Genomic DNA, 461,373 nt, shown 5'->3' on the forward strand with positions numbered 1-461,373 from the left:
CTCTCCAATAAAGTTTGTTACTGGTTCAAAGCTGGCAAATCATTTAATGATAGACTCATTAACGCTTTCGCTGTTCAGTTTTCAAAGAGCATTTTGTGTCACTCGCCCGAAGGCGACTTTTCAACTTTATCATATCGCAACTGTTTTTGCAAGAGGTTTTTTTAACCATTTCACTTCGTTCAGCAGCGACAAGATCTAATATAACAAAATCACCACATATAAGTCAAGTGTTTCTTTCACTTTTTTATCGATGTTTTTTAAATGTGTTGATTTTTTCGAGCAGAATTTAAATATAAATGAAATTAATGAAAGAGTCAATAGGAAAAACGAATAGTGATTCTCTTTTTATTTCACACTATAACCGCTAGGCTTTTTAACTGTGTACCCGTGAAGTATCCAACAAATAAACGGCGGTGTTACTATGGATCCAAAACCAACCTATGAAGAATATGAAAACGAGAATTACAGTGAATTATCTACTGTAGAGTCGCAGCGCAATGAAATCCTTCAGGAAGAATTCCCTGAGGGGCCATTTGGAGCTGCCACCAATGAAACTCACCTAGGGAAAGCAACAGGCTGGGAGCCCGGACAACATTCCACCACCACTCGATTCACTTACGAAACACGGCAGATGCATCAAGACCTTCCTAGACAAGACCCCTCCGCGCATCCCATTCATGATGATCCGAACAAAGAAGAATAAAAGAAAAAACCAAGCCCCCACTTCACACAAGCAGGGGGCTTGATCGATCTTATTAAAGAATATATGACTACTCCTCAGCCACTACATGAGTCGTTAAGGTTCCAATCCCTTCAATGGTTACCGAAATTTCGTCACCTGGAACAAGCTCACCTACACCAGACGGAGTCCCGGTTAAAATAACATCGCCAGGACGAAGCGTCATGACCGTAGATACAGCCTCGATCAGCTGCGGAATCGAAAAAATCAATTGGTCAGTGCAAGCATCCTGACGCACTTCCCCGTTTACTCGTGTCACGATACGCAAGTTATGATAATCCAGTTTGGCCGCAATAGCAGGTCCAAGCGGACAAAACGTATCAAAGCCTTTTGCCCGTGTCCATTGCCCATCGGTCATCTGCAGATCACGAGCGGTCACATCAATCGCACAAGTGAATCCCAAAATATAGTCGTCTGCATCCGCAGCCTTGATCTTCTTGGCCTCTTTCTTAATCACCACGGCAAGCTCGCCTTCATAATGAAGGTTCTTCGTCAGCTTTGGATAGACGATGGGCTCGCCAGGTCCAATGACAGTTGTTGACGGCTTCAAAAACATCAACGGTTCTTTTGGCAGGTCAATCCCCATCTCAGCCGCATGGTCCCGGTAATTCAATCCGATGCATACGACCTTGCTGGGATCACTTGGCGCCTTTAACGTAACCTCATCCAAAGGCAGCTCAAGGCCCGTCATGATCGGTTTTGCCGTATGGATTTTGTAAATGTCCCCTTCAATCACGCGTACTTTGTGATCCTCTTCCACCATCCAGCCATGCTTCACCTTACCATTGCGCTCATAACGGATTATCATGATTCCTTCTCCCCCGTGTCGCGATTTTCTCTATACTTGAATTTAGAACAGGTCGGTTGTCGTTTCTTTTGGCTTCGTTGTAATCTCTTCGATTTCAGTTCGCGCTACAGCATCCTCCACTAACGCTTCTACATCCAGCGCTTCCTCAAATTTTGCGGCGAGGCGAGGCTTCGGTCGCGTTACAGGATTTTTCGGTGTAAACACTGTGCAGCAATCTTCATACGGCAAAATAGACAGCTCGTACGTATCGATTTGACGAGAAATGTCCACGATGTCTACCTTGTCCATGGCGACGAGTGGTCGCAGGATCGGAATCGAAATCACCTTGTTGATCGTGTCCATGCTTTCCAAGGTTTGCGACGCGACTTGACCGAGGCTTTCTCCTGTTGCGAGTGCCTTGGCATTGGTGTTTTCCGCTACGCGCTCCGAAATGCGCATCATGAAACGACGCATGATGGTGATCAAATAGTCTTCTGGACATTTTTCTCGAATGGCGGTCTGAATCTCAGTAAACGGTACGACGTGGAGACGGACAGTTCCACCCCATTTGGTCAGCTTATGAGCCAAGTCGCGTACTTTTTGCAAAGCGCGCTCGCTCGTAAATGGATAGCTGTGGAAGTGAATCGCTTCAAGCGTCACACCACGCTTTAGCATCATCCAACCCGCCACAGGACTGTCGATACCACCTGAGAGAAGCAGCAATACTTTTCCGCTGACCCCAACTGGCAAGCCACCTGGTCCCGGGATGGTTTCACAACTAATGTACGTTCCCTCCGTACGAATTTCTACATTAACAACCATATCCGGCTCATGCAAATCTACACTGATAGCTGGAAGTGCGCGCAGGATGTGTGTTGCCACCATGCGGTTCACTTCCATCGATTGAATTGGATAGCGTTTATCTGCGCGACGAGAAACCACGCGGAAGGTACGCGGCTGAGGATCCATTTGACGAACCAACTCCAGCGCTTTTTCCTTGATCGTTTCAATATCAGGATCTACCTGGATCGTCGGACTAAAGGAAGAAATACCAAAAACGCGTTTCAATCGCTCCATAACCGCATAAGCGTCTTCACCGTGCAGCTCCACATACATCCGACCGTAATTGCGTCGAACTTTTACTTTAAAAAACGAGCGCAGTACGTTTTTCACACTTTTTACAAGGGCCTCTTCGAATTGATCGCGGTTTTTCCCTTTTAGCGCCAACTCACCATAACGAATTAAAATAACATCGTAGTTCATATTTATCTCCTTTTAGTTGTCCACACTATTTTCTATGAGCGGGGGCAGGTTGTTGTTTGATATAAGTACGAAGCACATTGACGCATTCCTCTAACGCCTTCACAAACTGCTGAATGTCCTCCGCTGTATTTTCCCGGCCCAGACTGACCCGCAGAGACGACAACGCGCAATCCCGCTCAATCCCAATCGCAGTCAGAACTCTGCTTGGCTCATTGGCTTTGGATGAGCATGCGGACTTGGTGGATATCAGAAAGCCTTTCTCCTCCAAAGCATGCAGCAGGACTTCCGCTTTTACTCCTGGTACTGACAAGTTCATAATATGAGGAGCCGTATTCGCTTCCGGGGTATTCACGATGCAACCTTCAATCTTTGCAATCCCTTCACGAAGCTGTTGATTCAATTTTTGCAGCCTGATCATCTCGACGCTGCCCAGTTCTTCGAGAATCCGGATTGCTTTAGCCATACCAGCGATGGCTGGGAGGTTTTCCGTTCCTGAGCGAACACCGCCTTCTTGACCGCCACCCATCATCAACGGGTGAATAATCAAGCCTTCTCGTTTATACAGAATGCCGACTCCTCTGGGGCCGTAAAACTTGTGAGCAGAGACGCTCAACAGATCAATCCCTGAATCCTTGATGCGCAAAGGAACTTTCCCAATTCCTTGGACAGCATCGACGTGAAACAAGACTTTCGGGAATTGCTTCAGCCATTGTCCGATTTCCAAGATCGGTTGAATGGTTCCCAGCTCGTTGTTCACATGCATGACCGAAACGAGAATCGTATCCGGACGCATTGCTTTCTGAACAGCTTCTACCGATACTCGACCTTCACGATCTACCGGAAGATATGTCACAGCAAACCCTAGGCCTTCCAACTGTTTGCAAACATCGTAAACAGCCGGATGCTCTACCTGCGTCGTAATAATATGTTTCCCTCTGTTTTGATATTGAAAGGCTACACCCTTGATCGCCGTATTATTGCTCTCCGTACCACCTGAAGTAAAAATCACTTCACTTTCTTTACAGCCCAAGTACTGAGCGGCAACCTTTCGCGCCTGCTTCAGTACATTTTCCGCCTCTACTCCTTTTTGATGCAAAGAAGACGGGTTTCCATAGTAGCTTTCCATCGCGCGTCTAACGGTTTCAATCACTTGAGGATGAGGCCGGGTAGTCGCACTGTTGTCCAAGTAAATCACCAGTAAACACCTTCCTAAGGGCAAGATGCCCGAATACTACGCTTCATCATAACATGACTTTTCGTAAAGAACATACAAAGTATTACACTTCTCGACCTTATTTTTCCCCGAGTGTGTTGCTCTCAAAAGGCCAAATCAGACAATCTGAACAACCGTTCACAGACTATTCACGAATAAAGCGCTTACATCCAGATATAGGCTATTTACATTGTTTTGGCCTTTCGTTAGAATAGTCAATAAATTTAGATAAAAAACGACAACAAGGAGAGAACCACCATGACAGCACAAGCTATGCAAGAAGAAATCAAGAAGATGGAAGCCGAATTGAAAAGACTGCAAGCGGAACTGGCGAAGATGAACAAAAATACCCCTCAGTACGACCGCACGGATGTCGCATACCTAAATGAGGTGTACAACGCGTGACGCTCATTCGAATTCGATAGCGTGGTGACGGCATGAAGGATTCGCCGTGACCACGCTATTTTTTGTAAAAAAACCGCTCCTGTCGATTTCGACGGAACGGTTTTGGCTTGCTCCTATTTAAATGGGATCTCCCCTAAATACTCACCAGAAAAAACTTCAGTAGCCGGACCCGTCATATAGACGCGGTTATCCGCTTCCTTCCATTCGATAAAGAGATCGCCTCCTGCCAGGTGGACAGTGACTTTTCTACCTGTCTTTCCACTCAAGTGGGCAGCTACTGCAGCAGCGCAAGCTCCTGTCCCACAGGCAAGTGTTACACCTGATCCCCTCTCCCATACACGGAAAAGAATTTCCTCCTGATTCAATATTTGGATAAATTCGACGTTGGTTCGTTCAGGAAACCATTCGTGATATTCGATCATGGGACCATAGTGACGAACATCTTCTTCCTTCACTTCATCCACGAAAAGGATGGCATGAGGATTGCCCATCGAAACAGCCGTCATCGTAAACGCAGTTCCATCGACTTCAATTACCTCTTCTCGCACTCGCTCTTCAGGAATGCCTGTCATTGGGATCGCTGCTCGCTCAAAGCGAGGCTCGCCCATATCTATCGTTACTTGATCCACCTTACCATCTGATCCTAGCGATACGACAGGAGTGACGGTCCCTCCCAACGTCTCCACGGTAAACGTTGTTTGCTGAGTCAAACCGTGATCGAATACGTATTTGCTGACACAGCGCAAGCCGTTTCCGCAATTTTTTGCTTCGCTGCCATCATTGTTAAAGACCCGCATGCGAAAGTCTGCTCGCTCCGATGGCATAATGAGGATCAGTCCATCGCCCCCAATGCCAAAATTCCGATCGCTCACCCTTCTTGCCAATTCGGGTAAATCTACACTCGATAAGTCTTCCTCAAAACAGTTGACGTAAACGTAATCATTACCCAAGCCATGCAGCTTTGTAAATTTCATCGTCCACTCCTCTTTCTCTTTCGCATGATAGGTCTGTCTCTTTTCTATGCCTATTATCTTATCACAACCTAGAGAATCGCGGTCGCATCAAAAGGTGGTATACTACCACTAGCATCGATGATGGAAAGAGGTGGAACAAGCCGTTGGATTATCATATTTTCCGCTATGCACTCGGAACGCAAAATGAAGCAAAACGTCTCGCTGTACAAAAAGCAACCGGCACGGAACCTTTCTGCTTATCTGTCCCCTCAGGAGTAGCGGCTCAGCCGATGAGTGAAGAAGAAACAATTACAGGAGCGATCAATCGAGCAAAAGCTGCCCGTAGTCAAACCCCAGAAGCAGATATTGGGCTGGGCTTAGAAGGCGGACTTATGTACGATGAGCAGTTTACAAAGCAGTGGTATTTGATTTCCATCTGCGCAGCCTGGAATGGAAGTGAGCTATTTATTGGAAAGGGGCTGGCGTTTCCTATCCCGAATCAAGCCGTCCACCGAATCCAGCAGGAGCAAATTGAGCTTAGTACCATCATAGATGAATGGGGGAAAACCGTCGGCAGTAATCATCGCGGCGGCGCCTATTCCCTGTTAACGGATAATCGCGTACGCCGTTCCGATGTGTTTTGTGACGCCGTTATCGCAGCGATTACACCTTTTGTTTCTTCATTATACAAATAGCAGTACAAAAACCTCTCCGGCTGAATGAACCGGAGAGGTTTTGCGGTTTGATGCTTTTAGCGAGCCGTATAGTACGGGTAGATGACTAATGCGCCTAAAATGGCAATAGCACCTACGATCATCGCCCAGGCTCCCAGTGTCTTCGAGTTGCGTCGATACGCCAGATAGCCTAGCACCATTCCAATTGGAGCCACCAAGTACGGCATGAGAAACAGGGACAGGATCGATAAGCCCAAGCCAGTCATCCCGATACCGCTGGCCCTATTTTCTTGGCTATCCTCTTCTGGTTCGATCTCATTAGCAGCACGACTGGTCGGAATGGGCTCGGCGATTTCCGCCGCAGCCTCGATGTCGTCATCTCTAACTTTGGCAACCGGTGAACGGTCCTCTTTCGTCAGAACAACGCCATCCAAACGCTCCGAAAAGTCGTTTCGCTCCTCATCCAGCTCGCCCGTATAGCGCTCTGTAAAGGAGTGGGGATCATAGTGAATCTTGCGCCTCGACCGCTCTTCGTCTTCGTCAAAGACGGCCTGTGTCCAAGTGTTCACTGCAAACTCCCTGTCGTGCTGATCAACCGTCTCGGAAAAGCCGGTGTCTTCCTTCCGCTTCGCATCATTACGTTCGTGTCGATCCAACATAGCATGCTCAGCCCCTTTTTTGGTAAAGGATTATTTAAGTGAAGGAAGTAGCCTTATTGTCTGCCTACGTTGTACAATTTAAACGGGAGGCGAGAGAATGAAACCAGACAAAATCCTAACCATTGGCATTGATATTGACGGTACAGTCACTTCACCTAGCAGTATTGTTCCGTTGATGAATGAGAGCTTTGGAAGAGATTTACGATATGAAGATTGTGTGGAGTACAATTTAGCCAACGTGTATCAAATCACGGACGCAGAATTCGAAGCGTGGCTGGATCAAAACGGGGAGCGCCTTTATGATGGTGCACCTGTTCACGGAATTGCCGATCAGGTTTTGCGCGATTGGTTTTCCTCCCACAAGCTGGTATATATAAGTGCTCGTGAGGATCGTCACCGCGATGTAACCTTACAATGGTTTGCTCGCTACAATATCCCTCATCATGAGGTGGATTTGATTGGGAGCCACGACAAGCTGTCAGCTGCTCGCAAATGGGGCGTGGACCTTTTTTTGGAGGATCGTCTGGAGAACGCTTTGCAATTGTCAGAAGCACTGCAAATTCCCGTGTTCTTGTTTGACACTCCTTATAATCAAGCTTCCCTTCCTCCACTCGTCCATCGAGTCACTACTTGGGAAGAGGTCGCCCAAAAAGTCAACGAGCTTTTTGCAGTCACGACAAGCGTATAGATCAATAGCAAAAAGACGTATCACCATTGAGGGATACGTCCTTTTTGCGCCGAAGCCAGGTTATTTCTTTTCGGATTTCTTCGGCTTGAACGTCAGACAACAGGTTTCAGACGATGTCTTTGCCTGATCCTGATGCTGCGTGTTTTGACCGTACTCGCCTGCGAATTCTTCTTTCAGGTTTACGGTAGCGTGTGCATCAATTTCTACCATGATCTCTTCGGCGCTGCAAAGATTGCCCTGCGCCCAGTACTCACAGTTTGCTACAGAACATTTTACTGCTGGCATGTGCATTCACCCCCTAGAGGCTAGCCTTCACAACAACTTGGGGGCTTATACTTTGCCATTCGCAATGGAAATCAAAACTCTACACAAGAAAGAAGAGGATGACATGTCGACTCCCCGTATTGTCGTCATCACCGGGGCTTCTGGTGGCCTTGGTCTCGCTTTGACACGACTTCATTTGGAAAAAGGTGATTGTGTCATTGCCACGAGTCGCAAAGCCATCAACGAGAAACTCGTTTCGCTACAAGAGGCTTATCCTAATCATCTCCATCATTACCCGTTAGACGTCAGCAGCAACGAAGATATTCGGCAGTTCGCTGCATGGGTGCACATCCGCTTCGAACGCTGTGATTTTCTTTACAACAATGCCGGGATGGCAGTCTTTGAACCACTTATCGATATGCGCGTAGAGGAGCTGGAAGAAACTTTGCGAACGAATATTTCCGGTGTTCTCTACACGACCCGTGCCTTTTTGCCGATGATGCTTCAACAAAAGCACGGTCATATTATCACGGTTGCCTCACTTGCCGGACAGGTCGCAACAGCCAAAGCTGCGGTATATGCAGCCAGCAAAGCAGCTGTCATCCGCTTTAGCGAAGGATTGCACCATGAACTGCAAGGCACTGGAATTGCTGTGACGTGTGCGATGCCAGGACCGATCGACACACCCTTTTTGGATAAGGCAGACAAAACGGGTAGCTATCGAAGCAAAGTGAGTCGGTATTTATTGACACCGGAACAAACAGCAAAGGCCATTTACCAAGCGGCGGAAGCAAAGCGTCCGGAGGTTGCCATGCCATTTCGTCTGCATGCGCTCTCCCGCATCTACTTTTTATTGCCTCAGTGGCTAAAACACCTCGTCTCACCTCTCCTCAATCGGAAGTGATGAGGAATCCTCCAAGTTTTTCAATGCCCCGAATGCAAGAAGACCACAAATGATGCATACGGCTGCTCCGGCTCCAATGATCCCTTGAACGCCCAAGAAGGGTATGAGGAAGCCAGAGACAGCCGCTCCTGCCGGCATTCCTGTCCCCGTAATCGTACGAACGCTGGTCAATACACGCCCCAAGAGAGCATCGGGCACCTGTTTTTGCAGATAGCTTCTATACATGATGTTATAGGGAGCAAAGCAAAAGCCTGCCACAACCATCGAAGCCATCGCGATCTCCAACCTCGAGAATAAAGCGATTGGCAATGTGGTCAATCCCCACGCCACGATAATCCCTGCGAGCGTCGAACCCAATGGAAGTTTCCACGTAACCGTCGAGAAAAAGAGAGAGCCTAGTAATGCCCCGACTGCCAAAGAAGACCACAACATCCCTAATGCAACAGATCCTCCTGCCAAATCCTGATTCGCATACAGGGGTAGTGCAATTTCAATAGGACCGTACGACATGTTAAACAAAAACGTAAAGAAAACAAGAATAATCAATTGCTTGCGTCCAAATATGTAGCGATACCCTGTCCGCATGTCACTCAAGAGAGAACGGAAGAACACTCCCATTTGGCCTTTTGCAATCGCTGTAGGATTCGCACTTTTCGTAAGCTCTCGCGGTAACCGGGAGAAGCAGAAGGCACATACAAAAAAGCTGGCCGCATCGATCAACAGAACATAAGCCTCACCAATCAACCCAATTAAAACACCCGCGAGTGCCGGTCCAAACATATAAACAATTTGCCATTGCGTTTCCATCACGCCATTCGCTTTGACCAATTGATTTTTGTCCGAGACGATTCTCGGCAACAAAGTCTGTGCCCCGGCTGTGCTCAACGGAGAAAGGATTCCTGCAATCACAATCAGTGCGTATATCACAAATAGCGGAACTTGATCGACCTGCAATAATGCAACCAACGCTATAAAAATGAGGCCTCGCGCCACATTGTCCATCATGATGAGCTTGCGCCGATCAAACCGATCCAGCAAAACCCCGGCCACTAAACCAGCAAAAACAGCAGGGAGCATATACGCAAGAACAACCCCGCCCATCGCAGCAGGTGAGCCTGTTTTATTCATGACAAACCACGTCAAGCCCATCCAGCCAAACTGATCCCCCAGACCAGACAGGAACATCCCCAGCCAATACCAGCGAAATGAACGCTGCCGCCATAATTCCTTCATGCTGCATCTTCCTTTTTCTCTATTTTCCATTCATTGTATAGTTAGATTCATACTTTTTCAACAATTATATTTATTAAACCTAAAAGTTTCATTTTGTATAAAAAAGAACCTCCGCTCCAATTAAGCAGAGGAATCTATCTTTACGTTTACTATCTTTTGCAACTTGCGACGGATCCAAAGCCACAGGAGTCCTGCTGCAACCCCAAAGAACCCAAGCCACACGGAGACAGCGGCACTGCCGACCTGCTCTGCACTGAATCCGAGTATCAAGCAGCTCGCAGAAAAGCTTCCCATAGTCGCCATTTCCCGAATGGAAAAAACGCGAGCCAAATAAGCAGGATCTGACAATCGTTGCAGCTTCGTCACAGACAATATCGAAGAGCTAAACTGAGCCGTTGATGCAAAGAGAATAGCGATTGCCAGCCCAAGTAGTGGCTTCGTATGAAACACGGCGAAAATCGAGCATCCCATCGCTACGAGTGCCCATCCTTGGACACGCCACGTTCCCTTTTCACTCAGGCTGTCAGACAGCTTGTTCACGGCAATCCCAGCGATCACACCTCCAAGGCCCAACGGAATATCCAATAGTCCGAATACATACAAGCCCTCTCCCCGCTCCGTAAGAACATAGTACATAAGCATAATGTAATAGGCTCCACATACACGTTCCGCCATCTGATAGCCGATCACACTGCCAATTTCCCGATGTTTGCCGATATAGCGGAAGCCCTCATTTAGCCTTTCCATAAAAGGTACAGCGGCTTTCGACACAACATTGTTGGCAATATGCGGCAGCGGAAGCAAGATGAACAGCGACAACAAATAACAGGCGGCATCGAGCAAAAAGTTGTAGCGATAGGAGAACAAGTAAACCAGAACTGCTGCCACACCCTGACAGACAATAATGAGAAACGAAGTCGTTCCCTGCAAAAGGGAATTGGCAGCCAGCCTGTCTTTTTCCTCCACCGATTGTACGATCGCGACCTGCATGGCTGGTTGAAAAAAAGCACTGCAAACATTGACCAGAATCAATAACAAAAAAGCCACCCATAAGTAGGTCGCAGATGTGATGAAGAAAAACAAACTGACGAGAATGCCGCGAAGCAAATTGACGACAATCATAACCCGCCGTTTATCCCAATTCTCCACAAGCGTTCCTGCGAAAAAGCTGGCAAATATATAAGGGATCATGCGAAACACAGTACCTGCCGCAAAAGAAAGACCCGATCCACTTAAATCATGTAAAAGTCCAACGACCGCAATAAATGTAAATTCATTTCCGATGATGTGTACAATGTGGGCCGTATACAAACGGCGAAAGACGGGATGTTGTAAGATCGCCACAGGAATGCATCCTCTCACCGTTTTCAATATTGTATCATTTGCCGAAAAATAAGCGCAATTTGATCTTGCGAAGTGGATCGTATTGAAACGATACGTAGTTGTGGAAACTCTGGATCAATTAAAAGCTGTCAGTGATTCCTTGCGTCTTCAAATTATCACGCTGCTGGTCAAGGAGGCATACACAGGCAAGCAGCTCGCGACAATACTCTCCCTTTCTCCCTCTAAAGTCCACTATCACCTGAAGGAATTGGAAAGCCACGGCTTCGTTGAGGTCGTACGCACGGAAGAAAAGAACGGGATCGTGCAAAAGTTTTATCGGGCTGTTGCATACGACTTCAAGGTAAGCGATGCTTTACTGCCCTCCCTACGAGAAGACAGTATCCTGCTGCAGGAAACAATGTTAAACCATCTGCGTTCCAGCATCACTCGGCTTTATAACGCTCCAGACGAATCATTCTTGCTCTTTTCGGATCAGGAGGATCGACCGCCAGCAATTGCAGTTAACTCCGAAGTGAAAGCACCTCGGAAGGAAATATTTGCTTGGATCAAAAAATATCAGTCTTTACTTGATGAGCTAGCCGAAATGGAAGATCGCTACTTAGAGAGGATTGCTGCTGGAGAAGCTGAGGATACGGTTGAAAGCTTTTACATGGTCACAGTCGGGTTCATGACGAATGAACGCTACTACGTCGCAGAAGACGATTCCTTGCCAGATAACTATGAGCTCCAGCAGTCTGAATCCAGGCATTTCACCGGCAAGATTGTGGTGAAGAAAAAGAAGGAGGACAATGGCGATGAGCTCGCTAGCGACTAACAACTCCCTCTGGAAAAATGGATCATTTGTCCGGTTATGGTGCGGAACTTTATTTTCGGCGATGGCTGACGGAGCTTTCTTCATCCTGCTCAACTGGTTTATCGTGAATGCCATCGGCTCAGGAGCAATCCTCGGCACAACTTTGATCTGTATGTCGATCCCCCGTCTCCTCTTTATGCTGGCGGGCGGGGTGGCTGCCGATCGGTTGAATCGAAAATGGATTATGTTTTCCTCCCTTTTGGCTAGAGGGATGATTCTGGCCGGCTTCAGTTTGCTTATGCTTCAAGAAAATGGCGCCTGGTTCCCTGTCAGTCAGTCTGTACGTGATGGCAGCTTTATTCGGAACAGTCGATGCATTTTTTTGGCCAGCACGCAGCTCGATTTTGCCCTCTCTTGTCTCTCGAGAACAACTTGCGCCCGCTAACAGCTTAATGGAACTATGTCACCAGATTAGCTTGGTTGCCGGACCGGTTGTTACTGCCTTATTAATTGGAACAGTGAGTTATCCGATTATGTTTATGATTTTGGCATGCACCTTCATCGTGGGAACACTCTTTGTCCTCTCTCTCCAAACACACTCGTCCACCAAAGAAACGACTTCAGAACCTTCAACAGATTCAAAGGGACACTCCTATTTCAAGGATATCGTGGGAGGAATTCGTTTTACGTATTCAATCCCGATCCTTGCGTTTAATTTAACAACATCACTGTTCACCAACATGATGTTCTCCGGCCCAGTTAATATGATCATTCCCATTCATGTGAATGACCTCGGATGGGACGGGAGTGCTTATAGCTCACTCAGTACCTCTCTTGGAGCGGGCATGATTGTCGGCGGGATTTTGACCGGATTGTTCAAAGGATTCCGTGGAAAATTCCTGTTACTCCCCGTTATCCTTGGAGGAATGGGAGTTGGAATCAGCTCGTATTATTTCATCCAGCAGCTTTCCTTTGGGCTCGTCTCTCATTTTCTCATCGGAATGGCACTCAGTATGACAAATATTCCGTTTATCACCTATATTCAAAGCATCGTTCCTGCCAACATGCTCGGTCGCGTCATGTCATTGCTTTCCTTGATGTCCATCGGCTTTGGGCCAGTCAGCTATGCACTGTGCTCCTTTCTTCTCGCCAAGAACATTGCAACACCGGGGCTTCTATTATTCGTTGGCGGTATTACATTTACAAGTATCAGCCTTTGCCTGTTGTTTTTCCGTTCGTTCCGGCAAATGGAGCAGCATCCGAACTGGAAGCGACCTATGGTAGAGGAGCAGCAGCTTCCTGCCACCCTTTCTTCGTAACGCCTCTACTATAAATAGAAAGAACGCGCACCTCGCAAGCATGAGCTCTTGCAGGTACGCGTTTTGCTATTTAGACGGTTTGTTCTTTTTCGGCAAGGACCTTGATCAGCTGACGAGCCCCGAAGCCCATCCGTGTGACTACTCCTGCCTCGTCGCGGACGAAGTGGATAAACATATCCGTTTCGCCCCGCTTCATGACGAAGCTGTCTTCTCCTACTGAACGAAGTGGAATATTCGTTCCATTACTCTTGGCTACCAGCTCGTTCTCTTCGATTTCTACCGATACAGTAGCCCCTTCGGAAGAGCGATACTCGCCTGTAAATGCGGGGAGTGCTTCTACAGCCAGCTCATAATCCGGATATTGGAAGGGTACTGTATCCGTAGAACGTCCGTGGCTCGCATTCAAAATGCCGTGCATCAAATCCGCCATCGGACCGCCATCTGTGTTCATGAGAATGGCTCCTGTCAGATTACGCTCGGGTAAAACAAAGATTTGTGCCGCAACTCCCTTGATCGCTCCACCATGCTCAATTAGCGTTCCGCCATGACAATTTGCCACAAATAATCCGTAGCCATATGCCTGAAACGGCGATATCGAGCAATGAGGCGCCATCATGGCCTGCACACTCTCCGGTGAGAGCAAGCGATTCTCGCCCACCAATCCACCGGTTCTGAATATTTCGGTATAGCGCAATAGATCGTGAATCGTCGATTTCAGAAATCCAGCGGCGCGCATCGATGGTGAATCCCACCATGAAGGAGAACGGTATACCTCACCGCCATCCTTCGGGCTTTTTCGGGTAAACAAGGTAGCTACCTCTGCCCCCTCTGGCAAATCCTCGACGAGAAAAGCACTGTTCTTCATCCCGGCAGGCACCAAAATATGATCCTGCACAAACTGCTCGTAAGATATCCCGCTCACTCGTTCAATAATCAGTCCGAGCATGGCATAACTGTCGTTGGAGTAGCTAAACTCCGTTCCAGGCGCACCTAGAAACTCATAATCCAGCTTGCCGATATAGGCCATGAATTCTTCTTTTGTATTGATCTCTTCCGCTTTATCGAGATCAATATCAAGACCGGAGCTAGAGGACAGGACATCCCCTCCCTCCACAATACTTCTTTTCATTGCACCCATTAATGTATCCAAAGGAGGAAAACCTGCGGTATGTGTCATCAGATGATGGATCGTGATCTCCCGGGTATAAGCTTCATTAGGCGTGCGGAGCTCAGGGAGATACTTGATGACCGGATCATGAACGGATAGCTTACCTGCGTCCTGAAGCTGCATGATGGCCACACATGTAAAGGACTTGGTCACGGAACCGATGCCAAACACCGTATCAGCGGTTAATGCTTTGGCATCCTCTGTGTTGTCTGCCAAACCGAAGCCATGGAAATACTTCAGCTCTCCTTGCTCTGCCAATCCGACTGCTGTTCCTGTTACTTTTGCCTCTGCAAGCAGCTTTTGCGCGTATTCCTCAAACGACTGTACCCAATCCGCCATGTTCCTTCTCCCCTTTTTATTTAAGCTTTGGTTTAAGGCCGGAAGTTTGCCGTGCGAATCACATAGTTGCCGATCGCCTTTTGGTTCAGGGTATAACCGATGCCTGGGCTATCTGGAACTGCCAATTGACCGGGGGCCATCAGCTCTACACCATTCTCCACGATGTCTTCCTCCCAGTAACGGCTGGAGGCGGCTGTATCACCGGGGATCGTAAAGTTCGGCAAAGCAGTAATCGCAATGTTGTGTGCACGGCCGACACCCGACTCAATCATGCCTCCGCACCAAACCGGAATGTCGTGTGCCTGACATAAGTCGTGAATGCGTTTGGACTCTGTTAGTCCTCCGACCCTCCCCACTTTGATATTAATAATGCCGCAGCTGCCTAACTCTATCGCTTTTCTGGCATCATCTACATTGTGAATACTTTCATCGAGACAGATTGGAGTGGACAGCTCCCTTTGCAGCTTGGCATGATCAATAATGTCGTCATGGGCGAGTGGCTGTTCGATCATCATTAGCCCATATTGATCCAGCTCCTTCATCACATCCAAATGCTCCATTGTGTAAGCGGAGTTCGCATCTGCCATCAACGGGACACCCTCGCCAAAGCGTTCGCGGATTGCTCGAATCACCTCTACGTCAAAGCCAGGCTTGATCTTTACCTTGATCTTCTTGTAGCCCTCACCGAGATGGCGCTCTACTTTTGCCAAAACCTGATCGACAGTCGGTTCGATACCGATACTGATTCCGACGTCGATGACAGATTTCTCACCACCTAATGCTTTGGCGAGAGAGATTCCTTTTTGCTTGCTGTAGAGATCCCAGATCGCTCCTTCTAAAGCAGCCTTCGCCATGTTATTGCGGCGAATCGGGGCAAACAGCCGATCCACATCCTCTGGTGTCTCGATCTCACTTGCGAACAGCTTCGGAATCATAAACCGTTCCATCATGTGCCATACAGTCTCTGTCGTTTCTTCACTATAATAAGGAGCCGACATCGCCACACTTTCCGCGTGCCCTACCTCTCCCTCTCCATACACACTGACCAAAATAAGCTCCTTGATGGTCGTATGTCCAAAACTCGTTTCGAAACGGAAACGAAGTGGCATGTGCAGCTGCTGCAATTCAATTCGTTCGATTTTCAATGTACTTCATCCCTTCTGTTCCATATAAATGACAAGCGACATAATGCTGTGGCGAAGCTTGTGTAGCGGCAGGACGCACCGTGCGGCAAATGTCCGTAGCATACGAGCATCTGGTATGAAACGCACACCCAACTGGAACATTTGCTGGCGAGGGAACATCCCCGGAAAGAACAATGCGCTCCTTCTTCCGAAACGGATTGGCTTTGGGTACCGCTGACATGAGCGCTTCGGTGTACGGATGCAACGGGCGCGTAAACAAATCTTTTTTGCTGGCGATTTCGACGATTCTTCCGAGATACATCACCGCAATTCGGTCGCTGATGTGGCGAACGACACCTAGATCGTGCGAAATAAACAGATAGCTCAAGCCTAGACGTTGCTGCAAATCCTGCAAAAGATTCACGATCTGTGCCTGAATGGAGACGTCTAATGCTGAAACCGGCTCATCTGCTACGATCAAGGAAGGTTCCACCGCTAGTGCACGAGCGATCCCGATCCGCTGCCGCTGCCCTCCGCTAAACTCATGGGGAAAGCGAGTAGCGTATTGAGCATTCAGTCCGACCATCTGAAGCAGTTCTCTTACTTGATCGCGCCTTTCTTTCGCAGACAGCTGCGGGGCTTTGACGCCTAACGCTTCCTCCAAAGCCCCTTGGACGGTCATCCGTGGATTTAACGACGCATACGGGTCCTGAAACACGATTTGCATTCGTTTGCGGAGTGGCCGAAAACGTGCAGCCGACATATTCGAAATGTTTTGTCCCTCAAATTCAATCGTTCCACCTGTCGGCTCAATAAGTCGCATGATGCTGCGACCAGTCGTAGACTTGCCACAACCGCTCTCTCCTACCAGCCCAAGCGTTTCGCCTTTTCGCAACTGGAAAGAAACCCCGTCGACTGCCTTAATCATTTCGTCGCTATTGCGAAACAGTCCTTTGCTAATGGGAAAATACGTCTTTAAATCGTTTACCGATAACAAGATATCGCTCATACCGCCATCTCCTTGTTCTCGTACAGCCAGCATCGAACGGCCTGTGTGCCTGTGCCCGTTGCCGTCAGCGGCGGTTTTTCTTGGTGACATCGCTCCTCGGCCTGCGAGCAGCGGAAGCGAAATGCACACCCTTGTGTCACTTCACCTAATAGTGGGACACTGCCTTCAATCGGATCGAGGCGCAGCTTCTCCTCCTCATCCAGATCGGGGATGCAGCGTAAAAGCCCAATCGTATACGGATGTTTCGGATGCGAAAACAAACTGGCAACGTCAGCTTCCTCGACGATCTCCCCGTAGTACATGACAAGTACACGATCAGCCATTTCAGCCACGACTCCCAAGTCATGCGTAATGAGCAGCAAGGAGGTATGATCGTTCTCCTTCAGATCGTTCATCAGTTCCAAAATTTGCGCTTGAATGGTCACATCCAGTGCGGTCGTCGGCTCGTCCGCGATCAATAAATCCGGGTTGCAAGCCATCGCCATCGCAATCATGACACGCTGCTTCATTCCACCTGATAGCTGATGAGGATATTCCCGCATGATGTCTTCTGCCCTCGGCACACCCACTTTTTTGAGCATCTCAATCGCTTTTGCTTGGCGTTCTTTTTTCGATAAATCGGTATGGAGCTGATACACTTCCTCTAACTGTCGGCCAATCGTGTGAACCGGATTGAGTGACGTCATCGGTTCCTGGAAAATCATCGCGATATCTTTTCCGCGAATGTTGCGAAGTTCACTGCTACTCAATTGGTTCAGTAAGGTGTCACGAAACCGAATGCTTCCCTCCATCTGCGCATTCGCCCGGGACAAGAGTCCCATGATCGCCAAGGACGTCACGCTTTTTCCACAGCCAGACTCGCCTACCAACGCTACCGTCTCGCCTTTCTTCAGTTGAAAAGAAATGCCTTGCAGCGCTGGCAGCTCTCCCTTATCCGTCTTAAACTGCAAGCGTAAATCATTTACTTCCAAGAGTACCTCTTTCATCAGCTCGTGCCCCCTTCATCCATTACCTCGTTTTCGGGTCAAATGCATCCCGTAATCCGTCACCTAACAGATTGAAGCCAAGGACAACCAGCATGATGGCCAATCCAGGAAAAATGGACATCCACCAGGCCTGACTCAAGAATGCCTTGCCGACAAAAACCATGGCTCCCCACTCTGGCATCGGCGGTTGCGCACCCAGTCCGAGAAAGCTCAAGGCCGCCGCCGCCAAAATACTCACACCGAATTGAATCGTGGAAAGCACGATGATCGGGGAGAGAATATTGGGTAAAACATGCTTCAACAAAATCTGCCAGTCTCTGATCCCGAGAGCGCGAACAGCTTCAATGTACTCTTTTTCCCTTATGGATAAGACCGCAGAGCGAACGACCCGCACATAAGACGGAATAACGGCAATGACTACCGCGATCATGGCATTTGTTAAACCTGGACCCAAGACTGCAATGACTGCGATCGCCAGAAGCAGTGCAGGAAGTGACATGAGAATATCCATGCCCTGCATGATAAACAGATCCACGCGCCGATAATAACCAGCGATAATACCGAGCGTTACACCTATCAAGGTAGAAAGCACAACCGTTATCAAGCCCATCAGCAAGGAAATTCGCCCCCCGTGCAACAAACGGGAAAAAATATCTCTGCCAAAATCATCCGTTCCGAGAAGATGAGTCAGACTCGGAGCGCTTAATCGGCTGTTAAAATTCATTTGTTCGACAGGATGAGGGGCAATGACTGGAGCAAGAAGCGATCCCAGTGTAAAGACGATCAGGATGACCACACCCGCCATTGCTGTCTTATTGCGTTTCAGCCGTTTGCCCATCCCTCCCCAATACGACTCCGGACGATTACTGTTCACCATCCATCCGCTCCTTCCTTAGTCGAAATGGATTCGCGGATCAATTCGGCTGTAAATGAGATCCACGATCAAATTGGTTAAGGCAAAAATCAACGCCATGAAAAATACCATGCCCTGTATGGTCGGCATATCCCGTTTACTGATCGCCTCAATCGCCAGGCTGCCGATCCCTTGCAGAGTAAATACGGTTTCCACGACCACAGCTCCAGCCAGAAGCGAACCAAACTGCAAGCCTAACATCGTGATAACAGGAATAATGGCGTTCGGTAAACCGTGGCTCAAAATGACTCGGAAAAGCGCCGCCCCCTTGGCCTCTGCTGTCCGCATGTAATCCTGCTTGATGATCTCCAGCATGCTGGAGCGGGTCATTCGGGCGATCATTCCCGCTTCCGCCATCCCCAAGGTGATCGCTGGCAGCAGCAAGGAGTGAATCCCTTCATAGCCGGAAATCGGAAACAAGGCCAGCTTGTAAGCAAAAATCCAGATGAGAAACAAGGCAATCCAGAAGCCGGGTGCCGAAATACCGAGTAAGGAGGTAAGCACCACAAGCCGATCGATGATGGTGTTTTGCTTGACGGCAGCAATCGTGCCCAACAAGATACCGAATATTGCAGCAATGATTACACTAAGAATGGCAAGCTGCATGGTGATCGGGAAACGGTTCATAATCTGATCCCATACCTTTTCGCCAGTAAATAACGATGTTCCCAAATCGCCAGCGAACAGGTTTCCGACAAATCGCATGTATTGCTGCCACAGTGGTTGATCAAGACCGAGCTTCGCTCTCAATTGACTGATGGCCTCTGGTGTTGCAAACTGTCCGAGTATTTGTGTTGCGGGATCGCCCGGAATGAGGTGTACCATCAAGAAGATCAGGACGGATACGCCAAGCAGTGTACCCACCAGGGAAAGTAATCTTTTTATGACATATCGGCGCATGCCTTCACCTCCGCTGTCTATTTTTCGAGCGTGACATCATGCAAGGTAACGCCTTGCGTGTACGGATTGACCGTAAAGCCTTTGACGCCGCGTGTGGCGATTACCGTCTCGCTTACCCACAAAGGGACCCACGGCAAATCATTTAGCAATATCTCCTGTGCATCTTCGTAAACCTTGAGACGCGCCTGCTCATTCATTTCCAAACGTCCTTTGTTCAGTAAAGCATCCAACTCAGGGCTGTTGTATTGAGTACGACTTGTTGAATTGCTCTTTTCAAAGATGAGGTACAAGATATCAGCATCAAACCAGCCGTAGTACATCAAAGCCATGTCATACGACTTTTTCGAAATGCGATCTTTGATCGTCATCATTTCTTGCACGCTGATTTTCATATCAATACCTGCTTCTTTCAGCTGGCTCTGCAAAATCTGCACCGCACGCTGAAACGCTGGCTCTTGAGAGACAAGCATTTCTACAGACAACGGTTTTCCGTCCTTATCTACGATGCCATCCCCATTACTGTCCGTCCAGCCCGCTTCCGCCAGCAACTGCTTGGCTTTGCCTAAATCTTTCGAATACAACTGCTTCGCCTTGCTTTCAATCGCTTCACTGTAGCCATAAATCGTGGGTGCCAATGGACCATAGACCGGCTTGCCGAAGCCGTTCAACGCTACCTGAACTATTGGATCGCGATCTACGGAGAGGGCTACTGCTTTTCGCAGACGGACATCTGAAAACAACGGGTGCTTATTGTTAAAAGCGATGTATTTGTTTCCAATGTCCATCACTTTCTCAATCTTGACTCCGGGCAGTGTCTCAAGCTCCGCAACCGAGTTCGGCGGCGCATCATACAACACATGGACCGTACCTTTTTTGAATTCCATCAGTCGCGTATCGTCGTCTTTCATAAGCCGGAACATAATGCTGTCCATCTGCAGAGGACCTTTGTTGGCAGCGTACTCCGGTCCCCAGTTATAATCAGGATTTTTCTTGTAGGTGAGTGAGGCACCCCGCTCGCGTTTGTCAAAGATGATCGGCCCCGTTGCAGACGGGTTATCTGAGAAGCCATCCCCTAATTCTTTTGCCTTTTTAGCGTCAAGAGGCGAGACTAATCCACCGACAATGACGTTCACAAAAGGGGCAAACGGTTGGCTAAAATGCACCTTGAGCGTGTGCTCGTCTGTTGCTTCCACCTTTTCAATCGGACCTGTAAGCCCCTTCACAGGCGAAATGGCAAGCAAACGTTCAAAGGAATCTTTTACGGATGCTGCCGTCATTGGATCGCCAGAGTGATAGCGGACATCTTTGCGGAGGGTAAATGTCCAAATCTTGCCGTCCTGGGAGATCTCGTACTTCTCTGCCAAACCCGGATGGAGTTTGCCTGTTGCATCGCGGGTCAACAGAGGCTCGTATATTAAACTGTTTTCCATGCTCAGCCAGCTCGTTTTGTGCATATCAAGCGAGTCTGGGTCCGTCAAGGAAGCGATGACTAATGTGTTACCTTTGGCCGACGTGTCATTTCCCGCTTGATTGCTCGGTTGTGAGGAACAGCCTGCAATCAACGCCGTTGCCACAAATACACGCAAGGCCCCTTGCTTCCACTTGTGAATTTTCATGTCGCATCCCCCTTATCAATTGCCGTTACACTTCGGTCCCTTCCACAAACGGGTATATTTGTCGACTTGTCTCTTCGTATTCTTTCAGTCTTTGTTGTACCTGTTCGCCATCAGCCTGGACCACACCACTGATCAAAATATTCAGCATGGAAAAGATCGCCGTCATTCCTTTTAAGGCAGTAGGAGCAGGTGCGCTGACTTTCAAAATTTGGTCGGCTACCGGCCCAATCGGAGATAGCTCATCGTCTGTAATCCCGATGATTGTGGCGCCTCTCTCTTTGGCTGCTTTTGCAAACAGGATCGTTTCACTCGTATAGCGGGGGAAGGAGAGTGCGATCACGAGCCACTCCTGATTGATCTGGGTCAACAGATAATTGACGTCATCAACTGGCCCATTGTACAGATGCGCGTTTCCTCTGACGACATTCAGTGTAAAGGCGAGCCAATGGGCCGGAGCATAGGAGCTGCGAAACCCTACAACGAGAATGTGTTTGGCTGCCATAATACTTGAAACCGCTTGCAAAAGTTGGTCCTTTTGCAGTTCCCCTAACGTTTGCCGAATATACGCAACATCTTGCTCCATGTTATAAGAAATCAGGTCTTGCTTCCCCTTCATCTCCACAGCCGCTGTTCGAAAACTGTGGATGGCATCAGCTTTTGGGACTTTTTCCAATAAGGAGCTGCGAATCTCATTTTGCAATTCGCTGTACCCGGAGTAGGCGAGAGCGTAGGATAGTCGGATGATCGTCGTTTCGCTTGTGCCGCTCAATGCCCCGACAATCTTGGCTGGTTGCAAGGCAACGGTCTTCGGTTCGGCGAGAATGTATTTGGCTGCGAGTTTTTGTTGATTGGTCAATTCCGGATAATGCTTGCGAATGCGCTCCTGTACGGATTCCATGATCATCTACTTCCTTGTCAATTGATGTCGGTTCCACTCTGTGGCTGGGTCTAACGGATAAATCGGACGAATGGCGCGCTCGTATTTGAAGAAGCGGAAGTTGAGCGTCGTTAATCCCGGCGAATCAACAGTAATGACGCGTGCGCTGATTGGTTCGAATGCTGCCCGGAAATGTGTGCTTGATTTCAAGGCCACGATCTTGTATTTGGTCACGTCAATTCCGTGCAACAGAAAAATTTGCTCATCCAGCACTTGCGATTTCACGGAGCAAACCAGGACGTCAACCCCGTCAATTTGCAAGCGAACGGATTTGCCAAAATTCTCATGACCCCCTTGCCCCATCGGCGTCGTCGCAATGAATTTTCCATCTGTCAAAGCTTTGACATAGGCTGTTACTTCAAGTGGTTCTCCATGCAAGTAGTCTGTCTTTCCACCAAGAGATAGTTGAATGGTACTGCCTACCCCAGCCTGATGGGCAATCTGGACCACTTCGGGATCGTAAATAAAACCAAAGCATGCATTTGTCAGCTTGGCTTCCAGCATCGCCCGCAGCAAATGTGTTCCGTCTCCGGGTGTGCCTCCGCCTGGATTATCTGAGGTCTCATTGATTACGATGGGCATGCCTTCCGTTTCCAGTGCCAACGCAATTCCCTCGGCAGGAGCGGGCATGTTCAGCTCGAATTCATCCCGCTTTTCCCAAATCAGACTGGCGACATCCTCGCTCACTTTTTTGGCGAGCTCCTGATCGTTATTCGTAACGCTCAATACGGAGACGCCCAGCTGAGGAATGTCCGTATACGGAAATCCGTGGAAGAATGCACAGTCGATGACGCCTTCTTCCTTTTCCCACGCCCAGCAGGCTTCGTTTATTTCGCGTGCCGGGGAATGATGAGTAGCTGAAGTTGGAATCAATAGTGGCAGTCGGGTCAAATGCATGGTCGGCTTAATTCCTTCCGTAACCATCTTGTGTGCCAGATCGATCGCTTCGATTCCGCGTTCATAGCAATCCACATGCGGGTAGAGGTGAACACCCAGGAGCGCATCGGCCTCATCCACCATTTTTTGTGTCATGTTTGCATGGAGGTCGAGCGTAACAATTAAGGGAATGTCATAACCGACCAACTGACGCACTGATGCCAGAAGGTCGCCCTCCAGGTCATCCATTCCTTCTACGACCCCCGCTCCGTGCAGTCCCAGACAAATGGCGTCTGCACCTTCCGTCGCGGCAATCGTGTCAAGAAGCTCTTTTTTAATACGGTCATACGCTTCTCGCAAAATCGTCCCCGCTGGATACGTAAAGGTGAAAAAGGTCGGCAGTAGCTCGATGCCCAGCTCTTCGGCGCGATCCACCATCCCTCCCGGAAAGTTGCGAACGCCCCGATTGCGATTCACAATCGTTTCATGATAATCCCACTCGTAGCTTTGAAACATCTCAAGCGTCGTGGGCACATTGGAAAACGTATTCGTTTCATGCGCAATCCCACCAATAATCACCTTCATTCATAAACCCTCCATTCGATTTTGAAGTATGAACTTTAAATTTTGATTTTTTTGAAGTTTCAACCTTTGTGGACATTATAAAGGGAAGAAAATCATTTATTCAATCGCTAAATCATGAACGTTTTATCTATTCTGCTATACTCGTTGATTCATAAATAAAAGCCCTCCCCGTACAGGGAGAGCTTCTCTCGTAGTTCGTGCCATTTATGAGGTTTTCCATTTTGCCAATTCAGATGGGAACTTGTCATTCAGCACTTTGATATATGTACCCTTCATCCCTAACGAACGGGATTCCAGCACACCCGCGCTTGCCAGCTTGCGAAGAGCGTTCACGATGACAGAACGTGTCAGACCTGCTTGATCTGCCAGCTGACTAGCTACTAGCAAACCCTCGCGTGCATCCAATTGCTCCATAATTTTTTCAATCGCGATCTGTTCACTGTAGGACAACGAAGAGAGTGCGATTTTGGCAAATGTTTTGTCGCGCACTTCATTTTCAATCTGTTCTGTGCGCTGACGAACGATTTTCATTCCGATCACAGTCGCACCGATCTCGCCCAAAATCAGATCCTCTGTTTCAAACTGACCGTAAGCCCGCAGCAGGACAAGTGTGCCAAGGCGGCTTCCCCCTGCATTGATGGGAACAATCGTCGTCATCATTTGCGGGAAGAGCGAATTCATCTCTTTTGGAACCAGGCTGTATGGACTGGTAATCGGCTCGTTCGCCAAAGTTTGTGTAACTTCCAGCAGCTTCTGATGCACACCTTCCTGCAGCTGCGTGGATGAACGACCTTCTTCTTGCAGGGAAATCTCCTGATTCATTCCACTTCCCAGGATCGAGCCATCTGCGGTAATGATATAAACATTTGCAGAAATCACTTCAGATAAAAGCCTTGCAAGATCTTGGAAGCCTACTCCGCTGCCACCCATTGTTTTTTGAAGCATCACATTAATTTTTCTCGTTTTTTCTAACAAATTCATAATAATATCCTCCTCTGGATTCTTCATGCTCACAGTATTGTCAGAAAAATCCAGCCCTATACATGCAAATCGAAAAATTAAAAAGAAAGTTGTGTACAGGAATTTAGGTAGAAGCCTCGACACCGATTCATAGATCAGTGACTATCCTATAGGGAATTGACTACAACTTGCGGCTGGGAGGAAAATCGATGAGCTTTTTTAACGGTGGTGGCTTTAATGGGATTGCGCTGGTTCTCGTTTTGTTCGTTCTGTTGTCTATCGTAGGGGTTGGCGATGATTAAGACCACCATAAAGAAAAAAGGCTGACAGAGTAGTCATTTCACTCCGTCAGGCCTTTTTTGTATCATTCTCTAGCGAAGCTGCTGCTTAATGAGCGCTTCAATCGCTTCGGCAATGACATGCGTATGTTTGTTCACGTCTGCATTCGTTAAGCGGAAGCGGATATAGCGTTCATCGAGATTAAATGCTTCTTCAAATGCTCCCATGAAGCCTCGCGCACGTTTATCCAGTTCCAGTAAAACTTCCAATTCGCCATCGCGAAGGTAGAAGACTACTTCGAGCTCCTCCAATTGGCTGCGGTATGGCCCTGTCGGACGGAATTCAAATTCCTGTACAAACGGATGATTGCGACCAAGGTGGCGATTGTATTCGCAGTCTACCTTATACAGCTGGAATCCGATCTGTTGAACAGCATCCAACACTTTGGACATTAACGGATGTGGGCGAACCTCGATGAAATCGGAATCCCCCGGGTCAATCGCATTTTTAATATCGAGACCTGTCCGTAGGTAAACAGGTTGACGCCCCATCGTCAATGGCGTCTCATATGGCAATTGAAAAGCGAATGGCAGAACGGTTTCTTCTTTCGGCTTCAATTGTACCCGCTCAGACAGACGATATTTTACAAGTGTGCATTCTTCCTTCGTCTTGGTGTCGTTGATTTCTCTTTCATAGTGTGTGACGACATACATGTAGATTTCGTCGATTTCCTGGGCCACATCTCCACCCTTGATATGGACCTCACCTCTGACCATATCTCCGGGAATGAGTGAATCCTGCTCAAGACGTGCATCTACTTGCGCAGAGCCAATACCTACACTAGCCAATAATTTTTTGAACATGGACATGTGTTCGCCTCTCCTTTATACCGACCCAGACTTACATGATCTGGCTATCAGATATTCTATATTGAAATATACGGCGGAAGAAATAGAAAGTTTCGTGCAATCTTTTGCCAAACATCATCGGGGATAACGTCCGCTGTCACGAACACATGCAGCGTTCTACTGATCACGACCGTTTTGATTCGTACCTCCACTGTCGTTCGATCAGACAAAATATATTCGCGGCGTCGCAGCATTTCATGCAAGACCTGATGAACCTCCGCAACCTGCTCAACCTTCTTCCCTTTCAACGAAGCGAGATCCTTCTCCACCCGATCGACTACTTGTACCACTATGGTGGCATGAAGCGGCTGCTTTTGATCCGCTGTGAGCACAGTGGCGCGTACGTCTTCGATGACCGTCTCTTGCTTTTTGCGATAGACCCGCTGATTTTGCTTCAGCTCCAGATTTTCCTCGTACAGTTTTTTGTTTTGCAGCTCCAGGCTTTTTTTGATCAGCATCATCTGTTCCATTTCGCGTCCGTATGTAAATAAAATCACGGTTCCGCCCAACATGCACCCCATTAGCAATAGAGCGAGGTAACGTTTCCAAAGAGTCACCTTCATGAGCGCACCTGTACCAGCCAATGCACGCAAATCGTCCCGATATGGGCACCCAAGAATGCGACCACGATCATGACGAGCTGTTTAAAGACAGGCGTCAAATTTCCCATCAATATTTTTTCAATCTGCAAAAACGAATCAAAAGTTCCTCCCAATGCCCCAACCAATCCCCATATTTTGAGCTGGTCAACCAATTGGGCCATGGATAACAGCGGAGGCTTTTCTGTGAGAAATGCGCCCACCCCACCTGAAAGAGCACCGCCAACCACAATGCCATAAGCCACGAAAAACGTCAAAATGACTTGTGCCATGTTGCGCTTCATCCTCTCTTCGAACAAGCAGCGTATGCTTATCCCTACGCTCGCCAGCCCGGTTTTATAACAGGACTCGTCAGCGTTCCAAATAAAAAGCGGCATGCTATATTTGGCAGCATGCCGGATCGATCAGCGTCGATTCCTTCTCCATTTTCTCAGTCTCTTTTCTATGCGCGGCGAGTTCATGATCATGAGATCCGTAAACAAGTTGACCATTTTCGGATTGCGCAGCATCTGGTTAAAAACCTCTGGATTTTGCTTGAACCATTGCTCATTGGCACGAATCCATTTCTTGAAAGCGTCGTTTGATTTGTAATAGTGATTCAATTGCCGAACCGGTCGATATGCACTCATCTTAATCTATCCCTTCGTCAAAAAATATGGCGAGGAGAAAAATGATCACGATGATCCAGATGATCACTTCGAAACCTTCCTCGTTGAAGAAACCAAATCCTCTCACGTCAGATCCCCCCTTCATCCTGCCGTGCTCCTCGCACCATTCCATACCGCCCATGGTACCTTTCCCTATAGGTATATGTGGTTCCACGCCTGTTGGATTGGACGCTTGCCTGCCTTCATATCGTTTTTGTGTGCTGGCCTATATTTTTTGCATAGTGACAATCCTTTTCCACTCATACTAGAGAGGAATGACTCAAAGAGGAGCCAAACATGACAGCCTCTACTGGATCTCTGTTACGCAACAAGCCTTACTTGCTGTTACTGATCGTCATCTTTTTCATGCACATGGCCTCTTATCTGGTCATTCCCGTCTTCCCAGTCTTTTTGCAAAAGGTACGGGTTCTTTCTCTCTCCCAAGTCGGCATCATTTTGGCAGCGGGAAGCATCACATACCAAATCGGAAGCTTGGCAGGCGGCTTGATGTCAGATCGCTGGGGCAAACGCTCCATCCTAGCCTTGGGGGCATTCCTTCAAGGATGTGCCATGGCAGGCTATCACTTCAGCCATTCCTATGGTTTCTTCTTGTTATTCTCCTCTGTCAACGGCTTGGGTCTTGGCCTGCTCGCTCCTACCATTAAAGCCATGATCGCGGATGAAGTGGATGAGAGCCAAAGAACCGCTGCCTTCTCGTGGAGAGGGATACTCGCTCATAGCGGGATCATTGTCGCTGGCTTGGTCATTACGTGGATGACTGCGGGTGGGAAACAGCCGTTTCTCGTAGCTGCCTTTGTATACGGAGCACTTGCTGTTTTTTCTCGCTTCATCCTTCCCGATGATCGCTGTGTGGGAACAGATTGCGAGCAAACACCGATCAAGGAGTATCGTCACATCTTGACCCATCGCAGTTTTCTGTTCTTTTCCGCGATCTCGCTTCTGATCTGGGCGCTTTACGCGCAATTCGCCATGATTCTGCCGTTGCGGGGAGAGCATGTCCTGCATTCCGCTACGATGATTGGCCTCATTTGGACGATCAACTCGCTCAGTGTCGTCGTCTTGCAAGGGTTTATCTCACGCTTTGTTCTACAGCGCATCAATCCGTATTTCTCTGTCACGATGGGAACGATCTTGTTGGGAGCAGGGCTTACGCTCATGGGATGGGCGAACCACTTCCTCACACTGTCCGGTGCTGCGATTCTTTTCATTTTGGGTGAGATGCTGTTTATGCCGATGCTGGACAGTCTTGTCACTCATTTCGCAAAGGAAGACTGGCTGGGGGCGTACTTTGGCTTTTCCAATTTCGTATCTGGTCTTGGGACGGCTCTCGGGACGGGGCTGGGTGGAGCGATGGTTGAAAAACTAGGGGGGGTCGGCAGCAATTATCCGTGGATCGGATATGGAGTGATTACGCTGTTTTTGGCGGCTGTTCTTGGTCTGTTTACCCTATACGCCATTCCTCGCCACAAAAACGCTGCACTTGACTCTCCCTTAAAAAATCGCAGAAAGGAAGGAGCCACATGAACGCAGAGGAACACGCACAGCATCAACCCGAAAAGCAAATAGAAGTGCTCAGGCGCGTGCCGCTCACCTCCCTATTCATCCAACTGGAGGACCATGTATCCTCCCGCATTCGCCAAAAAACAAATTCGCCTTGGCAACCATGGCTCTGAGAAAGGGGTAATTATATGACCAAGCAAAGCAAGGATTCCTCTATACAGCAAAATCGACCAGACGAACGCAATCGCCAGCCCAAAAACGTTCAAAACGATGCGCCGGGCTATGGAGACAAAAAACTGGAGGGGCCAAACCGTCCTTCCACCTAATCCTCAGGCAATCCATAAAAAAAGTCATTTTGCGCCTTCATGCAAGGGCAAAATGACTTTTTTCGTTTCCTTTACGGAATCGGTACGAGCTTGTACGGCAAGGAAAATGCTTCCAATCCGTCCAAAAATGCTTGGCGAGACTTTTCATCAGGCGCAATCAGTTGGAGATAGCGTGTGAAATAAAACACGATGCGATCTTCTTTGCCCTCTTTCAAGCGATAGTGGGACAGCTGTGCGATGTCCGTCAAGTTGTAAAAATATTCATAGCGCTCCTCTGTAAAAGGCGCTTGAAAGGTCCGGCTGACGACTACACCATTGCTCAGATTTTCCCGCATGTTCTCTTTGGTTGCCCCGAGAAAACGAAGCAGCTCCCCGGCACGCTTCGCCCCGACCTTTTCCACCAGTATGCTGTCGTTGTACTCCACTTCCAGATCGGTCAATTTGTTGGAAACGGCTGCAAGCATGGCCATCAACACCTTGCGCACTGCCAGATTCTCCGTAGCAAATTGATTGTCAAACACATTAAATTCAAAGGACGTAGCTTCGCCCTGACGCCGTGTATACAATATGATCGCGTTCAAAAGCACTCCTCCGCTTTCTACTCACTCAACAATATTCTCGAGACCATTTATCTAGGCAAAATGGATTCCCACGTTGCCTTGTCCAGCTTGCGAATGACACTGAACAAGAGACGCTTGGCTGCCTCGTAATCCTCACGATCAATGATCGAAGCATGGCTGTGAATGTAACGGGAAGGAATTCCAATGACGGCAGATGGCACTCCCTTGCCATGGTACTGAACGACACCTGCATCCGTCCCGCCCTTTGCCACATAAATCTGGTATGGAATGTTCTCTTCTTCGCACGTGGAGATGAGAAGCTCACGCAATCCTACCGGCATGACGTACATCGGATCGTAGATGCGCATCAAAAGTCCACCGCCGAGCTTGCCGCCATCGTCTCTTACACCTGGTATGTCTGTGGCTGGACTCGCATCCAAAGCCAAGAACAAATCCGGATCAATGGACGCAGCGGCAGTTTTCGCACCGCGCTGCCCTGACAATTCTTCCTGTACAGTGGCCCCGACATAGACCACATTCGGATGATTGGGTTTTTCGTGCAGCTCTTTTGCGAGCTCCACTGCCAAACTGCAACCATAGCGATTATCCCATGCTTTCGCCATGATGCGGCGCGGATTAGCCATGGCCTGCAGCGGGCAAACCGGTACAATTTGCTGGCCAGCCCGTATTCCTATCTGTTCGGCTTCCTCACGTGAATCCACGCCGATATCAATGTACATGTTACGTACATCCATCGGGCGATTGCGCTGATCTTCGCTCAAGACATGCGGCGGGATCGAGCTGATTACGCCTTCGACTGGTCCATTGTCCGTAATAATTTGTACACGTTGAGCGAGCAGGACCTGCCCCCACCAGCCTCCCAACGTCTGAAATGAAATAAATCCCTTATCAGAAATTCGGGTGACCATGAAGCCGACTTCGTCCATGTGACCCGCTACCATAATTTTCGGACCGTTCTCGTCACCACGCATAACGCCAAAAATACTGCCCAAATTGTCGTACATGAGTTCACTCGTATAGCTGCTTATGTATTCCCGCATAATCTCGCGTACCGGACCTTCGAAGCCAGGCGCTCCTGGTGCCTGCGTCAAACGGTTCCACAGTTCAACTTGAAATTTATTTTCCATCGCCAAAAATCCTCCTCGACCCTAGTTTCATGCCTGTTATCCTTCTCTATTATCCGCGAGGGAGAATTCAGACGCAACTATTCCCAAGCAGGAATGCAAGTTCTTGTCCCGAATGAAGAAAAAACACGAATCGTTTGAGGAGGAAAAAGCAGATGGCAATCACGTTACGAAAGTTGGCCGAATTCAGTGAGATTGAGCAATTAGAAGAAATGGAGGGGAAAATATGGGACCCTTCTAGTGCTATTCCCCACCATATGACACTCACCATGCAAAAGTTTGGCGGTCTGTTTTTAGGGGCATTCGATGACGAGAAAATGATCGGCTTTTTGTACAGCTTCCCGGGCTTCACCAACGGAGAACCCCATCTTTGTTCGCATATGCTCGGCTTTTTGCCAGAGTATCGCAAGCAAGGGTTAGGTGTACAAATGAAATGGCTGCAAAAAGAAGAAGCGGCAGCAGCAGGCTATTCCAAAATTACATGGACGTATGATCCGCTTGAAACTGTAAACGGTGTTCTGAACATCGCCAAGCTTGGCGGAATCGTTCGCACTTACTTGCCAAACTGCTATGGACAGCTCGATGACGACTTCAATCGAGGACTGCCGACAGACCGTTTCCTCGTTGAATGGATGATCGGAAGCGATCGTGTGGAATCGCGTCAGGCAGGGAACACCCCTACTCCCTCTTTTGAACAGGCGCCAGACCTGTTGCATCTAGAAATCAAGGATGATATTCCTCATCCTATCAAAATCGATTTGTCACGCGAAGAACCTGTGGTGCTACTGCCTGTCCCTGCCTTCTTCCAGGATGTTAAACGGGCAGATATGGCCGTCGCTTCCTTGTGGCGAGAGATGACGCGGGAATTGTTCATGGCCTATTTTGCCAAAGGATATGTCGTCACGAATATCCTCCGTGGTCAATCCACCGTTCATTACGTCTTAGAAAAGCAGCCGTTGACTGATATTTTAGGTGCCTCGTCCTCTCTATCCTAGCTGGAATTGCGCGCCGGGTGGGCGGTATGTGGTAAAATGGGTGTTGCCCAACCCTAAACAACAAAGGACGAGAATGAAATGAACCGATCACAATACAATTATGACGTCATCATCATAGGCGGCGGTCCCTCTGGGCTGATGTCCGCTATTGCCGCTTCTGGCCAAGGTGCCAGAGTCTGTCTCGTGGAAAAAGGCTCAAAGCTCGGACGAAAGCTCATCATATCTGGCGGTGGTCGCTGCAATGTAACCAATGCCAAGGAACAAGATGAATTAATCAAACAAATGCCGGGAAATGGCCGCTTCATGTACAGTGCTCTCACCCAATTCGGCAACCGAGAGATTATCCAGTTTTTTGAGGAGATGGGTGTCGCGTTAAAAGAAGAGGATCGGGGCCGCATGTTTCCCGTCACAGATAAAGCGGTGACAGTCGCCCAAGCCTTGATTGATTTGTTGAAGCGCCAAGGTGCTACCATTCATTTAAATGCCGCTGTAAAAGAAGTTATCTATTCGGAAGGCAGAGTCGGTGGTATCATGCTCCAATCCGGTGAGAAAATTACCGCGCCTTGTGTGATTATTGCCGTCGGAGGCTGTTCTGTACCACAGACAGGGTCTACAGGCGATGGCTATGCATGGGCGAAAGCAGCCGGGCATACGATCACAGAGCTGTATCCTACTGAAGTACCGCTTACAGCCAATGACTCTTTTATTCGCGATAAATCGATCCAGGGTCTGTCGCTGCGTGATATTACGATGACGTTGTATGCACCCAATGGGAAAAAGATTAACACCCAGGAAGGCGATATGATCTTCACTCACTTCGGAATATCAGGCCCCGCTTCCCTGCGCATGGGACATTATGTCTCTGTGTCTCAACGAAAATACGGAGCGGTTCCTCTTTCTCTGACGATCGATCTCATGCCTGACAAAACGGCCGAAGAAATCATGTCGGAAAGCTGGCAGCTGATCGAGGAGCAACCAAAAAAGGCAGTAAAAAATGCAATCAAAGGCTTCCTCCCCGAACGGATTATCCCACTGTTGCTTGCGATGGCAGGAATTTCGGATGAAACGACCTACAGCCATATGAAGAAACAAGAGTGGAGCAAGTTCACGAGCTTGATCAAAGCTTTTCCACTCACCATTACGGGGACGCTCTCTCTTGAGGAAGCGTTCATTACAGGTGGCGGTGTGAGTGTAAAAGAGATCGATCCTCGCTCGATGAGATCCAAGCTCATGGATGGGTTGTATTTTGCTGGCGAGGTCATGGACGTCCACGCCCATACCGGTGGCTACAACATCACCATTGCCTTTTCGTCTGGCTATTCTGCGGGTACGCATAGTGCGCAGGAAGCATTCGAATTTTTTTACGAGAATGACGTTTAGATCAAGAGGGATTGGGGAAACTATGAATCAGGTTCTCTTTTCATGAAAAGAGAAATCAGCACATTACTCCCCCCTAGTTGTAATGTGCTGGTTTAACAGACCTTACTCCCTTTATCTTCCTAGATGGGGCATCGCCTGCGTGAGCGATGCTTCTTTTTTTGTCCAACAAAAAGCACCTGCTACAAAAGACGGCAAGTCCATCTTTTCATAGCAGGTGCTTTATTCGTAGTTATTGGTTTATCCGACAAGGCGGAACAAATACGCAAATCCAGCGAACAAAAAGGCTAGGCCCAACAGAAAAAACGTGTTGGCACGCTGCTTGACGCGCCTTTCGTCTCCTTGAAAATAAGCATTCATCCGCGATTGCCAACGTTTTGTCCGCGGCTGTACCATGATGAGAATGCCAACTGCCAGTAAGAAGAGAGGAAAGATCAGCATCGGACTCATCCCTTTTTCTTGCGACGCAGAAGCCAACGGTTGTCCTCTTCGGCTGGTGCGCCTTCGATTACCAGACGGGCCTCCTCCGCAAGCTGATAGGCTTCTGCGAAAGCCAGTTGTCGAAATGATATCTCTGCCTTCGTCAACAACTCATTGACCTGGCGATTTTGTCGGCGATAACGGTTGGTATACTGAATGGCACCCTCTGCCATCTGACAAGTTGTAATAATGCGTTCTGCCATCCGCTCTGTTTCGCCGACCAAATCACTTGCGTCCTGAACCAGCATAGCCACCTCTTCCAGATCATAGCGGTATTGCTCCATGATCGTTTGCACGCGGCCCAACGTTTGCACGACTTCTTCAAACATGTATTTCAATTGATCCGGAATCCCCGGCAAGTAGCTCCGCTTGATGTGCTGACGCACGCGGACTAATGTGTTAGAAATTCGCTCCAGTTCATCCAGCGCATCGTCTTCCGTTTCGATGACCAAATACGTTTGCTCTTCTTCTTCCGGAATCATCTCTTCTTGTTCAGGCTGACTCTTCGGCATGACCAGTTCATACTCTTCTTCTTCTTCGTAAACAGGCTCCTCAGCTTTGACTGTTGGAGCAGACTTTTGTGCTTTTTTATTGAAAAGCTGAGGAATCGCTTGTAACAAAACGGAACGTTCAGCTTCACTCAGCTCTGAGGATTTGCCTCGCACCGTTCGCTCTTCTTCCACTTTCGTCTGCTGGAAAGGAGTCGGCTTTACAGAATCTGCCTCACTGGTAGAATGCTCGATCTCGCTAGCTGGAGTCGGCTCAGGTGTACGAATCTCCGGCTCCACAGCCGCGGATGTCGCCGCTACTTGCTGTAGCGAATTATCCTGTTCCACCTCTCCTGCTTCTGCTCTCTTTTCTTCCTGCACAAATTCTGTCTCATCTTTGCTTTGATTCATTTCTATTTGCGGTTCAGCTTCTGCATATACAGTCGCTGCTGCTTCATCACGAGCAAGAACGCCATCTTCTATCGCTTGATACGTCGCATCAAGGAGGACTTCGAACGCTTTGACATGGGTCAATACCATTTCCAGGCTGCCCTCTTCCAAAGCGCTCTTCGCGGACATGACCAATTGCTTCGCCTGCAAGAGGGCATTGTCCAAGGAATCCTGCTTTAAATCAAAGCCGTCACGAACGGCCTGCTCAATTCCTTCCTCCAGATGCTTGAATTCTTCCGGCATTTCCTTTTTCACGCGTTGCACAAGCTTTGGAATGAGCTCCATCGCTTGTCCTACCTGCTCTAGCACTTGCTGCGCTTTTTGTGTGGTTTCGTAAGCTGCGATGTCGTCCCCTGCCGTCCGCGCAGTTTTCACGAGTTTTCGCATCGTGTCTACTTCATCGAGCGATGCTTTCAATTCATGAAAAGACAATCCGTACTCCAGACGCAAATCGGACAAGCGTCGTTCCATCTGCTCCACTTGCTTTCCGATCTCAGGAACAACAACCTTGTTTTCTTGCTTGGTAACTGCCACTTTGGAGGTGTCTGTTTTTAGCTCATTCAGCTCTTCCTCAATTTTGGAAATAGCCTCTCTCGCCTCATTCAGCATGCCAAGTGCCAACGTAAAACGGAAGCGATCGCAAGCCTCTTCCGCATCGAGGATCATCATTTCCACATCAGGGATGCGAATGCGCAACAGATTTTCTTTTTTGTCAGCCAAGTGGTGGTAACGGACTTCTGTCATGCCGCTGGAACGGCGAAGCGGTTTTTCCACCTCGATGACATTGATCTTCTCAACGAGCTCTTCCTTCCAATCCTCTACATCGTCTACTTGGGCAAAAATAGCCCGGCGTCTAATCATCGCGTAAATCAAGCCGATCGATAGCCCAGCAAATACAGCCCCAACCAGATAAATCCACCATGGAATACCTCCGAGTGCGCTACTGCTTTCGCTCTCTTCCGCTTTACTAGCGTCGGTCGCACCCGGATTTGCTGTTGCTTGCTTGCTTTCGATGCGGCTAAGCTCTTGGTTTACTTCCGCAATTAACGTCTGAATCCCGGTCAAATACTGCTTTTGTGTACGGAATGGTTCATAGAAAGACGCAATCTTGTCATGCAGCAATGCCATCGTGGCACCTTTTGCCTGCAAAGAAGGACCGGCGTAAATCCCCAACTGCTCGGTGTTTATGTCGAGTACGATCATCAAGGCATCGTCGGCCAAATTGTAATTGTCAAACAGCTTTTGTGCGTAGATATCTGGAGATTCAGCTTCTGGTGCCGTGCTTTCCACTACGACGACTTTGTAGCTGCCCGGTATGCCGTTCAATGAATTTGCAAAGGCGGTCCTGTCTTCTTTTTTCAAATAGTTGTCAGCGTCCTGAACAACTTCGTCTTTTTTGTCTGGAAACGGCGTCGCATAAGCCGGATTCGTATATAACAACATGCCTGCCAAACAGAGCATGAATAGTTTTCGTTTCACTTGTCATACATCCCCTTACTAAAATCATTCATTGGGAGAGGCCACGCCTAAGCGGGCAGCAAAGAACCTCGCAGATAACACATAATCGAGGTTTGCAGCCATTGGACGAACTCCTCGGAAGATGGCTCCAGATCATAGACCTGGCGAACCATTTGTGGTTGCAAAAATGGATATATCATCTGGCTCGTCATAGCCAGTACTGTACGATCAATAGAGACGGGCAAAAACTCACCCGAGACGACACCGCCCTCGATCACACGCGAAAGCCCGTGCTTCCATCGACTCATATATAGCGTCATCACTTCACGAGCAAGCATGGATTCTACGCTCAACTCCCGGTGAATCAAACGCGTGATAGGCGCATGCTCACATTGAAATTGCAAATACAGCTGCACAACTTGTTCCAATCGTTGATAGGCAGGGATGTTTTCCTGCTCGTTTCCCAGTTCTTCCAAAAGGCGAAACAACGTCTCAAAGTAAGAAGCAATCAGCGTCTCCAGGACTCCTTGCTTCCCTTCAAAGTGATAGGAAATCAGCGCGGAATTTACTTGAGCAACAGAGGCAATTTGTCTTACGGAGGTTCCTTTGTAGCCATGAACATCAAAAAGCTTCGCTGCTGCGGATAAAATACGCATTTTCGTCTGATCCATCAGGCATCTTTCCCATTGTACAGATTATTCGACGAAAAAAGATAGTCTTGTTGTATGTTCGACAATGTTTTCCAGTATCCTGCTCGTAATGCTGATTCCATCGAAAAAAACCGCTATCGCATAGAATTTCTTCCACATAAGAAGTACGTAAAAAGCATCGAGCGCGTTACCTCATCTTTTCAATTTTCCCTGACAGAAAAAAGACGCTCCTGTCTGTTTTGCAAGAGGAACGTCTCACTTGATTACTCTTACTCCCTATTTGCTTTTTTTCGATGGAGCTGTGATGGGGGCAACTGCTCCATATTGCTGCAAATACGTTTCTACTTGCGTATGCTCTTTTACACGCTGATCGTTCAAATCGTACGAGGATCGAATGGACATCGTCATATTCGTGGGGAGCATCGTTTTTTTATTATAGTGAATCGTGTACTCTGCCTCCACTTCCATCTGGTTCACGAGCTCGTTTACGTCCACCTTCTTCTTGGATTGAATCGTGGGTCCGGAATGTTGTGTAGGCGTCCCTCTCCAATTGCCTTCCGAGAGTGACATCGCTAGCTTTAGCTTCGGTATGTAGGGTTTCTCTCGCCCTGCTATCGATTGGACTTTTGCTCCCGACTTTGTTTGTTCTTGCATTTGGGCAACAAGCCAGCTCTTTAGTTTGGCAGAATCCAATACGACTCCGAGCGCCTCAAAATCGTCTTTTGGATTCTCATCTGGCAGCATCCGGACGTTTTGTTTCATATCGTTGATTTGCTGAAACGAAGCGATGGGGTTCCAGTTGTTCATTTCTTGATGCAGGGCCGGACTATCCCCTGCGACATGCTTCCAGCCTTCGTTTTGTCCATGCTTGGTATACAGCTTGTCCCCTTGGCTGAGCAAGGATAAGTTGTCCACTCTGTTTTCTTCTGGGACAGAGAGCTTCACGTTCATGTAAACAGCCTCTCCATCCTTTCTGCCCGAAAAGTTAACCATGTTCGCATTGGCACTATTTGCCGTCAACAGCTTGGTTTGGCCGTAGAACGCATACGATTTCTGCGCATCGAACTTGTCACGCACCTGCTCAAACATTGTATTCGCATCCTGCTTCACATTCATTTGATTACAGCCACCTACAACAACTGTACATACAAGAGCCATTACGCAAATGGGCCAATACTTCTGCATAGATGCTACCCTCCCTCAGCTACCCTAGGTCAGCCTCATGTGGGGTCCCAGGGTAATAGTCCCTTTTAGCGTTTCCGGGGAGGAATAGGCTTATTCTATTTGCAAGCCTCTCTTGGACGATCAGGTTTTACAGGTGGTAATACAAGACTCGATCCTGCTCTCTCACTTCAATCTGATGGAGAATCATCAACAAATCGATGTGCCCCAATGTCTCGGATAGCGTCAATGGCAATTCTTTTTGGTACAAGCCTGGAAATAAGAGAGCATTCAGTTCAAAAGCTGTCTTTTCTCCATCTGCAAGAAGCCTGCGAAGCGTGTCTGTTCTCTCCCAGTTCTTTTGCAGACGAGCAAGTATGAGCTCTCGATGGTTGTAAACCGGTTCACCGTGTCCACTCAGGACTTGTCTGATCTCCATGTCCGCACACATTTGCAGCGCTGTACGGTATTGGATCAAGGTCAGTGGTCTTGTACTCGTGCGATTCCGGGGTGGTTCAATGAAGGCATTGGATGAAATTCGCTTGATGATATGGTCGCCACCAATCATGACTTGATCCTTTGCCCGATACAACGACAGATGGCTTTGGCTGTGTCCCGGCGTATACAGTACCTGCCAGTCCTCCAAGTACGGTACCTTTTGCTCATGCTTCAGATGGACGTCAATCTGGCTTGGCGCAGAAAACGTCTTCATCAGCTTGTGAAATTTCGAGATAATGACCATCATTTTTTCTGGTACACCACTCTGGATGTACAGCTCTTCGAAAAACTGATCATGAAAAGTCATAAACTGCTCATCCTGCTGTACATAAGGCGTTGCCTGCGGATGGGCAAATGTCTTCGCTCCCGATCGTTCCCGTACTTTTTCTAACTGCCCGCAATGATCCACATGATGATGCGTCAGTATGACTTGATCGATATCTTGCACGCTTACCCCAATCGATTCTAAGCCTTCTGTCAAGGCCGCCCACGCATCGTCGGTCAATGGACCTACATCAACTAAGGTCAAGCGCTCCCCTTTTAGCAAGTAGACGTTTACTGCCCCCACATCAAAAGGCGTAGGTATTTCCAGACAAAAAATATCAGGTGCTACTTGCGTCGCGATCCTTTGCTTGCCATCATTCGTTGTCATTTTTTATCTACCTCTCAAGTTTTTTGCCTTTTTTTCCGAAAAGAGAAAAGAGCCATTGTTTTGGCTCTAGGCGAGAACAACTTGATTTCTACCTGAATTTTTGGCTTCATACAAAGCAATATCTGCTTGATGGAACAGCGCTTCTACACTCAGGTTTACATCCATCTCCCTGCTCCATTTCGCTAGTCCGCACGAGATCGTGACCTGTGGAGACGTTTGCTGCTCGACGCATTCCCGTATGCGCTCTGCCACGGAATGCGCGGTGTTTTTGTCCACACGCGGCAAATAAACAGCGAGTTCCTCTCCGCCCCATCTTGCCGCGATATCACTGTCTCGGATGCTATGTCGAATCAGATTGGAGACCTGAATCAGCACCTCGTCCCCTACCTGATGGCCAAATGTATCATTCACGGTTTTAAAATAATCAATATCGATCAAGATCAACGAGCCATAGTTGTCTTTTTGTAATGATCCTCTTACTCGTTCATTCAAATGTCTTCTCGTGTACAGACCTGTCAAATTATCCGTAATGACCATTCGTTCCATTTCATTATGCAGGACGGCGTTGGTCATTGCCAAGCTCGCATGCTGACCAAATATTTCGAGGAGTTTGTAGTCGTCAAAACTAAAAAAATGATAACGGGAATCTGCGACTAAAAGGACTCCACTAATCTCACCCTCGACAACGAGCGGAACTCCCATGAAGGAACAGCACGAAAAGAGCGAAAAAGGAAGCGGTCCTGCCCCTGGTTGAGCCAGCAACAATGCCTGCTTGCTTTGCAAGATTTGCTGAAATGGCTTTTCTGTAGAATCGATAGCCATGCCATTAAACGCTGGAATGGAGGAAGAGAGCACATCAAAGCAATCCTCTCCCGGCGCTTTTCGCAAGATGGCACAAAACTCCGCATCAAAGGTAGCCCGCATCATCGTCGTAACAAAATCGAGAATTTCCTTTAAATCAAGACTTCTGTTCAGCTGGCGTGCCATCTCATTAATCAAACGCAATTCTCGAATTAAATTACGCGATTGCTGATAGAGCTGTGCGTTTTCAAACGCAGTGCCAGCAGTATCCGCCAAGATCGAAATGTAGTCCTTTTCATGCTGATTCAAGGTGATTCGCTGATCGGACGTCACTTGCAAAACTCCGTAGATTCCTTGCTTGCCCAAGAGTGGCGCTGCGATCACCGTCACCTGTTGCTCCCCTTCTCCCACTTCTTCGGCAATGAGACGTCCTTCCAAATAGGCCTTGGTACTGGTAGACGGCTCTACCTCTTGAAAAGAAAGCTGTTTGACCGGGGTGGTTGCATTGGGTTCAACCGTAAGGAAAAGTTCTGCCGACAAGTACGGATAAAGGCTGGGAATGCTCGTCACGATTTCATGCAAAACATCATTCACATCAATCGATGCCTGAATCTTTGACATCAACTGATACAACAAATCTTTTTTGCTCGCTTCACGGCGCAGGTCGTCCGACATGATCGAACGCCAAAGCGCACAGCTTGCCTTCGCCCCTACCTCCTGCAAAAAAGCAACATCCCGCTCATCGTACACGCAATCTGTCTCTTCGGGTGGCAGATGCAAAAACAGTGCGTAGAGCGGCGTTTGGTTCAAGGAAACAGGAACGACGACAAGCCTGTGGTCATCCAAAATGGATGGCATGATTTGTGTCGTACCGAATCTCGAAACCAGTTGGGCTATATGGGTTTGTCCAACTTCGGCCTCCTGCGTGGTTACACTCTCCTGCGGAATCAACGTGGCATTGTCCGCGAGCTTTACGGCCGAACAATAGCCTTTTTGGATAATGTCACTGATCTGACCCGTCAAGCTTTGCAGCAGCTCTTTGGTCGTATCATGCAGCGTCAAATCCATGACAATCTGGCTCGTGACGTGTTGAATATAAGCATCATATCCCATGCGAATCAAGGGCTCTAGCCCGCGCATGTAGGATGACAAATCGAAATGGATTTGGTCTTCGGGCGCTATCATGCCAATGACAGCACGAACCCTTCCATCTTCTTCACACAAAGGAAAGGCTCCACACACGTTGTTCGTTTCACTTCTCGTTTTGACTACGATCTCTTTGGAAGAAAGTGCCTCTAAAATAAAATCAAAGACTTTGCCAATCGATACATCGTGTTGCAGAGTAAGCCCTTGAGAATTCCGAGATGGACCAACCTGCATTTCCATGAAGTTGATTACGCGGCCCCCGGAATCTGTCAAGAAAAGGATGCCTGGGCGCTTTTCCGGCCAAGATTGTAAGATAAAATGGGCCGTGTAGGAAAAGACCGTCTCTAACTTCCCCAACATTTTACTTGACACGAGAAACTCCCTCTCTCAGCATTTTCTCAAGCTTTCAAATGGTCTGTATCATTAACGGATAGAACTTCCCACCTGCGATCTACATACCGAAATATCGTAATACCGGTATTATCGATACGTGTGATCCCCGTTCCTTGTTCTCCTACCGTCACATAATGCAAGAAGCTATTAATGAGACCGCCATGCGAGACAACGACAATCGCCTCACCTGGATGGCTCCCTGCTATTTCTGTCATGGCAGCTACAGCTCGACGCTGCATGTCTTCGAATGTCTCAATTCCACAGGAGGCTTCATCCTGATTCTCAAATCGCTCACGTATTTCTTCATAGGTAAGCCCCTCCCACTCCCCATAGCAACGCTCCCGCAAAGTAGTCCGCGTAGAAACAGAGGATTGGAAGTTACCAGCAATCTTGGCAGCCGTATCACGCGCACGACTGAGATCACTCGAATAAAAAGCGTGAATCGTCTCGCCTTGGAACCTGTCTGCTACTTGCTCGGCCTGGCGTACCCCGAGCTCGTTCAATGCGATGTCACTGTGGCCTTGTATACGACGAATCTGATTCCACTCCGTCTCTCCATGACGAATGAGATACATGATGGTTTCCAAAACGATTTATCTCCTTACCGGTCTGTATTCTGTGGATAGTATTTCTTATTATATAAGATGCCTGTTCACAATTCTAGATTGATAAAAAAACATTTGGTACAAAATTCCTATATTTCATTCCTTTCTGTAAATACCACACTCTTTTTTTCATGGATTTGAACTGAAACGAACTTTTACTTCCTCTCGTCAGAGGTGATAAGAAGAATATGACATCGTTGGAGGGGTTCCTATGAAACCGTGGATCATTCGGTCTAGCTCATTTGTTCTATCAGCCAGTCTGTTGCTGCCTGTGGCACAAGCGCATGCACAATCACCTCATGTGAGTACCAATAAAATGGCGACTACTATGCCACAATCAGACTCTGTGGCACAAGCCAAAGCAAAGCTGTCCAAGGAAGCAGCCTTGGCACTCGCCACAAAAATAGTGCCTACCGCTGGGATGACGGTGCAGAATGTGTCTTTTCGTTCAGCGGATAGCTGGCGCCCATTTCCAGAATGGTCGTTTAGTTGGGTAAAGAAAGATCCAGAAAACGGAAAAGCCCTTCTATCCTATAGCGTCAGTATTCACGCCAATACAGGCGAGCTGACTTCCTATTCGCGTCATGATCAGGAATCATCCTCGCTTCCCTATGCAAAACGAATTTCCTATACAGAGGCGCAAGAGCAGGCGAAGCGCTTTTTCGAGAAAAACAATGCAGGAAAAGCAGCGGAAACAAGACTGTATACCCGCGATATGCCAGAGCCAAAAACTCCGCTGAACTCGGAAGTCTTCTATAATTTCCGCTTTGTTCGTGACGTGGACGGCATTCTCTTTCCCGACAACGGCGCAGATATCACGGTGGATGCTTCCGGCACAGTGACCAACTATTCTCTGTCGTGGAACGACGTGACTTTCGAGGATACGGATACGAAAATCTCGGAAGAAGAAGCCGAGAAACTATTTAAAGAACAAGCGAATCCAAAACCAGTTTACCTGCTGCCGTGGGATCGGGTGGAGACGCAAAATAACAAGCCATCTCTAGGGTATATGAATCCTTTCACCTTCTACATGGATGCAGAGACTGGCAAAGCATTGACACAATCGTTGACCCCGTATCAACCAACGAAAGATCCTGAGCCTGTAAGCAGCAAAGTCCTACCTGCACGCCGCAGCGGACAACCGCTCTCCCAAGAGGAAGCTGTACAATGGGCATCGAAAGCATTGAATTTGTCCAACTACGAGCTTCGCTCTGCCAATTACAATGAAAGAGACTACCGTGGCAACCGTCCTGTCTGGGATCTCGAATTCGGTGAAAAAGGCAATAGCGAAGACGGATTTGCGTATGTCTCCGTGGATGCTGTAACCGGGGACATCTACCGATTGAACAAGGAATTCCGTAGCCATAAAGAAAAAACAACCGCTGCTAAAAAACCAGACATGGAAAAACTCAAGGCAAAAGCGATGGAAACGATTCGCGATTTGGCGCCAACCATGGCCCACCAGCTTTACTGGACAGAGCGTGTGGAAGAGGAAAACCAACCCGTTGTTGATTCCGAACGGACGCAGATCCGATTTGAGCGTTTTATCAATGGAATTGCTGCAGCTAGCGGCTCTGCCTACTTCACGTTTGACACAGAAACAGGTGATCTGCTGAGTTACAGTGCTGATTTGGGCAGCGAAACATACCCGACACAAGTTCCCAAGCACCTGCCTGCTGCCGAAGCGAGCGAGAAGTGGTGGACCGAGACAAAAGCAGAGGCAGTATACGCCCTCGTCCCTCTTACTCCTGAGGATGCCAAACGCGCAAAAGAGCAGCCTTCCTACACACCGAAGCGAACGGCCAAGATCGTCTATCGCGCGACAATGACGCCGTTTGAGCAGCCGTATTACCTTGACGCTGTAACAGGCGAGTGGAGCTCCACCTCTACTGGCAAAACGATTGCGCTGCATCGTCCGGCTCCTGCCGATTTAAAGGGTCATCCAGCGGAGAAGGAACTCCTGCTGATGTATGAATACGACGCACTAACGCTAGAAAACGGCAATATCCTGCCGCAAAAACCGATTACACGCGGCGAAATGATTGAAATGCTCATGATCAGTCTCAACCAAGGCAGACACTATCCGGAGTACTCTCTGGAACGAAAGGCCACCTATAGCGATGTGGCAAATGGTTCGCGCTTCTTCTCAGCCGTAGAAGGTGCTGTAGATCGAGGACTTCTCGATAAAAATGCTTCCAAGCTGAACCCAAATGAGACGATTACACGTGAAGAGCTGGCTGATATGATTGTTCGTGCACTTGGTTACAAAAAACTGACGGACTTCCCTGGCATGTTCCAGTCCCAGCTCTCAGACATTGCCAATTCGAAGTACCGCGGTTCGATCATCATTGCGACTACACTCGGTATCGTGCCAACCGACAAACAAAAGTTCCAGCCGCAAAGCCTCGTCCCCCGTGCCGATGCAGCCATTACTTTTACCCGCTTCCTCGAAAAACGGGATACTCCAGACGGTCCGGTTACTTTGTTGCGAAAATAAAACCCAAAAAGCGCCATCCATCCCACTTCTTGCGACGGATGGCGCGCTTCTTTTCCCTTGACTTTACTATATCGCGCCTAGTATTATTGAATGTATGTGTACAGGGTAGCATTGATTGTAGGTAAAAACGGAAGGATGTACCCTCTTAGTTCCCTCCCTTTACAGACTGCGGCTGATCATCTGTGAGGAGCACGATGCGGAAACGCTACCGTCCGAAGTTCGTGTAGATAAAGTAGGAACTAACCTGCCGGAAGTAAACACCTGCGAATCCATATTAAAGGAGAATGAAAACATGTCACGTTACACAGGACCTCGTCACAAACTGGCTCGTCGTCTGGGTATCTCCCTCGATGGTACAGGAAAAGACATCAAACGCAACTTCCCTCCAGGTCAACACGGTCACAACAACCGTCGTAAACTGAGCGAGTACGGAATCCAGTTGCAAGAAAAGCAAAAACTGCGCCACATGTTTGGCCTTAACGAAAAACAATTCCGCCGCACTTTCGACAATGCTAGCAAAATGGCTGGCGTAGTGGGCGAAAACTTCATGAAATTGCTGGAATCCCGTCTGGACAACCTGGTATACCGCATGGGCTTTGCTCCAACTCGCCCAGCTGCTCGTCAGTTGGTAAACCATGGTCACTTCCTGGTAAACGGCAAAAAAGTAAACATCCCATCCTACCGCGTACAACCGGGTGATGTAATCTCCATTCGTGAAAAGTCCCGTGGTCTGCAATTGATCAAGGACGCTCTGGAAAGCCGCACTTTCCTGCCGAACTACGTTACATTCAACGATGCTGCTGCTGAAGGTACCTTCACTCGTCTGCCAGACCGTGAAGAAATGCCAGCTGAAATCAACGAAGTTCTGATCGTTGAGTTCTACAGCCGTTAATCGTCTGAGGATAAAAAGAAAAAGAGTAGTGCCGCTTGTCGGCCTACTCTTTTTTTATGTATTCATATTTGCTTTATGCCACGCTTTCGCCCGCTCCTATGTTCATTTGTCTCCTCCTATGAAATCTATTTTCTGATCCCGCTCTGTAAACTTAACCATGTCTTTGAAACGCAATCACTCACATGCCGTTGACAATTTTCAACGGTTTTTGACACATTTTGCTATCTCCTACGCATCTTCTATCCTCTAGGTTCCTCGTATGGTATAATCAGGTGGTATGCTAGGGGGTCGTAGACTATGTCGAATAACCACACATCTTCCTCTGAATCGACGAAAAAAAAGCGACGCAGAAGCCGTGGCAGGACGTTTTGGGTCATTATCCAAATCGTCTTCGTACTAGGGCTAATGGGAGCTGCAGTCGCGGGAGGAATCGTGACAGGTTATGTTGCCGCACTCGTGAAGGACGAGCCTGTGCGCAGCAAGGAGGAACTGGAGAATAAAATCTTCACCAACTATCTGACTGGATTCGCCTACTACAACGACGGCTCTCTGATCGGCCAATTGCGGGCCGAAGAAGGCGATCGACGTTTGGTGAAGAAAGCAGACGTTTCTCCCTATTTGATTAATGCCATCATCGCAACTGAGGACCATAACTACTACCACCACTCCGGAGTTTCGCTTCAATCCACCATGCGCGGAGCGATTCAGGAATTTACCAACCAGCCTGTCGTAACAGGTGGTAGTACGATTACACAGCAGCTTGTAAAAAATACAATCCTTTCTGCTGAAGTTAGTCACACCCGTAAGGCCCGTGAAATCTTTACCGCGATTCGGATCGAGCGCATGTTTTCCAAGGATCAGATACTGGAAGCCTACATGAACGAAATTTACTTCGGAAAAAACGCCAACGGATCAAACGTATACGGCGTTCAGGCTGCCGCGAAAGGGATTTTTGGCAAAGATGTAAAAGAGCTCGGGCTCGCTGAGGGTTCGTATCTTGCGGGCATGATTCAAAACCCAGGCGCCTACTCTCCATTCCGTGCAGAAAGCTATCAGCGCGGGAAGGAACGCCAAAAAATGGTGTTGGATCGCATGCTGGAAAATGGCTACATTACACAAACCCAATATGATGGAGCTCTCGCCAGTGATTTGAAGGCACAGCTGGCAAAGCCGACGCAGCAAGCTTATCGAGAAGTACCTTTCTTGATGATGGAAATTGAAGATCGTGCCGCACGTCAGCTTGTGGACGCAGACCTCTTGGAAAAAGGTCGAGACAAATCAACCATCGGCCGCAACGAATACCGACAGCTGGTTGAAGAGAAACGTCGCGACATCCTGCGAAAAGGGTACAAGATACATACCACAATCGACAAGAGCGTATATGACATCATGCAGGCTGTTGCAGCCGATCCGAAAAACTTCGGTAAGAATCGCACCTATACGATTCGTCGCTCTAACGGCAAAACAGAAAAAATCGAAAATGCTCTGGAAGAAGTCGGCGCAATGCTGATTCACAACAAAACAGGAGCCATCCTCGGCATGATCGGGGGACGTGACTTCAAGGTGGAACAGACAAACCACGCCACTGTACCACGCCAGCCTGGTTCGGCCATGAAGCCACTTGCAGCTTATGCTCCTGCTTTTGAACTGGGATTGCTCCAGCCAGCATCCCCAATCGATGACGCTCCGGTGCTACTCGCTGACGGCCAGAACGGTTCCCATTTACCTAAGAACTGGAACAACAAATGGCAAGGGATGATGAGTGCCCGTGAAGCGCTGCGGATGTCCTGGAACATTCCGGCGATCAAGACGTATTTGAAAGTTGGCATTCCAACGGCTCTCGAATACGTGAAGAAAATGGGAATCACAACATTGGTGGATGCTGACAACTATGCAGCCACTGGCGTAATTGGCGGTCTTACCTACGGAACAACTGTCGAGGAAATTACAAACGCTTATGGGACATTCGCAAATCACGGTTCTTTCGTGGATGCCTATCTGATTGACCGAATTGAAGATAACACTGGAAAAGTCATTTATCGCCATGAAACCAAACCTGTGCAAGTGTACAGCGAGCAAACAGCTTACTTGATCACTGATTTGATGCGTTCCGTTGTCAATAACGGTACAGGTACGCACATCCGCAAATACGTGCCGCGCAAAGTCGATGTGGCAGGTAAAACCGGAACTACGAACAACAGCAACGACCTCTATTTCGTCGGTTACACGCCAGAGCTGTCCATGGGGGTATGGGTTGGCTTTGACGAGCCATATCCAATGCCAGACGCGGACAAATATGTTCCGATGGTCGTATGGGGTAAGGTCATGAAGGATGTCATTGCGAAGCATCCGAACCTTTCACCTCCTGACTCCACCTTTAAAAAGCCGGCAGGAATTGTCAGTGCGACTGTTGACTCGAAATCAGGTCTTTTGCCGAGTGAGCTTTCAAAAGAAGCTGGCCATTTGATCACTGATATATTCAACAGCAAATTCGTTCCGACAAAGGTGGACGATGCCCACCAAAAAGCACGCGTCATTACGTATAATGGCGAACGGTATTTGGCGAAGGAAGGGACACCTGAAGATTTTGTTACCGAAGGCGTCTTCTACCGCTCACCTGACCCGCTTCCAACCAAGGAGCAAATTCAAGCGAAAAACAGTAGGGTCGCCACCCAACCACCGGATTGGGAGCAACGCCTGCCTGACAAGGAAGACCCTCGCACAGAGGCAGGTGGAGCGCCAGCTTCGCCAAGCGGTGTAACAGCTACAGGCTCAGGCAAGCAAATTACGCTTACCTGGCAATCAGCCAAGGAAGCTGACTTGGTCGGTTATCGCATCTACCGCGCTGATGTGCAGAACGGCTTTGTCAAAGTAGCGACTGTGAAAGATCCATCCGAATTGACTTTTGCCGATACGACTGCAACCCATGGCGATTTAGGCTATTATGTCACTTCTGTGGATATCGCTGGCAATGAATCGCAGCCTTCCGCAATCGCTTCTGTCGGTTCTACACAGACATGGCAGTTGCCTGATCCGAACCAAGGTACGGAAACAGGCATCCCGAATCCGACGGACAATAACGGGAATGGTCAAACAGATCCAGATGGAACTGCGACTAACCCAGCAGATGGATCAGGAGGCACGAATACAGACACAGATTCCGCTTCACCACCTGCTGCTCCGAAATCCTTGTCCATCAAGAATACGCCAAACGGTTGGCAGCTACAGTGGAAAGGAAGCAGCTCGTCTGAGCAGATGTACAACGTATATTTTAGCCCAGACTCAGCAAGCGGCTATTTGCTACTCGGTACAGTCTCTAGCACAACCTTTACACACGCAGCAGACGTACCGAATGGCAGCACCTATTACATTACCGCAGTCAACAGTTACGGAGAATCGCCACATTCTAACATCGTAACTGCCAACACCACAGAATAAACTGGAATGACAACTGACAGAGATGGTTAGACGCCATCTCTGTTTTTCTACAAACGTAAGGGGGGGAACTGATGGAGCACGTCAAACGCTATCATTCATTGAGTCTAATGGTGAACAACAGGGAGCTGCTCGTCGAAGGACCGATTACAGGAAGTCATCTGGCCTCATTACGCTTTGATGAGGGGCTGAAAGCTTTTCGTATCCCTGAACAGCAGCATGAAGCTCTCATCGAAATCGCTGATTTGCCTGAAGGGCGCATTATTATTGCTCGCGAAGGCGACCTTGTCCTCGGCTACGTGACCTTTCTGCACCCCGATCCACTGGAGCGATGGTCACAAGCTCAACTGCCCGATTTGCTGGAGCTGGGGGCGATTGAAATCAGTCATAAAGTGAGGGCGGGTGGCGTAGGCAAAAAGCTGCTGGAAGTCGCCTTCTTGGACGACGCCATGGAAGACTACGTCATTATTACTACCGAGTATTACTGGCATTGGGATTTGAAAGGAACAGGACTCGATGTATGGCAATACAGAAAGGTCATGGAAAAGGTCATGGGCAGCGCAGGACTGAGCTGGATGGCGACAGACGATCCGGAAATATGCTCACATCCCGCCAACTGTCTCATGGCAAAAATCGGCAAGCGTGTACCACCAGAAACAGTCGTTGCCTTTGATGCTATGCGGTTTCAAAATCGTTTTCTTTACTAGTTTGGATGCCTTTTGATTCCAGGAGGTCACTCTTATGCGTATTGAAGAGATTATGCGGAAAAAAATTGTCACGATCCAGCCATCCACTACCATCGGAGAAGCGCTTCTTCTCCTCCGCGCAAACAGAATCAGGCATTTGCCTGTCATTGAAAACGACTCACTCGTAGGCATTGTCTCGGACCGTGATCTGCGAGACGCTCTCCCCTCTCGCCTGCTGACGCATGACGATGACGACACCGTCCTGCACAAGCCTGTAGCCAATATCATGAACCAACAAGTCATCACTGCCCACCCTCTGGATTTCATCGAAGACGCAGCCCTCCAACTATACGAGCACAAAATCGGCTCACTACCCATCGTCGAAGGGAATCGGCTCGTAGGATTGATCACAGAATCGGATCTTTTCTCCAGCTTGATCGAACTGTTCGGCGTTAACAAACCTAGCTCCCATATCGAAGTCGAAGTGGATGACCGCGTTGGCATGCTGGCAGAAGTCAGTCAAGTCTTTCGCGATGCACAAGTAAATGTCACGAGCGTCGTGGTCTTTCCTGGGAAACAGCCCGCAAAAAAGAACCTTGTTTTTCGGGTACAGACAATTGATCCTCGTATCGTGACGCAATTGCTCCTTGAAAAAGGCTTTTCCGTAATCGGCCCTAGGGAAGGAGGGATATTCCAGTGAGCCGAAATGCTCGTCTGATCTACTCTCCAGACTACACGCAATATTATTTTCATGATGATCATCCGTTCAACCAGCGTCGTCTGCTCCTCACACACGATCTGATGAGCAGTTACGGAATACTCAAAGACTCAGACATCCTGACTCCCCGACCGGCGACAGATGAAGAACTCGCCCTGGTGCATGACCCACGTTATATCCAATTTGTTCGCGATCAGGGCCATAGTGAACACGAGCTTCCGCAGGCAGCCAGTTATGGCTTGGGAACAGAGGATGTTCCCTGTTTTTCGAACATGCATGAAGCGTCCTCGCTGATCGTTGGAGGTACGTTAAACGCAGTGGACGCGGTTATGAGTGGACAGGCAGAACACGCCTTCAATCCCGCCGGAGGATTGCACCATGCCTTTCGTGGACGCGCCTCTGGATTTTGTATCTACAATGATTGCTCCGTCGCGATCGCTTATTTGCGTAAAAACTGGAATGCGCGCGTGCTGTATATCGACACAGATGCCCATCATGGAGATGGGGTACAGTGGGCTTTTTACGATGACCCTCATGTACTGACTGTATCCATTCACGAAACGGGGAAGTATCTCTTCCCGGGAACAGGCAATTTGTCTGAACGTGGAGATGGAAGCGGTTACGGTTATTCTGTCAACGTTCCGCTCGATGCCTTCACGGAAGACGATTCTTTTCTGGAAGTGTATGAGGAGCTGGTGTCAAAGCTAGCGGCTGGCTTCAAGCCTGATGTCATCCTGACACAAAATGGCTGTGACGCTCATGCGTACGATCCCCTCACCCATTTGTCTTGCTCGATGAAGATTTATCAAGCCATCCCCAGGCTTGCTCACCGCCTCGCTCATGAATATTGCGACGGTCGCTGGATCGCTGTAGGGGGCGGGGGCTACGATATTTGGCGGGTGGTGCCACGGGCGTGGACGCTGGTATGGAGTGAGATGAGCGATCAGCCTCTTGTGGACGGTGATCTTCCCGAAGCCTGGCTCAACCGCTGGCAACCAGAGACGGATTTGCCCTTGCCGCCTCGGCTTTTTGACGAACCATTCCCAATAATCCCACGACGAGCAGAGATCACGGAAAAAAATCGGCTTACGCTAGAACGTGCGATGCTGTACGCACCAATTGGCTCCAAGAAGTAAGAAAGACCATTAGAGAAACAATGAAGGTCCTTCTGGTTTGAGTCAACATAGTGGAGGAGTAGAAAAAGCACAGTTCTCTTCGACTCTGACACACCAGTATGGGTGATTCACTGCCCGTCTCCACTTCAAAAAGAGGACCGTCGAGCCAAAGCCACCCTACGGGCGGAAGTTCCTCAAAGAAGAAGTGTTCGACAACAGTGGTCCTCTTTTTGAAGTTCCGACTGAGTAGGCGCTGTCAAGGTCTGCGAGCCCTGTACTTTTTCTTTTCACCAGCTTTGTTGGTTTATCAGTACCTTCTAAGATCATCCTCGATCATCCTTACCAGCATAAACTGAGGGACGATCTTCACAACATCAAATACGACATCGTGAATGTTTTCTTTCATAATGTCACAACTACTACTTTCCCACCACAGTAGTCAGATGGCAAAATCTTATACTTTCCAATAAAAAAAGCGTGCAGCCCTTGTACCTTTGGGTACTGGTCAGCACGCTTTCACTATTCCAAAACGCTAGTTCACAAGCTCTTCCAGCTCAGAGGGTGCAAAGCCTTTTACCGCTTTATCTCCTACCACTGTTACAGGGACACCCATGAAGCCAAAGCGCTCCACTTCCTCTTGATAAGCACGACTCGTCATGACATCGCGCACTTCAAAGGAAACACCTTTTGCTGTCAGCCAATTCTTAACCATGTCGCAATCCACACAGTTTTTCGTCGAGTAGACGATCACTCCCGCAGCTGTCGATGCTTGAGAAGCTGTCAGCATGTTACGGACAATCGCGTAGGAGCGCTGGGAAGCCAGCTTGGTAAATTCCACGAAGTTTACATGCGCGGAGCCGTCCGCTTTATCCGACATGGAACGTACAACGACAAACGGTACACCATTCATCGCACATACTTGTCCAACAGATGCCCCTTCCATTTCGGTACAGTGTGCTGCAAACTGTTCATACAGCCATTGCACCTTTTCCCGGCTGGCAACGAACTGGTCACCGGACAAGATACGCCCGCTCACTACTTGAACTCCCGCTTCCAGCTCCTTGCCCGCATCGATCGCTTGCTGCATCAGTCCCGCATCCGCTTGCCAAGTCCATTGCTCTGTAAACGGAATCTGTCCTGGTTCAAAGCCAAGCGGTGTCACATCAATGTCATGTTGGATACAATCCGTTGAAACCACAATGTCACCGATATTTAACTCAGGATGAACAGCTCCTGCCACACCTGTGAAAATGACACGCTCCACTTGGAATGAATCGATGAGGATTTGTGTCGTCACGGCAGCATTCACCTTGCCGACACCTGATTTGCACAGCACGACATCCTTGCCTTCCATTTTACCTGTGTAATAGGTAATGCCTGCTTTGGTGGCAGCAGTCGTCTCTTGCATCGCTTCCAAGTAAAGCGCGATTTCTTCATCCATCGCGCCGATAATTCCGTAACGCATTTCCCATCCCCCTCTTGCTGTCAATTGCCTACGTCCCAATTCGCTTAAGCTTGCTTACGGCTTTGTGCTCTCCCGATACTCAATTCGATGCGGCAACAGCACGACATGCTCTTCGACATTCTCGTTATTCATGTACTTGGTCAACAGGCGCATCGCCACCGCACCAATATCATACATTGGCTGTACGACAGAAGTCAGTCGCGGACGTACCATTTCGACCAGACGAATATTATCGTGACCAATGACTTCGATGTCACCTGGCACGTTCAAACCAGAATCTTGAATGGCGTGGATCGCGCCAATAGCCATCTCATCATTTGCTGCGAAAATCGCCGTAGGAGGATTTTTAAGGGCCAGAAAAGCTTTTGTAGTGGACAAGCCAGATTCATAAAAGTAGTTGCCTGTTGCAATCAGCTCTTCATCCAGCTCGATACCTGCATCTTTCAGCGCCTTTTTATAGCCTTCATAGCGCATCAACCCTGCCAATGGATCGTTTGCAGGACCGGCAATCATCGCAATGCGCTTGTGCCCGCGCGCAACCAATGCTTCCGTCGCATCGTATGCGGCTTGGAAGTGGTCAATGCTAACTGACGGCAGTACGTTGTCCGCATCGCGAGTCGCGGCCAGTACAGTCGGTACAGACGTGCTAGTCAATGCCTGCAAATGATCTTCTTTGATTTCTGCGCCCAGGAACAGAAGCCCGTCCACCTGCTTTTCGAGCAAGGTATTAATGAGCTGCAATTCCTTTTCCATCCGTTGGTCAGAGTTACACAGGATGATGTTGTATTTGTACATGGTGGCGATATCTTCAATCCCCCGCGCCAATTCGGAGAAAAACAAACTGGAGATATCCGGGATGATGACACCAACTGTTGTCGTTTTTTTGCTGGCGAGTCCACGAGCAACCGCATTTGGTCGATATCCCAAGCGCTCAATCGCAGCCAATACCTTTTTTCGGGTCAAAGGCTTTACGTTGGGATTCCCGTTGACTACGCGGGAAACTGTCGCCATCGACACCCCCGCTTCTCTTGCTACGTCGTATATAGTAACCGGCATCATGCACCCTCATTTCCCTATTTTTTGGTTTTCATAAGCGTTTTCATAAATATATGCACCTATGATACGACAAGCCGTATGCCGTTGCAATCGTTTTTGACGGCTTTCGCACCCGTTACTTCATGAGTTTGTTCATCGTTTTCAACAGCTCATCAATCACTTCATGGTCACCCTGCTGAATCCGATCCATCACACAGCTTTTCATATGTCCTTCGAGGAGCATTTTCCCAACCGCATTCAGTGCAGATTGCACAGCTGCAATTTGATTGAGAATGTCGTCGCAGTAGACATCCTTCTCTACCATTCCGCGAATTCCGCGAACTTGTCCCTCTACCCGATTGAGACGGGAGATGAGATTAGACTTGATTTTATCCGGCCTTTCGGTGGACCGATCAGTCGAGCAGCATTGATGGTTGTCTTCCATATGGTCTATCCTCCTTCACCAATATCAGCACGTAGTTCTAGCTTACTTGGTCGCCAATGGTTCGTCAAATAAGAAAGGTCCTCCCGCGCGCAGGAAGGACCCTCAAAACGTACCCGAAAGGTATTCTTATGCTCTCGTTGCCACAATCTCGCCTTTGTACAGGCCAGAAGCGAGCAGTTCATCAACGAACTCGTTGAACTGTGGAATGTTCAACTGTTGCTTCGCATCAGACAGTGCCACATCTGGATCTGGGTGAACCTCTACCATGATTCCATCAGAACCGACTGCGAAACCTGCTTTCGCGCAAGGCAAGAGCAGATCACGACGGCCTGTAGAGTGCGTCACGTCTACAAACACTGGCAAGTGCGTCTCTTGCTTGAGGAGTGGTACGGCAGAAATATCGAGCGTATTGCGTGTCGCTTTTTCATACGTGCGGATTCCACGCTCGCACAGCATGACTTGTGTGTTGCCTTCGGACAGGATGTACTCTGCCGCGTAGATGAACTCTTCAATCGTAGCAGAGAGGCCACGCTTCAAGAGGATTGGCTTGTTTACACGACCTGCCGCCTTCAGCAGCTCGAAGTTTTGCATATTGCGTGCTCCGATTTGGATGACATCGATGTATTTCGTCGCCATCTCAAGATCTGCTGGCGTCACGATTTCACTGATCGTCACGAGGTTGAATTCATCCCCGATACGCTTGAGGATTTGCAAGCCCTCTTCACCCAGACCTTGGAAGTCGTATGGCGAAGTACGAGGCTTGTACGCACCGCCGCGCAGTGTACGCAGTCCGCGTTTTGCGTGGTTTTCTGCTACTGCTCTTACTTGCTCGTAGCTTTCCACGGAGCAAGGACCTGCGATGAGAATCGGATTTTTTCCTCCGAACTCTACGCCTTTTACCGTGATAACAGTATCCTCTGCCTTTTTCTTACGGCTAACGAGGAGTACTTTTTTCTTATCGTCGTCTTGCAGATCTAATGAAACTTGGAAAATTTGTTTGAACAAATGACGAATCGCATTGTCATTGAAAGGACCTTTATTGTTTTCAACGAGCAGATTGAGCATTTGGCGCTCGCGCTCTGGGTCAAAACGGTTGCTGCCCTGTTTTTCTTTTTCTTTGCCGAGCTCTTGAACCAAGGTAGCCCGTTTGTTGATCAATTCCAGAATTTGCAGATTGATCTCGTCTATCTGCTTGCGCATCGTTTCGATTTGATCGTGTGCCATCTCTCTCCACTCTCCTCTTTCTTTATAGGGATTTATCGATAAATTAGGGTAATTATAATCGATTCAAACACCCTTGTCAGCAGTTTAGCGCCAAAAAGCGCGAAAGTAAATTTTTTCTGTTTTTTTATCTTTTCCAATTATTCGTCAAACAGAAGAAGATTCCTTGATTCGACAGGATTCTTTCCCTTTCAAATCGAATAGGTTTGGATATATGTTCTAGCAAAAAGTGATTGTTCCTTTCCGATACAGTCCAAAATCACCGATAAGTATTGTAAAGACTTTTTGAACAACCTCTTACAAGGAGTGACCTACTTTTGTCTGACATCACAGCCCCTGAGCTTATTTTTTCATTAGATATTGGAACGCGCAGCGTCGTCGGCCTGATCGTGGAAACGACCGGCGAGAAGTACCGCGTATTGGACTGCGCAATTCGAGAGCACGATGAACGCTCCATGCTCGATGGGCAAATTCACGATATTGTCGCCGTAGCTAAGGTGATTCAGCAAATAAAAGAAGAGCTGGAAGGAAAATATGGCAAACTGCATCAGGTAGCGGTCGCTGCTGCCGGTCGGTCATTGCGCACCCGCCGTGTTCGTGTGGACATGCCGTTAGCCAGACATGCCTTCATCTCGCGTGAAGATGTTGTCGCTTTGGAGTTTTCCGCTGTACAGGAGGCCCAAGCCGCATTAGCCCAAGAGCTAAAGGATCAAGACGTCACCCGCTATTATTGCGTGGGTTACAGCGTTGTCAACTACCATCTGGATGGAGAGCTGATCGGGAGTCTGATTGACCAGCGGGGTGACATAGCAAGCGCAGATGTGATCGCAACCTTCCTTCCACGCGTAGTTGTCGACTCGCTGATCGCGGCTCTGAAACGATGCGATCTGGAAATGCAGGCATTGACGCTCGAGCCTATTGCGGCTATTAATGTCCTGATTCCTGTGACCATGCGCCGACTGAATATCGCATTGGTGGACATCGGGGCAGGTACTTCTGACGTAGCGCTGACTGAAGAAGGGGCGATTACTGCCTACGGCATGGTGCCTGTTGCAGGCGATGAAATCACGGATGCGCTCATGAACGCCTTTCTCATGGATTTTCCGATGGCAGAAGAAGTGAAGCGCCTCTTATCCACCGAGGAGTCCGTCACCTTCACAGACATTCTCGGCATGGAGCATACGATGAGTGCTGCTGAGGTAACAAGTGCGATTGAAGCAGACATCCAGCAACTCGCCGATAAAATTGCCTTCAAAATATTGGAGCTCAATGGAAAAGCTCCGCAAGCGGTCATGCTGATTGGCGGCGGCAGCCTCACGCCTGGGCTTACCGGAAAAGTCGCTCAAGTCTTGAATATTCCTGCCGCCCGTGTTGCCGTTAGAGGCGGTGATGCGATCAAACAGTACGTTGGAGACAATCCTGCGCTCAGCGGACCTGAGTTCGTAACGCCAGTGGGTATTGCTGTTGCTGCACGTCGTCATCCATTGCGGTATGTGACGGTTACGGTCAATGACGCTCCTGTGCGCATTTTCGATTTGCGTAAAATGACATTGGGTGATGCGCTCATTGCGTCCGGATTGGATATCCGTCGTCTGTATGGGCGCCCCGGATTGGCGATGACAGTCACCGTAAATGGACGGATGAAAATGATTCCAGGTGGTCATGGGACGGCTCCGGTGATAGAGCGCAACGGAGAGGGCGTCAGTCTCGACACGCCAATCAATGACGGGGACCAAATCACCGTAGTAGCCGGTACAAATGGCGATGATGCACATGTGTTTGCCAAAGATTTATTCGATGAGCTGGACACGCTTGAGGTGATCTGCAATGACCGTCCCTACTCGCTCGGTCCTGTTGTACATGTTAACGGAGCAGTTGCCACTCTCGATACGTTGATCGCTGATCGTGCCGAGGTGGACATCCGCCTTCCCCGCACTGTCTATGAAGTACTGGAGCTCGCAGAACTGAAAACGTCAGTGGAATCAGGCTTGCGTTTTTCTGTGAATGGGCAAGATTATTCGATTCCGTCCCGTATTGAGGTGATCGAGCTGAATGGAAGACCAGCAGCCTTGACAGATATCGTCCGACAAGGTGATGTCCTCGTATATCGGCAGGATGAAGTGCCCGCCCCTTCCATACAAGAAGTCATCCCCTTGGAAGAATGGGTACAGGAGACAATGACCGTCCACTTCAATGGTGAACGGGTCGTTTTGCCTGTCGCGCAGGTAACAATTACGGTAGACGGAAAAGCAGCAAATGCCTCCGATCCCGTGAGCGAAGGTGCCGACATCACGGTAAAATCCTCACCGGCGTCTACACCTGTGTTTAGCGACGTCTTCCGTTTCGTGGACGTTTCCTTGGAAAAGCCTGATCGTGAGAGTATTTCCGGATTCGTCATGCTCGTCAACGGCGAACAAGCCAACTTCCAGACAGAATTGAAAAGTGGAGACAAGTTGGAGCTATTCTGGGAATAGACTCTCCAGTGCTCTTTTTCTCCATGCAAAAAGCCGGATTCACCTCGCTTATAGGGTGTCCCGGCTTTTTGATTACGCGTTGAGCGCCTGGCCAATCGCGTCCTTTGTAATTTTCCAGTGAGATGTGTGCCATTTTACTTCGCCGTCTTCCAGCAAAAAGATTTGCGGAGATTCGTGCTTGATGGCAAAACGATCCGCTACGGCGTTGGAAACAGGACGATCCTCCCGTACCAGAATGACCGCAGATTCCACTTGATTGTCCTGCAAATACGCCTGAAACTCTTCATAAGCGGACGTACTGATTGGGCAGATTGTGCTATGCTTAAACAAAAGCTTTTTCCCATTTTTCGCTACGAACTCATCCAGTTCTTCTATGGAGTGAAGCTGTTTTTGTGACATGATTCATCTCTCCTTATCTTATGTGCCTATCAGTATACATAAGTCCAAGCAGCAAAGTCTACATTTGCGGTGCAGTGGAGAAATGAAAAAAGAGATACCTATCTTCCAGGCATCTCTTAATCCTTACACCATAATTTTCGTTAGACGTTCGCGTAGCTCCAGCATCCATTTTTCATCGCCAAGGGACTGCGCCAACAAAAACAGATCCAATAGCTCGTTGACTTTTTCACCAAGTAATTCTCTTACGGTCGAATTCACCTTCTCATTAGCAATCAATACCAATAAGTTGGATAACTCTGACATTTCTTCGAATTCGATTGCCTGGCGCTGCGGATGTTGGCCCAGTTCCTCCATGAGTGACTTCAAATCATCCTTAATCACATCTACCACTTGGGAATGGTCACAGTTTTCGTCCACACAGACGTGTACAGGTACATTCATGATTTTCACTCGTTTCCGGTACACGACGTTGCGCAGCTCGATCTCCATTTCGTTCCCGCAGCGGCTGCATCTCTTTGGCAAAATGTTCACCCCTACCTATCTGCTTATGTATGTCTCTCATACTATTCGAGGGTCCTCCTTTCAATCCTGCTAAAGAGCAGGTGGTACTTGGTGGATATAGAGTCAGATATAGACTAGAAAGACTATTTGAGAGGGGACTAAAAGTCCTTTTGGTTTGAGTCAACATGGTGGAGGAGAAGAAAAAGCACAGTTCTCTTCGACTCTGACACGCCTGCATGGGGGATTGACTGTCCGTCTCCATTTCCAAAAGGGGACCGTCGAGCCAAAGCCACCCTACGGGCGGATGTTTCTCAAGGAAGAAGTGTTCGACAAGCGTGGTCCCCTTTTGGAAGTTCCGACTGGGTAGGCGTTGTCAAGGTCTACGAGCCCTGTGCTTTTTCTTCTCACCAGCTTTGTTGGCACATCGGTACCTTACTAAAACTTGAAAGAAAAAGACGATGCCAGCAAGTAGCATCGTCTTTCTTTTTCGATCAAACTTCAATCTCACGCGTAGATAGCGTTTACTTTTTCACAATGCGGACAAACAGCGACTTTCCCTGCTTTTCCTTCTTCATCTTCTACACGGTAGCCAGTAATTTGCTCGGAGAAACAAAAGAGACACTCTGTATTGAAGTCCATGTCGTACTGCGCTTTCCACACAATGGATTTAAAGTCTTCTCCAACATTAATCGTAATTTGGACCAGATCATGCTGTAGGCTTGATAATGATCTTTGCATCACATAAACATCCTTTCATACTTGCAAAGTCTTTTGGTATCCTCTAGCTTTTCCTGCTTTTCAGAATAATAAACATCGAGAACTGCAAGAGTATGAAAAACGAGAGATTATCAAAACAATTTTCTCAAAAATGGGCGGATGCCCGGTTCGGTCCTATGCGATCACCCATATGTTGTAGATGTAAGCACATGAGGCTTAACACACATATGAGGAGGATGTTTATTCGATGAGCGGCATCTTTAATGGAGAATTCGACGGCTTCACTCTGGTTTTGATTCTTTTCATCCTGCTGGTTATTATCGGGTGCAGCTGCGACTAATCTTTCTTCCCCGAAGATATAGCCATATTCAGCAGGTCGTTGCATATACATGAAGTACCGAATCCTTCAAGCGCGTTTCCTCCGTAAGCTACCCTCGTCAGTGGGTAGCTTTTTTCTGTTTGTGTTGTGTACAATGGAAAAGAATGATATGGAAAGCGAGGGATCCCCTTCCTATGAAAGATCCACGAATTGAAAAGCTGGCTGACGTCCTCGTCAACTATTCGGTGACTGTCAAGCCTGGTGAAAACGTTTTAATTTACTCCATTGGCAACGTTACTGATCTGACAAAAGCCGTAATTGCAAAAGTATACGAAGCTGGGGGAAATCCGTTTGTCCAACTGATCGACCAATCCGTTCAGCGCGAACTCTTGATGGGTGCCAACGAAACACAATTGGATATCATGCGTGAAGCAGATGTGGCTTTCATGAAGCAAATGGATTGCTACATTGGCATCCGCGGCGGCGACAACATTAGTGAGCTCTCTGATGTGCCTGGAGACAAAATGCAGCTGCACTCCAAGCTGCTAGCGCGTCCTGTACTGGATATTCGCGTACCGCATACCAAATGGGTCGTGCTTCGCTATCCAAATGCATCTATGGCTCAGTTGGCTAATATGAGCACCGCCGCTTTCGAAGATTTCTATTTCAAAGTGTGCACACTGGATTACGGCAAAATGGATAAAGCCATGGACAGTCTGGTCGAGCTGATGGAGAAAACCGACAAGGTGCGTATCGTAGGGCCAGGCACTGATCTGACCTTCTCCATCAAAGATATTCCGGCAATCAAATGTGCAGGTGAAGCCAACATCCCTGACGGAGAAGTATTCACTGCTCCTGTCCGTGATTCCGTCAACGGCACGATCGCGTACAACACGCCATCTCCTTACCAAGGCTTTACATACGACAATATCAAGCTGACCTTCAAGGATGGCAAAATCGTCGAGGCAACTGCAAACGATACAGAGAAGATCAATGAAATCTTTGATACTGATGAAGGTGCCAGATTCGTTGGGGAATTCGCGATTGGCGTGAATCCATACATCCAAAACCCGATGAAAGACATCCTCTTCGACGAAAAAATCGATGGAAGCTTCCACTTCACACCAGGACAGGCCTACGATGAAGCGTTTAACGGAAACAAATCCTCCATTCACTGGGACTTGGTTATGATTCAACGTCCTGAATGGGGCGGTGGGGAAATTTGGTTTGACGATCGTCTGATCCGCAAAGACGGACGTTTCGTTGTACCAGAGCTCGAATGCCTCAATCCAGAAAACCTTAAATAAATGAAAATAAGCGAAGGGCTCATTGTTCACAAGACATGAGCCCTTCGCTTTATGTGGCTAAACGGAATAAGCTGGTTGTTTCAACAAGGAAGTCATCTTTTGTTCCATAAAGGAAATCGTTGACTCCAGATGATGAATGGTATACTCCCAGCAAAAACGTTGATATTCGTCAAAATTCACTTCCAGCTTTTTATAAGAGGCCTTACTTTGTTGGAGCAATTGACGTTGTGTATCCAAACAGCCCTCTAGCAAATCCTTTTGTTCGTCGATCGTGCGGCTCTTGCCGAAGAAAATCTTAACCAGCATGTCTGAACGCAATACTGGCGGCAAGATAGGCGTCTGGATTTCTTGACGGAAAGATTGTTTTCCGGCTTCTGTAATACGGTACAAAATCTTGTTCGGCTTGCCAGACTGAATGATTTCTTGCTTCGTCACGAAGCCTTCTTCCTCCAGTTTGCGCAATGCTGGATAAATAGCACCAAAGCTAGCGTCATAAAAGAAACCAATACTGTTTGTAAACGCTTGCTTAATATCGTAGCCACTCATTTCCCCATAGCTCAAGAAACCCAGTATGATCGTTTTAACATCCATCTCTTCGCATCCTCCGTTACCGTTCTTTTTCTCTCTCTAGCGGCTAGGACTTAGCCTTTATGTTCAAAATATTCTTTAACTACATGTTATTATAAATGGATTTAAATAATTATACCAATGCTATTTCTTTATTATATCAATCAAAATTAATGATATATCCATACACTCGACTAGAAATTGGGCGTCCCTTCCCTCTCCGCTCCCCATAAGATGATACATACCTATCTGCTGTAGGGGGAGAGATCGGTGAAAAGTAAAAAATGGTCCCAATATACGCGGGTAAAGTACCCTGTGAGCAGCAGCAGTCTGCACCCATTTAATTTCTTCGTTCCCATTGTCGAGCGAGTTCAAGAGGGAGTAGTCTCCATCGTGACCGAGGATGCTCCCCATTCCAAAGACGTGGATTCGTTAATTCGCAGCCTCATTGATCATGAAGATAATTCTCCACCCACGGAACGAAGCTTTGGCTCCGGATTTCTTTTTCATCCGAAAGGGTATATCTTGACGAGCGAGCATGTCATCGGCAAATCCAAAAATATTTTCGTGAAGCTATATAACGGTAGAGTGTTTGAAGCCAAGCGCATTATAGCCGATCGAGTCCGGGATTACGCCGTCATCAAAATTGATGCAGACTGCAAGCTATACCCGCTGCCACTAGGCAACTCCTCTCATACAAAAGTAGGAGAATGGGTCATCAGCGTCGGTTCTCCACCTGTGTTCAAAGAGACAAAAAACGAGCCTGGTTCCGGGCCAAATACAGCGCAAATTGAACGGGACGAGCTATCGCCTTTTTGTATAGCGCCATGTCACCCATCTGGCGAAAAACCTCTCTCCCCGGCTTGGGATTCACTTCGATTAACCACGTACGTCCGTCCACATCCACCCCAATGTCCAATCCGAATTCCATCATGCGACCGAAATAATCCTCGAGCGTGTTTGCTACATCGAGGGCAAGCTGATGACATTCCTGTTTGATCAGCTCCCCCCGCTCCTCTCCAAATCGCTTGAACATAAACCATTCAAAGGGAATCGCTCTGCCTCCCCCGTGCAAATTGGAAGTAGCACTGCCGTTCCCCCCCATACGTACTGCACAGCCTGTCACTACCCATTCTCCACGCTCGTCCTTTTGAATCAATACCCGTACATCGACGACATGCTTGCGTAGCAGTCCTAAGTCCAAACCTTGCTGAACCAGGAAATTGCCATCGCGAATGCGCTGTTCCTCCACCCACGTTTTGACCCATCTTTCCACGCCTTCCACCGTATCAATCCGAGCCACGCGATGGTTATGCTTTTTGTCACGTCCAGAGAGGCTATACTGCTTACCACTGCTCTTCACTCTGAGGATGCTTCTTCCCCCTGTGCCATTGCCTGGCTTGACATAGACGAGCCCATGGCGTGCGAGCATGTTGCGGACCAAGCCTTTTTCGTAAACATGCGTCTCCGGAATCCAACGTTTGACGCGTTCATCGGAAGCGAGCAGATTCGTCACTCTCCATTTCTTACTGAACGGACTGTTTGCAAAGAAAAACAGATCGCTATTTCGCAGTCGGATATACTCCTTTACCCTGCGTCGGTACCGATCAATGACAACTTCTGGCCAAGGGAACGATTTACTCATCCAGCCCCCGTTCGGTTTGGGGATGAAGCCCTTGATCTTTCTTGCGGGAACATTGACATCCTGATGCGAAAACAGGTAGATTTGTGCGCCTAACTTTTGCCCTGTTTGAACCAGCTTTCGCAAATAATCTGGTTCCTCAAAGCGTACACCCTCCCGCCAGGTTAAAATGCCGATTACCCGTTTTGGAAGCATCGCAACACCCTCTTTGCTTCTTTTCTTTCGCGATTAGTGTATGTGTGGACACCTTATAGGGAAACATTTGTCCATGAAAACGGGCTTGGCTTCTCAGCCATTGACAAAGTGTCATTCCAACTTTTCGTTACTTACTTTTTTCAAGCTAATCTGTTAGAATAAAGGGCAACAATAATGCTGCTAGATAGAGGTGACGCCGATATGAGTCAAGATTTTTCTGGCGAACACATGTGTCCAAAATATGAATGTGCAATAAACGTCCTTGGAAAACGCTGGACCGGCCTGATTATTCATGTGTTGCTACGTGGGACTGTACGATTCAAAGATATCCGCGAAATGGTTCCGCATATGAGTGATAAAATGCTCTCTGAAAGGCTGAAGGAGCTGGAGGAGCTAGAGATTTTGGAGCGCAAAGTGTACCCAGAGATCCCGGTTCGCATTGAGTACGAATTGACCGAAAAAGGAAAAGATCTGCGTCCTGTCATTGATTCCATTCACGAATGGGGCCAAAAATGGATGTAGCATAACCCCACTTGTCCAAGACGGATAAGCGGGGTTTTTTATTTGCGGTCAGGCATAAGCTCCTCCCTTTTGCTGTACACTCTAGCAACCCGAGGTGAAGGGAGGACGTGCGATGCGAACGGCCATCTACATTCGAGTCAGTACGGAGGATCAGGCACGCGAAGGGTTTTCGATCCCCGCTCAAAGGGAAAAGCTGCTCTCGTACATTCACTCCCAAGGATGGGAAGTCCATGCAGTCTATGCAGATGAAGGCGCAAGTGCCAAAGATACGAATCGCCCCGCACTCGGTCAGCTCCTGCAGGATATCCGAACGGGTGAAATCGATGTCGTCCTCGTCTATCGACTCGATCGGCTCACTCGCTCTGTTCTTGATTTGTATCAGCTCCTGCAGGAGTTCGATCGATATGCGGTACACTTTAAAAGCTGCACCGAGGTATACGATACGACTACGGCAATCGGGCGACTCTTTATAACCTTAGTGGCTGCCCTCGCACAATGGGAACGGGAAAACTTGGCGGAACGGGTCAAGCTGGGAATGAGCCAGATGGCAAGAGAACGAAAACGACCAGGAGGACCTGCACCGTATGGATACAATCTGGTGCGAGGAACGCTGGTCGTGAATCAAAGGGAAGCAGCTGGCGTACGCAGCATGTTCGAGCGCTATGATCGAGGCGAATCTCCGCGCCAAATCGCTGAATGGGCGAATCAATCCGGATTGCGCGGCAAAAATGGCGCTTCATGGAGTGCAAGTGCCGTGCTTCGCCTGTTGAAAAATCCGGTCTATCACGGTGCGTTGCGTTGGAATTACGCTGACGCCGATCAACAACGCAATGACCCTGAGGAATGGATTATCGAAGAGGCGACTCACCCGGCCATCATCGATCAATCATGCTTCTCGCGGGTCCAGGAGCGGATGAGTGCTCGCGGAACAGGCCATCCCCGCGTTCTCAGCTCCCGCTACCTCTTTTCCGGATTGCTGTACTGCTCGCGTTGCGGCTCCTCGATGCGCGGGAAAACAACCACGATCACCGGAAAAGGAGAAAAACGTTACACGCACCGCTACTACTTGTGTAAAAACAAGCTGGCTGGTACGTGTGATGCTCCTGCCATACGGGAGGATCGCCTGGAAAAAGCCATTGTGCACGAGCTGATGCAGTATTCGCCAGAGTCAATCGCTGCGGTGAAGGAAGTGTATCAGACTGTGTTACAAGCGAATTCCCGCGCTCCCGCGAAAGAAACCGAGCAACAGCTGCAAATTCGAAGGAAGCGCTGGGAACAGGCCTATGAAGAGGGATTCCTTACTCTTTCTGCCTTACGAGAGAAAATCAGTGCGTTGGAACTGGCTGCAAAAGAACGGGAACAGACTTACTCTGCTTTTGCAAAAGGACAACCGCTTGATCTAGATGCGCTTTCCAATTGGCAGCTCATTTGGACACATGCCAATGAAAAAGAACGGCGATTGCTCGTATGCACAGTCATCCAACGTGTTGACGCGGAAGCAACAGACGCTGCCTCTGGTCAGAAAAATCGTAGGGTTTGCCTGCATCTGTTGTCTTTTCACTAAAATTGCCCCTGTTTTTGCCTGTATGGCGACAGGTGGTTCCCCACTGGGTTTGGAAAATTCTGTGACAGCGGGAATCATCAGTGCCAAAAACCGTCGCTTACAGGTTGCGAAGCGTATGTACGAAGAAATTTTTCAGACGGATGCTGCCATTAACCCAGGAAATAGCGGAGGTCCACTCATTAATTTGAATGGGGAAGTCGTTGGTCTCAATGCATTCATCATTCAATCCAGCCAATGCTTGGGCTTCGCCATCGGAATTGATGCCCTCAAAATGCAACTGGAGCAATACGTATTCAAGTGAGAAGCATACGATTCAACAAAAAAACCCCGTCTAGGAGGACGGGGATTGCTTCTCTAATGCAATAAGATATACATTTGGACCTTCTGTGTTGATTTGTTCTTCTGCCTGTTTTAATTGTTGCAGCTGAGCGGCCGTAAGCTGTGCGATAGGCAGTTCACTCAAACGATTCTGTTCCATTGCGTCATTCCTCCGTTGGTGTCAGACTCACGCTCGTAGTCTGCCCGATCTGGAGAGTATGTATTTACGCAGTGAGATCAAAAGCTTTGGCAATCGCAGAACACGAGCGCTTGCAGAAAACGATGGGCAGCTCGCGATCTTTGGCTTGGTTTTTCACAGTTTTGGCCAAGTTGTGATTGACGAAATCAGTCAACACCAAAATCATGTGGATACCAGCTGGAATTTTCACCCCGGTTTGCGAGCTTTTCCGTCCAGTTACGTGGTGAATATCCTTGAAGCCTTGACCTTGCAGAAATTCGATAATATTGCCCAGACGATCTCCGCCAATTACTAAAATGGATGACATAACTTGTTACCTCCTTAAATTTGGGTGAATGTAGGATTTATGTTTTGTTCTCAGAATGCTAATTGATAATGAATATCACTCTTATTGATAAATATTATCATTCCCAATTGGCTTTGACAATACTCTCCATGATAACTTTTTTGTCAAAAAACAAAACTAGAAACGAAGCCGATAGGCAAAGCCACGGCGCTCTAGCGTTCCCGCACTCTTTTCCAAATTACACCGCATCATATTCTTCGTAATCATAGGAAAATGTACATAGGTGTTGCCCGGGTGTTTTTTCCAACGTTATAATGAAAAAATAGATTGTGAATGAGGAGGTGGCGTAGGGTGCAAGAAATTACACAGCTGCACGCCATTTTTGATCGCACCAGAGGTTATATCAACAGCTTCATGGGCGTTATCCAGCCGATTATCGATGCGGCAACGGACGAGCATACTCGTCTTTACTACCATCACATTTTGGAAGAAGAAGAACAGCGCATGGGTCGCTTGCAGGAATTGGTTCCCTACCTGGAGAAGCTGTCCTCAGGAAAAAGCCTGGATCAGCTAAGTGATCGCGACCTCTCGCAAATGCTGTCCGATGTAAATCTGGAACGTTTTGGACTGCACAATTTCCGCGAGCATCTGGAGCTCTCTTTGTATGAATTCAAGGATGACGAAACACGTCAGCTCCTGGATGGCATGCGAGAAAAGACGCATACAGACTATTTGACAGTCAAAGAGATCATGGCGAACATGAGCCAACGATTCTCTGATGCGGCTCATCCTGATCTCACTGATCATGATGAGGGGCACGACATTCACCAGGTCGATCATTTGAAAGCTTCGGCTTCCGCTCCTCACGGTGTTGCTTCCGTGATCAAGCATTCCGCCCCTGCAGTTTCTGGCAAAAAAGGACTGACAGTTGGCAGCTTGAAAGGAATGTAAAGAATCGGAAATCCTGAAATGACATGGAGGTTACACTATGGACAAGCTTCGTAAATACCCAGACTCTCCCTTGACGACTGAAGAATGGAACCAGCTGGACGCAACTGTCGTTGACATGGCTCGCCGCCAGCTTGTAGGCCGTCGTTTTATCGATATTTATGGACCATTGGGTGAAGGCATCCAAACCATTACCAACGATGTATATGAGGAATCCCGTTTTGGCGGTCTCTCCCTGCGTGGAGAATCACTGGAAATGACACAGCCTAGCCGCCGTGTCAGCATGACGATTCCGATCCTGTACAAGGATTTCATGCTGTACTGGCGCGATGTTGCCCAAGCACGCACACTGGGCATGCCTTTGGACATGAGCGCGGCTGCCAACGCAGCTGCTGGTGGTGCACTGATGGAAGATGATCTGATCTTCAACGGTGCTGCGGAATTCGACCTCCCAGGTCTGATGAACGTAAAAGGCCGCCTCACTCATCTGAAGAGCGATTGGATGGAATCTGGCAATGCGTTTGCGGATATCGTGGAAGCACGCAACAAGCTGTTGAAAATGGGCCATAGCGGTCCGTATGCACTGGTTGTTTCTCCTGAGCTCTACTCTCTCTTGCATCGCGTGCACAAAGGCACCAACGTGCTTGAGATCGAGCATGTTCGCAATCTCGTTACAGATGGTGTCTTCCAATCTCCTACCATTAAAGGCCGTTCCGGCGTTTTGGTAGCGACTGGCCGCCACAATCTCGACCTGGCGATTGCAGAAGACTTTGACTCCGCATTCCTCGGAGACGAGCAAATGAACAGTCTGTTCCGTGTGTATGAGTGCGTTGTATTGCGGATCAAGCGTCCAAGCGCAATTTGCACCCTGGAAGAAACAGAAGAATAGGAAGCTCTTTGGCACACCCATTGACGATTCTCGTTGTGGGTGTGTTTTTTCATTCTTGAAATATGCAACAGATCACTTATAATAAGAACGTACGTTCCAAATTTTCAAAACAATCTGACACAAATGTCGTTGGGGGGCTTTTTATGAGATGCGAGGTCAATGGCGTCAATCTTTATTATGAGGAGATTGGAAGCGGCTTTCCTGTCGTGATGATTCACGGTTTTTCACTTGATCACCGCTGCATGACTGGTTGTCTGGAACCAATTTTTAAGAAACGTCCGGGATACCGACGACTTTACATAGACTTGCCGGGAATGGGTCAAACGGAAAACTACGAACATATCCACACTACGGACGATATTCTGGAGGTTGTCCTCGCGTTCATCGATCAGCTCATTCCAGGTGAGCCCTTTTTCATTGCAGGTGAATCATACGGCGGCTATCTTGCGCGGGCGGTTATCGAAAAGCGCCGAGATCAAGTAAGGGCGCCCTTTTCATTTGCCCGAACGTCATTCCTGACAAAGCAAAGCGCACACTGCCAGATAAACCCGTCCTAGTAGAAGAGCCTTCGCTCTGGGAGCAGTTGAGTGAGACAGAACGAGCGGAGTTTGAGTCGATGGCGGTAGTAGCTACCAACTACACGTGGAACCGCTATAAAAAAGAGATTGTCGACGGCTACATGCTGTCAGACCCTTCTTTCCTAAGTAAAATCAGACAGGCGTATAGCGTGTCCTTCCCATTAGATACTGTCCCCTTCCCCCACCCGAGTCTTTTTGTTGTGGGCAAACAAGATCATTCTGTCGGCTATCGCGATATTTGGGATATCCTCGAAGGCTATCCCCGCTCTTCTTTTGCCGCACTCGATTGTGCCGGACACAACTTGCAGATTGAGCAGCCGCTTCTGTTTACAGAGCTTGTGAATGAATGGCTGGATCGGGCACAAAGAGAGTTCTCCCTGTAAACACGCATAAAAAAAGACAACCAGCTCAATGGCAATGGTTGTCTTTTTGCTTCCATTAAACATTTGTCACCAGAGATTCGCTGTAGGCGTGGAATGCTTTGCCCAGTCGTGAAATCGCAAGCTCCGTGTCTTCCCGGTTCAAGAGTGTATAGTTCAAGCGCAGCGTATTGACTTGCGGTTCGGCTGCATAAAACGGCTTCCCTGGCACGAATGCCACGCCTTCCTGTACGGATCGGGCCAGCAGCTTCTCAGCATCGACGTGCTCAGGAAGATTCACCCAGAGGAACATCCCGCCTCTTGGTTTTTCCCACTCTACGCCCTCCCAGTTTTGCGCGACCAAGAGCTCATGCATCCATTCCATGCGCGCCTTGTAGGACTCGCGGATTTTCTCGATGTGGCGCTCCAGATCAAACCGGGATAATAGCTCATACAGGGCGTATTGGTCGATTGTGCTCGACTGCAAATCAACCGCTTGCTTCGCCTTCACCATCATTTGAATTACGCGGGTATCCCCGATGGCCCATCCGGTACGCAAGCCGGGCGCGACAATTTTGGAAAAGGTACTGGTGTATACCACACAGGAATCGGTCGGATGCTCATCCAGTGAGAAAATCGAGCGGTACGGTGCTTCCCCATCGAATTGGATCTCTCCATATGGGTCGTCTTCCAGGATGAGAATGTTTTGCGCCTTACATTGACGAAGCAAACCGAGACGGCGTTCGAGACTCCATACCTTTCCTGTCGGGTTCGCAAAGGTAGGAATGACGTACACCATTTTCGGGCGATACTGGGCTATTTTTTTCGCCAGATCGTCCAGATCCATCCCATCAGCATCACCGTCTACGGGAATTGCTTTGATTCCCCGGAATTGGAACAATTGAACCGCTGCCAAATAGGTAGGGTTTTCGACGAGAACGACATCGCCTTCGTCTAAATATACACGGCACAACAAGTCTACCGCTTGCTGAGAGCCCGTAGTGATGACCATATTATCTACACCGACGTTCATATGCTTTTGCTTCATGCGGGATGCAATCCACTCACGCAGTGGCAAGTATCCATCAGTCAATCCGTATTGAAGAGCTTTTGCTCCTTGTTCGAATGCGCGGTTGAACGCTTCGCGCATCTCTGCGATTGGAAAAGAATCCTCTGCTGGCAGTCCACCTGCGAGCGAGAGCACTTGATTGCCTTGGGTCAGCTTCAAGATTTCCCGGACAGCCGAGGAGGATAGTGCTTCAACAGATTTTGAAAATGAGTACTCCATGTTCCGTTCCCCCTTGATTTTGTTATCCTTGTTTTATCACTGTCAACAGCGTAAGTCCAATCCTTGCTAGCTATGAGTAGATAGGTTTTGACTATGTCGAGCGGTTGTTCAATCGTTAGTCTTGGCACACTGCATGCAAAAAACCCCTCTTCGTATTAAACGAAAAGGGGTCCATATGTATAGGCTATATCATCCTAGGCGATGCGGAACACACGTGGTTTCTCTGTGTGTGGGAGGAAAGAGAGGTCTACATACGTGGACGCTTCTTCCATACCGATATCGTTTGCCAACAGCAATGCCTCTTCTTGGAAGGTCGGCGTACAGCTGCCTTCATTCAGTTCACAGAGACGCTTCAATCGCTTCAGTCTCTCTGCGGATTTTTCCACTCTCATGCATTCGTTCGTCAGCTCACAAACGTTGACGTGACGAGCATCAGCGATCATGCTGATATCATTCACATGGACAATGAGTCTTTTGCCTTCTTCTGTAACAAATCCGATCGAGCAAAAATGCGCACCTGACATTTCCAAACGAGTGAGAACAGCATTGGCGTAAACTTCTCCGGTCCGCAAGCGAATCTGGCCTGCTTCAATGGCTCCGCCGATCTTTCGCTCGTTGGCGATCACCGTATACATATCCGTGTAACCGTTAATCTGATAGCGCATGGTACCCTCCCGCTCTCGCTGAGACTAATTATCATTAACAATGCCATCGTATAATGAAAATCATTATCTGTCAATAATGAGAATGATTTTTATTCTAGAATAAAAAAGCCACACTCCATTTGTATGGTAGTGTGGCCAAATTGCCTCGCCATTATTTTGTTTTCGTAAATAACCCCAACCGCTCAATCCGCTGGACGGCTTCCGCGAGACGCTCTTCATTTGATAACAAAGCCGCTCGCACATAGCCCTCACCTGTCGGGCCAAAGCCATTTCCAGGCGCTACGACGACATGCGCTTTTTCCAAAAGCAGATCAGAAAATTCGACGGACGTGAAGCCACTTGGAACAGGAAGCCAAGCAAAAAACGAGCCTTGAGATGGCGGAGCCTGCCAGCCAATCCGATGCAAATTGGAGTACAAGGCATTGCGGCGGCTTTCGTAGACAGCCACGAGATCGCGAACGCACTGCTGCGAATCCGTCATCGCTTTGGCTGCCGCCATCTGCACCGCGCCGAACAGACTGACGAAGTAATGGTCCTGAATGAGATTGATCAGACGAACCAGCTCGCGATTTCCTACCATCGCACCAACACGCCAGCCTGCCATGTTGTACGTTTTGGACAAGGTATAAAATTCTACACCCACTTCTTTTGCACCCGGAACCTGCATGAAGCTGACCGGCTTTTTCCCGTCATAGCTGATCGCCCCGTAGGCGAAGTCATGGCAGACGACGATTTCATGTTTTCGCGCAAAACGAATGGTTTCCTCATAGAACTCGAGTGGTGCGTTGACTGCTGTCGGATTGTTCGGATAGTTGAGAAACATCAGTTTCGCTCGATCCAGGTCAGCTTGGGAGAGCTGGCTGTAGTCTGGCAAGAAGTCTTTTTCCGCCTTCAACGGCATCATGACCATCCGTCCGTTTACAACAGCAACCCCCGACCAATAATCCGGATAGCCCGGGTCTGGAACCAGCGCAACATCGCCTGCGTTCATGAGTACTTGGCAAATCTCTACCAGTCCGGTTTTGCTGCCGAACAAAATCGCTACTTCTTCCTCCGGATCGAGGTCCACATCAAACTCTTGCTTATACCAATGAGCTACAGCCTGCTTCAGTTCCACGCGTCCCTGAAAAGGCGGATATTTGTGATGGAGTGGCTGTGCCGCTTGCGCCTGTAGTTCTTCAATAATGTGCGGCGGTGTCGGCAAATCGGGATTGCCCTGCCCCAGGTTAATGACGTCATGGCCTTGCGCAATGACCTTGTTTACTTTTGCCACCAGGGTCGCAAAAAACTGGGTAGGGAGTCGATCAATCATGTCGGAGGGTTGAATGCGCATTTCTTTCTTCCATTCCTTTCTTGGGCCCAATACAGTAAAACCCCCTTTTTCCATACAGAAAAAGGGGGAGATCAGCTTGGTCACGTCCTTATCTGTCAGGAAAAAATCCTGCTGGAATTGGCACAGCATCTGTCCATTACATGGAACAGATCCGCTGCCGGGCTTCATAGGGCCAGTCCCTCCACCTCTCTGAATAAGTCAAACACACGGAATATACTGTTTTTTCGTCTATATCATACTACTTGAGCACGTAAACCGTGTCAAGATGCTTGATTCTGTAGGGGTACCTGATGTCGCCTTTTTTGAAAAGAAGTGTGGAAGGCAAAGAATGCCACAGACAACAGACACAAGCCTGCCATCACGAACAATAATCCCTGCGCATGAATCGATTGAAAAATGAATGCGCCAAGCAGTGGTCCGAGCATCCGCCCAGCTGATCCAGTTCCTGCAATCAGCCCTTGAATGAAGCCCTCTCGTCCCTCTGGCGTAAACTGTGCAGCTACTGCCGGCACCGCTGGCCACACGAGCATTTCTCCCAGCGTCATGATGAACATCCCCGCCACAAAGCCTGCATAAACCGTTGATTGAGACAAAATCAACATCGACAAGGCAAAAATATAAGCGCCCAAGAGCATTTGTGCCTTTAGCGTACGGGCAAAGCGTCGAATGACCCACGCAATCAATGGCTGACCAAACAGGATCAAACCGCCGTTCAGCGTCCACAACAAACTGTATTGACGGAGTGAAATGCCCAAAGATTGCATGTAGGTCGACAGTACCGTGGTCCACTGTACATAGACAATCCAGCTAATTAATAGCCCCCCGCATAATAGCAGCAATGCTCCCCATACCACTTTTGACTCTTGCTGTGTTTGTTGTAGCACATCACTAGTTGCTTGCTCAGACATGCTTTGTCCAGTCGTCGAGTTTTGGCGTTGTTGTTCCGCCAATTTTAACTGACGCGGCAAAATGAGCATGAACATGGCAAGGACGATCACTTGTGAGATAGCATTACCGAAAAACGTCCAGGCAAACGAAACACTTGCCAAGAAGCCACCCAACGCAGAACCGGCAGCTACCCCCACATTGAGGGAGACATAAATCAGATTGATTCCTTTGCGTCCTCCGTCCGGCCATAACACTACGGCCAGTGCATTCATCACAGGAGAAAGTGTTCCGTAAAACAGTCCATTCAACAGAAGCAAGACAACATAAATCGTAAAATCTTGCGTAACACCTAAGCCAACCGAAATGAGAATAACGCCGATGGAACCAACAATGATCGTGCGCATTTTGCCCCAGCGGTCAAACATCATCCCGCCGATAATACTCCCGATCAGGAATGCGCCTTGATTTAAAAGCAACAAGAAGCCGGCTACAGTCAGCGGCTTTCCGAGATGGTTGTGAATATAGATCGTGACCAGCGGCCAAATACATGCCATTCCGGTAGAAAAAATGACGGCAGCAATCGCCAATAAACGAATGCTGCTCGGATAGGATTCCCACTTTTGCCTCATGGCTTACTTCTCTCCCCGATGGAAATCGCCGCTTTTTCCGCCTGTTTTGGATTGCAGACTGGTCGGACCGATTATCATTTCTTTATCCATGGCTTTGCACATGTCATACACCGTCAAAGCCGCTACGCTGACAGCGGTCAACGCCTCCATCTCGACGCCTGTTTTCCCTGTCGTCTTCACGGTTCCTGTAATCGCAAGCGTCGTTTCATCTACAAAAGCAAATTGTATGTCGATGCCAGTCAATGGCAGCGGATGACACATCGGGATGATTTCCCACGTCTTTTTGGCAGCCATGACACCTGCTACCTGCGCAACTGCGAGTACATCGCCCTTTTCGATTCGACCTTCGCGGATTCGGGCGAGTGTTTCGGGCTTCATGCTGATTTGGCTCTCGGCTACAGCCACCCGTTTTGTGACATCCTTCTCAGATACGTCTACCATCCGCGCTCGATTTTGCTCATTAAAATGTGTTAATTGATCAGTCATACTAGCATCGTTCCTCCTCTATCTCCTCCTACCTTACTCCCACCACTGGATAAAAGCAATGGGAATGTAGAAGACACTGTTTCGTTATCTTGCTCATCCACTCCTAAAAACGTACGAAGAACAGGTGCTGGAGGTATACTGTGCGTACACAGCTCAAAAGGAGGCGTATGGAAATGGAAACGAATAAGGAGCAGACGGTACGTTGGGCAATGCTGAAGCACGGTGATTGGACTATTTATTTAGCTGCAACGGCTGCTGGACTTTGTTATGTCGGCTCGGCCAACCAGCCTTTTGCTGAATTGGAAGCGTGGGTTGAAAAGCACCGCCCACAAAATGCACTGGTGCAAGACGATCCATGGCTAAAGCCTTTTGCAACAGAACTAATGGAGTATTTGCAAGGAGCACGCGAGCATTTTTCCATGGATTGCGATCTGCAAGGAACACCCTTTCAGCTCGCTGTCTGGGAGGCACTGCGCCAAATCCCATACGGTCAAACGGCATCGTACACCGACATTGCGAACATCATTGAAAAGCCTGCTGCTGTTCGTGCCGTCGGTGCCGCAATTGGTGCCAATCCGCTTCTCATTACAGTCCCCTGCCACCGCGTTGTTGGTAAAAACGGTTCACTGACCGGCTATCGTGGTGGACTGCCCATGAAGACAACTCTGCTTGATCTGGAGAAAAAGACAAATCGGGGTGTGAAACATGGCTAATTCACTGACAGAAAGGATCGCTGCACTTGACTGGCATTCCCTGCAACAGGAGTTGGACGAACAAGGGTATGCAGCTGTTCCTTCCTTAATAAGCTCGGATGCATGCGAAGAATTAATCGCTACGTACGGACAGGATGACCTATTTCGCAATACGATCCAAATGGCGCGGTACCGTTTCGGTGAAGGGGAGTATCGCTATTATCAGGCTCCCCTTCCCTCGCTTTTGCAGGAGCTTCGCGAAAGCTTTTATCCGATGCTTGCGCAAACTGCGAATCGATGGCTGGAAATGCTTGGACGCGAAGCGATTTACCCTGCTACCCTCCCTAAATTTTTGGCGCAATGTCACGATCAGGGCCAGCTGCGCTCTACTCCACTGATTTTGAAATATGAATCAGGCGGCTATAATTGCTTGCATCAAGATATGTACGGCGAGGTGTTCTTCCCGTTTCAAGTTGTTTTTGCCTTGAATCAGAAGGAGAAGGACTACAGGGGCGGAGAATTTCTGCTGATGGAGCAACGGCCGCGCGCGCAGAGCCGGGGACATGTGATAACCTTGGAGCAAGGCGCTGGACTGATTTTCCCTACATCCTATCGTCCTGTACAGGGCACGCGAGGCTATTATAAAAACACGCTGCGCCACGGTGTCAGCACAATTACCTCAGGAAAGCGCTACAGCCTCGGGATTATTTTTCATGATGCAAAGTGAGGAACGCCCAATATGAAACACATCCTTTCCTATAAAATGCCGAAAACCCTCCTTAATAAAGGAAGCGGATTTCTTGCAGATTACACCCATTCGCTCAATCCGTATACAGGCTGTTCTTTCGCCTGCTCTTATTGCTATGTTCGGCAAATGCCTGTCTCTTTGTTTCGAAACGAGCAATGGGGCACGTGGGTTGACATCAAGCAGCAAGCTGCCGATTTATTGCGCAAGGAGTTAATGCGGGCTAAGAAAAAAGGAAAGGTGACCATCTTCATGTCTTCGAGTACAGACCCGTACCAGCCCATCGAACACACGGAAAAGGTAACGAGGTCTTTACTCGAAGTCATGGTAGAGAATCCACCTGATTTTTTGCTGGTACAGACGAGGAGTCCCTTGGTATGGCGGGATGCCGATTTGTTGCTCTTACTCGGCGATCGCGTGCGCGTCAGCATGACCGTCGAGACCGATTTGGAGGAAATTCGCAGGCACTTTAGCCCACACGCTCCCCCCATTCAAGCACGGCTCAAAACACTCCAGCGTTTGGCGGAGGCAGGCATCCCTACACAAGCAACCATTGCCCCTGTTTTGCCTAGCAGTGAGTCATTCCCGGAGATTTTGCGCCCCTTGGTCACACGTGTCTGTGTCGACGATTTTTATATGGGAGATGGCAGCGGCGGTAAACGAACGAAAAGAAACGGCATTCCCGCTCTCTATGAACAGCTTGGACTGGAAAAATGGTATGATCCTTCCGCCTATCGGATCGTCTACGATCGGCTATTACGTGTTTTTCCCCCGGATCAGATCTATTTGAGTCAGGAAGGCTTCGCCCCTTAGAAGCAACCGTTAATGGAAACACCCCATTCATTGGCAACTTTGATCGGTTTATGATATCGTCTAGCCTAGAGAGTAGTATCATCCAGGGAAATGAGGAATTGTCTTGACCATTACGATCTTGTTATTTGCCGGACTCGCCGAACGTGCGAATGCCCGGGAAGTACAGTTGACCCTATCTGAAGGCGCGACCGTTAGCGATCTTCTGCAAGCAGTGGAAAAAGAATATCCTGCGCTCTCTGCGCTTTTGGGCAGTTGCTTTGTCTCTATCAATCATGAATATGCGGCGAAAAATCAGGTCATTTCAGCTGATGACGAGATTGCCCTCTTGCCACCTGTAAGCGGCGGAGAAGAAGATCCGCGCTTCGCCATTACCGAGGAGCCCATTTCTGCGGACAAGCTCGTTCGTCTGGTGAGCAACCCGCATGCAGGCGCGATCCTTACTTTTGTCGGAACTGTTCGCGAATTTACCCATGGTCAGCGCACGGTGTATTTGTCCTATGAAGCATATGCCCCCATGGCTGTTGAAAAAATGAAGCAGGTCGCAGCAGAGATCGAGGAACGCTGGCCGGGAGCTCAAGTCGCGATGCACCATCGTATCGGTAATTTGGCTGTGGAAGAGATTGCGGTTGTTTGTGCCGTGGCAACAGCGCATCGCAATGAATCGTTTGAAGCAGGCCGTTATGCCATCGAGCGACTCAAGCAGATCGTTCCCATTTGGAAAAAAGAAATGTGGGAAGATGGAAGCGAATGGAAGGGACATCAGCAAGGACCGTGGAATCCGCTTGCGATGCCAGAAGGAAAGGTGGAGTAACGCCTTGGATACTCGCTATTCCCGTCAAATATTGTTTCATCCAATCGGGCGCAGTGGACAGGAAAAGCTCGGGCAAAGCCGTGTAGCGATCGTCGGCATGGGAGCCCTCGGAACTGTTCTCTCCAATCATATGGTCCGTGCCGGAGTAGGTTTTGTCCGCATCATTGACCGCGACTTCGTCGAGCCGAGCAACCTGCAGCGTCAAATGCTCTACGACGAATCCGATGCAGCCGAGCATTTGCCAAAAGCAATCGCCGCTCACGCCAAGTTGACAAAGATCAACTCAGCTGTCACCATCGAACCGATTGTCGCAGACCTCACCGCTTACAATGCGGAGGAATTGCTGGCAGATGTCGATCTCGTTCTGGATGCAACGGATAACTTTCAGGTGAGATATCTCGTGAACGATGTTTGCGTTAAGCATAGTATTCCGTGGGTGTACGGTGGCGCTGTGAGTGCGACCGGAACATTTACCGCGATTCGTCCGGGGATCACGCCTTGCTTGCGCTGTCTTTTCCCTGAAGCGCCAAACCCGGGTGAGATGCCTACCTGTGACACGGCTGGCGTCATCGGACCGATCATTCACATCGTCGCTTCCTATCAGGCAACAGAAGCGTTCAAGCTGTTAGTGGGCGCAACGGATGAGCTCAATCCGAATTTGGAGCACTTTGAGATTTGGCATAACCGCCATCAGCAAATCAAAGTGGTCAACGCTCGCCGAGACGACTGTCCGACATGCGGGCAGAAGGAATTTTCGTTTTTGCAGCCGGATACCCAGGATGGACAAGCCGTTTCGCTTTGCGGTCGAGACACCGTACAAATCTCGCCCGCCGCTGCAATCACGCTTGATCTGAACGCATTGGCTGATAGACTCTCTCCTTTGGGACAAATCGAGCAAAACAAGTTTTTGCTGCGTTTCCGTGTCGATACGTACACGCTCGTCATTTTCCCGGATGGTCGCGTCCTCGTGCAAGGCACGGATGACATCAGCCAGGCACGTTCGCTCCATGCCAAGTATATCGGAGCGTAACTAGTTTACCCGCAATGAAAATAAGCTGTCCCAGACCGTCGTACGGACGAAGGGGCAGCTTTTTTATGCCGTTTGAACAAATGTAATCGTAAACGTGGTACCTTTTCCTACTTCACTCTCAACGACGATCGTGGCATGATGCAAATCGATTATTTTTTTCACGATCGCCAGTCCCAGACCACTCCCCGAATTGGCTCGGTTCCGCGATGGATCCGCCTTGAAAAATCTTTCGAAAATGCGTTCCTGATTTTCCTTGGATATCCCGATTCCCGAGTCGGTTATTTTCACGAGCACTTCTCCGTTTACAGCCTCCAGCTTTACACTGATTTTCCCGCCTGCCTCTGTGAATTTTATGCTGTTACCAAGCATGTTGGTCCAGACTTGACTCAGCATATCCTCGTCGGCGACAATTTCGACTTTTTCCAAGTCAATGTCCATTTCAATCTCTTTCGCCATCCATTGCGGCTCGCATGCGAGGATGATTGTGCGTAGTTGCGTGTCCAACCGATAAGGCTTCCGCTCCAAATCATGCTGGATGCCCTCTAGCGCAGTGAGCTTCAGCAGGTTGTCACTGATCTTGGACAGTCGCTTGCTTTCTGACTCGATAATCTCCAAGTAACGAGTACGTTCCTCTAGGCTAAGTCTTTCATTATGCAGGGCGCGAGCAAACCCGCTGATGGACGTCAGAGGCGATTGAATTTCGTGGGAAACATTGGAGATGAACTCTTGCCGCAGCTTCTCCATCTCATTTAATTGCTCCGCCACGTGGTTGATGCCATCTACCAGCTCCCCCCATTCGTGCGCCAGCTTGATATCGAGATTGACCCGAAAATCCCCCATGGCAATCCGTCTGAGCGCATCAATCAATGGTTGAAACCTGCCCCGATGCCTTGGCATGGTGAAGAAAGAAATGATCATCCCTACTCCAATAAACAACATGCAGCTCATAACTGAATGGACCAACGTTTTTACAAGATCATTGGGATGATAGCCCATATAGCCATAAAAAAGAGAGGTAACCCCGTATGCAGCAAGCCCGCACAAGCCAAAAACAGCACATAAGCCCACTACGCCCACGATTTTCAGCAAAACATGTGAACGGTCTGATCTTCTCATTTTCATACGACAATCTCCAAACGATAACCAAGTCCCCGAACCGTCCGGATCAAAAAGCCGTACATCGCTTCCGGAAAACGCTCCCGCAATCGGTTGATATGCACGTCTACTGTGCGCTCATTTCCTTCAAAATCATATCCCCATATTTGTTCGATCAGCTGCTCGCGGGAAATGGTCTGCCCGGGATAGCTGGCCAGTTTGAACAACAGCTCGAACTCCTTTAGTGGGATCGTCCAAGTTTTCGTACCGCTAGCGACTGCAAACGTTTTACGATCAAGCAGCAATCTTCCTGCTTGAACCTGATGAGAAGCGGCAATCCGGTAACGCTTGAGCAGCGCTTTTACCCGGACGACCAGCTCCTGCGGATCAAACGGCTTCACCAAATAATCGTCTGTCCCTAGCTCAAAGCCTTTGATTTTTTGCGATGTCTCTCCCTTGGCCGTCAGCATGAGCAAGGGAAAATCATAATGCTTGCGAAGATGCCGACACAGCTCCCAGCCGTCCATGTTCGGCATCATGATGTCAAGAATCACCAGCTGTGCGGCAACCGTCTCCAGTTTGTCCAGTGCCTCCTGTCCGTCTGCGGCTTCCACTATCGTAAAGCCTTCATTGCGCAAGAAGACGCTGACGAGCTCGCGAATATGCGGATCGTCGTCGACTACCATAATCGTGGTCACGTTCTACACCCTCTCTTTTACGAGCAATTGCTGACTAGCCAGTTCGCGGTACATCTCATGGGTTTGAAAAAGCTCTTCATGTGTACCCATACCTGTGATTTTTCCCTTTTCCAAAAAGATGATTTGATCTGCTTCCACCACGGTCGACAAGCGATGGGCAATCACAAGGGTAGTACGCCCCTTCATTAAATTTTGCAACGCCTTCTGGACAATCATCTCGGAGTTGCTGTCCAAGCTAGAGGTCGCTTCATCCAGCATCAAGATTTGCGGGTCCCGAAGCAATGCACGAGCAATGCCGATTCGTTGGCGCTGTCCGCCCGATAGCTTCATGCCTCGCTCCCCTACTTCTGTCTCATAGCCATTCGGCAATTCCTCAATAAATTGGTCCGCATAGGCCATCTTTGCCGCCTCTTTCAGTTCCTCGTCGCTAATCGTCCGTGAAATCCCGTAGCAAATATTTTCTCGGATGGTTCCGGCGATCAATGGGCTTTCCTGGGACACGTAGCCGATTTGACTTCTCCACGACTTCAAGGAAAAATCCGTGATGGGATCATTGCCCAGCCTGATTTCTCCACGCAGTGGCTGGTAATACCTTTCAACCAGCGAAAACAACGTTGTCTTGCCGCTGCCGCTCGGTCCGACAATCGCATTTACTTTTCCGGCCCCAATCGTAAAGCTGACATCATCGAGTATCGTTTCCCCGTTCTCATACCCAAAGCTCACATGGTTCACATGAATGGGCTGGCCTGCGTTTTCAAGCGTCCGTCCTGTCAAAAGATCTTCTTCTTCGGCGTCCAGCGTCGCAATGATTCTTTCTGTTGCCCCCATGGCTTTTTGCAAGGAGGTGAAAAACTGTGTGAATTGCCCCAGCGGTATGACAATTTGCACTAGATACAAAATAAACGCGACCAGCTCACCAGCTGTCAATGCTCCCGTGGACACCCGCATGCCACCATAGCCGATCACAACCACGAGCAGCACCATCAAGATAAAGGACATTAACGGTCCAATGACGGCTTGGACTCTTCCTTCTTTCAGCCCGAATCGGAACAAATTTCCGATTGCCTTTGTTCCCATCCCCAGTTCGTGTGTTTCGGCATTGGAAGATTTGACAAGCCGCATCTCTTGCAGCACTTGATTCATAATCGTCGTAAAGCTGGCGGTCTCGTCTTGCAGTCCTTTTGAAATTTTGTACATCTGACTGCCAAGCGGTATGAGAATCCCGATGCACAACGGCACAGCAACGAGCATGGTTAACGTCATTTGCCAATCGAGGTATAGCAAAGTCACGACAGAACCAACAATCGTGATCAATCCTGTAAAAAAGCTGGACAGTTGATCACTAATCAAGCTTTTCACAACGCCGGTATCGTTGGTCATTCGACTAATCGTCTCACCTGTCCGGTTGTTATCATAATAAGAGATCGGCAGGACGAGCAGTTTTTTCCAGAGTCTTTCCCGGAGTGAGGCTACCACACTCTCGCCGACATGATTTAATAAGTAGATGGACAGCCCTCCCGCAATCGCTTGTGCGACAAAGGCAACGATCAAGAGAATGATTTGTGGTGTCGTGATCGTAGATAGGGAAAAGCTGTCCACTAAATCCTTCGTAAACAACGGAATCACTAAGCTAACCAGTGTGGTGGCGATGCTCATGAACAACGCGACACCGATTTTGAGCTTGGATGGCTTTGTTTCCATAATTAATCGAAAGAAGGGGCGCCAGTTTCCCCATTTCGCTACGCTATTGGTCTGTTCCATTCGTTTATTTCTCCCCTTTTTCCTCTACTCATTTTCACTTGCAAGAGATACGATACTGCATGAATGTAAACGAAATATAAACGGGATAATAATTGAAGTGCGTGCAATTTTCTTCTTTCTAATAAGAAGACGTTCGTGATCCAATTTTCTTTACCTATGATTTTTGTATATAAATGATGAATTTGGGGTAGAAGCCGGGAAACAAATCGTATATAATAGGTTCGTAATGAAGAAACGAAACAACGTTTCACCAGATGAAACTCCAAGTTATTATAGGGAGGTTGTATACATTGGCTAACAAAGATGCTTACAAAGTAAAGTCTTCCCTGCAAGTAGGCGACAAGTCTTTTGCTTACTATCGCCTGCAAGGGTTGGAAGAACAAGGATTGGGCGATGTTTCCAAACTGCCGTTCTCCATTAAAGTTCTGCTCGAGGCTGCTGTACGTCAGTTCGACGGCCGCGCGATCACCAAAGAACACGTACAACAATTGGCGACCTGGACAAAAGGCCGCGATGAAAACCAAGAAGTACCTCTCATGCCAGCTCGTATCGTTCTGCAAGACTTCACCGGTGTACCGGCTGTAGTTGACTTGGCAGCGATGCGCATCGCGATGAAGCGCGCTGGTGGAGATCCAAAACGAATCAACCCATTGGTTCCAGTTGACCTCGTTATCGACCACTCCGTCATGGTTGACGATTTCGGTAACGCGTCCGCTCTGGACAACAACATGAAATTGGAATTCGAACGCAACCAAGAGCGCTACCGCTTCCTGCGTTGGGCACAAACTGCGTTTGACAACTTCCGTGCGGTTCCTCCAGCTACTGGTATCGTTCACCAAGTAAACTTGGAGTACCTCGCAACTGTAATCGCTACTCGCGAAGTAGATGGCGAATTGGTTGCTTTCCCTGACTCTCTCGTAGGTACTGACTCCCACACCACTATGATTAACGGTCTTGGTGTTCTTGGATGGGGTGTTGGTGGTATCGAGGCAGAAGCAGGAATGCTCGGCCAACCACTGTATTTCGTAACGCCAGAAGTCGTTGGTTTCAAACTGACTGGTACCCTGAGTGCTGGTGCAACTGCAACCGACCTCGCTCTGACTGTTACACAAATGCTGCGTAAAAAAGGCGTTGTAGGTAAATTCGTGGAGTTCTACGGACCAGGCCTGTCCAACATCTCGCTGGCTGACCGCGCTACCGTAGCGAACATGGCACCTGAGTACGGCGCTACAATGGGCTTCTTCCCAGTAGATGCTGAGACACTCAACTACATGCGTCAAACCGGTCGTGAAGAAGACCTCATCTCCTTGGTTGAAACTTACACCAAAGCGCAAGGCCTCTTCCGTACTGACGAAACTGTTGACCCAGTATTCTCCGAAACATTGGAACTGGATCTGTCCACTGTCGTACCTAGCTTGGCTGGTCCAAAACGTCCACAAGACCGCGTAGAGCTGACTGCTATGAAGGAATCCTTCAATACCAGCCTCGTGACGCCGATCGACAAAGGTGGATTTGGCCTCTCCGAAGAGAAAATCGCAGCTAGCGCACCAGTTGCTTATGCTAACGGTGAAACAGCTACGCTGAAAACTGGTTCGGTTGTAATCGCAGCGATCACTTCCTGTACCAATACATCAAATCCTAGCGTAATGCTGGGTGCAGGTATCCTGGCGAAAAAAGCTGTGGAAAAAGGCCTGAAAAAGCCTGCTTTCGTAAAAAGCTCCCTGGCTCCAGGTTCCCGTGTCGTTACACAATACCTGAAAGACGCTGGTCTGATCGACTCCTTGGATGCTATCGGATTCAACGTCGTAGGTTATGGTTGCACCACTTGCATCGGTAACTCCGGTCCATTGCCAGAGGAAACCAGCAAAGCTATCGCTGACGAAGATCTGACAGTTGCAGCGGTACTTTCCGGTAACCGTAACTTCGAAGGCCGTATCCATGCACAGGTAAAAGCGAACTACCTCGCTTCTCCTCCATTGGTTATCGCCTATGCACTCGCAGGTACTGTAAATATCGACCTGACTACAGAGCCAATCGGCACTGGCAAAGACGGTCAACCTGTATTCTTGAAAGACATCTGGCCAACTCCACAAGAGATCGCAGCTGCAATGGACAAAGCAATGAATCCTGCTCTGTTCCGCGCTGAGTACGGCCAAGTGTTCACACAAAACGAAGCTTGGAACAAAATCGACGTTCCAACTGGCGACCTGTACGAGTGGGATGAAAAATCCACGTACATCCAAGAGCCGCCATTCTTCCAAAACCTGGCTGGAGAAATCGCTAAAATCGCAGACATCAAAGCAGCGAACACTATCGCACTCTTCGGTGATTCTGTGACAACTGACCATATCTCCCCAGCAGGCAACATCTCGCCAACTAGCCCAGCAGGTCTCTATCTGCAAGCAAACGGCGTAGAGCGCAAAGACTTCAACTCCTACGGTGCTCGCCGTGGTAGCCACGATGTAATGATGCGCGGTACATTTGCGAACATCCGTATCCGCAACCAAGTGGCTCCTGGCACTGAGGGCGGCGTAACCAAATACTTGCCAACTGACGAAGTAATGTCCATCTACGATGCTTCCATGAAGTATCAAGCAGACGGTACTCCACTCGTTGTACTGGCTGGTAAAGAGTACGGTACTGGTTCTTCCCGTGACTGGGCAGCAAAAGGTACATTCCTCTTGGGCATCAAAGCAGTTATCGCTGAGAGCTTCGAGCGTATCCACCGTGCTAACCTGGTTGGTATGGGCGTTCTGCCTCTGCAATTCGCTGATGGCCAAAGCTGGAAGTCCCTCGGCATCGACGGTACTGAGTCCTTCAGCATTGTAGGCCTCTCCGATGATGTACAACCTGGTCAACGCGTAAAAGTAGAAGCAACGAAGAAAGACGGCAGCACTTTCGCATTCGAAGTAATCGTGCGCCTCGATTCCATGGTAGACGTAGACTACTACCGCAATGGTGGTATCCTGCAAACGGTTCTGCGTCAATTGCTGGATGAAGGCAAACCAGTAAACGCGTAAGCAAACGAATAAAAAATAAGTTCGTATCAGCACCCACCCAACGAAAAGAGCAGACTCCGAGTATTTCGGCAGTCTGCTCTTTTTTGCGTTTCCACCCAGACTTATGGTTGTCGCTTGCAGGCCACCGTGCTGATGACTTGCTTTTTGTTTTTTCTTCCTGATGGGCCACGCTTAAGTAGAAGATTCAGTGAATACGCATGGAAGAGGGAAGTGTTTCCCAGAAAAAGGAGGGATTCGTGATGAAACAGTTATTTCGCGAAACCTGGATCGAGGTTAATCTCGATGCCATCAAGAAAAATATTCGGGCGATACGCCGGCATATTCCTGAACAGACGAAAATCATGGCGGTTGTCAAAGCGAATGCCTATGGCCATGGTTCTGCCGGAGTAGCACGCCATGCCCTCGAGTACGGGGCTACTTCCCTCGCTGTCGCCATCCTGGAAGAAGGCATCGTCTTACGCAAGGCGGGAATTGCAGCACCTATACTCGTGCTTGGATTCACCCCCCTTTCCCGTGTCAAAGAGGCGGTTGCTTGGAATATAGAGCTGTCCGCGTTTCAGACCGATTGGATTAAAAAAGCCGATAAAATGGTCAAATCAACGGCTTTCTCCAATCGTCTGAACATCCATATTAACGTAGACACCGGGATGGGGCGCTTGGGCGTTCGGACAAAATCCGGGTTGCTTTCAGTCGTGAAGGCTTTAACGTCAAGCTCTTCCCTTGCATGGACCGGAATCTTCACTCATTTTTCCACTGCGGATGAACCCGATCAGACATTAACCAAAGCGCAACACGAGTTATTTGTTGATTATCTTCGTTATCTGAAGGAAAAAGGCTTCGAGCTTCCGACCGTACACATGAGCAACACCGCTGCAACCATTGCTTTTCCCGAATACAGCGCCGATATGATCCGCCTCGGAATCGGCATGTATGGGCTGTATCCATCCGCTTATATCCGACAACTCAATCGTGTGAAGCTCGTTCCGGCACTCAGCTTGAAATCGCGCTTCTCCTATGTAAAGACAATGCTGACGCCACCGTTTACCATTAGTTATGGTGCTACATACATAGCAAAGCGCGGAGAGGTCATCGGGACGATTCCAATCGGTTATGCCGACGGTTATTCGCGCGCACTCTCTAACCGGGGATTTGTTCTGTATCGAGGCAGACGTTTGCCGATTGCAGGGCGAGTGACGATGGATCAGATGATGGTCAGCTTGGGAGAAGGCAGTGGAAAGCAAGGCGATGAGGTCGTGATTTACGGCAAGCAAGGGAACCGCGAGATTACTGTCGATGAGATTGCCGAAATGCTCGGGACGATCAACTATGAAGTCGTTGCGACCCTCAGTAATCGCATCCCTCGTTTGTTTTTGGAAAATGGGGTGGTTGTAGAAATCACTCATCTGTTGCCGGAAGGTTAAATGAGGCAGGCTTGGAGAATAATTTTTTTGCGAAAACAAAAAATAGGGAAAACCAAATTCGCAAAAAAGGAATGGAAACATGAAATCGCGATTCACATACGCCATCCTTCTCCTGTTGGCGCTGAGTCTGACTGTGATCAGCTGCAAGCCAGACTCAGCTTCCCAAATCCGTCAGCATAGCCTTAAGGCTCAGCCCTCGGCTGAGAGAAATGAATCGCAAAAGCCTGTCCTGCTCATTCTCATTGATTCGTTAATGGACAAACCCCTGCAAGAAGCGATCCGGCAAGGCCGCGCTCCTGCTTTGGGTTATTTGCTTGCTAACGGGCGCTATTACCCGCATGTTGTGAGCTCATTTCCCACCATGTCGGTAACCATCGACAGCACTCTCCTTACAGGTACGTATGCCAATCAGCATCATGTACCGGGATTATCCTGGTTCAGCAACAAGGAAAAACGGATGATTTATTACGGGTATGGTCCCAAAGAAGGTCTAAAGATCGATCAGCCACAAGTGCTGCTAGATATCCTTCATCAATTGAATCTGGTCCAGCTCAATCCGCATACGAAAACTATTCATGAAGAACTGGCTGAAAAAGGCAAGGATACCGCTTCGATCAATGGTATTATTTGGCGAGGCAAAACAGCGCACACCTTGCAGATCCCCCGTCTCGTTGAATTCAGTACACGTTTGCCGGGCGAGGTGAATGTGAACGGGCCAAAACTGCTGTCGTATGCAGCATTTGCCCAGCTTGATCCGAATCAAAAAAGTGAAAAGCGCATTTGGCGAAAATACGGGATGAATGATGAGTTTTCCGCGCAGGAGATCAATTATCTCATCACCAACAAGAAGCTTCCCCCTCTTACCATCGCGTACTTGCCGGAAAATGACATGGAGGTACACATGAAGGGAGCAGCTTCCATCGAAGGGATTGAAAAAGCAGATAAAGCCCTGCAAACCGTGCTTGATGCTTTTGGTTCATGGGACAAGGCAGTCAAGGAAGCGCGGTGGATCGTCATGGGAGATAGTGCCCAGAGCGCTGTTCTGGATGATCGCCAGGTCGCTACCATTGATTTGCGCGACTTTTTGACCCCTTATCAGATCGCGAAAATCGGTCGACCCCTCACACCCACTGACCAAATTGTGATTTCGACCAACGAACGGATGGCCTATATTTATGCCCTGGACCCGCGTATTCCGTTACCCGATATCGTAAAACGTTTGCAGCGTGAACCGAAGCTGGACATCATTGCACGGAAGGAAGGCAACAAGATTGTCGTAACAGCTGGCACGGTCAACCGACAATTTACTTACCAGCAAAAGGGTCCCTATACCGATCCATACGGTCAATCATGGACCTTCAGTGGTGATCCGCGTCTGCTCGATATTACCATGAAAAAGAATCGGATCACGTATGGGAAATATCCTGACGTTTTGGCGAGGCTCTACGGCGCAATGAATTCGCATGAAGGCAGATATGTGGTCGTTACTGTTCAGCCTGGCCATGAGCTTATAACGGAAAACTCCCCCACCCATATCGGCGGTGCTGCACACGGTTCCTTGCACGAGATGGACTCAATCGTTCCCATGCTAGTAATCGGGACAACGACGCGCCCCCAAGCATTGCGTCTCGTCGATATGAAAGACTGGCTGTTGCGCCTGACAACCGAATGAGTGAATCAGGTTTTATTGAAAAAACGAATACATGTTCTCCTCCATTTTAGGCACCCTACTGATGAGGAGGAATGATACATGGATCAACCGAGCTTTGAACAAATTTACGAAGCGTACAAAAATGCTGGAGAACAACAGGCGATCCAGGAAAATGAAGGGAACAGTCCACTTGCGAATACGGGAAAAGAGCAAATCGTGGCCGTCAGGAAAAACGACGATGGAGACTTGATCGCCTTTAAAACAGACTCCGGTCGTGAACTCGACTATATCACCGCACTCAACGATGCAAAAGCTGGCAAGCTGGCTCATGTAGACGTGTTTCACAAGTATGGGAGAGACATTCTGCGGAGTGAGCCAGACGGGATTAAGGAAAACAATTTGGATAATCTGCCTGACTTTTGATGAAAAAAGGTCGCCCACATGATCCGGGCGACCTTTTTGTATCTACTTGCATTGGCTTTGGGGATGAATCTGGAAAGGAATCGGAGCGTCGAACGTTCTTTGAATACTTGCGCACCTTGGAGACTTGAGTTGTCACAAAAAGATGATTATTTACGACTTAGTAATAGATATAAGAAAGGGTGATGATCATGGATGCATATGATGTTGCAGTAATCGGCGGCGGGTTGTCCGGATTAACCAGTTCCATTTATTTGGCAAGAGCTGGTCTGTCAGTCGTTCTGATTGAAAAATCAAGTCAGTTAGGGGGAAGGGCCGCAACGATCAAAAAGAATGGAGCTTCTCTCAACCTTGGCCTCCATGCACTTTACAAAGGTGGAGCTGCCGAAGAAGTTCTACAGGAGCTGGGAATCACCGTCGAAGGTGCGTACGCGCCTGCAAAAGGCGGCATGGTGTGGAATGGCAAACTTTTCGAACTCCCCGGAAGTCCACTCTCCCTTTTGAAGAGTCCCTTGCTGTCACCTTCGGCTAAATGGGAATTGACTCGATTTGTGAACCGATTGAGGGGAATCGATACAAACGCTTTACCCACCATCAGTTTTCGAGAATGGGTCGAACAGGAAATACGCGATTCTATGATTCGTCAGCTCATTTACGCTGTTTGCAGGACGAATACATTTGTACCTTACCCGGAGCTACTCTTGGCAGCTCCGGGAGTGAGACGATTGCAACTTGTTTTTAAAGGAAACCAAGTATTATATATCGATCATGGTTGGGGGCAATTGGTTGATCATCTGCAGAAAGAAGCAATCCGTACAGGTGTAACGATTTTAAACCGTAAAAGTATATCAGAGATTGCCCATGATCAAGATAAAGTCCGGCAACTCTATTTTGCGGATGGCGAGAAACTGGAAACCTCCTATGTCATCGTCACAGCAGGACCATCCGAAACCTTCAAGATGGTTAAGAATGCGGAGCGTACATCACTGAAAGTGTGGCGGGATCGTACAAAACCAATTTATGCCGCTTGTCTAGATGTCGCATTGCGTAAGCTGCCCATTTCTAATCCCAAACGGTACTTCACTTTCTTTTTGGATCGGCCCATTTTTATTAGTACCCCCTCAGTTATTTCCAATGCAAGTGAGGATGGATCGGTCATCATCCATGCATGCAAAGATATCGGTTTCGGCTCGGACCACTCAAAGAACGAAGAAAGCCAATTGGAGGAGGCATTAGACTTTATACAACCTGGATGGAGAAATGAACAGGTTGCCCGTCAATTTTTGCCGAAAATCAAAGTTGCTCACGACTTTGATTCTATCGATCGGATCGATAAAAGTTATGGCCCCTCCGTTCCAGAAGTGTACGGGTTGTATGTGGCCGGTGATTGGACTGGGCGAGGTGAAGTTTTAGTAGACGCGGTTTTTGCTAGTGCGAAACGAGCTGCACAAGAGGTCATTCGTGAATATAACTCAATGGAAGGGAGGTCAGATTTGCGCAGCTGATCTTGGCTATCTATCCCTATCCTTTCGGCAGCTTCCGGACTTCGCCGTCTAAAATGGTGAAGTCTTTGCCATGTTCAGGTGGACCAGCTTGTCAGGGTTCACCGTCATATAAAATCTTGAGATACGGTTACCTTCGAGCTCTACGGATAGGACATAATGGACGGTTTCACCGATCATAAATACGAAGCCTGGCAATCCATTAACCGTTGCATGGTGATAAACCATGCCTTCTGGAAGCTTGCTGGCCGTCCCAGTAAAGAAAGCAATAACCCGTTCCGTTGTAAGAATCGGGTTAAGCGCTGCTTTCACCTTACCGCCGCCATCCATGATAAGTGCAACGTCCGCCGTTAGCAGTTCCATTACACGACTGATGTCACCGCTTTCGAACGATTGCATGAATTGCCGAACGATCTGATGCGCACGCACTGTTTGTGTTGACGTCGGGGTCTCCTCTTCCGTAGAGCGCGGCATGCCTCGTCTTGCCCGGTGAAAGATTTGTCGGCAGTTGGCTACACTTTTGCCGGTCAAATCGGCAATTTCTTCATAGCTGAAGCCGAACGCCTCTCGCAAAACAAAGATGATGCGTTCGACTTCACTCAACTGTAGCAGCAAGAGCAAATAGGCCGTGCTGATCGTATCTCTCCTTATGCAAATATCCTCGGGGCCACCCCTTCCTTCGACCAACGGATCGGGCAGCCACGGACCGATATAAGTTTCCCGTTGTTTGGTCTGTTTCCGAATTCGGTCTGCGCACAAATTGGAAGCAATGCGACAAAGATACGATTTTGTGTTGGTAACGGATCTCTCGCCGTCTCGTTCCGTCCAAGCCACAAACGTCTCCTGTACAATATCTTCGGCATCCGATACACTGCCGAGTAACCGATAAGCAATCGAAAATAACAACGGTCTATACAATTCATATTGTTCTGCGATATTCATGGTACTCCCCTTGTTTCGGCATTGATCGGTTTAGTAATTCAACAACGGCGCGCTTGGCGCTGGCCGCCGCGGCATCCACAAGCAGTTCGCCATGTCCGGCCCAATCGCCAGCGATATAAAGATTTGGCAACTCGGGGACAGCAGGACCGGGCGCTTCCATGCGTTCAGTGTGAGCATAGTCGTGAACAACCGTTATATGCGGTAAATATTGAGTCGCTTGCAATTCCTTCCTCCATCCTGGCTGCAAAATATCCATTATTCGCTCCAGATCGGCTTTATCCTGCTCAGCGTCAGGCTGCGAAGAACCGTGATATTTCAGGATATGAACCGCAAGCCCACCATTATCGCTAAGTTTCGCCGCTCTCGACTGATTACTAAATAGAAAAGGAGAATCAAGCCCCATGACAAACTGTACTTTTGGATTAGGCAGCCTTCGCATCCCGAGATCAAGACAAGCTGTCGTGACTGGTCGCGCTTGCCGACACCATCTTTCGAGAGCTGTCTTCTCGGAGCCGCTAACGATTTTGTAGCATTCGGTCGGGGGGACGGCCAAAATGACTGCATTTGCATAACGTACCTCACCGTCCGCGAACCGGATTTCGTAGAAGCTTTCTACAGAATCCGGTTGGGCCGACGTTTGCCGAGTGACGCTAACCACAGCTTTCCCCGTCTCGGTCCGTACACCCGCCTTCATCGCTGTTTGGCGCAGCCGCTCTATAATGGAACTCCATCCACCGTTCACATACAATGCTCCGCCATTAAGGACATGATTCACTTGTCGCAGTGCCGGCCCAGCCGATTGAATCTCGGGCCTATGTGCAAAGGTGGCCGTACGGCACAAGGCGTAGATCATGTGTCTGACCTCCGGTTCGCGGATAGAGCGTTCCGCCCACTCCTTCAGCGAGCCTTGTGGGAGGTTTCGTTTGTCCAGCTTTTTTAGGGACATCATCATGCGAGCCAGCTCTACTTTGCCCCTGATCGAAAGCAAACGTGATGTCATAAGCGAAAGGGGAGAGCCGGGCAAGTCATAGAGCTGTTTCTCTCGTAGCATATGACCAGCCATCGCCGGTACGTTGCCATCTGGTGTTGCGCCAAGCTCATTGAGGATACGAAAGCATTCACCATCTCTGTAAATCGCATGCGCGCCCAGACTAAGGAACACTCCATTTTTATGAACCGTCAGGGCCCTGCCGCCAAACATCCTCGCTTTTTCAGCTAGCATCACCCGCTGTCCAGCTTTCACTGAATACGCAGCGGCAACCCAACCGCTCATTCCTCCGCCGATAACGGCAACATCCCACTTTTCCATTTTTAATCCCTCCAATCGATTTACACATAAGTCTTTAGAGGGCTTTTTTTTGTGACACGGTTTAGGAAAAATTCCTGATTGACTTGGACGTCAATCGATCAAGGTGTAGGAGTAGGAACCGCTGGCTCGTTCTCACCGCCCAAACGGCGGCGTGCCGTCTCTCTTTTTCCGACTGCCGGCAGATGCTCACCCGCCTTGGCCAATCCCCAGACAGGCATATTTCCGTAAAGACATTCGTATTTTCCCGCATTGACCAAGTACGTCTCGTGAAAAATCCCAACCGTTCCATCCGTTCCTACTGCTTGGTTGAACTTCCTCCACGCGCTCAGATGATTGTGGCTGTTTCTCGCGTAATTTTCCAGATGCTCATAGGATCGCCAGTACTGGATTTGAGTGATTTCACGCAGATTAAAATGCGAAGTGTGACCCAACAGTCCGAGCTCCGGGTGCTGGTACAATTCTCGCATCATGCCTCCCATAGCGTTAGCTACCGGCATCCACTTGTGAACGGCAAGCATACGGTTGATTCGCATCCCGATGATAAACACGACGAAAGGTCCTTCCATTTGAGCTGTAAAACGCCCCGGAACTACTTTTGCCATCCGACTCCCCTACCTTATCAATGATTTGAGGTGCAATTCGTAACACGCCATATAATCAGACACATGAAACAAATGTGCCGTCAGATAGGCTCCGTAAAACATCGAGAATAACAAAATAACGGCTTCCTCCTCCGACAGGTGAAGGGCAAGCTGACCGTCTTCGGCTGCTTCTTGCACGCACTTTTGGAACAGTTGATGCAGACCAGTAGCTCTAATGGCTTCTCTCTCCTCATGCTCAGGGAAGCGCAAATACAATTCAGCATCAGATAAAAGCGGTACACACGGGTGCATTTTTTGCTCGGCTAAAAAGCTGATAAGGCTGAGCATGATCCCAGGCTGCTTCTCGCTATCGCGCGTAACCTTGGCAAAAATATGCCGAACGGCTTCCCAACCTCTCTTGCCCGTACTCCGCAACTCAACGAAGCACTCTGCTTGCCATATGCTCATGTAATAAATCAAGAGTTCTTCCTTTTGCGGGAAAAATTTAAAGAATGTGACCTTCGACACCTCTGCTCGTTCGCAAATGTCATCCACCAGTACATTGCGGAAGCTCCCATCTCCTATCAACTCCAAGGCAGCGTCCAGTAGGGCGAATTTGGTTTTTGCTTTCTTTTTCTCACGTAACGATAATGCTTCTGCCATCTTGTACTCCTTTTTCCATATTTCTACTTACGTTTATCATAGTATATAAATTAACTTAAGTAAAGTTTTTTATTTGAGTAAAAAAACAGCACATCCTCTTTTGATGAGGTGTGCTGGCGATACGGCAGTAGTGTTGGGAAAGTCCATCATGAATGTTACGAAGAACGATCTCTTACGCCAAACATGCTGCATAGAGCCACGACCAAAAACACGGCGGAACCCAAAAACAAGACAGCCGCGCCTGCAGCGAATCCGTAGGATTCTTCTTTTACCGCCAGATACGTGCCCGCTCCCATCAAGATCGTAGTAAAAAGAAAAAAAAGGAACATACCTGAATTCTCCAAAAAGCCGAGAAGCTTTTTAAACCGTTTTTTCTCATTCGGAACCCACATAAGCAGAAGAACAGAAGTGGAAAAGAGAAACAATACGATGCCCCCGAGAAGCATGCCACCATCCAGACGATACGAAACCGCATCCTGAAGCAGATAAAAACTAGCATAAAGTAGAAGGCCTAGCAGAAATGTTCCGAACAATTTTACAAGAATAAAGATAGACCTGATCATTGAAAGTGTCTCCTCTCCCAAAAGTAGCGCAGAAGCCGATCACTCAGCTCGTAAGTTAGACAATTCCCTCAGTCGCGGTTTTTCTTACCATTTATGATAGTATACTCCTATCTCATATCGTTTACCTACATTGAATTTAATTTCTACATCCTCACCAATGTGAAAATAAGAACAGAACTTTAATCAAATCACGGCAAATACAATGAGTAAGATTGCAGAGCTTGAATGGGGGAGAAGGGAAGCAATCGTATATGATCGGTAAGGTAACGTAAGTTCGATCCTCCACAAACAAAGCCAGTCTGACACTTTATTTTCGTGTCAACTGGCTTCTTGGTTATTTCATCATTTTCCCCATCCGATAGGCTGCTTCCATGATGTAAGGCGCATATTGGCTCATTTTTTCAGGAGTCAGGCGGTTGGAAGGACCCGACGCCGCAATAGACGCTACCAATTGTCCGTTGCGGTTGAATATCGGGACGGCTACAGCTGCTGTCCCCAGCTCCCGCTCCTCCACACTAGTCGCGAAGCCTTGCTTCCTGATTTGATCCAATTGCTCAATAAAAGACTCCTTGTTTACATAGTCAGGCCAATTCGGGTCGCTGATGACTTCCTGCAAAATGAAAGGCTCTGCATATGCAACAAGTACTTTGCTGGATGCCCCCACCGCTAGTGGCATACGCGCTCCGATTGGCGCCACCCTGCGAATCGGCTGCTTGCTCTGGACTGCCTGTACGCGAATCCGCTCGTTTCCATCCCGCACGTACAGACTGATCGTTTCCTCCACCAAATCCCGCAATCGCTCCATCTCCGGAAGCAGCAATGTCGCAGGATCATCGTTTTGCGACAAATTGGCGGATAACTCCCAAACCCGAAACCCAAGTCGATACTTCTCCGTCTGAACATCTCGTATCAGAAACCCTTTGTTCTCCAGCGTTGCCAGCAAACGATGCACGGTACTTTTATGCAAGGAGAGTCGACTCGCTATCTCACTTAGGCCCAGATCCGTTGCGTCCGTAAAACAGAGCAGGATATCCAAAGCCCGATCGACTGCTCGAACGTTTGCTTTTTGTTCTTCTTCCATAAGTGTTTGACACCTGCTTCCTACTTTGTTCCGATCGTTTCGTCTGATGAAACGAATATGCTACTTTTCAGTATACGAAAAAATAAAACATAGTAAAGAGCAAATCCAAACTAACCAAGTATAGCGTGCTCCGGGCAAGCTCTTCGCTGGTCTCGGCCTTACCCCGAACACGTCGTTTTTCTAAGCAGTCTTTGTCTGCTTTTCTGGATCAATACAAAAAGGTGATCGTCAAACCAGCAGCAGGAAGTGGTGGTGCTGGCGTCATGCTCGTCACACGGAAAGCCAAGAGCCGTTACCGCGTCCAGCGCGGACCTTCACATCACACGTTGCGTGGCAAGTTGGAGACGTACAGGTATTTGCGCAGAAAAATAACGACCCCTTACCTGATTCAGCGCGGGATCTCACTGGCACAGGTCAATGGTTCCTTGTTCGATGTAAGAGTGATGGTCCAAAGAAGATCAGGCTCTCCCTGGGTCGTCACCGGAATGCTTGCAAAAGTAGCAGGCAGAGGCTATATCATCACCAATGTCAAAAGAAGCGGATTATTGAAGCCAATCTGCGACCAAACATTACCCTGTTCCTGAAGCTTGCCGACAATTCGATGTACAACAGCATATGTGCCTATCGAAGGCACGTATAACAAAAAGGGGAACCGTTTTGTCGCGGCTCCCCTTTGATCTGATGTGATTGTCCCTTTAAAAATCAAAATTATCCGGGTCCGGCCCAAAACGCTTGTTGTCATTCAAGGCATTGATTTTTTCTACATCCTCAGCACGTAGAGAGAAGTCAAAAACATCTGCGTTCTGGCGAATCCGCTCTGGTGTGATCGACTTTGGAATCGTGACCACTTGGTTTTCCAAATCCCAGCGAAGCACAATTTGTGCAGGAGACTTGCCATATTTTTGTCCCAATTCTACCAAGAGAGGATGATCGAGATTTCCTTGCATCAACGGGCTCCATGCTTCTAGTTGAATGTGGTGCTCTTTGCAATACGCATGCAATTCTTTTTGGGTAAGCAATGGATGATACTCGACTTGGTTGACAACCGGAATGATCTCGCTATGTTGGCGCAAATCCTCGAGGTGGTGGCTATGAAAATTACTGACGCCAATCGCACGCACATATCCATCGCGGTACAGCTTTTCCAAGGCCCTCCATGTATCTACATACTTGCCTTTTACGGGCCAGTGAATCAGATACAAATCGAGCGTATCGATCCCCAATTTTTTCATACTGTCATCAAAAGCCTTCAGCGTTGACTCGTAGCCTTGATCCGCATTCCATACCTTGGTCGTGATGAACAATTGATCGCGATCAATCCCGGCTTGACGTATTCCTTCGCCTACGCCGGCTTCGTTGCCGTAGATAGCTGCCGTATCTATACTGCGATACCCCGCCTCAATCGCGGAACGGACGGCCAACGTTTCGTTTCCGTCTTTTGCCTTCCAGACACCCAGACCCAGCCAGGGCATCTTCACCCCGTTGTTCAAAACGGAATGATCTGTGATATGTGTTGCCATTGGATCTCCTCCCGTCTAACGCTGATATGTACTTACATTAAGAAAGTGTAGCATAAATACAAAATGAAGCAAACCTTCCTACTCTTGCGAATCTTGATACACCACGTCTTCTGTCCCTGCTGCCAGCGGTTTGATCGCCCACCACCTGATCCTTGCCCGATCTGTCTGAACAGCACCCTTCACCTGAACGCCAATCCGAAACGTTCCTTTCTGCGGATAAACGATGACCCCTACGGCAAAATGCGCTGCATCTGTCGCATACTCCGAATCATCAAAAACACTGCTATGCCCGTACATCACTTGCTCATGTTGGGAAAGCAACTCATCGATCACATCTGCATGAAAATCCTCGATTCCTGCACTGACATACACGTTCCCTTTTCCGAGGGAGTGCTTGAGCTCCTCTGAAAAATAACGATTGCCGATCTTGACCCCAAACGGCCAGTTGGACGAGTACGGCTCAATCGGTATTTCTACGACGCCAGTCGCTACTTGTTCATTTGCCTTTCCGGGTCGGGGCAGCCCAAGCTCAAGCTGATAGACAGACGCCAGATTATCGTAGCTCACATCGAACTGCGGCTTATCGCCTGCCGCGATTTCTTTTACACGCGTGGTCACCCGAAAGGAATCCGCATGAGACCCTTGCTCGACCGGTTTTCCCTTCTGCGCACGCCACGCAAGCTTTTGCAAAAGCGCTGGTGTATACACGTACTCCCCAAACGGAACAGGAACAACCTTCTCAATTACATAGGTCGCATTCATTTGCAGCAAGCATACTTTTGCCAAATAAAGAAAAGGCTGTTCGGTTGCCTGTGTCACCTGATCCAGCTTGCGATTGTAGTAATCGGACACGAGCCGCTCTACCAGATCGTCTGGCGTGATTTCGATTTTTCCTACAGAGACGAGATCGGTATGCGCCAAGCGATCGCCGAGTCGAACCTCTGCCTTGCCACCCAGCACTGCCAACTCCACCGTTCCGCGATCCCAGCCAGCCTTGATCGGAATGGAGACGACGTAATCCGTCTCTTTCGCGTCAACAGGCTCTAAGAAGGATACGCTATCGTCGCTGCTTTCCATGACTGTCAGCCCTGGCGCATCCAGCTTGTAGTGGAATTGCACGCGTGAGGTTTGTACCGTCTTCTCAATGTGCAACTGCAAGGAAAATACTTCACCCGGGTTGACGTATCGTGGAGTCGCCTGCCAAATGCGTACCTGTGGATCTGCATATAGCAGCACTCTTTGCTCTACCAATTGCACCCCTTCGATGGAAGCAGGATGTGGTGCCTCCTCTTTGATAAAAAGCCGATATCCTTCTGCCACCCGGTTGTATTCAGCCATTTCCTGCTCGACGGTTTCAGAGACGGAGAAGACCTGTTCTTTGCCTTTTTCATCATAGGCCAAGCAGACGTACACATTTTTCGCGTAATCGTTGTTGCTAAAGCCTTCCATCATGGACAGCTTCAGCTTCACAGGCTCAGGAAGCACGATTTCCCTCCCGAGATAATCAAGAGCGACTCCAGCCTCTACCGAAATCTGCTTTTCGTCCACAGCGATCACCTGCAAACCGCATACCACTCCACCCCCGTGTAGCAACCGATTGGTGAGCCGACGTTTGTCATTGAAATAGCGCTGTTCTGATTCGAAATCTCTGACGGTCAACAGCTTCCCTTTGAAATACACATTCCGTTCATGGGGAAAATAACGCAGATTCTTCATCTTGAACACCTCACTTTGCGTAAAAATCTTGGCTTCTTATTCCAGCTCTGCATCCAGGCCAATCCTCGTGTCATAATCGATTCGTCTGCTGCGGTCCTTCCCACTTAGCACTGTGTTGTATGGCATGGATAAATTTTGATCCAGCGTGAGAAACGACGGCTCTGTTAAATACGAATTAATCCCTACGTAGCTATGGAGGTCGGCGTAGATGCCCGGGCGAAGAACGATGAGCTTCGCCTCTGTAAAAGCAGGCTTTTGATCTTCCAAAATCTTTTGCAGAACCGACTGCTCCCGCTCTGTTTTCGCGCATTCCTGCGAAACGATCAGGCAAAATTGATACGGATGATCCATGTACAAGGAAGAGATCAGCTCGTGCAGCTCAGGGATCGCCTTCATGTCCCTGATTTGAAAATACTCCACGATCATCGGGCGCTCCCCGGTATATAGCTCCACCATCTTTTCCAATCCTGTACGAGTGCCCCGCTCTGCGTATAGCTCCGGCGCACGACGAATCAGCTCTCGGTACTGTGCCTCTGTCCAATGATCTTCCCTGCCCATCCCTAACCAGGAAGCGAGCCAAGGGACGAACTCGCCAGGTGTCGTATCAGGATCGAACAAACGTGAGAGGGTATCAATCTGTTCCTCCAGCTCCAAGTAAAACGTCCCGAAAAGGGAGAGGAAGCGTTCCAAAAAATCAGCACTGACAGGTTCACTTTGATAAGTAGCTGGCAGATACCGCAAAAATGTATCGCGCGGCGAGTAAATCCGCATTTGCCTGAGCAGCGGCGAGTGGCGGTCGGTACCTAGCCATTCGATTTTGAGCCATAAATAACGGCCTTTTGCTGAATGAAACAGCGCATCGGAGGCGTTGATGACTGGCTCCGACCATAGATTGGCCGTCCTTTGCAGCTTGGTTTTCCAGTCCATGTCAGGTGCCAGCAAAAAATCATCCAGATTGCGTACGGCTCCATGAATCACATGCTCTTTTCGATCAGAAGAAAACGTCGAGATGAGTAATTGCGTTTCTTCCGGTATGTCTGCATCCAGCGTGAATTTATGCCAAACCGTTTCAAATTCCGCGCTATCCAATGCACGTGAGAAGTAGATGCCCATCGGTATTCCGGTCTCATCCAGGTTGGACGTCCGCGAGACGAGCCTCAACATGGTCAGAACATTTTTCTGTGCGTCCCAGACATACAGCCGTTGCTGGTGGTCAAAAACGAGCTTGTCTGCTCGTCCGTGGTAGTTGGTCAATGGCGCAAGTGCTTTTCCCGTTGGTTGAAAACGCAAAATGAATCGGGTATGATCATGAGCCGAATCGATGGAACGACTATCCCCCACATAGAGAATAGGACCTGGACCCACTGCAAATCCTGCGGGCTTGGTTCCTGACGGGATCGCCAGGGTGCACACATCGGAGCCTTCCGAAGAGAACCGAAACACTTGATTCGTCTGTGCCAAAAATAGATAGGCAATGCCCGATTCGGCAACGGACAGGCGAAACAACCTTCTTCGTCTGATCTCACGAAGGGTAGCTGTCTCTGTTACTTTCAATTCCGCATGCGCGTATGTAGCCTCTATTTTGCCTGCCCGATTCAGCCGAAGGACGACGACTTGTGTCCCCGCCGCGATTTCCTTTCGTTCGCTGTCTCGTTCTACAACCAAGGGTGTCGTGATATAAAGACGTCCCTCTTCATCCAGTCCTGCATCCAAAGGAAAAAGCCGCTGTCCTTCCCCATCTTCCCAGCTCCAAACGCACTGACCGTTGGCTATGGAATACGCTCCGACTTTTCGCCTCGCTTCGGGGTCGATGATGTACACGTATTCTTCGTCAGCGACGAGAAACGAGTCTTTGGAAAACAATCCGCGTCCAGCGCGAAACACAGTCTCCTTGAAGTTGTTGCTGTCATCGTAATGCGTGATCTGTCCGCTTTCATCCAGCCAAAGCAACGAACCGACGTGTGCAATGGCAAAATCCAAGAGTCGAGAGTGATGTGTCGTCCCAGCTTGATGCACATGATCGATCACATATTCGGGCGATTTATTCAGCGCGATCCCCTCGTTGGAGACGTGAAGGTTATACCAGGCCCCCCGCTGCCAATCGGACGGATTGTTCAGGGAAAAGAAACGATTCATTGTATCCATGCCCACTCCTCCGTTTGTTCCCGTCTATCTTTCTCTATCCAAAACAAGCTCCAGAACATGCTCGCCTGAGTACACCAGCCCATGACGCGGAATCTGAATATCGCCCCCTTCATCCCTGATAATGCCTGTGCCCTCTGCGGAAACCCACAAATCCGTCACGTACAGCACACCCTCGATCTGGTTTAACACCTCGTAGAGATCACTTTTATAAACAGGTCGGCCAAATTCCCATCCTTTTCCTTGGTGAGTCGAAGGATTGTGTACATCCAATGGTTTTAAATATTGCTTCAATGCCTGTAGCGCGATCTGCTTTTTGTCTGCAAACGCAGGCTCCACCACGATTGTCGCAAAAACGGTCACTTTGATATAGACTGGGGCAGCCACATGGACTTCTGTTGTCAGCAGCCTTCGCTGATCCAATTGGTGACGAACGGTCCTTAAGGAACCTTCACTTGGCAGTGGTGTCGGCTGGTCGCTGAACGGGACGATAACGACGGTCATTTGAGCGGCTGCGTTTTGCTCGGTAGCGCCCATTTCCCCTACTTTATACAGGGGGATTGCCTTTGCACGGGCTACTCGCAATCCGGGTGTCGAGAGTGCGATGGCCTCATAATCTTCTGCTGTAACGGCCCGCTGCGGTTTTTTCCATTCCATTCTCATCCTGCGTTTGGCTTGGTCGATCGTTTCGCGCTCGCTTCCCCCGCAGGCTGGACGGGGATTCGTCACCTGCGCGGTGGTTCGCTGCCGGGCGAGTGGGAGGAACCGGGTAATTTGGCCACCCTGTACATTCCCCTTCGCCCCTTGGCCTGTCTGACAAGATATGATCCGAATGCCTGCCATGCCTTCCAGCCTTTCGGGAATGGCTCCGTGCTCATTGTTGCCAAACACAATTTCTGTTCCGTCCGCATCAATCAGCAAAAAATGGCGATCCTGTGGCCCCGATCGGTCAAAATCAGCGACCAGCGACCAGTCTTCCCAGACGGGGAACGGACTGCCCTCGACTTGACGCGCCACCTGAATGACAAACGTTTCTGGCAAGATCGATTGGACGTTCAGCCGAAACACTTGATGTGGCAATCCACTGCTCTCTCCAATGAAGCGCTGCCCCGCAAAATCACTCCGATAGGCGATGACTCGAATATTTTTGCGGCCTTCAGGCATCGCACTTCCAAACCGAATCATCGTTGTGCCCTGTTCGGGGTCGCGTGAAACGCGGAACGAAAATACCCCTGTATCGGCTTGGTCTGGTTCATCTTGATCCCATCCACTTTGCCACTGACGCCCCTTTTTGCATTGAACCTCCACAGTGCCTCCATACGATAGCGAGCTGGAAAGAACAATCGTCTGATCCGCTTGACCGGTCCCGTCATACTCCCATACCTGACTGAAGGTTTCGCGTTGGATGGCGCTAACGGTGTTCAACTCGATTTTTTCCATGCGAGGAGCCAATTCGAATCGACCTGCACGCAATGTCGCACAGAGCCAAAAGCGAGGCCGATCATTGGCGGGGTAAAGCATGAGTGGCTTCATTGCCCCTTCAAGCTCGATCAGGACTCGTCCCGAAAAGGAGAGATTCATCGTTTCATCCGAGACTGGTGGTAACGGACTCCATCCCATTTCTTGCGTCCGTTCGTTCTGTCCATAGTACTCCCACATGAGAGTGGCTGATGGAACGAAAAGAGACGTGGGCGTAAGCGGGACAATCGGGACAGGATAGTCTTCAAACAGACGCAAACCAATGGAAACTGCCTTCCCTACTGGCAGTGGCCGATCAAAGCCGAGGTATATCTTGTTCCCTATCTTTGGTTCTTGGCCAAATGCGTAGTAGGAAACACCGTTATGCGCATTGGATGAACTTACATCCACCGTCCCGCTTTCTGTATGAACCAGAACACGCTCCAGGCTGGCCGGTACCAGAACAAGCGAATGTTCCGTCTCGAAAGGAAGATTCCCCGCGAATAATCTCGTCTTCTCCGGAAGGATCGCTTCTTCTGACACGTCGTAAAACGTTACATCCGTCGCCGCACATGACTGGCTCTTTGGGTGTATACCCATGAGCTGCAAAAATTTACGCTCGTTCTTTTCCGTTATCCGATTGAGGTAGTATTGCTGCATTTCCATCAACCACGCGAACATTTCCAAAAGCGTAATACCCGGATCGTGATGACGGTGATCACCCCATTCTGGCTGCAGCTTGGGGATCGCGTTTTTTGCTTGCTCGACGATCTCTTCAAAGTGGCGATCATCCAGATTCTTGGATGGAAGCATAGCGTACACTTCCTTTTTCAATGTTTGGGTGGGTAGGCAGCGTGGCCTTCGTGAACACGGACGCTGATTCGATGCGCACCCTCTGTGACGATCCCATGTATGATCATTTCGTATTCAGAAGCGAGCAGTTCCTTTCGTTGCCCATTTTCCGTTCGAAATACAGCCAAGGTCAGATGATCCACAAAGCGGACGCCCTTTACGGATTTCAACAAGGCAAACAAGAGCGACGGGTGCACACGTTGTCCGATTTCCCAGCCCCCACCGTGCAGATTTCCCGATATCGGGTCAAGGAATCGCGCGAGCTTGCCGAGTGACTCCAGCTCCACCTCAACGATTTCCTCCAAAGACCCCACTGCCAGCTCTGCTGTCACCGCAATTTCCAAGTAGACAGGCTCCCTCACATGAATCCGCTCGGGGGAGGCTACCGTCGCTGCCGCATGTGTAAGCAAGTAGTTCGTGACAGAACGCTGAAGCTCCAAAAATTGTGTGCCAAAGCTTCCGGCTGCCGGCAATACGATCACAGTGACATGCCCTGCTTCTCTTTGCAGGCGACTGTTCCGATTCGGCAAACACTTCACTCTGGCTATCCCCGGATGCGCTTCACGGACGAGCCATTCGAAGTCTTCAGCCGTCACCGCCCGATAGCGATGCTTGATGGTCTGAGGACCGCGCTGCAAAGCTTCCGTCAGCATTTCCCGATCACTTCCCCCAATCGCAGGCACCGGATTGCGGACAGCTTGGACAAACGGAATCGATTGTTCCAGTTGATTCAGCTGCCCGGCTGGAAGATTTCCTGCTGTTCCCCCACCAACCTTATACGTCACCCTCACGGAACCGAGTCCGGTTTGTGGAAGCTCCCTACCGTGTCGGCCATCGCCAAATATAATTTTTCCAGTAGCGCTCTCCAGGCAGTAATGACGATCATCCGGGCCAGAATCGTGCAGATGCGCTGCTCGCTTCCACAGAACCCAGCATTTTTGCTCGTTTCCTTCAGAATCATAGAGAAGCTCCACCCGATTTTCTGGATGTTCCAGCCAGCTCTTTCGTTCGCTCGGCAAAAAGTAGCCTGTTTCATCTACCCATACCTCTTCCCCCATGACGGGATGTCGGATGAGTCTGTACTCGGCTTGTGGCCCCTCTGCTATCCGCTCCGCCATTTCATTGCGAATTGTCTCCTGTTGAATAGCTCGTATCGTATTCGGATAAAAGCCGCTTAGCACGGGATGTCGTGCATCCGAAGTGCCTCCTCCAAGCCGATTGTCTACACGGACGGCGCGAATCCAGTAACGCTCTCTCTCAAACATTTTGCTTTTTCCCATATCAAAAGGACCAGCGAAACGGACGGTACCACTTTCCGTAAAACCAGAGGTCTGATCAATCGTCTGCAGCTTGGCCCAAGACGTTGTCCCTGTGTCCCCGCGCTTATACTCCCATTGCACAACAGGAGTGGACCCTGAGGATTCTTCCATCGGCAGGAAAGAAAAGTAGAAAGAGAGCGGTCCTTGTAAAGGCGGCTGTTCAAATCCGAAGTAAACGGCGGGATGCATGCATTCGGACGGCAAAAACGGCTGGAAGCTAGCCTGATGATTGCCTGTACGGACAGGTTGCTGCCAATCTAAGTCGTTCTGTGTGAGAATCGCTTCCGGCCCATGGAGGGACTCCCGGTACGAGTAGGTCAGGCGCATGTCTTCCAGCCACGGGGCCATGTATACAGGATTCGGACCATATAAGCCTTCCACCTGAAGAATTCTCACCCGAATCCAATAACCTAGCTGTGATTGCACTGTCGTCGGCTGCAAATCATCTGGACACGTAAAGGCAACCACAATCTCCTCATTCGTATCGGTACCAGCAAACCTCTTTTCACACTCCTCCCCTGACAGGAGCACCATCCATCCACTGCCATTCCAGTATTCCCATACCACCTTGCTGACCGTGACGGGTGTCGTCGCAGGAGGGTCAAAGGAGGACTCCTTCATGATCCATTTCCATTTCGGTTCCGGTTGTGACAGATGCGTAGCGGGATAAGGCACCGTCTTCATCCGAAAACGAAGGGCAACCGTACTTCCAGGCTTCGTCAGCGCCTCCTCACAGGACAAAAAAAACATGCCATACGGTGCGAGCTGCTCGCCAAATGCAAGGCAGCCACTCCCAGAAACCTGCACATCATTGGAGAAAAGCATGTCGGGTGCAAGGCCCTCCGGATTATCTGTCGGCAAATAATCCGTCTTCAACTGGATTTGGGTCAGGGAGGTGCTCCCGCCATTTTTCATCCATTCATGAATCATGCCTGGCTTCACTCTACAACGAAGCCAACGATTTTCGATTCCTTGCACTTCACTAGACTCCCATTTTTTCCGCTGCTTTTTTTCCAAGCGCAGCCGATTTTGATCAGCCTCGACTTTGTCGAACAAAACCCACTCGCCTTCTGACTGATACGTCCACTCGACCAGCTCTGGATTCGCCAGCTTCTCTGTCAGCAAGGATTCCAGGTAGCGTTCCTGATTGGAAATCATCGTGAGCTGGATCGAAGCACTCTCTCCTAAACAAAACAAGTTCTCATGCCCCAAATACCAGCAATGCTCCTGGTGATTAGGCAAAGTCTTGCAGTCCAAAAGAGAGAGCGGCGCATTTGTTCCAAGCCAGTTCGTTACATCTGTTAAAAAGTCTCGACTGCCATTGGTAAACAACAGATCTGTCGGGAGAGAGGGGGTAGCCAGCATAGGCTGGTCTGTTTCGAAAACCACTTCATCGCCAAGGGCAGACTTACCCGAAACTTTTGTGCCCGCCGGAATCCACACGGGCTTTTGCACACCTGTGCTCAATTCAAATGTCAAAAAGGTTTCTGCCGGTCTTGCCTGAGCCATTCCGACACCAAGCATATTGAGAAAAGCGATAAAATTTCGCTCGGGTACTTGATTCAAACGCTCACGATTATTCATCAGCATGTCTGCGAAAAGGAGAAATAAAGCCGTACCCGCATCAGGATCTTCTGGAGTGAATCGCCACTCCGGTGTGTAGAATGGCACCATTTCGCGCATTTTTCGGATGACTGCCTGCATGTCCCGCGGATCCACCAAAGGCGGCTTCACATTACCGACCTCCCTTCCTTTTTTCTTCACGCGACTGTGACTCTTGCGCTACCCATGTGGACCAAGGCGATGGACAGGATACAACAGCTGATAGCCTTTGTTTGTCGCACGTACTGTATAGCTGATCGTAACGTTCACCGTTTCGGAATGAGTTTTGTCTACTTTGGCCTCCACCTGTACATCCCGCACACGGGGCTCCCAGATCATGATCGCTTCTGCGATGTCCGACTGGAGCAAAGCCAGGCTCGTTCCGTCCGTGCCATCAAACATGAACCCTTGCAATCCGCTCCCGAATTTCGGTCGCATCACACGCTCTCCCTTTGCAGTGGATAGAATGATACGAATTGATTCCGCGATGTCATCCTCGTAGTCGGACAAACGAATACGGCCTGTAGCCTGATCCACCTGGATAGGGAACTTCCATCCTTTTTCACCGAATGGCTGCTGCATGGAATCCCCCCATGATTTAATTCAATTTAATCACCGAACCGTTGATGGCAACCATTCCGTCCGATTTGATATTCAGGGACGCTCCTGCTTTAATCGACATGGCTCCCTGCGCCTCCAGATTCAGCTGGGTGGACTTGATTGTCAGCGATGTGTCTGACTGAATAGTCACTTGCCCTTTTGCATTCAACGTGATCGTACTTGAGCCGCTCTTCACCGTAACTTCGCCCGTGCTGCCGCCTTTGATGGCGATTTGGTTGTTTCCGCTGCTCTCCGTAAGCACAATACTCTCATCCTTGTCCGACAGCTCCACCTGTTGTCCTTTTTTCGTGGCAATCGTGATCTTCCCGTCATTCGGATCATCACCAAAAATCACTTCGTGGCCTGCACGGGTCGTGATTTTTCGGATGTTGTTTTTCTCCGCCATTTCCGGGCCTTTGTTTTCCTGATTCCAGAGCATCCCGATCACAAATGGCTCGCGTACATCTCCCCAGTGAAACGCGACCAGCACCTCGTCGCCTACCTCCGGAATAAACAGGCTCCCGCGATCTTTTCCTGCAAAAAGCGTGGCAATTCGCACCCAATCTGTCTCCCGCTCGTTATCAATCAGAGGCAGCTTCAACTTCACACGCGAGAGCTTTTCCGGGTCTTCGTTGTTCGTCACAATGCCGACAATGACACCGTGGATCTTTGCCCGTTCTTCTTCTGTTCGTTCATCCTGGTAGAACCAATGATCAAAGCTCATATCGTATTTCCCTTCACTTGAAACGTCGTGACATAGCCTGATGCCACATCGATGGTGTGTGTGACAGATGTGATGTAATAAGGCTGACTCAGCTTTTTCCCCATGCCCTCTAGCATGATATAGCGGCCAGCACGAATTTCTGGCAGACCGATGGCCTCGCAGTTGCCGTCGAGAAGGTTCATGGCGAGTTGATTCAGGCGTGCCTTGGCAACCGCTTTTATCTCCTCAGGCGAGTCCAGCTTTTTCGTAGACTCGTATTTATCAAAATAATCACCGATTGCTCGCAGCAGGTCAGCGCTTGTCTTCGAATTGGTCCCGAGCTTCCCGATATCCGAGCTCGTTGCTTTCGCTTCCTGGAGCACCGTTGTTTTGTCCTTGTCTACCCATCGCACCGTATAGGAGGAGGCTTGGGAAGCAATGTTGACATCAACGGAAAAGCTGCGCAAGGAAACTCCCCAGATCAAGGTAAGGACCGGTGTCATGTTGCTCAGTGGCTTACGGAAATACAAGTTCTTCCCGACGATAAAAAAATCGTAGTTGCAAATTTTTGCAAGACGATTTAAAAACTGAAAGTCAGTCTCGGAGACCGTCTTTGTAATCGTTTCGATTGTCTGAACCGTATCATCTACTTGCGTTGACAAGCCGTATTTTTGTCCCAGCTCTTTCACGACATCGCTGTATTTCTTTTTATTCCAGGAGGCAGACTTGTTATCAACCATGAGCAAAAACGATTTGTCCATTCCTTTTACCGTAATGGTAGGAGTCTCCTCACATGCAAACGAAACGGCTGTAATATGTCCGTAAAAAAGGCTGGATAGCTCGGTTCCATAGCCCATCTGGATTTCGATTTCGTTGCCAGGAACCAAATAGTCATCTACCCAACGGAATTCCCACGCTGCCGTATCAAAAGCATTGGTTACCGAAAACGAGAACGTATCTGCTTTGCCTTCCAAGCTGGCGTTGATCGTTGCTTTGGTAATGGCGACACCCACCTGGCTGATCAGTTTTTTTCCTCCAACGAGTATTTCCAAGGCTGGGGAATGAAAGTTGTTGTACGTTTGGCGCAGGTCATCGAAGGAATGGCGGTCTGTCGTCAATTTTAATTCGCTCATTCTTTCGTCACCTCACAAGTGGCACACGCAGGGTAGTAGCCGGTTTTAGAAGTCTGGGATTGTCGATCCCATTTGCGTTCGCAATGTTTCGCCATTTCGACGCATCATTGTACGAGCGATACGCCATCAAGTACAGCTGGTCTCCTTGGTTGACCGTTTGTTGTGCGACCTTTTCTCTTGCAGCCCCGATATCGTCCGCGGACTTTTTCACGCTCGTGCCTTTAAACGTGACGCCTAACGTGGCTCGTACCGGTGTCCCTTGATCGAGAAACATCGTAAACCGCTGCGAAACCTTCTCGACAACACCGGTGAATTGAAAGCTGTCCCATACGAATTTGCATAGGGGCGGCGTACTGATTTTCTTTTCTACGGCCATCAGTCCCAGCACCTGATTGGTGAATGCACGCACATCCACTCCAGCTTCGTATGTATCAAAAAACAAGTCGACCGATAATGTCTCGATATCACCGCTTGTGAACATGCCGACTGGTACCGATTGTCCCAATATCTTTTGCCACGAGTAGTTATTGGAAGCATCTACCTTGTATTCCGAAGGGTTAAAGAGAACGGAAATACTCTCCTTAAAGTCACCTTGCCCGTTGCGATCTACTAAAATTTTCGCCTTTTTCTCCTGGCCTATCATTGGCATTTGCCTCTCTTTTCCGAAGAAATAGTTGTCTGTGAATGCGGCGGCTTCTGCTTATAGACCTCGTCGCTGCCGCTCTTGAGTGAGGCGCTTGTCCAGCTCCTTCATCATTTTATCCATCAATCGATCCACCTCTTGTGGGGACAACGAGGTCTGATTGCCAACCCTCTCTTGCACGTGTAGATCGACTTGTCGATGGAGTGGAAGTGTTGTCGTCTGCTGCACTGAGGTTTCTGGAGGCTGAATGCTTTTTCGCAGGTACTCCATGGACGGCGGCGACTGAACGGTAGCAGCAGGACTTGCGTGGCTGTCTTCTGTGCGTAACGCTCGTCGATGAATATGGGTTGCGCTTTCGGACAGGGAATGCGGCTTGGATTCTTCGGACGCTCTTTGGCCTTGTTGCAAAGTTTGCAGGAGTGGCGGCTGCATTGTCGTTGCAATCATTGGCTTTGGAACAAGTGTTAGGGATGTGTTTTTTTCCGCCTGTTCCACTGTTCCCGCCGCCATTGGTGTTGACTTCAGGTTGAATAGACTTGGTCTTTGCAGAGAGGTGAGCCTAGCGTCTCGAGCCTCGACCTCCTGTGTCTTATCACTCATTAGCTGTTTGAACGTCTGCGCCTTCTGATTGACCGTCAGAATCTGCTCGTGATTGCTTTGTTGAAAACGACTGCGGCGACTAAGCTGTCTGGAATTCGAACGATCCAAGATAAAATCAATAGATGTTTCTCTCCAGAATGGAACCGAGCTGATTGAATAGTGGCGAGATAACGGCTCCAAGCTGTTGACTCGACCGTTTCGTGGCAGTCGCTCTATTGCACGTCTGCTTCCACTCTCTTGCATGAAACTGTCGGGCGCCCCCACGCTTTGACCATGGACAAGGCTAGGGAGTGGCCCCCATTCTTTCTGAACAACCATTTGTGTATCGTGACGATTCAGAACAGTCGAGAGTGAGTGATGGTTTTGGACATATGTTTCCGTCCGGAAATCAGTCTGGATAGCCTTTCTGATTTGCTCCATGACTTGAAGATAGGGGCGAGCACGTAGGGCAACGGAGCTTGTCCAAAAACTTGCTGTCTGCTGCAAAAAGCGGGAGTGGCGGCTTTCACGGGATTGACGGCTTTCTCGTAATCGATTGCTATCGCCCATGCGAGACCTTGACGGATCATTCGATTGCTTTTCACTGCGCGGGGGAGCTTTCCCACTTGTGCTTGTTGAGCCTACCTTTGTAAATTCGCTCATCGCTGATAGCTTCGCGCTTTTTTTCAAGAGGATCGTAAGGCCTAGTTCTGCACTCCATCCAACAGCGATCCGTCGTAATGACTTCCTGCCAGAGACGACGTCCTCTCTGATAGAAAACGGCTTCACAGACTTGTTGTACAATCGCTGATGTTCTGTTCCTCCAACTCCAATCCACTCTGTGGCACGACCCAGTAGGTTGACCTTTTCTTGATTCTTGAAGAAAGCCACATCTGCCCGCTTGTTTTTCCTATCCTGAAACGACAGTAGCTGACGTACCGTCTCGTATGATAGCTGATAAACGTGTTTATTTTGCAGAAAATGAATAGTTGACTGAAAAAATGGTTGGGAGATGCCTTCGATATGATTCGTAGCTTCATGATTACTAACGGATCTACTCTCTTTGGTCAGAACATTCAGCAGGTGCATCAACCATCTACTAGGCGTACTTCCCGCACAATACGGAGATTGATTCTCCGACTCATACAGAAGGTTCCTCGGCGAATGAGTGCTAGTAGTAAGGAGCTTCCTTGCTCTGAGCTGTTCTGCCACCATCTGTTGAAGATGCACCCACGCCATCACAGACTTCCCGTTCGTCTCGTGATGGGTAGAACTTACGATACGATTTTGTAGCGTCTGCCAGTGTTGGCGTTTCGTATGGAAGATAGGCGCGAAGCGATTCCATACAAAACGTGCAGTACTAGCTATACCAGCTGGCTCACGCTCGATTTCGTTATGAGTTTCAAGATATTCCTTGATCCACGTCTGGTTCAGCCATCCTCGTTTTTCAAAGAAAACAGGAGCATTGGCGGACTGGAAGCTCTGTATCCAATTAGCAGCGATCGAATTCCTGACAGCTGACTGCGAGAGAAGCAGAACAGTTCTTGAGCTATCTGTGCCACGTGTCATATACAATAGGAACGATAGCCCGTGCATGGGGTGTAAAACGTGTAACGATGAACTCGTCCACCGCTCATGCAGTAGCATGTCACGCTGCTGATAAGAAGCACGGGACAAGGCTGGGATCACGCGCGTTTTGCCCGGATGAGTTTGCTCATGGCTTGATCTCAAGCGAATGGAATGCTCCCTGACAATCTCGTTCAACCTGGCTTCCTGTGATATCAGTTGTTGAAGTAACTCGTATGTCCACTGATTCCTTGTTGCGATGGATTCGAAAGGAAGCAGTTGCAACGGGTGAAATAGAATGCTACTCGGCCGCTCCTGCTCTACCCGAGATGAAAGCACGGTTGCTTGTCGCTCTCGATTTATGACAAGCTGACGCAACCAATGCGACAAGGCACTCGACTGTTCTTCCCGCCCGCTCTCTATCTGCTTCAACCTCTGTCGAGAACCGAGCACCGCTAGCCCACGTTCGCTTTCAGCCTTCGGAAACTGTTGAGCCAAAAGAAACAGCTGTTTAAACCGTTCCCTTACAGCCTGCTGTTTAGTTCGACCAGCATCCGCTCGATGAAGCATGCTAGGCAACAAGGTCGTGAACATCTTCGAAAGCTCATTGCTCTGAAATATCTTTAGTTCCGATGGGCTAGAAAAAACTTCAGACAGCGTTTCAAGCATCCACTCGTTTTTAGCTTGCGGGTGTTGACGGCTTCTCGGGAAAACAATCGGCTGCAGAACACGTAGATGTGGATGCACATTCATCGTCCTTGGCAGCCATGTTGCTCGACTTTTCTGCCAGTACAGACTCAGGTTTTCCCACCAGCGTCCCCAAAGCTCAGTCTGCTGGGAAGCTAAAGACCCACGTGTACTTTCACTATCACGAACGATTTGTCTAGTGATATCTTTGCCGTCAATTCCGGCTTTCTCTGTCCACAACGAACGATCCAAAGATAAGCGTGCAGCCCGTCCTTCGGCTCTTTTTAGCAAAACAGAAAAAGACCACGTCCCAATCCTTGATTCCATCCCTCTACCGATCAACTGCAAAAAATTGCGAATCCCAAACCGTTCGAATCGGCCTGCTTCAGAAGGCGTCGCTCTGACACGTGAAATCGAAATCGCATCTACTCTTGTCGCTGATTCGAGCCGTATCCGCTCAAATGCATTTTGCATACTTCTGCGATCACCAGGATCAACTATTCGCGCCGAGTGTACCAATAATTTCGGCGAACTATAGGAAGTCTCAGGCGTCCAAAATCTTTCACGTACGGTTTCCTTGCTGTCTGAAACCATTGCTTTCAAAAGAGGCGCGGCAAAATCGACCGGGTGTATCTGCTCTATGAACTGTCCAAGCGGCAGCGATTTTCCAAGTGAGCTTGCTCGCTGAACCGAAGACTGAACATAGCTGGACCAGCGATATTTATCTCTCCCATTTGAGACAACCGTGATCCGAGGCGGGTAAACCTTCTCGATTATTTTGGATGACTCCCACTTCCGAAAAAGCTCACGTATCAAAGAAGCTGGTCGTACTTTTCGTCCTGATCCCGATGCTTGCGTCATCACTACGCGCTCTTTTGTCCCTGGTAAGCCAGCCTGTCCGTTCGGCAACATTTCTCGATTCAATCCGAGGTAGGGGTCCACTTGTACTTGCATGCGTACTTGAATGAAGGTCTGATGAAAGTGGTTTTCCTGTCCTCCGATACTCGGCGAAAAATCACGATGGATCAAAGCGAGGTAGCCGGGATCGCGACCTTCCCTGTACCGATACTTCTGCATGATGCTTTGTGCAAAGCCTTGGCTGGCTGCCCTTGGCAGCAGTGATGGACGACGCGAAGGTGGGAGCGCCTTGATCGTTATCATCGTTTCGTTTGCTCCTTGCAGACGGGATAAGGCTTAAAAATACGATTTTAAGCCGTGGTGCACGATTTCCAATGTCTCGACGGCTACTTCTCCATGAGTGGCCCGGAACTCCGGTCCAACCCATTTCACCGGATAAGCCCCTTCAAATGCCCAAGCCCCCACATCATTTCCGTTTGGGTCCATAAGAATGATTGCCCCCTGCTTGCGCTTGCGCTTTTCTGGCGGGCCGAAGTGGAAGTCCTCATACCATCTCCACAGCTCGTTTGATCTCACAAACCCTCGTTTGAAGACGAGATTGGGAAACTTGCTGCGTTTCGGCAGCTTGTGGACGAAATGATTCATGCCGCCCTCTTGGTATTCCTCCAGCTCTGTTTCGACAGCCAGACCGGACACTTCACTAAATCCAGCGACCCAGATGCCGTCCATCTCCAATCCAAACGGAAGAAATTCTACACGAAATCGGAGGTTGGTGTAATACGGATTCTCATTGGCGAACACCAGAATCACCTCCGCTTGAACACATCAAAAACATTTTCGGGTTCGTCATTTTGCTTGCGATTGATGGCGGATATCTCCTCACACCAGCGCCGCCGTTCCTTGTGTTCCATCGACATGATCTCATCGTGAGGCCAGTGAAAATAGTAGGCGATGAAGGCGGCTTCTTCATAGATCTTGTCGACGGGATACCCACTCATACTCCCTCCAGCGCCCCTGAAAAAGCCATGTCTACCTGAAATTCATGCTCGCATTTCGGGCAAGCTGTCTTGAACATCGAGCTGTCCAATTCATTGATTTGTCTGTACAGGTTTTGCAGGTACGCGAGATCCGCTGTAAACAGCCGTTCCACCACTCTTGTGTCAATGCCCCGTACATCTCCCAGCTTGGTAATCACCCTCGTCAGCAAAATAATCGTCAAGTAGCCGGGATTTTGCTGGACACGCGGATCGCGCATCGGCAAAATTTCGTCGGCAGCCGTCGCCAAGCGCATGACGCCCCGCTTGTGAAGGTTCCCTTCTTCATCCACATAGCCGCGCGGGAGCTCAAATTCGTATTCCGTTTTAAATGCCATGGTGTCATCCTCCTCATTACCCTAGGCCAGCAAGAGTGACAACCTTTTCCTTGCCACTCTTAGGCTTCGGGATCTTCTATTATTTCGTGCGTGTCATTCCTTCATGGGCAATTTCCAGCTGCTCAATCGCTACCTCTGAGGACGTACCGTTAAAATCAGGCGCCGTGTATTTGGTCGGCCATGCTTCGATGACCTTCCATGTAGCGACATCATCCCCGGCTTCATTGATGGCAATGATCGTTACCGTTTTGCGTGCGACCTTGCCCTGGATGGTGTCCTGCATCCAGTTGTACAAATCCATCGAATCCGTCACGCCCCATTTCAGCGTGATATTCCCGTACTTCGCCAAGCCCGGGAGCTTGCGCGGTGTAATCACCTCATTGCCTTCGCGATACTCGACTACGTCCACAGACGCATCAAAGCCCGACACCTCACTGAAGCCTGCTTGCTGAATGCCGTCCATCTCTACCCGATACCGAAACTTGCGGTATGGATCCTTGCGATCTGCCATACTGTACCCCTTTCTTCACACCGTTTTTCGCCGTGAATTATTGCTGATCAGATGTTTTTTGCGTAATACGGAAGATGACGAACTCTGCCGGTTTGACAGGAGCTACACCAATCACACAGATCAATCTGCCATTGTCGATGTCATCCTGCGTCATCGTGCTTCTGCCGATCTGGATGTAAAAGGCCTCCTGCGGGCTTGAGCCCATCAACGCGCCATCTCGCCAGACACGCGTCAGGAAAGAATCAATCGTACGTTGGACGCGGGCCCACAGCCTCTCGTCATTTGGCTCAAATACCACCCAGTTTGTCCCGTTTTTGATCGATTGTTCGAGGAAAATGAACAGGCGGCGTACGTTTATGTACTTCCATAGCCCATTGGATGACATCGTCCGCGCACCCCAGACACGAATTCCTTGCCCCGTAAAAGCGCGAATCAGGTTGACTCCCTTCGGATTCAAAATATCCTGTTCGCCCGTATTGTACTGGCAATCCAGTCCTGTGCAGCCGCGCACGACCTCGTTTGCCGGGGCTTTATGGACGCCGCGGGTGTTGTCCGAGCGTGCGTAAATGCCAGCCATGGAGCCTGATGGCGGAATGTAGATGTTGCGCTTGTCCAGCGGATCGAACACTTGCAGCCAAGGATTGTAGATGGCAGCGTATTGCGTATCGAAAATATTGCGATGCGTCAACACATCGCTTACTTTTTTCTTGTCGCGTGGGATATCGAGGATGGCGAAGCGGCTTTTCAGGTTTTCACAATGGGCCACAAGCGAGAGCTGCACATTCGGGTCTGTCACGCCAGGAATAGCCATAATGCTCACTTCGTCATTATCGATGAAGGCTTGGATTCCGGTACGTTTTCCCGGTCCATGGTCCTCCCCCATGTATTCGCCTGCTGACAGATTGGCGACAGAACCGTCGCTGCCCCCTGCCAAAGAGATTTGATACAGACCGAATTCCGTCTTTCCGCCCTCGGATTGGGTTTCTTCCGCCATCCCTGAAATAACGGTAAAAGGCGGGATGACTTCTGGGCTCGCTGGGGCAGCACCCGCTTCGACCTCTACGATATTGCTCTTGGACAACAGCTTGCTGACATGATTGGCAGCAGAGACATTGAGCGAGCATTTGTCGAACTCTTCGGCCTCATCGTTGTAGAAGACTTGCACCGTAAATTCGCACGTCGAGAGAATTTTGACCGGCAGCAGATTGTTATCGATGACGTCTCCTGTAAGCACGGCTGACAGCTCGATCACATTGTCTTGGGATGAAACCACTTCGCTGTACTGCTTGGTATCACCGTCATAGAAAGAAACGACATCACCTGGTTGAAAGCCTACACTGTTTTTCACACGGTACTTGGGAGCCTCGCCTAGCTGCTCATAAATCTGCGTTTTTGCCTTGCTCGACGGAATCAAATTTACGCGGATCTGATTTCCCCATGCCCCCGGGTTTTTTGCCGTAATCCGAAGGACAGCCCCTTCGCTGTTGCCTTCATTGGAAGCCGGCTTCGCATCTGCTGGCGCTACCCGCATCACATAGCAACGGGAGCCTCCATTCAGAAAGAAATGATCCACCGCATAGGCGAGATAGCGGTATTCGCCAAACGCATTTTCAGACAAATAGGAACCGAACAACTTGCGGAAATCATTGACACCTGTAATCAGCTCAGGCAATCCCGCAACGGGTCCTTTTTGGGCCAGCCCGATAAAGCCCGCCGTGCTCGTACTCGCTCCCTCCATGGGAACGGGGCCACTATCAAACTCCTCGACATACACCCCTGGTGATAAGTACTCTGGCATCGTAACCTGATTGGAGAGTTCCGCATGTATCAGCAGCAGAAACCTGCAATCAGTCCCTCCCTCCGAATAATTTCATCACAAGCTTTACCACTTACGAAAAAAGCCGTTTTGATATGTGAGTCTTGCTCTATAATCAGGCAGCAGGATGTCTTGGACCGACGCCAAATAACTGCCGGATCACCCTATTTGGGTCTGTTCATTTGGATGATACCTATGGATTGGGTCGTACCGGCTTGAATGGAAAGCTCGGCAAAACCAGCGGCTTCTTCCCGCCGCACTTCAATTTTCATACGCGCATGAGTTTTTTCCAGAAACAACGGAAGGGCAACTACGAATTCTCCTCTGTCGTCGCTATACGTTTCGAGCAGAGGGAGTAAGGCAGTGCCTCTTGGGTAGGCAAATGAAAGAGGTTCGGTCAAGGGATAAACCCGACCTTTTGGGGGACTTGCAAAACGAATGATCGTCCCTTTGCATGTGGGTGTTTCGAGAAGAAAAGCGTCAGCCAAATCGACTTGACCCTTTTTACTGGCTACGATTAGCTCCGTAGCCTCTTTGTCAGCGTCCTCGGCCAATCTCACTGGGGTATCTCGCTCATACGAGATGACAGCCTGCACAAAGGCACCGCCAGCTGGGGAACCATCCTCCACGCAAGCCCTCCCTCGAACAAGGGATTCTCCTGCCCGGAATGGATAGGCTGGACTCGGATGCAAGTAAATGATTGACTCCGTGGAAGATGTGCTCCCAGTAATCACAGAGAAGGGCACGGAGCGATCCATATACTCCCGGCTGCTTATGGTGAGCGTGTAAATCCCATCAGGCAAGTCAGTAAAGATATACCATCCATCCCCTTTGCATACGGGCACTTGTGGATGATTCGCCAAGCGAACAGACAAGCTCGAGCGAAAAGGGGCTCCTCTTGTATACATGTCCACCAGACGGACGGCATACGAGAAGACGGAACGAATGCGCACTTGGAATTGCTGATCCATTAACCATGACCATCCCCTCGTATGCGAATATCCCGTTCCAGTACGCGCTTCGTTGAACGAACTCGGGTGGAATCGATATGAACCGGCCCTACCGAGTAGCCGATGGATAGCTTGTACGGAACATGTGGAAAGAGTTGGATGAGTTTATCAACAGGAGGCTGCTCCACGACGACACGTAGCTCTGTATCCATGTTGGCAAGGGAGCCTTGGAGCTGATCGCCACGCAAAATGGCGTTGTCGTAGAGAACCTGTATGGCACGCCCGAGGATGCGATGCTCGTCCAGTATGCGGGTATGCTGTTCTGCTGGAGAATGGGCGGTCAATATGTAGGATAGATTGACCGTCATGGGGGGATATCGCAACTGATCAGTACCTTCACTGATCATCATGTGCTGCCTCTCCTGACTTTCCCGGATTTCGTATAAAAACAAGGCTAACGCCAAATCTCCTGGCTGGGCAGGTGAGCTAAGACCAATCAGCTCGGGTTGGCTAATCGGCTCCGGCGTCATTTCTTTTCGCAAAAGAGCGAGCAGCGTCTCTCCTACTTCAGCAATAGCGGTGTACTGGCTGATACCCGTTCACCTCGACATTATTTGACAGAATATCCTTATCATAACATTCAAATTAATGGTTTTACATGAATTTTTATCTAATTTTGTAAAATTGCATATTTTCTTTGATGCGCACTACCTGTTGGCGTACTCCCCCAAATCCTCTTTCAATAGCAGCTTACCCGTCTTTTTTAACTCCTGCTTCGCAGCCGCAATCAAATGACTCATCGAGACGGGCGTGCCTTCCGATGCAGCCAAGAAAGAGGCAGCGAGAACCACATTTTTGATCCCGCCCCCAGCAATGTGCAGCTTGGATGCTAGAAACTCAAAATCGATGTCAGCAGCTCGCGGCGTATCGGCCGGGAACATGCTGCGCCATATTTCTTCGCGATAAAATGGTTCGGGAAAAGGAAACTTCACCACGTAGTTGATTCTGCGCATGAAGGCCTCGTCAAAATTTTGCAGGAGATTTGTCGCCAAAATGGAGACCCCCTCGTACTCCTCCATCTTTTGCAGCAAGTAGGCTGTTTCCACATTCGCGTATTTGTCATGCGAATCTTTGACTTCTGAGCGCTTGCCAAAAAGGGCATCGGCTTCATCAAAGAAGAGGATGGCATTGCCGATTTTCGCCTCTTGGAAAATGTGGTGGAGGTTTTTTTCCGTCTCCCCTATGTACTTGCTGATTACCTGCGACAGATCAATTTTAAAAAGTTCCAGACCCAGTTCATTTGCCACGACTTCCGCCGACATCGTCTTGCCCGTACCCGGAGGACCTGCAAACAGCATGCTAACGCCCTTGCCATAGGAAAGCTTTCGCCCAAAGCCCCACTCTCCCAAAACGACATTTCGATAGGTCACCTGATTGCAGGCGTTCCGCAACAAAGTCAGTTGCTCCTCAGGCAAAATCAGATCGTCCCAATTGTATGTGGGTCTCAAACGTGTGGCGTGCTTTTCTAGCGCATGTCTCATTTGCAGGAAGCAAGCTTCATGGAGGTGCGTTTGCGTAATGATCCTTTCTTTCGTCTGCATCGCCATCTCATTTGCTCTGTGAAGCGCTTGGTAGATTTGCCCGGCATTCAGCTTGAATTTCCCTGCCAAAACACCAACGTCAATATCCTGTGAAAAGCTCATTTCTGCACTGCCCGTCTCCCATAATCGCCTCCTTTCCGTTTCATCTGGACTAGGCACCTCCATTTCCAGCCAAATCCGCTTCCCCAGGGCATTTTCCGGCTTCCATTGACTTTTCGCCACAATGGCAATGGGACCTGAAAAGCTCTCGAGTTCATCCATCACCAGCTGCTTGCGCCCAGCTGTTTGCCCATCTTCTGTCAGAAAAGCCTCGAACTGATGCAAGCACAGCACCCCCCGACGCAGCTGCACCTCCCGCATGACCTGCTGTAATCTGCGCGAAAAAGCTTCCTCCCGGATCAAGCGCTCTGCATCGATGAACAGCACGGGTCGCCTGACTTGATGAAACAGATGCTTGACTCGATGCCTTTTGCCAACGCCAGCCGGACCATGCAAATGCAGAAGAAGCCGCTCTGAATCTGCTCCTGCTGTTTCCCACAATGTTTCGAAGCGCTCCTGCAAATGATTCGCGCTCTCCCCTACCAACGGTTCCAACTCTTGATCTGGCAAGCTCCAAAATTGCCAAGGAGGCAGACTGGCATCCCCTCCATCCTTCGTCGTCAAAAAGTGCAGCATACGTTCATCCAGTTTGAGCGGCCTAGAGAGCCAAGAGCCGCTGCCCCCCATGTCCGCCTCGGTAAAAAGCAGCAGCCGCCCCAGCTTGCTTTTTTGCGTGAACGCAGTCCATGCCTCTATTCTCTCGGTCGCTGTCCGGCAAAATAGCTGCATCGCCAATTCTGGAGTAGGCGACTTGCATGTAATATCATCGAGGAGGTAGCCAAACAGCTTTTCGTACTTTCGATCCAGCTCGACTGCCAGGCAAAGAAATAAACTTCCCAACTCGAATCGGTTAAGCGAAAAAGCGTCTGCCACTGCCAGAATCGGTACGCTACCCGCTTTTTGCATGTGCAGTGCATCAAGTTGTTCCTCGCATGCTGCCACCCGCTCTGAGAAAGCTTCCCATAGCTGTGTTGCCGGCGGGGCTGCATCGAGCAATTGCACGACTTCTTCCTCTGTGACAATCACCCCCCTCATTTGATCAAGCGGATAATCATCCCCCTGCTGCGCTCGCACAGCCAGCAAGCGCAGCAGATGAATATCCAGCCATCGAAGCATTTCTTCGTAATAGTTCCACTGTTTGTGATTCGGTTCGGGACTCGTCATTTCGCTTTTTCACCGCTCCTACGATATTTTCAACTCGCCAGACCAATCTCGTTCGGCCCCTTTTTGGGCGTATTCGTCACATAAGTAGAAATACTGTCGCGCCGCCTGATCCCATCTGTTTTGCTTGATGACGGACAGAAAAGCGGAGCGTGCATCGTGAAACCTCCCATTTTGATACATCGCAATCGCTTGCTCAAACAATTCTTTCGTCTCATCCTTGTGCGCGCGAATCTGGGCAGCGTCCCCCTCGTATACGTCGTACAAATGCATCGGCTGAGCCTCTCCCTCGATATGCACCCAGCCTAAATCACGATATCGGTACGGAGTGCTCCCCCCCATCCCGGCAAATAGCGAATCGGACATCAGGATGCAGGCTCCGAGCGTTTCCGCCATCTTTTCCATTTTCTCGACCACGCGGACGTGATCCGATATGATCGCAGCCTCTAGCCGCGTCGCCTCGCCAATAATCCCGAGCATCAGCGGACCGTGATGCAGAGCCACCCGCAATTCAATCGAATCGTATCCTTTTTCCGCCCGTTGCTCGTTATAATCTGCTAACGTTCGGCGCATTTGTACGGCTGCATCCAACGCATCTTTCGCCTCTTTTGGATAAACAGCAAGCACGCCGGGATCGAGATATTCGATTATCATCCCTTGATTCTCGTTCACAATCGGAGCAAAACGCTTGAGAAACGCATTGATGACGCGGAAGGTCGTCTCTGGACGCAGACGATGAGAGATGGCATGAAACGATTGCAGACTCATGCGCATAACGGCCATTTCCCGCTCAACCTGATCACCAAGCTCCACGTCGAGTATGCTTTCCTTCCCGAGAAAATGGATAAACTGCTGCGGCACAAAGCGATTGTTCGCCTCGCTCATCCTCGTGATATTCGAAATGTACTGACGAATGCGCTTTGCCATTTGGTTGAAGCTTTCTGCCAGCTTTTGAATTTCATCCATGGAGCGAACCCTGGCCACCACGCTGTAGTCGCCTTTTCCCATATCAGAGACATTCGTTTGCAGATTGCGGATGTTTCTGTAGGTCAGCCACGAGAAAAGGAAAAATAGACTCGCACAAATCGACCAGACCAGCGCAGCGCCACGGCCGAGCTCACGGGACATTTCGTTGTGCTGCATGCGGACCCCGTTCATTTCTCGACCCAGCTCCAACACACCCGATAGCTTGCCGGAGGAGCTGTAGATCGGAGCCATCGCGTACATCCAGTAGCCTGTCCGATCCTGGGCTTTACCCGAGACGATCTCCCGCTTCATGACCACACTGCGGAACTCGTCATCTATGGCAACATTCTCAAACACTTCTGCGCTGTCATTGTCATCCATCATGAGAAACAATTCGCCATCTTTGTATTTGTAAATCGTTTTGTACAGCCCCCTGTTCACATGCACATCATCTGGGACCTCCAGTTTTTTCAGGTTGGCCTGTACTGCTTGATAATCCGCATTCATGTAGTCAATGGCCCCGTTGATTCCATCCAGCTTGTCCCCTTCGATCAGAGTAGAAATCACATAGGCTTGGAGACGAAGATCGGTCTGATTTTCCTGCTCCATAAACGCGAAGGTCAGCTTCGTTCCCTCCAGTTGAAGGAATACGGGGACAACAATCAGTGGGGCTATCACAATCGTTTGCTTGATAATCAACGGAATCCGGAAAAGGCGAAACAGCAGATACTGAATGACACAAAAAAGGAGAATTTCCACACCCAATCCTGTCCACCAGCTCCATTCCTTCAAGCGGTCTTTTTCAGATACAGACGGGGAAGTGATCTTGGTTATCACATTTCCTTGTTGATCCAGGAAGGCGAGCTGACTATCCGTGGCCACTACGATCTCATAATTGGGGGTTACAGCAAACGCCGTTAAAGCACTGCTATCGCTCGATTTGATCTGCTCGAATGTTTTGGAAGGCACCATCAAGGCGATTTCATCTGGATGTGCGGGATCGAAGCGTTCCATGACATTTTGATCAGAATTGTAGAAAAGGAGACGACCTGCTGGTCCCACTTTGACATGATTGGGGACGGTATGATTCTTTTCGGACCGTTCGGAGTGAATGTAGAGCGGACCTTTCACTTGAGCTTCCCCGCTTCCTTGGGGAACGTCGACCTGGAAAACCTCTCCTCGCTTGGTAGTGACATAGGTATGCCGCGGGTCTACTCCTGTGATTTCATTGACGTATACTTCATTAGGCAATTGGATTTGATAGAGTTGTGTGGGGGGTGAATCAGAGGGTACAGATTGATAGGCAATCACTTCAGGGTGTTGATACACATAAAAGTAAAGACGATCTTTCGCGACTTGCAGGGAGCGTACCTTGCCAATTCGCTTGTACGGGCTGTTTGCTCCGTATGAATCTTCATACACGACTTGTACGATTTCTCCATCTGGCGACATTCGCACGATTCTCTCGGATACCGTCCGCAAACCAAAGCTATCAAGCTTTGTGATCAGCACGTACGCATAACCTTCTTCGTCGATGGCTACCTCTGTGAAATTTTCCAAGCCTTCTTCTGGATTTTGCTCCAGTACTTGCTGGTACCTTAACGACCGATCGGGGTAAAGGCTCGTCAGCTTTTGGTGTCCATCCGTTATGAGGACGACATCCTTTTGACTGTTGACCGCGATGCTGTCGATCCCTTGAAACGGTACGTCCTGCTTCCCGCTTCTATCCACGTTCCAAGCGAGCAGCAAGCCGATCCCAACAAATACAATCAGCAGTCCGGTCAACCAGGAATACTTCTTGTTATTTCCCATCGTTTGCGGTTCTCCCATCTCTCGAAAACGTATTTTCGAAAATGATACCAAGCAACATTATACTAAAAATTACAAATTCCGCTATACATCTTCTCTATTTGACATTTATACTACTATACAGATTGATTTTCAATATCTTACCAGATGACTTATGTAAAGGAGTTGGCTTCATGGGACAACTCGTCTGCGGAGGAGCCATGGTACAGTGCAGCTTCGGTGCTGCTCCCAGTTCACTCATGGTGCTCCCGGTGAATCGCGTCACAACCAGTATGCCGATCGCAAACATTATGGACAATAAACCGATGGTAAACATCCTTCCATTCGGGATGTGCAATACGATGTCCAACCCTCAGGTCGCAGCAGCCACAGCGGCGAAGCTGGGCGTTTTCACTCCGGTCCCCTGCGTTCCTGTAACCGTCGCCCCTTGGGTTCCCGGCTCTCCTACTGTTCTCGTCGCCAACATGCCTGCCCTCAATCAATCCTCCAAGCTCATGTGCAATTGGGGTGGCGTCATCCAGATCACGAACCCCGGTCAAGCGACGATTCAGGTTCCCTGACAGGTAGGGAGGATATGATATGGACAAACAACTCCAAAAGCTAACGGAACAAACGATTGTCGACCCGCTCACCAATCCGCTCAAAAAATGGGTGCAGGATTGGATAAAAAAAGGAGCCGCCCTCCCCACGCAAGCCCTCGATTGGATCAAGAATGGCATTGCCGGACTATTCACCAAAAAAGAAACTTCACTCAAAGATTACGTGCATATCGGCCGTTTTTACATCGCCAAACGCTTTCTCATTTTGACAGGACTATTCCTCCTTCTCCTGGCCTACTTCCTGTTCATCAATCCTCCCGATGCGCTTAACCGCTTTTTGCAGCGTCCCATCGTCATTCACCTAAAAACTCCCAATCAACAGATTTCTGACACGGGTCTAGCGATCATCTACAACCCGGAAGGCACGATGATCTATTCCGGCCAGCTCGTGGATGGTCTGTATGACGGAAAAGGCGAACTCTATGACGACAATGGGAAGCTTCTATACAGCGGCGAGTTCAAAAGCGGCACTCCACAAGGCTTAGGCAAAGGATACCGGAAAGGCGTTCTCGTCTATCAAGGCGGGTTTGAAAATGGCATTTACGCTGGTCAGGGAACGTTGTACAACGACAACCAGCAAGTCATTTTTCAAGGAGATTTCAAAAACGGGAAGCCGGATGGAGCCGGTCAGGAATGGTACACAAACGGCGCAATCAAATACGAAGGCGCTTTTAAAAACGGCGTGTACAACGGGTCTGGCAGACTTTTTACGAAGGATGGAAAGCTGCTCTACGACGGACTGTTTGACAATGGATTCTACGGCGGCGAAGGTACCGATTACTACGAAAACGGGCTCGTGCAGTATAAAGGGCAATTTGTCGACGGCAGATACAACGGGGCCGGGAGTCTTTTTGATCGGGATGGCAAGATCGTGTATGAAGGTCATTTTCGAAATGGGCACTTCAATGGAGCCGGAACCAAATTCTCCACCAGTGGCAGCATCGTTTATCAAGGTGATTTTTTGCTAGGTGTGTATCACGGGCAGGGCGAACTGAAAGATGCAAGTGGCGTAACGCTGTATAAAGGCGGCTTTGCCGAAGGGCATTATCACGGAACGGGAGAGCTTCGTTCTGCCGAAGACGCTCTGTTGTATCAAGGGCAATTTCGAGCAGGTGCCTACGACGGCATCGGGGTGCTCTACGACAAGGACGGCTTGCCTCTGTATAAAGGGTATTTTCGCGAGGGGCGTATTTATTTGCCAGGATTCATCGGCATCTCCAGGAGCAAGCTGGAGGAAATCATGGGCAAGCCCGACGATGACGCGCCGAGGGAAGCCGAAGATGCTGTTCCTCCTCCTGCCGATCAAAAAGCCCCCGAAGCTCCACCAGCGAAGGATGCCACCTTATCGTCTCAAAAACTTACCTACCGTGACATGAACATGGCTTTTACACTTGAACCAGCACCAGGACACCCTGGCAAGCAAATTGTCACTGCCGTCCACTTATATCACCCACAGGTCATCTCGATCGTCAAAGAAGATCGGAATGAGCTCGACAGCAAAGCAGCCATTTTGCCCAAGACATCTTCCACATACGCTAGTACTGGAGCTATCACGAGCTATTTGGTCGACCCGTATCTGTATCTCTATTTCTATCAAGCACAGCAAAAGGAAGCCGTTCAGTTGGACGTGACAAAAGCAGAGGGGGTGTAAAAATGCGACGCTATGAATCTAGCAAGCCGTCTATGGATGCGACTCATGAAAAAACGCAGGCACCTGTTTCCGGGCCCATGCTTCAACCAAGCAAGGTCCAAAGAAAGGCGAGTCACTCGTCCCGCATCCTTTCTCTGCAAAAGACTCTTGGCAATCAGGCTGTGCAGCGCATGTTATCGAGGACTCCTCTGCAAAAATCGGAGAATCTTTCTTCCGGCAGCGGCCGCTCACTCCCCGATTCCGTCCAAGCAAAAATGGAACAGGCTTTCCATACTGATTTTTCAGATGTACAGATTCATCCAGAATCGTCTGTTGCCTCCCAAATCGGAGCTGTTGCCTTCGCCCAAGGGAATGACATTCACTTCGCCCCGGGGACGTATCAGCCAGAGACGCAAAGTGGGCAACAGCTGCTCGGCCATGAGCTGACACATGTGGTCCAACAAAGACAAGGGCGGGTAAAAGCGAACGTTCCTGATTCCAGCCTGCCCATTAATGACGATCCCGCTCTGGAAGCGGAAGCTGATCGCTATGGGTCACTGGCAGCGGCAGAAACCATGACGGATCGCACGGGTGCGGATGCTACTGGGTCTGTAGCATCCCCGATTATTCAAGGCACTTGGGACGAAGATGTAAAAGATGCACGCAGAATGTGGGACAAACATGTGGAGAAAACAAACAACCTGGATGAAGGAACGGTAAATGGGCTTTTTGAGCAAGTGGACGACATAGAAAACTACTTTGACAAAGTACGTTACGGTATCAGTCTGCACTCCAAAATTTCTGATATTTTCTCGGTTACCGGGGGGAACTATACAGAGCTGGAGGAGGCACAGCGTCTATTCGGAGAAAATATCACACCCTTTTTCGGCAAGGATAAGGACACCGATCCTGACATCGATTACACCTATTTGGAGAAGCAGCAAAGCGACAACGATGAAGAAGTCCGCATGGTGGATGAGAACGAGGATGATTCAACTGCTTTATACGAGGAAAAACGAGTGGCGATGGAGATCAAGACAATCAGCTCTCATGATGATTCCCAATTTGGCTCCCGGATTCATGAAGCGATCGGTCAATTAGACAAGCGGCGAGATATGAATCGATATAAAGAGTATGTCATCGTCATTCAAAAGTATCATCCTGAAAACCCTTGGCCGTACACCGCTGCCGAAAATAGGGCCCGCGCCCCACTGGGTGATCTCAAAGCTAGACTGACCGCTAGATTGAGCAATATGACACATCTGCCAGGTTATGATATCAAGGTCATTTTCCGAGGCATTACAAAAGGAACCCCAACAGGGGGAACCGGAACCGTAGACCCATCCTTCTTAATCCCGGAACATATACGCTATTCGAACATGCCCTCTTATACAGTCGAATGCTATTACTGCGGCAGCTCCAACACTGGGTGGTTGGTAGATGACCCTATCCCTGAATAAACCGAAAACGGCAGGCTCCAAAACGAAATGGGAGAACTGCCGTTTTTCCTATGCTTAGTACAATCGATTTGTATAGCTGTCTTGCAAACCCTCCGCCACTTCTTTTGCCGTCACACCTGGTAACTTCACATGATCTGCCAGCATTTGCGCGACGTTAGGAGTCGTCCCTTCTGCCGGCCACGACTCCGGCTTCCATAATCCAGAACGCATAAATGCCTTTGCACAGTGGACGAAGCACTCCTCGACCTTTACGCCGATCCCAAGCGTAGGCGCCTTCCCGTTAACCGCCATCTTCGCCAGTATTTCTTCATCGCGAATAATGCAAGCCTTGCCGTTCACACGGAACGTCTCTTCCAGCGTAGGAATTAAAAAGATAAGCCCAATATGCGGGTTGACTAAAATGTTCGTGATGGAGTCCATCCGCTTGTTTCCTGGGCGCTCGGGAATCACCAGATGATGATCGTCGACGACATGCACAAAGCCAGGCGCATCACCACGTGGCGAAGCATCGCAATGGCCATCTTTGTCTGCTGTGGCAATGATGAGAAATGGTGATTGGGCAATATACTTGCGGCTATGGTCATCCAACTGAGTGATCGCCTTGTTCTGTACGAGACGACTTGGCTCTCCGACCATTTCGCGCAGTTGCTGCTCTGACGTGACCACATCACGGAATATTCCGAATCCTGACATGACTACCCCCTCTTTCCTCTGCTTGTTCGAACCTGCCACCATCATACCACTTTTCTTGCTTATGGCAGAAGCAGGAAAGCTAGAGGGGTCACAAGCAGCAGGGTTAGAATCGTACGCTCTACCCAAATCACCAGAAGCTTTGGAATGCTAATCGGAATCTCGGTGGACAAAATGCAAGGAATTGTCGCGGAAAAGAACAAAATGGAAGAAACCGAAACAACTGCAATGACAAACTTGGTGACCAGAGGTGCTTTTACCACAAGCAGAGCAGGTAAAAACATCTCGGCAATTTCGATCGCTGATGCTTTTGCAGCCAGCATCGGCTCTGGAATTTGCAAGAGCCATGTAATCGGATAAAACAAGTACCCCAACCAATCAAACAAAGGGGTAAATTCGGCCAATACCAACCCGATCAAGCCGACCGACATGATGGATGGAAGAATACTCATGGTCATGATGAAACCATCCCGCAAATTCTCCCAAATGTTCCGCGTTAGCGGCAGCGCTTTTCCCGCAGCTTCCATAGCCTCTATCCACGCTTGGCGCAACCGTTTTTCCTTAATCACTTTCTCCGGATCGCCGTTGTCCTGGTAATATGCATCACTCATATTGGACAGCGGCCAAATACGCACCGTCACTGCCGTTACGAGAAACGTCACCACGAGCGAGACCCAAAAATAAAGATTCCAGTAATTCATCAAATCCAAAGTTTTCGCAATGACGATCATAAATGTCGCCGATACAGTGGAAAAGCCTGTTGCAATAATGGCTGCTTCTTTAATCGTATATTTGCCTTCTTTGAATACCCGGTTCGTGATCAAAAGACCGATCGAATAGCTCCCCACAAAGGAAGCCACCGCATCTACCGCAGAGCGGCCAGGTGTTCTCCAAATCGGGCGCATGATCGGCTGAACCAGTACCCCGATAAATTCCAAAAGGCCGTAGCCAACAAGCAACGCCAAGAACACGGAGCCGATCGGGACTACCATACCTACGGGAATCACCAGCTTTTCGAAGAGAAATGGCCCCATATTCTTGTCCAGCAGCCATGCAGGACCCGCCTGAAAATAGATCAACAGAGCGATAGGCACACCCAGTACTTTTAGCGCAGAAAAGACGAGGTTTACTTTGCTCTGCTTCCAACTGCCCGTCACAAACGGATAAATGGCTCCAAGCACAATCACAAGCAAAGCATATATCGGTATCGCACTCGGCATGATTTGCCGAACCCATGTCACGATGTGATCGAGCATAATGGAGCTTGTGTTGTTAATGGTAACAGGAATAAAAAAAACGAAAATGCCAATGAGGCTAAAAACAAAAAACTTCCAAGCATGCGTGGTGGATACGGCTTGCTGACCAGGATGAGGTGCAAGATTGCTGTTCGAAATATTGCCCATACATGTCCCCCCATTTCAAAAACAAGCCGGTCTCCCCCACTTCTACCCGTTTTTCTTTTGCTCTCTCTAGTATTACGCCAGTCTTCCCCCAGCAACGACGATTGTTCCGTTTTTGATTACCGTGTTTACGTGGTTACTCCCATAACGATATTGCAAGGTCATGAAATCAGGAACGTCAAAAATCGTGACATCTGCTTTTTTCCCGACCTCAAGGCTGCCGACTTCATACGCGCAGCGGATTGCGTGAGCGGCGTTGATGGTAGCTGCCGTCAGCACCTCGGCTGGCGTCATCCCCATTTTCAGGCAACCCAGATTCATGATGAGTGGGAGCGAAACAGTTGGAGACGAGCCCGGATTGCAATCCGTCGAAATCGCGACAGCCACGCCACGATCAATCATTTTCCTGCCATTGGCTGACTCTGCCATCAGGAAAAACGCCGTACCGGGCAGTAACACAGCGATGACACCCGCTTCTGCCATCTGTTCAATCCCCTTGTCTGAAGCGCGCAGCAAATGATCCGCAGATACCGCGCCAACCGAAGCTGCCAGCTCTGCCCCTTCATACGGTTCGATTTCGTCCGCATGAATCTTCGGCAGCAACCCATGACGGACCCCCGCTTCGAGAATGCGTCGGGACTGCTCCGGAGTGAACACACCTCTTTCACAAAACACATCGTTAAAAACAGCCAGCTTGCGACGAGCAACCTCTGGGATCATTTGCTCAATGACCACGTCTACAAACGCATCCGGATTTTCCTTGTATTCACGCGGCACCGCATGTGCACCCATGAAGGTACTGACGATGTCGATGGGATGTTCCTCGTGCAACTGCTTGGCGACCTCCAGCTGCTTCAGCTCATCTTCCAATGTCAGGCCGTAGCCGCTTTTCGCCTCGACGGTTGTGACCCCATGCAACAGAAACTGGTCAAGACGCTGCTTGCTCTGGGCAAACAGCTCTTCATGGGTAGCTGCGCGCGTCGCCGCGGTAGTCGAGTGAATCCCGCCGCCATTGTTCATAATCTCCATATAGGTCGCACCGTTTAGCCGCATGTTAAACTCGTTTTGCCGACTGCCCGCGTGCACCAGATGTGTATGCGGATCGATCAGCCCTGGTGTAACCAGCTTGCCCGAAGCATCGATGATTTGCGCCTCATGCGTACGGTCTCGATAGTAACGCGTCAGCTCTTCATCTGTTCCTACACGCTGGATGACGCCGTCCTCCAGCCAGATGCTTCCGTCCTCGATGATCGACAATTCATTCATTTGCGCTCCTACAACAGGGGAAGAGGAGCCGCCAGCCAGCGTGGCAAGCTGACTGGCGTGGCGAATCCATACAGGTTTAGTCATGGCTCTTACTCCTTCATCATCGGAATGTGGACGCCTTTTTCCTTGGCTGTTTGAATCGCGAGGTCGTACCCTGCATCGACATGTCGGACGATGCCCATGCCTGGATCAGTCGTGAGGACGCGCTCCAGACGACGTGCTGCTTCAGGTGTTCCGTCAGCCACGATGACCATTCCGGCGTGGAGAGAGTAGCCCATGCCCACGCCGCCTCCGTGATGCACAGATACCCAGCTCGCTCCGCCTACCGCATTGATCATGGCATTGAGAATCGGCCAGTCCGCAACCGCGTCGCTGCCATCCTTCATTGCTTCCGTCTCACGGTTTGGCGAAGCGACAGAACCGGAGTCCAGATGGTCACGCCCAATGACAATGGGGGCCGAAAGCTCTCCGCGGGCCACCATCTCATTGATGATCTGACCAAAACGCGCACGCTCGCCGTAGCCTAACCAGCAAATGCGGGAAGGCAGTCCCTGGAACTGAATGCGCTCCTGCGCCATGCGAATCCAGTTGCACAGATGCGTGTTGTAGGAAAACTCACGAAGAATGACTTCGTCTGTCTTGTAAATATCCTCAGGATCGCCGGACAGTGCTACCCAACGGAACGGCCCCTTGCCCTCGCAAAACTGCGGACGGATGTATGCTGGCACAAAGCCAGGGAAACGGAACGCATCCTCCACACCTTCGTTTTTTGCCACCTGCCTGATGTTATTGCCATAGTCGAAAGTGACTGCTCCTTTTTCCTGCATCGCGAGCATGGCGCGAACGTGTTCAGCGATGCTTGCTTTTGTGCGAGATTCGTACGCTTTCGGATCGCGTGTCCGCAGTTCGGCTGCTTCCTCCAGTGACATGCCGATGGGAATGTAGCCGTTGAGTGGATCATGCGAGGAGGTCTGGTCCGTCAGCACATCCGGGATAAAGTCACGAGCCAGCATGGCATTCAGCACTTCGGGTGCATTGCCCAACAGACCGATGGAAATGCCTTTTTTGTCGCGTTTCGCTTCTTCCGCCAAACGGATCGCTTCGTCCAGACTCTCTGTCATCACATCCAGGTATTTCGTGTCCAATCTGCGTTGAATACGGGTCGGGTCCACCTCGATATTGATGCTCACACCGCCATTGAGCGATACGGCCAGCGGTTGCGCACCACCCATGCCGCCCAAGCCTGCTGTCACGGTAATCGTTCCGGTCAACGTGCCTTCAAAATGCTGGCGTGCCAGTTCTGCAAACGTCTCGTACGTCCCTTGCACGATGCCCTGGCTGCCAATGTAAATCCAGCTTCCCGCTGTCATTTGTCCGTACATCATCAAACCCTTTTTGTCCAGCTCGTGGAAATGCTCCCAATTCGCCCAGGCAGGCACCAGGTTCGAGTTTGCCAGTAGCACACGCGGCGCATCGGTATGCGATTTGAATACGGCAACCGGCTTCCCAGACTGGATGAGGAGTGTTTCATCGCTCTCTAACGTTTGCAATGTTTTGACAATTGCATCGAAGCATTCCCAGTTCCGTGCCGCCTTGCCAATTCCGCCGTATACGACCAGATCCTCTGTACGCTCAGCTACATCAGGATTGAGGTTGTTCAAAAGCATGCGCAGCGCAGCTTCCTGTACCCATCCCTTTGTATGTAATTGGGTACCTGAAAAGGCTTGGATCAATTGCTCAACGGATTGTGTCGTCGTCATCATTTCCACCTGCTTTTCTAAAAGGATGTACTTCTTAGCTCCATTGTAAAAAAGCAAGGGAAAACAAAAAAGGCACCGCGCTTTCGATTTGGTGCCTCTATTTTCGATTCACTTGCAACCGCATTCATGGTTTGACGAAAAAATCTGTCTTTTTTTTCGATTTCTATCTTTTCTTTTGATTTCGTAACAAACGTGGAGTTGTCCCTGTCTTTTCCTTAAAAATTTTACTGAAATAATTGGCGTTAATGAATCCACATCGCTCTGCCACCTCTTGGACAGACAGGGATGTCTCAAGAAGCAATCGGCGTGCTTCTTTTACCCGCAACGATGTGAGTATTTGGCGAAAAGAGCTTCCTTGCTTTTGCGCGAGCAGCGTACTGAAATAGGAAGGACTGCGGTCGATATACCGTGCAACCTCCTCCAGGCGTAGTGCAGGATCGGTGTAACGCCCTTCTATATAGCGAATCGCCTGTTCCACGACATCTACACGGGACTCGTCGATAGGATGATGTGCCTCATCGAGCAGTTGATTGATAAATAGCAGCAGTTCCACTACGATCCGATACAAGATCGGCGAGTACAGAATCGTTTCGAAAACCCGGTGATACTCCTCTTCCAAAGGGGCGGAATCAAGACCTCGTGATATCATGTAGCGCCTGACTTGGGCCAAAATACTCGTCAGCCGAATACGCAACAGTCCCGGCTCCGGGTAGGGCTCTTCCTTGTAAAAGAAATGAGTATACAGCCACTGCTTCAACTCTTCCCGATTGCCTTCATCCAGCATTTCAACCCACGTGCGCTGTTCGGCGGGTGTCAAAAATGGGTCAATCATGGTCCAATTCACGCGATTATCCACGACCGTCACTTGCCGATATCCTTTGAAAAAGCGGACTTGCAGAGCTTGGCTCGCTTCCGCATACGTTTCGTTCAAGCTCTGTTCGTGGCTGCTTGCGTCATACATGACCAAAAAGAGTGGCGCATCATTGTTTGCTTCCCAGTCCATCAGCAAACGCTTGCCAATTTGGTTGAGCCAAGAAGGCGAGACCGCCGCATCCACTGGAAAAACCCCCACAATCGTCTCCCCTAGCGGCAAAAGATCGGGCTTGTCGCGAAACGGATATTCTTCAAAAAAACGAAGCAGCTCCGGATGCCGCTTCGGATCTTCCAGTTGAGCCAGCATGAGCGAATAGGACTTGGCTTGTGCATGCCCGGGAAAAAACAGGTCAAGATACGAGACATCCCTGTTATCGCCTGATCCCGATCCCCTTCCCTTCTCTTCGTTCATTCGCTTCCGATCCAAGCGCTCCTGACAGCATCTCGTCAGGATTCTCCTGATGTATTCCGGTGTCTGTGGCTTCAGCCATAGATCGCGTGCGAAAAGTCCAATCCCCTGCATCGCCCGCTCAAACGTCGCCTCTGATGTGGTCACCACAACGGTCGGACGATATTGATCCACCAGCAGCTTCAGCCGGTCCCACTGCCCGCGCCCGATCATGTCCAGTTCAATACAGAGCACTTCCGGTGTATGCGCTTCCATCATTTCGAAAACGTCTTCCATGGTCCCGGCACTATGCACCTTGTCATACGGAATGGCATAGCTGCTGACGAGCCATCCGATCCCGATTCGTTCGTTCTGGTCCCGATCCGCTATCAAAATGCTGGGCATAGGCTGGCCTCCTTTTTAAAGCTATCAGAAGAGTGAGACATCTTTCTCTATGAAACAAAGGTTGCCCATAAATGGACAACCTTTTCTCCTTCACGTTCTTACTTCTTAAAAGGATTTTCGATCATGGTTCCCATCACATGATCCAGCGGAATAAAGCCAATATCGCGGGAATCTGTGCTGTGATTCCGGTTATCTCCCATGACATAAACATGATCGGCTGGAACCGTGATCTTTCCGTCCGCTACATATTCCATCGTTTCTTTGATGTATGCTTCGTTCAATGCCTCACCGTTTCGATACACCTTGTTGTCTTTGAACTCTAGTACGTCGCCTGGTCTTCCGATGACCCGCTTGACATACATCGTGTGATCATCGCCTTGACCTGTGACCAGCGACACCAAGGGATGCCCCATGATATCGTCCATCAATGTACGGTCTCGCTCTACCCGACTGTCGATCACGACAATCTCGCCGTAATCTGGCAAATAAGAAAACGTGTGTGATAGTTTAGACACATATATGCGCTGTTCGTCTTGTAAGGTAGGGTCCATGGAATGCCCATCAACCTTGAACGGCTGAAATACAAAGATTCCGAGGACAAGAGCGAAAACGACAGCAAAGGTTATCGATCGAATCCATCCCAATACTTCTCTCATTTTCTTTTGGCACTCCTTCCTTTTACCATTCTCTCATTCATGCATCCAAACCATCATACCACATTATCCACGCAATCCCAAAAAATCAGCCAGAAGACGGATCAGGTGAGGCCGTACTCGCGCAGTTTCCGAAACAGCGTTGCCCGGCTTATGCCTAATAGCGCAGCTGCTTCTTCTTTTCGTCCGTTTCTATCCCGGATTTGTTGCATCGCGGCATCGATTGCTGCTCGTTCCAGTTCTTTCAGCGTAAGTCCTTGCCTTTGCCAGTCGAATGGCCCCTGACTTTCTTTAACGGAATGCGGGGGAGAATCACGCAGCAATCCCGTTAGAATGGGCAAACTCGAAGGCTGAACCCAAGAGGTTGCTTCCATATTGACCGCGTACTCGATTACATTTTCCAGCTCTCGGACATTTCCTCTCCAGTCGTGATGAAACAGGACGTTTTGCGTCTCTTGGGAAAAGCCGTGCAACTTCTTCCCCACCCGATTCGCATGCGCCAAAAGGATATCGTTCGCCAAAGGCAGTATATCCTCTCTACGTTCTCGTAGCGAGGGCAAGTGGATGGGAATCACATGCAATCGATAGTACAGATCCAACCGAAACACCCCCGCGTCTACCCGCTCCTGCAAATCCAGATGGGTCGCTGCAACGATCCTTGCTGCTAAAGGTATGGCCTTGCCGTTACCTCCAATTCGGTACAGTTCCTTTTCTTGCAACACGCGCAGCAGTTTGCTCTGTAAATGTATAGGCATATCCCCGATTTCATCGAGGAACAGTGTGCCTTTTCCTGCGACCTCAAACAACCCCGGTTTTCCACCTTTTCGCGCTCCTGTGAATGAGCCTTCCTCGTAACCGAACAACTCGCTTTCCATCAAATGCTCAGGGATTGCGGCGCAATTAATCGAAAGGAACGGCTCGTCACGGCGCGGGCTTGACTGATGAATGGCTCTGGCAAAGAGCTCCTTTCCGGTTCCACTTTCCCCTTGGAGCAGGACAGTCGAATCACTGGCTGCCACACGTCTTGCTACTTCCTTCGCCTGTACAATCGCAGGACTGTTTCCACCAATCACCCGAAAAGGATCGGGCTCCGAGTATCCACTCACTTGCCTTGCGATTTGCACGACTTCCTGTACATCATCAAGCGTAATCACCCATTCTTTGACCGTTCCTGCCTGTAGAATGGGCTTGATGGCAAACAAAAATGTCTTGTCTTCCTGCCCGATGGACAAAACGATCTGCTTTGGCGCAGACTGCTCGGTATCTGCACAGCGAATAGCATTTATCCATTCTGCCGTTTGACTGTCGTCGTAATCGAGCTGCAAATACTGACGGGCACGCTGGTTCGCCTGAATGATCCGATTGTCTTGATCGACGAGAAACATGGCTTTGTCCATTTCATCCATGACGACACGCAGCTTTTCTACCGTATGCAACTGCTCGACGTACAAGTAGTGCTCTTTTAGCTTAATGGCGATCAGCTCGGCCATTTTTTGCAAATAGGTCAATATCGCATCTACATCCGCAAACAACCGCTCGCGCTGCTCCTCATCGAAAGCGAGCAGGCCGATCACACCTATATTTTCATTGTCTAATTGAATCGGGCAACAAATCTCTCCCGTCTCCGTGCAATTTCCATAATGCATACAAGGACGGCACCGCTCATCCTGCCCCGGATGCATGATCACAACAGGATGCCCAGCGAGCAATGACTCCCGGTATATATGATCCTCTCCTGCCATCGTCCGCAAAACGCCAGCCTCAGTCTTCCCCGTTCCTGCGATCCGCAAAAACTGACTGTCCGCAATCTCTACCTCTACGCGCAGAACGGATGCAACTGCTGAAGCAATCTGTTGTACACTTTCTTGAATTTCTCGCAAGGGCATTTGGCTCCCCCTCCCGTCAATCTCTTGCCTTCATTATAGCGCATCACAAGGAGAAGCCTGCCCTTATGCATTTTTTACCGGCAAAAATCGCAAATCGTCTCCACCAAGATGGCACTCATGTCTACCAAGCTATCCACCTCTACATATTCGACTGCCGAATGCAGACCGGCTCCCACTGGTCCAAACAAGACAGTAGGAATTCCTGCCTCCTGCAATAATGCCGCATCCGTCCACCCCGAGAATCCGCATACTTCGGGTGTTTTTCCCATCACACTCTTACACGCGGCCTGAAGAGCTATATAAACAGGTTCATCCAGCGCAACTTCAAACGGCTCCCGCAAAAATGACAGCTCGGCACTTGCTTGGAACGTCTCATCTTCAGCGCGCAGCTTCTGTAGTAATGCATCTATTTCATTTGCCACGTCTGCCTCTGTCTCGCCCGGCAACGTCCTTCTCTCCCAGTCGATGCGGCAATAGTCTGGGTAGGTGGACAGCTCCGTCCCGCCCTGAATGAGTGAAGCATGGACAGATGCCGCACCGAGTATCGGATGAGCCGCACCTTGAGCCAATCTGTCTGAGAGACGCTCGAGCTCTTGCAGGACCCTGCCCGCCCGAACGATTGCATCAATCCCTTCTGCTGGACGACTTCCGTGGGCTGCCTTGCCCAGCACCTCACATTTGACCCAGGCAAATCCTCTGTGAACGACGCCAATCGCCAGATCGGAAGGCTCACAGCATATCGCCGCATCTGCTTTGTAAGCCTTTACCAACTCCTCCGTGCCGATGCTTTTATATTCCTCGTCAGCGACAAAAGTCAAAATGACATCTCCTGCCAACGGAACCTTTGCTTGTGCGATCGCCTCTACTGCGGCGATCATGGCCCCCAGACTGCCCTTCATGTCCTGACTGCCTCTGCCGTAAATTTTGTTGTCCGCAAGGGTTGGCTCAAACGGCGGAATCTCCATGCGCTTGGCGCTTACCGTATCCATATGTCCATTGAGCATCAAGGATTTGCCGCCGCCTGTTCCCCGTAGAATCCCGACGACATTGACCGCTGTGTCGTTAATAGGCGTAACATGAACCTCCAGTCCTGCCGCCTCCAAACGCTCTCGAATAAAAACGGCGATCGCTTTTTCGCCTGGTCCATCCTCATCCAGGTACGGGTTCACCGAATCAATCCGAATCAAATCCTGTACCAATGAAATTAACTCATCTCGATTAATCGCCACGTTCATTTTGTCATATCCCCCTCTTCTCGGCATGCGCCTTCCCAGATGATGCGTCTGTAGATATTCCGATCCGTGTCACCTTCCGTACTAAAGCACAGAACAACCGAATTTTCATTCAGGCCGAGCTGTTCACGCTGTTGACGATACATTGGCTTGCTCATCAAGGCAGCGAGAAGCCCTGCCCCGACTGCTCCACTTTCCCCGCTCACAATGGAAGGGTCATCTCCAGTCGGTGACGCAAGTATACGCATGCCGTTTGCCGCCACGTAATCAGCACAGCTGACGAAGAAGTCTGCATGCTCCCGCAAGATCTCCCATGCCATCGGATTCGGCTCGCCGCACGCCAGACCTGCCATGATGGTTCCTAGCTCTCCCGTAGCTGCATGTGGTTGTCCGTCGTTCTCTTCGGCTGAGAGGACCATGCAATTGGCGCTATGCGGCTCGACGATCACGGTCGTTAGGTCTTTGTTTGCTTGCGCTGCAACGAAATGTCCCAAGACTGCGGCGGCCATTGAACCGACACCTGCCTGCAAGAATAGATGCGTCGGCTGTTTGGCGTCGGTGAGAGCTGAGAGTTGTTCCATGGCCTCGGCTGCCATCGTCGTATAGCCCTGCATGATCCACGTGGGAATGGTCGTGTAGCCTTCCCATGCCGTATCTTGAATCACTTGCCAACCACGTTCTTTGGCCATTTGTTCAGAAAGACGCACGGCTTCATCGTAGTTTCCATTGATGACGTGGGCTTGTGCGCCGGCCTCTCGTATCGCATCTACTCGTTGCTGGGCGGAGCCTTTGGGCAAATAAACGACAGCATGCTGTCCGAGTGCCTTCGCAGCCCATGCAACTGCCCGTCCGTGATTGCCATCTGTCGCTGTCACGAAGGTGACTTCTCCGATTCGCTCTCTCATCTCTTGGGAGCACAATGCTTCAAAGGTCATCTCTTCTGTCGATTTCCCCAGCTTCTCGCACAAGAAACGAGCCATCGCGTAAGAAGCTCCCAGAACCTTGAAGGCATTGAGGCCAAATCGCTTGGATTCATCTTTTACAAGGACCTGTCCTACTCCCAACTCACGTGCCAGTGCAGGCAATGTAACGAGGGGAGTCGGCTCGTAGCTTGCGAGGGATTGGTGAAAAGCTTTGGCAAAACGGGTTTCTTTTGCGGTCAAATAGATAGGAATGCGAGAACTCCCGCTAATTTTCCTCTGATTTTTCACAACGTAGATAGGTGGTCGTTTCTCCATAGATGGGTTCCTCCTCGGGTGGTTTCATCACTTTGATAAAGCAAGGATCGTGCCAACGATGTGAGGTTTGGATGGCTCATTATTTCGGTGGTAATCGTATCATAATGAGATTAAATTGTATCAAATTGATACTTTCAGTCTTATTTTGACACTTGTTATTCCAGCTACAGTGGTGGGAGGAAACAGGAGAAAACGCTCCAGCTTCTTGGGTCACCAGCTAGGGGGATTGACTGCACGGCTCCATGGAAAAAGCAAAACCGCGTCCAAAGTAGAACCTCAAGGATGCTTCTCAGAGGTGGACGCTTAAAGGCGTGTTTCGCTTTTTCCATTGCGCCTCGGTTGGTGCCCCAAAGATCTTCGCTTATTTCTCCTGTTTCCTTGCGAGCGGATGGAATTTCAAGTGGCTTTTAAAGATTGAGAATGATCGACAAGCCACCCCAGAGAAGAATATTTCCAGTCCTAGCGACTTTCGAAGTCCAGCCCAGCTGCGCGGGGATTTGCGGGCAAAAGAAACGCAACGTGCCCTTGCGACGAAGCGGCTACCACTTTTGCGTTTCCCCGCAGATCACCGCGGAGCGGACAGTCTCCACTTCCTAGCAGGACGTAGCCCGGAGCGTAGACTGGAAATATTCTTCTCTCCACTGCGGCCACTTATGAAATCTGCGCTCCAACTGCTGTGGTGGGAGGAAACAGGAGAAAACGCTCCAGCTTCTTGGGTCACCTGCTAGGGGGATTGACTGCACGGCTCCATGAAAAAAGCAAAACCGCGTCCAAAGTAGAACCTCAAGGATGCTTCTCAGAGGTGGACGCTTAAAGGCGTGTTTCGCTTTTTCCATTGCGCCTCGGTTGGTGCCCCAAAGATCTTCGCTTATTTCTCCTGTTTCCTTGCGAGCAGCTGCTTTTCTGATAGGCTTTGAAAGATTGAGTACAAATAATTAGCCACGCCAGAGAAGAATATTTCCAGTCCTAGCGACTTTCGAAGTCCAGTCCAGCCCAGCTGCGCAGGGATTTGCGGGCCAAAGAAACGCAACGTGCCCATGCGACGAAGCGGCTACCACTTTTGCGTTTCCCCGCAAATCGCTGCGGAGCGGACAGTCTATACTTCCTAGCAGGACGTAGCCCGGAGCGTAGACTGGAAATATTCTTCTCTCCACTGCGGCCCCGTTGAAAAAAATAACCACCTGCATAACTCTCACAGGTGGCATCTTTGGCCCTAGAAGAACTCTATGCGTTTCTCTCTTCCTCCTCAGCAGAAGGCCATCCACCCCATAAGTGGTTCAAATGCCCGTCAGGATCACGAAAACTAAAGCTATATCCTCCTCCTCGCTTATACGTCATTTCACTTACTTCGATTCCTTTGCTTTTCAGCTCCTCATAAACCTCATGGATTTGGTCTACCTGCAAGGAGATGATTGGCTGGGCTTGTCCTGCCATATCGGTAAAGTCCAATCGCGGAACTTCAGGGCAACGAATGAGCCCGAGACCTACTCCGCCTACGTTCAACCAAGCCTCATTGTCTCCAGGTGAAAATTCGAAACTAAACGGTATGCCGAGCACATCGCGGTACCACTTTATGGATACCTCCAAGTTTTTGACAGGCAGCTGTACAACCGCAAAATTACGTACATGAATACTCATTTGTGTTCGCTCCTTTATTTCAAATATGTAGTTTCACCCTCATGAACGAAAGAAAAGAACAAAAAGAAACGGGTACCTCTACCACTTCTGAAAAAAATGCAGCAAATGCCCATCCGGGTCACGAACAGCAAAGAAAAGGCGATCGCCTGCCACCGAGACCTTTTCCACACTCACGCCCTGTTCAGCGAGACGCAGGTACGTTTCACAAATCGCATAGGCATCCCCCGCGCGAAAAGCAGCCAAAAATTGCTCGAACCCTTCCTTTGATACAAACCCAGACGAATCACGACGGCCAGCTTTGTCGATTCTCTTTTGGCTGGACTGGCTGTCATCCTGTCTGGACTGCTCAGCCAACATGAACAATCGCTGACGTGCTCTCTTCACACCTTCCTTCACAGCCCCTACTGTCGTATGCAGCAATGTGGCTGTTTCCTGCGCCGTAAATGAAAAAATGTCCATCATGAGAATCAACACCATTTGTCTGGCATTTAGACGATCAGCCAGTTGCTCAAACACCTCTCTCTGCACAAACGCATCGGATACAGTGAACTGATGCAGATGTATCGCTTCATCAAACAGGGCGGGAAGCTCATTCGCCTTTACTTTCCGGCAATGGTCGATCCAAGCATTCGTGGCAATTTGCCTTAAAAATGCCTTGGTCAGTTCTCTGTCTGGAGCCTTCTGCAAGAAACGATACACCTTCGTCAATGTTTCTTGCAGAAGGTCCTGCGCATCCCAGTCGTTTTTTGCGAGGGATAAGCAGTGTTTTTTGATATCCGCAAGAAAAGGTTTGACACGCATAAAGGAAGCCTCATGCTGATCCTGCCCCATACTATCCCCTCAAAATTTTCTGACTATTCATACTCATTTTCAAAAAAATACAGGACGATGTCAAACATAGACCATGTAAAAATAAGAAAACGACCATCCTGAACGGATTTTTCCCGCTCAGAACAGTCGCTACTTTATTTCTTGCCAATCAGCACAACCAAGTCAATCGTCATATCCACTCCTGCCAAGTCAGACACCCGCTCCAACTGCTCAGGTGCCGCGCCCCATGCTAACGGAGTCATCTGGAGCAGAGAAGACAGACTCCCTTCATCCAGTCGGAACTGATACTGAACCCGCTCCTTGCCGATTAGCTCAAAGCTGGCTTTGAAGTGCTCGATCGTTCGATGATTCGCATATTGTGTTTTTGGTGTCTCTTGATACAAGACTTCTCGTAGCTCTCGCAAATAGTTGGCCTCGGGAATGACTTTGATCATTCGTCCATCATCAGCCAGGAGTCTATGAAACTCATCCGTATTGGATGGAGATAACAGATTGAGAATGTATGAAAACTGTCTGTCGGCAAACGGCGCCTTGGTCAAATCGCCAACGCACCAAACGACTTCTGGATCGCTCTTCGCCGCGAGCATAACTCCCTCTTTGGCAAGATCGACACCCACTCCGACAAATGGGACTTCACTTGTTTGCATCACTCTCTGTCGAACCTGCGTCAGATGATAGCCTTCGCCACATCCTGCATCCAGTACGTACATTTGGCTTTCCTTGGGTTCTGTCGTATGCAGGATGACCTCGCTCAACACGTCATACAATGGATCAAAAAAACCTTGCTCCCCTACCGCCCTTCTCGCTGCGAACATTTGCTTGTCATACTTTGTTTTGTAGGTTCGCGCAGCCAAGTGAACGTAGCCGTGCTTGGATAAATCAAAGCAATGATGATTGTTGCATACCAAGCTGGTCGCAGGTACATTGTGCATAGCCGCCTGGCAGATCGGACAACGAAAAATCCCAGCATGCTGGGAGATAGCTGTAGAAAACAAAAAAAGCACCCCATTCATTCGTATTTCGGTGAATGAAAAAAGGCACAGTCAAATAAACCCCAAGCATTTTTAAAAAATGCGGGATTACGTTGATCTGTACCTCACATTACCGATAACGAATGAACTGGATGATCATGGTCTGTAACACTCCTGCTTTTTGATAAAGTAGGTATCACGATGGACACCCAAGTACGATTATAGCACATTTCAGCAAATACAGGCACCTTACACTACGGGAACGGGAGTCTCAGGGGGCAGGTACGCAGTCTATGTCTCGCTTTTGCGTCCTGCCCATCCCCCGCTCCTTACAGATATTTTTGCGTTTACTCCAGCAGCATGACCTCATCATATTTCATCATGATGCTTCCTTCCTGGTACTCCCCTACTTTTGGCACATTCACCAGACCCTTTACGTTTTGGAGAAGCGCCCGCACGATGTTCACGCCACATTCGTGAGCATGCGGATACCCGCCGCCAAAACGGGGATTGATCTCCGACACAACGTACTGATCTCCCACCAAAAAACAATCGATGTCAATTGGCCCACGCGGCTCTAGGACACGAATGAGTTCCTTTGCCAGTGATAGCAAACGCGGATCTTTTACCGCGAGGGAGCGATCCGTCTCCCCTGCCCTCATTCGCAGCTTTTTGCGGGCGAAAAGTGTCACCAGCTCCCCCGAGATCAGATCCACATAGGCATCCACTCCGTACTCCTCTGCCTGTAAGAACGGTTGAATGACGACATCTTCCGTTTTTTCCATGAGCACAGACCATTCTTGCTCATTCTCCACACGTGTGATGCCTAAACTCGCACTTCCATACCGCGGCTTGACGATCAATGGATACGTAATCTGCCCTGCCAAAAGCGCTGCTTGTACCTCGTCCATTTTTGTAAAAGTGGGAATGGCGGGAAACTGGTACGCGGACAAAAAATCATGCGTTGCCATCTTATCCAAGCACATCTCGATTATATCTCGACTGGACACGATCACCTCGATGCCCTGCATGTAGAAACGATCTGCATGCGCAGCCAACAGAGTCAGCTCAGGGTCTATTAAAGAAAGGATTGCCTTAATCTCGTACCGCTGGCAAATGCGCAGCAGGGCATCGAGATACCCAGGATCATCGATACGCGGCACCTGCTCGTGATGATGGGCAGCGCACAGGGCCGGGGCCGTCGGATCGCAGTCGACGGCTATGATTTTGCCAGTGTCACCCCATTCGCGCACAAAATAGTGGAGCAGCTTGACTCGTCTGCCTACACTGGTCACAAGTACGTTCATTCAGTTCACGACCCCCTGCTTGTCAACGTGAAAACGATAAACGGAATCGGGAATGAATTGTTGGAGAGTCTCTTTTCCTCTGACAATGATCGCTTCATTTCCGTCGATGGCGAGAACCGGCGGCCTCTCCCGAATAAATGGTGGATTAAAGACGAGCGTATACGCTCCCACGTGTCCAAAGACAAAATAATCCCCGATATCAGGCAGTGGCCCCGTGTAGCCTTGAAGCAAATAATCTTTTTCCATGCACGTATACCCGACGACATGATAGCTCGCTTCAGGAACGGGCTTGCGGTTGCACACATGTCGGGCTGGCAAAGAGTGCGCGTGCATCGTTGGCTTGACATTGTGAATGCTTCCATCTACGAGAACAAACCGCTCTCCTCTGTTTTCTTTTACATCGATGACTTGGCAAACGAAATCAAGGGCATCTGCCACGAGTGAAATACCTGGCTCCAGAATCAGCAGCGGTGCATAATCCAGCTCTGCCAGCTCCTCCTTCACAACAGACGTAATCGCTTCGGCGTACTCCTCAAAGGTTGGTGCAGCCGTCATCCCGAACGAGGTTGGGAGCTCGCCATAGAATCCGCCTCCAATATCGATAAAAGCAAGCCGCTCGCCCAGAAGCTGCTTCCCTAAACGGCATAGATGGCGCGTAATTTGGCGATATACACCCACACTGCGATTGGTGGAAAAGTGTCCATGCAACCCGACTACATGCACATTTGGGGCGACAGCCAACAGGCTCAGGGCTTTTTCCAAATTGCCGTTTTCGACGCAAAAGCCAAATCGGCTGACCTCGTACCCATTTTGCAGAGGACTCACTCCACCCCTGGCCAAATCCACATTAATCCGCAGCCCAATCCGAAACGTCTGCTCGGGATACTCCTTGGCATAGGTCACCACCCAAGGTATTTCCGAGAAAGAATCCAGATTGATCAGGCTCCCCTGCTCCAAGGCCAGGTGAATGTCCGCTTCCGTTTTAAGCGGGCCGTTAAAAATGATGGACGCAGGATCAACACCGAGCTTCCGTGCCAATTCGTACTCCAGTCGAGAAACGACTTCTGCATGCGCCCCTAACTGATGCAGCTTTTGACATAAAAACGGCAAATAATTGGTCTTATACGAATACGCGACGACTACATGCTCATAACGTCGAGTAAAAGCCCGTTGAAAACGACGATAGTTCTCGGAGAGCTTCACTGTGTCCAACACGTAAAAAGAAGAAGAGCATAGACTGCGCCATTTTTCTAACTGTTCATAACTATACATGGCGCACCCCCTGTTTCTGGTTCAGGAGGCAGTTCGTAATAACACCGATGACTCGCTCCTGCTGTTCAGCGGTCAAGCTGGAACCGGACGGCAAGCAAACACCTTGGGCAAATAGCCGATCTGAGATACTCTCATCAGGTTGGTGCGGATAGTATTGGCACTGCGCGAACAACGGTTGCAGATGCATCGGCTTCCACACGGGACGGGCTTCGATATTTTCTTTGCCCAGCGCATCAATCAGTTGTGCAGCAGAGAGTGTAGTGTCCGCTGGATTCAGTGTCATCACCGTCAGCCATCGCGTGGATCGCCCTGTTTTCGGCTCTGGCATGAACGAAATACCAGGCAATTGTCCGAGGGCTTGTTCATAACGCTTGTAAATCCCTCGCCTTGCCTCGATTCGCTCCTCCAAGACGCGCAGCTGCCCCCGGCCAATTGCCGCCAGTACGTTGCTCAACCGATAGTTGTAGCCCAGCTCTTCATGCTGGTAATGCCTGGCTGGCTCCTTCGCCTGCGTCGACCAGAAGCGCGCCTTTTCGATCGCCTCCACGTCATCGGAGACAAGCATTCCACCACCTGAGGTCGTCATGATTTTATTGCCATTAAATGAAAAGGTCCCAACATGACCAAAGGCACCGCTCATTCTCCCCTTGTATACAGCCCCTAACGATTCTGCTGCATCTTCAACCACTCGCACCCCATACTGCTCACAAAGCGCTATCAATGGCCCCATATCTGCGCTCTGCCCATATAAATTAACAATGACGACCGCCTTGGGCAACTTGTCCGCTGCTGCCGCTTCCCGCAGGGCTCGCTCTAATGCCTGCGACGACATATTCCAAGACTCTTCCTCGGAATCAATAAATACCGGAGTTGCTCCCTGGTACAGAATCGGATTGGCACTGGCGACGAAGGTGAGGCTGGAACAGAACACCATATCACCCGGAGCAACACCTGCTAGCCTCAGCCCGAGATGGATCGCAGCCGTACCAGAGGATACAGCCAAGGCAGCTTTTACGCCCACATACTGGGCAATCTCTCGCTCAAAAGCATCGACGTGTTCCCCCAACGGTGCGATCCAATTGGAGGCAAAGGCGTCTGCCACCAAGTCCCGCTCATCCTCTCCCATATGTGGTGGTGATAAAAAGATCCGCTGCTGCGCACTCAATTCGACGCCCCCCCATTGCGATAGGCAGGAAAAAACTCACCAGCCTGATCGACCTGTAATTTTTGGCACAAAGCCAAATACACTTCCTCATCGTGAACTTTCTTGCCCATCCAGTAAGGAAAATGATTGCCATTTGCAAACGAGGACTTGAAACGGAACAAGCCATCTCCATCCAGATTTCCTCCTCCGAGAAGAAGCAGCTGCGCTCCATCCAGCTTTGCCTGTTGGATCATGGCGTCGAAGAGGAGGTGATTGACGCCAAGCGCCATGTCTTCCGTATGGGATGCCCCTAGCTGATAATGGGCGAATTGATTTCCACTGAGCAAAAGCACGCCCGCCACCGGCCGATCCTCATGCATGGCAAGCAGGAGCCGCGGCTTGCACAACACTGTTTTTTTCATGAGTCCCCCAAAAAATTCCGGTGCATAGTAGTAGTGCGCCGCGGCTTGATTGCGGTCCATCGTCTCCCGATGCAGCTGGATAAAAGAAGGAAGCCAATCGGTTCCGCCCAATGTAACCCGGACGTCGTTTGCCGCGGCCTTCCTCATATTTCGTCCGACGTTTTGCGTATAGCGGGCACGAATGTAGGCAAGTGTGGGGCGCAAATCGACCGCTGTTACCATCCTCACCAGATCCAGTCGCATTTGACTCGCGAACAGCTCCGCATTTCCCAGCAACGGATGAAAGCGAACCGTTTCCGTCAGGTAGTTTTTGTACCGACAGTAGACGTGGAATTGCTCCTGGAACAATCGAGCAGCCGTCTGTCCCCCCACGACGAATGGCCCTCCGTATCCAATCGAAACCAAATCAGCATAACCAGGTACCACCCCATCCAGACATCTGACCAAATACGGGTAGAAAACCTCGTTCTCCCCACTTTTGAAAAAAACAGCTTCTGGCGTGCCCTGCTCCATTTTGGCGTACAGCTGTACGTATTCTTTCGTGTAGGAAACGTCCAAATGTAAAAAACGTCGCAAATATTCGGTCCAATCATCCTGTTCCGACAGTACGATCAGGCTCACCTGCTTCCCTCCCAGCGCGCTCTGTGTTTCCACTCCCTCTGAAGTCTTCTACCGTGACGCTGCCCTGCTGATTTACGCCTGTCGATTGAAAAACGCGCTTGATTGTCAGACCGATAATCCGCATATCCAGAAAAAAGCTGCCATTTTCTACATACCAGACGTCCAGCTCGAACTTTTGCTCCCAGTCAATCGCATTTCTCCCATTGACCTGCGCCCAACCTGTAATCCCCGGCTTCACGTCGTGTCGCTTCAACTGCCGCGGCGTGTATAAGGGCAGGTACTCCATCAGCAGTGGTCTCGGCCCTACGAGGCTCATTTCGCCACGAAGCACATTCCATAATTGCGGCAGTTCATCCAAGCTATACTTGCGCAAAAGCGTTCCGAATGATCCTAGCCGCTGCTCGTCAGAAAGAAGCTCTCCACTCTCGTCACGTTCATCGGTCATCGTACGAAATTTATAGATGAAAAATGGTTTTCCGTGCAGACCTGGTCGCTCTTGTACAAACAAAACCGGAGACCCCAGCTTCCAGCGAATGAGCAGACTCACTAGCAAAATCAGTGGGGACAGAATGACGAGCGTCAGGAAGGAAACGCAACGATCAAACAAGGACTTCATGCCGCACCTCCTGTTGACTCCACTTCGCTGCCGCTTCCTCCATGCTGAGGCTTTGCATGCCGTACCTCTTGCGCAACATGGAGTAATGCTGGAGTATTTCCTCCAAAAAGGACAGATTCTCTTCGATGTGATCCCCAAAATTCTCCGGATGCCACCACAGATGGTACAAGCGATTGTGCTTTGCCGTATGAGTCAGGTCGCATTTGATTCTCTTCATGCGCCATTTTTCCAACCTCTCAAGCCGCGGATGATATGGGCGTAAAAACCGGCTGGATGGAACATCGACCAGTCCCTCTGGACTGCGCTTCAATGATTCATAGTTGTTATGGCCGGAGAGATTCACATACGCATCCATCAGTCGCATGGCTCGTTTGAACAATGTCTCTTCAGCAGTACCTTTTGTGTGATACATCCAAGACCGCTCGTTGCCGCGATAGGAGCGAAACCCCCTTTTTTTGCACAACGATAAATAGGCTGGCTGCACCTGATTTCGCGGAAAAACGATGCTGGAAGGTGCGTATCCTTTTTTCCGGGTCACTTTTTGAAAAGAATCTAGATCAGCAGCAAAAGCTTCGGGAGTCTGCCCCGGCTCTAGACAATAGTAGTGGGAAAGGGTGTGGCTTCCGATGAATTGATGCGGGTAAGAGGAAATCAGCTTGATCAAGGAAGGAGCGAAGTGATACGGGTCGACCTGCTCATGCTCTCCGATCGCATCTGTGTCTAAATAAGGGTAGGGTGACAGCTTCCCATCGGAATACGCCGGGAGATGCCGTGGGATAACGCCTGCCAGCTCCTTGCGCGTCTCGCAAAACAAAAAACCGACAGTAGCCCAGGTGACATGCATTTCATACTTGGCAAACAGCTCCAAAAGTGCGGGGATCACTTGACGAACGCCTAACAAATTTTGCTCATAGGACTGAATGGTTCTCTTGTCTCGGACGCCCCAGTAAAGTTCAAAATCTAGGGAAATGACGAATGCTCCCGTCTTGTCCAATCTTCTCCGCTGCCTCCTTTCTCTTGCTCTCTTTCTTCTCGCGCCTGACCAGTCAGTTTGGCAAATAACGCCGCCTGTTTCGCAAGGACCGTTCGCTCATCGAAGTGCTCAAGCGCGATGCTGCGGCTATTCTGCCCGAATGCTTCTCTGAGTCTGGAATCGACTACGAGCTTTTTTAAGGCTGCATACAAGGGACATACTTGTTTTGGTTCTACTAAAAATCCGTTGACACCGTCCCTGACTTCTTCCCGACATCCACGGATATTTGTGGCGACGATCGGTTTCGCCATCGCCATCGCCTCAATGATGGAACGAGGCAGCCCTTCGCGATGAGAGGGAAGAACAAATATATCGCTTGTAGCCATCAGCTCTGGGATGTCTGTGCGGAATCCGGCCAAAATGATTTGCGGATGCTGTCGGCAAAGCTCCACGAAGTCCTGCCCTCGCTGATCGCGTTCACTGGAAGACACGTCCCCCACCAATAAGAGGCGCAGACGCGAATATTCACCCGCCAGCTTGCGAAAGGCTTCCAACAGCTCAAAAATTCCTTTCTCCGAAACCATGCGTCCTACATAGGTGATCACCACATGATCATCACGCAGCCCTAGTGAGGCCTTGATAGACTGGACCTGTTCTCTCGTTACGAGTCGCGGGTGAAAGCGCTCTGTGAGATCAACGCCATTGCCAATGTGCATAATCCGCTCCGCCTGAGAGGAGAAGCCATCCTTCACGCTCAACTCGTAATCCTCTCGACTCTGAAGTAAAAGATAATCAGTCATATGCCGGGCAAACCATTTTTCCAGCGTGTAGTACATCTGATAGGTCCTTTTGCTCATTCCTTCATGAAAGAAATAGCCATGCGCTGTGTAAATGACATGCGGCACTCCTGCCAACCTTGCTGCTACGCGTCCGAGAACAGCCGCAATCGGTGTATGGACATGCACGATTTCATACTTCTCCCTTTTCATCAGCCGATACAATGCCCCAACTGTGACCAAATTGGAAATCGGGTCGATCTTTCGCTTAATGGGGATACTTCTGAGCGTTAATCCCTTTGCAGTCAGCACATCAAAGCGCCCCGTATCCGAACACGCGGTATGCACCTCGTAGCCTTCACCCATCAGCTTTTCAATCAAGGGAAACAGCAAGCTTTCTACAGAGCGGTCAATTGCGCATACTTGCAAGATTTTTTTCAAGCAGATCACCGCCATTTTTGATCTGACGCGTATTGATTTCGGCTGTCACGAAATACAGCGCGAGCATGATCCAGAAAAACGTTTCGCGAATTCCGTTATGAGTGAGTCCGTACAAAATTTGGAAGACAAGTGGATACCAAGCAACCAATCGATGCCCACGGACCGCCCCATACATCACGAGAATGAACAACACCGTGCCCATTACACCGTAGGAGAAGAACAGATTGGCTAAGGTAGAATGGAGTTCCAATGAAATGCTGCTATTAAATCGCTCGTACATCCCTTCCCCTGCTCCAAACAAAATGTACTCCGGATGGTTGGCAATCCGGTCATAGCCCCGCGCTGCCAAATTGTCATCCGAATCTTCCCCGAGTGATACCATCCGTTCTTCGATTTGTGTGTAAATAGATGCGTCGCTCAGTACGTTTTCGTTGGTGTACAAATAGATGAAGAAGACAGTGAAGGACGAGACGAGCACACAAAGCAGATTCATCCAAAACAGGCCCGTTCTTTCTTTGATGGAGAGGAGCAAAAAAGCGAGGTACATCCCTGCGGCACTAATAATCGCTGCTTTCGACAAGGACGCTGCAATGATGCTAAACGCCGTTCCGATCGCAATAAAGAGGGGGATGGTCTTCACAGATACGAAGCGAGCACACAGCAGGCATATCCCCATGCACAAAAGCCCAAAATAGCCGAGCTGGTTTGGATTGTTGAAGAACAAGGATTGCCTGAACTCATCACTATCCGGTGACAGTCCTGACACGAGAATGAATGCCTGAACGAGCAAGGAAGCGGACGTAGCCAAGAAGACCCATTTGACGTACTCTTGAGGGCTGCCCCTGAACAAAATAACCAGGGCAAGCATCACGGCTCCGTTGTACAAATACCACTTGGTCGAGCTGAATACATCCATTTCCCCGCCAAGTGCAATCGTCCATATGCCATTCACCATCATAATGTCGTACAAAAACAGAAGAGTAAGGAAGAGAAATAGTCCGAGTCTGCGGTTGACCCGACCCAGGCGAAACAAGAAGCTGTAGGCGATCAAGATGAGCATAATAAAATCGGCGATTTGCGGATTGCCACTTGGGAAGAAGTAGAAGGGCTTAAGTACCACATATAGCAAAAGAAGGACCTTGTCCGGTGAGAGCTTCTCCTTGACCATCATTTACCTGTGCGCCAGATGGTTGGTGAATTGCAGGATTCGCCGATAATCCTCCCACGTATCAACCTCTGCCCAAAACAATCCCGGTGGTATTTGTGCGACATACACATTCCTTTCGCCCATAAAAGAATAGAGGACGTTTTCCCACCACAAATCATACTGCTTCTCCTGAATTAACCTTTGCAATCGACGCAAAAATATCGGCAGAAAGCTCTCTTGAAGTTTGGCAATTCCAACGTATTCGCCAGTTGTCTCTTCCAATGAAAGCTCCTTTCCATGGCGGAGCAACAGTCCGTTTTCATAGCCAAATTTATAATCTCCCTCATAGCGACGGACTGGATCTGCAAACATGACGGGACATGCAGTCTCTTGCAAAACGACTTCCAGTACCTTTGATTCAAAGTAAACGTCGGCGTTCAACAGCAAGCAGTCGCTTCCTTGCAAAAACGCGCGGGCGAACCAGAGGGACACCATACTATTCGTCCGATCATAAAAAGGATTGTGATAAAAACGAATCGATTCATCTCTGAGCAACTCGGTAATCACGTTGGCTTGATAGCCCACCACCAACGCGATCTCATCAATTCCGTGGCGCTTCAGTTCCGCTATCGTATTTTCAATGAGCGCATGGTTCCCGATATCCACTGTACACTTGGGAATGCCGTCAATTTGCTCGTTGATTCGTGACCCGAGACCTGCCGCCATGAGCAGTGCCTTCATCCGACTCCCCTCCTTCTTTCTGAGATGGCATGACGTATTTGATGTTCAGCTTCAGCTTGTACATCGATCTGGCCAGCCCGACGAACAGGTGGTAGAAGGTCCATAGGAGCAAAAATAGCATCTGACCGCTGAGTGCCCACAGAAATGCGGTAACCAGCACGCCCAACTGATAGCCTGTTTGGGTAAGAAAAAGGAAGACAAAAGCATCGATCCATTTGCTGCGCTTTCTCATGGAAACTGTTTCGTGAGAGATTTTCGCCTGGCTAAATACGAGATCGGAGCCATTGGTCGCCAAAATCTCTGCAAAAATCGTGAGCAGGATCAAATAGAGCAGCCACGGACCCAACATCGCGTGATAATTCGTGATGCCGTATATCACACCGAATGACACCAGGTAGAGTGCATAGTTGAGCCCGATGTCCAGCCATTCTCCTCCCTTGCTCTTCTGGTTGCGCATGCGGGCTACTTCCCCGTCGACGCAATCCGCCAAGTAGCACACCTGACAGAAGAAGCAGCCGAGCAGAAAGGATGCCGCTGTTCCGTACATAAATGCTGCTGCGCTAAGGAGTCCGGCGACAATCCCCCCGATTGTAATCGCGTTGGGGGATATTTGTGTTTTTCGGGTCAGCAATAAGCTCATGTAGATGGAGATGCGACGTGTGAAGTAGTACGACCAAAATTCCTCCTTGCTCCACGGCTTCTGCACCTGCACACGGCAATGGCGTGTCTCTTCACTATCCCAAAACATAGACGGATACAGCTCATCCTTCACGGTATGACACCTTCTTCATGACCTCGTCTTCGAAATCGAGACGGAATATTTTTCGGATAAAAACGGGATGTACCACGTGCGAAAGCCAAAATATTTGGATGCCCAATACGAAGCACAAAGATCTCGACAGATCAGGCTGATCGAAGTAGCAATGGCGGCCCCGATAATTCCATACAGCGGAATGAGACAAGCGTTTCCGATTATGTTTAGTGCAGCTGAACAGACAAGAATATTGCGGGCCGTCTTTTGATGCCCGGTCATCGTCAATAAGGGGATGACGCTGCCTGTGCAAAAATTGACAAACTGCCCCATGCACAGAATCACAAGGACGAGGCTCTCACTCGCAAACTCTTCGCCAAAAAAAGTGAGCAACGGAACGGCAAATATCGCTACTAGCAGATTAAGAGGAGCAGAGGTGAAGAAGATGAGCCGATTAGCGAACGCAATCATCTTTTTCAAGCCGTCCATATCCTTACGTGCGTACAGCTCAGAGAACTTGGGAGAGAGGATCGTATTGATGGAAATCAGCGCAAAGCCCGTCACCATTGCCAGACGAATGACCACACTGTATACGCCGACGGTTTTTGCATCCGTAAAAATGCCCAGCATGATCATATCTGTCCACGTCATAATCAATTCCATCGACGCACTGAGATACATGGGCAGTGCGACTGCAATAATTTCCCTCATCCCAACGCCAGGCTCTCCCGTAGTCGGCTGTACCCCGTTACGGAATCCTCGGCTGGTCGCATACCACTGCCCCATCCCATAGACGGCATTCAAGATAACAGCAGCCGCGAGCAATTGAATCAAGAGCATCGTGCTAGGTTCGAAAAAAGGTATCACGCTGATAAGAAACGCCAAGTGCAGAAAACGCATACCGACGATATCGACAGTGATCGAGATGACAACTCGATGAAGTGCCCGAAACGCAGATGCATACAGTCTGGCGAGTGACACAAACGGAAGCATCCACGCGACGACTCGCAATGCCTCTGCGGGCAGCTCCCCTGCAAATACGTAGGCGGACACCTGCTCCGAGAACACATGCAAAAGTACCCCGAGCACAATCGAAATCAGCGTCGTCCACAGCACTACTTTGTTGAATACTTCGGAAATTTGATAAAGCGAGCCTTTCGCGCGAAACTCCGAGAGAAAGCGGATCATGGCTGTATCCGTCCCCAATACGGCCAGCACCATTCCGATGTTCATCAGGGTGATCGTAAGCGAATAGATGCCCAGGCTCTTGGCTCCATACTCTCTGGCAATATAGAACTGCAAGAGATAGAGCAGCACGAAGCCAAGGAGCCGAAACAAAAACGTGAAGGCCGAGCCGCGAATCACTTCGTGAACATCGCGATCTTTATTGAGACGGCTCCATTCTCGTTGCCAAGCTAATTTGAGGGCATGCATGCCTACAAACGCCCCGCTTTCTGCTATGCGTTGTACCCATATCCGTAGTAGCCTTCTCTCTTCCCTACCTTTTTGTTGTTGAGAACAACACCGAGCAGGTTAGCTCCTGCCGCTTTTAACTGCTCTACCGCTTTGACAGCAGAATCCCGCTTCGTCTTGCTTGCATCCACCACCATGACACAACCGTCCATTTCCCTTGCCAGCACCATGGCGTCGCTTACGATTAATGGCGGGCTGTCGACAATCACAAAATCAAAGTTGTGGCGCAGGTATGCCATCAATTCCAAAAGCCGTGGCGTCCCGAGCATTTCCGCTGGATTATGTTGGATCGGCCCTGCCGTAATGATCGACAGTTCTGATACGCCAGATGGTTGAATAATATCGGTAATCTGGCACATATCGGAAAAGTAAGAACTGATCCCGTACAGATTCGGCATATCAAAGGTGAAATGCACCCGCGGATTGCGCAAGTCAAAATCAAGCAGCACCGTTTTTTTATGATCCTTTGCCATCATCAAGGACAGGTTGGCAGCGGTGATCGTTTTTCCCTCAGAAGCCCCTGGACTGGTGACTAAAATCGTTTGCATCAGCTTGTCGCCCATGGAAAACTGAATGTTTAAGCGAAGGGTACGGTAGCCCTCGACCAGCGGTGACAGCGGTTCCCAATGGGCGATCAGCTTTTGATAACGATCATCAGGCTTCTGCCTTCTCATACTCATTCCTCACTTCCTCCACCTTTGGCTGGCGAAATGCCTTCCGCGTTTTTTTGTCGATCACCGCAATGGTTGCCAGTACAGGTAAGCCTAAATACTCCTCCACTTCTTTTTCCGATTGAAGTCGGGTATCCATCTGCACAAGCAAGAAGACGACGACCACAGAGGTTGCCAACCCGAGGACAAAGGCGATCACCGAATTGAGAATCGGTTTTGGGCTCACTGGGATTGCCGCCGGATTGTTTCGCGCTTCCGCCAAAATATGCACGTTGTTCATGCTGAGCATTTTGACGACTTCTTCCTGAAAGGTCGTCGCGATTGTATTGGCGATGAGCACTGCTCTGCCCTGATCCGGATCTTCCACCGTAATGGAAATGACCTGCGAGTCCTTGACTGGCTCCACCTTCGTCTGAAGCAGTAGATCCTCCATGGTGGTTCCAGCCCCGAGCACATCGAGCACGCGTTCCATCACCCGCGGACTTTCAATAATGACGCGATAGGTTTCAATCAATTTCAGATTGGAATCAATTTCTGCGACGGATAGCATGCTCTCTACGGTTGAATCCAGCGAGCGATTCACTAATATTTCCGTCTTTGCCTGATAAATCGGTGTCAGTAAATAGAAGCTCACGAGCGCTGTTCCGATGGTGCACAAAGAGGTAATCAAAAGGATCAGCTTCCATCGCTTCAACAACATCAGGAGTATTTCACGAAGATTAAGCTCCTCATTCATCCTGCTTCCCCCTTTGCCCCGCCATGCTGTCACTTCCTTCTTTCGGCAGTTGTACGGGAGGTTCGATTTGTTTTTGAAAAGTTGCAAGACTCTCGGTCAACCTCTCACGCTCTTGCGGGCTGACGATATAGTAGTAGATTCCATTGATCATTTGACCCTTTCCTTCCAAACGAATCGTCTCGACGGAGGTAACTGCCGTGCTGTAGCTTAGGGCAAGCTGTTTCATCACATCAAAGGTCATGTTTGTTTTCACGTATTTCTCCATCGTCGCAAGGACGTCATTCAATCGGGTAGGCGACGCAAGGGTCACCCCTTTATCCAGCAATGCCTTAATGATTTCCTGCTGTCTTTCGTTACGTCCGAGGTCGCCTCTCGGATCTTCGTAGCGCATGCGAGCGTAAACCAAGGCTTGCTTCCCGTCTAACTGGATGGGACCGACTGGAAAGGTGTAATCCGCATAAGTAAAGGCCAGCTTGTTGTTGACTTCCACTCCTCCCAGCGCATCGATCACACCTGCGAATCCTTCCATATTCGCGGTCACTACGTAATCAATGGGAAATTGGAGGAACTGTTCGACGGTGTCTACTGCCTGCTGCACTCCGCCGAATGCGTATGCGTGATTGATCTTATCCTGAGTACCTTTGTGAGCCATAGCTGTTCGCGTATCACGCGGTATGCTGATGAGCAACGCTGATTTCGTTTTCGGGTTGACGGAGAGTACGAGGATGACATCCGAGCGCCCCTTGTCATTTTCTCGTTCATCAACGCCAAGAAGCAGCAGGGTGATCGGTTCTTTGGGCAAAATAGCGGAGTTCTCCACTTCAGCCGCAGGCGGTGTAGCTGCTCCTTGGGAATTCATGGTCGTTGATTGCCTCACTGATGCTGGTTCAGTCGCTACAGGCATCTCGATAGATTTCTGCGTGCGGACAGGGAGGTACATTTTGCTGGCCGTTTCTTTTAACGACAGATAGACATACACACCATAACCACTCAAGCTGATGAGACAAATCAATCCTCCCCATGCAAGCAGCCTCTTCCACTTTATCGTGGCGATCTTTTCCTTCCATTTGCCGACGCTCATCCGATCGCCACTGGATAAGGGACTGGCGTAGACTCTTCCTTCACGTAAGAAGTGGATTGATAGCCAGGAACGATCCCTTGCAAAATCTCGATAATAGATTGTTTGTCCTCTATCGTCGCTCCCTTGTCTGCAATTTGCTCCAACCGGGCGATCCCTGCCAAGAGCTCATTCCAGGAAAAATCGAGCGGCTTCCCAATGAAGATGCGATTATGGCAAGTAGACGACAAGCCTTCTTCTGCCGTCAAAATTTCTTCGTACAGCTTCTCACCCGAACGAATTCCCGTGAATACAACCGGAATATCCTTCCCGGGCTCCAAGCCTGCCAAGCGAATCAGGTCGAGGGCCATATCGACAATTTTGACCGGTTTCCCCATATCGAGAATAAATATCTCCCCTCCCTGGGCGAGTGCTCCCGCCTGAATGACAAGCTGGGCAGCCTCAGGAATGGTCATAAAATATCTCTCCATATCTGGATGCGTAATGGTAATGGGTCCACCTGCCCGTATTTGATTGAGAAAAACAGGAACGACACTCCCCCTGCTCCCCAGGACATTTCCAAAACGAACTGCCGCAAACCGGGTAAGTCCGAAATGGTTGTAACCCTGGATCAGAAGCTCAGCGATCCTTTTCGTGGCACCCATCACACTGGTTGGATTCACTGCCTTGTCCGTCGAGATCAGGATGAAATGAGAGACGCTGGTTTCCAGTGCGCATTCCGCCACGTTTTTCGTACCCAGAATGTTATTCTTCAATGCCTCGCACGGGTTGCTCTCCATTAACGGCACATGCTTGTGGGCTGCCGCATGAAAAACAACAGCGGGACGATACTCATGCATAATCGAAGCAATTCTTTGTCTGTCACGAATATCTGCAATCAAGCTGACTGTCTCCTGCTCAGGAAACAAACGCGAGAGCTCCAGGCTCATTTCAAAAATGCCGTTCTCTTCGTTCCCCAAGAGAAGAAGTTTCCTTGGACCAAATCTAGCTATTTGTCTGCAAAGCTCGGACCCAATCGAGCCGCCCGCTCCTGTCACAAGTACGACTTGCTGCCGCAAGTACCCCGTAATCTCTTCCAGATTGACCTGAACAGGCTCCCTTCCCAATAAATCCTCCAACGCTACATCCCGAATCATGTTCATCGTGATTTTTCCGCTGATGATGTCTGCTACATGCGGCAAAATTTTGACGCTCGCTCTCGTCGTTTTGCAAATGTCGAAAATCTCCTTAATCGTCTGCTGAGATGCGGATGGCATGGCAATCACGATGTCTAATATGGAAAGTCGTTGCACGATGCGGGCGATGTCAGCCCGATTCCCTACAACTGGCAGGCCGTACACCCGCAAATTTTGTTTGCTGGGCTCATCATCGATAAAGGCCACTGGACGCAGCTCCGACAAAGGAGAGGTTTTCATCTCTCTGGCTACGAGCACACCTGCGCTACCTGCCCCGATAATTAATGTCCGCCTGCGATCCTGGGTTCTTTTCTCCCGTTCTTCATACCACCACTTCCATACAAACCGGGAGCCTGTGATCCCGAGCAAGACAAAGGCTAGCGTCATGAGAAAGAGTGAGGTAGGAAATCGAATGGACCAGCCAAGCAGGTACGTCATTTTCAGTACCAGGTAGAGTGCCAAAACGGAAAAGCTCGTGGCTAAAATGATCGAGACCAGTTCACGTACACTGACATAGCGGAAAACAGGTCGATAGAGTTGAGCAAAATGCATGCCTGTCACGACAAACAGTACGTGGCCAATCATCAAATACACAGGTTGATATCCGCTTATCTCTGTGAAAGAAAAATCAAATCGAACCAGGCAGGCCAACCAGACAGCCAAGCTGATAATTCCTGCGTCCGATAAGCTTAACCAGAATCTTCTCTTCCGGTAGCTCATATTCATCCGCTCCAGGTGATCGTTATTCAAAAAATGGTCATCATAAACGCCACAGCCTAATTTCTGCCGGGCATGTTTCGCGATTGAGCACGCTTTTCACGTCTGCGATGACACCTTGCCCCTGATACAAGAGTCCGGCAAGCTCCTCCCATCCCAGGTGCAGATATCGCTCATGAGGTACGGCCAATACGATTCCGTGGGCGGGCTGCAGGTCTTCCCACTCTCGCAATTGAATGCCGTATTCCTCTCTCGTTCGTTCCGGACAAGCCAAATCATCCGTCACTTGGACCTCTACGCCGAACTCCTTCAGTTCCTGAATGATGTCGATGACCCGACTATTGCGAATATCCGACACGTTTTCTTTAAAGGTGATGCCCATGATCGTAATCCGGGAGCCTTGTATCGCAATATTTTGCCAGATCATTTGCTTCACGAGTGAGGTCGCGACGAACTTGCCCATTCCGTCATTGATCCGTCGTCCAGCCAGTATGACCTGCGGATGATAACCAACACTCTCCGCCTTGTATGTCAAATAGTACGGATCGACACCAATGCAATGACCACCGACGAGTCCTGGAGAGAAAGAGAGGAAATTCCATTTGGTCCGTGCTGCTTCGAGCACATCTGACGTTGAGATGCCCAAGCGGTCAAAAATAATCGAAAGCTCATTGATCAAGGCGATATTGATGTCACGTTGCGTGTTCTCAATCACCTTTGCAGCCTCAGCCACCTGAATCGAGGGAGCTTTGTGAATACCTGCCTCTACTATCAATCCGTACATCTCGGCAATCGTTTCGCACGTCTGGCGATCTTGCCCTGAAACGACCTTGACGATCTGGGACAATCTCCGTTCCCGATCCCCTGGATTAATTCGTTCAGGTGAGTAGCCGACAAAAAAATCAATCCCCGCGAGCTTCCCAGACGCTTGTTCCAATACAGGAATACAAATTTCTTCTGTCGCCCCTGGATAAACTGTCGATTCATAGACGACGATAGTCCCTGAAGTCAGATGCTGCCCAACGATTTCAGACGCGAGAATGAGTGCCCGCATATCGGGCCGTTTCGCAGAATCGACAGGAGTGGGTACCGTGATAACGATAAAATCGCACGCTGCGAGACTTGAAGGGTCATCCGTATACGTGATGTTGGCTCGCTTTAGCTCATCTGTCGACATCTCTCCTGTTTCGTCCATTCCGCTCTCTAGGCTGCGTATGCGTCTTTCGTCTATGTCAAAACCCACCACTGGAAGCACCTGGCCAAAAGCAATCGCGACAGGCAGTCCTACATATCCAAGACCTACTACTCCCACTTTTTTACGCATGCGCGACACCATAATAGCTGACGTACCAGTCTACAAAGCGAGAAATCCCCACATCGACTGGTGTTTTCGGCCGAAAGCCTGTCGCCTCATACAAAGCTTCCACTGACGCATAGGTAGCAGGAACATCCCCCGGCTGAATGGGCAAATAGTCGCGAACAGCCTTTTTACCCAGCTTCTCTTCCAATATCGAGAGAAACGTAAGTAAATCGATCGGCTGGTGATTCCCGATGTTGAAGACCGCATGCGGCGCCTTGTCCCCCTCCCTTTGGGGGATTCGATTCAGCAGTCGCAGCATCCCTTCGACGATATCGTCCACATACGTGAAGTCCCTCGTCATGTTGCCGTAGTTGAAAATGCGGACAGGCTCTCCCGACAAAATCGCCTTGGTAAACGTATAGAGCGCCATATCGGGTCGTCCCCAAGGCCCATATACCGTAAAGAAGCGAAGTCCCGTCGCAGGCAAGCCGTATAAATGACTATAGGTATAGGCCATCAGTTCATTGGCTTTTTTCGTTGCTGCGTACAAGCTGACCGGCTCATCTACGGGATCGTACTCCGCAAATGGCAGCTTTGTATTCCCTCCGTAGACGGAGCTTGAGGATGCGTAGAGCAAATGCCTGACTCTCGACCGTCGGCATCCTTCCAAAATGTGCAGAAACCCGGTGATATTGGAAGTCGTATAGGCATGGGGGTTTTCCAGACTGTACCTGACGCCCGCTTGAGCGGCCAAGTGAATGACAAGCTCCGGCTTCATTTCGCTGAACAACTCGTCCATTTTGCTCTGATCTGCAATATCCGCTTTGATAAAACGAAAGGATGGGTACGCTTGGAGGATTTCCAGTCGTTTGCCCTTCAAGACCGGGTCGTAATACTCATTGCAATTATCTACCCCCCACACCGTCTGTCCTTGTTCCAATAGCCGTCGTGCTACATGAAAACCGATAAATCCAGCTGCGCCTGTCACCAAAATCGACATACTCTCCACCTCTTTGCTTATTCATACGGAGGTTCTAGGACAAATATGCCAGTGGCTGCCCAAAGTTTATGGAACACATTTTTTATGCAGTCCATGCCCTTTTTACGAAATGGTTGTCAACATTTGAGAAATGGTTGAATGAAATGAAAAGAAGACAATCTTGTCTACCAATTTTTGGAGGAGAATGCTTTTATGTGGATGGATGTAAAAACGTACGGAGCAAAGGGGGATGGAGTGACCGACGATACCCAGGCAATCCAGGCTGCCTTGACTGCTGCTCTAAACCAGCAAATTCCTCTGTTTTTTCCTGCTGGTACCTATATTATTGAACCAAACAGGCTAGAGGTCATCCTAGGAACAGGAAAAAGCCTAGTGATGCAGGGAACCGGTCCTTTTTCCGTGTTAAAAAGGAAAGCCAATTCAACAGCAGCAGATTGGCGCTGGCTCTTCTCGATTACGTCCACGGGTGGTGATGCTGATTCTTTTGTGGTCACGAACCTGAAGATTGATTCCAATGCAAGAGCCAACCCGCTGCCTCCCGATCCTTACGATTACGAGCATAGCGCCGATTTCTACATTCGTGGTGCCGGTCCTAACAGCTATATCAATTATGTAGCGCTACGACAAGTATGGTGTACAGATGGAGTCGCCGACCATTTTTACTTTGCCGGAGTAACGAACTGCTATGTCCGCTCTGTGCAAATTACCGATTTTTACAGCGACAGCCGCAAGCGTACACGCTCTGACATTACGGTTACGGGTGGCCTGGAACGTCTGAATGCAGCGAATGTAGCGTGTGATCGTTTTGAGGTCGAGCTCAATGAAGGGTATGACGGAGCCACACCCATGCACGTAAACCTGAGCAATGTCTCTTGCCGTCAGCAGCTCGACTTGGAGGGTGACCTGTCCTCCCCGATGGTCGTGCAAGGTAGTCAGCTTGTTTCACTCGCCAGCTTCAGTCTCACTGGCATGACAGGCTGTATCAGCTCATCCGTTTTTTATACCGCACCCAATGAGAAAAATCGGGTGAACTTTATGAAAAACATGACGTTCAGCAACTGTCGCTGGGTATTGCATACGACCGCACAAGGAAGTACAAAGACGGTTGGTACTGGTCTTACCGTGGATTACTCGGATGTAGGACTTGTATTTGATGGCTGCAGCTTCGAGGCCAATGATACGGCGACTTCCATCGGCGGCTACGCCTTGAGCTTGGAGCCATGGGATGTGCTCGCCGAGAGACAAGTTACCGTGAGGAACTGTTCGTTTGACCCACGGCTGACCCAAAACATTTCGTTGAACCGCTGCGGAAACGTCTCTCTCATAAACAACCGTTATTCCGGTTCTGACCACGCAATCATGCTCTATGGCACCGGAACGTACCCATTGGCAGTCACCGTGGATGGTGGCGACTTCAGCCAGGTTACTGGAAAAATGTTTTATCACAAGTCTTCGGATAAAATAACCCTCTCCATGAAAAACCTCCCTGTTCCTGTTTCCCTCACTAGCGGCTACAAATCCGAAAACTCTTCCTATATCCCAACTGTTTCGATCAACGAGCGTGTGGTGTATGTAGCAGCCCCACCAAGCACCACCGTCAAATACGGCGGGCTCAAAGGCGATACACTGCGCTTGATCACTCCTGTAAACAACCAACCGTGCGAATGGATTGCAACCACAACCAATAAGACCGCCTGTACCTGGCTGGCGACCAAAATTGCCAAAGCATAAGGTAAAAAAAACATCCATCTGCCCCCGCGTTGTGGGATAGATGGATGTTTGTCATTAGGCAATACGCTCCAAATCCGGATTGTACCGTTTCACATAGGCATAAATTTCTTCCCCAAGCAATTGCGTTCTCACAAGCTCATCTGCCTGTTCAGTCAAATGCTGAGTGAGTTGATTGATTCCATTTTCGATCCGTCTTTTGGCAGCCTCAGGCAGTGTCAATACATGCGGTACGAGCAATTGCAAGTACCAAACGCCCTTATCTTCCTCGGAGACGTCGATCTCCAGCTCCATATCCGAACTGTCGAAATCGTACAGTTGATTAAAGAGCGACTCCCTTTTTTCCAGCGTCATTGCGGCAATGTCGATTTTTTCCACGCTCAAATAATACTCTTCATTGAACAAGACCATTTTGTCGTCAATTTCCTGATACTTTTTCGCCAGTGGATTCATCGTCATCGTTCCTTTCCATCTCAACATCTATCTTATAGCATACTACCTTACTGAATATTTAGGCAACTCGTCCGTTTAGAAAGGGCCTTGCTCTATGCAAGACCCTCGTTTTTTACACGAGTGTTGATCCCTCCACTACGGCTTGTGCATCCTCCTTGGAAATCAGGACAGCGCGAGCCTTACCGCCACTTTGTCCAGCGACGTACCCATCTGCCTCCATCATTTCGATGAGTCGGGCAGCACGGTTATATCCGACGCGGAAACGGCGTTGCAATCCAGATGCAGAAGCTTGTCCCTGATCGGCCACGAACACGAGCGCTTCCAGATACAACGGATCATCTCCGCTGTCAAACGAAGCAACCTGCTGCTCCAAATCTTCCTTGCTGAAAATGTACGCAGGCTTTCTTTGCTTTTTGATCATGTGCGTGATTCGCTCAATCTCGTCATCCGAAACGAAGTTCCCTTGCAGACGGACTGGAGTCGTGCCGCTCTCAAGGAACAGCATGTCCCCTCTACCCAACAGTCGTTCTGCCCCAGACTGATCGAGAATCGTGCGCGAGTCCACTTGGGAGAACACGGCAAAAGCAAGACGAGTCGGTACGTTTGCCTTGATGTTTCCGGTAATGACATCCACGGACGGGCGCTGTGTCGCCAGAAGCAAATGAATACCGCAAGCACGCGCCTTCTGGGCGATCCGGATAATGCAGTCCTCCACATCCTGCGGCGAGACCATCATCAGGTCAGCCAACTCATCAATGACGATCACGATATATGGCAGCTGATCGTCTGTCGTCTGATTGTAGCGTTCAATATCGCGAACACCCGCATCTACGAACAGCGCATAGCGCTTCTCCATTTCTTCCACGGCCCACTTGAGAGAAGCCGTTGCCTGCTTGGCCTCCGTTACGACAGGCGTAACCAGATGCGGCAAATGATTGTAAGGGGCGAGCTCCACCATTTTCGGATCGATCAAGAGCAATCGCACCTGCTCAGGAGTCGCCTTGTACAGCAGACTGACGATGATGGAGTTGATGCAGACACTTTTACCCGAGCCTGTCGAGCCAGCAATCAAACCGTGCGGCATCTTTTTAATATCCGCAATAATCGGCTCTCCGCCGATGTCCATACCGAGTGCGACCGCCAGCGGAGATGAATGTTCCTGAAACTTGTCTGAGCTGATGATCTTCTCGATTAATACAGGCTGGCTGGACATATTCGGGACTTCGATTCCGATGGCATTGCGTCCTGGAATCGGTGCCTCGATGCGAATGTCTTTGGCAGCCAAATTCAGCTTGATATCGTCAATCAATCCTGTAATCTTGTTCACTTTTACGCCGGGAGCCGGTTGCAGCTCAAAGCGTGTCACGGATGGGCCTTTGACAATCCCTACGACCTGAGCGCTGACATTGAAATTCGCGAGCGTCTCTTCCAATAACAGCTTTTGAATTTGCGTATGCTCATCGTCATCATCGCTGACCGGCGGGCTCGGATTCAGCAGTCCCAAATCCGGCAACGCGTATGGCGGCTGTGCTGACTCTGCTCCTTGGTCAGCTTCATTGGACGAGTCTTTTAACGGAACAGCAGGCTGCCTAGTAATGGATGCCTGAGAAATGTTCACGGACTGTGCAACGGATGAAGCTGGGACAGGGACTGGTACGGTTTCCACAACAGATTCTGCAGCTGGTTCTACAACTGGTTCTACAACTGGTTCTACAATCGGTTCCACAATTGGTTGAGCAATGGATTCAGGCTCAGTTGGCTCTGTTCGCTCTGGCATCTCTTCGGAAACCGAAGCCGTTCCTGCTGAACTGAGTTCCTGTGGTGAATCTATTTCTGCTCTCTCTAGCAAACGGCTGATAGCAGATGCATAGGCAGGCTCTTCGATGGCATCGCTCTCCAGCTCCGTATTGACTGCTTGATTCTCCTCCTCAACAGAAGGAGACTCCACGTTATCGCCATCATTCTCGCTCTCCACCTGCACAACCGCACTGAGTGTAGTGATCAGTCTATGCTCGGCTTCTTCATGGGCTATCCGCTCTTCCATCGCTTGAGAGTCGTCTGTAGATTCTAATTGCCCAATAGACTCCGATTCCTTCTCTTCGGAATTCACGCTCGCCATTGGTTCTGCAAGTTCGCTCTCTTCTGCTTGTGCCTCTTCTTCCTCATGCACTTGTGCCACCGTCTCTTCCAATTGTACGGAAGCAGCAACCTCACGTTCTGAATCAAGAGCTTCTGCCACAGCAGTCTCCGCAGCAGCATTTTCTCCTTCGTTATGTACAGAATTATCCGCAACAAAAACATGCTGCGGTTCATTTTGCTCAAAAGAAGCAGACTCTTGCTCCTCTTGAAAATACCGCTCGCTGATTTCTTGTTCCCACTGCTTCATTTGCTGTAGATGCTCTTCTTGCTCCAAACGCGGATAAATGATTCCCGCAGTCGTATGGATTCGATGTTCCGCCTCGCGCGTCGCAGGGGTAATTTTTCCATAAACAGGGGAAACGATTTCAGACGGCTGATAGGCACGCTTTTCTTCTGCAGAAAAAACGGGTCTCGTTACTTTTTCCGCTTCTTTTTGCGGCGTACGGTTTGGACGCTGCGGCATCTCGATGTTGTTTTTGACAAGCTCAGGTTTCTTTTTCTCGAAAACGGGCTCTGTCTTTGTTTCCAGCACGCGCTCATTTGCTGGCCGCACCGTTTCACGCTTGGGCTCGAAACGCTCACGAGGTGCCTGCTGGCGACTGCGTTCATTCGATTCGGCAGGATTCTCGCTACGATTGCGCTTCTTCTCCAAATAGTCATCCGGGACAACTGGAAAACGAAATTGACGCTCTCTTCTTTGACGCACATTGTCTTCTATATCTCGAGTGTCTACCCGTTCTTTTGGATATATGCTTTTTGTTCTCGCCTGAGGCTGACGGGGAGCGGGAGTACCTGTTGGGTTACCGGTACCTGCCGGACGGCCTTCTTCCTCTATTTCCTCTTCTCTTTCTCCCTGAAAAAAGTTCATCAGCTTTTGAAGCCACGACCACATGTTGCAACGCCCTTTCTTCACTAACCATCTTTTCCCCTTCATCTTACCACGAAAAGGGGGCAGAATTAGCTGGATTGTGATTTTTTTCCGTTTTTGCGAAACCTTTTCTCTATTTGAGCGTAGAACAAAGGGGAATAAAAATTTAAATACATAGGGGAGGAACACATCATGTGGAAAAAAGGTAGCGCCCTTTTGGTAGCAGGTACGGTACTGCTGACCGGTTGTGCTGGCGAGGCATCCCTGGTGCGTGATTCTATCGTAGCGACAATTGACAAGCCAAACTATGATTTTGAAGGCTCCTTGAAGCTGACAGGTGACGTTGAGAAATTGCCTGAAGCATTCGGAGAACCGGCTGACAAAGAAGGACAGGCGTTGTTGTCCGCTTTGAAAGCAGGCGTAACAGTAAAAGGCTCCCAGCTGGATCTGGACACTGTGAAGTTTGAAGTAGAAGTAAAAGACGACAAGCTCCTGCGCGACAACAAGCTCTGGACAGGTGACAAAAGAGCATCCGTTGAAACGATCGTTGACGAAGATAAAGTCTACGTGAAGTCTCCGCTGGACAGCAAATACTTGGTAATCGATTCGAACTCATCCAATCCATTCATGGCTGAGTTTGGCGGCTCCGATGCTGCTAACGCGGCGAAGCTGAAAGAATACCAAGACAAAATGAACGACCTTACTTTCAACTTTGTGAAAAAGTATGTAAGTAAATACGGCTATACATTGGCAGACGCGAAAAACCATGGCAAACAATCCGTTACATTGCCGAACGGTGAAAAAGTAGAAGCGACTCATGTAACTGTAAAAATCGACGCAAAAGAATTGGTAAAAATGTTCTTCTTCACAGCTAACGATGCAGTAGCTAGCAAAGAAGTAAAAGATTTTGCGATCGATATGATGGTACTGACCACTTCCATGACAGAAGATCTGTACCCGGAACTGGGCAAGAAAACCACAGAAGCTGAGAAGCGCGCAAATGCGGAAGCGATGGTAAACGAAGGCATGGCTGAAGCGAAAAAATGGTTGGATGAAACAGGTAAAGAATACACACCTGAAAAAATCGTAGAAGAAATGAAAAAAGAAGGCTTCCACAAGCTTGCTTGGAACCTCGACTTCTACATCGACAGCAACAAAATGCCTGTGAAACAAACAAGCGATCTGAGCGTAACGTTCCAAGCGCCTGAAATGAAGCAAGCTGTAACAATCGGTCTGGCTGCTGATCAATATGCATACAACTTCGGAAAAGCAACCAAGTTCAATGCGCCAGCAAAAGATGCTGGTCTGACTGTAGAACAGCTGGTGAAAGATGAAAAAGCAATCAACAGCTTCAGCGACAAAGGCTTTGTTCGTCCAATCGCTGAAAGCATGGTTGATCAACAAAAATGGATGGAAGAAATGGCTGAGGATCTGGAAGCTGAAGAAGCAGCGACCACTACGAAGTAATATTTTCCCTCACGAAAAAAGCACGGCGCCTCTCGCGTCGTGCTTTTTTACGTACCGATGAAACTAGAGAATTTGGTGCTCTTCCAGGTATGTAAGAACAATCTGGACAGCTTCTTCAATCGTCTGCTTGTCACTCTCAATGACCAACTCCGCTTGAACAGGCTCTTCATACGGTGCTGAAATCCCCGTAAACTGACCAATCTCCCCGCTTCTCGCTTTTTGGTATAGTCCCTTCACATCCCGGCGCTCGCACTCTTCCAATGAACATTTTACGTATACCTCGATGAATTCTCCTGCCTCTACCAGATTGCGCGCAAGCTCCCGGTCTTCCCGATACGGAGAGATAAACGCCGTCAAGGTAATCACACCTGCATCCACGAACAGCTTCGCGACTTCGCCAATTCGGCGAATATTTTCCCGTCTGTCCTCTGCTCCAAACCCCAATCCGTGGTTTAAGCCGTGACGTATATTGTCACCATCCAGTACGTAACTGGCTAGCCCTCTTTGATGCAGTTCGTGCTCGACTGCATTGGCCAACGTCGATTTGCCCGCACCAGACAGCCCCGTAAACCATAAGACACAGCTTTTGTGGCCTGCACGCTTCTGACGGTCTTGTTTGTTTACCGTTGTTGGATGCCATACAATATTCGCGGTGCCCTCTCTACTCATCGTCTCTCTCCTCTCTTACAACTGCTTTCTTTTAGCCGCTTATACGGACACCGGTCGCAGTCCTTCGATCAATACCTGTGCGACCTCAGGACGGCTAAATTCTGGTGGCGGAGCGTCCCCGCGCGACAGCATTTCCCTCACCTTTGTCCCGGACAGCGCGACATGATGCTCACTGTCATGCGGGCACGTTTTGGTAGAGGCCATGTTTTCGCAGCTCTTGCAATAAAAGCTGTTCTCGAAAAATAATGGCGTAATCCCTAGCTCCTCTGGCTGGAACTGGCGGAAAATATGCTGGGCATCGTACGTCCCGTAATAGTTGCCAACACCAGCATGGTCCCGGCCTACAATAAAATGAGTGCAGCCGTAATTCTTCCTCACCAATGCGTGAAAAATCGCTTCCCGCGGTCCCGCGTAGCGCATGGCAGCCGGGAACACGGCCAACTCTACCCGGCTAGCCGGATAGTATTTTTCCAGCAATACCTGATAACTGTTCATCCGCACATCTGCAGGGATGTCATCTGCCTTCGTTTCGCCCACGAGAGGATTCAAAAAGAGACCGTCAACGATTTCGAGCGCTGATTTCTGAATGTATTCATGCGCGCGGTGGACGGGGTTACGCGTCTGAAAGCCGACAATCGTTTTCCAGCCCTTCTCGGCAAATCTTTCTCTCGTTTGTGCCGGATCGAAGTGATAGCTGGCAAAACGGCCTTTTTCGGTGCGCTTTACCAACGTAATCGGGCCACCCAAATAAACGGCGGGACGCTCCAGCAGCTTTTTCACCCCGGGATGATTCGGATCGTCGGTGCCATAGACGAGCCGGGCCTCTCGCTCCTTGTCAGGTGAATAAATATCGGTGATCGCAAGAATGCCATATACCGAGCCCTGATGGCTCAGCCGCACCTTGTCTCCGATCTGCAAGGCTCCTGCGACAGTCGTCGAGACCGGAAGCGTAATTGGAATGCTCCAAACGGTACCATCTGCCAGCCGCATCTGCTCAACGACAGAAATATAATCCGCCCGATCCAAAAATCCCTCAAGCGGACTGTAGCCCCCAATCCCGATTAACTCCAGATCTGCGAGTGCAAATGCATCTATCTCCACCTCATGCGTAGTCACCGACAGGTCTGCCTGTGGATCAAAACGGTTTACCAGCTCTCCCCCGTGAGGTTTCCCACTCATACAAAAGCCCCTCCTATCCTTGGTTTGTTCTTCTCTTTCTCGTTACCTTGCGAGATGCAGCCCACATTCCGTTTTCCCTGCTTGCGCCCAGCGCCCTGCTCTCGAATCCTCGCCCTCTTTTACAGGACGCGTACAAGGCGCGCAGCCGATACTCGGATAGCTCTGGTCGTGAAGGGGGTTGTACGGCAATTCAAATGCTCGGATATACTGCCACACTTCCTCCGACTTCCAATGAATGAGCGGGCAAATTTTTAGCGACTGGAATTTTTCATCACGATTGATAAACTCGACATTCGCTCTCGTGGCAGACTGCTCTCTGCGTAGTCCAGACATCCATGCAACTGCTCCGGTCAGCACACTATCCATCGGCTGTACTTTGCGTATATGGCAACACATATCCGGCTGCCTGCTCCACAACTCTTCGCCATGAAGGTCTGCCTGCTGTGCCAGCGTGATGTCTGGCTGCTTGACCGTTAGCCGCAGCGCAGGATACCTTGCTCTCACCTGCTCAATCAAGCTGTACGTCTCGGAAAAGTGGAGATTGGTATCCAAAAAAGTGATCTTGGCATCCTTTTTCACATCGCTGATCATATCGAGCAACACCATGGCCTCGGCTCCAAAGCTACACGAATAAATCAAATCATCTGAAAATGTCTTGTAGGCCCATTTGATGACATCTATGGTGTCGCCCTTTGTGAGACTTTTATTGATGGAATCGAGTTGTTCCTCTGTAGCTGATGCATAATTCAGCTGGCTCATATGCCCCCTCCTTGATCATTCAGCGTGCGATCCTTCCTGTGAACCAGTCGCCGACAAGACAAGAGTCTGCCCTTGCTTGGCATGGTCGCGCCACGCCATAAGCTCATTTATATGGATCGCGCTGTCTGCATGGCTGCTCACGGTTTGCCAGCCCATTCCTCTCGCTGCATCTGCTGTTTCCTTTCCGACGCATACGATCGGTGTCTTTGACCAGACATCGCCAGCGAATTGCGCCAGCGCTGACAGCGTTTGAGCGTCATCCGTCGCTAGCCAGTCAAATGACAATCCTTCCTTTTTCGAACCAGGGTGCTTCTCCTCCCATTCGAGCGTGCCCGCTTGGATCACTTGAATCACCTTGCCGTGGTCCAGCGTAATTTTTTGCGGCTTCCTTGCCCCTGCGTAAAGCACCTGCTCTTCTTTTTCCAAGGCTAGCAGGTCGGGGAGTGCCAGCAGGGATGTGTTTTCTTCCAGCACCAAGTCCGGATATATCCCCCGTTTCTCGAAAGCATCAAAAGCCCGTTGTCCACAAACAGCCAGCTTGCTCGTCAAGCGCCGCACATCATAACGCTGTTGTCGCAAGGCAGAAGTAAAAAAGGCTACTTGCTGCTCATTCTCGAAGACGAGCCAACGATAAGTGGAAAGCTCTGTCATTGGTGTGTCAAACGTGCAGCGTTCGATCAAAGGAATCGGCATGACTTCGGCACCCAACTGTTCCAAAGCAATCACGAGCTCACTATTTCCTTCATCGCTCGCTCTTCTTGCCACAGCTACCCGTTTACCGAACAAGGGGCGTGATTCGTACCAGTTCAGCGATTCCCGCAAACGGACGACCTCACCTACAATAATGATAGCCGGTGCGGCAAAACGAGCCTGCTCGACTTCCTTATCTATCGTCCCAAGCTTGCCGATCAACGTCTCTTGCTCACGCACTGTCCCCCAGCGCACGAGAGCAACGGGCGTATGGCCGGCTTTTCCATGCGCAAGAAGGCGCTCCTTGATACGAGGCAAATTTTTCACACCCATGTAGATGACCAGCGTTTCCATCGAGGCGAGGGCTGCCCAGTCCGGCTCCTTTCCCGCATTTTTATCACACAAGTGACCGGTGACAAAAGCGACGGAAGAGTTGTAGTCACGATGAGTCAGCGGAATACCCGCATAGAGCGGAGCCGCCATCCCGGAAGTAATCCCTGGCACGATCTCAAACGGAATAGAATGCTCACGGCACATCTGCGCTTCCTCTCCTACCCGCCCGAACATGCTCGGATCCCCGCCTTTCAGTCGAAGGACGTATTTTCCTTTTTGGGCTTCCCGGATGAGCAGGAGGTTGATCTCCTCTTGCGGCAATGTATGATGATCCGCTTCTTTCCCGCAATAGATGAGAGTGGCTCCCTTTTTTGCGTACCAGAGAAGCTGCGGGCTTGCTAGGCGATCGTACACAATCACATCCGCAAGGCGAAGCGACTCCATGCCGCGAATCGTCAGCAGCTTTGGGTCACCAGGCCCTGCTCCGACAAAAACGACTCTGCCTGTGTTCATTACGAATCCGTCCTCCTTGCTGCTTTTCCCCTTCACAGGAAGAGCCATCGTCCCATTATCCAAACTTTGAGGTCTCCACTACGTACCCGACTCCTTGGCGTCCGAGCGGCTTTTTTTCCACCAGGCTCAGCTCTTTGATACGAGGTGGCGCTATCGTATGTCGCAAGAGATTGTTCTCGGCTGAAGAGAAGGCTCGTTCATCCGTTTTGGCGATCACCACAACCGTCAGTAACCGCCCTTCCTCTAGCACGGCTTCCAGCTTGTAAAGATAGCTCTCTGTTTGTTCCTCTGCCATGACATGTCCCCTCCTAACCTGGCTATATTCCACACAGGGCATTACGCTGGTTGCAAAATGGAGTCTACCTGCGCCTGGATATGGGAAAGTCCTACCCTCTCCACGTAACGCCAGTATGGTTCGCCTTCCTGACGATCCGCCTTGTAGAGCGTAATCAATTGGGCGAGGAACGGACCGAGTCTGTCCACGGTAATCCGCGCATTGAGCTTGCGGTTGAATTGCGGCTCCTCCAGTGTCCCGCCTACATGGATGTCGAACGCCTCTACCATCCCGTTCGGTGTCTTGACCAATGCGCCTTGCAGGCCGATATCCGCAATCTGGCGCTGACCGCAAGAATTCGGGCAACCAATCATATGAATGCGCAGTGGCGTTTCGAGCACAACCGTTTCATCCAAATATTGAGCCAGCAAACGCATCCGCTCCTTGGTCTCCACGATAGCCAGATTGCAATATTCCGTGCCTGTGCAAGATACGGCATACCCGACAAATGTATTGGGCTGCAATTTGAAACGGTTCACAATCATCGGCTCATTGCGGAAAGCTGCTACCCTCTCTTCGGGAATGTTGCGAATCAGAACATTTTGGGTGTTACAGGTGCCAATCGTCTCATCGCCGTATTCGTCCGCCAGACGGGCCAATTCATTTAATTCTTCTGCATTCATCCGCCCAACCGGAACAGACAAGCCTGCGTAGTACAGTCCTGCTTGGCTCTGCTCGTGAATGCCGTAAAAATATCCGCCATTCCAGCCCGAAGTTAAATCAATACCGCCGGACTCAAGCTCTCCAACCAACTCCATTAATTGCTCCTTGAACTTTTCTGGTCCCCAGTCAGCGACCAAGAACTTGAGACGTGCATGCGTGCGTTTTTGACGGTAGCCGAAATCGCGGAACAGAGTCGTAACTCCTGCCGCAACTTTGACGACCTCTTCTGGTCGGACGAAAACATTCAGCTGCTTCGCCAAGTATGGCTTCGCTGACAAGCCGCCGCCTACCCAGACGTGGAAGCCGATCACTTCCTCGCCTCCAATTTCTTTTTTGGCCGGAGTGAAAGCCAGATCGTTGATTTGCGCATGCGCGGCGTTATGGATATTGGCCGAAATCGATATTTTGTACTTGCGTGGCAGATTAGAGAAGTCGCGATTGAGCAAGAAGAATTTTTCTAACTCCGCAACGATGGGACGCGTATCCAGTACTTCATGCGGATCAATTCCTGCCAGTGGGTTCCCCATGATTTGCCGCGGGCAGTCTCCACATGCTTCAAAAGAGGATAGTCCCGCTGATGCGAGCCGATCGAAAATGTCAGCGAGCGATTCTACCGTGAGCCAATGAAATTGCACGGCCTGACGTGTAGTCACATCCACCAGATCACGTCCATAATCTTCCGCGATTGTGGCGAGCACGCGAGCTTGTTCACTGTTCAAAATGCCTCCTGGTATACGCACACGCATCATGAAATGACCATCCTTTGGCCGCTGCTGATAGACGCCTGCCCATTTAAATCGATCCATATCAGAAGAATCAATCGATGCGAAGCCTTCTTTGGAATAGGTGTTTACGATCGTTTCGATGACGTCCAGTCCGTCTTTTTCCAGCTTCGTAAACTCCATTTTGTTGAGGGATGGATCAGCAGCCCACTTCCACTGCTTTCTCTCTGCCATGCTCGTACATGCTCCTTTGTGTGAAGATGTCAGTTACCAATGCCATTCGAATCGATTGGGTCATCCAGTCCGCAATCAGTGGGTGGGGCAAGTACGCACTGCCCTCATAGCGATAAGCCAAGCCCGCAAGCCGTTTCGGGATTGCTTGTCGCGTGAAGTAGCCCTGGCTGACGAACAGAGGAAGCACGAGGACATCCCCTTTTTGTGCCAGTAAACAGGCTTGTTCGTACAGCGTATCAGGTCTCAGTGTCGCATATCCGGCAGCGGCAAATGCATAGCGGTTTTGCAAGCGGAATGTCAGACGCAAGAGCAGCTTTTCCCAGCGCTCATGACATCCAGGCAAGTCACTGCCGTGCCCGACGAGCAACAAAGCCTCCTGACTAGGCAAACGTGATAGACTTGCGATTCGCTCTGCCACGATCTGCTCGACATTTCCGTGATCCTCCAATGGCGGACACCAGAGAATTCTTGCCTGAACCGGAACGCGAATCAGGTCTGTCTCTCCTGTCGGCCATGGGTCCAGTCCAAGCATCGCACGGATTTCCCCTACGTGATTGCTTCCTGCCGTGGCGAATAGCGGAACGACGACAATCGTTTTCGCTCCTGATGCTTCCAGACGTTTCACTTCATCGCTGATGCCTCGTCCTTCCACTCCTCCCAAGTAAGCTACCCGAATTGGCAAATCAGTGCGGCACTGCCAAACGGCTGATTCCACCAACGCCAACCAGTCAGGATCAGGTGAACCGTGAGCAATTACCAAAACCGCTGTTTTCGCCATCGGATAATCCCCTTACCCAAACTTATTTTGTAATTCATATATGTTTACTCGGAATTATAATTGGGATGGATTGCCTCGTCAATAACAAAATCAACTTTCACTTGAACATACTGTTTGGGACGTTGCTATAGGTGAGGGAAGAAGTTCATTTCCAGTCTGCGCTTCGGCCTACGCCCTGCACGGGGGATTGACTGTCCGCTTCGGAATAAATGGCGGGAGCGCTTCAAACGTAGAAGTTTCAGAGAGGTATTCCATAAGTGAAGCTTAAATTCCCCGCCATTTATTCCTACGCTTGGTCGGGCTCCAGAGGCGCTTTAACTGGAAATGAACTTCTTCCTACGCAGCTTTTTAAACATTATGAAAGTGATTCAAAAAGGGAGAAGAAAAAAGCTGCCAGGCCTATTGCCTGACAGCTCTCCCCTTATTCCTCACCCTTTTTCCTCGTTCGACGATACAGCAAATCCACACTTTCTTTGAGCGTCTCATACTCGCGCTCGGTCAAGTTTTCGATCTGCTGGATATTTGCGATCGCCTGCTTTTTGATCTCTTCGGTCAAGCGATCTTTCTCCTGGCTTTTGCTTTCATGTGTCTCTGTCCAATGCGTAGCAAAATTCGCCGTCAAAGCTCCTAGCATTCCGATCCCCGTTATCATCAAGATCGTCGCCATGATCCTTCCACCTGCCGTCACAGGCGAAATATCCCCATAGCCGACTGTCGTGGTTGTCACAATCGACCACCACAACGCATCTGGGAAGCTTTTGATGTTCTCGTTTACACCGTATTCGAGCAAATAAATAGCAGTCGAGCTCCACAGCATGATGATCGTGACGACACCAAATACTTGACGCATCGGGCCTGATCGAATGATTCCCAACAAAAACGGAGAAGCTCGCACGATGCGCACCAGCCGAAGCACGCGCATGATTCTGGCTAAATACAAATACGAGTCCAATGGAATCATTGCGATCAGATCGAACCAGTTGGCGAAAACGAATTTTCGTTTGTCTTTCGCTCTCCATAGCCGGAACAAATACTCGACAATCAGCAAGATGATCAGCCCAGTGTCTACCTTGTCCATCAGTTCATCAGTCAACAGAGGATGATTAGAGAAGTCTGCGAACAACAGGATCGCATACGTAATCACAAGCATAATGATAAAAATCTCATACATGACGCGCCAGAACAAAAAGACTCCTCCCTGTGCTCATAAGTGCCTGTTCAAAATATGATCTGTTCTGCATCGAAAAAGAGGCGAGAACCTGAAGCGGGAGGAGCCAAATGTAGAGAACCTACTTGAGCACCATACTTCGAAGGTGAACGCCTCTTTCCATGCTTAGTAGCTGATCAGCGCAGCCATCAACAAGCCCGCTGCAATACTCAACCGCGAAGCGAAAATACCGACGGATACGTTCCCGTTCGGAATTTCAGACACGACTTTAAATGGTGTGACCCATTCGAACAAATAAAAAATGATGACTTGAAATACCATTCCTACAATACCCCAGATGACCAAATCCCACAAGTTAACGGAGTGGTATACAGCCGAAGCGAGGACGATTGCCAAACCGATGATTTTGCCTCCCAAATCGTGCGAGGCTGCTTTTGCCGCTGCCATCTTCTTCGGATCGTCAGTCTGTGCTCCCTGCTTGATCAGATCAAACTCCTTGTAAGGAGTCGTAATCGTAAACACAAAAATCCCCACAGCCAATATCGGAATGGTCACTGCCAAATACGTTAAAAAGTTTACTACGTAATCCAATTGTCCCAACATGTAAGTTGTCCTCTCCTTTCGCTACTTGTCTATGCCGACCGGCAAATAATAGGATAGGTTGTTTGTAATCGGTCCTCCGACACGGGCTACAATTGCCGATGCCTCTGTGCCGATCCAAAAGGACCCCCAGAGCAGCCGTCCAGCATAAGCTCCTTTCATTGTCTGAACCGTTATCTCTGGAAGCTCTACCCGTTTCTGATAAATCATCGGCTGCTCCCAGTAAAACTCTTCCTGATCCTTCTCTTGCAGCGTACCATCTGATGCAAACAGCATGACGCCGCCACCTTCCCGCCCAAAAATCGGCTTCGTGACGTAGTCCTCCCTGCCTGCAAACCGATTTTCAAAATAAGTCGGCAGCATGTAAGCTTCGATGATCGTGTGCTCCTCTTCTGTGAAAAACTCATTCGCCTCATGCAAGTTCCAGATGAGCGCCTGCAAAGCCTTCGTCTGAATGAGAAACGCAGAAGGAGGATTAATAATGGCCAGCTTTTTGCGGGCAATCAACGAAAGCACATGCTCACCAGTCCGGTAGCCATCTTCATCCTGTTCTGCCGCCAGCTTTTCCAAAGCATGCAGACGGTACAGCACATCGACTGGCAGTAGCTCCTCTTTCTCCTTTACATAGAGACGATCTTGCCAAACACGCAAATGCTCCAAAGCGGCAAACCGGGCAGACAAACCCGATTGGTTCAGTAAGTATAATGTCGTTCCCTTGTCTTCCTCATGCCAGTCGAGCGAGCTAAACCAGATAGAGCCCGTATCATAGCCCTGCGCCCGATAAGCGTCGACCACCTTGCTGAACGCTGAACGCAACTGCCGCTCCATCCCTTCATTCGGGTCCTCGCGCAGGAAATGACGACAAGCACGACCGTTCACATAAAAAGCCTCGACGATTCCTGTAGGGGTATCACTGTTGCACTCGAGCATCTTTAATCCTTCTGTCGTCTGGGCAAAATCAAAGCGTCCAATCACAGTCGGCATTGTTTGGGAAACGGCGACCCTGACTGCCTGCAAAGCCTGCTTTGGCACTCCTAGTTCCAGCAACAGGGAGTCCTCTGCACGCTGCAATACCGGAACGACCTTTGTAAAGATTTGCCCAAGCCGCTCGGTTGCCATCGCGATTTCCTCTCGAAAGGAGGGAGAGATCAGGTGGATATCATGAAGCGCATATTCCTCGCCATACATCCAATCCCAGGTAAATACGCCCTCTTCCCGCATCGGGCTGTACAGCGCCTCTCGTTCTCGTCGGTAATGGTCTTCCACTTCTCTCACCTCACCCGGAGCTGGAATAGCCCGAGCTGCCGATTCCGCCCTTAGAGCTGCTCGTGCTTATCCCACTCGATACTCCGGATTTGCTCTTGTAAGACCTGTAAGTGGAGCCAGAACCTCCGCTACTACTGCTGCTATCGTCACAATAGCCGTCATTGTCGTTATCGTAGCAATCATCATCATAGTCGTCCCCGGAAGAACAACCGCTGATCGCAAGTGCAGCCGCGACGAACAGACCGACTACTTTCTTCGATTTCGTTTGTGCCATTTTCCTTCCTCCTACACTGGCTTCGCGTAGTAAACATAAACCTGCCGATCTTCATCCACCTCGGCCGATGTCTTTTCCCATTCGCGTCCATTCACGTACAAATAGTCGCTTTGCAAATGCAAGAGAGCATCGTCATCGTCCTTGAAATAAAACGTGTGTACCAGCGGATAAATGCTTGCATTTTCTTGATATTCACGCATTTCGATCTGAATGCTGCCCCAGCGTGCAGTCACAGCCTCCGCATAATCGACAGCCTGCTCTTCTGTAGAGCGCTTGACGTAAATCACATACGTGCCGTTTTCGATTGCACAGGACGTCTTTTCATAAACAACATGCCCCTTCACCAAATAATCGCAAGCGAAACGCAAGGAGACCTCATCTTTGTTCACGTTGTCGTAGTAAAACTGAACAGGGAATCCCCTCGCCTCATCCAGCAGCCGATATTCCATTCGTGCCATTTTTCTCACCTCTTTTACCTATCATAGAATAGCAAATCATACGCAACAATTTTATACGTCCGCCGAAACATTTGGTTGCCAATAAATGAAAAGAAATCCAGCAAAGCCATAAACCGCTACATAAGTCCTACTTCTTTTGTTCCTGTTACGGTCGAATCATACCGCGAATCGTTTCATGCAAATGCCCGTTGCTCGCCACCAATGAAGGAGTGTGATCTTGTTGGAACGGCTCATGCTGATACGGTTTTCCAGACCAGTCCGTAATCGTTGCACCCGCCTCCTGGGCGATGACAATTCCGGCGGCTACATCCATAATATTGGATCGCTGCATCACGACATAATCGAGCCATCCGTTTGCCAGCAAGCACCAATCCAGCGCAGGCGCAATATTTCGCATGAGACGCTTGGTCTGGAAAACAAACGGTTCTGTGAAAGCCATCTCTTCTTCCTTCGTGACCGTATCGCGTCCACGGATGTACGTACCGACTGCACGTGTGAGGTCTTGGCGGTTATTGACGTTCAATCGTTTTCCGTTCAAATAGGCTCCTTTTCCTTTTTCCGCCCAAAACATTTGACCCGCTACCGGATTGTAGACAACGCCCAGCACCAGCTCTCCCTTGTGCTGCAACGCAATCGAGATCGAGAAATACGGATAGCCGATAAAATAGTTATTCGTTCCGTCTAAAGGATCGATAATCCACAAATACTCTTCCTCACGGGAAACCATTCCAACCTCTTCAGAAAAAATGGTATGTGTCGGGAAGTGGCGATGCAGTACTTCAATGATGCGTTTTTCACTGCCTTTATCCTCTGGCAGCTTCACGTCGTTATGCAATTCCTCATCGGGTACGAGCTGTTCGAGAAAACGTTCCTTCAAAAACGCACCCGCGACACTTGCTGCTTCTTTTGCAATTTCGATCATGTCATTTCGCTCCTTATTTTTGTATGGAACAACCTTTCACTTGCACTTTCACAGGGAACATTACTATCATAGAAAGACACCCGAAGGAGGGGGATAAACATGAATACCGACTTCATTCGGCTGAAAAATATGGAAGGTGAACTCAAATTCACCCAAATGAACAATAGCTACGGCTTCTCTGTTACCACAAAGGAGCTTGTTCTTTTCAAGCCACACATGACCTACCATTTGTTTTTGCAGGATATCATCAGCATGGTCCCGATGAAGCTAAACACTACCCCTGTCACGTTTCGGCATCAGAGTGAGACCGTTCATGCCTCATTTGGTTCCGATTACTACAAGCTGACCGCCAAGTGGGCACGGATTGTTTCCCGATCCGGTATCGTCGAAAAAGAAAACATGGAGTTTATCGTACCGCTTTCAGCCAAAATGCTCACTTATATTTCGGAATACAGCGGTCTCGTTGTCATCAAATAACACCGTCACCCCTCGCTCTCACCTTTTTGGTGTGGAGCGAGTTTTTTTATTTCCGATCATTTCTGGATAGCACAATGAACGTTCCTGTACCGTGGGCGATCCGCCTATTCCGATCATCGTAGACACTGCCCTCCATGACGACCAACGTGTGTCCGCGATGCAAAAAGCTCGCTTCTGCGCGCAGCCGCTCCCCTATTCCCGGAAGCAAATAATTGAGCTTTAGCTCTGTCGTCACTGCATACTGATTGGGTGGCAAGGACCGATTGATCAAGGAGCCCATCGCTGAATCGATCAAGGTCGCGAGAATTCCTCCATGAACAACTCGACCTGAATTGTGCATAAAAGGGGTCAGAGGCAATTCGAAGCGATATGACTGCCTTTCTTCGTCTATGAACTCTCCCTTTAACCCAAGAAACCCAGAGATAAAAGCGCTATTCCGTTCCCGCTTCTGATGAATTGCCTGAACAGCCAGCTCAAGAATACGACGCTCCTCTTCATTCCCGTCCGACCAGATGTTTTTTAATTCATCTAACATTTTGTTCACTCCAACCAAAATAGAATCGATTCTTCTATTTTATCCCAAACAAGCTGATTTCGCTATGATTCCTAAGCTTATGCCAATCGAGAGCAGTTGTCCGAACCATTCGAGACTGAGCAAATGTTCAGACTTTTACGGTTGTTTCTGTTATTAAAAATTGATAAGATAGTTCAAAACATAAGACAGGCATTATCCGTATGGGAAGGGAGTTTTTCAAATTGGCCAGACAACGAAGTGACATGATCAAAAAAGGATTCGACCGCGCACCGCACCGCAGCTTGCTTCGTGCAGCAGGTGTAAAGGATGAGGATTTCGATAAACCGTTTATCGCTATTTGCAACTCGTACATCGACATTATTCCAGGTCACGTGCACTTGCAGGAGTTTGGAAAATTGGTCAAAGAAGCCGTTCGTGCTGCTGGCATGGTTCCATTCGAATTCAATACGATTGGTGTTGACGACGGAATCGCTATGGGACATATCGGGATGCGCTACTCCCTCCCGAGCCGCGAGATCATCGCAGACAGCTTGGAAACCGTTGTCGCTGCTCACTGGTTTGACGGCATGATCTGTATTCCGAACTGTGACAAGATCACGCCTGGGATGATTATGGGTGCACTTCGTGTCAACATTCCAACCGTATTTGTAACCGGTGGTCCTATGAAAGCCGGAAAAACGAGTGATGGTCGCTCCATCTCGCTTTCCTCCGTATTCGAGGGTGTCGGCGCTCACCAAGCAGGTTTGATCAACGACCAGCAACTCGAAGAGCTGGAGCAATATGGATGCCCAACTTGTGGTTCCTGTTCCGGTATGTTTACAGCGAACTCGATGAACTGTCTGCTCGAAGCCATCGGTTTGGCTCTGCCTGGCAATGGTACGGTACTCGCAGTCTCTCCTGAACGCCGCGAGCTGGTACAATCATCTGCTGAAAAACTGAAAAATCTGATTGAACGCGACATTAAACCACGCGACATCGTGACACTCGAGGCAATCGACGATGCATTCGCACTCGACATGGCGATGGGTGGGTCAACCAATACCGTTCTCCATACACTGGCTATTGCACAAGAAGCAGGCATCGAATACCCGATCGAGCGCATCAACGAAGTAGCGAAGCGCATTCCGCATATTTGCAAGCTGGCTCCTTCCTCCGACTATCATATCGAGGATTGCCACGAGGCAGGCGGCGTATCAGCTGTTCTGAAAGAAATTGCGAAAAAAGCAGGCGCGATCCATCCAGACCGCATCACCGTAACGGGCAAAACCCTTGGCGAAAACATCGCTGACGCTGAAATCAAAAACGATCAAGTCATTCGTCGCCTGGACAACCCGTACAGTGCTTCCGGCGGACTCGCTGTTCTGTTCGGCAACCTAGCGGAACAAGGCTCGATCATCAAAACAGGCGGTGTCGATCCTTCTATTAAAAAGCACGAAGGTCCAGCCATCTGCTTCGACTCCCAAGAGGAGGCTCTGGCAGGAATCGCTGCTGGCAAAATCAAATCCGGTCATGTTGTCGTCATCCGCTACGAGGGACCTAAAGGCGGCCCAGGTATGCCAGAAATGCTGGCTCCTACCTCGCAAATCGTGGGTATGGGCCTCGGGAAAGAAGTCGCTCTCGTTACAGACGGACGCTTCTCCGGTGCTTCCCGCGGGATCAGTATCGGTCACGTGTCTCCAGAAGCCGCAGAAGGCGGTCCAATTGCCTTCGTACAGGACGGAGATATCATTTCGATTGACCTCGAGGAGCGCACGATCCAACTGCACGTGGATGAAGCCGAGCTGGCTCGCCGCAAAGAAGGCTGGAAAGAATTCGAGCCGAAAGTAAAAACAGGCTATCTGGCTCGTTACTCCAAGCTAGTAACGAATGCGAGCATGGGTGGTATTTTGAAAATCTAGCACACTGCTAGCATACAGACCAAAGCCCTTGTCTTTGTGGGAGACTCCACAAGGCAAGGGCTTTCGCATTTTTTACAAGATTTGCATTCCTCGATTCTCGCAACAAATTGCGTTGCCAGACGTATTAGTAAGTAGAGAGCCAGACGAGTAGATTACAAGACTCGCCGTGCCGAAACGAAGCGCTTCTCCCAGGACGTGCCTTTAAAGGTCGAATACGTCACTCCTGGTTTTCCATATGTATGTAAGAGTTTATTGTTGCCTGCATAAATCGCCACGTGTGTAATCCGTTTGGACGTTGTCGTCGTACTCGCCTTAAAGAACACCAAGTCTCCCTTTTTCAGGTTGGCCTTGGACACACTCGTTCCTTTCTTGGCTTGATCGCGAGAAGAGCGTGGCAAGCTCTTGCCGACTGCGACTTTAAATACGCGCTGTGTAAAGGAAGAGCAATCAAATACGGCTGTGGTATTACTGCTCGCGCCGAATTTATAAGGAGTACCCAGATACTTTCTTCCCGTGGCAATGACCTTGTCCGCCCTGGATTGCGACCATGCAGCCTCGGCCACATTTTGCTCTTGCGGCAGTGGAGCGACAATCGCTGTGACTCCCATTACTACTCCCATTACGATTCCGATGAGGGCTTTATGTAATTTCATGCTGTTCATCCTCCCTTTTCTTGTGAAAAAGATCCCTGCTCAACAAGGGACCATTTTATGCAAAGTTTGGCTGACCTCTCACTTGTTCTCTACTTTACCAAAGCTCACCCTCTATGAAATTACCAAAAACTTACCAAAAACTATTTTTTCTACTGGATACGATTACCGCTTGACGCCTTCGCGCTTGATTTAACAGGCATTCCTCAAATTTTCAGTCTATTTTCTTGCCATAAAGTCCCTCCTAAATTGGCAAAATTTATCCACCCCCGATTTGTTCAAATCCGCGCCACGTGTGACTTTCTTCCTAGTCCCATTTACAAAAAACCCCTTTTCACTCCTTTTTCACGTAATCTGTATCTGGAATCTCGCTTCCCTTTCTTCTCTCTCTACTTGCAACTAGCAGGGAGTCATCGTAAAGTAGATAGGAGTTCGTTTTGAAGGAGGCACATATGCGACTGCGTAACATTCCAGGTGCCGAAGCGGCCCTGAGAGAATATCCGACGTTTGTAGACAATCCCCTTTCCTATAAAGGAAATTGGAAGGAACGCTTCGGGAATAACAACCCGATTCATGTGGAGATCGGCTGTGGAAAAGGACGTTTCATTAATACATTGGCCGAGCGTCACCCTGACATCAATTTCATTGCGGTTGAACTGAAGGCGGAGGTCGTTCTGCGTGCGGTCCAGCGTACGGAGTACAAAGCTGTTCCGAATCTGGCCTTTGTCCAATACGACGCTTCCAAGTTGACCGACTTGTTTGCCGATCATGAAATTTCTCGCATCTATCTGAACTTTAGTGATCCGTGGCCAAAAACCCGTCATGCCAAGCGCCGTCTTACTTACAAAAGCTTCTTGAACACCTATCGTCAGGTACTTGTGGCAGACGGCGAGATTCATATGAAGACAGACAACGAGAACCTTTTTGAGTTTTCACTCAACCAATTCGCTGCGGAGCGCTTCCAGATGCGCAATATCACCTTTGACCTGCACCAGTCCAAGCTATCGGCAGATAATGTGATGACGGAGTACGAGGAGCGCTTTTCTTCTCGCGGGCAGCGTATTTATCGGGTGGAAGCGAGCTGTGTGATTAAGTAGGCCCTGGTTTGAGTCAACATAGGGGAGGAGAAGAAAAAGCACAGTTCTCTTCGACTCTGACACGCCCGCAAGGGGGATTGACTGGCCGTCTCCACTTCAAAAAGGGGACCGTCGAGCCAAAGCCACCCTACGGGCGGAAGTTTCTCAAAGAGGAAGTGTTCGACAATCGGGTCCCCTTTTGGAAGTTCCGACTGGGTGGGCGTTGTCAAGGTCTGCGAGCCCTGCGCTTTTTCTTCTCACCAGCTTTCGTTGGTTCTTCGAAACCTTCTAAATACTTATAAATCATAAGTACAAAAAACCCTCCACGCTCTCAAGTAGGCTCGAACCTTACTTGCGGGCGCAGAGGGTTTTTTATTCTTTTTGCCGTCCGACGCTCTTGTATACGCGCTCTGGACGTCCGACGACACCGTACGAAAGGTCTGCGATGGCGTCTCCTTTGGCTACTAAATATTCTAGGTACCGCCTTGCTGTTGAACGGCTAATGCCTGTTTCTTTGCTGACCAAATCCGTCGTAGCCTCCTGCGTCTGCATGAGAAAGCCAGAAATCTTGTCCAACGTAATTTGATCAATACCTTTGACTGCCCTTGTCTCGGTTGTCTTCTTCTGGCCTGTCCGGGCAATGAGCTCATCGATTTGGGCTTGACTGATTTGATCGGTGTCTTTTTTCCAATCACTCACCTTTTGCCTGAACTCCTGATAATTCCGTAACGTTTGTTGCAGGCGAGCAAAGATAAGCGGCTTGGTAATAAAATCGAATACGCCGTAGCGAATCGCCTCTACAACCGCATCCACTTCTTTGGCAGCTGTCAGCATGATGACATCTGTTGCAGGGAACTGCTCCTTTATGATCGACAAAAAATCGAGGCCGTCCATATCCGGAAAATAAATGTCAAGCAACACGAGATCGGGCTGCAAAATTTCCATTTGGTCCTTGGCCTCTTGCCCATTCGTGGCAATGCCAATCACCTCGTACCCCTCCACTTTTTCCACGAAGCGTCGGTTTACCTCTGCAATTCTCAGGTCGTCTTCAATAATGAGTACCCGTATCACCTTTAACGGCCTCCTTCCGTTCTGCCGTGCGTGCATCTTTTGGTATCGTCACGGTAAAAATCGTTCCTCCCGCCGGATTTCCTGTATGCGTAATGTTTCCGTGTACGTGTAAGACAGCTTGTTTGACTAAATGTAAGCCGTAGCCATGATTGGGTTGTGATTTCGTAGAGAAGCCCAGCTCAAAGATTCGTTCAGCATTCTCTTCGGAGATGCCTGGTCCGCGGTCCTCTACCTCTATGAGCAAGACCTCTTCCATATTGAGTAAAAAGATCGTAATTTCTGGTGCAAATGCCCCTGGAGCTTTTACAGCGTCCATCGCATTATCTATCAAATTGCCGAGAATGACAATCAGCTGTGAGCGATCGATCGAGGCAGGAATGTCACGGAAGTTGCTTTCCGGATCAATCTTTAATTCCACTTTGCGTTCGTTGGCTTGATTCAGCTTCCCGAGCAGCAAGCCACCTATCAGTGGGTCGGGGACTTCTTGCATAATAAACGTCGTATTGTGGACATGCACATTTAACTCAGAAGAAATCGTTTCAATGGCTTCCTGATACGATTCGAGCTGGATAAGTCCTGATATGAGATGCAGCTTGTTGGAATACTCGTGCGTCTGGGAACGAAGGACTTCCGCGTACTCCTTCACCCGTGACAGCTCCTGTGTGACCTCGAACAGCTCGGACCGATTGCGAAAGCTCGCTACAGCACCCATAACATGGCGCTCCTTATCCATAATCGGGACGCGGTTCACGACTAATACGTGCTCGTCCACATTCGTTTCGCGGTCAAATTCGGCTTTCCCTGTCTGAATCACCTCATGAAGGCCCAGCGAACGAACCAGCTCGTCCTGTTTGTCCATGATACTGTCTTTATCCTTCGCTTGCCCCAGCATATGGAGGGCGGTCTGATTCGCGAGCGTGATCGACCCTTCCTTGTTGACCGCCACGATGCCTTCGCGAATCGATTCCAGCACAGCTTGATTTTCCTGATACAATCGCCCGATCTGTTCTGGCTCCAAACCAAATATGGCTTTCTTTACATTCTGTGAAAGAATGAGTGTAGCCACCACACCCAAGAGCAAGGTGACGATACCGATGACGAAGATTCGATTGCGATACGATTCGATCGTTTCATTTATATCCTCAAACAAAAAGCCGACAGAAACGACTCCCATCACCTTTCCTTCCTCATCATAGATCGGAGTCTTTCCTCTGAGTCCGGGGCCTAGCGAGCCGACTGTCTCAGAGATGATGGATTGCCCCTCAAATACTGCCTCATTGTCGCCTCCCACCATCTTTTTGCCAATCTGCTCTGGTTCAGGATGTGAATAGCGGATGCTTTGCAAATTTCCTACTGTTATAAATGCCGCATTCGTGTCCACGCGTATTTTTTCCACGATTGGATTGATAATCTTGGCAGGATCTTCTGCGTCAAATGCCTGTTTGATCTCGGACATCTGCGCGACGGTCTTGGCGGTATGCAGTGCTCGCGTCCCGATCTCATGCTCCAATACGCCCGCCAGCATCTGTTCAAACATCGTACCGAGTATGACAATCACACCAAATAGGAGCGAGCAAATAATCAACATCAGCTTGCTGTGAAAACGCACATTGTCCCCTCCTCTTCTTCTCATTGTATCTCATTTCGCTCGATGACGAAAAAAGAGGCCATGAGCAGGCCTCTTTTTTTATTTCTTCCTTCTTATCGTTGATTAGAATGAGATGACTCCGGTAAGAAGAGCAAGCGCAATCATCACGATCGATGTTCCAAATGCCCATTTCAGAATGAACTTTTGAGTTTCCGCATAATCGACCCCAACCATTCCGATCAAGAGGTACTGTGCTGCAAACAACGGGCTGAGTACGTGCAGCGGTTGACCCAGGATGGAAGCGCGACCAATTTCCGCCGGATCGATTCCGTAAGCGGCTGCTGCATTCGCCAGGATTGGAACGATCCCGAAGTAATACGCATCGTTCGACATGAAATACGTGAATGGCATGCTTGTCAGCGCTACAAGTAGAGGCATATGGGAACCAAGTGAATCCGGAATCCAGGAAACGAGTGTGCTCGCCATCGCATCGATCATTTTCGTTTCAGTCAGGATGCCTGTAAAGATTCCCGCAGCGAAAACCATGGACACTGTAGCCAGTGCATTAGCTGCGTGGGCTGCAATCCGCTCTTTCTGATCTTGCATTTTCGGATAGTTAATAAACAGGGCAATAGCAAAAGCGAGCATGAACATCGTCGGCAGTGGCAAGAAGCTCGTAATCAGACCGACCATCAGGGCTGCGGTCAACAACAGATTGAACCAGATCAAACGTGGACGTTTCAGTGCAGCAGTCTCATCTGCCGCCGCCACTTCTTGTCCTGCAAGCGATTGCAAATCTTCATCTGGAATCTCAATGATTCCCAAACGCTTACGCTCTTGTTTGCCCAGAATACAGGCTACGATCATCACCCACGCAATTCCGCCAATCATCGCAGGAATAACAGGGACGAAAATCTCGGAAACATCCAGATGGAGTACACTCATAACACGTGCTGTCGGTCCACCCCAAGGCGTCATGTTCATGACACCGAGTGCGAGCATCGGCACGACTGCCAAAATCATCGGTTTGATTCCCAGCTTGCGATACAAAGGCAGCATCGCAGTAACCGTAATCATATACGTCGTGGTTCCATCTCCATCCAGTGCGACCAAGGTAGCGAGGATCGCTGTACCTACAATAACCTTCAACGGGTCACCCTTTACAATTTTCACGATTTTCTTAATTAATGGATCAAACAGACCTGCATCCATCATGACTCCAAAGTACAGAATGGCGAACAACAGCATAATTCCCGTCGGCGCAATTTTCTTGATGCCTGCAAGCATCATGTCGCCAATTTCTGTACCAAATCCGCTAATCAACGCAAAAACAACAGGAACAACAATCAAAGCAACTAATGCCGAAAGCCGTCTCGACATAATCAAATACATGAAAACGGCTACCATGAGAAATCCGAGTAATGCCAGCATACGCTAGTTCCCCCTTGCAAGAATGCGCTTACAATGATGTTGTAGCAACCATGACGAATGCGCTTTCATATTGTGCTGTCATTATAGCAATGTTCGTAAAAATCCGAATAGAATATGCGCATAAACTGTTTTAACCGCATTTGCTCTATTAACATCATAAAAATCACGAAATGCGCATATGATGATCGCCATGCAAGTACATAAAAAAGAGGCCTTTCGTGAAAGGGCCTCTTTCCATTACGAAAAAGAACGGCACGAATCAGCCGTTCTCTTTTTTTCTTATAAATCTCTCTTTTGAAACACCCGAATGGACAGCCCCAATGCCACGATGCCATAGAGAATGGTATAGATGAGCATGGTAGTACTCGGAGGAGAAGTCGTACCGAAAATTCCTTGCGAAGCAAAGGACAGCGGATCGTCAGCTGTATCAAATAGCGAGATCGTCATTTGCCTAAATAGCGAATCGGTTGGAAATACCAGACTGGAAATAATCCCGATGTTCGTGAGTGAACTGTTGCTAAAGGCAACACCAAGCTGCTCGATAAAGCCACCAATGAAGCTGATTCCGTACAGAATGATCAGGATAATCCCGCCTGTTACTGTTGTAGTCATACTGCTCAAGAACATGGCTACACAGACAAGAATGATCGGCATACCTACGAAGAAAGCGGCTGCTTTCAGGATTTGGTCTCCTCCTACCTGAACAGCCACCGCACCTCCGCCCACCCATTGGTTGATCGCCAAAAGTCCGAAGAACATCAGGAGTCCGTACAGCCCCAACATACTTGCCAACCCGAAAAATTTCCCCAATACATATTTGTAGCGAGGAAGTGCGCGGGCCAGCCACGTGTCGATTTGGTGGCTCTCGATTTCAGATGCGATGCTCCCAACACTACTCAAAATCGCCAAGAGTGCCGTAATGACGGAGCCAAAGTACAAGCCCATCCCCAAGAGCTGCGTGGAAAAGAAGTTTTTTTGTAGCACTGCATCTGGACCTGCGTTTCCGAACGATTCCTTCATTTCCTTAATCGCATAGCCGGTTGCCAGTCCAAACAGCAGCAGGAAGGCCAGCGACATGATCAGCGTAATCGTGAAAATACGCTTGGAGATCATTTCTCTATACGTGATTTTGATGATCGGCCACATGTCGTTCCCCCTCCTTTCTCTTCACCCAATACAGAAATACGTCTTCCAGTGATTGCTGCTTGCGCACGACTTCATGTACTCCAGCCCCTGAAGCAATCAACTGTTGCAACAGAGCCGGTACCCGATTGTCCTGATCCAGCGTCATTAACCATGTATCACGGTTTTCCTCTTGTCTTACGAGACGACTCTCTGTGACGAAGGAAGGAAGCTCGTTATGAAAGCCTGCGCTATCCTTGTCCACTGTCAATTCAATTTGTGGTTGGACGGTGCTCAGCTTGCGCCAGTCGCCTTGTACGACCAGCTCACTACGGTGAATGATCCCGACGTAGTTGCACACGCTCTCCATTTCACTCAGTAGATGACTGTTAAGAAAAACCGTCTTTCCTTGGTCACATAGCCGTGCGATCAGCTCACGTACTTCCTTTCGCCCGATTGGGTCCAGTGCGGAGGTCGGCTCATCGAGGAAGATCAGCTCTGGATCGGATAAGAGGGCGCAGGCAATCCCAATTCGCTGCTGCATGCCTTTGGAATAGCCCCGGATGCGTTCACGCTCACGTCCAGCCATTCCGACCAGCTCAACGACGTTTTTTATCACGGATTTGCTCTCTCGATGTGTTAATCCACACAACTCGGCATGATGCTCCAAGAGCTGCTGGCCCGTCAACCAATCCGGATAGCGAAACAGCTCTGGCAAGTATCCTACCTTTTTTCGTGATTCTACACTGCCAATCGGCTGCCCAAGCATGACCGCTTTGCCATTCGTTGGGTGCAATAACCCGAGCATCGTCCTGACAAAGGTACTTTTACCCGCTCCATTTTGACCGAGGAAACCAAATACGGAGCCGCGCGGTACTTGTAGCGTAATATTTTTGCAGCCGGCTTTCCCGTTATATTGCTTGGTCAACTCCCAGGTCTCTATCACATAATCTGACATCGCTTACCCCACTTTCTCCATTGCAAACGGGACAAAGCAGAGCCCTCCTCCTTCAGGAAAACTCTGCCAACACCCCACTATTTGTTTACTTATTTCAGCTGATTTGCAAAATCCAACAGCCCATCCGCGTTCTCTTCGAAGCCTTCCAGCATGTGAATCTGTCCATCCTGCTGCCACATCAGATGCGCATTGTGTTTACCTGTGATCAGCATTCCGTTTTGACCATTCACTTTTACTTCCTTCATCTTGCTTTCGCCGTCTGCCATGTATGGCACAGGGAGAGTATGCTGCCAGTCTTCGATGCTAATCATCTGCCTTTTCACTTGATCCGGAATGAACGGCAGGGCCAAGAGTGTCTCGCGAAGCTGTGCCAGATCGACTCCCTCTGGTGCGCTTAGCTCAGGAGCACCTACGACATAGTAGCTAATATTATCTTTTCCGACAAGCATCCTGACCTGCTGCATCTGTGGAATCTTCAAGGAGAAGCGTTTGCCACTCAGTTTTTCATCAAAGCGCGCCTCTACCTGCAATTGCGCCAGTAGCTTGTTTGCACGATCGGCATCGATCTCCATGTGCATGGTAAAAGGAGAGTGGATGTCTACACTATCCACCGTGACGTCCTTCGGCAGCTGTGGCAGCTTCACGCCAGCCTTTTCAGCGGATTCCTTGTTGTTGTAATAATAGCTTCTTTCCTCAAGTTTCTCTTTATCGTTTTTATCCATCCAGATTTTTCCGATCCCAGGCAGTTCCGTCTCGCCCCAATTGCCGTTTGCGATCCATTGTTCCAGCTCTTGCATATCTTCTTGCGTCACTTTGACGAATTCAACTTTATCCATGCGGAAAATGGACAGAAAATCGTTCGCTGCTGCTTGTACTTGGGGGAAAGACAGGGACACAGCCAATACTGCTGCTGCCGAAGCACCTGTCACCCATCTTTTTGTTTGCTTGTTCATCTGACTCCAGCTCCTTCTGATTGTTGCTCGATTGGTTATCGCTTGTCGATCTTGTGCATATGCGTTCGTCGGTTTCTCGATTGTTTGCGAAAAACGCTGCCACGCTGCTTCCGTATTGACATTCACATCGTTTGTCTCGGAAAAAACATGCTCCATCTTCTCACGCGTCCAGCTATCCAACGCGGATAGTTCATCCAGCTGTGTACGGCAGGTTTCACAGTACTCCAGATGAAGCAGGAATTGCTCACTTTCTTTTGAACTGCACTCACCGTCCAAGAACGCCTGGACAAAGCCTGTATCGGCACATTTCATTCCTCTTCCCCCCTCATCCGGCCATAGATGGTACGAAATTTACTTTTCGCTCTCGCGAGGAGTGTTCCCACCGAGCTGATCTGCGTGCCAGTCGCTTTCGCCAACTCCGCATATGGAAATCCGGAATATTTCATGACCAGCAAGGTTCGTTCCCGCTCGTCTAGCTCCTCTAGCACATCGCGGACGATAATCTGGGACTCTTTTGCAAGCCACATCTCTTCTGTAGAAGGACTGACGTGCTCTTGCTCGGAAGCACTTCGCTCTTGTCTTGCATACCTGCGTTTTTCTGAACGAAGATAATTGTACGCTGCGTAGAGCGCGGACTTGGACAGCCATGCCGGGATATGTTCAATCTCCGAGCGATCCGTATGGTAAAAGGAGAGAAATACATCCTGTGCAATATCTTCTGCCGTTTGTTGATCTTTCACAATTCGCATGATCTGTCGGACCACAAACGGATAATAGGTCGTAAACAATTCTTGAAAGGAATCTGCATGATCCTCTACTCGAGCATGGTTCATCACCAGGTTTGCTTGCACCTCCACTGGAATTCCTCCTTCCTGCGTGCCATTGACGAATGCCTCTACTGCTTCGTTCATCTAATAGAAACCGCCCAGGCGATTTTTGTGACAGGAAGAATCAAATTATTTTTCGTTTAGAAAAGTTTCAGGTTTCTCGAGGAACCTGCGCGTCAATTGATAATGCTCTGTATCGCGATAATTCACCTCTTGTACAGGCGATTCGTCAAAATTGAGAATGGTCGCACCGGGATAGCCCAATAGAATCGGCGAGTGCGTCGCAATGATAAATTGTGCTCCTTCTTCCACCAAATCGCGCATCACGTACAAAAAAGCGATCTGACGCTTCGGTGAAAGAGCAGCCTCTGGCTCATCCAGCAGGTAGATTCCCCTGCCGTTGAAGCGGTTGGCAAACAGCGCGAAAAAAGATTCTCCGTGCGACTGCTCATGCAGTGAGCGACCGCCGTAGTTTTTATAGCTTTCAGAGCCCATCTGATCAATATGGCTGGCAAACTGATAAAAGCTTTCAGCCCGCAAGAAAAAGCCATTCGTTATTTTGGGCAGCCAGGAAAGACGTATGTAGTCACCCAGGCTCGCCTCCGAGCGATGCACCTCATAAAAATTATTCCGCGATCCTCCAGCCGTATGAAAACCACATTGATAGGCAATGGACTCCAATAATGTCGATTTACCTGATCCATTCTCTCCTACAAAAAAAGTGACACTGCTCTCAAGCTCGATCGCTTCCAGCTTGCGCAAGGAGGGCAAGTGAAACGGATATTCTTTCGTGTTAGGAAAGTTTTCTCGCAGCAGCTTGATCGTTCGTAAGTAAACCATTTTTGACCTCCACTCTCATTATTTTCCCGGCTCACGCCGATACATCCTTATAAGGGCGCCTTTTTGAACGCTCATTTATTTGGAGGAGAAGTATCCGTGGACAAGGTTTCCTTTCTTCAGGAAAAAAGTACATTTCATATGAAATATCCGGATCAGAGCGACCTCGCCTTTTACCGGTGGTATACGACTCAATATCCAAACGAGGCCATCGGCTGGTTTCACCTTGGCCAAGAACGAGAAGCACAAGGAAACTCGGAACAGGCTCTCGAAGCGTACAGGCGTGGTCTCGTATCCAAGCAAGGCTCGTATTACAACGAGACCCGTGACGCTTATCAACGACTGCTGCGGGAGCGACAACGCAATTCCTTGGGCAATCGAACGCGTTTACTCTTGGCTTCGCTCTTGTTTCTCTATTTTCAATTCGCTTTTTCGCCCGGACCGTTGAGAGATGCGTCCTCCAAGACGCCGCAGACTGCCAAACAGCCCGTTCCGACAACAGCACAAACGCAGCCACATGTCGAGGTCATTGCAGTCCCTCCTACACTCAGTGCGCGTGAGCTATCTGAACAGGTCCGGCGCTATGTAGAGTCCCGGCGTCCTGCCCTTACGCAGCCTTTTACCGTGATGGTTGTCCCAGAAGTACCTGGTTCGCCGTTGTTCCGTCCCTTGCTGTTTTATCAGCCGCGTGAAGTCCGAGGCATCTTGCGTTACAATCCGGCGAGTCGGACTGTTCTCAGCGAAAAATGGTGGGATAAACCGGTGCAGTTGGAACGAGAACCGACACTTGCCACAGGTAAGGCAGAACTCACGGATGAGCAGCTAACCCTCCAGCATGTACTGATCTTGCGAAACGCCTTGTATCGCTATTATCAGCAAACGGGTACGCTGCCTGCCCAGCTGTCTGATCTGGCTGGCGCTTATCCAGGCAATTATTTGCCGCAAATTCCCGTACCGCCAAAGAGACTTTTGTTAAAAAGCTATCCGTATCATCCCAAAGCCTTCTTGCCAGAGTCCGCATGGGACAGCTTGCGCAATGTGCTGCCGCTTCCCGGTTATCCGGAGCCAGTGGTGCCTTTCGAACCGTTACAGCTTCACTTGTCTACCTCGACACATACGATGAAGCTCATCAGCGGTTCCCATCTGGTACGCAGCTATCCCGTCGCCATAGGCAAAAACGGTTCTACACCCGAAGGCTACTATACCATTCAACAAAAAATCAATCAGCCCCGCGGACATGACAATATTTATGGAACGAGAGGCATGGTCTTTCAGGAGAACGGGTATGCCATCCACGGGACAAACCATCCCGAGAGCATCGGCTCATCTGTTTCGCTCGGATGTGTTCGCTTGTACAATGCCGCTGTTGAGGAGCTGTACACCTTTGTTTCATTGGGGACAGAATTCATCATCTCCAATGCTCCCTCTTCTGCCCAGCCTTGGAGCAACCCTGTTCCATTCGTTCTCCCTGCTGGTCCTGAGGAAGAGACGCCACAAGTCATTTACAATTGGCTCCATTGATTCTTTGGCTACGTAAAGAAAAGACGTGCGGAACGCCATACCGTTACGCGCTGATTTTTACCAGACGCTTATCCAACGAAAAAAGCCCTTCTATCCCTTTTTAAAAAAGGTGTAAGAAGGGCTTTTCTTCCTATAAATGGGGAGATTACTCTGCGTTCACGATCACGTTGTACGGAATCGTCGTGTTGTTCGTGTTGTAGACTAACAAGTAATATTTCCCTGGTTTTGCCTCAAATTCTCCCGTCAGTTTCTTACCTGCGTTTTCGGGGTAGCCGAAATACGTTTCGAGATCATCTTCATGGAACACCACCCAGTTTAAGCCTTCGTCCATCTCGCTGCTTACCGTCACTTGAACGATCCCTTCTTCTTCAACCTGAATGATGTACGTGTCCTTGTCATCTGTACGATCGGTTTGACCACTTATCTCTTCGCCCAACTGTAGCGCATTCGCCTCATCGAATGAATTGTTCGGCTCCGTTTCGGTTGGTTCTGATTCTTCTTCTGGCAATTCCGCGGTTACTTTGTATGGAATCGTTTCACCGTTAAAGTTGTACACGGACAAATAATAGGTACCCGGAGTTGCTTCAAACTCACCGGAGAGCGTTTTTCCTGAGGTTTTGGGGTAAGCGAAATAATTATTCAGATCATCCTCGTGGTGAACGACCCAGTTCAAACCAGTATCATGCTCACTCGTTACGTTGATTTTCACCGTTCCGTTGCCTAATACCTTCAAGGCAAAAATGTCCTTGTCGTCTTGTTTGCTTGTTTGACCACTTAACTCCACATTGCTTTTCAACGGATTTGCTTCTGAAAAGCTGTTGTTTGGCTCTTGTTCCTTTTCCCCGATTTCTCCCCCCTGCTCCTCGATCGTGATCGTAATCGATTTCGCAGTAACCGCTCCTTTGTCATCCGTTACTCGCAGTTTCACGGTATATTCTCCCTGATTTTCGTAGACATGCGTAGGATTGGCATCACTGCTGCTTGTGCCATCTCCAAATTCCCACAGATAAGATACGATACTGCCATCCGGATCGGAGCTTCCGTTACTGCTAAACGTCACTTCCTCGTTTACGGCTGCTTTTGACGGTCCGTTCATGACAATAACAGGTGGCTGGTTTTCTCCATCTACTTGTTCTGGAAGTACCCCGTGGAACGTGACATCATATTCAAACTGATTGGACGCATTTACTCTGTAGTTGGTAAAGTAGGCGGTTACGGTTTTGTAGCCATTCCATGGATGGGAAGTAAGTGTCGCTAGAAACTCGTCTGTGATGCGACTCATCGTTTCCCAGTCCTCCTTCTCCCCCTGTGCCTGCGTACCCGTGTACGTCCCTGTTAACGTGAAGGTTTGGAAGAACTCTGATTCGTGCCTGTTTGTAGACACATTTTGCAATCCGGTGACATCTTCAATTTCTTGGAAGATTGCTGCACTTGCTTTGGGGTCCGGTGTTACCAGATAATCATCCGACACCAGCGGCACCGTCAGATCGGGATAGCTGTCTACCAACGATTCCATAGTACGGTGGTAATCCCGATTTAGCTCTGAATCGTCACTTAACGTACGGATTAACTGGTCATAGCCATCCACGTTATTGGCCTCTATGTAATCCATGATATCATCCAGCTTGTTCCAATCCTCTTTCATCATGTGATACTGCAAGGCGTATGAATACGTATAAAAGTCCCATGTGCCGTAGCGTGCGTGCAAAGTTTGAGACGCCGTATACCAATTGTCCTGTCCAAAACGAATGAGATTGCCGACCATGGATTTTCGCGGCAGAACACCTGATGTTCGCGTGGAGCCTGCAAAAAGTTCTGCTCCCCCTTCTTCAAACCACGATAGTCTCTCGTCTCTGTAAATCGGGCTTTCATTCCACAAGCCAGGTATAGCGTAGCGCCCTTGCAAATAGTGCGTGAATTCATGGCGGAACAGCTCTTCCAGTGTGTACGTACTCTGCTGCGGTGTTCGTTCGTATGTGAAGAAAGTTCCTTTTCCCTCGATATACATGCCCCCGTTGTCCGTCTCATAGCCATACAAGGGGTTGTTCATCTTGTACTCTGAGGGACTATTGTAGAGGACAATGGTCAAAATATCGTCGGGGTTCCCTTCTTCCATCGGTTCATCTCGTCCTGCCATCCGATGAAACTGAGCTTTTACCTCTTTTGCCGCCCAATATAACCGTTTGACTTTTTCTTCTGTGACATCTCCGCCTGTTTTCATGACGATGCTTCCGTCATCAAACGTATATTCGTTGGGCAGATACTTTTCCATGGCATCCTTACGAATCTTGTTGAACTGGATGTCCCTTCCCTGCGCATCTTTTCCGCCGTAGACGTTCTGAATCAGATTTGCTGCTTGCATATATTGAAGTCCTACATACGGATAAAGCTCTAACGCTTCTGTGAGCACCTCATTCCCCTTATTCGGATTGGAATGGTATTGACCCAAATAAGCACTGTGATAAAAACCATTGTCGAGGACCCATTCTTTCGCTTCATCTGTATCGCCATGCAAGGCGAGATTTCCCATCTCGTTCAGATACGTATCGATTTTGCCGTAAAACTCCTGTTGCTTGGTTGGTTCATCCACTCTCCACATCAAAATATAGCTAACCTGGCCCATAATACGGAATACAGCATCACCCGCACTCCGCTGCGTAATGAAGGTATCCATTTGCTCTTCGTATTGACGGATAATCGGTGCAGCTTTCTCCACAAGGGAAGCGCTTACAAAAGTGTTTCCGATAAGTCCACCAAATGCACCTACTACCTCATTTTGAGCATCTGTTCCCAATTTGAAATTCGGATTGTCTGCAATGGCATGCAGAGCAGGGAACACTTTTTGATGCTCGCTTCTCTGGTTGAGATAGGATAATTCCTGATGGTAGTAGCCGAGATAATATCCAGAGCGAAGCACCTCAACCAAGGTGTCAATTCCTTTGGAATCGCTGTTGGAGTATTGTGTGCCTCTGACTTGTAATGCGTCAATGATGGCCTGAACGCGCTGCCGATCGTTGTAAAAGGCATACGAATCGGGAGTAAAATCAAATAATTCAGGAATCTGCTCCCAATTAATCGTCACCAGTACATTGACCAATTCGTCGTAACTGAGCTTGTTCAAATCGGACATCGCGTACTTTTCGGCATTTGCCTTCATGCTCCGCTGTTGTTCGCTAGAAGACTCTTGCTCCTCTACACTCCAGGTCGGCTCCACTGGATGCGGATACTCTCCTGTTTCCTCACTGGATTGATGCTGAAACGAGGTGACCGGGTCCAGCGTTCTCCCCACATTTTTTCCGGAAGGCGGAACGCTTTGATTCCCCTCCCTACCGATCGCACTCGAGTAATCCTTGACTGCCAAGGCTTGGACAGGACTTCCAACCGTCCCCAATAGAAATGATGTCGAGAGAAGGACACCAGCCACCATGCGGCCTGTGTGTACCGTGCGACTCTTTTTCTTCATGAATGAGCAAACCTCCTTTGAATGGGTAACCGTTTTTTCGTTTGTTGCGAGGAAACCGTATTTCGTTTTGGGCAGATTCACCTTCTCTCCAACTGAAATGCAATAAAATACACCCTGTTAAAATTGCAATTATGGTGCCAATACATATAACAGAAAAGAAGATCAAGATTGTATACATTTTTTTACAAAAATTCATAAACATGTATAGGATATTAGACACGGTTCCCATCAAAGGTGAGCTTTGCTTAGCGCACGCAAAAAAGCACGTTCCCGCAAGTGGGAACGCGCCATGTTTTTACGATCACATTTATTTTTCTTCTTCCAATTCCCTCATCGATTCTTCTTGTTCTTCTTCCGGGTTCCAATAATCGAGCACTTTTCCTTGCAGAACCTTGCCTTGAATGAATTCTACCTGCTGCTCACTGAAATCCTCTGTCCACTCAATACCCAATTGTTCAGCTAGACGTACAACGGTCAACAGTTCTGACCAAGCCACGTAACGTTTGTACCAGAAGAACTGTGGCTGCTCGTTCATGTATGGGTAAAGATCATCGAAATCGGTGTGTTTACAGTCAAGAGCTCGCTCAAAATTCACCTTGGTTTGGCGTAACTGTTCTTTGAAAAATGTGGGTAGATCTCTTTGTGCGTAGCCAGACATGGACTGTCCCCCCTGTCTCCCGATTTACTGGTATTGTACCACGCGAAAGAAGCTGTGCAAATAGTCGAATCGGTTTTGAATCGTTCTTGCTGGGCTAATCTTTAGCCGTTTGATGCATCTGGGAACTGGTTCTGCCCCTCCTCTTGTGGAGGTGGCGGCAGTTTAATTTCGTTTGAGGAACCATCTGTCTGACTAGGGTCTGGATTCACGATGTCCGGTGGAACCTCGCCTGTTCCCGGATTTGGCGGTTGGCTGCCATCTCCATTATTTGTATGCTCACCAGTTCCTCCGGTACCTTGGTCAGGTGGAATTTCACCATTGCCATTCTCGGTACCATCTGGATTTTGTCCCTGATCGTTACCTTCCTCGTTATGACCTGGATCTTGATTAATCAAATTCTCCAGCTTTTTGGAGTCAATTGGGACTGTTTTTGAAGGTGTGCCTTCCTCGCCTTGTGCATTTCGTGGAACGACTTGATACTGATACTGTTTCGGACTATCCAGCACATCTACATAAGAGGTTTCCTTCATACCTGCAGAGATGAGTTGTCTTTCGCCGTTCTCGCCAATGCGGTAAAGATCGTACGTATCGCCGTCAGCGCCACCAATCCAGCTAAGCACGACCATCAATTTATTCGTACTTGGATCAAATGACATGTCTGCAGCCAATTGGAGCTCTGGTTCTACTTCCACCTCTTTTTGTTCTACCGCACCTGCTGGTCGAACAAAGTCCGATGATGGTACACCTTTTAAGGCTGTTGCCAATACTTTGGAGAACATTTGCGCCGTCATGCTACTTCCCTGGTGCATCAAATGCTGTTTGTCCTCTGGATCGAAGCCCATCCAAACGGCACCCACATATTCCGGTGTATATCCGACGAACCAAGCATCCTTGTTTGCTTTGCTGTCGCCTGCTATCGATTGGGTCGTACCGGTTTTACCTGCAACATGGCGTCCAGAGATACGCGCTGCCTTCCCTGTCCCTTCCTGAACCGCTTTCTCCAGCATGGTGTGAATCTCCCAAGCTGCTTCCGGCTTCAGTGCCTCAGATTGTTTTGGCTGGTATTCACGGACGACACCCTCATCCTTGTTCTCGACCTTGGTGATCGAGTGCGCCTCAGACACTACCCCTGCATTCACAAAAGGTGTATAGGCCTGAGCCATTTCCAGCGGTGACGTACCTACATCCAATCCCCCGAGGGCAATTGCCAGGTTTCGGTCATTCGGAGTCAGCTCAATGCCGACTTTCTTGAGGTATTCCAAGCTTTCTGAGACCCCAATTTCATTTAACAGCCAAACCGGCGGGATATTCGCGGAGTCGATCATCGCCCGGTTCATGCTCATCGTTTCCGTGTATCGGTTATTGTAGTTGCGCGGCTCATAGCCATTGAAGCTCTGCCTTTTGTTGCTCAGTTGCGAATTCGCGTTCCATTTGTTGATATCTTTATTAACTGCTGGAGCAAACACGGCAATCGGCTTAAAGCTGGAGCCCGGCTGACGCTTCATGTCTGTCGCGTAGTTAAAGCCTTTTGGCGCATAGTTGCGTCCGCCCATCATCCCGGCAATTCCGCCTGTTTTCGCGTCGATGACAATCATGGATGATTCTACACCGCGCTTGGCACCGTCTTTCGGGAAGTTTTTGGCATTGGCATATTCCTCTACCATGGCATCCTGTACTTTCGGATCGAAGGTCGTGTAAATGTTCCAGCCCCCGCGGTACAGCTCTTCTTCTGTCACGCCGAACGTGGCTTCAGCTTCTTCTACCATATTGTCAAAAAACGCGCGATAGCCTTTTTTCAGGGTTGAATCGGCTATTTCACCAGATTTTTTTGGCAGTGGCTCTGCTTGAGCTGCCAACTTTTGTTCCTCTGTAATCAGTCCTTGCTCGTGCATTAATCGGATAATGGTATCGCGACGCAACTTTGCCTTTTCAGGGTTGTTAAATGGGTTATATGTTGTCGGTGCTTTAGGAATCGCAGCTAACATTGCCGCTTTTGCGATGGTAAAGTCCTTATGATCTACAGGGATACCAAAGTAATATAAGGACGCATCCTGGACTCCAAACTCTCCTTTACCCAAGTAAATCCGATTAAGATACATTTCTAATATTTGATCCTTCGAGTATCTGCGTTCCAAACCGATTGCTATACTCATTTCTTTTGTTTTGCGCCAAAACGTTTGATCTAGGGTGAGAAAGACGTTTCTTGCTAACTGTTGGGTAATCGTACTTCCCCCTTCAGCTAGTGATCCTTTTTTAATGTCATTAACGATGGCGCCACCGATCCGAACCATATCGACGCCTTTGTGTTCATAAAAGCGTTTATCCTCGACCGCGAGGAAAGCATCAATTAGCACTTTTGGCATTTCATTGATTGGCTTGTATTCACGGTTCTTTTCACGAATCAGACTCGTCATCTCTTGCCCATTTTTGTCGTATATGACTGTTGGTTCAATTTTCAAATCCTTCAACTTCTGCTCGTTTTGCTCAATCATCATGTCTCCCGCGTACAACAGGGCAAAATATCCCCCGATCACGCTAAGGAAAAGAAAAATTGCAAACGATACGGCAATCATCAGCAAGTTGTTCTTTTTCTTCTTGATTTTCTTCTTGGCCTTTGCTGCCATTATTTACCTCCTGGTTTTCTCTCTCCCCCACATCTTATATAGACGGTGCCATTTCAAAAAAGTTTCTTTTAATACGTGTCTATCATACATCATCAAGCTTATTTGTCACTGGTAAAAGACACATAAGGGTCCCATTGATTTCATTACGGCTAGGAATCGAAGCATTGAGCTACGTTTTTTCTTATTTGCTAAACAAGCATTTAACACATTCTGTTGATAGTTTCCATTATTATTGATCGAACACTTATTAAAGCGAACTTAATACAATTATAGAGTTATATAAATTGAACAAAATAGGTAAATATTGTATATTAAAAGAGCAACAAATCTATAAAAAAGCGAGGGGAACTTACTTGAAAAAATTCAGAATTTCTTCATCGTTTTTACTATTCACTGTATTCGCCTTGATGTTTGACTCCACATTCGCTGCTTCTAGTACAGTTACTAGTACTGCTACTGGTCACTATGTTTTCGGAAAGACTAGCTTTAAAAGCTATGTTTGGGTTAATGGTGGTAGTTATTTTAAAAACCCTTCCCTTGTATGTGTTGAACTCGGAAGCAACAGTAACATTTTTGTAGAGTATCATGATTCAAACGGTTACTACGATGGAGAATACTTGCCTGGGCCAAATTGGCAATGCGCTTACCCTTCTTTGACTGGCAACTATAAAATTAAACTTAAGAATGCTGATACTGGAAATACTGTTAATATAGTGGGAGGAGAAGTTAATTACGAAAAGTAGTACACTTATTTAGGCATTACACTGTTAGGGCTGATCCAATAGTCACTTGGAGAATTCTTCCCCACCATTCATATTTATGAGAACTAACAAAAGAACCTCTAATATCCACTTTTATAGTGGTTTTAGAGGTTCTATTACTTATAATTTGGAACTCGATCATTTAGATTTACCCTATTGGGTCAGCCCCTTTTTACTCAAGGAAACCATTTATTTCAGCAGTTTTTCTGCTTCAGCTACGACGTTTTCTACCGTGAAGCCGTATTCCTTCATGATGCGCTCACCTGGTGCAGATGCGCCAAACTGATCGATTGCGATGACCGTACCGCTATCGCCAGCGTAACGCTCCCAGCCCATTGGAGAGCCCATTTCTACTGCCACGCGCGCTTTTACAGATGGTGGAATCACAGCGTCGCGATACTCTTTCGGCTGACGCTCGAACAGGTTCCAGCTCGGCATGGAAACCACGCGTGCTTCAATACCTTTCGCGAGGAGTTGCTCACGCGCCTGCATCACGAGGGATACCTCAGATCCAGTTGCCAACAGGATGAGCTGCGGGTTTCCGCTTGGCGCGTCTGCGAGAACATACGCACCCTTGCTCACGCCTTCTGCCGCTTTCTCAATGGTCTCAGGCAGGACTGGCAGGTTTTGACGAGTCAGTACCAGCACGACTGGCTCATCTGTGCGAGATACAGCATATTTCCAAGCCTCGTTCGTCTCCACTGCATCAGACGGGCGAAGAATGGTCAAGCCTGGCATCGCACGCAAGGAAGCGAGCTGCTCAATCGGCTCATGCGTCGGACCGTCTTCACCAACCGCGATCGAGTCATGTGTAAATACGTAGACAACAGGCTGCTTCATCAGTGCAGAGAGGCGAATCGCCGGACGCAAGTAGTCGGAGAACACGAAGAACGTACCGCCGTAAACTTTCACGCCACCGTGGAGAGCCATACCGTTGAGGGCTGCCCCCATCGCGAATTCGCGAACACCAAACCAAATATTGCGGCCATCATAAGAACCTGGCAGGAAGTTGCCCGCTTCTTTAATCACCGTGTTGTTGGAATGTGCCAAGTCAGCGGAGCCGCCCAGGAAGAACGGAACGCTGTTTGCCAATGCATTGATCGCATTACCGGAAGCAACGCGTGTCGCAAGCTTTGCGCCAGCTTCATACGTTGGCATATGGTTGTCCCAACCAGCAGGCAGATGACCTTCTTCTGCAGTCGTAAATTGCAGCGCCAGTTCTGGATACGCTTTTGCGTAAGCAGCAAACAGGTCGCGCCAAGCAGCTTCTGCTTTTTCTCCAGCATCAGCCAAGCCTGCATAGAAATCAGTCACTTCTTGTGGTACGTGGAACTCACTTTCATGGTGCCACTCGTAGTTTGCTTTTGTCAGCTTCACTTCGTCTTTTCCAAGCGGAGCGCCGTGAGAAGAGCTGGAGCCGCCTTTGTTCGGGCTTCCGTATCCAATGACGGTTTTTACTTCGATCAAGGTAGGACGATCCAAATCTTTTTTCGCTTCTGCGATAGCCGCGTCAATGGCAGCCAGATCATTGCCGTCTTCTACGCGAATATATTGCCAACCATACGCTTGGTAGCGACCCGCTACGTTTTCAGAGAAGGAACGGGAAAGCTCGCCATCCAGAGAGATATCGTTCGAATCGTAGAGCACGATCATTTTGCCCAGTTTCAGGTGAGCAGCCAGGGAAGAAGCCTCGCTGGATACACCCTCCATCAGGTCACCATCGCCGCAGATTACGTATGTGTAATGGTCAACGATGTCAAAATTGTCACGGTTGTAAACAGCTGCCATGTGCTTTTCAGCCATCGCCATACCGACAGCCATCGCGATCCCTTGTCCCAAAGGACCCGTTGTCGCGTCAACACCCGCGGTGTGACCAAACTCAGGGTGACCAGGCGTTTTGCTGCCCCATTGACGGAAGTTATGTAGGTCTTCCAGTGAAACATCGTATTTCATCAAATGCAACATCGAGTATAATAGCATAGAGCCATGTCCTGCTGAGAGGACAAAACGGTCACGGTCAATCCATTTTGGATTGCTCGGATTTACTTTCATAAAGCGGCTCCACAGTACATGTGCCATAGGGGCTGCACCCATCGGCATTCCCGGGTGACCGGAATTCGCCTTCTCGATGGCATCAATCGCCAACGTGCGGATGGTATTAATGGATAGCTGATCAACAGACGTATGCTGAGTCATCTCGCAAAATCCTCCCTGCGTTTTCTAGAAATTACTACCGAGAATCAGGTAAAAACACACTGTGCCATTATAGCATAGTTCCCATTCATAATCATGTTCGCTTTGCATGAATTAAGGAGGTCTTTTTCAATGAATTGGTTTTATCTTACAATTGGAATCGTATTGGGTGCTGCTGGAATTATTATGCTGCTTATGGCCTTGACCAGCTCGCCTATTTTGAAAAAAAACAGACTGGAACGGCGTAGAAAGGCTGCCGAGAATCATCGTCCGGAAGAATATCATCAATAGAGGAGAATCCGCATGCAGAAAGAGCGCTTCGCCATGCAGGTAGCCGTTCACCTTTTCCTGGTGAAGGATGCGCAAGTCTTGTTATTACGCCGCTACAATACCGGCTACGAAGACGGCAATTACAGTGTTCCCGCTGGACATCTGGACGGGAATGAAGAAGTGAAGACAGCCGCGATCCGCGAGGCCAAAGAAGAATGCGGAATTGACATCGATCCAGCGAGCTTGGAGATTGTAGGCGTCATGCATCGTCGCTCCAATGATGAGCGTATCGATTTTTTTGTTACTGCCACAAAATGGCGCGGAGAAATTATCAATGCCGAGCCAAATAAATGCGATGAGCTCGTATGGGTGGACATGGATAAATTACCCCCGAACGTCATTCCTTATGTGAGACAGGCTCTCTCGAACTTTAGACGAAAGCAGTGGTTTGACAGCTTTGGCTGGGAGACTGCATTCGAGTTGAAGAAGCAATAAAAAGCAACCCCATCCACCAAAAGCAGGCGCCTGCCATCCAACATGTTCATGGACAGATAGGCGCCGTACTTTAGGAATTCGTAAAGATTAAGAAACAGGAGGTTGCTTATTCGTTCTAGGTTCTTTCATTCCACCGAGACGCTGCAGCTGGCAAATCATGAGGAACGAAAACCCTGCGAAACAAACGATCGTCAATGTAATTTTGCTATATTGATAAACGCCAGCAACCATTATTTCCAGTTGATCGGAGAACCAATAGCCCGCTACAAAGTAATGCATGGTCCAAATGATACTGCTCGGCAAAAAGAATAGGAGGAACTGCCGAAACGGCATTCGGTTGGCACCGGCGAGAATAGGCACGATATGACGAATAATCGGAAGAAAGATACCAAAAGCAAGCAACCAGCCCATTGACCCGCGCAATGCAGACAGTAAATCAGCACGCAAGCCCAGATTCCGGCTCATCCAGCCAAATGCCTTCGCTCCCAGTAAGTACCCCGTACAAGAAACGATGAAAAAAATGGGGTATATGACGGCAAATGCTGTAAAAAAGTCCGCTCCTGTATTGGCAATCTGCGCCCCCACGGTCATCACCGTAATCTCATCAGGAATAAATTTTCCCAGCATGCCTGTAACCATCTCCCAGAATAGCTCGTAATACCCTGTAAACTCCACCTGCGTCGCCTCCTTTCTCTCTGCCCTCTATCCTAACGGGTAAACCTTTCAAAAGAAGACAGAAATCCTTAAGAAAAGGATAAGTATTTCTGAAGAATTTCTTACGAAGCGCAAAAAAGCTCATTTCTCCTTTGTGTTTAAAGTAGAATGAGCTCCTTAAGTGAATTGAACGATCTTGCTATTAAAATTGGAAAACTGGTCAACACAAAATGATAGAAATTCAGTTATTCGTACACAATAAACACTCTATTTCCACTTTGAATTGCTTGCTGTAAAAAGCTAATAATATCCATTGTAATAGCCGGGAGTACTGGAATAATATTACTTGATTCATTTTCTGTAACTTTCTTAACATCAAATAGTTTAAACAATTGTACTGCTTTTTCAACATCTTTGATTTCCCAAGGGCTTTCTTCATACCATCCTTCATGAACGTAATATTCATGTAAAATTCCATCTTGAACGGAAGTCTGTTGAACCAAGCAATCTAGCAATAATTCAAAATACCCATTCCAAAGCTTGAGCACTTGCACTTCATTTGATTTTTCATACATAAAGATTATCTCAGGCTCTCCTTCAAACCCAACATAATATAAATCATTTATCACTTCTGATTTCATAATATTACTCCTTCCAATGACCTTGATCTAATATTCTTACTTGTTCAGGTGTAGCGGTTCCCGCTTTTCTAGCAGCTATTGCTTCATACCATTTGTACCCTTCCACCCATTCATTTTCTCCAATTTTATAAAATGACTTTGGTTTTTGTCCTCCACTACCAGGAATAGTTCTTTGAATTACCCAAGTGTTTCCTTGATCAACAGGCGCTCCAGAGGTTCTTGTATGCCACCTGACTTCATACTTATATGTCCCGTCATTCCACTTGTAAGTTATTTGTTCGTAGCCATCGTTCATAGACTTTGCTTTCATATTTGCATTTTCAGGTATTTCGATTGGTGCATTCTTTCTATACTCTTTTGCTATATTCAGTTGTTGCTCTTCACCCATCTCGGAAAATTTAGTATTTTTATTAATATCAACCTTCCTCTTATTTACATTCGCTAACCCATCCCATAAATCCGCAGCATTTTTACTTCTTCCCACCGTAAGTGCCGCAAAAACAATCCCACCGACTGCATCTGCATCGGCAAGGTTTAACTGATCATCCCGCAACGTATCCAAGTCTTCCTGTATCGGCTTAACATAGCTTTCTTGCACAAACAGATTTACACCTTTAGGTAAATCCTCTGCCGCCTTCTGCAAACCTTTCGGCAAATCATTTGCGGCTTTCTCCAAAGCTCCCGGCAGCTCACTTGCCGCTTTTTGCATTGCAGCAGGAACATCTCCCAGCTTTGATATTCCTTTGACGAAGTTGTCCCACATGGTTGGCTTTTCCTGTGGCTTCTCGCAAGCTGGTCCTTGTCCAAAACTGGCATCTGAAGGCCCACTGTTAGCTGACGATTGATTCCCTATCGTTACACCACCCAAATCCTGCCCATCGTCTTCAATCTTGATCAGTCCGCAATGGAAACACATATTCGTGGATTTGTTCAGCAATGCGGGGTGTCCACCAACCATTTTGTCCGGCTTGCCATCTATCCATGGCATGGTCATTACAGGTGTGCACGGCATCGGCGTTAGTACACCATTATTTGCTGCGGTGGCAGAAGCGACAGCGGGATTCTTCAAGTTGTTGCACTTTCCAAATGGCATGATATTTATGTTGGGAACGAAGTCCATGATATTCATTTGCGGCTTCCCTTTTACAAAAACACCATGACTGAACGGCATCTTCAGCCGACTTAACCGACTTCCGCTGCTGCATGACAAAATAGCCCCAACAACCACATAGCTCTTGCGTTCCGCACTCGATTTTTGGATGGAGATACCTTCAATATTGGGCATACAGTCTCCTCCTCTCTGTAAGGTTCCTATACAGATGGAAGATGCTCGTGCTAATAGATGAAGACCAATATCCATTCTATATATAAAAAGGAAATAATACCCACAAGGTAGGTATCGGACACTGGACTGATCAAAAAAATAGGTATAAAGTTCCAAAATTACATTCACATGCGGATATGAACACAAAAAAACGTGTTTACCATCTCCCGCATACACACGGCTTGGCAAACACGTTCTTACTCTCTATTCTAATCTCTTCCCTCAGCCTTACGCTTGCTGCGCAACGCTGACATGGCTTCAATGAACTCTTCCTTGTCAATGACATTCAGCTCATATAGCTCCCGAATTTCATCTTCTATCAACAGCAAATCTCCTTCAGGATCGCCTGTATAAATAACCAATCCGAAACGGTGCAGAAACGCCTTCAAATCGAATTCATTCGGGTTTATTTTCAATGAGCTCCCTCCAGATCGATTTCCATCCTTGCGAGGACGGCATCGTAATCAAACTCGACAGCAAAGCCGGTAATGACGATGATCTTCGCGTATGGATACGCTTCTTGCCACGCCTCCTCCTCTTCCGGTTTCAATCCGACGATATACAAAGGGTCGGCAGACAGCTGTGAATGTTCTTGACACAAGCGTAAAAACTCCTTGCATCTCTCCTGTTCGACAGCCGCATTCAGAACGAGGACAGCTCGGTCAACTTCTCCGGACTCTCTTTGTTTAGCCAGCAACTCAAACGTTTTGACCGAAGGCACAATGGCATTGATCTCAGGAAAACGATCGAGCACTTCATCCAGCCAATCATCTTCATGCCAGGCCAGGTAGTAAAGCATCGCAGTAGACATGTAACAAACACCTCATGGATATATACTTGACAATATAGGTAGCCATTCTTATTTCTTTTCTATTATAGCACGACTCGCGCTAACTGCCCACGTTGCTGGCTTGACTTCGCCTTTTCCTTCACGTAAGGTGGAAAAAGCAAACAATCCGCTTGAACAGATTTTTGTGCGAAAAGAGGTAGACGTAGTGAATAAGAAGCACCTTGCCCTCTTGTTCTTTATTGCATTTTTCATCATGCTCGGCTTTGGCATTATTATCCCCATTCTTCCCTTTTTCGCGGAAAAATTGGGTGCGACTTCGTTTCAAATCGGCGTGCTTTTTGCCAGCTACAATATTATGCAGCTGGTGTTTGCACCGATTTGGGGAGCACTTTCAGACAGAATCGGGCGAAAGCCACTCATATCATTCGGGCTGTTCGGCTTTTCCATCACCTTTATCCTGTTTGGACTAGCTGACAGTTATACAGAAATGCTCCTGTATCGCATACTGGGTGGAATCGTCTCGGCTGCCGCATTGCCAACCGTAACCGCTATGGTAGCGGATCTCTTCCCTTCAGAAGAACGCGCAAAAGGGATGGGGGTCATTGGCGCCGGGATTGGACTTAGCTTTGTCTTCGGTCCGGTAATTGGTGGACTGCTCAGTGAATTCGGCTTTGCCGTTCCCTTCTACGCTTCGGGTATCGTGGCGTTGCTTACGTTTTTCCTGATCCTGTTTGCCTTGCCAGAGAGCTTGCCGAAAGAAAAACGGGCGAATCTGCAAAAAGAACAGCGGCAAAATCCGCTTGTCTCTTTGTTCGGCTCCATGTCCTTGCTGTACGGTATTTTGTTCACTGTCTCCTTTGCTTTTTCCGGATTGGAAACGACTTTTGCCCTGTACATAAGTGATTTGTACGGCTTTACCTCCAAAGACCTCGGCTATATGTTTCTCGTCATGGGCTTGATCGCTGCCGCGGTACAAGGTGGGCTGATCGGAAGAATGGTCAAGCAGCTAGGGGAAGCAAGTGTCCTCGTCATTGGGATGATTCTTTACGGCATTGGCTTTTTCGCCATTCCGCTGTCGGGTAACTTTTGGGTGCTGGCGCTGATCCTCTCGTTGTTCGGAGCGGGACAAGGGATGATCAGAGCGACCGCCACAGCAATGATCACCCAACGGACGACGCAAGGCCAAGGCGTGACGAGTGGAGCAATCAGCTCGATGGACAGCCTTGGACGTATCTTGGGTCCATTAGCTGGTGGAGCGGTTTACCAAGTCTCCCACAGCGGTCCGTTCTTCCTCGGAGGGGTCTTGATGGTATTGCTCCTCCTCTGGTTCGTCAGCAGCTATCGTCGCCTGCCAGAACCAAGCACACAAGCACAATCGTAAGCTATGCAAAAAGAAGCACCGCCAGCTTTCAACTATTTGCTGGCGGTGCTATTTTTATTGCAGCCTACTGTTCCTGTAGCTCCATCCACGCCGAAAAGGTTACATCTATCTCCAGCTGCACCTGATCGATCGCTTGTTGCCAAGCTACTAACTGCTCGTAATCGACTCCTTCACTCTGGAGCAAGGCCGTCAGTTCACCTTTTCTTCCTTCTAATGACGCTATTTTTTGTTCAAGCTCTGCCAGCTTGTATGAATTCGGACGTTTGGCTGTCGCATTCGTCACGACCGTCTCTTGGACTTGCTTGACCGCTGGCTGCTTTCGCTCTATTTCCTCCGGCTTACTGGCACGAGCACCGATCCTCTGTTTTTGCTTTTCCCTTGCTTCCTCATACGAACCCACATCGTGAACCAGCCGCTTATTTTCCACCCAAAACACACCATCTACCATCTTTTGCAGGAAATAGCGATCATGCGAGATGATAAACAAAGACCCGCGAAAATCCGCCAGCGCTTCCTCCAATGTTTCTCGAGCTTCAATATCCAGATGGTTGGTCGGTTCATCCAGAATGAGCAGGTTGATTTCCTGATGCATCATTTGGGCCAAGCGCAGTCGCATCCGCTCTCCGCCACTTAGCTGCCCGATCCGCTTGAAAACTTGTTCGCCGTAAAACATAAACCGTGCCAGCAAATGTCTTGCTTCCGGCTCCGTCACTCTGGCTACTTCACGGAAAACGTCAATCAGCCGCTGGTTTTGATCCCCTTCCAAAGCTTGCTGTGACAAGTAGCCTACCTTAACGCTGCTGCCAACTTTAAGCGTACCTGCGTCTGGCTCAACCTCTCCCAGCAGCATGCGAATCAGCGTAGATTTCCCGCAGCCATTTGGTCCAAGCAGCGCTTTTCGCTCGCCATAGCGCAATAAAAAGCTAGCGTCCGCAAACAACTGTTTTCCTCCAAATGTTTTCTGTACCCCCGTCGCTTTCAGCACATCCTGCCCGCTTCGGTCGGTTTTCATAAACTGCAAGCCCATGCGATCCGCTTCCATTTTCGGTCGCTCGATACGCTCAATCCGCGCCAGCGCTTTTTCCATGCTTTTTGCCCTTCGGTGAAAAGCCTCGTTCGGCGGATTGGAGCGATTGCCCCACTCCTTGAGCCTTTTGATCGTCTCTTTCATTTTCTTGATCTGCTTCTGCTGTTCCTGATAAGCGGCAAACTGGCGCAGCAAACGCTCTTCACGTTCCGTAGCGAACGCGCTGTAATTGCCGATATAGAATTCGGCTTCTCCTCCGTCCACATGATAGACAGACGTGACGACGGCATCCAAAAAATAACGGTCATGGGAGATAATTAAGATCGTCCCCTGATAATTTTTCAAAAACTCCTCTAGCCACTCCATCGACTCCACATCCAAATGGTTGGTCGGCTCATCCAAGAGCAGGACATCGCTTTGCTGGCAGAGTAGCTTTGCAAGACCAGCCTTCGTCTTTTCCCCACCGCTGAGTTGAGCAAAAGGTGTCGCTAACAGCTCAGAACTAACTCCCAAGCCCTGTGTCACCTGGGCCATTTTCGTCTCCCACTGATAGCCATCCAGTTGTTCAAATTCATCTTGCAGCTTTTGATAGCGCAGCATGAGGCGGCTTAGCTCTTGTTCATTTTCGTAAAGCAATCCCATCTGCTGCTCGAGCTCGCGCAGCTGCTCCTGCAGCTTGATGACGTCTGCAAAAGCGCTGGCTACAACATCCGCCCCCGTCCACTCAGCCGGATACTGCGGCGTTTGCGGCAGGTACGCCCATATCGTTCCTTTTGCCCGAAAAAGCTCACCAGAATCGGGGCTTTCGATACCTGCCAGCAGCTTGAACAACGTGGTTTTGCCTGCTCCATTCGGTCCGACGATCCCGACTCGTTCTCCTGCTTTTATTTCCAATGTAATATCTTGTAAAACCGGATCTGCTCCGTACGATTTCTGCAATTGCTGTGTTGCGACAATAATCATGATTATTTCCTCCTCGAAATGTGGGTAACGGTTCAAAATAATGGATTTCCTGGTGGCCCCGGCACAATGTTGAGACCACACCGCACGTGCAAGTGGACGCAAAAAAGCCGCAGGCCATTACCTGCGGCATCGTGAAAGGGACCGACCTTACGTCAGTTACCCATTATAGACAAGAACAAACCGCCCCTGATCGATGCATGGTACGCCTATGGAAACTCCGTTCAGTTGTATGCGCAAAAAAGGACAGACTGGTCCCGTTGAATGTAAAATCATGCGTCATACTGGAAGTTTCTACCACAAACCATGCTTGCAGAGTTCCGAACACGTACACACACCTCCGTTTCTCAAGGGATAGGAAATCACAACCATATCTTACATCAGGAATCACACAAAAACAAGAGGGCCTGCTAAGTACTCCTCACTAGCAGACCCTGTACGGCTTTTACCCGATTTTCTTATCGACTTCCGTTGCCTTCTGTGGCAAACAGCGGCTTCTTCGTCTCTGCATCCAGAAAAACAATCGTCGTGTAAGGTGGCAGCTTCACTTTTGCCGCCAAATACGGATAGGAAATCACTTGCGGGTACATTCTTCCCGGATCAGGCAGCGTTTGTTTGACATACACAAAAACCTGCTCCCAGCTCTGCTCGACTTTGGTTACTTGCAGTCCATAGCCAGGATTCGGTGAGGGCCCACGTGCGATGACATATAGATCTCCCTGCTTGTGAATGCCTTGCTGTTCTTTTACCGAGTCAATAAATGAACGTTCCTGTTCCGTCAGCTTATCGGCATCGACAAGCGTAAAGGCACTCTCTTCACCGGCCATCACAATTTCCACCGCCTTTTTCTCGGCATTCCACGTGATTTGATGTCCGGCCTGTTCTGCCATCCATCTCAACGGCACATACACTTGCTTATCACGCACGATTGCGCCCTGCCCATCTTGCAGCGACTTGCCATTTAACGCTACTTTTCCTGTAGCGAGTTGAAACGTCAGCGTACCTTTTGCCAGCTTCATTTCTCCATTCGTTGCATCTTGTTTCCAAGTACCTTTTAAAATCCGGCTCGCATCCTCGGCAGATACATAGGTGCGCTGCTGGACGAGAATCGGTGCTTTTGCCAAGGAAGATTGCTCTCCGTTAACCAGTATCGCAGTTGTCGCTGTTTGTGCTGTGCTAGCGCCTGCCGCGTGCACAGGGTAAGCCGCCAACATCTGAAATGTCAGTGCAACAGCCAAAATCGATTTGCCTTTCATTGTTGTTCCTCCATCCCTGATCATCATTTTCGTCATTCTTTACTTGTTAGACATAGGTTTCCTCTGATTCGTTTCACTATGACTGAGATTGGCGAGAGATTAGTGCAAAAGCCAATTTCCCATGACCAGAACAACCGGGATGGACAAGAGCGCCAGCAAGGTGGAACAAACCGTCGTCATAGCCCCCATCTCCTCATCCGCCGCATAGCGCCCGAACAAGATCGAGGCTAATGTCAGGGTGGGCATTGCTACTTGCACAAGGGAAACGCTGACGATATCGCTGTCGATTGAAAAAACGGACAAAAGAAACGCCGTCATCAGCGGAAAAACAACTAATTTAAACGCAAGTGGCATACTCAAAAGCTTCAATGACACTTGCGGTTTGTTGCGCAAAAACATAGGCAAGAGCATACCAATGTACATCATGGCTAACGGAGAGGCGAGCTTGGACAGCGTTCCAAACAGCTGCTTCACAGGCTCAGGCGGCACAAACCCGATGATGGCAGAACCGAGTCCAAATACAATCGCAATCATCGGAATGTTGATGAGTGTTTTTAACCCTTTCAAGGAAAAGCTTCCTTTTTCCTGGAGCATCATTACGCCTACTGTCCATAGCACAACATCCACGCCTGCGTCGAAAATAGCTGCCAAGAGCGCCCCTTTAGGCCCAAACAATGCCGCACAAAGCGGCAAACCGATGAAGCCTGTATTCCCCAAGCCGGACAAGAGCGCAATCTCCCGACGCTTTTTCACAGGAAGCGGAAGTGCACGCGCCCCTAACCAGCCGATAAAAATGCCCAGGCAGTTTAGGATGATCGAAATGAAGAATATTGCAAAAATTTGGTATAAAATTTGTTGATCAATGGTTGTCTGAAAGATCCCGTCTAAAATGATGCACGGCATGGCAACGTTCACAATAATCGTGATGACGAGCTGGCGGGAGTCCGCAGTCAAGGGTTGCCGGTAGCCGATTAAGCTACCGATCCCAATGATGACGGCCATGATGAGGATGGACTGCTGCAACGTTTGTAGTTCCATGCTGCCCTCCTGCCTACATTTCTACCGGAAGCCATTCGAGTCCCGTCGGCTCCCCTTTTTCACATGTTCTTAGCAAATCTCCGCACAAAGGAACAACCTGCTCAAGCGGAACACACCAGGAAAGGGGAAAGGCAACCTCACTACCCTCGATGACGAGCGTGGACATCACCGCCGATTGCTTGTCTGCCGCAAGTACAAAGTGCTGCTCAGCCGGCTCGTGTTCTTTCCATTGCACCAATACTTTGCCGTTGTTCCCGCCTGCTACGACCAAATCCACATGGTCTCCATACGCTGCGTGAACCAACGTCCGTGTGACTCCATCCAGCTGGGCGATTTCCTTCAGCACTTCATGCCAAGCTACATGCTTTTGCTCCATTCCACTTCCATCTGTATACATACGCCAGTCGTTTAACATGTTGGTTGACTCCTTTTGTCGGTGCGCTCTCCTATGAAGAACAAGCACGTCATTGCTTGTAGGCCTTTCAATTCGTACTAATTGTACGCTTCTTGACGAGGAACCTCAACCACTACTTCTGCGCCAAGTTTCCTCTCATGCACATAGCCACCGCATGAATGGAGAATCTTAAAAGAGATAACAAGTATAACGTTACTGTAGTGGTGGGGAGGAAACAGGAGAAAACGCTCAGCTTCTTGTCCCACCCGCTGTGGGATTCACTGCCCGCCTCCATGCAAAAAGCGAAACCGCGTCCAAAGTGGTCATTCCAGGTTGTAATTCAGAGGTGGACGCTTAAGGGCGTGTTTCGCTTTTTGCATTCCGTCTCGGTCGGTGTACCAAAGATCTTCGCTGTTTTCTCCTGTTTCCTCTACGAGCTTTCCGTGTTTAAACAGGCTTTTAGAGATTTAAAAGAATGGAAGAAATGTCATCAGTTACGCTAGAGAAGAACATTTCCAGACGTAGCGACTTGTGGAGTCCTACCAAGCGGAGAAGAGATTTGCGGGCAAAAGAAACGCAACGTGCCCCTACGTCGAAGCGGCTACCACTTTTGCGTTTCCCCGCAAATCCCTTCGGAGCGGACAGTCTCACCCCCCAGCAGGACGGAGCCTGGAGCCTAGACTGGAAATATTCTTCTCCTCACCGCAGCTGCATAGATCCCAATTCAAAGTAATCAAATAGGATTTAACAATTTAAACATTGACAAAGGCATGAACGACCACTACTATGAATCCATGAAATCCGATTAACATAAAGGGGATTACAACATGAAAAAAGTCATTCTGTCTACCTTACTATCTTGTCTGCTACTGGGAATGGTTGGCTGCAGCACTTCCGGTTCACCTTCTCAGCCGAATAATACGACTCCGCCTGCTGATCAAGCAGCTTCGCAAAATTTGCTGGAAAAAGTGAAAGCCGAGAAGAAACTCGTCATTGGTACGGAAGGTACATACTCTCCGTTTACGTACCATGATCAGTCGGGCAAATTGACCGGCTATGATGTAGAGGTTGTCACGGAAGTTGCCAAGCGGCTCGGTGTAGAGCCTGTATTCCAGGAAACCCAGTGGGATGCCATGTTTGCGGGGCTTGACTCCAAGCGCTTTGACGTCATTGCCAACCAGGTAGGAATCCGTCCTGATCGTCAGGAAAAATACGATTTCTCCAAGCCATATACGATTTCCCGTGCGGTTTTGGTTACACACAAGGACAACGAAACTGTCAAAGAATTTAAGGATATTAAAGGTTTGAAAGCTGGACAATCCATGACCAGCAACTACGCTGATCTCGCACGCGCCAATGAGGCAGAAATCGTCGGTGTAGACAACTTCAATCAAGCGATTGACCTGATTGCGCAAAAACGTGTGGACGTGGTGATCAACGATAATTTGTCGGTGCTTGATTTCCTGAAGCAAAAACCGGATACGCCAATCAAAGTCGTGGCGAAAAATGCAGACGGCCAACCAACCGCTTTCATGTTCCGTAAAGGAAGCACAGAACTGACTGACGCGATTAACAAGGTGCTCGATGAGATGCAGCAGGACGGCACTCTTTCCAAAATTTCCGTCAAATGGTTCGGCGAGGATATCACGAAGTAATTCTTAAACCTGAAGAAAACCTTTATCGAGGAAAACGCAAGGGGGAGCGACCGCGTTTATGCGGTAAGTTTTCATGCGCCTAAGAATTTAAATAAATTCTTAGGCGTTGACAAAATTGTCTGTCCCTTTTAGTATGATCCTATTCAATTTCACATCGGTTTAGTGGGGGTTAATTTATGAAAAAACTATTATTTTCCCTTCTCGCTTCCACTCTGTTAGTCGCATTGGCAGGTTGCGGTTCGTCTTCAACGGGACAGCCGCCGCAAAATAGTGCCGCTCCTGCCCCAACAGAAGAGAAAAAAGAACAAAACTTGTTGGAAAAAGTAAAAGCCGAAGGTAAAATTTTGATCGGAACCGAGGGCACGTACGCGCCGTTTACGTTCCACGATCAGTCTGGCAAGCTGACGGGCTATGATGTGGAGGTCGTGACAGAGGTAGCGAAGCGCATCGGTGTAGAGCCTGTTTTTCAAGAAACACAATGGGATGCGATGTTCGCTGGACTTGACTCCAAGCGCTTTGATGTCGTAGCGAATCAGGTAGGTATTCGCCCTGATCGCCAGGAAAAATACGATTTCTCCAATCCATACACCGTATCCACAGCGGTCCTCGTCACTCATAAAGACAACACGACCGTAAAAGGCTTCGAGGATATTAAAGGTCTGAAAGCAGCGCAAACACTGACGAGCAACCTCACAGATATCGCGAAGAAAAACGGAGCGGAAATCGTCGGTGTGGAAGGCTTTAACCAAGCGATTGACTTGCTTGTTTCCAAGCGTGTAGACATTACGATCAACGACGGGATTTCCCTGTTGGACTTCATGAAGCAAAAGCCTGATGTTCCTATCAAAATCATCGCAAAAGATCCGAACGTAGCGAAAAACGGCTTCCTCTTCCGCAAGGGCAGCACAGAGCTGGTTGATGCATTCAACAAAGCACTGGATGACATGGCGAAAGATGGTACCCTCGCAAAAATATCAGAGAAATGGTTTGGTGCAGATGTCTCTAAATAGCTTCTTTGAAAACCCAGAACGCCTGAACCGATGGATCGATATCGCGCAAAGCTCCTTTCTTCCTCTGTTGAAAGGAGCCTTGCTCTATTCTTTGACAATCGCCATCGCTTCCTTTTTCATTGGTCTGATCATTGCGGTTCTCACTGCGCTGGCACGTCTATCCGGCATAAAGCCACTGATTGCCATCGCGCGCTTTTATGTATCGATCATTCGCGGTACCCCTTTATTGGTCCAATTGTTCATCATTTTTTACGGCTTGCCGAGCATCGGCTTGATGATCGACCCGATACCGTCGGCAATCATCGGCTTCTCTCTCAGCGTCGGTGCCTACTCCTCCGAGGTGGTACGTGCCGCGATCTTGTCCATTCACAAAGGGCAATGGGAAGCAGCCTACTCCCTGGGGATGACCTACTGGCAAGCACTGCGCAGAGTCGTGCTCCCACAGGCAGCTCGCGTCTCCATTCCTCCTTTGTCCAACTCGTTTATTAGTTTGGTCAAGGATACTTCCCTGGCTTCAGTCGTTCTGGTACCAGAGATGTTTCGCAAAGCCCAAGAAGTCGTCGCTGCGACATATGAGCCGCTGCTGGTCTATGCGGAAGCGGCCCTTATTTACTGGGTGATTTGCTTCGTACTCTCCATTTTCCAGGATCGCATCGAAAACAAGCTGGACCGTTATGTCTAAAAAGCAGGTGAAAACGCATGATTACGATCACGGATGTGCATAAACAATTCAACACCTTACATGTACTCAAAGGCATTTCCCTCTCGGTAGAAAAAGGAAAGGTAGTCGTTATCATCGGTCCTTCTGGCTCCGGGAAAACAACCTTGCTTCGCTGCCTGAATGCACTTGAGGTTCCGACCAGCGGCAGCGTCCAGATCGGCGACGTCAAGCTGGACTTCTCCAAAAAAGTAGAGAGAACGAGTATTCCGAAGCTGCGGAAGCAGACTGGCATGGTGTTTCAAAACTACAATCTGTTCCCGCACATGACAGCCGTTGAAAATGTGATGGAGGGGCCTATCACTGTCAAAAAAGAAGACAAAGAAAAAGCGCGTGCGAAAGCCGCTGCTCTCCTGACAAAAGTAGGTCTCGGTGACAAGCTGGACCATTTTCCTGCACAGTTGTCAGGCGGACAGCAGCAGCGCGTAGGGATTGCCCGCGCACTGGCGATGGACCCGCAAGTCATGCTATTTGACGAGCCTACTTCCGCTCTCGACCCGGAGCTCGTTGGCGAAGTGTTGAAGGTGATGAAGGAGCTTGCCCAGGAAGGAATGACGATGATCGTCGTCACGCACGAGATGGGGTTTGCCCGGGAAGTTGCCGACGAGGTTATTTTCATGGACCAAGGCGTCATCGTCGAGCGAGATACACCTTCCCATTTGTTCGCACAGCCGCGTGAGGAACGCACACGTCAGTTTTTGCAGCATTTGAAGTAATGACCAGAAAAAAGACTCTGTCTCTTGTATAAGAGCACAGAGTCTTTTCTCTACTATGAAGCCTTACTCATCAAGGAAGGCAATTACGAGAAAAATGATGATGAGAATCCAAAGGAAACCGCCCCCAAAAAAGCCACCGCGATTGCAACCCATAATCTTCCTCTCCTCTCGTTGAGATCAGATGGACGCACCGATCTGCTGGCAAGGATCAGTACTGCATTCAGCTTATGACAACCGCATCTCTCCTGTATGGATGCCTGTCTATTCCAGCGATCAAAAAGGAAAAAACGGGTGCTTGCCCCTCAGCATTTATACAAAAAACCTAAAATTAACAAATGCTTCATGTTCTCTCTACTCTTCCTTAACATCAGACATCTATCATGAATGTGTCAGACCCTACGATGGACATTACGTCCTCCATTTCCGCCCGAATAGCCCCCTTCTACATCGGGCGGGCTTTTTTTCATTGCCGCAAACCTATAAAATATGGATAAATAGACCATTTTAGCGGAGAGAGGGATTATTCGTGGAAGAGTATAAACAGGCGTTAGCGCAATATATTGACGCTACTAATACACATGACTTTGCCAATGTAGAAAAAGTGCTCCATCCGAATGCCATTTACTGGTTTTCTGACAAGACTTGTACATCCATGAGCGAGATCCGCGCTTACTTTGAAAATGCATGGCATCTGATCAAGGATGAAGTCTATGGGGCTACGGATGTCCAGTGGATTGCTGTCGATCAAAGATCCGCAAGCTGTGTATATACGTATCAATATCAAGGCTATTACAACGGGGAATTCGTCACGGGAAGTGGCAGAGCCACGAATATCTTTACAAAAACAGAGACAGATGAATGGAAGCTCATTCATGAGCATTTGAGCGGCAAAGTTGAGTAAGCCCAACAACAAAAGCCTCGCTAGGAAGCAAGGCTTTCTTGGTAAGTCGAGACCCCTCGTGAAAGGGGTCTCGTATTGTTTTTTATCGACTAAAAAGGGATTCGCTCTGAATGAATCACATACTGATGCTGAGCAGCCCACTCTTGGAGACCATCCCAGAATGCTTCGCAAGCGGTAACGATTTTTGCTGGATCAGTCAAATCTCCCGCCATTACCAATCTGGCTACCTGATCGAATCCAGCCGGACGATTCGGCAATTCCAGCGCTTCCGGCAAAACCTTGGCCCCTGTCGAGTAAAGCTTCCTGTTGTGCAGCCCGATCAACATTGCACCGTATTGGGCAAACTGCATGGCCAAGTAGGGCAGATAGGTATGTGGGCCGTTTAGATTTACGTTTCGCAACTTGCCGATAAACTCGTACATTTCCCCTACGAGAATACCGTTGATTCCCTCTGTGAAATCTTCCTGCGATGGTAATTCTGCTGCTTTTTTGAACGTTTCAAAAAAGCCCTTTGGATCATATAGACTCAGCGGAGAAAAGAATGGGCCATGTGTCAGCGGCCAATCATCCTCGACAGTAGCGGCAGTGTTCAGCAAAACATCTGCACTGCATACATTGACTTCAGCCTTCCAAGGTCCCGCTGACCATTCGTAGCTAAATTCTATTTCTTCCCCTGATTCTTCTAGTACACAAAACATCTCGATATCCGAATAAGGGCCGTCTGTCCCTCGAGAAATGGAACCATACACCCCAATGGCGAGAACTTTTTCTTTGTACACTTCATGCAATCGCGCAGCAATTTCTTGGCAGGTTTGAAATCGTTCACTTCGAGAAATTTTTACAGGTCCATTCATGTTCATTGACGTCCATCTCCCTTGCTATATTTTGGGGTGAGCTGACACAAATACATGAATGGAGGACCTCGGGATTAACGGGGGACTTTTTTTGGATGCATGTAAACTTCCTCCCATCGACCAGATCGTAAGGCTCGTAATGATATGCATTTTACCAAGGAAAGGAAAATCTTACGAGTGATTTTTATTTGTGGTGGAAGCATGGGCGTTGTCGATGGCCGATTGAATATACGCTTGTAGTGTATCGATGAAGGTACGAGCGGCGAACCCCATATATTTGTCCGTGCGATAGATCAGACAGATGTCTTGGCTGGGTGTGGGACTCACGAGGTTGATGATCGCAATCCCGTCGTCGTTTACGTTTTGCAGCAATAAGCTAGGCAGGATACAGCCCCCGATCCCCTTTTTTACAAGAGTCAATAGAGACAGGAGTGTGGTCGTTTCGATATGGGGCTGCAAGCGAAAGCCTTCCTGTAGGCAATAGCGATTGATGAGCTGTCTCGCTTGATGATCTGGCGGAAACATCACCATTTTTACATCTTGAAGCTGCTCAAATTTGATTGCCTTTTCCTTGGCAAGTGGATGTGCGGTATGAACTGCCAGTGCGAACTCTTCATGAAACAGTGGAATGACAGTGATTCTCTCATCCGGCTCAGGTAAAACAGTCACGCCCAAATCAATCTCGCCGGATATGATTTGCTCCACGATTCTTGTAGACTCAATGACGGATAAGGATGTTTTCGGATACAAGCGGTGGAATTCTACAAGAAGAGCATCAAACAACAAGTCAGCATCTCCAGGCAGGACACCGATCGTGAGCGTGCCTCCTTCGTTGTTTTTCATGGCAGCAATCGCTTCTCGTGCGTAGTCGATATGGGAAAAAACATGCCGACTCTGTTCCAGCAATACCTTCCCTGCTTCCGTCAAGGCGATTCGCTTGCCCAAACGGTCAAACAGCGGGACACCCAGCTCACTCTCTAAAAACTTGATTTGCTGGCTGAGATTGGACTGCGAGGTACACAGCTTTTCTGATGCCCGGGAAAAATGCATTTCTTCACATATTGCCATAAAATACTCCAATTGCCTGAGCTCCATTGCCTCACCTCTTACGCCCATTATCATTTTTACTAATCATTCTAATCGGAAAAGCATGATTGTTGCGATTTCCCCTACGACGTACACTTTAGTTGACGGTAAGATCACTGTCAATCATAGGAAAATGATAGGGAGGTTTTGTCTCATGTCTCAAAGCATGATCACTACAGCCACATCCGTTCGTCAAATTGGCCTGCAACAGATTCCCATGATTCCTGAGGAGCTATTGGATGTTCAATCCCCCGCTTTTTCAAATACACTTCGCTGGAATATCGGCCACATCGTCTTTTGTTTTCAGCATTTCCTATCCATCGGCTTGCCCTACCAGTCCGACCTGCCCGCTTCTTACGCTACTCTTTTTCAGACGGGAACGAAGCCCTCTGACTGGACGACTGCACCACCCTCGAAAGATGAGCTGATTCACTATTTGTCTGTACAGCTAGAACTGTTGTCCTCCGTCACCCCTGCTGAGCTAGAGGCAGCTTTGCCAGCCCCCATTACAATGGGTCCCTTCCAGTTTACAACGGTTGGAGAAGTCTTTAACTTTGCCGTCATGCACGAGTCCATCCATCTGGGGATCATTTCGAGCATGGTAAAAGTCGTAGCACAGGAAGCAGCAGCAAAGTAATGGCAAAAAAACGAGACCTTCGAATGGTCTCGTTTTTTTCGTTTATTCGAACCGAGTGAACTTTTCTTCGGCAGGTGTGCGCGTGCGTGCTGCTGGTACATTTTCCTGATCGAAAAAACCGAGGTGCAGGAAACCAACGATTTTCTCTCCTGGCGCAACCCCCAAGATGGCGTGTGCCTTCGGGTCCCAGTTGTGCGCGTTTGTTTTCCAGACGACACCTAGTCCACGCTCCCATGCGAGCAACTGGAAGTTTTGAATGAGAGCAGCCGTCGCACTGAAATCTTCTTCCCATTGTTTCTGGCGCGGATCTTCTTTCATGATAACGACCAAATAAGCTGCCGGTTGGTTGTACATGTCTCTGCGCGCCTGATGGGCCTCTGGAGGATAGCAGGTGATCAACTTCTCTACAAACGCTTCTTTTTTCCCTGAAGATACAAACATAAATCTCCACGGCTCACGAACACCATGGTTTGGCGCGTACACTGCGTCATTCAACAGCTCCAGAACAAGTTCTTCGGACACAGTATCTGGTTTATAATCTTTTTTAATAGAGCGGCGCTCTCGAATGATTTTGGCAATGGACACAACGGTCACCCTCTTCTCTTAGACTTCCACACTTTGATAATGGTTATCAGTCTTATTCAGAACATATGTTATCGCTAACACTCGGCAAAATCAAGTAAGAAGTAAACGAAACTGCACACCACGCTTCCAGGGATATGGTAAACTTTTGGACGAGGAGGGATGTAGATTGGACGAACAGCGCCCAGCTCTCATAAAGCCCGGATTTTTCAGTATCGATGCGCCAGCAGACAGGCGACGCAACGAATTTGACTTTCATAATGAAGCACTGCTTTTCCACCAGCAGCCCGTCGATTTTGTTTTTTTCGGCGATTCCATCACGCATTGGTGGGATCTCGCTACCTTTTTTGGTCGGTCGGGTAAGACGATTGTGAATCGTGGAATCGGCGGTGACACAACCGAACAGGCCCGCAGACGTTTTGCCGCGGATGTCCTTCAATTGAAGCCACGTTACGTGGTGATCATGATCGGGATTAACAATACGTGGGCGTTGGATACATTCTTGCCTTCCGACCGACTGACACCCCAAGAAATTTGCCAGCAAGTGACAAGTGATGTAGAAGCAATGGTGCATGCGGCTCTCGAGCAAGGCATTCAGCCCATTCTTTGTTCCCTCTTGCCTACTTGTATGGACCGATACGCACGCAACCGTGAGCGAAACGAGCTCGTCGTCGCTATCAATGAACGTTTTCAAGCTTTTGCAAAACAAGCAGACTGTCTGTATGTCGATTATCACTCCCGCATGACGGACGCAGATGGCATCACACTGCGCAAGGAATTGGCTGACGACGGGCTTCATCCGCATGTCCTCGGCTACCAGCTCATGGCGACCGTTCTGCGCGATACACTTTCTGCACATGACATCCCACTTGGCACACCATCGTGAATGAAAAAAGGATGCGGCTTCTTATGCCCATCCTTTTTTGCTGCTTATTCCGGTCGACGGTCCGTCAGCCAATGTCCACCTGCGATTTTGCCTACTGATGCCATCAAAACAGACAAATGGGACGTGCCATCAATGCCTAAATACTCGTTCATGTCATGATCCATCCAGTGACCAATCGTCGTTACCCCTAGCCCCAGTCCGTTTGCTACCAAATGCAGGTTCTGCGACACGTGCCCGGAATCCCACCAAATATAGCGGTACGCACGCTCTTTGTATTTGTCTTTCGTGCGATCCACCATCGCTGTCCAAACAAAATTGACAGCAGCCCGTCTCGTCACCTCTTGTTCTTCCGTGAACAGATAGGCGATCTCGGATGTGTCTTCTCTCTTCAGTCCCTCCAAGCACCAATTCTGTACATCCAGGTGATACAGACCTTTCTCCAGTCCCTCCACGTTGTTAATCATCAGGTACGTCTCAATCGGATACAAGGCACCTGCAGACGGAGTCGTGCGTAATTGATAGTCTCCCATATCATCTGTGATGCCCTGTGTACCCCACAGCAGGAGATTCAATTCGTTAAGTGTCATGGGCTGCTTCAAGAAATTACGCTTGGATCTTCGATTGGCGAGGACCTCCCACAAATCCACGGACGCTGGAAACTCCGGCTTGCCCAAGTCAATGCGGGTAAATACCTCTTCATAGCGCAAATACGTCGCCGGTCTTTTGGAAAAATCGTAACGAGAGGCCCAGCCTTTTTCCAGCTCGCCCACCCGGTAAGAGGTCGCCTCGATAAATTCATTTGCAATTCGCTGCCATTCGGGATGCATCTATGTTCCTCCTCGTATTTTCTTGGTGGTGATGCCTTTTACTATACGAAGCTCTTTTCCATTAGTAAAACAATGATTTATAATATTTTTCATTAGAGAAAACTAATGAAAGGAACAAGGAGACATGACGCTTACCCAACTGCAAGTGTTTGTCGCCGCAGCAAAAGCTGGAAGCTTTACGCGGGCAGCAGAAGAAATCGGCTTTACGCAATCTGCCGTCTCGCAAATGATTCAGGCCCTGGAAAAAGAGCTAGGCGTCAGTCTTTTTCAGCGAAGTCGCAGCGGGATCACTCCGACGAGCATCGGAGAGCGAATGCTTGCGCACGCTCGCGACATTTTGAACATCACATCCTGCATGACGGAGGAAGCAAACGTGGCACGCGGGATTTCGTCCGGCACCCTGCGCATTGCCTCGATCCCCAGCGTTGCCTCCCGCTTCTTGCCCGGACTTTTGGGCGGCTTTCGCAAGCGGTTTCCGGCCGTGGACATCCTGCTTTTGGAAGGCGATAGTGATGAAATTAGCAACTGGCTGCACAGCTCGGTTGTCGACATTGCCTTTACCGTTTTGCCTGATAAGGAAATGCAAACGTTGCCGCTCTTGCAAGACGAAATGATGGTTATTTTGCCAGATACCCATCCGTTGAAAGACAGTAAGACCCTTCGTTTTTCCGAAATCGCGGAGCGTTGTTTTATCATGCCAAAGGATGGCTGCATCCGAAAAATGCTGCAAGAGAATCACATTAATCCAACGGTTACGTTTGAAGTACGTGAGGTGTATACGATTTTGACCATGGTTCAGGAGTATATCGGCGTCACCATCATGCCTGAGCTGTACATGCCGCCTGTCATCCCCAAGGTTGTAGCGATCCCTCTGTCACCCCCGATTACAAGGGAAGTGGTGCTCGCGGTGCGCAACTGGCAGTCGATCTCCCCACTCACGGCAGAGTTCGCCGTTCACAGCCAGCAATATGTAAAAGGCATGGACTTCACGCCAACGAGCAAGTAGCCTCACGAACAAAGCCCTCGCCTATTGGGATTGGCGGGGCTTTTGGTGTGCAAGATGCTCTGTTAGCCATTTTTCAAATTTGTTGGCACTCATGATTTCATGGGTAATAAATTCACCATGATAAAACAAGCCAAAGGTCGTCCATATGACAGGCGCGTTCTGTGCTGCTTCTCTCGTTGTCAACCTGTACGCATGAAAGGGGACACTTTTCGCTTCCGCTACTTTTCTCAGCTCTTCCAAAACACCAACAGCAAATGGACACTGTGCTGTGTAATAAATGGTGACACCTTTCTCCTTTGAAGAAGTCGTTCCTGTTTTCTTAAAGGACGGCATAGCAGCTTGTCCATTCCATTTCCATGCCACTAATTGAAAATACGGTTCTGCTTGGTCTGCCAGTTCAAACCCCATATGTTCAAAAAAACGTCTCTCACTCAAATACGGGTACTTGTTCTTCCCTACGATATGAACGATTCCGTCCATGCCTCGTTTGATGGCATCTTCCTTGCAATGATGCAACAATTGTTTCGCATACCCGTTCTCTTTATATCTGCCAGACACCCACAAGCAGTTGATATACATATAATTGGGCGCTTCAATAGGAACCCATGCCATTTCCGCAGGCAAGTATTCAATAAACACTTTTGCCCGCTCATCCAAGCGATAAAAAACCAATCCTTCATCCATTCGCTCTGTCAGCCACTTCTTCTTCTCGGCTACTGCATTCTCGTATTGTTTTGCACCTAATGCACAGCATATGTGCTCCGTTTCTATATTCTTTTTCGTGATTTCTATATACCCCATTTTCTTCCATCCCCACCTTTCCTCTGCTTTTATCTCAAATCGCGGACGATTTGACCCAGTCTTTCGATACCGGATTCCAAATCGGCGATCGACGAGTACCCATACGACAGCCGCACATATCCTTCTTGCGTCTCCCCGTAAATATTGCCCGGATTCAGCAGAATGCCCTGGCGTTTGGCTGCTGTAAAGAGCTCCATCATCGAGAGCTTTCCGTTCATTTTCAGCCAGATGAAAAATCCTCCGGCAGGCACTTCCCACGTCGCGAGTTCACTCATGTGCTTCGTAAGCGCCCGGATGGCAGCCGCTCGTCTCGTAACAAGCTGCTCTCTGACCTTGTGCATATGCTTTTCATACAAGCCACTCGCCAGCCACTCCTCCGCCACACGTTGCGATAGAGAGCTGACACCGTAGTCCGTCTGCATCTTGATATCGGCCAGACGTTCGATAACTGGCTCAGGCCCCACTACCCATCCAATCCGCAAGCCGGGGGTCAGTGTCTTGGACAGGCTCCCAATGTACAGGACATGTCCATGTTTATCTCTTGCCTTAAGCGGCAGCGGTGGAGGCTCTTTCGTCCACAGCTCGCGGTAAATGTCATCCTCGATAATCGGCAGACGCTCTTCTTCACATACCCGCAGCAGCTCCAGCCGGCGTTTTTCTGTCATCAGGATGCCTGTTGGATTATGAAAGCAAGGATTGGTGTACAGAATCGCACCATGCTCCTGTTTTCGCCTCGCATAGATCGCCTGTACAATCATCCCCTGACGATCCATCGGCAATCCCGCAAGCTCCATCCCCGCCGACTGGAACACATGCAAGGAATTGAGATACGAAGGCTGTTCCAAAAACACGGTTGAACCTCGATGCAATAACCCGACCGAAATCAGCTGGAGCGCCTGCAATGCACCAGACACGATTAAGACAGAAGACGGTGAAGCTGCAATTCCTTGTCGTCCGACATAATCACTGACCGCTTGGCGCAGGGGGAGGTACCCTCTCGGCTCTTCATATCCAAATCCGCTTAGATTCCTCGTCACCCGCTCCATGACTTGCTTCATCGCATCGACTGGAAACATGTCTGGGGAGAGCTCGCCTTTGCTCAGCTGAATCAGGTCTGCCTGGAATTCACGCTTATTGATTTCTTGAACCGCCGTCATGCTTGGCTTGTGCAATCCAGATCGGACATACTCACTCCAATCCGGAGGTGGTGTCGTAGCCAACAGTGTCCAGGTGTTGTTGACGACGACAGTGCCCATCCCCAGCTTTCCCTCGATCAACCCGTCTGCGGTCAACTCCTCCAATGCAGCAATGACCGTGCTCCGATTGACCTCGAACAATTGTGCCAATTCGCGTTGGCTGGGGATTTTGCTGCCAATCGGCCATTCTCCTGTCGAAATTTTTTCTTTGATAAAATCAATAATTTTCCGATATTTCGGCAACCGTTTCTCTCTGTGCAACCTGATCGATCCCCTTTGTCTTCCTCATCTTTGTAGGTAAAAGTGGTTGGTTTTTTTGATAGCCGAGTGGTTGCAGATATTTTACCACTTCTTGATTACCATGAAAAAGAAAGAAGAAGCAGTGAATAGCTGGTTGGTTTTTTCATTCAAAGGAGGGAAGTTATCTTGTTTCATCATGTCAGAAGTCGTATTTTCGCTGCACATGCCATCAGCATTTTGTTATGGGCCTCGGCCTTTGCTGGTATTCGCGTTGGGCTGCAAGCCTACTCGCCGGAGCATCTGTCGCTGCTTCGCTTTCTGATCGGCTCTCTTTTTCTCGGGATACTCGCACTCTTTTTCCGCATCCGTCTGCCGGAGTTAAAGGATGTCCCAGCTATCCTTATGCTTGGGGGCTTGGGTTTCGCCGTTTACCATACAGCACTCAACTACGGCGAGATGACTGTAAGTGCAGGTGTAGCCAGCCTTTTGGTCACGACGACGCCGATCTTTTCGGCTCTCCTCGCTCTCCTATTTTTCCGGGAGCATTTCGGTGTGAGAGGCTGGGTAGGTGCACTGATCAGTTTTCTCGGAGTCGCCATCTGCTCGATTGGCACAGGGGAGACTCTTCTATTAACAGACGGAATATTCTTGATTTTGTTGGCAGCCATTAGCGAAAGCATTTACTTTGCGTTTCAGCAGCCATTCGTAGAAAAATACGGCGTTTTCGCGTTTACCGCCTACACCTTATGGGCAGGTACCTTATGTATGCTCTTCTTTCTGCCCGGGCTTGGCACAGCGATAGCCCAAGCGCCTTGGGATGTGACACTCAGTGTTGTGTATTTGGGCATTTTCCCTAGTGTTGTTGCTTATTTGTCCCTCGCCTATGTGACTTCTGTCGTTGGTACATCGGAGGCTACTACCTCCCTTTACATGACGCCAGTGCTTGCTTTTCTGATTGCTTGGGTGTGGCTGGGTGAAGGTCCTACGCTTGTGACGATGGCTGGTGGCGTTGTGACGCTTATCGGTGTTCTGCTCTCCACGATGAAGCCTCGGTTATCCAGAAGGACTGTCAAGCACCAAGCCTTTTAGAAACGCCAATATTTCCATGCTTGTTGCTAGCGGCGCATCGATCGGCATCAAGTGCTTGGAATTTGGAATGACTACCGTTTTGCTTTGCGGATGCCTCGTAACCTTTTGGATGAGAGAGAGCTTCACATCGAGCTTTGGCTCTGTCTCCGCCGAGAGAATTGCCAATCAGATGGGCTCTTTCTACTCCTGTATGATCGAGAACTGCCCGTATATCCTCACATTGCGTACCGATATCGTAGCCAGTAGCCGCATGCTCAGATTGGCCATGCCCACGCAGATCCATACAAATGATGTGGAAATCCTCTGAAAAATAAGGTAACATGTCGTTCCAGATGGACGAGGTCCCTCCTTGGGGGTGCAAGAACAAAATCGTTTCACCATTTCGCTCACCTTCCAACACATGCAACCTTGTCTCCTGCTGATAAACCGTCAGTGACTTCACGTTGACTCATCCTTTCATTCGTTTTAGCTTAAGCGAGGAATACGTATGAACCGAACAGGTCGTTTACTTGAACTGCTTGCGCTTTTCCACACAGGAAAAACCTTTACCGTGGGTGACTTAGCCGATACGTTGTCCGTGTCCAAACGAACCATGCTGCGTGACTTGCACTTGCTCAGCGAGGCAGGTGCGCCCTTGCAAGCTTCCCCCGGTCCTGGCGGTGGATACAGACTGATTCGATCTCATCAGCTGGCGCCCCTTGCCCTCACGACAGAGGAAGCCGTTGCTCTGATTTTGTCGTATGAAGCTCTTCTCTCCTATACAGATAAGCCATTTGCAAAAGAAACTTTGTCTGTGATCGCCAAGCTGCTTGCGAGTCTTCCCACAGATCCTTTGACTAGAGTAGAGCAGCTTCGCAAAAAACTGCGGGTGACGAACCCGAGCAGAAGGGTGGAGGCTCCCTTTTTGCGGCCGCTGTTGGATGCTGCTCTGTCACAACAAACTGTGGAAATTGCGTACGACTCTCTCAACCGACAAAGCACCAGAATCATTCAGCCCGATTATTTGTATGCCTTCGATGGCTACTGGTACTGCAAATGCTTCTGCTTTCTCAGGGGATGCACAGTCAAGCTGCGTGTTGACCGCATCCAAGCCATGACGATTGTCGATGCCCCTTCCGTCGTCCCTGATCCGCATGTCTCGCAGTATGAAGAACCAGAGCAGCTTCCCCTGCGAATTCGTTTGACGAGAAAAGGCTGTAAACTAGCCGAAAGCCACCATCAATTCGGTAATCAGATTACGCTTCTGGCAGATGGCTCCGGTTTCATTACCGACACCGTCGCTCTCTCCGAAATAGATTGGGTAGCCCGGTTTGTACTTGGTCTGGGAAGAGAAGCGACAGTAGAGGAGCCTGCTGAACTAATCGACTGGCTGCGTAAAGAGCTTCATGCTCTGTGTCATTTTTATCCCGGTTGAACGCCACTCTGTTCGGTCCTGAGATGAGCATAGCAACAAATGGTGTCAATAGATGTCAGTAATAAGAAAAGCCAGGAAGAGCCTCTTCCTGGCTAGTGCTGCATACCGAGCTCTGCCGCCAACACGAGAAACATCGCATGCGACCAAAGGAGCGGCACAGCGGGATGTCCTGCCCTCTCGACCCACCTCTCATAATGCGCCGGAGAAAGCAAATGCTCCTGCACTTGTTCAGGCAGTCCGCTCGCTTGCCGCTGAGAAATAATCCACGCGGCTATCTTTTCCGCTTCTTCACGCCTGCCCGTTTTCACGTAATACCAGCCCAACCACGCAGATAACAGCAGCCATTGTCCCCCGCCGTAATACGTATCAGCCGGGTAGCGATGCACGCCGTACCCTGCGCGCAGCTCCTCTTCGATGGCCTGCACGGTCCGGATCATGAGCGGATCATCTACGGTGACAATCCCATACGGCAGTGCCAGCCAGAGCAGACTTGCATCTACAGAATGATCCCCGACTGATTTTATCAATCGCCCGTTGGCTGTGCCATGCTCGCGTATAAATTGGCGAATGGTCTCTCCTTGCCAAGCGAGTTCGGAAGCTCGGTCGGACAAATAAGGCTCCATCGCCTTGAGCCCGGCATAAATGGCTCCTAGCGTCACCGGATGGATTCGGTCTCCCCCTTCTTCCCAGCAATCAAAGTTAGGGAGCTGCCAGCACGTCACTACATAGTCAATCGTCAGTTCAATAGAAGGCTTCAGCTCGTGAATCAAGTCATGCTCCCCACTCATCTGCACATGCTCAGCCAGCCCCCACAGCCATGTCCCGTAGCCATCTAGCTGAAAGCTGCCCCATTCGCCTGTTACTTCTTCGCCGTCAGCTGTATAGCGCGTATGCAAAAAGCGGTCGTTCCCCGCATCATTTTTATCAAAGCCTTTTTTTACTGCCGTAATGGCTGCTCTTGCCTTTGTCTCATGCTTTCGGATCACATCATCGCACCATTGGTAGAACTTGCGGGCGCTCTCATGGCTGCCGGTACGGTTCATCGCGTAGGCCGTAAATGTTCCATCACGGAGCCACGCATACTGATAGTGGACAAATGCGGGTGAAGCGAGATACGCCCCGGTACTCGCTTGATGCTGAAGGATCAACTTTACACTTTCCTCGATCAGGGTCATGGTTATTCCCCCTTATTCGGACAAGCCGACGTCGTAACAAATACACTTGCTGCTCGTTTCCGGCTATGCTTTTATAGCATATGCAACCGACGTCCAAACGAAAACCCAATATGCACAGCAAAAGAAAACCCACCGGATGCGCATGTCCAGCGGGTTCTTGTGACACTTAATTTTGTGAAGGTACATCGGTATGTTCCGATTTCAGGTAATGCTGCAGCTCCTCATAAAAAGTCGGGTTGCAAGCCATCACGCTGCTTTTCTGATCGTACGGCAGTGGTGTCCCCATCATGGTCGTCACGCGGCCGCCCGCTTCCTCTACAATAATGCGAGCTGCCCCGAAATCCCACGCATTGAGCTGCATACTGACGTAGCCATCCAGTCTTCCCGCAGCCACATACGCCATCTCCAGAGCGGCGCTTCCTAACAGGCGCATTCCGCGAACCTTCCCGGCAAGCTTTTTCACGATCAAGTCGACGCCGATCTGCTCAGCACGCTTGTTCCAAAATACGCTCGTACATAACAAAGCCTGTTCCAAGCTCACTGCTCGATTCACCTGCAAGGGACGATCATTGAGAAAAGCCCCTTCCCCTTTTACCGCATAAAACAACTCGTCTCTGGAAGGATCGTAAACCGCTCCGACCATTCCCTCTCCCTTATGGTAGACGGCAATGGAGACGGAAAAATTGATTTGCTGATGAACAAAATTGGTCGTGCCATCAATCGGGTCAATGACCCAAAGCGTGTCATACTGCTTGTAGTCCTCCGCATGTGCACTCTCTTCTCCAAGAATGCCGTGATCAGGGAAGCGGGCAAGAATCATCTGAATGACGTGATTCTCCACTTCTTTATCTACGGCTGTAACAAGATCGGAGGCTGATGTTTTATACTCGACGGTAAAAGGCTCCTTCATTCGCTTCAGACTCAGCTCACCCGCTGAACGGGCGCATTGCAAAGCGAGCTCCTTGAGAGCCGCCAGTGTTGATGCTTGCACACGTATCGCCACCTAAAACTTGACTTATTTTTTCGCAAAGCACGCCCCTTTCTTCTAGAAAGAGAGGCTTCGATGTTTTATTTGAAAATGCTGAGACAGCTCGTGCTAAAAAACGGCCATGCTATATTGTTTAGTGTACCATACTTTACCTGCTGTTACACCACACGTTAGCCACGGGGAATGCGCCTGAAATGTCTTTGTTTTTCCCAGCGCCCGAATTATTGAAAAAGGGTGTCTCCCTCGTCATTTTCTGACCGGGGAGACACCCTCTTTTACATAACCACTTTAGCAGCAGCGCGTTACGCCACCTTTTTCAAATCGTTCGGTCAATGCGTACATGTAGTACTCACGCTCTGTCATCGGAAAGATACCCGGTGCCCCATGCGTCTCGTACCAATGGGCGAGATAGCGATCATAGTCGGGCATTCCGAAAATCGTTTTAATAGCAGAGCTCACTTTGCGCATTGCCTTTCGCATGGCTCTTAGCTTGCGCCTCATGCTACGTGATGTCCTTTCCCGTCAAATACATTTCCTTTGGACTTGATGTACGGCGACTCCTGCAACGGATAGTGCTTGCCGCGGAGAATATTGATCCATACCCGCGCTCCGTCGAGAATGATCCCAATCGTAATGACCATGAAGATCGCACATACCACCGCATCGATCTGGTCGTTGAAGATCATTTTTTGTGCAGCCTCCACCGTTTTTACTCCTTTTGGCAGCGTACCGGCATCCAGTGCCTTTTGGAATGCTTCTGCATGCGAGAGGAACCCGATTTTTGGATCAGGATGGAACAGCTTTTGCCAGCCCGCTGTCAGCGTAGCCGTCGTCAGCCAAGCCATCGGTACGAGCGTGATCCATGAGTAGGCCGCTTTGCCCATTTTGAAAATAATCGTCGTTCCCACCGTAAACGCAATCGCGGCGAGCATCTGGTTGGCGATACCAAAGAGCGGCCACAGGGTGTAGATGCCTCCCAATGGGTCCATGACGCCTTGGAGCAGGAAATATCCCCAGCCGATGGTAATAATGCCAGAACCAACGAGATTGCCTGGCAGCCAGTTGACTTCCTTCATTTTCGGGATGACGTTGCCGAGCATGTCTTGTACCATAAATCGTCCGACACGCGTTCCCGCATCGATCGTCGTCAAAATAAATACGGCCTCAAACAAAATCGCAAAGTGATACCAGAATGCCATTAATGCCTTGCCGCCCAATACACCGGAGAAAATCGTCGCCATCCCGATCGCCAGTGACGGCGCTCCGCCCGTCCGTGACAGGATCGTCTTTTCTTGAATATCGTTGGCGAGAGTCGTTAAGTGGTCAGGGGTTACTGTATAGCCCCAGCCCGTTATCGTCGTCGCAACCTGGACTGCGTCTACACCAATCGCTGCGGCAGGCGAGTTGATCGCAAAATAGACGCCCGGAGTCAACACGCATGCAGCAATCATCGCCATAACGGCGACTCCAGACTCCATCAGCATCCCGCCATAACCGATCAATGGCGCATGCGATTCCTTCGCGATCATCTTCGGCGTCGTTCCGGATGATACGAGTGAATGGAATCCCGATACGGCTCCGCACGCGATGGTAATAAACAGGAAGGGGAACAGATTTCCTGCGAAAACAGGGCCAGTTCCATCAATGAATTTCGTCAGTGCTGGCATTTGCAACGGTGGCAGCGTCAGCACGATTCCCACCGCCAATACCGCAATCGTCCCTACTTTCAAAAACGAGCTGAGGTAATCGCGCGGTGCCAGCAGCAGCCACACAGGCAAAACCGAGGCAATAAAGCCGTACACAATAATCATCCAGGCAAGCTGTACCTTGGAAAACGTGAAGGCTGGTCCCCATGTTGGAGAGGCAGCAACGATTTGACCGAGCCAGAGGGAAAAGAACAGCAGGGCAAGCCCGATAATCGAGCCTTCCAATACCTGCCCGGGTCGTATGTACCGCATGTACAAGCCCATCAATATTGCGATAGGAAGCGTCATGAATATCGTGAAGGTAGCCCACGGCGATTCAGCAAGAGCGTTAACCACAACCATCGCCAAAACAGCAATCAGGATAATCATAATGGCAATAATGCCAACCAAAGCAAGCGCTCCGCCTACAGGACCGATCTCTTCCTTGGCAATTTGGCCGAGAGACTTTCCATTGCGACGCATCGATCCGAACAGAATGATAAAGTCCTGCACCGCTCCACCAATTACGACCCCGACGATAATCCAGATCGTTCCCGGCAAATATCCCATTTGCGCGGCCAGCGTAGGACCTACGAGCGGACCTGCACCTGCAATCGCAGCGAAATGGTGCCCAAACAACACCCATTTGTTCGTTGGCACGAAGTCTTTGCCGTCGTTGTTCACTTCTGCCGGTGTAGCGCGATTGTCATCGAGCGCCATTAATTTCTTGGCTATGAATTTGCTGTAGAAACGATAAGCTACAGCATAAGTGCAGAATGCGGCTGTCAGTAACCAGAACGAGTTGACTGATTCCCCTTGCCAGAGCGCTATCATCCCGAATCCGACAGCACCCAATGCGGCTATCCCGCCCCAAATCAGGAGGGAAAGAAACCATTTCTTCATCCGAGTCGCCTCCTTCTATTTATCAAATATTCAGGCAATGAACCTTAGAAAAACGTATCACATCGGACAAATTGCCAACATAAAAAATGGCTGAACCGTACAAAAACAAGCACAAGCTGCACCATCCTCGCTTGAGTGTAAGCGTTTCAATTTTAGGACGTAGAAAGCCTCCGCCCCGAGTCTGATCCATTTGTCCCCACAATATGTTAAAGTTAGACATAAATTGGTATGGAGACCAAAAAGGAGAATACGTACATGCGACAAATCGGGGGTTACATCATTATCGGAATCGGAGCGATTTTTGTTCTGGCTACTTACCTGAACGTACCGCTTGCAATGGACATGCTATGGCCAGTCTTCCTTCTCATCCCAGGTATCGGGTTTCATATTTTCTTTTTTATGAACCCAAAGCCGAATCGCGCTGGATTGCTCGTACCGGGCGGGATCTTGCTTGTCTATGCCCCACTCTTCTTTTTCAGCCAGCTTTTTTTTGGCGGGGATATGAGCACAACGTGGCCCTTCTTCCTGATCGGTCCTGCCGTGGGGCTTACCGAGCTGTACATATTCGGCAATCGCAAACCTGCTCTGTTGATCCCCATTGGCATCCTCACCGTTCTTGCCGTCGTATTTTTGATCGCGAATCTGGCCTCTACCCAAGTAGGCGGCATTCTCGGCTTGCTCCTGATCGTACTGGGCGGAATCATGGTGACACGCAAGAAAAACGATGACTATCCCATGTAAGCAGTCGAAAAAAAACAGACCAATCCTCCCCTCCCAAACGGGATGCAGGATTGGTCTGTTTGCTTTAAAACCCCAGTCGTTTCTTCAATTCCTTTACGACATTGCGGCTGACAGGCACTTCTGTTTTGCGATGATCCTGCATGACTAGATGAATCGAGCCTTTGAACCAAGGAACGAGCTCTGCTGTTTTGGATAAATTGACAATAAAAGCGCGATGCGTCCGAAAAAACTGCTGGCGTGACAGCCTGCTCTCCAGCTCCTGCAACGTAAACGTGGTCGCATATTGCTCACCTGCTGTATAAATGCTCGCATACCTTCCTTCCAAGGTGGCATAGACGATTTCGTTTGGATCAATCAGCATGATCTTACCGTTTTTTTCCACCGGGACACGACGCGGCTGAGTATCGACCAACACATTTTGCAGAAGGGACTGCAGCCTTTCCTCCAGCAGCGGTGACGCGTCCAATGCAGGCTCGTTTTTCCGCATCATTTTTCGTACCCGGTTCATCGTCTTTTCCAGTCGCATTTCGCTGAACGGCTTGACGATATAATCAACGGCTTCGGCCTCAAATGCTCGGACCGCATGGAATTCATACGCACTTGCAAAGATGATGACAGGTGGATTGACCATGGATTCCAGAAGCTCCTGCCCCACATCTACGCCATCTCTGTCCTGCAAATGGATGTCCAAAAAGACCGCATCCGGCTCTGTCTGAAGAACCGCTTCCAACGCCTCTTCCCCGCTGCCCGCCTCTCCTACTACGGACACTTCCGAAAACTGCTCCAGCAAATACCGCAGCTCTTCTCTGGCAGGTGTCTCATCATCGACGATGAACACTTTGAGCACTGACGTTCACCCCTATCGGTAATTGTATGGTGCATGTTGTGCCGCTCCCGCTTTTGCTCTCGATCACGATTCCATACGGTTCTCCGTAGAGCGACTGGAGACGGCTTTTTACATTGGCAAGACCGATCCCGGATAATTGCCGTCCTGCAATCTTCTCATCTAGGGCTGGCTCGAATGGGTCCACTTCCATTCCGACTCCATTATCTGCCACTGTCAGTTCGACGATTTGCTTTTCTTTGCGGCGGGCACGAATCACGACAGTTCCTCCTTCGCGCTTGGGCAACAGCCCGTGCTTGACCGCATTCTCTACCAGCGGCTGCAAAATCAGTCCTGGCACGGTAAACCGCTCTACGCCATCCTCGATGTCGTACTCTACATGCAGCTTGTCCCCGAACCTCGCACGCTCGATGGCCAAATACGCTTCGATATGCTCCAGCTCACGCGCCAGACTGACATATCCCCCAGAGTCATGCAAATTACGCCGGAAGTACTCCCCCAAATGAATCAACAGTTCACGCGCCTGTTCGGGACGGAAGCGAATAAACGACACGATCGTATTGAGCGCATTGAACAAGAAATGCGGATTGATTTGCGCATGCAAGGCTCTGATTTCTGCGTCTGCCAACAGGCGGGACTGCTTCTCGAGCTCAGCCAGTTCGAGCTGACTCGATATCAGGTTCCCCAATCCACGCACGAGTTCCAAGTCCACTGCCGACAGTTTGCGAGAGCGATCCTGATACAGCTTGAGCACGCCCGCCACTTCACGTCTTCGCATCAGGGGTACGAGAATCGCATAGCGCAAGGAACAATTCGTCTCCCTGCACCCAATCTCTTCCTTTGTCTGGGCAATCTTTACTTCTTTGGTCGATAAAACTTCACGGGTCGCCTTGGTCGTTATGCCTTCTCCCACTACGTGATGGGACGAGCCTGCGCCAACATGCGCAAGTACGGAGCGCGTATCGGTAATCGCTACCGCTGCTACACGCGTCGTCCGCAATATTTCCTCTGCTACCTTTTGGGCAGAATCAGACGTCAGTCCTTGACGCAAGTAAGATAGTGTTTTGTCCGCTACTTGCAGCGTTCGCTGGGCCTGGAGTGCCCCAATCCGATCTTCTTCCTTTTTCGCCAAATCAATAATAATGATCAAAATAGCAATTCCGACCGAGTTGACGACTGACATCGGTACACTAATGGCCTGCACCAATGCCAATGCGTCTGCGTAAGGCCGGGCGATGAGCAAGACAATTCCCATTTGCAGCCACTCCGCCAAGAAACCAACGACGAGTGCTGTCGTCCATCCGATTTTTTTGCTGCGGTTACGGCGGTACTGATAGATGAGTCCCGCAAACAAGCCCTCGCTGATCGTCGAGATGGCACATGCCAAATCCGTAAAGCCCCCCAATGAATAGCGATGAATCCCCGCAATCAGTCCAGTCATCAGCCCTACCCAAGGACCAGCCAGCAAGCCTGCCACGACAGTCCCGATCACGCGTGAATTCGCAATCGCATCCTGATACCAGATGCCATTGTATGTACCCAGTATGGAAATCGCGGAAAAAATGACGACCATCAGTGCTTTTTCCCGCCACGTCGCTTGCTGGTTCAATATGCTGCGGAATGCACGTACACGTGTAAACAGCAAGGCCACCACGATCAAAACAGCCGTCCGCTCCGTCAACGGAACCATTAATGCCATATTCATTGGTTGTTCCCTCTCAATCGCTGTCCGATGATTCCTGTTCGTTTCTGTAACTAATCAAAATATTCACTTTTCACCTCGTTTTTCCCTTTTGATTCTCCTCCTTTCCTAGCAAAAAAGGTTGCCGAAGTGATTTCGACAACCCATGGATACCTGTATCGTTTTAATATTCGAACTCCAGTATTTTAACTTTTCTTTCGGTTCAAATCCTAGCTTTGTCCCCAGACGTACTGACTCCTCGTTCGTTTCCAGCGTGGTCCAGTGCGGTGTCAGTCCATGTTCCAAGCAATGCTCCAGGTATGCCGCGCAAGCAAGCGTCGCAAAGCCTTGGTTCATGTCGGCTTCCTCGTACGTTTCCACGCTAATCTCATGGTCACGCTCATGGACGCAGCAAGACAGGCAAGCACTTACAATCGTATTTCCTTTACATACACAGAAACCTACACCCCACTGCAAAAAATCATCCACCGAATGATAGAACTCCTCTACAATCTCGATCAGAATGTTGTCAGGATCATTTTCAATGACACCTGCATCGATTCTTTTCAACGTGTATCCTTCGGGCAGAGGGCGGTAGCTGATCTTTCGCGCTTGGAATTGCTCGGGATTGAACTGGTAGTAATATTCCCAATCCGTTTCGATCTCTCGATGCGAGATAGCTTTGGTCACTGCCTTTTCCCACGCTTCATCTGGCACAACTGCCAGAAAATGAGTGCCCCCGCATGATTCGGTCGTATATCTGCGCAATTCTCCCTCGATAAAGGCACCCAGATCCGCTGTAAACGCTTCATTGGCAGCATCCCCTACGAAAATGCTGATCACGCCGGTTTGATCGATCAATGCTGTCCGAGGCTGCTCCACATCATCCACGTAAATTACTCCTCGATTTGTCCCATTGATAATCGCATGGATGGTCAAATCGTTCACGTTATCAGGTGTCAGCAGCGTTCTGATTTTTGCATAATCATTTGATTCCAATCTATGAATCATCGCAATTTCGGCCCTTTCTCTCTCTTTTGGACATCTGTGTACTTAAGCGGCTGATAGCGGAGCGAAGTCATCCAGACTCAGCTTCCGCATGAAATTCGGGTCATGGTCCACGTTCCTTTCCTGGGAGGATTCCAGCTCTTCTGCAAGCAGCACGCGAGCCCGGTGCAGCCGGGATTTCACTGTGCCTTCCGGGACACCTATTCGCGAGGCGACTTCTTTAATCGGCAAATCCTCGTAATAGTGAAGCCAAACGACGATGCGCAGCTCATGCTCCAGCTTCCATACTGCCTCTGTTAGTTCAATGGCTTCGTAGGAAGCCTGTACCGCTTTCTCCTCTATTTGTGTCGGAGACAACTCTACGGTTGGACTTCGTTTCTTTTTTCGCTGCCACTGTCTGCATTCGTTTATGAGAATTTGGATCATCCATGTTTTGAAATAAGCAGGCTCTCGCAGCGTTCGAATGGCTCTGAATGCTTTCATTACCGTATCCTGCACCACATCGGCACAATCCTCGTCCCGCCCGACATAGGTCCGTGCCAAGCCATACAAGGTACGCTCGTACAATTGAATGACTCTGGCAAAAGCTTCTGCGCTACCGTCCTGGGCTAGCTGAATGTCTTGCTGAACTTCCCTCTTGATGCTCACATTGCATAAGCCTCCTTTTATCTCCAATATTTGGTTGCTATTAGTATAGATGATAGAGGCGGTGAAATGGTTCATGAGATTTTATTTTTTCTGCTTCGCAAATAGAAAAAGACCATCCTTCAGCTTTTTCAGCCTGAGATGGTCTTGTCATGCTCGTTACCTCAATGAACTACAGATTACCTCTGCGCTCCTGCTCGCGCTCCAGCGCCTCGAACAGTGCCTTGAAGTTGCCGTTCCCGAAGCCACGCGCTCCTTTGCGCTGGATAATCTCGATGAACAGCGTCGGACGGTCCACAATCGGCTTGCTGAACAGCTGCAAGAGATAGCCTTCGTCGTCTCTGTCGACCAAGACACCCAGCTTTCTCAGCGCCTCGATGTCTTCGTCAATTTCTCCTACACGCTCTTTCAGATCTTCGTAGTACGCATCTGGCACCATGAGGAAATCTACACCGTTATTACGCAGCTTCGATACCGTGTCGATGATATCGTTGGTCAGGATCGCAATATGCTGTACGCCTGGCCCTTTGTAGAACTCCAAAAATTCCTGAATCTGCGACTTGCGGCGTCCTTCTGCCGGTTCATTAATCGGGAATTTGATGCGTCCTGTTCCACTTTGCATCACTTTGGACATGAGCGCTGAATACTCCGTCGAGATGTCATCCTCACTGAAATTTTGTACGGCTGTAAAGCCCATGACCTTTTGATAGTATTCTACCCACTCATCCATGACCTCAACGTTACCGACGATATGGTCGATGCCGATGATCCCTGTACCCTCACCTTTGACTGGAGATTGGTAAGCTTTATAGCCTGGGAAGAATGGTCCTTTGTAATTTTTTCGTTCGATAAAAGAGTGGATGTTTTCGCCGTACGTACCGATAATCGCTTTTTTGACCGTCCCGAATTCATCGGTATACTCAGTCGGTTCCATGATCGGAATGGCTCCGCGAGAAACGGCCTCCCGGTAAGCCTGCTCACAATCCTCTACACGCAAGGCAACGTCTTTGACTCCGTCCCCATGCTTTTTCACAAATTCCGCGATTGGGCTGTCAGGCGTAAGCGCCCCACTGATCACGAACGTCATATGCTTCTGCTTCAAGACGTAGGAAACCTTTTCCCGAGAACCTGTCTCCAAGCCCGCATAGGCTACTGCTTCAAATCCAAACGCATTTGTGAAATAGTGCATGGCTTGCTTGGCGTTCCCTGTATAAAACTCCAAGTAGTCCCAGTCCTGGATCGGGAAAAAATCGGTATTGCTCATTGCCTATCCCTCCGCTTTCCTTTTTAATTATTGACATTATTTTGTGAATTGGGATTATTTTGTCGTTATCTTGAGAGTACATTGGAAGCGCTTCCTCGTGCAAGAACACAGAACAACGCGAAAACGCTCAAACGCTTTCATTTATTAAAGTACGCATGCGAGTAACAACTGAATACCAAAAAGCCACCGATCAAGCTGACCGATGGCTTTCGCTGCGTTTTTCTACTTCCTATTCTGGAAAACAAATCGTTTCAGTTCCGCTAGCGGGGCCGCTCCTACGACTTTGTCGATTAATTCCCCGTTTTTGAGCAAAATGGTCGTTGGCAAACTCATAATGCCATACTGATTGGCAATCTCCGTTTGTTCATCGACATTGACCTTTAGGACTCTCACTTCGCTGCTATGCTCCCCGTCAAACGATTCGAGTATCGGCCCAAAAAAGCGGCATGGTCCGCACCAAGGCGCCCAAAAATTGACGAGAGTATAGCCCTCGCTTTTTACATCATGTTGAAACGTAGTATCTGTCGTGTGGCAAATGCTCATTTGTACTTTCCTCCCCTTTTTATGTTGAATAGTCAATCGAAACAACCATTACAGACCCGCAATATCCTCGATAAAAACAAAAAAATAACTCGCGGTACTTGGATCATTTCAAATAACTTATTCACAGACTTATCATATCCATAATATCTCTTAATGATTTTTTGTGTCAAGTTGCACCATCCAAAAATGGGCATCGAAAGTGCAGATGACAGCACGAACCACTCTTCCCCTTGCTCATGCTTCCGATTCACTTTATGATGGATGTATTAAGTCCATGATTGAGGTGTCTTAATGAAGTATTCACAGGCAACAGACTATGCCCTCCATGCGATGCTCTATCTGGTGGCAGAAGCGCCTGATAAACCCGTGAGTGTTCAGCTTTTGGCAGAGAAGCTAGGCGTTTCACAAACGTACCTGTCCAAAATGCTGACCAAACTGGTCAAGGCTGGGTTGATCCACTCGGTCTCTGGCGCAAATGGCGGATACAAGCTCAAACGCAACCAGGATGATATCTCGTTTCTGGATGTTATCCAAGCCATTGAAGGGACGACCTCCTTGTTTGAATGCAGCTTCCATCACGATAGTGCCTGTCTGATTCAACAGGTTGTGGCTGACGCCGAGCAGCAAATGATGCAAACACTGAAGAATAAAAAAATTGCTGACTTGGTCGCACATATCCCCAACCGTTTGACGTAAAACAACTTACCTTGAAAAGCTCCGGCCACCTCGACCGGAGTTTTTCTTCATAACGGTATTCTTCAATCGACGAGAAAGGCGTGAACAAAGATGAGCCAATGGACAGAACAAGCCGCCAAGCAGTGGGATCAATTTGCAGAAGACTGGCGAAAAAGAAGTGAGCACATGTGGGAAAAAGGCAGCCGCAGCACCATCCTCCCCTTTTTTATGAAGCATGTACCTGTCGGATCGGGACCTGTTCTCGATGCAGGATGTGGTGACGGCTATGCCAGTTGCAAGCTTGCAGAGCATGGCTATCAGGTGGAGGGCATCGACATTGCCGGGGAAATGATTCGCCTCGCTCATGACCGGGTCATTTCCTTCCCAGGCTCTGTTCATTTTCAGACAGGAGACATCAGCAACCTTCCTTTTGCCAATGATTCATTCTCTGGTGTGCTCTCGATTAACGTAGTGGAATTCACGCCGTCTCCGCTCAAGGCACTCTTGGAGCTTCACCGCGTGCTCGCTCCCGGAGGAATTCTCGTCTTGGGTATCCTCGGTCCTACAGCTGGCCCACGCGCTCATAGCTATCGCAGACTGTATGAAGAGACGACGATCCAAAACACGATGATGCCCTGGGAAGCCAAACAGCTGGCGAGCGAAAATGGCTTCACGCTTCTGGGAGAAGAGCCCGTTTACAAAGAAGGAATTACGCCAGATATCGCAGGCCGCTTAAGCGTAGAGCTGCGGGAGGCGGTCAGCTTTTTGACCTTGTTTGCTTTGCGGAAATAGATCAGAATGCTCTCAACTTTAGTTAAGTATGCCGGTCACACCTATGAGAGGGAAAACCGGCAATTTTTTATGATCAATCACATCGAACAGTGTCTCGCTAGTCTAGGCTTTGCTATTCCATAACTGGGCAGTTTACTAACCAATATTTCGTTGTTAAAATGGTCGTGCTAATGAAAATTTATTTATTCTTTATTCTTTTTCACTACTTCTACTACAACTTTGTGCGACACACATCCTGAAAGGTGAGAATCATTATCAACGAATGCAATTTTACAATTGTTGCCCCTATCATTTGCTTTCATTGTGGGAATGGGAACTTTCACAAATCTGATAATAAACACCAAATATACAAAGATCTCATCAATAATGAAGTCATCGAGATACCGGTAAAGCGTCAACGGTATCGATGCACTGCTTGTGGTACGAAAGAATGGGACGTTGTATTGGGAGCATCAACGTATTTGAAAAAAACGAGAAGACTACTCTCCTTTGAAAAGCGCAACACATGATTAAGAAGCCGCTTCCCTGAAGCTTACAGGGAAACGGCTGGGTTCTTTTCACATACTCGATCACCATTAACATACGGGTCTCATTCCATATCCATTCAGCCTTTTTTCTTACCGATACTGAACATTATTCAGCTGCATCCACATCAATTTACTGTCAATCAACATGGCAAGCGTCATCTCATCCATCCCGTGCAGCTGACGGTACAAGCGCTGCGTTTCGATCAAGTCATTGTAGGTCAAGAAAGGATAGTCCGGCCTGCCGAATGTCCCGTCTGGAAAATAAGCGTAATGCAAATCGCCATTTCCGAGTATCCACTGCGCTCCGAGATTAACGACACCGTAGAGCATACTATCCGCTAAATCTTTGTCAGTCCGATCCCCGAATTGCAGGTAGCTTTTGTAGAGAAAATTGATTTCCGCCAACTGATGATTCAAAGAAACATGTGTCTGAATCATCGGATTCGTTGCTGTCGCGTAGTCGGAAACCAGCCACCCTTGCTGTACACCAGCGATGACAAAATGGTTCATGGCTGCGTGATTGTGAAAGTAAGAGGCATATTTTTTGGCAGATTGACAAAAGTCCTTTTCTTGATACTGATCACAGCCCCGGAGCATCAGGTCAGCCGCTCCTGTGTTGAATCTCGTATCGTAAAAGCCCTCTGGTATCCCGTAATCGCCACTTAACCACAAAGAGCGCGGCTGTGTCTTCCAGTACCCCTCAGGCTCCTGCTGCTTCAGGCTCGCTTTCAGCATCACATAGCCCATATCCCGGGCAGCTTTGCTTCCACCTGTATATAAAAAGGAGCGAAGGACATAATTTTCGGGAATCCGCCAAAAGGAAGACTCCGAAGTCGGCTCGTACGTGGAAGGGCTTTGATAGTAATACCCATCGTACAGCCATTTTGCCTTTTCCGTAACGTCCAAGTTAATCCAGACGCTGTCAATCGCTTGCTCTCCCCAAGGAACGAGCGGATCTCTCGAATCGAGCGCCCACATTTCGCTGATAAAGCCTGCCTTTATCGGCAGCTTGATCACAAGCTCGACACCAGAAGCCGTCTGTTTTACTTCGACTGGCAACGCCAATGCCGGCTTTTCTTCAATTGTGGCTCTGCCTTTATCCACGTAGGTAATGGGCTTGCCTAACCAAATATACCTGCCCTCTGTCTCAACAAAACCAGAGGCAAGCGGAAGGGTCTGGACTTGATCAAGCGTGACAACCTTCCAATACGGTTTCTTCGACTCATCATAGGCTCGATAGCGGAACATCATGTTCTGACTGTTGCCCTGTATCGGGATGCTGAAAACGGAGGGCATCATATTGCGCTGACCTGTCATTTTATGGGCCCAATACGTGACACCATCTGGGAATCGAAATTCTTGTTTTTGGTGAATCGCCCCATTCAGGTGGTCAACAGTCTCTGTTTCTGTTGGTTTTTTCCATTCGTTTGCAGAAATATGGCTCGGAAAGAAACTACTCACGGCGATGGCCGTCATCAAAAGGAGCATTCTGCTGATTTTTCTGACCATGTCATCCCCCTATTCTATTAAAGGAGAACCGAAAGTCCTACTTTAAAATGAATATTTCGTAGCGATTATTATTTTTATAATAATCTGATAAATTAACCATAGGTGTCTACTTTTATTTCGCAGGAGGGAATTTATGGACAAGAAAGTACGCTACGTTGTTTCTACAGCACTCGTAATATCTCTGTTCACCAGCCCCTCAATCATCCATGCCACCCAAGCTGAACCACAACCCCACATTCCTTATTACGGAATAGGACCAGCCTATGTACAGCCTGCACAGATTGAGAGCTTGTTTCCCAAGCCAACTATCCAGTTTGGGACACCCGGCTTCCAAGAAGGAAAAGAAGCTTTTACATCCCAGGAAGAAATGATGGCTTACATAAGCAAATTGGCTACACGCAACAAGGAGATCCAGCTGCTATCCATCGGTACATCATTGGAAGGTCGCGACATCCCTCTGCTTCTGTTCAGCAAAGACCACAGTAAGCTTAAACAAAGCAAGGAGAAACCACTCATCTGGCTACAGGCACAAATCCACGGAAATGAACCTGCCTCTGGTGAATCTGCGCTTGTGATCGCCAAATGGCTGGCAGAAGGAAAACTTGGCGCTGACCTCCTGGATAAAGTAAACGTTGCGATTGTTCCTCGCATCAACCCGGATGGCTCCTACCAGTTCAAACGCTACATCGCGACAGAGCTGGATGCCAACCGCGACTACATGAAGGTAGAATATCCTGAGGTGCAAGCGGTTCACCAAGCCATCAATGCCTATCAACCTGATGTGGTGCTTGACGCCCACGAATACGGCGTCTCTTCCAGCCAGCTTCGCGATGTTGGAAAAAAAGGCGCGATCTCTTCCTATGATGTTCTGATCTCCTCTGCGAAAAACTTGAATATCCCCGCCAACCTGCGCAAAATGTCAGACAATCTGCTCTTGGCTGACGTTCAAAAAGCACTCGACAAGGAGCAACTTTCTCATCACGCTTACTATACGCTGGCAAAAGGCAAGGACGGAAAAGTGACCGCAACAGAAGGCAGCACAGAGACAAGAATCGGACGCAATGCCTTGGGACTGAAAAACACGTTGACGTTTTTGGTGGAAACACGCGGCATCGGCATTGGACGCGCCGATTTTGAACGACGTGTATACAGTCAGGCCATGACTCACGCTGCTGTCATCCAATCAACAGCAGCCAACGCCAAAGCAATCAAGTCCGCCGTAACCCAGGCACGCGCAGAAATCACGGAAAAAGGCAAAAAAGCAAACGACAACGACAAACTCGTCATCTTGAGTGAGAATAAGCGAGTACCGGGTCAATCTCTCGAAGTGGTCGATCTAGCCACGGCAAAAAAAGTGTCTACCCCCATCGTCTGGGTAAGCTCCACCGATGCCTATCCCGTACTCGAACGCGAGCGCCCCACTGCTTATCTCATGCCTCCTGGCTACCATGACGTTGCAGCCAAGCTGGAACTGCTCGGTGTTTCGGTAAGCAAGCTATCAAAAGAAACGACCATAGCGGTAGAAAGCTACACCATTTTGGAAAACAAGGTGAATACGATTTACGAGAATGGGCATTTCACCAATCAAGTGACTGCAAATGTAACAGAAACAACGAAAACCTTTCCTGCGGGTAGCTACGTGTTCAGCATGGCCCAGCCAAACGCCAACTTCCTTGCATTGGCCCTGGAACCGGAATCAGTAGACAGCTACGTCACGTTTAACTTCTTGCCCGTTGAAAAGGGCGATGAAGTCCCGGTGTATCGCTATATGCTGGAGCAACCGCTACCTACCACACAAAAGAACTAAAGGAAAAAATCCCCTCTCTAAAGTTAGACTCCTGAGAGGGGATTTTCGTTACATGTATAGGCTTACTTTATTTCAAACACTTCTTGGGCAAGTCCTGCCAGCTTTTGTGTATTGTCGCTCACTTCGACCATTGTCGCAGAAATTTCCTCCGTAGCAGCTGCCTGACTCTCCATGGTTTGATTGATCAATTCAATCGAATTTTGCAGGAGAGATATCAAATCCCGGATGGAATCCGTGGTGTGCTTGATTTTGTCTGCATTCGCCCGCGAATCCGTCGCCATATTGCGAACCTCATTCGCAACGACTGCGAACCCACGCCCTGCATCTCCTACTCGCGCAGCCTCAATGCTCGCATTCAGTCCCAAAATGTTACTTTGATCAGCGATTTTTTTCACGGCGAGTGTAATTTGCTCGATCTCAGTCGTACTTTGGCTCACATCATTGGCTTGCTCTGAGATCGCCTTCATTTGCTCGTTCAAATTCCCGATCTGCACGGCCATCTCTTGTGTGGTGGCACTGACCTGCTCGACGACACTTGAGAGATTTGCGGCAATTTCATACAGCTCGTTGGCTCGCTCCATACTCGAACCAATGCCGACACCGCCGATGACTTTTCCCGTGTGATCATGCAGGGGGATCGCCCGAGCGACAAGAGGAAAACCAAATAATTCCTTGGGGACCATCATCGCCTGCTTGGTGTTTTTTCGAATCGCGTTGGTGATCACATCTCCTTCCTGAAGTGGATCACCAGGCTTTACTTGTAGCGCAAATGTTTCGGCAGGCACATTGCGCAATAGCTTTTCCGTGTCGTAGACCCCAATGGTAATGTCATCGGTGAGCAAATCATTTAAATAAGGGGCAACCTTGATGAAAGCCTCGAGCAGTTCTGCGTTTTTCCCCTTTTCGGAAGCTTCTGTTTCGTTCCATTCTTCGTATCCGTTCATGACCCTCTTCACCTCTATATTTTGCTGGCATTAGTATGGAAATTGGCGCTTTTTATGTTGAACCGAAATCCATTTCAGCGTAGTAAACTCTTCTAAGCTCCATTGACCATTCAAACGTCCCAACCCGGAATGCTTTTCACCGCCGAACGCCACAATTGGCTCGTCATTGATCGTCCCATCATTGATGTGAATCATGCCGGTCTCAATTCGTTTGGCCATCTGGGCACCTCTCTCCAGATCGCGCGTATGAATCGCCCCGGACAATCCAAATGGGGTCTCGTTCGCCATGCGAATCGCTTCTTCCTCGGAAGCAAACGACATGATGCAAACAGCAGGACCAAACAGCTCTTTTCCGGCAATCGACATGTCTGTGGTCACGCCTGTCAAAACGATAGGCTCGACCACGTTGCCTTTTACTTCCCCTTTCAGTGCAGGAACGGCTCCTTCGCGTATCGCCTCATCGATCGTAGCCATCAGGTTAGTGACTTGCCGTTGATTGATCAACGGACCGATTACTGTGTCTGGATCATTTGGGTCGCCTACCTTGAGTCCAGATACTTTTTCCACATACAGATCGAGGAATTTATCGTATACATCTTGGTGAACCAGTACTCGGTTAGCCGACATGCAAATCTGACCTTGGTGAGTAAAGCGGCTGAATACCGCTGCATTGACGGCATACTGGAGATCCGCATCCTCCAAAACGATCAGTGCACTATTGCCGCCCAGCTCCAAAATCGCCTTTTTGAAATGCTTCGCTGCCACTTGCGCGATATGGCTACCTACTTGGCTAGAGCCTGTAAACGAAAGGATCCGCGGAATCGGGTGGGAGACAAAACCATCGCCAATTTCTGCAATATCCGTCACCACGACGTTGATCAAGCCTTTGGGCAGACCTACTTCTTCAAAAATTTTCGCGATGAGAGTCCCACCCGTGATTGGCGTGTGCTCATGTGGTTTGAGGACGACACCGTTGCCCGCGCCAAGAGCTGGAGCTACGGACTTCATCGACAAATAGAACGGAAAGTTAAACGGACTGATGACGCCGACAACTCCTGCGGGAATCCGATACAAACGATTTTCTTTTCCGTCTACGGGAGAAGGAAGAATTTTTCCTTCCATGCGTACCGGGAACGTAGCCGCCTCGCGAATAATATCCTTCACAAGCCCGATCTCAAAAAACGCCTTCAGACGGGTTCCACCCAATTCACGAATGATGATCTGAATGATTTCCTCTTCATGCTCTTCGATATAGTGAACAGCACGCTCCAACATTCGGGATTTGGTATAGGCATTCACTTCATCCCACTCTTTTTTCGCGTTGGCTGCCGCCTTGTAAGCCGCGTCGATATCCTCCAGATTTGCCATTTTGAATTCTGCGATGACTTCCCCGTTGTAAGGGTTGATATCTTGCAATGTCTTCGCGCCAAGTCCGTCGCGCCACTCCCCATTGATGTACTGCTTGTCCAGTGTTTGAAGGATTGACATGCTTTAACCTCTCCCTTTTGTAAAGTTAAATAGGCTCCATTCGCATGAAAGGAGCCGTAAAACTAAAACAGCAAAATACACTGCTAGTCGGCAACCCGGCTGCCATCGTAACGTGTACATTAGGCCCGTGGCTTTGCGTCCCCACTTTTCAATGGGTTTGCCCATTCATAGCGAATGCCGATATGATTTTGTCGAAAAAAGGAAAGATATGGAGAATACTACTTTGATTATAGTACTCTATTCCTAATAGTCAAACGGGAATATGTAAAATTTCAATGAAACAACGTGAGCAAATACCAAAAAGTCCGCATCGCTTGGATACGGACTCCTGATTCTTTTTCTTTATGATCACAATAACTTTTTGACATCCTTTACGCCCGTCGCGAGCATTTGCTCTACCGCGTTGGCGTCCCTCACGTGCTTGGTCAAGCCTTCATTCAGCTCGTCCAGCAAGCCTTTTGCATCATTTACCTGCTGGGACACATCGTCAGCAAATCGCTTTTGCTGCGCGATGATTTCCATCACACCTGACACTTCGACGTTCAGCGCCTGGAAAGCGTTCACGATCTGATCCGTCTTCTCTGCAGCATCCTTGCTGATAGAAAGTCCATTTTTGATTGCACTGCTGCTTTTTTCACTGTTGGACAACGCTTCTTTTGTTTCTTCCTGAATCTTGCCGATCAATTCTGCAATCGTCTTGGTCGAGTTCGCTGTCATCTCGGCCAGCTTCCGTACTTCATCTGCTACGACAGCAAAGCCTCGGCCTTGTTCACCCGCACGGGCAGCTTCTATCGCTGCATTCAAAGCGAGAAGGTTGGTTTGATTGGCAATGTCGCTGATTACCTTGACGATACTCGTAATTTCCGAAGAGCGCTCTTCCAAGCGGCTCATGGACTTGGACGTATGGACCGATTCTTTGTCGAGCAGGCTCATGACTTCCACAACGTCCGTCATCGCCTTCTTGCCTTCATCTGCACGCGCTACCGATTGTTTACAGATGTTTGTCAGGCGCTCTCCTCGAACGGACAACTGGCTCGCAGATTCATCATCCCGCTCGTTAATGGCCTGGATATTATCTACGACACGCTTCATCCTCGCCACTAATCTCACCATTTGATCGGATTCGGCATTCACCGCTTGGTTCGAAGTGAGGATCGCACCCATCTGTTCGTAAACACCGCGAAGCTCATGTTTCCAAGCGTCTTGCTGTCCTGCCATTGTGGTTGCGGGAGTTGCCACTGTCGTCGCTGCTGTCTCTTTTTCTGCCAGGCCTTTGTCTTTTTTCCAAAACATCCGCTTCCCTCTCCTTTGTACCCATCAATTGTCACTTCGGCGGCTATATACGCGGGACTCGATTATTCCCGGATGTTGTTTCGCCAAGCTCAGCAAGTTTTCCAAGAAATAATAGTGACCCTCCAAGAGCTCCACGTCTTTACGCTCAAAATGCTTCGCCTGCAAATACTGCTGCATTTCCAAAGCATAGCGCTCCAGTTTATCGTGAAAATCGTTGGCACGAAGCATTTGCTCCACTTCTGGATATTCTGTTTTCAGGCGACTTAACTCGCTGTATACACGTCCGCCCTCCAGAATCATCTGGTAGGCCGTACGCTCGAGCGTAGCTGTCGTAGCTGCCTCCTGCTCCTCACGCTCCTCGCGCAAAGCTGCCAAGTACGTGATAAAATGGTAGACAGTTAAAAACAATGGTCCTAAAAATAGAATGATCCCTGCTTTGTACACATGCTGATTGGACAAATTGCTGATGAGCAGGAACAAGTGAAACAAGATCGCACCCAACCATACATAGATGATGATTTGGTGATTGATCTTCCCTGCCTTTTGGTGGCGTGAAAAGGCAAAGGTAAGTCCGAGCAGATAAAAGGCAAGCAACGTAAAGCTGGCAGAAAACAAAGCCATCTCCATATCGATCAGCCAATCTGCATCGGCGGGTATTTCGATAAAGAATTCAAAAGCGAGCACCAGCAGTGAGAACAGCAACCCCATGATCCAAAACCGGCTTACTTCCGAGTCATTCCTCCGCCGGGAGCGGTAGCGTTTTGCACGGGATCCTTCCATAATGCTCTCACCTCATTCTCTATGATTCGCCATGATTCTATCTTTTCCTTTCACATGGGGCCAAAATCTGACATCGGAGGCTGTTATGACAAAAAATTTACCAACACCATTTACCGAGCGCATGAAAACCTTGCTCGGACACGATTATGAGGCATTCGTTTCCTCGTATGATCAGCCTGTGACACACGGCTTGCGGGTCAATCCGTTGAAGGTGGGTCGTGACGATTTTTTGAAAATCTCGCCGTTTGCTCTGGAAGCAGTCCCTTGGTGTGAAAATGGTTTTCGCTACAAAGAGCCGGATCGTCCCGGCAAGCATCCTTTTCACTCCGCTGGCATGTACTACTTGCAGGAGCCAAGCGCGATGTCCGCTGCCGAAGCACTCGGCGCACAACCTGGTGAGCGCATCCTCGACCTGTGTGCAGCGCCAGGGGGGAAATCGACGCAGCTTGCAGCGTTTTTGCGTGGACAAGGAATGCTTGTGGCAAACGAAATCCATCCTGTTCGGGCAAAAGCCTTGTCAGAAAATCTGGAGCGCTGCGGCGTGACCAATGCCGTCGTGACCAACGAAACGCCTGAACGCCTACAGGAGCGATTCCCCCAGTTTTTTGACCGAATTTTAGTAGACGCTCCATGCTCTGGCGAAGGGATGTTCCGCAAGCTACCCGAAGCAATCGAAGACTGGAGCCCTGCAAAAGTAACCGAGTGCCATGTCATGCAAGGCGATATTCTCGAAGCGGCAGCTGCTATGCTGAAGCCAGGCGGGACGCTGGTCTACTCCACCTGCACATTTGCTCCGTTGGAAAATGAGCAATCACTGGTTAACTTTCTGGATAGTCACCCGGAATTTGAGATCGTCTCGCTGCCACATGCAGATTGCTTTTCTGCTGGCCAACCCGCGTGGGCGTCTCCGCAAAACGAGCAGCTCACCCAGACAGCCAGATTGTGGCCGCATCGTCTACAGGGAGAAGGTCATTACCTCGCCAAGCTGCAAAAGAGTGAGAACGCTGAAGTTCATGAACCTTCCGGGAAGCGTAAAGAAAAGCGTGTGGCAAAATCGGCTCCGGCAGGTCGAAAAGAAGCCCTGGCAGCGTGGCGTACGTTCGCGGACGAAGCACTCCCGGCGCTCTCCAAACCATTCGATGATGAATCAGCTTTTCTTTTGTTCGGCGAGCAGCTCTACTACTCACCTGCTCCCGAGCTCGATTGGGACAAGCTCAAGGTCGCGCGCGTCGGTCTGCACCTAGGAACCGTAAAAAAGAACAGATTTGAACCTGCACACGCCTTGGCACTCGCCCTCTCTGCTGCGGAGGCAGCCCGTGTCGCTTCGTACGGCGCAGACGATCCTGAATTGTTGCGGTACTTAAAAGGCGAAGCGCTCACGCGTGATGGTGACAGCGGCTGGACGCTGGTTACTGTAGATGGATTCTCCATCGGTTGGGGCAAGCAATCAGAGGGGCAACTCAAAAATCATTATCCAAAAGGTCTACGCTGGTTGTAGAATGCATCAAAAATAAAAAAGCTCACAAAGCTACACGAAATGCATTCGTGACTGCTTGTGGGCTTTTCTCTTTTTTCTCATGATCGCCCTCTGCGGGACGGATTGTCTACTACGGTCAAAGAGCCATTTCTAATATAACGCAATATTTTTGAAACAGATATCCCTGTTGCATTGGCAATTTGCATCGCATTCGAATTCGGATAAGTTCTCACGTAATTGCGAATCATCTGGTAGTCTTGTATTTCGTTTTCTCCGCAAACCTGGCAACTGTACTCTCCCCGGCCCATCGGACTGCCGCATTTCAAGCACGTATCCGTTGTCATCACTGGTTCTCCTCACACCCTGTACTAAGGTACTTTCACAAGAAAGGGTTCTATATTCCTATCTATTACCCAAATCAAACGGGAGGAAAACACTAATTTCTATCGCAATTCTTATATTCTATTAAAATTCGATGCAGTCAATCCAAACTCCTTTAAAATGCCAGTATGACGGCATCAGACAGCTTTTTGCAAAAGGACAATCGCAAACCCAATCAGAAAGACACCACTGAGCCCATGAAAAACGTTGAGCCATCCTGGGCGAAAAAATCGAGCCAAATATGATGCCAACAAAGCTACCAGCCCCAGAAACAAGAAAGTCGATAACAGACAGCCTGTAGCAAACAAGAACAACTCCGTTGATTGAATAAGATTGCCAGATGCCAATAGTGAGCCAAATACTCCCGCCCAAAACAGAACGGTCAGAGGATTCGCGAGCGTCAGAAGCACGCCTTGCCAAAAGCTGTTTCGACCCGATGGAGCATGCTGGACTGGTGCTTGTTCATGTTCTCCCCTGCCCTTTATGGCACGCAAAGTTTGAATCCCAAACCAAGTCAAAATCAGGGCTCCCATCATCAAAACCATCTGTTTGACCCAATGGATTTGCAACAGCAGCGATAGTCCCCCGATCGCCCCCACCATATAAACCGCATCTGCGAGTGCAACTCCCAGTACCATCATGAGTGCCTCTCCCAATCGCCGAGTCATCGAGCGATGCAACACTGCCAGACAAATCGGACCAACGGATAGCTGAAGCATCATTCCGAATAATAGACCGTTCCAGATCGCCATCAGGTTCACATCTCCTCTTTCATGGAAGACAGGACGATCATCGTATTCGTCTTGCTTACCCCTTCTACTTGCTTCAATGTTTCAGAGATGAATCGTTCCAGATCGGCCGTCCCTTTTACGGCAACCTTCAGGACATAATCGTAAGCTCCCGCAATATGATGGCATTCCAGCACACAGTCTGCCTGCATGACCGTTTCACGGAAGCCAGCGATATGCTCCGTTTTCTCGATTTGCACCATCACAAAGGCAATCAGGTGAAGCCCTAGCTGTTCCCGATCCAGCTTCACCGTGAACTGCTTGATGAGTCCTGTATCCTCCAGCTTGCGTATTCGTTCGGAGACCGCAGGCACGGACAAATGAACCTGCTTGCTGATGTCTGAGCTGGTGATTCGGGCATTTTCCCGCAATAAGCGGAGGATTTGTTCGTCAATTCGATCCATAGTGGTGCCCCTCCTTTTTATCATAATTATACCAACTTCTTTATAATAAAAAGGAATTTGACACCATTACCGTAATTTTTAAAGAAACAACGCAGCTTAACCTTTGTTTTTTCTGTAGCGCGAATGATCTTGGGGCGTTTTCCTAAAATAATGCTGCCGAGAGAGACGGGAAGGCATCATACGCCATCTTTCTACGCTGATAGCTGCTCCTTCTTTAGAGTAAACAAACGGATCGCGAGCAACAGTGACAGCAACGCAATAACAAATCCGTACCAGCCTAGATGCTCCACAGAGGAGTTGCTGATCACCAGTCCCCCAACCCATGATCCAAAAGCGAAGCCAAATTGAATAAAGGATGTATTGATGCTAAGCGCGATATCCGGCGAACGGGGCACCTGGGTAACCAGATATAGCTGTTGGGCCGGAGACGTTGCCCATGTGGCGAGCATCCATAGCATGATGATCACGATATGGGCAGTTAGCACTCCATCCATGACCGAAAGCAAAAGCAGCATACTTGCCTGAAGGGAGAGGCCAACATAAATCGTAAATTTCGGCCCCTTGCGATCTGCGATAACTCCCCCAATTTTTGACCCCATAAAACTGCAAATGCCTGCAAGAAACAGAATCCCGGAAATCTCGGATGCCGAAAGCTCTGCCTGGGTTAGCAGGAAAGGCGCAATATAGGTAAACAATGTGGAATAAGCGCCGATGTACAACAGCGTGATAACAACCGCTGCCAGAATCTTTTTATTTTTTATGACAGCCAGCTGTGCCCGCGGTGTTACAGCCTCCTGCGCTTTTATAAGCGGGACTTTTTTATAAATGACAAACAGCGGAACCAAGCTCAGCAGTCCAATAAAAATAAACAGCAGCCTCCAGCCAATCGCTTCACTTAAAAAAGTGCCAACCGGGAGGCCAAGTACAAGCGAGCTGCTCAATCCCATCAAAATGATGCCGATTGCTCGCCCACGATTGCCTTCTTCAACAAGCCGTGTAGATACCGCCATCGCAACAACAGTAGCAACTCCTCCACTGAGTCCTTGGATCATGCGTGTGACCAGCATCATCTCAAATGAAGGACTCACATAGACCAGCCAGTTGCTCAAAATAAAAATGCCAAGCATCATGAGCAATAATTTTTTTCGGTCAAGATGGATCGTAGCAGCGATGAGAATGGGAGCCCCTACTGCCGCAGAAAGGGCAAATGCAGTGACAAGCAATCCGGCAGACGACGTCGTGACACCCAGATCAGCTGCCACCATTTGAATGATGCCGCTTATCAGATACTCCACCGTCCCAATCAGGAAAACGGCCAAAGCGAGAATATAGACAACCCATTTATTTCCCATGCTCACTTTGCCCCCTTGCTTCAATTGGAATCTGGATTTCTATGAGCTCAACCCCAGGTTCTTCTGATAAGGGAACATAGATTTCTCTGCCGGGCTGCTCGCTTCGAATACAGTAACCATGCTGTTCAATCCACGTAGCCAGGTCAAGGCAAGCTGATTCTTTAAAGGTCGAATCCGAACGGAATAGTAGCGTAGCCATTGTCTCCGCAGGCAAGAAGCTTTGTTCCATTTGCTCAGGCAGTTTGACAGATTCTGTTTTCATGGCGTAGCCCACCCCAAATTCGAAAAGCTGGTCCTTCGTTCCGGTTTCCTTCCATAGCACTGTTTTGGGACCAGTCAAGGATGATTTCAGGCTGGCATCAAGCAAACTGTCGAATAGTTGAAACAGGCAAGGAATATCTTCAGCAGCACCCAGTGCTGAATAGGAAATCAAGTGCATGCCATCTACCTGCTTCAGAACAACCTCATGCTCCTTCTCGATCCTTCCCTCCCGTTCAACAAGCTGCACCCGTTCCTTAATACGGGCAAGCTTTGACATTTCCATCTCCAGCAGGGATTGGATTTCATTTTCTTTGAGTATCAGCATGCCCCGAATTTGTTCGGCTGGTATATTCTCGTGAAGCAATTGCGCAATCTGCTGCAATGAGAACCCTAATTCTTTGAAGATGACAATTCGATTGATCTGCAAAAGCTGTTCGGCACAGTAATATCGGTACCCGGTCGTATCATCGATTTTTGCTGGTTTTAGAATCCCAATCTGATCATAATAGCGCAACGTCTGCAACGGTATTCTACTCAGTCGGGAAAACTCGCTGATTTTGAACAATTCCACACCTTCTCTCCCATTACTTCGATCTGAGTATAAACCTTCTAGTTGGGTATAAAGTCAAGAACTTCCTTTCATACACCAAAGGCGTTTCTACAAAAAAAAACGCCCAGATCCTTTTCGAATCTGGGCAGCCTCTTCATTTCTTATCTTCCTCTTGATTTCCCGGCAGATTGATTAAACGGTCTTCCACCCTTGGAAGAACGAGCGGCTCCACCTTTTCCTGCTTTTTTGGCATCGGCTGGCTTCGCAGACTTACCCGCTTTGCGTGCCGCAATTGCTTCAGCCTTCTTGCGGTTTTTCTCGTACTGCGTTTGCAGTTCACCTAGCTCACGCGCCATCTTCTTTTTGTAGCCTGGCTTTACCTTCGTCTTTTTCTTCAAGGCTTCACGTACAGGGGCGAACTCTTTATCTTTTTCCTTTAGCTGCTCCTTCGCCTGTTGCGCACGCAGCTCGATGAAATGAGCTTCCCGTTCTTCTGCGCGCTGACGGCGTCCAGCATCCAGATGGCGTCCTGCCTGCAAAATTCTTTCTTCGATAGAAGCCTTCGTGGTTTTGGCAAAACGAGCCAACAGGTTTTTCTGACGCGGAGAAATGAGGGAGATCGCTTTCCCTTTTTGTCCCGCACGTCCCGTACGTCCAACGCGGTGGATGTAGCTGTCCACGTCATTCGGCAAATCGTAGTTGATGACATGCGTTACACCTTCTACGTCGAGTCCGCGCGCCGCGATATCTGTGGCAATCAAGTATTGGAAGCGGATCTCGCGGAATTGCTTCATCAGCTGTTCCCGCTTGTTTTGAGACAAATCGCCGTACAGGGCTTTCGCCGACAGGCCATTTTCCTGCAAACGAGCAGTAAGCTGTTGCACACGTACTTGCGTATTCGCAAACACGATGGTCAAGTACGGCTGCTCTTGCTCCAGCACATCGACCAGCGCGTCCGTTTTATCGCTCTGGTTCACTACATAGTAAAATTGTTCAATACGCTCAACCGTTTTCTGCTTGCCTTCAATTTTGATATGAGGAGGCTGCTTCATGAAACGGTGCGCGAGTTTTTTCACCAGATCAGGCATCGTTGCCGAGAACAGCAGCACCTGACGTTGAGAAGGCGTGTGGACGATTACTTGTTCCACGTCCTCCAGGAAGCCCATTTCCATCATTTTATCTGCTTCATCCAGCACGAGCGTGGAAATGCGTCCGAAATGGAGCGAGCCGCGCTTCATATGATCCAACACGCGTCCTGGTGTACCTACAACTATATGAACCGTTTCTTTTAGCTTGCTCAGCTGCTTGTCGATATCCGTTCCACCGTGCAGGGAGAGTACATTCACATTCAGGTGTTTGCCCAGTTTTTCTACTTCTTTTGCAATCTGAATGGAAAGCTCACGTGTCGGGGTAAGGATGAGCGCTTGAATGTCGCGTTTTCCTTCTTCCAAAGCGTTGAGGATCGGCAGCATGAAGGCAGCTGTTTTTCCCGTACCGGTCTGAGCTTGTCCGATCAGATCTTTGCCTTCCATAATGAGAGGAATGGCTTCCTCTTGAATTTGTGTCGGTTCTTTATAATACAGGTCTTGAATCCCTTGCATCAACTCCGGACGAAAACCAAAAGACGCAAACGATTTTGCCATAACTTCCACTTCCTTTCACAAGCGATCCGATTCGCCACACCATGACTGCATGGACAGTGGATGCGATAAAACCGGCTCTCATCAATCAAAATTCATCCCAGGCAGGTTGTTGCCCTTGCGAAATCCTATCCTACCTATACTAAAGGAGTACTCTCGAAAAAACAACTAAACCGTTCAACTCCAGGTATTTTTCTTCGTGACTCGCGACGACGAAGCAAGCCAAGCTGAAATTTTCGCTTACATGATGTGACCACGTATCGATTTCGCTGATCTAATTACTGTCAATGTGAAAAACCAACACAGAAAGGAGTGAAAAAGGTGGAACTAAGAGAACAGGTTCTCCTGGCAAAGCAAGGAGATCGCGAAGCTTTTATCACTGTTGTCAAACACGTTGAAAGCTCCTTGTACCATACGGCTAAATCCATCCTGAAAAAGGAGGAAGATATAGCGGACGCTCTCCAGGAAACCATTTTGAAAGCATATAAATCTCTGCATTCGCTTCGTGAGCCCCAATTTTTCAAAACATGGATGTTCCGAATTTTGATCAATGAATGCAATAAGATGTTAGCCAATCGCTCCCGTAACATTCTAATGGATGATTTCCCTGTCCAATTGTCACTCTCACCTAACGAAGAACATATTGACCTGCGGGACGCCGTTGAGAGATTGGATGAGCAGCAGCGCCTTGTTATTGTGCTTCATTATTTTGAAGACATGCCTTTACGACAAGTAGCAGAGATACTGGACATTTCAGAGAGTGCCGCAAAAATGCGGCTCAGTCGGGCACGGAACAATTTGATGGAGAAATTAAACACATTTCGGGAAGGGAAGATACATTATGGATCAATCTAAATTCGATTTAGAACTAAAAGAGTACAATCGTACAAAGGATACGACGATGTCACCATTGGTGCGGGCTCGACTGGATGAAACATACGCCTCTCTCCCAGAAATGTCTCGCGAACGAAAAGTTCGACGATTACCTAAAGCACCCTATGTAGCGGCCGCCGCAGTCATTCTAGGTGCAACTGTATTCACCTCCGGATTTATCTCGCCGGTCATGGCGCAATCGATTAAGCAGATCCCATTGGTGGGGAGTCTCTTTAGCTTAATCGAGGCGGACCTCGGCTTACGAGCTGCAGGCGAGCAAGGTCTTTCTTCCAAGGTAAACAGGAGTATTTCTCACCAGGACATGAAGCTCGAGGTAACGGAGACGGTCTTCGACGGAACACGTGCTGTCTACCTGCTCAGCGTAACGGCTCCAAACCTGAAGGACGGCATGTTTGATACGGGAAAGGAAGTTGTCAAACTCAGTGACGCTATCGAAAATGTCACTTTTACCATCGATGGAAAAGGTCAAGATGACCCAAGTAGTTTGGTAGCAGGCGGTGGTTTTTTCTCCCCAGCTGGCGAATCGCACCCAAACTTGCTTGTCTTCGAAGAAATTTTGAAGACACCTGACCACAATTCAACGAGCAAGATTCCAGATTCTTTCCATGCGGAAGTGGTTGTTAAGCTTGCTGGAATTGATCAAGCCTTCAAGCTGGACATCCCGTTCCAAAAAGCGACGAACGACACCATCCAGCTTAAACCGAATGCTGTTCAATCAAACGATGGGATTTCTTTCGAGGTATCCGAGGTCAATGTGACGCCAGTAACGACGCGCTTGTTGTATTCGGTCAAACTGGATGACAAGACATCAGATAAGTTCATCAGAGCTGCCCTGTTTGACGACCAAGGTCGTCAACTGACGTCCCTCCACGGAGAAGGAGAGCTTAAGGATAACACTCTCACATTTGATGCCCGCTTTGCTTCTGCACAAGGACAGCCGAAGTATTTCATCATCAAGCCTTTTGTCGTAAAAGATCATTCCGCTGAAACAGTCGCAGACGATCAGTTTATTAAGGGTCTGGAAATAAAGGTAGACCTCCCCGAGCAGAACAAGTAACAAAACGAAAAAGCCTCCCCAATGCAATCACATCTTGCATGGGGAGGCTTTTGCTTTCCTTTCCTTATCTGTCGATCAATTGTTGTACCGTTTCCTTATCGAGCTTCTTGATGACAGCTGTCAGCAGCTGGGCAGCCTGCTCGAAATCGCTTTTGGACATAATCGCATTATGGCTGTGGATATACCGTGTCGCAAAGCCGACGACAATCGACGGGCAGCCAATGCCGCTTGTATGGAATTTCGCTGCGTCTGTTCCGCCTCCTGCGAGGGCATCCACCTGGATATTGATGTCGAGCTCCTCTGCTGTGTCGAATACGAGATCGCGCAATCCGGTATGCGGAATCATCGTGGCATCAAATAACATGACGAGCGGACCGTCCCCCACATTGCAGGTCATCGGGTACGATTCATTTCCAGGTGTGTCATATGCGAGTCCAACATCGACAGCAAAAGCAATATCTGGTTCAACCAAATTCGCTACTGTGCCAGCACCCCGAGTCCCGACTTCTTCCTGCACGGTTGCACCGGCGTATACCACATTCGGATGCTCTTCCGTCTGCAATCGTTTCAGCACCTCGATTGCCAGTGCACACCCCGCTCGATTATCGAGCGCTTTTGCAACCCACAGCTCTCCGTCGCGCATCGTCGCAAAATCACTGTCAGGGACAATCCAATCACCAGGGCGAACACCCATTTCCTTCGCATCTGCTTCATCTTTCGCCCCGATGTCAATGTACAAATCCTTGAGCTTCATGACTTTTTCCCGCTCTTCTTTTTCCAGTGCGTGTGGTGCCTTCGAACCAATGAGCCCCAGATACTCCCCTTTGCGTGTCTTGACCTTCACACGCTGTGAGAGGATATTGTGCGTCCACCATCCGCCAAGCTGGATAAAACGCAAGTACCCTTTTGGCGTGATATGCGTCACCATGAAACCCACTTCATCCAAATGTCCCGCGAGCAAAATTTTCGGACCGTTTTCAGCACCCGTCTTCTTCCCGAGTACCCCACCCAGCCGATCCTTTACCAACTCGTCACTGAGAGGCTGTAAGTACTCCTCCATCTTCACCCTGACTTCGCGTTCGTGCCCAGGTACTCCGTCCGCTTCCGTCAAATCCTTGATCAATTTCGTGAGATCGTCCATCATTTATCTCCTTTTCGATACTGACATATTCCATTATGATTTCGAGAAATCGCTTACATAATCCTTTCATTTCCAAATTACCTACACCCTATTTATTATTGTTTCCCCAACCAATGCCCCGAATGCGCAAGAGTACTTCTTCATGCTGTTACGTTTGATTGGGTAGCCTTCGTAGCGGTTTCTTGTTCAAGCCCAACTTTTTTCGTGATCCGATGAAATAGCACGAGGCAAATCAGTCCCATCCCTACAAACATTCCGGTGATCGCAATGTTGGGAACCCACGCACTGACAAGAATAAACACACCTGCACTGCTGACCCCCACAATGCCAAACAGAGAATGAACAGCCATATACGTGCTCCGCGCGTGATCCGGCACCATATTGGCGAGTAACGCTTGTTTTACCGGAATATGTATCACTTCACCCAGGGTCGCAAAGAACATGGCAATAAGCAAGACAGCGGGAGAGTTGCTGAAGCTAATCCATGCATACCCGCAAAAGTACAGGACCAAGCCTGACAGGAGCACTGCCCTATCTCTGCAGCTCTTCACCACGTAGGAGACCAAAACAGTCAAGCAAACAACCAGCAACGTATTTTCTGTTTTTAATAGGCCTAACAAGTTCATCCCATCCACCTGAATGGCAAGAAACGAAAACAACTGCTCAGGCTCTGGGATTTCTTTCACTAAACGAAGGCCGATGACATTGGTCAATTGCTCCTCTACAGCTATGATGAGCAGATTCGCTATGGTAAACAGCAGGAAAATCCGATGCTTGAGTACTTCTTTATAAGCTCCCATGACATCTGCCATAAAACTCGAATCTTTTTGTCTTTGTTTGCGAGACGCCGAACGTGGAAGTTTTTCTGGCACATACGTTTCTTTGATAAACAGGATCGTAATCGCGAGCGAGATCGCGATGCTTGCAGCCACACCGAGAAATAGGACAAAGTAATGCTCGTCGAACAAAAAAGCACCCACCAATCCGCCTATCGCTACACCCAGATTATTCAACCAATAGGATGCAGTAAAAATCGCTCGCCTGTTCTCGGGATGACTTACATCAATAATGAGTGCTTGGTAAGCAGGACCCGACGCCCCCATACTAAAGTTATTGAACAAAAACAGGATAAAAGTGATATAGGGCAGCTGGAGCCAGGGCGAGTTGACGAAGGCCACACCAAGAAAACTGAGGAAGATGACCGCCTCACATACAACGATGACTTTTTTTCGCCCGATCCTATCCGCCACATATCCCCCTGCAAAAGAGCCTGCGACACTCGCTGCCATCACCCCTAAAAACATAAAGCCCGTTACAACCGTCCCCAATTGCTTGGAGAAAAAAACAATCAAGTACGGGGTCACAGTCATGCTCGCCATCGTCGTCAAAAATTGTAACATCAGTCTGATCCGGATGTTGCTGTCGAACTTCCAAAAACGCATGGTGACCACTCCTATCTCTTATAACGATTGATTAATCAATCATTTGTACTCCAAAAAAAAGACCGAGGGAGAATGCTAGCGATTCTTCGGTCCAAAAAGCTGCATGGCAAACGGAACGAATTTTTCCCACATGTTGCTTTGTGGTTCATCGGTCAAATTCACACGCAGACCAATTAACAGGCTCATGTATGCTGTCGCCACGTATTTGGGATCTTGGACATGCAAGAGTCCTTTCTCTTGTCCATTGATCAAAAGCTCGGCAATTTTCGTACGAAAGGTGTTGTGAAACGCATCTAGCTCAGCAAAAGAATGGGCAAAACGATTGTAGTAGCCGACTACTTGTACGACCAGTCGCAAGTACGAATCGAACGCGGCGAAGACCTTGATGTGATTGGTCACCATTCTCTCTAATTCCAATAATGGCTCAGATGCTTTGGGATCAAAATCAAGCAGTTTAACGGAATGCTCTTGCAATGGCTCCGTGACCGCTGCATGAAAGAGCTGATCCTTGTTTTCAAAGTACGTGAAAACACTGCCAAAGCTCACTCCTGATGCCTTCGCGACTTTTGCAATGGTAGTATCGTTATAACCGTGCTCGGCAAACAGGAGAACTGCCTGCTGGAGAATCGTTTCCCGCTTTTGCTTCATTTTTAGCACTTGTTCTTCCGAAAGTGGCATGCTCTAAAAGGCTCCTTGCCAATAAATGATTAATCGATCAATCGTTACTTGCATTATAGTATTGACTTCCAGCATTTGCAAAGTTTTTTGTCTCGCCTGATTCAGAAAAAATAAAAACGGCTGGCGCTTATGTCCAGCCGTTGCTATGTTCTACTTCGCTAATTCATAGATCGCTTGCGCGTAAATCGCTGTCGCTTTGATCAGATCATCCACGAAAATATATTCATCCCGCTGGTGAGCACTGTCAGGACGCCCTGGGAAAAGCGGTCCGAATGCTACCCCAACATCCAATGAACGGCCGTAGGTAGCGCCACCAATTGCAATAATGCCAGCTTCCTCGCCCGTTTGTTCCGTATACACGCGTTGCAGCGTCGTTACTAATGGATGATTCGGATCAACGCGATGGGGTGTCAGATGCTCAGCCACTTCGAGCGTAAATGCCCCTCCACTGAAGCGTTCAGCAAGAACGGCCGACCATTTTTCGAAGGCAACAGAATGTGGATAACGGATATTCAGACGGAAAAGCGCATCCTGCTTTTCGTCGTACTCGATCACACCTGTGTTCAGGGTGAGCGCACCCATTTCTGCATCATCATGCGCGATGCCAAGCGCTTCACCATAATGCTGCTTGTGTAAATAACGATCAGCCAAATTTACAAATACAGCTCCGCGTTCATCCAAGGACAAGCTGTGCAAAAAGTGAATGAGCTCGGTGCCCGCGTTGACGCCTTTGCTCGGGTCCATTCCGTGAACCGAGACGCCCTCCATATGCAGCACTATAAGACCGTCCTGCTCCTCCACTTTGCCTTTCAAGCCAGTCGCGTCCAAGTGCTGGCGATAACTTTGTGCAATTGCCTCACTATTCAAGCCGATTGGCGTAAGCGTTGCTACTGCTTTGTCTGGAACCATGTTCATCCGCAAGCCAGCCTGTAAGGAAACGAGCTTTGCCTCCATATTTTCCGCAGCAGGTATTCCGAGACTTTGGAAGGATTCAAGCGTCTGGCGCAACGACAGATCGGTCAAGCCTTTTTCTGCATAGATCAGCGGGAAGTCTGCATCTGGCGTAAAGCCCATCGTCGGCATTTCTTCCGTTTCAAAATACGTGTTCACACACTGCCAGCTCGATTCTTCATCCGTACCGAAAATAAAGCGCACGCGCTTCGACAGCGGCAATCCAAGCTCCATCACGATCTTCGCTGCGAAAATGGCCGCCATCGTCGGTCCCTTGTCATCAATCGCTCCACGGGCCACGATGCGCCCATCCACGATCTCGGCTGCATACGGTGGCGTACTCCAGCCATCGCCTTCCGGTACGACATCGACATGGCTCAGAATGCCGATCAATTCCTCGCCCTGCCCGAATTCAGCGTGTCCTGCATAGCCGCGGACGTCTTTGGTTGTCATGCCTGCTTTTTCACACACGCCTAGCGCAAAGTCAAGCGCTTGCCGAATCCCTTCTCCGAAAGGGGCCCCTTCCCGTGCTGACTCGGGGTCCAATACGCTTTTAATCTGCAAAAATTGTTGCGTCGTCCCAATCAGTTCTTCCTTGCGCTTATTTGTTTCCTCCAGCCAATTAACGCTTGTCATTCTCTTCTTCAGTCCTCTCATTCATACTACCCTCGTCCATTGCCGCATCTACGTCCAGATCCAGCTCAACCAACGATAATAATGACTCCATCGGCACTTCTTTTTTCGTAAATTCTGCTTGGGCGTCTTTAATTTCGTCCCGGATATTGTTCATTTCGCTATCCAGCTTGTAGGATGCCTTGGCAGCCTCGAACAATCTTTGCCTTATATTGGATGGGATAATTCCCTCGTATTTATAATTCAGCGAGTGCTCAATCGTCGCCCAAAAATTCATTCCCAATGTGCGAATCTGAATTTCTACCGGAATGGTCACTTGCCCACCCGCCATCATGATCGGATACTCTACGGCAAGGTGATAGCCCCGATATCCGCTTTCTTTTGGGGTAGAGACATAATCCTTTTCCAAATACACACGCATATCTCCGCGGTTGCGGATCATCTCTACGACTGCCGGTATATCATCAATAAACTGGCAAATGACGCGGATGCCCGCGATATCGCGAATTTCCCAGCAGATATTCTCATCAATCGGAAACTGCAAGCGGTTTGCCTTGTTGTAAATACTCGGGATCGATTTGACCCTGCCCACCGCAAACTCAATCGGTGAATGCTCCTTGCGTTTGCGCAGTTCGTTACGGATATTTTTAATTTTTACTTTGATTTCTTCTACAGCTTGTTCGAACGGTAGCAGATATAGTTCCCAATCTAGTTTGTGCACGCTTACGTCCCTCCGGCCTGAAACTCTCCATCGTCCTTATCATTCAACATTTTGTGTGAGATATCCTTCCAAAATACAAAAAGAGACGGGAGAAAAGGCAGATGTAGCCGGCTTTTGCTCCGTCCCTTTTTTCTTAATTTTCGCGCGAAACAAAGGTTGCAAGTGAGCTTCTCAGCTCTTCTGCTAGAATAGCTAGCTGATTCGCAGCATCTGCGATGAGCTCCATCGCTGCACTCTGCTCCTCTACCGCTGCCGAGATGCTTTGGACACCAGCAGCTGCTTGCATCGATGCGGACGATACTTCCCCAGCGACAACGGCTACCTGTTGGGCATCTGGCGCCATGCGCTTGAAGGCTTCACTGACCCCGTTAATTTCTTGCGACACTCCGAGAATGTTTTCCTCGATGTGCTGAAACATCTCTTGCGATTGGTTTGCTGTCTTCATGCCACGGGCGGTTGTTTGGGCACCCTCGACCATTCTGGCGACTGCTTCCTTCGTATCCTTTTGTACGTCTCCAATCATGCCTACGATCTGCTGGGCAGCACTGTTGGTATCCTCTGCCAGCTTGCGCACTTCTCCTGCGACGACGGCAAACCCCTTGCCATGCTCTCCTGCTCTGGCCGCTTCAATCGCAGCATTCAAGGCTAACAGATTGGTCTGTCGGGCAATCTCAGTAATAACAGAGATAATTCTCGAAATGTCCTTCGATCGCCCTTCCAATACATGAATGACATCCGTTGCGGCTTCAACCGAACGATTGATTTCGTCCATGCTGTCCATTACATCTGCGATCGCGCGTCTCCCAGCGTGTGCGTGCTGCTTCATTTCTTCCGCAGATACGGTCACACGCTCTACATTTTCCGTTACCACCGCCACATCCTTCGTCAAATCAACAGCCAGATTCAAGGTTTGTCCCATTTTTTCCACCTGGCTGTCAGCAGAGGCAGCCACTTGATCGACGACGAGGACAATTTGCTGGCTGGAAGCAGCAATCTCATTCGTGTTTCCCTGAATATTTCGCACCGCCCCGGAAACGGAAGCGGCTGCCTGCTGAATCTGAAACAAAATTTTGCGCAGTTGCTTCTGCATCGTAACGAGAGACCCTGCCAGCTCCCCTAATTCATCTTTTCTTTTTAATAGCTTGTCAGGAATCTCACGCGAAAAATCTCCATGCCCAATCCGCTCTGCGACGGCAAGCATGCCCCGAAACGAGCGGCGAAGCCAGTTTGCTGTAAATAAAGAGATGATGACGATGAGCAAGAGGACGGCACCATTAAAGGCAATCATGGCATCCCGAATGCGGGTTGGACCCTCCAATATTTCGGTCATATTCATCTCTGCCAAAATCGCCCATGTTTTCTTCCCCACTTTGACCTGATCGTAGGATACGAGCACTTGATGTCCTAAGTAATCCATGCTTTCGACCGTACCTTCGGATTGTTGGGTGAGCAACACTTGATCAACGATGGGCGTATCTACTTTTTGCTGTAACAACGTATTTGGCCCACTGCCCAGTTGCGAGCGCATAAGCTTGTCCGGACCACCAACCAAGTAAATCTTCCCGGTTTCCCCCAGCCCCTCTCGTTGATTGAATATTCTAGAAATATAATCCATGGATACTTCGACTGCGATTTGCCCGATGATGTAGCCTCGTTCGTAGATCGGAGCTGCAATGTATACCCCTGGCACCCCTCCAGATGGTTCGTAAATGCCTAGATCTGACATTTCTGCGCTTTGGGTTTTCTGGACTTGCTGCACAGTCTGGCCAAGTACAGAGTCAGCGTGTGGGCCTGTCAGGAGGTTGGTACCAAAATCGGCCTGCGGCTTTGTCTCGTACACGATGTCCCCTTGTGCATTCAACAGAAAGGCATTCACGAAGCCGTAGCGAGCGACCTCCATCTTCAATTCGTTCGTATACCTCGCTTGCACTTCTTCATAAGCAGGCGATTCCAGGCCTTGCCGCCACACTTCCTCAAACGAAGAAAGGGCAGACATTACTGTTCCCGATGCAGCCAACGTATCCACGTTCCTGGCTCGCTCGCGAAAGTAATTTTCCACCTGTTCTTTGTTGCTGTGACGCAGCGCTTCCAGTGTAGCGGCACTTCCGTTCAACAATTCCTGCTTGGATTCCTGATAAGCAAACACTCCCGCTGCCGTCAACGGTACACTTCCTGCCAGAAGTAGCACGAGCAGTATACGAGCGCCTAACTTCATGGAAAAGCCCCCCATTTTTACCAGTCTCTTTTTCTGATATACTAATAGAATATTGTTTATATTTCTACTATTTATATGAATATAGTACCAGAAAAGAAAAAAGGAAGGCTAGACCAAATGTATCAGGCTGTTTCGAAAATCATAGCAATTTCGTCGCACATCGGCAGCTTGGAGCAGTTAATGCAATCCTTCCAAGCTTTTTGCGGCAGTGTTTCCTTGGCAACCACCCAAAATCCGCACTTTTCAAAAAACACTTGTTGATAGGTCAGCGCCAGTACACGCTTAATTCCCAAAAGGCGGCATTGCTCAACCAAATGAAGAACCAGATGTTTCCCAACGCCCATCCCCTTCGCTTTTTCCGAGATAGCCAAGGAACGGATCTCCGCCAGGTCCTCCCACAAAATATGTAGGCCCGCGACACCTACGACCGAATCTCCATCATGAGCGACAATAAAGGATTGCAAGTTTTCCAAGAAAGACAGCTTTGTACGTGGCAGCATCAAGCCTTGCTGTGCATATTCATTAACGATCTCCAACATGGCATCCACGTCTTTCATCGTAGCCTGACGTACTGCCAAAGCCTTTGCAACACCCATTTTACTCTCCTCCACCCCATGCATATCGAGCCTGGTATGATTTAATATTTATTCATTATAGTATATAAATATACATTCGAGCATCGCAGAAGTCTATCCTTTTTTCACCTAATTTATGCTTAATTGCATGAACTATTCTTTTGTTAGGTAACGATTGTGTTATAATCAAGCGTACGAGTTCTTAAGGAGGTGCTACATACTTGACGACGAGACGGGAACGGAAAAAGCGCGAAACCCGCGAAAAAATCTTCAATGCTGCCATCAAGCTTTTCAAAACGCACGGCTTTGAAGCAACCACTATCGACATGATTTCCGAAGAAGCGGATGTTGCACGCGGTACGATCTTTTTGCATTTCACTTCCAAGGAAGCCATTCTCGCCAACTGGGGATATGAGCGTCTGCATGAAATCGAGGAGCGTCGGGAAGAGTGGGATTATGGGAACGACTGCAAGTCGAAGGTGCTGCGGATCTACAAGATCATGAATGAAGTCACCATCACCAATTTCGATTTCATTAAAGTCGTCGTAGAATCCTCGATGAAACATCGGAAAGTGCTAGAGAACGAAAAGAACATGTACTTTGAATTGCGTCAACTGTTCGCTGACCTGATTGAAGAAGCGCAAGAAAAGAATCAATTGAAAAGCAAATTCAACCCTCTTGTCGCTGCAAATATGCTGGAAAACATTTACTACAACGCTCTTTATGATTGGGTACGCAGCGAGGGCGCCTGGGCACTCGAAGAAATCATGGAAGAGAAGGTCTCTATCGTATTCGAAGGGCTGGTCGTGGAATAATCCGACTGACCAGCCCTTCGAATGTGACTACTTATGATTTATTCGAAATATGCCCATTTGTACTGCGCATTTCCCAAACCTGAAATGACTACGCCTTTCAACTTGGGGTTCTGCGCATACACCGTAGACTTAAAGTAAAACGGAATGACTGGCATTTCGTCCACCAAGATTTTTTCCGCCTCTTGCAAGATCGCTTTTCGTTTGGCAGCATCCTTCTCTTTGGCAGAAGCCCCCAATAGATCGGCATATTGACGATTCTCCCAACGAGTATGGTTGTTGCCTTCCTTCGTTCGGAATATTTCAAGGAAGTTGATCGGATCGTTGAAATCCCCCGTCCACCCCATCCGCGCTACTTGGTACTTCCCGTTTTTCACGTTTTCATAGTAGACATTCCATTCCTGATTCTCCAGCTTGACGTGCACACCCAAGTTTTTTTGCCACATGTCCTGTACAGCTTGCGCGATTTTGGTCTGTGCTTCCTCCGTATTATAGGACAGTGTAATCGGCGGGAGCTGGTCGACGCTGGCGTACCCTTCTTCCTTCATGCCTTCCGCCAACAATTGCTTGGCTTTTTCCATGTCATTGTCTGTAAACAAGCCTTGCTCGTTCTCAGCAAACATCGTAGGCGGCACTACGGCAGTCGCAACCAATTCTCCTCCCTGCGTGATGTTCTCCACAATGTCTTTCCGGTTGATTGCGTATGAAAAGGCTTGGCGAATTTTTTTGTTGTGGAAAGGCTTTTGCTCTGTGTTAAATTCATACCAATACGTCCCAGCTTTTGGCGTGATCACCAGCAATCCTTTTTCCTTCAAGGTCGGCATCGCGTCGAGCGGAAGATTGCCAGTTGGGGCACCTGCCCAATCGAGATCGCCGCCCTCCAGCATCGACAGCTCTGTATTCGCGTCATTGATCATATTCATTTCGATTTTGGTCAGCTTGACAGCGTCTGCGTCCCAATAATGCTCGTTTTTCGTAAGCGTCAGCTTGGTTTTATGCTCCCACGCAGCGAGTTTAAACGGTCCATTCGAGGTGTAGGCTGGTCCTGCTTCCTTTGCCCAGTCCGGATTGTCTTTCACTACTTTGGTATTCAGCGGAAAGTAGCTGTAAAATGCCGTCAGCTCCAGAAAAAACGGCGTCGGGTTTTCCAATTGGACGACCAGTGTCTTGTCATCTGTTGCCTTGACTCCGATCTCTTCGGGCTTCGCTTCGCCAGCAAAGGCCGCCTCTGCATTTTTTACATAAAACAGCTGATAGGCATACTGGGAACCGTTTTTGGAATCGAGTGCCCATTTCCAGGCGTTTTCAAAATCGTGCGCAGTTACGGGATCGCCATTCGACCACTTCGCATTGTCGCGAATCGTGAAGGTGTACGTCAACAAATCGTCTGATGCCTTGATTTCCTGGGCCATGGCGGGCTGTGGAACGCCCTTGTCGTCAATGCGAGTCAGCCCCTCAAACGTCTGAAAAATAACATTGGATGACCAAACATCTGAAATAAGTCCGGGATGAAGAGAAAGCGGTTCTGTAAAGTTATTCAGCCTGAGTATCTGTTCGGGTTGCGCAGATGCATTAGCTGGCGTAGTTTCTGTCCTTGGTTGTGTGGCAGGCTTTGCTGCTTCCTGTGGTTGTCCGCATGCAGCAAGCGCTAAAGCCAAGCCTGCTGCGAAAACAACTTTTCCTGTTTTTTGCCACCATCGGTTTGCGGTACGTCTCATGTCTATTCCCCTTCGTTTGGGAGCCTTTGCTGTTCTTCACGCTGCTGCCATTCTTTCAGCTCGCTTTTGATTTGATAGAGCTCTGCACGTGTTTCAAGCTTGAACGCTTTTAATTCACTTCTGATTACAGCCAACTCATGAAAGAGTCGCTCCCACACCTCTTGATCTTTGTCCATGTTCGCCTCCTTTTCCGGTCGTATGCACAGCAGGCAGTTGAATCGTCACCTGCGTTCCATGCCCTCGTTCACTCTGAAAGTGGATCGTCCCTTGCATTGCCTCGATGATCCGACAGGTTACCATCAAGCCGAGACCCGTCCCTTTTTCTTTTGTGGAATAAAAAGGAAGACCAATCTGTTCAATCTGCTCCGGCGTCATCCCCTCTCCCTCATCCCTGATGGAAATCACATGATGGTTCCCGGCTGCTTGTACGGTGACGTGAAGTACGCCACCTTGTCCCATCGATTCGATACCGTTTTTCATCAGATTCATCAATGCTTGCTTGAGCTTAACGGCGTTGCTCTCTACGAATAGGCCCGGCTCGGTCTCACAGGCGATTTCCACTCGGTTCATGACACTGTAAGAGGACATGATGGCGGTCACTTCTTTTACTGTATGTGCAATCTCCAGTCGCTCCAGCGTCTCAGAATGAGGCTTGGCCAGATTTAAATAGTCGGAAATAATAAATTCAGCCCGATCGAGTTCATTTAAGACCAATCGGATGTATTCAATGTTTTTCGGATTCGTCTCCTCACGCAACAATTGGACAAAGCCTCGTACCACCGTGAGTGGGTTGCGCACTTCATGGGCGACACTGGCTGCCAGCTCGCTGATCAGGTTCAGCTTTTCCGAGCGTTCGACCTGCTTGCGGATAATATGAGATTCTCGAATAAACTCAATGAAATAAACGGCTCCACCTTGCACGATCAAACCGAGATAACCGATTTCCAATAGCGGCTCCAGATAATCGTTAATGATGGACAACGGGAACCCTCTCCAGATCAAAACAGCCATCCCTCCACTGATGATGGATAGCTGCTTCAAGCATCCGATTAAGAGAACGACCGTCAGTTTTTTTCGCAAAGAATACCCGTACCATCGATTGACTAACAGAAACGGGATAATCACGTAAACCATCGTTTCGAGAAGCGTCATTTGGACACCATCGCCACCCAGAACGATCCGTACGACAAACATAACCAAAATCGTTAAAATGCCCGGGATATACCCAGCGTACAAAATGGTAATAATGATCGGTATCGAGCGTAAATCGTACTCCATACCATTACTGAGTTGTACTGGAAAGCTCATGGCAAGAATGACACTGATCGAGCTACAAACGATAACCATTGATGACTTGACGCTCATCTTGTTCGAGGTTGATCGCCCCAGCCAAACGTTTCTATACAGCAAAACAGGGACGATAACGAACAGTAACTGTAGCAAAATGTCTTTGATGATTAACATATATCGGTTCCCCTGGCTTGTAGAATATTTCGATTTTTCTTACAGAATAACATCACTAGGTATCTTTCTGGAAGGCACATTTTCAACATCTGGCAGAAAGGATGTTTTTGTTGCGGTGACCAGCACATTTCCCTATGATGAAGAAGAGCTTGTTTGAAGACCTTGGAGGTAATGACATACACATGCGAAATGGTATAAAGCGTGAAGATATCGAGCTGTTGGCACCTGCTGGTAACTGGGACTGTTTGAAGGCAGCCGTGGCCAACGGAGCCAATGCCATCTTTTTTGGGGTAGAAAAGTTCAACGCGCGAGCTCGTGCTGAGAACTTTCAAATGGCGGAACTGCCTGAGATTATGGCTTATTTGCACATGTACGGGGTAAAGGGCTTCCTTACCTTTAATATTCTCGTATTTGAAAATGAACTGGAGGATGCACGCGAGCTGATTGACGCCTGTATTCACGCTGGAGTAGACGCTGTGATCGTGCAAGACCTCGGTCTTGTAAAGATGATCCGCGAGATTTCTCCAGACTTCCCGATTCACGGCTCTACCCAAATGACGATTACTTCGCCGGAAGCGGTGGAGTTCACGAAGCCGTTTGATATGGAACGCGTCGTACTTGGTCGTGAAAATTCATTAAAAGAGATCAAAAAAATCGGAGAAAAAGCAAAGCTGCCGATGGAAGTATTCGTCCACGGTGCCTTGTGCGTTTCTTATTCGGGACAATGTCTGACCTCGGAAATGTGGGGGGGACGCTCGGCAAACCGCGGGGAGTGTGCCCAAGCCTGTCGCTTGCCGTATGACCTGATGGTAGACGGTGTGCAGAAGGACATGGGGAATATCGCTTACGTGCTGTCCCCGAAGGACTTGGCTGCCATCGATTTGGTTCCTGAGTTGATCGAGGCTGGCGTGACTTCCTTTAAAATTGAAGGCCGCCTGAAAACACCTGAATACGTTGCAAACGTCGTGAGCAAATACAATGCCGCCATTGAGCGTTATTTTGCCGGACAAGATACGGGACCATCCGAGGTAGAAGTACGCGAGCTTCAACAAAGCTTCTCTCGCGGGTTTACACACGGATTTTTGACCGGGACAAACAACAAGCAGCTCGTAGATGGATCGTTCCCGAAAAGCCGCGGAGTGTTTTTGGGAACCGTGAAAAAACTGCTTCCTACAGGAGTTTTGGTGGACATCACTGCTCCTGTCAAACGCGGAGACGGAATCGTGTTCGACGCGGGTGATCCCACGCAAAAAGAAGAAGGCGGACGCATCTATGATATTTTGAGCCGCAGTAAAAAAGTAGAAGGCGAAGTTTCCAAAGGCATGTACGAAATCGTCATGGGACGCAATGACGTGAATCTGAAGCGTCTTCACGTCGGTGACCGCGTATGGAAGACAAGCGATCCTGAGCTGGATCGTCGCCTGCGCAAAACGTTTGAGACGGAAAAGCCTTATCGCACCTTCCCGCTGTCCGTTCACGTAAGCGGCAAGCTGGGTGAAAAGCTCAGCGTCACTTGGGTGGATAAACAGGCGAATCACGCTGTCAGTGTTCCTTCCGAGGTGCTGCTGGAGACAGCTTTGAAGCGTCCTCTGACGAAGGAGTTGCTGCACGATCAACTAAGCCGTCTGGGCGGAACCATTTTCCACCTGGAAGCTCACGATCTGACTGTCGATCTCGAAGGGGATCTCATCGTACCTGTCAGCGAGTTGAACCGGATGCGCCGTGACGCAGTCGAACAGCTCGTGTTCCTGCGTTCCAAGCCGCCGATTTACCATCATCACGATATCAATGTATACGCGGACGTACCAACGAGAAAACCAGTGGAAAAGCCGCTCCTGACAGCTCTGTGCCGCTCGCTTGAGCAATTGGAAGCAGCTGCGCAAACAGATGTGGACTTCCTCTACGCTGACTTTGAATTCGTCAAGCAGTATCCAGAGGGCGTCAAGCTGGCCCATAAGTACGGGAAAAAGATCGGGATTGCTACCATGCGCATTCATATGCCGGATGAAAACGGTGTCCTTGCTCTGATCGCGAAAAGCAAGCCAGACGCTATTCTGGTGCGCAATACGGGAGCACTCTATTACTACTTGTCCCGTCGTGATGAAATCGACATTCCGCTGATTGGCGATTTCTCCTTGAATGTCGCGAACCACAAGGCAGTTGAGCTGTTCCTTGCAACAGGTCTTGAGCGCGTCACGCCATCGTACGATCTGAACATCCAGCAGATGGTCGATCTGCTCAGCCGCTCGAACGCTGCGAACATGGAGCTGGTCATCCACCAGCACATGCCGATGTTCCACACCGAGCACTGCGTATACTGCACATTCATGAGTGAAGGTACTGACCATACAAACTGCGGAACTCCATGTGAGACCTCCCGCATTTCTTTGAAAGACCGCGTCGGCTTCTCTCACCCTGTACGTGTGGATACCGGTTGCCGCAATACCGTTTATAACGCGATTGACCAGTCCGGCGCTGAGTACTTGAGTGAGTTCCGCTCTCTCAATGTCGGCAGCTACCGCATCGAGTTTTTGGAAGAAGAACCAGAGCGCGTGAAAGAAGTAATCAGTCTGTATCGCAAGGCATTGCGCGGAGAAGTTAGCGGTACACACGTATGGCGTACCCTGAAGGCAACCAACCAATTGGGCGTCACACGTGGGCAACTGACAAAATAAGCACCAGCTTTGTAGAGAGGAGAGAGAAAATATGGCTGACCTGAATCAACCTTCTGTTGAAAACCTCGCTATTATCATTGAAGGCATCAAAGCAAAGCTGAACATGGCGAATACGGCGGTGATGCGCCCGGAGGATTTCGATCTCGTTCATTACGAGGATTTGCTGTACTTGTACAACATGGTGCAGAAAAAAGCGGCGTTTGGCATCAATGAAATGACCGCCATCGTTGAAGAGCTGGGTGCGATGAGAAAACAATCCTAGTTTTTGCCCCAACAAAGAAAGAAAAAAGCGTCGCTCCTGTACAGGGAGTGACGCTTTTTTGCGTGATCTTTATTTTTTTAACGTAACCGTAAACGTTTTGAACTCGATGTCTTTCCCCAGCTTTTTCATCGTTTCCATCGCTGGTTTGATTACGGATTCCTCCCCCTGGTCCCCTATCTCAACACCGCCACTCTGAGCTGGCAATGACAGATACGGCGTGATCGTTAATTCTTTTACATCCGCTGTAACTGGGTCGAAACGCCTTGTACCCGTGAGATACTCTTTTCCGTCTGACTTTTTGCCTTGGCTGCCGCCGGAGTATGCTCCCAGCTCGTTTCCTTTTTCATCCACGACCTTGAATTCCAAATAGCTCGATAAATAACCGATTTCCTCCGATACCGCCTGGAAGCCGACAACCAGTCCAGCTGGACCCATTGTTATATCGGAAACAGTCAGGTCAATGCTTCCAGCTTGTTGCTGGTGATGGATTGGAATGCGCTTCGTGTCTGTACGGGAACTGATTGGCAAGGAGAAGCTCCACTCCTTGCCGTCCTCCCCATGGAAGCTCAATCCAAGCTTGAACTCCTCAGGCAAGCCATTGATTGCGTCAATTTCAACAATCCCGGTCGCAAGTGTCGGCGTGATTTGTGTATGCTTGCTGCTTCCTGTGTATCCAAATGCTTTCCCATTTGCCGTCAGATCTGGCGAGGAGCCTAAATAATGCTCTCCGACTGCCTGCTTCGTTTCTAATGTATAACCAATCGTAAATCGTGTGCCGTCATAGTAAACTTCATTGACAGTGATCGCATGGCCACCCACGTCCTGCGACTCGCCAATGACCGTTGTTAAGCCTTTTTCACTCGCTTGTTTCAATCCGCTGTCTCCATATGCCGCAAAAATCGATCCAATCAAAGGCACCTTGGACACCAGGTTCGCCATCGCTGGGGAAACTGCTGCTGAGCTAAACAAGACCCCTAAAGCTAAGACCGCTGCCCCTGTGCTGTACACCAGCTTTCGTTTGTTCAGGCTTTTTCTTTTCGGGGCAGCCTGCTGAACCGTTTGGGCGATAATCGCGTCCAGCTTTTCTGTAGGGACTGGAATACGGTCTACTTGCTCTTTATAGGCATGAATTTTTTCTCTCATCGAAGTACTCCCCTTTCAGCTTCTTCTTTAATAGAGTCAACCCTCTGTGAATATTCGTTTTCACAGTGCCTTCCGGACAATCCAGCGTTTCCGCGATCTGCTTGACGGAATAATCTTTGTAAAACCTTAGCAGCAGTACCGTTACATACTTTTCTTCGAGCTCTTCCATTGCTTCTAGCAGATCAATCCGTTCCTCCAGCCTTACACTTCCTGTATCCCGTACATTTTCGATCATGTCTTTCCTAAGGGAAATCACTTTTCGTTTTTTAGCCAAATAGGCAATCGCCGTGTTGATCAAAACCCGCGTCAGCCATGTCGTAACGTATTGATCGTCTTTAAGGGTTGAAATCGAAATCAGAGCCTTATAGACCGTTTCCTGAAAAACCTCCAGCGCATCGTCTTCGTTACGCGTGTACACAAAAGCCATCTTGTACAGATTTGCTTTTTCTTGGTGAATAAGCATTTGGAATGCGTCTGAATCACCAGCCTTGGCACGAGCAACGAGACCAAGTTTTATGTTCAACCTGTTCCCCCTCCTTTTCTCCCCTGTTAGAGAAATCAAGGCTACAAAACGTTTCATTTTTTTCTATCGACATAAAAAAAGCCTGCTCCCACAGTCTATCTGAGACTACGGGAACAGGCTGTATCCGTTACATTTTTTTCAGTACGATGACTGCGTTGTGACCGCCAAAGCCAAAGGAATTGGACATGCCGATGTCTAGCGTGGCTCTGCGGGCTGTATTTGGCACATAGTCCAGATCGCAGTCCGGGTCTTGCTCCTCCTGATTGATCGTCGGGGGAATGATCCCTTCCTGCAGACTCTTAATCAGGGCGATCGCCTCCGCCCCTCCTGCTGCACCAAACATATGACCCGTCATCGATTTGTTGGCGGTGATCGGTACACGGTACGCATGCTCGCCAAACAGCTTTTTGATCGCCAGTGTCTCAGAGCGGTCTCCGATTTCTGTGCTGGTTGCGTGGGCACTAATGACATCGACGTGTGTCGTTTGCACCCCTGCTTCCTGGAGGGCCCATTTCATCGCTCGGTAGGGGCCGATTCCTTCTGGATGTGTCGCCACCATATGATAGGCATCAGAGCTTGCCCCGTAGCCGATCACCTCGGCATACATGCGGGCATTTCTTTTCTTGGCGTGTGATTCTGATTCCAAAATCACAATCCCGGCACCTTCTGCCATGACAAACCCATCCCGCTGGGAATCAAATGGCCGACTCGCGCCTGCTGGATCATCATTTCTCGTTGACAATGCCGTCGCATTGCTAAAGCTGGCGAGAGATATGTCCGTCACAGCGGCCTCAGAACCCCCTGCGATGACGACATCCGCTCCGCCTGAGCGAATGAGCCGAAAAGCCTCTCCGATGGATGTATTCCCAATCGAACAAGCAGTAACAGGTGACATCGTCGGCCCGTACAGACCGTACTTGATGCTGATCATCGCTGCTGCCATGTTGGAGATGAGCATCGGAACCAGCGTCGGGCTGACCCGCTCTGGACCACGCTCACGCAGGACATCATGCTGCTCAAGCAGTGTCGCTACCCCACCAATGCCAGAGCCTACATATACCCCGATTCGCTCGGGGTCCAACTCTTCCAGCCGAAGCTGTGCATCCTCAAGCGCTTCTTCTACAGCAGCAAGGGCAAACTGGCAAAAGCGATCCATTCGTCGCGCCTCTTTGCGCCCAAAACGCTCCACCGGATCAAAATCTCGCACCAAGCCTGCAATTTTCGTTTTATTGCGTGCTGTATCAAAAGTATCAATAGGCGATATCCCAGACTTCCCTTGCACGAGACTGTTCCAAAACTGATTCACTGTATTCCCTATCGGGGAGATGACTCCCATACCTGTGACAACGACTTTTTCCATGATGAGCCTCCTATTGAGTGCCTTATGGAAATCATCTTGTCACACGGGTTATCCTATTACAAGTTGTTGTTTATCCTAGTATAATGAGTACTAGTCTAACAAACATAACCAGTTGAGGAGATGGAGAGTGTACCATGAATCAGCAAACGCGTTTGCAGGCACTGTCTGCTTTTTTGAAAGCGCAGCGCGCTAAAATCCTGCCACAATCGGTCGGGCTGGCTCCTGGGACGCGCAGAAGAACCCCCGGACTACGAAGAGAAGAAGTTGCTCAGCTCGCAGGGGTTAGCTCCACCTGGTATACATGGCTGGAACAAGGCCGCGATATCAAGGTGTCGCCTTCCGTTCTGGATTCGGTAGCGAGAGCTTTGCAGCTTACCGTCGATGAGCGCAAATATTTGTATGCGCTGGCACTGGAGACAGGCACGGGAGTCGGGCAAGGCGTGCAAAAAGATGAACCGCCGCAGATCAATCCTGCCCTCAAGCGAATCTTGAAAGAACTGCGCTCATGTCCCGCCATCATAACAGATCGGCGCAGTCATATTGTCGGTTGGAACGAGGCAGCCGCGCATGTCTTTCTCGATTTTGATCAAATCCCTTATGAAGAACGGAATTTGATCCGCCTGGTGTTTACACGAAAGGAATTACGACGGCTGGCCGTCAACTGGGAGCATTTCGTCAGCGGCTTTCTCGCGATATTTCGCGCTAATTACGGTCAGTATGTAGAGGACGAGTGGTATGAGCAGTTTTTAAGCGAAATGCGGCAGGTTCATCCCGACTTTCACGACCTTTGGGAGCAGAGCCGCGTCAGCTCAGCCCCGGAGGTTCTACTGGAATTCCGTCATGCCAAGGCAGGGAAAATGCTCTTTCATCTGACTTCGCTGCAAGTTTCCGGGAGCGCGGATTTGCAATGCAGCATTTACACACCTGACCCGAATTCTGCCACGGAGACAAAGCTGCGGCAGTTGATTGATCGGCCGGTTTCTTCTGCACAGCCGTGACCGAAGGCCTGTGGGGTTTGAGTCAACATGGTGGAGGAGAAGAAAAAGCACAGTTCTCTTCGACTCTGACACGCCCGCAAGGGGTATTGGCTGTCCGTCTCCACTTCAAAAAGGGGACCGTCGAGCTGACGTTATGTTAACTTGAAATGAATACGATATTGATCAATCTTTTCATTCATTAACCATGATAAAATTGTATGAAAAGGATATCGGAGGGGTTTTATGAAACTAGTAGGAGAACAAATATATCTTCGACTCTACAAGATTTCTGACGCCAGCGAGTTAGCTAACTTACATACTAGAAATCGCGATTTTTTTCAACGAGTTTGCCCATTACTCCCAGAAGCCTTTTATACAGAAGAACATCAAAAAATACGCATTGAACAGGTATTAAAAAAGACAGATGAAGGGCAAGTATATGCTTTCGGAATCTTTTTAAAAGCAACTGATAAACTTATCGGAGACATTTCATTAACTCAAATTGCTAGGGGAAACGTCCAAAGCTGTACTACGGGATTTTCTTTAGATAAGGAATATAATGCAAAGGGCTATACAACAGAAGCTCTTCAACTTGTTGTAGACTTTGCTTTTAGAGAATTAAAACTACATAGAATTGAAGCAGGGGCTATGCCTGACAATATCGCATCTATTCGTGTATTGGAAAAAGTAGGATTTAAAAAAGAAGGTATAGCTAAAGAAAATCTAAAGATTAATGGCAAATGGACAGATCATCAAATATTAGCTATCATCAACAGCTTGGATGTGTAAGCTCATTTCACTTCCAATAACAGAGATTATGTAAATACAGAAAGGTAACAGAAAACCAGCCCGACGGCATCAGCCTGGGCTGGTTCATTTTGCTAATGATTCACAATCCCTACGCGCGTCCCGGAGGAAGCAAGACTACCGACTTCCTCGCAGCCTTCTTTCCACAGCAAGTAACGGATGCTGTCCGCCAGCGCTTCCCAGCTCGCCTCGATGACGTTGGTGGAGACGCCGACTGTGCTCCACTTTTCGCCGTTGCTCGAGGATTCGATTAGGACACGTACTTTTGCGGCAGTCGCGCCGTTTTCATCCAAGACACGCACCTTGTAATCTTCCAGCTGCATTTTTGCAATGCACGGGTAGTAGCCTTCCAGCGCTTTTCGCATCGCATTGTCCAGCGCATTGACCGGACCATTGCCATCAGCCGCCGTATGGACAGACTCTCCGTTCACACGCAGCTTTACAGTCGCCTCCGACGTGATCGATTGGACGGCTGCCTTTTCCAGCATGATCTTGAAGGAGTCGAGCTTGAACAGGTTTTTCAGCTTGCCGGAGGCTTCTAAGAGCATCAGCGTGAGCGAAGCCTCTGCTCCCTCGTATTGATAGCCTTGGAATTCGCGCTCTTTGATGTGTGTAATGATTTCTCTCGCCTTTTCCCGATCCAGCGACAGATCGATCTCGAGCTCTTCCATTTTGGCGAGCAGATTGCTTTGACCAGCGAGCTCTGAGACGAGTACGCGACGTTTGTTGCCGATGTTTTCCGGCTCGATGTGCTCGTACGTTTTCGGGTCGCGCATAACGGCGCTTACGTGAATACCGCCCTTGTGAGCAAAAGCACTATACCCGACAAACGGCTGGTTGTTCGGCATCGTCATGTTGGCAATTTCTGCGACATAGCGCGACAGCTGTGTCAGCTCCTGCAATTGATCAGTCCTCACACATTGATAGCCCAGCTTGAGCTGCAAATTCGGAACTACAGAAATCAGGTTGACGTTTCCGCAGCGCTCGCCGATTCCATTAATGGTTCCTTGGACTTGCTGTGCGCCAGCCTGAATGGCAGCTAACGCATTGGCAACCGCCACTCCGCTGTCATTATGCGGATGAATGCCTACAGGCGTCCGCAGATGGCCCACAGTCGTTTTGACAATATCATAAACTTCATGCGGCAGTGTCCCGCCGTTTGTATCACAGAGAACAATCCAGTCAGCTCCAGCTTCTTCTGCCGCTTCCAGCACCCGCAATGCGTAGCGCGGATTCGCCTTGTACCCATCGAAGAAATGCTCGGCCAAAAAGAGAGTCGTCAGTCCGTTTTCTTTTAAAAATGCGACCGAATCAGCGACCATGCGCACGTTTTCTTCCAATGTCGTCTTGAGAGCATCCGTCACGTGCAAGTCCCACGATTTCCCGAAGATCGCCGCCGCCGAGGCTCCGCTTAAGATCAACGCTTGCAGATTGTCATCATCCCGCGCTGCTACATTCGGTCTACAGGTACTGCCAAAAGCCGTTACCTTTGCGTGCTGCAGCGAAATTTCCCGGATACGCTCAAAAAAAGCCATGTCCTTCGGATTGCTGCCCGGCCAACCGCCTTCAATAAAATCGATACCAAACTGATCCAGCCGCAGTGCGATCTTTATCTTGTCTTCTACCGACAGGCTGATCCCCTCTCCCTGCGTACCATCTCGCAGGGTCGTATCATACAGATACACCTTGCTATTCATGTTTCTTCTCCACCTGTTCTGTTATTTTTCTGAATAATCACATCATTCTAACCGTTAGACGTTTCTCAGTATACCACAGCCCAAATGGATTGAAAACGCAGGAAAATCGAGGTTTTTTCTATGTCCGTGGGGTGCGGACAAATGCGACGGTTTGCTTGATCGCATCTTCGAGCGGAGCCGATGTTCCCGCAAACGGATGACGCGTGTTAAATGTATGATCGCCGCCTTCTATCCAGTGCAGCTCGCTGTTTTTGGCGACCTCATGAATTCTTTTTGCACCCTCTACCAGACGGACATAATCTTTTTCTCCTGTGATGATGCACAGTGGTTGCTCCATCGTAGAAACAAGTTCCAAAATATCGTATTTTTGGCGATTGTTGTCCACGTCCTCGATCACGACTCTCGTGATTGGCATATCTTGACCGGTTCGTGCATTCGCTATGTATCCAACGCCTGTCTCTTCTATTTGTCGGCGCAGCCTCTCGTCGAACAAATCGACATGAGCGATTCCGTTCCAGGTCACAATCCCTGCCACATGCGGGTTGTTTGCTCCGAATAAAATCGCGTCACCGCCGCCCTTGCTGTGTCCCAATACATACAGCTTCGTTTTGTCCACATAATCGGGGACAGGAAGCTCACCTGACAAAATCCGTTCCGTCAAGGCTTGCAGATCGGCAAGTTCGCGGGCATACGTATTGCGTCCGAATTTCTCCAGCTCGTCGAACTCCGTCAAGCTCTCCCCTACGCCATTGCAGCTAAAATTAAAGCGAATCGTGGTAATGCCTTGCTTGGCCAGCTCATCGGCTACGTACGGAAAGCTTCCCCAATCCTTGAAGCCTTTGAAGCCATGGCAAAATAGCAGCAGCGGCTGCGCTGAACCTGCTGCTTCCTCTGAATGAATGTCTCCGCGCAGCGTCAACTCCTCGTCGAGTGCGATGGAAAATGATTGCTTTTGCATGTACCTATCACCTCTTGTGCATTTTTTTATTATTATGCCGTGTCCCCCTCTTAAAAGAAACGAAAATACCAAAAAAAGAGACCTTCCTCTATGGAAGATCCACTTTAATCAGGTGAATTATTTTTATTAACGAGATACAGCGCGTACTCCAGCGGCCGTCTAACCGCCATCGCATAGCGCTTGTGCTGACGCATCTGCTTGAAAATTTCTCTGCCTGGCTTCGGATTGATTTCGATAATCCAAACCTTCCCGTGAACATCAATCCCCAGGTCAAAACCAAACTCCATCATCAGTCCAAAATGCTCTTCAATGCGTGTGACAGTCTTGATCGCGAGCTCCTTGCATTCCAGCACGATCCGCTCTGCCACTTCCTGACCAAATCGTTTGACCAAAAAGGAAACAGCAGGCAAAGCTGTTCCTCCCCCATGCAAATTCGAGGTGGACGATTGTATCGGCCCAACGCGAATGCCCATCCCGGTCAAACACCATTGACCCGTCCCGTCCTTTTGCACGAGTAGCCGAGCATCTACTGTTCGTTTGGGAACCAGTGACAACCGAAGCCCCTGCTGAAGAAAAAACTGCTCGTTTCCGCTCTTCTCATTCTTCATCCAATGCTCAAGCCGATCGCACACCTCTGTGAGCGTCGCCAGTTTTTCGCAGCTTTTGGCTTGCTGCTTGGTCCTGCCATGCAAAAGGTAGCGACCTGCTCGTTTCTCCACACGCAGTATGCTTCTGCCTCCTGTGCCGTTTGTCGGCTTGAGATAAACCTGACGATGATTGGCAAGCATAGAGGCAAGCGTTTTTCTCTCGTAGGGGAGTGTTTCGGGAAGCCAGCGCTGTAGCTCCGGATCTTGTATCAAAATCTGATGAACGACATATTTGTTCGAGAAGCGGTTATTCGCATAACGAAACCAGTCTTGTTTGCGAAATGGCAAATAGGCACGATGCTTGGGCAATGGATAGTAGCGATAACGATCAATGACGATGTCGGGCCAGGAAAAACGCTCTCGTCTCCACTTCGTGCCATCTGGTACATAACCGTTGATCCGCTTTTCTTCAAAACGGACATCTTGTGGGGTAAATAAAAAAACCTCTGCCCCCATTTCTCTTCCTTCCTTAACCAGCCTTCGCAAATAGCCGGGCTCGACAAAGCCTGATTCTCCTCGGTAGGTCAGTACGCCTATCCGTTTTCTCACCGAAAGGCCACTCCCTCCCTTGTTCGATTTTCTAGCTAGCCTCGTATAGCTTATGGTTGAAAACAAAAAAAGCGCCTTTGTCCTTTGTAGGCAAAAGCGCATCTTTCATGCGTTTTCTTATCGTTACTGTGTTTCCAAATAGTGCAGCGCTGTTCGTCCCAAGAGCTCGCCTGCGATCAGCATGGCATCCTCGTCGATATCAAAACGGGGATGATGATGGGGATATGTCGCCAGTTTTTCCGGATTGCCTGCCCCTACGAACAAGTAAGCGCCGGGCACCTTTTCCAAGTAATAAGAAAAGTCCTCGCCACCCATCAACGGCTTCATCGATTCCACACGACCAGCTCCAAATGCGGCAAGGGCTGCTTCCTGTGCGATCGCTGTTTCTTTTTCATGGTTAATGACGGCTGGATACCCTCGATCGTAGACAACTGTAGCACTGCCTCCCATCATGGCAGCTGTCCCCTCCGCAATTTCTGCCAGGCGCTGCTCCGCACGATCGCGGACGTCTGGCAAAAAGGTGCGGACAGTCCCTGTCAAACGACAGCTATCTGCGATGATGTTCGTACTATCTCCGCCGTGGAACGTCCCCACGGTCACGACCACACTTTCCAACGGGCTGACGTTGCGGCTGGCAATCGTTTGCAGATGACCGACGATTTGAGAACCGATCACAATGGAGTCGACGGTTTCTTCTGGAACAGCGCCGTGTCCCCCTTTTCCTTTGATCTCGATAGAAAAGTCGTCCGTATTCGCCATGAGCGGACCTGCACTAATGTATACCTTCCCTACTGGGAACATCGACCAAAGATGAACGCCAAAGATCGCATCGACGCCATCTACAGCACCATCCTGAACCATTTGGGTAGCTCCGCCTGGATTTTCCTCTTCCGCATGCTGAAAGACAAAGCGAATTTCACCGGCAAACTGCTCACGATGTGCTGCCAAAACAGAAGCGAGTCCTAGTAGCTGGGAAGTGTGCGCATCATGTCCACACGCATGCATGACGCCAGGTACGGTAGATTTATACGGCACTTCTTTTTGATCTTGAATCGGCAGCGCGTCAAAATCCGCACGCAACGCAACGATCTTACCCGGGCGCCCTCCGCGCAAAACGCCGATGACTCCTCTACCGCCAACTCCTGTGCGAACCTCATCGAAGTGAAGTCCTCTCAATATTTCGGCAATGAGGGCCGGAGTCTTCTCCTCTTGAAAGGAAAGCTCGGGATGCTGGTGCAGATGACGCCTCCAGCTAATCATTTGCGGTTCCATCTCTTTTAGTAGTTCTTTTAATTGTTCCTGCAAGGTCATGGTTCTTACTCCTCCCCCTGGATGCACCATTCTTCTCCCATCATAGCAGAATCATGGGACAAATGGGGAGCTTGACTAATCCAGAGCGAGCATGCTGCGGCTTCGTTTTTCAAAAACCGCAAAGCTCGTATAGCCTACCCGTTTCAACTGCGCTCGAGCCTCGTCCAACTGCTGACCGACTTGATCAGGTGCAGTAGCGCCAGACGCCAAGGTGATGGGCACCTCATTCTGGAACAGAATTTCCAGAAAACGATAGCTAGGCGAAAATTCCCGGTGCTGACTCGCCAGGCCGTAGCCTGTATTGATTTCCGTCGCAATCCCCCTGCGTCCAAGAGCTCGGGCCACACGCTGATAATACGGCAATAGTGCCGTTTCTTCCGGTCGCACACCAAACGCTTTGATGCCATCGATATGAGCAATGACATCGAATAGTTGCGATTCGATCGCCTCCTCCAGCGTATCAAAATAAAGGCTGTACAATCCGATTAACTCCTGTCTTCCAAAGCGTTCTCGTGCATCCTGGATCGGATAGCCCCAGCCTTCCAGAAAATGCACGGCCCCTATGCACACATCCCAAGGATATTGATTGATGACATGCCGCAATGTCTCTTCTCCACCTGAAAAATAATCCAGTTCAATCCCGACACGCAGCTCCATTCCATCCTCCGCCCAACGAAGCCGCTCTTTTTGCAGGAAAATAACAAAGCTGTCCAGGGAGTCGTTTGCGACCTGACTCAGCCATCTGCGCTGCGCTGTCCCCAAGCGATCAGAGCCGATGTGCACATGCTGTTCGTAGTACGACCGATACTCAAGAAAACGGTATAAGTGCTCGACCACGCAAACTTGCTGAATCCCCGCCTGTTTGGCACGTAATCGATACAACTCAAGCCAATCCCGTGAATACGGGCCTTGTTGAAGGCGTTCTGCCAACCCATTGGTCAGTATACTTACCCATTTTCGGCTCCCCTTCACTTCGGCATGCTCCACAAGGGGGCGCAATGATTCCGCTTGCCTGAGCAACCAGTCCAGCGAATACGGCCCTTCCTCCAGATGGACGTGAAAGTCTACCTTCATCCCGATCACCTCCTTGGGTTCGTCCCTGCTATTTTCTATCGTTTATATGCATGTGGCTCCATACATATGTCGTTTATTCACATGACGAACGACCTAGCAAAAGAGGTAAAAAAAGAACAAAAAAATGCCTCAGCAACGAGGCATTTTCGATTAACAGCTAATTTTTTCGCTCATACACGTAAAACGCATGCGGATGCACGTTCTTCTCATCCACGATACCCTCACGTTTGTCCACCAAGGTGTAAGCATCACGATCCCATGCTGGGAAAAACGTATCTCCCTCTGTTTCCAAATCGATCTCCGTAATGTACAGTCGATCAACGACATCGAGAAACTGGCGATAAATTTCCGAGCCGCCAAAGATAATGACATCGCCCATAGCGAGCACTTCTTCCTTCGTATGGACGACATCTACGCCTTCAGGGTGAAAGTCCTGGCTACGTGTCAGGACGACATTCTTTCGGTTAGGCAGCGGCTTGCCGATCGACTCGAACGTTTTGCGTCCCATTACGATCGTTTTGCCTGTCGTTAATTCCTTCACATTTTTCAAGTCGGCAGGAAGGTGCCACGGCATGTCGCCATCTTTTCCGATGACTTGGTTGCGGGCATAGGCAACAATCAGGCTGATCATACGGCCACCTCGCCTTTGATATGCGGATGGGATTCGTAGCCGACGATTTCAATATCTTCGTATTTGAAGTCAAAAATCGAAGTCACTTCTGGATTGAGCACGAGCTTCGGCAGCGGTTTCGGCTCACGAGTGAGCTGGAGCTTGACCTGCTCGATATGGTTGAGATACAGATGAGCATCTCCGATTGTATGAACAAAATCGCCCACTTCAAGCCCGGTGACATGCGCCACCATATGCGTCAGCAAAGCGTAGGAAGCGATATTAAACGGCACCCCCAAAAAAGTGTCGCCACTGCGTTGATACAGCTGGCAGGACAGCTTGCCATTCGCTACGTAAAACTGGAACAGCAGGTGACAAGGCGGCAAAGCCATCTTGTCCAATTCAGCCGGATTCCACGCGCTAACGATCAAGCGGCGAGAGTCCGGATTGCGTTTGATCTCATCAATGACCCATTGAATCTGGTCCACTGTTTTGCCGTCGCGTCCAGTAAAGGAACGCCATTGGCTTCCGTAAACCGGGCCCAAATCTCCGTTTTCATCCGCCCATTCGTTCCAAATTCGCACGCCGTTTTCCTGCAAGTAGCGGATATTGGTATCGCCTGATAAAAACCAGAGCAATTCGTGGATGATCGATTTCATATGCAGCTTTTTCGTCGTGACCATGGGAAAGCCTTCACTCAGGTCAAAACGCATCTGATGCCCAAAAACACTGGTCGTTCCGGTGCCTGTCCGATCCTCTTTTGTGACACCTTCATCTAAAATGCGCTGGCACAAATCCAGGTATTGTTTCATCGTCCATCTCTCCTTCCATCTCATCTATTTTACCTGACCCAGACGAAAAGGAAAGATCGGAATGTCATGATATAATAAATGGATAAATGTAGAAAGCGGGATTCATGATGGATGGCATACCTTCTGTGGCTACCAAGCCCTTATATAAACAAATAGCAGAGCAAATCGAGCAAAGAATCAGCAGTGGTGAATTCGGTCCTGGCAGCTATTTACCCTCGGAGCGCACGCTGGCCAAGGAACTGAACGTCAACCGTTCGACCGTCGTCGCGGCGTACGATGAGTTGCAAGCAGCAGGCATGATCGAGCGCATACAAGGAAGCGGCACCATCGTCAGCCAAGATATTTGGGGACTGGCACGGACCCGCGTTCCGAACTGGCGTCATTTGACGGAGTCAGGGTCGTTTCGCCCGAATTTACCGTTGATTCGCAAAATCCGTCGTGAAACACAGGAAAATGACTTGATCGATTTGGCGAGTGGCGAGCTCTCAACCGATCTCGTCCCCAATCAAGCACTCCAACAGCTCATGACCCCCGATGACTTCCCGGCCCATCTCGGCTATGAGCATCCGCAGGGCAATTGGGCATTGCGAGAGACATTGAGTCTCCATATGAAAGCATGGCGAAGCATCGAAGCACCTGCTACCTCGATTATGATTACGTCAGGAGCGCAGCAGGCCCTTCATCTCGTCGTTCAATGCTTGTTAAAGCCAGGGGATGCGGTAGCTATTGAAGAGCCGTCTTATTGTTATTCCTTGCCGCTTTTTCATTCCGCTGGCTTGCGTACGTTCTCTCTGCCTGTCGACCGGGACGGAATCGACCCCAAGCACTTGGCCCAGCTCCACCGCCAGCACCGCATCAAAATGGTTTTTCTCAATCCGAATTATCAAAACCCGACAGGGACACTGCTTTCATTGGAGCGGCGCCAGGAATTGCTCGCGTTCTCCTATGAAAATGGGATTCCGATCATCGAGGATGATCCATACAGCTTGACCAGTTTTTCGAGAGAGCCCGTCCCAACCTTAAAATCACTGGACCAACATGGAACTGTACTCTACATCAGCTCTTTGACCAAGATCGTCGCCTCAGGTCTGCGGATCGGCTGGATCGTCGGGCCCCCTACTGTCATGGAAAGACTGGCAGATGCGAAACAACAGTTTGATTTTGGACACAGCATTTTTCCGCAATGGTTAGCGAATCGTTTTCTCGGATCGCCTCAGTTTGCGAGTCACATCGATCTTTTACGAACAGAGCTATCCTTGCGGCACGATCAGCTTGTCTCCTCGCTTCAAGACAAGTTCAGTGATCAAGTAGAAATGGTCGGTTCAGAAGGAGGCATTCACCTGTGGTGCAAATTTAAAGGGGAATGGAGCGGCGAATGTCTTCTCACAGAATCAGTCAAACGGGGAGTTGTCTTCGTACCTGGACACCTTTTCGGCGCAGAGCAAGGATATGTCCGCTTCACCTTTGGCAGAGCTACCTTGGATCAGATCCCGGAGGCAGTCTCGCGCTTAGCGGATGCATTCGTGGAAAGTGGATGGGCAAAATAATCCCCAAGTGGATGGCAACATTTTTGTGCGGTCGGTATATGATCGAAGTAAGCTACCGTATGCATCCTCGTGTATATCCGGCAGGATGACTGTGCCATACAGAAAGGACTGGCTGTTATGAGTATTTTGCCTTTCATTATTGCTATTATTGTTCTTGTTCTTATAGGTCTCGTCGTTACAATAAAAATCGGAATTAACCCATCCGAATCCAAAGTGCGGGGCTTTAAACAACGCTCCCGCAATCTGTTGATCATTTACGGCATCATAACGATCGCCCTGGTCATTGCATTGTCAGTCTTTCTCTACAACAACCTTTGATCAATCCCGAACGTTACGTGACATAAATAAGACGCCGTCTGCCTTGTACAGGTATGACGGCGTTTTTGAATCGAAGGAAGTCCTTCGCCTTGTGTTTTTGGAAGATGTTACCACTTTTACACGATTTTCCTCGCTACATTGGCGGCTTGCAGCCCACGCTGTCCATTTACGATCTCAAAGACCACCTGCTCGCCTTCTTCCAAATTTCGGTAACCTGACCCCGTAATCGCAGAATAGTGTACGAATACATCAGGTCCGCCATCGCGCTCAATAAACCCATAGCCCTTTTCTTTGCTGAACCATTTTACTTTCCCTTGAATCATTGTGTTTCCTCCCTGTAATCAGTGCAGCTCTTACGCTTACCTCATCATATGCGGATGCGAAGTCAGTGGATATACGGTAAAATAAATAAAGTAAGAATCGTCACGCCAGAAAGGAGTGAACCACATGAAAAAAGCATTGATTATTGCATGCGCACTGCTGCTCACTGCCTGCTCCGAAATATCCGAAGGGGTCCAAACCGCCCAGCAAGCAGTAGAAACAGGACAGCAAGCCATTGAGGCAGGCAAACAGGCTGTCGAAGCCGGTCAGCAAGTTCTGGAAGCAGGCAAGCAGCTGGCGGAGTCTGAGGTTGCCCAACAGCTGCAAACATACCTCCAGCAAAAATACGAATCCTCTGAAGCCTTGCGTAATGCGATGTTCAGCGGAGATGGTCAATTGCTCGTAGAAGAATTGCAAAAGACCGAGCTAGCGAACTTCAGCTTTTACAAATCTGACATGTTCGGTGTTGAATATACAGGCACGCTCTCTGCCGACGGTACTTTCAAAGTGCTTAAGCACGATTTGAACAACCAAAGTGCCGAGCCTACTGTCGTAAAGGAATTCAAAGTAACACTCGACGGAAACGGTCAGATTCAGGTTCAGTAATTTGGAAAACATTTCAAGAAAAGCCTGCGATCAATCATCGCGGGCTTTTTCGTGTTATTAAAAAACTTTTTATTGAGTTTCTACAAAATTTTCTGTGTTTCCTTATAGATTTTTATTATTGGGCATGATAACGTGTAAGATGTTCATATAAATTTCATAAATACTAAACATAGCAAGGGGTGCTGCCAATGAATATGCTGCTCGTGTCTATTATTGTGTACATGGCAGGTATGCTGTTAATCGGCTATTATGCCTATAAACGTACCTCCAATCTGACCGACTACATGCTCGGGGGTCGATCTCTCGGTCCAACTGTAACCGCTCTCAGTGCGGGTGCATCCGACATGAGCGGTTGGTTGATGATGGGTTTGCCAGGTGCCATGTTTGCTCAAGGTCTTAGTGCATCCTGGATCGCCATCGGTCTGACTCTCGGCGCTTATGCCAACTGGCTGTATGTCGCTCCCCGCCTTCGTTCGTATACGGAGGTTGCCAATAACTCGATTACGATTCCTGCTTTTTTGGAAAATCGTTTCGGGGATGGGTCTCGGATGCTTCGTCTTGTCTCGGCTCTTGTTATTATGATCTTTTTTACCTTTTACGTCTCATCTGGTCTCGTTTCTGGAGGCGTGTTGTTTGAAAACACCTTCCACCTGAGTTATCAAACGGGACTGTGGATTGTCGGATTGGTCACCATTGCCTATACATTGTTTGGCGGCTTCCTCGCTGTAAGCTGGACGGACGCTGTACAAGGACTCATTATGGTCATCGCGCTCATTCTCGTTCCGCTCGTGACCGTTCTTACAACAGGCGGATTGGGAGAAACATTTACCCAGATCCACACTGTCGATCCCTCTTTGCTTGATATTTTTAAAGGGACGAGCCTGCTCGGCATCATTTCCTTGTTTGCATGGGGTCTCGGTTATTTCGGACAACCGCACATTATCGTTCGCTTTATGGCGATCACGTCCACGAGTGAGATCAAAAAAGCACGCAGCATCGGTATGGGCTGGATGATTTTCTCCGTCGCTGGCGCCATGCTGACAGGTCTGGTCGGTATCGCCCTGTACTCCAAGCAAGGCTGGACGTTGAGCGATCCTGAGACGATCTTCATCCAGCTGGGTACGATTCTGTTCCATCCAATCATTACCGGCTTTTTGCTGGCGGCGATTTTGGCAGCGATCATGAGTACGATTTCCTCTCAGCTGCTCGTCACATCCAGCTCCTTGACCGAGGACATTTACAAAACCTTTTTCAAGCGTTCTGCAACCGACAAAGAACTGGTCACCTTTGGCCGTCTGTCCGTATTGCTCGTATCTGTCGTCGCCTTTTTGCTCGCCTTGAATAAAAATGACACGATCCTCGATCTCGTCGGATATGCGTGGGCTGGATTCGGCGCTTCGTTTGGGCCTGTCATTCTGCTCTCTCTCTATTGGAAGCGCATGAACAAATGGGGTGCTCTCGCGGGTATGATCGCTGGCGCGCTTACCGTTATCATTTGGACTCGTTTTGATGTGCTGAAGGACTTCCTCTACGAGATGGTTCCCGGCTTTGCCATTAGCCTGCTCGCCATCGTGGTTGTCAGCCATTTGACCAGCAAGCCTTCGAATGAGGTAACCGCTCAGTTTGATGAGTACCAAAAAAGCATGAAATAATCCTTGCCGATAAAAGCCAAGCAGCCTATGCGCTGGACAACTACTCTGTCCCACGTCATAGGCTGCTTTTTTCTGTTGAAACTAATTGAAACCCTCATCGTAAATCATCCATAACCTCACAAAAAGGAGGGACAAAAAATGATGATGATGTCCGGCTTGATTATTGGCGTATCCCTTTTGATTTTTGGCATGCTCGGGATGGCTTGCTACCGCTTTTTTATCCAAAAGAAACCGGTCGAGCACTACTACACCCCGCTAGATCGCGTGTTCGGGCAAACACCAGTTGAATTCCATGAGCAAAAGATCGAGAAAAAAGAATCGGCGGAAGAGGAAGGTGACGACAAGGATAAGAACGAGAAGATCCGGCAAAAGCGCAGATCATAGCGAAAACCAAGCTTCTGCCAAACGCCTGATCCCTACCGCAATGTCTTGTTCCTCCACTCCACCAAATCCAACAATAATTCGTGGACGTGCATTTGTCGGATCATTGGCCCAGTTATGGCCGCTTGGATAAACGCGAACATCGGCCGCACGCGCCAGCTCGATCAGCTCCTTCTCCGTTCGGGAAGTATCCACCTCCAGCAAAATATGCAGCCCTGCTGACTGTCCCAATACTCGGATTTCCCGGGGCATGTAGGTCTGTATCGCCCGAAGCAGTGCATCGTGCTTGCGGTGATAGACGGTGCGCATTTTTCGGACATGCTTCTCCCAGTAGCCCTTTTGCATGAACAACTGCATGCTTCGTTGCAAATGGCGGGAAACCGGAGAAGGATACGCCTGGAATGTTTCCAAATATCTCCCGAGCAATTGCCTCGGAAGTACCGTGTAATCCAAGCGAAGTGCCGGAGAAAATGCTTTGGAAAAATTTCCGATATAAACCACACATCCATCCCGATCCATTCCTTGCAGAGATGGCGTAGGGTGTACATTGTAGCGGAATTCGCCATCGTAATCATTTTCGATGATGATTCCGTTCGTTCTCTTTGCCCATTGCAGCAATTGCTGGCGTTTGCTGACTGGCATGACCATCCCATACGGATATTGATGGGCCGGGGTTGTGTATATGACAGTTGCGTTGCTTTTCTCTAAGGCTTCAATGGACAGCCCCTCTTCTTCCAACGGTATCGACACAACCTCGTACCCGTGATGCGAAAAAACGATTCGAGCATCTGCATACCCAGGCTCCTCAATCGCAACCACATGATGCCGATCCGCCAAGAGCAGACACAGAAAGCTGAGAGCCTGCTGTAATCCAGTGCCAATGATGATTTGCTCTGGCCGACAAATGAGCGTACGGGCTCTGCGTAAATATCCGCTAAGCTCTTCTCTCAGCTCCCATTCGCCTTGATCATCCCCGTAAAAAGCAAAGTCCTCGGGATAGACATCCAGCGCCTCCAGCATGCAAGAGCGCCATGCAGCATAAGGAAAGTGCTTCGTATCGATGACAGAACCGTGGAAATTGTAGCGACAAGTGAGATGCTCTCCTTTTTTCTTTTTCAGGATGGACGAATACAAGGCAATCTCCTCATCCTGATCCACTGGTTCTGACCATCTCTCAATCTCGGCAGCATAGAAGCCGCTTCGCTCCCGGCTCACGATGTAGCCTTCTGCGAGCAGTTGCTGATAGGCTGCCTCAATCGTATTTTTTCCGACGCCGCTTGCTTTCATCAACTGACGGATCGATGGCATCTTGGTTCCGGACGGTATCTCTCCTGATGCAATCCGTTTGCTTAATTGCTTGTACAGCTGCTGATACAAAGGTTCTTTGCTGTGTGCATCCATGATCGGCATGTACTCCATCAGCGACCCTCCAATCTGTTCCCATCCAACTCTCTCAAACTGTCACTATATATAGGAGCAGTTCTCTTTTACAATGATTGTACCAGATTCACCCACACGAAAGGAGAGCAAGTCATGCGTATTCATTTACAAGGAGAAAAGGTCGTTCTGCGAGATATTCGAGCAGAAGATATTGATACGATCTACTATTGGAAATACGAAGCAGAGGATCGTGAACATCTCAATTGGAATGGCCCCTACAAACCGCTTGATCCGTACACAAAAGAAGAGTATCGTGCCCTCCCGCGTCACCAGGAGTCTCTTTCTCTCGTCGGGACAGATGCACCAAGAACCGAGCTGATGATTGAGATTGACGGCCAGCTAAAAGGCAGTGTCGGCCGCTACTGGGTATCCGAGGAGACGAACTGGTGCGAAATCGGAATCGTTATTTACGACTCCCGCTACTGGCAGAATGGCTATGGCCGGGAAGCGTTTCGGATGTGGATCGACTACTTGTTTACCCACATGGATACTGTCCGTTTAGGCATCGGTACGTGGTCCGGCAACGAACGGATGATCAAGCTGGCTGCTCACATGGGAATGGTGGAAGAAGCCCGGGTACGCAAAGCAAGGATTGTTCGCGGTGAATATTATGATGCGATTAAGATGGGGATTTTGCGCGAGGAATGGGAGAATCGGAAATAAAAATAACAGGAATACATGAATAGAACTTAATACCTATTTGCACATCGTTTATTCACAACTTTCTATCTATAACTAGCGACCAATCCCAAACCGATACCTCAGTATGTGGGTATTATTCCCTTTTTATATATAGATTGGATATCATTCGTCTTTTTATCACCATGAGCATCTTCCATCTGTATAGGAAACTGCCAGTGAGGAGGAGACTGAATGCCTCATATTGAAGATATCACCGTCCAAAAGTCGAATGCTGAACGCAAGAGTTATGTGGTTGTTGGTGCCATATTATCATGCAGTAGCGGAAGCCAGTTAAGTCGGCTAAAAATGCCGTTCAGTCATGGTGTTTTTGTAAAAGGCAAGCCACAAAATGAACATCATGGACTTTGTTCCCAACGTCAATATCATGCCATTTGGTCAGTGCAACAACTTGAAGAATCCCACTGTCGCTTCTGCTACCGCAGCAAACAATGGTGTACTAACACCGGTGCCGTGCACACCTGTGATGACCATGCCATGGATCGATGGCAAACTGGACAAAATAGTCGGCGGACACCCCGCATTGTTGAACAAATCCACAAATATATGTTTCCATTGCGGACTCATTAAGATTGAAGATGACGGGCAGGATTTGGGTGGTGTGACGATAGGTAATCAGTCCTCAACAAATAGTGGGTCGTCAGATGCCGTTTTTGGGCGAGGACCTGCTTGCGAGAAACCGCAGGAAAAGCCAAGTATGTTGGACCATTTCATCAAAGGAATATCGAAGCTTGGAGATGTTCCTGCTGCGATGCAAAAAGCGGCAAGTGAACTGCCTGGGGCACTAGAAAAAGCTGCAAATGATTTGCCAAAAGGTTTGCAGAAGGCGGCAGAGGATTTACCTAAGGGCGTTAATGTGTTTGTGAGGGAAGGCTATATTGAGCCGATGCAGGAGGACTTGAATACGTTACGGGATGATAAAATCAATCTCGCGGATGGACTTGCAATCGGTGGGATTGCCTTACATGCACTTACGCTTGGAAGAAGCAAAAACGTTAAAAATATCGTAGAGGCTACTAGTAAAGGGAATAGGAAGTGGGGTAAGACACTTAATAGGATTGACAATGGTTCCGGTCATATTCCAATGGATCCAGAAAAGTTTAATCGAATGAAAAATGCTTTTGAGAAGCAAGGGGGGCTTCTTGTTCCTGAATATGAAGCGGTACCACTATTAAATTGGCATGGTACAGAAGCATCAACATTAAATGATAAGACAATTGCGTTTAGACCAAACCCGTCTGCTTCGGCTGTATTTGAGGAGTTTATTCATGCCACTCAGTATAGAACAGGAAGAGCTACCGGTTCAAATATTTTAGAGATGGAGATTGAAGCAAAAGAAAAGCTAATCAAGCATAGAAAAGCATATGGCATACCAAATGTCGAAACCAGAGAAACAATTCAGCATCTTAGGGATTATAGGAAACAATTAGATGAGCAAAAACGGAGGTGGTAGATTTGTTTAAAGTAAATGTTGAATTTGCAATGTATCTTCAGTCCGCAAATGTTGTTGTAATAACTGGCAAATATCAAGGGCAGTTAACAGGTAATGTTCTAGTTGACGCGAATAACCTTGCCAAAAAATTTGTTGTCAATAACGTTGTTCATATGAAATACAAGAATCCTGAAAAAATTAAAGATACGATTTCATTGAATCTCCAGCCAGATGACTTTGAGGCAGATGAATTAGTAGGCAAATGCTTGATAAGCCCTGATTAAAAGTTTTCATGAATTCTGATTAGCAATTCTCAATCCAAAACATTTGCACAATATTGCAAGGACTCAATTAGCAGAATCAATTTAAAACAATTTGGTAGCTCCTACACCTATTAATTATATGACAAGAGCCACCTAACAACAGAAAAAAGGGCATTCCCCTCATCTCTTCAAGACCCGGGAACTGCCCTATTCATTTTCCTACCAAACCGGGACTACTCCAACTCAGCCGCCACACGACTTACTTTTGCCGCCAGCTCGTCAAGATCGACGTTCATCTCAAGAGCCGCAAACAGACCTGTGAAATACTCGTTGATCTGGTCGATGACGCGATTGCGTTCACTCGCCACCAGCTCTTGGAACAGCGCGCTGAACTGCTCATCCAGCTGCTTGTTTCCGATTTCTACATACGCGCTCACTGGTTCTTGCATGCGCTTCTCCAGTTCTTCACGCATTTTTGCTTTGCCATCCTGCTCGAAAAAGTCTTTGGTGTTTTTGAACAAGGAAATCGCGGATGCAAATGCAGATTCGGCTACTGGCAGTTCGTTCGCAAAGGACAGTGTTTCCACCTGTCGCTGCTGATAAGGTGCCAAGGTCAAGCCTGCTGCGTAGCCTTGTGCATCCTTTTGCCACGCCGCAACAAGTGTTGTCCCCTGCTTGTTCGTGAACTTCTCCAAGCGAAGGGTTGTGGCACGCAGCTCTTGCGCCAAGTCGTAGCTGATCGAACGCAGAAGATCAGTCAAGCATCCTTGCAGTGCTTGCTTCATGTTCCGTCCATCGTCCTTGATGACAGCCGGGTTAAAAGCAAGATTGAACAGCTCGTTGAAGCGGAAGAACAAGCGCTGGCGAACGTAGTAGAGCAGTTCCTCGCGCTCTTTTGCCAGGTCGCGCTCGAACGAAGCGGTAGACAGTGCTTCAACAGCTGACAGAGCCTGTGTCTTGGCATTGCTTGCTGCTTCTTTGCGCAACAGACGCTCGTCTTCGCCGGACTGCGCCATACGCATGAATTCTGTCAAGGTATCATGGGCGCGACGGATTTCACCGATTGCAGCATTCACAGCAATTTGCGTCAGCTCTTCAATCGTAAAACGGAGGAACTCTGCTTCAAACGAAGCCATTCCCGAGAACTTGAAGGCTTCATCTGCCGGCATCAGCGGCTCGCCTTCAGCCGTATTCGTGCGCTGACGGTATACTTTCTCCGCAGAAGCTGCCAGCTTGCCTTTTTCATGCATCCGTGCCAACAGAGCAGTCTGGCTCGACACCGGATAAATACGCGGAAGGCGAATTCCGCACGAGAGGAGGTTTTTCTCTACGTGGGTAATCACGCCCTGCAATTCCTCATCGTTTGCTGCGAGGTCACAAGCATTGACGATAAAGAACATTTTGTCCATTTCGAACGTATCCTTGACCCGTCCCATTTGCAGCAAAAACTCGCGGTCTGCCTGTGAAAAGGCGTGGTTGTAATATGTGACAAACAGCACAGCATCCGCGTTTTTCATGTATTCAAACGCCACACCTGTGTGACGCGCATTGATGGAATCCGCACCAGGCGTATCGACGAGAACGATGCCCTGGTCTGTCAGCGGGCAGGAATAGAACAGCTCGATGTATTCCGCAAAACAAGCTTTTTCTTCCTTGGCTACAAAGCCTTTGAAAGCCTGCATATCCACCAGCAATTCTCCACCCAGATGAGCGGCCATTTCTGGCAAGCCTTTTGTAACAGCTTTCAAAAAGGTGTAGTGAGGTTTTGCTGTAGGCGGGATTTGGGCGACGTCGATCTTGCCGAGCTCAGCCAATGCCCCATCCAGATCAGATGCAACCAGTCCAAACACAGCGAGTGAACGGATGACATCCTGCTCGATTGCTTCGCGCTCCTTCAAGACGACACGCACAGTTCCATGCGGGCGTTCATCTGTAGGCGGCATAATTTTGTTGATCGCTGCTGTCGTCGGATTCGGCGATACAGGCAGCACAAGATCGCCCATCAAAGCGTTCGCAAAAGACGATTTCCCTGCACTGAATGCACCAAAAAGTGCGACAGTAAAACGATTGGCAGTCAGGCGATCTGCTCGATCCAGCATCGCCTGTGCCTGTGCTTGCATCCCTGGTACAGAAACGACTTCTTCACTTGCGCGCCGCAGACGCTCTGCTGCCGCAATTAGTTTGTCTCGTAGTTGATTCATGCTACTTGTTCTCCTCCACGCATAATCGCCAACAGACGACCCTTGGTTTCTTCTTCTCTCGCTGCCAGTCCTGCCAGCTTTTGATGCAGCGCTGCCAACTCACGCAATACGCCAAGACGCTCGACTTGAGCCGCACTTTCTACACGCACCTGCTCCTTGATCATCTCAACCACTTGTGCAATGAAGGAGAGACCCACTCGTCTGTACTCCAGCTTCATCCCGTTGGAAATATCCGCACAGTAGTTCAGGACGTACTCACTCGAAGCAGCACCCTCTTTGATGTGCTTGCTCAAGAACTCGCCCGTTATCTCGATCTTGGTTGCGTGAACGCTGGCGTGATATTCTTCGCTCCGCAAATCAAACACTTGCGGCTGCTTGCCGAGCCATTCTTTGAAGTGGAAGTCGAGATTTCCCGCCACTTTTTCGCGGAACTCAACGAGAAGGGCTTCTTCGCGACGTGCGCGTTCTTCCTCTGTCTTCTTGCCTGCAAACAACAGCCCTACCTTGAAGCCCGGCTTGCGGCTCTCCAAGTAGCTTCGTGCTGCTTCGTTCGTGCTGAAATAAGTCAAACGAGCATTGTCCAAAAGTACGCTCAGCTCTTTTTCCATCTGCATTCGGGCATCCTCAGCACGCTGCTCTAGAGCCGCTGCTGTCGCTTCCTCCTGCTCAAGCGCTTCCTGCACAGCCGCAGCATTACGACTGTCGATGCCTTCCACTTCCAGACCATCCAGCTGGGCTTCCCACTGCTGGCGTTGGTCTGCCTGGCTTGTTCTTACTACTTGGATGTGTTCGTCGATCAAATGCTCGGCAGCACTGCGAACGCTCGTGCCAACCAGCTTTTCACGATCAGCGATCAACTGAGCAAGCATACCCTTAAATTCTTCATACATGTTCTCAGAGTGATCTGGTTCCGCAAGCGACGTGTAAAAAATACCATCTGGATGTATATTCCAGGTCGCGAATGCCTCCTCGACACTTTCCTTATAGCTATCGAAATCCAATTCGAAATCAATATGTTTATCGATCATGTTCACAACCAGATAGACTGGCTTGCCACGATCCTTCAACGTCTTCGTAAAGTTGAAGTTCTCTTCGGCTTGAACATGGTTATAATCCATCATGTAAATGACGACGTCAGCCAAATGCAGCGCAGATTCCGTAGCGATTTTGTGTGCTGCATCCGTTGAGTCAATGCCCGGTGTATCGAGCAAGCTGGCGTATTCGTCAAGGAATGTTCCCGGATAGGAGACCTCTACGGATTCAACCGTATCTCCGTCAACAGCAAACTGCTTGAGCTTCTCCATCTCCGTATCTGGATCAAATGTAAGGACTCCGCTGTTCATGGTGAAGACGCGAGCCGCTTTTTCTCCGCCGCGAATCTTGACGACATTCGCACTGGTCGGAATCGGATTGGACGGTAGCAAATTGACACCCAAAAGCGTGTTAATCATCGTTGATTTTCCTGCGGAAAAATGTCCGCAAAACGCAATGTTCAGCTCAGCGCGCTTTGTTTTCGCGGCCAGTTGAATGAGCTTGTGAGGCGTGGTTTCGTCTCCCTGCGATTTCATTACTTCCGCGAGTTCTTCCCATGTATGTGCCAGTCGGGAAAAGTCCGTTTCCCGGATCAATACTTGACTGTCAAGCACTTCTATTCCACCCTTCTCCATCATTCCTACTCTCTCTACTTGTGCCTGTTCAAAAAGTCGTCTTTTCAGCATCGAGAAAATGGCGAGAACCTGAAGAAGGAGGAGCGGAGTGTAGGGGACCTACATGAGCACCGGACTTCGATGGTGAACGCCATTTTCGATGTCGAATAAGCTTTCATGACTACTTCATGATCAAAAGACAAAAGACGATTTTTTGAACTTCCTTTTTACTACTCTCTATTCTACCATGCCGAATGTAACATAGGTCACAGATGAGTTCAATTCAAAACTATGAAAGATTTAGCATTCGCCTATTCTTCCGCATAATTTTCCTCTCATCTGGAAAAAATCGCACTAACATGATATTCGCATTCTGAACGGGAGGAACTTCAAATGATGCGCAGATTTTTATCCCATCGTCGCAAAAAGAAAACTTCCTCTCTTATCACGCAGCGTTTGCAGCAACGAAATGATCCTACGCAGACACTATCGACCAGTTTGCAGCAAAACATGGAGACGTTTAAGACCGTGTTGGGCAGCCCACACGATTTATTGATTCGTTCCTTTTTTATCGGCAACACCAATCATCGCTGTGGTGTTATTGCGATTGATGGATTGGCGAACTGCGATATGCTGGATACGCAGGTACTCGGACATATCCAGTTGATGATCTCGACTGCTTCCAAAGTGGTGCCGACTGAACCCGATGAGATTGTCCAGATGCTCTATGAGGAAATCCTTTCTGTCGTCGAAATATCGAAAGCAACGGACTTCACAAAAACACTCGAAAGCATTCTTTCTGGGGATACAGCCCTTTTCGTAGATGGAACGGCCGAAGTCATTATTATCGACAGCAAGGGATGGAAAACCCGTTCCGTCGAGGAGCCGGTCTCCGAAGGGCTGGTGCGAGGTCCCCGGGATGGGTTTTCGGAGAGTATCCGGGACAACACCGTTCATATTCGCAGACGTGTCAAAGACCCGAGCTTGCGCTTTGAAGGGTCCATCGTAGGGAAACGAAGCAGGACAGATCTGATCATCGCCTACATAGAAAACATCGTTGATCCAGAATTACTGAATGAAGTGCGGCGGCGAATCTCCACAATTGATATCGATGAAGTAGAAGAGTCCGGTTTTATCGAGCAATGGATTGAAGATGATTTTCTGTCTCCCTTTCCTCAGGTTCACAACACGGAGCGCCCCGATAAAGTAAGCGCTGCGCTTTTTCAAGGCCGTGTTGCGATTTTGCTCGACGGAACTCCGATGGTGCTTATTTTGCCTGTGACGATTGGTTTGCTCCTGCATTCGCCAGAGGATTACTACGAGCGTTGGATTGTAGGTACTTTGGCAAGACTTTTGCGGTATTTGGCAGCTTTTCTTGCCGTCTATTCACCCGCTTTTTATATTGCTCTCGTCACCTTTCATCCCGGCTTGATCCCGTCTGATCTCGCCTTCTCGATTGCGGCCACACGTGATGGGGTTCCTTTTCCCGCATTCGTAGAAGCGATCATGATGGTGACAACGATGGAGCTGTTGCAGGAAGCCGGATTACGCTTGCCAAAGCCGATCGGCCAGACAGTCGGGATCGTCGGCGGTCTCGTCATCGGTGACGCTGCGGTATCTGCGGGCATCGTCAGTCCGGTCATGGTCATCGTTGTTGCCCTTACTGCTATCGCTTCGTTCGCCATCCCTGCTTATCACCTCGCCATTGCCTTTCGGATGATCCGTTTTTTTGCGATGTTTATGGCAGCCATTTTTGGAATTTATGGCGTGGTACTAAGCTTGATTGCCATCATGATTCATTTATCCAATCTGACCAGCATCGGGTACCCTTATTTGGCACCTCTAGCTCCTCAGATGCCGAGGGACTGGAAGGATTTAATTTTGCGGGCACCTGTGACCTTCTTGAAGAACCGACCAGATGCTCTTCACCCGAAAGACGAAAATCGTATGAACACAGGAGGGTCGTAAGTGAGCGCACAAACCTTGGCGGAGAAAATGATCAGCAAAAATCATATGGGGATCAGCATCGCCTCTGTCACAATCGGCGTCGGCATTCTGACCTTTCCCCGCTCCCTAGCCAAGGCAACAGGGGCTTTCGACGGCTGGATTTCGGTTGTTTTGAGCGGTTTCTGCGCGTGTGTGATTGGCTGGCTTCTTGCCAAGCTGGCGGCTCGCTTTCCCAGACAAAGCTTCTTTGAATTCACCTCGATCATCGCAACCAAGCCAATCGCCTACATCCTGACCTTGGTCGTCTGTATTTACACCATGCTTTTCGTCTCGTTTGAAATCCGGGCGATCGGAAATATTGCCAAGCAATACTTGTTTTACAATACACCAGTTGAGATGATCACACTCTCCTTTCTGTTGATCGTTCAGTATGCCGTAGTCGGAACGCGCGTTTCCATGCTGCGGCTCAACTTGCTCTTTCTCCCTGTCGTTCTCGTCGTCATGCTCATCGTCTTGCTCTTTACGACCCAGCTGTTCGAGGTAGAAAATATCCGGCCCTTCTTTTCTTCAGACTGGCCCGCACTCATGGAAGGAACAAGAGCGGTCGGACTGTCTTATTCAGGCTTCGAGATTATCCTGTTTTACACCATGCTGATGAAGAACCCTAAAGAAGGGGCAAAAGCCGTAACACTAGGGCTCTCGATTCCCATTCTGCTCTACTTGACCATCTACATGTTTGTCATCGGGGTCTTCTCTGCTGACGTAGCAACGAACCTGACCTATCCAACCATCGAGCTGGCAAAAGAGGTAGAAATCCCTGGCGGCTTCTTTGAACGGGTGGAATCCATCTTCTTTACCATCTGGATCATGACGATCTTCAACACCTGTGCGATGTGGCTCGATATTACGGTGCTCAACTTGCAGTCCATGTTCCACAAGGTGCGTAAAACGGTTTGGGTGCTCATTCTTTCTCCCATCATTTATTTTGTCGCGATGCTCCCGCAAAACCTGGTTGATTTCTTCACGTTTGCAGACAGCATCACCTATTTCGGAATGATCGTCGTCTATTTATGTCCGATTTTGCTGCTCCTCATCGCTGTCATACGAGGTGTAAAGGGTCATGAATAGAAAGCTCACTGCCTTCTGTATATACCTGCTTCTCTCGACGTTGCTGGCTGGCTGCTGGGATCAGGTTCAAATTGAGGAACGAGGATTTGTCGTGGGCGTAGGGATTGATATGCCTCGTACGAAAGAAACCGAGCAGCAAGCCAAGCAAGAGGCTCCCGACAAACCTCCCGTAAAAGAACGCTTTCTCGCCACACATCAATTCGTCGTGCCCGGTGGGTTGGTCTCAGGCGGTCAAGGAAGCGGAGGCGGTCAAAACACAGCCAATGAGGCTTTTCACAATCTCGTATCTGAAGGGGATTCCCTTTTTGAGATTTCCCGCGAATTGGCTACCCGAACCAGCCGATCCCCGTTTTATCAGCATATGAAGATCCTGATCGTTTCTGAGGATGTCGCCCGTACCAAAGACGGTTTTGCCAGGGCACTCGATTTCTATCTGCGTGATCCAGACTCAAGACGAAGCAGCAAGGTCTTTATCTCAAAAGGTCTTGCCAAAGAAGTACTGGAAGTCAAACCGAAAACAGAAAAGCTGCCAGCCATTTACGTCAACTCTGTCGCGGAGAATGACGATAAAAATTCCCGCATGCTTCCAGATGTCCGATTGGGCGATGTCCACGAGGAGCTTCTTAGCCCCTACAGTTTTGTGGTTCCACGAATCAGACCCGAAGAGCAAGAGGTAAAATTAGCAGGTGCGGCCGTTTTTGCTCATGACAATCAGTTGATGGGTTTTCTCGGGGAGGAAGAGACGGAGGGACTGAATTTTCTCACGGGAAATATTAGCGGAGGTATGCTAAAAGGCAAGCTGAAAAACAACCTTGTCTCAATGAACATTCAAGGGATGAAACATAGCATTGAAGCAGATTTGCGAGATCGGCAGCACATGAAATTCACGATCATCATTGAATGTGAAGGCACATTAGCCGAGTCTTACACCACAATGGATTATTTGAATCACATGGCGATGGAGAAGCTTGAACAAGTGTTTGCCGAAGAAATCCAGCGAATGAGCAATGACACCATCCGGAAGGTCCATAACCAGATGAAAGTGGATGTCATCAAGCTTGGCAGCTATCTCAAGCAGCATCATTTTTCGCTATGGAAAAAGATTCGGCAGGATTGGGAAACAGGGCAGCGTCTGTATGAAAAAAGTGAGATAACCGTTCAAGCAAAGGTCTATCTGCGCAATATCGGTGCAATTAACCGTACCGAACGCCAAAACAACAGGTGATCCCATGTTCAAATTTTTAGGCGTCGTCCCTCCGTATTTGACCTTAGCAGGGACGGTCTTGTCGTTTTTGATTCCCTATCTTTTTTACAAAATCAACAATAAAATTCACGAGCTGGGCGATCCGCCGTGGAAGAAACGGAATAACTCCAATTCGTAACAAAGACTCTATCACCATCAAAACAAGGACTTACTCAGCATTCCGAGCAAGTCCTTGCTTACTTTCTTTGTTCACTTGCTATTTAAAAATTCTTCATACGATACACGGTTATAATTATTTTGCCGACTTTCGAGACCTTGGATTTCATTTTCGAGTTCATAGATTTGTTTTATGAGTACTTGCATGCGTTCTTTTGCGTGCGTCTTCGACGTGATCTCCTCTCTTTTCACTTTCTTTTTGGAGCTTTCTATTTGTTCATCCAATTCCTCCTCTTCCTCTCTAAGCTCCCCAACTCTCCTTTTTAGATTGATCAAACGCAGATAATCTTGTTTTGAATCTGTTACGCACTCCACTAGTTTCCTTGCATATTCAGGATAGGTTGTATCTACTACTCCCGTATATAACCGACGACTTTCTCGATGATCTTTTATTTTTAATAAGGTCCGCTTCAGTTCCGTAAGCGATTTTATATGTTCTTCGATCTGTACCGGACTTGCTTGTTCATTTATTTTCGTGGCTAGGTCGTTCCATGTTTCCTTTCCCAACTGAAAGATTTCCAATTCTTCCTGTTGAACGGAAAACAAATCTAGCCAATCTTCATTCGCATCACGTAACTTTTGATAATCGTTTTTGATCTGACATTCATTTAACCGCGTGATAAAAAAGCCTTTTATTTGGCCATGAATGTGTTGATTGATTTGTTTTTTGGGAAGAAGCTCAAATTTTGCTGGTTTTTTTACGTCTTCAATGGCTTCAATCTCATGGATAAGCTGTTTGATTTGCTCCAGCATTTTTTCTGCCTTTCCTAAACCGTTGGCGGACTTTGCGGCCCTTCCTTTTTGAACATCACCATAATGGGCTACTTTCTTTCCTTCCTCTCCCTTCCAATTGATCGGATTCTTATTTTTCTTTCGATCAGTCGGTAGTGCTTGATGCATGGAAAAGTGAATATTTTTCACCCATTCGATATCATCGAAGTCTTCGGAACCTTTATCAAAAAGTTTTTTATCGCCTGTATCGTCTGCTAGCCATAGATTGTATCTGGCAGTGGTGTCTTCTTTTGTATAATCCAAATTCGCTTCGTCCATGGTTTGCGAATACTGATCATAAGAAGATGATCCGTCTGTCGGAGAACCAAATTGCCCATCATTGATCATCAGCGCAGTGGCATCCCATTTAAACGGAATTCTTACAGGAAGCTGAATTTCCCACGGTTTATCCGAGTCTATTTCTTTCAATATGCCCCGTTTCTTCAATTGATCCTGATCCACGGAAAAGTTATATTGATCGTATTGCAATTCAACGGTGTACTCATACTTTGTTCCGACGTCTGCCTCTCGAAGCATTGCCTCGATTGTATTATTATACGATTGTTGATTATTTTTCTTATCTTGTGGAGCAACATTCCATTGCTGATCTGCTTTTTCTCCCCGTAGAATCTGATAGCCAACCAAATGACCCCCATTATAACTGGCTACTCGGTGCTTATCATTCCCATCACGTATGAGCGATTCTTCATAACCAAGATTGCCGATAGCCGTCACAAGCGCTGACGCATCACGGTCAGAATTCCAGCCTTTTTTAGTGATCTCAGCGGTAACGGAATGTGACCGGTCGCATGTATCTCCTAATTCTTTTGTAAAATGGAAAAACGATTGATTCAAATTTCCTTCCCCGTATACCTCCTTTAATAGCCCCCAAAAGGTGGGAAGTCCTTTATCTGCTTTCACATCCGTAAATTTCCCGTCATCTCCGACGGCATTTTCGAAATCATCTTTTTCGTATGTATCTGGCTTGTCCGCTTTCATTTTATTGAGATTGTCTTGATTGAGTTTCCTTTGGATGACAGGCATTGAAGATTGCTTTTGATTTTGCAGCAGCTTCGTCATTGCCTTGTTTCCTACTTTTTTGGCGAGTTGTAAAACGGGTGGCATATTTCGGTGGGAATTTGGTGGGAGAAGCGTATTTTCAGGTAGATGTGCGTTGCTAGCCATGTCATTTACTACTGGGACATGATCCTGATTTTTGAACACCTTATCATCCCCTAATAGAATGAAGATTCTTCCTTATATTGTAACAAGGCAGACAGAAAAAATGAATCAATAAGAAAAAGAGCGTACCCGTCTATGCGAGCAAGCCCTTTCTTCCTCTTCCTATTGTTGTGCCAGCAAATCAGCAAACGCTTTGGCATAAGCCGGGAGATCAGGCGGTCTACGGGAACCGACAATGTGACCGTCTACCACGACCTCTTCATCCACCCAGATCGCTCCTGCATTCTCCATATCATCTTTAATGCCCGGTGTCGATGTTGTAGTTACCCCGCGCAAAATTTTTGCGGAAGCCAGCACCCAACCCGCATGGCAAATATGTCCAATCGGTTTTTTCGCCTCGTGCATCGCAACCACAAACGACAGCACCTCCGGATAGCGGCGCAGCTTGTCCGGTGCCCACCCTCCTGGAACGAGTACACCTGCATAGTCGGCAGGATTGACCTCTGCCATCGCTTTGTCAGCCTCGCACGGTACACCGTACTTCCCTATATAGACGTGATTCGCCTTCGGGCCGACGAAATGGACGATAGCGCCTTCCTCTCGCAGTCTCATTACCGGATACCAGAGCTCGAGATCCTCAAATTCACTTTCGACGAAGCAAACTACTTGTTTTCCCGCAAGTCTCAACGTTCTCGCCTCCTTTTCCTTCTATACTACGCTATTGTAGCAGGTACAAAAGGAAAAGACAGCAGGTACATGGATCAAGCATGCATCCCCTCGGGAGTAGGTATGTACATGGCGACTTTGGTCCCTTTTCCCATTTCAAAGGTGGCAACATCCGCGCAGAGATCGGCAAACAAGCGGGACGCTTGCTCCCCTATGGATGTAAAAACGCGTTTTATCAAGCTAAAGGAATGAAGCAAAGCAAAGAGAACACGCTGTTATACCATTTTTAAAACCCTGTTATAATTGATTTATTCCATTGTTCTGTATAGAACAATTGACGATGAAAAAATGCTGTATTATATTTCTATTGAAATCTGTTTCAGATGAAACTCAGATTTCCCTCACGTATTTACCCATCAATTTAAACTCGATTGGAAGGAAGATTTGTATGTCTAACCATGCACCGATCATTCCATCACTAAGTGATAGCGGCATTCACTATTATCAAACCTATGAAGAAAGCCTTGCTCTTTGGCCAGTCCATTACGAAACATTTTATGTACCTACCCGCTTTGGTCAAACGCATATCATTGCAAGTGGACCAAAGAATGCACCACCACTCGTATTGCTGCACGGAGCATTGTTTAGTTCCACCATGTGGTATCCAAATATTGCCGAATGGAGCAGCAAATACCGAACATATGCAATTGATATCATAGGTGATAAGAACAAAAGTATCCCTGTAGATGTAAACGGTACGAGAACGGGTTACGCTGATTGGCTTCTTGAAGTGTTTGATAATCTGGGTATCAAAAAGGCGTATTTGGTTGGACTTTCGCTTGGTGGGCTTCATGTTATGAATTTTGCTTTGCGTGCGGCCGAGAGAGTAGAAAAGGCAGTTTTACTTAGTCCTGCGGAAACTTTCGTATCATTTCATCCAAATTTCTACAAATACGCACTTGGCCTTCTTGAGCCTAATGGAGTTGAGAATTTTTTAAAGTGGATGATGGGAGATCGTTACGTGTTGCATCCAAATTTTGCAAAACAGTTTCATGCAGGAGTTATGTGGCAGGATGAAGTAAGAAATCAAAAACCTAGAGCTGATGGATTCCCGTATGTTTTCACTGACGACGAATTAAAATCAGTAAAGGTTCCGATTCTCTTATTACTTAGCGAGCACGAAGTCATTTATGACCCGCAATCTGCCTTACATCGTGCTTCGGCTTTTGTTCCCGGTATTGAAGCGGAAATCGTAAAAAATGCGGGCCACGTTTTGTCGATGGAACAGCCAGAATACGTTAATGGACGTGTATTGAGTTTTTTAGATAAATGAAAGACAGTATAAGCTGAATTCATAGGTGTATCATGGAAGATGATTGTAAGAAAAAAAGTGAGAAACAGGCCTACTCACTGTTCCCCACCTTATAACGAAAACCATATGTATAGATTGCTGGTGCCGGTAGAGGGACTTGAACCCCCACGGTTTCCCTCACGATTTTGAGTCGCGCGCGTCTGCCAATTCCGCCATACCGGCCTATTCAAAATAAAACATGGTCGGGAAGACAGGATTCGAACCTGCGACCCCTTGGTCCCAAGCCAAGTACTCTACCAAGCTGAGCTACTTCCCGATTTCCAGCAATATCGGACATTCTCTCATTCGACAATTTCCGATAAGTATTGCAACACTTACATACTATACAGGCAAATCGAACCAATATCAATACCGAATTTTTTTGGAATATAGTCATTTTTTCCTAATTTTTAACTTCCCTCTCCATGGTGTACAGATTTTTCCACATGGTATTTGTCGTTTCAGGAAATCCTGTGGAAGGTTAAACGGATAGTCCAGCGGATGACGCCCTACAACGATCCAGCGGCCATTCGGAAGCTTTTTCAACTGGTACACACGGAAGAATCGATCACTTGCATCGAAGGCAAACCATACCACAAGCGTCGCACACCTGCTGCCCGAAGACAGGACCTTTGATTTTACAATTGGTGGCGCCCCTATCGTATCACCTACAGGGATCGCGAGCCGTCCGTTTATTCGCCGCAAATCAAGATTGCCGATCACTCGATTTGCCAGGCAAGGAATCATGAACTTTTGCAGGAAGCGGCGAATTTTTAACTTGGAATTGAACCGCTTTGGCAAAATGATTCCGCGATCCCCTACCCGCTTATGGGCGGAAAAGATAATCGTAAAGAAAGCTTGCTCTGCCAATCGAATGACCTGCACCCATTGCTTTTTCATCTGACGTCCCTCCCCCTGTCAGACTATGCATCACGGGAGGAAAACGGTTGGACGCGTATCTATATACATAATCTGTTGCGGACAGGGCAAATTAAGACGGTGTTCGGATCATCAAAACCCGCAGGAGGTAGACCATGCCTAGCCCAATTAACACCGACTCGCTTAAAAAAGCAGAGGTATCCACCACGCTGGCAAAAAATATGATTACGCAAGCGATCGAGCAATCTGCAGCTAATCCACAGCTCGCCGAAGAAGCCTTGAAGCAAGCCTCTCAGGAAATTGCCCAAGCGCAAACGATGGTGTCCCAAGTGCAATCCACGCTGCAAACCCAAGCGCAAGCTCAACAAAGCAAATCTTAAACGAAATGCAGGCAGACCCGCACTATACTGGTGGTTTGCCTGTTTTCCCCATACAATAGCAATAGTTGAAGATTATTGCTAAAAAGGTGGGGAACGTATTGCCGCAACTCCAAGGATTGAATCATTTGCTTTTCTCTGTTTCTGATCTGGAAAAATCTTTTTGTTTTTACCGGGATGTACTGCATGCCAAACCACTTGTACGAGGTCGCAAGCTGGCTTACTTTGACTTGAATGGCTACTGGTTAGCGCTGAATGAGGAACCAGACATCCCACGCAATGAAATTGCTCACTCTTATACACACATGGCCTTCACTATCACAGAAGAGTCATTTGATGAGTGGTACGCTCATTTGGAAAAGCATGGCGTTACCATTTTGAATGGACGGGATCGTTCGGAGCGGGATAAGCGCTCCATTTATTTCACAGACCCTGATGGGCATAAGTTTGAATTACATACAGGGACGCTCCAGGACCGTCTTGCCTATTACCGGGACGAAAAGCATCATATGACCTTTTTTGAATGATCAGTGGTGTTGCCCAATTCTTAATATACTTTTCACAAATTCACAATAGTTCCAAGGATTCAACTACATTCGTAAATGCTATAATCTAAAAAGTACTTATGGCCTATTCTTCTTATGAATAGGCCCGTTTTCCGTAAAAATATGGAGGGATTTTATGTTTGGTAAGCGTGGCGCTCAAACCGTTACCGCCTCAATTCAAAAAAGCGATGTCCAAATACCCGATCAGCTACAGGCGAAAGTTCATTTTTTGCAAATGAATCAGACAGACCTTGATCGGTTGAAACAAATTGAACCACTCCTATCAGAACACCTAGAGGCTATCACAGAGCGTCATTACCACATGCTCCGCCAATACTCCCATCTTATGCAGATCATCGAAACGCATACGACGGTTGATCGATTGACCGTATCCTTTCGTCACTATTTGCAATCGCTTCCACATGCCAAGCTAGACGACGCCTATGTAGCCGGGCGCCAAAAAATCGGAGAGGTCCACAGCAAAATTGGACTTGCGCCCGAATGGTATACGGGCTCTTACTTGCGGGCCTATGAATATTTGATTCCAGCAATCGTCAACACCTATTCGAAACGTCCGCAAGAATTATCTTCCGTCCTGTTGGCACTCATCAAGATTATCACGCTTGATTCGCAAATCGTCCTCCAATCGTATCAGGAGGACAATGATTACAAAGTCATCGATCGCCTGGGCGAAGTTCTGGAGTTAGTGATTCAGATCGATAAATTCAAGCATGTGCTGGACACGCTTGAAGGTACGACAGAGGAAGCTGGCAATGTGGGATCTGCCGCCGAGCAATTAAGCGAATCTGTGCAAAAAGTGGCTCAATCAGCCGTCTCTGTCGCAGAGAATGCTTCCACTACAATCGAGCAAGCGACGATGGGCAAAGATATTATCCAAGAGTCGTTGACCAGCTTTCTTTCCATGGCAGATGAATTCCAAGAGATGCAAACAAAAACTTCTCAGTTAATGGCGTCCATTGCAGAAGTTTCCCAGGTCGTCCAAGTCATACGCAATATTGCCGATCAAACCAATCTTCTTGCATTGAACGCGTCGATTGAGGCAGCACGTGCCAATGAACACGGGCGTGGCTTTGCTATCGTGGCAGATGAAGTGCGAAAGCTCGCTGAACAGACCAAACAATCCGTTCAAAGCATTACAGCCACAATGAACAATGTCCAGAATGAAGCTGTCCAGGTAAAAGAAACGGCCACTCTCATGAGTGACCATTTTAACGATAAAGTGAATCAGACACGTGATGCGATTGGAATATTAGGAGAGATTGTGCAAAATATTGAGACTGTCGGGCATTCTACTGGACATATCGCAGCATTGGCACAAGAGCAGTCGGCTGCCACAGATGATATTTCGATGCGCATATCGCAAGTCCTGACGAATATGGAGCAGGTATCTTCGCACGTCTCGAATGCAGGTAAAAACGTCTATGATGTTGGCGCCGGCATAAACAGCCTGCACAAGCTGAGCATCACGCAAACGAGCCACTTAAAGACTAAGCATTACTTGCGAATCGTCAAAACCGACCATCTCTTATGGAAATGGTGGCTGTACAACTTCATGCTTGGGTATCACCACATTGATGAAAAAGAACTCGTCGACCATCATCAATGCCGCTTGGGGATTTGGTATGACGAGGCCCTGAACAATCCATCCGTGAGCACCTTGCCCTCTTTCAAGCAATTAGTTGCGCCTCATCGACAGTTCCACGAAACTGTTCGGCGGATTTACCACTTGGTCAAGCAAGGAAAACTAGAGGAAGCAAAAGCTGCTTTTGATGAGCTAGAAGATATCTCACAACACATTCTCCACCTACTGGATCAGTTAGCCAAAGAAGTTTCCTAAAGCTATTATCTATTCGTCTTTTTCTTGCCCGGCTGCCTTTTGGAGGCAGCTTTTTTTGTTTGGACACGTTTTAACTCTGCGGGAGATAGCGGTCTGGTACGAGCGGTGTTTCGCTGTACTCTTTTTGCTTTGGCAACTGACCTGCCGACTCTCCCTGCTGATCTTGCTATCCCGACGCCAAACGCTTGCAAGGCCCAGACAACCGGATACGAAATCGAGAGCCTGCCATTGGCTGAACCGGCAAAATTCACAGCTGCAGCGTAGTTGCCCGCAGTCAGCCAAACAGAGCCGGAATCTCCAGGCAAGGAAATGGGAACCGTACTTCTGATGACCGTCTGATTCCGAAAACGGATAGTCCCCAGTCCTCCGTAGTTCCCGTAGCTGACATCAATATCGGTGTGGATCGATTCAACCGTTCCCCATGTCAGCCCTGATGAACGGCCCACTTTTTTCAATCTGCGCCCGATGCCATACGAACGAATAACACCTGGCACTCTCCCTACCGTTGCATAACGAGGGGCAAGAAGTCGATTCGAAGTGGGGATACTAATCGCTGCATCTATTCGATTCACTGCATTTCTCCGAAGCCGAACATACCGATACAAGCGTCCGACTCGATCTCTCCCTGAACGACCACCGTCTGCTCCACCAGGCTGGATGGTCTCGGTATAGCCGCTCGTATTGTTACGATTCAGGACGTGATTGTTGCTCAACACGTACCGTTGGCCTCCTCGCGCAACGATTAACCCAGCCGTTCCGGACCCCCCTGGGTGGCCGATGCTGTATCCAGCGATCACAGGTCTGATTCTGCTGCGATAATTCGTTGCAGAGGGTCGTACAGCAGGATGACAATGGCACCGTCCAGAGGTGACGGTTCGAACAGGAACGGATACATGTGCTGTCGCCGTCTGTCTTTTGACAAGGACGCAGCTCGGGCATCTCTTCTTCACAGCAGCACTTGCATTAACGGTATACATCACAATGCAAGCGCCGCCTTTTTTGTTTTTTCCATTTGCGTAGCCAATCCCGATGCCAATTACGCCCGGCATTCGCTTCCATCTTTTGAGCAAATGCTTCTTGGCCAGGAGCGCTTCCTGAAAGGTTGCCATGGCACCCCTTCCTTTCTGTAGGTAAGTTTGCTTTACATGGTCATCGTATGTAAAACTTGGCCAGCACTGTTGGACGCTTGTCATTGTGGGGAAGCCTTTTTTAAAAACCTCTTGTTCGAGCTGTCGTGGTGGGAGGAAACAGGAGAAAACGCTCCAGCTTCTTGGGCCACCCCCTGTGGGATGGACTGCCCGGCTCCATGAAAAAAAGCGAAACCCGCGTCCAAAGTGGTCTATTCAGGAGGCATCTCAGAGGTGGACGCTAAAAGCTTGTTTCTCTTTTTTTCATTGCGCCTCGGTCGGTGTCCCAAAGATCTTCGCTGTTTTCTCCTGTTTCCTCTACAAGCTTCCCTGATAAGAGGGTTTTAAAAAGCCTTACTAGATTGAAGAATGTAATCAGCTACGCCAGAGAAGAATATTTCCAGACGTAGCGACTTGTGGAGTCCTACCGAGCGGAGAAGGGATTCGCGGGCAACAGAAACGCAACCGTGCCCACGCTACGAAGCGGCTACCACTTTTGCGTTTCCCCGCGAATCCCTTCGGAGCGGGCAGTCCATACTTCCCCGAAGGACGGAGCCTGGAGCCTAGACTGGAAATATTCTTCTCTCCACCGCAGCCACTTTACAAAGAAAAACCGCCACTCCCTGTATAACCAGGAAATGGCGGTTCATTATCTGATGATGTTAAGACGCTTCCGAAACAGTTACATTTGCTGGAGCAGTCTGAGATGCTTTTTTATTCGTGTGAACGAGCAAAATATTCAAGATGACTGCGGTCAAAGAACCTGTCACGATACCATTTTGCAGCATCATTTTTGCCAAAGTAGGCAGTTGATCAAACATCGCCGGAACCGCAGCAGAGCCTAGTCCAACAGCGATACTGCAAGCAGCGATCAGCAGATTTTCGTTTTTGTTCAGGTCAACCTGCGAAAGAATATTGATACCAGATGCAACTACCATCCCGAACATGGCGATCATCGCTCCACCCAATACCGCATTAGGAATGACCGTTGTCAAAGCAGCCAGCTTCGGCAGTAATCCGAGAACAACCAGGATTCCACCGGCACCAATCATCACGTCGCGCGATTTAATGCCAGTCAAGGAAACCAGACCGACGTTTTGCGAAAAAGCCGTGTAGGGGAATGCGTTGAAAATGCCGCCCAGTACAATGGCGACCCCTTCCCCGCGCAAACCTTTGACTACATCTTGATCCGTTACTTTTGTATCCGTCACTTTACCGAGTGCAAAGTAAACGCCTGTGGACTCAGCCATGCTGATGATGTTGACAAGAATCATGGTAACAATGGCCACAATACTGAACTGTGGTGTACCGAAGTAAAACGGTTCAACCACGCTAAACCAAGAGGCTTCCGCAACACTCGCGAAGCTGACCATCCCCATCATGTAAGCTACAGCCGTACCGACAATCAACCCGAGCAATACAGAAATCGCACGAATAAATCCGGTAAAGAAACGATTAATAAGCAAAATGATAACCAACGTTCCTAAAGCCAAAAGCAAATTGTGCGGTTGTCCAAAGTCCGGCATGCCTTGTCCGCCAGCCGCGTTGTTCATCGCAACAGGAATGAGCGACAGTCCAATGATCGTAACAACTGAACCTTGTACCACGGTTGGGAAAAAGCGCAGCAGCTTGCCAAACAGTGGAGCTGCCAAGACAACGAATATACCCGATACGATAATGGCACCGTAAGCGGTCGCTAGATTACTCGTAGAAGCAATCGCGATAATCGGTCCTACTGCTGTAAACGTACAGCCTAGCACAACGGGAAGGCGAATCCCTGTATAACGCGTGCCAAGGACTTGCAAGAGCGTCGCGATTCCGCATGTGAAAAGGTCGGCAGCAATCAAATAAGCGATTTGCGTCGGAGTCAGATTCAAAGCACCACCGATAATCAACGGTACGACGACGGCTCCTGCATACATGGCAAGAATGTGCTGTAAGCCCAAAGTAACAATCTTATGTTTGGCTAGCATGAGTGAACCCTTACCTCCTATTCATTTTTTGATTATACGCGCGCAGGCTCTTCTTCAATAAAGTGAATGCCTTCTGGTGACATCGATTCAATACGTGCCAATGATTCGATTCGTACGCCAGCTTGCTCCAAGAGACCGCGGCCTTCCTGGAAGCTTTTTTCAATAACAGCGCCAACCCCGACGAGATGAGCACCGGCATCTTTGACAATATTCGTAAGCCCTACCAGAGCAGCTCCCGTAGCCAAGAAGTCATCGACAATCAATACGCGGTCTTCTTTGGACAAGTACTGACGGGAAACACTGATTTGATACGTTTCCTGACGGGTAAAGGAATGAACAGGAGCAGAGTATACTTCCTCTGTCAGCGTGACAGCTTTTTTCTTTTTCGCGTAGATAAAGGGAACACCCAATGCAAAGGAAGTCGCCATAGCAAAATGAATTCCACTTGCCTCAATCGTCACGACTTTTGTGATGTTTTCACCAGCGAACAGCTCGGCAAACCGCTGCCCGATCTTCATCGTCAATTGTGGATCTACCTGGTGGTTCAAAAACGCATCCACCTTCAAAACGGATGCCGACAGTACCTTGCCGTCCTGTACGATGCGCTCTTGTAATTCTTTCATCAATTCTTCCTCCTCGGATATGGTTCCGGCCACGTTGATACCTGCGGCCTGCTGAAATATAGAAAGCCCAGAGCGGACAGTGTCACAAGCGGGCTACGTAACAAACCAACGCCAAGTGAAACTGTCCCTCTGGGCTTTTATCCCTTAGGTGTGACACATCAATCGTGCCTGCGTCGCTCGGACCAGCTTTCTTTCACCCTATTATTGGAATAGGAAAGAAAGAGACGGAACCCTAGACACACTTTCACTCGTAGTCAGATGATTTACGGTCACCTGGTAGAAACGGTTGGGCCTTATTCCCAAAATTATACGAGCTACCTATCTATTTATTTCGAAATGTAATAACGAGTATTGACCAAATCTATCATAACTCCCTCGTTGTGGGCAAGCGTTAATTTTTGAAAGAAAAAGGAAGCGCTTACTTGTACAAATAAAGGAAAGAGCCCTGATTTCTCAAGGGCTCTCGTACTTATCTCTTCGGTTTTTTCTGCCGCATTTGAACGTTGATCTTCTTCCATTTATCCCTTTCAGCGGCAGCAAGCCTCGCGTCTTCTTTGCGTGCCAGATGTGCCAATTCGCGTTGAAGCTTCAGGTAACTGTCAAAGCGTGCCTTTTCCAATGACCCTTCATGGATGGCAGCTTGAACAGCACAGCCAGGCTCGCGCATATGCTTGCAATCATTGAAACGGCATGTTTCCGCAATGGACTCGATATCGTCAAAGGCACCGCGGAAGCCTTCATCTGCCTCCCAGAGCTGCAGCTCCCTCATGCCTGGTGTATCGATCATCAGAGCACCACTCGGCAATCGGAACAGTTCGCGATGTGTCGTCGTATGGCGGCCACGGTCATCACCTTCACGCACGCCACTGACTTTTTGCATCTCCGCTCCGCTCAATTTATTGATCAACGTGGATTTGCCAACACCAGAGGAACCCATCAAGGCAATCGTCTGCCCCTCGCCCAGATACGGTGCGAGCTGATCCAGTCCTTCTCCCTGCTCAGCACTGACTACGTGAACAGGTACTCCGATCGCAACTGATTCTACCTCTGCCATGCATGCATCCAGATCGTCACACAAATCTGCTTTGGAAAGCACAATCACCGGATTGGCTCCACTTTCCCACGCAAGAATGAGATAACGTTCCATCCTGCGTAAATTTAAATCATTATTTAAGGAATTCACGAGAAAAACGGTATCGACGTTAGCCGCCACAATCTGCTCTTCCACAGTATCCCCAGCTACTTTGCGGGAAAACTTGCTCTTACGTGGAAGAAGTCCGTGGATGGAGGCTTTCTTTTCCTCTGGGCGGGCACTGATCACTACCCAGTCCCCGACAGCCGGAAAATCTTCTCGTCCGATGGCTTCATAACGAAGCTTACCCGTTACTTCGCCCAAGAGTTCGCCATGCTCACTCCACAGACGATAAATACGTTTATGTTCGAGTGTGATACGTCCCACACTGTAGCCTTGCTCGGCATAAGGGGCAAAATGATTAGCAAAATACTCATTCCAGCCCATAGATTGCAATACTTGTTGATTGGTTAGTTGATTCACTGCGGATTCCCCCTGCAATTGGTTAAATATATGGCTATCAGCCAGAACCAGTCACAGTCGAATCCTCATTTGGTGAACGGTATTACTGTTCGCTTGAAAGGAGGATTCCTGTGACCCCGACTACGACACTCTGAACAAATTTGATGGCTACCATAAAACATCTCTCCTTTAGCAAACCTACCATTCAGGTTTGGAATCATATTTCCCAATTATTGTACCATAATGAAACAAAATGCAACAGCGTCAATCTCCCCCGCCGCCGCCTCCTCCTCCGCTATCTCCGCCACCACCGCTGTCTCCACCACTTCCGCTACCGCTGTCATAGCTATCCCAACGATCGTCTGAGTCGTGATTTCGATGATGGTGATTGTGATTGCTGTCTACATAGAAGGCGCCGCCTCCGCTGTCTGAAGAGGAATGAGAGCGCCTACTTCCGCCTTTTGTGGCTTTGGACGCCAAGACAAATACTACGATCAAAAACATGATGACAATGACCATAAAGAACTCCATTGTTGTCCCCGCCCTTCCTCTTTTTTGAAGTTGTTTACCTATTTAGTATAACATAGTATGGCTGGAATAGGCTGGGGGCATGGAGGGTGATTCCTTTTCATCCGGTAAAATGTCCAGACACAGGTACGATCGCCAAAATGTTATCCAACATAAATACACGATACGCCTTCCTCATATAACAGTATGCTTTCAAGCTCCCTTTGTTCACATCGATTTGCACCACACGAATCGTACGCCTGCTAGCCTCTCCATCCTTCTTCAAATAGATGATCTCCACTGCTTGCTGCCGCGCCGCGTACCTTCTCAACTCCAGAATCATCAGGCTGTCACCACCACAAAATGTGTCTTCTTGTTGTTGAGATCATCATACCAAAAGAGAACGCACGTTCGCAAATTAGTTTACAACACCTAATTATTGCCTCAACAAAAAAAGGCATGCGCCCTAAAAATGGACACATGCCTTATGCTTGTTACAACTCAGCGCCTCCTAAGCGCACGTCCGAACACAATCAGAATCGGTGCCAACAAGATGGCCGCCGCAACCAGCGAAGCGCGAATCGAAAAACGGGTCCCAATCCATCCGACAGCCGGACCACCTGCCGTTTGTCCCAAGGCATTGGACTGGCCCATCATCGACAAAACCGTCGCCCGCACACTGCTCTCAATGTTCAAATTCAGCCACGTATCATACAGCGGACTGCTTAATGACTGGATCACACCGATCAACAGCAATGCTACTAATGCCCAGCTAAAGCTAGGGGAAAAGGCAAAAGCAATCATCGCTGCAATTTTGAGTCCCGTCAACATGAACATCCCCACAAGGACAACCCGCTCATTGTTCACATCCAGCCTTTTTTCCACAACGCCTACGACGATGAGGCCGAGTAAGCTTGCGAGTGCGGCAATGATCCCGAACCACATCGGCATCGAAATAGCAGCGAGCTCTGGAAAGCCAATTTCTGCGATCAAATGCGCTTCCCACAATCGGTCATACCCTTCAGAAGCCGCACCCGTAAATAGCGTCACGAACAAGATCAGCATGAGAATCGGCTGACTGCGAATCACTTTGGCACCCGAAGTCCACGTCTGAATCATTTCCTTCACGTGGGAAGCACCTTGCTCACGCTCACGAGGAACAAAACCGGTCTCCTTCATGAACAGAATCAAAAAGATACCAAGCCCCATATACATGAGGCCACCTATGAGGTAAGGCAAGTTAGAAGCGAGTGTTGCCAATGCCACACTGAGTGCAATCCCGAGCAGATTCCCAAACAAGGAGTAGCGCTTGGCCTTCATGAAAATTGTACCGATCTTCTCTTCTCCAACCTCATCCACAATCCATGCAGTATCCGCTCCACTGATAAACGTATACCCGAGACCACTGATAACTTGCGAAAACAGCACCAAGCCGAAGACAGAAACCAACGGTATCCAAGCATCAAGCGCAGGGACGATCCCCTGCATCGCAAATCCGATTCCCAGCAAAAACATCCCGATAATGACGGAGCGACGGCGACTGTACGTATCCGCCACTACACCTGTTATCCCTTCAAATACCAACACGGATAACTCCAATACTGTCCCAATCAATAGCAATTCAAACGGGTTAAAGCCCAGTGTCACAATGTAGTAAAGCGCATAGGTCGTGAACATGGTCGTATTGGCAAGGGAAGTCAAAAAACTTTTGATCGTATATACTTTTGTCGCATTCATGAACATGGAAGCAGTATCCACCTTTTTTAGGCAGATGACGCGTTCCGTTTTCACATACTGATCGTTACTCTACAATCCTCTACTGTGCAAAATGCGTACGCGTCATGCTGCCACTCTTATTTTTCCTTCCTGTGTACTTGCTTGCTCTGAATAGTGTTTTTAACATGTGATATACACCTCCGAAAGTAATTACAGCTATTATAGAATTCTTTCAATTGCCACACAATGGAAAAAGCTGCGCAGCATGATTGGACACACTGCACAGCTTGATTATGAAGCACTTACGCTTTTTTTCTAAACAGGCCAACAATGGAGATCAGCAACGCCAAACCGGAAAGTACCAATGGCAAGGTGTTGTTGCTGCCTGCACCCGCCGCTTCCCCGGCAGGAGCGGCTGCTGGCTTTTGTTCTTGTCCATGCTCGTGCCCTGCTTCGCCTACACCAGCCTTAATGGTAGTGACAGACGCTGGCGTTTTGGAATCCTTGTCCCCTGTCCATTCCACAACCTCGCCATTTGCATAGGTCTGATAAGCCTTCCAAGCCAATTGACCCTCTTCTTTCGGGTTTGCCCCCACAAACGTGAACTCTTGGAATTCATGCGCCTTGATTCCGCCTTCTGTTGCTGTCCACACAAGCGCTGTGTTCACACCGTCTTTATCTTTTTCGAACTCGTAGGACCAGCCCGGAATCGGCTGTACGGAATTCACCTTCACACCTGCTGGGAATTCCAGCTTCACTTTTGTCGTGTTGACGTCTTTTTCTACCGGGACACGCACGGTGTATTTTTCATAGGAGCCTGTAGTTGCCTCTTTCGGATATACGTTCACGTGTGCTTGTGCTGCTGTCGCCAACGTCAAAACTGCACCTGCTACCAGTACACTGCTCATCCATTTTGTCATCTTCATCGTATGAAATCCTCCCCTAGTTTGAATCTGTTTGAATCACGGCCTGATTATTTGTCGTAGCAGTCGGGTAGTTGATCTGGCTCATCCAAAGTCCAGCCAGAACAGCGATAATCCCGAATACAATCTCCCAACGCAAGTAAGATGGCTGCAAGGAGTTTTTCGTCCGCCAGCGTCTTGTTTGCCTAAAGGCTAGAAGAAGCATGAGGCAGACACTTGCGATTTTTCCGTATAACAGATAGCTCCATGCCGTTGCACTCTGGAAAATGCTCATGACATCCGTCTGCACGATGAGCATGACAACACCCGTCGCGACAGCAAGCACAGACGCCACAGCAACTGTCTGCAAAAAGAATCTCTTGAACGACTCCTGTCCTCGTTCGGCCGCTTTGACTGTGAGTAGCAAGTAGACAAGCGCCCCCATCCACACGGCGACCGTCAAAACATGCAACAGTCTCAGTACAAGGGACAGCCAGACAGGAGCAATGCCCCATGCATGACCACCAAAAGCTTGTGCGCTGATCACGAGAACCCAGATTCCCACATACCAGCCGGACACCATATTAGGGATCGCAACCAATAACAGCAATGCAAAGGACACCAGCAACATGATCGCAAACGGGGACTGACTGAGCAAGTTCCCGTCCATCTGCCACAGTGCTTGCGTAAGTGATACAGCGGTTAACGATTCGTCATACAAGAACCACAGAAAGATAAGTCCGATGATCGCCAAACTCCATCCGATTTGTCTGCCAATCCCGATGAGCTGGGCAAGCGAAGGCAAGCCATGACGCTGCGCTGCCCACGCTACCAGATACAAGCCGCCACCCACAAGAATAATCCCCTGCGCCAAATAGCGGTACATGATCAAGTAGCTTGAATCTGCTTTTTGCTCACTTGGCGGAACCACGACCGCACTTTTTTGTCCGATGGAAAACGTGAGCTTCTCTTCGATCGGATGTCCGTCCTCGGAAACGACAGATACGATAACCGAATACGTCCCTTCAGCCAAATCGCTCGGCAGTTCCGCATTCAGCTGCGAGGCGTCGCCTGGCTGCAATGTCGGCCGCTCCACTTTTATTTCCTTGCCATCCCAGTCAAATAAACGCACGTTAACAAGATCGGGCTCCAATGTTTCGGTAAACCGCGCAGAGATTTGTCCTGGATTCGCCTTCAGTACCTCACCATCTTGCGGTGAACTGCTCATCAAGCCAGCATGGGCGTAAGCAGTTGTCATACCCGTTGTCAGTACAAGTAAGAAGGCGAGCAAAAACACAACCGCATAATATCTGATGTTGTCTGTCACCCTACCACCTGCTTCCTTATTTCGTCCTTAATCCTATCAAAATAGTACGAGAATCTATATGGCTCCATTGGGCTATCTGATGTGGCAAAGTGTTGAAAACAAAAAAAGGCATGAGCGGAAATTCTCTCCGATCCATGCCTTTTCAAACTGTATTAGGATGATTTTACAATGTTTTTTGCGAGAAATTCCAGGACGAGTTTGTTGAATACCTCTGGTTGATCCATCGGTGGGATATGGGCCGAGTCAGGCAGGATGACTTTTTGTGCGCCTGTAATCCGCTCAGTCAACACATCGGCGATCTGTAGAAAATCAGGATAATCCCGCGCTCCTGCAATAACGAGTGTTGGGGCTTTGATGTTTTCCAAACGCTCGATTGGCGAGGGGGATAAAGTTTCCAATCCAGCGCCAAACTCCGGCAGCGAAAAGGCGTGTCTGTTCATTTCTTTAAAGCGGTTTCGTGCTTCGCGAGCTTGCTCATTTACCGGCTGACCAGGACCATCAAACCACATTTGTGTTGTCATTTCCAACGCTTCCTCTGTCGTGCCACGCTGACATACTTGATTGAATCGTTCCACATCGTTCAGCCTTTGCTCACTTCTTGGGTGACCAAACAAGCCGGAAGCGACTAGAATCAAGCTGCTCACCATCTGCGGATAAGCAAGGGCGAACTCCTGCGCGACCATTCCCCCAAACGAAAGCCCAGCCACATGCGTTTTTTCGATACCAAGCCAAAGCAGAACCGCTTTCACGTCGTCGTACAAGGTAAAAGGAACGTCAGTCGCCAGCGTTTTACCAAACCCGCGGATATCAAAGCGAACGACCTTATACATCTGTGCAAATGCTTGCAGCTGGGCATCCCATAGCCTTGTATCCAGATTGAAGCCATGGATCAATAGGAGCGGCTCGCCTTCCCCTGCTACTTCATAGTAAATCCGTGCGCCATTGGCTTCGAGAATGCCCGTTTGTACAGCCTGCCTGTTTTCCATTTTTTCTCACCTCACACCTCACTATCTCACCCCCGTTTCTTGCTTGTCCAGATATTTCTTCACGTTCATGGTCCATTTACCCAATGACGCCTGTCCGTAAAATCTTGACCTGGACATCAACATCAAATTGCGCCCTTTTCATGACTTCACGGCATTCGTCTCTATTCAATTTCTTTTTTCCACTCTTTTGACGGGCTATGTTGTAGATTTCCCCGAATCCTACGGGATCTACCTGGTGTTTTCTTAACTTTTCCAGTAAACCTTCCGTCTCTTTTTTAACTGCCAGCTGGATTGCTTTTTGTACCTTATGCAACTCCTCCGGCTTTGATAAATCTATTTGTTCAGCCATTTCCTGAATCTGTGCTGTCATTTTGACCTTCACCGAAAACCTTGGTTTATCCAAATCCAGCAGTTTGATTTGCTTTTTGCTTGAGATATGTTCAATTACAGTAAAAAAACGCTTATTATCAACAGTCAAGTTTATTTCCAATTCTCCCTTATTGTAACGCTCACGCAATATCTTAAGGAAAAACCCCTCCCTTGTGGAAATCTCCCCCGCCAATCGTTCATCTCGAAACAGAGCAATTTTGTCAATATGCAGTTCGTTTTTTACTCTTTCGATATAAGGCATCACGGGATCTTTCCCGACCGCATAATAATCTTTCATAAACTCATGGAGTTTAGAGGAAATCATATTCTCACCATTGACGTTCTGCCGTATAGCTTGGTAGAGGTAAATTCCGATGTTGCTCGTTTCGGGGTAGCGATGCGTCAAGATGTCAGAAGCCCTTCCTTTCGCCACCGTCAAATAGACATTGCTGCCAATGGAGGCATCTCGGCTCAAGTTTTCCACAAGCGGCAATATTCCTTTGCGTGCCAGCTCATCCTGATAGACAGCGACACGAATTTGCCCCCCTACTATTTTTTTGGAAGACTCCCTGTTATGAGTAATTTTGAGTCCTTTGCTTGTATTGGCTGTTCCCGCAATCACAGTGACGAGTTGACGCGCCTCCGGATCAATTTGATAAAACACCGTGGTACCCAACAACCTTCCGTCTCCGATTTGATCGTAACCCACGGCAACCGCTAGTCCCAATTTTTCTAGTACCTGTTCCTCCCCACAGCCATTCAACAAAGCGGCCATTAGCAAATAATAAGCTAGCAGACGTATCCTTTTCATGTCCGGACCGTTCCTTTCCGAAACAGCAGAATAACGATATAAAGTATCAACGGATAAACAAATATGATATAGAAGCCAACCGCTCCGAAAATATCCGTGATCCAGTTAATCGACTGGCGCGTCTCCAAAAAGTTGCTGGCGAAAAACATGACAATGACAATCCCGATAAGTGCTTTTCTTTCCTTGAAACCACCAATATGGTGTACCCCCCGCATGGCTACCCACAAGTTCAAAAGCAAATTATCCAGCATGATCAGCATCCATAATGAGATGGAAACGAATTCAAACCGCTCCAAAAACGGAAACTCTACTATTTTCATCATCATCAGAGTTGCCCAGATCAGATGTTTAAGCTGTTCCCCTTGAAAATACAGGAGTGTAACCAGCATGACGACAACATACAAAAGAGTGGTCATCAACAATCCACCATGTACATAGCGAGAGAGTAATTGCTTTTCCTTTACAAAAGGGTAGATGAACAAAATAATCTCGAATCCAATAATGCTAAAAGACATCTTCCTGGCACCGTCCAACAGCTCTACAAGGTCATGATGAAAGACAGGCTGCAGTAAATTAAAATCGGCGTATTGCGCGGGATAAATCATCAACAAGAGCTGACAAATCGTCAGTCCAACCGAAAAAAAACTAATCCCAGCCAACACTCGAATTCCACCTGTCACTCCATAAATGGCCAGACAAAGCAAGGAAGCATTCAATAACCAGGATGGCACCTCTGGAAACATCCATGACTGAATGATCTCGATATATCCCCGCAGGATCGTTAATGCAGAACCCATAATATAGATGATAAATATCAAATTAAGCACTTTGGCTGGCCATTTTCCAAACACCATTTGGTGGATGTCATACAAATCCAAGTTTTTATATTTCCTCAAGATTTTTAGCATGACCCACGCGGTCACATGCGTCATCAAACCTGCTATTATGACCGCAATCCAAGCGTCTTGCTGCACTCGATCATAAATAAAGCGCTGTACGCCCGCTATACCAATTCCAACCTGGTTGCCATGCACAATAAACATGGCAAGGGAGACGCTGATAAACATATGGCTATGACGACGAATCGTTGACATTCCCACTCAACACCTAACTACTGAATTGGTCTTTTCTTCCCGGCTTCATCAGGCAAACGGGCGTTGTCAGGAGAACGCGTCAAAGCGGGACGCTTGCCGAGATTATAAAAAGGAACCCGGATTAGACTGTTTTTAAAATCCCGCAAGCGAAATGGAAAAAAGGGGAGAAAAAACGGACGTCCTAAACTGGACTGGCGTAGGATGTGAATCAATAGAAAAGATGCGCCAAGCATAATACCGAAGCCTCCCCAAATTCCAGCCAGCAAGATGATTGGAAAACGGAGGATGCGTACTGCCGTACTCATCATGTAGGAAGGAAAGGTAAACGACGCTAATGCACTTAGTGCCACAATCATAATCAGAATGTTACTGGTAAAGCCCGCTGCTACGGCGGCCTGTCCAATAACGATACCACCCACGATCCCCATCGTTTGCCCGACTTTGAAAGGAAGTCTTGCCCCAGCCTCCCGCAAGAATTCAATGATCATCTCCAGCAGCAAAGCTTCAAACAATGGTGGAAATGGCACCTTGGAACGAGACTTTACCAACGATACGAGCAAAGCAGAGGGAATCATTTCATAGTGAAACGTCAGGGCAGCCACATAGATAGCCGTAAAAAACAAGGAGACAAATAGAGCAAGGAACCGCAACAATCGAATAAAGGAAGCCATTTGCCAGCGAATATAAAGATCTTCATTGGACTTGAAAAAGTCAACGAAGGTACTGGGACCCATGATAGCAAAAGGGCTGCCTTCCACAAACACGATAACCTTTCCTTCCAACAGAGCTTCACTTGCATAATCAGGACGTTCTGTCATGATCAACTGCGGAAAAATAGAAAAGGTATTATCATCAATCAGTTGAACCAGTTTTCCACTGTCAATCAATCCATCTACATCGAGTTCTCTCACACGCTGAACCACGGTTTGAACATTTTCAGGATCAGCCAGCTCTTCCATGTAACATACTTCCACATTCGTCTTGCTGCGTCTCCCTATTGTAATAGAGACGTTAGAGAGCATATCCGTTGTTAGATAGCTTTGCAGGATCCCGAAGTTGGTTTCAAATGCTTCGGTAAAAGCAACCTGGGGACCGAATATTTGTACTTCGACCTGAGCCTCTCCCAAAGAACGACTCGGTATATTAGCCACGAAGAGAAGAAGTCCGCAGTCTTCTCCTTCTATTTGAAGGTAAATCCATCCCCTCACGAGATAATCACTGACTTGTCTGTAATCAATCGTCTTGCGAACTTTAGCAACAGGGAGGTTCCCCAAAAGAGTATCAGGCGCTATCTTTTCGTCGGGCAACCTTTCTAAAAAGGGAAGCAAAACTTGCTGGAGAATAACCATATCAATGAGATACGGGAGGTACGCTAACAACAAGCTATTGTTTCCACAGGATAGACTGCGAAACGACAATCGCGGATTTCGCATTTGTTGCCATAATATTTCTTGCGTCTCTTGAATGGAATCAGGAATCATGTTGGTTGTCATTTTCTATTACCCCAATAAATGGTGTACCCTTATTATTTTCCAAATCTCTAGCTCTATTCCCCTTTCCAGCCGAAGAGTAGGTTTCCACCCATATGAAGAAACAAAAAAACCGAGACGGAAGTACTCCATCTCGGTTCGTATACAACTATTTATCTGCCGCTCTTCATTTCAGTCCAGTAGCGGTCGTATTGCTGCAAGGTTTCTCCTACATCCACCAGCCACTCGGCACGGGCAATGTCTGCTTTATCCACGAAGACCATCTTGTTGGAACGATATTCTTCACTGTGCAGTGGGTATGCTTGTTCGTTCGGGTTGCTGTAGCCGATAGACTCGTAGTTTTTCACACTGACTTGTGGGTCCATCAGATAGTTGATGAACTTCTCAGCCATTTCCTTGTTCTTAGCGCCTTTTGGAATGGCCAGCGTGTCTGCCCAGATCGTTGCGCCCTCTTTTGGAATGACGTACTCTACATCTGGATTTTGTGCGTGAATGAAAGCGGCGTCACCGGACCAAACCGTTCCGATCCATGCTTCCTCCGCAATCATCTTTTGCTTGATGTTGTCTGTATCAAAGGCAACAACATTCGGTACTACCTTTTTCAAATCAGCAAAGGACTTTTCCAGTTCCTCTGTGTTCGTCGTGCTGTTGGAGAAGCCATTCTTGATCAGTGCCATTCCCATAACCTCACGCGGGTCGTTTAGCATGATGACACGGCCCTTGTAGGCTTCATTCCACAGATCGTTCCAGCTTGTCGGGGTTTCTTTTACATATTTCTTGTTGTAAGCGATCCCGGTAATTCCCCATGTATATACGAGTGAATACTTGTTTTCTTTGTCAAAAGGAGGTGTCTTGAACGTAGACACGATATTGCCCATGTTCGGGATGTTGGCTTTGTTCAGCTCTTCCAGGAGGCCCAGCTGAATCATGGTGCCTACCATGTAGTCGGAAGGTTGAATCAAGTCGTAGCCGGATGCACCCGCTTGAATTTTTGCCAGCATTTCTTCGTTGCTGCCGTATACATCATAGTTAACCTTGACGTTGAATTTTTGCTCAAAATCTTTGATGACGTCTGGGTCGAAGTTGTCTGCCCAGCTATAAATATTCAATACTTGTTGCTCTTGCTCAGGTGACGATGAGCAGCCTACAGCAGTCACCGCAAGTACGGCGGTCAAAGCGCCGATCATCAAGGACTTGAAACGTTTCATTTTTTCCTCTCAACCTCCAAATCAGTTATGGGATTGCTTTTATGAAAACACCATGATGTATCTAAAAGATGGATTGATTATTTTTCGAATCTTTGCGGCGGAAAATCTCTGCCACCACAACCAACAGCACTGTACTCACGATCAAAAGTGTCGAGAGTGCATTCACTTCTGGCGAGACGCCTCGTTTTACCAACCCATAAATGTAGAGCGGCAATGTGGTCGAATTCGGACCAGCCACGAAGAACGAAATGATGAAATCGTCCAGCGACAAGGTAAACGCCATCAGGAAGCCTGCGATGATCCCTGGCATGATCAGAGGCAGCGTCACATAGCGCAATGTCTCCCATGGAGTTGCTCCCAAATCTTGAGACGCTTCTTCCAATTCTTTGCCCATATCAGCCAAACGTCCAGAGATAATGACCATCACATACGGCATGCTAAACGTAACATGCGCCAGGATCAGGGTCACTTTCCCCAGCTCCATCTGTACCTGGCTAAACAGCACGAGCAAAGCCAACCCCATCATGATCTCCGGGATGACGATCGGCAAGTACATCAGCCCGTTGAAGATGTTGCTCCAACGCAGCGAATAATGCTTGACCGCCAGAGCGGCAGCCGTACCAAAAACCGTTGCAATGACGCTGCTGATAATCCCAATCGTCAAACTATTCATTAACGCTTGCATGACCTGTCTGTTTTCAAACAAAGAAACGTACCACTTCCACGTAAAGCCAGTCCACGTAGCATTGATCCGTGAATCATTGAACGAATAAAGGACAAGGATCAAGATTGGCAGATACAAAAAGACCAGCATCAGCCACGAGTATCCAGATAGTGCGTTTCGACGTAATGTTTTCATGCCGATCCCTCCTTTGTCTCACTCGCTTTGGTAGCGCGGAAATAAAGAAGAATCAACAGCATGGACAATAGCATCAGCACGATGGACAAGGCAGAACCGAACGGCCAGTCACGCGCAGACAAAAATTGATTTTGAATGACGTTTCCGATCAGTGCCGATTTCGCTCCTCCCATGACATCCGGAACGACGAACATCCCAATGGAAGAAACAAATACGAGGATCGACCCAGTGACAACACCCGTCTTGGTCATCGGCAAAGTTACGTGCCAAAAAGCTTTCCAAGGTGTTGCGCCCAGGTCATACGCTGCTTCCAGCTTGCGACGATCCATCTGCTCCAGTGACACATAAATCGGCAGTACCATGAACGGCATGAGTGTGTACACCATCCCGAGCAGTACAGAACCGGAATTGTACAACAGCGGCAGCGGCTCCGATATAATGCCCAGCGATTGCAGGAACGTATTGATTACGCCTTGCGAACGCAGGATGATTACCCACGCATAGGAACGGACCAGGAAGTTGATCCAAAACGGAATCATCACGAGCAAAAGCCATATCTGCTGAGTCGATTTTTCCAGCCGTGATATGTAATACGCTAACGGGTAGCCGCACAAGATCGAAAATACAGTTGTTAAAACCGCTACGACCAGCGTATCCCCAAAAATTTGGCCATACAGCGGATCGAAAATACGGATGTAATTGTTCAGCGTAAACTCATAGACAACTTGCCCGTACGTGCCTCTTTTGAGGAAAGACAGGATAGCGATCATAAGCATAGGCAGGACGAAAAGCGCACCCATCCACAAAAGGGCGGGAAGCGCGAGCAGTTTTACCGGCTTCTTGTTTAACAAGGAAGAATCACCTCGTCCGTCTGTGCCCAGCCAATGGCCACTTGATCTCCCACCTGCCAGTCCAGACCGTCACCTGCGTACTGGTGTGCCATTACGGTCATATCCTGCCCCTCGAGGCGGATAAATACCTTGCGCAAATTGCCGAGGAACACCGCGTCAGCAATGGTGCCCAGCTTCTTGTGCTTGTCCTTATCGGAGTCAATCGGGTACAACTTGATCTTTTCTGGACGTACGGCTGCATTCGTTCCGTTTTCCCGGAAAATGTTGTTTTCCCCAATAAAGGTAGCCACAAACAAGGTTTGCGGGGAGTTGTAAATCTCTGCTGGAGAAGCAATTTGTTCAATTCGTCCCTTGTTCATAACCGCGATTCGATCGGACATCGCCATCGCTTCTTCCTGGTCATGTGTGACGTAAATGAACGTTATCCCTAAGTTCTTCTGCAAGTTTTTCAGTTCGAGCTGCAAGCTTTTTCGCAATTGATAGTCCAAAGCACCTAGAGGCTCGTCCAGAAGCAGAACGCGTGGGTTGTTAATAATCGCCCGTGCGATTGCTACGCGTTGCTGTTGTCCGCCAGACAGCTGCTTTGGCGTGCGCTTCCGCAATTCTGTCAGTTGGACGTACTGAAGTACTTCCTCTAAACGCTTTTGTTGTTCAGCTGCGTTCACTTTTTTCATTTTCAAACCAAACAGGATGTTTTGCTCCACGGTCATGTGTGGAAACAAAGCATATTGCTGGAACACCATGTTCATATCGCGCTGATACGGCGGCACAGCCTTAAGTGGCTTTTCGTCCAGGAAAATTTCCCCTGTCGTTGGCTGCTCAAAGCCAGCAATCATTCGCAGCAGTGTCGTTTTCCCACAGCCACTAGGGCCGAGTAACGTCAAAAACTCCCCTTCTTCAATGGAGAGAGAAAAAGAGGGGACGACGACAGTATCTGCAAATCTCTTTTCAATCGAATCCAGATGTATAATTTTTTTCATTCCGTCATCTCACCATATGTCATTATACTCATACAATCTAGGTAACTATATCGTGTATGCTACGATTTGTAAACAGTTTCACCAAGTCTGGAACGATTTTTTTGCGACCAGCAAAGCAGAGCGATTCCTCCACAAAAACAAACAGAGCGGATGAATAAACATTCGCTCTGTTGCGTATCCTTTTTATTTTCTCACACAGAGGTTGATTTCGTTTGAGGCGTGCGATTTTGGTTTTTCGATTTTGCCCCTAGGAAATTCGTCCCAATCACCCCGATAATAATCATCACTGCGCCAATGAGATGGTAGTATGCCAATTGTTCCTGCAAAAAGATAACGCCTGCCACGATGGTAACCAATGTAGACAGATTGTTAAACACGCTGAGTTTGGATGCCTCCATCTTGGACAAGGCAAAGTTGGTCATAAAAGACGTCATGAGCGAGGACAGTATCCCCAAAAATACAATCGAGATGATAAAGGCCGAGCTGGCGAAAGGGGCAAAATACGTGGACAAGGTCCCCTCTGCACTATGGCGAATGATTGACCAGCCGTTAAAAAATATAAATCCGAGTAACGCCACCATATACGTCATGTCTATATAATGAAAGGACTTTGTCATTTTCCTCGCCAGTACACTATACCCCGCCATAGAAAACGCGGATAACAGGATGAGAATGGTACCGATACTGCTCCCTGAGCCTGAGCTTACACCCAGCCCCTTCATGGCAAAAATGTACACGACACCTCCTACGGATAACAGCGTGGACAGCTTTTGCAGCCAGGTAGAAGACTCTCCCAAAAAGAATGCCGCCATGATCATGGTAAAAATCGGAACGGTTGCTTGAATAATCCCTGCTTCAGATGAAGTGGTATACACCAGTCCAAACGCCTGAAGGGTAAAGAACAGAATGGGATACAGCATGGCGAGCGGTATAATTGTGAGCATGTCTTTTGGTTTGATGGACAGCTTGATCCATCCAAACACGATCGGAATGGAAGCAGCGATAAAGGCCACGGTAAAACGGTGTGCCAAAGTATCAACCGGATTGGTTACAGCGAGTGCCATTTTCAGAAACAAAAACGACAAGCCGGTAATCCCTGCATTCAGTAATGCCGCAACAATCGCTTTTTGTTGGTCTTTCATCGTATGTATCTCTCCTACTGGGGACTTTTTACAGACGGCCGTCTTAGGTTAATAGTAATGGGGGATCAATCGTGCTACAATGCAAAAAAGGAGTAACTGTACCGATACAAATTCAGCGGTAAGGGAATGTTTTTTGGATGCACAAATATTTGCAGCTTCAAAATGAACTCGAAACGTTGATTGAAAGCCTCTCCTATCGAGACGGCGACCGGCTTCCCTCCATACGGGAGCTCGCCTCTCGCTACCAATGCAGCAAGAGTACCGTTATCCGCACCTTGGATGAGCTCGAAAAGCGTCATCTCATCTACTCGGTCGACCGAAGCGGCTACTACGTCGTGAAAAAACAAAGGAAGATACAACCCGCAGATACGTCGATGATCGATTTTGCGACCTCTGCTCCCGATCCTGACCTCTTTCCTTATATCGACTTTCAACACTGCATCAATAAAGCAATTGAAACCTATAAAAACGATCTTTTCATATACGGAACCACACAAGGCTTGCCATCGCTCATTGCCGTCGTCGCCAAGCTGCTTGGGAACCATCAAGTTTTTACAGACCCGGGCAATATTTTCATTACCTCCGGTGTCCAACAAGCACTATCCTTGCTGTGCAGTCTTCCTTTTCCAAATGGCAAAGAAACGATTCTGATTGAGCAGCCCAGCTACCACCTTTTCATTGAAAGTTTGCAAGTACGCAGGTATCCTGTCGTCGGGATCAAGCGCACTGCCCAAGGAATCGATTTAGAAGAGCTAGAGTCTATTTTCCGAACGGGAGAGATCAAGTTTTTCTATACGATGCCTCGCTATCATAGCCCGCTCGGTACGACGTACAGCCGAAAGGATAAACAGCGCATTGTGGAGCTTGCCCAACAGTACGACGTCTATATCGTGGAAGACGATTACATGGCAGATCTTGAGCATGACAGCAAAGCGGATCCCCTCTTTGCCTATGACCGCTATTCTCGCACCATCTATGTAAAAAGCTATTCCAAAATTATTTTTCCCGGTCTGCGTTTGGGTGTAGCCGTTATACCTGACGCGCTAAAGGATTCCTTCAACCAGCACAAACGACTCATGGATATCGACAGCTCCATGCTATCGCAAGCTGCGTTGGAAATTTACCTAAAAAGCGGAATGTTCGAGCGTCACAAGCAAAAAATACGCAGTTCCTATCATCGGCGATCCAACCTGCTGATGGCGTCCTTGAACCATTTCACGGCGAATGAAGATCATCTGTTCACCTTTCAGCCCCTTGCTTATCCGGGGATTCATACGCACATTGTTTTGAACGATTCCATCCCAGTTCCCGCTGTTATCAGCCAGTTAAAAAAACGCTCGATCCTCGTGGATTCTATTGATAAAAATTACTTGATGGGATTTCCGCAAGAAAATATTTTGAAGCTGAATGTGTCCTATGCCAAGGAAGCAGTGATTGAGCAAGGGATTCATGTGCTGATGGATGTGTTACGCCGCATGCACCGATAACCTATCCGCCTTAAGTCGCAGATAAAATCCGGCGAGGGTGCGTTTTTGGACAACCAATAAAAGTGTGATTGTTGAGTAACCCGAGAACCGTCTACATCGTATTATCAGATACAGGAACATAGTTGTGGTAAATCGTTGTATAGTAAGTGAATCCCAATTCAAAAAAATTCGTTCCATAGTCGGCCAGTTTGAAGTAGAATCGCATCTATACACATATAATTTGTTGGGCTTACTCGGTGTGAAGCTGAATATTCCGACAAATCGCGCAGACCTGGTACGATCCGACTCGATTGAGTTGATGACTGGCAGTTAACGATAGAATGACAAAGGAGAAATAGATGTTTCAGAACATTTTAGATTTCTTAATGGAATACGGCTATATGGGAATGTTCATCCATTCTTTTGCAGACGCAGTCATCTTTCCCGTTCCTGCCTTCTTTCTTCAAGTGCCACTCAGCCTCGTTGATCCTTCGCAGGCATTGTGGATTGCAACGGTAGGCTACATCGCTTGTCTGTTAGGGACACCCGTCGGTTATTTTCTCGGTAAAGTACTAGGCAAATCCGTTCTTTACAAAATCCTCAAAAAGGAATGGATTGATTCTGCCACAGAGATGTTTCAAAAGAAGGGCGAAGTCGCGATCTTCATTGGTTCGTTTACACCGATTCCGTTTAAAGTATTTACTATCATGTCGGGTTGCTTGAACTTCCCGTTGTGGAAATTGATCGGGTATGCGGCAATTGGACGGGCAGTCAAATTTTACGCAGTCGGATTTTTGTTTTATTTTTACGGCAAAATGGCGGAAAATATGGTCCATGACGTTTCTCTCTATATCTTTCTCACCGTGGTGCCGCTCATCTTGGTTGGATTATGGGTGAAGAAAATCGTCACCAAGCGCCGCCAGCTGAAAATGGAAAGTACTGGCGTCAGCAATGGCATCAATGAGAAAGTCATGAATAAATAAAGTCGATAACAAAAAGCAAAGAAACCCCACATTGGGGTTTCTTTTTTTACGACTGTTATCCTTTTTTCACACGAATCACATCATCTTCTACATCAATGACCATGGCTGTTACATTGTCTTCTTCCATCACCAAATCCGCAATGCCATCCTCGACGTATTGCTGAATCACGCGACGCAATGGACGTGCCCCGAAGGAAGGGTTGTAGCCCAGCTCAGCCAGCTTTTCTTTTGCGGCATCTGTCACGCTGATCTCCATTCCTTGCTCAGACAGATTGCCCATGACATCTTGCAGCAGCAGATCGACGATTTTGACCAAATCCTGTTTTCCCAGATGGGCAAAGGAAATGATCGAGTCGAAGCGGTTCAGGAACTCCGGCTTGAAGTACGCTCCCAAAGAATCCAGCACGGTTGCAGGTTCGGGTGCTTGTGCTCCAAAGCCAACGGAGATTTTACGCTCGCTCACACCGGCATTGCTAGTCGCAATGATGACCGTCTCCTTAAAATTCACTGTACGACCCTGACTGTCTGTCAGACGACCATCCTCCAGAATTTGCAGGAACATGTGCATCACGTCCGGGTGTGCTTTTTCGATCTCATCCAGCAGGATAATGCTGTACGGGTTGCGGCGTACGCGCTCTGTCAGCTGACCTGCTTCTTCATGCCCGACGTAGCCAGGAGGAGAACCAATCAATTTGGATACCGAGTGCTTCTCCATGTACTCGCTCATATCGAGGCGGATCATGGAATCGCGGGTACCAAACAGCTCCTCTGCCAGCGCTTTGGACAGCTCTGTTTTCCCTACGCCAGTCGGACCGACGAACAGGAAGGAAGCAATCGGTCTGTTTTTCGGTTTCAGACCTGCACGACTGCGTCGAATCGCCTTCGCTACTTGTGTGACCGCCTCGGATTGACCAATGACTTTTGCTTCCAAATGAGCTGCCAGGTTTTTCATTTTCATCTGCTCATCACTTTGCAGCTTCGTAACAGGAATCCCAGTCTTTTGCTCGATCAAGGCTTGAATGTCCGTGACGTCAACCTGAACGCGTTGCTCCTTGCCCTCGATCTGATCCAGCTTCTCTAGAATACCCGCTTCCTCGTCTCTCAGACGGGCAGCTCGTTCGTAGGCCTCTTGCTCCGTTGCTTCCTTTTTCTCCTGATTGATTTGCGCCAGCCGCTCATGCAGCTCTGCCGTATCAACTGCGGAGGATCGCAGGTTCAAACGCGAGCCCACTTCATCCATGAGGTCAATCGCCTTGTCAGGCAAGAAGCGATCCTGAATATAACGATGGGAGTATTCCACGCAGGCACGAATGACATCATCCGAGTAAGCGACTTGGTGGAATGCTTCGTATTTCGGACGCAATCCTTTCAAAATCTCGATGGCTTGTTCTACGGTTGGTTCCTTGACCATGACTGGCTGCAGGCGGCGCTCCAGAGCAGCGTCTTTTTCAATCACGCGATACTCTTTTAACGTAGTTGCCCCAATCAGCTGCAACTCACCGCGAGCCAGTGCAGGCTTCAGGATGTTCCCAGCATCCATTGATCCTTCCGCTGAGCCTGCTCCCACCAGAAGATGAATCTCATCAACAAACAGGATGACGTTTTTGCGTTTTTGCAGCTCGGCAATCACTTGCTTCATTTTTTCCTCGAACTGTCCACGAATTCCCGTTCCTGCAACCAGAGAGGCGACATCTAAAATGTACACCTGCTTGTTTTTCAGCTTGGTCGGTACTTGCCCTTCCGTAATACGCAGGGCGAGCCCCTCCGCAATCGCTGTCTTCCCGACCCCTGGCTCCCCGATCAGAACCGGATTGTTCTTGTTGCGTCGGTTCAAAATCTCAATGACACGCTCAATTTCCTGTTCGCGTCCAATCACAGGATCAATCAGTCCGGCACGCGCCGCATCGTTTAGATTACGGCCCAGGTCATCGAGGATGCCTCCGCCACGCTCTGGTGCTTGTGGCTGCGGTTGGCTGGACGATTTGCCCGGATTCACCCGGCCTTGGGCAAAGCCTTGCAGGAACTCATCCAGTCCAGAGAAGGAGGAGAAAGGACTAAAGCCCATCCCTACTCCCATTTTGTTGGTCAGCTTTGTTTTGCAATCCTGGCACAGATCGTATTTTTGTTGCTGATTTTGTACACGTATATGAACAGTCACAGTTGCTTCTCGTTGTTTGCAGATTTCACAATGCATATTCAATCCCCCCAAAAGCGTTGTTTTGGAATTCAGAAGATCTTTGACCTTCCCTGACCTTCGTTGACTTTATTATAGTTTGACCTTTTTTGACTTTCAAGAGGGATTGTATGGTTTTTTACACTTTGCTCTTTTGCAGATAGGGAACGATTGAAAGTAACCCAATACCAGCTAAACAAGCACCTACCCACAATGGTGAAACAAGCCCATAGCCACTGCTGATCCCGATCCCCCCTAAGGAAGATCCAATCGCAACACCCAATGTAATAAAGGAAGTATGCACAGTGTTTACCATCGTCCCACTGCCTGCTGTATTCATGACGCGTGCGATCATGGCCGGATTCATCGCTACGCCCGTCAACCCAATCAGAACAATGGACAGCACAGCGATCCATTTATTTTCGGCGCCTACGGCAAACAGAACCAATGCCGCTACGAGCATGCTTAATCCCGTTACAAGGATTCGCATGGTGAAACGATCAGCAAATCTGCCAATCACGATATTTCCGATCACGGTCGCGATCCCATAAAGCGCAAGCAAATACGGGATGCTCGCAGCCGAAAATGCCGTTACATCCGTAAGAATCGGAGTAAAATAACTAAACGCTGCGAAGGTACCGCCAATGATCAGCATACTCGTTGCATACGCGGCCCAAAGGTGCGGATTTTGAAAACTGGCAAGCTCATCCTTTCCATTCATCTGGTCCTTTTGTGCGGAGGAAGGGAGCAACCATTGAATCAAGATCCCTGATAGCAATACGACTACTGCAACAGCCCAAAAGCTCATTCTCCAGCCGAAATATTGTGCAATCACGGTTGTCAGAGGGAGTCCGATGACAGTAGCAATCATTAAGCCTGCCAAAACAATCGAAGCTGCCTTTCCCCGTGAATGAGGGGGAACCAAGCTGGCTGAAATACTGACGGAGATGCCAAACGCTGCGGATGAAGCGATACCCGTTAGGATACGCGCAAGCATCATCGACTCGTAATTCCAAGCCATTGCTCCTAACGCTTGACCAATAAAGAAGACGGCAACCAATGAAAGCAGCGCTTGTTTTCGGCGAATGTGCAGGAGAGTTGCTGTTAGGATCGGGCCTCCTATCACCATTGCACCCGCATACGCCGTAATGAAATACCCGATGGAGGGAATCGATACACCGAAATCATCGGCAAGCTCATTCATCATCCCGGCCACCATAAATTCAGAAGTCGTCATCGCAAAAATTGCTACCGCTAACAAATAAATCATCGACGGCATGAAGGAACACCCCTCGCTCATTATTGTAACAATCGGTACAAAAATCACTCAAAAAAAGAGCGCATTACGCGCCGAAGATAGATTCCATGGTGCCACTCATGATTTGTTCAGCCAATGTCCGATTTTGTGTAGATGTATTCAACACACGGAAGCCGTAGTAGCTGCTTAAAAATAGGCTTGCCAAATCCACAGCAGATCGTTTTTGGGGGATTTCGCCCGTTTGCAAGCCTTCCTCCATCACTTTTTCCATGGCTTGCTTTAGAAGTTCAACATGTCTGGAGACGATTTCTTCAATCTTGGGTTCGTCTTTTGCCCGTTCCAATCCCGCATTGATCAACAAACATCCCTTTGGATTCGTTGATTCAAAGTCTTCCACCAATGCCCAAGCTAAAAAATTTTGCAACCGTTCTTTCACGGAACCCGGACTTTCCAATAATGCCCGCTGTTCACGAATACCCGTTTCGTGATAGTGTTCCACCACTGCTAGATACAGGTCCTGCTTGCTGCCAAACGTATTGTACAAGCTGCCTTTTCCTAGTCCAGTATCACTGCATAAATCATGCGTAGAACAACCATTGTAGCCTTTTGACCAAAATGTTTTCATGGCCACATCTACGATAGAAGTGTAATCAAAATCACGAGGTCTGCCGCGTTTGCTCAACGGAATCCTCCCTTCGTTTCCAACTGTTATGGAAATTTTACACATTATGTACCGATCGGTCAACAAATGAGATGTCTGCAACTGTAATCCATCCATGCATATAGAAAAAGCCCATTTTGAAAATCATCTCTCAAAATAGGCTTGATCATGGATTATATCGTCTCTAAATCTGTTACTGTTTTTTCGTTTACTTGATCGCCAGTATTCAGCGTCGTCTTTGGTTCAAGCAACAATACATGAACCTCTTCCTCTGCAACCGGCATATGCTCTACACCTTTTGGAACAATGAGAAATTCCCCTTCGTTTAACCAAACATCTTTATCACGAAACTTAATAAGCAGTTGCCCTTTCACAACTAAGAACATCTCATCCTCATTTTCATGCTGATGCCAGACAAACTCTCCTTTTAATTTCGCTAGCTTTACATAGGAATCATTAAGTTCTCCTGCAATTTTGGGATTCCAATGCTCATGGAATAACGAAAACTTTTCAGCTAAATTGACCTTCATCATTATTCTCCCCCCATTAAAAAGAGTATGCTTGTACTTCATCGAACGTAGGCAGGGATGGTTGCGCACCATTCCTTGTAACGACAATCGCTGCTACTTTGCTGGCAAAAGTGGCCGCTTCCGTTTCTGTCATTCCTTGTGTGATCCCAACCGCAAATGCTGCCGTAAAGGAATCGCCTGCCGCAGTTGTATCCACTGGCTCTACGCGGAAAGCCGGGATGTGGGTCGCCTCATCGGAGGTTACTAAGAGAGCGCCCTTTTCCCCCAACGTCACGATGACGCGCTTTGGTCCGCCAGACAAAAGCTTTTTGGCTGCGGCATGCACTTCGTCAATCGTGGATACGGGCATTCCCGTGAGAATAGAAAGCTCTGTTTCATTTGGGGTTAGGGTATGTACATGGGTTAATAGTTCACTGGATAGCTCGCGTGCAGGTGCCGGATTTAAAATGACCAGCTTGCCGAGTCGAGCAGCCTCTTTGGCTGTATATTCCACGACATTCATCGGGATTTCCAGTTGGAGCAATACGACGTCGCTGTCCTTTAAAATAGACAGATTGTCTGCAATATGCTCCGTACTGACGAGCGCATTCGCACCCGGAACGAGCACGATGTTGTTTTCCCCATCATCACTGACATTGATAAAAGCCATGCCTGTCGTACCCGAGCGTTTAATCCCTTCTATGTGAACGTGCGCATCCGTTAGCCCTTTGACCATGACCTGGCCGTTCTCATCTTCTCCTACCATTCCAATCATGGAGACATGCGCACCTAGGCGAGATGCCGCTACTGCCTGATTCGCTCCCTTTCCACCCGGGATCAGCTCGAAGTGATGGCTTGTGATCGTTTCTCCTGCTTTGGGCAAATGATGTACATGGGTTACGAGATCCATATTGATGCTTCCTACTACTGCGATTTTCACAACGAGCCCTCCTCGTTCCATCTCGAACATGATGATTCGGTCGGTTACAAAATAGTGCTTTTCATCCGAGAAGTCAACGTATTTTCTAAAGGATTGTTCCCAAGACTTGGAGCACAGCGCCTCCTTTGGATATAATGAACAAATCTTCTATCATCCGGAGGTAACCAGATGGAGCCGATTATCCAACATCCTTGGAACATTGATGAGCAAGAGGCTATCAACTTACAGCGACAACTAGCCCAGCAAGTGAAAAAAGAAGATCAACTAGCGGACGTACGCTTTATCGCTGGAGTAGATGTCGCCTATCATGCCGAGTCTGATTTGTTAGTTGCTGGTGTCGTAATCCTCGACCCCACTTCCCTGCAAGTCGTCGAATCTGTCGTTATTCAAGACACCGTTGAGTTCCCCTATATTCCCGGCTTGTTCTCTTTTCGAGAGCTGCCTCCACTGGTACGTGCATTCCAGGAGCTAAAAACAACACCGCAGCTCGTCGTCTGCGATGGGCAAGGAATCGCTCACCCGCGAAGATTCGGACTAGCCAGTCATTTGGGCGTCCTGTTTGACATTCCTACCATTGGCTGTGGGAAAACGAGACTGTTAGGTGAATACGAAGAACCAGCACAGGAAAGAGGCGTGTATTCCCCTTTGATTGATCAAGGTGAGATCATCGGTGGAGTCTTGCGCACACAACCGAATATCAAACCGATCTTCGTCTCGATCGGACACGGAATCTCTTTGCCAACTGCATGCGCATGGATCACCAAGCTCTCTCCCAAATATCGTTTGCCCGAAACGACGCGGCAAGCGGATCAGCTCGTGAATAAAGTATCGGCGGATTTAAACAGCAGCCGCTAATGGAGTGTCGGCCATACATTTTCATCGTGCTCATCCAAGACTGCTTCAATCTGATCTCCTTGGAAAACGACAATGTAGCCTCGTGGCAGAGCCAATGCTTGCAAAAGAGACGGACGTAGCTTTAGCAGTTCGTAAACGTAGTAGGACGCTAGCTGGTCACTGTCTACTTCGCCTTCTACTGGCCCGAGATACCATCCGGAGTCACCTTTTTGAACATCTTCAGCACGCTGCAAATAGACGTGTTCTTGTTCAAATGCACCTTTTGCCACCACCATTTTATCTTGGAACAAAGCAGATTCCCCTTCGGCTCGCACGGTTTGCAGACAGTTGTTTTGCGCCATTTGCACAACCAAGGACACTGACAGGTCAGCAGTAGTTTCGGAAAAAGGATTCGAATCGTAGTCGGGTGCCACGATCTCCATATACCCATCCCGTTCGAAAACCAGCAGAATGGTCCAACCTACCTGAATTTTCGCACCGTTCTTGATAGGACCAATCTCGTCTTCTACATCGGCGAATACGTCCAACAGAAAGTCTGCTTGCTTCACCAAAAACTCTTTGCAGGTCACGACAAACGTACGGTTATGAATCTGTTTGGAGCGTTGGCAGAGTCGGGACTCTTTCTCAGCTGACATGGACCTCTTCCTTTCTGCGTGATCGGTATTGCTGCTATCTTCAGGATATCACGAATAGGCGAAAAGCTCCGTTACACTTTTGCTACAAAGGATATGTACTAACTGGCTGACGAATGAACTGCAAAGCGCGGCTTGGCAGGTGGGCTACAGCGTTTTTTGTTGTATTTGTTCGATACAGTCTTTGATCGTATCAATGACGACTTTGGGCTCGGTAAATTGAGGAAAATGTCCACTGTTTTCAGCGAGGATATGTTTGCTGTTGCTTGATAACGAAAGCAGTTCCAACTGATGCTCGATTCGTTTTTTGCGCACTTCCTCTGGCATCATACGATTTTCTTTCCCCCCTGTAATCACATAAACAGGGATGTCGGGAAAATAATCGATTGCATGGATTTGTTCTACTGTTCTTTTGACAAAATGAACTTCATTGAATGGTTTATGGGGAGACAAGGAATCAAACATGGAGAGTATTTTGTTAATGGTTTTAACTACTTTACCTTGATATTGATCAAGGCCGATATCTTTTGGATGGCTGGATTCTAAAAAGACGATGCCAGCTACTTCGTTGGGGTAATGTCGGGCATATAAATTTGCATACAATCCCCCTAATGAATGTCCGACTAGCAAGAATGGGGGTTCAAATCCTACTATCTTTAGTGCCTCCCGTAATGTTTCTACAATCGTGAGTCCGTCTTGGGGCTCTTGCGGCTTATCACTACCCGAAACACCAAAGCGATTATAGGAAAAGACAGATGACGTCTCTGAAAGTTCAGGTAGAATTTTCATCCAGCCTTCTATAGGTCCTGAACCACCGTTGATGAGAACGATATTGGGTTTGCCGTTCCCGCTCCAATGATATTGGATCTTCCCTCTTGAAGTACTTACTTTCGATCTCTTTATTGCCAATGTACGACACCTCACTTTGTTAGGGCTGGATTTCACTGTAGTAATACGCGATGAACAAATGAGGGTTTCTATTTTTTAGGAATAATTCTTGCAGGGAGGAAAAGGAGCAGCGGCGGACAAAGGACATTATTTTTTCGTCCTTGTCTACCGCTGTTTTGATTGCTAAACGATGAAGTTATTTGGTGCCGAGTGGTACTGCCAACAGCTCCGCCAGCTTGACCGCATTCTCTCCTGCCATGCAGCTGTAATGGTTGCCGGCGATTTCTGTCACTTCCAATTCTCCAATGCATATATCTTGCCAAAAAGCGATGGTCTCTTCGCTCGTGCTTGGCAAAAATTGAAACGGCTCGCAAGCCAGCAGGAAGCGAATGTCTCCCATATAAGGCAAAGGAGTATAGCGAGCTGCTTTAAAACTCTGCCCAAACACTTTGCACAAGCCCTCTGCCATTTCCACGGGCATCTGTTCCCCCGATGTTTTGCCTAGCGCATGGACATAAGCAGTAAAGCGTTCTCTTCTGTCAAACGCGGATAATTTGCGGAACATCTCTCCCACCTGATCTAGCCCCTCGTCTCCACCGATGGTGCACGCTGAGCCTTGCGGGATGCAATCTCCGTATTTTTCTACAAGCTGCAAAATCGCCCGTGCGAAATCGTGCTCATCCACTTTTCCAAAATCAGCCTGTTCCAGCGTGATGTTCAGGTTCGGAACGAAAAGTGCCTCAATCAAGAGATCGTCATTCACTTCTGTCAGGATCGGAGGAATGTCGATCAAAACCAGGTCCAGAATCGGGACGCCCTGCTCCCCGAGTCTTCTCGCCACTTCAATGGCAATCAATCCGCCCAAGGAATAGCCGATGAGCTGTACAGGTCTTTGCTCTCCTTCACGCAAGATGTCGATCAAGCATGCGGCATAATCATCGGCCACGGTTTCTATCAGCTCAGACGGCTCTAGTGCGCAATAACGCTCACTATCGTCAATGGCGATCCCGACGATGCTTCCTGTCTGCTGGGCTTTGAGCTGTTCAATCAATGGACGAAAACTGTCCATCGTCCCCAAAACGGCATGGAACACAACCCGCAGCGGACCAGATGCGTCACCGCCATATGGAATCAGCACGGCATTGCTGGACTTGTTGCGTCTTGTCGGCAATGCGACTTCCTCACTCTGCTGCATCTCCTGATTGCGCATGTGTAGGAAGCCAGCCAGTGCTTCCACGGTCGGGAAGTTGAGCATTTGCCGCAGCAAGACATCAAACGGGATGGCAGCGTGCGTCGGGTCCTCCGCTAGCTTGTCGCGCAGCTTTCCGGCTACCTGTGCCATGATGAGAGAATCTGCACCGTACTCATAAAAGCTTTGTGTTCTGCCGATTCTCGGGACTCCCAATGCTTCTGCCCAGACGTGAGCAAGCTGCGCTTCCAACGGATCTGATTCCGCCCCTTCTGTAGCGTCCCTAGCAGCATGTTGTCCGAACGATGATGCAGGGCGCCATTTTGCCAGCTCGCGGCGATCTATTTTTCCATTTCCGGTAAGCGGCAGTGCGTCTACGACTTGCAAGTGGGCAGGCAGCATATAAGCAGGCAGGTGTAGGGAAAGGAATTTTTCCAGCTCTGCGGCACTGACCCTTACCCTGTCCAGCTTCACCTGATGAGCGAGCAGATGATTCTCTCCCTCCTTTTGCAACAAGAACACAAGAGCGTCCTCTTCCTTCTGCCACTCACTTATCCATGACGCTTCTGTCCACTCGGTAAGAATCAGCCACCCGCCCGGGCAAATCAGCTCTTTCAGCTTGCTCATGTCGGAGCTTTCTATATCTCCCGCAGCTAATACCACGTCGAACGAGTTCGGTGCCAGTCCTTTTGCCCGATACTCTCCTTCTACAATATCCATACTTCTATACTCTGCATCATAGCCTTCCAACGCTTGCGGGACATACTCTGTCAACGCCCCGTTCCCTGTGCCGACTTGCAATACCCGAAGAGATTTGGGCGTATGCTGTCGCGCAATGCGCTGCAAGAGCTCGCCAATGCCCTGATTGACCTCGATGCCCGTTTCTTCGCCGATCCCATCTACTAGCATCGCGAATTCTGCTCGTTCCGCTTCAAGGTCCCGATCCATCTTGCGGGCGCTTTCCACAATCCCCAGCAAAACAGGCTCGTCACTCGCTCCATCCAGCACGACACCAGCTGCGGCGACAGCAGGGTGTTTGAGCAGGGCCGATTCAATTTCACCTAGCTCGATCCGATGCCCTCTGATTTTGACCTGATTGTCTTCGCGGCCGATAAACTCAATTTCGCCCCCCGGTGTGTAGCGGCCCAAGTCACCCGTTCGGTAGAGTCTCTCTCCATCGATAGGGTGGGAGAAGAACCTTTCCTCCGTGAGCCGTTGATCTCCCACATAGCCCTCCGCCAAGCCAGCTCCGGTAATATACAGATCCCCGATCACCCACACCGGGCAATCGCGCATCTGTGAATCGAGGACGCGGAAGCCTTGATTGGCGAGCGGTCGGCCATACGGAATACTGTTCCAGTCTGGTTCCAGTCCGTTATACAGATGGTAGTTCGACCAGATCGATGCTTCGGTGGCACCGCCGAGACTGACAATCTGTGCAGAAGGCAGATATTTTTGCATCCGATCAGGCAGGGTCAACGGAATCCAGTCACCGGAAAGCAAGGCTAGTCGCAGGCTGTCTACTTTGACAGTTGGCGTGGAATCCAAATACGTGACCAGCATCTGCATCAGGGCCGGCACGGAATTCCACACGGTAATGTCATGGTCGACTATCAGCTCACTCCAATGAGACGGATCTGTTTGACGATCGGGATGAGGATACACGACCGCACCACCAACAGAGAGCGTGGCAAAAATATCGTAGACAGATAAATCAAAGCTCAGCTGGGCAAGTCCAAGCACGCGGTCACTTTCCGTGATGGCAAAACGTCGAAGCATGTCCTCGATCGTATTTGCTGCTGCACGGTGGCTGATGACGACCCCTTTGGGCTGTCCCGTGGAGCCAGACGTATAGATGATGTACGCAGGCAAATCCGGGTTTAGGTCAGGCAGTATCAATGGTTCATGCTGCGGGCTCACTTGATCCACTGCAATCGTTTGAATGGAGTCTGACCATTGCAGCTGGCTGGCAGATACCGTCAAGGCATAACGGATGTCCGCCTGTTCCATCATGGCCTGTCGGCGCATCTCGGGTTGTTTCGGATCAATGGGTACATAGACGGCTCCGGCAAACAATGTACCGAGTACGGCTGTGACTTGATGCGCGCCTTTATCCATCACGATGGCAACGCGGTCTTGTTCGCGGCAGCCCAGATCCTTCAGCTTCCCTGCTACTGCTGCAGCTCGTTTCACCAGTTCTGCATAGGAAATCTGTCCTTCACTGTCAATCACGGCTGGACGATCTGGCGTCGACATTGCTTGCGTGACGATTGGCTGATGCAAGGCGTACTCTGGTAAAGCTGCGGTGGTTGCATTCACCTGCTGACGCTCTTCTCGCTGCCAGTCTGGCAACGCAATTTCGTCAGCTCCCTCCCACACTTGCTCGCTGTCCGCCAAAGATTGCAGTAATTTTGCAAAAGTATCAAACATGTCGTCAACGACATGCTCCGGGAAAACACCCTCCCGCACATCCCAGTTCACCTGCAAGCCAGCCTGGCTGTCCATGGCTTGGCAATCGATGAAAACCTGCGGCGTTTGACTGATTCCGTGCCCAGCAATTTTGCCCTGTAGCTGACCGCCCTCCGCTGGTTCCACTAACCCAATCGCGCTCGTAAATACGATTGGCATCAGAGCGGCTTCACGACCGCGCCTGCGCGCTAGCTCGCGCATGACCTCCACGCCGGAAAACAAACGGTGATCCAAATCTTCAAACAACTGCTTTTGAATCGTTTTCGCCCGTCCCTGAAAAGAACGCTCTAATCCCCAATCAACCGCAAGCAAATTGACGGATGTGAAATCCCCGACAATCTCATGGACTCGCTCATGCAGCGGCTGTCTGTTCAGCAACGTCAAATTCAGGCAAAACGCACGATTTCGACTCCAGCGCTCGATCACAGCGGCAAAGGCTGTCATCACGGCGGCGGTTGGCGTCAATCCTCGCTGCTGGGCACGCTTTTTGAAAGCATCCCACGAAGCGTTATGTAAGCGAATGAAGCGACGGCGAAAGCGTGCGCCTCCATTCTGGGTCTGCTGTTTCGCCATTGGCAGGTCTGGAGCCTGTGGCAATGCATCGATCCGTTGCTCCCAGTACGCTTTATCTCTGCCATACGTGGTAGTCTCTCTTAGGCTTCGTTCGGCAAATACGTAATCGCGAAACGTAATCGGCAACGCAGGCAATGTTTTTCCCGGTTCTTTGTAAAGGGCCTCAAACTCACCCAGCAAGAGCCAAATACTCGCCCAATCCGCGATGAGAAATTCCATCGATACATGGAGTACAGCCCTGTCGCTCGTTTTCGTCAAGCCGATATCAAACAACGGCCATTTGGCTGTATCATACACGCGATGTCCCATCGCTTCGCGTATGTCATCGAGCCTTCTTCCTGCCTCCTGCTCATTCATGCCACTCGTATCCGTATAGGTAATCGTCCAATGCGGAACCTTCTCCAGAATACGCTGCTGACCATTCTGATCAATGGTTGAGCGCAGCATGTCATGTCTTGCAATGAGCAGGTTCCACGCATCCTCCGCCCGTTTCGGATCAAGCTCGGGATAGTCCAGCTCTATGTAGATATGGCACGCCACGCCACCATAGCCAAACAGCTCATACCGTCCCAGCAAATAAGCAGACTGCACATCGGTCAGGGGAAAAGGCATAAATCGCGCTGCTGGATCTGGAACCACCGTCACCGGTTGGGATTCGGCTCGCAAAATGGCGAGAATGTCTGCTTTCTGTTCTTTCAACGCCTGTAAATCGTCGGCTGCCAGTGTTCCTCTTGGGGCTCTGTAACGCAGGCTCCCGTTTTCCTCCCATAAAAAAATTCCATCTCTGCGCAGGCGCATCAAGAGCTCAACGCTATTCGTCTTGAGGTTTTGGGGCATATGCACACTCTCCTATTTAAATGAGCTTGGCCATTTCGTTTTCGTTTTGGGAAAGCTGCTGACGTACGCCAGCATCGATGTTGTTCTTGATGAGGAACAGCTTTTGTCCAAGTGGTGCCAATGGGTGAGACTCCTCAGGCAAGACCGCAAGCTCCTGGACTCCTGCCCGCTGAAACACATCGAGCCACTGCTGGACAGTCATGAAGGTCGATTGCGTATTTTTCCTGTCATCTACTGGCGGAGTCATCATGAAAGCTTGGGAGATGAGCATTTCAACGAACTCTCGAGTTGGCTCGGTAATAATCATCCAGCCTCCTGGAGCAAGGGTCTTCAACAGCCCTTGGATGACTTCATCCGTGTCCCGCGCGTTGTTCAACATGCCTGCCGCAATCACGATATCGAAGCTGCCTTCTGAGAGACCTTGGGCAAACAAATCTTTGTCGATATCAACCACCTGGTATTTCATCCACGGGCAAGCTTTGTACCGTTCACGTGCAGAGGATAAGAAAAAGTGGGACACATCCGTGTACACATACTCCACATTCAGTCCTTTGGAAACAGACGGCTTCAGGTGGTCCACTACCACATCACTAGTCGCTCCAGTCCCGGCGCCTACCTCCAGGATACGAAGCGAGTTGGCCGTAGACGCGATCCGCGCTACTGCTTCTGCGACCGACTTGTTCAAATAACGCGCCACAAGGGTGTCCCGATAAAGCGCATTGGCAACATGCATGCGACCCTCAGGAAATAGCAGCAAAGCAGCTTGCTGGGTATCATCCATCAGCTGTGGCAGCCGATCCGCATTGTCCTTGAGATAGTCCATGACAAGCGGTGAGCCCAGCTTGCCATTCCAAGCGTTTTTGGCTAACTCCCACCGTCGTTCTACTTCCTCTCGCGTCATCTGAATGTCGCATTGATACTCGCCAGCGGCATATTTCAGGAAGCCACGATCCGTCAAGATGTGCAGCCAGCGCTTGATGACCGGATGATGACGTTCTGCTACGTTTGCAGCAGTGAAAATGTCTGACGCCGTATAGGAATGTTGTTCTGCTGTCCATGCTCCTTGGGATTGCAGCGCAAGCAGCATAGAGGCCACCGCTGCTGCATCCAGGCGCTCAATGCACGTATTTACCTGTACGGCATCGATCCCTTTCAGCTCGTTCTCGGCAGACGCCGTGCATGCAAAAACATCGTTGTTTTCCGCCAAAGTCGCGTCATTGGGTGATGCAGTGTCGTGGAATTCGTCGTCTGGAATGCTCCAGGCTGCTTGTTCGAGAGACGCTAACGATAACGGCTCATGGCTGCCATGCGAGCGCAGCACGGGATATCCCAATGCCTGCGTCCATTCTTGCCACTGTCGTGAGCACAATAGCTCCTGCTGCGCGCGCGTTTCCATCGCAGCCTTATCGACTTGCCCCATGATCCTCTCTCGCATAATGAGTAAATCGCGTCCAATAGCTTGCGGCCACTGCTTCGTAAGAATGTCCCGATAGGTCGGCGTCTCCTGCGGTCCCAGTATGTGTGTACTGTTTTCCAGCATGTGTGCGGGTGGAGACACTGTCAGCTCACCATGAATGTCGGGAAGATCCGGTACATGCAGACGCGGCTGCCACACGACCGGACCATGCGTGTCTGTGAGCGACAAGCTCCCGCCAGCTACGCCAATCGTCACGCGATGCAGCAAATGCAGATAGTTGTCTGGATCATCCGGATCGACTTCATTGTGGGCGCGCAGCGTAATCGGGATTTTGCCAAGCTGTCCGATCAACACTTGAAACGGCCCCTCATCCTTGATGACATGACTGATTTTCCACGGACGAATAGAAGGGAGAGCTTCCTGCAAAATGTGCATGAGCGGGAAGGACACCTGTGTAGCGCAAGCAGCCTCGATGTACAAGGCAGGCTGCACAGCCAGCATCGTTCGAGCGCAAGCAATAAAGCGGCGAACAGCAGGCAAATGCACGTAGAGATCGCCCGTCATAAAATGAACCCCATTCTGCTTGGCATGCTTTAGGCACAATGCCAAATCTTTGTGATGGATCGGCTCTTCCGAAATGACGTGTATGCCCTTGGCAAGCAGCTGGATCGCCAGCTCTGTTCCATTGCCGCCCATCACGGTGGAACGCAATACAACGCAAGCCAGATCAATGTCAGCAGGTAATTGATTCACATCGGTGTACAGCGGAATGCCATTTCGCTCGGCGCATTGACGCGAGCGTTCACTTCCTTTTGCCAAGAGCCCTACCAATTCAAACTGCTCAGGCAATGCCTTTACCGCTTCCAAGTAGAACTGTCCAAAGCGGGAACCGCATACCACGGTACGCAACTTACGATTCTTTGTCATACGTCACCCCTACTTCATTTCCATGATGGAATGCATGAGTTCGACCTGCTGCTCGCGAAGCGCATCAATCAGACCTGTCGCCGATACGCCCTCTGCCACGAAAAAGCAGCCTGTTTTTCTGTTCTGATCTTCCGCGATCAAGTGAGCCACTGTGGCCGCGATGATGCCAGATATCCGATTCCAGTCGCCCGGGTACAGAAGAGTGGAGAAGACCCGCACTTTTTTGCCGTCGCGCTTTCCGGTCGCATGCAGGTGGAACATCGTAAAATCTTTCGCACCTGGCTTCTTCGCCTCAAACTGTTCCAGCAGCAGCTTGGCTGACGCCCTTTTTTGTTCCTCGGTCTTGTATTGCTGCAAAGCCTTGATCATCACAAATTGATTCAGGATGGCATTGCTTTGGTAGCTGTTGTAAAAATAAGCGGATTCGATTTTATGCTGCTTGGTCATGAGGCCGAATTCCTTGGTCACTACCGGATACGTGTCGCGCTTGCCCGCGGGATGTGGCAGCGTGTAGTTGCGATGGAACGGCCCGTCTATTTTTTTGAGCTCGCCTTGCTTGAAGTAAGACATTCCCCATCCGGTATCTTCTTCAATGCTGCAAACGATGTCATAGGCCGCATTGAGTGAGAACCCGCCCTGTCCTGCAAAAAAGACTTCGAGCAAATCGATTTCCTCTAAATCATTCTCAGCGACGTAAGCGGGGAAGACTTCCGACAGCCCCGGGTAAACGCCAGCAGAGATGATAAACAGCAGTCCCTTTTCCTCGATTTCCTGCTTTCGCGTAAGCAATTGTCGATACAAATGCTCATCTCCGGACACATCTACGTAATGAACCTCATGTTTGAGGCATGCGACAGCAACTTTATCAACGATTTGCTTGGAGGGCCCTGCACAATTGATGACGAGATCGACTCGGCCGCAAAAGTGATGCAACTCCTCTTCGTTGCATACATCCACCTGCTGGCATTCCACCCTGCCGTCCGTCCCCGTAAAAAGCTCACGTAGCTTCTCGGGATTTCTGCCTCCCAGCAAAATCGGATCGTTCGTCCTAGACAAAATCGTTTGAAAGGCAGCTTGGCCTACAACCCCGGTCGCTCCCAAAATACCAATCTTTTTCATCCCCAACGTTCTCTCCCTCCTGGCCTGCTCCCCGCATAATTCTTCCAAGAAAAGGCGGGGCTGCGCCTGCCACTGAGTCGCAGCCCACCTACTCATCTGCGGTTTTTCTTTATTTAAATGGTCCCCTCGTCAAAATCGGCTGCGAGATCTTCCGTTGCCTGTGTGCTCGTCTTGATCAGCTCGGCAAGGGTGCAAATCGTGGAAGCTTCAAACAAGCTTTGCAGAGACAAATCAATCTGGTATCTCTCTCTTAAAAGATTGAGGCATTGGATCGCGCGCAATGAGTCTCCACCCCGCGAAAAAAAGCTGTCGTGGATGCCGATTTCCGCTACACCAAGCACCTCTTCCCAGACCTTGGCGAGCTTGACCTCGAGCTCGTTGGAAGGCGCTACATGCGTCTTTTTCGGCATGCTTGCCTTTCTTTTGCCAAGCTTTGTGATTGCCTTTCGATCTACTTTTCCATTGGCGGATAGCGGCAGTTCATCCAGCAGCACGTACTCGCTTGGCACCATGTAGTCAGGCAAGCTATTTCGCAAGGCTTCGGACAATTTTTCCGGCTGGAACAAACGAACCGCCTCCGGTGCTTGCGCCACAATCAGATGGCGCTCGAACGCCTCTGCGACCTGAGCTTTATCCGGAATGGCAAGGACGTTGGTGAAGCCTTGTGCTTCCAGGCCCGTTCGCCATTGCTCTACCGCAAGCAGAGGAAGATGATTGGCTTTGCGCTCATCCTCCAGATGGCTAAACCCATCCTCGAAGAAGCCGACAGTGGTCAGCAGCAGACGACTGTTGCGCGTCGACTCGACCAGGAACAGAAGCCCCCCAGGTGCGAGCAGCCCTTTCAAGTACGCCAGCGTTTTCCCTATATCACGAGAGCGATGCAGCGTATTGTCCGCAACAATGACGTCAAACGAATGCGGATCATAGCCTTGTGCAAGCGGGGAAACGTTCATGTCAAGCTGACCGTATTCCAGCGGAGCCTGTTCTCCCCACTCTTTCTTTGCCCTGTCGGTAAAAAAGGAGGATTCGTCGACGTATAAATAACGACTGCGTTCTGCAGGCAAGGTGGACACCAGCGTTTGCGTCAAGCTACCGGCTCTCGTGCCAAGCTCTAGCACACGCAATGTCTTGTCTGACGGATGGTGACTTACGATACTGCCGAACACCGCCCCGGCAAGACTGCTGTAAAACTCCCGCGTCAGGTCAAAGCGGCTCAAGCCCGCAGGTGTCAAGAAGGCGTCGTCTGCTAGAAAGAGCTCCAACGGATCGAGCTCACCGGTTAACAGACCAATAAACAACGGATAGTCGCGGCGGAAAACGGCTTCGAGCTCACGTGCTGCTTCCGTCCGTAGCGAGGAAGCTGACAGAACATCATCCGGCACCCCTTCACGCAAGGAACGCAGACTGACGTACTTACCCGCTGCGCGTTTTTCCAGCAAGCCTTCTTCTACCAGCACTTCCAGCCAATGCGCAAGCAAGGTCTGATAACGAGGATGAATCTGAAAACGATGCATGAGCTCCGCAATTGTAGTGCTTTCTCCTACTTGCGCGAACATCCCCATATGCTCCAGCGTGCGGCATAGGTAGGCGGTGCTTACACGATCAGCTTCCATCAGGAATTGCGTGACGGCTTCCACATCGACACTTGCAGGAATGGTATCGGCCTGCGTATGACCTATGCTGTTGATCGTCTGCCATCGAGCAGCACTTGCAGCGGGATCGGCCAACTCTGTTTCGAATAACGCGGAATCCTTTTCGCGATCCAGCACCACATACCCGACCAAGCGCTTTTCATCCGCACCGTCATCTGGTACGGCCACGACGACGTCTTTGATCCCGTCATGGCGCTTCAGTGCCGTCTCGATCTCGCCCAGCTCAATCCGATGCCCTCTGATTTTCACCTGGAAATCTTCCCGACCGAGAAACTCCAGCTTGCCATCTGGCAAGTAACGGCCCAAATCCCCCGTGCGGTACAGTCGTTCACCTGTCCGCGGATGCGTGATAAATTTTTCATTCGTCTTGTTTTCATCTCGCCAGTAGCCTTTGGCAAGCCCAATGCCACTGATAAACAGCTGGCCCGGCACCCAAACAGGGCAATCCCCCATCGATTCGTTCAGCACATGGTAACGCTGATTGACCATTGGACGACCGTACGGAATACTTTTCCAGCTAGGGTCAATCTCTTCGATTGCGAAAAGGTTTGACCAGATCGAGGCTTCTGTTGCCCCGCCCAAACCGATCACCTGAACGTGAGGGAAAAACGACTTGATCTTGTCTGGCAAATCCAGCGGAATCCAATCACCGCTCAACAAGACGAGACGCAACGATTGCGGCAAGTGAAGGTTTCTCCCCACGGCGTATTCGATCAGCATCTGCATCAGCGCCGGAACTGTGTTCCACACTGTCACCTGCTCAGCTTCCAGCCACTCCAGCCAGTGTGCAGGGTCTTTGGCTTTATCCGCATCCGGCATGACAATCGTTCCACCCGCGGCAAGCATGCCGAAAATGTCATAGACCGACAAATCGAAATTCAAATTGGACAAAGCGAGCACCCGATCTTGTGGCCCCACTGCAAAGCGTTGATTGATATCTTCAATCGTATTGACTGCGCCTCGATGGTCGATCATGACTCCTTTTGGCAAGCCCGTTGACCCGGATGTATAGATGACATAGGCCAAATCCTCCGGCTGCCCGGCAACTGGTGTCACTGCATTCACCGTGCTTCCCTCGTCCCTTGCCGTCATCTGGTCCACAATCAGCCGCTCCACATCCGCAGGCCAGCCCAATCGCTCATCCAGCCAAGACTGTGTCAGCACGAACTGCACTTGCCCATCATGCAAAAGCTGAGAGCGTCGTTCCTCTGGGTGCTGCGGATCGATCGGCAAATAAGCGGTCCCGGATTTCATAATCCCAAGCGTGGCTGCGACCTGCTCCCAGCCTTTTTCCATCACGACAGCGACCAACGTATTCGGTTCGACTCCTTTTAAACGCAGCCACCTCGCTATTTGGTCAGCTGTGTCGGCAAGCTCCCCATAGGTCAACGTCCGCTGAGTAGAGATCACGGCAGGCTGATCCGTTTGGCATGCAGCTTGTTTGTCAAATAACCCGACGAGTGTTTCTGTGGATAGAGGCGCAGCCGTATCGTTTGCCGCGATTCTTTCTTCCAGTCGAGGGACAGCGATCAGGCTCGGTGCCGCCTCTTGCCATACCGCATCCTCTTCTGTCAGTCGATGCAGCAGCTCGCAATAGGCCGTAAACATGTCAGCAAGGAGTCCTTCTGGAAACAGTCCTTCTACGGCATCCCAGATCAACAGCAGTTCTCCGTCTTGCTCAACCACTTGATGGTCCAGCCATACCTGCGGCGTCTGCGTGATGTTGTAAACGAGCTTGCCCAGCCATTTGCCATCGGAATCAGACCCACTCCACTGCTCCACTCCCAAGGCGCTCGTAAAGACAATCGGCATGGCAACACCGCTATGCTCTCCTGTTTGCTTCGCCAATTCGCGCTGGACTTGAACCCCGCCCACATAAGGATGGTCCAAATCGCGCCATAGCTGCTGCTGCAAATTCCTGCCTCGTTCCAAAATCGTCTCGCCAGCGGACAATTCGACTGCCAGCAAGGTTAACGTAGTGAAGTCCCCCACGATTTCGCCTACCTGCGCGTGCAAGGGCAGGCGATTGAATTGCGTCAGGTTGATCGTAAAACGCGAGCTCTTGCTCCATGCACCGAGGGTTTCCGCATACGCGGTCAGCAGTATCCCGGAAGGCGTCAAACCGACCTCTGCTGTCCGCTTTTTCAGCCGCTGCCATGCTTGGCGATTGATTCTGGCTTCCAAACGATGGAAGCGCTGCTCGGTAATCGTGTCAGGATTTTTCGCCAAAGGCAGCTGTGGTGCTGGCGGCAAATCCGGCAGTCGATCCATCCAATAGTCCAGATCGCGTTGGTACAGCTCTGTAGATTTGAGCGCTTCTTGGGCCAGGACATAATCGCGGAAGCTTAGATCCAGTGGTGGCAAAGGCGCATCCGGCTCATGATACAGCCTCGTCCACTCGCTCAAGAGGTGGAACATGCTCCATCCGTCAAAAATCAGGTTGTCAAAGCTGATATGCAAGCGAACCCGTTCGTCTCCAAAGCGGGAAGCGCGCACATCAAACAGCGGCCACACATCCGTAGACAGCACCTGATGGGACATCTCTTCCCGAATCGCTTGCAGCTCGGACTCAGCTTCTTCAGCCGATTGGTTCCGCAAATCCATGACCTCGATCCGGTAAGCAGGAACCTGCTCCAAAATCTGCTGACGCCAGCCATCCGGCAAAATCACGGCCCGCATCATTTCATGGTGGTCAATTAATCGTTGCCAAGCTCGATTGATCCGCTCCAGGTCCAAGTACTGTCCTTCAATTTCGAAATAGCAATGCGTGGAGACATGACCCAAGGCGTAAACACCACTGCGCCCGACCCAGTAGGCTTGCTGGATATCCGTTAGCGGGAAAGGCTGATGCCTGTCTTGTGGAGCCAGTACAATGGCTGGCAAGCCTGACGCTTCTCCTTTTTCCTCCAGAAGCATCTCCACATGCTGGGCAAGTCCGGCAATCGTCGGCTTTTCAAAAATGCGCCCTAACGACAGCTCTACCGCAAGCTTGCTGCGAACCATCGCACTGAGTCTGGTTGCCAATAGCGAATCCCCGCCGAGCTCGAAGTAGTTGTCTGTAACGCCTACCCGTTCCACTTCAAATAGCTGGCACCAAATAGCCGCAAGTGCTGTTTCGATTGGTGTCGTTGGAGCTGTATACGCTTTTTCTGTTTTGGCCTTCATCAGGCTGTCAGGAGTCGGCAGGGCTTGCCGATCTACCTTGCCGTTTGCAGAAAGCGGCAGTTCATTCAACAATAGAAAAGCAGTCGGAACCATGTAATCAGGCAGCTTTTGACTCAGGAAGCCAGATAGTTTTGCTGCGTTGAAGCGCTTGGCCTGAAGTGGCGCCTGCGCAACCAGTACATGCTGACCAAAATCGTTCTGTTCCGGGAAAGCTGCCACTTGTGCGAAGGCTTGCTGCTGCAAGGCCTGCTGCCATGCTTCCACCGATAACAAGGGGCGTTGTTCATTACGCCGCTCATCTTCAAAATGCGTAAAGCCATCTTCGAGAAATGCCGTGCTGATTTGCTGCAATCGGCTGTTGCGGGTCATCTCCAGCAAAATCAGCATGCCTCCCGGAGACAAAAGGCTTTGCACATACGAGAGAGCCATCCCGATGTTTTTCGCACGATGCAGGGAATCAGAGGCGATAACAACGTCGAACTGATGGGCTTCAAAGCCTTGAGATCGTGGACTTTGATTGATATCGAGCAGTTGATAGTGCACAAACGGGTACTCCCGAAACCGCGTTTTTGCTGCATTCGTAAAGAAAGTCGAGGTGTCTGTGCATGTAAAATGTGTCGCATCTGCCGGAAGCACAGCCAGCAATGATTCCGTCAGTGCTAGGCTCCTCGCCCCGATTTCCAGCACACGTATCGGTTCTGATTCAGACCTTTTTCCAAGACGATGGATCAGCCTTTCGACCAACGCCAGTGCCGCGCTGTCTCGATGCTTTGCGCCAGGGAGTGTCTGCATCAGATCATTCGGAGTCAGATTGGATTCCTCCGAGAAGAAATGGGCCAACGGGTCAAGCTCGCCACGCAAAAGCGCAACACTCTCGTCATTGACTTTTTCCAAGTAACGCAAAAGGGCTTGTGCTTGATGTTCCCATGCAGGCAATACGTGAGAGACGTGCGGCTTTTCCAGCCATTCAGTCAGGCTCGCCTGCGTGATGCTGTACACATCCGATTTGTCTTTACGGACAAAGCCTTCGTCCTCCAATGTTTGAAGCCACTGTCTGACCAGCCCGCGATAACGCTCTTGAATCCCGCAGTTCTGCATCAAATCATCGAGGGAGTAGTTGGCATTTTGTTCAAAGTTCACTCCCGCCATCTCCAATGTGCGGTAAATGAATCGAACAGCAAGTTTCTCCATATACGCCCAAATCGAGGTGAAATCTTCCGGTCTAATGCTTGCAAAATGCTCTGACAAGGTCTGCACACGACCTGTATCGACGACATCTGCCCACAGTTCTTCGCTCTTTTTCGGATCAGCCTCTAGACGATCGAACAGCGCTGATTCGCTTTCCCGTTCTGGCACCACATACCCAACCAGCTGCCTGTTCTCGCGCGGATCACCTACTGCCGTCACTACCGCATCACGAATCCCCGGATGCTGCTTCATGGCCGATTCGATTTCACCCAGCTCGATGCGATGCCCCCTGATTTTCACCTGAAAGTCCTTGCGCCCGAGAAATTCAATGGTCCCATCCGGCCAATAACGCCCGAGATCACCAGTCCGATACCAGCGCGAACCGTTCCAGTTGACAAAGCGTTCTGCGGTTAGGGCAGGATCACCCCGATAGCCTACTGCCACACCTGCTCCGCCGATCCACAATTCTCCCTCTACCCAGTCAGGGCAATCACGTCCATGCGCATCGACAACCCGATAAGCCTGATTCGCGAGCGGTCGACCATACGGAATCGATGTCCAGTGAGCGGGCAACGGCAGCGTCACATCAAAAAAGTTGGACCAGATCGACGCTTCTGTCGCTCCCCCCATCGCCACAAGCTGGCTGTTCGGTGCGAGCTGGTTCAATCGTTGCGGCAAATCGAGGCCGATCCAGTCCCCGGAAAGCATGGTCAAGCGAAGCGGCAAGCTCTCGTACGGCCCGCTCTCCGCAGCAATTAAGAGCATATCGAGCAGCACGGGCACAGAGTTCCACAGCGTCACTTGGTGCTGGTCCACCAGTCTCGCCCAATAAGCCGCATCCCGTCGCACTTCTTCCCCTATAAGTACAATCGAGCCGCCTACACTGAGCAATCCGAACAGGTCGTAGACAGACAGGTCAAAATCAAGCGAGGAAACCGCCAAAATCCGATCCGTTTGCCCGATTCCGTAGCGTCTGTTTATTTCTGCAATGGTGTTCCATGCCCCGGAATGATTGATTTCTACCCCTTTTGGTTCACCTGTGGAGCCAGAAGTAAAGATGATGTAGGCAAGACTGTCAAAAGAAATCGGCACGGGTTCAGCAAGCGGCGAGACATTCAACGCATCTGTAACAGACAGAACAACAGCGTCTTTTGGCCACTCCAGTGTTTGCGCCTGCTCCGTATCCGTAAGCACATAGCGAATCTCCGCTTTTTGATGAATGCGCTCACGCCTTGTAGATGGCTGCCCCATTCCAATCGGGACGTAGCAAGCTCCTCTTGCCACGATACCGAGAACCGCAGCGACCTGATCGATTCCACGCGGCAGGCTGATCGCCACAGGGTCTCCTGCTTCAACGCCTTGCTTTTGGAGATACGCCGCAATCTGCAACGCGTACGTCGCTAACTCGCCATATGAAAAAGTAGTGGACGCATGACTATCGATTAATGCCAGCTCGTGCGGATTCTCTTTTGCATAGGCAAAAAAGGCACTGTGCAAGCAATGACTCGATTGCGGTTGTGAATCGTCTACAGCCTGATGGTTCCTCTTCTGTTCCAAATCGGGAAGCAGCACGGATGGTGCTTGCCAGTCATTGTCCTCCGTCACCAAGGAGTCCATCAGCTGGCAAAAAGCGCCGAACATTTGGTCAAGCATCCCGTCAGGAAACAGCTGATCAACCGCATCCCACGCCAGCAGAAGCCCGCCGTCCATTTCATACGACTGGAAATCGAGCCATACTTGCGGCGTTTGTGAAATCATGTAAGAGAGCTTGCCCAATGTGTCCCGGCATTCGTCATTGATCAGCGGCGTACCCAAATTGCACGCGAACACCACAGGGGCAAAATCCCGCTCTCCTTGACGGACACGAGCCATATCCCGCTGCAGCTGAACCCCGGAATAAGCCGCATGTGCTACATCCTGATGAAACTGTGATTGGACAGATTGCACCCGCGCCAGGAAGGAAGATGGCTCCCGCATGTCAACCGCAAGCAGCAGCAGGTTGGTAAAATCGGCAACGACGTCTTCGATGCCAGCGTCTCCGGTTTGGCGATCAAATAGCGGAATATTGATGAGAAACTGCGAATGGGTGCTCCAACGATCCAGTACTTCTGCATAAGCCGTCAACAGTACCATTGCTGGTGTGACCCGCTGAGCTGCGGATCGTTTTTGCAAAAGAGCCCATTCGGCCGGCTTCATGAAATGCGTCCGTCGCGTAAAAACAGGCGACTTGATCATTTCCGGCTTTTCCTTCAGTGGCAAGCCTGGCGCTCCCGGCAATGTGGATAGGCGTTCCTGCCAATAACGGGCAGCTTCCTGTCTGTCCTGTGCCCGACGCTCTGCCTCTTGCCCGAGATAATGGGCAAAGCTCCAATTGGTCGGGGCAAGAGGCTTGCTGTCTCGTGCATAGGCTGCCGCCAAGTCGCGCAATACGATGTGCAGACTCTGTACGTCAGCGACCAGCAAATCCAGATCAAAATGGATGCGGGTGCGTCCTTCTGGCAACAAGCTCAGCTCTAAACCGGCTACTTCTCCGGCTTCCACCGCCAAACGACGATGAGACAGCCGCTCCCGTATACCGTCTAGCTCCCGCACCAATTCGTCCTCAGAAAAAGACCGCAGATCATGGACAGGTACGGCAGTGGACCTCGGGGCACTCATCACCTCTTGCTGTCCATCCGCCAAAAATCTGGCCCGCAGCATCGGGTGATGCATCAGCAGTTTGCCCCACGCTGTTTCCAATCGATCCGGCTCCACGCCCGCCCCATCAATTTCCAAGTACGCATGGCACCCGACTCCTCCGAGAGGCTGATCATCCTGGCGTCCAATCCAGTAAGCGTATTGCACATCGGTGAGTGGAAAGGGCACATTCACCTCTACTTCCACATCAGTTTTCCTTTCGTCCACATGTGGAAGCGACGGGCTGCTTTTTTGCAGCAACGCCTGCCAATCACGCAAGGTAGGAGCACCGATCAGCTCGGCAAATGTAACCTTTGCGCCTTCCTTGCGCCATTTGTTGACCATCCTCATCATTTGCAAGGAATCCAGCCCCAGCTCGATCAGGTTTTGATCATCTGAAAATGCGACAGGCGCGGGCAACAACGCCTGAATTTGCCTCTTCATTTCCTCATAGCTCAAGGAAGCGGCGGGACTTGCGGTCAGACTGTCATTGAGCATTTTGGACATCCTTGTTCCCTCCTCTCTCGTGCAAGCCCCTATTCTTTTCCAATCAGCTGCCTGGAGAAGCTGCTCAGCTTTTCACGCGTTTCTTCCAGTTCTCTGGACGGCAAAGACATTTCGACGACACCAGCTCCGGCATGCAGCCAAGCCTGGTTGTCCTTTTGATAAATCGTTCGTAGCACGAGAGCCGCATCCATGGCACCGTCGCTGTCAAAAGTCATGACGCACCCGCTGTACAGACCTCGTGGCACATTCTCCAATCTGCCAATCGCCTCGATCGATTCTCTTTTCGGGATTCCCGAAGCGGTAACAGCCGGGAACAACGCGCGGAAGGCATCCCATGAATTGCATTCTTGTTTCAGCTTCCCTTTCAAGCGAGAAGCGATATGCTGAACCGTTCCTCGGCTAGCTACTGACATAAAATCGTTCAAGACGATACTTGTTGAATCGCAAACGCTTTTCAGCTCTTCGAATGCCAGCTTGACGGAAACAGCGTGCTCGGCAATTTCCTTCGGGTCATTCAGCAGCTCTTCCTTGAGCCTGCTGGCCTCTTCTTCACTGCTGCCTTTTGCCCGTGTTCCCGCGAGTGGGAAGGTACTCACCCATCCGTCGCTATCAACTTCTACAACTGTCTCCGGACTAAAACCAGCTGCACCGAGACCGTCCAAACTAACAAGGAAAGAGCGTGCTGGCGTATTCACTCGTCTGCCAGCAATATAGCTCGCAACCAGATCCAGCTCGTGATCAAGCGGAATTTTTCTCGACAAGATGACCTTGTGGTATTTGTGTTCCTGAATCTCGCGTACCGCTTCGGCCACGTTTTGCATGTAGGCTTCCGCGTCGTATGTATCGGTTTGCGGGACGGACAGCTTTGGCTTGTCCACTCTTTGGGTCAGCTGTTGCTCGGCGTGCGTATTCATCGACAGCTCCCGAAGCAGTTGGCTAAATTCGCTCCGCTTCTCTTCACGCAAGGCTCTCAATAGGACCGTGCCTTTGTTGAAGCGCAGCTCGACCTCAGGAACAAACAGCTTGAGCAAGCAACCCTCTTCTGGCATGAGCGGCAAGCCTTGATAATAACGCGCCATGCCAAAATGGACGGTTCCATAAGCGCGCCAGTTTTGAATCGGCACCTGTGCCATCGCTTTTTCGAGCGTCTCACTCAGCTCGTTGTTGTCGAAACGGAGAGTCTCGTTGCGATAAGTCAAAGTAGTCTGCGCACCATCCACGTAGAGAAGCGCATGAATCCCCATTCCTAGTGACAGCTCATCTCCGTTTTCATAGAGCAGGTAGTTTTCATACCCGCTGCGCTCTGCAATCAGTGCCGCTGCCATATGCGCATCACCCGCAAAAGCAAACGTCTCTTCCAAATAAGCGATTTCCGCTGGCTTCGTCTCTGATTTCGGCGCTAACGCCAGTTCTTTCAGCTTGGCTTTATTGACTTTTCCGACGCTGGTTAGCGGCCAGTAATCGATGCGTTCGATTTGGTCTGGCATTTTGTAGCGTGCCACTCCTTTTTCCTGGAAGAAGGCATGGACGTCCGCCAAGCTGATCGTCTCGTCGTCGGTGATCAAAAATGCGCAGCTTTTCTCGCCCAGCACTGGATCGGGAAGTGTAATCAGCGCCGCGTCTTTAATGGCTGGGTGCATGCGCAGGTACGTCTCTACTTCAGCCGGCATGATTTTTTCGCCCGCTCGGTTGATTTGCTCTTTGATCCGTCCACCGATTTGAATATTTCCTTCTGGCGTGATTCTCGCCTTGTCCCCAGAGCGATAGAATCCATCGGGCGTAAAGCTCTCGCGGTTTTGTTCCTCCGCTCTGTAGTAGCCGCGAATCGTATACGGTCCCCGCACAATTAGCTCTCCGTATTCGCCTGGCGCGACATCGTTTCCATGCTCATCCACGATTCGCACTTCATCGCCCTCGGAAATCGGACGCCCCTGGCAGCTGGTAATGATCGACTCAGGATCATCCAGTGATGTGCAGCAGATGAGCCCCTCGGCCATACCGAAAACTTGCTGGAGCTTGCATTTCCATTCTCGCGTGATGCGGCTGGCGAGATTATCATCCAGCATGGAGCCTCCCACCTGAAGAACCTCGAGACTCGACAGGTCGCTTTCTGTATCCCATTCCAGCACTTCCTGCCATACTTGCACGATCGAAGGCACGAGGCCGGTAATGGTCACGCGTTCTTTCTCAATCAGCGGAAAAGCTTCGTCGCAGCTGGTAGTTTTACATAGTACGATCTTGCCGCCAACGGACAGTGTGCCTAAGATGCCTGGGCAGCACAGAGGGAAATTATGCGCAATCGGCAAAACTGCGAGATAGACGCTTCGCTCTGTCAGTTGGCAACGGGCTGCGGTTGCTTTTGCATTGTAGACGTAATCTGTGTGTGTTCTCGGAATCAACTTGGGTATCCCTGTCGTACCGCCAGACAACAGCAATAACGCAGTGTCTTTGTACGAAGGGGCTTCCAGCTCGATTGGCGGTCCGCTTATCTCAGCCAAGTTCCTCCCGATCGAACTGTCCCCATCCGTCATGACGAATTTAACCGACGTATGCCTTTTGACTAAATCTTCTGCCATCTTCGTGTAATCAAAACCGAGAAACGTCGTTGGAAGGATGTAGGCAACAGGCCTCGCAAGTGCAAAAATCCCGTCCAATTCAGCCTCTCTGTGGGCAGGCAATACGAGAATCGGCACAGCCCCGATGCGAAACAGGGCAAAGCAAGTCAGTACGAAAGAAATTCGATTCGGAAGCTGGACGGCTACATTGTCGCCTTTTTGAATTCCCATGTGATAAAAACCGGAAGCAAGCGCATCCACCTTGCTGTCGAGCTCGCTATAAGTGAGCCTCTCCTCGTCCTCCACCAGCGCTTCTTTGTTCTGGTACTGTTCCGCCCATTTGCGCAATTGCTGCCCAATTGTCAGCGGCTCCCAAAAACCACGCTGTTCATAAGCTATTGCAGCTTGCTCATACCACTCCGTACTTACTCTCATTCCGTCCTCCTCCTGTGTAACTGCGGGTCACTCTTTGCGCCCGAAGCCGGATCATGCAGAGACTGCCTTGTCGTTGTACGCATCATGTTGGTTTGTCTAACAACAAGATATTGATAGTGATTCTCATTGTCAATTTCATCTTCAAGCTGTTTTTTCTACATTTGGGAAAAACAGGGTAGATTATCTTCCGTTTTCTCACGATTTCTTCGTTTCTCACGATGAGATTTCCATATTCTTACACACTTATATACTCTCATTAAACCCGATAAAGTTTATCAGTATAATAGAAGATTCTCGTTTCAAGTACTCCGATTTACGGTCTTCCTATCCCGATTGCAACTGCTCCTGCATAGCCTCTGGCAGGCGTAAACCCGTAAACTTTCCACTCCCCGCTCCTGATCCCATCTCCGTTTACCGTGAAGCTGCCATCTTGTTTTTCCATGAAAAATGAATCGAGAGGGCGAATTAGGCCCTCCCCTGTCGCTTTGACAAAAGCCTCCTTGCGTGTCCAGCAATCAAAAAAAGCCTGCTGTCGCTCATCAAAGGGTAAACGCAAGATCCTCTCTCGCTCCACAGGATGAAAGTAGCTCATGAGCTGTTCCATTTCCGGGATGTGACGCAAATGCTCCACGTCAACGCCGAGAAGGCGATCGCGTGAAAAAGCGACCGCCACAAGCTCATGCGAATGCGACAGATTGAAAAAAAGTGCTTCGGAATCACTGTCTGCTCCACATAAAAGCGGTTTCCCGTTCGAATTGCACTCCCATTGAACCGCGCGAGGAGAAATCCCTTGGTACAGTCCAGTCATCTTTCTCAGCAGTCCATGTGCGACAACATAGCGTTCCCTGTCTGCGTGGAAATGAAATCGTGCCCGTTTATCGAGTTCTTCGGCAGACAGATCGCCTTCCAGCTCCTGCATACGGTGTTCCCATGCTTGCACAAACGTCAGCCAAATATGCACTTCCCCTTTAGCCAACAACATAGAGGACGATTCCTCCAGAGCTGATTTTGTCCTCTCAGACAAATGGGTTATTCGCACCTGCTGCATATGCTGCATCCCATTAGCGCTCCCCTTTTCCTGCTACCGCACTCCGGTATTGTCCGATCATTTTGGTTACAGATTGCAGGAGAACCTCTTTGTTCGTCGTCAGGAAAAAATGTCCGCCGTCTACCATTTCAAACGTAAATCCGGCACTTGTATGACTAGCCCAAGCCTCCATTTCTTCCTGCGTGGCTTCCTGATCCTCTGTCCCGCAATACGCAGCAATTGGGCAATCCAACGGAGGCTCCTCGGCATACACATAGGTTTCGTCGAGGGTAAAGTCCCCACGCAACAACGGCATGAACAACTGCATGAGCTCCTTGCTTTGCAGGATCGCCTCTGGGGTCCCGGAAAAGCGTCGCAGTGCTGCGACAAATTCATCATCAGGCAAATGGTAAATAGGCTTCGGTTCCGGGAAGTGTGGAGCTCGTCCTCCTGAAACGATGAGGCCAAGCGGAAGACGTCCCCATTTGCTCTGTACGGCACGTGCCAGCTCAAAGGCAATTCGCGTTCCCATACTGTGACCGAAAAATAGAAACGGGCGATCCAAATACGGATGAATCACTTGGGCCAGCTCTTCCACCAGCTCTCCCATATCTGAGTACGCTCGCTCGGCAATTCTATTTTCCCTCCCTGGCAGCTGAACCGGGTAAACACCGACATCACTGGGAAAAGCCTGTGCCCATCCCCTGTAAATCGAGGCCCCTCCCCCTGCGTAAGGAAAACAAAACAGGCGGACGCTGTCTTTAGCTTGCGGCTGAGTAAGCAGCCATGATTTCGCTATCGTATCCATGCTCATATGTACTCCTCCATTTCGTCTCTTGCTGAAACGCTTTGATACAACGTACATGATAATGATTCTCATGTACCATTGCCAAATACATACAATCCCCTCCTTTTCCGTTTTCTGGTACATTTCCGCGATTATCCCTGATTATCTCGTCCTACGTTCACCAGAATGATTATTTTGCAAATCCTCCAACCTGTAATATTTTGGCGATTGTTCAAGAAAAACGGGAAAACACGGAGATAATAGGCGAAAAAGCTCGAAAAATATCCCAAAATATTGAAATTTGGGCTTTTTTTATTTTGACAACGATTCTCATTATCAATATTGTGTTCTTATACTGACAACCGTGTGTACAACTAGCAACCTGTTTTCCAGCATTCCTGCAAAAGGGGGATCGCAAGTAGAGAGTGTGAGTCAAGCAGATCGGCTACTTATGTCTGAGGGAGGATGTTACATGCAAGCCCAAACATCATTAGCTGCCCAAAGCGGCAGATGGACCATGCGGGATATGATTACGCTCGCGATCTTTAACGTCGTCATGCTGATACTGATGACGATTGCCCCGATTATTACCGTTGTTTCTCATTTACTGGTTGGCGGCTTTACCGCGCTACTCAACGGTCCGATTTATATGGTCATGTCCAATAAAATCGCCAAGCCCGGGACCCTATTTTTTACAGCTGTCTTGACTGGATTGTATTTTGTCGGTTTTGGCTACGCGAATTACTTACTTACCTTAGCGGTTATCGGACTCATCTGCGAACTGATCCTATGGGGAAAAGGCTCTTATCTGAATCCTGTGCGCAATGCGATCAGCTATTCTGTTTTTTATGTCGGCTATTCGCTTTGCGGGGTTGTCCCGCTTATTTTCTTCCGCGAATCGTATCTTGCGACCTTGGAAAAAAGCTATACACCCGAGCAGCTTTCTGCGATGCTCTATTACTTTGAAACCCCCAGCATGATTCTCATCATGTGCTCGATTTCATTTGTCGGTGGATTGCTCGGCTGCTATTTCGGCAATCTGTTGATGAAAAAGCACGTCAAAAAGGCAAAGCTGGTGTAATGCTCTGCGTAAAAAAAGGCATATTCCTCCTCGATGATTCGAGTTGGAATATGCCTGATCGATGTCTTAGCATCGTCCCTTATTGCCCTTCCATGGCGAGTAAAATAAACGTGATAATTGCGATGATCGTACCAAAGACGAAGTATAAACCCAAAAGAATGGCCATTAACAACAAGGTAGCTTTTGACCAGTTTTTACGATTCAGATTCCCATCTGAACCAAAAGCCCACATAAATAACAATACAATATTCGCGATCGGAATCATCATGAACAACGAGACGAGTATCCAATCTTTCATTGTCATGACCTTTTCGTTTTCCGCTATGCTTCCTTCCACATACGTTTGGTGATCCATTCTACACCCTCCACGTTTTTTGCCTATATCACCGTTTCCCTATTGTTCAACCGCTGCTCCAATGAATGCCAACATCAGAATTAAAAAGAAGACGCTCAAGTACAACCCGATGCAAACACCTATGATCAGCAAGTTCGCTTTTGCCCAGTTCTTTCTGTTTAGATTGCCTTCACTGCCAAATGCCCAAACAAAATACATCACGAGATTGACCACGGGCACCATCATAATTAAAAAAGTAATCAACCATTCTTTGACCGACATGACCCGCTCATTTTCAGGCACGTTCACTTGCCATTGCTCTTGATGTTGCTGCTGTTCCAATTCGAAACCTCCCTGTTCTGTCATGATCATTTTTATTATATTGTGTACTTTTAAAATAATCCTTACGGCAACAACTTATTGCTATGTCCCCCGTTCATCTCTTAATTTTTTCCAGTATATCATTTTTTCTTTTGCGCTACGTCGCAATTCTCCCATGTAAGAGTAAAAATCGGTCCAGGACTGCCAAATCCCCCAATTAAACAATCAACCAACGAGTTTATCTTAAAACCATATATGCTACCATTTATAGGAACATAGAGGAATGAATTGAGATCAAGCAAGGGAGAGAAGCCAGATGAACATAAAGAAAAATCAAGTATTTGTAGAACTGGAAGTAGCGAATTGGGACAACACAGACCTTTCATCCTCGTTAATTGAAATCTGCTACTCTCAGAAGGAGTATGAAAACGATCTAATCGAGGTTCATCAAGTTGTGGACTTGGGAAAGCATAAAGGCAATTCAAAATACTTAATTATCATTAATATTACGCGTGACCTGGATAATCTCGGAGATGATCTGGATAACCCTTATATCGTCAAAGGCCCTTGAAATTTTGTTTTCAAGGGCTTTTCCATTTACTCATATCGGCTTCCTGCAATTAAAATGGTAGCAAACAAATTCCAGTCTACACCTTCAAGATCAGCTAACATATTATCACAATCCTCAATCCATGACTCCATCCCACTAAGGAACTCTTCAAGTGATATATTCGCCCACTCTTTTTTATTTTGCTGATAATCCTTAACCAAATGAGAAATGAATTGAACCATATCCTCTCTACTCTCAACCGTACCCGCTCTCTCTAGAATATCCATGCGAAACTCCTCCTCCCCCTATGTCTTTATCTTCCATTTTAGTATAGATGGTTCAAAGGAGTTTGACGAATTGGGGAATGAAAAAAGCCCGCTGACGTGCAACGGGCTTTTCTGTCTCTTATGTGAGGGGGAACATCTGTCTAGTTAATAACAGGATTCGGGCTGTCACTATTCTCGTAGACGTTCCTTATTGAATAATCTCGGAAATCGCTTGCTTTTGCTCCAAAATCTCGCTTTGTACCTGGATTAGTTCTTTCAACAGATCAGCAGCCTCTTGCAAGGATGCAGCTGCTTGCTCCTTATCTCCGGCCTGGAATGCTTCCTTCGCTTCTTTCACTGTGTTCTGCTCATTTGTTTTCAGCTCTTTCGCCTGCTCTTTGTTCGCTTTCTTTTCTGTGCGAATTGGCTTCAATTCTTGGTTCATCTCTTTGAAGGACGCTTTTTTCTCTTTGACTTGGGCCAATTCTGTTTGGATATGCGCCAGTTTTTCTTCGATGGCGGTATGGTTTGCGGCGATTTCAGCTTTAATGCTCGCTACCTTTTCCTTATCCTTAGCTTTCTTCGCTTCTTTCAGTTCAGCAGACAGCGATTTGTTTGCTTCGCGCAGTGGCTTCGTTTCTTCCAGTGCACTTTTTACCTGTTCGCGCACTTCTCTCGTCACATCGCCCCAAAGAACATCCCATGCCTGTTGGTTGATTTGCGATTGTGCTTTCAGTTTATCTTGCAGAGCTTTTTGCTCCATTTGCAATGTTTTTAGCGCTTGAACTTCAGGCAGGCTTTTCCACCCTGCTACTTTCCCTTCTTTCTCAGCCGCAAAAGCTCCTACGGCACTCGTTACCAGCAAGCTCGCTGCGACTACAGATACGGAAAGCATTTTTTTCATGTGTGAACACTCCCTGTCTCCTATTGTTTCTTACAAACAAATCGTACCGTACGAGCGTCGGGAATGTTCGGGATAACCTCGTGAAAAGTAAGGGGAAAGTGTGGGATTTGGGAAAAACACAAAAAACCAGGAAAAGCCTGGGTCGATCTGATTGCCACTCATTGAAAACTATTTGGTGGGGCAGTTAGGACTCTAATCGTTCGATTTCATTTTCAAAACAACAATATTTCCAGCGTTTCCAAAACAAGAAGCATGGTACAATCCTTCCAAAATATGCTCTTTATGAAATTCCCCAACAAATATGCGATCTTCATTCTTTTGATCATTAGCGTATCGAACAAGGATTACTGTGGCATTCTGCACATGCTTGTTTTGCATGAACAATTGAATATTGCGGCTGAAACTTAGAATATCAACTGGTACTTCCTCTCTTACCAACCACTCGTCAAACTCCCCAATGAATTCTTGATTCACTATTTCAAAAACGCTTGAATGAAGAAAATGTCTCAAATGCTCTAACTTATTGGGCAAAATTTCATCTTTCGGTAACACTTTAAAATGATTGGTAACTTCAAATTCTTTCAAAGATGCAGCAACATCAGCTTCATTATCGGAATCAAATGAAATGAACTGTGTACAATCAAAGGTTACGTATGACATAGCCTCACCTCATACTGCTCGATTAAAATAATGAAAAGTTTACGCTATTCTTCATGATTTTATCTAAAAACTGATCAAACGAAGATGCAATATGTTCAACTTCTTCAAATTCAGGTTCAGAACCGCATACGATTGAACCAAATTCATTCCCGAGATCTATTGCATAATAGGTATAACCATTTCTTACAGATAAAGCTATGGGCAAATAATTCTTTATTGGTTAGATGGTTAATACTTTCGTCAACAGCCGTTCAAAAAATGAAACCTTGAAAGGCAAGCAGCCAATCAAGGTTCTGGATATTTCCACTCAAAACTATAGAGTACCCCTTCATTTTGGACAAGAATATCTAATCCTAATCCCATTCATTAAGTGGAAATTTTAGTAACTCATTGCTGCATTTTGGGCATTCTTGTTTCGAAAAATCCCTTGTCCAAATCCTACAATAAATACACCTTTTGCCGTATAATTCCGGGTGTTGTTTATTGTCCTCATCCGCTTCTGGTTCCAGTATAGCAAATACTTTTTGTCTGGTTTTTTCATATAAATGACTAACTTCAGGAGAAATATCATACGAATCAGTTGTTGGTTCCCATTCACACCCCTCTATTATTTGTACCGGTCTATCCAAATCTTCTTCTAATCTATCAAAGGATGTTCTAGGCCATTCATCAGTATGAAAAATATCTTTCTCAATTTTGTACCAATCTTCCCAACTGGATATATTTTCTAAATGACTATTTAATTTGTTTGTATCAATATTAATATTGAACATTATATTCACCTACCTTGGTGTTGGTGGTTTCTTAGTTTTTTCAAATACATACTACGCTTCGGTCGCTACAATTTCCTCTAGTTCCACAAGAACCTAGGTCAGGTTAGCGTTTTGGTCGACCACATACCGTGTCCGTCTTCCGCCCCAAGTCATCGAAGTGTGCACGTATTTGGCATCATAGGTGTCTCACTTTCCTATCAATTGCCCAATTGCCTATCAGTTGTAACACAAACCTATGGCTGGAAGGTGCAAAAAAAGGCTCATTCCTCCTCATTGTTCAAGTGGAATAAGCCTTATAAAGATGGTCTAAGGATGTAACCTTATTAGTGTTAACATAGAATATTAATAAGATAATTCTGCCTTACAAATCCTCTGATTTTTCCCACACATTATCAGGATACGGCCATTTCCATAAGTCGATAAACAACCCTATTTTTTTTATTTCATTTATTGCTTCCTCACAAATGATCGCACTACCAATATCCATATAAAAATCGTATGCGAAGTTCACAAAAAACTTATCGTTATTCCTTAATTGACAAACGATATCTTCCCTCATTCCTAATCTAACGATATGGTCAATATGGTTTCCAGTTAAAATATCGCCATCATTTAGAGAGTAATAAAACTCGATGATACTGGGGGGATAACAGTCAGGATAAAGGTTAATGTTATCTAAAAATAGTTCTTCCTTTAGTTTATTAATTATATATACCTCTAAGTCTTTAACTTGAAGAACATTCATATACGCCAAGACGGCAGCAACATATTTATCTTCTACTCTTAAATATTCTGACATTGTGAGTGGGCCGTCTTCATAAATTTTGCCAATATCAATTATTGAAGTCCAAGTAGATATCTTCGGCTTATCTTTTTCGCTTTCTAATAGTGGAGGATATTTTCTAACTTGCCAGTAATACATTTGATTAATCTCCAATCCTGTCCAAGTTTTTGTCATATGTTCCCATCCTCGTTTTTCTACTCATTAAGGATTCGATTGATTCTCCCATTTTCCATACGCCACCATTATCTGTTCTACCTGTACTTTCTCTTGGAATATCTCTAGTAATATAAACTCTACGTTCTTTTGAGTAGAAAACTGCTGCTTTGGCTCTTCCCGCGTTAACTTTTTCGAAGCCTAACATCTTCGCCGCTTCTTCTGCTTGTTTATCTGTTCTGTATGGCGCTTCTGGTATTTTAGTTTTCTTAGAAGGTGCCCATTTTCCAGTCTTATTCTTATAATCATTGATTCTTTGTTGCTTTCTTCCGTAGTATCCGCCATGCGCAATTTCGTCATGCCTTTGTGAAATATTCGGGAGTTTTGAAGTCTCTCTCCTTAAATTGGATTATAAAAAATATCAAAAAGCGACAAGTAACTAAATCACCTGTCGCTTTTTCGACTATTTCAAAAACGTGTTCACTTTGGTTAATTATAACTTTTTTATAGTAATTCTTTTTAATTGGTGTAAAGCATTCTTTTTAATTTCTTTTTCCTTTGATTTACTTAAGAGTTCTAATTTCACTTTAGACTCTGGCGTATTTATATCACCTAGAGCCCAAATACATTTTACGGCAAGGGCATTTGTGTAATGAAGATACTCAAATTTTGTTATTGCTGCTTTATAAAGACTTTCTACCGATGAATTTGATTGAAAGTATTGAAGCAAGCCAGCAATATCCTCATGTGTCTTATGCCAAGCTTCAGTAATTAACTGGTTTAACATTTCCAAATGTCTTTCATCAAACAAATCAAATGTAAATCCTATATAAAATAGTAATCCTAAGTCATCTTTATTTTTTTCTCTACAAATATCTTCTAATAGTTTGTCAAAGTAGCTCGTTATTTCTATATTTCCCTTGAACAAATCCAAAAATTCTAAATCTGTTATTCCACCGCCAATAAGTTTTTTGATTAGAATTCTTAGTTCTTGATTCATTTTTATATCCTTTCAAAACTAGTAATATTATCATTAAAAATATCCAATGCAGTTCCTTTTCCTAGGCCTATATTTACTTGGGGTTTTCCTATTCCTTTTTTACCAGAGAGACCCTCCCCTTTAAAGTGCGCATATTTCTCATTCCATTTAGAGACACTACTGATATCTTTCATTTCTGGATACCTAGCATTTGTAATTGGAGAATCGTTTTTCAAACCTATTTCCTCTAATTTTGCTGTAGTGCCAGGTTTAAGTTCAAACCTTACTAGTACTCCTTCGTACTGTGCTGCATATTCCTTGGTAGGTGAAATAAAAGTTTCACCTGTACCAGGCATTCTTTTTGTTTTTTCCAATCTTTTATAATGTTTTTCGGACATTGTTCTATAATATACTTCTGATTCAACTTCACCTGTCTCCTCTTTACACTTCATCAACCCCAACGGATCAATGAACCCAATCGGATCCCCATTCACATAAGCAAAACGGTTAAACGTCTGCCCGTCCGTCATATCCCCTTGGAGCACATCTCGGTTCAGGAACCGCTTCAATCCCGGATGGTAATACCGCGCCCGCATGTAGTACAACCCATTCGGATCGGTCATGACTCCATCTCGGCCGTTATAGCAAAACGGCTGTTTCGTCCTGCCTTCATGTGCTTCCAGTTCCCCATACAATCCGTAGGTATAACGGTCAGTGACTCGACCATGCTCGTCGGTCAACAGGGTCGTGCTGCCTCGCGTATCCGCGTGATAGGACAAATAATCGCCTTGGGCATCCTCGCGACCAATAAGCCCCAATCCATATACATAATACGCTTTGGCCGCTCCATTTTCCTCCAGCTCCATAAGAACCTGAGTCAGGTCAGCGTTTTGATCAACCACATACCGTGTCGTCTTTCCATTCCAAGTCATCGAGGTACGGACGTATTCGGCATCATAGGTGTAGCGAGCTTGTCCGGCACGAACAAGACGATTGCGGGCATCATACGCATACGTTTCTGGCTGTTGCTTGCCCGGGAGCAGCAGAAGATTACCGTCCTCGTCATACTGAACCTGTTGACCATCTACGGTGTCCAGTCGGTTGTCCTTGGCGTACGTCATCGCCGTAGCAAGACTCGAACCTGAATCCCCAATAGCGGTAATATTCCCGCCCTGGTCATAGGTGTAGAGAATCTTTCGTCCTGCCATGGCTCCGCTCGTCAGGCGCCGCAGAGCATCATAGGTGTACTGCTTTTCTTCCTCTTGGATGATCTGCCCGAGCTCGTTGTACACAAACCGATATTGCTGGAGCATGACGCCTTGCGCATTCTGATCCCAAAGACGCAGAAGCTGACCAGCTGCGTCATAGTGACGCTGCTCTACCGTGCCGTTCGGTCGCTCTGTACGAATGAGGCGGTAATTTTCATCGTACGTGTACCTTGTGACACGACCTGCCCAGTCTGTGACCGTGGTCAATTGACCTGCGAGATCGTAGGTATAGCGAACCGTCTTGCCATCTGGATAGATGAGCGTTTCCAGTCTGCCTCCCGCATCGTAGGTGTACTGGAGCGTATTCCCATACTGATCGGTGCTGGAGGCGATTCGCCCCAAAAGATCGTAGGTACGGCGCTTGGTGTCTTTTCCATCTTCTTTGACACTTACCACGCGACCCTCGGCGTCGAAAGTCCTGCGAACAGTCCCCGCTTCGTCTTGCTGCTCAATGAGCTGTCCGGCTGCATCGTAGCGGTAGTGCGTTTCCTGACCGCGTGCATTTGTCTTGTCGGTCAGCCATCCGCGCTTGTCATAGCGGTAGGTCGTTCCTTCTCCGGTAGCATTGCGTTCAGCTAAAAGCAAACCACTGGCATCGTAGGAGAGGGTGGTGGCATTGCCATTGGCATCCGTATAGCTCGTTAGACGGCCTTCTCCGTCGTATTGCTGCTTGTAGACGGCTGCTTCATTTTCCAATACCTCTGTCAGACGTGCGGCTGCATCATAGGAGAACTTGGTTTTCTGTCCAGCCGCATTCGTTGTGGCAATAACTTGATGGAGCTTGTTAAATTGGTATTGGGTTGATCGTCCGAGTCCGTCTATATGAGCAAGAATGTTTCCTGCGCCATCATAGGTGAGCCCGCTCACCTTCTGTCCGGTTGCATCATAGACGGCTAGTAAACGTCCCGCCGCATCGTATTCATAGCGCTGGGTATTCCCCAAAGGATCGGTGACAGACGTCACTCTGCCCATGGCATCGCGTTCGAGACTGGTCTTCGCCCCGGTTGGGTCTACGACACCAACGATCTGCCATTCCTTGTCATACTCATAACGAGTTGTTTCACCATATGCATTCGTTATGGATTCTACTTTTTCTGTAATCGTGTACCCGATCTTCGTCGATGCTCCGCTAGCCGTAGTCTCCTCTACTCGACAATCCTGTGTATCGTAGGTGAAGGAATGCATCCTTCCGAGAGGATCTATGACACCTACAAGATTATCGTTGGCATCGAATACCTGACGCAGCGAACCCCCAAAAGCATCTGTAAAGGTTGTCATCCTGCCTGTAGGGTCGAAGCCAACACGGAAGATACGCCCTTCTGGGTCTTGAGCGGAAACAAGCATTCCCTGTCCATCGTAATGATAAGTGGTTTTTGCTCCTGTAAAATCAATATAAGTGCTTCTTTGCCCGTGCTCGTTATACCCGATGGAAGAGATGCAGCCGTCTGGTCGTGTAATGCTGACCAGCCGCTCGTGTTCATCATAGGCGTAAGTCGTGACTCCGCCTTCCGCGTCTTCTTCAGCTGTCAGTAGGTCATTTTCGTTGTACGTATACGTCGTTGTATTGCCAAGAGGATCTGTCTCTTTTACCAGATTCCCGCGATGGTCGTACGTATAAGTGGTTGTCTCACCCGCTCCGTTTGTTTCAGAAGTCGTTTGGCCCCACTCATTGTAGGAGTATTTGGTGACCGTTCCATCCTTCTCAGTCTTCTCCAGCAACTGGCCATTGTCGTCATGGATCATGATCTCGACATGCCCATTGCCGTCTGTAAAGGTCGTGACCATCATGCCAGGGCGGCTCTCGGTATCGTAGTGAATATAACCAGGGATGCCTGCCGCGTCTGTCTGGCAGATGATGCGCCCTTCTTCGTCAAACGTATTCGTGTAGACGATGACGCCATCTGATGCCAGAGATTCCAGTTGGTCATTTCCTGTATAAGACAGGTCAGTGACAACACCATTCGGATTGGTATAGCGAATCATCCTGCGGTCGGCATCATACGAAAAGCGAAGGGAACGAGTCCCATCAGACAATGCCGAAACCAAGCCATCCACCCCATACTCCAGTGAAAACGCTCGACGACTCCGCTCTTCTGTCAAGCGATTCAGCCTGCCATGCTGGTCATAGCTGAAGAGCAGCGACATTCCGGCAGCCACCGTATGGCGAAGTGCTTGTCCATTTCTGGCAAAATCGTACGTCTCTCTCGTTTCCTTGACCCACAGCGTATAGCCGTCTTGTCTTTCTCGCAGTTCGTCAAAAAAGACGTCCGCATCACTGGACCGGTATAAGCCGTCCTGAACGCGAGTAAAGGTATTGGCGCGGCCAGTATTCCACCACACTGTAATTTCTTCGCGTGTCTCATCCAGGAATTCCAGGCGCATTTCATAATTGTGTGTCCATGCTTTGCCCAGTGCTCCCTCTTGCAAAAGCAGGGAGTTGTAATGCAGTTCAAACGTCCACGTCTCGGCGCCATACAGCTTGAGGGCAGGATGAACGATAAACTGCGCTCCGGTGCCGCCATGGATCGGGTCTTTGATGCAGCTTTTCGGTTTTACTTTTTTGACGTTCATCTTTCTTACCTTGCCTGGTTTCTTGTGCTTCCCTTTGATTCTTTTCCGAGCCCAGGCCATTCCCGTTACGGTCGAGAAGACACCGTCCGTCGCATAATCTAATGCCTCAGATCCGGCTTCCTTGAACACTTCTTTCACAACAGGCTTCTGCATGAACTTGCCGACCATGCTCTTCTTCAGCTTCTGCACAGCGGCAAGCTTGTCCATACTCTCCTGAATGTTCCGCGCAGCAGTAACGACCTTGCCTTTCACTGCGCTTGCTGCATTGGCCGTCGCCTTGACAGCTTTCGATACACCCAGTGCTTTGTCCGCTGCCTTGACCGCTTTCGTTGCCTTGGACATTGCTTTGGTTGCCTTCACTGCTTTCGTCGTCAGCTTTGCCGCAGTCACTGCCGTACCCGCACCTGGAATCGCGGCTGCAAGGGACATAGCGGCACCAGCATAATCGCCACGTGCGACAGATATCCCCGCATTGACGACGTCTGCCACTTCCCCGATGACAGGGATCATCCCTACGATATCGAGTCCAAGCTGTAAGCTATCGAGGAAGCCCCATCCAGACTTCTCTTCTTCCTGCTCCTCCTCAACGACTTCTTCCTCTTCTTCCTCCTGCGGCAAATCCTCCACAACCACAGGCGCCTTCGTCAGCCCGACCATCTCAATCTTTGGCGCTTGAAGATCGACTTCCCCGTCCAAAATCATGCTGCTGGTGCTGCACATGAGGTAGATCGCTTCCTTGGCCTTGATCTCGACCTTCGTATCTGACGTAATTTCCATATCCTTTTCCGAGGAAAATACGATCGGATGCATACTGTGAATCTCGATGCCGTCCTCTTCGTGCAGCTTGATAAAAATATTGCCTTCTTCGCTCTCTTTTGCCGTAAGAACGAGCTCCTTGCCGCCCATCATCAGCTCTTTGCCAAAGTTGGTTCCCCAGTACTTGATGCCGGGATTGCCCGTTTTCGCCGTGCTGCCTCCCCCTTTTCGCACGGAGCTGACTGCCATGGCTCCTTCTTCATCTGGCGTAGAGAAGTAGAGCTTCACGGAGTCGCCCATTTGCGGCATGCAGTGAAAGCCGCTGTTGCCCTCTGCCGAGTAGACCGTGGCATAAGGGAACCAGCTCGCCTCTGCCTTGGGCTGCTTCGGATCGATGTCGAGGTGGATTTTGACGGTATCCTTTTGGATGTCGATGATCTTGCCTTCCAGGGCAGCGCCGCATATGTCGTCGTTGCGGATAGGGTTTTGACGAATGCCTGCTTCGGGCATGAGCTGATAGGTGTGAATCAGCAGGGCATGGTCGATCCTCGTTGTTGACCCGGCGACGACCAGCTCTTTGCCTTGGTAGTTCACACGGTCTCCGAGCTGGAGGACCTGTCCGCTTTCTACTTCATAGGTGAGAAAATCGTTTTCCGACATACCTGCCGCGTAGCCGTTTTCTGTCGTTTCCATATAGGGAGAAAGCCTTTTGCTGATGGTGTAGCTAGCGTCTGTCAATTGGGCAGTGCGTCCCTCGGGCAAGCCGAACCAAAACTTGGGCGTATCTGCCACTGCCTCAGCGACGAGAATGGAACCAAAGCGGGAGGCTAGTCGCTTTAAAAACTGCCAATCTGTTTCCTGATACTGAATGGCAATGGTCCCGAGCGGCGCTCCGTTCGAAGCATGGTCCAAATAATCCGAGCCGGGATAGTCCTTCGTGATTTCATCCAGCAGACTGGCATACGTCATTTGTTTATGCTGAAAAGAGCGCATCTTGCGCTGTCCGTCCATTCGCTGCGTGTGCGAGACCGCTTCCAGCTCCAAATGATACACGCCGTGAACAAAATTCACACTGACGGAATCCACGAGTCCTTTGAACAGTGTCTTCGTAAGCGAACCGTTTTCCACTAAATTCAGCGCGACTGTATCCTCACTCGTCGCCATCTCGATGTAACGGTCGCTTTTCTCCTCCGGGATGATTCCGGTGACGAACAATCTGGCGTGCTCATTGACTTTCTTCACGATTCTGACATCCTGCAGGCTTTGGATTTCAAAGGGTGAGACCAACTGAATATTCTCGTATCCAGCCAGCTTCTCTGTCGTATTCATACAATCCCCCTCACGATTGCTCCTGTCCGTCGTCTTCGATGCGAATGCAGCCTCCATAGATGCACATGTTCGTGCTGGTGTTTAACAGGGCGGGATGATTTTCCACGAGTACATCTGCCTTGCCATCGATCCAGGGCATGGTGACCACAGGAACGCATGGCATCGGCTTGAGCACGCCGTTGTTGGCAGCAGTAGCAGCTGCGACGGTTGGATTTTTCTCGCATTTACATTTGCCAAACGGCATGATATTTACTTGCGGCACATAGTCATTCACGTTCATCTGTGCCTGGTTGCGAATGTACACACCATGACTAAACGGCGTTTTCAGCTTGTTCTTCTGGCTCCCGTAGTCGCACGTGAGAATTGCTCCTGCCACAACGTAGCTTTTCTTCGGAGCGGACGAAGGCACTACATCGACATCTTCAACCATGGGCATGACTCATTCTCCTCCCTGCTTGCTCTGCTTTTTTCAAGCGGATACCGAAAAAGTCCCTGCGCAGCAAAGCCTCTGCCAGCCGCAAATCGATGATGATATACGGTTCACGAATGCCTTCAATTTGAAAAATCGTACGGCGCCCAATCTTTTCTGGATCGAGAACCAGCCTTTTGAGTGAGCCGTCCCGGTGAAATTCACTTTGCTCGGACAAGCAGTTCACACGCGGCAGGATCATCAGCCAGTACAAGTCCTGCTTGATCCTTTCCATGTCCACCAGTACGACAGATTTGACGAACAGCTTCGGTGCGAACTTGTGGATGATTGTCTTTAAGCGGTTGGAATAAAGCGGGATGGGTCTGTCGAGAAAATCCAGGTAGTCGTTCTCTTTCTTTTGCTTGATGTCGAACTGGATGACGGCCTCGTCCAGCCTTCCTGATAATGCGGGGGGTGAGCAATCGCTCATTTGATTTTGAACATGTAAAAAAGGCTGATTCCATCATTGTTGAAAGATGGAATCAGCCTTTGAAAGTTAACTAATCATGGTGTTTCTTATTTGTAAATTGATTGTATTGTACATTCATGTTTTTTGGGGATTACACGGGTTTACACTTAATTCACGACGAACCTCTATCCTAAATTACTTACATCGCAACATCCTGGTATCCTACTCTGGCTACTTCTTCATTTATTAGTAGTAAACCTAACCCATTTTCTTCGTCCCATGTGCAGTCGAAAGTTAAACCGATGTATCTGCCTTCCAAACCTTTCGCAAAGGGAATAGATATTCCTACTAAACTTATATAATCAAGTAGCTGCTCGGCTGTTTCAATTAAAGGGTAATTCTCGTTAAGTCCTGCATCATAATTCTGCTCGTAATAATCTAGAATTGGTTGTAAAATACTTTGTTGAAGTTGCTCCCAACTTTGAATCAATGAGTGATACGCTGCATATTGTTTTTCGGAAAATTTACCATCTTGTTCACCACTTATCATTAATGCAATCTCAACTTCTTCTCCACAAAATTCAATAGTAGTATCCTTAAACCATGCATAATTGTATTCGAGTTCGCCAAAAACTGCATCATTTATTGTCATTTTAAAATCTCCTTTTTAAATTTCGTTTTATTTATTTCTTTTTATTTACGAATCCTCAAGGTACAGACGACTTATTGGCAAATCCCCCGGCTTAAACGCTGCTACGTTTATCTACCCAATCCACCAAAGGTGTCGATTAGAACTGTTTATCTTTTGTGAAAGGACAAAATTGACATGAACAAAAAAGCTTACTCCTCCTCGTATGGCAAGTTGGAATACGCCTTTCAAAGTTTATAAACGTGTTTTTCATGTTTTTTAGTGTTTGGTTTGTCGGTTTTGTACGATCTTGTTGTTAGGCTTGTAAGCCATTTATACTCAAAATTTTTGACAGACTGGGAGACCCAAGCCTTCTAAGTTGAGCCATTAAAGAGATTTACTTTTTATCTCTTCAAACCATTCATCAGCAAAGTCATCAGCCGTTTTTATATCATCATTTGTGTGCACTAAATCATACTTGTATTCAGCTTGAAACTTGCCACTCGTAGCATCATATATTAATTTCATCTCAGTTGGCATGTCTTTTTCAAATTCTTTGCACAATTCTTCGATTTTTTCTATATTATCATTGATAATATTTAATACCATAAACTGTCTTTCTGTAGAAACATCATAACTTTCGTCCCCATCCTCCAATACATCATTCAACTTATGACACTCTACATATTTATTATTAATTAAATAAAAGAAACTACTCGATATCATATCTTCTTCACATGAAGCATAAACATATACTTTATTGGCCCTATCTCCCACATATTCCATACATATAGATATCATATCTGCTTGCAATTCACTAAACCTTTCTTCAAATCCTTTCATAACTACATTCCTCTCCTTTTAAAAATTTTTAAATTTTGCACTAGCTGCTTTACCATCAATAGTGTAGTTAACAATAAATTTGTCCGGACGCATATTATTACCAGAGTAAACTATTTCAACATCAACTGTTACTTTTTTGGGAGGTTCTTCTTTCAAAGCCGCAGCCCATTTATTTTCGATTTTCTTATATTTCTTCTGATTAACCTCTGATAATTGTGAAACCAAATTGTCAATTTTAGGTGAGCCTCCAAATCTATCACCTGCCAAATGTCCTACATTTTTACCCGGTGTATTTTTGCTGTGTGACAATCTTTCTGTTCTCTTTGTTAATTGTAAATTATCCATTTCAAACTTACCAATCCTACCTAGGCTATCTGTTTCATAAAAATAATCCTATTCTCCAGTTTTATACCTAATATTAGGCTTCAATTTATTTTTTCGTCCATTTGTAAACTGTTCCCCTTCGCCTACTAATGGTTTTGGTTTAACTTCACTTACATCCGCATCACTTTTACCCGTCCCCTCAGTATCCCTCTGCTCTTGTTCTCTTCTCTCTCCCGTTCTTCCTTCCCATCCCTAGGACGATGATGCCCTCCATCCCATACAAAACAGGCTCATTCCTCTCATCGTTCGAGTTGGAATAAGCCTTTGAAAGTTTATCAAGTGTTTGTCAAATTGTTTGGTTTGCTGGTTATATTGTATTCTCCCTGCTGTCAGAATATTTTTCTGTATTTTATGTAGTAGCTATATGTCTCGGTTAAATAATGGGTTTATTCGGCATTAGGTAGCCCGTATACCCAAGCATTCAAATCGCAACATCCTGATACCCTACTTCAATCACCTCTTCATTCAACAAACGGAGTCCCAGGCCATTTTCCTGATCCCATGTACAATTAAAAAGTATTCCAATATCTCGGCCTTCTCTAATATCTCCATATGGAACAACAATTCCATCCAAAGTAATCATCTCAAGAAGTTGGTCGGTTGTTTCAACTAAGGGATAATTCTCATTAAATGCAATATCATAACCGAGTTCATGTCGCTTTTGTTGGTAATAGTCTAAAATTGGTTGTAAGAAGCTTTGTTGCAATTGCTCCCAATCTTGCATTAAAGATTGATATGCCGTATATTGTTCTTCATCAAACTCGCCATCTTCTTCACCATCAATCATCAATGCAATCTCAGTTTCTTTTCCCAAAAAATGAATATGGGTATCCTTAGACCAACTATATTTATACTCAAGTTCACCAAAAATCGGATCGTTTTTTGTCATTTTATTATCTCCTATTTTTGTTTATTGGCAAATCCTCCAGGTTCAAATGCCCCTGCATTAATCTCCCCCACACCACCAAGATGCCCAAATGTACTGTTTATATTTGTTGGTACAAGTTGCATTGTTTTGACGTCATTTAGTTCATGCCATGTTAATTTGTTTTTTTCTCGATAAACCTTTACATCTTTAGCACTAATTCTACCAGACTCCATCCCGAATTGACGTGCTAATTCAGGAGAATTATTTAGTTGTTCGGCTAATTTTTGGTCTGATTGAATAAAATTTTCTCGTCTAGCTTTCCCTCCATAAGTCCCCTTTCCACCGAGCATATACTCAATTTCTACTTGTGCTTTTGCCACTGGTGAAAAATCGGGAACAGCATTTTTATATTGTATACCATCAATACCGGCTTCATCTAATATTCTTTTCAATTGAGGGTCTGGCGGCGGCTTAAGAGTACATAGAGATTCACCCCTTGTTCCTTCAAAACCAACTTTTAGATAATCAGGTGAAGGTGTTTGATTATATCTAGCTTCATATGAACTGGCAAATTTAGTTTGCTTGAAGGCAGGTGGAATATTAGTACCATTACCCATCCCCTCAGTCTCTGGTGGTTTCTCACCCTCAGGCGGCTTCACCGGCGGCTTTTGATTCGGCTTCTGTCCATTCGGTCCCCCATATGTTTCGCGCCACTTCAGTTGGTTCTCCGTAGGGGCAAGCTCTACCACATCTTTTTTATTCGAGAATTTTATTGGAAACCCTTCCGCCGATTGTAACTGAGGGCCTAAACTATCCGCTAAATTCTGCAAGCCTTCTTGCATATCATCGCGCAGCTTCCTAGCCTTTTGCTTGAGCTGTTCTTTCATCTGTGTTGCCTTGTTGATGACTGCATCTTTTGCGGCCATGACGCTAGCGTACAACTGCTCCTTGATTCGCTGGACGGCTTGCACCACATCCATCTCATCTAGTGTTTTGCGGGCTGCCGTCCAGACCTTCCCGACGGTGCTTTCGACGGTATTTGCTACCGTCTTCACTACATCCGCCGCTGAGTCTGCTACCTCGAGCACTTTCTGTCCCGCTTTCGTTCCCTTTAGTGCTTTATGCGCCTTTGCTCCCAGCTTGGCTCCCGTTGCCGCCCAGCCTGCAAAAGGGATACACGCCGCCAGAGATAGCGCTGCTCCTGCATAGTCTCCTCGTGCGAGCGAGATTCCCGCATTCGCCAGGTCAGCTACTTCTCCCAGACCCGGAATGAGTCCCACAACATCCAGCGCTAACTGTACACCATCCAGAAATCCACCCCAGCCAGACTCTTCCTCTTCCTGTTGCTCCTCTTCCTCTTCTTCTTCCTCCTGCGGCAAATCCTCCACAACCACAGGAGCCTTCGTCAGCCCGACCATCTCAATCTTTGGTGCTTGAAGATCGACTTCCCCGTCCAAAATCATGCTGCTGGTGCTGCACATGAGGTAGATCGCTTCCTTGGCCTTGATCTCAACTTTCGTGTCTGACGTAATCTCCATATCCTTTTCCGAAGTAAAAACAATGGGATGCATACTATGAATCTCGATGCCGTCCTCTTCATGCAGCTTGATAAAAATATTGCCTTCCTTGCTCTCCTTGGCAGTAAGAACGAGTTCCTTGCCGCCCATCATCAGCTCTTTGCCAAAGTTGGTTCCCCAGTACTTGATGCCGGGATTGCCTGTCTTCGGGGTGCTGCCTCCTCCTTTGCGCACGGAGCTGACCGCCATGGCGCCTTCTTCGTCTGGCGTGGAGAAGTACAGCTTCACGGAGTCGCCCATTTGCGGCATGCAGTGAAAGCCGCTGTTGCCCTCTGCCGAGTAGACCGTGGCATACGGGAACCAGCTCGCCTCTGCCTTGGGCTGCTTCGGATCAATGTCGAGGTGGATTTTGACGGTATCCTTTTGGATGTCGATGATCTTGCCTTCCAGGGCAGCGCCGCATATGTCGTCGTTGCGGATAGGGTTTTGACGAATGCCTGCTTCGGGCATGAGCTGATAGGTGTGAATCAGCAGGGCATGGTCGATCCTCGTTGTTGACCCGGCGACGACCAGCTCTTTGCCTTGGTAGTTCACACGGTCTCCGAGCTGGAGGACCTGTCCGCTTTCTACTTCATAGGTGAGAAAATCGTTTTCCGACATACCTGCCGCGTAGCCGTTTTCTGTCGTTTCCATATAGGGAGAAAGCCTTTTGCTGATGGTGTAGCTAGCGTCTGTCAATTGGGCAGTGCGTCCCTCGGGCAAGCCGAACCAGAACTTGGGCGTATCTGCCACTGCCTCAGCGACGAGAATGGAACCAAAGCGGGAGGCCAGTCGCTTTAAAAACTGCCAGTCTGTCTCCTGATACTGGATGGCAATGGTCCCGAGCGGCGCTCCGTTCGAAGCATGGTCCAAATAATCCGAGCCGGGGTAGTCCTTCGTGATTTCATCCAGCAGACTGGCATACGTCATTTGTTTATGCTGAAAAGAGCGCATCTTGCGCTGTCCGTCCATTCGCTGCGTGTGCGAGACCGCTTCCAGCTCCAAATGATACACGCCGTGAACAAAATTCACACTGACGGAATCCACGAGTCCTTTGAACAGTGTCTTCGTAAGCGAACCGTTTTCCACCAAATTCAGCGCGACTGTATCCTCACTCGTCGCCATCTCAATGTACCGGTCGCTTTTCTCCTCCGGGATAATTGCGGTGACAAACAATCTGGCGTGCTCATTGATTTTCTTTACGATTCTGACATCCTGCAGGCTTTGGATTTCAAAGGGTGAGACCAACTGAATATTCTCGTATCCAGCCAGCTTCTCTGTCGTATTCATACAATCCCCCTCACGATTGCTCCTGTCCGTCGTCTTCGATGCGTATGCAGCCTCCATAGATGCACATGTTCGTGCTGGTGTTTAACAGGGCGGGATGATTTTCCACGAGTACATCTGCCTTGCCATCGATCCAGGGCATGGTGACTACAGGAACGCATGGCATCGGCTTGAGTACGCCGTTGTTGGCAGCAGTTGCAGCTGCGACAGTTGGATTTTTCTCACATTTGCATTTGCCAAACGGCATGATATTTACTTGCGGCCTATAGTCATTCACGTTCATTTGTGCTTGATTGCGAATGTACACGCCATGACTAAACGGCGTTTTCAGCTTGTTCTTCTGGCTCCCGTAGTCGCACGATAGGATCGCGCCTGCCACAACGTAGCTTTTCTTCGGAGCGGACGACGGCACTACATCGACATCTTCAATCATGGGCATAACTCATTCTCCTCCCTGCTTGCTCTGCTTTTTTCAAGCGGATACCGAAAAAGTCCCGGCGCAGCAAGGCTTCCGCCAGCCGCAAATCGATGATGATATACGGTTCACGAATCCCTTCGATTTGGAAAATCGTATGGCGTCCAATCTTTTCTGGATCGAGAACCAGCCTTTTCAGTGATCCGTCCCGGTGAAACTCACTTTGCTCGGACAGGCAATTCACGCGCGGCAGGATCATCAGCCAGTACAAATCCTGCTTGATCCGCTCCCTGTCCACCAACACGACAGATTTGACGAACAGCTTCGGTGCGAACTTGTGGATGATTGTCTTTAAGCGGTTGGAATACAGCGGGATCGGTCTGTCGAGAAAATCCAGGTAGTCGTTCTCTTTCTTTTGCTTGATGTCGAACTGGATGACCGCCTCGTCCAGCTCTTCCTGATAATCCGGAGTGAGCCACTCCTGCCGAATAACGTCAAAAACGCCAGTTGGCTCTACCGCACTCGCGATACGCTCGTCCTGTGACAAGATGAAATAATTCATACCTGACTCCCCTCTCGCCAAACGACATGTCGCTCCTGAAGCTCATCCAACAGAATGGACTCCCTTGCCGCCTCCGAGAATACGGCTCTCTCCAGAAGCGCGCCGCTAAAATTCGCTCCCGTCAAAATCGCATCTGTAAAGTCTGCACCGCGCAGATCGGCTCCAGTAAAATCAGTCCCAGTCAAGTCCGCCCCGACGAACAAGACGCCATCAAAACCGGGCATCTCCCACGTATCTGGTTCCAAAAGACCCCTCGGCCCGGATGCTTCACGAAAGCTCGCCCCTAACAGATTCGCTCCGGTAAAATCTGCTCCATGAATGAGACTGTCGCCGAAATCAACCGCTTTTAGCTGGGCACGATGCCATCTCGTTCCGACCAAAACACTTTCGCGAAGGGTTGCTTTCGTTAGCTGACTGTCAGAGAGGTCCGAATAACGAAGATCAAGACCATCGAATTGCCCTTGTCCCAGATCGAGGCCAGCCAAAACCTTGTAGCCGTATTCCAGCTCTTGCTTTTCTTCCAGCCAAGAACGGATCATCTCGGAATCTTTGTGGCGAGTGTCCAGACAGTACACGATCTCGCTTTGATCCAGATATTCTCCGACACGCACCTCCAGCTCCGGCTCCTTGTCCACCTGTTGAAAGACTTCCAGCTGAACAGCCTGCACCATCGCATAACGGATCAGGTGAACGACATATTGATGAAACTTCTCTGCCTCCACGAGCTTGATCCGTTCGATATCGGGAAGTCTTACGTGTCCGGCATACGCTCTGGCAGCCTCATTCCAATCGTCTGCGAGCCGATCCAAAAAACGGAAAGCCCAGCTCGCATCATAGCTGGCTTGACACTCCACCGGATCGAAAAACCAACTGCTGTCCGTGGCTTCCAGCAAATACTGACTGCTTCCAAGAAGAAGCTCCGTCCGCAGCATGGAATAGGTCAAGTGCGCCAGCTTGCCTTTTTCCCCTCGCTCCTGCATGTCAACGACTCGTCGGCAAATCTCTTCAAATGAACGGAGAAATTCTTTTGCCAGCCTCTCTTTATTGGCCTGATAGTAAGCATCCAAGGCATGCAGGCTGGCGATGGTTCTCTTCGGCACCTCGTGCTCCTTGAAATGCTGCAAGGCTTCCTCTCTCTCCATGCCAATCCCCCCTTCTTCTCACCGTTTTTGCATACACCAAACACACGGTTACCCGCGTGGCAACCATGTGTGTCAATTGGTTTTGAGCTCCTGCCCGACGATACTTGTATTTCCATCCATCTTGATGTTGCTCTCTTTGCAGGTGAGACTGATCTCCTCTTTTGCGGAGATAATCACCTTCGTGGCAGAGTCCATCAAAATGTCCTTTTCGGAGACAACCTTGATATTTTTCTTGCTGAAAATCTGGATGCCGTCCGCGTCGGTCATGCGAATGAGGATTTCCCCGTCCTTTGCGCTAAGCAATACCTCCGACGGGCTGAACATCAGTTCTTTTCCGTTGGCCGTGCGGAAGTATTTGATATCGGGATTCCCGAGCTTGTTCGTTTCGCCCTCGTCTGAATTTTTCCGGACAGAGCTGATCGCAATCCCGTCACTTTCCTTGTTGCTCGGAAAATAGACGCGGACGTAGTCATCGAGCTCCGGCATGCAATACCAACCGCTGTTTCCTTCGGCGGTATAAACCGAAGAGTACGGGAACCAGTGCGCTTCGCTCTTGCTCTGGCTCTCATCGATATCGAGGTGGATTTTGACGTTGTCTTTGGAAACCTCAATAACTTTCCCCTGCACCGATGCCCCTACAATGAGCGAATTGTGGAGCGGCTTTTGGCTCATTCCTTTTTTGGACGCGAGCAAATACTTGTGCTTGAGCAAGCCTTTCTTCATCTCGGTATGAGCTTCATACACATACAGGCTCTTCCCTTTGAAATCCACACCGTTGCCCAAATCGAGCACGCGATCTGTCTCTACCTCGTAAAAGATGTAGTCATTTTCATCCACGCCCTTGACCCCGTTTTCCGAGGAATGGCGGTATTCATTCAAATTTTTGCGCACCCGGTAGTGAAAATCGTCCAGCTTGCCTTTCGATGCGCCCTCTGGCACACCAAAGCTGAACTTCGGCTTTTCAAAAACAGATGCCGGCATCAATCCAGTCTGAAAACGCGAAGCCAGCCGCTTGAGAAACTGCCAATCTGTCTCCTGATACTGCATGGTAAAGGAGCCCAGCTTCCCGCCATTGGAGGCCATGTCCATAATGTCCATGCCTGGGTATTCTCCTGCGATTGTTTTCAAAAGGGCACCGTAGGTCATGGCTTTGTTTTGAAACGAACGGCTCTTGCGCTTCACGTCAAGATTGTACGTAGGCGAGACAGCTTCGACGTACAAATAATAGACGTCTCGGACGGCTTTGATGCCTATCTCCAGAACGATCCCCGCAAAAAGCGGCGTGGCGTTGCCTTCGTTATCCACCTGACTGATTTCGATCGGGGTCTGTGCTTCTGTCATTTCCACATAGCTGTCCTTCAATTCTTCTGGTACGATCCCCGTAAATGTCAGGCGCGCATGCTCATTGATCTTTTTCGTCATCGTCAGTTCTACCAGATGCGTCAATTGATAAGGAGAGATTTGCAAATTGTTGTAGGCAATGACAGGAAGACTCATATTTTCCCTTCTCCCTTCCCGTTTTCATCTGAATTAGCGGATACGAGCGACAAAGAATCCATGATTCCCCAGCCCACTGGCTTCCAGTCCGACAGCTCCTGTTCCGTGCAATTGAACGTGCAGAGAAGAGCCCGTCCCTGTAGGGAGACAAAGCTGATCAGGTTGTAAATGTCTGTATCCAATGCGGGCGCGACAAACTCGAAAAATCCGACGCTGGTCCCCGCAATCTCACGTATTCCTTCCTCCTGCCAACGAGCGAGCGGCTGTGTTCTCCGCAAAACCTGCTTCATGACATCCATGAAGGCCTTCAGCTGTGCAGGAGAATCCGTCAGCTTGCTCTCGGTATAGGTAAAAGCCAGGTTAATTGACGCTGTTTCGTTCGTATAAATCAGGGAAGGCCTACGTTCTGATGGATACTTCAGAGCCGCTACTTCTGGACTCATGATGGAAAATGTCTTCGGGAGCCGAATCTGTACGAGATCGTCGAGGACGCGCTTGTCCTCTATGGGAATTCTCTCTTCACCGACTGTAATAAATGATTTGTTCACTACATCCAGTCGGTTTTTGCCCTTTGGACCAAAACGTATTGCTGCTGGCTGTGCATCCTCACCGGAAAGCTCATTCAACATGCCGATAATGCTTTCATCCATGCGCGCCATTTCCATTCACCATCCTCTCGTTAATCAACAATAACCCGCTGACGCCCGCCTGTTTTCCACTCCGTTTTTGAGGACCTTCCGCCACTCTTGGCGTCATCCAAGATGCGTGCGAGGTATTTGAGAATCTGCAGGTTCGTGTACTCGCGGTAACCAGTCCCCAGTCTATTGCCTAAATAATGAAGAATCAGTTCGCGCTCTACTCTGTCCGCATTCAAGCACTGCATGGCAAAGGCGAGATCATACGGGTGATTGGTGACAGTCTTCAGCATTTCATTCGCAAAATACCGCAGGATGTAAGGAGCAAGTGTTGGCTCGTTTCTCCCGGCATGTTCGACATGCACGAGATTCCACGTATTGAATTCGGTCGCCATATCGGCTAAGTCCTGATAATCCCCGCGAAGCCTTGCCCCTTGCTTGAGCTTGAAGCGCCCCAGCTCCCTTTCATCTTGGCGTGACTCTATCTCCTGATCGAGAACATACAACGTCTCGTAAACGTAATAGTCGGTCAGCGAAGTCTCCTCGTGAAAGCGAATCTTGAGCACCGTCTCCATACCTGTGGCCTCATAAGGGACACGCTCTTCGCGGTCGAACAGGTAAATCCGCCCTTGATGCTTAACGATCCCTCTGCCGACAGTGAGGTGCCCTTCGCCTATCGTTACATCCATCCCGGAAATAATGCCGTCTGTATAATCCTGAAAGTATAAATCTACAAAATGCCGCGGGTAATCACGCAGATTTTCAAGCATCTCCCGCTTGAGAATTCGCCCTTTATGAAAATTGGGATAGAGATGGGAAAACACCGCTGTTCCCCCTTCCTGTTCATTTAAGCTGCCTGGTTATTTGATCATTTCATCCCGTCAAAGAAATCCAGCTCGGACAAGTCACTCTCAAAAGCAAAGAAAACCTTTTTCCCCAAAGCAAGCTGTTCATTCAAGCGAGCTACTGGCACGACATGGAATCCCCACTCGCTGCCGCTCGCAAAAACGAAGTATTTCGACTCGCCATTTTGGATCGAGTCAGTCTCATCCTGCGGGATATGCGTACCGTACTTGCTCGCGATGTCCTCATACAAAACCGTTTTGTATTGAGCAGGATCATCCATGTACAAGTACCGCTGGCGCAGCTGGCCGTCGCTTTCCTTGAGATAAAATTCAACCTCGCTCACGCCGTAGGGACGCGAGATAGAGCCATGCACGAGACTCAGCTTTTCCTGACTGTGAATAAGCACTCTCTCTTGCTTGTTATGCGTGAAGGCGGTCACGGAATACGGGACGATCGGCGCATGATTCGTTATCTGCGCTTCGATGAAACCTGCCTTTTTGGCACTTTGATAGCGCAGTGCTCCACGCAGGCAAGACAGCTTCAGGTCTGGCACCTTGCCCGCATCCTCCGACTTTTGCCGGAACTCGATACTGCGTCCTGGTACAAACTCTTTGAGCGCTTCACGGAAAACATCAATCCGGCACGACTGCCCGGTCAGCTTGATGATCGAGAAGTCAGCCAGTTTTCCCTGTTGGTAAAAATCGTCCAAGAAGACGCGCAAAATCTCGTAAATATCGGCCTTGATCAGGTGATTGATCTCTTTGGCGTTGAAAACGACATCAGGAAAATCAAACACATCCCGGAAGCGACCATCCTCCCGTATCGACAACACCCATCGCTCGACTGCCGTCAGCTTTAGATCAGGCTCTTGACGATTTTCCGTATCGGATGTGAAGCGATTGCGCAAAATGCCGGTCTGACGGAAAAACTCTTTTTTCATATGGTCAGCGAGGTCCCACAAAAAGTGAAAATTGTTGCGGACACGCTGATACTCGTCCCGGCTCTTGTTCTCGTACTCCTTGTAGCGAGTCGGTAAAATCACCTCAGCTTCCCGATATCTCGCCTCGAAGCGTTCATAGACGGAATCGACGCCGTATTCATCCACGTACCGGAATATTTCCGATCCAGGGATGTCGATAATCTGGTCGATGTCGGTCACTTGCCGCCCTTTTCCGTAATAGTCCGCGAAGACGATTTTCATAAATTGCATAATGCGATACGTAATGTTGTTGCCGCCAAAATTGGTGTCGCCGTTTTCATAGGTCGTATCGATATCGATGCGGTAGGAGATATGTCCGTCCTCGATCCGGAAATGGCAGGATGACAGGTCCGTCGTTCCTCCGCCGCAGTCGATGACGAGCGCTTGATACGTCTCCCCGTCCAGAAAGCTGTTTTTGTCAATTTGATCCGCGATCGTGTTAAACAGGACGGCCATTCCTTCATCGAGGGCGTGCTCTGATTCAATGCGATACTCAGGCAAAATCTCGGTGAACATCTCAAGAAACTGCGTTTTCAGCTTGACTGGACTTGTGATATGCAGATGACGAAAGCGGCATTTGAATTGATGCTCGGCCATTTGAATAACGTGAAGAAGGTACTGGCGCAGGATGTCGCTTCGTTTCACAGTTGCGGTATTCCCTTGGCTGTCCATGACCTCTTCGATCTTGTGATAGCTGTTCACCCAGCGTTTGATGCCTTGAAACACGGTCGCATTCGTGCTGTATCCGTTCTTTTTCATGTGCCGAAGTGCTTCATAACCGATGTGAAAGCGAACGTCATGCGGGTTGGAGCAATCCGCCACGCTGACAGCCGTCGGCAGCACCTCGATCCATTCCTCGTTTTTTTGCGTTGTATCGGGGAAAGAGACGTAATTGATCGCATTCAAGCGTATGCGTCCATTCAACAAGTCGTTGCTAGAAGGAGAGCTGACATACTGATGGTCGAGAAAAGCACCCGCTGTCGTCGAGGAGGTACCAAAATCAATCGCGAGAACGGCATCTGTTTCTTCCAATTCCCTGATCTCGAGGTCAGTCACCGGTACTTTGTAGTAGTGGAGATTAACAGGCGGCAACGGATGGTCCTGGTGATACGCCTTGTACAAATACTCCGAGTCCTGCTTGCGGAAAAAGAGCAGGCTGTAGTTTTGATTGACCGTTTTTCTCAAATGAGCATCTTGGTGAGCGTGCAGCGTAAAATGCCCGGCTCTCCTATCGTCTTTCTCTTTGCGCAGATGCAAAATGCCGCATAGCTCCATATGGTCGTTTACCAAAAGCACATTGGATTCGGACAAGCCTTTGGTGGATTCGACGTGATAGTTGTCCAGCTTGCCAATGGCGAGACCCATGTACAAGCACATCTTCGCTGGAATTTTGATCGCATCTACACCTGGCATCGGTGTGTTTAAATATTTGTGGAGTACGGCTTCGAGGCGTTCAACACCACCTGGAACAGCACGCTCAATCAGGAGGTTTTCTTCTGCGCCGCGAAAACGCAGAATCGTGTGCAGCAGTCCCTCCCGATCGAGATTGTTCACGAGTGAGCTGACTAGCTTTTCTTTGTAACATATATTTCGCAGTTGAAAAGTCGTCATCTCCATCAGTTCATCCCGGGTGTAGGTTACTCCGCTTTGACTTTTGCCACCCCCGCTGCCCTTTTGGAGATGAAGCTTATATGAATAGGTAGTCATCCCAACTCTCCTCTCTCCCGACCTTTTGTTGGGGTCAATCGGTCAAAAACCTCTAGTACAGTGCCACACTGTCGATTTGCATCGTTTCCTCGACATCCAAAATGCCGAAATGGTTTCGCCAATAAATCTCTGTATGGAACCGAACCGGCAGAAAAATATCCTTGATTAAAGCGAGCTTGGCATGTGCGGTTTCACTCTCCGACTGCCCGACGTAAATCAGCAGCTCATCTTTTTCTTCGCAATTGGCGTAAATGGTAGAGTGAGAGAAAATTTTGCGCATCGTATCCTTGAGCAGGTACACCGCTTCACCGGTCTCATACAAGCGCAAAATATTGCCTGCGATAATCTCTCGTTCCTCTTTGGTAAAAAGGCGGATATTTTCCTGTACCCGACTGCCGAACAGCCCCGCTTCCAAGTCGCGCAATACAAAGCGGATGTGGTACTCACGCTTGTTCATCCCTTGGGTCAGATCGATCTCGGCCAGCAAATGGATGATGATATCAAACAAGGTATGCCGAAGCTCTGCATCGTCCGTGTAATTGGCATCAAAAAGGTCACGGAAAATATCGTCGAAGCGGTAGTACGGATTCACCTCTACCGTTTTGTCCACCGTTTTGGCGTTGATGGCCTCATGACTCAGCTCCATGTAGGGCGAATACACTTTGGCCGCTTTGAACTGGATGTCTTTTTTGGCGATCCCGGCGCGTTTTGCACGAATAACCAAATCCCAGATGTAATTCAAGCCCATTCTCCTTCACACTTGTATTCCGGAAAATACATCTGAACCTCGGAGACGAGGAAGCTCATCATGTCCTGGAGAAGAAAGCTGTTCGCCCCGCGTCTTCGAAAGCCGAGAGCCATGATCTTCTTGTCATTTTCTACACGGACATTATCGCTAATAAACGGATTCAAGCCGTATGTGGCGGGAGGGCGATTGTTTTTGTCCCGAATCTCAACATTCACTAGCTCCAGCTGCTCGGCTGCCTCAAAGGAATGGACGATTCGGATAATCTCTCCTTTGGCTCGTACGGTCATCGCCTGTTTTCGGGCATAGCTCCCGATGAAGCTGTTTTTGCGACGATTGGACACTAATTCGTAGTCAAGTCTTCCGATGCGGGTCGTGACAGGCTGCGTAATTTTGCATACGTTCCAAACTCCCGACTTCTCCTGAGGCGAGACGATCGTCAGTTCTTCCGGTGACCGCTTGATGTAGCGAATCAGCTCTTCATCTCCATCTACCAAATACCCGTGCTCACTGCCCGTCTTGCGTAACGACAGAACATGCTCGAAGTTCACCCGGTCAATGGCAGGTACGGGAAAGCCGATGTTTTTTAAAGCCAAACGCTCGATGTTCCACAACGGTATAACGTCCAGCTTTTTGTAAGGCTCCCATTCATCGAGCGTAATCGACATCTCCAGTATCTCTTCGTCTTCTGTAAACGTGCCCTCACAGGCAACCAGAATGACATCGAAAAACTTGCTGGCGTAAGGGTGATTCACCGTTTTCCACGGCATCCCGTTCTTTTGAAACATGTTGTACAGCTTTTCCAGCTCATCCATATACACACGACTTTGTTGGAGGCGCACCTCGATTGGATAGTGATTGCCTGCCGTTTTCAGACGACCCTTGAAGGTTCGCTTGCTCATCATTAGCGCCTGTATCTTGTCGTACTCACACTCTAAAAAGATCGTCATCATAACCGCTTCTTCCTGATTGCTGAGCTTGACCGCCAGCTCTTTGCGATCACATATCTTCTTTTCCTCATCGCCAGGGATCATCGGATACAAATACTCGTGGATCGGGTCAAAGTCATCGCGATGGCAGAGGGTCACGTAAATGTCATGCTTATCTTCCTTGTCCTCGATCTCGGTAAAAACACGCTCCTCCAGCTTCTTCTGCATCTCCTCCTGATACTCGACCAGGTTGAGGAAGACACCGTTCATAATCTGCTTGAGCAACCTGCGTTGCTCCAGCTCCTCCATTTTGTTCAAACGATCCAGTACGATCTCTTTCATGGCGTTTTCGCTGCCTCCTCCTGTGTCGGATTGGCTGTAGCTGGTGGATTAGCTTGCGGTGGCTGAACTGGCTGAGTCGCCGGAGCTGTCGCGGCTGGTGGAACTGCTTGATTGGTCGGCGCTGCTTGGGACGCCGGAACTGGCTGGTACGGTGGAGCCACCGGATTGACTGGGACTGTCTGGTTAACCGGGGCCGTCTGATTTACAGGAGCCGTCTGATTAACCGGGGCCGTTTGATTCACCTGAACTGGCGGTGGTTGACTCGCAGCGCTCGTCCCTTGCACAGGTGGCTGTCCTGCTGGCATACCTGCCGAAGGTGGAGCAGCAGGAGGATTCAGCTTCTCCTCTGCCTTTGTCACCTTGCGCTCCATCGCCAAAACTTTCTCCAGCACACCAATCTCCTGATAAATTTCCTGCGCCATCGTATACGATTGGATCGCTCCCTCGAAGTCTTGGGCCGCATAGCTCTCGTCGCCTTGCTTCTCCAGCTTGTCGCCGTCGAGTGTCTTCTTTTCCTTATCGATACCGGTCTTTTTGGAAGCCACCTCGTCCAGCTTGGTGCGAAGCTCCTTTTCTCCTGTTACAAAGGACGTTTCCAACGCCAGCTTGCGAGCCTTTTGGTAATAGGCTTCTGCACCGGCGTAATCCTGCGCCTCAAACAAGAGATCGCCTTCCTTTTTCCACTGCATGACGAGCACATACGATTGCGTCTTTTCTTTCTTTTCCAAAATCTCCGGTTCGTTAAAATCATCGCGCCCTTTCATTTCCTTGAGCGCCTTGTCGTACTTATCCAATGCTTTGGCGTACTGCTCATCCTTTACCGCCGTATCACCATCCACGATCAACTGTGTAATACGGATCTTTTTGGCCAAGAGAGCCGCCTGAACTTTGTTTTTCACGATATTTGCCGCATTTCGGGCATCGCTGTACGCTTTGAGTGCCTTCGGATAATCGCCCTCCGCAATGAAAGCGTCTCCGGCTGTTTCATGCTCGAACATCCCTGTCGCAGCATCCGCGATGCGCTCCGCTTCCTTCATCTTGTACAGCAGAGCTCCTCCGCCAGCTAAGGCAAGCACGAGAAGGATGAGTGCCACCCGTTTGATAATCCGCCATTTTTTTTGCGGGTCTGTCTTGAAAATTTTGTTCGCAAAAATAGCGGCTGCCGTGTAGTTTTGAACGACATGCTCTTGCTTGCTCAAAAGCACGTCCTCCAGCGTATCGATCCAGGCTTCAGGATCTGTCGCCTCTTGAAGCCCGTCCTGCATTTCGGCCGGATTTACCTTCTCCCACAGTCCAGGGGTGGCAAGCAGAAAAACATCACCGTCATAGAGCGGGAGCTTCTTGGAGACAAACGGACGAAATTCATTGGGTGTCCCCAAATAGCTCAAGAGATTATGCCGCTCCTCGTGCTGATCAAGCGCGTCCTCTGCGATTTCCTCCCCATCCACCATCTGTTGGGCAAGGCTCTGATCCTTGCTCTGCCATTGCAGTCGGCCATTGCGAAACTGATACAGCCTGGTGTTACCAGCGACCCCGTATCTTACTCTGGCATAGTCCGTTACGATTACGGTCAAGCTCGCTTTTAGTCTGACGCGATGGCTCTCGGCTTGCAGGACACGATGGGCCTCCTGCAAATAGCGGCGTATGCGATAACGCGAAATGGACGGCTTCTGCAAAAAGTAGCCCAGCACGCTTTTGGCCGCCAACTCCGCACTCTCTACTTCCTGATCGTTGTCCAATCCGCGGGCAATTACCCAGCACGCGATATCATCCAGCTCGGCGAAGGCAAAGTAATCCTTGTTGCGAACGAAGCTGCCTGATTCGGATAGAAACCCGGTAATGAATTCACTGTTGTCCTTTCTCATTCGTACTACCCGCTCCCCCGTTACCAGCCTTTTTCCAGGATGAGAATGGTTGCGTTGTCCTGATTGGCTTTTTGCTTGCTTTCCACCGCTTCAATGATTTGGTCAGCCGCGTCATGGGCAGCGATTTTTTGGAACAAGATCTGCTCCAGCTCCATCTCGGTTAACGTATCGTAGACGCCGTCACTGCACAGAATGACCTTGTCTCCCTTCTCAAGCGGAAACGGCTCACGGCCAATTTCGATATTCTGAAAGTTTTCATAGCCCAAGTAGTTGATCAGCTGTTTTTTCTGCGGATGCTCCAATGCCTCGTCCTTCGTAATCTCGCCGGACAGAAAGCGCGCCTCCAGCACCGACTCATAAATGTCTTTTTGATTGATCGGGATGAATTCTCCATTCCGGAAAACGGTAATGATACTGTCTCCAACTGCTCCCCAATACAGCTTGTCTTCTACGATTACACCAGCGACCAGCGTGGTCCCACCCCGACTTCCTCTCAGCGCCTGCAAAATCTCCGAATTCGCAAGAGAAGCAGCCCGGGAAAAGAAGAGGGACATATGCTTCGGGTTGTCCAGCTTTGTAAACTCGCGGATAAATGTCGTCACGGCAAGCGTTGAAGCAAGTCTGCCGTTAGCCAGTCCACTGATTCCATCAGCCAAGACCGCAATCGTCCCATGAGACGATGTTGCTGTCGAAAAGTAATCATCCTGTTCTTCTCGTCTGCCGATCGTCTGTCCATTTCCGATCTGGATGACGGGATTCATTTCTTGCCGGATCAAAGCTGCACGCAGACGAAACAAAAGAGTAATGGCAATGATCACGCCAAGGACGACCAGATACGGGATTGCGCCCTGTTGAAACATGCTCATCATTCCTTGCCTTTGTTGGAGTTGTCCCACTCGAAGTGAACACCGCACAGCGGGATGAAAATAAAAGTACTCTTTCCGAGCTGGAGCACATCGTACGCAGTGAGCTCGACTGGTGTGTACACTGCTTCATTGTTATGATAGGCAAGCCCCGACGCATCGCCCGGGAGCAAGTAAAAGTTGCGTTTTTTCGGATCGTAGACAATCACCGCATGATTGCGGCGAGAGATCGTGTTGTCTCCGACGATTCGGATATGCATATCCTCTGCGCGACCGATGAAGTTCTTCTCTGCCATAATGCGGTAATCTTGACCTTGTTGCGGCCCCTCAATACATACCAGCCATCCGGTAACAGGCTCAATTCCTTCTGTTTCCCCCAGGTACGGCATCGTTTTATCGTCGTCTGCCACTCTCGCAGGTGCTTTGTTGTCCGGTTTTGCCCCAGGCTCAACGACCATACTGCAATAAGGGCAGGTGCTTCCGTGTTTTCTGGTGCTAAACATGTGACCATTCGCGCATCTTGTCAAACTCATTCTTCTGCTCCCCCGTTTCGTTCCGTGCAAGGACGATATGTATGTGTGTAAAAGCGATGTTTACCTCGTTGTTATTTCAGCAACAAGCGGGTATTGGCTATGTAAATGATGTCGCCAGCCTTCACTTTATGCGGCTGTTCGATCTCCAGCTTGCTCTTGTCGCGTTTGTTCGGCTGCTTGATGCCTGTGCCGTTTTTGGAATGAATATCCTCGATGAACCAGTCCCCAGAGGCTTGATTCAGAACCGCATGCTGCTTGCTAATCAAGGCAGCGTATTCCGCATCCGCCAAGTCGATGTCGACCTCGTTTTGCGCGGAGCTTTTGCCGATCAAAAGGGATGTCTCCCCCTGGATCAACCACTCCTTCACACTCTCTCCCTCTTCATCTAATAGAACCAGTTTGGTGACGCCATCCTCTTTCTTTGGCTCCGGTTCGTCGGGGCTTCCGAATTTGACGATAATGACCCCGAACAAAAAGAGTCCGCAGGCAATTCCTGTAAAAATTTTCAGAGCGTTGCTGTCCGTATAACCAAAGACATAAATGAGTGCACTAATCACAAGAATGGAAATCAGCAGCTCTATGAGCTTCACTCTGATGGACTTTTCGTACCCTTTTTTCTTCGCCACATCTTAACCCCCAATCAACTACCTCTTACATTTAAATCGTGATCAAAAATTCGTCTTTTCAGCACCGAGAAAGTTACGAGAACCTGAAGAAGGAGGAGCGCAGTGTAGGGGACCTACATGAGCACCGGACTTCGAAGGTGAACGTAAATTTCGATGCGAATCAGCTTCAAGAGCTACTTCGTGATCAAAAGACGAGTTTTTGACTTCCTCTTATGAAAAATGCTCCGAGCTTTGGGCGAATGGTGTATGTATGGACATCCATCCAAAGACAGGAGCAGGTTGCTACTACCTCTATGTCATGAAAGAGCTGTCATCCAAGCCCGATTTTTCCCTCTTATTTTTTCTTCATGCGGAAAAACTGCTCAAACATATCCGTCGTATCCAGTGGATTTTTCTTTTCGGATTTCATGGTGTTTGGATTAATCTCGCCTGTCTTCGGATGAAAACCAAAAAATCGTTCAAAGGTGCTCCCCAAATCCTCGAAGTTCACACCCGTTGCAGACTGTGCTTGCTGTTTGCTTTGTCCTTGCTTTGTACTGCTTGTATGGCTAGTCTGTTGTTGCTTCTTCTGCTGAAAAGCTTCGTAACGCGCGTCGTACGCCTCGCGCAAGGCCGGGTCCTGCAATGTCTGATAGGCCTCGGTAATTTCTTTAAAAATTCGCTCTGACTCACTGCTCCCGGCATTGACATCCGGATGATGCTGCTTTGCCAGTTGACGGTATGCTTTTTTGATGTCATTCGTGGAAGCCTGTTTGGTTAGCCCCAGAATCTCGTAATAATTTTTCATACGCGCACCCTCTGTCTGGCAATGATTTTCGTTATTTTGTAGAGCCGTACCTCGAACACGGCTTTCGAGATACGGCTCTTCCTACCTTACTTCTCTCAAAACCTAAACAGCGTAGCCGCCTTCGATTTTGGTGAGTTCGGTTTTGTCTTTCTTTTGCTTGATGAAGATGCTGAATGTTCCTACACCCTCGGTATCACCGAAGCTCTCGTTGTAATCCACTACGAATGCGTTCGGGAAGTAGATTTTGCGGATCACTTGATCAGCAGCGATTACTTCCAATGTTACTTTGCGGTAGCAATCCGCTTTTTCTGCTGGTACCAAAGACCAGAGAGCCAGCTTCATGGTGTCATCCGCACTGTCACCATCTGTTGCAGTGATGATTTTGCCAGTCAGTTTCAGTGTTGCACCCACATCTGTGGAGCGTGCGTTGGAATCGTCTGGCGTGTCAGTGTCGTACTTTACTGTCTGAATGTTGTCCATGCCCAGCTCAATTGTTTCAGAACCTTCTACTTTGAGTCGAAAACCCATGGAAAAAACCTCCTTGAAATGAAATCTTGCTCTCGAAATGCCTGATTGGCTTCGAGGCTTATGTGTAAGGGTGCGTTTTGGGAAACACACCTCTAACCACCTGCGTAATGTGTCAAAAAGTTTCATAAACAGCTCTCCAGGGGATCAATGCTATGCTTTGACCGGAGTCGTTCCTTTGGTGATGGTGACCTCCAGGTTCTTCACATTGCCGTTGAACACCAGATCGATATGGCACAGATTACTCTTATCATCGATGATGTAGCTCATGTCATCACCATCGTGAATGATGGAGTTCACGAAGCCACGTGTGCCCAGCCATTTGCTTTTTTGGCTGCTCGGATTGTTACTGAAGAACTTCACGATGTTGTCGTGTTTGAAATCACCCGTCTGGAAGCGGAGAATCCGCTCGATATAGGTGCTGACCAGTGTTTTGTAGATGGAATCAAAGCCGTCCTCTGCCATAGCGAGGCTGCGTGCCTTGTACACCGTAATGCGTTTGATATCTTTGCCTTGGATTTGTGCATTTTCCGAAGAGAAGACGAATCCAAAGTTTTTGCGGTTGATGGAATCTTTGATGTTGTTCGTGAAGCCAGAGATTTCTTTGGCCATGGTGGTGACAGCGCGCAGTCCATTTTCACCTGCTTCGATGTCAAAACGCACACCCGGATATTCGCGGCTAACGACTTTGAATGTTTCGCGCAAGTATTCTGGACACTGGTACGCTGCCACGACACCAGCAGCTACATAGCTGGCACCGACATAAACACCCTCGATCCACAGCTTCAGGATGTCTTCTTTTTCCTGGGACAGCTTGACGCCGTCTTCGGTTTGCAGCATTCTGCTGTCGATGACAACTCCTGATTTGTCTTTTGGAATAATCGTGAAGTTCGGAATGCACGGGATCGCGAATTCACTGAATTCTTTGCGCACCAAGATTCCGCACTTGTCGATGTATTTATCAATACCCGCAGTCGCCATGCTGTTGAAGGTCGTTTCTTCACCTGTACTGAAGCTGAAGAACACTTGTACCTTGAAGTCCTTGACGACCTGGAGCAGCATGGTGAGCGATTCCATCGTATTGCCGTCTTGCTTGACGACTTTTTCATTCCCGCGGAAACGCTCGCGAGTCACTTTTGCTTTTCCGGCGGAATCCATATCAACAGATGGAACGATTCCGAACCAGATCGTATCCGTGAAGTCGTTTTTCGCGTTAACCGTGTTCAGGTACGTCTCCAGACGTGGAATGTTGCTGCTTTTCACGAGCATGTCGAGCTTCGTATTCGTGATCAGCATCGCTGGCTGCATGCCTTTGTTCTTGGTCACGTACTGATCGAAGAACATCTTCACGCCCAAAATTTTCTCAACCAAAGGCTTCACCGTTTTTACGAAGTCGTCCTTGGCGTTTTTGTAAAACTCGAGATACGTATTGTAATTTTGCACTTCTGTCTCAATGTTGACTTCGGTATGTACCGTCGGCAGTGGGCAGAAGGTGCGCACCACGAGATCTTTTACGTAGGAGGATGGCGTCTCAGTGATCGACTCGTAATCCTCTTCGAAAACGTTCATCAGTCCGTTTCCGCTGTTTTCATCGAGAACCATCAGCTCGCGGCTGTCACTCTTCGGTGCCTCGATGATCTTCAGTTCTCCGTCTTCCCCAATCGTCAGCATCCCGATCTGAATCGCTTCGGATTGGTTCTCCTCTTGTGCACCGCCCAAGAGCAGTCGTGTTTTGATATCTTCAATCGCCAGTGGCAGCATCGCCATGACGTTGTTGTAGTTTTTGCTGGCATCCTCGAACATCGTGTTCAGCTTGTCACCGAGATCGAGCTTCTTCGGATCGCCATCATCGAGCTTTTCGTAATGACCGTACAAGTAGTGAATCTCTTTGCGCACCTGACGGATGTCATCCATCACTTTTTTCGGGGAAATCATATCGAGCAAATTCTCGAATTTGAAATCCACGTTGGTGATCCCTTGACTGCGCTTCGTATCAATCAGGGTAAACAGCATTTTCAAGAAGTCGTTGCTCTGATCGATCTTAATCTCGGAAATCGCATCCTCTGCAATTCCGTCAGGCTTTTTCAATGTGTACATCACTTTTTGGTTCGCTGCATTGTAGAACGAATACACGCTCGGGGAGAACTTGTCCAAAAACTCATCGAAGCTGCGCACGAGGAGATGCTCGTTGATCTCCTTGATCTTGTCGTCGCTGAGACTGTCGATGCCTTTTACATCTCCAACAATAGTGATCAGGTCCAATTTTTCCGGGTTGATCTCTTCGAACAGCATGGTTCGGTTGGTCTGGTTAATAATGTCCATAAATGGCCCCTTTCTGTTGTCTGCATAACCACTTAGTCCTACTGGATAGATGATGAGTCCTACTTCACGAAATAAAATGCAAAACATGACATTTATACCAAAAACAAACAAAAAATCTTGCCTCTAAATTAAACTTTGCCCGCATTATTTGTCAACATTCCGCGGATTGTGACAATTTTCCTATACCCCTGTGACCATTCCCAGTATTTAGACCCATTTTATTCCACAAATCTTCCTTTTCTTGGATTCCCGTTTTATGCTGAAGACACAGAGTCTCCTTTCCTAGGTCTTCAAAAAAATAGGGATAAGCCTCGCCTTGTCCACTCTCCTACTAGGAAAGAAGCACAAGGACTGATAGATAATTCTCCCTAGTTGCCGCTGGGGAGCACTATGCATTCACCTCATATTTACAAAAATGGGTGTTATTAACTTTTATATACATCGGCAATATGAAACCGATCTTTTATACGAACAAACATTTATAGGTAAATCGTCCCATTTTAGTAAGTCATGAACTTTTTAAAATTTTTTTCAGAAAAAAGGTGAATGTATGTACAAAAATCGTCAGTCAACCCTCTCTCTGCCTCCACTTTTTCGAATGGTGGTCATCGGACTGCTCCTCCCCATGCTCTTCTTGTCCGCCCCTCTTACTGCGGGGGCAAATGGAACAGCAGATGCGGGAGTAGACGCGGTCTTTGTCATTGATACGAGTAATTCCATGAACAAAACGGACCCTGGCAAAACAGCCGCAGAGGTCATGAGTATGTTCATTGATATGAGCGAAGCCACGCGTACCCGCATTGGCTTTGTCGCCTATAATGATCGGATTGTACAAGCTCAGTCTCCAGCGAGCATGGCCGAAGCAAGAAATCGGGAACAGCTCAAGCGAACCATTCAAGGGTTGCGTTACTCTGGGTATTCGGATTTGGGACTCGGTTTGCGCAGAGGGGCTGAGATGATTGAAAAAGCAAAGGACCCAGCTCGGAAGCCATTTTTGATCCTTCTGTCAGACGGGGGAACAGATTTGCGGCAAAATGCGAGTGGCAGGAGTGTGGCAGGATCCAACAAGGACGTGGAGACAGCTATCTCGAAAGCAAAAGCGCAAGGCTATCCGATCTATACGATTGGCCTCAATAGCGATGGCTCCGTCCAGAAGGAACAGCTGAAAAAAATCGCAGAGGCAACAGGCGGAACTTCCTTTGTCACACAAAGCACGGATGATCTGCCCGAAATCTTCAATCAGATTTTTGCCAAGCATATTCAATCGCAGCTCGTGTCGGTGGCGGCCATGACAGCTACTGGGGGCTTGCAGGAAGTGACCGTGACCATTCCTAACTCCAGCATGCAGGAAGCGAACATCATCCTGTTGTCCAACAATCCGCTGCTGGAATCGCAAGTGTACTATCAATCGCAGAATGTTCATTTTATGAAATCGAAAAAATACTCGCTGATGAAAATAGAAAAGCCGAAGAAGGGGAACTATCTCGTCAAATTCAGAGGCAAACCCGGGGATTTGGTGAAAATCAATTTGCTGGGGAATTACAGCTTGATGGCTGGTGTAGAAGTCAAGCCTGAGCCTGTAATCAAGGGGAATCCTGCTACGTTTACTACCTATCTCCACCATCTGGAGGGTGGCAAACGACTGGATGACAAGGATGTGTACGCATCCATGCAAGCAGAACTGATCGTAAACGATCTCGCAGGGAAAAAAGAAGAAAAGATCCCGATGAAGAACCTTGGTGATAGCTTTACCGTCGACTATGTCTTCCCTCACTCGGGCAAGTACGAGTGGAAAATCTTCATGAATGGCCCGGACTTTTATCGCGAGACGGCTTCGAGCGTTTTTGACATGACGAATATCGCGCCAGTTGCTGCCTCGGTCAATACCTTGACGATCGAAAAGGAAAACGGCGAGCAGTCTATCGATTTGGGTTCGTTCTTCACAGACGCCAATAACGACAAGCTAACCTATACCATCGTCACCGCTGATCCGGATGAACGATTTGTCGCTACGATTCAAGACGCGGCTCTGAAGCTGTCACCAGAGAAAAGTGGTACATCAGAAATCACCATCACCGCCATAGATGCGGAAGGAGCAAGCGTCACAGGTCCGCTCGTCATTACTGTGCACTCGGTATGGGATCGCTACATCACCATTGGCATGATTGTGTTGCTCGTAGCAGCGATCGGCTACGGTGTTTACCTGCTGACACGTCCCAAGCCTGCCTTTGTGGGTCGTCTGGAGGGATATTTCCTGCACACAGCAAGCGGCAACGACATCCCTGTCAAGTTTTGGCCTCTCGCCTCCTTTGGCAAGAAACAGCGGATCACGTTGCAGGAGCTGTTCACCAGTTTGGATGTGAATGAGCATTTGCCCGAAGCGCAGAAGATTTACTTCCAGCCAGGAAAAAATCAAACGCTGCTCCTGGTCAATCATAGTCACTGCACAGTTGAACGGGGCAAGGAAGCCATGCCCCGACATAAAAAGCTCGTTCTCCAATACAACGACAAGGTGTATGTGACCTTCGAGGATCGGATGACCGAGATCGAAATTCGCTTTAAGAAATCGTCTAGTGAGGAAGCTTCCTAAGAAAGAAGCGCTCCTTTCCCTTCCAAATCAGATGCTCTGCACGAATCGCTGTCGCAAACAGCTTGAGTGTGGGGCATCTTTTTTTCGAGTCGACGGCCAATCCCCACATAATGACATTCGCCAGCAGCAGCGGAACATCAGGGTTGATCGTTCGAAGCGACGGCAAGTTATCCTCAATGACTCTTGCCGCCACATCAACGGGACGCTCTTTGGTCAGACAGTAATACAGCGTGGCAGCCAGGCTGTAAATATCCGAGACTACTCCTTGCTTGGATTGACCTGAGTAAAACTCAAGCGGTGAATATCCTTCTGTCGTCACGATCGGTTTAGGTTCATCACTCACGAAATAAATCGCGGAGCCAAAATCGATCAGCACAGGCATGCCAGCTTTGGTGACCAAGATGTTTTTGGGCTTGATATCGCGATGAATGATGCCTTTTTTGTGCAAATACTCTAATCCGTCAAATACCGGAAGTACCGTCTGATGCAAAAATGCTCCCAGATCAAGCTCGGCTTGGGCTAATACATATTCATCCAGCGTCTTCCCTTTGCAATAGTCCACGACGAGATAACCTGTGCCATTTTCGGCAAAATGGTCGATGTATCCGATGATATTTGGATGATTCAGTTCTTTGTGGAGGGACGCCTCTTGCCAAAAGCTGTCTAGCAGCATGTCGAATTTGGTTTTTAACGATGGTCTGCGACAAATGACCTTCACGTGATCCAAATCTCGCATAGCCAATGCTTGCGGGAAAAACTCTTTGAGAATGAGTGTCCGCTTGCTTTTCATATGGTAGACCACATACACATTCGACAGCTCACTTGTGGAAATGGTCTTTTTGATCCGATAAGCTTTTTGCAGGATCGTGCCTTTTTTCAGACCTCTTTCCCGTTGTACCTGTCTCATGTCATGGCCTCCCCTATCTTTCCTCTCAAAAAATGATAACGAAAGATGGGGGATTCTGGCAATATAAAGAAAAAGTATGGAGAGGGGAATGATTGATCATGGCACATTTGGAATCGTTGCTTCACGTACAAGTTCCCGTAAAAAATTTGGAAGAGGCCATTGTCTGGTACTGCAATCACCTTGGCTTTTCCTTACAGGCGCGGTATCGTACTTCCGCTTTTCTTGCCCTGTCTGCGGGACCCACCTTGATGATATGGGAAACGGATGAGCAGACGTCCACAACCTTTACCGTTGATCATCAACCCATGCCTGTCTTTTTGTACACCACTTCCGATGTGCATTCACTCCATGATTATTTGCAGGCCCATGAAGTCTCGATTACCCACTACCAAAACGATGGCTTCGGATGGGTGCTCAAATTTTTTGACCCGAGCGGAAACATGTGGGGAGTTATTCAGAAGAACAACTAGTCAGTTGGATATGGCAAAAATAAAAAGAAGCATGCGTCAACAGCGTGCTTCTTTTCGTACTTACTTCCTTTTCCTAAAAAACAAGAGATCGCACCCTATTCAAATCATAACTTGTGAAGATTTTTCACAGCTTTTTCTTTGATGTTGCCGCTGCTCCCATAAATACTGGCCGCGTTGATAGAACGGAAGCGCGATAAAGGTCAACAGCATGAGGATCGCGAAGATGAGCGGCCCTTGTCCAAAACCGAGTTCCTGGAGCAACACCCCGCCGATCCACGCACAAACACTCTGTCCAAGGAAGGCAAAACCGCTGGCACCGTAATACGCTCCACGTAAATGCTGGGGAGCGATCTCCCCGATCAGGATATCTCCGACGACAAAGCACAAGATTTCACCGATCGTAAACACCACCATCGACACCGAGAGCCAAAACAAATTCGTAAATAGCCCGAAACCGAACAGCCCCAGCCCAAACAATAGACAGCCCAGCTTCAACGCGGTCATCGATGAGTACCGCTTCATAAATTTGGCGAGCGGATATTGAAGCGCTAAAACCGAGACGGTATTCACTACAAATAAAAAGGAATAGGCCTCTATTCGATCATGCCCAATGTACTGGGAGAGTGTGGTGTCCAGATGCGAGTAGGCACCAGCAACGAACAAATTCCCGAGCAACAAGTAAAGAAATACTTTGTCTGTAAAAACAATGCGTGCCATCTGATTCATGGTGACCGGATCAGCAGCCACGTCCTTCTTCAGCTGTTCCTTGAATATGACCATAAATACCACCAATACGGCAGCGTACACGCCAAATATGATGGCTGTGACAACGAACGGCAACAAGGATGTGCTCCCTGCACCCAGCTGCAAACCGATTAACGGACCGATTGCTCCACCCAGGTTGATCGCGAAATACCTGGCGTTGAAAACAGCTGCCCGCTGATCATCCGACGTGACATCCGCCAGCAGGGCACGGGCTGTCGGCTCAAATACGTTCCGAAAAAGGCCGTTACAAGCACTTAAAACAAAGAACATCCACGTCTCCGTCGCAAAAACGTATCCAATCAAAACAATGCTCCAAGCTCCCATCGCAGTGATCATCACTGGATACCTGCCCAATCGATCTGACAGTGCTCCCCCAGCAAAGCTGCTAATCGTTCCGACCAGCAAGCTGAGTGCGAGAATCGAGCCAACGATCGCCGGATCAATTCCTTTTACCTTTCCTAAGTAAATGCCTAAAAACGGAAGCGTCATAAAAAAGCCTGTGCGTGACAAAAATGTTCCGATTATGACACCCCATGCCACCGGATGAAATCTCATGCTCCCCATCTCTCTTTCCCATTCCCGTTTGTTATCTCTCGTGTTATCTTCAGTATATGAAACTAGAAAAAGGGGAAAAAGGGTTCGATTTGGTTGAATCCGATCACCTTTTCGAGCATGCATTTTTATCAGAGAAATGGGGGCCAGCATGGTTACCGTTCTGCATTTTTTAGAGCTTCGTTCGTTTTTTCATCTAGAAGAAATCGGGAAACCGTTCCCTGTCACCATCGAAAAGCTGGCTGGGATTTGGCACTGTACGCCTCGCTACGCCAAGCTGATTGTCCGTAAGCTAGTCGAGCTGGATTGGGTCGAATGGAAGGCGGGACGCGGGCGAGGAAATGTCTCGGTCATGACGCTTCATACTGATTCCGATGAGATCCTCCTCGCCGAGGTCAAGCTGCAAATAGACAAAGGCGACGTCAAAGAAGCGATGGAGCTCATGAATCGCTACGGCAAAGCAGCCGTCAAAGACCAGATCATGGATTGGCTCTCGGAAGGAATGGGCTTCTTACGCCACTCGGTATCGAACCGTTCCCAAGATATCATGCGCTTTCCGGTGTACCGCACGATTGTGACGCTCGACCCTGGTCTGGTTTATTACCACTTCGATGCACATCTGGCGGGACAAATTTTCAATACGCTCGTCCATTATGATCTGAATAGTCGTTCGATTTTACCTTCCATCGCCCACTCATGGGAAAGCAGTCCAGATGCCACAGCATGGACCTTTTATTTGAAAAAGAACGTGCTGTTTCATCACGGACGGGAATTGACTGCTCATGATGTTGTTTTTTCCCTGAATCGGCTTCGCTTGCATCCAGACACGTATGAAGCAAGCTGGATGTTTCGTGACATAGATCAGCTTATCGCCATTGACGACAGAACCGTGCGCATCCTGCTGAAAGAACCGAATTACTTGCTGCTGAGGCTGTTGGCGACGATACCCGCAAGCATTGTTCCAGAAGAAATCGTTCGGCAGGATGAGAAAGGCTTTGGAGAAAAGCCAATTGGAACAGGATCCTTTCAACTGGTCCGCCTGAACGAGGGGATCTGTATTTTAGAGGCATTTCCTGCTCATTTTCTGGGGAGACCGCAGTTGGATCGTGTGGAAATTTTGATCTTCCCCGAGTTGGACTTGGGTCGCCTAAAAGAACCAAACTGGGCGTCTGTGATGGTGTCGCACGGGGTCCAGACGAAAGCACAAGCATTGAAGGAAGCAGTCATTCAGGATGGTCAGGACTGGTGTGATACGGAGGCGTTTTTTTCCTGCTGTAATTTGCTTGTTTTTAATCAGTGGACGAGTGGTCCGCACAATCATTTCAAGTTCCGTCAGGCGCTTGATAAGCTGATTGACCGGGATCAAATGATTGCCGATTTGGGCGGTGATCGCATCTACCCGGCTAAAGGCTTCCGCACGTATCACCCTGTTTTAAGAGAGGTAAGAGCGAGAGAGAATGAGCAGCCCTGCCATGCTGAAATCATGTCCCTGCTACAGGAAAGCGAGTATCAGGGAGAAACATTGCGCCTCGTGACCACAGCCTACCATGAAGAAGATGCCCTATGGATTCAACAACGATGCGGCGATTATGGCATTAATCTGGAAGTCGATGTGAGAGAACCATGGGAATTTTCAAATCGCGATTGTTTGCCCGAACATGACTGCCAGCTGTACGGCAATGTGTTTAGCAGCGATCAGATTAGCGAGCTGGAGATGTATCTGCAAAGAAATTACTTTCTCCCCGCATTTGATGAATCGTTGGCTCAGGAGATCAACAAGGAGATTTGCTTGACGTTTCAGGAGCCAGACCGGCTTGCTCGGGAGCACCATCTCGCCAGGATCGAAGCCATGATCAAGGAAAACTATGCGGTCTTGTATCTGGTTCAGAAAAAGACCTTTACGTCGTTTCACAAATCTCTACGAGGCGTGTCGATCAATTCGTCGGGGTGGTTGGACTTTCATAAAATATGGCTTCAACGGGATGCGTTGCAGCAGCAGTTGTAAGAAGGAGCTATGGAGAGGGAAGAAGTGCATTTCCAGTCTACGCTTCGGCCTCCGCCCCCCAAGGGGGAGAAGACTGTCCGCTCCGAAATGAATGGCGGGAGCGCTTCAAACGTAGACAGTTTCGAGGAAGTATCTCATAAGTGAAGCTGAAATTCCCCACCATTCATTTCTACGCTGGGGAGGGCTCCAGAGGCGCTTGGACTGGAAATGCACTTCTTCCTACGCGGCTTTTTGTTCATAACATTTGAAAGGTCATCCAGGAAGGGGATCGATAAAGTTCTGAAAGGCTCTCTGAGTCAATCTTTGAAAGCGGGGTAAAACCCTGAAGTTAACAAAAGCTATACGAAAGCCCTGTCACATGTTTGGAAGGAGACCGCCCGAACGAAGTGAGGATATAGGCGACTGGAAAACATGTGGCAGGGCTTCTCCCCGACCACAGCCGTCCGGAGACATCTTTCTTCTTTCATGCTAAAAAAAGCAATCCAAGAGCGACCTTGGACTGCTTTTTTCTATTACGAAACTATTTGGACTGGTGATAAACTTCTTTACCCGCAACGAAAGTCATGGTCACGTCAAATTGTGTATTCAATACCGTAATATCCGCATCATAACCTGCCGCCAGACGTCCTTTTCGTTCGCCGAAGCCAAGGATGCTTGCTGGTGTCAGGGAAGCCATATCCACTGCATCTGGCAAAGAGACACCACTTAGCGTCACCATATTGCCGACCGCTCGATTCAGCGTCAGGATGCTTCCGGCAAGGGTTCCATCTGCGAGCTTTGCCTGATTGTCGTGGACGTGAACCTCTTGTCCCCCAAGGTCGTACGTCCCTTCGCCCATCGCAGCTGCCCGCATGGAATCGCTGACGAGAGCGAGCCGTTCAGCCGTTTTGACCCGATACAAAATCTTCATGACTGCTGGATGCACATGGATGCCATCTGCGATCAGCTCTGTGCTCAACTGCTCATGATACATCGCGGCGCCCACTACGCCCGGCTCCCGATGATGCAGCCCTGTCATGGCATTGAAACAATGTGTAAAATGGCGTACGCCCGCATCTACCGCTTCCGTCGCTTGGGCAAACGTAGCGCCTGTATGTCCAGCAGACACGATGACACCCCGTTCTTTTAACCATGCAATCGCTTCAAGCGCTTCCGGTTGTTCAGGCGCAATCGTCACGACTTTGATCAGACCTTCTGACAATCCGTATAGCTTTTGCACTGCATCGAGTTTGGGTATCGCGATGTTTTCTTCTTTTTGCGCTCCCTTGTAACGCGGATTGATCCACGGGCCTTCCAGATGGATGCCGATCGCTTGTGCCCCCGGAAGCCCTTCCCTGCTGTTATGCGCGATGGTAACCAGCACCTGCTCCAATTGATCATAAGGAGCTGTCATCGTCGTCGCCAAAAAAGACGTCACCCCATGCCGCGCAAGTGCTGTCGAGATAGCCTGAAGGGATTCCGGCGTCCCGTCCATCGTGTCGTAACCGTCAATCCCATGCATGTGCATATCGACGAATCCAGGGCAAATCCAGCCATCCTCTACTGTCACCACATGATCTGGCAAAGCTTTTCCATACTCATCAGCCTTGCCGACATAGATGATCATTCCATTTCCCACGACTACGAGACCATTATGCAATTCCTGTCCATCTGCGACAAGGTTCCCCTTGAGAGCGTATTCCTGGTTCAATTTGATTTCCTCCGTCTTTCGCGTGGCTTTCTTTGCGCGCTTCTTCTGCTGGGGTTACCCCAGATTGCTGCAAATTCTCGTCGTCTCCGCTGCCAGCTTTTCAACGAGCTCACTCGCGCTTATTTCCTGGCTGAGTGGAGCTGCCTGCCCCGCCCACATCGACATGTACGCACGTTGCTGCTGCTTGCCCGCTGCGGCTCGAATGTCTTTCGTCAGGGCATTTTGTACCGGATAGGTCGGGAGCTCGTGATCAAGCGGGGCGAGCGTTGTCATAAACTCATTTTGAATGCCCCTTGCCCATTTTCCAGAGAAAGCACGTGTCATTACGATGGACTCTTCGCTCGTCTCCAAAATGGCTTTCTTGTGCAGGGCATGTGCTCCGCTCTCCTTGCACGTCAGAAAAGCCGTTCCGAGCTGTGCCGCCTGTGCCCCGAGTGCGAGTGCTGCTGCGATCCCTCGCCCATCCATGATCCCTCCAGCTGCGATTACGGGAATCTTGACCCGATCCACGATTTGCGGGACGAGCGCCATTGTTCCAATCATATTGCTTGGTGAATCCGGCAAAAAGGAACCACGGTGCCCGCCTGCCTCGCTGCCTTGGGCGGCAATCATATCGACTCCGCTCGTTTCCAAGACAATCGCTTCGCGAACGGTTGTCGCTGTTCCGATGACAGTGATTCCTCGCTGCTTCAACTCCGCCATCAAGCGATGATCCAGAACACCGAAGGTAAAGCTGAAAACGGCGGGCTGTTCCTCCAAGACGACAGCCATCTGCTCAGCAAACGGCTCTGTAAATTGCGTCACCTGCGGATTGTGCGGGATGCCCAATCGATCTCGCACATTATTCATTGTCTGGGCAACGCCTTCTGCGATCGGCTGGTCGGCATCGAAATCTTCCGGAATAAACAGATTCACGCCAAACGGTTTGTCCGTTAACGCCCGAATGGATTTGATCGCCTCACGAATCTGCTCAGGAGACATATATGCGGCACCAAGCGTTCCGAGTCCCCCTGCTTCTGAGACAGCGGCTACCAAGGCTGGTGTGGTCGCCCCCCCTGCCATTGGCGCCTGAATAATCGGCCATTTCAAATGTAAACGCGAAGTGATAGGATTGCTTGTCCACATGGTAAATCCACTCCTCAACTAATAATTGTTCAAAAAGTTGGCTTTTCAGCACCGAGAAAATGGCGAGAACCGAACGAAGGAGGAGCGGAGTGTAGGGAATCTACATGAGCACCGGACTTCGAAGGTGAACGCCATTTTCGATGTCGACCTAGCTACCATGACTTCCTTCGTGATCAAAAGACGACTTTTTGAACAACCTCTTTTATTGTTTACTAGTTGATTGGTCGTCGCTGCTAATCCATTCAAGAAACTGAGCCAACACCCGGGCGGTTAACCCCCAGATGACACGCCCGTCCACCTCGTAAAACAAATGCTCGACTGTCCCTTTTCGCCACGGATATCGCTTGCCACCTGGGATCAGATGGTAAGGAAAATCCTCTTCGGGCTCGGTCATGACAGAGGAAAGATACTTCGCTGGCTGCGTTGCCAACAGACGATCGAGTGGAAGGATAAAGACCTCTCCGACCTCGTCTGGATTCGGCTTCATATCTGGAATTCCTTCCACGTATCCAATAAACGGCGTAATAATAGAAGAGCCTGGCCCAATCACCTGGTCGAGCTCGCCTACATAATGAATCCGATCAAGTGGAATCCCCAGCTCCTCGCTTGTTTCCCGAGCAGCCGTCGCCCAACGGGATTCGTCGCTCTTCTCAGCTCGCCCTCCCGGAAAACAAACCTCATTCGCCTGTCGCCGCATGGTGCTGGCTCTTTTTTCAAATAAAATGCCTAGCTGGTCGTCAGCCATTTTGACGAGCGGGAGCAAGACACTGTATGCTCCGCTCGTCTCTCGCTCACGTTCTTCCAATCTCTTGGAAATCTCCTTGATCGCAGGAGCAAAGGAATACTCCCCTGATTCCTGTGGCAAGTACTCAGAGACCTCGATTAAATTTTGATCCGGATCACGCAAATACACCGAACGAATCGGCCCGATGGCGCCTGTTTTTTGAACAGGTCCTTCCACCAAATGGACGCCGCATGCATGAATATGCTGGATGACTTGCTCCAGTGGAAGCGATGTGACAAGACACAGATCAGCGGAGCCTGCCACTGGATGCATCGCTTTTGGCTCCCATTCTTGTCCGATTTGATGCAAATTGATTTTTTGCTGGCCGAAGTGCAGGGCCCTCCTGCCGTCGCCAAAGGTAACAGCCTTCATACCCAGGACTTTTTCGTAAAAGTGACAGGTTGCTTCGATGTCTTTTACCGTCAAAACCAAGTGGTCTAATCGATCGATCATATGCCTTTACTCCTTCTCGTCCCGATACATGCTCATGCTGTTATTATAGCAAACACAAGGCGGTTGCTTCTTCTCCCCATTGTCCTCCAACATTTCCCTCTTTTCAATTCCCCAATTGCCTGATCTCCACTTCTGCCTATGCAAAAACGAGCGTCTCCCTCGTACCTAGACGGGAAAACGCTCGCCATATCCACCATTTGCGAAACTATGCTTTTGAACGTGCCAGCAAGTACAAGAAATAAGGAGCACCGATAACGGCTACAACGATACCAGTCGGAATCTCTGACGGTTGCATGATCCAGCGTCCGATGGTATCAGCCACGATGACCAATAGCGCCCCCGTCAGGGCTGATGTAGGCAAAAGCATCTCATGCTTTGGCCCCACTAGTCTGCGGGCCAAATGCGGACCGATCAACCCGACAAAACCGATGCCTCCACTCACTGCCACGCAGGAAGCGGCAAGCCCGACTGCGGCAGCCAGCAGCTTCAATTGCTCTTTGGCAACGGGTGCACCCAAGCCTTTCGCCAATTCTTCCCCCAAATTGAGCACGTTCATGACACGTGCTTTGTAAAAAACATAGGGGAGTAAAATGGCGATCCAGGGCAAAAGCGAAAGAACGAACTTCCAGTTGGTCCCCCAGATACTACCGGCGAGCCAAGTCGCCACAAACTGGTACTTGTCCGGGCTCAGCTTCAGTGTCAAGACGATCATCGCGGCACTCATCCCAGCCGCCACGGCAATCCCCGTCAATATGATACGGGTCGGAGATAATCCCTTGTGCCTTTTATAAGACAATGCGAAGATCAGCGCTGCTGTCACGCTGGCTCCAAGCAACGCCAACACTGGCAGCAAAAAAACAGGTGCCGCAGACGTTGATGGATAAAACGAAATGAACAGCATCACCATCAAGCCAGCACCAGCGTTGATCCCTAAAATACCAGGTTCAGCCAGCGCATTGCGGGAAATTCCTTGAATAATACACCCGGATACGGCAAGTCCTGCCCCAATCAGGAGGGATATAACAATCCGCGGCAAGCGGAATTCGAACAAGATCAGGTTTTGTTTGTCTGTTCCAGAACCGATCAGTGTCATCAGCAGATCGCTTGGTGACAAACGTATGTAGCCTGTGTTCATACTTATGATAAACGCGATGAAAATGAGGATAGCGAGTATCGTCATAACCGCAAAGGCTCTATTTCTTTTGCGGGTTTGGTAATGGGAAACCATTTGCTGCATCATTACATCTCCCTTCTTTCTTTACGCGCCAAGTAAAGGAAGAACGGTACACCGATTAGCGCAATAAGTGCCCCTAACGGCGTCTCATACGGTGGATTTACCATTCTTGCGGCCAAATCGGCGAAAACGACGAGCAAGCTGCCCAAAATGGCTGAGCAAGGAATGATCCATCGGTAATCGACCCCAACCAAAAAGCGGGTCAAATGCGGAACGATCAATCCAACAAAGCCTACAGCCCCAACAACGGCGACTGCTGATCCAGCCAAAATCAGGACGATGATCATGCCTGCCAGTTTGACTAGCGCCGTGCGCTGCCCCAATCCTTTCGCAACATCTTCTCCAAGACTGAGCATCGTGATGGAACGCGACAGCATCATCGCCCCAATAAGAGCTGCGAGAATCCACGGAAACATGACTTCGAGCTGAAACCATTTGGTTCCCGCCACACCGCCCGCATACCAGAAGGCCAAATCTTGTCCAATTTTAAAGTAAAGAGCAATCCCTTCGCTTAACGCAGACAACAGTGCGGTCAATGCGGCACCCGCCAAAACGAGGCGCACCGGAGTCAATCCGCCTTTTGCCAAAGAACCAATCCCGTACACCATACCTGCCCCGACGCCAGCACCCAAAAAGCTGTAGAGAATCAGGTACATGAACGGCAGACCCGGGAAAAAAGCGAAGCAGAGAGCCAAAACAAATCCGGCACCTGCGTTCAAACCAAGCAGTCCGGAATCTGCCAGTGGGTTGCGTGTCATCCCTTGCATGATGGCACCTGCAACAGCAAGGCTGGCCCCGACCATTGCACCGCCGAGCAGACGCGGCAAACGAATCTCCTGAATAATTTGGTGTTGCGTAATATCAGGATTAAATTGAAAAATAGCTTCCCATACGACAGCAAAGTGGATGTCGGCTGCTCCAAATGACACAGACAAAAACATCCCCAGTATTAATGCGAAAACCCCGCCAGTCAAAATGAGCGTCGCTGCCCAAGGGCGAGAGCGAAACGCAACTGGCTTTCCGTTATTCCCCTCTTTCAGGGAATGTGCGTGTTGACTCATACGTGCCACCTTTTTTTCGTTAGTATGGAGCTGAGTTGTTTTTGATGATATTGATTCTTATTATCATAAAAGAATTTTAGGCGATGTATGAAAACTGTGTCAATGGACAAACACGTACTTTGTCTTTGTACATCTACGCTAATACTTTTAGGACATCATCGACCTTTTTTCCGTTGGCGATCACACCGTGATTCATCCAGGTCATGAAATCCACCTGGTACGCCCGCTTGTTTTGGACAGCAGGAAGACCTTGCCACACGGGATGGTTGAGCTGTAGCTGTTCGGCACCTGGTTTTCCCTGATGCCATTTGTCAAAGGCGAAAAAAATGTGATCGGCATCCAGTGTTGACAACTCTTCCCACGATACCCCTTCTCTCACCTGCTTGGCAAATTGTTTTTTTACCAGCGGAGCCAGCTCCATTTCCAAATCTTGAAACAACACCTGCGATGTATAGTTTTTCTCCACGAGAATTTGATCAGCCGATATGCGCAAGAAGGCTACCTTCTGCCCTTTGAGACTGCGTCCCATTACATTTTTGGCAGCTCTTACTTTTTGTTCATACAGCTCGATTGACCGCTCTGCCAATTCACTTCGGCCCAACCGATCACCGAGGGTGCGCAATGTTTTTCGCCACTCAGGACCGAACTGCCGAATCATGCATGTAAGGGCAATCCGGGCACATTGGGCATACACATCCGCCTTCCAGCCTGTACATTCCCGAAGCATAATGACATCAGGGGCACGATTGGACAAGAGCTGCACGTCATCTGTCAGCACATCGTACGTCGGTACATCATGCAAGCCCAAATAATCCTGCTGCCCCCAATATGTATGCGCCCATTGAACGACGGGTCGAATGCCAAGGGCCAGCAAATAATCCTCCATATAAAGAGAGACGACTCGTAAATCATCCCGATGAATGTTGCGATATTTTCCTGGCGCCAGCCCTACACTCTGCTTAAAACGACGATTGAAATAATACTCGCTGTTAAACCCGACGTTTTGGGCAATCTCGTTGATCCGATCACCTGTCATGAGCAGTAGCTGCTTCGCCTGATTCATCCGCAGTTGATGGATGTAATCAAGCGGTAGTTGTCCCGTCATTTCTTTGAAAAGCTGTGTATATCGCCAACGTGCAACATGCGCCTCCTCTGCCAACTGCTCTACGATCAGCGGTTCCTGATAATGCTCCTCTATATACGTAATCGAACGTTCAACAGCTTGCCTTGGGTCCAAACTTGTTTTGCCTGGCACATTTTGCTGGGCCAAAACGCATAGCAATTCTTCAAACCGCACGTGATGATAAAATCGTTGCAACGACTCCTTGGCATCGCGATGCTTGTAAATCTCCGCAATCGATTCAAGGACACGTGAAAAAGGCGTGCAGGTCAACTCCCCCACACAGAAAAAAGCCTCGGAAGCTTGTTCCTTTATAGGAGCTCCCATGTGGACGACACGAAAAGTCAGATAATAAAAGTCGAGAAGGTGACTCGTACAACTGATCCGAACGTTCTGACGCGGTGGTGCAATCCAGCAACGCTCCCGCGTGAACCGATATGTCGATGATTCGATTTCAATGAGCCCTTCTCCGTCTGTTGCTATAATCATCGTGTAGTCTTCCGTCTCTTGATAGTCCTGCCATCTTTCCACATTTACTTTTTGGATGGCCGTCATTGCAAAGAATGATGGTGGAGATAGCTTGGCCCCGGATGCGTCGTTATTCATCTCCCTCACCCTTCTTGTGAGAATGATTATCATTTTAATATTATAATGAGTAAACATCCCAACGACAAGCTCCACAGACGAAAAAGAAAGCGCATCAACCGATATGACGCGCTTTCTCTACTAAACTCGATTACTTTACAAACGCTTTGACCAAGTCGTCTGCCTTCTTCATATTGGCCAGCATGGCACCGGATTGCCAATGTGTCCGCTCCATTAGGTAGACATGACCTTTTTTTACAGCAGGAACAGATTTCCAGATTGGGCTCTCCAAAATCTTGAGCGCATCCTTGTTTTCTTCGGAAGTCCACGTGCCATTCGACGGGAACACAATAATATGGTCTGCATCGATAGCAGGGATGGCTTCTTCTGATAATACCACGTGCGTATCTTGATTTTTGGCAGCGGAATACGGCGCAAGTCCCAACTCCTTATAGAGCATGCCTGTGTAAACATTGCCATCTCCGAAGAGTGCCAAATTCGGCTTAATTCCCACGTTCAAACGAATGACGGCCACCGTTTCATCGCCAATCGCCTTTTCCAGCTTTGCCTTGGTATCCGCCATTTTTTCATTGTACTTTTGGATCGCTTCGTCTGCTTTTTCTGGAACGCCTAGCACCTCGGCGATTTTCTTGAGTCTTCCAATCGTGTCATTACGGAGTTCATCCGGCAGCTTGTACGTAGGGGCTACCTTGCTGAATTCCTCGTATTTCTTGGGATCAGCGTAGCCATCCACAATGATGATATCCGGATTGGCTGCAAGTAACGCTTCGATACTTCCTGTAATATCAAAAAGCGGCACGTCGAGATCGAGGTAATCCTGTTCTACCCTCTCTCGCATCTGTTGATGATTATCTGATTGATTCTCATTCTCACTATCTGCATCCTGATCATATGTATTTCCTCTCCATCTGACAATGCATTTTCTCCATTATTTTTTGTCCGAACTCCACAACTTTCCGTGTGAAATCTTTCCCTATGATAACAGCAAACAGGCCAGCTTCCCTGTCGTGGGGAATCGCTGGCCTGCTCACTACGACTCTTCTACTACCATCCATACTACGTTTTTTGCTTGGAGTCCTTTATTCCATTCTGCTGGTGCTGCCGTATCGCTGATGATGATGTCGACCTCTCCTAAGTCCGCGATCTTGCACAATGTGCTGACCCCGATCTTGGAGTGATCGGCTAGCACAATGCTTTCATTGGCATTTTCGATGAAACAACGGGCGAGTTCCGTTCGGTCCGGCTCATAGCAGGTCAAGCCTTTATGGAGCAAGATGCCGTCAGCCGCGATAAACGCCTTGTCCACATAAAATTGCTTCATCATCTTCTCTGCATAGGTCCCGCTTACCCGATGATGTTTGGCGCTCACTTTTCCACCCAGGAAATAGATATCTGCCGCAAGCATTCCATTGTTTTGGTACTCGATTAATCGATTCAGCGCCGTGATCGAGCTAGTGAGGATCGTCAAATCTTTTTTCGTCACGAGAAAGCTGATCATTTGCAAAGGCGTTGTCCCTTCATCGATGACAATGGTATCGCTGTCTTGCACCAAGTCCGCCGCCAGCCGCCCAATTCGTTTCTTTTCTTCCGCTCGCAAGACTTCACGGGCAATATGAGAGGGCTCGGAGCGCTCCACTGTCAGCTTTACTGCCCCGCCATAAACGCGCTTCAGCTTTTTCTCCGCTTCCAGCTCTTCCAAATACCTGCGGATCGACTCAGACGATACTTGCAGCTTTTCGACCAGCTCATTGGTCCGCACCTTGCCATTGGAATTGATCAACTGCAAAATGATTTGCTTACGCTCTTCCCCGAACAACGACACGCCGCATGTCCCCCTATACCGTACTTTACGTCAGTTCGATCTTCTCTCCATGGATGTAAATTTGACGTTTTGCCAGCTCGTGAAAAATCACAGCCGGGTCAAATGCTTCTTCTGGTGTTATGACGCCAGTAGCTTTTACGTTTCCTTTTGCGATCTGCTCCGTCGCAATCGCCAGCGGGATTCCTACGTTGCGGGTATAGGCGCGCAGCCCAGCCCAGTCAGGCTCAGAGCCGTCAGATGTCGGATGTGTATGGTACAGGATGTGTCCTACTTTGCGGCCGTCCTTGGTACCTGTTACCTCGACATGAAGCGAATACCCGTATAATTCCGTCTCTTTTCCCTCCCTAGAATTGTAGAGGTATTGGGAGATACAATCAAGGATTCCCACCTTTATTTCGCCTACCGTGATGGGATCGTTCCGCAAAAAGCCATAATCATAGAGGGCTTTGACCAGCTCCATGTTTTGCTTTGGCCATGTTCCTCGCACCTCGATCAGCTTTACTCCTTTTGGAGACAAAGCCTGTGCGAGCGTTTTTGTCTCTGCATGAGGAATGATGTACTGCACCGTTGTTCCATACGGCTCGGGAAGCTTTATTTCGCGAGGGCGAGCAAATGGCGGGACTTGAATAAATTCCCCATTTTCATAGACGACCCGCCCTGGCAGGTCTGGATCATACTCATAAGTCGTCGTCTCTGTGATCGATTTGGAAAAGGCAATCGGACGAAAAGAGCCGTGGCTGACGCGGACTTCGTCGACTTCATCGAGCTGGTTCGCTGCATACATCGCCATCATTTGGGTCAGCCCAGGCGTCATGCCAAAGCCTGGCAGGCAGGTCTTTCCATGAGCGCGGAAGATCGCATCCGATGCGTTTTCTTCCCCAAAACCGTTCAAATTGATACCATGGCAGCCAGCCTCCGCAATCGCAGCGGTTGACAGTCCGTTTAACGTTATCGTGGTACCGTCCATGACGATGTCGTAACCGCGCATTTTTTGGACCGTATCCGCATGATCGTGCACGTTTACCGGAACAAAATCTACGCGTGGATCGTTCAGCCACTCGACTACCTTGCGACCTTCCTCTTCATTAAAATCGCCGATCGTGATCTGCTCAAAATCCGAATGCATGACAAGATCGAGCACCGCTTCCCGACAAATATTCCCTGCTCCACCCAAGCAAAACACTTTCATCACGGTAGCCTCCTTTTCTTTACTCCAGCCAGAAACGATTGTTTTCCATTGCAGCGATTAATCTCTCGATATCCTCAGGGTAAACCTCTCCGATATTGCCAATCCGAAACGTGTCCGCTTGCGAGATTTTGCCCGGATAAATGACGAAGCCTGCCAGTTTCAAACGTTCATACAGCTGTGCGAAGGTAAATGCCTCGCTTTCGGGATAGTAAAAGGAAGTGATGAAGGGCGATTGCGATTCTTTTGGCAACAGGATGCGAAAACCGACGCGCTCCATGCCTTCTGCGAGCAGCTGCTGATTTCGCTGGTAACGCTCATATCGTTTCTCAACACCGCCCTCTGCCTCAAGCTCTATCAGTGCTTGATAAAACGCGCGAACGACATGAGTGGGAGAAGTATAGCGCCACTTTCCGTTTTGCTCCTCCATTGTCTTCCACTGGCTGTACAAATCGAGGGACAACGTACGGGCAATCCCCTCGCATTTGATGAGCGCAGACCTCTTGGCAATGACAAAGCCGAAACCAGGCACGCCTTGGATGCATTTGTTTGCGCTTGAGATCAGGAAGTCGATCGAGAGCTCTGCTGCATCCAACGGAATGCCACCGAAGCTGCTCATCGCGTCTACGATATAGACTTTTCCGTACTTCTTGGCGACTTCACCGATCTCTTTAATGGGATTGAGCATACCGGTAGTCGTTTCTGAATGCACGACAGCCACATGCGTGATCGTTGCATCCGCCGCTAGTCTCTGCTCCAATACCTCTGCATCGGCTTTTGTCACTTCACCAAAATCAATCACCTCTGTTACGATTCCATGGACTCGTGCCATTTCCACGATCCGATCCCCGTATGCGCCATTCGTCAGGACGAGCAGCTTGCCGTCTGCGGGAATCGCACTACTCACCACCGCTTCGACACAAAAGGTCCCGCTGCCTTGCATCAAAACACTCGTATACTCCTCTACCTGTGAGGTTGCCAATCGGACGAGCTTTTGGCGGATTGCCTGTACCAGTTCATTGTAATCACGATCCCAGGTGCACCAGTCCCGCAGCATTGCTTCGCGTACGGTTGAGGAAGTGGTCAATGGTCCGGGGGTGAGCAGCAAGTACGGATTGTCGGTTGGTCGTGTCTGATTCATGGTCTCTCTCCTTCTGTATGACGCTTCTCGATCTTTTCCAGCACTTCATCCAAACGCCCGATCTCCTCTATAACATAGTGGGCGCCTGCCGCAGTCAATCGCTCCGTTGCGATAGCCAGCCTTTTATCCAGCTCTTCCTGTGGCATGCTTGTCACTTCCTCCAAGGACAGACCGAGCTCGCTTCCGCCCTTCAGGACACCAACGGTCCACATCCCGGCGTTTCTTCCTTCTTTCATATCGCTTGTCGTATCACCGACTTTGACCATCTCGTTCATTGGATATACGTCTAGCAGGATCGCATTTTGATAGCACATCCATGGATATGGACGTCCAGCAGGCACTTCACTCGGGGTGACCAGTGCGTCCGGCTCGTAGCCCTGTTGTTTAGCCGATGCTGCTACAACATTCATCATTTCCCTTGTGTAGCCTGTGGTTGAGCCGATTTTGATACCTTGCTCGCGTAATCGCCCTACCAGCTCAAGCGCTCCAGGAACAGGAGTGGCGTACTCGTGCAGCGTCTCCATCAGCATCGGTTCGAAGTCGGCGTACAATTCGTCCACATCCGCTTCATTCGGAAGTCGACCGTAACGCTCTTGCCATAGCGCTGCTACCCGCTCCATTTTGCACAGCGCCTGGATATGATCGCGCTTGAGCATCCCCATTGGTTCGCGCGCTTCTTCTGCTGTCAGCTCAATTCCCCGTTTTTTGAACACCTGCAAAAACACAGCCAAAGGAGCAAAACAACCGTAATCTACCATTGTTCCTGCCCAATCAAATACTACTGCTTTCATGCTTATGCCACCTGACCTTTCTCTTGGTAGGACCCTGTTGTCCGCTTGCGAAGTTTGGATGCGATCCATTCTGCACCAGCACGTGCGATGATGTTGAGACCGACGATCAATACCGACATCGCTGCTGCCGGAGCCACATCCCCGGCGTCATCCATGTTGACGATGGAGACAGATGCCAGCTTGAAATCTGCTGCGTACAGAAAAACAACCGCTGAGATTGTCACCATCGAGTTGATGAAAAAGTACACCGTCATCTCGACAATCGCCGGCATACAGACGGGAATCGTGACGCGCCACAATAGCTTTGTCTGCGAGATCCCCATGGACTCTGCCGCTTGCTCGAACTCGGGATCGAGCTTTTTCAACGCGCTCGTTGCGGTAATGAAGCCGACTGCAAAAAAATGAATAACGTTCGCCAAAATCAAAATCCAGATCGTCCCGTACATGCCGTGAAATGGATTCGACGGATCGTTGAAGAAGAAAATGTACGCTAGCCCAATGACCATCCCCGGCAATGCCAGCGGTAGAATCGAAAGGAAGTATCCAGCTTGGCGAAGCCCCTTCCACACTTGGGATTTTTCAATGGTGTAGGCCGTAATAAACGTGACCGCCGTCCCGATCACTGCCGTCAGCAAGGCGACGAGAATGCTGTTCCACAGCGGTTCTATCCCTTCTCCGGCAACGTTGGAAAAGTCGTAATGATCAAAGCCGAGCGTCAGATTGTACGGCCATACTTTGATGAAAGAAGCCAGCACCACCGCAGCCATGAGAAGCAGCAAAAATCCGCTGACGCTCACACAAAGGATGAAATAAAACAAGTCGCGCAAACGATTTTCCTTGATCCGATACGGTTTGGACTTGGCTGTTACAGCCGCGTGCTGCTTGCGCTCAACAATCCGGTCCACGACGAACGCCACGAGAGCGGGAATGATCAAAAGCAGCCCAACCGTTGCTCCCATCGTCATATTTTGCTGGCCGATGACTTGCTTGTAGACGTCTGTCGCCAGTACGGAAAACTGTCCGCCGACAACCTTTGGTGCTCCGAAGTCAGTAAACGAGAGAGTAAAACAGACAAAGCAGGCGCTGACGATACCGTATTTCACGCTAGGAATCGTCACGACAAAAAACTTGCGCCAATGGTTCGCCCCGAGCGTATCCGCTGCTTCGTACAATTGATAGTCGGCAAAAGCAAGGGAAACTGCGAGAATCAAATACGCTTGCGGGAAAACATAGACGATCTCTGCCAAAATAATCCCCACTGGGCCGTACAGATCGATGTTCCATTGAAACGGGAGCAACCCGAAGATCCCCGTCGTCACCAGCCCTTGATTCCCAAAAAGGTAGGTCAGGGCGATTCCGTGCATCATCGTGGGCGCAAACAGCGGCAGCAGCGCGATCGCCCGAAAGACTCGTTTTCCACGAATCCCGCTGCGCGTCAAGGCATACGCGAACAGAAAAGCGAGTGTGACTGCAATCAGCGTCGTCATCGTAGAAATGTACAGGGTGTTATTCAGCGACCCTGCCAGTGCTGGAGTGGAAAAGTACGTAACGAAATTGTCCAGGCCGATGAACTGACCGTTCTTGTTATAGAATGCCTTGGAAAACAGCTGGCCAAGTGGCAACAGAACACTCGCTGACAATCCAAGAACGACGAGAGCGATGAGCCACTTTTGCATGGCTTTTCCATCGAAGATCGATGTCATTTCCTTCATGCTGCTCACTCCTGTTCCTCTCTGGTTGGCGCATGCTCAAAGGTCAGCAAATTCTCCAGCGGAAACTCCAGCCACACCTTTTTGCCTCGGGCAATCCCAAGTCTTTGTGCCTCGGCCGCTATCAAATCTATGGTAAGAAGCTCTTTTTTTATCTGACCTTCCTCTTGCCACTCCAGAAAGATTCGGTAAAAAGCACCGCGAAATTCTATCTCGGAAATAGTCGCAGGTATGGCGCATTCGGATTCTTGCTGCAAAATCCGCACATGCTCCGGTCTAATCGCAAGTAAGCGATTTGGATCAGTTGGCGCATTCTCAAAGCGACTGTACGCAAAAAAGTTGATCGCTCCGATAAAGTCAGCAACAAACGGAGTAGCTGGTTTGTTATAGATTTCCTCGGGTGTGCCTACCTGAACGACCTCGCCGTGATCCATTACGACGATCTTGTCTGCCATGGTCAATGCCTCATCTTGGTCATGCGTGACCATCACTGTTGTCATGCCGTACTGCTCATGCAAACGCCGAATCTCCCGGCGCAGCTTTTGTCTTACTTTTGCATCCAATGCGGATAGTGGTTCATCTAAAAGCAAGACATCCGGCGATAGTGCAATCGCACGCGCCAAGGCAATTCGCTGCTGTTGACCGCCTGAGAGCTGGCTGGGATATTTGGCGGCAGCATGAGACAAATCAACCATGTCTAGCGCCTCTTCTACTTTGGCTGCGATCTCTTTTTTCCCCAGCTTCTTTTCTTGCAGGCCAAAGGCAATGTTTTCGGCAGCCGTCAAATTGGGAAACAATGCGTACGACTGGAACATCATCGCAATGTTTCGTTTCGCTGGTGGCAGGGAAGTAATCTCCCTGCCTCCCAGGATCATCTTGCCTGTCGTCGGCTGTTCCAATCCAGCCAGCATTCTCAGTAATGTCGTTTTCCCGCAGCCACTGGGACCGAGCAGACAAACAAATTCATTCTTGTCAATTTCGATGGAAATGTGCTCCAATGCGGCAAACAAACCAAAGCGTTTACTGACCCCTTGAATGGATAGATAGGATTGTGTCATGCTGTTCTCCTCGCTGCTTACTTAGGTTCACTCTTGGTCACGTATCGTTTTTCCCACTCCGCCAAGATGTTGTCGCGATTTTGTGCGGCTTGATTCAGGTCGAGCTTGATTAATTGCTTGATTGGATCTACTGCGTAGCCTTCCGGGAGTGTCGCGCCTTCTTGCTTGACACTGACGATGGCGAAGTTCTGGTTATAGGCTTTCATGACTTCATCCGAGATCGCCCAGTCCAAGAACAGCTTGGATTCTGGCTTGATCTCACTCTTTTTGATCAAAGCATTCGCCTCTACATCCCAACCCGAGCCTTCTGTTGGAAAGACGACTTCAACGGGTGCGCCTTTTTTCTTCTCGGTAATCGAACGGTAGCCAAAGGAAATGCCGATTGGATATTCACCCGATGCGGCCATTTTCGCTGGCTTCGAACCGGAATGCGTGTAGATCGCCATATTTTCATGCAGCTTTTCGAGGTACGCCCAGCCTTCTTTTTCCCCTTTCAGTTGCATGATTCCGTTGATAGTGAGAAGCCCAGTTCCTGACGACGCCGGATTTGGCATCACGATCAATCCTTTGTACTCCGGCTTGATCAGGTCTTCGTATGAGCGCGGGATGGGCAGATTGCGTTTTTCCAGCTCCTTGGTATTGACCGCGATCGCAGTCTCCCACGCATCGATTCCTACCCAGCTTGCAGGTTCCTTGGAATCCTTGAACTCCGGGGACACTCTCTCGATTCCTTTCGGCGAATACCCTTCGAGCATGCCTTGCTGTTCAAGTACAAGGAGGCTTGTCGCTGCTGTTCCCCATACAACGTCTGCTTGTGGATTGTCTTTTTCCGCCAGCAGCTTTGCTGTGATGATCCCAGTAGAATCGCGGACGATATTGACCTTTACATCTGGATATTTCGCTTTGAAGGATTCCAAATACGTTTTGATCTGGTCGTCCTCCAGCGCCGTATAAACAGTAATCTCTCCTGAGGCGGTTTTACTTTCCGTTGTGGTAGCTTGTGTGTTTGATTGCGATCCTGGTGATTGTCCACATCCTGCTAAAAACGCGATCGATAGAACGGAAGCAAGTAAAGGATAATGCCATTTCTTCATGAGAACCTCTCCTCTTTGCGGAATGTTCATTTCTTGGTTCCTACGAAACCAATCTTACGGGGAAAATGTTAAGCGGATGTGAACCTAGCGTTAATAGATTGTTTTTATGTGTTTTTGGTTGTGTTTTGTTGTTTTTATTTCAATCAAAAAAAAGACTCAGCCATCCCTGCAAACGGGATCAGCCAAGCCTTTGATTTCTTACGTATTCTACTGTAAAGCAGCCTCCACAGCTGCAACTGCATGTATCGCTGTCGTATCAAATACCGGAACGGTGCAATCTTGGGCTGTGATCAACAGACCGATTTCCGTGCAACCGAGGATGACTGCCTCTGCACCTTCCTTGACCAACCGCTCAATGATCGCCTGGTAGGTACGTTTGGATTCCTCGCGAATGATCCCAACGCACAGCTCGTGGTAAATGATCTCATGGACGAGTTTTCGCTCTTGTTCATCCGGCAGCAATACCTCTAATCCATGACCATCACGCAGACGTCCTGTATAGAAATCCTGCTCCATCGTAAATCGCGTCGCAAGCAGTGCCACTCGTTTATGCCCGTGGTTCGTGATCGCTTGCGCTGTCGCATCCGCGATATGCAGAAAAGGCAGGTTGGTCGCTTCCTCGATGGCATACGCCAGCTTGTGCATCGTATTCGTACAGAGAACGATCAGGTCTGCTCCTGCCGCTTCCAGACTTTTCGCCGCAAGCGCCATCCGTTCGCCTGCTTCTTCCCATCGCCCTTCTCGTTGCATTTCTTCGATCTCGGCAAAATCAACGGAATACAGGATGCTTTTTGCCGAATGCAAACCGCCCAGCCTCTCCTTGACGGTTTCATTGATCAAACGGTAGTAGACCAAGGAGGACTCCCAGCTCATGCCACCAATTAATCCGATTGTTTTCATTGTTCTCTACTCTCCTTTGTCATTATCGTTGCCATGTGCGTTTCTCCATCCTGCCTGACGAAAACGGGTCTGTAGCAGTTCCCGCGCCTTTTTCGTACGCAACGAAGTATCCAACGGAATCCCTCGTTCTTGCGCTTCGGCTTCCGTTAACAAGGTTTCTTTTACACCTTCAGCAGTCAGCCCTAATGCTAGAGCTATCTTTTTGTAAAAAGAATAATAACTCTCTTTCTCTGCTGGACCGAGATGAAGTGTTCCGAGGTAAGAGCCGTGCAGCAATTCGTGGATAGCACTCCCCACGTCCTCCACATGGACAAAAGTCTTGTACAAATTACCTGACCGGCTTACTTCTCTGCCAGCTTCCAGGTCTGCACACATCGAAGCGACACGTTTATCCCATTGCCCAACCGCATTGCGACCATAGAGCGGGCCCACTCGCACGATGACATGATTGGGATGCCGCTTGCGAATTCGTGCTTCCCCTCGTATTTTGGCATTCGTATAAGCAGCTAACAGATTTCTCTCATCTAATGGCTCGGGCGGATCTTCTTCCCGATAAGAGCCTGTTCCTCTTCCGAAAATACCGTCTGTGGAGATGAAAATCAATTTGCTCTCTTCAGGCAAATGAGAAAGCAGAACTTCCAAGCCTTTCTCTATTAGCTCTCTTTCATCTGTAGCACTCATCAACGCCCAAATGACAACATGCGGTGAAAACTCTTGCAGGATCAGTGAAAAAGAAGGGGTATCAGTCACATCGACCCGAAGAAATTGGTGGACAGCTTGTGCAGAAAAGCATGTACCCATCAGATCAATGGCATTATCCCGCAAAAGCTCCTGATAGATTTGACTTCCCAAGTAGCCGCTAGCCCCGAGCAACAATACGCGGCGTTTCTCCATGGCATGTCCCCCTTCCAACGCTTACCATTTCGATTATGATATCTAATATACCACTATCTCCCATCTAGAGCGACGCATAAATAGTCCAATCACCTTCATGAAAAGGAGTTGATTTCATAGGTCTTATTTATAGGAAAACCCCAATGAAGGAGTTACCATATTTTTGCATCTTTCTCTGCACCAACCTGTCAAGAGTTCGCTTCACCTTACGCTATTAAACTAATTTCACATGAAATCGGTTCTTTAATTCTGACCATGTGGCGTTAAGAAATTCAACCTTGTTCGCAAGCCCAATATAATGCTCAAAATTTTCTTCATCAAAAGTTGCATAATATTCTTTCTGGAATATCACATTCGAGTATTTATAAAAGTCGTCGCCCTCCTTCACTACCACACATCGAAATAAACTGTCGATATCTATCGCTCTTATAATCTCGTCCTTTGTCTTTACTGAGAACCAAATAATATTCGGTAGTGTATGATTTGGTTGGTCCCAGTGAGGAATTGTCTCTGCCCACGGCAATACCCATTCGGAATTAGTAAACAAACGTCTTTCATTGATGAATTCTTGAATGTCATTATCAACTAATGGCAAATTTCTTTCATAGAAAGAAAAAAGCAATAAGGAGTCTTTTTTAATAAATAGACTAAGCAAGTGAGCAACATCCTTAGTTGACGCACTATGCTTTAATACTCCATATGGTTCTTTCAGATTAATTTGCATATAGTAATCTCCTAATCAAATCTATCTCTCCTGTTTGATCAGCTTTAGCCTATTTTACTATAACTGGAATCAATCGGGCGGTCCCCCTTTTACAGTTTGTTATTCCTTAGGCATTTCGTTAAAGAAAGCTACATCATCGACTGCCAGCCTCACCGTCGGATGACCGGGCTTCGCCGCCTTGCCGATGGCGATCAGTATAATCGGAATGTAGCGTTCTGATACGCGGAAAGCTTCCATGAACTTTTGTTTGTCGTAGCCGCCAATCGGTACCGTGTCGTATCCTTTAGCGCGGGCGACAAGCATGAGTTGCATCGATACTATCCCGCCGTCAGTATAAGCGATTTGGCGGATGGCCTCGGGCGGCATACTCAAATACATGCCGGTATAGTGTTCAACCATCGATTTTGTCGTATCCGCAGGCATGAAGCCTGCATCGACCGCTTGACCGTAAATCTTCTCGGCCATCCGGATGTTCTCAAGGTCTCCAAGAACGGCGACGACAGCCGAAGCCTCGACCACTTGCTGTTGATTGAATGCAATCGGAAGCAGCTTCTGCTTCAGCTCCGGCGTGTCGATAATGAGAAACCGCCACGGCTGCAGGTTAGCCGCTGAAGGAGCCAGCGTGGCTTGCCGCAGTATTTCGGCCAATTCCTCCCGCGAAATTTTGACCTCGGGATTATAACTACGAACCGACCGGCGTTCTTGAATAACATCGAAAAATGGTTGGTGCTCGATCGTTTGCGATGGTTGTGAAATGGACATGGTTCTCTCCTCCTTCTGGTTTGGAAAAGCTGCATGCAGTTTTTCGTTCAAATACAACAATGGTTATTTAAACAACACTTGTTGTATTTGTAGGTTATAATAACAACTGATTGATCCGCAATCATCAATAACCGTAAACCGTTGTATAGACAACACCGTTTCTATAATGTCGTTTTATTGGGGGAGATTTTAACCATGAGAATAAAAAAGAATGAAGCTGATCCTCGTGTGATACGTACACGGCGACTCCTTCAAGACGCTTTTGCTTCATTAATTCAAGAAAAAGACTTTGAATCGATAACCGTTAGGGATATTGCAGAGCGGGCTACTGTTAACAGAGCGACTTTTTATGCGCACTTTGTAGATAAATTCGAACTTCTTGAGGCCAAACTAACGGAATCATTTATGACGATCATAAATCATAGAATAAGCGGTCACGAAGTATTAAATGAAGAAACCATTCAGAGTATTTTTCTGGGTGTATGCGATTTTCACATGAGTCTAAGCACTATGTGCCAAAGAAGCTATAAATCGCTTGGACCTGTATTCGAAATTCAAATAAAGGAAAAAATTCAAGCGACACTTCTTTCCTTTATAAACAAAGACAAGATGCTCTCGAGTCCAAACGCGCAATTCTTAATAAATACAGCTTCTATCATGTTAAGTTGGGGGATGTATGGGGCGGCTTACGCTTGGAACAATGAGGGGCGGCTAATGAGTGCGGAAACATTCGTTAAACAGACAATGCCCTTAGTGATGAACGGAGCCAAAGAACTGCTGGGATAGGCTATGTCGCTATTGCTCTATCCTGCCCGTTCAGATGCCATAAAAACCATGAAATTCTTCGTGTTTGTGCGGAGCCGCCTCCACCTGGATTGCCTAAATCGGTTGCGTTTGAAACCGTCAGGCCATTGCACGTATTCGGACATGCAAAAAACCGCAGCTTCACGGTGTCGATCTTCGCCGTGAAGTTGCGGTTGTAGGGGTTTTAGTAGGTAGCTATCACAAAATAAAATGTACCCATCCAATGAATCGGATCATTGAGAGGCAGCCCCTACCATGAACCATTCGAGAGCTTCTGAAAATTCATGAGGAAGCTCTGGCACCTGGAGGAAGGTACACATCTCGCTTACGATCCGCTCTCTGTTTTGCCCGTATTGCTCTGTGAGCAGAGCTAGCTGTTCCCAATCACTGAGCTCCTTTTGAAAGGCAGCTCGATCCAATGGCCGGCCGTGCGATTCCACGAAAAGGATTGCTTCAGACTGGTACGCTTGCTTCAACACACGCAGAAAACGGGAGGCTGTATAACTGCGCGGCCCGCCATAGACAGAGGGACCCAGGGCATCTCCCAGGAACAGCGTTTGATCCTCTTTTACGTACACATAGCACGAATCTTCCGAGTGATCTCCTCCGACACGGTCCACCTGACATGTCACGCCACCAAGGTCGATCGTGATCGATTCATCGAATAGGATATCCGGCTCGACTATTCGGATCAAGTCCCGGTTCATTCCGTACTCTTTTCTGATGTTCGCCATCGTGCTGGCATTGATGATCTTCTCCTTACAGAGCTGTTCCATGACTTCATCCGACCATTCCAGCCCCATCAGTTTGCTCAATGCATGTGCGGTTTTTGCCTGCGCGATGGTAGGTAGATCCCATGCTGACATTCCGAATGTATGATCCCAGTGCCAATGAGTCAGTATGAGCAGATCTGGAAGACGAACGCCTAGCCTTTGCAACTCCTGACGAAACAACGCGGCATGCGCCGGTGAATTTCCAGCATCAATCAAGAGGGTTTTTCTTGCTCCCGTAATGGCTGCTAGGATGGGGCGATCCGTGTCATGACTTGCATGCATAATCAAGATATGCTCGGTAATCTGTTCGATCGTGGACATTTCCTTTCTCCCCTTCCCAAATACGCCAATGTAATTTTCTCTCTACAGAATGACTCAGTAATATTTTCCATGTTATCACACAACACTTCCCCCTCGCACAAACAAAAAACGCCCGTGTTACCAGGCGTTTTTGTAGATACCCCGTGAATTACCCGTACGGTTAGTTGTCTCACGTTCATGCAAACCACGATTATATTCTTTCCTTCTATCGTTTCCACCCCTACTGATGCGCCGTTTTTTTGAAATGATATTCAGCCGAATCTTCGCTATCGTCAAAGCTCCCTTTGTTCGAACCTGCAATATGTAACGCTAATGGGTTAAAATTCAAGCATTTATTTGCGTACAGGCACATTAAAGGAACATCATACGGGGGTGATTAGGGTTAAGTTCATTCAGTACGTGCCGACCAATTTATTTTCGGCACTGGGGTCGTGTTCATTTTACTCAAAAAGAACCACCCTACGCCGGTTAAGGCGCAGAGTGGCGCTAAGTTAATAGATCCTAATGACAGTAGAAGGAGTTTTGAATTTGTTATTTCTGAAACAACCCAAAGAAAAGATTAGTTACCTGCAATGTTAAATTAATGATTCATATGAAACATTGTTATTTTTCATAACTTTTTCTATTTTCGGGAATACTTCAGATAAAAACCTACCTTTGGCCTGTTCAGAGATGTATAAGCATATACCTTCATCGGTCTCTTCTATCGTCATAGCAAAACTATAATTGTTAATATTTTTATTTCCAGATTCAGTGACAATGCATGCACAAAAAACCTTTATTTCGTTCAAGATTTCCATATTATTTTTTGGCCTAAACCAAAGAATTTCCCTTGCTAACTTTGGCCACCAAAACCATGTATCAATTGAACCAATTAATACCTTGCGCTCTTCTATAAATTTCATATACTCTCTATCTGTTGTTTTTACTGGCCCAGCAAATAAGAAAAATTCGTCTTTATCTAGAAAGCAGTTAAATATTTCGAAATATAATTCTGCTCGAAAAGGTAAAATAGAATCTTCAATTAGAAAATATGGTCTAGATTCCTTAAAGTATATCATTTGTCACCCCTCCATTAGTAGTAATGGTTATTATCGATACTATTTCCTTTCGGTTAGGTTTCTACTAGTTTGACATTCGAGAACAGCGCTTAACAAAATGGAGTCTACTGTCTACCCCGAATTGAGCAGCACGGACTAATGCCTAAAAACACAGGAATCACTATTGTTGTTAACCAAATATAATTGTTTGCCCCAGACAATGGACGATTAAAGCAATAGACCGATATTGGACAAACGGAAGCGACTGTCCAAAAATAAAAACCAGCTTCCCATAGCTGGTTTCTTTGTTTAGAAGTAGTCATTGTATAATTCTTGCTGCTGTTCCTCTGCAATGGTCTGTAAGTCATATGCGTTAATTCGAAATAACTGATAGTCGCCCATTTCCGTTTTTTGTGCGGCGAGCTTACTTAGAAATTTCGGAGAGCCTTCGTTTTCTTCATCGTAAACTAACAAGAGACCAACTGAATTGGATAGCAAGAATTTGTCTTTCTCTCCAAGCTGCCAAACTCCCTGGTAAGGTGTTTGATAGACACTATTGATATAGTCGGCTTGCATCACAATATTTCGGTAGTAATCCTGGGTCTCTTCTTTCCACTTTTCCTCTTGATTCAAAAACGGAGTAATTACCGCCAGTTTTAGATGTGGATACTCCTTTTTCAATTCCAGAACAGTTTCGGCTGCCCACATTTCTACCCCGAGTTGACCTGATATGATGACCCATTCCAATTCTTCCTCAAGGAATTTTACGAGTTCCCGTTTCAGTGCTTTCTTTATAATGGCCAACCCCGGATTTTTTTCATTGAAAATGCCCAGCTCGTGAGCCTTGTATCCTGAAACAAATAAACGTTTTAACATGGTGCCACCTCTAGTTTAAAAGAAGCTCTAGCAGAAAATAGATTTCTTTTCACTCGCTGTTTATTCATTAGTATTGCGTCTCATATTTTTTTATCTTATCACAAATGATGTGTTCTAAATATCGTGGAAGGTTTTCATTCTACTACTCTTCGACCTTACCTGTCAGGGCATTGATATCGTTACCATCAATGGAATAGACAAGAACCGGTTTAGCCAACTTCTCTCCATTAATGAATGGATAGATGTATAGCAGTTCAGTGGGTTGCGCCAGCAAAGCCTGGGCTGCTGCATCCATGGAGACAGCCTTCCTCTTATCCGGGAGCTTGGCGGGCTTTTGGTCGAGCTTTTGATAGTACTCGGTGATTTTCCCTGTGAATCCATTCACTCTAATAACAATGCATCGTCCGTATACCAGCGGTAGCCCCTCAACAGATGGCACAAACTCAACTACATACTGATTTGGATTCTCCTCATCAGTATTCAATATGTAGTAGAACTCCTTTTCTTCCTGTTTAAGATATGGTTGCATGAACTGAACGGCTTTCTCAAGAACCTGCTTTTCCGACAATGTTGCCTTCCCTCTTTGGGGTGGGACGTTCGAATAGCTTTTAAATCTGATCACATCACCATCCTTCGTAACTAATAACTCCTTTTCATCAGGGGAAAAATAGATACTCTCCATCTCGTTATGGAAGCCGTTGAAGATACTACCCTTCAAGCTCATACCAAACTCGCTTTCGTATATTCGCTTTGCCTCCTGCTCATTCGTGACCTTTACTACCTTTCCACCAGGCGTGAGGGAGATTGGTTTCCACCTCCACTTTCTATATTGCCGAATAGTGAACAGCTCAGCTCCTGTTACTGCGTCTATATAACCGGAGAATGCAGAGGAGTAGACGAGATTGGTCTGATTTTCACCATGGGTGTACATAAGTTGCAGGCGGGGTGGGATAAAGTGACTGAGCTGATCTTTCTTCATCGCTTGGGCTGGGGGGAGGAAGTCAGCTGGATTGATGTTTGTCAGCGTGTTTTCTCCTGCCGAAACGTTGGTTACCTGTCCCGCACTGTTTACTGACAACCGAAACTCATCGCCAACTACCTCGATGCCATTTACATAGCGGCTATAGATGACATCGCCTACAGGAGCCCGCGTTACCTTGTACAGGCTGCGCATTTCACCGATCAAGCCTTCCATGAAGGTATCGGCGCTCTTATAGGCCAGCTTGTCATCAGGATTTTCAAGATCCTTGTCATCCAATAAATACGTGAGCAACTTCCCGGTTTCTGCATGGATATAGGCTCTGGCAAAGAATTCATTATTTTTTTCATAACGGATTTCGTACACAGGCTGGTCTTTCGTTTCCAAGGTAATATGTCTAGATGTGTCATCGAGCGCTGGGACGAGCATTTGCAGCTTTTGCTCCGTTCGTTTTGCCTTTTCGCTTAACTGATTTTCCTGAAGGTGAGCTGCTGCTTGTTGGTTCCCTGTCTGATTTGCCATGACTGTGCCCGAGGCTGGTGACAGGAGCAGCGTGACTGTTAGGAGTGTGCTCCTTGCCAGTACAGGATAACGCCTTTGAGAGGTCGAGGTCATACATGTATCCTCCATCTTTTCTTGACGTTGAAGCTCACACAATAAGACGATGTTAGGAATAAATTGTCACCTCATCTTACGTGAGACAAGCCTACGCATCTTTAATAGACAAGCAATCATGGCGGTAAGATACAGGGAAAATAACAAAGAGAAAAAGGGCCCTTATAAGGCCCTTACATCCGTGTTTCTTGTCCGCTATTCAATTACCTTCTACTCTTTGTTCAACTGATGATAGTGCCTAAACAACTGATCGCAGTCCTCACGCTTCTCGACCTTGATCATGTTCAAAACACTCTGATCCTTACCGAAAAAATAGTCGCGAAGATGCTTATCCGAAAAACCGTTCTCATGCGCATCCTCCGCAGTCGAGCAGTAATGAACGACCTTGATGCCAGACCAGATGATAGCGCCCACGCACATCGGGCAAGGCTCGCATGTCGCGTAAATTTCGCAGCCTGTCAAATCCATCGTGCCCAAGGTCTTGCACGCTTCGCGAATGGCTACCATCTCTGCGTGCTGGGACGGGTCCATATCTGCCATCATGCGATTGCTGCATACGGCGATGATTTCGTCCCCTTTGACGACAGCCGCCCCGAAAGGACCACCGAGCTTGTTGTTCATACCTTCCATCGTTTTTTCTACTGCCAGCTTCATGTAATCCATTGTCTTGCATCCTCCCTCAAGAGGCCATTATTTTACGATGTGTGTCCCTGCTTTGTTCGTAATCGCATCCTTTAAGCTCTCTGGGTTCGTAATGATCACGCTTGACCCGTTTTTCTCCAAAAAGCTCAGGCTGGCCTCAATTTTTGGCAGCATGCTGCCTTTTGCGAAGTGCTCTTCACGAACGTATTGCTTCGTTTCCTCTACCGTGATGCGCTCCAGCGCCTTTTGATTCGGCTTGCCGAAGTTAATGCACACCTGCGGAACACCTGTCGTAATGATCAATGTCTGTGCATCGATCTGCTCTGCCAGCAAGCTGGTGGCAAAATCTTTGTCGATGACAGCATCAATCCCATCGTACGTATTTTCGCCCGTTTTCACAACCGGAATACCGCCGCCGCCAACAGCAACTACCACATATCCCGCTTCGATCAACGATTTGATTGCGTCTTTTTCCACGATGTCGATTGGCTTAGGGGAAGGCACCACTCTTCTGTAGCCGCGACCGGAATCCTCGATAAATACCCAGTCCGGATGCTCTTTGCGCATCTCTTCCGCCTGCTCCAGCGTGAAGAAGGAGCCGACTGGCTTCGTTGGATTTTCGAAGTTCGGATCATCCTTGCTGACTTCTACCTGTGTGATGACGCTCGCCACTTTTTTGTTGATTCCTCTTTTGGCAAATTCGTTGGTGAGTGCCTGCTGGATTTGGTAGCCGATTCCCCCCTGCGTATCCGCCACGCAATTGACCAGCGGGATCGTAGGCATCCCGGACACTTCATTCGCGATTTCGCATCTTTGCAAAGCAAATCCAACCTGCGGTCCGTTGCCGTGCGTAACGACAACGTTGTAACCTTCTTGCACCATATCTGCTATATTTGCTGCAGTTTCACATACGGCCTCATACTGGTCTTGAATCGTGTTGCGACCATTATCCTTAACCAATGAGTTGCCGCCGATTGCAACAATAACGAGTTTTTCCACTGGGCACTTCTCCCCTTGTTAAGATACTTTTGCAGCTCTTTCACTCTGCGTGATCGTGCTTGGTTTGTTCCATCTATAGCACAGCGCATATAAAACGCCGGAAATGATCGACCCGCTAAGGAATGCTGACTTGCTGATGTTTGCCAATAGTGGCACATTTGGCAAGAAAGAGCCGGATAGCGTAATCAAGAAGCTGACGATCAATACGCCGCATGCCACCCTATTAAAGCCGTTTTCGTATTCTCCGTTTTCACCTGGTTTTACGTAGATGGTTGATAGGTCCAGCTTTCTTTTTCTTTCAATGAAAAAGCTGACCAGCATGATCCCCGTAATTGGACCGTACATGGAGCCGATAAAACTATAGAACATATACAGCGCGGCCGTACCGTCCACCAGCTTCCAAGGTAAAATGACAGTCCCCAATACAGCTGTCAAGATAGCCGCTGATTTCACAGTAAACATTTTCGGAAGAAGCGCTGTCATTTGCAGTCCAGATGGAAGCAAATTCCCAAACACAACATAGCTCGTCGAACCTATATTCAGTGCCAGCAACAAGATAATGACGGCAACAGGATTCCCAATTTGATCAATGGCAGCGACGACATTAAAGTCTGTGATGCCAAACGCAATTTGTGTTCCAACCAACAATCCTACACACGTAATTCCAAACAGGATGTAGGATGCAATCATCCCAAGCGGCAGACCAATCATCGGAGCTTTTGGGTGTTTTGCCCTTTGCGTAAGGTCTGCAATATTGACAATCGGGCCGCCCCAGTTCGATACCAATGCACTTACACATGCGATAAAGACAAGCCAATTCTCCATCGGTTTGGCAGGAGCATAAGCAAAGATCGGACCAAATCCGCCAGCAACGCTGATCGCCCAAATCGCTGCACCTACAATGAAAATATAGATGATCGGTGAAGACCATTTACTAAACAGACTGAGAATTTTCATTCCACCTAAAAACAATCCAACTGTAATGACCCAGAGGATCACATAAGAAAGCATGGTCGGGAAATCTAATCCGAGAAAATCAAAGCCTGGAACCATATTCATATAGCCAGGGAATATTTTCTCAAAAATGACATTAAAGGATTGTGCGCCAATAATTGTTTTGGTCCCAAAAAACACAACACCAGCGATAAGCCCGCGACATATAGCAGGAATGATCGAGCCTTTTACACCAAAGGAGCTGCGCAACAGCATCGAATAGCCAATTCCGTACTTCGTTCCCGCATAGCCATTCAATACATAACCAGCCGAAACAATCAAGGCAGCAATCATGACTGCCCACAAGACTTGCGGAACGGATAATCCGAGGACAAAGAATCCGGCTACAGTCATGTACGACATGAGATTATGCACAGCGCCCATCCACACGGTCACGTAGTTAAAGGTGCCCCAATCTCGATTTTCGGAAGTCTTCGGCAAAATATCGTCCGCGTATCCATAGGACTTGAATTCTTCATATGATTCCTTTACATTTGCCTGTCCCATGTTCATTCACCTTCCTCATTCAACCCAGCTTTCGCAACCTTCTTTTGCCGCGAAAGCTGAGTCACCTAGGATGAAAAGCTGTTAGCTAATCGTTTCCGTCACTGCGAGCAATGCCTTTTCAAAAGCTTCCATCGGCGGATACGTAATACCCGCACCGATCATGCCGATACCTGCGTCTTTATGCGCAATGGCGGTGTTGATAATCGGCAGGATGCCTGTTTGGATCACCTGACGAATATCGATTCCTGTCGGTACTCCTCTAAAGTCCAAGAGTGGAATCGTGACGTTTGGATTTTCTGCTGTCGTGATTTCTTTCATCGTGGTGGAGAAGCCGATCGCTTCTTCAACCGTTCCGCCTACAAGTGCAACAATCGCTGGAGCTGCCGCCATTGCAAAGCCACCGATCCCATATGTTTCGGTGATCGCACTGTCCCCGATATCCAAGCCGGAATCCTCTGGCTTGTAGCCTGCAAACATCGGACCGATTACCTTTTGTGCTGGTCCAGTAAACCAAGTGTTGCCAGCCATGCCGCTTACTCGGATACCGAACTCTACCCCATTGCGCGCCATTGTAGTGACAATCGTGCTGTTCTCGATTCCATGCGCTGCGTCCAGTGCGCATTTGCACATCGCCATCCATGTCGGGCCAGAGAAGTAATCGCTGCTTGCGACGAAATCGAATACTTCGCGTTTTTGTTCTTTTGTGAAATCTGTCTCCAAAATGTACGGAGTCAGCGCTTGAATCAACAAGCTCGTACCTGCGTTGTTGCGGTTGTGGCATTCGTCACCCATGTGCAGCGCTTGCGCCAGCATGAGACGAAGATCGATTTCGCCCGCAATTTTCATCGCATCACGCAGCATGGGTCCCAATACATCGCGCATCCAGTTCAGACGGGCGATGACGCTTTCATCGTTGGCGCCCATGCGCAAAATTTTAGCCATCTGCTCACTCAGGTTGGTGTAAGCGACGTTTCCGTACGTCTTGTTTTTCACCACATGCATGAACATCGAAGCGGATGTCACACCTGCCATGGAGCCTACGCAGTTGTGTTCGTGGCATGGGGAGAACGTGATTGCTCCGGAAGCAGCTACCTGTTCAGCTTCCTCGATGTCTTTTGCCAAGCCCTCGAATACGATTGCTCCAGTTACGGCACCTTTCATCGCGCCGCACATTTTGTCCCAAGTAATGGGCGGGCCTGCGTGCAGAATCGTGGTTTTTGTCATGCCTGGTACCACATTGATCGCTTGGTCGAAGCCAACAAGCATCGGCTGGGAGTTGATGATGCGCTCTACCGCCAGCTTGTTTGCCGCAGCGATTTTCTGAGCGACAGCAGCGTTTTCCAGTCTGTCGAGAGCGTTGATCAGCTCAGGCTTTCCGCCGCCTGGAGGCTTCCAATCCAGGTGAGACGCATTCGCATTTTGCTTGATGATATCGTCTTTGAAAAACTCGATCCCTACGTTGATCACATGAATTTTTCCGTTAAACAGCTCGTTGATTTTGCTCATGATTATTCCCCTTTCGCAACAAATTCTCTAGCCAGAAGACCTGCGTTTGTGCTGCTGCTTGCAATCGTTACCCCCGCATCCATCAGCTTCTTCACTTGCTCATCAAAGTTCGGTGTGTCGAGGTCAGTACCAAGCACGTAGCCCAGGATTTCCAGGTGTCTGCCTTCCTTGGCAGCCTGCGCTTTTGCTTCGATGATCGCTGGCAGCATCACGCCGACAGGATCTTCGTGGGAACCAAAGCCCAAGATGAAGTCCATCAGAATGACGCCGACGGAAGGATCTTTTGCTTCTTCCATCAATCTAGCGATGCGCAAGGACGGGTCGATCATTGGATGCGGCTTGCCGTTTGTAAAATCGTCATCGCCCATGTCGAGGTAAGTGTGTGCCTTGCTCTCATGGATGTTTTTCAGCTTGTAGTCCGCTTTCTTTTGAATGTTGCTATATACGTCTTCATACTTTTCCATCGCGAGGTACATCGCTTCGTCGCACAATGTTCCGCCGCAGAACAGCCCGCGAACGTATTTTTGTTCCGGTGTCAGCTTTGCCCGTACCTCTTCAATCAGCGGCCAGTTGAGAGCGCGCTTGTTGAGCTCGTCTTCGTTGGCGCCAGCCAGCACAACTGCTTTGATGGCTGCTTCCTTGCTCGTTTTTGCAAAATGTCCGCCTGCTTCCAGAACTGGCGTTTCTTCTCCACCAATGAAGTACACAACCACAGGCTTGTTGCAGTTTTTCACTTGTGCCAATACTTTTTCCTGAACGCTTGGTGCTGGTGGCTTGGAAATGAGCACGATGACCTTTGTCGCCTCATCCTCTTCCAGTGCTTTGATTCCGTCGAGCATCATGATGCCGCCGACTTGCTCGGACAGGTCGCGTCCGCCTGTACCGATCAGCTGCGTGATACCGCCACCGAAGTCGTGGATACGCACGCTCACCTCTTGGCTGCCTGTACCAGACGCACCTACGATCCCGATGTTCCCTTTTCTCACGGCGTTTCCGAAGCACAGCGCCACATTGCCGATAATCGCTGTACCGCAGTCAGGTCCCATCATCAAAAGGCCTTTTTCATGCGCGAATTGCTTGAGGGCGATCTCTTCCTCGATGCTCACGTTGTCGCTGAACAGCATGACGTGCAGATCGTTTTCCAATGCTTTTCTCGCTTCTCTTGCCGCAAATGCACCGTTTACTGAGATGACAGCGAGGTTTGCCTCTGGAATGCTGGCTGCCGCTGAATCAATCGTGGAGTATTTGATCTCCGTTGCAGATTTGCTGCCGCCTTTTTTCTTGAACAGTTCTTCGATAGCGATAAGAGCGCTCTCGCACAGCTCGTCTGTCGCTGCCTTCACCACGATCATCAAGTCGCTCGTTTTCGCTGCTTCCAGCTCAGGTGTGAGCAAGCCCACATTTTTCAATACCTCTTTGTTCATGTCCGTGCCCATCGCGATCACCGCTTGTTCGACACCTTCAATTTGATTCGCTTTTGTAGATAGAGACATCAGGGATACCGAGTCAAAATACGTGCTTTGCTTGATTACGACTTTGGTAGACATACATTACCTCCAGCTTCTAGATTTCGTTCCAAACCACATAGGATGCCAAGCAGGATATCCGTACCCGACGACGAGCCGATCCCGATGATTTTGTCTAAAGCAGGGACAAGCTCTTCCATGGAGCCGGACACCATGCATGAAAGCAAGTCATTTAGCGACTCCCTTACTTGTCCATGGGCTGCTTTTTTCAGCGTGATCGCACTGATTTCGTTCGTTAATGCTTGGGACGAACGGACGATTTCATCGAAAAATGGGCATGACAAACAAGAGGAAATGTTTTGCATTTTGTATACACTGCACAATCCCACTAAAAAATCGTCACCCGATGGTGTTAACCCCGGCCCCAGACCGATTAGACTTATCGCATGCTGAGTAGCTGACTCTATGCGGTTGTTCGCCAGATCGTCGGAAAGCATGCCTGCACGCTGGATCAGCATACGGGACATCTCTTTCTCAAACGGACTGGCAGGTTGGGAGGACATTTTCATGCCCCCCGTCTTGCCGTATACGTCCACGTAGTTCTTCGTGAACGCCACATTTCTGCGCAATACTTCTACGCCTTCTATGTCACAAGGATAGGAAGGAAGCTCACCTTCCCACTTTGTTGCTTGCTGAGTCCAAATTCGTAAATCCGCTCCAATAACGAGCGTATTCTCTTCCGTAATGACCGGAGCGTTAACGGATAGCCCCAGCCCCAAAAAGCCTTGTACATCAATGATGAGCGTGTTCGGTGCATTGTCTAGCTGATGGTTGCCAAGGGTGTACAATTCTCCGTTTTCGCTGCATGTCAGATTGATCGTTCGCTCAAAAATACTGTGTACGGTCCCGCTAAAGTTTGCTCGTGCCAAACGCTCAAGGAAACCGGTATCGCCAGACAACGCCTGGATGTACATGGGACGCTTTACTTTGCTCCTGCATCCAGCAAGATTTTTTCGATTTCGGTGTAGCCTTTTCTTCTCGCCAATTCAAGCGGTGTTACGCCGTACTTATCTACCATGTGCACATTGCAGCCATGCTCGATCAACAGCTTGATGATCGTTTGCTGCTTCTCGCCGCCATCGCCCAAGATGATCGCTTCGATCAGTGGTGTCCAACCCACAAAGTTGGTATGGTTGACGTTAATGTCAGTCGTCGTTACGAGCTCACGAACGATGTCCACATGACCTTTTTCGCACGCTGGTGTAATCCCTACTCCACCAAAACGAGTCAACAGCTCCAGGTTTGTTCCTGCCTTGATCATCATTTTGACAAGCTCCAGCTTGCCGTTGATGCAACCGAACAAGAACGGGTTGAAGCATGTCTCATCCTGCAAATCTACATCTGCACCCGCTTCTACCAAAAACGATACCGCTTCCAATTTGTCGTTCATGGCAGCAGTCAGAATCGCTGTACGCTTTTGTCTGTTTCTTGCGTTAATATCTACGCCCTGCTCCAGATGCTTTTTCAGTGCTTCGATATTCCCCTCAGCCGCTGCCTCGAGAAATGCCTGTACTACGCTTTTGTCTGTCATAGTAAGCCCTCCATGATCTCGTGATTGAACAACCCGCCAAGATGGCTGAGCGCTTGCTCTTTTAAAAAACAATTAGACAAGCACCCCGTACTTACATCATTATTTTAGACAGGGAGAATGGAATCGTCATTGTGTATGGAAACTAAAAAAATTGAGGTTCACTTGTGCACATTGCACAATTACAGGGATCCTTTTGTGGCAAAGGAGTGAACAGGGTGCTGACCATCAAAGATTTGCTTACCATTCAATCGATAGACGGCATCAAAATCATCGCCGGAGAGCAAGGCATCAATAACGTCATCTCCATCGTCAATATCATGGAGAACCCGGATGCTTTTGACTGGCTGTCTTCCAATGAATTACTGCTCTCCACCGGATATATTTTCAAGGACAATCCCGAACTGCAAAATAAAATCATCAAGGAGCTGGCGGAAATCAACTGCTCCGGGCTCGTTATCAAGATGCACCGCTATTTTGATCAAATCCCGCAAAACATGATTGATCATGCCAACAAGTATGGACTGCCGCTCTTGGCCCTGCCTTTTGAATACACGCTGTCTAAAGTGATTGCCATTATTAACGAGAAAGCCTCCGGGCGCTATGATTTGTTGAACCGCAAAACATTGGACATGCATAACGCCCTGTTTCGCATTGCACTGGAAGGTGGCGGACTGGACCGCATCGCCTCCGAGCTGTCTGAGACCATCAACAACCCGATCCTTATTCTGGATCAGGACTGGCATCTGCTCCATTACACGGAAATCTGGCACAATCCGATTCCGCTTGACTCCTGTCTGACCTTGAGCAAAAACAGACCTGTTTTTACCCGTGACTTCACCGAGTCCGTCCCGAAAAATATTAGCCAGATCAAAAAGTCGATCAAGCGTATCTACCATGCGAAAGATGATGAGGTGAAATGCAGGATTCTACCCGTTGCCGTTGCCAACCACATCTACGGGTACATCGTCGTCTGGCAAACCGTGTGGGAGCTGACTGAATTTGACTACATCGTGCTGGAGCAGGCGTCCACCATCGTAGCACTGGAGCGGATCAAGGCGAGGGAAATCGAGGAAGTGAAGCTGAAGATCAGACAAGACTTTTTCGATGACTTGCTCACAGGTAAAATCACTTCGGCTGACTCGCTGCAAACCTTATGTGACTTGCACGGGCTGCAATCAAGCTACATGTATTTTTGTATGGTCATTAATATCGAGCCGGTTGAGCTGGAAAATTTGGAGGATATAATCGATCGCAAGTACGAGCTGGATCGGATCGCAAAAAAATGCGTGGATCTCGTCTATGACTATTCGAGCAAAGCTCCTGGAGAAATCACCTGCTTTTATCGGAACAATCGGATCATCATCCTTATCGGACAAAATGAGCAAAAACCCGTGGTGTCTGCAAGTGAAGCCAAGCAATTCGCCAATGAGCTGTACAGCGCTCTTGTGGATAAAATCAAGAAAACCTTGTTCTTTATTGGGGTAGGTCGTCAGTATAAAAACATCGCTTCGCTGCATAAAAGCTTTTCCGAAGCACATGAAGCGATCCGCCTGATGCAGAAGTTCAACAGCAAGGGCGACGTCTCTCATTTCGATGATTACTCCGTCTATCATTTCCTGGATTCCAACATTAAGGACATTGAACTGGAAGACTTCTTTTTGAAGCGTCTGGGGAAACTGTACGAGCATGATCAAGAGTTAGGCACGAGCCTTATGGTGACCTTGGACAATTACTTTCTGTACAATCAAAACGTCAGTGAAGCGGCGAAAGCGATGTTCATTCACCGCAATACGTTTATTTACCGGATCGAGAAGATCAAAGAGATTTTGAACATGGATTTGAAAAACTCGGAGGAGCTGCTTCAAATCCAGCTGGCGCTCAAGATCGGCAAGCTTTTGCACAAGGAGTAAAGCTCGAAAGAGCGTTGTCTTCCTGCTGCTGCGGTCGGGAGAAAGGCGTGCCACATGTTTTCCAGTCGCCTGTATCCTCACTACGTTCGGGCGGTCTCCTTCCAAACATGTGACACACCTTCCCGTACAGCTGTTTGGGTTGCTCGTTTTGAACTACTCGTAAGAGTAGGAGCATGTCGAAGATTTCGCTTAAAATACAAAAAGAGCCTCTTTAAAGAGGCTCTTTTTTCTTCATTATTATTATTATTACTACTTTTTAGTTATGAATATATTTTTCAAAGACTTTCCCAAAGTCTTTGACGACATACTTGTATCGGATGTCTTCCAGCCAATCGAAGGTGTATTGGTTGATGGACTTGAATTGTGAAGCTACGTCTGCTTGCTGGCCAGTTACGCGACCCAGTGTGCTTTGGGCGACGTGGAGGCTTTCTTTTGCGTGCTGGAGCGCAATTTCGTTATCGTGCATAATCGAGGCGATCTTCACAAGGGCTTTGTAGAGGTCTTTTAACTCCTCCAAATGCTTTTTATTGACATCGATCGAGTAGTGCTCATTGCCCATCGTAAACTTGATTTCTACATCCAAATCGACGGTTCCGGCTGTTTCCAGATACACGTTAGAGATCGGGTGTGTATGGTAGGAATAGCGGCGCAGCATGCGTTTTTTGCTGGTGGCACTCGTTCCATCCAGATGAACCAGTCCCAGATTGGTGAAGCAGTACTCATCGGACTTTGATTTGATCAAAAAATAGATTTTCTCATGGTCCTCGTGCATGATGTAATCATCAGCGTCCACCTTGTCGTAATCTGCTGGTTTTACCACGATTCCTACATTGCTCAAGCCAAGCGCGTCTGCCGCAAGCTTTCCAAACATATTCAAACAGCTCCCCTCGATATGTACGGTTAAACCTTTACCATTTATACGTTCACGGGGAGAGTTAGTTGCAACAAACTACTGTGCTTCAGCCAATTTTTTGAGGAGGCCTGCAAGGACATCAAAATCAAATTCTTTTCCGTTCCGTATTTTGATGGTCTTCCGGTCAGCATGATCAGACTTCTCGAAAAAGCCAGCTGGAGCATCCAGATTCGCCGCTTGAAACAACGTCACGTTAATCCAGTCCTTTGCCGGAAAATACACACATGCCTGTTTGCCCTGAATGGAATAAAAAGCTTGCTTATACTTCACCTGCTCTTCTACATTCGGGATGTTTTCATGGATGAGCTGGCGAATCCGATTGCAAACTTCTACCTGAGATTCATTGGTTATGTTTTGGATATAATCCGTTACTTGCTGATTCAATCAATAGTCCTCCGCTTCCCAAAAGTGATGGTGCTTCTTGTCTTTATGATAATCGACAGATGCAATAGGAGGCTTCTTCTGGATTGCTATTCTATCGATTACAGCCAAGTCGTCTTTTCTTCCGCTGCTACCCGACTGGTCTCAGGAGCATCTGCCTCGGGATAGCCAATGAACAGGGTGCCCACGACCTTTTTATTTTCAGGTGATCCGAGGAATTGCAGCAAGCGCTCGTCGCGAACCAAGCCGATTCCTCTCGTGCGCCATACCATGCCAAGTCCCAGTTCCTTCGCTGCCAGCCACATGGAGTGAATCGCGCAGCACACCGCATATTCATTATCCTCTGAGGATGCTTCATCCCCTGGGATTACATCAGCGGTGGCGACAATGAAGAGTGGTGTTTTTTCCAGGACGGCCAAGGAATCCTGCACGAGATTCGGCTTGGTCGGAAAACGTTCCAGCAAAAATTCCTTCGCGATTTCCTCAAACCTCAGCTTCGCTTCTCCTCTGATCACATAAAAATGCCACGGCTGACGCAAGCGGTCGTTCGGGGCTAACACTGCACAATCCAGCAGCGCTTGGATTTTCTCTGTTTCTACTTCTTTCGGAATATAGTTACGTACGGCTCTTCTGCTTTTGAGTGCCTCTAATACGGACATGCTGGTTCCTCCTCGGTTGTACCATTTTCTTACTGATCCCAATCATTATATCGGAGGTTGTCAGGATACGTACAGGTATTCCTCACCGAGAATGTATCGCTACATGTGCTTGGTGTTCGTCTTCTCTTGCCACGTAGATGTCATACTGCGTACGATCTTCTGCTCGGGGCATCATCCCCATGTCTCCCCCTAAATGACGAAGCGTATGAGAGTGACTGCGTGTCCGAAAATGAATGCCATGAGCATTCAGCTTGTATGCCACGCGAATGTATTCTTCATGACCAAACGCGGTGTGGATCAAGCACTTGTACTTGGAAAAAAGGGTGAGGAAAAAGTCCATAAACCATTCCACTCTCCTTCTTTTTTGTAGTATATTCCAATTATTGCGGAAAAGGAGGGCGCTTCTACTATGAATCGAAAGAAAATATTTACGGGTTCGCCTTGGGAGCCTGTCGTCGGCTATTGCCGTGCAATCCGAGTAGGAGACCGGATTGAAGTGGCTGGTACCACTGCCATGAAGGACGGGGAAGTCGTTGGTGTAGGCGATGCCTATGAGCAAACAAAGTTTATCCTGGAGACGATTGAGAAAGCATTGCGAGAATTAAATGCCGATTTGTCTCATGTGGTCAGAACGCGAATGTTTGTGACGGATATCAGCAAGTGGGAAGAGATCGGCAAAGCACACGGGGAGTTCTTCCGAGAGATTCAGCCTGTCGCTACGATGGTTGAGGTCAAGGCATTGATTGACCCGCGTCTGCTCGTCGAGATTGAAGTCGAAGCCATTGTTTAGCATGCTGGTTATTTTGAAGCGGACCAACGAGTCTTGTCGTCGATCCGCTTGTTTTCTTTTTCTTCTATTCTTTTAACTCCTCAGGGATATCAAGACCTGCCTTTTCCGCTTCTTCGATGTGCTTTTTCGCCAGGAGCTCATCCGCATATTGCGCTTCATTCCGGTAAATCCTTGCCAGTTCGATATGTGCATGCGGGTAATCTCTTTCCAAAGCAGCATGAAAATAAGTGATGGCGGCGTCGACATTTTTGGCTGTACCGTAGCCATTATAGTGGAAGATTCCCAAATTATAGGCACTGAAATCGCCGCCTGCTTCGTAATCTTGGTGATAATAATGCAGCGCCTTTTCGAAGTCTCCTTTTGAATCGTGCAGATAGCCAAGCCACTCAAAAACCGGCGAGCCCAATAACTCCCCCTGTTCATAATGCCAGAGAGCCTTGTCCAAATCTTGCGGCACAAGCTCCCCCTCATAATAGGTGGCGCCAAGATTGTTGTGAGCCAGCGCATGACCGTATTCTGCCGCTTTGCCCATCCAGTACATTGCCTGATCGGCATCAGGCTCCGTGCCTATCCCGTGTCGATAGCAACAGCCTAATCCATTCATAGCATGGTGGTTGCCTGCCGCAGCCCCTAATTCATACCAGTAAAAAGCTTTATCAGCATCCACGAAGCCTTCTAGATTGTAATACGTATGCGCAAGGTTGTTCATGGATGGGGCATAGCCCTTTTCAGCAGCAAGCGTATCGTACAGAATGGCTTTCTCATAATCACCTGCTTCATACGCTTCCATGCCCAGGTTGTACAACGTTTCTACCGGCGTGTACTGATCTATGCTGTCACCATCGGATTGCTCCCCTTGGGCATAGGCCAGCAGTCGCTTGCGAACCCCGGAATCAAAATAATGGCTGTAATAACGATCTTCGACATCCTCCAGCACGAGCGTTTTATCTGCCCTCGACAGCCCGTACTCGCTTACTACATAAACGTCGTGGCCCTTGAAGGCATAAGCAAAACCCTCGACCAGATCCTTTTTCACCACCAAATCGAATTCGAAATCGCTCCATCGCTTTTCCGGCGATAAGGCAATGCTCCATAGTCCATTTCTCTTCAAAGCATACGCATCCTGATGCAGCCAAAAAATGTTCTCATAATCCTCCAAGGGGAATAGCCATGCTGGCTGATCGGCATCACCATAAAAAACGCCTAGCTTTCCATCTTTTTTCGCCAGCACCTGATCGCCCTGCCCTGCTTCTGTATAAACCTGCAAATCAATCAGTTCATCGTATTCGTACGGCAACAGAAGGCTCTCCTGCTGCTTGCCGTAAGCGGCGTACTTCTTCCCCTTGCGCAGGACGAGCAGATTCGGAAAATAGGTTTGCCGATTCAGTTTATCGAAGCCAGATGCGCCGACAGTGCCGTCTTTTTTGTACAAGGTGCTGTGACTTGCATCCTTGTGCGGTTTGACGAGAAGGAGCCCTTCGCCAATATGTTCCAGCGCCGTCAAGGGGAAGTCTCCGACGTATTGCCAATATTCATTAAAGATTTTCCGATTTTTCCTGCCTTTGACCGCTGTATGGTAAAATCCGTCCCCGAACTTGAAGGCTTCTTCATGCTCAAAATCTATCGTTACAGAACCAGCTTGGTCCAGCACGCCCCACTTTCCGTCTTTCTTTGCCGTATAAAATCCTTGGTAATCAAGCAGTTCTAACTCTTCATAGTGGGTAGGGACAATCGTTTGGCCTTCGAGATTAATCAGACCATATCGACCGTTTCGTTTGACAATGGCACAAGCAGAGCCGTATTCAAAATCGTAGGCATCCTCCCACTCCAATGAAATGACAATTTTCCCGGATTTATGTACATAGCCGTATTTGCCATCTCGGGCGACCACTGCGAGATCTTCGGAAGCGAAATCGTAAAAGGCATCGAACTGAGGGGCAAGCAATACGTTTCCCTCTGCGTCTTTGAGACCAAGCAAGCCGGCTTCCTCAAAAATCTCCACGTCGGGCTGTTCTTCATAAGGCTGCCAGATGTGTCCCCAGCCGTATTCATAGTCCTCATAGTTGAGCAGCTCGGCAAATGAACGAAAGCCCGGGTTTACGTCCATCAATTCGGAGTAGTCCAGCACCGAGATGTCATCGTTGTCCATTGCCTTTGTCATGATCTCGTTGTTATGGGCAATAGTGGCGCGCAAAGTTTCCGCCTGCTCTTCATGTGGGATGTCATCCATATTGAATACGTCCCAGGCATCGATGTGAAAATACGGAAGCTTTCGTTTCTCCAGATAGCTGAAAAGCTGATTTCTCGCTTCCAAAAACGCTTCTTTGTTACGGATTAACCCTTCCTGTCTCTCCAGGAAATCGTAGAATCGCTTCCCATTTTCGATGCCTGCCGACGCGTCGTAATAGAGTCCGGAATTGTCCGGTTCGGTATGGTTGTTGTAATTGTTTCCGGCGATCAAACCACCTTCTATGAAAAGCGGCTGCAAAAGTAGGGGGACCTCATAGCCCCATTCCACCATCATCGTGTCGTTGTCTTGCGCTTGAGAAGGTTCACTGACGTTATATACATAGACTCTGTGTGACATAACTTCTCTCCCTTTGATTTCCAATTGCACTTGATCACATTGTAAGCAAATCTAGCAGGGCAAAACAATCCGACCGATGGGCTATCCAATGAAAAAGGCTGACAAGCAAGAATCATGCTGGTCAGCCCTTTCTATTCGAAATACTACAGCTCAATGACAGGAATACTGCCACCCACACCAACTGGCTCGATCGCCTTGCCCGCTGACCGTACCAAGGTAAAGTACTCATAGCAGCCAATAACGCCAAAGTCCCCATCGATAACTCCCGGATAAGCGCGGTTCACGGAATACTCCTGACTGAGGTGAGCCTTCAGCGCCTCTCCTTTTTGTGTCCGATAGCCCGAAATATCGACCTTGCCTGTAATCGGAACCGCTGGCTTTGGACCATGATCCGGGCAATGATCGTAGTAGTGCGGGATCGAAACATAGTACAGATCAGGATATTCTGCCGGAGTCATGCTCGCTTCCGCTTGTTCGACCGCTCGCGTCGTCGCCTCGCACGTGACGATATGGTCGGGATGACCCGTTACCCCGTCCGGCGGAAACGTGACGACGACATTAGGCTTCCATTCTTCTATCGCTTGCCGAATCTTGCTCACCAGCTCATCCAGATCGGCATTTTGCAAGGAACCATCCGGGTACCGGAACAAGTCGAGACGACTGATTCCGAGCACTTCCGCCGCTGTTTTCAGCTCTAGCTCTCGATGTTTTGCCAGCTTTTCTCTGCAATCGATATCGAATGGACCGCTGCGTCCTTTGCAACCGGAGGTAATGCACAAATAACATGTTTCATGTCCGGCGTCCTTACACTTTGCCAACGTTCCCCCGCAGGCAAAAGACTCATCGTCTGGATGGGGAAAGACGACCATTACTTTTTTCATTTCTGGCACCTCACTTACCGCCCGATTGGCGTTCTAGATAAGCCAATCCTTTTGCTATGACACCGTAAATCGGATCGTTTTGCGCATTTTCAATGACAACCTGCGAAGCGTACTCTCGGACGCGCTCTACAACGATCTCTCGTACCCGATCATCGTTTTGCAAAACGCCTCCCTGCATGATCATCTGAAACGGCTTGGCTTTCATTTGCAACGTATCGATGACAGCCCGAGCAGCGTCGAAAAGCTCTTCGCCTGCGACATGCAAGATAGCTGCTGCCACCTTATCTCCGGTGAGTGCCGCTTGGCTGACCAACGGCGACAGCTCTCCTACCTTCTCTACGGAATAATGCTCACTGTACGTCCAGTTAAACAATTCATCTACGCGTCCAAGTCCTACGTGCGGGAGGAGCAGCTCCTTCAATACAGTCGGCTCGCCGCGGCCATCCGCTGCTTTTAATACAGCCATAATCGCTTGCTTGCCGATCCAGTAGCCGCTGCCCTCGTCACCAACCCGGTGCCCCCAGCCTCCTGCTCGCGCCGTTTCCTGTTCATCGTTTACACCAAAAGCAATCGAGCCGGTGCCTGCAATGACCAGAATGCCGGGTTTGCCTCCAGTTGCACCGAGCAATGCCGCAAACCCGTCGTTTTCCACAATCAACTGCTGGACGCGAATACCGAGCTGATGCAGCACCTTGCTCACCATCCGCGAGATCACTTGCCGATCATACTCCGTGTCCAGACCAGCGATCCCGAACACCGCGCACTCGATTTCCCATTCGATTGGTCCATCCGGTGTCGGTGTGCCGCTCATAAAGGGGGCAATGCTTTGACGAGCGATCGCATCGTCTATAGCTTGGCTGATCGCCGCAACCAACTCACGAGCTGCCGCTTCCTCCCCGATTCCTTGATAATTGCATGAACCGGAGCGTCCTGCACCGACTTCATTTCTGGAGCGGTCCACCAGTACCGCCAGACATTTGGTGCCCCCTCCGTCCACTGCCAGAAGAGGTATTCGCACCACTGCCATTACCCCACACTCCATTCAGCTGTCATCTGATCAAGCCCTTTCATCACATTCGCAATCGCCTGCTTTTTCTGTGCCAGCCATTCTGTTTCCTGCTGGAGAACCGCTTGACGAACGGCCATCATGCGCTTCATTTCCTCTGGATTTGGTCCACCAGGAAGCTTGCGGATCATTACGAAATGAACGGGGTCAAGCGCCAATCTGAGCTCTTCTGCTGTGAGCGACAGCTCCCTCCCGATTACTTCCACGGCTGCACGGTTTACCAGCTCCAAGCTGATTTGGTTCGCAGCGAGTTGCTCGCTCATCGCTTCTTTTACCACACGACTCACGATGTGATGAGATTTGCGGAACGAAAGCTGATCCGTACGCACCAACGTATCCGCCAGCTCTGTGACGGTCGCAAAGCTGCCCTTTGCCCGCTCCAAGAGGACATCCTTGTTCACTTCCATCGTACCCACAACGCTCGCCATCAAGCGATACATCTGCTCGAGTACTCCCATGCTCCGCCACGCGTACGGCTGCATGTCATCCTCGGTATCCACGATATCGCCAAAAGGCGTATTGTGCATCATCGTAAGCACTGTCGTCGCATTGCCTGCTGCACTGGACAACAGAGAGCGCATATGTTCAAAAGAAACCGGATTGCGCTTTTGCGGCATGATGGAGCTGATCTGCACGTATGGACTCGCGACTTTTAACCCCGCGAATTCTTGTGTGCACCACAGCAGCATATCTTGAACCGTACGCCCCAAATTAATCGCTGCCAATTGAACGGCTGTCGCTACTTCCCCCAAATAATCCGCGCCGCAGACTGCATCATAGGAATTTTCGACCAACTCATCAAATCCGAGCAATTCGCGCATCCGCTCCCGGCTGATCGCAAAGCCAGAAGTCGTCAAGGCCGCTGCCCCCATCGGTGAGCGATTGACTGTGTGATAAGCTTGGATCAGTCGCTTGATATCACGGCTGAGCATGTCAGTAGCCGCCATGATGTAATGCGCCATTGTCGTCGGCTGTGCCTGCTGCGTGTGTGTATAGCCAATCATAATCGTATCCACATGCTCATTTGCAAAGAGGAGCAAATGCTCTTTCAGATAGAGGGCAGAAGCCAAGGTCACCAATAATTTTTCACGCAGCACCATGCGGTATATGGTAATCCCCATGTCGTTGCGGCTGCGAGCCAGATGCAGATTTCCTGCCACATCAGGAGCCAGTTCCAGCAAACGGCTCTCTACCTGAAAGAACAAATCTTCAAACTGCCCGGTGTAATGCGATTGGCGCAGCTCTTCCATTTCGATCCCACACAGTGCACCAGCAATTCTTTTGGCCTCATCGTCTGTGAGCAATTCTTGTTCACGAAGCATGATCAAATGTGCCTTGTTGATCGCCATCATCGGATGCAGCAGATGGTGCTTCGCTTCATTGAATGCAGGCTCCAAAACCGCCTCCACGTATGTCTTGCCAGGGAAACTGGCTCCCTCCTGTTGAAAAATTCGCTCTCTGTAATTCATCTTATCTTGCATCTCCTTCCCTACCCATTCGTAAGCTGCTTCTATTTATGCGTCTGATCTTTTTTTAGGAGGGAAGCGACCGTCGAACGATCGCCTTCCCTTCTACTATGATTACTGCTGTGGGCTGATCATGTTGACAAACAATCGGATCGCACCCGGTACGAGTGACGGAATTTCGCGATACCATACGAGCGAGCTGTAGGTATACGTTCCTTTTCCATACTTGGCAGTGAGGTACGTCCCCGTAAATTCCTTCTCTCCTTCGTCTCCATTGGAGATTAGCTCTGTGTATTCCTTGCCCCACTCAGATGGATTGTAAGCGGAACGATCCTGAATCCAGTTGTCCCAATCTTCCTCCGTGATTTTGTTTGGTGAATGGAACAAGGCATGATCAGGCGCTAATACTGTCACTTTGGAGTTTTCGTCTGTGACACGCCATTGAATCAGCGGAGCACCGATTTTGATCGGATAAGGAGCCAGCTCCGGCTTCCATTTATCCTCTGGCTTGTGGTATTGCACGACCAGATTTCCGCCGTTTTCCACGTATTTCAGCAAGCGCGCATTCGAAGGAATCAGCTCAGGTCGGAAACCATAAGCGCGAATGCCCAGCACGATTGTATCGTATTGATCCAGATCGCCAGACTCGATGTCTTTTGCCGACAAATTGGTCACATCGACTCCCAATTGGGACAAATACTGATCGATATTGTCAAAGCCACTGGATACGTAACCGACCTTCAATCCTTCCGGCACCTTCAGGTCAAACGCCTGGATCGCAAGCGTCGCTGGTTGGACAAAGTAAGTCGTGCCAATATGCGGGTAACGGATGACTTGGGCTCCGTGTCGGCTCTCTTTTCCACTGCCCGACGCTACTGCTGTCACCGTATACTTATCCGGTTGGACCGAAGCGTCTGCTTTGACCGTAAAGGCAACCGACTTCGTTTCTCCCTTGGCTTCAAAGGCAAGCGGTGCTGCTTGTGGTTCTACGCTCCAGCCTTTTGGTACCTCGAGAGAGATGGTTGTTTTCGCTGCACCTGGATTGTAGTTTTTCACCGTAACCTTGACCGGGATTGGCTCCTCTGGCTTCTGCGTATTCAAAACCGTCGCATTTGGACTCAGCACCATAGAAAAAGATGGAAGAACTGCAATGGCATCTGCTGGTGTCACATGACTATTCGCCGTCGAGCCTGCGAAGCTGTAGCTGACATCTGCCGTAATGGCTGGAGCGGCATACGGTTGGAACAGAGCGGCATCAGAAGGAACTGTGACATCAAATGTCGTTTTCACCGTCTGATTGTAGCCGAGCGATGAGAAGCTGGTGGTCGATTGCGGCTTGGCTTGCCAGCCTTTTGGCACATTCAGCGCAAGGTTGATCTTCCCGACTTTTGCTTGGCCGCCGTTGTAAGCCGTGACCGTTACTTTTGTTGTTTGGCCTGCTACCAGCTCGGTTGTCTCAGGCTTTACTTTGGTTACAAGTGAGAGCGCTTCGGCACTAGCCTTGTTCAGCTGGGATTTCTTCACGCCCAAACGGTGGCGCAAGTCTGTTTTCGTGTCAGTTGGCAAGGAGGACGCTTCGACTGCTGCCGTCGCTTTTTCCACATCCGCCAGCATCTCATGCGCTTCCTTGGCTACGGAGGCAAAGCTTGGGTACGCAGCAATGACCTCTGCGGCATCCTTTTGCAGCTTTTTCAGTTCGCCTGCGACTTTTTCCCCGCCAGATTGGCTGGCAACTTCCTTGGCTAAATCGTCAAACGAATAGGCAATTCCCTCAAAAAAGTCTGCTTCCTTGTCTTTTGTCTCTACGATGGCTTGATCGAGCTTGTAATAATTGAAGCTTGGCCCTTCGTCATAGTGGCGTCCCATGCCCTGGCTCTTGTGCATGAAACGGGATTCTTCACCGAGCTGGACGTAAGAGGCCCCATAAATTTCGTCATAGTCGCCAACAGGCACCTTGACCGAGTAATCCTTTTCCTTCGCAGGCAGATACAGCTTCTTCACCTGCCAAGGAGCCAAGCCTTCCTTTGCATGCTGTGGAAAAATGTTTGGATCTGCGGCATCCTTGAAAGCCCGTACCGTAATGACATTAATCGCGCGATGATGACCGTGAGTCGAAGGTTCGTTCAAAAATGCGGGAATCACGACATCGGGCCTCAGTGTACGGATATGGCGGATGAGCTTTTCGTACGCGACATCCTCGCCCCATTTTTGCAGGGTTTCATCCGGACTTTTGGAAAAGCCGAAGTCAAAAATAGGGTCATCGATTTTTTCACTGAGGTTCTCCAGATGGATGTTCGTGATTTTGGAAGCTTCCTGCAATTCGCGGGTTCGAATGATCCCCAGCGCATTACCCAGCTCGCTGCCTATCTCGTTCTGTCCTCCCTCGCCTCGGTTCGCAATGACACTGGATGTGTCCACCCCTTTGCCAAGCGACAAATACGCGAGCATCGAACTGTGCTCATCGTCCGGATGTGCTCCGGTGTTCATCGCACTGGCAATCGTAGTGAGCGGCTTGATGGCTTTCCACAGGTCGACAACCCCGCGGTCTGCATGGGCGGTCTCGGGTGCTGCCGGCATAATCAAACTCGTGGCCAGCACCGTCGAGATCCCAATCGTGTACAGCTTGGCAAGTTTCCCCTTACTCAATGAACAACTCCTCCATTCCATTCAGATTGATGTCTATATCAATCATGGCGGTCTGTACGTTTGCATTTCATTGATGTAGCCATGGATCGACCCACGGTTGGCCCGGAGTGGATGGGGCATTACTGCTTCTGACTGATCATGTTGACGAACAAGCGAAAAGCGCCAGGGACTAGCTGTGGAATCTCGCGGAACCAGGCAAGCGAGCTGTAAGTGTACGTCCCTTTTCCATAGTGCGCCGTGAGAAAAATGCCGCGGAACTCCGGTTCTCCCGGATCACTTGTCGCAATCAGCTCGGTATACTCGCTTCCCCAGCGAGAAGGATTGTAGATGGAGCGCTCCTGCACCCATCCATCCCAGTCTGCTTGGGTAATCACGTTTGGCTCCTGGAACATCGGATGGTCAGGGGCCAGCATGCGGACGTCTGATTGCTCATTGGTCACGCGCCAATCAATCAGCGATTCGCCGATAAAAATGGGATATGGTGCCAAGTGCGGCTTCCATTTGTCCTCCGGCTTGTGATATTGAACGACGAGATTTCCGCCGTTTTCTACATAGTGCAAAAGACGCTGGTTGCTCTCGATTAATTCACGGCGAAATCCGTATGCGCGAATCCCGAGAACAATCGTGTCGTAGCGGGACAAATCTCCCGATTGTATTTCGTTTGCGTCGAGATTGAGGCAATTCACCCCGACCGCGCGCAAGTATTTATCCATATTGTCAAAGCCGCTGGATACGTAGCCAATCCGTTGATTTTTGGGGATGGCCAGGTCAAAGGCTTGAACAGTCAGCGTAGCGGGCCGGATGAAATACGTGCGACCGACATGCGGGTATTCAATGACCTGCACATCTTGCGCGATCTCTGTCACACCGTCTGTTCCTGCTACCGTAGCGCTGATCTGATATTTGCCATTCGTCACCTGCGGCGCAGTATGAACAGTAAAAGCGATCGTTTTCGTCTCACTGCGGAAAGAAAACGGAACATCGACAAAGGCTGGCTCCGCCCTCCAGCCTGCCGGGACAACGAGAGCAACCTTGGCAGTAGAGCTTCCCGGACGGTACTGTTTCAGTGTTACCTTAACCGGGATTGTCTCATCCGTATGCAGCGTGTTTCGCACCACATCTGACGGTGTCAGCGTCACGGCATACGGCGGAAGCACAGCTACACGGCTATCCGGCTCCACTCGAATCGTACTGGCTGTCTCGAAGGCGAAATAGAGCACCTCGACATCAAGCACGGGCGGCTTGTAAGGATGGAACAGCTCTGTCTGTGCAGGAATCGATACCTCAAATACGGTGCACACCGTCTGATTGTATGCAAGTCGTGGAAAAGCCGTTGGCGTGAGCGGTTTCGCCGTCCATCCAGCAGGGACACGCATACGCAGCTGCACATGTTCAACCTCAAGCGAGCCGCCGTTGTAAGCCGTTACGGTAACCGTTGTCGTCTGGCCTGCCACCCACTCCCCTGTCTCCGGCTTGATTTTCACGACCAACGACAGAGCCTCGGCACTGGCACGGTTTAGCTGCGCTTCCTTGAGTCCTAGTCGATACATCAAATCAATCTTTGTTTCTTCATCGAGTGAAGCCTTGCGTACTTCTTGTTGGGCAGTCGCAAGCAAAGCCTTCATGCGGTGAACCCTTTGTGCCACCTCAGCAAAACGCGGGTAGGCATTCAATACATCTGTAGCCGCATCGTGCATACGGTGAAGCACTTTGGCGAGTTCTTGCCCGCCTTTTGCAGCGATGCTCTGTGCCAGATCAGCAAAACTGACGGGCAGTCCGGAAAAAAAGTCGCGCTCTTTTTCCGGTGCCGGGGAAACAGATGCATCCAAGCGGTAGTAATTGTAGGTCGGGCCTTCGTCGTAATGGACACCCATGCCCTGTGTCTTATGCATAAACCTCGATCGCTCACCAAGCTGCACATAGGATGAGCCGTAGATTTGGTCGTATTCCCCCACGGGTACAGCGACGTGATAATCATCGTTGTCCATGATAGGCAAATACAGCTTTTTCATTTGCCATGGCAAAAGTCCAGCCTGTCTATGCGCAGGAAAGATCTGTGGATCGGCTGCCTCGTGGAAAGCTCGCTGTGTCAGTAACGTAATCGCCCGGTGATGTCCGTGTGTCGTCGGTTCATTTTCAAAGCAAGCGATGACGACATCGGGGCGCAGCTCCCTGATTTTTCGAATCAATCGCTCGTACACGACCTCTTCGCCCCATTTGCGGAAGGTTTCTTCGGCGCATTTGGAGAACCCGAAATCATGGATGGGATCATCCAGCTCTTCGCTTAAGATGCCAAGCGTCACATTGCTGAGAGATGAGGCTTCTTCCAGCTCGCGCGTACGGATAATCCCCAGCGCTGTGCCTTGCTCGCAGCCGATTTCGTTTTGGCCGCCTTCCCCTCTTGTCGCGATCACACTCGTGGTATACACGCCTCTCCCCAGCGCCAAGTAAGCAAGCATGGCACTATGCTCATCGTCCGGATGGGCACCTGTGTTCATGGCACTGGCAATGGTAGCGAGTGGCTTAATTACTTTCCACAGATCGAGCAGTCCGTGCTCCCCCTGCATGGTGCGAACAGATGCGGGAATTGGCGGGCAGGGCAGTTTGGTCGGCTCCACCATCGGTGATTTCTTGTCCATCGATTCACTGACATCCACGAGAAGCTCCCCCTTTTTTGCGAAGCATCCAGCTTTACACGGCCGTTCCCGCTTTATCTCCGGTCAGTTTTCTGGAGATGAACAACACGATGATGATGACCACGATTTGCAAGACTCCATAGGCGCAAGCGGTGCCGAACTCATTACTGTACATGCGTTGGAATACCGCGACAGACAATGGCGTTGTCTTCGGTGTAAAGATCAGAATCGAAGCCACGAACTCCCCGATACACTGAACGAATGCCAAAAGCGTACCTGCGAGAATACCGCCCCACGCCATCGGAAACACGACACGTCTGAAGCTGTACCACCAGGAAGCCCCCAGATTCCGCGCAGCCTCCTCGACAGATGGGTCCATCTGCATCAAAGTCGCATTGGTAGAGCGAAACACAAGTGGCAGATGTCGGACAAAATACGCCAACGGGATAATCCAGAATGTTCCGATCAAAACTTGCCCAAAGCTGAATGCATTCGGTTCGCTGAACGCTGCAATCAGGTTGATCGCAACAACTGTCCCTGGCAATGCCCATGGCAGCATGATCAACACATCAAGAAGCGTTTTCCCGCGAAACTTGAGGCGAACCATGGCATAAGCCGCAGCTACACCGAAAATGACGATCCCGATTACCGCGATAGCAGACAACTGCAAGCTGTTGAGAATCGGACGCCATGTCTTGCTATCCGTGAACAAATCCATGTAATGCGACAAGGTATACTCCGGAGGTAATATTTGCACCGTCCAGGTACCATCCACCGAGAAGGAGATGAGTACCAATACGAGAATTGGCAGCATCAGAATGACTGTACCGATAAAAGACAGCACAATCGTGGTGTAGCGTCCCGCCTTGCTCTTGATCTCGGTACGGTGCACGCTGACCCCTTTGCTCAAGTTCTGGTAGTTGCGCGCGCCTTGGTACCAACGCATGATCAAAAGAAAGGCAACAGAAACAATCGAAAGAATCGTAGACTGTGTCGCAGCCATGTCCAAATCTCCATTGGTGCGAGACAGATAGATTTGCATCGTCATCGTCCGGTCAATTCCGAAAATGAGCGGTGCCGTATAAGAAGCCATCGAAATCATGAAAACCAACAGAGAAGACGCGACCATCGCTGGCGTGAGCATCGGCAAAATAATGCGCCGCCAAACAGTAAAGCGATTCGCTCCGAGACTGGCTGCCGCCTCTTCCAAGGACGGGTCGAGTCCCTTAATTGCTGCTGTAGCTGTCATGAAGAAGTAAGTGTACATCGTAAATGTATGAACGACGACCACACCCCAAATCCCTTTTAACGAGAAAGGAACCTGGGCAAGCCCGAACAGCTCTTTGATCGCTCGTGGAATGATTCCGCTCTCCCCGTACAAAAAGGTAAACGAGAGAACGCCAATAAGTGGAGGCAACGCCATCGGAACCAAAGCCAGCACAGAAAGGATTTTTCGCCCTGGAAACTCATAGCGCTCCAATAAAAACGCCATCGCAACCCCGACAATTCCACACGTAATGACACTCAGAACCGATATGTAGATACTGTTCCACAACGCTTCCAGATTGGCGGTATGCTCGAGGCTGAAGAAGCGAATGTAGTTTTTCCACGTGATTTCTTCATCGATTTTGATACTCGCAACGAACGTTTCGAACAATGGATAAATGACATAAGCCAACAATATTAAAAAGAGTGGCGATACCAGCACGTAGACGAAGGCGGGTGAAGCGGTGATGGACTTTCGTCTGGCTGCTGTCGGCGCTTGCTGCAACTCTGCTCTCAAAAGCTTCTTCCCCCTTATCCGGCAAAATAAATGCTCTCTTTCGGAATATGTAGGCCGATGGCATCGCCGCGCTGTTTAATCGGTCGTCCCAGGTTGATGGACATGCTGCGCAGGCTCTCCGTTCCTACTTCCGTGACGTAATTGACACACGCCCCTGTAAATTCAGACATGACAACAGAGCCTGTTACTACATTTTGTCCCTCGTTGCCTGCACTCTCCAGAACGGATTCAGGACGGATGGACATCGTCACTTTCTCCCCAACTGACAGCTGTGCACGTGGAGAAGCATTTTCCTTAAATCCGCTGAGCATTTGTCCAGAAGCCGTGCGAACCAGCACTTCATCGCCGTCAAACCCTGTAACTGTCCCTTCCCACAGATTCGTCTCGCCGATAAAAGAAGCGACAAAACGGTTTACAGGACGATGGTAAATCTCATGAGGTGTACCGATCTGCTGTACTTCTCCGCTCTGCATGACCATAATCCGGTCTGACATCGACATCGCTTCCGCCTGATCGTGTGTAACGTAAATCGTCGTAATCCCTAGCTCCAGCTGGAGTCTCTTGATCTCGAAACGCGTCTCTTCACGAAGCTTCGCATCCAGATTGGACAGCGGCTCATCCAACAGCAGAATCTGCGGCTCGATGACCAGCGCCCGTGCCAGTGCTACCCGTTGCTGTTGTCCCCCAGAAAGCTGATCTATGCGGCGTTCGCCATAGCCTTCCAGACGCACCAGCTTCATGATCCGTTCTACGCGCTCTTTTGCATCTGTTTTGTTCACTTTCCGAACCTGCAAGCCAAACGCGATATTTTCAAAAACAGTCATGTGCGGGAACAACGCGTAGTTTTGGAATACCATCCCGGTATTGCGCTTATGGGGAGGAAGAGATGTAACCTCCTGTGATCCAAAGCGGATATGGCCTTCCGTTGGATAATAAAAGCCGGCAATCATGCGCAGGGTAGTCGTTTTGCCGCAGCCACTCGGACCGAGAAAAGTAAAGAACTCTCCTGATTCGATATGAATGTGAACATCTTCGACCCCTTTTGCCTGACCAAACCTTTTGTGAACGTGATCAAGTGTTACGCTGCTCATCGGGTTGTGTTTCCTCCTTCATCGCAAGTCATTTCAAGCTGCGTCCGTATTAAAACAACTTCTATAAGTGACTAGACGGAAAGGACAACGCCTTCCCGCCCAGCTGCTTGGAAAATGCCTTCCTTACTTCTTGCCTTTCCCCTTGATGTTTTCATCCCAATGCTGCATCCACTCTTTTTCTTTTTCAGCCATGACAGCCCAATCGAGTTCCATTGGCTTCAGCTCGAGATTTTTCATGAAGTCTGGCAATTCATCCTTGCTGATGTCTGTGCGAGATGGGAACTGGAAGCGCTCCTTCGCCAATTGGGCAGCCATTTCAGGACTCATCAAGAATTCCATGAACTTTTTCGCTGCGTCCAGGTTTTTCGCGCCTTTTACCAGAGCCACACCGTCTACGAGAATCGGAGCCCCGCTCTTCGGATAAATGAAGTCATACGGATGGTTGTTCTTTTTGCTTTGGATCAGAACGTCTTGGAGGTTCCACAAGGAGATGACGCCCTCTTGACGATCCAGCTTCAAATACAGGTTTGTCGGGTCTTGCGTGTACTCTTTTGTATTGGCATCGAGCTTGGTCAGCCATTCGTAACCTTTTTCAGGAGTATCCGCCCCTTGACGGAAGATCATTGCGGAATAAATGGTACGCATTGTGCCAGACGGCAGTACGTTTCGGATCACGATCTTGTCTTTGAATTTCGGATCGATCAATTCGTCCCAATCTTGCGGCGCTTCTTCTGGCTTCAGCACCTGCGAGTTGTACATGATGACCTCTGGCAAAAGCATTTCGCCGTACCAGCGATCTTGCGGATCTTTGTACAAATCCGGAACCTTGTCTGCAAACGTCGGCTTGTAAGGCTCCAGCAGATCTTCATTGGCTGCTGTCGCTAAAGCAGATTGGGTACCGCCCCACCAGAAGTCAGCCTGCGGGTTCGCCTTCTCTGCACGAACGCGCTCCAAAATTTGTTGGGCACCCATTTCGAGTGTTTCCACTTCAATGTTCGGGTACTTTTCATTGAATTTTGGCAACACGATTTCAAAAATGTTTTTGTCCCGTCCGGTGTAAATCACCAGTCTTTGTGGGTCACCCGATGAATCAGCAGGTTGAGCAGCCGTGCCCGATTGACCGCCTGCGCTGTTGTCGGCAGGCTTTGCTTCCTGTCCTCCACTGCCGCATGCAGCCACAGTCAGAGCCAAGGAGCTGACAAAAACGCCCTTCATCCATGTTTTCAGCTTGCTAGTTGTCTTCTTCAAAACGAACTCCCCCTCTTGTTCTTCTCACTCTTTGTCAAGCAGTCTTGTGAAAGGAAACGCTTCCAAAACACTATGGACAGCGCCAATCAAACCAGCTCGCTCCCCCAGACTCGCTTTTTCAAGATTAGGCACCTCAGGCACCCATTCTCTCAGCCATTCGTGAATTTGCTTCACCCCTTCACCATCGACGTGGACCATCTCCCCGCTCAGGATCAATATTTCCGGGTTCAAAATACTGATGATGTTCGCCATTCCGTACGCCCAATGTCGATACACATCTGCAAGAAGCTCCTTTGCTTCCGGATTATGTTTGGCGTGCCGGATCAGCTCTTCTATGACACTCGACCCTTCCTGAAGGTCAGAGAGAAATCCCTTAGCCTGCTCTTGGATGCCCGGAATCGAATAATGCGTCTCAAACACCCCTGACGCGCCATTCGGGCGATTATGTACCGGGCCGATCATCATGAAGCCGATTTCTCCTGCTGCCTCACGACTCCCCCGATAAAACTGTCCATCCAAAATGATCCCGGCCCCAATCCCCGTTCCTACGTACATGTAGACGACGTTGGTATGGCCGA

General features: G+C 48.9%; 405 protein-coding genes, 2 tRNA genes, 6 pseudogenes and 3 riboswitches (1 of these 416 only partly in view). Of the genes and pseudogenes, 103 read left to right on the plus strand and 310 right to left on the minus strand.

Annotated elements, in window-relative coordinates; translation table 11 throughout:
- Nucleotides 1-199 (plus strand): hypothetical protein (locus tag FB479_RS30750; protein ID WP_221629579.1); only part of this gene is annotated, 199 nt, incomplete at its 5' end.
- A gap of 222 nt (nt 200-421) precedes the next feature.
- Nucleotides 422-703 carry a hypothetical protein gene (locus FB479_RS16270; RefSeq protein WP_106654611.1) on the plus strand — a complete coding sequence of 94 codons (282 nt, stop codon included), beginning with the start codon at nt 422-424 and terminating at the stop codon, nt 701-703.
- 67 nt (nt 704-770) lie between these two features.
- On the opposite strand, the gene FB479_RS16275 is transcribed toward FB479_RS16270, so the two are convergent.
- The 3 genes from FB479_RS16275 to FB479_RS16285 are packed head-to-tail and all read right to left on the minus strand — an operon-like array spanning nt 771 to nt 3,984.
- Nucleotides 771-1,547 (minus strand): fumarylacetoacetate hydrolase family protein, encoded by a 777-nt coding sequence (locus FB479_RS16275; protein WP_142065993.1) that lies wholly within the window; start codon nt 1,545-1,547, stop codon nt 771-773.
- Between the two features lie 42 nt (nt 1,548-1,589).
- Nucleotides 1,590-2,789, minus strand: coding sequence for a tRNA uracil 4-sulfurtransferase ThiI (thiI, locus tag FB479_RS16280; protein ID WP_106654609.1), 1,200 nt, complete (start codon nt 2,787-2,789; stop codon nt 1,590-1,592).
- Nucleotides 2,790-2,814: 25 nt separating this feature from the next.
- Nucleotides 2,815-3,984, minus strand: a complete 1,170-nt coding sequence (locus FB479_RS16285; RefSeq protein WP_142065994.1) for a cysteine desulfurase family protein — start codon at nt 3,982-3,984, stop codon at nt 2,815-2,817.
- Between the two features lie 276 nt (nt 3,985-4,260).
- On the opposite strand from FB479_RS16285, the gene FB479_RS30525 reads away from it, so the two are divergent.
- Nucleotides 4,261-4,407, plus strand: coding sequence for a hypothetical protein (locus tag FB479_RS30525; RefSeq protein ID WP_017250402.1), 147 nt, complete (start codon nt 4,261-4,263; stop codon nt 4,405-4,407).
- Nucleotides 4,408-4,520: 113 nt separating this feature from the next.
- Here FB479_RS30525 and dapF read toward each other — a convergent pair whose 3' ends face one another.
- Nucleotides 4,521-5,381, minus strand: a complete 861-nt coding sequence (gene dapF, locus FB479_RS16290) for a diaminopimelate epimerase (RefSeq protein ID WP_142065995.1) — start codon at nt 5,379-5,381, stop codon at nt 4,521-4,523.
- Between the two features lie 143 nt (nt 5,382-5,524).
- Here dapF and FB479_RS16295 point away from each other — a divergent pair, with 143 nt between their 5' ends.
- Nucleotides 5,525-6,055 carry a DUF84 family protein gene (locus tag FB479_RS16295; protein WP_142065996.1) on the plus strand — a complete coding sequence of 177 codons (531 nt, stop codon included), beginning with the start codon at nt 5,525-5,527 and terminating at the stop codon, nt 6,053-6,055.
- Between the two features lie 56 nt (nt 6,056-6,111).
- Here the strand turns inward: FB479_RS16295 and FB479_RS16300 are convergent, their stop codons facing one another.
- Nucleotides 6,112-6,693 carry a DUF1700 domain-containing protein gene (locus tag FB479_RS16300; RefSeq protein WP_142065997.1) on the minus strand — a complete coding sequence of 194 codons (582 nt, stop codon included), beginning with the start codon at nt 6,691-6,693 and terminating at the stop codon, nt 6,112-6,114.
- A gap of 97 nt (nt 6,694-6,790) precedes the next feature.
- Here FB479_RS16300 and FB479_RS16305 point away from each other — a divergent pair, with 97 nt between their 5' ends.
- Complete coding sequence (locus FB479_RS16305) at nt 6,791-7,381, plus strand: 5' nucleotidase, NT5C type (RefSeq protein ID WP_142065998.1); 591 nt, start codon at nt 6,791-6,793, stop codon at nt 7,379-7,381.
- A gap of 60 nt (nt 7,382-7,441) precedes the next feature.
- Here the strand turns inward: FB479_RS16305 and FB479_RS16310 are convergent, their stop codons facing one another.
- Nucleotides 7,442-7,666, minus strand: coding sequence for a DUF1540 domain-containing protein (locus FB479_RS16310; protein WP_106654603.1), 225 nt, complete (start codon nt 7,664-7,666; stop codon nt 7,442-7,444).
- A gap of 52 nt (nt 7,667-7,718) precedes the next feature.
- Here FB479_RS16310 and FB479_RS16315 point away from each other — a divergent pair, with 52 nt between their 5' ends.
- On the plus strand, nt 7,719-8,549 hold the full coding sequence (locus FB479_RS16315) for an SDR family NAD(P)-dependent oxidoreductase (protein WP_106654602.1): 831 nt from the start codon (nt 7,719-7,721) through the stop codon (nt 8,547-8,549).
- Here the strand turns inward: FB479_RS16315 and FB479_RS16320 are convergent.
- Both FB479_RS16320 and FB479_RS16325 read right to left on the minus strand, forming a co-directional pair.
- Nucleotides 8,526-9,782, minus strand: coding sequence for an MFS transporter (locus FB479_RS16320; RefSeq protein WP_106654601.1), 1,257 nt, complete (start codon nt 9,780-9,782; stop codon nt 8,526-8,528). The genes FB479_RS16315 and FB479_RS16320 overlap by 24 nt on opposite strands.
- Before the next feature lie 120 nt (nt 9,783-9,902).
- Nucleotides 9,903-11,126, minus strand: coding sequence for an MFS transporter (locus tag FB479_RS16325; protein WP_142065999.1), 1,224 nt, complete (start codon nt 11,124-11,126; stop codon nt 9,903-9,905).
- 82 nt (nt 11,127-11,208) lie between these two features.
- On the opposite strand from FB479_RS16325, the gene FB479_RS16330 reads away from it, so the two are divergent.
- The 3 genes from FB479_RS16330 to FB479_RS16335 are packed head-to-tail and all read left to right on the plus strand — an operon-like array spanning nt 11,209 to nt 13,238.
- On the plus strand, nt 11,209-11,940 hold the full coding sequence (locus FB479_RS16330; protein WP_142066000.1) for a winged helix-turn-helix domain-containing protein: 732 nt from the start codon (nt 11,209-11,211) through the stop codon (nt 11,938-11,940).
- The gene (locus FB479_RS30975) at nt 11,921-12,364 is read left to right on the plus strand and encodes an MFS transporter (RefSeq protein ID WP_255438422.1); all 444 of its coding nucleotides are present in this window, start codon (nt 11,921-11,923) and stop codon (nt 12,362-12,364) included. Before FB479_RS16330 ends, FB479_RS30975 begins: the two co-directional genes overlap by 20 nt.
- Nucleotides 12,267-13,238, plus strand: a complete 972-nt coding sequence (locus FB479_RS16335) for an MFS transporter (RefSeq protein ID WP_255438423.1) — start codon at nt 12,267-12,269, stop codon at nt 13,236-13,238. The genes FB479_RS30975 and FB479_RS16335 overlap by 98 nt, the downstream gene beginning before the upstream one ends.
- A 70-nt stretch (nt 13,239-13,308) precedes the next feature.
- On the opposite strand, the gene FB479_RS16340 is transcribed toward FB479_RS16335, so the two are convergent.
- From FB479_RS16340 to FB479_RS16410, 14 genes are all read right to left on the minus strand, one after another.
- Nucleotides 13,309-14,745, minus strand: coding sequence for a serine hydrolase domain-containing protein (locus FB479_RS16340; protein ID WP_142066001.1), 1,437 nt, complete (start codon nt 14,743-14,745; stop codon nt 13,309-13,311).
- A 32-nt stretch (nt 14,746-14,777) separates the two neighbouring features.
- Complete coding sequence (gene menC, locus FB479_RS16345; RefSeq protein WP_106654596.1) at nt 14,778-15,890, minus strand: o-succinylbenzoate synthase; 1,113 nt, start codon at nt 15,888-15,890, stop codon at nt 14,778-14,780.
- A complete protein-coding gene (locus FB479_RS16350) occupies nt 15,871-16,878 on the minus strand; it encodes an ABC transporter ATP-binding protein (protein ID WP_142066002.1) in 1,008 nt (335 codons plus the stop codon). The genes menC and FB479_RS16350 overlap by 20 nt, the downstream gene beginning before the upstream one ends.
- Nucleotides 16,875-17,864 (minus strand): ABC transporter ATP-binding protein, encoded by a 990-nt coding sequence (locus FB479_RS16355; RefSeq protein WP_142066003.1) that lies wholly within the window; start codon nt 17,862-17,864, stop codon nt 16,875-16,877. The genes FB479_RS16350 and FB479_RS16355 overlap by 4 nt, the downstream gene beginning before the upstream one ends.
- A gap of 22 nt (nt 17,865-17,886) precedes the next feature.
- Entirely contained in the window at nt 17,887-18,741 is an 855-nt protein-coding gene (locus FB479_RS16360; protein WP_106654593.1) for an ABC transporter permease, read from the minus strand.
- Nucleotides 18,742-18,756: 15 nt separating this feature from the next.
- Nucleotides 18,757-19,677, minus strand: coding sequence for an ABC transporter permease (locus FB479_RS16365; protein WP_142066004.1), 921 nt, complete (start codon nt 19,675-19,677; stop codon nt 18,757-18,759).
- A gap of 17 nt (nt 19,678-19,694) precedes the next feature.
- Entirely contained in the window at nt 19,695-21,293 is a 1,599-nt protein-coding gene (locus FB479_RS16370; RefSeq protein WP_142066005.1) for an ABC transporter substrate-binding protein, read from the minus strand.
- A 25-nt stretch (nt 21,294-21,318) separates the two neighbouring features.
- Nucleotides 21,319-22,197 carry a MurR/RpiR family transcriptional regulator gene (locus FB479_RS16375; protein ID WP_106654590.1) on the minus strand — a complete coding sequence of 293 codons (879 nt, stop codon included), beginning with the start codon at nt 22,195-22,197 and terminating at the stop codon, nt 21,319-21,321.
- On the minus strand, nt 22,198-23,691 hold the full coding sequence (locus FB479_RS16380; protein ID WP_142066006.1) for a M81 family metallopeptidase: 1,494 nt from the start codon (nt 23,689-23,691) through the stop codon (nt 22,198-22,200).
- A gap of 204 nt (nt 23,692-23,895) precedes the next feature.
- Complete coding sequence (gene codY / locus FB479_RS16385; protein WP_142066007.1) at nt 23,896-24,672, minus strand: GTP-sensing pleiotropic transcriptional regulator CodY; 777 nt, start codon at nt 24,670-24,672, stop codon at nt 23,896-23,898.
- A gap of 350 nt (nt 24,673-25,022) precedes the next feature.
- Complete coding sequence (locus tag FB479_RS16395; RefSeq protein WP_106654587.1) at nt 25,023-25,799, minus strand: sporulation protein; 777 nt, start codon at nt 25,797-25,799, stop codon at nt 25,023-25,025.
- A 56-nt stretch (nt 25,800-25,855) separates the two neighbouring features.
- Nucleotides 25,856-26,401, minus strand: a complete 546-nt coding sequence (locus FB479_RS16400) for a sporulation membrane protein YtrI (protein ID WP_142066008.1) — start codon at nt 26,399-26,401, stop codon at nt 25,856-25,858.
- Nucleotides 26,398-26,709 (minus strand): YtrH family sporulation protein, encoded by a 312-nt coding sequence (locus FB479_RS16405; protein ID WP_142066009.1) that lies wholly within the window; start codon nt 26,707-26,709, stop codon nt 26,398-26,400. The genes FB479_RS16400 and FB479_RS16405 overlap by 4 nt, the downstream gene beginning before the upstream one ends.
- Nucleotides 26,710-26,841: 132 nt before the next feature.
- Nucleotides 26,842-27,066: a hypothetical protein gene (locus FB479_RS16410; RefSeq protein WP_106654585.1), complete on the minus strand. Its 225-nt coding sequence runs from the start codon at nt 27,064-27,066 to the stop codon at nt 26,842-26,844.
- A 315-nt stretch (nt 27,067-27,381) separates the two neighbouring features.
- On the opposite strand from FB479_RS16410, the gene FB479_RS16420 reads away from it, so the two are divergent.
- The 3 genes from FB479_RS16420 to FB479_RS30535 are packed head-to-tail and all read left to right on the plus strand — an operon-like array spanning nt 27,382 to nt 28,931.
- Entirely contained in the window at nt 27,382-28,629 is a 1,248-nt protein-coding gene (locus tag FB479_RS16420) for an MFS transporter (RefSeq protein ID WP_142066010.1), read from the plus strand.
- The gene (locus FB479_RS30530; protein ID WP_185746381.1) at nt 28,626-28,778 is read left to right on the plus strand and encodes a hypothetical protein; all 153 of its coding nucleotides are present in this window, start codon (nt 28,626-28,628) and stop codon (nt 28,776-28,778) included. The genes FB479_RS16420 and FB479_RS30530 overlap by 4 nt, the downstream gene beginning before the upstream one ends.
- 15 nt (nt 28,779-28,793) lie before the next feature.
- A complete protein-coding gene (locus tag FB479_RS30535; protein WP_185746382.1) occupies nt 28,794-28,931 on the plus strand; it encodes a hypothetical protein in 138 nt (45 codons plus the stop codon).
- A 71-nt stretch (nt 28,932-29,002) separates the two neighbouring features.
- Here FB479_RS30535 and FB479_RS16425 read toward each other — a convergent pair whose 3' ends face one another.
- Both FB479_RS16425 and FB479_RS16430 read right to left on the minus strand, forming a co-directional pair.
- Complete coding sequence (locus tag FB479_RS16425; protein ID WP_142066011.1) at nt 29,003-29,518, minus strand: hypothetical protein; 516 nt, start codon at nt 29,516-29,518, stop codon at nt 29,003-29,005.
- A 41-nt stretch (nt 29,519-29,559) separates the two neighbouring features.
- Complete coding sequence (locus tag FB479_RS16430) at nt 29,560-30,639, minus strand: M42 family metallopeptidase (RefSeq protein WP_142066012.1); 1,080 nt, start codon at nt 30,637-30,639, stop codon at nt 29,560-29,562.
- Between the two features lie 152 nt (nt 30,640-30,791).
- Here FB479_RS16430 and FB479_RS16435 point away from each other — a divergent pair, with 152 nt between their 5' ends.
- Both FB479_RS16435 and FB479_RS16440 read left to right on the plus strand, forming a co-directional pair.
- Nucleotides 30,792-31,631 carry a GNAT family N-acetyltransferase gene (locus tag FB479_RS16435; protein WP_142066013.1) on the plus strand — a complete coding sequence of 280 codons (840 nt, stop codon included), beginning with the start codon at nt 30,792-30,794 and terminating at the stop codon, nt 31,629-31,631.
- Between the two features lie 78 nt (nt 31,632-31,709).
- A complete protein-coding gene (locus FB479_RS16440) occupies nt 31,710-33,011 on the plus strand; it encodes a BaiN/RdsA family NAD(P)/FAD-dependent oxidoreductase (RefSeq protein ID WP_142066014.1) in 1,302 nt (433 codons plus the stop codon).
- 237 nt (nt 33,012-33,248) lie between these two features.
- On the opposite strand, the gene FB479_RS16445 is transcribed toward FB479_RS16440, so the two are convergent.
- The 7 genes from FB479_RS16445 to FB479_RS16480 form a co-directional block, all read right to left on the minus strand.
- Complete coding sequence (locus FB479_RS16445; RefSeq protein ID WP_106654618.1) at nt 33,249-33,458, minus strand: hypothetical protein; 210 nt, start codon at nt 33,456-33,458, stop codon at nt 33,249-33,251.
- On the minus strand, nt 33,455-35,905 hold the full coding sequence (locus FB479_RS16450) for a septation ring formation regulator EzrA (RefSeq protein WP_142066015.1): 2,451 nt from the start codon (nt 35,903-35,905) through the stop codon (nt 33,455-33,457). The genes FB479_RS16445 and FB479_RS16450 overlap by 4 nt, the downstream gene beginning before the upstream one ends.
- A 47-nt stretch (nt 35,906-35,952) precedes the next feature.
- Nucleotides 35,953-36,555 carry a forespore capture DNA-binding protein RefZ gene (gene refZ, locus FB479_RS16455; protein ID WP_142066016.1) on the minus strand — a complete coding sequence of 201 codons (603 nt, stop codon included), beginning with the start codon at nt 36,553-36,555 and terminating at the stop codon, nt 35,953-35,955.
- A 255-nt stretch (nt 36,556-36,810) separates the two neighbouring features.
- Nucleotides 36,811-37,719 carry a hypothetical protein gene (locus FB479_RS16465; RefSeq protein ID WP_142066017.1) on the minus strand — a complete coding sequence of 303 codons (909 nt, stop codon included), beginning with the start codon at nt 37,717-37,719 and terminating at the stop codon, nt 36,811-36,813.
- 127 nt (nt 37,720-37,846) lie between these two features.
- Nucleotides 37,847-38,845, minus strand: coding sequence for an MBL fold metallo-hydrolase (locus FB479_RS16470; protein WP_142066018.1), 999 nt, complete (start codon nt 38,843-38,845; stop codon nt 37,847-37,849).
- A gap of 66 nt (nt 38,846-38,911) precedes the next feature.
- Nucleotides 38,912-41,152, minus strand: a complete 2,241-nt coding sequence (locus FB479_RS16475; protein WP_142066289.1) for a sensor domain-containing diguanylate cyclase — start codon at nt 41,150-41,152, stop codon at nt 38,912-38,914.
- Nucleotides 41,153-41,190: 38 nt separating this feature from the next.
- Nucleotides 41,191-41,772, minus strand: coding sequence for a histidine phosphatase family protein (locus tag FB479_RS16480; protein WP_142066019.1), 582 nt, complete (start codon nt 41,770-41,772; stop codon nt 41,191-41,193).
- 229 nt (nt 41,773-42,001) lie between these two features.
- On the opposite strand from FB479_RS16480, the gene FB479_RS16485 reads away from it, so the two are divergent.
- From FB479_RS16485 to FB479_RS16510, 6 genes are all read left to right on the plus strand, one after another.
- Nucleotides 42,002-44,287 carry a YcdB/YcdC domain-containing protein gene (locus FB479_RS16485; protein WP_142066020.1) on the plus strand — a complete coding sequence of 762 codons (2,286 nt, stop codon included), beginning with the start codon at nt 42,002-42,004 and terminating at the stop codon, nt 44,285-44,287.
- Between the two features lie 292 nt (nt 44,288-44,579).
- On the plus strand, nt 44,580-45,179 hold the full coding sequence (gene rpsD / locus FB479_RS16490) for a 30S ribosomal protein S4 (RefSeq protein ID WP_016742106.1): 600 nt from the start codon (nt 44,580-44,582) through the stop codon (nt 45,177-45,179).
- 297 nt (nt 45,180-45,476) lie between these two features.
- Nucleotides 45,477-48,617, plus strand: a complete 3,141-nt coding sequence (locus tag FB479_RS16495) for a penicillin-binding protein 1A (RefSeq protein ID WP_106654573.1) — start codon at nt 45,477-45,479, stop codon at nt 48,615-48,617.
- A gap of 71 nt (nt 48,618-48,688) precedes the next feature.
- Entirely contained in the window at nt 48,689-49,321 is a 633-nt protein-coding gene (locus tag FB479_RS16500) for an N-acetyltransferase (RefSeq protein WP_106654572.1), read from the plus strand.
- 34 nt (nt 49,322-49,355) lie between these two features.
- Complete coding sequence (locus FB479_RS16505; RefSeq protein ID WP_142066021.1) at nt 49,356-50,000, plus strand: CBS and ACT domain-containing protein; 645 nt, start codon at nt 49,356-49,358, stop codon at nt 49,998-50,000.
- On the plus strand, nt 49,997-51,154 hold the full coding sequence (locus tag FB479_RS16510; RefSeq protein WP_142066022.1) for an acetoin utilization protein AcuC: 1,158 nt from the start codon (nt 49,997-49,999) through the stop codon (nt 51,152-51,154). Before FB479_RS16505 ends, FB479_RS16510 begins: the two co-directional genes overlap by 4 nt.
- Nucleotides 51,155-51,665: 511 nt before the next feature.
- Here FB479_RS16510 and FB479_RS16520 read toward each other — a convergent pair.
- The 4 genes from FB479_RS16520 to FB479_RS16535 form a co-directional block, all read right to left on the minus strand.
- On the minus strand, nt 51,666-52,598 hold the full coding sequence (locus FB479_RS16520) for a 5'-methylthioadenosine/adenosylhomocysteine nucleosidase (RefSeq protein WP_142066023.1): 933 nt from the start codon (nt 52,596-52,598) through the stop codon (nt 51,666-51,668).
- A 54-nt stretch (nt 52,599-52,652) separates the two neighbouring features.
- Nucleotides 52,653-53,654, minus strand: a complete 1,002-nt coding sequence (gene ccpA / locus FB479_RS16525) for a catabolite control protein A (protein ID WP_106654568.1) — start codon at nt 53,652-53,654, stop codon at nt 52,653-52,655.
- A 115-nt stretch (nt 53,655-53,769) separates the two neighbouring features.
- Nucleotides 53,770-54,078, minus strand: a complete 309-nt coding sequence (locus FB479_RS16530; protein ID WP_007720961.1) for a metal-sensitive transcriptional regulator — start codon at nt 54,076-54,078, stop codon at nt 53,770-53,772.
- Nucleotides 54,079-54,204: 126 nt separating this feature from the next.
- Nucleotides 54,205-55,302 carry a bifunctional 3-deoxy-7-phosphoheptulonate synthase/chorismate mutase gene (locus FB479_RS16535; protein ID WP_047071919.1) on the minus strand — a complete coding sequence of 366 codons (1,098 nt, stop codon included), beginning with the start codon at nt 55,300-55,302 and terminating at the stop codon, nt 54,205-54,207.
- Nucleotides 55,303-55,616: 314 nt separating this feature from the next.
- On the opposite strand from FB479_RS16535, the gene FB479_RS16540 reads away from it, so the two are divergent.
- Nucleotides 55,617-57,773 carry a cell division protein FtsA gene (locus FB479_RS16540; RefSeq protein ID WP_142066024.1) on the plus strand — a complete coding sequence of 719 codons (2,157 nt, stop codon included), beginning with the start codon at nt 55,617-55,619 and terminating at the stop codon, nt 57,771-57,773.
- Between the two features lie 72 nt (nt 57,774-57,845).
- Here the strand turns inward: FB479_RS16540 and ytxJ are convergent, their stop codons facing one another.
- The 3 genes from ytxJ to FB479_RS16560 form a co-directional block, all read right to left on the minus strand.
- Nucleotides 57,846-58,172, minus strand: a complete 327-nt coding sequence (gene ytxJ, locus FB479_RS16545) for a bacillithiol system redox-active protein YtxJ (RefSeq protein WP_106654566.1) — start codon at nt 58,170-58,172, stop codon at nt 57,846-57,848.
- A 123-nt stretch (nt 58,173-58,295) separates the two neighbouring features.
- Nucleotides 58,296-58,694 carry a hypothetical protein gene (locus FB479_RS16550; protein ID WP_142066025.1) on the minus strand — a complete coding sequence of 133 codons (399 nt, stop codon included), beginning with the start codon at nt 58,692-58,694 and terminating at the stop codon, nt 58,296-58,298.
- 483 nt (nt 58,695-59,177) lie between these two features.
- A complete protein-coding gene (locus tag FB479_RS16560; RefSeq protein WP_106654563.1) occupies nt 59,178-59,411 on the minus strand; it encodes a hypothetical protein in 234 nt (77 codons plus the stop codon).
- A 226-nt stretch (nt 59,412-59,637) separates the two neighbouring features.
- Between FB479_RS16560 and FB479_RS16565 the strand changes: the two genes are divergently transcribed.
- Both FB479_RS16565 and FB479_RS16570 read left to right on the plus strand, forming a co-directional pair.
- Complete coding sequence (locus tag FB479_RS16565; protein ID WP_017250455.1) at nt 59,638-59,730, plus strand: YjcZ family sporulation protein; 93 nt, start codon at nt 59,638-59,640, stop codon at nt 59,728-59,730.
- Nucleotides 59,731-59,903: 173 nt separating this feature from the next.
- Nucleotides 59,904-61,016, plus strand: a complete 1,113-nt coding sequence (locus FB479_RS16570) for an aminopeptidase (RefSeq protein ID WP_142066026.1) — start codon at nt 59,904-59,906, stop codon at nt 61,014-61,016.
- A 57-nt stretch (nt 61,017-61,073) separates the two neighbouring features.
- Here FB479_RS16570 and FB479_RS16575 read toward each other — a convergent pair whose 3' ends face one another.
- On the minus strand, nt 61,074-61,607 hold the full coding sequence (locus FB479_RS16575; RefSeq protein ID WP_047071910.1) for a PadR family transcriptional regulator: 534 nt from the start codon (nt 61,605-61,607) through the stop codon (nt 61,074-61,076).
- A gap of 399 nt (nt 61,608-62,006) precedes the next feature.
- On the opposite strand from FB479_RS16575, the pseudogene FB479_RS30980 reads away from it, so the two are divergent.
- A pseudogene (locus FB479_RS30980) lies at nt 62,007-62,261 on the plus strand (trypsin-like peptidase domain-containing protein); the annotation flags it as partial.
- 64 nt (nt 62,262-62,325) lie between these two features.
- On the opposite strand, the gene FB479_RS16585 reads toward FB479_RS30980, so the two are convergent.
- Entirely contained in the window at nt 62,326-63,420 is a 1,095-nt protein-coding gene (locus tag FB479_RS16585; protein WP_142066027.1) for a YheC/YheD family endospore coat-associated protein, read from the minus strand.
- A 201-nt stretch (nt 63,421-63,621) separates the two neighbouring features.
- Between FB479_RS16585 and FB479_RS16590 the strand changes: the two genes are divergently transcribed.
- The 3 genes from FB479_RS16590 to FB479_RS16600 all read left to right on the plus strand — a co-directional run bounded on the left by FB479_RS16590 (nt 63,622) and on the right by FB479_RS16600 (nt 65,807).
- Complete coding sequence (locus FB479_RS16590) at nt 63,622-63,942, plus strand: winged helix-turn-helix transcriptional regulator (RefSeq protein ID WP_017250460.1); 321 nt, start codon at nt 63,622-63,624, stop codon at nt 63,940-63,942.
- Between the two features lie 112 nt (nt 63,943-64,054).
- Nucleotides 64,055-65,506 carry a recombinase family protein gene (locus tag FB479_RS16595; RefSeq protein WP_142066028.1) on the plus strand — a complete coding sequence of 484 codons (1,452 nt, stop codon included), beginning with the start codon at nt 64,055-64,057 and terminating at the stop codon, nt 65,504-65,506.
- A gap of 22 nt (nt 65,507-65,528) precedes the next feature.
- The gene (locus tag FB479_RS16600; RefSeq protein ID WP_007721243.1) at nt 65,529-65,807 is read left to right on the plus strand and encodes a S1C family serine protease; all 279 of its coding nucleotides are present in this window, start codon (nt 65,529-65,531) and stop codon (nt 65,805-65,807) included.
- Nucleotides 65,808-65,837: 30 nt separating this feature from the next.
- Here the strand turns inward: FB479_RS16600 and FB479_RS30540 are convergent, their stop codons facing one another.
- Nucleotides 65,838-65,984: a hypothetical protein gene (locus FB479_RS30540; RefSeq protein WP_017250462.1), complete on the minus strand. Its 147-nt coding sequence runs from the start codon at nt 65,982-65,984 to the stop codon at nt 65,838-65,840.
- A 64-nt stretch (nt 65,985-66,048) separates the two neighbouring features.
- Entirely contained in the window at nt 66,049-66,330 is a 282-nt protein-coding gene (locus FB479_RS16605; protein ID WP_007721245.1) for a DUF2325 domain-containing protein, read from the minus strand.
- 330 nt (nt 66,331-66,660) lie between these two features.
- On the opposite strand from FB479_RS16605, the gene FB479_RS16610 reads away from it, so the two are divergent.
- From FB479_RS16610 to FB479_RS16620, 3 genes and pseudogenes are all read left to right on the plus strand, one after another.
- Complete coding sequence (locus tag FB479_RS16610; protein ID WP_048034009.1) at nt 66,661-67,260, plus strand: IMEF encapsulin system ferritin-like cargo protein; 600 nt, start codon at nt 66,661-66,663, stop codon at nt 67,258-67,260.
- A 37-nt stretch (nt 67,261-67,297) separates the two neighbouring features.
- On the plus strand, nt 67,298-68,146 hold the full coding sequence (locus FB479_RS16615; RefSeq protein WP_007721249.1) for a family 1 encapsulin nanocompartment shell protein: 849 nt from the start codon (nt 67,298-67,300) through the stop codon (nt 68,144-68,146).
- A 143-nt stretch (nt 68,147-68,289) separates the two neighbouring features.
- Nucleotides 68,290-69,107: pseudogene (locus FB479_RS16620) on the plus strand (alpha/beta fold hydrolase).
- Nucleotides 69,108-69,162: 55 nt separating this feature from the next.
- Here FB479_RS16620 and FB479_RS16625 read toward each other — a convergent pair.
- The 5 genes from FB479_RS16625 to moaC form a co-directional block, all read right to left on the minus strand.
- Complete coding sequence (locus tag FB479_RS16625; protein WP_142066029.1) at nt 69,163-70,371, minus strand: aminotransferase-like domain-containing protein; 1,209 nt, start codon at nt 70,369-70,371, stop codon at nt 69,163-69,165.
- Nucleotides 70,372-70,565: 194 nt separating this feature from the next.
- Nucleotides 70,566-71,036 carry a hypothetical protein gene (locus FB479_RS16630; protein WP_142066030.1) on the minus strand — a complete coding sequence of 157 codons (471 nt, stop codon included), beginning with the start codon at nt 71,034-71,036 and terminating at the stop codon, nt 70,566-70,568.
- 151 nt (nt 71,037-71,187) lie between these two features.
- Nucleotides 71,188-72,369 (minus strand): pyridoxal phosphate-dependent aminotransferase, encoded by a 1,182-nt coding sequence (locus tag FB479_RS16635; RefSeq protein WP_142066290.1) that lies wholly within the window; start codon nt 72,367-72,369, stop codon nt 71,188-71,190.
- Nucleotides 72,370-72,454: 85 nt separating this feature from the next.
- Nucleotides 72,455-72,569, minus strand: a riboswitch (SAM riboswitch).
- Nucleotides 72,570-72,629: 60 nt separating this feature from the next.
- Complete coding sequence (locus tag FB479_RS16640; protein WP_142066031.1) at nt 72,630-73,886, minus strand: MFS transporter; 1,257 nt, start codon at nt 73,884-73,886, stop codon at nt 72,630-72,632.
- A gap of 3 nt (nt 73,887-73,889) precedes the next feature.
- Nucleotides 73,890-74,372 (minus strand): cyclic pyranopterin monophosphate synthase MoaC, encoded by a 483-nt coding sequence (gene moaC / locus FB479_RS16645; RefSeq protein ID WP_047071888.1) that lies wholly within the window; start codon nt 74,370-74,372, stop codon nt 73,890-73,892.
- Between the two features lie 173 nt (nt 74,373-74,545).
- Between moaC and FB479_RS16650 the strand changes: the two genes are divergently transcribed.
- The 5 genes from FB479_RS16650 to FB479_RS16670 all read left to right on the plus strand — a co-directional run bounded on the left by FB479_RS16650 (nt 74,546) and on the right by FB479_RS16670 (nt 78,463).
- The gene (locus FB479_RS16650; RefSeq protein WP_142066032.1) at nt 74,546-75,085 is read left to right on the plus strand and encodes a methylated-DNA--[protein]-cysteine S-methyltransferase; all 540 of its coding nucleotides are present in this window, start codon (nt 74,546-74,548) and stop codon (nt 75,083-75,085) included.
- Nucleotides 75,078-75,791 carry a 2OG-Fe(II) oxygenase gene (locus FB479_RS16655; protein ID WP_142066033.1) on the plus strand — a complete coding sequence of 238 codons (714 nt, stop codon included), beginning with the start codon at nt 75,078-75,080 and terminating at the stop codon, nt 75,789-75,791. The genes FB479_RS16650 and FB479_RS16655 overlap by 8 nt, the downstream gene beginning before the upstream one ends.
- Before the next feature lie 12 nt (nt 75,792-75,803).
- On the plus strand, nt 75,804-76,622 hold the full coding sequence (locus FB479_RS16660; protein WP_142066034.1) for an SPL family radical SAM protein: 819 nt from the start codon (nt 75,804-75,806) through the stop codon (nt 76,620-76,622).
- A 103-nt stretch (nt 76,623-76,725) separates the two neighbouring features.
- Nucleotides 76,726-77,433, plus strand: coding sequence for a molybdenum cofactor biosynthesis protein (locus tag FB479_RS16665; protein ID WP_047071883.1), 708 nt, complete (start codon nt 76,726-76,728; stop codon nt 77,431-77,433).
- Between the two features lie 4 nt (nt 77,434-77,437).
- Nucleotides 77,438-78,463 (plus strand): ThiF family adenylyltransferase, encoded by a 1,026-nt coding sequence (locus tag FB479_RS16670; RefSeq protein ID WP_142066035.1) that lies wholly within the window; start codon nt 77,438-77,440, stop codon nt 78,461-78,463.
- Nucleotides 78,464-78,526: 63 nt separating this feature from the next.
- Here the strand turns inward: FB479_RS16670 and FB479_RS16675 are convergent, their stop codons facing one another.
- The 3 genes from FB479_RS16675 to FB479_RS16685 are packed head-to-tail and all read right to left on the minus strand — an operon-like array spanning nt 78,527 to nt 82,017.
- On the minus strand, nt 78,527-79,585 hold the full coding sequence (locus FB479_RS16675) for a sensor histidine kinase (protein ID WP_142066036.1): 1,059 nt from the start codon (nt 79,583-79,585) through the stop codon (nt 78,527-78,529).
- Nucleotides 79,582-80,256 carry a response regulator transcription factor gene (locus FB479_RS16680; protein WP_106654551.1) on the minus strand — a complete coding sequence of 225 codons (675 nt, stop codon included), beginning with the start codon at nt 80,254-80,256 and terminating at the stop codon, nt 79,582-79,584. The genes FB479_RS16675 and FB479_RS16680 overlap by 4 nt, the downstream gene beginning before the upstream one ends.
- A 3-nt stretch (nt 80,257-80,259) precedes the next feature.
- Complete coding sequence (locus tag FB479_RS16685) at nt 80,260-82,017, minus strand: ABC transporter ATP-binding protein (protein WP_106654550.1); 1,758 nt, start codon at nt 82,015-82,017, stop codon at nt 80,260-80,262.
- A 290-nt stretch (nt 82,018-82,307) separates the two neighbouring features.
- Here FB479_RS16685 and acnA point away from each other — a divergent pair, with 290 nt between their 5' ends.
- The 5 genes from acnA to FB479_RS16710 all read left to right on the plus strand — a co-directional run bounded on the left by acnA (nt 82,308) and on the right by FB479_RS16710 (nt 90,034).
- On the plus strand, nt 82,308-85,037 hold the full coding sequence (acnA, locus tag FB479_RS16690; RefSeq protein WP_142066037.1) for an aconitate hydratase AcnA: 2,730 nt from the start codon (nt 82,308-82,310) through the stop codon (nt 85,035-85,037).
- Nucleotides 85,038-85,276: 239 nt separating this feature from the next.
- A complete protein-coding gene (gene alr / locus FB479_RS16695) occupies nt 85,277-86,458 on the plus strand; it encodes an alanine racemase (protein ID WP_106654548.1) in 1,182 nt (393 codons plus the stop codon).
- Nucleotides 86,459-86,537: 79 nt separating this feature from the next.
- Entirely contained in the window at nt 86,538-88,130 is a 1,593-nt protein-coding gene (locus tag FB479_RS16700) for an alkaline phosphatase family protein (RefSeq protein ID WP_142066038.1), read from the plus strand.
- Between the two features lie 78 nt (nt 88,131-88,208).
- Nucleotides 88,209-88,532: a DUF3892 domain-containing protein gene (locus tag FB479_RS16705; RefSeq protein WP_106654546.1), complete on the plus strand. Its 324-nt coding sequence runs from the start codon at nt 88,209-88,211 to the stop codon at nt 88,530-88,532.
- A gap of 188 nt (nt 88,533-88,720) precedes the next feature.
- Nucleotides 88,721-90,034: a phytoene desaturase family protein gene (locus FB479_RS16710; RefSeq protein ID WP_185746383.1), complete on the plus strand. Its 1,314-nt coding sequence runs from the start codon at nt 88,721-88,723 to the stop codon at nt 90,032-90,034.
- Between the two features lie 48 nt (nt 90,035-90,082).
- Here FB479_RS16710 and FB479_RS16715 read toward each other — a convergent pair whose 3' ends face one another.
- The 6 genes from FB479_RS16715 to FB479_RS16740 all read right to left on the minus strand — a co-directional run bounded on the left by FB479_RS16715 (nt 90,083) and on the right by FB479_RS16740 (nt 95,170).
- A complete protein-coding gene (locus FB479_RS16715) occupies nt 90,083-90,973 on the minus strand; it encodes an RNA polymerase sigma-70 factor (RefSeq protein ID WP_142066040.1) in 891 nt (296 codons plus the stop codon).
- Entirely contained in the window at nt 90,951-92,282 is a 1,332-nt protein-coding gene (locus FB479_RS16720; protein ID WP_142066041.1) for a phytoene desaturase family protein, read from the minus strand. Before FB479_RS16720 ends, FB479_RS16715 begins: the two co-directional genes overlap by 23 nt.
- Nucleotides 92,283-92,380: 98 nt before the next feature.
- Complete coding sequence (locus FB479_RS16725; RefSeq protein ID WP_142066042.1) at nt 92,381-92,884, minus strand: DUF4188 domain-containing protein; 504 nt, start codon at nt 92,882-92,884, stop codon at nt 92,381-92,383.
- A 9-nt stretch (nt 92,885-92,893) separates the two neighbouring features.
- Nucleotides 92,894-93,526: a TetR/AcrR family transcriptional regulator gene (locus tag FB479_RS16730; RefSeq protein ID WP_106654541.1), complete on the minus strand. Its 633-nt coding sequence runs from the start codon at nt 93,524-93,526 to the stop codon at nt 92,894-92,896.
- Between the two features lie 155 nt (nt 93,527-93,681).
- Nucleotides 93,682-94,089, minus strand: a complete 408-nt coding sequence (locus FB479_RS16735; protein ID WP_142066043.1) for a hypothetical protein — start codon at nt 94,087-94,089, stop codon at nt 93,682-93,684.
- 334 nt (nt 94,090-94,423) lie between these two features.
- A complete protein-coding gene (locus FB479_RS16740; protein WP_047071855.1) occupies nt 94,424-95,170 on the minus strand; it encodes an IclR family transcriptional regulator in 747 nt (248 codons plus the stop codon).
- Nucleotides 95,171-95,295: 125 nt separating this feature from the next.
- Between FB479_RS16740 and FB479_RS16745 the strand changes: the two genes are divergently transcribed.
- The gene (locus tag FB479_RS16745) at nt 95,296-95,754 is read left to right on the plus strand and encodes a YheC/YheD family protein (RefSeq protein WP_255438428.1); all 459 of its coding nucleotides are present in this window, start codon (nt 95,296-95,298) and stop codon (nt 95,752-95,754) included.
- A gap of 111 nt (nt 95,755-95,865) precedes the next feature.
- Here FB479_RS16745 and FB479_RS16750 read toward each other — a convergent pair whose 3' ends face one another.
- The 19 genes from FB479_RS16750 to FB479_RS16840 all read right to left on the minus strand — a co-directional run bounded on the left by FB479_RS16750 (nt 95,866) and on the right by FB479_RS16840 (nt 122,836).
- Nucleotides 95,866-96,690: an aldo/keto reductase gene (locus FB479_RS16750; RefSeq protein ID WP_142066044.1), complete on the minus strand. Its 825-nt coding sequence runs from the start codon at nt 96,688-96,690 to the stop codon at nt 95,866-95,868.
- 78 nt (nt 96,691-96,768) lie between these two features.
- Nucleotides 96,769-98,406, minus strand: coding sequence for a hypothetical protein (locus tag FB479_RS16755; protein WP_142066045.1), 1,638 nt, complete (start codon nt 98,404-98,406; stop codon nt 96,769-96,771).
- A gap of 36 nt (nt 98,407-98,442) precedes the next feature.
- Nucleotides 98,443-100,551 (minus strand): phage tail protein, encoded by a 2,109-nt coding sequence (locus FB479_RS16760; protein ID WP_142066046.1) that lies wholly within the window; start codon nt 100,549-100,551, stop codon nt 98,443-98,445.
- Nucleotides 100,552-100,575: 24 nt separating this feature from the next.
- Nucleotides 100,576-102,819 carry a putative baseplate assembly protein gene (locus tag FB479_RS16765; RefSeq protein ID WP_142066047.1) on the minus strand — a complete coding sequence of 748 codons (2,244 nt, stop codon included), beginning with the start codon at nt 102,817-102,819 and terminating at the stop codon, nt 100,576-100,578.
- Between the two features lie 17 nt (nt 102,820-102,836).
- Nucleotides 102,837-105,911: a putative baseplate assembly protein gene (locus tag FB479_RS16770; protein WP_142066048.1), complete on the minus strand. Its 3,075-nt coding sequence runs from the start codon at nt 105,909-105,911 to the stop codon at nt 102,837-102,839.
- Nucleotides 105,912-105,959: 48 nt separating this feature from the next.
- Nucleotides 105,960-106,361: a GPW/gp25 family protein gene (locus FB479_RS16775; RefSeq protein WP_142066049.1), complete on the minus strand. Its 402-nt coding sequence runs from the start codon at nt 106,359-106,361 to the stop codon at nt 105,960-105,962.
- 16 nt (nt 106,362-106,377) lie between these two features.
- Nucleotides 106,378-107,103, minus strand: a complete 726-nt coding sequence (locus FB479_RS16780; protein WP_142066050.1) for a phage baseplate assembly protein V — start codon at nt 107,101-107,103, stop codon at nt 106,378-106,380.
- Nucleotides 107,100-108,215, minus strand: coding sequence for a phage late control D family protein (locus tag FB479_RS16785; protein ID WP_142066051.1), 1,116 nt, complete (start codon nt 108,213-108,215; stop codon nt 107,100-107,102). The genes FB479_RS16780 and FB479_RS16785 overlap by 4 nt, the downstream gene beginning before the upstream one ends.
- Before the next feature lie 7 nt (nt 108,216-108,222).
- Entirely contained in the window at nt 108,223-108,864 is a 642-nt protein-coding gene (locus FB479_RS16790) for a CIS tube protein (protein ID WP_255438429.1), read from the minus strand.
- 51 nt (nt 108,865-108,915) lie between these two features.
- Nucleotides 108,916-112,851, minus strand: a complete 3,936-nt coding sequence (locus FB479_RS16795) for a hypothetical protein (protein ID WP_142066052.1) — start codon at nt 112,849-112,851, stop codon at nt 108,916-108,918.
- Nucleotides 112,852-112,884: 33 nt separating this feature from the next.
- Nucleotides 112,885-113,349, minus strand: coding sequence for a phage tail protein (locus FB479_RS16800; protein WP_142066053.1), 465 nt, complete (start codon nt 113,347-113,349; stop codon nt 112,885-112,887).
- 5 nt (nt 113,350-113,354) lie between these two features.
- The gene (locus tag FB479_RS16805; protein ID WP_007721336.1) at nt 113,355-113,546 is read right to left on the minus strand and encodes a DUF6760 family protein; all 192 of its coding nucleotides are present in this window, start codon (nt 113,544-113,546) and stop codon (nt 113,355-113,357) included.
- A complete protein-coding gene (locus FB479_RS16810) occupies nt 113,543-113,920 on the minus strand; it encodes a hypothetical protein (RefSeq protein ID WP_106654528.1) in 378 nt (125 codons plus the stop codon). Before FB479_RS16810 ends, FB479_RS16805 begins: the two co-directional genes overlap by 4 nt.
- A gap of 79 nt (nt 113,921-113,999) precedes the next feature.
- A complete protein-coding gene (locus tag FB479_RS16815) occupies nt 114,000-114,431 on the minus strand; it encodes a phage tail protein (protein WP_007721341.1) in 432 nt (143 codons plus the stop codon).
- 37 nt (nt 114,432-114,468) lie between these two features.
- Complete coding sequence (locus FB479_RS16820) at nt 114,469-116,229, minus strand: phage tail sheath subtilisin-like domain-containing protein (protein WP_142066054.1); 1,761 nt, start codon at nt 116,227-116,229, stop codon at nt 114,469-114,471.
- Nucleotides 116,230-116,411: 182 nt separating this feature from the next.
- Entirely contained in the window at nt 116,412-117,218 is an 807-nt protein-coding gene (locus FB479_RS16825) for a hypothetical protein (RefSeq protein WP_142066055.1), read from the minus strand.
- The gene (locus FB479_RS16830; protein WP_142066056.1) at nt 117,218-117,790 is read right to left on the minus strand and encodes a Pvc16 family protein; all 573 of its coding nucleotides are present in this window, start codon (nt 117,788-117,790) and stop codon (nt 117,218-117,220) included. The genes FB479_RS16825 and FB479_RS16830 overlap by 1 nt, the downstream gene beginning before the upstream one ends.
- A 114-nt stretch (nt 117,791-117,904) precedes the next feature.
- On the minus strand, nt 117,905-120,061 hold the full coding sequence (locus tag FB479_RS16835; RefSeq protein ID WP_142066057.1) for an AAA family ATPase: 2,157 nt from the start codon (nt 120,059-120,061) through the stop codon (nt 117,905-117,907).
- 18 nt (nt 120,062-120,079) lie between these two features.
- Complete coding sequence (locus FB479_RS16840; RefSeq protein ID WP_142066058.1) at nt 120,080-122,836, minus strand: adenylate/guanylate cyclase domain-containing protein; 2,757 nt, start codon at nt 122,834-122,836, stop codon at nt 120,080-120,082.
- Between the two features lie 170 nt (nt 122,837-123,006).
- Here FB479_RS16840 and FB479_RS16845 point away from each other — a divergent pair, with 170 nt between their 5' ends.
- Genes FB479_RS16845 through FB479_RS16855 form a run of 3 tightly spaced genes read left to right on the plus strand, consistent with a single transcriptional unit; the run spans nt 123,007 to nt 126,522 of the window.
- Nucleotides 123,007-123,393 (plus strand): DUF4280 domain-containing protein, encoded by a 387-nt coding sequence (locus FB479_RS16845; protein ID WP_142066059.1) that lies wholly within the window; start codon nt 123,007-123,009, stop codon nt 123,391-123,393.
- 19 nt (nt 123,394-123,412) lie between these two features.
- Nucleotides 123,413-125,083 (plus strand): MORN repeat-containing protein, encoded by a 1,671-nt coding sequence (locus tag FB479_RS16850; protein ID WP_142066060.1) that lies wholly within the window; start codon nt 123,413-123,415, stop codon nt 125,081-125,083.
- A gap of 2 nt (nt 125,084-125,085) precedes the next feature.
- Nucleotides 125,086-126,522, plus strand: coding sequence for an eCIS core domain-containing protein (locus tag FB479_RS16855; RefSeq protein WP_142066061.1), 1,437 nt, complete (start codon nt 125,086-125,088; stop codon nt 126,520-126,522).
- A 54-nt stretch (nt 126,523-126,576) separates the two neighbouring features.
- Here the strand turns inward: FB479_RS16855 and FB479_RS16860 are convergent, their stop codons facing one another.
- The 29 genes from FB479_RS16860 to FB479_RS17005 form a co-directional block, all read right to left on the minus strand.
- Nucleotides 126,577-127,215 (minus strand): pyridoxamine 5'-phosphate oxidase family protein, encoded by a 639-nt coding sequence (locus FB479_RS16860; protein WP_142066062.1) that lies wholly within the window; start codon nt 127,213-127,215, stop codon nt 126,577-126,579.
- Between the two features lie 59 nt (nt 127,216-127,274).
- The gene (locus FB479_RS16865) at nt 127,275-128,615 is read right to left on the minus strand and encodes a YjiH family protein (protein WP_106654518.1); all 1,341 of its coding nucleotides are present in this window, start codon (nt 128,613-128,615) and stop codon (nt 127,275-127,277) included.
- A gap of 72 nt (nt 128,616-128,687) precedes the next feature.
- Nucleotides 128,688-129,962 carry an imidazolonepropionase gene (hutI, locus tag FB479_RS16870; RefSeq protein ID WP_142066063.1) on the minus strand — a complete coding sequence of 425 codons (1,275 nt, stop codon included), beginning with the start codon at nt 129,960-129,962 and terminating at the stop codon, nt 128,688-128,690.
- A gap of 5 nt (nt 129,963-129,967) precedes the next feature.
- The gene (hutU, locus tag FB479_RS16875; RefSeq protein ID WP_106654516.1) at nt 129,968-131,638 is read right to left on the minus strand and encodes a urocanate hydratase; all 1,671 of its coding nucleotides are present in this window, start codon (nt 131,636-131,638) and stop codon (nt 129,968-129,970) included.
- 163 nt (nt 131,639-131,801) lie between these two features.
- The gene (locus FB479_RS16880; RefSeq protein ID WP_142066064.1) at nt 131,802-133,304 is read right to left on the minus strand and encodes a helix-turn-helix domain-containing protein; all 1,503 of its coding nucleotides are present in this window, start codon (nt 133,302-133,304) and stop codon (nt 131,802-131,804) included.
- 98 nt (nt 133,305-133,402) lie between these two features.
- Nucleotides 133,403-133,960 (minus strand): signal peptidase I, encoded by a 558-nt coding sequence (gene lepB, locus FB479_RS16885; RefSeq protein WP_142066065.1) that lies wholly within the window; start codon nt 133,958-133,960, stop codon nt 133,403-133,405.
- A gap of 101 nt (nt 133,961-134,061) precedes the next feature.
- Nucleotides 134,062-135,843: a sigma-54-dependent Fis family transcriptional regulator gene (locus FB479_RS16890; protein ID WP_142066066.1), complete on the minus strand. Its 1,782-nt coding sequence runs from the start codon at nt 135,841-135,843 to the stop codon at nt 134,062-134,064.
- 74 nt (nt 135,844-135,917) lie between these two features.
- Complete coding sequence (locus tag FB479_RS16895; RefSeq protein WP_142066067.1) at nt 135,918-137,078, minus strand: ArgE/DapE family deacylase; 1,161 nt, start codon at nt 137,076-137,078, stop codon at nt 135,918-135,920.
- A complete protein-coding gene (gene dpaL, locus FB479_RS16900; RefSeq protein WP_142066068.1) occupies nt 137,075-138,313 on the minus strand; it encodes a diaminopropionate ammonia-lyase in 1,239 nt (412 codons plus the stop codon). The genes FB479_RS16895 and dpaL overlap by 4 nt, the downstream gene beginning before the upstream one ends.
- 1,224 nt (nt 138,314-139,537) lie before the next feature.
- Nucleotides 139,538-139,951: a VOC family protein gene (locus tag FB479_RS16910; RefSeq protein WP_106654509.1), complete on the minus strand. Its 414-nt coding sequence runs from the start codon at nt 139,949-139,951 to the stop codon at nt 139,538-139,540.
- A gap of 78 nt (nt 139,952-140,029) precedes the next feature.
- Complete coding sequence (locus FB479_RS16915) at nt 140,030-140,752, minus strand: sigma-70 family RNA polymerase sigma factor (RefSeq protein ID WP_255438430.1); 723 nt, start codon at nt 140,750-140,752, stop codon at nt 140,030-140,032.
- A gap of 164 nt (nt 140,753-140,916) precedes the next feature.
- Nucleotides 140,917-141,786: a putative RNA methyltransferase gene (locus tag FB479_RS16920; RefSeq protein ID WP_142066071.1), complete on the minus strand. Its 870-nt coding sequence runs from the start codon at nt 141,784-141,786 to the stop codon at nt 140,917-140,919.
- A gap of 314 nt (nt 141,787-142,100) precedes the next feature.
- Complete coding sequence (locus tag FB479_RS16925) at nt 142,101-143,060, minus strand: ATP-grasp domain-containing protein (protein WP_142066072.1); 960 nt, start codon at nt 143,058-143,060, stop codon at nt 142,101-142,103.
- Nucleotides 143,061-144,332: a type III PLP-dependent enzyme domain-containing protein gene (locus FB479_RS16930; RefSeq protein WP_106654505.1), complete on the minus strand. Its 1,272-nt coding sequence runs from the start codon at nt 144,330-144,332 to the stop codon at nt 143,061-143,063.
- Nucleotides 144,325-145,497: a DegT/DnrJ/EryC1/StrS family aminotransferase gene (locus FB479_RS16935; protein WP_142066073.1), complete on the minus strand. Its 1,173-nt coding sequence runs from the start codon at nt 145,495-145,497 to the stop codon at nt 144,325-144,327. The genes FB479_RS16930 and FB479_RS16935 overlap by 8 nt, the downstream gene beginning before the upstream one ends.
- Nucleotides 145,494-146,519 (minus strand): GNAT family N-acetyltransferase, encoded by a 1,026-nt coding sequence (locus FB479_RS16940; protein ID WP_142066074.1) that lies wholly within the window; start codon nt 146,517-146,519, stop codon nt 145,494-145,496. Before FB479_RS16940 ends, FB479_RS16935 begins: the two co-directional genes overlap by 4 nt.
- The gene (locus FB479_RS16945) at nt 146,488-147,135 is read right to left on the minus strand and encodes a sugar transferase (RefSeq protein ID WP_142066075.1); all 648 of its coding nucleotides are present in this window, start codon (nt 147,133-147,135) and stop codon (nt 146,488-146,490) included. Before FB479_RS16945 ends, FB479_RS16940 begins: the two co-directional genes overlap by 32 nt.
- Entirely contained in the window at nt 147,119-148,129 is a 1,011-nt protein-coding gene (locus tag FB479_RS16950; protein WP_106654501.1) for a polysaccharide deacetylase family protein, read from the minus strand. Before FB479_RS16950 ends, FB479_RS16945 begins: the two co-directional genes overlap by 17 nt.
- Nucleotides 148,096-149,325 (minus strand): glycosyltransferase family 4 protein, encoded by a 1,230-nt coding sequence (locus FB479_RS16955; protein WP_142066076.1) that lies wholly within the window; start codon nt 149,323-149,325, stop codon nt 148,096-148,098. The genes FB479_RS16950 and FB479_RS16955 overlap by 34 nt, the downstream gene beginning before the upstream one ends.
- Nucleotides 149,294-150,496: a ligase gene (locus FB479_RS16960; RefSeq protein WP_142066077.1), complete on the minus strand. Its 1,203-nt coding sequence runs from the start codon at nt 150,494-150,496 to the stop codon at nt 149,294-149,296. The genes FB479_RS16955 and FB479_RS16960 overlap by 32 nt, the downstream gene beginning before the upstream one ends.
- On the minus strand, nt 150,497-151,213 hold the full coding sequence (locus tag FB479_RS16965) for a phosphocholine cytidylyltransferase family protein (protein WP_142066078.1): 717 nt from the start codon (nt 151,211-151,213) through the stop codon (nt 150,497-150,499).
- Nucleotides 151,158-151,985 carry a CDP-alcohol phosphatidyltransferase family protein gene (locus FB479_RS16970; protein WP_142066079.1) on the minus strand — a complete coding sequence of 276 codons (828 nt, stop codon included), beginning with the start codon at nt 151,983-151,985 and terminating at the stop codon, nt 151,158-151,160. Before FB479_RS16970 ends, FB479_RS16965 begins: the two co-directional genes overlap by 56 nt.
- Before the next feature lie 15 nt (nt 151,986-152,000).
- Nucleotides 152,001-153,398: a flippase gene (locus FB479_RS16975; RefSeq protein WP_142066080.1), complete on the minus strand. Its 1,398-nt coding sequence runs from the start codon at nt 153,396-153,398 to the stop codon at nt 152,001-152,003.
- Between the two features lie 23 nt (nt 153,399-153,421).
- Nucleotides 153,422-154,117, minus strand: a complete 696-nt coding sequence (locus FB479_RS16980; protein ID WP_106654495.1) for a CpsD/CapB family tyrosine-protein kinase — start codon at nt 154,115-154,117, stop codon at nt 153,422-153,424.
- Nucleotides 154,092-154,844 carry a YveK family protein gene (locus FB479_RS16985; protein ID WP_106654494.1) on the minus strand — a complete coding sequence of 251 codons (753 nt, stop codon included), beginning with the start codon at nt 154,842-154,844 and terminating at the stop codon, nt 154,092-154,094. Before FB479_RS16985 ends, FB479_RS16980 begins: the two co-directional genes overlap by 26 nt.
- Nucleotides 154,837-155,925 (minus strand): LCP family glycopolymer transferase, encoded by a 1,089-nt coding sequence (locus FB479_RS16990; RefSeq protein WP_142066081.1) that lies wholly within the window; start codon nt 155,923-155,925, stop codon nt 154,837-154,839. Before FB479_RS16990 ends, FB479_RS16985 begins: the two co-directional genes overlap by 8 nt.
- The gene (locus FB479_RS16995) at nt 155,922-157,817 is read right to left on the minus strand and encodes a polysaccharide biosynthesis protein (RefSeq protein ID WP_142066082.1); all 1,896 of its coding nucleotides are present in this window, start codon (nt 157,815-157,817) and stop codon (nt 155,922-155,924) included. The genes FB479_RS16990 and FB479_RS16995 overlap by 4 nt, the downstream gene beginning before the upstream one ends.
- A 40-nt stretch (nt 157,818-157,857) precedes the next feature.
- Nucleotides 157,858-159,138, minus strand: a complete 1,281-nt coding sequence (locus FB479_RS17000; RefSeq protein WP_255438431.1) for a nucleotide sugar dehydrogenase — start codon at nt 159,136-159,138, stop codon at nt 157,858-157,860.
- The gene (locus tag FB479_RS17005; protein WP_142066084.1) at nt 159,131-160,114 is read right to left on the minus strand and encodes an NAD-dependent epimerase; all 984 of its coding nucleotides are present in this window, start codon (nt 160,112-160,114) and stop codon (nt 159,131-159,133) included. Before FB479_RS17005 ends, FB479_RS17000 begins: the two co-directional genes overlap by 8 nt.
- Before the next feature lie 192 nt (nt 160,115-160,306).
- Between FB479_RS17005 and FB479_RS17010 the strand changes: the two genes are divergently transcribed.
- Nucleotides 160,307-161,845 carry a glycosyl hydrolase family 28-related protein gene (locus FB479_RS17010; RefSeq protein WP_142066085.1) on the plus strand — a complete coding sequence of 513 codons (1,539 nt, stop codon included), beginning with the start codon at nt 160,307-160,309 and terminating at the stop codon, nt 161,843-161,845.
- 54 nt (nt 161,846-161,899) lie between these two features.
- Here the strand turns inward: FB479_RS17010 and FB479_RS17015 are convergent, their stop codons facing one another.
- A complete protein-coding gene (locus tag FB479_RS17015; RefSeq protein ID WP_255438432.1) occupies nt 161,900-162,301 on the minus strand; it encodes a hypothetical protein in 402 nt (133 codons plus the stop codon).
- 106 nt (nt 162,302-162,407) lie between these two features.
- Nucleotides 162,408-165,326: a DNA translocase FtsK gene (locus FB479_RS17020; protein ID WP_142066086.1), complete on the minus strand. Its 2,919-nt coding sequence runs from the start codon at nt 165,324-165,326 to the stop codon at nt 162,408-162,410.
- A 168-nt stretch (nt 165,327-165,494) separates the two neighbouring features.
- Between FB479_RS17020 and FB479_RS17025 the strand changes: the two genes are divergently transcribed.
- Nucleotides 165,495-166,769 (plus strand): hypothetical protein, encoded by a 1,275-nt coding sequence (locus FB479_RS17025; protein WP_142066087.1) that lies wholly within the window; start codon nt 165,495-165,497, stop codon nt 166,767-166,769.
- 63 nt (nt 166,770-166,832) lie between these two features.
- On the opposite strand, the gene cysC is transcribed toward FB479_RS17025, so the two are convergent.
- The 13 genes from cysC to FB479_RS17095 form a co-directional block, all read right to left on the minus strand.
- Complete coding sequence (gene cysC, locus FB479_RS17030) at nt 166,833-167,438, minus strand: adenylyl-sulfate kinase (protein ID WP_142066088.1); 606 nt, start codon at nt 167,436-167,438, stop codon at nt 166,833-166,835.
- 39 nt (nt 167,439-167,477) lie between these two features.
- Complete coding sequence (gene sat, locus FB479_RS17035) at nt 167,478-168,617, minus strand: sulfate adenylyltransferase (RefSeq protein WP_142066089.1); 1,140 nt, start codon at nt 168,615-168,617, stop codon at nt 167,478-167,480.
- A gap of 42 nt (nt 168,618-168,659) precedes the next feature.
- Nucleotides 168,660-169,376: a phosphoadenylyl-sulfate reductase gene (locus tag FB479_RS17040; protein ID WP_142066090.1), complete on the minus strand. Its 717-nt coding sequence runs from the start codon at nt 169,374-169,376 to the stop codon at nt 168,660-168,662.
- 15 nt (nt 169,377-169,391) lie between these two features.
- Nucleotides 169,392-170,912 (minus strand): uroporphyrinogen-III C-methyltransferase, encoded by a 1,521-nt coding sequence (gene cobA / locus FB479_RS17045; RefSeq protein WP_142066091.1) that lies wholly within the window; start codon nt 170,910-170,912, stop codon nt 169,392-169,394.
- A gap of 55 nt (nt 170,913-170,967) precedes the next feature.
- Complete coding sequence (locus FB479_RS17050) at nt 170,968-171,207, minus strand: DUF3906 family protein (protein ID WP_106654485.1); 240 nt, start codon at nt 171,205-171,207, stop codon at nt 170,968-170,970.
- A gap of 41 nt (nt 171,208-171,248) precedes the next feature.
- A complete protein-coding gene (locus tag FB479_RS17055) occupies nt 171,249-172,865 on the minus strand; it encodes a nitrite/sulfite reductase (protein WP_142066092.1) in 1,617 nt (538 codons plus the stop codon).
- Complete coding sequence (locus FB479_RS17060) at nt 172,831-173,643, minus strand: sirohydrochlorin chelatase (RefSeq protein ID WP_106654483.1); 813 nt, start codon at nt 173,641-173,643, stop codon at nt 172,831-172,833. The genes FB479_RS17055 and FB479_RS17060 overlap by 35 nt, the downstream gene beginning before the upstream one ends.
- Before the next feature lie 421 nt (nt 173,644-174,064).
- Complete coding sequence (locus FB479_RS17070; protein WP_142066093.1) at nt 174,065-174,829, minus strand: potassium channel family protein; 765 nt, start codon at nt 174,827-174,829, stop codon at nt 174,065-174,067.
- 147 nt (nt 174,830-174,976) lie between these two features.
- On the minus strand, nt 174,977-175,414 hold the full coding sequence (locus FB479_RS17075) for a DUF350 domain-containing protein (RefSeq protein ID WP_142066094.1): 438 nt from the start codon (nt 175,412-175,414) through the stop codon (nt 174,977-174,979).
- Between the two features lie 21 nt (nt 175,415-175,435).
- Entirely contained in the window at nt 175,436-176,677 is a 1,242-nt protein-coding gene (locus tag FB479_RS17080) for a glutathionylspermidine synthase family protein (protein ID WP_142066095.1), read from the minus strand.
- Between the two features lie 10 nt (nt 176,678-176,687).
- Nucleotides 176,688-176,951 (minus strand): hypothetical protein, encoded by a 264-nt coding sequence (locus FB479_RS17085; protein WP_106654479.1) that lies wholly within the window; start codon nt 176,949-176,951, stop codon nt 176,688-176,690.
- Nucleotides 176,952-176,962: 11 nt separating this feature from the next.
- Nucleotides 176,963-177,409, minus strand: a complete 447-nt coding sequence (locus FB479_RS17090) for a hypothetical protein (RefSeq protein ID WP_106654478.1) — start codon at nt 177,407-177,409, stop codon at nt 176,963-176,965.
- A 145-nt stretch (nt 177,410-177,554) separates the two neighbouring features.
- Entirely contained in the window at nt 177,555-178,331 is a 777-nt protein-coding gene (locus FB479_RS17095; protein WP_142066096.1) for an inositol monophosphatase family protein, read from the minus strand.
- A 99-nt stretch (nt 178,332-178,430) separates the two neighbouring features.
- On the opposite strand from FB479_RS17095, the gene FB479_RS17100 reads away from it, so the two are divergent.
- Nucleotides 178,431-178,808, plus strand: a complete 378-nt coding sequence (locus FB479_RS17100; protein ID WP_142066097.1) for a hypothetical protein — start codon at nt 178,431-178,433, stop codon at nt 178,806-178,808.
- Between the two features lie 46 nt (nt 178,809-178,854).
- Here the strand turns inward: FB479_RS17100 and FB479_RS17105 are convergent, their stop codons facing one another.
- On the minus strand, nt 178,855-179,343 hold the full coding sequence (locus tag FB479_RS17105) for a PaaI family thioesterase (protein ID WP_106654475.1): 489 nt from the start codon (nt 179,341-179,343) through the stop codon (nt 178,855-178,857).
- A 221-nt stretch (nt 179,344-179,564) separates the two neighbouring features.
- Between FB479_RS17105 and ilvD the strand changes: the two genes are divergently transcribed.
- Nucleotides 179,565-181,241, plus strand: coding sequence for a dihydroxy-acid dehydratase (gene ilvD, locus FB479_RS17110; RefSeq protein WP_088908800.1), 1,677 nt, complete (start codon nt 179,565-179,567; stop codon nt 181,239-181,241).
- Between the two features lie 152 nt (nt 181,242-181,393).
- On the opposite strand, the gene FB479_RS17115 is transcribed toward ilvD, so the two are convergent.
- Complete coding sequence (locus tag FB479_RS17115) at nt 181,394-181,894, minus strand: C40 family peptidase (protein ID WP_106654473.1); 501 nt, start codon at nt 181,892-181,894, stop codon at nt 181,394-181,396.
- Nucleotides 181,895-182,343: 449 nt separating this feature from the next.
- Here FB479_RS17115 and trmB point away from each other — a divergent pair, with 449 nt between their 5' ends.
- Nucleotides 182,344-182,988, plus strand: coding sequence for a tRNA (guanosine(46)-N7)-methyltransferase TrmB (gene trmB / locus FB479_RS17125; RefSeq protein ID WP_142066098.1), 645 nt, complete (start codon nt 182,344-182,346; stop codon nt 182,986-182,988).
- 351 nt (nt 182,989-183,339) lie between these two features.
- Here the strand turns inward: trmB and FB479_RS17135 are convergent, their stop codons facing one another.
- The 8 genes from FB479_RS17135 to FB479_RS17170 all read right to left on the minus strand — a co-directional run bounded on the left by FB479_RS17135 (nt 183,340) and on the right by FB479_RS17170 (nt 191,757).
- The gene (locus FB479_RS17135) at nt 183,340-184,038 is read right to left on the minus strand and encodes a DUF977 family protein (protein WP_106654470.1); all 699 of its coding nucleotides are present in this window, start codon (nt 184,036-184,038) and stop codon (nt 183,340-183,342) included.
- The gene (locus FB479_RS17140) at nt 184,016-185,647 is read right to left on the minus strand and encodes an ATP-binding protein (RefSeq protein WP_483297512.1); all 1,632 of its coding nucleotides are present in this window, start codon (nt 185,645-185,647) and stop codon (nt 184,016-184,018) included. Before FB479_RS17140 ends, FB479_RS17135 begins: the two co-directional genes overlap by 23 nt.
- A gap of 102 nt (nt 185,648-185,749) precedes the next feature.
- The gene (locus FB479_RS17145; RefSeq protein WP_142066100.1) at nt 185,750-187,057 is read right to left on the minus strand and encodes a CitMHS family transporter; all 1,308 of its coding nucleotides are present in this window, start codon (nt 187,055-187,057) and stop codon (nt 185,750-185,752) included.
- Between the two features lie 279 nt (nt 187,058-187,336).
- Nucleotides 187,337-188,203 (minus strand): ABC transporter permease subunit, encoded by an 867-nt coding sequence (locus FB479_RS17150; protein WP_142066101.1) that lies wholly within the window; start codon nt 188,201-188,203, stop codon nt 187,337-187,339.
- Complete coding sequence (locus FB479_RS17155; protein ID WP_142066102.1) at nt 188,175-189,137, minus strand: ABC transporter ATP-binding protein; 963 nt, start codon at nt 189,135-189,137, stop codon at nt 188,175-188,177. The genes FB479_RS17150 and FB479_RS17155 overlap by 29 nt, the downstream gene beginning before the upstream one ends.
- A gap of 89 nt (nt 189,138-189,226) precedes the next feature.
- Nucleotides 189,227-190,402, minus strand: a complete 1,176-nt coding sequence (locus FB479_RS17160; RefSeq protein WP_142066103.1) for an anti-sigma factor family protein — start codon at nt 190,400-190,402, stop codon at nt 189,227-189,229.
- Nucleotides 190,399-191,001: an RNA polymerase sigma factor SigX gene (locus FB479_RS17165; RefSeq protein WP_255438433.1), complete on the minus strand. Its 603-nt coding sequence runs from the start codon at nt 190,999-191,001 to the stop codon at nt 190,399-190,401. Before FB479_RS17165 ends, FB479_RS17160 begins: the two co-directional genes overlap by 4 nt.
- A gap of 45 nt (nt 191,002-191,046) precedes the next feature.
- Nucleotides 191,047-191,757: an AAA family ATPase gene (locus FB479_RS17170; protein WP_106654464.1), complete on the minus strand. Its 711-nt coding sequence runs from the start codon at nt 191,755-191,757 to the stop codon at nt 191,047-191,049.
- A gap of 96 nt (nt 191,758-191,853) precedes the next feature.
- On the opposite strand from FB479_RS17170, the gene FB479_RS17175 reads away from it, so the two are divergent.
- On the plus strand, nt 191,854-193,275 hold the full coding sequence (locus FB479_RS17175; protein ID WP_142066104.1) for a L,D-transpeptidase family protein: 1,422 nt from the start codon (nt 191,854-191,856) through the stop codon (nt 193,273-193,275).
- A 145-nt stretch (nt 193,276-193,420) separates the two neighbouring features.
- On the opposite strand, the gene FB479_RS17180 is transcribed toward FB479_RS17175, so the two are convergent.
- The 3 genes from FB479_RS17180 to FB479_RS17190 all read right to left on the minus strand — a co-directional run bounded on the left by FB479_RS17180 (nt 193,421) and on the right by FB479_RS17190 (nt 200,020).
- Complete coding sequence (locus FB479_RS17180; protein ID WP_142066105.1) at nt 193,421-196,738, minus strand: collagenase; 3,318 nt, start codon at nt 196,736-196,738, stop codon at nt 193,421-193,423.
- A 307-nt stretch (nt 196,739-197,045) separates the two neighbouring features.
- Complete coding sequence (locus tag FB479_RS17185) at nt 197,046-197,396, minus strand: hypothetical protein (protein WP_007721499.1); 351 nt, start codon at nt 197,394-197,396, stop codon at nt 197,046-197,048.
- A gap of 101 nt (nt 197,397-197,497) precedes the next feature.
- Entirely contained in the window at nt 197,498-200,020 is a 2,523-nt protein-coding gene (locus tag FB479_RS17190) for a PBP1A family penicillin-binding protein (RefSeq protein ID WP_142066106.1), read from the minus strand.
- A gap of 284 nt (nt 200,021-200,304) precedes the next feature.
- On the opposite strand from FB479_RS17190, the gene FB479_RS17195 reads away from it, so the two are divergent.
- Nucleotides 200,305-200,763: a hypothetical protein gene (locus tag FB479_RS17195; protein ID WP_142066107.1), complete on the plus strand. Its 459-nt coding sequence runs from the start codon at nt 200,305-200,307 to the stop codon at nt 200,761-200,763.
- A 207-nt stretch (nt 200,764-200,970) separates the two neighbouring features.
- Here FB479_RS17195 and tkt read toward each other — a convergent pair whose 3' ends face one another.
- Complete coding sequence (gene tkt / locus FB479_RS17200; RefSeq protein WP_142066108.1) at nt 200,971-202,977, minus strand: transketolase; 2,007 nt, start codon at nt 202,975-202,977, stop codon at nt 200,971-200,973.
- Between the two features lie 129 nt (nt 202,978-203,106).
- On the opposite strand from tkt, the gene FB479_RS17205 reads away from it, so the two are divergent.
- The gene (locus FB479_RS17205) at nt 203,107-203,265 is read left to right on the plus strand and encodes a hypothetical protein (RefSeq protein WP_232030333.1); all 159 of its coding nucleotides are present in this window, start codon (nt 203,107-203,109) and stop codon (nt 203,263-203,265) included.
- Between the two features lie 12 nt (nt 203,266-203,277).
- Nucleotides 203,278-203,739 carry an NUDIX hydrolase gene (locus FB479_RS17210; protein WP_106654458.1) on the plus strand — a complete coding sequence of 154 codons (462 nt, stop codon included), beginning with the start codon at nt 203,278-203,280 and terminating at the stop codon, nt 203,737-203,739.
- Nucleotides 203,740-203,826: 87 nt separating this feature from the next.
- Here FB479_RS17210 and FB479_RS17215 read toward each other — a convergent pair whose 3' ends face one another.
- The 5 genes and pseudogenes from FB479_RS17215 to FB479_RS17235 all read right to left on the minus strand — a co-directional run bounded on the left by FB479_RS17215 (nt 203,827) and on the right by FB479_RS17235 (nt 207,169).
- Entirely contained in the window at nt 203,827-204,414 is a 588-nt protein-coding gene (locus tag FB479_RS17215; protein ID WP_142066110.1) for a DedA family protein, read from the minus strand.
- A 224-nt stretch (nt 204,415-204,638) separates the two neighbouring features.
- Nucleotides 204,639-205,034 (minus strand): hypothetical protein, encoded by a 396-nt coding sequence (locus FB479_RS17220; RefSeq protein ID WP_106654456.1) that lies wholly within the window; start codon nt 205,032-205,034, stop codon nt 204,639-204,641.
- Nucleotides 205,035-205,902: 868 nt separating this feature from the next.
- Nucleotides 205,903-206,319: pseudogene (locus FB479_RS31275) on the minus strand (DUF4280 domain-containing protein); the annotation flags it as partial.
- A gap of 248 nt (nt 206,320-206,567) precedes the next feature.
- Nucleotides 206,568-206,774: a YqgQ family protein gene (locus FB479_RS17230; protein WP_142066111.1), complete on the minus strand. Its 207-nt coding sequence runs from the start codon at nt 206,772-206,774 to the stop codon at nt 206,568-206,570.
- Nucleotides 206,771-207,169: a hypothetical protein gene (locus FB479_RS17235; RefSeq protein WP_142066112.1), complete on the minus strand. Its 399-nt coding sequence runs from the start codon at nt 207,167-207,169 to the stop codon at nt 206,771-206,773. Before FB479_RS17235 ends, FB479_RS17230 begins: the two co-directional genes overlap by 4 nt.
- 22 nt (nt 207,170-207,191) lie before the next feature.
- On the opposite strand from FB479_RS17235, the gene FB479_RS17240 reads away from it, so the two are divergent.
- Nucleotides 207,192-208,529 (plus strand): MFS transporter, encoded by a 1,338-nt coding sequence (locus tag FB479_RS17240; RefSeq protein WP_370511692.1) that lies wholly within the window; start codon nt 207,192-207,194, stop codon nt 208,527-208,529.
- A 64-nt stretch (nt 208,530-208,593) separates the two neighbouring features.
- Here FB479_RS17240 and abc-f read toward each other — a convergent pair whose 3' ends face one another.
- The 4 genes from abc-f to FB479_RS17260 all read right to left on the minus strand — a co-directional run bounded on the left by abc-f (nt 208,594) and on the right by FB479_RS17260 (nt 213,225).
- Complete coding sequence (gene abc-f, locus FB479_RS17245; RefSeq protein ID WP_142066114.1) at nt 208,594-210,519, minus strand: ribosomal protection-like ABC-F family protein; 1,926 nt, start codon at nt 210,517-210,519, stop codon at nt 208,594-208,596.
- A 455-nt stretch (nt 210,520-210,974) separates the two neighbouring features.
- The gene (locus FB479_RS17250) at nt 210,975-211,772 is read right to left on the minus strand and encodes a stalk domain-containing protein (protein WP_142066115.1); all 798 of its coding nucleotides are present in this window, start codon (nt 211,770-211,772) and stop codon (nt 210,975-210,977) included.
- Between the two features lie 99 nt (nt 211,773-211,871).
- Entirely contained in the window at nt 211,872-212,810 is a 939-nt protein-coding gene (locus FB479_RS17255) for an AEC family transporter (RefSeq protein ID WP_047071715.1), read from the minus strand.
- A 13-nt stretch (nt 212,811-212,823) separates the two neighbouring features.
- Nucleotides 212,824-213,225 (minus strand): hypothetical protein, encoded by a 402-nt coding sequence (locus tag FB479_RS17260; RefSeq protein WP_142066116.1) that lies wholly within the window; start codon nt 213,223-213,225, stop codon nt 212,824-212,826.
- Nucleotides 213,226-214,031: 806 nt separating this feature from the next.
- Between FB479_RS17260 and FB479_RS17265 the strand changes: the two genes are divergently transcribed.
- The 5 genes from FB479_RS17265 to FB479_RS17285 all read left to right on the plus strand — a co-directional run bounded on the left by FB479_RS17265 (nt 214,032) and on the right by FB479_RS17285 (nt 218,204).
- On the plus strand, nt 214,032-214,859 hold the full coding sequence (locus FB479_RS17265) for an amino acid ABC transporter substrate-binding protein (protein WP_142066117.1): 828 nt from the start codon (nt 214,032-214,034) through the stop codon (nt 214,857-214,859).
- Between the two features lie 176 nt (nt 214,860-215,035).
- Nucleotides 215,036-215,869, plus strand: coding sequence for an amino acid ABC transporter substrate-binding protein (locus FB479_RS17270; protein ID WP_106654449.1), 834 nt, complete (start codon nt 215,036-215,038; stop codon nt 215,867-215,869).
- Nucleotides 215,856-216,551: an amino acid ABC transporter permease gene (locus FB479_RS17275; protein ID WP_106654448.1), complete on the plus strand. Its 696-nt coding sequence runs from the start codon at nt 215,856-215,858 to the stop codon at nt 216,549-216,551. The genes FB479_RS17270 and FB479_RS17275 overlap by 14 nt, the downstream gene beginning before the upstream one ends.
- Nucleotides 216,552-216,568: 17 nt before the next feature.
- A complete protein-coding gene (locus tag FB479_RS17280; protein WP_106654447.1) occupies nt 216,569-217,303 on the plus strand; it encodes an amino acid ABC transporter ATP-binding protein in 735 nt (244 codons plus the stop codon).
- A 526-nt stretch (nt 217,304-217,829) separates the two neighbouring features.
- A complete protein-coding gene (locus FB479_RS17285; protein ID WP_106654446.1) occupies nt 217,830-218,204 on the plus strand; it encodes a YybH family protein in 375 nt (124 codons plus the stop codon).
- An 89-nt stretch (nt 218,205-218,293) separates the two neighbouring features.
- Here the strand turns inward: FB479_RS17285 and FB479_RS17290 are convergent, their stop codons facing one another.
- On the minus strand, nt 218,294-219,064 hold the full coding sequence (locus FB479_RS17290) for an ANT(4')-I family aminoglycoside nucleotidyltransferase (RefSeq protein WP_142066118.1): 771 nt from the start codon (nt 219,062-219,064) through the stop codon (nt 218,294-218,296).
- A 165-nt stretch (nt 219,065-219,229) separates the two neighbouring features.
- On the minus strand, nt 219,230-220,153 hold the full coding sequence (locus tag FB479_RS17295) for a LysR family transcriptional regulator (protein ID WP_142066119.1): 924 nt from the start codon (nt 220,151-220,153) through the stop codon (nt 219,230-219,232).
- Between the two features lie 145 nt (nt 220,154-220,298).
- Between FB479_RS17295 and FB479_RS17300 the strand changes: the two genes are divergently transcribed.
- Nucleotides 220,299-220,781: a DinB family protein gene (locus tag FB479_RS17300; RefSeq protein WP_142066120.1), complete on the plus strand. Its 483-nt coding sequence runs from the start codon at nt 220,299-220,301 to the stop codon at nt 220,779-220,781.
- A 42-nt stretch (nt 220,782-220,823) separates the two neighbouring features.
- Here FB479_RS17300 and FB479_RS17305 read toward each other — a convergent pair whose 3' ends face one another.
- Nucleotides 220,824-221,375 (minus strand): nitroreductase family protein, encoded by a 552-nt coding sequence (locus tag FB479_RS17305; RefSeq protein WP_185746385.1) that lies wholly within the window; start codon nt 221,373-221,375, stop codon nt 220,824-220,826.
- A gap of 157 nt (nt 221,376-221,532) precedes the next feature.
- Between FB479_RS17305 and FB479_RS17310 the strand changes: the two genes are divergently transcribed.
- Nucleotides 221,533-222,249, plus strand: a complete 717-nt coding sequence (locus FB479_RS17310; protein ID WP_142066122.1) for a GDSL-type esterase/lipase family protein — start codon at nt 221,533-221,535, stop codon at nt 222,247-222,249.
- Nucleotides 222,250-222,293: 44 nt separating this feature from the next.
- On the opposite strand, the gene FB479_RS17315 is transcribed toward FB479_RS17310, so the two are convergent.
- Complete coding sequence (locus FB479_RS17315) at nt 222,294-223,076, minus strand: SagB/ThcOx family dehydrogenase (protein WP_106654440.1); 783 nt, start codon at nt 223,074-223,076, stop codon at nt 222,294-222,296.
- Between the two features lie 124 nt (nt 223,077-223,200).
- Between FB479_RS17315 and FB479_RS17320 the strand changes: the two genes are divergently transcribed.
- Complete coding sequence (locus FB479_RS17320; RefSeq protein WP_142066123.1) at nt 223,201-224,082, plus strand: LysR family transcriptional regulator; 882 nt, start codon at nt 223,201-223,203, stop codon at nt 224,080-224,082.
- A gap of 21 nt (nt 224,083-224,103) precedes the next feature.
- On the opposite strand, the gene FB479_RS17325 is transcribed toward FB479_RS17320, so the two are convergent.
- On the minus strand, nt 224,104-224,883 hold the full coding sequence (locus FB479_RS17325) for a GNAT family N-acetyltransferase (RefSeq protein ID WP_142066124.1): 780 nt from the start codon (nt 224,881-224,883) through the stop codon (nt 224,104-224,106).
- A 29-nt stretch (nt 224,884-224,912) separates the two neighbouring features.
- Nucleotides 224,913-226,340: an aminotransferase-like domain-containing protein gene (locus FB479_RS17330; RefSeq protein WP_142066125.1), complete on the minus strand. Its 1,428-nt coding sequence runs from the start codon at nt 226,338-226,340 to the stop codon at nt 224,913-224,915.
- A gap of 165 nt (nt 226,341-226,505) precedes the next feature.
- On the opposite strand from FB479_RS17330, the gene FB479_RS17335 reads away from it, so the two are divergent.
- A complete protein-coding gene (locus tag FB479_RS17335; protein ID WP_142066126.1) occupies nt 226,506-227,408 on the plus strand; it encodes a DMT family transporter in 903 nt (300 codons plus the stop codon).
- Here FB479_RS17335 and FB479_RS17340 read toward each other — a convergent pair.
- Nucleotides 227,389-227,850, minus strand: a complete 462-nt coding sequence (locus FB479_RS17340; RefSeq protein ID WP_142066127.1) for an alpha/beta fold hydrolase — start codon at nt 227,848-227,850, stop codon at nt 227,389-227,391. The genes FB479_RS17335 and FB479_RS17340 overlap by 20 nt on opposite strands.
- A gap of 45 nt (nt 227,851-227,895) precedes the next feature.
- Between FB479_RS17340 and FB479_RS17345 the strand changes: the two genes are divergently transcribed.
- On the plus strand, nt 227,896-228,822 hold the full coding sequence (locus FB479_RS17345) for a helix-turn-helix transcriptional regulator (protein ID WP_142066128.1): 927 nt from the start codon (nt 227,896-227,898) through the stop codon (nt 228,820-228,822).
- A gap of 92 nt (nt 228,823-228,914) precedes the next feature.
- Here the strand turns inward: FB479_RS17345 and FB479_RS17350 are convergent, their stop codons facing one another.
- From FB479_RS17350 to FB479_RS17365, 4 genes are all read right to left on the minus strand, one after another.
- Entirely contained in the window at nt 228,915-229,997 is a 1,083-nt protein-coding gene (locus FB479_RS17350; RefSeq protein WP_142066129.1) for a glycoside hydrolase family 15 protein, read from the minus strand.
- Between the two features lie 166 nt (nt 229,998-230,163).
- On the minus strand, nt 230,164-230,988 hold the full coding sequence (locus FB479_RS17355) for an inositol monophosphatase family protein (RefSeq protein ID WP_142066130.1): 825 nt from the start codon (nt 230,986-230,988) through the stop codon (nt 230,164-230,166).
- 285 nt (nt 230,989-231,273) lie between these two features.
- On the minus strand, nt 231,274-231,486 hold the full coding sequence (locus FB479_RS17360; protein WP_017250626.1) for a CstA-like transporter-associated (seleno)protein: 213 nt from the start codon (nt 231,484-231,486) through the stop codon (nt 231,274-231,276).
- A complete protein-coding gene (locus FB479_RS17365; RefSeq protein WP_142066131.1) occupies nt 231,483-233,573 on the minus strand; it encodes a carbon starvation CstA family protein in 2,091 nt (696 codons plus the stop codon). The genes FB479_RS17360 and FB479_RS17365 overlap by 4 nt, the downstream gene beginning before the upstream one ends.
- A 255-nt stretch (nt 233,574-233,828) precedes the next feature.
- Here FB479_RS17365 and FB479_RS17370 point away from each other — a divergent pair, with 255 nt between their 5' ends.
- Nucleotides 233,829-234,314, plus strand: a complete 486-nt coding sequence (locus FB479_RS17370) for an LPXTG cell wall anchor domain-containing protein (protein WP_106654430.1) — start codon at nt 233,829-233,831, stop codon at nt 234,312-234,314.
- 64 nt (nt 234,315-234,378) lie between these two features.
- On the opposite strand, the gene FB479_RS17375 is transcribed toward FB479_RS17370, so the two are convergent.
- From FB479_RS17375 to trxA, 6 genes are all read right to left on the minus strand, one after another.
- On the minus strand, nt 234,379-235,161 hold the full coding sequence (locus tag FB479_RS17375) for a LytR/AlgR family response regulator transcription factor (protein WP_106654429.1): 783 nt from the start codon (nt 235,159-235,161) through the stop codon (nt 234,379-234,381).
- Nucleotides 235,136-236,863: a sensor histidine kinase gene (locus FB479_RS17380; RefSeq protein WP_142066132.1), complete on the minus strand. Its 1,728-nt coding sequence runs from the start codon at nt 236,861-236,863 to the stop codon at nt 235,136-235,138. The genes FB479_RS17375 and FB479_RS17380 overlap by 26 nt, the downstream gene beginning before the upstream one ends.
- A 105-nt stretch (nt 236,864-236,968) precedes the next feature.
- On the minus strand, nt 236,969-237,850 hold the full coding sequence (locus FB479_RS17385; protein WP_142066133.1) for a GNAT family N-acetyltransferase: 882 nt from the start codon (nt 237,848-237,850) through the stop codon (nt 236,969-236,971).
- A gap of 42 nt (nt 237,851-237,892) precedes the next feature.
- Complete coding sequence (locus tag FB479_RS17390) at nt 237,893-238,495, minus strand: RNA polymerase sigma factor (protein ID WP_142066134.1); 603 nt, start codon at nt 238,493-238,495, stop codon at nt 237,893-237,895.
- A 169-nt stretch (nt 238,496-238,664) separates the two neighbouring features.
- The gene (gene hppD, locus FB479_RS17395; protein ID WP_142066135.1) at nt 238,665-239,756 is read right to left on the minus strand and encodes a 4-hydroxyphenylpyruvate dioxygenase; all 1,092 of its coding nucleotides are present in this window, start codon (nt 239,754-239,756) and stop codon (nt 238,665-238,667) included.
- A gap of 222 nt (nt 239,757-239,978) precedes the next feature.
- Complete coding sequence (gene trxA / locus FB479_RS17400; RefSeq protein WP_142066136.1) at nt 239,979-240,299, minus strand: thioredoxin; 321 nt, start codon at nt 240,297-240,299, stop codon at nt 239,979-239,981.
- 291 nt (nt 240,300-240,590) lie between these two features.
- Here trxA and FB479_RS17405 point away from each other — a divergent pair, with 291 nt between their 5' ends.
- Entirely contained in the window at nt 240,591-240,995 is a 405-nt protein-coding gene (locus FB479_RS17405; RefSeq protein WP_056489675.1) for an RrF2 family transcriptional regulator, read from the plus strand.
- A 90-nt stretch (nt 240,996-241,085) separates the two neighbouring features.
- Entirely contained in the window at nt 241,086-241,766 is a 681-nt protein-coding gene (locus FB479_RS17410) for a class I SAM-dependent methyltransferase (protein WP_142066137.1), read from the plus strand.
- A gap of 617 nt (nt 241,767-242,383) precedes the next feature.
- Here FB479_RS17410 and FB479_RS17415 read toward each other — a convergent pair.
- A complete protein-coding gene (locus FB479_RS17415; protein ID WP_106654416.1) occupies nt 242,384-243,802 on the minus strand; it encodes a hypothetical protein in 1,419 nt (472 codons plus the stop codon).
- A gap of 133 nt (nt 243,803-243,935) precedes the next feature.
- Here FB479_RS17415 and FB479_RS17420 point away from each other — a divergent pair, with 133 nt between their 5' ends.
- On the plus strand, nt 243,936-245,609 hold the full coding sequence (locus tag FB479_RS17420; RefSeq protein ID WP_142066138.1) for a M14 family metallopeptidase: 1,674 nt from the start codon (nt 243,936-243,938) through the stop codon (nt 245,607-245,609).
- Between the two features lie 62 nt (nt 245,610-245,671).
- Here FB479_RS17420 and FB479_RS17425 read toward each other — a convergent pair whose 3' ends face one another.
- From FB479_RS17425 to FB479_RS17440, 4 genes are all read right to left on the minus strand, one after another.
- Nucleotides 245,672-246,553 (minus strand): methyl-accepting chemotaxis protein, encoded by an 882-nt coding sequence (locus FB479_RS17425; protein ID WP_106654414.1) that lies wholly within the window; start codon nt 246,551-246,553, stop codon nt 245,672-245,674.
- A gap of 30 nt (nt 246,554-246,583) precedes the next feature.
- Nucleotides 246,584-248,041, minus strand: coding sequence for a benzaldehyde dehydrogenase (yfmT, locus tag FB479_RS17430; protein WP_142066139.1), 1,458 nt, complete (start codon nt 248,039-248,041; stop codon nt 246,584-246,586).
- 86 nt (nt 248,042-248,127) lie between these two features.
- Nucleotides 248,128-248,213, minus strand: a riboswitch (cyclic di-GMP riboswitch).
- Nucleotides 248,214-248,389: 176 nt separating this feature from the next.
- Nucleotides 248,390-249,334, minus strand: coding sequence for a methyl-accepting chemotaxis protein (locus FB479_RS17435; RefSeq protein WP_142066140.1), 945 nt, complete (start codon nt 249,332-249,334; stop codon nt 248,390-248,392).
- Between the two features lie 24 nt (nt 249,335-249,358).
- Nucleotides 249,359-250,114: a hypothetical protein gene (locus FB479_RS17440; protein ID WP_106654411.1), complete on the minus strand. Its 756-nt coding sequence runs from the start codon at nt 250,112-250,114 to the stop codon at nt 249,359-249,361.
- Between the two features lie 85 nt (nt 250,115-250,199).
- Between FB479_RS17440 and FB479_RS17445 the strand changes: the two genes are divergently transcribed.
- Entirely contained in the window at nt 250,200-251,612 is a 1,413-nt protein-coding gene (locus tag FB479_RS17445) for an RsmB/NOP family class I SAM-dependent RNA methyltransferase (RefSeq protein WP_142066141.1), read from the plus strand.
- 77 nt (nt 251,613-251,689) lie between these two features.
- On the opposite strand, the gene FB479_RS17450 is transcribed toward FB479_RS17445, so the two are convergent.
- From FB479_RS17450 to FB479_RS17475, 6 genes are all read right to left on the minus strand, one after another.
- Nucleotides 251,690-251,935, minus strand: a complete 246-nt coding sequence (locus tag FB479_RS17450; protein WP_048034168.1) for a hypothetical protein — start codon at nt 251,933-251,935, stop codon at nt 251,690-251,692.
- 174 nt (nt 251,936-252,109) lie between these two features.
- A complete protein-coding gene (locus tag FB479_RS17455; protein ID WP_255438435.1) occupies nt 252,110-252,724 on the minus strand; it encodes a LysE family translocator in 615 nt (204 codons plus the stop codon).
- A 5-nt stretch (nt 252,725-252,729) separates the two neighbouring features.
- Complete coding sequence (locus tag FB479_RS17460) at nt 252,730-253,164, minus strand: Lrp/AsnC family transcriptional regulator (RefSeq protein WP_106654409.1); 435 nt, start codon at nt 253,162-253,164, stop codon at nt 252,730-252,732.
- A gap of 191 nt (nt 253,165-253,355) precedes the next feature.
- Nucleotides 253,356-254,516 carry an MFS transporter gene (locus tag FB479_RS17465; RefSeq protein ID WP_142066142.1) on the minus strand — a complete coding sequence of 387 codons (1,161 nt, stop codon included), beginning with the start codon at nt 254,514-254,516 and terminating at the stop codon, nt 253,356-253,358.
- On the minus strand, nt 254,506-255,342 hold the full coding sequence (locus tag FB479_RS17470) for a MerR family transcriptional regulator (protein WP_142066294.1): 837 nt from the start codon (nt 255,340-255,342) through the stop codon (nt 254,506-254,508). The genes FB479_RS17465 and FB479_RS17470 overlap by 11 nt, the downstream gene beginning before the upstream one ends.
- A 146-nt stretch (nt 255,343-255,488) precedes the next feature.
- A complete protein-coding gene (locus tag FB479_RS17475; RefSeq protein ID WP_142066143.1) occupies nt 255,489-256,970 on the minus strand; it encodes a DEAD/DEAH box helicase in 1,482 nt (493 codons plus the stop codon).
- A 318-nt stretch (nt 256,971-257,288) separates the two neighbouring features.
- On the opposite strand from FB479_RS17475, the gene FB479_RS17480 reads away from it, so the two are divergent.
- Entirely contained in the window at nt 257,289-257,822 is a 534-nt protein-coding gene (locus FB479_RS17480; protein WP_142066144.1) for an RNA polymerase sigma factor, read from the plus strand.
- Nucleotides 257,809-258,918 carry a DUF4179 domain-containing protein gene (locus FB479_RS17485; protein WP_142066145.1) on the plus strand — a complete coding sequence of 370 codons (1,110 nt, stop codon included), beginning with the start codon at nt 257,809-257,811 and terminating at the stop codon, nt 258,916-258,918. The genes FB479_RS17480 and FB479_RS17485 overlap by 14 nt, the downstream gene beginning before the upstream one ends.
- Nucleotides 258,919-258,982: 64 nt before the next feature.
- On the opposite strand, the gene FB479_RS17490 is transcribed toward FB479_RS17485, so the two are convergent.
- The 7 genes from FB479_RS17490 to FB479_RS17520 all read right to left on the minus strand — a co-directional run bounded on the left by FB479_RS17490 (nt 258,983) and on the right by FB479_RS17520 (nt 267,295).
- The gene (locus FB479_RS17490; protein ID WP_106654404.1) at nt 258,983-260,059 is read right to left on the minus strand and encodes a M42 family metallopeptidase; all 1,077 of its coding nucleotides are present in this window, start codon (nt 260,057-260,059) and stop codon (nt 258,983-258,985) included.
- A 140-nt stretch (nt 260,060-260,199) separates the two neighbouring features.
- Nucleotides 260,200-261,501, minus strand: a complete 1,302-nt coding sequence (locus FB479_RS17495) for an MFS transporter (protein WP_142066147.1) — start codon at nt 261,499-261,501, stop codon at nt 260,200-260,202.
- A 75-nt stretch (nt 261,502-261,576) separates the two neighbouring features.
- Nucleotides 261,577-262,179 (minus strand): TetR/AcrR family transcriptional regulator, encoded by a 603-nt coding sequence (locus tag FB479_RS17500; RefSeq protein ID WP_142066148.1) that lies wholly within the window; start codon nt 262,177-262,179, stop codon nt 261,577-261,579.
- Nucleotides 262,180-262,329: 150 nt separating this feature from the next.
- Nucleotides 262,330-263,766 (minus strand): dipeptidase PepV, encoded by a 1,437-nt coding sequence (gene pepV / locus FB479_RS17505; RefSeq protein WP_142066295.1) that lies wholly within the window; start codon nt 263,764-263,766, stop codon nt 262,330-262,332.
- Nucleotides 263,753-264,484, minus strand: coding sequence for a GTP pyrophosphokinase (locus tag FB479_RS17510; protein ID WP_142066149.1), 732 nt, complete (start codon nt 264,482-264,484; stop codon nt 263,753-263,755). The genes pepV and FB479_RS17510 overlap by 14 nt, the downstream gene beginning before the upstream one ends.
- Before the next feature lie 133 nt (nt 264,485-264,617).
- Entirely contained in the window at nt 264,618-266,699 is a 2,082-nt protein-coding gene (locus FB479_RS17515; RefSeq protein WP_142066150.1) for a methyl-accepting chemotaxis protein, read from the minus strand.
- A gap of 122 nt (nt 266,700-266,821) precedes the next feature.
- Nucleotides 266,822-267,295, minus strand: coding sequence for an N-acetyltransferase (locus tag FB479_RS17520; protein WP_007722846.1), 474 nt, complete (start codon nt 267,293-267,295; stop codon nt 266,822-266,824).
- 200 nt (nt 267,296-267,495) lie between these two features.
- Here FB479_RS17520 and FB479_RS17525 point away from each other — a divergent pair, with 200 nt between their 5' ends.
- Nucleotides 267,496-268,089 carry a TetR/AcrR family transcriptional regulator gene (locus FB479_RS17525; RefSeq protein ID WP_047071619.1) on the plus strand — a complete coding sequence of 198 codons (594 nt, stop codon included), beginning with the start codon at nt 267,496-267,498 and terminating at the stop codon, nt 268,087-268,089.
- A gap of 38 nt (nt 268,090-268,127) precedes the next feature.
- Here FB479_RS17525 and FB479_RS17530 read toward each other — a convergent pair whose 3' ends face one another.
- The 3 genes from FB479_RS17530 to FB479_RS17535 are packed head-to-tail and all read right to left on the minus strand — an operon-like array spanning nt 268,128 to nt 271,268.
- Nucleotides 268,128-269,804 carry a peptide ABC transporter substrate-binding protein gene (locus tag FB479_RS17530; protein WP_142066151.1) on the minus strand — a complete coding sequence of 559 codons (1,677 nt, stop codon included), beginning with the start codon at nt 269,802-269,804 and terminating at the stop codon, nt 268,128-268,130.
- Nucleotides 269,805-269,806: 2 nt separating this feature from the next.
- A complete protein-coding gene (locus tag FB479_RS30545) occupies nt 269,807-269,980 on the minus strand; it encodes a hypothetical protein (protein ID WP_164724449.1) in 174 nt (57 codons plus the stop codon).
- Nucleotides 269,940-271,268: an ATP-binding protein gene (locus FB479_RS17535; RefSeq protein ID WP_142066152.1), complete on the minus strand. Its 1,329-nt coding sequence runs from the start codon at nt 271,266-271,268 to the stop codon at nt 269,940-269,942. The genes FB479_RS30545 and FB479_RS17535 overlap by 41 nt, the downstream gene beginning before the upstream one ends.
- A gap of 182 nt (nt 271,269-271,450) precedes the next feature.
- Here FB479_RS17535 and FB479_RS17540 point away from each other — a divergent pair, with 182 nt between their 5' ends.
- Both FB479_RS17540 and FB479_RS17545 read left to right on the plus strand, forming a co-directional pair.
- The gene (locus tag FB479_RS17540) at nt 271,451-273,943 is read left to right on the plus strand and encodes a U32 family peptidase (protein WP_106657493.1); all 2,493 of its coding nucleotides are present in this window, start codon (nt 271,451-271,453) and stop codon (nt 273,941-273,943) included.
- Between the two features lie 31 nt (nt 273,944-273,974).
- Nucleotides 273,975-274,205 (plus strand): DUF1128 domain-containing protein, encoded by a 231-nt coding sequence (locus FB479_RS17545; protein WP_047071613.1) that lies wholly within the window; start codon nt 273,975-273,977, stop codon nt 274,203-274,205.
- Nucleotides 274,206-274,274: 69 nt separating this feature from the next.
- On the opposite strand, the gene FB479_RS17550 is transcribed toward FB479_RS17545, so the two are convergent.
- The 3 genes from FB479_RS17550 to fabF form a co-directional block, all read right to left on the minus strand.
- Nucleotides 274,275-275,348: a DUF4179 domain-containing protein gene (locus tag FB479_RS17550; protein ID WP_142066153.1), complete on the minus strand. Its 1,074-nt coding sequence runs from the start codon at nt 275,346-275,348 to the stop codon at nt 274,275-274,277.
- Nucleotides 275,323-275,871, minus strand: a complete 549-nt coding sequence (locus tag FB479_RS17555; RefSeq protein ID WP_142066154.1) for a sigma-70 family RNA polymerase sigma factor — start codon at nt 275,869-275,871, stop codon at nt 275,323-275,325. Before FB479_RS17555 ends, FB479_RS17550 begins: the two co-directional genes overlap by 26 nt.
- 127 nt (nt 275,872-275,998) lie before the next feature.
- The gene (gene fabF / locus FB479_RS17560; protein ID WP_106657492.1) at nt 275,999-277,231 is read right to left on the minus strand and encodes a beta-ketoacyl-ACP synthase II; all 1,233 of its coding nucleotides are present in this window, start codon (nt 277,229-277,231) and stop codon (nt 275,999-276,001) included.
- A 134-nt stretch (nt 277,232-277,365) separates the two neighbouring features.
- On the opposite strand from fabF, the gene FB479_RS17565 reads away from it, so the two are divergent.
- Together FB479_RS17565 and FB479_RS17570 are read left to right on the plus strand one after the other, a co-directional pair.
- Entirely contained in the window at nt 277,366-278,229 is an 864-nt protein-coding gene (locus FB479_RS17565; protein ID WP_142066155.1) for a helix-turn-helix transcriptional regulator, read from the plus strand.
- 222 nt (nt 278,230-278,451) lie between these two features.
- On the plus strand, nt 278,452-278,997 hold the full coding sequence (locus FB479_RS17570) for a GNAT family N-acetyltransferase (RefSeq protein WP_142066156.1): 546 nt from the start codon (nt 278,452-278,454) through the stop codon (nt 278,995-278,997).
- Between the two features lie 92 nt (nt 278,998-279,089).
- Here the strand turns inward: FB479_RS17570 and cimA are convergent, their stop codons facing one another.
- From cimA to FB479_RS17605, 7 genes are all read right to left on the minus strand, one after another.
- On the minus strand, nt 279,090-280,712 hold the full coding sequence (cimA, locus tag FB479_RS17575) for a citramalate synthase (protein ID WP_142066157.1): 1,623 nt from the start codon (nt 280,710-280,712) through the stop codon (nt 279,090-279,092).
- Nucleotides 280,713-280,830: 118 nt separating this feature from the next.
- Nucleotides 280,831-281,670, minus strand: coding sequence for an alpha/beta hydrolase (locus tag FB479_RS17580; protein ID WP_106657488.1), 840 nt, complete (start codon nt 281,668-281,670; stop codon nt 280,831-280,833).
- A gap of 104 nt (nt 281,671-281,774) precedes the next feature.
- A complete protein-coding gene (locus FB479_RS17585) occupies nt 281,775-282,866 on the minus strand; it encodes a YheC/YheD family endospore coat-associated protein (RefSeq protein WP_106657487.1) in 1,092 nt (363 codons plus the stop codon).
- Nucleotides 282,867-282,989: 123 nt separating this feature from the next.
- Nucleotides 282,990-284,177: a M20 metallopeptidase family protein gene (locus FB479_RS17590; RefSeq protein ID WP_142066158.1), complete on the minus strand. Its 1,188-nt coding sequence runs from the start codon at nt 284,175-284,177 to the stop codon at nt 282,990-282,992.
- A 75-nt stretch (nt 284,178-284,252) separates the two neighbouring features.
- Complete coding sequence (locus FB479_RS17595) at nt 284,253-285,251, minus strand: histidinol phosphate phosphatase domain-containing protein (RefSeq protein WP_142066159.1); 999 nt, start codon at nt 285,249-285,251, stop codon at nt 284,253-284,255.
- Between the two features lie 157 nt (nt 285,252-285,408).
- Nucleotides 285,409-285,882, minus strand: coding sequence for a dihydrofolate reductase (locus FB479_RS17600; RefSeq protein WP_142066160.1), 474 nt, complete (start codon nt 285,880-285,882; stop codon nt 285,409-285,411).
- Nucleotides 285,879-286,673 carry a thymidylate synthase gene (locus FB479_RS17605; RefSeq protein WP_106657480.1) on the minus strand — a complete coding sequence of 265 codons (795 nt, stop codon included), beginning with the start codon at nt 286,671-286,673 and terminating at the stop codon, nt 285,879-285,881. Before FB479_RS17605 ends, FB479_RS17600 begins: the two co-directional genes overlap by 4 nt.
- 107 nt (nt 286,674-286,780) lie before the next feature.
- Between FB479_RS17605 and pdxR (FB479_RS17610) the strand changes: the two genes are divergently transcribed.
- Both pdxR (FB479_RS17610) and FB479_RS17615 read left to right on the plus strand, forming a co-directional pair.
- Nucleotides 286,781-288,220: a MocR-like pyridoxine biosynthesis transcription factor PdxR gene (gene pdxR / locus FB479_RS17610; RefSeq protein WP_185746389.1), complete on the plus strand. Its 1,440-nt coding sequence runs from the start codon at nt 286,781-286,783 to the stop codon at nt 288,218-288,220.
- Nucleotides 288,221-288,337: 117 nt separating this feature from the next.
- Nucleotides 288,338-288,538, plus strand: coding sequence for a hypothetical protein (locus tag FB479_RS17615; protein ID WP_007728714.1), 201 nt, complete (start codon nt 288,338-288,340; stop codon nt 288,536-288,538).
- A 116-nt stretch (nt 288,539-288,654) separates the two neighbouring features.
- Here the strand turns inward: FB479_RS17615 and FB479_RS17620 are convergent, their stop codons facing one another.
- Nucleotides 288,655-288,861, minus strand: coding sequence for a cold-shock protein (locus tag FB479_RS17620; protein ID WP_106657478.1), 207 nt, complete (start codon nt 288,859-288,861; stop codon nt 288,655-288,657).
- Between the two features lie 124 nt (nt 288,862-288,985).
- Here FB479_RS17620 and FB479_RS17625 point away from each other — a divergent pair, with 124 nt between their 5' ends.
- The 3 genes from FB479_RS17625 to FB479_RS17635 all read left to right on the plus strand — a co-directional run bounded on the left by FB479_RS17625 (nt 288,986) and on the right by FB479_RS17635 (nt 291,501).
- The gene (locus FB479_RS17625) at nt 288,986-289,465 is read left to right on the plus strand and encodes an outer membrane protein assembly factor BamD (RefSeq protein ID WP_142066162.1); all 480 of its coding nucleotides are present in this window, start codon (nt 288,986-288,988) and stop codon (nt 289,463-289,465) included.
- 188 nt (nt 289,466-289,653) lie between these two features.
- A complete protein-coding gene (gene putP, locus FB479_RS17630) occupies nt 289,654-291,117 on the plus strand; it encodes a sodium/proline symporter PutP (RefSeq protein WP_164724448.1) in 1,464 nt (487 codons plus the stop codon).
- Between the two features lie 138 nt (nt 291,118-291,255).
- On the plus strand, nt 291,256-291,501 hold the full coding sequence (locus FB479_RS17635) for a DUF3951 domain-containing protein (RefSeq protein ID WP_106657475.1): 246 nt from the start codon (nt 291,256-291,258) through the stop codon (nt 291,499-291,501).
- Here FB479_RS17635 and pdxR (FB479_RS17640) read toward each other — a convergent pair.
- Nucleotides 291,496-292,917 carry a MocR-like pyridoxine biosynthesis transcription factor PdxR gene (gene pdxR, locus FB479_RS17640; protein WP_142066163.1) on the minus strand — a complete coding sequence of 474 codons (1,422 nt, stop codon included), beginning with the start codon at nt 292,915-292,917 and terminating at the stop codon, nt 291,496-291,498. The genes FB479_RS17635 and pdxR (FB479_RS17640) overlap by 6 nt on opposite strands.
- A 114-nt stretch (nt 292,918-293,031) precedes the next feature.
- On the opposite strand from pdxR (FB479_RS17640), the gene FB479_RS17645 reads away from it, so the two are divergent.
- The 3 genes and pseudogenes from FB479_RS17645 to FB479_RS17655 all read left to right on the plus strand — a co-directional run bounded on the left by FB479_RS17645 (nt 293,032) and on the right by FB479_RS17655 (nt 295,353).
- Entirely contained in the window at nt 293,032-293,601 is a 570-nt protein-coding gene (locus FB479_RS17645; RefSeq protein WP_106657473.1) for a GNAT family N-acetyltransferase, read from the plus strand.
- Between the two features lie 210 nt (nt 293,602-293,811).
- Nucleotides 293,812-294,229 (plus strand): annotated as a pseudogene (locus FB479_RS17650) (DUF4280 domain-containing protein); the annotation flags it as partial.
- Between the two features lie 863 nt (nt 294,230-295,092).
- Entirely contained in the window at nt 295,093-295,353 is a 261-nt protein-coding gene (locus FB479_RS17655) for a hypothetical protein (protein WP_106657472.1), read from the plus strand.
- Between the two features lie 212 nt (nt 295,354-295,565).
- Here FB479_RS17655 and FB479_RS17660 read toward each other — a convergent pair whose 3' ends face one another.
- Both FB479_RS17660 and FB479_RS17665 read right to left on the minus strand, forming a co-directional pair.
- Nucleotides 295,566-297,533 carry a dynamin family protein gene (locus FB479_RS17660; RefSeq protein WP_106657471.1) on the minus strand — a complete coding sequence of 656 codons (1,968 nt, stop codon included), beginning with the start codon at nt 297,531-297,533 and terminating at the stop codon, nt 295,566-295,568.
- Entirely contained in the window at nt 297,530-299,251 is a 1,722-nt protein-coding gene (locus tag FB479_RS17665; protein ID WP_255438436.1) for a dynamin family protein, read from the minus strand. The genes FB479_RS17660 and FB479_RS17665 overlap by 4 nt, the downstream gene beginning before the upstream one ends.
- 321 nt (nt 299,252-299,572) lie before the next feature.
- Between FB479_RS17665 and FB479_RS17675 the strand changes: the two genes are divergently transcribed.
- Genes FB479_RS17675 through FB479_RS30550 form a run of 4 tightly spaced genes read left to right on the plus strand, consistent with a single transcriptional unit; the run spans nt 299,573 to nt 303,636 of the window.
- Nucleotides 299,573-301,147 (plus strand): spore germination protein, encoded by a 1,575-nt coding sequence (locus FB479_RS17675; protein WP_142066165.1) that lies wholly within the window; start codon nt 299,573-299,575, stop codon nt 301,145-301,147.
- Nucleotides 301,148-302,254 (plus strand): GerAB/ArcD/ProY family transporter, encoded by a 1,107-nt coding sequence (locus FB479_RS17680; RefSeq protein WP_142066166.1) that lies wholly within the window; start codon nt 301,148-301,150, stop codon nt 302,252-302,254.
- Nucleotides 302,247-303,479, plus strand: a complete 1,233-nt coding sequence (locus tag FB479_RS17685) for a Ger(x)C family spore germination protein (protein WP_142066167.1) — start codon at nt 302,247-302,249, stop codon at nt 303,477-303,479. Before FB479_RS17680 ends, FB479_RS17685 begins: the two co-directional genes overlap by 8 nt.
- A gap of 4 nt (nt 303,480-303,483) precedes the next feature.
- The gene (locus tag FB479_RS30550; RefSeq protein WP_185746386.1) at nt 303,484-303,636 is read left to right on the plus strand and encodes a hypothetical protein; all 153 of its coding nucleotides are present in this window, start codon (nt 303,484-303,486) and stop codon (nt 303,634-303,636) included.
- A 71-nt stretch (nt 303,637-303,707) separates the two neighbouring features.
- Here FB479_RS30550 and FB479_RS17690 read toward each other — a convergent pair whose 3' ends face one another.
- Both FB479_RS17690 and FB479_RS17695 read right to left on the minus strand, forming a co-directional pair.
- On the minus strand, nt 303,708-305,366 hold the full coding sequence (locus tag FB479_RS17690; RefSeq protein WP_255438437.1) for a hypothetical protein: 1,659 nt from the start codon (nt 305,364-305,366) through the stop codon (nt 303,708-303,710).
- A gap of 423 nt (nt 305,367-305,789) precedes the next feature.
- Nucleotides 305,790-306,314 (minus strand): type 1 glutamine amidotransferase domain-containing protein, encoded by a 525-nt coding sequence (locus FB479_RS17695; RefSeq protein ID WP_106657465.1) that lies wholly within the window; start codon nt 306,312-306,314, stop codon nt 305,790-305,792.
- 427 nt (nt 306,315-306,741) lie between these two features.
- Between FB479_RS17695 and FB479_RS17700 the strand changes: the two genes are divergently transcribed.
- Entirely contained in the window at nt 306,742-307,626 is an 885-nt protein-coding gene (locus FB479_RS17700) for a carboxylesterase (protein WP_142066169.1), read from the plus strand.
- 118 nt (nt 307,627-307,744) lie between these two features.
- On the opposite strand, the gene FB479_RS17705 is transcribed toward FB479_RS17700, so the two are convergent.
- The 3 genes from FB479_RS17705 to FB479_RS17715 form a co-directional block, all read right to left on the minus strand.
- Nucleotides 307,745-307,827 (minus strand) — tRNA-Leu (locus FB479_RS17705).
- A 17-nt stretch (nt 307,828-307,844) separates the two neighbouring features.
- Nucleotides 307,845-307,921: transfer RNA gene (locus FB479_RS17710), tRNA-Pro, on the minus strand.
- Between the two features lie 116 nt (nt 307,922-308,037).
- Nucleotides 308,038-308,544, minus strand: a complete 507-nt coding sequence (locus FB479_RS17715) for a hypothetical protein (RefSeq protein WP_142066170.1) — start codon at nt 308,542-308,544, stop codon at nt 308,038-308,040.
- 134 nt (nt 308,545-308,678) lie between these two features.
- Between FB479_RS17715 and FB479_RS17720 the strand changes: the two genes are divergently transcribed.
- The 3 genes from FB479_RS17720 (at nt 308,679) to FB479_RS17730 (ending at nt 311,303) form a co-directional block, all read left to right on the plus strand.
- Nucleotides 308,679-308,903 (plus strand): hypothetical protein, encoded by a 225-nt coding sequence (locus tag FB479_RS17720; RefSeq protein WP_106657461.1) that lies wholly within the window; start codon nt 308,679-308,681, stop codon nt 308,901-308,903.
- A 98-nt stretch (nt 308,904-309,001) separates the two neighbouring features.
- A complete protein-coding gene (fosB, locus tag FB479_RS17725; RefSeq protein WP_142066171.1) occupies nt 309,002-309,427 on the plus strand; it encodes a metallothiol transferase FosB in 426 nt (141 codons plus the stop codon).
- 154 nt (nt 309,428-309,581) lie between these two features.
- Complete coding sequence (locus tag FB479_RS17730; protein ID WP_142066172.1) at nt 309,582-311,303, plus strand: protoglobin domain-containing protein; 1,722 nt, start codon at nt 309,582-309,584, stop codon at nt 311,301-311,303.
- A 5-nt stretch (nt 311,304-311,308) separates the two neighbouring features.
- On the opposite strand, the gene FB479_RS17735 is transcribed toward FB479_RS17730, so the two are convergent.
- The 18 genes from FB479_RS17735 to FB479_RS17820 form a co-directional block, all read right to left on the minus strand.
- Nucleotides 311,309-312,412: a chymotrypsin family serine protease gene (locus FB479_RS17735; RefSeq protein ID WP_142066173.1), complete on the minus strand. Its 1,104-nt coding sequence runs from the start codon at nt 312,410-312,412 to the stop codon at nt 311,309-311,311.
- A 680-nt stretch (nt 312,413-313,092) separates the two neighbouring features.
- A complete protein-coding gene (locus FB479_RS17740; RefSeq protein WP_106656976.1) occupies nt 313,093-314,403 on the minus strand; it encodes a nucleobase:cation symporter-2 family protein in 1,311 nt (436 codons plus the stop codon).
- A gap of 32 nt (nt 314,404-314,435) precedes the next feature.
- Nucleotides 314,436-315,026 carry a xanthine phosphoribosyltransferase gene (locus FB479_RS17745; RefSeq protein ID WP_015892653.1) on the minus strand — a complete coding sequence of 197 codons (591 nt, stop codon included), beginning with the start codon at nt 315,024-315,026 and terminating at the stop codon, nt 314,436-314,438.
- Nucleotides 315,027-315,257: 231 nt separating this feature from the next.
- A riboswitch (purine riboswitch) is annotated at nt 315,258-315,359 on the minus strand.
- Nucleotides 315,360-315,495: 136 nt separating this feature from the next.
- Nucleotides 315,496-316,581: a ribosome small subunit-dependent GTPase A gene (gene rsgA / locus FB479_RS17750; protein WP_106656975.1), complete on the minus strand. Its 1,086-nt coding sequence runs from the start codon at nt 316,579-316,581 to the stop codon at nt 315,496-315,498.
- Between the two features lie 243 nt (nt 316,582-316,824).
- Nucleotides 316,825-317,091 carry a hypothetical protein gene (locus FB479_RS17755; protein ID WP_142066174.1) on the minus strand — a complete coding sequence of 89 codons (267 nt, stop codon included), beginning with the start codon at nt 317,089-317,091 and terminating at the stop codon, nt 316,825-316,827.
- A 97-nt stretch (nt 317,092-317,188) separates the two neighbouring features.
- Nucleotides 317,189-317,410 (minus strand): WYL domain-containing protein, encoded by a 222-nt coding sequence (locus FB479_RS17760; RefSeq protein WP_142066175.1) that lies wholly within the window; start codon nt 317,408-317,410, stop codon nt 317,189-317,191.
- A gap of 158 nt (nt 317,411-317,568) precedes the next feature.
- The gene (locus FB479_RS17765) at nt 317,569-318,810 is read right to left on the minus strand and encodes an MFS transporter (RefSeq protein WP_164724447.1); all 1,242 of its coding nucleotides are present in this window, start codon (nt 318,808-318,810) and stop codon (nt 317,569-317,571) included.
- Nucleotides 318,811-319,085: 275 nt separating this feature from the next.
- A complete protein-coding gene (locus FB479_RS17770; RefSeq protein WP_142066176.1) occupies nt 319,086-319,709 on the minus strand; it encodes a YcnI family copper-binding membrane protein in 624 nt (207 codons plus the stop codon).
- A gap of 16 nt (nt 319,710-319,725) precedes the next feature.
- Nucleotides 319,726-321,012, minus strand: a complete 1,287-nt coding sequence (locus FB479_RS17775) for a copper resistance CopC/CopD family protein (RefSeq protein ID WP_142066177.1) — start codon at nt 321,010-321,012, stop codon at nt 319,726-319,728.
- Between the two features lie 152 nt (nt 321,013-321,164).
- A complete protein-coding gene (locus FB479_RS17780; RefSeq protein WP_142066178.1) occupies nt 321,165-321,998 on the minus strand; it encodes an alpha/beta fold hydrolase in 834 nt (277 codons plus the stop codon).
- A 76-nt stretch (nt 321,999-322,074) separates the two neighbouring features.
- Nucleotides 322,075-323,178, minus strand: coding sequence for a Ger(x)C family spore germination protein (locus FB479_RS17785; protein ID WP_142066179.1), 1,104 nt, complete (start codon nt 323,176-323,178; stop codon nt 322,075-322,077).
- Entirely contained in the window at nt 323,175-324,272 is a 1,098-nt protein-coding gene (locus FB479_RS17790) for a GerAB/ArcD/ProY family transporter (protein WP_255438438.1), read from the minus strand. Before FB479_RS17790 ends, FB479_RS17785 begins: the two co-directional genes overlap by 4 nt.
- Before the next feature lie 17 nt (nt 324,273-324,289).
- Nucleotides 324,290-325,765, minus strand: a complete 1,476-nt coding sequence (locus FB479_RS17795) for a spore germination protein (RefSeq protein WP_142066180.1) — start codon at nt 325,763-325,765, stop codon at nt 324,290-324,292.
- A gap of 149 nt (nt 325,766-325,914) precedes the next feature.
- Complete coding sequence (locus tag FB479_RS17800; RefSeq protein WP_106656966.1) at nt 325,915-326,970, minus strand: ABC transporter substrate-binding protein; 1,056 nt, start codon at nt 326,968-326,970, stop codon at nt 325,915-325,917.
- A 61-nt stretch (nt 326,971-327,031) separates the two neighbouring features.
- Nucleotides 327,032-327,829: an ABC transporter permease gene (locus tag FB479_RS17805; protein WP_142066181.1), complete on the minus strand. Its 798-nt coding sequence runs from the start codon at nt 327,827-327,829 to the stop codon at nt 327,032-327,034.
- A complete protein-coding gene (locus tag FB479_RS17810) occupies nt 327,826-328,629 on the minus strand; it encodes an ABC transporter permease (RefSeq protein WP_047072025.1) in 804 nt (267 codons plus the stop codon). Before FB479_RS17810 ends, FB479_RS17805 begins: the two co-directional genes overlap by 4 nt.
- A gap of 44 nt (nt 328,630-328,673) precedes the next feature.
- Complete coding sequence (locus FB479_RS17815) at nt 328,674-329,660, minus strand: ABC transporter ATP-binding protein (RefSeq protein WP_142066182.1); 987 nt, start codon at nt 329,658-329,660, stop codon at nt 328,674-328,676.
- 191 nt (nt 329,661-329,851) lie between these two features.
- Complete coding sequence (locus tag FB479_RS17820; RefSeq protein WP_142066183.1) at nt 329,852-330,802, minus strand: DMT family transporter; 951 nt, start codon at nt 330,800-330,802, stop codon at nt 329,852-329,854.
- 137 nt (nt 330,803-330,939) lie between these two features.
- Here FB479_RS17820 and FB479_RS17825 point away from each other — a divergent pair, with 137 nt between their 5' ends.
- Both FB479_RS17825 and FB479_RS17830 read left to right on the plus strand, forming a co-directional pair.
- The gene (locus FB479_RS17825; RefSeq protein ID WP_142066184.1) at nt 330,940-332,289 is read left to right on the plus strand and encodes an aminotransferase-like domain-containing protein; all 1,350 of its coding nucleotides are present in this window, start codon (nt 330,940-330,942) and stop codon (nt 332,287-332,289) included.
- A gap of 338 nt (nt 332,290-332,627) precedes the next feature.
- Entirely contained in the window at nt 332,628-333,251 is a 624-nt protein-coding gene (locus FB479_RS17830; RefSeq protein ID WP_106656961.1) for a YqaA family protein, read from the plus strand.
- A 55-nt stretch (nt 333,252-333,306) separates the two neighbouring features.
- On the opposite strand, the gene FB479_RS17835 is transcribed toward FB479_RS17830, so the two are convergent.
- From FB479_RS17835 to rbsK, 5 genes are all read right to left on the minus strand, one after another.
- Complete coding sequence (locus FB479_RS17835; protein WP_142066185.1) at nt 333,307-335,445, minus strand: ATP-dependent Clp protease ATP-binding subunit; 2,139 nt, start codon at nt 335,443-335,445, stop codon at nt 333,307-333,309.
- 118 nt (nt 335,446-335,563) lie between these two features.
- On the minus strand, nt 335,564-336,703 hold the full coding sequence (locus FB479_RS17840; RefSeq protein ID WP_142066186.1) for an MFS transporter: 1,140 nt from the start codon (nt 336,701-336,703) through the stop codon (nt 335,564-335,566).
- 64 nt (nt 336,704-336,767) lie between these two features.
- Complete coding sequence (locus FB479_RS17845; RefSeq protein ID WP_142066187.1) at nt 336,768-337,364, minus strand: TetR/AcrR family transcriptional regulator; 597 nt, start codon at nt 337,362-337,364, stop codon at nt 336,768-336,770.
- 152 nt (nt 337,365-337,516) lie between these two features.
- Nucleotides 337,517-337,879 carry a cupin domain-containing protein gene (locus tag FB479_RS17850; RefSeq protein WP_221629580.1) on the minus strand — a complete coding sequence of 121 codons (363 nt, stop codon included), beginning with the start codon at nt 337,877-337,879 and terminating at the stop codon, nt 337,517-337,519.
- Between the two features lie 10 nt (nt 337,880-337,889).
- Nucleotides 337,890-338,792 (minus strand): ribokinase, encoded by a 903-nt coding sequence (gene rbsK / locus FB479_RS17855; protein WP_142066189.1) that lies wholly within the window; start codon nt 338,790-338,792, stop codon nt 337,890-337,892.
- Between the two features lie 168 nt (nt 338,793-338,960).
- On the opposite strand from rbsK, the gene nfi reads away from it, so the two are divergent.
- Nucleotides 338,961-339,647: a deoxyribonuclease V gene (gene nfi, locus FB479_RS17860; protein WP_142066190.1), complete on the plus strand. Its 687-nt coding sequence runs from the start codon at nt 338,961-338,963 to the stop codon at nt 339,645-339,647.
- On the opposite strand, the gene FB479_RS17865 is transcribed toward nfi, so the two are convergent.
- From FB479_RS17865 to FB479_RS17905, 9 genes are all read right to left on the minus strand, one after another.
- Nucleotides 339,644-340,282 (minus strand): immunity protein Imm33 domain-containing protein, encoded by a 639-nt coding sequence (locus FB479_RS17865; RefSeq protein ID WP_106656954.1) that lies wholly within the window; start codon nt 340,280-340,282, stop codon nt 339,644-339,646. The two genes, nfi and FB479_RS17865, sit on opposite strands and share 4 nt — an antisense overlap.
- 144 nt (nt 340,283-340,426) lie before the next feature.
- Nucleotides 340,427-341,188 carry an alpha/beta fold hydrolase gene (locus FB479_RS17870; protein WP_142066191.1) on the minus strand — a complete coding sequence of 254 codons (762 nt, stop codon included), beginning with the start codon at nt 341,186-341,188 and terminating at the stop codon, nt 340,427-340,429.
- 175 nt (nt 341,189-341,363) lie between these two features.
- Nucleotides 341,364-346,235: a non-ribosomal peptide synthetase gene (locus FB479_RS17875; RefSeq protein ID WP_142066192.1), complete on the minus strand. Its 4,872-nt coding sequence runs from the start codon at nt 346,233-346,235 to the stop codon at nt 341,364-341,366.
- A gap of 16 nt (nt 346,236-346,251) precedes the next feature.
- A complete protein-coding gene (locus tag FB479_RS17880) occupies nt 346,252-348,579 on the minus strand; it encodes a bifunctional Gfo/Idh/MocA family oxidoreductase/class I SAM-dependent methyltransferase (protein ID WP_142066193.1) in 2,328 nt (775 codons plus the stop codon).
- A gap of 9 nt (nt 348,580-348,588) precedes the next feature.
- Nucleotides 348,589-349,698, minus strand: a complete 1,110-nt coding sequence (locus FB479_RS17885; protein ID WP_255438449.1) for a saccharopine dehydrogenase family protein — start codon at nt 349,696-349,698, stop codon at nt 348,589-348,591.
- A 113-nt stretch (nt 349,699-349,811) separates the two neighbouring features.
- Nucleotides 349,812-358,886: a non-ribosomal peptide synthetase gene (locus FB479_RS17890; protein ID WP_142066195.1), complete on the minus strand. Its 9,075-nt coding sequence runs from the start codon at nt 358,884-358,886 to the stop codon at nt 349,812-349,814.
- A gap of 29 nt (nt 358,887-358,915) precedes the next feature.
- Nucleotides 358,916-361,876, minus strand: a complete 2,961-nt coding sequence (locus FB479_RS17895) for a salicylate synthase (RefSeq protein WP_142066196.1) — start codon at nt 361,874-361,876, stop codon at nt 358,916-358,918.
- A 313-nt stretch (nt 361,877-362,189) separates the two neighbouring features.
- The gene (locus FB479_RS17900; protein WP_255438439.1) at nt 362,190-362,858 is read right to left on the minus strand and encodes a 4'-phosphopantetheinyl transferase family protein; all 669 of its coding nucleotides are present in this window, start codon (nt 362,856-362,858) and stop codon (nt 362,190-362,192) included.
- 79 nt (nt 362,859-362,937) lie between these two features.
- Nucleotides 362,938-363,711 carry a thioesterase II family protein gene (locus FB479_RS17905; RefSeq protein ID WP_244937511.1) on the minus strand — a complete coding sequence of 258 codons (774 nt, stop codon included), beginning with the start codon at nt 363,709-363,711 and terminating at the stop codon, nt 362,938-362,940.
- Nucleotides 363,712-364,162: 451 nt separating this feature from the next.
- Between FB479_RS17905 and FB479_RS17910 the strand changes: the two genes are divergently transcribed.
- Complete coding sequence (locus tag FB479_RS17910) at nt 364,163-364,771, plus strand: MptD family putative ECF transporter S component (RefSeq protein WP_142066198.1); 609 nt, start codon at nt 364,163-364,165, stop codon at nt 364,769-364,771.
- Nucleotides 364,772-364,850: 79 nt separating this feature from the next.
- Here FB479_RS17910 and FB479_RS17915 read toward each other — a convergent pair whose 3' ends face one another.
- A complete protein-coding gene (locus FB479_RS17915; RefSeq protein WP_142066199.1) occupies nt 364,851-365,126 on the minus strand; it encodes a hypothetical protein in 276 nt (91 codons plus the stop codon).
- 39 nt (nt 365,127-365,165) lie between these two features.
- Nucleotides 365,166-365,447 (minus strand): hypothetical protein, encoded by a 282-nt coding sequence (locus tag FB479_RS17920; RefSeq protein ID WP_232030311.1) that lies wholly within the window; start codon nt 365,445-365,447, stop codon nt 365,166-365,168.
- Between the two features lie 295 nt (nt 365,448-365,742).
- On the opposite strand from FB479_RS17920, the gene FB479_RS17925 reads away from it, so the two are divergent.
- A complete protein-coding gene (locus FB479_RS17925) occupies nt 365,743-365,997 on the plus strand; it encodes a hypothetical protein (RefSeq protein WP_142066200.1) in 255 nt (84 codons plus the stop codon).
- 26 nt (nt 365,998-366,023) lie between these two features.
- Here FB479_RS17925 and FB479_RS17930 read toward each other — a convergent pair whose 3' ends face one another.
- The 32 genes and pseudogenes from FB479_RS17930 to FB479_RS18095 all read right to left on the minus strand — a co-directional run bounded on the left by FB479_RS17930 (nt 366,024) and on the right by FB479_RS18095 (nt 400,183).
- The gene (locus FB479_RS17930) at nt 366,024-366,263 is read right to left on the minus strand and encodes a DUF7660 family protein (protein ID WP_106656944.1); all 240 of its coding nucleotides are present in this window, start codon (nt 366,261-366,263) and stop codon (nt 366,024-366,026) included.
- A 187-nt stretch (nt 366,264-366,450) separates the two neighbouring features.
- On the minus strand, nt 366,451-367,146 hold the full coding sequence (locus FB479_RS17935) for a hypothetical protein (protein ID WP_142066201.1): 696 nt from the start codon (nt 367,144-367,146) through the stop codon (nt 366,451-366,453).
- A gap of 192 nt (nt 367,147-367,338) precedes the next feature.
- A complete protein-coding gene (locus FB479_RS17940) occupies nt 367,339-367,806 on the minus strand; it encodes a hypothetical protein (RefSeq protein WP_106656942.1) in 468 nt (155 codons plus the stop codon).
- A gap of 22 nt (nt 367,807-367,828) precedes the next feature.
- Nucleotides 367,829-368,011, minus strand: a complete 183-nt coding sequence (locus FB479_RS31280; RefSeq protein ID WP_370511691.1) for an SMI1/KNR4 family protein — start codon at nt 368,009-368,011, stop codon at nt 367,829-367,831.
- Nucleotides 368,012-368,159: 148 nt separating this feature from the next.
- Nucleotides 368,160-368,579 (minus strand): hypothetical protein, encoded by a 420-nt coding sequence (locus FB479_RS17950; protein ID WP_142066202.1) that lies wholly within the window; start codon nt 368,577-368,579, stop codon nt 368,160-368,162.
- Between the two features lie 361 nt (nt 368,580-368,940).
- Nucleotides 368,941-369,537 carry a hypothetical protein gene (locus FB479_RS17955; RefSeq protein WP_255438440.1) on the minus strand — a complete coding sequence of 199 codons (597 nt, stop codon included), beginning with the start codon at nt 369,535-369,537 and terminating at the stop codon, nt 368,941-368,943.
- Nucleotides 369,506-369,724, minus strand: a complete 219-nt coding sequence (locus FB479_RS17960) for a toxin C-terminal domain-containing protein (protein ID WP_142066203.1) — start codon at nt 369,722-369,724, stop codon at nt 369,506-369,508. Before FB479_RS17960 ends, FB479_RS17955 begins: the two co-directional genes overlap by 32 nt.
- 285 nt (nt 369,725-370,009) lie before the next feature.
- Nucleotides 370,010-370,516 carry a hypothetical protein gene (locus tag FB479_RS17965; protein ID WP_142066204.1) on the minus strand — a complete coding sequence of 169 codons (507 nt, stop codon included), beginning with the start codon at nt 370,514-370,516 and terminating at the stop codon, nt 370,010-370,012.
- 2 nt (nt 370,517-370,518) lie between these two features.
- The gene (locus FB479_RS17970) at nt 370,519-376,419 is read right to left on the minus strand and encodes an RHS repeat-associated core domain-containing protein (protein WP_255438441.1); all 5,901 of its coding nucleotides are present in this window, start codon (nt 376,417-376,419) and stop codon (nt 370,519-370,521) included.
- Between the two features lie 10 nt (nt 376,420-376,429).
- The gene (locus tag FB479_RS17975; RefSeq protein WP_142066205.1) at nt 376,430-376,855 is read right to left on the minus strand and encodes a DUF4280 domain-containing protein; all 426 of its coding nucleotides are present in this window, start codon (nt 376,853-376,855) and stop codon (nt 376,430-376,432) included.
- Nucleotides 376,842-377,318: an imm11 family protein gene (locus tag FB479_RS17980; protein WP_255438442.1), complete on the minus strand. Its 477-nt coding sequence runs from the start codon at nt 377,316-377,318 to the stop codon at nt 376,842-376,844. Before FB479_RS17980 ends, FB479_RS17975 begins: the two co-directional genes overlap by 14 nt.
- Nucleotides 377,319-377,496: 178 nt before the next feature.
- Nucleotides 377,497-377,949, minus strand: coding sequence for a DUF6985 domain-containing protein (locus tag FB479_RS17985; protein WP_106657741.1), 453 nt, complete (start codon nt 377,947-377,949; stop codon nt 377,497-377,499).
- Between the two features lie 363 nt (nt 377,950-378,312).
- Nucleotides 378,313-378,768, minus strand: a complete 456-nt coding sequence (locus FB479_RS17990) for an immunity protein YezG family protein (protein WP_106657742.1) — start codon at nt 378,766-378,768, stop codon at nt 378,313-378,315.
- Nucleotides 378,769-378,786: 18 nt separating this feature from the next.
- Nucleotides 378,787-379,146, minus strand: a pseudogene (locus FB479_RS17995) (DNA/RNA non-specific endonuclease); the annotation flags it as partial.
- A gap of 427 nt (nt 379,147-379,573) precedes the next feature.
- Complete coding sequence (locus tag FB479_RS18000) at nt 379,574-380,041, minus strand: DUF6985 domain-containing protein (protein WP_106657743.1); 468 nt, start codon at nt 380,039-380,041, stop codon at nt 379,574-379,576.
- Between the two features lie 11 nt (nt 380,042-380,052).
- Entirely contained in the window at nt 380,053-382,866 is a 2,814-nt protein-coding gene (locus tag FB479_RS18010; RefSeq protein ID WP_255438443.1) for an HNH endonuclease, read from the minus strand.
- Between the two features lie 10 nt (nt 382,867-382,876).
- Nucleotides 382,877-383,302, minus strand: coding sequence for a DUF4280 domain-containing protein (locus FB479_RS18015; protein WP_142066206.1), 426 nt, complete (start codon nt 383,300-383,302; stop codon nt 382,877-382,879).
- Nucleotides 383,289-383,840, minus strand: coding sequence for an imm11 family protein (locus FB479_RS18020; RefSeq protein WP_142066207.1), 552 nt, complete (start codon nt 383,838-383,840; stop codon nt 383,289-383,291). Before FB479_RS18020 ends, FB479_RS18015 begins: the two co-directional genes overlap by 14 nt.
- Nucleotides 383,837-384,982, minus strand: a complete 1,146-nt coding sequence (locus FB479_RS18025) for a pentapeptide repeat-containing protein (RefSeq protein WP_142066208.1) — start codon at nt 384,980-384,982, stop codon at nt 383,837-383,839. Before FB479_RS18025 ends, FB479_RS18020 begins: the two co-directional genes overlap by 4 nt.
- 72 nt (nt 384,983-385,054) lie before the next feature.
- Nucleotides 385,055-386,479, minus strand: coding sequence for a contractile injection system protein, VgrG/Pvc8 family (locus FB479_RS18030; RefSeq protein ID WP_106655610.1), 1,425 nt, complete (start codon nt 386,477-386,479; stop codon nt 385,055-385,057).
- On the minus strand, nt 386,476-387,144 hold the full coding sequence (locus tag FB479_RS18035) for a hypothetical protein (protein ID WP_142066209.1): 669 nt from the start codon (nt 387,142-387,144) through the stop codon (nt 386,476-386,478). The genes FB479_RS18030 and FB479_RS18035 overlap by 4 nt, the downstream gene beginning before the upstream one ends.
- Before the next feature lie 14 nt (nt 387,145-387,158).
- Nucleotides 387,159-387,938, minus strand: coding sequence for a DNA and RNA helicase (locus FB479_RS18040; RefSeq protein WP_142066210.1), 780 nt, complete (start codon nt 387,936-387,938; stop codon nt 387,159-387,161).
- Between the two features lie 44 nt (nt 387,939-387,982).
- A complete protein-coding gene (locus tag FB479_RS18045; RefSeq protein WP_142066211.1) occupies nt 387,983-390,646 on the minus strand; it encodes an acetate and sugar kinases/Hsc70/actin family protein in 2,664 nt (887 codons plus the stop codon).
- 52 nt (nt 390,647-390,698) lie between these two features.
- Entirely contained in the window at nt 390,699-391,394 is a 696-nt protein-coding gene (locus FB479_RS18050) for an iron-dependent peroxidase (protein WP_106655606.1), read from the minus strand.
- Entirely contained in the window at nt 391,385-392,662 is a 1,278-nt protein-coding gene (locus FB479_RS18055) for a normocyte-binding protein (RefSeq protein ID WP_142066212.1), read from the minus strand. The genes FB479_RS18050 and FB479_RS18055 overlap by 10 nt, the downstream gene beginning before the upstream one ends.
- Nucleotides 392,659-394,527 (minus strand): PP2C family protein-serine/threonine phosphatase, encoded by a 1,869-nt coding sequence (locus FB479_RS18060; protein ID WP_142066213.1) that lies wholly within the window; start codon nt 394,525-394,527, stop codon nt 392,659-392,661. Before FB479_RS18060 ends, FB479_RS18055 begins: the two co-directional genes overlap by 4 nt.
- Nucleotides 394,528-394,547: 20 nt before the next feature.
- Nucleotides 394,548-395,387, minus strand: coding sequence for a PP2C family protein-serine/threonine phosphatase (locus FB479_RS18065; RefSeq protein ID WP_142066214.1), 840 nt, complete (start codon nt 395,385-395,387; stop codon nt 394,548-394,550).
- Between the two features lie 5 nt (nt 395,388-395,392).
- The gene (locus FB479_RS18070) at nt 395,393-395,923 is read right to left on the minus strand and encodes an FHA domain-containing protein (protein ID WP_017252081.1); all 531 of its coding nucleotides are present in this window, start codon (nt 395,921-395,923) and stop codon (nt 395,393-395,395) included.
- Between the two features lie 71 nt (nt 395,924-395,994).
- Nucleotides 395,995-396,549, minus strand: coding sequence for an FHA domain-containing protein (locus FB479_RS18075; protein WP_142066215.1), 555 nt, complete (start codon nt 396,547-396,549; stop codon nt 395,995-395,997).
- 334 nt (nt 396,550-396,883) lie between these two features.
- Nucleotides 396,884-397,336, minus strand: coding sequence for a J domain-containing protein (locus tag FB479_RS18085; RefSeq protein WP_106655601.1), 453 nt, complete (start codon nt 397,334-397,336; stop codon nt 396,884-396,886).
- 102 nt (nt 397,337-397,438) lie between these two features.
- Nucleotides 397,439-397,864: a hypothetical protein gene (locus FB479_RS18090; protein WP_007728098.1), complete on the minus strand. Its 426-nt coding sequence runs from the start codon at nt 397,862-397,864 to the stop codon at nt 397,439-397,441.
- A 150-nt stretch (nt 397,865-398,014) separates the two neighbouring features.
- Entirely contained in the window at nt 398,015-400,183 is a 2,169-nt protein-coding gene (locus FB479_RS18095; protein ID WP_106655617.1) for a transcriptional regulator, read from the minus strand.
- Between the two features lie 550 nt (nt 400,184-400,733).
- Here FB479_RS18095 and FB479_RS18100 point away from each other — a divergent pair.
- Complete coding sequence (locus FB479_RS18100) at nt 400,734-402,773, plus strand: VWA domain-containing protein (RefSeq protein WP_142066216.1); 2,040 nt, start codon at nt 400,734-400,736, stop codon at nt 402,771-402,773.
- Here the strand turns inward: FB479_RS18100 and FB479_RS18105 are convergent.
- A complete protein-coding gene (locus FB479_RS18105; protein WP_142066217.1) occupies nt 402,754-403,680 on the minus strand; it encodes a serine/threonine protein kinase in 927 nt (308 codons plus the stop codon). The genes FB479_RS18100 and FB479_RS18105 overlap by 20 nt on opposite strands.
- A 98-nt stretch (nt 403,681-403,778) precedes the next feature.
- On the opposite strand from FB479_RS18105, the gene FB479_RS18110 reads away from it, so the two are divergent.
- Nucleotides 403,779-404,150, plus strand: a complete 372-nt coding sequence (locus FB479_RS18110; RefSeq protein WP_047071449.1) for a VOC family protein — start codon at nt 403,779-403,781, stop codon at nt 404,148-404,150.
- A 99-nt stretch (nt 404,151-404,249) separates the two neighbouring features.
- On the opposite strand, the gene FB479_RS18115 is transcribed toward FB479_RS18110, so the two are convergent.
- Nucleotides 404,250-405,470, minus strand: a complete 1,221-nt coding sequence (locus FB479_RS18115; RefSeq protein WP_142066218.1) for an MDR family MFS transporter — start codon at nt 405,468-405,470, stop codon at nt 404,250-404,252.
- Nucleotides 405,471-405,618: 148 nt separating this feature from the next.
- On the opposite strand from FB479_RS18115, the gene FB479_RS18120 reads away from it, so the two are divergent.
- Nucleotides 405,619-407,472, plus strand: coding sequence for an SgrR family transcriptional regulator (locus FB479_RS18120; protein WP_142066219.1), 1,854 nt, complete (start codon nt 405,619-405,621; stop codon nt 407,470-407,472).
- A gap of 520 nt (nt 407,473-407,992) precedes the next feature.
- Here FB479_RS18120 and nagA read toward each other — a convergent pair.
- The 18 genes and pseudogenes from nagA to FB479_RS18215 form a co-directional block, all read right to left on the minus strand.
- Entirely contained in the window at nt 407,993-409,162 is a 1,170-nt protein-coding gene (gene nagA, locus FB479_RS18130; RefSeq protein ID WP_142066220.1) for an N-acetylglucosamine-6-phosphate deacetylase, read from the minus strand.
- A gap of 54 nt (nt 409,163-409,216) precedes the next feature.
- Nucleotides 409,217-410,287: an NAD(P)H-dependent flavin oxidoreductase gene (locus tag FB479_RS18135; RefSeq protein ID WP_142066221.1), complete on the minus strand. Its 1,071-nt coding sequence runs from the start codon at nt 410,285-410,287 to the stop codon at nt 409,217-409,219.
- 202 nt (nt 410,288-410,489) lie between these two features.
- A complete protein-coding gene (locus tag FB479_RS18140; RefSeq protein WP_142066222.1) occupies nt 410,490-411,524 on the minus strand; it encodes a VOC family protein in 1,035 nt (344 codons plus the stop codon).
- Nucleotides 411,525-411,729: 205 nt separating this feature from the next.
- On the minus strand, nt 411,730-412,761 hold the full coding sequence (locus FB479_RS18145) for a FecCD family ABC transporter permease (RefSeq protein WP_106655616.1): 1,032 nt from the start codon (nt 412,759-412,761) through the stop codon (nt 411,730-411,732).
- A gap of 2 nt (nt 412,762-412,763) precedes the next feature.
- Nucleotides 412,764-413,819, minus strand: a complete 1,056-nt coding sequence (locus tag FB479_RS18150) for a FecCD family ABC transporter permease (protein ID WP_056493650.1) — start codon at nt 413,817-413,819, stop codon at nt 412,764-412,766.
- A 133-nt stretch (nt 413,820-413,952) separates the two neighbouring features.
- Nucleotides 413,953-415,545, minus strand: coding sequence for an AraC family transcriptional regulator (locus tag FB479_RS18155; protein WP_142066223.1), 1,593 nt, complete (start codon nt 415,543-415,545; stop codon nt 413,953-413,955).
- Nucleotides 415,546-415,675: 130 nt separating this feature from the next.
- Nucleotides 415,676-416,368, minus strand: a pseudogene (locus FB479_RS18160) (ABC transporter substrate-binding protein); the annotation flags it as partial.
- Nucleotides 416,369-416,575: 207 nt separating this feature from the next.
- Entirely contained in the window at nt 416,576-417,367 is a 792-nt protein-coding gene (locus tag FB479_RS18165) for a DeoR/GlpR family DNA-binding transcription regulator (RefSeq protein WP_142066224.1), read from the minus strand.
- A gap of 25 nt (nt 417,368-417,392) precedes the next feature.
- Entirely contained in the window at nt 417,393-418,556 is a 1,164-nt protein-coding gene (locus FB479_RS18170) for a saccharopine dehydrogenase family protein (RefSeq protein ID WP_142066225.1), read from the minus strand.
- A gap of 19 nt (nt 418,557-418,575) precedes the next feature.
- The gene (gene phnW, locus FB479_RS18175; RefSeq protein ID WP_142066226.1) at nt 418,576-419,694 is read right to left on the minus strand and encodes a 2-aminoethylphosphonate--pyruvate transaminase; all 1,119 of its coding nucleotides are present in this window, start codon (nt 419,692-419,694) and stop codon (nt 418,576-418,578) included.
- Complete coding sequence (gene phnX, locus FB479_RS18180) at nt 419,691-420,485, minus strand: phosphonoacetaldehyde hydrolase (protein WP_106655570.1); 795 nt, start codon at nt 420,483-420,485, stop codon at nt 419,691-419,693. The genes phnW and phnX overlap by 4 nt, the downstream gene beginning before the upstream one ends.
- 2 nt (nt 420,486-420,487) lie before the next feature.
- A complete protein-coding gene (locus FB479_RS18185; RefSeq protein WP_142066227.1) occupies nt 420,488-422,197 on the minus strand; it encodes a putative 2-aminoethylphosphonate ABC transporter permease subunit in 1,710 nt (569 codons plus the stop codon).
- Between the two features lie 5 nt (nt 422,198-422,202).
- The gene (locus FB479_RS18190) at nt 422,203-423,252 is read right to left on the minus strand and encodes a putative 2-aminoethylphosphonate ABC transporter ATP-binding protein (RefSeq protein ID WP_106655568.1); all 1,050 of its coding nucleotides are present in this window, start codon (nt 423,250-423,252) and stop codon (nt 422,203-422,205) included.
- A 17-nt stretch (nt 423,253-423,269) separates the two neighbouring features.
- Entirely contained in the window at nt 423,270-424,346 is a 1,077-nt protein-coding gene (locus FB479_RS18195) for a putative 2-aminoethylphosphonate ABC transporter substrate-binding protein (protein ID WP_142066228.1), read from the minus strand.
- Between the two features lie 207 nt (nt 424,347-424,553).
- The gene (locus FB479_RS18200; protein ID WP_142066229.1) at nt 424,554-425,246 is read right to left on the minus strand and encodes an aspartate/glutamate racemase family protein; all 693 of its coding nucleotides are present in this window, start codon (nt 425,244-425,246) and stop codon (nt 424,554-424,556) included.
- Nucleotides 425,247-425,252: 6 nt separating this feature from the next.
- Complete coding sequence (locus FB479_RS18205; protein ID WP_142066230.1) at nt 425,253-426,140, minus strand: sugar nucleotide-binding protein; 888 nt, start codon at nt 426,138-426,140, stop codon at nt 425,253-425,255.
- A gap of 214 nt (nt 426,141-426,354) precedes the next feature.
- Nucleotides 426,355-426,864 carry a hypothetical protein gene (locus FB479_RS18210; RefSeq protein WP_142066231.1) on the minus strand — a complete coding sequence of 170 codons (510 nt, stop codon included), beginning with the start codon at nt 426,862-426,864 and terminating at the stop codon, nt 426,355-426,357.
- Nucleotides 426,865-426,963: 99 nt separating this feature from the next.
- Complete coding sequence (locus FB479_RS18215; protein WP_142066232.1) at nt 426,964-427,626, minus strand: nitroreductase family protein; 663 nt, start codon at nt 427,624-427,626, stop codon at nt 426,964-426,966.
- 195 nt (nt 427,627-427,821) lie between these two features.
- Between FB479_RS18215 and FB479_RS18220 the strand changes: the two genes are divergently transcribed.
- Complete coding sequence (locus tag FB479_RS18220) at nt 427,822-428,412, plus strand: TetR/AcrR family transcriptional regulator (protein ID WP_142066233.1); 591 nt, start codon at nt 427,822-427,824, stop codon at nt 428,410-428,412.
- Nucleotides 428,413-428,663: 251 nt separating this feature from the next.
- Here the strand turns inward: FB479_RS18220 and FB479_RS18225 are convergent, their stop codons facing one another.
- From FB479_RS18225 to FB479_RS18275, 11 genes are all read right to left on the minus strand, one after another.
- Complete coding sequence (locus tag FB479_RS18225) at nt 428,664-429,524, minus strand: MBL fold metallo-hydrolase (RefSeq protein ID WP_142066234.1); 861 nt, start codon at nt 429,522-429,524, stop codon at nt 428,664-428,666.
- A gap of 575 nt (nt 429,525-430,099) precedes the next feature.
- A complete protein-coding gene (locus tag FB479_RS18230; RefSeq protein ID WP_142066235.1) occupies nt 430,100-430,585 on the minus strand; it encodes a hypothetical protein in 486 nt (161 codons plus the stop codon).
- Nucleotides 430,586-430,873: 288 nt separating this feature from the next.
- Nucleotides 430,874-431,440 (minus strand): SLOG family protein, encoded by a 567-nt coding sequence (locus FB479_RS18235; protein WP_142066236.1) that lies wholly within the window; start codon nt 431,438-431,440, stop codon nt 430,874-430,876.
- 142 nt (nt 431,441-431,582) lie between these two features.
- Complete coding sequence (locus FB479_RS18240; protein ID WP_142066237.1) at nt 431,583-433,034, minus strand: YcdB/YcdC domain-containing protein; 1,452 nt, start codon at nt 433,032-433,034, stop codon at nt 431,583-431,585.
- A gap of 210 nt (nt 433,035-433,244) precedes the next feature.
- Nucleotides 433,245-433,697, minus strand: a complete 453-nt coding sequence (locus FB479_RS18245) for a nucleoside deaminase (RefSeq protein ID WP_142066238.1) — start codon at nt 433,695-433,697, stop codon at nt 433,245-433,247.
- Between the two features lie 27 nt (nt 433,698-433,724).
- Nucleotides 433,725-434,675, minus strand: a complete 951-nt coding sequence (gene arcC, locus FB479_RS18250; protein WP_106655556.1) for a carbamate kinase — start codon at nt 434,673-434,675, stop codon at nt 433,725-433,727.
- An 18-nt stretch (nt 434,676-434,693) separates the two neighbouring features.
- On the minus strand, nt 434,694-436,175 hold the full coding sequence (locus FB479_RS18255; RefSeq protein ID WP_106655615.1) for a cytosine permease: 1,482 nt from the start codon (nt 436,173-436,175) through the stop codon (nt 434,694-434,696).
- A gap of 81 nt (nt 436,176-436,256) precedes the next feature.
- Nucleotides 436,257-437,681 (minus strand): YlbE family protein, encoded by a 1,425-nt coding sequence (locus FB479_RS18260; RefSeq protein ID WP_142066239.1) that lies wholly within the window; start codon nt 437,679-437,681, stop codon nt 436,257-436,259.
- 2 nt (nt 437,682-437,683) lie between these two features.
- On the minus strand, nt 437,684-439,228 hold the full coding sequence (gene fdrA / locus FB479_RS18265) for an acyl-CoA synthetase FdrA (RefSeq protein WP_142066240.1): 1,545 nt from the start codon (nt 439,226-439,228) through the stop codon (nt 437,684-437,686).
- Entirely contained in the window at nt 439,210-440,121 is a 912-nt protein-coding gene (locus FB479_RS18270; protein ID WP_142066241.1) for an oxamate carbamoyltransferase subunit AllH family protein, read from the minus strand. The genes fdrA and FB479_RS18270 overlap by 19 nt, the downstream gene beginning before the upstream one ends.
- 8 nt (nt 440,122-440,129) lie before the next feature.
- Nucleotides 440,130-440,738, minus strand: coding sequence for an ankyrin repeat domain-containing protein (locus tag FB479_RS18275; protein ID WP_142066242.1), 609 nt, complete (start codon nt 440,736-440,738; stop codon nt 440,130-440,132).
- Between the two features lie 215 nt (nt 440,739-440,953).
- Between FB479_RS18275 and FB479_RS18280 the strand changes: the two genes are divergently transcribed.
- Nucleotides 440,954-442,648 (plus strand): PucR family transcriptional regulator, encoded by a 1,695-nt coding sequence (locus FB479_RS18280; RefSeq protein ID WP_142066243.1) that lies wholly within the window; start codon nt 440,954-440,956, stop codon nt 442,646-442,648.
- A 256-nt stretch (nt 442,649-442,904) separates the two neighbouring features.
- Here the strand turns inward: FB479_RS18280 and FB479_RS18290 are convergent, their stop codons facing one another.
- From FB479_RS18290 to FB479_RS18305, 4 genes are all read right to left on the minus strand, one after another.
- Nucleotides 442,905-443,519 carry a PH domain-containing protein gene (locus FB479_RS18290; RefSeq protein ID WP_088908985.1) on the minus strand — a complete coding sequence of 205 codons (615 nt, stop codon included), beginning with the start codon at nt 443,517-443,519 and terminating at the stop codon, nt 442,905-442,907.
- Nucleotides 443,520-443,597: 78 nt separating this feature from the next.
- Nucleotides 443,598-443,945 carry a DUF1801 domain-containing protein gene (locus FB479_RS18295; protein ID WP_106655549.1) on the minus strand — a complete coding sequence of 116 codons (348 nt, stop codon included), beginning with the start codon at nt 443,943-443,945 and terminating at the stop codon, nt 443,598-443,600.
- A gap of 98 nt (nt 443,946-444,043) precedes the next feature.
- A complete protein-coding gene (locus tag FB479_RS18300) occupies nt 444,044-444,601 on the minus strand; it encodes a nitroreductase family protein (RefSeq protein ID WP_142066245.1) in 558 nt (185 codons plus the stop codon).
- An 82-nt stretch (nt 444,602-444,683) separates the two neighbouring features.
- Nucleotides 444,684-444,953, minus strand: coding sequence for a hypothetical protein (locus FB479_RS18305; RefSeq protein ID WP_255438444.1), 270 nt, complete (start codon nt 444,951-444,953; stop codon nt 444,684-444,686).
- Between the two features lie 57 nt (nt 444,954-445,010).
- On the opposite strand from FB479_RS18305, the gene FB479_RS18310 reads away from it, so the two are divergent.
- Nucleotides 445,011-445,391, plus strand: coding sequence for a RidA family protein (locus tag FB479_RS18310; protein WP_142066246.1), 381 nt, complete (start codon nt 445,011-445,013; stop codon nt 445,389-445,391).
- Nucleotides 445,392-445,455: 64 nt separating this feature from the next.
- Here FB479_RS18310 and FB479_RS18315 read toward each other — a convergent pair whose 3' ends face one another.
- The 10 genes from FB479_RS18315 to FB479_RS18360 form a co-directional block, all read right to left on the minus strand.
- Nucleotides 445,456-447,978 (minus strand): SEL1-like repeat protein, encoded by a 2,523-nt coding sequence (locus tag FB479_RS18315; RefSeq protein WP_142066247.1) that lies wholly within the window; start codon nt 447,976-447,978, stop codon nt 445,456-445,458.
- A 143-nt stretch (nt 447,979-448,121) separates the two neighbouring features.
- A complete protein-coding gene (locus FB479_RS18320) occupies nt 448,122-448,859 on the minus strand; it encodes a PIG-L deacetylase family protein (protein WP_106655544.1) in 738 nt (245 codons plus the stop codon).
- A 10-nt stretch (nt 448,860-448,869) separates the two neighbouring features.
- Nucleotides 448,870-449,886 (minus strand): N-acetylglucosamine kinase, encoded by a 1,017-nt coding sequence (locus tag FB479_RS18325; protein WP_142066248.1) that lies wholly within the window; start codon nt 449,884-449,886, stop codon nt 448,870-448,872.
- Nucleotides 449,886-451,394, minus strand: coding sequence for an argininosuccinate lyase (argH, locus tag FB479_RS18330; protein ID WP_142066249.1), 1,509 nt, complete (start codon nt 451,392-451,394; stop codon nt 449,886-449,888). The genes FB479_RS18325 and argH overlap by 1 nt, the downstream gene beginning before the upstream one ends.
- A 111-nt stretch (nt 451,395-451,505) precedes the next feature.
- Nucleotides 451,506-454,037: an NEW3 domain-containing protein gene (locus FB479_RS18335; protein ID WP_142066250.1), complete on the minus strand. Its 2,532-nt coding sequence runs from the start codon at nt 454,035-454,037 to the stop codon at nt 451,506-451,508.
- A gap of 119 nt (nt 454,038-454,156) precedes the next feature.
- Nucleotides 454,157-456,676, minus strand: coding sequence for an NEW3 domain-containing protein (locus FB479_RS18340; RefSeq protein WP_370511693.1), 2,520 nt, complete (start codon nt 456,674-456,676; stop codon nt 454,157-454,159).
- A 52-nt stretch (nt 456,677-456,728) separates the two neighbouring features.
- The gene (locus FB479_RS18345; RefSeq protein WP_106655539.1) at nt 456,729-458,456 is read right to left on the minus strand and encodes an ABC transporter permease; all 1,728 of its coding nucleotides are present in this window, start codon (nt 458,454-458,456) and stop codon (nt 456,729-456,731) included.
- Nucleotides 458,457-458,470: 14 nt separating this feature from the next.
- The gene (locus FB479_RS18350; protein WP_142066252.1) at nt 458,471-459,547 is read right to left on the minus strand and encodes an ABC transporter ATP-binding protein; all 1,077 of its coding nucleotides are present in this window, start codon (nt 459,545-459,547) and stop codon (nt 458,471-458,473) included.
- Between the two features lie 123 nt (nt 459,548-459,670).
- Nucleotides 459,671-460,795: an extracellular solute-binding protein gene (locus tag FB479_RS18355; RefSeq protein WP_142066253.1), complete on the minus strand. Its 1,125-nt coding sequence runs from the start codon at nt 460,793-460,795 to the stop codon at nt 459,671-459,673.
- A gap of 24 nt (nt 460,796-460,819) precedes the next feature.
- Nucleotides 460,820-461,373, minus strand: the final stretch of a protein-coding gene (locus FB479_RS18360; RefSeq protein WP_142066254.1) for an ROK family protein. Its footprint extends 625 nt past the window's final position; only the last 554 of its 1,179 coding nucleotides appear in the window; its start codon lies off the right edge, out of view; its stop codon occupies nt 460,820-460,822.

The sequence above is a fragment of the Brevibacillus sp. AG162 genome, assembly GCF_006715575.1.
Lineage (GTDB): Bacteria > Bacillota > Bacilli > Brevibacillales > Brevibacillaceae > Brevibacillus > Brevibacillus brevis.

What these genes read in the sequence shown, in the direction of transcription:
- FB479_RS17490 (WP_106654404.1), bottom strand. Translation starts at nt 260,059, where the DNA reads ATGGACGATCTCACGAAATTGATCAAGGATTTGACGGAAGCGGACGGA.
- FB479_RS18150 (WP_056493650.1), bottom strand. Translation starts at nt 413,819, where the DNA reads ATGAGTCAACACGCACATTCCCTGAAAGAGGGGAATAACGGAAAGCCA.
- FB479_RS16790 (WP_255438429.1), bottom strand. Translation starts at nt 108,864, where the DNA reads ATGCCAATGATAGGCCAGGAGAAAAAGGCGAAAATTTTAGTAGATCGC.
- FB479_RS17370 (WP_106654430.1), top strand. Translation starts at nt 233,829, where the DNA reads ATGCGACAAATCGGGGGTTACATCATTATCGGAATCGGAGCGATTTTT.
- FB479_RS17975 (WP_142066205.1), bottom strand. Translation starts at nt 376,855, where the DNA reads ATGCCCATGGTTGAAGATGTCGATGTAGTGCCTTCGTCCGCTCCGAAG.
- FB479_RS18235 (WP_142066236.1), bottom strand. Translation starts at nt 431,440, where the DNA reads ATGTTAAAACGTTTATTTGTTTCAGGATACAAGGCTCACGAGCTGGGC.
- FB479_RS17730 (WP_142066172.1), top strand. Translation starts at nt 309,582, where the DNA reads ATGTTTGGTAAGCGTGGCGCTCAAACCGTTACCGCCTCAATTCAAAAA.
- thiI (WP_106654609.1), bottom strand. Translation starts at nt 2,789, where the DNA reads ATGAACTACGATGTTATTTTAATTCGTTATGGTGAGTTGGCGCTAAAA.
- FB479_RS16930 (WP_106654505.1), bottom strand. Translation starts at nt 144,332, where the DNA reads ATGTATAGTTATGAACAGTTAGAAAAATGGCGCAGTCTATGCTCTTCT.
- FB479_RS16640 (WP_142066031.1), bottom strand. Translation starts at nt 73,886, where the DNA reads ATGAGGCAAAAGTGGGAATCCTATCCGAGCAGCATTCGTTTATTGGCG.
- FB479_RS17570 (WP_142066156.1), top strand. Translation starts at nt 278,452, where the DNA reads ATGAAACTAGTAGGAGAACAAATATATCTTCGACTCTACAAGATTTCT.
- FB479_RS16400 (WP_142066008.1), bottom strand. Translation starts at nt 26,401, where the DNA reads ATGAAGGTGACTCTTTGGAAACGTTACCTCGCTCTATTGCTAATGGGG.
- FB479_RS16820 (WP_142066054.1), bottom strand. Translation starts at nt 116,229, where the DNA reads ATGCCAGAGTACTTATCACCAGGGGTGTATGTCGAGGAGTTTGATAGT.
- FB479_RS17545 (WP_047071613.1), top strand. Translation starts at nt 273,975, where the DNA reads ATGGCTGACCTGAATCAACCTTCTGTTGAAAACCTCGCTATTATCATT.
- FB479_RS16945 (WP_142066075.1), bottom strand. Translation starts at nt 147,135, where the DNA reads ATGAAGTCCTTGTTTGATCGTTGCGTTTCCTTCCTGACGCTCGTCATT.
- FB479_RS17960 (WP_142066203.1), bottom strand. Translation starts at nt 369,724, where the DNA reads ATGTTAGGCTTCGAAAAAGTTAACGCGGGAAGAGCCAAAGCAGCAGTT.
- FB479_RS17415 (WP_106654416.1), bottom strand. Translation starts at nt 243,802, where the DNA reads ATGGTCAGAAAAATCAGCAGAATGCTCCTTTTGATGACGGCCATCGCC.
- FB479_RS18230 (WP_142066235.1), bottom strand. Translation starts at nt 430,585, where the DNA reads ATGATATACTTTAAGGAATCTAGACCATATTTTCTAATTGAAGATTCT.
- FB479_RS17465 (WP_142066142.1), bottom strand. Translation starts at nt 254,516, where the DNA reads ATGGGAAATAAATGGGTTGTCTATATTCTCGCTTTGGCCGTTTTCCTG.
- FB479_RS17540 (WP_106657493.1), top strand. Translation starts at nt 271,451, where the DNA reads ATGCGAAATGGTATAAAGCGTGAAGATATCGAGCTGTTGGCACCTGCT.
- FB479_RS17550 (WP_142066153.1), bottom strand. Translation starts at nt 275,348, where the DNA reads ATGAGAGAAAAAATTCATGCCTATAAAGAGCAAGTAGACCGTATTCCA.
- FB479_RS17800 (WP_106656966.1), bottom strand. Translation starts at nt 326,970, where the DNA reads ATGAAACGTTTCAAGTCCTTGATGATCGGCGCTTTGACCGCCGTACTT.
- FB479_RS17875 (WP_142066192.1), bottom strand. Translation starts at nt 346,235, where the DNA reads ATGCCCCAAAACCTCAAGACGAATAGCGTTGAGCTCTTGATGCGCCTG.
- FB479_RS16700 (WP_142066038.1), top strand. Translation starts at nt 86,538, where the DNA reads ATGAAATCGCGATTCACATACGCCATCCTTCTCCTGTTGGCGCTGAGT.
- FB479_RS18010 (WP_255438443.1), bottom strand. Translation starts at nt 382,866, where the DNA reads ATGAATACGACAGAGAAGCTGGCTGGATACGAGAATATTCAGTTGGTC.
- FB479_RS16760 (WP_142066046.1), bottom strand. Translation starts at nt 100,551, where the DNA reads ATGGATACAATGAATCGTTTCTTTTCCCTGAACAATCCGTCCGATTGG.
- FB479_RS16410 (WP_106654585.1), bottom strand. Translation starts at nt 27,066, where the DNA reads ATGAGTGCATATCGACCGGTTCGGCAATTGAATCACTATTACAAATCA.
- pepV (WP_142066295.1), bottom strand. Translation starts at nt 263,766, where the DNA reads ATGACAAGCGTTAATTGGCTGGAGGAAACAAATAAGCGCAAGGAAGAA.
- sat (WP_142066089.1), bottom strand. Translation starts at nt 168,617, where the DNA reads ATGAGTGGGAAACCTCACGGGGGAGAGCTGGTAAACCGTTTTGATCCA.
- FB479_RS18245 (WP_142066238.1), bottom strand. Translation starts at nt 433,697, where the DNA reads ATGGATTACATGAAGCTGGCAGTAGAAAAAACGATGGAAGGTATGAAC.
- FB479_RS17300 (WP_142066120.1), top strand. Translation starts at nt 220,299, where the DNA reads ATGTCTCAAAGCATGATCACTACAGCCACATCCGTTCGTCAAATTGGC.
- FB479_RS16750 (WP_142066044.1), bottom strand. Translation starts at nt 96,690, where the DNA reads ATGGCAACACATATCACAGATCATTCCGTTTTGAACAACGGGGTGAAG.
- FB479_RS16605 (WP_007721245.1), bottom strand. Translation starts at nt 66,330, where the DNA reads ATGTCATCCATTTTAGTAATTGGCGGAGATCGTCTGGGCAATATTATC.
- FB479_RS17290 (WP_142066118.1), bottom strand. Translation starts at nt 219,064, where the DNA reads ATGAACATGAATGGACCTGTAAAAATTTCTCGAAGTGAACGATTTCAA.
- FB479_RS18325 (WP_142066248.1), bottom strand. Translation starts at nt 449,886, where the DNA reads ATGGCAGTGGTGCGAATACCTCTTCTGGCAGTGGACGGAGGGGGCACC.
- cysC (WP_142066088.1), bottom strand. Translation starts at nt 167,438, where the DNA reads ATGAGTAGAGAGGGCACCGCGAATATTGTATGGCATCCAACAACGGTA.
- pdxR (WP_142066163.1), bottom strand. Translation starts at nt 292,917, where the DNA reads ATGGAGTACATGCCGATCATGGATGCACACAGCAAAGAACCTTTGTAT.
- FB479_RS16740 (WP_047071855.1), bottom strand. Translation starts at nt 95,170, where the DNA reads ATGGAAGAAGAACAAAAAGCAAACGTTCGAGCAGTCGATCGGGCTTTG.
- FB479_RS16310 (WP_106654603.1), bottom strand. Translation starts at nt 7,666, where the DNA reads ATGCCAGCAGTAAAATGTTCTGTAGCAAACTGTGAGTACTGGGCGCAG.
- FB479_RS17060 (WP_106654483.1), bottom strand. Translation starts at nt 173,643, where the DNA reads ATGGCGAAAACAGCGGTTTTGGTAATTGCTCACGGTTCACCTGATCCT.
- FB479_RS17085 (WP_106654479.1), bottom strand. Translation starts at nt 176,951, where the DNA reads ATGGCACAAACGAAATCGAAGAAAGTAGTCGGTCTGTTCGTCGCGGCT.
- FB479_RS17735 (WP_142066173.1), bottom strand. Translation starts at nt 312,412, where the DNA reads ATGGCAACCTTTCAGGAAGCGCTCCTGGCCAAGAAGCATTTGCTCAAA.
- FB479_RS17535 (WP_142066152.1), bottom strand. Translation starts at nt 271,268, where the DNA reads ATGTTAATCATCAAAGACATTTTGCTACAGTTACTGTTCGTTATCGTC.
- FB479_RS18190 (WP_106655568.1), bottom strand. Translation starts at nt 423,252, where the DNA reads ATGACACAATCCTATCTATCCATTCAAGGGGTCAGTAAACGCTTTGGT.
- FB479_RS16495 (WP_106654573.1), top strand. Translation starts at nt 45,477, where the DNA reads ATGTCGAATAACCACACATCTTCCTCTGAATCGACGAAAAAAAAGCGA.
- fdrA (WP_142066240.1), bottom strand. Translation starts at nt 439,228, where the DNA reads ATGTCTACCAAAGTCGTAATCAAGCAAAGCACGTATTTTGACTCGGTA.
- FB479_RS17155 (WP_142066102.1), bottom strand. Translation starts at nt 189,137, where the DNA reads ATGTCAGATTATGTGATAGAGACCTGGGAGTTGACCAAGCAATATAAC.
- FB479_RS18145 (WP_106655616.1), bottom strand. Translation starts at nt 412,761, where the DNA reads ATGCAGCAAATGGTTTCCCATTACCAAACCCGCAAAAGAAATAGAGCC.
- FB479_RS16405 (WP_142066009.1), bottom strand. Translation starts at nt 26,709, where the DNA reads ATGGCACAAGTCATTTTGACGTTTTTCGTGGCTTATGGCATTGTGGTT.
- tkt (WP_142066108.1), bottom strand. Translation starts at nt 202,977, where the DNA reads ATGACTCAGCATACGTCTGTTGATCAGCTATCCATTAATACCATCCGC.
- FB479_RS30550 (WP_185746386.1), top strand. Translation starts at nt 303,484, where the DNA reads ATGTTCAAATTTTTAGGCGTCGTCCCTCCGTATTTGACCTTAGCAGGG.
- FB479_RS16980 (WP_106654495.1), bottom strand. Translation starts at nt 154,117, where the DNA reads ATGAGTATGAGAAGGCAGAAGCCTGATGATCGTTATCAAAAGCTGATC.
- FB479_RS18035 (WP_142066209.1), bottom strand. Translation starts at nt 387,144, where the DNA reads ATGGAAATGGCGCGCATGGATGAAAGCATTATCGGCATGTTGAATGAG.
- FB479_RS16655 (WP_142066033.1), top strand. Translation starts at nt 75,078, where the DNA reads ATGGCTAATTCACTGACAGAAAGGATCGCTGCACTTGACTGGCATTCC.
- FB479_RS18195 (WP_142066228.1), bottom strand. Translation starts at nt 424,346, where the DNA reads ATGAAGAAATGGCATTATCCTTTACTTGCTTCCGTTCTATCGATCGCG.
- FB479_RS18015 (WP_142066206.1), bottom strand. Translation starts at nt 383,302, where the DNA reads ATGCCCATGATTGAAGATGTCGATGTAGTGCCGTCGTCCGCTCCGAAG.
- FB479_RS17025 (WP_142066087.1), top strand. Translation starts at nt 165,495, where the DNA reads ATGTGGAAAAAAGGTAGCGCCCTTTTGGTAGCAGGTACGGTACTGCTG.
- FB479_RS16365 (WP_142066004.1), bottom strand. Translation starts at nt 19,677, where the DNA reads ATGCGCCGATATGTCATAAAAAGATTACTTTCCCTGGTGGGTACACTG.
- FB479_RS16630 (WP_142066030.1), bottom strand. Translation starts at nt 71,036, where the DNA reads ATGCGCTATCAGATTAACGGTTACACGGATATGTATACGGTGATCGCC.
- FB479_RS16795 (WP_142066052.1), bottom strand. Translation starts at nt 112,851, where the DNA reads ATGATAACGATCAAGGCGCTCCCACCTTCGCGTCGTCCATCACTGCTG.
- FB479_RS17235 (WP_142066112.1), bottom strand. Translation starts at nt 207,169, where the DNA reads ATGTCTACTGCGATGCTTTACTACCTGGCCTGGCATGAAGATGATTGG.
- FB479_RS17760 (WP_142066175.1), bottom strand. Translation starts at nt 317,410, where the DNA reads ATGATTCTGGAGTTGAGAAGGTACGCGGCGCGGCAGCAAGCAGTGGAG.
- FB479_RS16815 (WP_007721341.1), bottom strand. Translation starts at nt 114,431, where the DNA reads ATGGCAGATCGCAAGGATCCATACCGCAAGTTTCGGTATCGGGTAGAG.
- FB479_RS16380 (WP_142066006.1), bottom strand. Translation starts at nt 23,691, where the DNA reads ATGAAGGTGATTATTGGTGGGATTGCGCATGAAACGAATACGTTTTCC.
- fabF (WP_106657492.1), bottom strand. Translation starts at nt 277,231, where the DNA reads ATGGAAAAAGTCGTTGTCACAGGTATGGGAGTCATCTCCCCGATAGGG.
- FB479_RS17495 (WP_142066147.1), bottom strand. Translation starts at nt 261,501, where the DNA reads ATGCGTTTTTGGAAGTTCGACAGCAACATCCGGATCAGACTGATGTTA.
- FB479_RS16850 (WP_142066060.1), top strand. Translation starts at nt 123,413, where the DNA reads ATGGACAAACAACTCCAAAAGCTAACGGAACAAACGATTGTCGACCCG.
- FB479_RS16300 (WP_142065997.1), bottom strand. Translation starts at nt 6,693, where the DNA reads ATGTTGGATCGACACGAACGTAATGATGCGAAGCGGAAGGAAGACACC.
- FB479_RS17950 (WP_142066202.1), bottom strand. Translation starts at nt 368,579, where the DNA reads ATGTTCAATATTAATATTGATACAAACAAATTAAATAGTCATTTAGAA.
- FB479_RS17265 (WP_142066117.1), top strand. Translation starts at nt 214,032, where the DNA reads ATGAAAAAAGTCATTCTGTCTACCTTACTATCTTGTCTGCTACTGGGA.
- FB479_RS17645 (WP_106657473.1), top strand. Translation starts at nt 293,032, where the DNA reads ATGCGTATTCATTTACAAGGAGAAAAGGTCGTTCTGCGAGATATTCGA.
- FB479_RS17160 (WP_142066103.1), bottom strand. Translation starts at nt 190,402, where the DNA reads ATGAAATGTGCCGATACAGGCTTTGTCCAGGCGTTCTTGGACGGTGAG.
- FB479_RS16435 (WP_142066013.1), top strand. Translation starts at nt 30,792, where the DNA reads ATGGCAATCACGTTACGAAAGTTGGCCGAATTCAGTGAGATTGAGCAA.
- FB479_RS17745 (WP_015892653.1), bottom strand. Translation starts at nt 315,026, where the DNA reads ATGAAAGAATTACAAGAGCGCATCGTACAGGACGGCAAGGTACTGTCG.
- FB479_RS16520 (WP_142066023.1), bottom strand. Translation starts at nt 52,598, where the DNA reads ATGCGTTACGGAATTATCGGCGCGATGGATGAAGAAATCGCGCTTTAC.
- FB479_RS17405 (WP_056489675.1), top strand. Translation starts at nt 240,591, where the DNA reads ATGAAGTATTCACAGGCAACAGACTATGCCCTCCATGCGATGCTCTAT.
- FB479_RS17325 (WP_142066124.1), bottom strand. Translation starts at nt 224,883, where the DNA reads ATGGGGTATATAGAAATCACGAAAAAGAATATAGAAACGGAGCACATA.
- FB479_RS16275 (WP_142065993.1), bottom strand. Translation starts at nt 1,547, where the DNA reads ATGATAATCCGTTATGAGCGCAATGGTAAGGTGAAGCATGGCTGGATG.
- FB479_RS17250 (WP_142066115.1), bottom strand. Translation starts at nt 211,772, where the DNA reads ATGAAAGGCAAATCGATTTTGGCTGTTGCACTGACATTTCAGATGTTG.
- FB479_RS17410 (WP_142066137.1), top strand. Translation starts at nt 241,086, where the DNA reads ATGAGCCAATGGACAGAACAAGCCGCCAAGCAGTGGGATCAATTTGCA.
- FB479_RS30530 (WP_185746381.1), top strand. Translation starts at nt 28,626, where the DNA reads ATGAACGCAGAGGAACACGCACAGCATCAACCCGAAAAGCAAATAGAA.
- FB479_RS17185 (WP_007721499.1), bottom strand. Translation starts at nt 197,396, where the DNA reads ATGTCTGGCTACGCACAAAGAGATCTACCCACATTTTTCAAAGAACAG.
- FB479_RS17565 (WP_142066155.1), top strand. Translation starts at nt 277,366, where the DNA reads ATGAATCAGCAAACGCGTTTGCAGGCACTGTCTGCTTTTTTGAAAGCG.
- FB479_RS18310 (WP_142066246.1), top strand. Translation starts at nt 445,011, where the DNA reads ATGAATCGAAAGAAAATATTTACGGGTTCGCCTTGGGAGCCTGTCGTC.
- FB479_RS17450 (WP_048034168.1), bottom strand. Translation starts at nt 251,935, where the DNA reads ATGACAACGGATACGTGCTTGAAATGCGGCAGTCCGATGGGCCGGGGA.
- FB479_RS17500 (WP_142066148.1), bottom strand. Translation starts at nt 262,179, where the DNA reads ATGCCACTTTCGGAAGAACAAGTGCTAAAAATGAAGCAAAAGCGGGAA.
- FB479_RS16910 (WP_106654509.1), bottom strand. Translation starts at nt 139,951, where the DNA reads ATGAGTATTCATGTACGTAATTTTGCGGTTGTACAGCTGCCTGTCAAA.
- FB479_RS18155 (WP_142066223.1), bottom strand. Translation starts at nt 415,545, where the DNA reads ATGAATAACGACGCATCCGGGGCCAAGCTATCTCCACCATCATTCTTT.
- FB479_RS18340 (WP_370511693.1), bottom strand. Translation starts at nt 456,676, where the DNA reads ATGGACAAGAAATCACCGATGGTGGAGCCGACCAAACTGCCCTGCCCG.
- FB479_RS16320 (WP_106654601.1), bottom strand. Translation starts at nt 9,782, where the DNA reads ATGAAGGAATTATGGCGGCAGCGTTCATTTCGCTGGTATTGGCTGGGG.
- FB479_RS16810 (WP_106654528.1), bottom strand. Translation starts at nt 113,920, where the DNA reads ATGGCATTTAAAACGGAATACGAATTTGAGCTCCCGCGCGGCTATGTG.
- FB479_RS17440 (WP_106654411.1), bottom strand. Translation starts at nt 250,114, where the DNA reads ATGGAAGGATCCCGTGCAAAACGCTACCGCTCCCGGCGGAGGAATGAC.
- FB479_RS16845 (WP_142066059.1), top strand. Translation starts at nt 123,007, where the DNA reads ATGGGACAACTCGTCTGCGGAGGAGCCATGGTACAGTGCAGCTTCGGT.
- FB479_RS17475 (WP_142066143.1), bottom strand. Translation starts at nt 256,970, where the DNA reads ATGGCAAAATCGTTTGCGTCTTTTGGTTTTCGTCCGGAGTTGATGCAA.
- FB479_RS16535 (WP_047071919.1), bottom strand. Translation starts at nt 55,302, where the DNA reads ATGGCACACGATCAAATCGAAACGATGCGCAAGCAGATAGACGAGATC.
- FB479_RS17910 (WP_142066198.1), top strand. Translation starts at nt 364,163, where the DNA reads ATGCAAGCCCAAACATCATTAGCTGCCCAAAGCGGCAGATGGACCATG.
- FB479_RS16855 (WP_142066061.1), top strand. Translation starts at nt 125,086, where the DNA reads ATGCGACGCTATGAATCTAGCAAGCCGTCTATGGATGCGACTCATGAA.
- FB479_RS17925 (WP_142066200.1), top strand. Translation starts at nt 365,743, where the DNA reads ATGAACATAAAGAAAAATCAAGTATTTGTAGAACTGGAAGTAGCGAAT.
- FB479_RS16650 (WP_142066032.1), top strand. Translation starts at nt 74,546, where the DNA reads ATGGAAACGAATAAGGAGCAGACGGTACGTTGGGCAATGCTGAAGCAC.
- FB479_RS17075 (WP_142066094.1), bottom strand. Translation starts at nt 175,414, where the DNA reads ATGTTGGGACAATTGGATTACGTAGTAAACTTTTTAACGTATTTGGCA.
- FB479_RS17955 (WP_255438440.1), bottom strand. Translation starts at nt 369,537, where the DNA reads ATGACAAAAACTTGGACAGGATTGGAGATTAATCAAATGTATTACTGG.
- FB479_RS16560 (WP_106654563.1), bottom strand. Translation starts at nt 59,411, where the DNA reads ATGCAAAGATCATTATCAAGCCTACAGCATGATCTGGTCCAAATTACG.
- FB479_RS17765 (WP_164724447.1), bottom strand. Translation starts at nt 318,810, where the DNA reads ATGTTCATGAATGCGACAAAAGTATATACGATCAAAAGTTTTTTGACT.
- FB479_RS18090 (WP_007728098.1), bottom strand. Translation starts at nt 397,864, where the DNA reads ATGGGTTTTCGACTCAAAGTAGAAGGTTCTGAAACAATTGAGCTGGGC.
- FB479_RS16505 (WP_142066021.1), top strand. Translation starts at nt 49,356, where the DNA reads ATGCGTATTGAAGAGATTATGCGGAAAAAAATTGTCACGATCCAGCCA.
- FB479_RS18210 (WP_142066231.1), bottom strand. Translation starts at nt 426,864, where the DNA reads ATGCAAATTAATCTGAAAGAACCATATGGAGTATTAAAGCATAGTGCG.
- FB479_RS17040 (WP_142066090.1), bottom strand. Translation starts at nt 169,376, where the DNA reads ATGAGCCAGCTGAATTATGCATCAGCTACAGAGGAACAACTCGATTCC.
- cimA (WP_142066157.1), bottom strand. Translation starts at nt 280,712, where the DNA reads ATGAATAGCAAGGTGTATCTGTATGATACGACCCTGCGAGATGGTACG.
- FB479_RS17885 (WP_255438449.1), bottom strand. Translation starts at nt 349,698, where the DNA reads ATGAAAAAGATTGGTATTTTGGGAGCGACCGGGGTTGTAGGCCAAGCT.
- dapF (WP_142065995.1), bottom strand. Translation starts at nt 5,381, where the DNA reads ATGAAATTTACAAAGCTGCATGGCTTGGGTAATGATTACGTTTACGTC.
- FB479_RS17260 (WP_142066116.1), bottom strand. Translation starts at nt 213,225, where the DNA reads ATGTTAAACGACTGGCGTATGTATACAGATGGAAGTGGAATGGAGCAA.
- FB479_RS16765 (WP_142066047.1), bottom strand. Translation starts at nt 102,819, where the DNA reads ATGCTTCCATCCAAGAATCTGGATGATCGCCACTTTGAAGAGATCGTC.
- FB479_RS16465 (WP_142066017.1), bottom strand. Translation starts at nt 37,719, where the DNA reads ATGCAGAAGTATTGGCCCATTTGCGTAATGGCTCTTGTATGTACAGTT.
- FB479_RS17360 (WP_017250626.1), bottom strand. Translation starts at nt 231,486, where the DNA reads ATGAGGCGCAAGCTAAGAGCCATGCGAAAGGCAATGCGCAAAGTGAGC.
- FB479_RS17785 (WP_142066179.1), bottom strand. Translation starts at nt 323,178, where the DNA reads ATGAAAAGGATACGTCTGCTAGCTTATTATTTGCTAATGGCCGCTTTG.
- FB479_RS17770 (WP_142066176.1), bottom strand. Translation starts at nt 319,709, where the DNA reads ATGAAGATGACAAAATGGATGAGCAGTGTACTGGTAGCAGGTGCAGTT.
- FB479_RS16530 (WP_007720961.1), bottom strand. Translation starts at nt 54,078, where the DNA reads ATGGAAGACAACCATCAATGCTGCTCGACTGATCGGTCCACCGAAAGG.
- nfi (WP_142066190.1), top strand. Translation starts at nt 338,961, where the DNA reads ATGGAGCCGATTATCCAACATCCTTGGAACATTGATGAGCAAGAGGCT.
- FB479_RS18185 (WP_142066227.1), bottom strand. Translation starts at nt 422,197, where the DNA reads ATGAAGGAAATGACATCGATCTTCGATGGAAAAGCCATGCAAAAGTGG.
- FB479_RS16395 (WP_106654587.1), bottom strand. Translation starts at nt 25,799, where the DNA reads ATGTCCATGTTCAAAAAATTATTGGCTAGTGTAGGTATTGGCTCTGCG.
- FB479_RS16805 (WP_007721336.1), bottom strand. Translation starts at nt 113,546, where the DNA reads ATGAGTGGGTATCCCGTCGACAAGATCTATGAAGAAGCCGCCTTCATC.
- FB479_RS17210 (WP_106654458.1), top strand. Translation starts at nt 203,278, where the DNA reads ATGCAGAAAGAGCGCTTCGCCATGCAGGTAGCCGTTCACCTTTTCCTG.
- FB479_RS16730 (WP_106654541.1), bottom strand. Translation starts at nt 93,526, where the DNA reads ATGGCAGAAGCATTATCGTTACGTGAGAAAAAGAAAGCAAAAACCAAA.
- FB479_RS17905 (WP_244937511.1), bottom strand. Translation starts at nt 363,711, where the DNA reads ATGGATACGATAGCGAAATCATGGCTGCTTACTCAGCCGCAAGCTAAA.
- FB479_RS17275 (WP_106654448.1), top strand. Translation starts at nt 215,856, where the DNA reads ATGTCTCTAAATAGCTTCTTTGAAAACCCAGAACGCCTGAACCGATGG.
- FB479_RS30525 (WP_017250402.1), top strand. Translation starts at nt 4,261, where the DNA reads ATGACAGCACAAGCTATGCAAGAAGAAATCAAGAAGATGGAAGCCGAA.
- FB479_RS17815 (WP_142066182.1), bottom strand. Translation starts at nt 329,660, where the DNA reads ATGAAAAAAATTATACATCTGGATTCGATTGAAAAGAGATTTGCAGAT.
- FB479_RS17895 (WP_142066196.1), bottom strand. Translation starts at nt 361,876, where the DNA reads ATGAGAGTAAGTACGGAGTGGTATGAGCAAGCTGCAATAGCTTATGAA.
- abc-f (WP_142066114.1), bottom strand. Translation starts at nt 210,519, where the DNA reads ATGATTATTGTCGCAACACAGCAATTGCAGAAATCGTACGGAGCAGAT.
- FB479_RS18290 (WP_088908985.1), bottom strand. Translation starts at nt 443,519, where the DNA reads ATGTTTGGAAAGCTTGCGGCAGACGCGCTTGGCTTGAGCAATGTAGGA.
- FB479_RS17830 (WP_106656961.1), top strand. Translation starts at nt 332,628, where the DNA reads ATGTTTCAGAACATTTTAGATTTCTTAATGGAATACGGCTATATGGGA.
- FB479_RS18060 (WP_142066213.1), bottom strand. Translation starts at nt 394,527, where the DNA reads ATGAGAAAGGACAACAGTGAATTCATTACCGGGTTTCTATCCGAATCA.
- FB479_RS18320 (WP_106655544.1), bottom strand. Translation starts at nt 448,859, where the DNA reads ATGAAAAAAGTAATGGTCGTCTTTCCCCATCCAGACGATGAGTCTTTT.
- FB479_RS17255 (WP_047071715.1), bottom strand. Translation starts at nt 212,810, where the DNA reads ATGGAACTACAAACGTTGCAGCAGTCCATCCTCATCATGGCCGTCATC.
- FB479_RS17435 (WP_142066140.1), bottom strand. Translation starts at nt 249,334, where the DNA reads ATGTTTTGGAAAAAAGACAAAGGCCTGGCAGAAAAAGAGACAGCAGCG.
- FB479_RS18300 (WP_142066245.1), bottom strand. Translation starts at nt 444,601, where the DNA reads ATGTCCGTATTAGAGGCACTCAAAAGCAGAAGAGCCGTACGTAACTAT.
- FB479_RS18100 (WP_142066216.1), top strand. Translation starts at nt 400,734, where the DNA reads ATGTACAAAAATCGTCAGTCAACCCTCTCTCTGCCTCCACTTTTTCGA.
- FB479_RS16785 (WP_142066051.1), bottom strand. Translation starts at nt 108,215, where the DNA reads ATGAGCGAATTAAAATTGACGACAGACCGCCATTCCTTCGATGACCTG.
- FB479_RS17365 (WP_142066131.1), bottom strand. Translation starts at nt 233,573, where the DNA reads ATGAAGAAATGGTTTCTTTCCCTCCTGATTTGGGGCGGGATAGCCGCA.
- FB479_RS17685 (WP_142066167.1), top strand. Translation starts at nt 302,247, where the DNA reads ATGAATAGAAAGCTCACTGCCTTCTGTATATACCTGCTTCTCTCGACG.
- FB479_RS16360 (WP_106654593.1), bottom strand. Translation starts at nt 18,741, where the DNA reads ATGGTGAACAGTAATCGTCCGGAGTCGTATTGGGGAGGGATGGGCAAA.
- FB479_RS17420 (WP_142066138.1), top strand. Translation starts at nt 243,936, where the DNA reads ATGGACAAGAAAGTACGCTACGTTGTTTCTACAGCACTCGTAATATCT.
- FB479_RS16685 (WP_106654550.1), bottom strand. Translation starts at nt 82,017, where the DNA reads ATGGAACAGACCAATAGCGTAGCGAAATGGGGAAACTGGCGCCCCTTC.
- FB479_RS17635 (WP_106657475.1), top strand. Translation starts at nt 291,256, where the DNA reads ATGATGATGATGTCCGGCTTGATTATTGGCGTATCCCTTTTGATTTTT.
- codY (WP_142066007.1), bottom strand. Translation starts at nt 24,672, where the DNA reads ATGAATTTGTTAGAAAAAACGAGAAAAATTAATGTGATGCTTCAAAAA.
- FB479_RS16600 (WP_007721243.1), top strand. Translation starts at nt 65,529, where the DNA reads ATGGCGACAGGTGGTTCCCCACTGGGTTTGGAAAATTCTGTGACAGCG.
- FB479_RS17865 (WP_106656954.1), bottom strand. Translation starts at nt 340,282, where the DNA reads ATGTCAGCTGAGAAAGAGTCCCGACTCTGCCAACGCTCCAAACAGATT.
- FB479_RS18240 (WP_142066237.1), bottom strand. Translation starts at nt 433,034, where the DNA reads ATGACCTCGACCTCTCAAAGGCGTTATCCTGTACTGGCAAGGAGCACA.
- FB479_RS16270 (WP_106654611.1), top strand. Translation starts at nt 422, where the DNA reads ATGGATCCAAAACCAACCTATGAAGAATATGAAAACGAGAATTACAGT.
- FB479_RS18055 (WP_142066212.1), bottom strand. Translation starts at nt 392,662, where the DNA reads ATGAAAGAGATCGTACTGGATCGTTTGAACAAAATGGAGGAGCTGGAG.
- FB479_RS16500 (WP_106654572.1), top strand. Translation starts at nt 48,689, where the DNA reads ATGGAGCACGTCAAACGCTATCATTCATTGAGTCTAATGGTGAACAAC.
- FB479_RS17825 (WP_142066184.1), top strand. Translation starts at nt 330,940, where the DNA reads ATGCACAAATATTTGCAGCTTCAAAATGAACTCGAAACGTTGATTGAA.
- hppD (WP_142066135.1), bottom strand. Translation starts at nt 239,756, where the DNA reads ATGAGCAATACCGATTTTTTCCCGATCCAGGACTGGGACTACTTGGAG.
- FB479_RS16755 (WP_142066045.1), bottom strand. Translation starts at nt 98,406, where the DNA reads ATGAAGAATCTGCGTTATTTTCCCCATGAACGGAATGTGTATTTCAAA.
- FB479_RS17385 (WP_142066133.1), bottom strand. Translation starts at nt 237,850, where the DNA reads ATGATTCATAGATTGGAATCAAATGATTATGCAAAAATCAGAACGCTG.
- FB479_RS16590 (WP_017250460.1), top strand. Translation starts at nt 63,622, where the DNA reads ATGAGTCAAGATTTTTCTGGCGAACACATGTGTCCAAAATATGAATGT.
- FB479_RS17595 (WP_142066159.1), bottom strand. Translation starts at nt 285,251, where the DNA reads ATGAAGGTAGACTTTCACGTCCATCTGGAGGAAGGGCCGTATTCGCTG.
- FB479_RS17740 (WP_106656976.1), bottom strand. Translation starts at nt 314,403, where the DNA reads ATGCTAGCCAAACATAAGATTGTTACTTTGGGCTTACAGCACATTCTT.
- FB479_RS16335 (WP_255438423.1), top strand. Translation starts at nt 12,267, where the DNA reads ATGGCAGCTTTATTCGGAACAGTCGATGCATTTTTTTGGCCAGCACGC.
- FB479_RS17150 (WP_142066101.1), bottom strand. Translation starts at nt 188,203, where the DNA reads ATGTGGCCGATCATCAAAATCACGTATAGAGAAATGATCTCCAAGCGT.
- FB479_RS17605 (WP_106657480.1), bottom strand. Translation starts at nt 286,673, where the DNA reads ATGAAACAATACCTGGATTTGTGCCAGCGCATTTTAGATGAAGGTGTC.
- FB479_RS18070 (WP_017252081.1), bottom strand. Translation starts at nt 395,923, where the DNA reads ATGAGTTTGACAAGATGCGCGAATGGTCACATGTTTAGCACCAGAAAA.
- FB479_RS16375 (WP_106654590.1), bottom strand. Translation starts at nt 22,197, where the DNA reads ATGATCATGGAATCCGTACAGGAGCGCATTCGCAAGCATTATCCGGAA.
- FB479_RS17010 (WP_142066085.1), top strand. Translation starts at nt 160,307, where the DNA reads ATGTGGATGGATGTAAAAACGTACGGAGCAAAGGGGGATGGAGTGACC.
- FB479_RS17820 (WP_142066183.1), bottom strand. Translation starts at nt 330,802, where the DNA reads ATGAAAGACCAACAAAAAGCGATTGTTGCGGCATTACTGAATGCAGGG.
- FB479_RS17625 (WP_142066162.1), top strand. Translation starts at nt 288,986, where the DNA reads ATGAAAAAAGCATTGATTATTGCATGCGCACTGCTGCTCACTGCCTGC.
- FB479_RS17270 (WP_106654449.1), top strand. Translation starts at nt 215,036, where the DNA reads ATGAAAAAACTATTATTTTCCCTTCTCGCTTCCACTCTGTTAGTCGCA.
- FB479_RS30545 (WP_164724449.1), bottom strand. Translation starts at nt 269,980, where the DNA reads ATGGACAAAGATCAAGAGGTGTGGGAGCGACTCTTTCATGAGTTGGCT.
- lepB (WP_142066065.1), bottom strand. Translation starts at nt 133,960, where the DNA reads ATGAGAGAAGTATTGGGATGGATTCGATCGATAACCTTTGCTGTCGTT.
- FB479_RS18120 (WP_142066219.1), top strand. Translation starts at nt 405,619, where the DNA reads ATGGTTACCGTTCTGCATTTTTTAGAGCTTCGTTCGTTTTTTCATCTA.
- FB479_RS17665 (WP_255438436.1), bottom strand. Translation starts at nt 299,251, where the DNA reads ATGCTGAAAAGACGACTTTTTGAACAGGCACAAGTAGAGAGAGTAGGA.
- FB479_RS16305 (WP_142065998.1), top strand. Translation starts at nt 6,791, where the DNA reads ATGAAACCAGACAAAATCCTAACCATTGGCATTGATATTGACGGTACA.
- dpaL (WP_142066068.1), bottom strand. Translation starts at nt 138,313, where the DNA reads ATGGAGAAACGACCACCTATCTACGTTGTGAAAAATCAGAGGAAAATT.
- FB479_RS16865 (WP_106654518.1), bottom strand. Translation starts at nt 128,615, where the DNA reads ATGGGCAATATTTCGAACAGCAATCTTGCACCTCATCCTGGTCAGCAA.
- FB479_RS18030 (WP_106655610.1), bottom strand. Translation starts at nt 386,479, where the DNA reads ATGAGTCTTCCTGTCATTGCCTACAACAATTTGCAAATCTCTCCTTAT.
- FB479_RS17020 (WP_142066086.1), bottom strand. Translation starts at nt 165,326, where the DNA reads ATGTGGTCGTGGCTTCAAAAGCTGATGAACTTTTTTCAGGGAGAAAGA.
- FB479_RS17795 (WP_142066180.1), bottom strand. Translation starts at nt 325,765, where the DNA reads ATGACAACCAACATGATTCCTGATTCCATTCAAGAGACGCAAGAAATA.
- FB479_RS17050 (WP_106654485.1), bottom strand. Translation starts at nt 171,207, where the DNA reads ATGGCAGAGGAACAAACAGAGAGCTATCTTTACAAGCTGGAAGCCGTG.
- FB479_RS18140 (WP_142066222.1), bottom strand. Translation starts at nt 411,524, where the DNA reads ATGATCGATCGATTAGACCACTTGGTTTTGACGGTAAAAGACATCGAA.
- FB479_RS18050 (WP_106655606.1), bottom strand. Translation starts at nt 391,394, where the DNA reads ATGGGCTTGAATTACATCTGGGATTTGGTTATTCGTGCAAAACGCGCC.
- FB479_RS17205 (WP_232030333.1), top strand. Translation starts at nt 203,107, where the DNA reads ATGAATTGGTTTTATCTTACAATTGGAATCGTATTGGGTGCTGCTGGA.
- FB479_RS17295 (WP_142066119.1), bottom strand. Translation starts at nt 220,153, where the DNA reads ATGGAGCTCAGGCAATTGGAGTATTTTATGGCAATATGTGAAGAAATG.
- FB479_RS17180 (WP_142066105.1), bottom strand. Translation starts at nt 196,738, where the DNA reads ATGAAGAAAAAGAGTCGCACGGTACACACAGGCCGCATGGTGGCTGGT.
- FB479_RS17460 (WP_106654409.1), bottom strand. Translation starts at nt 253,164, where the DNA reads ATGGATCGAATTGACGAACAAATCCTCCGCTTATTGCGGGAAAATGCC.
- FB479_RS17145 (WP_142066100.1), bottom strand. Translation starts at nt 187,057, where the DNA reads ATGCTGGCATTACTCGGATTTCTCATGGTAGCCGTTTTCATGTATTTG.
- FB479_RS17880 (WP_142066193.1), bottom strand. Translation starts at nt 348,579, where the DNA reads ATGACAAAGAATCGTAAGTTGCGTACCGTGGTATGCGGTTCCCGCTTT.
- phnW (WP_142066226.1), bottom strand. Translation starts at nt 419,694, where the DNA reads ATGAATCAGACACGACCAACCGACAATCCGTACTTGCTGCTCACCCCC.
- FB479_RS16430 (WP_142066012.1), bottom strand. Translation starts at nt 30,639, where the DNA reads ATGGAAAATAAATTTCAAGTTGAACTGTGGAACCGTTTGACGCAGGCA.
- FB479_RS18085 (WP_106655601.1), bottom strand. Translation starts at nt 397,336, where the DNA reads ATGAAAAATTATTACGAGATTCTGGGGCTAACCAAACAGGCTTCCACG.
- FB479_RS16965 (WP_142066078.1), bottom strand. Translation starts at nt 151,213, where the DNA reads ATGAAGGCACTGCTCATGGCGGCAGGTCTCGGGTCACGAATCAACGAG.
- FB479_RS16340 (WP_142066001.1), bottom strand. Translation starts at nt 14,745, where the DNA reads ATGGCGGATTGGGTACAGTCGTTTGAGGAATACGCGCAAAAGCTGCTT.
- FB479_RS17935 (WP_142066201.1), bottom strand. Translation starts at nt 367,146, where the DNA reads ATGAAAAAAATGCTTTCCGTATCTGTAGTCGCAGCGAGCTTGCTGGTA.
- FB479_RS16985 (WP_106654494.1), bottom strand. Translation starts at nt 154,844, where the DNA reads ATGAATGAGGAGCTTAATCTTCGTGAAATACTCCTGATGTTGTTGAAG.
- FB479_RS16705 (WP_106654546.1), top strand. Translation starts at nt 88,209, where the DNA reads ATGGATCAACCGAGCTTTGAACAAATTTACGAAGCGTACAAAAATGCT.
- FB479_RS18020 (WP_142066207.1), bottom strand. Translation starts at nt 383,840, where the DNA reads ATGAATTATTTCATCTTGTCACAGGACGAGCGTATCGCGAGTGCGGTA.
- FB479_RS18275 (WP_142066242.1), bottom strand. Translation starts at nt 440,738, where the DNA reads ATGACAGACAAAAGCGTAGTACAGGCATTTCTCGAGGCAGCGGCTGAG.
- FB479_RS16825 (WP_142066055.1), bottom strand. Translation starts at nt 117,218, where the DNA reads ATGGATCAGCAATTCCAAGTGCGCATTCGTTCCGTCTTCTCGTATGCC.
- trxA (WP_142066136.1), bottom strand. Translation starts at nt 240,299, where the DNA reads ATGAGCATTTGCCACACGACAGATACTACGTTTCAACATGATGTAAAA.
- FB479_RS17915 (WP_142066199.1), bottom strand. Translation starts at nt 365,126, where the DNA reads ATGGATCACCAAACGTATGTGGAAGGAAGCATAGCGGAAAACGAAAAG.
- FB479_RS17350 (WP_142066129.1), bottom strand. Translation starts at nt 229,997, where the DNA reads ATGACCCTGATCGAGGAAAGTGTAAAGTTGATCCTTCAGCATCAAGCG.
- FB479_RS17840 (WP_142066186.1), bottom strand. Translation starts at nt 336,703, where the DNA reads ATGCCGTCGATGATTTATTTGTTAGCGGTAGCAATTTTTGCGATGACG.
- FB479_RS17220 (WP_106654456.1), bottom strand. Translation starts at nt 205,034, where the DNA reads ATGAAATCAGAAGTGATAAATGATTTATATTATGTTGGGTTTGAAGGA.
- FB479_RS16975 (WP_142066080.1), bottom strand. Translation starts at nt 153,398, where the DNA reads ATGCATGCCCTCAAATTAGCTTGGCAACGAGAATGGAGCCGTCTCAAT.
- argH (WP_142066249.1), bottom strand. Translation starts at nt 451,394, where the DNA reads ATGAATTACAGAGAGCGAATTTTTCAACAGGAGGGAGCCAGTTTCCCT.
- FB479_RS17320 (WP_142066123.1), top strand. Translation starts at nt 223,201, where the DNA reads ATGACGCTTACCCAACTGCAAGTGTTTGTCGCCGCAGCAAAAGCTGGA.
- pdxR (WP_185746389.1), top strand. Translation starts at nt 286,781, where the DNA reads ATGGATGGCATACCTTCTGTGGCTACCAAGCCCTTATATAAACAAATA.
- FB479_RS16960 (WP_142066077.1), bottom strand. Translation starts at nt 150,496, where the DNA reads ATGATGGTCAAGGAGAAGCTCTCACCGGACAAGGTCCTTCTTTTGCTA.
- putP (WP_164724448.1), top strand. Translation starts at nt 289,654, where the DNA reads ATGAATATGCTGCTCGTGTCTATTATTGTGTACATGGCAGGTATGCTG.
- FB479_RS16880 (WP_142066064.1), bottom strand. Translation starts at nt 133,304, where the DNA reads ATGCCCAGCATTTTGATAGCGGATCGGGACCAGAACGAACGAATCGGG.
- FB479_RS17115 (WP_106654473.1), bottom strand. Translation starts at nt 181,894, where the DNA reads ATGAAATTACATAAAGCCCTCATCGGAATCGTAATGGGAGTAGTAATG.
- moaC (WP_047071888.1), bottom strand. Translation starts at nt 74,372, where the DNA reads ATGACTGATCAATTAACACATTTTAATGAGCAAAATCGAGCGCGGATG.
- FB479_RS30975 (WP_255438422.1), top strand. Translation starts at nt 11,921, where the DNA reads ATGAGCTCGCTAGCGACTAACAACTCCCTCTGGAAAAATGGATCATTT.
- FB479_RS17715 (WP_142066170.1), bottom strand. Translation starts at nt 308,544, where the DNA reads ATGAAAAAGCAATGGGTGCAGGTCATTCGATTGGCAGAGCAAGCTTTC.
- FB479_RS17970 (WP_255438441.1), bottom strand. Translation starts at nt 376,419, where the DNA reads ATGAATACGACAGAGAAGCTGGCTGGATACGAGAATATTCAGTTGGTC.
- FB479_RS17095 (WP_142066096.1), bottom strand. Translation starts at nt 178,331, where the DNA reads ATGATCGAAATTGCAAAAGAAGCAGCAAGTGTCGCGGGTGCGTTTTTG.
- FB479_RS16355 (WP_142066003.1), bottom strand. Translation starts at nt 17,864, where the DNA reads ATGAAAGAGGTACTCTTGGAAGTAAATGATTTACGCTTGCAGTTTAAG.
- FB479_RS18045 (WP_142066211.1), bottom strand. Translation starts at nt 390,646, where the DNA reads ATGACTACCTATTCATATAAGCTTCATCTCCAAAAGGGCAGCGGGGGT.
- FB479_RS18205 (WP_142066230.1), bottom strand. Translation starts at nt 426,140, where the DNA reads ATGGAGAAACGCCGCGTATTGTTGCTCGGGGCTAGCGGCTACTTGGGA.
- phnX (WP_106655570.1), bottom strand. Translation starts at nt 420,485, where the DNA reads ATGAAAGCAGTAGTATTTGATTGGGCAGGAACAATGGTAGATTACGGT.
- FB479_RS18270 (WP_142066241.1), bottom strand. Translation starts at nt 440,121, where the DNA reads ATGTACATCCAGGCGTTGTCTGGCGATACCGGTTTCCTTGAGCGTTTG.
- FB479_RS18065 (WP_142066214.1), bottom strand. Translation starts at nt 395,387, where the DNA reads ATGTTTCAACAGGGCGCAATCCCGTATCTGGTCGTCCTTGGCGTGATC.
- FB479_RS17380 (WP_142066132.1), bottom strand. Translation starts at nt 236,863, where the DNA reads ATGAATATGGCATTAATGGTTCCGTTGACGGAGCGGACGGCTGTTTTG.
- FB479_RS16995 (WP_142066082.1), bottom strand. Translation starts at nt 157,817, where the DNA reads ATGAGCTACCGGAAGAGAAGATTCTGGTTAAGCTTATCGGACGCAGGA.
- FB479_RS16725 (WP_142066042.1), bottom strand. Translation starts at nt 92,884, where the DNA reads ATGGCAAAAGTAGTTCCGGGGCGTTTTACAGCTCAAATGGAAGGACCT.
- FB479_RS16575 (WP_047071910.1), bottom strand. Translation starts at nt 61,607, where the DNA reads ATGGATGTTAAAACGATCATACTGGGTTTCTTGAGCTATGGGGAAATG.
- FB479_RS16565 (WP_017250455.1), top strand. Translation starts at nt 59,638, where the DNA reads ATGAGCGGCATCTTTAATGGAGAATTCGACGGCTTCACTCTGGTTTTG.
- ytxJ (WP_106654566.1), bottom strand. Translation starts at nt 58,172, where the DNA reads ATGTCACAAAAACAGCTTCACTCCATAGAAGAACTGGATGAGTTCGTA.
- hutU (WP_106654516.1), bottom strand. Translation starts at nt 131,638, where the DNA reads ATGACGACGACACAATCCGTTGAGCAATTGATCCAAGCCTTTTCAGGT.
- FB479_RS16775 (WP_142066049.1), bottom strand. Translation starts at nt 106,361, where the DNA reads ATGCAGCAGCCATTCGGTGAAAAAGGATGGAAGTTCCCTATCCAGGTG.
- FB479_RS16445 (WP_106654618.1), bottom strand. Translation starts at nt 33,458, where the DNA reads ATGAGTCCGATGCTGATCTTTCCTCTCTTCTTACTGGCAGTTGGCATT.
- FB479_RS16350 (WP_142066002.1), bottom strand. Translation starts at nt 16,878, where the DNA reads ATGAGCGATATCTTGTTATCGGTAAACGATTTAAAGACGTATTTTCCC.
- cobA (WP_142066091.1), bottom strand. Translation starts at nt 170,912, where the DNA reads ATGAACACAGGCAGAGTCGTTTTTGTCGGAGCAGGGCCTGGTGACCCA.
- FB479_RS16660 (WP_142066034.1), top strand. Translation starts at nt 75,804, where the DNA reads ATGAAACACATCCTTTCCTATAAAATGCCGAAAACCCTCCTTAATAAA.
- FB479_RS17445 (WP_142066141.1), top strand. Translation starts at nt 250,200, where the DNA reads ATGACAAAAAATTTACCAACACCATTTACCGAGCGCATGAAAACCTTG.
- FB479_RS17530 (WP_142066151.1), bottom strand. Translation starts at nt 269,804, where the DNA reads ATGAGACGTACCGCAAACCGATGGTGGCAAAAAACAGGAAAAGTTGTT.
- FB479_RS17700 (WP_142066169.1), top strand. Translation starts at nt 306,742, where the DNA reads ATGTCTAACCATGCACCGATCATTCCATCACTAAGTGATAGCGGCATT.
- FB479_RS18170 (WP_142066225.1), bottom strand. Translation starts at nt 418,556, where the DNA reads ATGAAAGTGTTTTGCTTGGGTGGAGCAGGGAATATTTGTCGGGAAGCG.
- FB479_RS18095 (WP_106655617.1), bottom strand. Translation starts at nt 400,183, where the DNA reads ATGGACATTATTAACCAGACCAACCGAACCATGCTGTTCGAAGAGATC.
- FB479_RS17985 (WP_106657741.1), bottom strand. Translation starts at nt 377,949, where the DNA reads ATGACAATAAATGATGCAGTTTTTGGCGAACTCGAATACAATTATGCA.
- FB479_RS17835 (WP_142066185.1), bottom strand. Translation starts at nt 335,445, where the DNA reads ATGCATTGTGAAATCTGCAAACAACGAGAAGCAACTGTGACTGTTCAT.
- FB479_RS17900 (WP_255438439.1), bottom strand. Translation starts at nt 362,858, where the DNA reads ATGTTGTTGGCTAAAGGGGAAGTGCATATTTGGCTGACGTTTGTGCAA.
- FB479_RS17940 (WP_106656942.1), bottom strand. Translation starts at nt 367,806, where the DNA reads ATGTCATACGTAACCTTTGATTGTACACAGTTCATTTCATTTGATTCC.
- FB479_RS16485 (WP_142066020.1), top strand. Translation starts at nt 42,002, where the DNA reads ATGAAACCGTGGATCATTCGGTCTAGCTCATTTGTTCTATCAGCCAGT.
- FB479_RS17790 (WP_255438438.1), bottom strand. Translation starts at nt 324,272, where the DNA reads ATGTCAACGATTCGTCGTCATAGCCATATGTTTATCAGCGTCTCCCTT.
- FB479_RS17890 (WP_142066195.1), bottom strand. Translation starts at nt 358,886, where the DNA reads ATGTCCAAAATGCTCAATGACAGTCTGACCGCAAGTCCCGCCGCTTCC.
- FB479_RS18200 (WP_142066229.1), bottom strand. Translation starts at nt 425,246, where the DNA reads ATGAAAACAATCGGATTAATTGGTGGCATGAGCTGGGAGTCCTCCTTG.
- FB479_RS17455 (WP_255438435.1), bottom strand. Translation starts at nt 252,724, where the DNA reads ATGGCGATCTGGAACGGTCTATTATTCGGAATGATGCTTCAGCTATCC.
- FB479_RS17000 (WP_255438431.1), bottom strand. Translation starts at nt 159,138, where the DNA reads ATGCGTAAAAAAGTGGGAGTAGTAGGTCTTGGATATGTAGGACTGCCT.
- FB479_RS17105 (WP_106654475.1), bottom strand. Translation starts at nt 179,343, where the DNA reads ATGTTAGATGAATTAAAAAACATCTGGTCGGACGGGAATGAAGAGGAG.
- FB479_RS18115 (WP_142066218.1), bottom strand. Translation starts at nt 405,470, where the DNA reads ATGAGATTTCATCCGGTGGCATGGGGTGTCATAATCGGAACATTTTTG.
- FB479_RS18220 (WP_142066233.1), top strand. Translation starts at nt 427,822, where the DNA reads ATGAGAATAAAAAAGAATGAAGCTGATCCTCGTGTGATACGTACACGG.
- FB479_RS17315 (WP_106654440.1), bottom strand. Translation starts at nt 223,076, where the DNA reads ATGCATCCCGAATGGCAGCGAATTGCAAATGAATTTATCGAGGCGACC.
- FB479_RS18215 (WP_142066232.1), bottom strand. Translation starts at nt 427,626, where the DNA reads ATGTCCATTTCACAACCATCGCAAACGATCGAGCACCAACCATTTTTC.
- hutI (WP_142066063.1), bottom strand. Translation starts at nt 129,962, where the DNA reads ATGACTAAACCTGTATGGATTCGCCACGCCAGTCAGCTTGCCACGCTG.
- FB479_RS16710 (WP_185746383.1), top strand. Translation starts at nt 88,721, where the DNA reads ATGGATGCATATGATGTTGCAGTAATCGGCGGCGGGTTGTCCGGATTA.
- FB479_RS17675 (WP_142066165.1), top strand. Translation starts at nt 299,573, where the DNA reads ATGATGCGCAGATTTTTATCCCATCGTCGCAAAAAGAAAACTTCCTCT.
- FB479_RS17580 (WP_106657488.1), bottom strand. Translation starts at nt 281,670, where the DNA reads ATGCAAAAGCAATCATTTTCCATCGCACTCGACGAGGAGTTGACGCTG.
- FB479_RS17345 (WP_142066128.1), top strand. Translation starts at nt 227,896, where the DNA reads ATGAACCGAACAGGTCGTTTACTTGAACTGCTTGCGCTTTTCCACACA.
- FB479_RS17615 (WP_007728714.1), top strand. Translation starts at nt 288,338, where the DNA reads ATGAGTATTTTGCCTTTCATTATTGCTATTATTGTTCTTGTTCTTATA.
- FB479_RS16370 (WP_142066005.1), bottom strand. Translation starts at nt 21,293, where the DNA reads ATGAAAATTCACAAGTGGAAGCAAGGGGCCTTGCGTGTATTTGTGGCA.
- FB479_RS17930 (WP_106656944.1), bottom strand. Translation starts at nt 366,263, where the DNA reads ATGGATATTCTAGAGAGAGCGGGTACGGTTGAGAGTAGAGAGGATATG.
- FB479_RS18225 (WP_142066234.1), bottom strand. Translation starts at nt 429,524, where the DNA reads ATGTCCACGATCGAACAGATTACCGAGCATATCTTGATTATGCATGCA.
- alr (WP_106654548.1), top strand. Translation starts at nt 85,277, where the DNA reads ATGAAACAGTTATTTCGCGAAACCTGGATCGAGGTTAATCTCGATGCC.
- FB479_RS17280 (WP_106654447.1), top strand. Translation starts at nt 216,569, where the DNA reads ATGATTACGATCACGGATGTGCATAAACAATTCAACACCTTACATGTA.
- FB479_RS16420 (WP_142066010.1), top strand. Translation starts at nt 27,382, where the DNA reads ATGACAGCCTCTACTGGATCTCTGTTACGCAACAAGCCTTACTTGCTG.
- FB479_RS17165 (WP_255438433.1), bottom strand. Translation starts at nt 191,001, where the DNA reads ATGAACGAAGCAGTAGAGGCATTCGTCAATGGCACGCAGGAAGGAGGA.
- FB479_RS16625 (WP_142066029.1), bottom strand. Translation starts at nt 70,371, where the DNA reads ATGGAGTACTCATTTTCAAAATCTGTTGAAGCACTATCCTCCTCGGCT.
- rpsD (WP_016742106.1), top strand. Translation starts at nt 44,580, where the DNA reads ATGTCACGTTACACAGGACCTCGTCACAAACTGGCTCGTCGTCTGGGT.
- FB479_RS18135 (WP_142066221.1), bottom strand. Translation starts at nt 410,287, where the DNA reads ATGTGGACAAGCAATCCTATCACTTCGCGTTTACATTTGAAATGGCCG.
- FB479_RS30535 (WP_185746382.1), top strand. Translation starts at nt 28,794, where the DNA reads ATGACCAAGCAAAGCAAGGATTCCTCTATACAGCAAAATCGACCAGAC.
- FB479_RS18110 (WP_047071449.1), top strand. Translation starts at nt 403,779, where the DNA reads ATGGCACATTTGGAATCGTTGCTTCACGTACAAGTTCCCGTAAAAAAT.
- FB479_RS16835 (WP_142066057.1), bottom strand. Translation starts at nt 120,061, where the DNA reads ATGACGAGTCCCGAACCGAATCACAAACAGTGGAACTATTACGAAGAA.
- FB479_RS17090 (WP_106654478.1), bottom strand. Translation starts at nt 177,409, where the DNA reads ATGGCACGAATGGAATATCGGCTGCTGGATGAGGCGAGGGGATTCCCT.
- yfmT (WP_142066139.1), bottom strand. Translation starts at nt 248,041, where the DNA reads ATGTCAATCCTTCAAACACTGGACAAGCAGTACATCAATGGGGAGTGG.
- FB479_RS17170 (WP_106654464.1), bottom strand. Translation starts at nt 191,757, where the DNA reads ATGGTTTACTTACGAACGATCAAGCTGCTGCGAGAAAACTTTCCTAAC.
- FB479_RS16780 (WP_142066050.1), bottom strand. Translation starts at nt 107,103, where the DNA reads ATGAGCTTTGATCATTGGTTCTACCAGGATGAACGAACAGAAGAAGAA.
- FB479_RS16585 (WP_142066027.1), bottom strand. Translation starts at nt 63,420, where the DNA reads ATGCTTCCAAAACGGGTAATCGGCATTTTAACCTGGCGGGAGGGTGTA.
- FB479_RS17425 (WP_106654414.1), bottom strand. Translation starts at nt 246,553, where the DNA reads ATGAACGGATACGAAGAATGGAACGAAACAGAAGCTTCCGAAAAGGGG.
- FB479_RS18315 (WP_142066247.1), bottom strand. Translation starts at nt 447,978, where the DNA reads ATGTCACACAGAGTCTATGTATATAACGTCAGTGAACCTTCTCAAGCG.
- FB479_RS16840 (WP_142066058.1), bottom strand. Translation starts at nt 122,836, where the DNA reads ATGGGAAATAACAAGAAGTATTCCTGGTTGACCGGACTGCTGATTGTA.
- FB479_RS16990 (WP_142066081.1), bottom strand. Translation starts at nt 155,925, where the DNA reads ATGAGCGTCGGCAAATGGAAGGAAAAGATCGCCACGATAAAGTGGAAG.
- FB479_RS16475 (WP_142066289.1), bottom strand. Translation starts at nt 41,152, where the DNA reads ATGTTGGGGAAGTTAGAGACGGTCTTTTCCTACACGGCCCATTTTATC.
- FB479_RS17780 (WP_142066178.1), bottom strand. Translation starts at nt 321,998, where the DNA reads ATGGAAAACAGGCAGGCTGTACAAACGGGCATTCTCGAAGCCAATGGC.
- ccpA (WP_106654568.1), bottom strand. Translation starts at nt 53,654, where the DNA reads ATGCCGGTTACTATATACGACGTAGCAAGAGAAGCGGGGGTGTCGATG.
- FB479_RS17805 (WP_142066181.1), bottom strand. Translation starts at nt 327,829, where the DNA reads ATGAAAACATTACGTCGAAACGCACTATCTGGATACTCGTGGCTGATG.
- FB479_RS18350 (WP_142066252.1), bottom strand. Translation starts at nt 459,547, where the DNA reads ATGAGCAGCGTAACACTTGATCACGTTCACAAAAGGTTTGGTCAGGCA.
- FB479_RS17590 (WP_142066158.1), bottom strand. Translation starts at nt 284,177, where the DNA reads ATGACCTTGCAGGAACAATTAAAAGAACTACTAAAAGAGATGGAACCG.
- trmB (WP_142066098.1), top strand. Translation starts at nt 182,344, where the DNA reads ATGCGACTGCGTAACATTCCAGGTGCCGAAGCGGCCCTGAGAGAATAT.
- FB479_RS16470 (WP_142066018.1), bottom strand. Translation starts at nt 38,845, where the DNA reads ATGACAACGAATGATGGCAAGCAAAGGATCGCGACGCAAGTAGCACCT.
- FB479_RS16735 (WP_142066043.1), bottom strand. Translation starts at nt 94,089, where the DNA reads ATGATCAGGTCTATCTTTATTCTTGTAAAATTGTTCGGAACATTTCTG.
- FB479_RS16915 (WP_255438430.1), bottom strand. Translation starts at nt 140,752, where the DNA reads ATGCGTGTCAAACCTTTTCTTGCGGATATCAAAAAACACTGCTTATCC.
- FB479_RS16925 (WP_142066072.1), bottom strand. Translation starts at nt 143,060, where the DNA reads ATGAACGTACTTGTGACCAGTGTAGGCAGACGAGTCAAGCTGCTCCAC.
- FB479_RS16615 (WP_007721249.1), top strand. Translation starts at nt 67,298, where the DNA reads ATGGACAAGCTTCGTAAATACCCAGACTCTCCCTTGACGACTGAAGAA.
- FB479_RS18025 (WP_142066208.1), bottom strand. Translation starts at nt 384,982, where the DNA reads ATGGAGAGAGAGGAAGCCTTGCAGCATTTCAAGGAGCACGAGGTGCCG.
- FB479_RS17005 (WP_142066084.1), bottom strand. Translation starts at nt 160,114, where the DNA reads ATGTCGATTTTGGTGACAGGCGCAGCTGGATTTATCGGTTTTCATGTA.
- FB479_RS18105 (WP_142066217.1), bottom strand. Translation starts at nt 403,680, where the DNA reads ATGAGACAGGTACAACGGGAAAGAGGTCTGAAAAAAGGCACGATCCTG.
- FB479_RS17990 (WP_106657742.1), bottom strand. Translation starts at nt 378,768, where the DNA reads ATGAAAGGATTTGAAGAAAGGTTTAGTGAATTGCAAGCAGATATGATA.
- FB479_RS17980 (WP_255438442.1), bottom strand. Translation starts at nt 377,318, where the DNA reads ATGAGCGATTGCTCACCCCCCGCATTATCAGGAAGGCTGGACGAGGCC.
- FB479_RS17720 (WP_106657461.1), top strand. Translation starts at nt 308,679, where the DNA reads ATGCCTAGCCCAATTAACACCGACTCGCTTAAAAAAGCAGAGGTATCC.
- FB479_RS17600 (WP_142066160.1), bottom strand. Translation starts at nt 285,882, where the DNA reads ATGATCAGCCTGATTGTTGCCTATGCCCGCAACCAAGTCATCGGAAAA.
- FB479_RS17100 (WP_142066097.1), top strand. Translation starts at nt 178,431, where the DNA reads ATGAATACCGACTTCATTCGGCTGAAAAATATGGAAGGTGAACTCAAA.
- FB479_RS17055 (WP_142066092.1), bottom strand. Translation starts at nt 172,865, where the DNA reads ATGGCAGAGAGAAAGCAGTGGAAGTGGGCTGCTGATCCATCCCTCAAC.
- FB479_RS16570 (WP_142066026.1), top strand. Translation starts at nt 59,904, where the DNA reads ATGAAAGATCCACGAATTGAAAAGCTGGCTGACGTCCTCGTCAACTAT.
- FB479_RS16895 (WP_142066067.1), bottom strand. Translation starts at nt 137,078, where the DNA reads ATGAACGTGGCGATTAATCGAGATGAGTTAATTTCATTGGTACAGGAT.
- refZ (WP_142066016.1), bottom strand. Translation starts at nt 36,555, where the DNA reads ATGGATCAGACGAAAATGCGTATTTTATCCGCAGCAGCGAAGCTTTTT.
- FB479_RS17015 (WP_255438432.1), bottom strand. Translation starts at nt 162,301, where the DNA reads ATGACGATGAATCCACTGGCGAAAAAGTATCAGGAAATTGACGACAAA.
- FB479_RS16440 (WP_142066014.1), top strand. Translation starts at nt 31,710, where the DNA reads ATGAACCGATCACAATACAATTATGACGTCATCATCATAGGCGGCGGT.
- FB479_RS18000 (WP_106657743.1), bottom strand. Translation starts at nt 380,041, where the DNA reads ATGACAAAAAACGATCCGATTTTTGGTGAACTTGAGTATAAATATAGT.
- FB479_RS18260 (WP_142066239.1), bottom strand. Translation starts at nt 437,681, where the DNA reads ATGAGCAAAATCAACGAGCTGTTTAACGGAAAAATTCATGTGATCAAC.
- FB479_RS16635 (WP_142066290.1), bottom strand. Translation starts at nt 72,369, where the DNA reads ATGCGCATTCAACCCTCCGACATGATTGATCGACTCCCTACCCAGTTT.
- FB479_RS17515 (WP_142066150.1), bottom strand. Translation starts at nt 266,699, where the DNA reads ATGAAGTTAGGCGCTCGTATACTGCTCGTGCTACTTCTGGCAGGAAGT.
- FB479_RS17660 (WP_106657471.1), bottom strand. Translation starts at nt 297,533, where the DNA reads ATGAATCAACTACGAGACAAACTAATTGCGGCAGCAGAGCGTCTGCGG.
- FB479_RS16860 (WP_142066062.1), bottom strand. Translation starts at nt 127,215, where the DNA reads ATGTCAGGATTCGGAATATTCCGTGATGTGGTCACGTCAGAGCAGCAA.
- FB479_RS16675 (WP_142066036.1), bottom strand. Translation starts at nt 79,585, where the DNA reads ATGAAAATGAGAAGATCAGACCGTTCACATGTTTTGCTGAAAATCGTG.
- FB479_RS17965 (WP_142066204.1), bottom strand. Translation starts at nt 370,516, where the DNA reads ATGAATCAAGAACTAAGAATTCTAATCAAAAAACTTATTGGCGGTGGA.
- FB479_RS17520 (WP_007722846.1), bottom strand. Translation starts at nt 267,295, where the DNA reads ATGGGTGTTGCAAAGGCTTTGGCAGTACGTCAGGCTACGATGAAAGAC.
- FB479_RS17755 (WP_142066174.1), bottom strand. Translation starts at nt 317,091, where the DNA reads ATGGAGTTCTTTATGGTCATTGTCATCATGTTTTTGATCGTAGTATTT.
- FB479_RS17810 (WP_047072025.1), bottom strand. Translation starts at nt 328,629, where the DNA reads ATGGGTGCGCTTTTCGTCCTGCCTATGCTTATGATCGCTATCCTGTCT.
- FB479_RS17485 (WP_142066145.1), top strand. Translation starts at nt 257,809, where the DNA reads ATGGATCAATCTAAATTCGATTTAGAACTAAAAGAGTACAATCGTACA.
- FB479_RS18255 (WP_106655615.1), bottom strand. Translation starts at nt 436,175, where the DNA reads ATGGGACAGGCAAATGTAAAGGAATCATATGAAGAATTCAAGTCCTAT.
- FB479_RS16720 (WP_142066041.1), bottom strand. Translation starts at nt 92,282, where the DNA reads ATGGAAAAGTGGGATGTTGCCGTTATCGGCGGAGGAATGAGCGGTTGG.
- FB479_RS30540 (WP_017250462.1), bottom strand. Translation starts at nt 65,984, where the DNA reads ATGGAACAGAATCGTTTGAGTGAACTGCCTATCGCACAGCTTACGGCC.
- FB479_RS16715 (WP_142066040.1), bottom strand. Translation starts at nt 90,973, where the DNA reads ATGAATATCGCAGAACAATATGAATTGTATAGACCGTTGTTATTTTCG.
- FB479_RS17190 (WP_142066106.1), bottom strand. Translation starts at nt 200,020, where the DNA reads ATGGCAGCAAAGGCCAAGAAGAAAATCAAGAAGAAAAAGAACAACTTG.
- FB479_RS16595 (WP_142066028.1), top strand. Translation starts at nt 64,055, where the DNA reads ATGCGAACGGCCATCTACATTCGAGTCAGTACGGAGGATCAGGCACGC.
- FB479_RS17620 (WP_106657478.1), bottom strand. Translation starts at nt 288,861, where the DNA reads ATGATTCAAGGGAAAGTAAAATGGTTCAGCAAAGAAAAGGGCTATGGG.
- FB479_RS16890 (WP_142066066.1), bottom strand. Translation starts at nt 135,843, where the DNA reads ATGCCCTTGCGAGAAATTCAAGAAAGTGTACAACAGATTGCTTCAGCA.